This window comes from Pseudocitrobacter sp. CD920760, assembly GCF_057782505.1.
Genome location: NZ_CM173490.1, coordinates 346,029 through 807,401 on the forward strand (window position 1 = coordinate 346,029; position 461,373 = coordinate 807,401).

The 461,373-nt window shown below is 53.5% G+C and carries 403 protein-coding genes, 9 tRNA genes, 3 rRNA genes, 7 pseudogenes and 1 other annotated feature (2 of these 423 running past the window's edge); of the genes and pseudogenes, 215 read left to right on the forward strand and 207 right to left on the reverse strand.

Annotation, left to right across the window (positions count from 1 at the left end):
• A protein-coding gene (gene acs, locus AC1MKH_RS01580) for an acetate--CoA ligase (protein ID WP_276222100.1) crosses the window boundary here: on the reverse strand, positions 1-1,893 show its 5' portion. It extends 66 nt beyond the left edge of the window; only the first 1,893 of its 1,959 coding nucleotides appear in the window; it begins with the start codon at positions 1,891-1,893; the stop codon falls past the left edge of the window.
• A gap of 413 nt (positions 1,894-2,306) precedes the next feature.
• On the opposite strand from acs, the gene gltP reads away from it, so the two are divergent.
• Entirely contained in the window at positions 2,307-3,620 is a 1,314-nt protein-coding gene (gltP, locus tag AC1MKH_RS01585) for a glutamate/aspartate:proton symporter GltP (RefSeq protein ID WP_015966293.1), read from the forward strand.
• An 88-nt stretch (positions 3,621-3,708) separates the two neighbouring features.
• Here gltP and fdhF read toward each other — a convergent pair whose 3' ends face one another.
• From fdhF to AC1MKH_RS01615, 6 genes are all read right to left on the reverse strand, one after another.
• On the reverse strand, positions 3,709-5,856 hold the full coding sequence (fdhF, locus tag AC1MKH_RS01590; protein WP_276222098.1) for a formate dehydrogenase subunit alpha: 2,148 nt from the start codon (positions 5,854-5,856) through the stop codon (positions 3,709-3,711).
• Positions 5,857-6,050: 194 nt separating this feature from the next.
• Positions 6,051-7,499: an MdtP family multidrug efflux transporter outer membrane subunit gene (locus AC1MKH_RS01595; protein WP_276222096.1), complete on the reverse strand. Its 1,449-nt coding sequence runs from the start codon at positions 7,497-7,499 to the stop codon at positions 6,051-6,053.
• On the reverse strand, positions 7,496-9,478 hold the full coding sequence (mdtO, locus tag AC1MKH_RS01600; protein ID WP_276222238.1) for a multidrug efflux transporter permease subunit MdtO: 1,983 nt from the start codon (positions 9,476-9,478) through the stop codon (positions 7,496-7,498). The genes AC1MKH_RS01595 and mdtO overlap by 4 nt, the downstream gene beginning before the upstream one ends.
• Positions 9,478-10,509 carry a multidrug transporter subunit MdtN gene (mdtN, locus tag AC1MKH_RS01605; protein ID WP_276222094.1) on the reverse strand — a complete coding sequence of 344 codons (1,032 nt, stop codon included), beginning with the start codon at positions 10,507-10,509 and terminating at the stop codon, positions 9,478-9,480. The genes mdtO and mdtN overlap by 1 nt, the downstream gene beginning before the upstream one ends.
• A gap of 18 nt (positions 10,510-10,527) precedes the next feature.
• Positions 10,528-10,794, reverse strand: a complete 267-nt coding sequence (locus AC1MKH_RS01610) for a YtcA family lipoprotein (RefSeq protein ID WP_276222092.1) — start codon at positions 10,792-10,794, stop codon at positions 10,528-10,530.
• Positions 10,795-11,000: 206 nt separating this feature from the next.
• Entirely contained in the window at positions 11,001-12,980 is a 1,980-nt protein-coding gene (locus tag AC1MKH_RS01615; RefSeq protein ID WP_276222090.1) for an alkyl/aryl-sulfatase, read from the reverse strand.
• A gap of 222 nt (positions 12,981-13,202) precedes the next feature.
• Here AC1MKH_RS01615 and yjdP point away from each other — a divergent pair, with 222 nt between their 5' ends.
• Positions 13,203-13,526 carry a DDRRRQL repeat protein YjdP gene (gene yjdP / locus AC1MKH_RS01620; protein ID WP_157704549.1) on the forward strand — a complete coding sequence of 108 codons (324 nt, stop codon included), beginning with the start codon at positions 13,203-13,205 and terminating at the stop codon, positions 13,524-13,526.
• Between the two features lie 28 nt (positions 13,527-13,554).
• Here the strand turns inward: yjdP and phnP are convergent, their stop codons facing one another.
• The 17 genes from phnP to kdgT all read right to left on the reverse strand — a co-directional run bounded on the left by phnP (position 13,555) and on the right by kdgT (position 26,636).
• Positions 13,555-14,313: a phosphonate metabolism protein PhnP gene (gene phnP, locus AC1MKH_RS01625; RefSeq protein ID WP_276222087.1), complete on the reverse strand. Its 759-nt coding sequence runs from the start codon at positions 14,311-14,313 to the stop codon at positions 13,555-13,557.
• A 1-nt stretch (position 14,314) separates the two neighbouring features.
• Positions 14,315-14,749 carry an aminoalkylphosphonate N-acetyltransferase gene (phnO, locus tag AC1MKH_RS01630; RefSeq protein ID WP_001110490.1) on the reverse strand — a complete coding sequence of 145 codons (435 nt, stop codon included), beginning with the start codon at positions 14,747-14,749 and terminating at the stop codon, positions 14,315-14,317.
• Entirely contained in the window at positions 14,736-15,293 is a 558-nt protein-coding gene (phnN, locus tag AC1MKH_RS01635) for a ribose 1,5-bisphosphokinase (protein WP_276222082.1), read from the reverse strand. The genes phnO and phnN overlap by 14 nt, the downstream gene beginning before the upstream one ends.
• The gene (gene phnM / locus AC1MKH_RS01640) at positions 15,293-16,429 is read right to left on the reverse strand and encodes an alpha-D-ribose 1-methylphosphonate 5-triphosphate diphosphatase (RefSeq protein ID WP_097513027.1); all 1,137 of its coding nucleotides are present in this window, start codon (positions 16,427-16,429) and stop codon (positions 15,293-15,295) included. The genes phnN and phnM overlap by 1 nt, the downstream gene beginning before the upstream one ends.
• A complete protein-coding gene (phnL, locus tag AC1MKH_RS01645; protein ID WP_276222077.1) occupies positions 16,426-17,106 on the reverse strand; it encodes a phosphonate C-P lyase system protein PhnL in 681 nt (226 codons plus the stop codon). Before phnL ends, phnM begins: the two co-directional genes overlap by 4 nt.
• Positions 17,107-17,228: 122 nt before the next feature.
• Positions 17,229-17,987, reverse strand: coding sequence for a phosphonate C-P lyase system protein PhnK (gene phnK, locus AC1MKH_RS01650; RefSeq protein WP_001075518.1), 759 nt, complete (start codon positions 17,985-17,987; stop codon positions 17,229-17,231).
• The gene (phnJ, locus tag AC1MKH_RS01655; RefSeq protein ID WP_000002299.1) at positions 17,984-18,829 is read right to left on the reverse strand and encodes an alpha-D-ribose 1-methylphosphonate 5-phosphate C-P-lyase PhnJ; all 846 of its coding nucleotides are present in this window, start codon (positions 18,827-18,829) and stop codon (positions 17,984-17,986) included. The genes phnK and phnJ overlap by 4 nt, the downstream gene beginning before the upstream one ends.
• Positions 18,822-19,886: an alpha-D-ribose 1-methylphosphonate 5-triphosphate synthase subunit PhnI gene (gene phnI, locus AC1MKH_RS01660; RefSeq protein ID WP_276222072.1), complete on the reverse strand. Its 1,065-nt coding sequence runs from the start codon at positions 19,884-19,886 to the stop codon at positions 18,822-18,824. Before phnI ends, phnJ begins: the two co-directional genes overlap by 8 nt.
• On the reverse strand, positions 19,886-20,470 hold the full coding sequence (phnH, locus tag AC1MKH_RS01665; RefSeq protein WP_089574897.1) for a phosphonate C-P lyase system protein PhnH: 585 nt from the start codon (positions 20,468-20,470) through the stop codon (positions 19,886-19,888). Before phnH ends, phnI begins: the two co-directional genes overlap by 1 nt.
• Positions 20,467-20,919 carry a phosphonate C-P lyase system protein PhnG gene (gene phnG, locus AC1MKH_RS01670; protein WP_131161361.1) on the reverse strand — a complete coding sequence of 151 codons (453 nt, stop codon included), beginning with the start codon at positions 20,917-20,919 and terminating at the stop codon, positions 20,467-20,469. Before phnG ends, phnH begins: the two co-directional genes overlap by 4 nt.
• A complete protein-coding gene (gene phnF, locus AC1MKH_RS01675; protein ID WP_001295387.1) occupies positions 20,920-21,645 on the reverse strand; it encodes a phosphonate metabolism transcriptional regulator PhnF in 726 nt (241 codons plus the stop codon).
• Positions 21,646-21,665: 20 nt separating this feature from the next.
• Positions 21,666-22,445, reverse strand: coding sequence for a phosphonate ABC transporter, permease protein PhnE (gene phnE / locus AC1MKH_RS01680; RefSeq protein WP_001193492.1), 780 nt, complete (start codon positions 22,443-22,445; stop codon positions 21,666-21,668).
• Between the two features lie 125 nt (positions 22,446-22,570).
• Positions 22,571-23,587 (reverse strand): phosphonate ABC transporter substrate-binding protein, encoded by a 1,017-nt coding sequence (gene phnD / locus AC1MKH_RS01685; protein WP_000991997.1) that lies wholly within the window; start codon positions 23,585-23,587, stop codon positions 22,571-22,573.
• 24 nt (positions 23,588-23,611) lie between these two features.
• On the reverse strand, positions 23,612-24,400 hold the full coding sequence (gene phnC, locus AC1MKH_RS01690) for a phosphonate ABC transporter ATP-binding protein (RefSeq protein ID WP_276222064.1): 789 nt from the start codon (positions 24,398-24,400) through the stop codon (positions 23,612-23,614).
• Between the two features lie 131 nt (positions 24,401-24,531).
• Positions 24,532-24,972: a VOC family metalloprotein YjdN gene (yjdN, locus tag AC1MKH_RS01695; protein ID WP_276222062.1), complete on the reverse strand. Its 441-nt coding sequence runs from the start codon at positions 24,970-24,972 to the stop codon at positions 24,532-24,534.
• 176 nt (positions 24,973-25,148) lie between these two features.
• Complete coding sequence (locus AC1MKH_RS01700) at positions 25,149-25,484, reverse strand: zinc ribbon domain-containing protein YjdM (RefSeq protein ID WP_015966275.1); 336 nt, start codon at positions 25,482-25,484, stop codon at positions 25,149-25,151.
• Between the two features lie 150 nt (positions 25,485-25,634).
• Entirely contained in the window at positions 25,635-26,636 is a 1,002-nt protein-coding gene (gene kdgT, locus AC1MKH_RS01705) for a 2-keto-3-deoxygluconate transporter (protein WP_231825613.1), read from the reverse strand.
• An 824-nt stretch (positions 26,637-27,460) separates the two neighbouring features.
• Between kdgT and proP the strand changes: the two genes are divergently transcribed.
• Positions 27,461-28,963, forward strand: a complete 1,503-nt coding sequence (gene proP, locus AC1MKH_RS01710) for a glycine betaine/L-proline transporter ProP (protein WP_276222055.1) — start codon at positions 27,461-27,463, stop codon at positions 28,961-28,963.
• 279 nt (positions 28,964-29,242) lie between these two features.
• Positions 29,243-30,742, forward strand: coding sequence for an inorganic phosphate transporter PitA (gene pitA, locus AC1MKH_RS01715; RefSeq protein WP_276222053.1), 1,500 nt, complete (start codon positions 29,243-29,245; stop codon positions 30,740-30,742).
• Positions 30,743-30,787: 45 nt separating this feature from the next.
• Here the strand turns inward: pitA and AC1MKH_RS01720 are convergent, their stop codons facing one another.
• Entirely contained in the window at positions 30,788-31,495 is a 708-nt protein-coding gene (locus tag AC1MKH_RS01720) for a dTMP kinase (RefSeq protein WP_276222051.1), read from the reverse strand.
• A gap of 173 nt (positions 31,496-31,668) precedes the next feature.
• Here AC1MKH_RS01720 and AC1MKH_RS01725 point away from each other — a divergent pair, with 173 nt between their 5' ends.
• The 7 genes from AC1MKH_RS01725 to lptG (AC1MKH_RS01755) all read left to right on the forward strand — a co-directional run bounded on the left by AC1MKH_RS01725 (position 31,669) and on the right by lptG (AC1MKH_RS01755) (position 38,192).
• Positions 31,669-32,382 carry a nucleoside/nucleotide kinase family protein gene (locus AC1MKH_RS01725; protein WP_276222049.1) on the forward strand — a complete coding sequence of 238 codons (714 nt, stop codon included), beginning with the start codon at positions 31,669-31,671 and terminating at the stop codon, positions 32,380-32,382.
• A gap of 39 nt (positions 32,383-32,421) precedes the next feature.
• Positions 32,422-33,174, forward strand: coding sequence for a nucleoside/nucleotide kinase family protein (locus AC1MKH_RS01730; RefSeq protein WP_276222047.1), 753 nt, complete (start codon positions 32,422-32,424; stop codon positions 33,172-33,174).
• Positions 33,175-33,269: 95 nt separating this feature from the next.
• A complete protein-coding gene (locus tag AC1MKH_RS01735; protein ID WP_276222045.1) occupies positions 33,270-34,607 on the forward strand; it encodes a lipopolysaccharide biosynthesis protein in 1,338 nt (445 codons plus the stop codon).
• Positions 34,604-35,428, forward strand: coding sequence for a hypothetical protein (locus AC1MKH_RS01740; protein WP_276222043.1), 825 nt, complete (start codon positions 34,604-34,606; stop codon positions 35,426-35,428). Before AC1MKH_RS01735 ends, AC1MKH_RS01740 begins: the two co-directional genes overlap by 4 nt.
• A gap of 61 nt (positions 35,429-35,489) precedes the next feature.
• Positions 35,490-36,059 carry a YtfJ family protein gene (locus tag AC1MKH_RS01745; protein WP_488452161.1) on the forward strand — a complete coding sequence of 190 codons (570 nt, stop codon included), beginning with the start codon at positions 35,490-35,492 and terminating at the stop codon, positions 36,057-36,059.
• Positions 36,046-37,116 (forward strand): LPS export ABC transporter permease LptF, encoded by a 1,071-nt coding sequence (lptF, locus tag AC1MKH_RS01750; RefSeq protein WP_276222040.1) that lies wholly within the window; start codon positions 36,046-36,048, stop codon positions 37,114-37,116. Before AC1MKH_RS01745 ends, lptF (AC1MKH_RS01750) begins: the two co-directional genes overlap by 14 nt.
• Positions 37,113-38,192, forward strand: a complete 1,080-nt coding sequence (gene lptG, locus AC1MKH_RS01755) for an LPS export ABC transporter permease LptG (protein ID WP_327621895.1) — start codon at positions 37,113-37,115, stop codon at positions 38,190-38,192. Before lptF (AC1MKH_RS01750) ends, lptG (AC1MKH_RS01755) begins: the two co-directional genes overlap by 4 nt.
• A 45-nt stretch (positions 38,193-38,237) precedes the next feature.
• Here lptG (AC1MKH_RS01755) and spt read toward each other — a convergent pair whose 3' ends face one another.
• The 4 genes from spt to AC1MKH_RS01775 are packed head-to-tail and all read right to left on the reverse strand — an operon-like array spanning position 38,238 to position 42,333.
• Positions 38,238-39,410 carry a serine palmitoyltransferase gene (spt, locus tag AC1MKH_RS01760; RefSeq protein ID WP_276222036.1) on the reverse strand — a complete coding sequence of 391 codons (1,173 nt, stop codon included), beginning with the start codon at positions 39,408-39,410 and terminating at the stop codon, positions 38,238-38,240.
• A complete protein-coding gene (locus AC1MKH_RS01765; RefSeq protein ID WP_276222034.1) occupies positions 39,397-39,657 on the reverse strand; it encodes an acyl carrier protein in 261 nt (86 codons plus the stop codon). Before AC1MKH_RS01765 ends, spt begins: the two co-directional genes overlap by 14 nt.
• 31 nt (positions 39,658-39,688) lie before the next feature.
• Entirely contained in the window at positions 39,689-40,600 is a 912-nt protein-coding gene (locus tag AC1MKH_RS01770; protein WP_276222032.1) for an NAD-dependent epimerase/dehydratase family protein, read from the reverse strand.
• Positions 40,597-42,333 (reverse strand): fatty acyl-AMP ligase, encoded by a 1,737-nt coding sequence (locus AC1MKH_RS01775; protein ID WP_276222031.1) that lies wholly within the window; start codon positions 42,331-42,333, stop codon positions 40,597-40,599. The genes AC1MKH_RS01770 and AC1MKH_RS01775 overlap by 4 nt, the downstream gene beginning before the upstream one ends.
• A gap of 289 nt (positions 42,334-42,622) precedes the next feature.
• On the opposite strand from AC1MKH_RS01775, the gene AC1MKH_RS01780 reads away from it, so the two are divergent.
• Positions 42,623-43,762, forward strand: coding sequence for an N-acetyltransferase (locus AC1MKH_RS01780; protein ID WP_276222028.1), 1,140 nt, complete (start codon positions 42,623-42,625; stop codon positions 43,760-43,762).
• Between the two features lie 78 nt (positions 43,763-43,840).
• Here the strand turns inward: AC1MKH_RS01780 and AC1MKH_RS01785 are convergent, their stop codons facing one another.
• The 13 genes and pseudogenes from AC1MKH_RS01785 to AC1MKH_RS01845 all read right to left on the reverse strand — a co-directional run bounded on the left by AC1MKH_RS01785 (position 43,841) and on the right by AC1MKH_RS01845 (position 66,276).
• On the reverse strand, positions 43,841-45,205 hold the full coding sequence (locus tag AC1MKH_RS01785; protein ID WP_442961936.1) for an HlyD family type I secretion periplasmic adaptor subunit: 1,365 nt from the start codon (positions 45,203-45,205) through the stop codon (positions 43,841-43,843).
• A complete protein-coding gene (locus AC1MKH_RS01790; RefSeq protein WP_276222026.1) occupies positions 45,192-47,375 on the reverse strand; it encodes a type I secretion system permease/ATPase in 2,184 nt (727 codons plus the stop codon). The genes AC1MKH_RS01785 and AC1MKH_RS01790 overlap by 14 nt, the downstream gene beginning before the upstream one ends.
• Positions 47,376-47,511: 136 nt before the next feature.
• Positions 47,512-48,864, reverse strand: coding sequence for a TolC family outer membrane protein (locus tag AC1MKH_RS01795; protein WP_276222024.1), 1,353 nt, complete (start codon positions 48,862-48,864; stop codon positions 47,512-47,514).
• 134 nt (positions 48,865-48,998) lie between these two features.
• Positions 48,999-52,955, reverse strand: a complete 3,957-nt coding sequence (locus AC1MKH_RS01800) for a hypothetical protein (protein ID WP_327621896.1) — start codon at positions 52,953-52,955, stop codon at positions 48,999-49,001.
• A pseudogene (locus AC1MKH_RS01805) lies at positions 52,885-54,082 on the reverse strand (IS3 family transposase). Before AC1MKH_RS01805 ends, AC1MKH_RS01800 begins: the two are co-directional and overlap by 71 nt.
• 243 nt (positions 54,083-54,325) lie before the next feature.
• Positions 54,326-54,697: pseudogene (locus tag AC1MKH_RS01810) on the reverse strand (retention module-containing protein); the annotation flags it as partial.
• Positions 54,698-55,092: 395 nt separating this feature from the next.
• A complete protein-coding gene (locus tag AC1MKH_RS01815; protein WP_149465127.1) occupies positions 55,093-55,434 on the reverse strand; it encodes a tryptophan synthase subunit beta in 342 nt (113 codons plus the stop codon).
• A 17-nt stretch (positions 55,435-55,451) separates the two neighbouring features.
• Positions 55,452-57,395 (reverse strand): cyclic di-GMP receptor LapD, encoded by a 1,944-nt coding sequence (lapD, locus tag AC1MKH_RS01820; RefSeq protein ID WP_276224748.1) that lies wholly within the window; start codon positions 57,393-57,395, stop codon positions 55,452-55,454.
• 9 nt (positions 57,396-57,404) lie between these two features.
• On the reverse strand, positions 57,405-58,097 hold the full coding sequence (gene lapG, locus AC1MKH_RS01825) for a cysteine protease LapG (protein ID WP_276224749.1): 693 nt from the start codon (positions 58,095-58,097) through the stop codon (positions 57,405-57,407).
• A complete protein-coding gene (locus AC1MKH_RS01830) occupies positions 58,094-61,162 on the reverse strand; it encodes a glycosyltransferase (RefSeq protein ID WP_276224750.1) in 3,069 nt (1,022 codons plus the stop codon). Before AC1MKH_RS01830 ends, lapG begins: the two co-directional genes overlap by 4 nt.
• Positions 61,163-61,323: 161 nt before the next feature.
• Positions 61,324-62,646, reverse strand: a complete 1,323-nt coding sequence (locus AC1MKH_RS01835; RefSeq protein ID WP_420851447.1) for an HlyD family type I secretion periplasmic adaptor subunit — start codon at positions 62,644-62,646, stop codon at positions 61,324-61,326.
• A 25-nt stretch (positions 62,647-62,671) separates the two neighbouring features.
• The gene (locus tag AC1MKH_RS01840) at positions 62,672-64,861 is read right to left on the reverse strand and encodes a type I secretion system permease/ATPase (protein ID WP_276224751.1); all 2,190 of its coding nucleotides are present in this window, start codon (positions 64,859-64,861) and stop codon (positions 62,672-62,674) included.
• A gap of 68 nt (positions 64,862-64,929) precedes the next feature.
• Positions 64,930-66,276, reverse strand: a complete 1,347-nt coding sequence (locus AC1MKH_RS01845; protein ID WP_276224752.1) for a TolC family outer membrane protein — start codon at positions 66,274-66,276, stop codon at positions 64,930-64,932.
• Positions 66,277-66,555: 279 nt separating this feature from the next.
• Here AC1MKH_RS01845 and AC1MKH_RS01850 point away from each other — a divergent pair, with 279 nt between their 5' ends.
• From AC1MKH_RS01850 to rrf, 6 genes are all read left to right on the forward strand, one after another.
• A complete protein-coding gene (locus tag AC1MKH_RS01850) occupies positions 66,556-73,353 on the forward strand; it encodes a retention module-containing protein (protein ID WP_488451596.1) in 6,798 nt (2,265 codons plus the stop codon).
• Positions 73,354-73,404: 51 nt separating this feature from the next.
• Entirely contained in the window at positions 73,405-73,734 is a 330-nt protein-coding gene (locus AC1MKH_RS01855; RefSeq protein WP_149465162.1) for a tryptophan synthase subunit beta, read from the forward strand.
• A 510-nt stretch (positions 73,735-74,244) separates the two neighbouring features.
• Positions 74,245-75,786: ribosomal RNA gene (locus AC1MKH_RS01860) — 16S ribosomal RNA — on the forward strand.
• A gap of 85 nt (positions 75,787-75,871) precedes the next feature.
• Positions 75,872-75,947: transfer RNA gene (locus AC1MKH_RS01865), tRNA-Glu, on the forward strand.
• Between the two features lie 191 nt (positions 75,948-76,138).
• Positions 76,139-79,045 (forward strand): 23S ribosomal RNA (locus tag AC1MKH_RS01870).
• Between the two features lie 96 nt (positions 79,046-79,141).
• Positions 79,142-79,257: ribosomal RNA gene (gene rrf / locus AC1MKH_RS01875) — 5S ribosomal RNA — on the forward strand.
• The 16S, 23S and 5S rRNA genes sit together here with 1 tRNA gene alongside, the layout of an rRNA operon.
• An 820-nt stretch (positions 79,258-80,077) precedes the next feature.
• Here the strand turns inward: rrf and AC1MKH_RS01880 are convergent.
• The 14 genes from AC1MKH_RS01880 to AC1MKH_RS01945 all read right to left on the reverse strand — a co-directional run bounded on the left by AC1MKH_RS01880 (position 80,078) and on the right by AC1MKH_RS01945 (position 93,373).
• Positions 80,078-80,416, reverse strand: coding sequence for a 5-fold beta-flower protein (locus AC1MKH_RS01880; protein ID WP_046092746.1), 339 nt, complete (start codon positions 80,414-80,416; stop codon positions 80,078-80,080).
• A gap of 220 nt (positions 80,417-80,636) precedes the next feature.
• Positions 80,637-83,753 carry an HsdR family type I site-specific deoxyribonuclease gene (locus AC1MKH_RS01885; protein WP_276220761.1) on the reverse strand — a complete coding sequence of 1,039 codons (3,117 nt, stop codon included), beginning with the start codon at positions 83,751-83,753 and terminating at the stop codon, positions 80,637-80,639.
• Between the two features lie 115 nt (positions 83,754-83,868).
• Positions 83,869-85,143, reverse strand: a complete 1,275-nt coding sequence (locus AC1MKH_RS01890; RefSeq protein WP_276220760.1) for a restriction endonuclease subunit S — start codon at positions 85,141-85,143, stop codon at positions 83,869-83,871.
• Positions 85,140-86,696 carry a type I restriction-modification system subunit M gene (locus tag AC1MKH_RS01895; RefSeq protein ID WP_276220758.1) on the reverse strand — a complete coding sequence of 519 codons (1,557 nt, stop codon included), beginning with the start codon at positions 86,694-86,696 and terminating at the stop codon, positions 85,140-85,142. The genes AC1MKH_RS01890 and AC1MKH_RS01895 overlap by 4 nt, the downstream gene beginning before the upstream one ends.
• A gap of 203 nt (positions 86,697-86,899) precedes the next feature.
• Complete coding sequence (locus AC1MKH_RS01900) at positions 86,900-88,768, reverse strand: DUF262 domain-containing protein (RefSeq protein ID WP_276220756.1); 1,869 nt, start codon at positions 88,766-88,768, stop codon at positions 86,900-86,902.
• Positions 88,769-88,838: 70 nt separating this feature from the next.
• Positions 88,839-89,150, reverse strand: coding sequence for a hypothetical protein (locus AC1MKH_RS01905; protein WP_000582609.1), 312 nt, complete (start codon positions 89,148-89,150; stop codon positions 88,839-88,841).
• 58 nt (positions 89,151-89,208) lie between these two features.
• Positions 89,209-89,922, reverse strand: coding sequence for a helix-turn-helix transcriptional regulator (locus AC1MKH_RS01910; protein ID WP_032165642.1), 714 nt, complete (start codon positions 89,920-89,922; stop codon positions 89,209-89,211).
• A gap of 102 nt (positions 89,923-90,024) precedes the next feature.
• The gene (locus tag AC1MKH_RS01915) at positions 90,025-90,774 is read right to left on the reverse strand and encodes a YaaW family protein (protein ID WP_000257250.1); all 750 of its coding nucleotides are present in this window, start codon (positions 90,772-90,774) and stop codon (positions 90,025-90,027) included.
• Between the two features lie 143 nt (positions 90,775-90,917).
• A complete protein-coding gene (locus AC1MKH_RS01920) occupies positions 90,918-91,304 on the reverse strand; it encodes a hypothetical protein (protein ID WP_239698394.1) in 387 nt (128 codons plus the stop codon).
• 74 nt (positions 91,305-91,378) lie between these two features.
• Complete coding sequence (locus AC1MKH_RS01925) at positions 91,379-91,609, reverse strand: DeoR family transcriptional regulator (RefSeq protein WP_170239648.1); 231 nt, start codon at positions 91,607-91,609, stop codon at positions 91,379-91,381.
• Entirely contained in the window at positions 91,597-92,061 is a 465-nt protein-coding gene (locus AC1MKH_RS01930) for a lecithin retinol acyltransferase family protein (RefSeq protein WP_049038183.1), read from the reverse strand. The genes AC1MKH_RS01925 and AC1MKH_RS01930 overlap by 13 nt, the downstream gene beginning before the upstream one ends.
• Before the next feature lie 58 nt (positions 92,062-92,119).
• Positions 92,120-92,548, reverse strand: a complete 429-nt coding sequence (locus tag AC1MKH_RS01935; RefSeq protein WP_059387051.1) for a DUF2787 family protein — start codon at positions 92,546-92,548, stop codon at positions 92,120-92,122.
• A 47-nt stretch (positions 92,549-92,595) separates the two neighbouring features.
• Positions 92,596-93,027 carry a hypothetical protein gene (locus tag AC1MKH_RS01940; protein WP_276220746.1) on the reverse strand — a complete coding sequence of 144 codons (432 nt, stop codon included), beginning with the start codon at positions 93,025-93,027 and terminating at the stop codon, positions 92,596-92,598.
• Positions 93,020-93,373 (reverse strand): hypothetical protein, encoded by a 354-nt coding sequence (locus tag AC1MKH_RS01945; protein ID WP_276220745.1) that lies wholly within the window; start codon positions 93,371-93,373, stop codon positions 93,020-93,022. Before AC1MKH_RS01945 ends, AC1MKH_RS01940 begins: the two co-directional genes overlap by 8 nt.
• Before the next feature lie 494 nt (positions 93,374-93,867).
• Between AC1MKH_RS01945 and AC1MKH_RS01950 the strand changes: the two genes are divergently transcribed.
• The 3 genes from AC1MKH_RS01950 (at position 93,868) to AC1MKH_RS01960 (ending at position 97,721) form a co-directional block, all read left to right on the forward strand.
• Positions 93,868-95,292 carry a site-specific integrase gene (locus AC1MKH_RS01950; protein ID WP_276220742.1) on the forward strand — a complete coding sequence of 475 codons (1,425 nt, stop codon included), beginning with the start codon at positions 93,868-93,870 and terminating at the stop codon, positions 95,290-95,292.
• 72 nt (positions 95,293-95,364) lie between these two features.
• The gene (locus AC1MKH_RS01955; protein ID WP_276220741.1) at positions 95,365-97,296 is read left to right on the forward strand and encodes a DUF927 domain-containing protein; all 1,932 of its coding nucleotides are present in this window, start codon (positions 95,365-95,367) and stop codon (positions 97,294-97,296) included.
• 74 nt (positions 97,297-97,370) lie between these two features.
• Positions 97,371-97,721, forward strand: coding sequence for a DUF4102 domain-containing protein (locus AC1MKH_RS01960; RefSeq protein ID WP_079820674.1), 351 nt, complete (start codon positions 97,371-97,373; stop codon positions 97,719-97,721).
• A 51-nt stretch (positions 97,722-97,772) separates the two neighbouring features.
• On the opposite strand, the gene AC1MKH_RS01965 is transcribed toward AC1MKH_RS01960, so the two are convergent.
• Entirely contained in the window at positions 97,773-98,960 is a 1,188-nt protein-coding gene (locus tag AC1MKH_RS01965; protein WP_059387045.1) for a tyrosine-type recombinase/integrase, read from the reverse strand.
• Between the two features lie 541 nt (positions 98,961-99,501).
• Between AC1MKH_RS01965 and AC1MKH_RS01970 the strand changes: the two genes are divergently transcribed.
• On the forward strand, positions 99,502-100,920 hold the full coding sequence (locus tag AC1MKH_RS01970) for a hypothetical protein (RefSeq protein ID WP_039260992.1): 1,419 nt from the start codon (positions 99,502-99,504) through the stop codon (positions 100,918-100,920).
• Between the two features lie 595 nt (positions 100,921-101,515).
• Here the strand turns inward: AC1MKH_RS01970 and AC1MKH_RS01975 are convergent.
• From AC1MKH_RS01975 to aspA, 7 genes are all read right to left on the reverse strand, one after another.
• Positions 101,516-101,591, reverse strand: a tRNA-Phe gene (locus tag AC1MKH_RS01975).
• A 115-nt stretch (positions 101,592-101,706) separates the two neighbouring features.
• Positions 101,707-103,722, reverse strand: a complete 2,016-nt coding sequence (locus AC1MKH_RS01980) for a DUF1176 domain-containing protein (protein ID WP_276220735.1) — start codon at positions 103,720-103,722, stop codon at positions 101,707-101,709.
• 67 nt (positions 103,723-103,789) lie between these two features.
• Complete coding sequence (locus AC1MKH_RS01985; protein ID WP_276220734.1) at positions 103,790-104,365, reverse strand: transcriptional regulator; 576 nt, start codon at positions 104,363-104,365, stop codon at positions 103,790-103,792.
• Between the two features lie 46 nt (positions 104,366-104,411).
• The gene (locus AC1MKH_RS01990; RefSeq protein ID WP_276220732.1) at positions 104,412-106,094 is read right to left on the reverse strand and encodes a protein-disulfide reductase DsbD; all 1,683 of its coding nucleotides are present in this window, start codon (positions 106,092-106,094) and stop codon (positions 104,412-104,414) included.
• Positions 106,070-106,393, reverse strand: coding sequence for a divalent cation tolerance protein CutA (cutA, locus tag AC1MKH_RS01995; protein WP_015966243.1), 324 nt, complete (start codon positions 106,391-106,393; stop codon positions 106,070-106,072). Before cutA ends, AC1MKH_RS01990 begins: the two co-directional genes overlap by 25 nt.
• A gap of 99 nt (positions 106,394-106,492) precedes the next feature.
• Entirely contained in the window at positions 106,493-107,794 is a 1,302-nt protein-coding gene (locus AC1MKH_RS02000; protein ID WP_276220730.1) for an anaerobic C4-dicarboxylate transporter, read from the reverse strand.
• A 115-nt stretch (positions 107,795-107,909) separates the two neighbouring features.
• Positions 107,910-109,346: an aspartate ammonia-lyase gene (gene aspA / locus AC1MKH_RS02005; protein ID WP_149465085.1), complete on the reverse strand. Its 1,437-nt coding sequence runs from the start codon at positions 109,344-109,346 to the stop codon at positions 107,910-107,912.
• 334 nt (positions 109,347-109,680) lie between these two features.
• Between aspA and AC1MKH_RS02010 the strand changes: the two genes are divergently transcribed.
• Complete coding sequence (locus AC1MKH_RS02010; RefSeq protein ID WP_015966240.1) at positions 109,681-110,151, forward strand: FxsA family protein; 471 nt, start codon at positions 109,681-109,683, stop codon at positions 110,149-110,151.
• A gap of 21 nt (positions 110,152-110,172) precedes the next feature.
• On the opposite strand, the gene yjeH is transcribed toward AC1MKH_RS02010, so the two are convergent.
• Entirely contained in the window at positions 110,173-111,411 is a 1,239-nt protein-coding gene (gene yjeH / locus AC1MKH_RS02015; RefSeq protein ID WP_276220727.1) for an L-methionine/branched-chain amino acid transporter, read from the reverse strand.
• A 250-nt stretch (positions 111,412-111,661) separates the two neighbouring features.
• Between yjeH and AC1MKH_RS02020 the strand changes: the two genes are divergently transcribed.
• The 3 genes from AC1MKH_RS02020 (at position 111,662) to AC1MKH_RS02030 (ending at position 114,130) form a co-directional block, all read left to right on the forward strand.
• The gene (locus AC1MKH_RS02020; protein WP_003855929.1) at positions 111,662-111,955 is read left to right on the forward strand and encodes a co-chaperone GroES; all 294 of its coding nucleotides are present in this window, start codon (positions 111,662-111,664) and stop codon (positions 111,953-111,955) included.
• 43 nt (positions 111,956-111,998) lie between these two features.
• Positions 111,999-113,642, forward strand: a complete 1,644-nt coding sequence (gene groL, locus AC1MKH_RS02025; RefSeq protein ID WP_276220724.1) for a chaperonin GroEL — start codon at positions 111,999-112,001, stop codon at positions 113,640-113,642.
• A 134-nt stretch (positions 113,643-113,776) separates the two neighbouring features.
• Complete coding sequence (locus AC1MKH_RS02030) at positions 113,777-114,130, forward strand: DUF4156 domain-containing protein (protein ID WP_015966237.1); 354 nt, start codon at positions 113,777-113,779, stop codon at positions 114,128-114,130.
• A gap of 55 nt (positions 114,131-114,185) precedes the next feature.
• Here AC1MKH_RS02030 and yjeJ read toward each other — a convergent pair whose 3' ends face one another.
• Together yjeJ and epmB are read right to left on the reverse strand one after the other, a co-directional pair.
• Positions 114,186-115,043 carry a YjeJ family protein gene (gene yjeJ, locus AC1MKH_RS02035; protein WP_276220721.1) on the reverse strand — a complete coding sequence of 286 codons (858 nt, stop codon included), beginning with the start codon at positions 115,041-115,043 and terminating at the stop codon, positions 114,186-114,188.
• Between the two features lie 203 nt (positions 115,044-115,246).
• Positions 115,247-116,275, reverse strand: coding sequence for an EF-P beta-lysylation protein EpmB (gene epmB / locus AC1MKH_RS02040; RefSeq protein WP_276220719.1), 1,029 nt, complete (start codon positions 116,273-116,275; stop codon positions 115,247-115,249).
• A 40-nt stretch (positions 116,276-116,315) separates the two neighbouring features.
• Here epmB and efp point away from each other — a divergent pair, with 40 nt between their 5' ends.
• The 4 genes from efp (at position 116,316) to sugE (ending at position 117,807) form a co-directional block, all read left to right on the forward strand.
• Positions 116,316-116,882 (forward strand): elongation factor P, encoded by a 567-nt coding sequence (gene efp / locus AC1MKH_RS02045; protein WP_276220717.1) that lies wholly within the window; start codon positions 116,316-116,318, stop codon positions 116,880-116,882.
• A 67-nt stretch (positions 116,883-116,949) separates the two neighbouring features.
• Complete coding sequence (locus tag AC1MKH_RS02050) at positions 116,950-117,081, forward strand: entericidin A/B family lipoprotein (RefSeq protein WP_041686332.1); 132 nt, start codon at positions 116,950-116,952, stop codon at positions 117,079-117,081.
• Between the two features lie 104 nt (positions 117,082-117,185).
• On the forward strand, positions 117,186-117,332 hold the full coding sequence (gene ecnB, locus AC1MKH_RS02055; protein ID WP_015966233.1) for a lipoprotein toxin entericidin B: 147 nt from the start codon (positions 117,186-117,188) through the stop codon (positions 117,330-117,332).
• A 157-nt stretch (positions 117,333-117,489) separates the two neighbouring features.
• Entirely contained in the window at positions 117,490-117,807 is a 318-nt protein-coding gene (sugE, locus tag AC1MKH_RS02060; RefSeq protein WP_015966232.1) for a quaternary ammonium compound efflux SMR transporter SugE, read from the forward strand.
• Here sugE and AC1MKH_RS02065 read toward each other — a convergent pair.
• The 6 genes from AC1MKH_RS02065 to frdA form a co-directional block, all read right to left on the reverse strand.
• On the reverse strand, positions 117,804-118,334 hold the full coding sequence (locus AC1MKH_RS02065; RefSeq protein ID WP_276220714.1) for a lipocalin family protein: 531 nt from the start codon (positions 118,332-118,334) through the stop codon (positions 117,804-117,806). The genes sugE and AC1MKH_RS02065 overlap by 4 nt on opposite strands.
• Positions 118,335-118,422: 88 nt before the next feature.
• Positions 118,423-119,565, reverse strand: a complete 1,143-nt coding sequence (gene ampC / locus AC1MKH_RS02070) for a CMY2/MIR/ACT/EC family class C beta-lactamase (protein ID WP_276220712.1) — start codon at positions 119,563-119,565, stop codon at positions 118,423-118,425.
• 60 nt (positions 119,566-119,625) lie between these two features.
• Positions 119,626-119,985 carry a fumarate reductase subunit FrdD gene (gene frdD, locus AC1MKH_RS02075; protein ID WP_108476109.1) on the reverse strand — a complete coding sequence of 120 codons (360 nt, stop codon included), beginning with the start codon at positions 119,983-119,985 and terminating at the stop codon, positions 119,626-119,628.
• 10 nt (positions 119,986-119,995) lie between these two features.
• Positions 119,996-120,391: a fumarate reductase subunit FrdC gene (gene frdC / locus AC1MKH_RS02080; protein WP_276220710.1), complete on the reverse strand. Its 396-nt coding sequence runs from the start codon at positions 120,389-120,391 to the stop codon at positions 119,996-119,998.
• Between the two features lie 10 nt (positions 120,392-120,401).
• A complete protein-coding gene (frdB, locus tag AC1MKH_RS02085) occupies positions 120,402-121,136 on the reverse strand; it encodes a fumarate reductase iron-sulfur protein (protein WP_149465074.1) in 735 nt (244 codons plus the stop codon).
• Complete coding sequence (frdA, locus tag AC1MKH_RS02090; protein WP_015966226.1) at positions 121,129-122,919, reverse strand: fumarate reductase (quinol) flavoprotein subunit; 1,791 nt, start codon at positions 122,917-122,919, stop codon at positions 121,129-121,131. The genes frdB and frdA overlap by 8 nt, the downstream gene beginning before the upstream one ends.
• Positions 122,920-123,248: 329 nt before the next feature.
• Between frdA and epmA the strand changes: the two genes are divergently transcribed.
• Both epmA and yjeM read left to right on the forward strand, forming a co-directional pair.
• Complete coding sequence (gene epmA / locus AC1MKH_RS02095) at positions 123,249-124,226, forward strand: elongation factor P--(R)-beta-lysine ligase (protein WP_276220707.1); 978 nt, start codon at positions 123,249-123,251, stop codon at positions 124,224-124,226.
• A gap of 235 nt (positions 124,227-124,461) precedes the next feature.
• Positions 124,462-125,964: a glutamate/gamma-aminobutyrate family transporter YjeM gene (gene yjeM, locus AC1MKH_RS02100; protein WP_276220705.1), complete on the forward strand. Its 1,503-nt coding sequence runs from the start codon at positions 124,462-124,464 to the stop codon at positions 125,962-125,964.
• Between the two features lie 83 nt (positions 125,965-126,047).
• On the opposite strand, the gene mscM is transcribed toward yjeM, so the two are convergent.
• From mscM to rsgA, 3 genes are all read right to left on the reverse strand, one after another.
• Positions 126,048-129,374 carry a miniconductance mechanosensitive channel MscM gene (gene mscM, locus AC1MKH_RS02105; protein ID WP_276220703.1) on the reverse strand — a complete coding sequence of 1,109 codons (3,327 nt, stop codon included), beginning with the start codon at positions 129,372-129,374 and terminating at the stop codon, positions 126,048-126,050.
• 20 nt (positions 129,375-129,394) lie between these two features.
• Complete coding sequence (gene asd, locus AC1MKH_RS02110) at positions 129,395-130,357, reverse strand: archaetidylserine decarboxylase (RefSeq protein ID WP_276220700.1); 963 nt, start codon at positions 130,355-130,357, stop codon at positions 129,395-129,397.
• Positions 130,358-130,474: 117 nt separating this feature from the next.
• A complete protein-coding gene (gene rsgA, locus AC1MKH_RS02115) occupies positions 130,475-131,530 on the reverse strand; it encodes a small ribosomal subunit biogenesis GTPase RsgA (RefSeq protein ID WP_041686331.1) in 1,056 nt (351 codons plus the stop codon).
• A 94-nt stretch (positions 131,531-131,624) separates the two neighbouring features.
• On the opposite strand from rsgA, the gene orn reads away from it, so the two are divergent.
• From orn to AC1MKH_RS02135, 4 genes are all read left to right on the forward strand, one after another.
• Positions 131,625-132,170 carry an oligoribonuclease gene (gene orn / locus AC1MKH_RS02120; protein ID WP_276220698.1) on the forward strand — a complete coding sequence of 182 codons (546 nt, stop codon included), beginning with the start codon at positions 131,625-131,627 and terminating at the stop codon, positions 132,168-132,170.
• A 223-nt stretch (positions 132,171-132,393) separates the two neighbouring features.
• Positions 132,394-132,469 (forward strand) — tRNA-Gly (locus tag AC1MKH_RS02125).
• Between the two features lie 37 nt (positions 132,470-132,506).
• A tRNA-Gly gene (locus tag AC1MKH_RS02130) sits at positions 132,507-132,582 on the forward strand.
• A gap of 37 nt (positions 132,583-132,619) precedes the next feature.
• Positions 132,620-132,695, forward strand: a tRNA-Gly gene (locus tag AC1MKH_RS02135).
• A gap of 269 nt (positions 132,696-132,964) precedes the next feature.
• Here AC1MKH_RS02135 and queG read toward each other — a convergent pair.
• Positions 132,965-134,104 (reverse strand): tRNA epoxyqueuosine(34) reductase QueG, encoded by a 1,140-nt coding sequence (gene queG / locus AC1MKH_RS02140; protein ID WP_276220696.1) that lies wholly within the window; start codon positions 134,102-134,104, stop codon positions 132,965-132,967.
• On the opposite strand from queG, the gene nnr reads away from it, so the two are divergent.
• From nnr to AC1MKH_RS02215, 15 genes are all read left to right on the forward strand, one after another.
• Positions 134,103-135,629: a bifunctional ADP-dependent NAD(P)H-hydrate dehydratase/NAD(P)H-hydrate epimerase gene (gene nnr / locus AC1MKH_RS02145; protein WP_276220694.1), complete on the forward strand. Its 1,527-nt coding sequence runs from the start codon at positions 134,103-134,105 to the stop codon at positions 135,627-135,629. The two genes, queG and nnr, sit on opposite strands and share 2 nt — an antisense overlap.
• Entirely contained in the window at positions 135,622-136,083 is a 462-nt protein-coding gene (tsaE, locus tag AC1MKH_RS02150; protein ID WP_015966217.1) for a tRNA (adenosine(37)-N6)-threonylcarbamoyltransferase complex ATPase subunit type 1 TsaE, read from the forward strand. The genes nnr and tsaE overlap by 8 nt, the downstream gene beginning before the upstream one ends.
• Positions 136,084-136,099: 16 nt before the next feature.
• Entirely contained in the window at positions 136,100-137,446 is a 1,347-nt protein-coding gene (gene amiB, locus AC1MKH_RS02155; protein ID WP_276220690.1) for an N-acetylmuramoyl-L-alanine amidase AmiB, read from the forward strand.
• Positions 137,447-137,455: 9 nt separating this feature from the next.
• Positions 137,456-139,306 (forward strand): DNA mismatch repair endonuclease MutL, encoded by a 1,851-nt coding sequence (gene mutL, locus AC1MKH_RS02160; protein ID WP_276220688.1) that lies wholly within the window; start codon positions 137,456-137,458, stop codon positions 139,304-139,306.
• Positions 139,299-140,249: a tRNA (adenosine(37)-N6)-dimethylallyltransferase MiaA gene (miaA, locus tag AC1MKH_RS02165; RefSeq protein WP_276220686.1), complete on the forward strand. Its 951-nt coding sequence runs from the start codon at positions 139,299-139,301 to the stop codon at positions 140,247-140,249. The genes mutL and miaA overlap by 8 nt, the downstream gene beginning before the upstream one ends.
• Positions 140,250-140,333: 84 nt before the next feature.
• The gene (gene hfq, locus AC1MKH_RS02170; RefSeq protein WP_015966213.1) at positions 140,334-140,645 is read left to right on the forward strand and encodes an RNA chaperone Hfq; all 312 of its coding nucleotides are present in this window, start codon (positions 140,334-140,336) and stop codon (positions 140,643-140,645) included.
• Between the two features lie 71 nt (positions 140,646-140,716).
• Entirely contained in the window at positions 140,717-141,997 is a 1,281-nt protein-coding gene (hflX, locus tag AC1MKH_RS02175) for a ribosome rescue GTPase HflX (protein ID WP_276220683.1), read from the forward strand.
• Between the two features lie 93 nt (positions 141,998-142,090).
• Positions 142,091-143,350, forward strand: a complete 1,260-nt coding sequence (hflK, locus tag AC1MKH_RS02180) for an FtsH protease activity modulator HflK (protein ID WP_276220681.1) — start codon at positions 142,091-142,093, stop codon at positions 143,348-143,350.
• 2 nt (positions 143,351-143,352) lie between these two features.
• Entirely contained in the window at positions 143,353-144,357 is a 1,005-nt protein-coding gene (hflC, locus tag AC1MKH_RS02185) for a protease modulator HflC (protein ID WP_276220678.1), read from the forward strand.
• Positions 144,358-144,430: 73 nt separating this feature from the next.
• Positions 144,431-144,628, forward strand: coding sequence for a DUF2065 domain-containing protein (locus tag AC1MKH_RS02190; RefSeq protein ID WP_015966209.1), 198 nt, complete (start codon positions 144,431-144,433; stop codon positions 144,626-144,628).
• A gap of 102 nt (positions 144,629-144,730) precedes the next feature.
• Positions 144,731-146,029, forward strand: a complete 1,299-nt coding sequence (gene purA / locus AC1MKH_RS02195; RefSeq protein WP_276220676.1) for an adenylosuccinate synthase — start codon at positions 144,731-144,733, stop codon at positions 146,027-146,029.
• A 205-nt stretch (positions 146,030-146,234) separates the two neighbouring features.
• Positions 146,235-146,660, forward strand: a complete 426-nt coding sequence (gene nsrR / locus AC1MKH_RS02200; RefSeq protein ID WP_015966207.1) for a nitric oxide-sensing transcriptional repressor NsrR — start codon at positions 146,235-146,237, stop codon at positions 146,658-146,660.
• 38 nt (positions 146,661-146,698) lie between these two features.
• Positions 146,699-149,140, forward strand: a complete 2,442-nt coding sequence (gene rnr / locus AC1MKH_RS02205; protein ID WP_276220672.1) for a ribonuclease R — start codon at positions 146,699-146,701, stop codon at positions 149,138-149,140.
• A gap of 106 nt (positions 149,141-149,246) precedes the next feature.
• Positions 149,247-149,978, forward strand: a complete 732-nt coding sequence (gene rlmB, locus AC1MKH_RS02210) for a 23S rRNA (guanosine(2251)-2'-O)-methyltransferase RlmB (protein ID WP_276220670.1) — start codon at positions 149,247-149,249, stop codon at positions 149,976-149,978.
• A 118-nt stretch (positions 149,979-150,096) separates the two neighbouring features.
• Positions 150,097-151,716, forward strand: coding sequence for an isovaleryl-CoA dehydrogenase (locus tag AC1MKH_RS02215; RefSeq protein WP_276220668.1), 1,620 nt, complete (start codon positions 150,097-150,099; stop codon positions 151,714-151,716).
• Positions 151,717-151,779: 63 nt separating this feature from the next.
• Here AC1MKH_RS02215 and yjfN read toward each other — a convergent pair whose 3' ends face one another.
• A complete protein-coding gene (gene yjfN, locus AC1MKH_RS02220) occupies positions 151,780-152,055 on the reverse strand; it encodes a DUF1471 family protease activator YjfN (RefSeq protein ID WP_015966203.1) in 276 nt (91 codons plus the stop codon).
• A gap of 160 nt (positions 152,056-152,215) precedes the next feature.
• Positions 152,216-152,527: a biofilm peroxide resistance protein BsmA gene (bsmA, locus tag AC1MKH_RS02225; RefSeq protein WP_149464966.1), complete on the reverse strand. Its 312-nt coding sequence runs from the start codon at positions 152,525-152,527 to the stop codon at positions 152,216-152,218.
• A gap of 206 nt (positions 152,528-152,733) precedes the next feature.
• On the opposite strand from bsmA, the gene yjfP reads away from it, so the two are divergent.
• Entirely contained in the window at positions 152,734-153,462 is a 729-nt protein-coding gene (gene yjfP, locus AC1MKH_RS02230) for an esterase (RefSeq protein ID WP_276220665.1), read from the forward strand.
• On the opposite strand, the gene ulaR is transcribed toward yjfP, so the two are convergent.
• Together ulaR and ulaG are read right to left on the reverse strand one after the other, a co-directional pair.
• Complete coding sequence (gene ulaR, locus AC1MKH_RS02235; RefSeq protein ID WP_108476134.1) at positions 153,459-154,214, reverse strand: HTH-type transcriptional regulator UlaR; 756 nt, start codon at positions 154,212-154,214, stop codon at positions 153,459-153,461. The genes yjfP and ulaR overlap by 4 nt on opposite strands.
• Positions 154,215-154,360: 146 nt before the next feature.
• Complete coding sequence (ulaG, locus tag AC1MKH_RS02240; protein WP_276220662.1) at positions 154,361-155,425, reverse strand: L-ascorbate 6-phosphate lactonase; 1,065 nt, start codon at positions 155,423-155,425, stop codon at positions 154,361-154,363.
• A gap of 362 nt (positions 155,426-155,787) precedes the next feature.
• Between ulaG and ulaA the strand changes: the two genes are divergently transcribed.
• From ulaA to ulaF, 6 genes are read left to right on the forward strand one after another with little or no spacing between them, the layout of a single operon-like run.
• Positions 155,788-157,185: a PTS ascorbate transporter subunit IIC gene (gene ulaA / locus AC1MKH_RS02245; protein ID WP_276220660.1), complete on the forward strand. Its 1,398-nt coding sequence runs from the start codon at positions 155,788-155,790 to the stop codon at positions 157,183-157,185.
• A 15-nt stretch (positions 157,186-157,200) separates the two neighbouring features.
• Positions 157,201-157,506, forward strand: a complete 306-nt coding sequence (gene ulaB, locus AC1MKH_RS02250) for a PTS ascorbate transporter subunit IIB (RefSeq protein WP_000218362.1) — start codon at positions 157,201-157,203, stop codon at positions 157,504-157,506.
• 9 nt (positions 157,507-157,515) lie between these two features.
• A complete protein-coding gene (gene ulaC / locus AC1MKH_RS02255) occupies positions 157,516-157,980 on the forward strand; it encodes a PTS ascorbate transporter subunit IIA (RefSeq protein WP_276220654.1) in 465 nt (154 codons plus the stop codon).
• A 13-nt stretch (positions 157,981-157,993) separates the two neighbouring features.
• Positions 157,994-158,644: a 3-keto-L-gulonate-6-phosphate decarboxylase UlaD gene (gene ulaD, locus AC1MKH_RS02260; RefSeq protein WP_023216462.1), complete on the forward strand. Its 651-nt coding sequence runs from the start codon at positions 157,994-157,996 to the stop codon at positions 158,642-158,644.
• Between the two features lie 9 nt (positions 158,645-158,653).
• On the forward strand, positions 158,654-159,508 hold the full coding sequence (gene ulaE / locus AC1MKH_RS02265) for an L-ribulose-5-phosphate 3-epimerase UlaE (protein WP_276220650.1): 855 nt from the start codon (positions 158,654-158,656) through the stop codon (positions 159,506-159,508).
• Complete coding sequence (gene ulaF / locus AC1MKH_RS02270; RefSeq protein ID WP_276220648.1) at positions 159,508-160,194, forward strand: L-ribulose-5-phosphate 4-epimerase UlaF; 687 nt, start codon at positions 159,508-159,510, stop codon at positions 160,192-160,194. The genes ulaE and ulaF overlap by 1 nt, the downstream gene beginning before the upstream one ends.
• Before the next feature lie 81 nt (positions 160,195-160,275).
• On the opposite strand, the gene yjfY is transcribed toward ulaF, so the two are convergent.
• Positions 160,276-160,551, reverse strand: coding sequence for a DUF1471 family protein YjfY (gene yjfY, locus AC1MKH_RS02275; protein WP_276220646.1), 276 nt, complete (start codon positions 160,549-160,551; stop codon positions 160,276-160,278).
• Positions 160,552-160,891: 340 nt separating this feature from the next.
• On the opposite strand from yjfY, the gene rpsF reads away from it, so the two are divergent.
• From rpsF to AC1MKH_RS02300, 5 genes are all read left to right on the forward strand, one after another.
• The gene (gene rpsF / locus AC1MKH_RS02280) at positions 160,892-161,287 is read left to right on the forward strand and encodes a 30S ribosomal protein S6 (RefSeq protein WP_015966190.1); all 396 of its coding nucleotides are present in this window, start codon (positions 160,892-160,894) and stop codon (positions 161,285-161,287) included.
• Positions 161,288-161,293: 6 nt separating this feature from the next.
• Positions 161,294-161,608, forward strand: coding sequence for a primosomal replication protein N (gene priB, locus AC1MKH_RS02285; RefSeq protein WP_015966189.1), 315 nt, complete (start codon positions 161,294-161,296; stop codon positions 161,606-161,608).
• Between the two features lie 4 nt (positions 161,609-161,612).
• Positions 161,613-161,840, forward strand: a complete 228-nt coding sequence (gene rpsR / locus AC1MKH_RS02290; protein ID WP_000135199.1) for a 30S ribosomal protein S18 — start codon at positions 161,613-161,615, stop codon at positions 161,838-161,840.
• Positions 161,841-161,881: 41 nt separating this feature from the next.
• Positions 161,882-162,331, forward strand: coding sequence for a 50S ribosomal protein L9 (rplI, locus tag AC1MKH_RS02295; protein WP_015368607.1), 450 nt, complete (start codon positions 161,882-161,884; stop codon positions 162,329-162,331).
• Positions 162,332-162,475: 144 nt separating this feature from the next.
• A complete protein-coding gene (locus AC1MKH_RS02300) occupies positions 162,476-163,408 on the forward strand; it encodes a DMT family transporter (protein ID WP_108476141.1) in 933 nt (310 codons plus the stop codon).
• 35 nt (positions 163,409-163,443) lie between these two features.
• Here the strand turns inward: AC1MKH_RS02300 and AC1MKH_RS02305 are convergent, their stop codons facing one another.
• Positions 163,444-164,097: a LysM-like peptidoglycan-binding domain-containing protein gene (locus tag AC1MKH_RS02305; RefSeq protein ID WP_276220625.1), complete on the reverse strand. Its 654-nt coding sequence runs from the start codon at positions 164,095-164,097 to the stop codon at positions 163,444-163,446.
• Positions 164,098-164,328: 231 nt separating this feature from the next.
• Between AC1MKH_RS02305 and bamJ the strand changes: the two genes are divergently transcribed.
• The 3 genes from bamJ to AC1MKH_RS02320 all read left to right on the forward strand — a co-directional run bounded on the left by bamJ (position 164,329) and on the right by AC1MKH_RS02320 (position 167,091).
• Entirely contained in the window at positions 164,329-164,949 is a 621-nt protein-coding gene (gene bamJ / locus AC1MKH_RS02310; protein WP_015966186.1) for a BamJ family beta-barrel-assembly machinery protein, read from the forward strand.
• Positions 164,950-165,261: 312 nt separating this feature from the next.
• Positions 165,262-166,668, forward strand: coding sequence for a D-serine/D-alanine/glycine transporter (gene cycA, locus AC1MKH_RS02315; RefSeq protein ID WP_276220621.1), 1,407 nt, complete (start codon positions 165,262-165,264; stop codon positions 166,666-166,668).
• Between the two features lie 270 nt (positions 166,669-166,938).
• Entirely contained in the window at positions 166,939-167,091 is a 153-nt protein-coding gene (locus AC1MKH_RS02320; RefSeq protein ID WP_188016907.1) for a Hok/Gef family protein, read from the forward strand.
• Between the two features lie 69 nt (positions 167,092-167,160).
• Here the strand turns inward: AC1MKH_RS02320 and ytfE are convergent, their stop codons facing one another.
• The 4 genes from ytfE to AC1MKH_RS02340 form a co-directional block, all read right to left on the reverse strand.
• A complete protein-coding gene (gene ytfE / locus AC1MKH_RS02325) occupies positions 167,161-167,823 on the reverse strand; it encodes an iron-sulfur cluster repair protein YtfE (RefSeq protein ID WP_149462875.1) in 663 nt (220 codons plus the stop codon).
• Positions 167,824-168,043: 220 nt separating this feature from the next.
• Positions 168,044-169,021: a DMT family transporter gene (locus tag AC1MKH_RS02330; RefSeq protein WP_276220617.1), complete on the reverse strand. Its 978-nt coding sequence runs from the start codon at positions 169,019-169,021 to the stop codon at positions 168,044-168,046.
• Positions 169,022-169,096: 75 nt separating this feature from the next.
• On the reverse strand, positions 169,097-169,921 hold the full coding sequence (locus tag AC1MKH_RS02335) for an AraC family transcriptional regulator (protein WP_276220616.1): 825 nt from the start codon (positions 169,919-169,921) through the stop codon (positions 169,097-169,099).
• Between the two features lie 81 nt (positions 169,922-170,002).
• Positions 170,003-170,851, reverse strand: coding sequence for an SDR family oxidoreductase (locus AC1MKH_RS02340; protein WP_276220615.1), 849 nt, complete (start codon positions 170,849-170,851; stop codon positions 170,003-170,005).
• An 88-nt stretch (positions 170,852-170,939) separates the two neighbouring features.
• On the opposite strand from AC1MKH_RS02340, the gene AC1MKH_RS02345 reads away from it, so the two are divergent.
• Entirely contained in the window at positions 170,940-171,320 is a 381-nt protein-coding gene (locus AC1MKH_RS02345) for a winged helix-turn-helix transcriptional regulator (protein WP_041686329.1), read from the forward strand.
• A 113-nt stretch (positions 171,321-171,433) separates the two neighbouring features.
• Here the strand turns inward: AC1MKH_RS02345 and AC1MKH_RS02350 are convergent, their stop codons facing one another.
• Positions 171,434-173,377, reverse strand: a complete 1,944-nt coding sequence (locus tag AC1MKH_RS02350) for a bifunctional 2',3'-cyclic-nucleotide 2'-phosphodiesterase/3'-nucleotidase (protein ID WP_276220614.1) — start codon at positions 173,375-173,377, stop codon at positions 171,434-171,436.
• Positions 173,378-173,595: 218 nt separating this feature from the next.
• Between AC1MKH_RS02350 and cysQ the strand changes: the two genes are divergently transcribed.
• Positions 173,596-174,339, forward strand: a complete 744-nt coding sequence (gene cysQ, locus AC1MKH_RS02355; RefSeq protein WP_276220613.1) for a 3'(2'),5'-bisphosphate nucleotidase CysQ — start codon at positions 173,596-173,598, stop codon at positions 174,337-174,339.
• On the opposite strand, the gene AC1MKH_RS02360 is transcribed toward cysQ, so the two are convergent.
• Complete coding sequence (locus tag AC1MKH_RS02360; RefSeq protein WP_276220612.1) at positions 174,329-174,886, reverse strand: YtfJ family protein; 558 nt, start codon at positions 174,884-174,886, stop codon at positions 174,329-174,331. The genes cysQ and AC1MKH_RS02360 overlap by 11 nt on opposite strands.
• Positions 174,887-175,210: 324 nt before the next feature.
• Here AC1MKH_RS02360 and AC1MKH_RS02365 point away from each other — a divergent pair, with 324 nt between their 5' ends.
• Complete coding sequence (locus AC1MKH_RS02365) at positions 175,211-175,417, forward strand: DUF1107 domain-containing protein (RefSeq protein ID WP_015966176.1); 207 nt, start codon at positions 175,211-175,213, stop codon at positions 175,415-175,417.
• Between the two features lie 66 nt (positions 175,418-175,483).
• Here AC1MKH_RS02365 and paeA read toward each other — a convergent pair whose 3' ends face one another.
• The 4 genes from paeA to AC1MKH_RS02385 all read right to left on the reverse strand — a co-directional run bounded on the left by paeA (position 175,484) and on the right by AC1MKH_RS02385 (position 180,347).
• Positions 175,484-176,824, reverse strand: a complete 1,341-nt coding sequence (gene paeA / locus AC1MKH_RS02370) for a polyamine export protein PaeA (RefSeq protein ID WP_149462883.1) — start codon at positions 176,822-176,824, stop codon at positions 175,484-175,486.
• A 149-nt stretch (positions 176,825-176,973) separates the two neighbouring features.
• Complete coding sequence (locus tag AC1MKH_RS02375) at positions 176,974-177,996, reverse strand: Gfo/Idh/MocA family protein (RefSeq protein ID WP_276220611.1); 1,023 nt, start codon at positions 177,994-177,996, stop codon at positions 176,974-176,976.
• Positions 177,997-178,006: 10 nt separating this feature from the next.
• Complete coding sequence (locus tag AC1MKH_RS02380) at positions 178,007-179,074, reverse strand: Gfo/Idh/MocA family protein (protein WP_276220610.1); 1,068 nt, start codon at positions 179,072-179,074, stop codon at positions 178,007-178,009.
• A gap of 118 nt (positions 179,075-179,192) precedes the next feature.
• Positions 179,193-180,347: a Gfo/Idh/MocA family protein gene (locus tag AC1MKH_RS02385; RefSeq protein ID WP_276220609.1), complete on the reverse strand. Its 1,155-nt coding sequence runs from the start codon at positions 180,345-180,347 to the stop codon at positions 179,193-179,195.
• Between the two features lie 190 nt (positions 180,348-180,537).
• Between AC1MKH_RS02385 and AC1MKH_RS02390 the strand changes: the two genes are divergently transcribed.
• A complete protein-coding gene (locus tag AC1MKH_RS02390; RefSeq protein ID WP_276220608.1) occupies positions 180,538-181,587 on the forward strand; it encodes a LacI family DNA-binding transcriptional regulator in 1,050 nt (349 codons plus the stop codon).
• A 2-nt stretch (positions 181,588-181,589) separates the two neighbouring features.
• On the opposite strand, the gene msrA is transcribed toward AC1MKH_RS02390, so the two are convergent.
• Entirely contained in the window at positions 181,590-182,231 is a 642-nt protein-coding gene (gene msrA, locus AC1MKH_RS02395; protein ID WP_276220607.1) for a peptide-methionine (S)-S-oxide reductase MsrA, read from the reverse strand.
• A gap of 267 nt (positions 182,232-182,498) precedes the next feature.
• On the opposite strand from msrA, the gene tamA reads away from it, so the two are divergent.
• From tamA to AC1MKH_RS02420, 5 genes are all read left to right on the forward strand, one after another.
• Positions 182,499-184,232, forward strand: a complete 1,734-nt coding sequence (tamA, locus tag AC1MKH_RS02400) for an autotransporter assembly complex protein TamA (protein ID WP_276220606.1) — start codon at positions 182,499-182,501, stop codon at positions 184,230-184,232.
• A complete protein-coding gene (gene tamB / locus AC1MKH_RS02405; RefSeq protein ID WP_276220605.1) occupies positions 184,229-188,008 on the forward strand; it encodes an autotransporter assembly complex protein TamB in 3,780 nt (1,259 codons plus the stop codon). Before tamA ends, tamB begins: the two co-directional genes overlap by 4 nt.
• Positions 188,009-188,010: 2 nt before the next feature.
• Positions 188,011-188,355, forward strand: coding sequence for a gamma-glutamylcyclotransferase family protein (locus AC1MKH_RS02410; protein ID WP_015966166.1), 345 nt, complete (start codon positions 188,011-188,013; stop codon positions 188,353-188,355).
• A gap of 207 nt (positions 188,356-188,562) precedes the next feature.
• Positions 188,563-188,814, forward strand: coding sequence for an AbrB/MazE/SpoVT family DNA-binding domain-containing protein (locus AC1MKH_RS02415; RefSeq protein ID WP_276220604.1), 252 nt, complete (start codon positions 188,563-188,565; stop codon positions 188,812-188,814).
• On the forward strand, positions 188,808-189,158 hold the full coding sequence (locus AC1MKH_RS02420; protein WP_276220603.1) for a type II toxin-antitoxin system ChpB family toxin: 351 nt from the start codon (positions 188,808-188,810) through the stop codon (positions 189,156-189,158). Before AC1MKH_RS02415 ends, AC1MKH_RS02420 begins: the two co-directional genes overlap by 7 nt.
• A gap of 76 nt (positions 189,159-189,234) precedes the next feature.
• Here the strand turns inward: AC1MKH_RS02420 and ppa are convergent, their stop codons facing one another.
• Positions 189,235-189,762 (reverse strand): inorganic diphosphatase, encoded by a 528-nt coding sequence (ppa, locus tag AC1MKH_RS02425; RefSeq protein ID WP_004857176.1) that lies wholly within the window; start codon positions 189,760-189,762, stop codon positions 189,235-189,237.
• A 392-nt stretch (positions 189,763-190,154) separates the two neighbouring features.
• On the opposite strand from ppa, the gene ytfQ reads away from it, so the two are divergent.
• The 4 genes from ytfQ to yjfF all read left to right on the forward strand — a co-directional run bounded on the left by ytfQ (position 190,155) and on the right by yjfF (position 194,750).
• Positions 190,155-191,111 (forward strand): galactofuranose ABC transporter, galactofuranose-binding protein YtfQ, encoded by a 957-nt coding sequence (gene ytfQ / locus AC1MKH_RS02430; RefSeq protein WP_253898310.1) that lies wholly within the window; start codon positions 190,155-190,157, stop codon positions 191,109-191,111.
• Between the two features lie 121 nt (positions 191,112-191,232).
• The gene (gene ytfR, locus AC1MKH_RS02435) at positions 191,233-192,735 is read left to right on the forward strand and encodes a galactofuranose ABC transporter, ATP-binding protein YtfR (protein WP_276220602.1); all 1,503 of its coding nucleotides are present in this window, start codon (positions 191,233-191,235) and stop codon (positions 192,733-192,735) included.
• A 10-nt stretch (positions 192,736-192,745) separates the two neighbouring features.
• Entirely contained in the window at positions 192,746-193,771 is a 1,026-nt protein-coding gene (gene ytfT / locus AC1MKH_RS02440) for a galactofuranose ABC transporter, ATP-binding protein YtfT (protein WP_276220601.1), read from the forward strand.
• Positions 193,758-194,750: a galactofuranose ABC transporter, permease protein YjfF gene (gene yjfF / locus AC1MKH_RS02445; RefSeq protein WP_253898313.1), complete on the forward strand. Its 993-nt coding sequence runs from the start codon at positions 193,758-193,760 to the stop codon at positions 194,748-194,750. Before ytfT ends, yjfF begins: the two co-directional genes overlap by 14 nt.
• Before the next feature lie 38 nt (positions 194,751-194,788).
• Here the strand turns inward: yjfF and fbp are convergent, their stop codons facing one another.
• On the reverse strand, positions 194,789-195,787 hold the full coding sequence (gene fbp, locus AC1MKH_RS02450; protein WP_276220600.1) for a class 1 fructose-bisphosphatase: 999 nt from the start codon (positions 195,785-195,787) through the stop codon (positions 194,789-194,791).
• Positions 195,788-195,962: 175 nt separating this feature from the next.
• Between fbp and mpl the strand changes: the two genes are divergently transcribed.
• Complete coding sequence (gene mpl, locus AC1MKH_RS02455) at positions 195,963-197,339, forward strand: UDP-N-acetylmuramate:L-alanyl-gamma-D-glutamyl-meso-diaminopimelate ligase (RefSeq protein ID WP_276220599.1); 1,377 nt, start codon at positions 195,963-195,965, stop codon at positions 197,337-197,339.
• A gap of 81 nt (positions 197,340-197,420) precedes the next feature.
• The gene (locus AC1MKH_RS02460) at positions 197,421-197,942 is read left to right on the forward strand and encodes a GNAT family N-acetyltransferase (protein WP_276220598.1); all 522 of its coding nucleotides are present in this window, start codon (positions 197,421-197,423) and stop codon (positions 197,940-197,942) included.
• Positions 197,943-198,067: 125 nt separating this feature from the next.
• Here AC1MKH_RS02460 and yjgA read toward each other — a convergent pair whose 3' ends face one another.
• On the reverse strand, positions 198,068-198,619 hold the full coding sequence (gene yjgA / locus AC1MKH_RS02465) for a ribosome biogenesis factor YjgA (RefSeq protein WP_015966156.1): 552 nt from the start codon (positions 198,617-198,619) through the stop codon (positions 198,068-198,070).
• Positions 198,620-198,713: 94 nt separating this feature from the next.
• Between yjgA and pmbA the strand changes: the two genes are divergently transcribed.
• The 16 genes and pseudogenes from pmbA to AC1MKH_RS02545 all read left to right on the forward strand — a co-directional run bounded on the left by pmbA (position 198,714) and on the right by AC1MKH_RS02545 (position 210,887).
• On the forward strand, positions 198,714-200,066 hold the full coding sequence (pmbA, locus tag AC1MKH_RS02470; RefSeq protein WP_276220597.1) for a metalloprotease PmbA: 1,353 nt from the start codon (positions 198,714-198,716) through the stop codon (positions 200,064-200,066).
• Between the two features lie 65 nt (positions 200,067-200,131).
• Positions 200,132-200,521, forward strand: a complete 390-nt coding sequence (cybC, locus tag AC1MKH_RS02475) for a cytochrome b562 (protein WP_231825542.1) — start codon at positions 200,132-200,134, stop codon at positions 200,519-200,521.
• Between the two features lie 114 nt (positions 200,522-200,635).
• Positions 200,636-201,139, forward strand: a complete 504-nt coding sequence (locus AC1MKH_RS02480) for a DUF2726 domain-containing protein (protein WP_276220596.1) — start codon at positions 200,636-200,638, stop codon at positions 201,137-201,139.
• Between the two features lie 353 nt (positions 201,140-201,492).
• Positions 201,493-201,831, forward strand: a complete 339-nt coding sequence (locus tag AC1MKH_RS02485; RefSeq protein WP_144052273.1) for a PRD domain-containing protein — start codon at positions 201,493-201,495, stop codon at positions 201,829-201,831.
• 10 nt (positions 201,832-201,841) lie between these two features.
• Complete coding sequence (locus AC1MKH_RS02490) at positions 201,842-202,204, forward strand: SFCGS family glycine-rich protein (protein ID WP_096758522.1); 363 nt, start codon at positions 201,842-201,844, stop codon at positions 202,202-202,204.
• 2 nt (positions 202,205-202,206) lie between these two features.
• Positions 202,207-202,506 carry a DUF4312 family protein gene (locus tag AC1MKH_RS02495; protein WP_015966150.1) on the forward strand — a complete coding sequence of 100 codons (300 nt, stop codon included), beginning with the start codon at positions 202,207-202,209 and terminating at the stop codon, positions 202,504-202,506.
• 21 nt (positions 202,507-202,527) lie between these two features.
• Positions 202,528-203,304: a DUF4311 domain-containing protein gene (locus AC1MKH_RS02500; protein ID WP_015966149.1), complete on the forward strand. Its 777-nt coding sequence runs from the start codon at positions 202,528-202,530 to the stop codon at positions 203,302-203,304.
• 13 nt (positions 203,305-203,317) lie between these two features.
• A complete protein-coding gene (locus AC1MKH_RS02505; RefSeq protein WP_015966148.1) occupies positions 203,318-203,962 on the forward strand; it encodes a DUF4310 family protein in 645 nt (214 codons plus the stop codon).
• Positions 203,963-204,034 (forward strand): annotated as a pseudogene (locus AC1MKH_RS02510) (hypothetical protein); the annotation flags it as partial.
• A 47-nt stretch (positions 204,035-204,081) separates the two neighbouring features.
• Positions 204,082-205,215 (forward strand): amidohydrolase/deacetylase family metallohydrolase, encoded by a 1,134-nt coding sequence (locus AC1MKH_RS02515; RefSeq protein WP_276220595.1) that lies wholly within the window; start codon positions 204,082-204,084, stop codon positions 205,213-205,215.
• Complete coding sequence (locus AC1MKH_RS02520; protein ID WP_276220594.1) at positions 205,199-206,317, forward strand: DgaE family pyridoxal phosphate-dependent ammonia lyase; 1,119 nt, start codon at positions 205,199-205,201, stop codon at positions 206,315-206,317. The genes AC1MKH_RS02515 and AC1MKH_RS02520 overlap by 17 nt, the downstream gene beginning before the upstream one ends.
• Positions 206,314-207,054, forward strand: a complete 741-nt coding sequence (dagF, locus tag AC1MKH_RS02525) for a 2-dehydro-3-deoxy-phosphogluconate aldolase (protein ID WP_276220593.1) — start codon at positions 206,314-206,316, stop codon at positions 207,052-207,054. The genes AC1MKH_RS02520 and dagF overlap by 4 nt, the downstream gene beginning before the upstream one ends.
• Before the next feature lie 147 nt (positions 207,055-207,201).
• Positions 207,202-208,353 carry a lactonase family protein gene (locus tag AC1MKH_RS02530; protein WP_276220592.1) on the forward strand — a complete coding sequence of 384 codons (1,152 nt, stop codon included), beginning with the start codon at positions 207,202-207,204 and terminating at the stop codon, positions 208,351-208,353.
• Between the two features lie 20 nt (positions 208,354-208,373).
• Positions 208,374-210,287, forward strand: a complete 1,914-nt coding sequence (locus AC1MKH_RS02535; RefSeq protein WP_327621876.1) for a BglG family transcription antiterminator — start codon at positions 208,374-208,376, stop codon at positions 210,285-210,287.
• Between the two features lie 77 nt (positions 210,288-210,364).
• The gene (locus AC1MKH_RS02540; RefSeq protein WP_276220590.1) at positions 210,365-210,607 is read left to right on the forward strand and encodes a type II toxin-antitoxin system RelB/DinJ family antitoxin; all 243 of its coding nucleotides are present in this window, start codon (positions 210,365-210,367) and stop codon (positions 210,605-210,607) included.
• Complete coding sequence (locus AC1MKH_RS02545; protein WP_276220589.1) at positions 210,597-210,887, forward strand: type II toxin-antitoxin system RelE family toxin; 291 nt, start codon at positions 210,597-210,599, stop codon at positions 210,885-210,887. Before AC1MKH_RS02540 ends, AC1MKH_RS02545 begins: the two co-directional genes overlap by 11 nt.
• Here the strand turns inward: AC1MKH_RS02545 and nrdG are convergent.
• From nrdG to treR, 5 genes are all read right to left on the reverse strand, one after another.
• Complete coding sequence (nrdG, locus tag AC1MKH_RS02550) at positions 210,884-211,348, reverse strand: anaerobic ribonucleoside-triphosphate reductase-activating protein (RefSeq protein ID WP_276220588.1); 465 nt, start codon at positions 211,346-211,348, stop codon at positions 210,884-210,886. The two genes, AC1MKH_RS02545 and nrdG, sit on opposite strands and share 4 nt — an antisense overlap.
• A gap of 146 nt (positions 211,349-211,494) precedes the next feature.
• A complete protein-coding gene (nrdD, locus tag AC1MKH_RS02555; RefSeq protein WP_276220587.1) occupies positions 211,495-213,633 on the reverse strand; it encodes an anaerobic ribonucleoside-triphosphate reductase in 2,139 nt (712 codons plus the stop codon).
• 383 nt (positions 213,634-214,016) lie between these two features.
• The gene (gene treC / locus AC1MKH_RS02560; protein WP_276220586.1) at positions 214,017-215,672 is read right to left on the reverse strand and encodes an alpha,alpha-phosphotrehalase; all 1,656 of its coding nucleotides are present in this window, start codon (positions 215,670-215,672) and stop codon (positions 214,017-214,019) included.
• Positions 215,673-215,723: 51 nt separating this feature from the next.
• Entirely contained in the window at positions 215,724-217,142 is a 1,419-nt protein-coding gene (gene treB, locus AC1MKH_RS02565) for a PTS trehalose transporter subunit IIBC (RefSeq protein ID WP_276220585.1), read from the reverse strand.
• 131 nt (positions 217,143-217,273) lie between these two features.
• The gene (gene treR, locus AC1MKH_RS02570) at positions 217,274-218,221 is read right to left on the reverse strand and encodes a trehalose operon repressor TreR (RefSeq protein ID WP_276220584.1); all 948 of its coding nucleotides are present in this window, start codon (positions 218,219-218,221) and stop codon (positions 217,274-217,276) included.
• Between the two features lie 390 nt (positions 218,222-218,611).
• Between treR and mgtA the strand changes: the two genes are divergently transcribed.
• On the forward strand, positions 218,612-221,320 hold the full coding sequence (gene mgtA, locus AC1MKH_RS02575; RefSeq protein ID WP_276220583.1) for a magnesium-translocating P-type ATPase: 2,709 nt from the start codon (positions 218,612-218,614) through the stop codon (positions 221,318-221,320).
• Between the two features lie 95 nt (positions 221,321-221,415).
• On the opposite strand, the gene ridA is transcribed toward mgtA, so the two are convergent.
• The 5 genes and pseudogenes from ridA to AC1MKH_RS02600 all read right to left on the reverse strand — a co-directional run.
• Complete coding sequence (gene ridA / locus AC1MKH_RS02580; RefSeq protein ID WP_149462915.1) at positions 221,416-221,802, reverse strand: 2-iminobutanoate/2-iminopropanoate deaminase; 387 nt, start codon at positions 221,800-221,802, stop codon at positions 221,416-221,418.
• A 73-nt stretch (positions 221,803-221,875) separates the two neighbouring features.
• Positions 221,876-222,337, reverse strand: coding sequence for an aspartate carbamoyltransferase regulatory subunit (gene pyrI / locus AC1MKH_RS02585; RefSeq protein ID WP_149462916.1), 462 nt, complete (start codon positions 222,335-222,337; stop codon positions 221,876-221,878).
• A gap of 12 nt (positions 222,338-222,349) precedes the next feature.
• Positions 222,350-223,285 (reverse strand): aspartate carbamoyltransferase, encoded by a 936-nt coding sequence (gene pyrB, locus AC1MKH_RS02590; RefSeq protein WP_276220582.1) that lies wholly within the window; start codon positions 223,283-223,285, stop codon positions 222,350-222,352.
• Entirely contained in the window at positions 223,237-223,416 is a 180-nt protein-coding gene (locus AC1MKH_RS02595; RefSeq protein WP_436650360.1) for a pyrBI operon leader peptide, read from the reverse strand. The genes pyrB and AC1MKH_RS02595 overlap by 49 nt, the downstream gene beginning before the upstream one ends.
• Positions 223,359-223,490 (reverse strand): annotated as a pseudogene (locus AC1MKH_RS02600) (pyrBI operon leader peptide); the annotation flags it as partial. The pseudogene AC1MKH_RS02600 and the gene AC1MKH_RS02595, both read right to left, overlap by 58 nt.
• Positions 223,491-223,688: 198 nt before the next feature.
• On the opposite strand from AC1MKH_RS02600, the gene AC1MKH_RS02605 reads away from it, so the two are divergent.
• The 5 genes from AC1MKH_RS02605 to AC1MKH_RS02625 all read left to right on the forward strand — a co-directional run bounded on the left by AC1MKH_RS02605 (position 223,689) and on the right by AC1MKH_RS02625 (position 230,575).
• Complete coding sequence (locus tag AC1MKH_RS02605) at positions 223,689-224,141, forward strand: YhcH/YjgK/YiaL family protein (RefSeq protein ID WP_276220581.1); 453 nt, start codon at positions 223,689-223,691, stop codon at positions 224,139-224,141.
• A 201-nt stretch (positions 224,142-224,342) separates the two neighbouring features.
• Entirely contained in the window at positions 224,343-225,251 is a 909-nt protein-coding gene (locus tag AC1MKH_RS02610) for a dihydrodipicolinate synthase family protein (RefSeq protein WP_276220580.1), read from the forward strand.
• Positions 225,252-225,267: 16 nt separating this feature from the next.
• Positions 225,268-227,235, forward strand: coding sequence for a YjhG/YagF family D-xylonate dehydratase (locus AC1MKH_RS02615; RefSeq protein ID WP_276220579.1), 1,968 nt, complete (start codon positions 225,268-225,270; stop codon positions 227,233-227,235).
• 332 nt (positions 227,236-227,567) lie between these two features.
• The gene (locus AC1MKH_RS02620; protein WP_276220578.1) at positions 227,568-228,947 is read left to right on the forward strand and encodes a glycoside-pentoside-hexuronide (GPH):cation symporter; all 1,380 of its coding nucleotides are present in this window, start codon (positions 227,568-227,570) and stop codon (positions 228,945-228,947) included.
• 11 nt (positions 228,948-228,958) lie between these two features.
• Complete coding sequence (locus AC1MKH_RS02625; protein ID WP_276220577.1) at positions 228,959-230,575, forward strand: glycoside hydrolase family 43 protein; 1,617 nt, start codon at positions 228,959-228,961, stop codon at positions 230,573-230,575.
• 12 nt (positions 230,576-230,587) lie between these two features.
• Here the strand turns inward: AC1MKH_RS02625 and AC1MKH_RS02630 are convergent, their stop codons facing one another.
• The 3 genes from AC1MKH_RS02630 to argL form a co-directional block, all read right to left on the reverse strand.
• Positions 230,588-231,349 (reverse strand): IclR family transcriptional regulator, encoded by a 762-nt coding sequence (locus AC1MKH_RS02630; RefSeq protein WP_276220576.1) that lies wholly within the window; start codon positions 231,347-231,349, stop codon positions 230,588-230,590.
• Between the two features lie 107 nt (positions 231,350-231,456).
• Positions 231,457-232,461 carry an ornithine carbamoyltransferase gene (gene argF / locus AC1MKH_RS02635; protein ID WP_276220575.1) on the reverse strand — a complete coding sequence of 335 codons (1,005 nt, stop codon included), beginning with the start codon at positions 232,459-232,461 and terminating at the stop codon, positions 231,457-231,459.
• The gene (argL, locus tag AC1MKH_RS02640) at positions 232,431-232,604 is read right to left on the reverse strand and encodes a putative translational regulatory protein ArgL (protein ID WP_473224490.1); all 174 of its coding nucleotides are present in this window, start codon (positions 232,602-232,604) and stop codon (positions 232,431-232,433) included. Before argL ends, argF begins: the two co-directional genes overlap by 31 nt.
• 17 nt (positions 232,605-232,621) lie before the next feature.
• On the opposite strand from argL, the gene rraB reads away from it, so the two are divergent.
• Both rraB and miaE read left to right on the forward strand, forming a co-directional pair.
• Positions 232,622-233,041: a ribonuclease E inhibitor RraB gene (gene rraB / locus AC1MKH_RS02645; RefSeq protein ID WP_276220574.1), complete on the forward strand. Its 420-nt coding sequence runs from the start codon at positions 232,622-232,624 to the stop codon at positions 233,039-233,041.
• Positions 233,042-233,090: 49 nt separating this feature from the next.
• On the forward strand, positions 233,091-233,849 hold the full coding sequence (gene miaE / locus AC1MKH_RS02650; protein ID WP_276220573.1) for a tRNA isopentenyl-2-thiomethyl-A-37 hydroxylase MiaE: 759 nt from the start codon (positions 233,091-233,093) through the stop codon (positions 233,847-233,849).
• A gap of 9 nt (positions 233,850-233,858) precedes the next feature.
• Here miaE and AC1MKH_RS02655 read toward each other — a convergent pair whose 3' ends face one another.
• From AC1MKH_RS02655 to pepA, 4 genes are all read right to left on the reverse strand, one after another.
• Positions 233,859-234,362: a GNAT family N-acetyltransferase gene (locus AC1MKH_RS02655; RefSeq protein WP_276220572.1), complete on the reverse strand. Its 504-nt coding sequence runs from the start codon at positions 234,360-234,362 to the stop codon at positions 233,859-233,861.
• Positions 234,363-234,527: 165 nt separating this feature from the next.
• Positions 234,528-237,383 carry a valine--tRNA ligase gene (locus AC1MKH_RS02660; RefSeq protein WP_276220571.1) on the reverse strand — a complete coding sequence of 952 codons (2,856 nt, stop codon included), beginning with the start codon at positions 237,381-237,383 and terminating at the stop codon, positions 234,528-234,530.
• Positions 237,383-237,826 carry a DNA polymerase III subunit chi gene (gene holC, locus AC1MKH_RS02665; protein WP_108476199.1) on the reverse strand — a complete coding sequence of 148 codons (444 nt, stop codon included), beginning with the start codon at positions 237,824-237,826 and terminating at the stop codon, positions 237,383-237,385. Before holC ends, AC1MKH_RS02660 begins: the two co-directional genes overlap by 1 nt.
• Before the next feature lie 163 nt (positions 237,827-237,989).
• On the reverse strand, positions 237,990-239,501 hold the full coding sequence (gene pepA / locus AC1MKH_RS02670; RefSeq protein WP_015966101.1) for a leucyl aminopeptidase: 1,512 nt from the start codon (positions 239,499-239,501) through the stop codon (positions 237,990-237,992).
• Positions 239,502-239,655: 154 nt separating this feature from the next.
• Here pepA and AC1MKH_RS02675 point away from each other — a divergent pair, with 154 nt between their 5' ends.
• The 3 genes from AC1MKH_RS02675 (at position 239,656) to lptG (AC1MKH_RS02685) (ending at position 241,952) form a co-directional block, all read left to right on the forward strand.
• Positions 239,656-239,706 carry a hypothetical protein gene (locus AC1MKH_RS02675; protein WP_217448718.1) on the forward strand — a complete coding sequence of 17 codons (51 nt, stop codon included), beginning with the start codon at positions 239,656-239,658 and terminating at the stop codon, positions 239,704-239,706.
• A gap of 63 nt (positions 239,707-239,769) precedes the next feature.
• Positions 239,770-240,870 carry an LPS export ABC transporter permease LptF gene (gene lptF / locus AC1MKH_RS02680; protein WP_276220570.1) on the forward strand — a complete coding sequence of 367 codons (1,101 nt, stop codon included), beginning with the start codon at positions 239,770-239,772 and terminating at the stop codon, positions 240,868-240,870.
• Positions 240,870-241,952 carry an LPS export ABC transporter permease LptG gene (gene lptG / locus AC1MKH_RS02685; RefSeq protein WP_015966099.1) on the forward strand — a complete coding sequence of 361 codons (1,083 nt, stop codon included), beginning with the start codon at positions 240,870-240,872 and terminating at the stop codon, positions 241,950-241,952. Before lptF (AC1MKH_RS02680) ends, lptG (AC1MKH_RS02685) begins: the two co-directional genes overlap by 1 nt.
• A gap of 131 nt (positions 241,953-242,083) precedes the next feature.
• On the opposite strand, the gene AC1MKH_RS02690 is transcribed toward lptG (AC1MKH_RS02685), so the two are convergent.
• Positions 242,084-243,586 carry a helicase HerA-like C-terminal domain-containing protein gene (locus AC1MKH_RS02690; protein ID WP_253898336.1) on the reverse strand — a complete coding sequence of 501 codons (1,503 nt, stop codon included), beginning with the start codon at positions 243,584-243,586 and terminating at the stop codon, positions 242,084-242,086.
• A gap of 135 nt (positions 243,587-243,721) precedes the next feature.
• Between AC1MKH_RS02690 and AC1MKH_RS02695 the strand changes: the two genes are divergently transcribed.
• Positions 243,722-245,362, forward strand: a complete 1,641-nt coding sequence (locus AC1MKH_RS02695; RefSeq protein ID WP_276220569.1) for a dihydroxyacetone kinase subunit DhaK — start codon at positions 243,722-243,724, stop codon at positions 245,360-245,362.
• A 37-nt stretch (positions 245,363-245,399) separates the two neighbouring features.
• On the opposite strand, the gene ahr is transcribed toward AC1MKH_RS02695, so the two are convergent.
• Entirely contained in the window at positions 245,400-246,419 is a 1,020-nt protein-coding gene (gene ahr, locus AC1MKH_RS02700) for an NADPH-dependent aldehyde reductase Ahr (protein WP_015966097.1), read from the reverse strand.
• A 218-nt stretch (positions 246,420-246,637) separates the two neighbouring features.
• Here ahr and AC1MKH_RS02705 point away from each other — a divergent pair.
• From AC1MKH_RS02705 to AC1MKH_RS02735, 7 genes are all read left to right on the forward strand, one after another.
• Positions 246,638-246,722 (forward strand) — tRNA-Leu (locus AC1MKH_RS02705).
• A 200-nt stretch (positions 246,723-246,922) separates the two neighbouring features.
• Positions 246,923-248,194: a tyrosine-type recombinase/integrase gene (locus tag AC1MKH_RS02710; RefSeq protein WP_008815333.1), complete on the forward strand. Its 1,272-nt coding sequence runs from the start codon at positions 246,923-246,925 to the stop codon at positions 248,192-248,194.
• A gap of 208 nt (positions 248,195-248,402) precedes the next feature.
• The gene (locus tag AC1MKH_RS02715) at positions 248,403-248,609 is read left to right on the forward strand and encodes a hypothetical protein (protein ID WP_239006862.1); all 207 of its coding nucleotides are present in this window, start codon (positions 248,403-248,405) and stop codon (positions 248,607-248,609) included.
• A gap of 342 nt (positions 248,610-248,951) precedes the next feature.
• Entirely contained in the window at positions 248,952-249,839 is an 888-nt protein-coding gene (locus AC1MKH_RS02720; protein ID WP_008815331.1) for a GTPase family protein, read from the forward strand.
• A gap of 54 nt (positions 249,840-249,893) precedes the next feature.
• Positions 249,894-250,310 (forward strand): hypothetical protein, encoded by a 417-nt coding sequence (locus tag AC1MKH_RS02725; protein WP_008815330.1) that lies wholly within the window; start codon positions 249,894-249,896, stop codon positions 250,308-250,310.
• 26 nt (positions 250,311-250,336) lie between these two features.
• Positions 250,337-250,711, forward strand: a complete 375-nt coding sequence (locus tag AC1MKH_RS02730) for a hypothetical protein (RefSeq protein WP_020303514.1) — start codon at positions 250,337-250,339, stop codon at positions 250,709-250,711.
• Between the two features lie 27 nt (positions 250,712-250,738).
• On the forward strand, positions 250,739-251,215 hold the full coding sequence (locus AC1MKH_RS02735) for a DUF4234 domain-containing protein (protein WP_008815329.1): 477 nt from the start codon (positions 250,739-250,741) through the stop codon (positions 251,213-251,215).
• A gap of 193 nt (positions 251,216-251,408) precedes the next feature.
• Here the strand turns inward: AC1MKH_RS02735 and AC1MKH_RS02740 are convergent, their stop codons facing one another.
• The 8 genes from AC1MKH_RS02740 to AC1MKH_RS02775 form a co-directional block, all read right to left on the reverse strand.
• Complete coding sequence (locus AC1MKH_RS02740) at positions 251,409-252,845, reverse strand: 5-methylcytosine restriction system specificity protein McrC (RefSeq protein ID WP_327621875.1); 1,437 nt, start codon at positions 252,843-252,845, stop codon at positions 251,409-251,411.
• A 3-nt stretch (positions 252,846-252,848) separates the two neighbouring features.
• Positions 252,849-254,489, reverse strand: a complete 1,641-nt coding sequence (locus AC1MKH_RS02745; RefSeq protein WP_008815327.1) for an McrB family protein — start codon at positions 254,487-254,489, stop codon at positions 252,849-252,851.
• Positions 254,490-254,657: 168 nt separating this feature from the next.
• Entirely contained in the window at positions 254,658-255,491 is an 834-nt protein-coding gene (locus AC1MKH_RS02750) for an ATP F0F1 synthase synthase (RefSeq protein WP_327621874.1), read from the reverse strand.
• Entirely contained in the window at positions 255,488-256,051 is a 564-nt protein-coding gene (locus AC1MKH_RS02755; RefSeq protein WP_000586145.1) for a hypothetical protein, read from the reverse strand. Before AC1MKH_RS02755 ends, AC1MKH_RS02750 begins: the two co-directional genes overlap by 4 nt.
• Before the next feature lie 135 nt (positions 256,052-256,186).
• Positions 256,187-259,102, reverse strand: a complete 2,916-nt coding sequence (locus tag AC1MKH_RS02760; RefSeq protein WP_008815325.1) for a type I restriction endonuclease subunit R — start codon at positions 259,100-259,102, stop codon at positions 256,187-256,189.
• Between the two features lie 58 nt (positions 259,103-259,160).
• On the reverse strand, positions 259,161-260,351 hold the full coding sequence (locus AC1MKH_RS02765; RefSeq protein WP_008815324.1) for a restriction endonuclease subunit S: 1,191 nt from the start codon (positions 260,349-260,351) through the stop codon (positions 259,161-259,163).
• Entirely contained in the window at positions 260,348-261,955 is a 1,608-nt protein-coding gene (locus AC1MKH_RS02770; RefSeq protein WP_008815323.1) for a type I restriction-modification system subunit M, read from the reverse strand. Before AC1MKH_RS02770 ends, AC1MKH_RS02765 begins: the two co-directional genes overlap by 4 nt.
• Before the next feature lie 41 nt (positions 261,956-261,996).
• Positions 261,997-262,464 carry a restriction endonuclease subunit S domain-containing protein gene (locus AC1MKH_RS02775; protein WP_227636003.1) on the reverse strand — a complete coding sequence of 156 codons (468 nt, stop codon included), beginning with the start codon at positions 262,462-262,464 and terminating at the stop codon, positions 261,997-261,999.
• A 407-nt stretch (positions 262,465-262,871) separates the two neighbouring features.
• Between AC1MKH_RS02775 and AC1MKH_RS02780 the strand changes: the two genes are divergently transcribed.
• A complete protein-coding gene (locus tag AC1MKH_RS02780) occupies positions 262,872-263,303 on the forward strand; it encodes a helix-turn-helix domain-containing protein (protein WP_008815321.1) in 432 nt (143 codons plus the stop codon).
• Positions 263,304-263,307: 4 nt separating this feature from the next.
• Positions 263,308-263,601 carry a hypothetical protein gene (locus tag AC1MKH_RS02785; protein ID WP_327621873.1) on the forward strand — a complete coding sequence of 98 codons (294 nt, stop codon included), beginning with the start codon at positions 263,308-263,310 and terminating at the stop codon, positions 263,599-263,601.
• A gap of 141 nt (positions 263,602-263,742) precedes the next feature.
• Here AC1MKH_RS02785 and AC1MKH_RS02790 read toward each other — a convergent pair whose 3' ends face one another.
• The 3 genes from AC1MKH_RS02790 to AC1MKH_RS02800 all read right to left on the reverse strand — a co-directional run bounded on the left by AC1MKH_RS02790 (position 263,743) and on the right by AC1MKH_RS02800 (position 265,448).
• The gene (locus tag AC1MKH_RS02790) at positions 263,743-264,243 is read right to left on the reverse strand and encodes a putative zinc ribbon protein (protein WP_020303515.1); all 501 of its coding nucleotides are present in this window, start codon (positions 264,241-264,243) and stop codon (positions 263,743-263,745) included.
• A gap of 241 nt (positions 264,244-264,484) precedes the next feature.
• Complete coding sequence (locus tag AC1MKH_RS02795; protein ID WP_020303517.1) at positions 264,485-264,700, reverse strand: helix-turn-helix transcriptional regulator; 216 nt, start codon at positions 264,698-264,700, stop codon at positions 264,485-264,487.
• Positions 264,701-264,806: 106 nt separating this feature from the next.
• Entirely contained in the window at positions 264,807-265,448 is a 642-nt protein-coding gene (locus AC1MKH_RS02800; RefSeq protein WP_008815317.1) for an inovirus Gp2 family protein, read from the reverse strand.
• 638 nt (positions 265,449-266,086) lie between these two features.
• Here AC1MKH_RS02800 and AC1MKH_RS02805 point away from each other — a divergent pair.
• From AC1MKH_RS02805 to AC1MKH_RS02860, 12 genes and pseudogenes are all read left to right on the forward strand, one after another.
• Complete coding sequence (locus AC1MKH_RS02805) at positions 266,087-267,073, forward strand: hypothetical protein (RefSeq protein ID WP_008815316.1); 987 nt, start codon at positions 266,087-266,089, stop codon at positions 267,071-267,073.
• Between the two features lie 297 nt (positions 267,074-267,370).
• Positions 267,371-268,192, forward strand: coding sequence for a DUF932 domain-containing protein (locus AC1MKH_RS02810; RefSeq protein ID WP_008815315.1), 822 nt, complete (start codon positions 267,371-267,373; stop codon positions 268,190-268,192).
• 32 nt (positions 268,193-268,224) lie between these two features.
• Positions 268,225-268,674: an antirestriction protein gene (locus AC1MKH_RS02815; protein WP_008815314.1), complete on the forward strand. Its 450-nt coding sequence runs from the start codon at positions 268,225-268,227 to the stop codon at positions 268,672-268,674.
• A gap of 11 nt (positions 268,675-268,685) precedes the next feature.
• Positions 268,686-269,165: a RadC family protein gene (radC, locus tag AC1MKH_RS02820; RefSeq protein ID WP_008815313.1), complete on the forward strand. Its 480-nt coding sequence runs from the start codon at positions 268,686-268,688 to the stop codon at positions 269,163-269,165.
• A gap of 13 nt (positions 269,166-269,178) precedes the next feature.
• Positions 269,179-269,400, forward strand: coding sequence for a DUF987 domain-containing protein (locus tag AC1MKH_RS02825; protein WP_008815312.1), 222 nt, complete (start codon positions 269,179-269,181; stop codon positions 269,398-269,400).
• Between the two features lie 24 nt (positions 269,401-269,424).
• Entirely contained in the window at positions 269,425-269,784 is a 360-nt protein-coding gene (locus AC1MKH_RS02830) for a type IV toxin-antitoxin system YeeU family antitoxin (protein WP_020303518.1), read from the forward strand.
• A 56-nt stretch (positions 269,785-269,840) separates the two neighbouring features.
• The gene (locus tag AC1MKH_RS02835) at positions 269,841-270,227 is read left to right on the forward strand and encodes a TA system toxin CbtA family protein (protein WP_008815310.1); all 387 of its coding nucleotides are present in this window, start codon (positions 269,841-269,843) and stop codon (positions 270,225-270,227) included.
• Positions 270,228-270,313: 86 nt separating this feature from the next.
• Positions 270,314-271,159, forward strand: coding sequence for a DUF4942 domain-containing protein (locus AC1MKH_RS02840; protein ID WP_327621872.1), 846 nt, complete (start codon positions 270,314-270,316; stop codon positions 271,157-271,159).
• Between the two features lie 143 nt (positions 271,160-271,302).
• Complete coding sequence (locus AC1MKH_RS02845) at positions 271,303-272,100, forward strand: helix-turn-helix transcriptional regulator (RefSeq protein WP_008815308.1); 798 nt, start codon at positions 271,303-271,305, stop codon at positions 272,098-272,100.
• A 440-nt stretch (positions 272,101-272,540) separates the two neighbouring features.
• On the forward strand, positions 272,541-274,097 hold the full coding sequence (locus tag AC1MKH_RS02850; RefSeq protein WP_276220559.1) for a type I restriction-modification system subunit M: 1,557 nt from the start codon (positions 272,541-272,543) through the stop codon (positions 274,095-274,097).
• Positions 274,094-275,370, forward strand: a pseudogene (locus AC1MKH_RS02855) (restriction endonuclease subunit S). The gene AC1MKH_RS02850 and the pseudogene AC1MKH_RS02855 overlap by 4 nt, the downstream one beginning before the upstream one ends.
• Before the next feature lie 121 nt (positions 275,371-275,491).
• Positions 275,492-278,608: an HsdR family type I site-specific deoxyribonuclease gene (locus AC1MKH_RS02860; protein ID WP_276220558.1), complete on the forward strand. Its 3,117-nt coding sequence runs from the start codon at positions 275,492-275,494 to the stop codon at positions 278,606-278,608.
• A 121-nt stretch (positions 278,609-278,729) separates the two neighbouring features.
• Here the strand turns inward: AC1MKH_RS02860 and AC1MKH_RS02865 are convergent, their stop codons facing one another.
• The 3 genes from AC1MKH_RS02865 to trpS form a co-directional block, all read right to left on the reverse strand.
• The gene (locus AC1MKH_RS02865; protein WP_276220557.1) at positions 278,730-279,368 is read right to left on the reverse strand and encodes a GIY-YIG nuclease family protein; all 639 of its coding nucleotides are present in this window, start codon (positions 279,366-279,368) and stop codon (positions 278,730-278,732) included.
• Positions 279,369-279,498: 130 nt separating this feature from the next.
• Positions 279,499-280,437, reverse strand: coding sequence for an HNH endonuclease (locus tag AC1MKH_RS02870; protein WP_276220556.1), 939 nt, complete (start codon positions 280,435-280,437; stop codon positions 279,499-279,501).
• Positions 280,438-280,494: 57 nt separating this feature from the next.
• Complete coding sequence (trpS, locus tag AC1MKH_RS02875) at positions 280,495-281,499, reverse strand: tryptophan--tRNA ligase (protein ID WP_276220555.1); 1,005 nt, start codon at positions 281,497-281,499, stop codon at positions 280,495-280,497.
• A gap of 356 nt (positions 281,500-281,855) precedes the next feature.
• Between trpS and AC1MKH_RS02880 the strand changes: the two genes are divergently transcribed.
• Complete coding sequence (locus tag AC1MKH_RS02880) at positions 281,856-282,215, forward strand: YebF family protein (RefSeq protein ID WP_113858162.1); 360 nt, start codon at positions 281,856-281,858, stop codon at positions 282,213-282,215.
• Here AC1MKH_RS02880 and AC1MKH_RS02885 read toward each other — a convergent pair.
• Positions 282,197-283,624, reverse strand: a complete 1,428-nt coding sequence (locus AC1MKH_RS02885; protein WP_276220554.1) for an aminotransferase-like domain-containing protein — start codon at positions 283,622-283,624, stop codon at positions 282,197-282,199. The two genes, AC1MKH_RS02880 and AC1MKH_RS02885, sit on opposite strands and share 19 nt — an antisense overlap.
• A gap of 177 nt (positions 283,625-283,801) precedes the next feature.
• On the opposite strand from AC1MKH_RS02885, the gene AC1MKH_RS02890 reads away from it, so the two are divergent.
• The 7 genes from AC1MKH_RS02890 (at position 283,802) to bglB (ending at position 291,014) form a co-directional block, all read left to right on the forward strand.
• Positions 283,802-283,966: a DUF1127 domain-containing protein gene (locus AC1MKH_RS02890; protein ID WP_276220553.1), complete on the forward strand. Its 165-nt coding sequence runs from the start codon at positions 283,802-283,804 to the stop codon at positions 283,964-283,966.
• Positions 283,967-284,213: 247 nt separating this feature from the next.
• Positions 284,214-284,681: a MarR family winged helix-turn-helix transcriptional regulator gene (locus AC1MKH_RS02895; RefSeq protein WP_015966084.1), complete on the forward strand. Its 468-nt coding sequence runs from the start codon at positions 284,214-284,216 to the stop codon at positions 284,679-284,681.
• 4 nt (positions 284,682-284,685) lie between these two features.
• Complete coding sequence (locus AC1MKH_RS02900; RefSeq protein ID WP_276220552.1) at positions 284,686-285,753, forward strand: HlyD family secretion protein; 1,068 nt, start codon at positions 284,686-284,688, stop codon at positions 285,751-285,753.
• The gene (locus tag AC1MKH_RS02905) at positions 285,743-286,804 is read left to right on the forward strand and encodes a DUF2955 domain-containing protein (RefSeq protein ID WP_276220551.1); all 1,062 of its coding nucleotides are present in this window, start codon (positions 285,743-285,745) and stop codon (positions 286,802-286,804) included. Before AC1MKH_RS02900 ends, AC1MKH_RS02905 begins: the two co-directional genes overlap by 11 nt.
• Positions 286,805-286,878: 74 nt before the next feature.
• Positions 286,879-288,549: a hypothetical protein gene (locus AC1MKH_RS02910; protein ID WP_276220550.1), complete on the forward strand. Its 1,671-nt coding sequence runs from the start codon at positions 286,879-286,881 to the stop codon at positions 288,547-288,549.
• Positions 288,550-288,780: 231 nt separating this feature from the next.
• Entirely contained in the window at positions 288,781-289,941 is a 1,161-nt protein-coding gene (locus AC1MKH_RS02915) for a PA14 domain-containing protein (protein WP_276220549.1), read from the forward strand.
• Complete coding sequence (gene bglB / locus AC1MKH_RS02920) at positions 289,941-291,014, forward strand: beta-galactosidase BglB (RefSeq protein WP_276220765.1); 1,074 nt, start codon at positions 289,941-289,943, stop codon at positions 291,012-291,014. The genes AC1MKH_RS02915 and bglB overlap by 1 nt, the downstream gene beginning before the upstream one ends.
• A 129-nt stretch (positions 291,015-291,143) precedes the next feature.
• Here the strand turns inward: bglB and AC1MKH_RS02925 are convergent, their stop codons facing one another.
• Positions 291,144-292,421, reverse strand: a complete 1,278-nt coding sequence (locus AC1MKH_RS02925) for a DUF445 domain-containing protein (RefSeq protein ID WP_276220548.1) — start codon at positions 292,419-292,421, stop codon at positions 291,144-291,146.
• A gap of 117 nt (positions 292,422-292,538) precedes the next feature.
• Here AC1MKH_RS02925 and AC1MKH_RS02930 point away from each other — a divergent pair.
• Positions 292,539-293,156, forward strand: a pseudogene (locus AC1MKH_RS02930) (Rpn family recombination-promoting nuclease/putative transposase); the annotation flags it as partial.
• A gap of 173 nt (positions 293,157-293,329) precedes the next feature.
• Positions 293,330-294,700: an NAD-dependent succinate-semialdehyde dehydrogenase gene (locus AC1MKH_RS02935; RefSeq protein WP_276220547.1), complete on the forward strand. Its 1,371-nt coding sequence runs from the start codon at positions 293,330-293,332 to the stop codon at positions 294,698-294,700.
• Between the two features lie 74 nt (positions 294,701-294,774).
• Here AC1MKH_RS02935 and symE read toward each other — a convergent pair whose 3' ends face one another.
• The 4 genes from symE to AC1MKH_RS02955 form a co-directional block, all read right to left on the reverse strand.
• A complete protein-coding gene (gene symE / locus AC1MKH_RS02940; protein WP_276220546.1) occupies positions 294,775-295,119 on the reverse strand; it encodes an endoribonuclease SymE in 345 nt (114 codons plus the stop codon).
• A gap of 221 nt (positions 295,120-295,340) precedes the next feature.
• Positions 295,341-298,604 carry a type I restriction endonuclease subunit R gene (locus AC1MKH_RS02945; RefSeq protein ID WP_276220545.1) on the reverse strand — a complete coding sequence of 1,088 codons (3,264 nt, stop codon included), beginning with the start codon at positions 298,602-298,604 and terminating at the stop codon, positions 295,341-295,343.
• The gene (locus AC1MKH_RS02950; protein WP_276220544.1) at positions 298,601-299,980 is read right to left on the reverse strand and encodes a restriction endonuclease subunit S; all 1,380 of its coding nucleotides are present in this window, start codon (positions 299,978-299,980) and stop codon (positions 298,601-298,603) included. Before AC1MKH_RS02950 ends, AC1MKH_RS02945 begins: the two co-directional genes overlap by 4 nt.
• Positions 299,980-302,325: a type I restriction-modification system subunit M gene (locus AC1MKH_RS02955; RefSeq protein WP_276220543.1), complete on the reverse strand. Its 2,346-nt coding sequence runs from the start codon at positions 302,323-302,325 to the stop codon at positions 299,980-299,982. Before AC1MKH_RS02955 ends, AC1MKH_RS02950 begins: the two co-directional genes overlap by 1 nt.
• Positions 302,326-302,609: 284 nt before the next feature.
• On the opposite strand from AC1MKH_RS02955, the gene AC1MKH_RS02960 reads away from it, so the two are divergent.
• Positions 302,610-304,709, forward strand: coding sequence for a GmrSD restriction endonuclease domain-containing protein (locus tag AC1MKH_RS02960; RefSeq protein WP_276220542.1), 2,100 nt, complete (start codon positions 302,610-302,612; stop codon positions 304,707-304,709).
• A gap of 44 nt (positions 304,710-304,753) precedes the next feature.
• Positions 304,754-305,485 (forward strand): Fic family protein, encoded by a 732-nt coding sequence (locus tag AC1MKH_RS02965; protein WP_276220541.1) that lies wholly within the window; start codon positions 304,754-304,756, stop codon positions 305,483-305,485.
• A 17-nt stretch (positions 305,486-305,502) separates the two neighbouring features.
• Here AC1MKH_RS02965 and yjiA read toward each other — a convergent pair whose 3' ends face one another.
• From yjiA to hpaG, 14 genes are all read right to left on the reverse strand, one after another.
• A complete protein-coding gene (gene yjiA, locus AC1MKH_RS02970) occupies positions 305,503-306,459 on the reverse strand; it encodes a GTPase (protein ID WP_276220540.1) in 957 nt (318 codons plus the stop codon).
• An 11-nt stretch (positions 306,460-306,470) separates the two neighbouring features.
• Positions 306,471-306,674 carry a YbdD/YjiX family protein gene (locus tag AC1MKH_RS02975; protein ID WP_015966066.1) on the reverse strand — a complete coding sequence of 68 codons (204 nt, stop codon included), beginning with the start codon at positions 306,672-306,674 and terminating at the stop codon, positions 306,471-306,473.
• A 56-nt stretch (positions 306,675-306,730) separates the two neighbouring features.
• Entirely contained in the window at positions 306,731-308,881 is a 2,151-nt protein-coding gene (locus tag AC1MKH_RS02980) for a carbon starvation CstA family protein (RefSeq protein ID WP_015966065.1), read from the reverse strand.
• Between the two features lie 336 nt (positions 308,882-309,217).
• Positions 309,218-309,730 carry a 4-hydroxyphenylacetate 3-monooxygenase reductase subunit gene (locus AC1MKH_RS02985; protein WP_276220539.1) on the reverse strand — a complete coding sequence of 171 codons (513 nt, stop codon included), beginning with the start codon at positions 309,728-309,730 and terminating at the stop codon, positions 309,218-309,220.
• A gap of 17 nt (positions 309,731-309,747) precedes the next feature.
• Entirely contained in the window at positions 309,748-311,310 is a 1,563-nt protein-coding gene (hpaB, locus tag AC1MKH_RS02990; RefSeq protein ID WP_276220538.1) for a 4-hydroxyphenylacetate 3-monooxygenase, oxygenase component, read from the reverse strand.
• Positions 311,311-311,631: 321 nt separating this feature from the next.
• On the reverse strand, positions 311,632-312,771 hold the full coding sequence (locus AC1MKH_RS02995) for an IS481 family transposase (RefSeq protein WP_442961959.1): 1,140 nt from the start codon (positions 312,769-312,771) through the stop codon (positions 311,632-311,634).
• A gap of 118 nt (positions 312,772-312,889) precedes the next feature.
• Positions 312,890-313,780 carry a 4-hydroxyphenylacetate catabolism regulatory protein HpaA gene (gene hpaA / locus AC1MKH_RS03000; protein WP_108475421.1) on the reverse strand — a complete coding sequence of 297 codons (891 nt, stop codon included), beginning with the start codon at positions 313,778-313,780 and terminating at the stop codon, positions 312,890-312,892.
• A 9-nt stretch (positions 313,781-313,789) separates the two neighbouring features.
• On the reverse strand, positions 313,790-315,157 hold the full coding sequence (hpaX, locus tag AC1MKH_RS03005) for a 4-hydroxyphenylacetate permease (protein WP_276221788.1): 1,368 nt from the start codon (positions 315,155-315,157) through the stop codon (positions 313,790-313,792).
• Between the two features lie 122 nt (positions 315,158-315,279).
• Positions 315,280-316,068, reverse strand: coding sequence for a 4-hydroxy-2-oxoheptanedioate aldolase (hpaI, locus tag AC1MKH_RS03010; RefSeq protein ID WP_276221790.1), 789 nt, complete (start codon positions 316,066-316,068; stop codon positions 315,280-315,282).
• Between the two features lie 10 nt (positions 316,069-316,078).
• Entirely contained in the window at positions 316,079-316,882 is an 804-nt protein-coding gene (gene hpaH, locus AC1MKH_RS03015) for a 2-oxo-hept-4-ene-1,7-dioate hydratase (protein ID WP_276221792.1), read from the reverse strand.
• 107 nt (positions 316,883-316,989) lie between these two features.
• Positions 316,990-317,370, reverse strand: coding sequence for a 5-carboxymethyl-2-hydroxymuconate Delta-isomerase (locus tag AC1MKH_RS03020; protein ID WP_001119861.1), 381 nt, complete (start codon positions 317,368-317,370; stop codon positions 316,990-316,992).
• Between the two features lie 9 nt (positions 317,371-317,379).
• The gene (hpaD, locus tag AC1MKH_RS03025) at positions 317,380-318,231 is read right to left on the reverse strand and encodes a 3,4-dihydroxyphenylacetate 2,3-dioxygenase (RefSeq protein WP_276221796.1); all 852 of its coding nucleotides are present in this window, start codon (positions 318,229-318,231) and stop codon (positions 317,380-317,382) included.
• 1 nt (position 318,232) lies between these two features.
• Complete coding sequence (gene hpaE, locus AC1MKH_RS03030) at positions 318,233-319,699, reverse strand: 5-carboxymethyl-2-hydroxymuconate semialdehyde dehydrogenase (protein WP_276221798.1); 1,467 nt, start codon at positions 319,697-319,699, stop codon at positions 318,233-318,235.
• On the reverse strand, positions 319,696-320,985 hold the full coding sequence (hpaG, locus tag AC1MKH_RS03035) for a 4-hydroxyphenylacetate degradation bifunctional isomerase/decarboxylase (RefSeq protein WP_276221800.1): 1,290 nt from the start codon (positions 320,983-320,985) through the stop codon (positions 319,696-319,698). Before hpaG ends, hpaE begins: the two co-directional genes overlap by 4 nt.
• A 282-nt stretch (positions 320,986-321,267) precedes the next feature.
• Between hpaG and hpaR the strand changes: the two genes are divergently transcribed.
• Complete coding sequence (gene hpaR, locus AC1MKH_RS03040; protein ID WP_231825482.1) at positions 321,268-321,714, forward strand: homoprotocatechuate degradation operon regulator HpaR; 447 nt, start codon at positions 321,268-321,270, stop codon at positions 321,712-321,714.
• Here the strand turns inward: hpaR and AC1MKH_RS03045 are convergent.
• From AC1MKH_RS03045 to AC1MKH_RS03055, 3 genes are all read right to left on the reverse strand, one after another.
• A complete protein-coding gene (locus tag AC1MKH_RS03045) occupies positions 321,711-322,190 on the reverse strand; it encodes a FidL-like protein (RefSeq protein ID WP_327621839.1) in 480 nt (159 codons plus the stop codon). The two genes, hpaR and AC1MKH_RS03045, sit on opposite strands and share 4 nt — an antisense overlap.
• Before the next feature lie 3 nt (positions 322,191-322,193).
• Positions 322,194-322,940: a winged helix-turn-helix domain-containing protein gene (locus tag AC1MKH_RS03050; RefSeq protein WP_276221805.1), complete on the reverse strand. Its 747-nt coding sequence runs from the start codon at positions 322,938-322,940 to the stop codon at positions 322,194-322,196.
• A 119-nt stretch (positions 322,941-323,059) separates the two neighbouring features.
• Entirely contained in the window at positions 323,060-323,614 is a 555-nt protein-coding gene (locus AC1MKH_RS03055; protein ID WP_276221807.1) for a helix-turn-helix transcriptional regulator, read from the reverse strand.
• 272 nt (positions 323,615-323,886) lie between these two features.
• Between AC1MKH_RS03055 and AC1MKH_RS03060 the strand changes: the two genes are divergently transcribed.
• Positions 323,887-324,897 carry an Ldh family oxidoreductase gene (locus AC1MKH_RS03060; RefSeq protein WP_276221810.1) on the forward strand — a complete coding sequence of 337 codons (1,011 nt, stop codon included), beginning with the start codon at positions 323,887-323,889 and terminating at the stop codon, positions 324,895-324,897.
• Positions 324,898-325,054: 157 nt separating this feature from the next.
• A complete protein-coding gene (gene tsr / locus AC1MKH_RS03065; RefSeq protein ID WP_276221812.1) occupies positions 325,055-326,716 on the forward strand; it encodes a methyl-accepting chemotaxis protein in 1,662 nt (553 codons plus the stop codon).
• Positions 326,717-326,823: 107 nt separating this feature from the next.
• Here the strand turns inward: tsr and opgB are convergent, their stop codons facing one another.
• The 6 genes from opgB to AC1MKH_RS03095 form a co-directional block, all read right to left on the reverse strand.
• Positions 326,824-329,115, reverse strand: coding sequence for a phosphatidylglycerol--membrane-oligosaccharide glycerophosphotransferase (gene opgB, locus AC1MKH_RS03070; RefSeq protein ID WP_276221815.1), 2,292 nt, complete (start codon positions 329,113-329,115; stop codon positions 326,824-326,826).
• A gap of 233 nt (positions 329,116-329,348) precedes the next feature.
• Positions 329,349-329,840, reverse strand: coding sequence for a YjjA family protein (locus tag AC1MKH_RS03075; protein ID WP_276221817.1), 492 nt, complete (start codon positions 329,838-329,840; stop codon positions 329,349-329,351).
• Positions 329,841-329,911: 71 nt separating this feature from the next.
• Complete coding sequence (gene dnaC, locus AC1MKH_RS03080; RefSeq protein WP_276221818.1) at positions 329,912-330,649, reverse strand: replicative helicase loader DnaC; 738 nt, start codon at positions 330,647-330,649, stop codon at positions 329,912-329,914.
• 2 nt (positions 330,650-330,651) lie between these two features.
• Complete coding sequence (dnaT, locus tag AC1MKH_RS03085; RefSeq protein ID WP_015966045.1) at positions 330,652-331,191, reverse strand: primosomal protein DnaT; 540 nt, start codon at positions 331,189-331,191, stop codon at positions 330,652-330,654.
• Between the two features lie 124 nt (positions 331,192-331,315).
• Positions 331,316-331,789, reverse strand: a complete 474-nt coding sequence (locus AC1MKH_RS03090; RefSeq protein ID WP_276221821.1) for a threonine/serine exporter — start codon at positions 331,787-331,789, stop codon at positions 331,316-331,318.
• The gene (locus tag AC1MKH_RS03095; RefSeq protein WP_276221823.1) at positions 331,780-332,562 is read right to left on the reverse strand and encodes a threonine/serine exporter family protein; all 783 of its coding nucleotides are present in this window, start codon (positions 332,560-332,562) and stop codon (positions 331,780-331,782) included. The genes AC1MKH_RS03090 and AC1MKH_RS03095 overlap by 10 nt, the downstream gene beginning before the upstream one ends.
• A 277-nt stretch (positions 332,563-332,839) precedes the next feature.
• Here AC1MKH_RS03095 and pobA point away from each other — a divergent pair, with 277 nt between their 5' ends.
• From pobA to bglJ, 3 genes are all read left to right on the forward strand, one after another.
• Positions 332,840-334,030 carry a 4-hydroxybenzoate 3-monooxygenase gene (gene pobA, locus AC1MKH_RS03100; RefSeq protein ID WP_276221824.1) on the forward strand — a complete coding sequence of 397 codons (1,191 nt, stop codon included), beginning with the start codon at positions 332,840-332,842 and terminating at the stop codon, positions 334,028-334,030.
• 354 nt (positions 334,031-334,384) lie between these two features.
• Positions 334,385-335,104, forward strand: coding sequence for a helix-turn-helix transcriptional regulator (locus AC1MKH_RS03105; RefSeq protein ID WP_276221826.1), 720 nt, complete (start codon positions 334,385-334,387; stop codon positions 335,102-335,104).
• A complete protein-coding gene (bglJ, locus tag AC1MKH_RS03110; protein ID WP_276221829.1) occupies positions 335,068-335,748 on the forward strand; it encodes a DNA-binding transcriptional activator BglJ in 681 nt (226 codons plus the stop codon). The genes AC1MKH_RS03105 and bglJ overlap by 37 nt, the downstream gene beginning before the upstream one ends.
• A gap of 41 nt (positions 335,749-335,789) precedes the next feature.
• On the opposite strand, the gene AC1MKH_RS03115 is transcribed toward bglJ, so the two are convergent.
• Positions 335,790-336,248 (reverse strand): YbaK/EbsC family protein, encoded by a 459-nt coding sequence (locus AC1MKH_RS03115; RefSeq protein WP_276221830.1) that lies wholly within the window; start codon positions 336,246-336,248, stop codon positions 335,790-335,792.
• A 291-nt stretch (positions 336,249-336,539) separates the two neighbouring features.
• On the opposite strand from AC1MKH_RS03115, the gene AC1MKH_RS03120 reads away from it, so the two are divergent.
• Positions 336,540-337,883, forward strand: coding sequence for a PTS sugar transporter subunit IIC (locus tag AC1MKH_RS03120; protein ID WP_231825470.1), 1,344 nt, complete (start codon positions 336,540-336,542; stop codon positions 337,881-337,883).
• Positions 337,884-337,993: 110 nt separating this feature from the next.
• Here the strand turns inward: AC1MKH_RS03120 and fhuF are convergent, their stop codons facing one another.
• Together fhuF and AC1MKH_RS03130 are read right to left on the reverse strand one after the other, a co-directional pair.
• The gene (gene fhuF / locus AC1MKH_RS03125) at positions 337,994-338,782 is read right to left on the reverse strand and encodes a siderophore-iron reductase FhuF (protein ID WP_276221834.1); all 789 of its coding nucleotides are present in this window, start codon (positions 338,780-338,782) and stop codon (positions 337,994-337,996) included.
• Between the two features lie 102 nt (positions 338,783-338,884).
• Positions 338,885-339,949 carry a GGDEF domain-containing protein gene (locus AC1MKH_RS03130; protein ID WP_276221836.1) on the reverse strand — a complete coding sequence of 355 codons (1,065 nt, stop codon included), beginning with the start codon at positions 339,947-339,949 and terminating at the stop codon, positions 338,885-338,887.
• Between the two features lie 248 nt (positions 339,950-340,197).
• On the opposite strand from AC1MKH_RS03130, the gene AC1MKH_RS03135 reads away from it, so the two are divergent.
• On the forward strand, positions 340,198-340,428 hold the full coding sequence (locus AC1MKH_RS03135; RefSeq protein WP_276221839.1) for a DUF1435 domain-containing protein: 231 nt from the start codon (positions 340,198-340,200) through the stop codon (positions 340,426-340,428).
• Between the two features lie 41 nt (positions 340,429-340,469).
• On the opposite strand, the gene AC1MKH_RS03140 is transcribed toward AC1MKH_RS03135, so the two are convergent.
• The 4 genes from AC1MKH_RS03140 to rsmC form a co-directional block, all read right to left on the reverse strand.
• Positions 340,470-340,556, reverse strand: a tRNA-Leu gene (locus tag AC1MKH_RS03140).
• Positions 340,557-340,586: 30 nt separating this feature from the next.
• A tRNA-Leu gene (locus tag AC1MKH_RS03145) sits at positions 340,587-340,673 on the reverse strand.
• Positions 340,674-340,703: 30 nt separating this feature from the next.
• A tRNA-Leu gene (locus AC1MKH_RS03150) sits at positions 340,704-340,790 on the reverse strand.
• Between the two features lie 258 nt (positions 340,791-341,048).
• On the reverse strand, positions 341,049-342,080 hold the full coding sequence (gene rsmC / locus AC1MKH_RS03155; protein ID WP_276221841.1) for a 16S rRNA (guanine(1207)-N(2))-methyltransferase RsmC: 1,032 nt from the start codon (positions 342,078-342,080) through the stop codon (positions 341,049-341,051).
• A gap of 121 nt (positions 342,081-342,201) precedes the next feature.
• Here rsmC and AC1MKH_RS03160 point away from each other — a divergent pair, with 121 nt between their 5' ends.
• The 8 genes from AC1MKH_RS03160 to AC1MKH_RS03195 all read left to right on the forward strand — a co-directional run bounded on the left by AC1MKH_RS03160 (position 342,202) and on the right by AC1MKH_RS03195 (position 348,971).
• Positions 342,202-342,615, forward strand: coding sequence for a DNA polymerase III subunit psi (locus AC1MKH_RS03160; RefSeq protein WP_276221843.1), 414 nt, complete (start codon positions 342,202-342,204; stop codon positions 342,613-342,615).
• Complete coding sequence (gene rimI, locus AC1MKH_RS03165; protein ID WP_276221845.1) at positions 342,584-343,030, forward strand: ribosomal protein S18-alanine N-acetyltransferase; 447 nt, start codon at positions 342,584-342,586, stop codon at positions 343,028-343,030. Before AC1MKH_RS03160 ends, rimI begins: the two co-directional genes overlap by 32 nt.
• An 18-nt stretch (positions 343,031-343,048) precedes the next feature.
• On the forward strand, positions 343,049-343,726 hold the full coding sequence (yjjG, locus tag AC1MKH_RS03170; RefSeq protein ID WP_231825464.1) for a pyrimidine 5'-nucleotidase: 678 nt from the start codon (positions 343,049-343,051) through the stop codon (positions 343,724-343,726).
• A gap of 91 nt (positions 343,727-343,817) precedes the next feature.
• Positions 343,818-345,407: a peptide chain release factor 3 gene (gene prfC, locus AC1MKH_RS03175; RefSeq protein ID WP_276221847.1), complete on the forward strand. Its 1,590-nt coding sequence runs from the start codon at positions 343,818-343,820 to the stop codon at positions 345,405-345,407.
• A gap of 328 nt (positions 345,408-345,735) precedes the next feature.
• On the forward strand, positions 345,736-346,332 hold the full coding sequence (gene osmY / locus AC1MKH_RS03180; protein ID WP_276221849.1) for a molecular chaperone OsmY: 597 nt from the start codon (positions 345,736-345,738) through the stop codon (positions 346,330-346,332).
• Positions 346,333-346,437: 105 nt separating this feature from the next.
• Positions 346,438-346,599 (forward strand): DUF1328 domain-containing protein, encoded by a 162-nt coding sequence (locus AC1MKH_RS03185; RefSeq protein WP_007373037.1) that lies wholly within the window; start codon positions 346,438-346,440, stop codon positions 346,597-346,599.
• A gap of 154 nt (positions 346,600-346,753) precedes the next feature.
• A complete protein-coding gene (locus AC1MKH_RS03190) occupies positions 346,754-347,527 on the forward strand; it encodes a TatD family hydrolase (protein WP_276221852.1) in 774 nt (257 codons plus the stop codon).
• Between the two features lie 166 nt (positions 347,528-347,693).
• Complete coding sequence (locus AC1MKH_RS03195) at positions 347,694-348,971, forward strand: NupC/NupG family nucleoside CNT transporter (RefSeq protein ID WP_276221854.1); 1,278 nt, start codon at positions 347,694-347,696, stop codon at positions 348,969-348,971.
• Here AC1MKH_RS03195 and AC1MKH_RS03200 read toward each other — a convergent pair.
• Positions 348,966-349,829, reverse strand: a complete 864-nt coding sequence (locus tag AC1MKH_RS03200) for a YjjW family glycine radical enzyme activase (RefSeq protein WP_276221857.1) — start codon at positions 349,827-349,829, stop codon at positions 348,966-348,968. The genes AC1MKH_RS03195 and AC1MKH_RS03200 overlap by 6 nt on opposite strands.
• Positions 349,801-351,351, reverse strand: coding sequence for a YjjI family glycine radical enzyme (locus AC1MKH_RS03205; protein ID WP_276221859.1), 1,551 nt, complete (start codon positions 351,349-351,351; stop codon positions 349,801-349,803). Before AC1MKH_RS03205 ends, AC1MKH_RS03200 begins: the two co-directional genes overlap by 29 nt.
• 246 nt (positions 351,352-351,597) lie before the next feature.
• Here AC1MKH_RS03205 and deoC point away from each other — a divergent pair, with 246 nt between their 5' ends.
• The 5 genes from deoC (at position 351,598) to AC1MKH_RS03230 (ending at position 356,617) form a co-directional block, all read left to right on the forward strand.
• Positions 351,598-352,377, forward strand: a complete 780-nt coding sequence (deoC, locus tag AC1MKH_RS03210; protein ID WP_276221861.1) for a deoxyribose-phosphate aldolase — start codon at positions 351,598-351,600, stop codon at positions 352,375-352,377.
• Between the two features lie 143 nt (positions 352,378-352,520).
• The gene (deoA, locus tag AC1MKH_RS03215; protein WP_276221863.1) at positions 352,521-353,843 is read left to right on the forward strand and encodes a thymidine phosphorylase; all 1,323 of its coding nucleotides are present in this window, start codon (positions 352,521-352,523) and stop codon (positions 353,841-353,843) included.
• A gap of 52 nt (positions 353,844-353,895) precedes the next feature.
• Positions 353,896-355,119, forward strand: a complete 1,224-nt coding sequence (deoB, locus tag AC1MKH_RS03220) for a phosphopentomutase (protein ID WP_276221865.1) — start codon at positions 353,896-353,898, stop codon at positions 355,117-355,119.
• A gap of 107 nt (positions 355,120-355,226) precedes the next feature.
• Positions 355,227-355,946 carry a purine-nucleoside phosphorylase gene (gene deoD / locus AC1MKH_RS03225; protein ID WP_015966021.1) on the forward strand — a complete coding sequence of 240 codons (720 nt, stop codon included), beginning with the start codon at positions 355,227-355,229 and terminating at the stop codon, positions 355,944-355,946.
• Positions 355,947-356,128: 182 nt separating this feature from the next.
• Entirely contained in the window at positions 356,129-356,617 is a 489-nt protein-coding gene (locus AC1MKH_RS03230) for an REP-associated tyrosine transposase (protein ID WP_276221868.1), read from the forward strand.
• Positions 356,618-356,703: 86 nt separating this feature from the next.
• On the opposite strand, the gene lplA is transcribed toward AC1MKH_RS03230, so the two are convergent.
• Both lplA and AC1MKH_RS03240 read right to left on the reverse strand, forming a co-directional pair.
• Complete coding sequence (lplA, locus tag AC1MKH_RS03235; RefSeq protein ID WP_276221870.1) at positions 356,704-357,720, reverse strand: lipoate--protein ligase; 1,017 nt, start codon at positions 357,718-357,720, stop codon at positions 356,704-356,706.
• A 14-nt stretch (positions 357,721-357,734) separates the two neighbouring features.
• Positions 357,735-358,376 carry a YtjB family periplasmic protein gene (locus AC1MKH_RS03240; protein WP_015966018.1) on the reverse strand — a complete coding sequence of 214 codons (642 nt, stop codon included), beginning with the start codon at positions 358,374-358,376 and terminating at the stop codon, positions 357,735-357,737.
• 104 nt (positions 358,377-358,480) lie between these two features.
• On the opposite strand from AC1MKH_RS03240, the gene serB reads away from it, so the two are divergent.
• From serB to AC1MKH_RS03280, 8 genes are all read left to right on the forward strand, one after another.
• Complete coding sequence (serB, locus tag AC1MKH_RS03245) at positions 358,481-359,452, forward strand: phosphoserine phosphatase (RefSeq protein ID WP_276221874.1); 972 nt, start codon at positions 358,481-358,483, stop codon at positions 359,450-359,452.
• A gap of 10 nt (positions 359,453-359,462) precedes the next feature.
• Positions 359,463-360,848, forward strand: a complete 1,386-nt coding sequence (gene radA / locus AC1MKH_RS03250; protein WP_276221876.1) for a DNA repair protein RadA — start codon at positions 359,463-359,465, stop codon at positions 360,846-360,848.
• A 247-nt stretch (positions 360,849-361,095) separates the two neighbouring features.
• The gene (nadR, locus tag AC1MKH_RS03255) at positions 361,096-362,328 is read left to right on the forward strand and encodes a multifunctional transcriptional regulator/nicotinamide-nucleotide adenylyltransferase/ribosylnicotinamide kinase NadR (RefSeq protein WP_108475582.1); all 1,233 of its coding nucleotides are present in this window, start codon (positions 361,096-361,098) and stop codon (positions 362,326-362,328) included.
• 389 nt (positions 362,329-362,717) lie between these two features.
• On the forward strand, positions 362,718-363,494 hold the full coding sequence (locus AC1MKH_RS03260; protein ID WP_276221879.1) for an ABC transporter permease: 777 nt from the start codon (positions 362,718-362,720) through the stop codon (positions 363,492-363,494).
• Entirely contained in the window at positions 363,491-364,168 is a 678-nt protein-coding gene (locus tag AC1MKH_RS03265) for an ABC transporter ATP-binding protein (RefSeq protein ID WP_276221882.1), read from the forward strand. Before AC1MKH_RS03260 ends, AC1MKH_RS03265 begins: the two co-directional genes overlap by 4 nt.
• An 8-nt stretch (positions 364,169-364,176) precedes the next feature.
• On the forward strand, positions 364,177-364,827 hold the full coding sequence (locus AC1MKH_RS03270) for an acyltransferase (RefSeq protein WP_276221884.1): 651 nt from the start codon (positions 364,177-364,179) through the stop codon (positions 364,825-364,827).
• Positions 364,824-366,362 (forward strand): glycosyltransferase family 29 protein, encoded by a 1,539-nt coding sequence (locus AC1MKH_RS03275; protein ID WP_276221886.1) that lies wholly within the window; start codon positions 364,824-364,826, stop codon positions 366,360-366,362. Before AC1MKH_RS03270 ends, AC1MKH_RS03275 begins: the two co-directional genes overlap by 4 nt.
• Positions 366,352-367,281, forward strand: a complete 930-nt coding sequence (locus tag AC1MKH_RS03280) for a glycosyltransferase family 2 protein (protein ID WP_276221888.1) — start codon at positions 366,352-366,354, stop codon at positions 367,279-367,281. Before AC1MKH_RS03275 ends, AC1MKH_RS03280 begins: the two co-directional genes overlap by 11 nt.
• Before the next feature lie 21 nt (positions 367,282-367,302).
• Here the strand turns inward: AC1MKH_RS03280 and AC1MKH_RS03285 are convergent, their stop codons facing one another.
• From AC1MKH_RS03285 to ettA, 5 genes are all read right to left on the reverse strand, one after another.
• Positions 367,303-368,571 (reverse strand): capsule polysaccharide biogenesis protein, encoded by a 1,269-nt coding sequence (locus AC1MKH_RS03285; protein WP_276221891.1) that lies wholly within the window; start codon positions 368,569-368,571, stop codon positions 367,303-367,305.
• Between the two features lie 13 nt (positions 368,572-368,584).
• Entirely contained in the window at positions 368,585-370,606 is a 2,022-nt protein-coding gene (locus AC1MKH_RS03290) for a capsule polysaccharide biogenesis protein (RefSeq protein ID WP_276221892.1), read from the reverse strand.
• A 21-nt stretch (positions 370,607-370,627) separates the two neighbouring features.
• Positions 370,628-372,298: a polysaccharide biosynthesis/export family protein gene (locus tag AC1MKH_RS03295; RefSeq protein WP_276221894.1), complete on the reverse strand. Its 1,671-nt coding sequence runs from the start codon at positions 372,296-372,298 to the stop codon at positions 370,628-370,630.
• A gap of 30 nt (positions 372,299-372,328) precedes the next feature.
• Positions 372,329-373,486, reverse strand: a complete 1,158-nt coding sequence (locus AC1MKH_RS03300; RefSeq protein ID WP_276221897.1) for a capsule biosynthesis protein — start codon at positions 373,484-373,486, stop codon at positions 372,329-372,331.
• A 445-nt stretch (positions 373,487-373,931) separates the two neighbouring features.
• Positions 373,932-375,599 carry an energy-dependent translational throttle protein EttA gene (gene ettA, locus AC1MKH_RS03305; RefSeq protein WP_149463005.1) on the reverse strand — a complete coding sequence of 556 codons (1,668 nt, stop codon included), beginning with the start codon at positions 375,597-375,599 and terminating at the stop codon, positions 373,932-373,934.
• Positions 375,600-375,809: 210 nt separating this feature from the next.
• Between ettA and sltY the strand changes: the two genes are divergently transcribed.
• Together sltY and trpR are read left to right on the forward strand one after the other, a co-directional pair.
• Positions 375,810-377,747, forward strand: coding sequence for a murein transglycosylase (gene sltY / locus AC1MKH_RS03310; RefSeq protein WP_276221900.1), 1,938 nt, complete (start codon positions 375,810-375,812; stop codon positions 377,745-377,747).
• 87 nt (positions 377,748-377,834) lie between these two features.
• Positions 377,835-378,170, forward strand: coding sequence for a trp operon repressor (trpR, locus tag AC1MKH_RS03315; RefSeq protein WP_015966012.1), 336 nt, complete (start codon positions 377,835-377,837; stop codon positions 378,168-378,170).
• 121 nt (positions 378,171-378,291) lie between these two features.
• On the opposite strand, the gene yjjX is transcribed toward trpR, so the two are convergent.
• Positions 378,292-378,816 (reverse strand): inosine/xanthosine triphosphatase, encoded by a 525-nt coding sequence (gene yjjX, locus AC1MKH_RS03320; protein WP_276221902.1) that lies wholly within the window; start codon positions 378,814-378,816, stop codon positions 378,292-378,294.
• A 52-nt stretch (positions 378,817-378,868) separates the two neighbouring features.
• On the opposite strand from yjjX, the gene gpmB reads away from it, so the two are divergent.
• The gene (gpmB, locus tag AC1MKH_RS03325) at positions 378,869-379,516 is read left to right on the forward strand and encodes a 2,3-diphosphoglycerate-dependent phosphoglycerate mutase GpmB (RefSeq protein WP_015966010.1); all 648 of its coding nucleotides are present in this window, start codon (positions 378,869-378,871) and stop codon (positions 379,514-379,516) included.
• Here the strand turns inward: gpmB and robA are convergent.
• Entirely contained in the window at positions 379,513-380,382 is an 870-nt protein-coding gene (gene robA, locus AC1MKH_RS03330) for an MDR efflux pump AcrAB transcriptional activator RobA (RefSeq protein ID WP_149463008.1), read from the reverse strand. The two genes, gpmB and robA, sit on opposite strands and share 4 nt — an antisense overlap.
• A 212-nt stretch (positions 380,383-380,594) precedes the next feature.
• On the opposite strand from robA, the gene creA reads away from it, so the two are divergent.
• Genes creA through creD form a run of 4 tightly spaced genes read left to right on the forward strand, consistent with a single transcriptional unit; the run spans position 380,595 to position 384,601 of the window.
• The gene (creA, locus tag AC1MKH_RS03335) at positions 380,595-381,068 is read left to right on the forward strand and encodes a protein CreA (protein WP_015966008.1); all 474 of its coding nucleotides are present in this window, start codon (positions 380,595-380,597) and stop codon (positions 381,066-381,068) included.
• Positions 381,069-381,080: 12 nt separating this feature from the next.
• Positions 381,081-381,770: a two-component system response regulator CreB gene (creB, locus tag AC1MKH_RS03340; RefSeq protein ID WP_276221908.1), complete on the forward strand. Its 690-nt coding sequence runs from the start codon at positions 381,081-381,083 to the stop codon at positions 381,768-381,770.
• Positions 381,770-383,194, forward strand: coding sequence for a two-component system sensor histidine kinase CreC (gene creC / locus AC1MKH_RS03345; RefSeq protein WP_276221910.1), 1,425 nt, complete (start codon positions 381,770-381,772; stop codon positions 383,192-383,194). The genes creB and creC overlap by 1 nt, the downstream gene beginning before the upstream one ends.
• A gap of 57 nt (positions 383,195-383,251) precedes the next feature.
• On the forward strand, positions 383,252-384,601 hold the full coding sequence (gene creD, locus AC1MKH_RS03350) for a cell envelope integrity protein CreD (protein WP_276221912.1): 1,350 nt from the start codon (positions 383,252-383,254) through the stop codon (positions 384,599-384,601).
• An 88-nt stretch (positions 384,602-384,689) separates the two neighbouring features.
• On the opposite strand, the gene arcA is transcribed toward creD, so the two are convergent.
• Positions 384,690-385,406, reverse strand: a complete 717-nt coding sequence (gene arcA, locus AC1MKH_RS03355) for a two-component system response regulator ArcA (protein WP_015966004.1) — start codon at positions 385,404-385,406, stop codon at positions 384,690-384,692.
• A gap of 95 nt (positions 385,407-385,501) precedes the next feature.
• Here arcA and yjjY point away from each other — a divergent pair, with 95 nt between their 5' ends.
• From yjjY to AC1MKH_RS03385, 6 genes are all read left to right on the forward strand, one after another.
• Positions 385,502-385,642: a YjjY family protein gene (gene yjjY, locus AC1MKH_RS03360; RefSeq protein ID WP_001622273.1), complete on the forward strand. Its 141-nt coding sequence runs from the start codon at positions 385,502-385,504 to the stop codon at positions 385,640-385,642.
• Positions 385,643-386,042: 400 nt separating this feature from the next.
• Positions 386,043-386,729 (forward strand): tRNA/rRNA methyltransferase, encoded by a 687-nt coding sequence (locus tag AC1MKH_RS03365; protein WP_276221916.1) that lies wholly within the window; start codon positions 386,043-386,045, stop codon positions 386,727-386,729.
• A 220-nt stretch (positions 386,730-386,949) separates the two neighbouring features.
• Positions 386,950-387,067: a sequence feature (Thr leader region), on the forward strand.
• A gap of 25 nt (positions 387,068-387,092) precedes the next feature.
• A complete protein-coding gene (gene thrA, locus AC1MKH_RS03370; RefSeq protein WP_276221918.1) occupies positions 387,093-389,555 on the forward strand; it encodes a bifunctional aspartate kinase/homoserine dehydrogenase I in 2,463 nt (820 codons plus the stop codon).
• A gap of 1 nt (position 389,556) precedes the next feature.
• Entirely contained in the window at positions 389,557-390,486 is a 930-nt protein-coding gene (thrB, locus tag AC1MKH_RS03375) for a homoserine kinase (RefSeq protein WP_276221920.1), read from the forward strand.
• Positions 390,487-390,489: 3 nt separating this feature from the next.
• Positions 390,490-391,776 (forward strand): threonine synthase, encoded by a 1,287-nt coding sequence (gene thrC / locus AC1MKH_RS03380; protein ID WP_276221922.1) that lies wholly within the window; start codon positions 390,490-390,492, stop codon positions 391,774-391,776.
• Positions 391,777-391,975: 199 nt separating this feature from the next.
• Complete coding sequence (locus AC1MKH_RS03385) at positions 391,976-392,311, forward strand: DUF2502 domain-containing protein (RefSeq protein WP_276221924.1); 336 nt, start codon at positions 391,976-391,978, stop codon at positions 392,309-392,311.
• A 36-nt stretch (positions 392,312-392,347) separates the two neighbouring features.
• Here the strand turns inward: AC1MKH_RS03385 and yaaA are convergent, their stop codons facing one another.
• Together yaaA and AC1MKH_RS03395 are read right to left on the reverse strand one after the other, a co-directional pair.
• Positions 392,348-393,124: a peroxide stress protein YaaA gene (gene yaaA, locus AC1MKH_RS03390; protein ID WP_276221925.1), complete on the reverse strand. Its 777-nt coding sequence runs from the start codon at positions 393,122-393,124 to the stop codon at positions 392,348-392,350.
• 77 nt (positions 393,125-393,201) lie between these two features.
• On the reverse strand, positions 393,202-394,632 hold the full coding sequence (locus AC1MKH_RS03395) for an alanine/glycine:cation symporter family protein (protein ID WP_276221927.1): 1,431 nt from the start codon (positions 394,630-394,632) through the stop codon (positions 393,202-393,204).
• A 251-nt stretch (positions 394,633-394,883) separates the two neighbouring features.
• Between AC1MKH_RS03395 and tal the strand changes: the two genes are divergently transcribed.
• The 4 genes from tal to AC1MKH_RS03415 all read left to right on the forward strand — a co-directional run bounded on the left by tal (position 394,884) and on the right by AC1MKH_RS03415 (position 398,981).
• Positions 394,884-395,837, forward strand: coding sequence for a transaldolase (gene tal / locus AC1MKH_RS03400; protein WP_276221929.1), 954 nt, complete (start codon positions 394,884-394,886; stop codon positions 395,835-395,837).
• A 133-nt stretch (positions 395,838-395,970) separates the two neighbouring features.
• Positions 395,971-396,558, forward strand: coding sequence for a molybdopterin adenylyltransferase (gene mog / locus AC1MKH_RS03405; protein WP_276221931.1), 588 nt, complete (start codon positions 395,971-395,973; stop codon positions 396,556-396,558).
• Positions 396,559-396,660: 102 nt separating this feature from the next.
• Complete coding sequence (locus AC1MKH_RS03410; protein ID WP_276221933.1) at positions 396,661-397,974, forward strand: MFS transporter; 1,314 nt, start codon at positions 396,661-396,663, stop codon at positions 397,972-397,974.
• Positions 397,975-398,030: 56 nt separating this feature from the next.
• On the forward strand, positions 398,031-398,981 hold the full coding sequence (locus AC1MKH_RS03415) for an Rpn family recombination-promoting nuclease/putative transposase (RefSeq protein ID WP_276221934.1): 951 nt from the start codon (positions 398,031-398,033) through the stop codon (positions 398,979-398,981).
• Between the two features lie 41 nt (positions 398,982-399,022).
• Here the strand turns inward: AC1MKH_RS03415 and satP are convergent, their stop codons facing one another.
• From satP to AC1MKH_RS03430, 3 genes are all read right to left on the reverse strand, one after another.
• Positions 399,023-399,589: an acetate uptake transporter gene (gene satP, locus AC1MKH_RS03420; RefSeq protein ID WP_231825430.1), complete on the reverse strand. Its 567-nt coding sequence runs from the start codon at positions 399,587-399,589 to the stop codon at positions 399,023-399,025.
• A 141-nt stretch (positions 399,590-399,730) separates the two neighbouring features.
• Entirely contained in the window at positions 399,731-400,456 is a 726-nt protein-coding gene (gene msyB / locus AC1MKH_RS03425) for an acidic protein MsyB (protein WP_276221936.1), read from the reverse strand.
• Between the two features lie 38 nt (positions 400,457-400,494).
• Positions 400,495-400,899 carry a DUF2541 family protein gene (locus tag AC1MKH_RS03430; protein WP_370516875.1) on the reverse strand — a complete coding sequence of 135 codons (405 nt, stop codon included), beginning with the start codon at positions 400,897-400,899 and terminating at the stop codon, positions 400,495-400,497.
• A 374-nt stretch (positions 400,900-401,273) separates the two neighbouring features.
• Here AC1MKH_RS03430 and dnaK point away from each other — a divergent pair, with 374 nt between their 5' ends.
• The 4 genes from dnaK to nhaR all read left to right on the forward strand — a co-directional run bounded on the left by dnaK (position 401,274) and on the right by nhaR (position 406,757).
• Positions 401,274-403,196, forward strand: coding sequence for a molecular chaperone DnaK (gene dnaK / locus AC1MKH_RS03435; RefSeq protein ID WP_276221938.1), 1,923 nt, complete (start codon positions 401,274-401,276; stop codon positions 403,194-403,196).
• Between the two features lie 86 nt (positions 403,197-403,282).
• Positions 403,283-404,416: a molecular chaperone DnaJ gene (gene dnaJ, locus AC1MKH_RS03440; RefSeq protein WP_015965988.1), complete on the forward strand. Its 1,134-nt coding sequence runs from the start codon at positions 403,283-403,285 to the stop codon at positions 404,414-404,416.
• 203 nt (positions 404,417-404,619) lie between these two features.
• Complete coding sequence (gene nhaA / locus AC1MKH_RS03445) at positions 404,620-405,789, forward strand: Na+/H+ antiporter NhaA (protein ID WP_276221941.1); 1,170 nt, start codon at positions 404,620-404,622, stop codon at positions 405,787-405,789.
• Between the two features lie 71 nt (positions 405,790-405,860).
• The gene (gene nhaR / locus AC1MKH_RS03450) at positions 405,861-406,757 is read left to right on the forward strand and encodes a transcriptional activator NhaR (protein WP_276221943.1); all 897 of its coding nucleotides are present in this window, start codon (positions 405,861-405,863) and stop codon (positions 406,755-406,757) included.
• Between the two features lie 64 nt (positions 406,758-406,821).
• On the opposite strand, the gene rpsT is transcribed toward nhaR, so the two are convergent.
• Positions 406,822-407,085, reverse strand: a complete 264-nt coding sequence (gene rpsT, locus AC1MKH_RS03455) for a 30S ribosomal protein S20 (protein WP_041686324.1) — start codon at positions 407,083-407,085, stop codon at positions 406,822-406,824.
• Positions 407,086-407,191: 106 nt separating this feature from the next.
• Here rpsT and AC1MKH_RS03460 point away from each other — a divergent pair.
• The 11 genes and pseudogenes from AC1MKH_RS03460 (at position 407,192) to caiF (ending at position 420,787) form a co-directional block, all read left to right on the forward strand.
• Positions 407,192-407,408 (forward strand): annotated as a pseudogene (locus tag AC1MKH_RS03460) (DUF2575 domain-containing protein).
• A gap of 7 nt (positions 407,409-407,415) precedes the next feature.
• Positions 407,416-408,354 (forward strand): bifunctional riboflavin kinase/FAD synthetase, encoded by a 939-nt coding sequence (gene ribF / locus AC1MKH_RS03465; RefSeq protein WP_276221946.1) that lies wholly within the window; start codon positions 407,416-407,418, stop codon positions 408,352-408,354.
• Between the two features lie 40 nt (positions 408,355-408,394).
• Positions 408,395-411,244 (forward strand): isoleucine--tRNA ligase, encoded by a 2,850-nt coding sequence (ileS, locus tag AC1MKH_RS03470; protein ID WP_276221949.1) that lies wholly within the window; start codon positions 408,395-408,397, stop codon positions 411,242-411,244.
• The gene (lspA, locus tag AC1MKH_RS03475; RefSeq protein ID WP_041686323.1) at positions 411,244-411,741 is read left to right on the forward strand and encodes a signal peptidase II; all 498 of its coding nucleotides are present in this window, start codon (positions 411,244-411,246) and stop codon (positions 411,739-411,741) included. Before ileS ends, lspA begins: the two co-directional genes overlap by 1 nt.
• A gap of 117 nt (positions 411,742-411,858) precedes the next feature.
• Positions 411,859-412,308 carry an FKBP-type peptidyl-prolyl cis-trans isomerase gene (gene fkpB, locus AC1MKH_RS03480; RefSeq protein WP_015965981.1) on the forward strand — a complete coding sequence of 150 codons (450 nt, stop codon included), beginning with the start codon at positions 411,859-411,861 and terminating at the stop codon, positions 412,306-412,308.
• A gap of 1 nt (position 412,309) precedes the next feature.
• Entirely contained in the window at positions 412,310-413,260 is a 951-nt protein-coding gene (gene ispH / locus AC1MKH_RS03485) for a 4-hydroxy-3-methylbut-2-enyl diphosphate reductase (protein WP_276221953.1), read from the forward strand.
• 66 nt (positions 413,261-413,326) lie between these two features.
• Positions 413,327-414,241 (forward strand): ribonucleoside hydrolase RihC, encoded by a 915-nt coding sequence (gene rihC / locus AC1MKH_RS03490; protein WP_276221955.1) that lies wholly within the window; start codon positions 413,327-413,329, stop codon positions 414,239-414,241.
• Positions 414,242-414,505: 264 nt separating this feature from the next.
• Positions 414,506-415,327: a 4-hydroxy-tetrahydrodipicolinate reductase gene (gene dapB / locus AC1MKH_RS03495; protein ID WP_276221956.1), complete on the forward strand. Its 822-nt coding sequence runs from the start codon at positions 414,506-414,508 to the stop codon at positions 415,325-415,327.
• Between the two features lie 454 nt (positions 415,328-415,781).
• Positions 415,782-416,930 (forward strand): glutamine-hydrolyzing carbamoyl-phosphate synthase small subunit, encoded by a 1,149-nt coding sequence (gene carA, locus AC1MKH_RS03500; protein ID WP_015965977.1) that lies wholly within the window; start codon positions 415,782-415,784, stop codon positions 416,928-416,930.
• An 18-nt stretch (positions 416,931-416,948) separates the two neighbouring features.
• Positions 416,949-420,170 carry a carbamoyl-phosphate synthase large subunit gene (gene carB, locus AC1MKH_RS03505; protein WP_276221959.1) on the forward strand — a complete coding sequence of 1,074 codons (3,222 nt, stop codon included), beginning with the start codon at positions 416,949-416,951 and terminating at the stop codon, positions 420,168-420,170.
• Positions 420,171-420,391: 221 nt separating this feature from the next.
• Positions 420,392-420,787, forward strand: coding sequence for a carnitine metabolism transcriptional regulator CaiF (caiF, locus tag AC1MKH_RS03510; RefSeq protein WP_015965975.1), 396 nt, complete (start codon positions 420,392-420,394; stop codon positions 420,785-420,787).
• Between the two features lie 37 nt (positions 420,788-420,824).
• Here the strand turns inward: caiF and caiE are convergent, their stop codons facing one another.
• The 6 genes from caiE to caiT all read right to left on the reverse strand — a co-directional run bounded on the left by caiE (position 420,825) and on the right by caiT (position 428,014).
• Positions 420,825-421,415, reverse strand: a complete 591-nt coding sequence (gene caiE, locus AC1MKH_RS03515; RefSeq protein WP_276221960.1) for a carnitine operon protein CaiE — start codon at positions 421,413-421,415, stop codon at positions 420,825-420,827.
• A gap of 72 nt (positions 421,416-421,487) precedes the next feature.
• On the reverse strand, positions 421,488-422,273 hold the full coding sequence (caiD, locus tag AC1MKH_RS03520; protein WP_149463060.1) for a crotonobetainyl-CoA hydratase: 786 nt from the start codon (positions 422,271-422,273) through the stop codon (positions 421,488-421,490).
• A gap of 104 nt (positions 422,274-422,377) precedes the next feature.
• A complete protein-coding gene (gene caiC, locus AC1MKH_RS03525) occupies positions 422,378-423,919 on the reverse strand; it encodes a crotonobetaine/carnitine-CoA ligase (RefSeq protein WP_276222016.1) in 1,542 nt (513 codons plus the stop codon).
• Between the two features lie 61 nt (positions 423,920-423,980).
• Entirely contained in the window at positions 423,981-425,201 is a 1,221-nt protein-coding gene (gene caiB, locus AC1MKH_RS03530) for an L-carnitine CoA-transferase (RefSeq protein ID WP_276221961.1), read from the reverse strand.
• A gap of 125 nt (positions 425,202-425,326) precedes the next feature.
• Complete coding sequence (caiA, locus tag AC1MKH_RS03535; protein ID WP_327621840.1) at positions 425,327-426,469, reverse strand: crotonobetainyl-CoA dehydrogenase; 1,143 nt, start codon at positions 426,467-426,469, stop codon at positions 425,327-425,329.
• Between the two features lie 30 nt (positions 426,470-426,499).
• A complete protein-coding gene (gene caiT / locus AC1MKH_RS03540) occupies positions 426,500-428,014 on the reverse strand; it encodes an L-carnitine/gamma-butyrobetaine antiporter (RefSeq protein ID WP_276221963.1) in 1,515 nt (504 codons plus the stop codon).
• Between the two features lie 482 nt (positions 428,015-428,496).
• Between caiT and AC1MKH_RS03545 the strand changes: the two genes are divergently transcribed.
• From AC1MKH_RS03545 to folA, 9 genes are all read left to right on the forward strand, one after another.
• A complete protein-coding gene (locus tag AC1MKH_RS03545; protein ID WP_015965968.1) occupies positions 428,497-429,270 on the forward strand; it encodes an electron transfer flavoprotein FixA in 774 nt (257 codons plus the stop codon).
• An 11-nt stretch (positions 429,271-429,281) separates the two neighbouring features.
• Positions 429,282-430,223 (forward strand): electron transfer flavoprotein subunit alpha/FixB family protein, encoded by a 942-nt coding sequence (locus AC1MKH_RS03550; RefSeq protein ID WP_276221965.1) that lies wholly within the window; start codon positions 429,282-429,284, stop codon positions 430,221-430,223.
• Between the two features lie 51 nt (positions 430,224-430,274).
• The gene (locus tag AC1MKH_RS03555; RefSeq protein WP_276221967.1) at positions 430,275-431,561 is read left to right on the forward strand and encodes an FAD-dependent oxidoreductase; all 1,287 of its coding nucleotides are present in this window, start codon (positions 430,275-430,277) and stop codon (positions 431,559-431,561) included.
• Positions 431,558-431,845, forward strand: a complete 288-nt coding sequence (gene fixX, locus AC1MKH_RS03560; protein ID WP_149463066.1) for a ferredoxin-like protein FixX — start codon at positions 431,558-431,560, stop codon at positions 431,843-431,845. Before AC1MKH_RS03555 ends, fixX begins: the two co-directional genes overlap by 4 nt.
• 123 nt (positions 431,846-431,968) lie before the next feature.
• Positions 431,969-433,300, forward strand: a complete 1,332-nt coding sequence (locus tag AC1MKH_RS03565) for an MFS transporter (RefSeq protein ID WP_276221972.1) — start codon at positions 431,969-431,971, stop codon at positions 433,298-433,300.
• 104 nt (positions 433,301-433,404) lie between these two features.
• Positions 433,405-433,638: a YgdI/YgdR family lipoprotein gene (locus AC1MKH_RS03570; RefSeq protein ID WP_276221975.1), complete on the forward strand. Its 234-nt coding sequence runs from the start codon at positions 433,405-433,407 to the stop codon at positions 433,636-433,638.
• Between the two features lie 137 nt (positions 433,639-433,775).
• Positions 433,776-434,306 (forward strand): glutathione-regulated potassium-efflux system oxidoreductase KefF, encoded by a 531-nt coding sequence (kefF, locus tag AC1MKH_RS03575; RefSeq protein ID WP_276221977.1) that lies wholly within the window; start codon positions 433,776-433,778, stop codon positions 434,304-434,306.
• Complete coding sequence (gene kefC, locus AC1MKH_RS03580; protein ID WP_276221979.1) at positions 434,299-436,167, forward strand: glutathione-regulated potassium-efflux system protein KefC; 1,869 nt, start codon at positions 434,299-434,301, stop codon at positions 436,165-436,167. Before kefF ends, kefC begins: the two co-directional genes overlap by 8 nt.
• 198 nt (positions 436,168-436,365) lie before the next feature.
• A complete protein-coding gene (folA, locus tag AC1MKH_RS03585) occupies positions 436,366-436,845 on the forward strand; it encodes a type 3 dihydrofolate reductase (protein WP_276221981.1) in 480 nt (159 codons plus the stop codon).
• 42 nt (positions 436,846-436,887) lie between these two features.
• Here the strand turns inward: folA and AC1MKH_RS03590 are convergent, their stop codons facing one another.
• From AC1MKH_RS03590 to lptD, 7 genes are read right to left on the reverse strand one after another with little or no spacing between them, the layout of a single operon-like run.
• Positions 436,888-437,457 carry a hypothetical protein gene (locus tag AC1MKH_RS03590; RefSeq protein ID WP_327621841.1) on the reverse strand — a complete coding sequence of 190 codons (570 nt, stop codon included), beginning with the start codon at positions 437,455-437,457 and terminating at the stop codon, positions 436,888-436,890.
• A gap of 20 nt (positions 437,458-437,477) precedes the next feature.
• A complete protein-coding gene (gene apaH, locus AC1MKH_RS03595) occupies positions 437,478-438,326 on the reverse strand; it encodes a bis(5'-nucleosyl)-tetraphosphatase (symmetrical) ApaH (protein WP_276221983.1) in 849 nt (282 codons plus the stop codon).
• A gap of 6 nt (positions 438,327-438,332) precedes the next feature.
• Complete coding sequence (gene apaG / locus AC1MKH_RS03600; RefSeq protein WP_276221985.1) at positions 438,333-438,710, reverse strand: Co2+/Mg2+ efflux protein ApaG; 378 nt, start codon at positions 438,708-438,710, stop codon at positions 438,333-438,335.
• A gap of 3 nt (positions 438,711-438,713) precedes the next feature.
• Positions 438,714-439,535 carry a 16S rRNA (adenine(1518)-N(6)/adenine(1519)-N(6))-dimethyltransferase RsmA gene (gene rsmA / locus AC1MKH_RS03605; protein ID WP_015965957.1) on the reverse strand — a complete coding sequence of 274 codons (822 nt, stop codon included), beginning with the start codon at positions 439,533-439,535 and terminating at the stop codon, positions 438,714-438,716.
• Positions 439,532-440,521, reverse strand: a complete 990-nt coding sequence (gene pdxA / locus AC1MKH_RS03610; protein WP_276221987.1) for a 4-hydroxythreonine-4-phosphate dehydrogenase PdxA — start codon at positions 440,519-440,521, stop codon at positions 439,532-439,534. Before pdxA ends, rsmA begins: the two co-directional genes overlap by 4 nt.
• Positions 440,521-441,807 (reverse strand): peptidylprolyl isomerase SurA, encoded by a 1,287-nt coding sequence (surA, locus tag AC1MKH_RS03615; protein WP_276221989.1) that lies wholly within the window; start codon positions 441,805-441,807, stop codon positions 440,521-440,523. The genes pdxA and surA overlap by 1 nt, the downstream gene beginning before the upstream one ends.
• A gap of 56 nt (positions 441,808-441,863) precedes the next feature.
• Positions 441,864-444,203 carry an LPS assembly protein LptD gene (lptD, locus tag AC1MKH_RS03620; RefSeq protein ID WP_276221991.1) on the reverse strand — a complete coding sequence of 780 codons (2,340 nt, stop codon included), beginning with the start codon at positions 444,201-444,203 and terminating at the stop codon, positions 441,864-441,866.
• 184 nt (positions 444,204-444,387) lie between these two features.
• Between lptD and djlA the strand changes: the two genes are divergently transcribed.
• On the forward strand, positions 444,388-445,206 hold the full coding sequence (gene djlA / locus AC1MKH_RS03625; RefSeq protein ID WP_276221994.1) for a co-chaperone DjlA: 819 nt from the start codon (positions 444,388-444,390) through the stop codon (positions 445,204-445,206).
• A 96-nt stretch (positions 445,207-445,302) separates the two neighbouring features.
• Here the strand turns inward: djlA and rluA are convergent, their stop codons facing one another.
• From rluA to araB, 7 genes are all read right to left on the reverse strand, one after another.
• Positions 445,303-445,962: a bifunctional tRNA pseudouridine(32) synthase/23S rRNA pseudouridine(746) synthase RluA gene (rluA, locus tag AC1MKH_RS03630; protein ID WP_276221997.1), complete on the reverse strand. Its 660-nt coding sequence runs from the start codon at positions 445,960-445,962 to the stop codon at positions 445,303-445,305.
• Positions 445,963-445,974: 12 nt separating this feature from the next.
• Positions 445,975-448,881, reverse strand: coding sequence for an RNA polymerase-associated protein RapA (gene rapA / locus AC1MKH_RS03635; protein WP_276221999.1), 2,907 nt, complete (start codon positions 448,879-448,881; stop codon positions 445,975-445,977).
• A gap of 132 nt (positions 448,882-449,013) precedes the next feature.
• A complete protein-coding gene (gene polB / locus AC1MKH_RS03640; protein WP_276222001.1) occupies positions 449,014-451,371 on the reverse strand; it encodes a DNA polymerase II in 2,358 nt (785 codons plus the stop codon).
• Between the two features lie 81 nt (positions 451,372-451,452).
• Complete coding sequence (locus AC1MKH_RS03645) at positions 451,453-451,965, reverse strand: hypothetical protein (RefSeq protein ID WP_276222003.1); 513 nt, start codon at positions 451,963-451,965, stop codon at positions 451,453-451,455.
• Between the two features lie 142 nt (positions 451,966-452,107).
• The gene (gene araD / locus AC1MKH_RS03650; protein ID WP_108475519.1) at positions 452,108-452,803 is read right to left on the reverse strand and encodes an L-ribulose-5-phosphate 4-epimerase; all 696 of its coding nucleotides are present in this window, start codon (positions 452,801-452,803) and stop codon (positions 452,108-452,110) included.
• A gap of 120 nt (positions 452,804-452,923) precedes the next feature.
• Positions 452,924-454,426 carry an L-arabinose isomerase gene (araA, locus tag AC1MKH_RS03655; protein ID WP_276222006.1) on the reverse strand — a complete coding sequence of 501 codons (1,503 nt, stop codon included), beginning with the start codon at positions 454,424-454,426 and terminating at the stop codon, positions 452,924-452,926.
• Between the two features lie 10 nt (positions 454,427-454,436).
• Positions 454,437-456,146 (reverse strand): ribulokinase, encoded by a 1,710-nt coding sequence (araB, locus tag AC1MKH_RS03660; RefSeq protein WP_276222008.1) that lies wholly within the window; start codon positions 456,144-456,146, stop codon positions 454,437-454,439.
• Positions 456,147-456,484: 338 nt separating this feature from the next.
• On the opposite strand from araB, the gene araC reads away from it, so the two are divergent.
• Together araC and AC1MKH_RS03670 are read left to right on the forward strand one after the other, a co-directional pair.
• The gene (gene araC, locus AC1MKH_RS03665) at positions 456,485-457,330 is read left to right on the forward strand and encodes an arabinose operon transcriptional regulator AraC (RefSeq protein ID WP_015965945.1); all 846 of its coding nucleotides are present in this window, start codon (positions 456,485-456,487) and stop codon (positions 457,328-457,330) included.
• A 129-nt stretch (positions 457,331-457,459) separates the two neighbouring features.
• Entirely contained in the window at positions 457,460-458,227 is a 768-nt protein-coding gene (locus AC1MKH_RS03670) for a DedA family protein (RefSeq protein WP_276222011.1), read from the forward strand.
• Positions 458,228-458,266: 39 nt separating this feature from the next.
• Here the strand turns inward: AC1MKH_RS03670 and thiQ are convergent, their stop codons facing one another.
• The 3 genes in view from thiQ to thiB are tightly spaced (each overlapping or abutting the next) and all read right to left on the reverse strand, a layout consistent with a single transcriptional unit that may run on beyond the window.
• Positions 458,267-459,013 (reverse strand): thiamine ABC transporter ATP-binding protein ThiQ, encoded by a 747-nt coding sequence (gene thiQ / locus AC1MKH_RS03675; RefSeq protein WP_327621842.1) that lies wholly within the window; start codon positions 459,011-459,013, stop codon positions 458,267-458,269.
• A complete protein-coding gene (gene thiP / locus AC1MKH_RS03680) occupies positions 458,997-460,607 on the reverse strand; it encodes a thiamine/thiamine pyrophosphate ABC transporter permease ThiP (RefSeq protein ID WP_276221781.1) in 1,611 nt (536 codons plus the stop codon). The genes thiQ and thiP overlap by 17 nt, the downstream gene beginning before the upstream one ends.
• On the reverse strand, positions 460,583-461,373 hold the 3' portion of the coding sequence (thiB, locus tag AC1MKH_RS03685; protein WP_276221779.1) for a thiamine ABC transporter substrate binding subunit. It continues 193 nt past the right edge of the window; the window shows 791 of its 984 coding nt (coding positions 194-984); its start codon lies off the right edge, out of view; it ends in the stop codon at positions 460,583-460,585. The genes thiP and thiB overlap by 25 nt, the downstream gene beginning before the upstream one ends.

Consider the following 461,373-nt stretch of genomic DNA (forward strand, 5'->3'; position numbering starts at 1 on the left):
CGTCGAGGTGTCGCCGAGGTTGCTGGTATCGCCCGCGGCAATTTTGCGCAGAATGCGGCGCATGATTTTGCCCGAACGCGTTTTGGGTAATGAATCTGTCCAGTGCAGCACGTCCGGCGTCGCCAGCGGGCCAATCTCTTTACGCACCCAGTTACGCACTTCGGTGTACAGTGCCGGCGTCGGCTCTTCACCATGATTCAGCGTCACGTAGGCGTAAATCGCCTGGCCTTTAATGTTGTGTGGAATGCCAACTACCGCCGCTTCCGCGACTTTCGGATGCGACACCAGCGCCGACTCGATTTCTGCCGTACCCAGGCGGTGACCGGAGACGTTCAGAACGTCATCGACGCGCCCCGTTATCCAGTAATAGCCATCTTCGTCGCGACGTGCGCCGTCACCGCTGAAATACATATTTTTGAAGGTGGAGAAGTAGGTCTGCTCAAATCGCTCGTGATCGCCGAAAAGCGTGCGAGCCTGGCCTGGCCAGGAGTCGGTGATCACCAGGTTGCCTTCGGTCGCGCCTTCCTGCGGATTCCCTTCGTTATCCACCAGTGCAGGCTGTACGCCGAAGAACGGACGGCTGGCGGAACCGGCTTTCAGCTCAGTCGCGCCCGGCAGTGGGGTGATCATGAAGCCACCGGTCTCGGTCTGCCACCAGGTGTCGATCACCGGGCATTTCTCTTTGCCGATTTTCTTCCAGTACCACTCCCACGCTTCCGGGTTAATCGGCTCGCCGACGGAACCGAGAATGCGCAGGGAAGAGCGGTCGGTACCCTCAATTGCCTTATCGCCTTCCGCCATCAGGGCGCGGATCGCCGTTGGCGCGGTGTAGAGAATGTTAACTTTGTGTTTATCGACAACCTGGCACATACGCGCCGGGGTCGGTGAGTTCGGCACGCCTTCAAACATCAGCGTAGTCGCGCCGCAGGCCAGCGGGCCGTAAAGCAGATAGCTGTGGCCGGTGACCCAGCCGACATCCGCGGTGCACCAGTAGATGTCGCCCGGATGATAATCAAACGTATATTTGAAGGTCGTCGCCGCGTAGACCAGGTAGCCGCCAGTGGTGTGCAGTACGCCTTTCGGTTTGCCGGTTGAGCCGGAGGTGTAAAGGATAAACAGTGGATCTTCGGCGTTCATTGCTTCCGGCTGATGCTGGTCGTCAGCTTTTTCAATCAGGTCGCTCCACCACAGGTCGCGACCTTCATGCCAGTCGATATTGCCGCCGGTGCGCTTCAGCACCACCACGTTTTCGATGGTCTTGACGTTCGGGTTTTTCAGCGCATCATCGACGTTTTTCTTCAGCGGGATCCCGCGCCCGGCGCGCACGCCTTCGTCAGCGGTGATAACCAGACGTGAACTGGAGTCGATAATACGCCCGGCTACCGCTTCCGGTGAGAAGCCGCCGAAGATAACCGAATGCACCGCGCCAATACGGGCGCAGGCCAGCATAGCGACTGCGGCTTCCGGCACCATCGGCATATAAATTGCGACCACGTCGCCTTTCTTAATGCCCAGCGAGAGCAGGACGTTCGCGAAGCGGCAGACGTCGCGATGCAGTTCTTTATAGGTAATGTTTTTGCTCTGGCTGGCGTCGTCGCCTTCCCAGATAATGGCGGTCTGGTCGCCGCGCTCTTGCAGGTGTCTATCCAGGCAGTTCGCCGCCAGGTTCAGGGTGCCATCTTCATACCATTTAATGGAGATGTTGCCCGGCGCAAACGAGGTGTTCTTGACCTTTGTGTAAGGTTGGATCCAGTCGAGAATTTTACCTTCTTCTCCCCAGAATGCATCAGGATCGGAGATAGAGAGCTGGTATCTCTGCTGGTACTGCTCCGGGTTGATCAGGCAACGGTCTGCAATGTTCGCAGGAATTGAGTGTTTGTGTATTTGGCTCATGCTTTTTTTCTCCTTGTAAGATGTTAATAATATGTCGCTAAAAAGTTAATTGTAGGGGTATTGCGACCTTTGTTTACTATTTGGGCGACAGATCACGCATTATTAGAATTGTTCAAATAATGTGCATTTGATTCTTTGAAGGAAAATAATTGCCAGCCGTTATTTATGAAAAATGTGAAAAAAAATTATTATTTATAACAAAAACTTATAATAGTTTATTGGTAGAAATTAATGAGAATATGCGTGAAGGGAGTGAAAAGCCCTGTTCTTAAAGGGTTGCGCAACATACCGTCCAGATGATACTGATACTGCGCGTTAAAAAACCCCATAAACAAACGCAACACAAATCATCCCTTTCAAGTAGATGTCATTCCTTTTTGGAATGGTAGCTTTCATTGAGGAAGTCTGTTGTTATGAAAAAAACGAGAATCAGCCTCGCCTGGCAGATTTTGATTGCCCTTATTCTGGGCATCCTGCTGGGTAGTTACCTGCATTATCAAAGTGATAGCCGTGAATGGTTGATTGCTAACCTTTTATCACCGGCGGGTGATATCTTTATCCATCTGATTAAAATGATCGTCGTACCGATTGTGATCTCCACCCTTATCGTGGGGATTGCGGGCGTGGGCGATGCCAAACAGTTGGGCCGAATCGGCGCAAAAACCATTATCTATTTCGAAGTGATCACCACGGTGGCGATTATCCTCGGGATTACGCTTGCCAACGTCTTCCAGCCGGGTGCGGGCATTGATATGTCGCAACTGGCGACGGTGGATATTTCGAAATACCAAAGCACCACGGCGGATGTCCAAAGTCATGCGCACGGTCTGATGGGCACGATTCTTTCGCTGGTGCCGACCAATATTATTGCGTCGATGGCGAAGGGCGATATGCTGCCGATCATCTTCTTCTCGGTGCTGTTTGGTCTTGGCCTTTCCTCGTTGCCTGCGACGCACCGCGAACCGCTGGTTACCGTTTTCCGCTCCATCTCTGAAACCATGTTTAAAGTCACCCATATGGTGATGCGTTATGCGCCGGTCGGTGTCTTTGCGCTGATCTCGGTGACGGTCGCCAACTTTGGGTTTGCATCACTGTGGCCGCTGGCGAAGCTGGTGATTCTGGTTTATGCCGCGATCCTGTTCTTCGCGCTGGTGGTGCTGGGCGCGGTTGCGCGCATCTGTAAACTGAGTATCTGGACCCTGATTCTTATCCTGAAAGATGAGCTGATTCTGGCGTACTCCACCGCCAGTTCCGAGAGCGTGCTGCCGCGTATTATCGAGAAGATGGAAGCCTACGGCGCGCCACCGGCGATCACCAGCTTCGTGGTCCCGACCGGATACTCCTTCAACCTTGATGGTTCAACGCTGTATCAGAGTATTGCGGCGATCTTTATTGCGCAGCTGTACGGTATTGAGCTTTCGATCTGGCAGGAAATCATTCTGGTGCTGACCCTGATGGTGACCTCGAAAGGGATTGCTGGCGTACCGGGCGTTTCATTCGTGGTTCTGCTGGCGACATTGGGCAGCGTGGGTATTCCGCTGGAAGGCCTGGCGTTTATTGCCGGTGTTGACCGTATCCTCGACATGGCGCGTACCGCGTTGAACGTGGTAGGTAATGCTCTGGCGGTGCTGGTTATCGCCAAGTGGGAACACAAATTTGACCGCAAAAAAGCGCTGGCGTATGAACGCGATGTGCTGGGTAAATTTGATAAGAAAGCGAATATGTAAAAAAACGCCGGGTGGCGGCTATGCCTTACCCGGCCTACGGATCGTATCGTAGGCCGGATAAGCGCCAGCGCCATCCGGCGTTTCGTTATTAACCCAACGCGCTTTCGCGCAGACGGGCTTTCAGCTTGTCGTATTCCTGAATCACATACTGCTCTGCCGCCTGTTGGTCCGCAATCGGCTCAACGTTGACCGCACAGTACTTGTACTCCGGCGTCTTGGTAATCGGGCTTAAGTTTTCACTCACCAGCTCGTTACACGCGCCAATCCACCACTGGTAGGTCATGTACACCGCGCCTTTGTTCGGGCGATCGCTCACCTGAGCACGAGTAATGATTTTCCCTTTGCGTGAATTGACCCACACCAGCGCTTCATCTTCAATGCCGAGACGTGCCGCATCAGCCGTGTTGATTTGCGCGTAGCCTGGTTCATCCGCCAGCGCGGCAAGAGCCGCACAGTTACCGGTCATTGAACGGCAGGAGTAGTGGCCTACTTCACGCACCGTGGAGAGCACCATCGGATACTCGTCGGTCAGTTTGTCGATAGGCGCAACCCAGTCGCAGGTGAAGAACTGCGCCAGACCGTTCGGCGTGTCGAACTTCTCTTTAAAGAGATACGACGTCCCCTGGTCGGCGTCAGATTCATCGCGGCACGGCCACATGACATATCCCAGCTCGCCCATTTTTTCATAGGTCGCACCGAGGAAGTCCGGGCAAAGATGACGCAACTCATCCCAGATTTCCTGAGTGTTGTTGTAGTGCATCGGATAGCCCATGCGGGTGGCGATTTCACTGATGATCTGCCAGTCGGTTTTCAGGTCCCATTTCGGCTCAACGGCCTTGAAGAAACGCTGGAAGCCACGGTCAGCCGCGGTGTAAACCCCTTCGTGCTCACCCCAGGAGGTGGACGGCAGAATGACGTCAGCCGCCGAGGCGGTTTTGGTCATAAAGATGTCCTGCACAATCACCAGTTCCAGTTCGTCGAACGCTTTACGCACGGCAGAGAGTTCAGCGTCAGTCTGGAGCGGATCTTCACCCATAATGTAGGCGGCACGCACTTCACCATGCGCGACGCGGTGCGGCAGCTCACTGATACGATAACCGGTGTGTTCCGGCAGGCTGTCAACGCCCCAGGCTTTGGCGAATTTCTCGCGGTTTTCCGGGAATTTGACGTACTGATAACCCGGATAGGTATCCGGTAGTGCGCCCATATCGCACGCGCCCTGTACGTTGTTCTGACCGCGAACCGGGTTTACGCCGACGCTTGGTTTCCCAAGGTTGCCGGTCAGCATCGCCAGGCTGGTCAGAGAACGCACGGTTTCTACGCCCTGATAGAACTGAGTCACGCCCATGCCCCACAGGATCGCCGCGCTTTTCGCTGAAGCATACATACGGGCGCACTGGCGAATTTCCTGCGCGCTCACGCCGGTGATTTCCTCGACGGACTCCGGCGTATAGCCTTCAACAATTTTACGGTACTCTTCGAAGCCTTCGGTACGGCCAGCGACGAACGCCTGGTCATACAGATTTTCTTCGATAATGACATGCCCGATAGCATTGAGCAGCGCGATGTTCGAGCCGTTTTTCAATGCGATGTGCATATCAGCAATGCGCGCGGTTTCAATTTTGCGCGGATCGCAGACGATAATTTTTGCCCCATTGCGTTTGGCGTTAATCACGTGATTCGCCACAATCGGGTGTGAATCTGCCGGGTTATACCCGAAGATGAACACGAGATCCGTGTTATCAATTTCTGTGATGGCATTACTCATTGCGCCATTACCGACCGACTGGTGCAGACCTGCAACCGATGGGCCGTGTCAGACACGTGCGCAGCAATCGACGTTATTGGTACCAATAACGGCGCGCGCAAATTTTTGCATCACATAGTTCGTTTCATTACCGGTACCACGAGAGGAGCCGGTCGTTTGAATGGCGTCTGGGCCATATTTTGCTTTGATCGCGCTCAGGCGGTCAGCAACGTAATTCAGGGCTTCGTCCCAGGAGACGGCTTCCAGCTTGCCGCCGCGCTGGCGACGGATCATTGGGCTTTTTAGGCGCGGAGTCAGGATCTGGGTATCGTTAATAAAATCCCAGCCGTAATAACCCTTCAGGCACAGCGTGCCCTGGTTGGTTTTCCCCATCGCCGCTTCAGCCTTAACGACTTTCCCGTTATCGACCACCAGGTTGATTTTGCAACCTGAGGCGCAGTACGGGCAAACCGTGACGACTTTTTTCATCGGTCTTGCTCCAGTTATCAATCAGCGTAAACGCGCTTAACGGCTTTTATTATGCAGGTTCTATGCCATGTTTTTATTGTGGGTATCCACGGATATTACGGGGATTTTTTAGACAAAACCCTGACGAAAAACAGTCTGTCGTCAGTTTTGACGTGTCGAAGGGTCGCCGCGTGACGGGGCACGCGGCGAGAAGATTACTTTTGATTGATGGCCTGATAGCCGCCGCCCAGCGATTTTATGAGCTGAATATTTTCAATGACCCGATGGGTGTCGAGCATCATCAGCGACATTTGCTCCGCCAGTACCGGAAGCTGGGCTTCGGTTGCCTGCAAGCGACTGCCTAGGCCCTGCCTGTACGCGGCTTGTGCGGCGGCCTGGGTATAACGCGCGGCGTCGATGCGTTCGGTCTGCATGACGCGCTGGTCGTTAAGCGTTTGCAGGCGTGAGCCGTTAATCGCCACATCGCGCACTGCGTTGAGCACCGACTGGTTGTAGCGCTCAATCAGCATGTTGCTGCTGGCGCGCGTACTCGCCAGATTGGCGTTTAGCCTTCCACCGTCAAACAGCGGTAAGCGCAGGCCGGGGATGAAGTTGATCTGCTTGCTCGGGCTTTTGAACATATCCTCAAGGTGAATAGCGTCGAAGCCGAAGAAGGCTTTGATATCAAAGCTCGGATAGAAGAGCGCGCGTGCGGCATCGACCTGGCTCAACGATGCCTGCACGTACCAGCGCATGGCCTGAAGGTCCGGACGACGAGCGAGCAATTCATACGAGAGCGACGACGGTAGCCCGGTATCAACCTGCGGCAGCGCTACCGGTTTGAGGTCCGGCATATCGGTTGCGCCGATGATGGCGCGCAGCGATTCCCGCGTCTCTTTAATTTGGCCTTTCACAGCGGCGATTTGTTTTTCCACCGCCAGCAACTGCGCGCGCGCGCCGTGCCACGGTACTTTTGCCTCCAGACCCTGATTAACTTTACTTTGATGCGCCTGCACCGCGTAATCAATGACATCACGCGTTTGCTCCAGTAAATCAAGCATCTGGTAATTCGCCTGCTGGCTGTAATACAGCTGGGCGACGCCCGTGGTCAACGACAGTTCGACGGCGGCGGTTTCTGCCAGCGCCGCGTTTTTCGCGCCAATGGCGGCCTCGACGGCTGAACGATGCACGCCCCATAAATCGAGATCAAACCCGGCGACCACGCCGACGGTCGCTTCCGTGTAATACGGCCCGTCCATGCCTAAACGTGGCGCATCCATCGCATAAGGGCTCAGGAAGCCGCTGGCCGAAACGCGCTGGCGGTTCAACATACCGATCGCCGCCATTTGCAACCGTGAACCGGCTTCCAGCAGTTCAGCCTGCGACTGCGCTTTTTCTTCATGCTGCTTCGCCTCGGCCAGCGTGTGCGATCCGGCAAGGGTTCTGGCGATCAGCGCATCCAGTTGCGGATCGTGAAACTGTTTCCACCACTGGGCCTGCGGCCAGCCCTGGCTTGCCAGATGAATGTCGTCGGCGAGCTTGATCTGCTCGGGGGCGATTTGCGGGCTCGGCGTTCCGTCTTTGCGGATCAACGCGCAGCCGGAGAGCAGCGTGGTGGTGCCGAGCAGGCTGCAAATCAGCAAGCGGGAAAAATGTCGGGTCATTGTGGCATAGCTCCTTGCGCCCGCGCGGCCTCTACGGGCGGCGGGTTGCTCCAGTCGGGTAAAAGAGTGAGGTGCTGCGCGGTGGGGTTGTCGCGTGCAGCCGGGCTCAATGTGGGCGTGATGCTGCCGTTCTGCGCTAGCCCGCTGGCGTAGGCGTCCAGCGCATCAGCAAGCGCAGCGGCGTGTTCTGCATCGGGGTGCTTATCCCAGGCGTAGAGCATTTCGCGCCCCTGGCGGATCACCGCCTCGCTGTGGCTGACTAATCGGTCGCGCTCATCGGCAGAAAAATGGCGCTCCAGCGCGACGCGCTCGCACATCTCTTCGCTGGCATTAAACGCCGCGTGACAGCCAATACGCAGTTGCAGATAACCCGTCAGCGCCGCGCCGCCCTGGGTATGCGGCAGGCGGATGGCTTTGGCGAGTATCGCCAGCGCACCGGCCAGTTTCTGCGGCAGCGATTGCGCTTCGCTCTCAGGCCAGATAAAGGTGTAGATAACAGCGGAAACGGCGGTACCGATTAGAATGCCGAGTGCGCGGTCGCGGATTTCAACCAGGTCGTAGCTGGGGCCGAACACATTCTCAAGCGTTGCCAGCGCAAAGGTGACAACCATTTGTGTGCCGATGTAAGACGAGCGTTCGGAACTGGTCGCCAGCCATGAACCGAGCAGGAAAATCGGCGCCAGCACGCAGAGCAACTCAACGATATTGTCCAGCCACGGCATGACCAGCAGGGTAAACAGCAGGGCAAAAATCGCGCCGAAGAACGCGCCACCAAAACGCAGACTCATCTTCTGATAAGAGGAACCGATGCTGGGGTTTGCGACAATCACGCAGGTGAGCATACAGGTATGAATGCCTTCCCACTCGACGCCGGAATAAAAGAGGTAGCAAATCATGCAGGCCAGCAGCGTTTTCAGCGCATAGCGGATGTAGGCCGGGTTAGTCCAGGCATCCGCTGCCATCGACGGTTGTTTTGCTGCCGGGGCGGGTGGAGTATCCGGGTCCATTTTTCCAAGCTGAATCAGTGCCTGACACACGCCGCTAAGGCCGCAACGCTGCGCGGCGGCATGCTGTTCTTCCGTGGGTTGCCAGCTTCCGCGCCACGGTTCGCCAGCGCTAATCGCGCCGCTCAGCGAGCGCATTTCTGCGGCCAGTTCAGGCAATAAATTTTGCACTGCCGGGTCATTCGCCCACGCCGCAGCATCAAAGCGGTTGAGCGTGGTGCGCAGGTACGTCACGGTTGCCACGCAGGTTTGCCACCAGGGGCTGTGATTTTTCCACGCGGCGTCATCGGCCAGGCAAAAAACGTTCAGCTTTTGCAGCGCCAGCGCGTCGCGTTCAAGCTGTTTTTCACCCGTTGGTATGGCTGGCTGCGTTAAGCGATGAATGGCTTCGTCAAGGTGACTGCATAGCCCGCCGCGCATCTGGCCAATCGCCCGCTCCGGGAACCACAGCACGCCCATCAGTACCATCAGCAGCGTTGGGTAGAGGCCGACCACGATGCACCAGAGCGTCAGGCGCAGCACGACTTCCGGGTAATCGAGCATGCCGGGGAAGGTCTGGCCGTAAATCGCCACTATGGCGACGGCAAAGAACACCAGCCCCAGCTTGTGAGTGCGCATCAGAAACATACAGCCGATGAGGATCAACCCGGCCACGACCATGCGTACCAGCGGATAACCGTAGGACCATTTATAGATCAGGAACAGACTGCCGATTTCCAGCACCGTGGCGACCACAAAGAGGATCGCCACGAATTTGGTATAGAAGGCGTTGGACTGAATACCGTAGAACAACACCGCCAGCGAGATTGCCAAAAAGGGGATCTCGAAGGTCATGGAGATAAGCACCACCAGCAAACAGCCCGCCCAGAGCTGCATTGTCTGCGGGAAGCGGCCAGGGCGCTGCTCGCTGAGTTCTTCGTGGAAGAAACTCAGCAGCTTCACCAGCGGCAACGGCAGGTAATCAAGCGCCTTCATCATTGCGGCTCAAGGTTAGCAACCGCCGATGCGCCGATGCGGAACATGTCAGCATCCGGTTTATCGACCATGATTTTCACCGGGAAACGCTGGGCAACGCGAACCCAGTTAATGGAGCGGGAAACGCGCGGCAGGCCGCCGAGCACCATGCCGCCATCGTCCGGCATTACGCCGTAGCCGATAGAGTCCACCTTGCCGGTAAAGGTTTTACCGGAGTCGCTCATCAGGCGAAGGGTGGCGGGAGTACCGCTGTGGATGTTCTTCAGCTCGGTTTCGCGGAAGTTGGCGATAACGTACCAGTGGTTGGTGTCGATCAGGGTAAAGACCGGTTTCATGGCAGAGGCGAACTGACCGACGGTCGTTTTCAGCGCCACCACACGGCCATCAAACGGCGCGCGGACGGTTGCCATTTCCAGATGCAACTCGGTTAAGGCGATGTCTGCCTGTACCACATCCCGCTGGGCTTCCAGCGCATCGACGCCGCTGACTGCACTGGCCGCTTGTTTCGCCTGTTCCAGAATGGCATTGAGATCGGCTTCTGCGGCACGCTGTGCCGTACGAGCGCGGTCAACGTCTTCGGCGGAGACAAAGCCCTGCGCCAGCAGCGGCTCGGTACGTTGCAGCGTTTTGGTGGCCTGTGCGGCGGCGGCGCGCGCTTTGGCGACGGCGGCTTCCACGGAATCGGCGCCGTGCTGTTGCGCGTCAACGCTGCGCTGCATCAGCATAATTTGTTTATCGAGCGCAATCAGCGACGCTTTGGCTTTATCCAGACTGGCTTCATACGGGCGCGGGTCAATGCGCATCAGCACATCGCCTTGCTTAACCAACTGGTTGTCCTGCACCGCCATATCGACAATACGACCGCTAACTTCCGGCACCACATCGACGGTATCGGCGTAAACATAGGCATCGTTGGTGGATGGCGCGCTGTCGACGCGCCAGATGACATAAATCATAACCACGATAGCCACCAGAACGAGGATCAGAGCGGGTGCCTTTGTGTTGGTCGATTTTTTTGGCGTACTTTCCATGTGTGCGTCTCGATAAAATTAAAAGAAGGCCAGCCATAACAGCATGGAGAAAAGCGCAAACAGCGCGGTATAAATCAGCCCCGGGAAACCCAGGTGCGGAACGCTGTTCGTACGAATGAGGAAGCGGCGGACGATAAGCGTCAGGAGGACCCCGCCAATGATGCAAAAAAGCCAGTCAGGATAATATGCGCCAATGACCGGGATGGCCGGCGAAAAGGTGCATCCTGACAGCAGAAGCAAGGGAAGCAGTAGCAGCTTGCCTGAGAGAGAAAAAAACCTGTCCATGTTCTATTTTCCTGAAGGATAAATGAATCTATTAATAGCCCTGCTAAATGTTTAAAACGCCAGCGCCGCCGAGTCTGGGCATTATAAACAGAGCGATTTTCGGAAAATTGATTTTACTTGCGCTATTTAATATCTGATTCATGAATAATTTAAATAATTAAAAGCGCCCCTCATATAAAGGGGCGCTTTTTAATACAAGTTAATGATTAATTAGGAGTGACAACATTGGTCCACAATTCAAAATTATCCATGCACGATATGATTTCATTTAATTTATTGGCATTACCAATAACTTTAACCTTTTTCGCTTTTATCAAATCGACCATTTTAGCCTGACCGACCAACACATCGTGCAGATCGCTGCGGCTCATATAGAATGAGGCGTCTGCTTTTGTCTGCAACGCTTTGCGGTAGTTCAGCACGCTATTATCGAGCGAAAGGTTCAGATTATCGTTGCCTGAGAGGTTAAAGTTCAGGCTGATAGATTTACCTGCGGCTTTCTCGCTGTCCAGTCGTACGGCGAGGTAATCGAGCAGCATCTCAACGGTCATGCCTTTGATGGTATCGGAAGAGGCGGTGCTGGCGTGGGAGAACTTGTGCACGCCTTCACGCAGCTCTTTCGCACCGGTCAGGTAGAAACCGCGCCAGGTGGCGGACTCTGCCTGATAGCCGAGCTGTTCAAAGGTATCTGCTTGCAGGTTTTTCGCGACCTGATCGCCTGGATCGGCTGCAATCACCTGTTTCAGCAGTTCGGATGCCCAACGGTAATCGCCCTGGTTGTAGGCTTCACGTGCGAGGTTGATAGCATGTGCGGAGCCGCCCAGCGCTTTGACATAGCGTTTACCCATATCCACCTGACCATACGGATTCAGGTTGGCCGGGTTACCGTCGTAGTAGCCGAGATAGAAGTTATACACCGCACGGGCGTTATGGCTGACGGAACCATAGTAGCCACGACTGGCCCAGTTTTTATCCAGCGTTTCCGGCAGATGAATCATATTGCCGATTTCATTCATGGTGTAACCCTGATTCGCTAAATGCAGCGTCTGGTCATGAATGTACTTGATGGTGTCGCGATATTTGCCGATGTAATCATTAATGTGCTGATTACCCCACACCGGCCAGGTGTGTGGCATAAACAGCACTTCAGCCTGGGAACCCCATTTATCCAGCGTTTCGTTCAGGTAATCGGTCCATTTCGCGGTATCACGGGTTTTCGCGCCGCGCAGGGTGTAGAAGTTATGCAGAGTATGGGTGCTGTTTTCCGCTGTGCAAAGGGCTTTCAGCGCCGGAATATAGAGGTGCATTTCTGACGGTGCTTCGCTGCCTGGCGCCATCAGGAACTCGAAGTCCAGCCCGTCGATATTCAGTTTTTGACCGGTTTTAGTGATGGAGCGAGTCGGCGCAATAATGCTCGGATCGCCTGTAGCCAGCGTTACGCCAAGGCCGTTGCCGATATTACCCTGCGCATTATGCGGCAGCAGCAGACCATAAGAGTAAAGTGCGCGGCGGCTCATGATATTGCCTGCCAGCACGTTTTCGCTGATCGCCTCTTCCATAAAGCCTTCCGGGGCGATGATCTGTACTTTGCCCGCTTTCACATCGGCTTCCGAGACGATACCTTTCACACCGCCATAGTGGTCAGTGTGGCTGTGAGTGTAAATCACGGCCACAATCGGTTTCTGTGGACGGTGTTTGTAGTAAAGGTCGAGGCTGGCTTTTGCTGAGTTTGGTGTCACCAGCGGGTCGATGACGATGATGCCGGTATCGCCCTCGATGAAGGTGATGTTTGAAATATCCTGGCTGCGCACCTGATACATACGGTCAGTGACTTTAAACAGCCCGGAGATGCCGTTGACCTGCGATTGACGCCACAGGCTGGGGTTGATGGTATCCGGCGCTGGCGCATTGATATCAAACTGGTAATCCAGTGCGCGGTAATAGACTTTGCCATCAGGTGTTTTTAATTCACCGTCATTTAATAATGGTGCAATAAATCCGCGTTGCGCGTCGTCGAAATCCTGGCGATCGCTAAAGGGTAATGATTGTTGATACTGCTGGTTGACTGATTTAGTAAAGGTTGTCGCGTCTTTTGCTGTTTCTGCCGCGCTGACGGATTGAATCATAAAACCCATAATTGCGGAAAGCGCCAGACAGGTTTTCGTTAATCTGAAATTTCCATTCATAAAATATCTAATCTCCATTTAATTATTCGTGAAATAAATAATAAGAAGGGCAAAAATGGAGATTATTATAATAATAACCTTTTAAATGGGGATAGTTTCATTGTGACCGAATTAACTATTATCGTTAGGTTATTGTGCTATTCAAATTTGAGAATTCTCCGCTGTTTTACTTTCTAACGTTTCATTAACGTCTTCACACTCTGGTTGTGTGAGACTTTCCTGATGAAACGTTACCTTACCGTCTTGTTGTTTGTGCTGATGAGCCCACTTGCGCATGCCGATGTGATTGATGATGCGATAGGCAACATTCAGCAGGCAATTAACGATGCCTACAATCCCTCCAGCAATCGTGCCAGCGATGATGATGACCGCGACTATGATGACGGGCGCTATCAGAATGATAACAGCCGCCAGCAATATGACGACCGTCGCCGCCAACTGGAGGACCGACGCAGGCAGCTTGATGACCGCCAGCGCCAGCTTGATCAGGAACGTCGGCAGCTAGAGGATGAGCGGCAGAGGCTGGAAGATGAGTATGAGCGGTGAGGGGGCAGCGCGCCCATGACCAACCCTATCACGCTACCCTAATCTCCATCCCATCAAACCCGGCCTCAAACCCTGACGGCAGCGCGTTCTCCATCAGCCACGCATCAAACTGGTGGCTGATGTGCGTCAGAATCACCCGTGGCGAGCGGATAACCTCATTCAGCGCCAGCACGGTGTTTAAATCGCAGTGATTACGCGGCGCATCCTCGCGCGGCGGGTGGCTGCAATCAATCACCATCACCTGCGGATGATTATTGAGTAAAAATTTCAGCGTTTTTTCCGGCAGGCCAGCGGTGTCTGACAGCCACGCCACCCGGCTATGCGCCGTTTCCAGTAAATAGCCGAATGTGAGTTTCGAATGGTTGAGCGGCAGCGGCGTGACCTGCAACCCCTGCAAATCAAACACCACAAACGGCTCCACCGAGTGGCTGAAATCAAGCAGGCCCGGATGTTTAAACAGATCGTCGCAGCCCTGTTCATCCGGCGGGCCGTAAACCGGGATCGCATCGCCCACGCCCCAGCGCAGCGGAAACAGCCCCTGCACGTGATCCATATGGTAGTGCGTCAGCAAAAACTGCTGGAACGATCCGGGCGACCAGCGATCGGCGAGATCGTGCCGCCCGGCGTCGATCAGGGTGACAGCCTCGTTAAACTTCACCACGCCGCTGCATGGCTGGCGGCGATACTGTGGCGAGCGCCGAGCTCTGGCGCAGGCCACGCACTCGCAGCCCCATGCGGGAACGCCCTGTGCGCCGCCGGTGCCGGTGAGCGTGAGGGTCAGGCTCATGTTACAGCGCCTTCGTGAAGCGGAAGTGGCTCTGCTCGTAGCCTTCGCGCAGATAGAAACGGTGCGCGTCGTGGCGCTTCACGTTGGTGGAAAGCTCGGTCATTTCGGCCCCGGCCTGGCGGGCTTCTTCTTCTGCCCATGCCAGCAACTTGCTGCCAACGTTCAGACCGCGCGCCTGCGGCATCACCACCAGTTCCTGAATTTCGCCGATCCAGTTGACATGATGCAGATGAAACTGCAAATGCAGGCCGATCATGCCGACAACTTCGCCATCCAGCAGCGCCAGATGGTAGCGCATGTTCGGGTCGCGCAGATTGGCGTTAAAGCCCACGCGAAACGCGTGATGGTCAAACTCCGCCTGTTTTAGCTCACATATCAGCGCGTAAACCGCGTCGGTATCGTACTGCGTGGCCGGGCGAAGCTCACAAGCAGGCATGGTGTTTCTCCTTCTGATGGATCAGCGTCAGCAGCGTGTCGACCGACTGGCGCAGGCTGCCGTCATTGTTGAGCGTATGGCAATCCTGAGGAGTATAGCGGGCGGCGCGCGCCAGGCGGGCGTTAATTTCACTGGCGTTTTCACGGCCACGGTTTTCCAGGCGCTGGCGCAGGATCTCCGGCGAAACCTGTAAACAGATGGGCAGCAGCGCCGATTCATAGCGCGCCCGCGCCTGCGGCAAATGTGCACGTGAGCCGTTGACCACCACGTCGAATCCGGCGTGCAGCCAGAGGTCGATCTCCAGCCCGACACCGTAATAGTAGCTGTTGGCATGCCAGCTTAACGCGAAGAGTTGCTGCCCCGCGCGGGAAAAAAACTCCTGCTCGCTCAGGGCGATATGATTTTCACTTCCGGCACTGGCATCGCGCGTGATGTAGCGATGCGCCACCAGTAACTGAGTTTGTTCCCGCAGGCGGAGTTCCGCCAGCAGGCTATCTTTCCCGGAGCCGGACGGCCCCATCAACCAAATCAGTTTTCCCATCATCAAAACACCCTTTTCCCCTGACGCCAGACGTGGTCGATGTGAATGTGATTGCCCTTGCGATGCGCCAGCACCAGGTCGGCGCGTTTACCCTCGCCAATCACCCCGCGATCCTGAAGATTCAGCGCCTGGGCCGGGTTTTTGGTCACCAGCTTCACCGCCTGCGGCAGCGTAAAGCGGTTGCTCTCGTCATCGGCGACGCGGAACGCCGCATCCAGCAGGCTGGCGGGGTAGTAGTCGGAAGAGAGGATATCCAGCAGGCCAAGCTGCGCCAGTTCACTGGCCGCCACGTTGCCGGAGTGCGAACCGCCGCGCACGATATTGGGCGCGCCCATCAGTACGTTCATGCCATGCTTACGCGAAGCTTCCGCTGCTTCGAAGGTGGTGGGAAATTCGGCGATTACGCTGCCAAGCTGGTGGGATTCGGCAACGTGCGCGTGCGTGGCATCATCGTGGCTGGCGAGAGCAATTTGTCGGGCGCGGCACAGGGCGGCGATGGTTTCGCGATTCGGCTGCGACCAGCGTGCGGCAAGCGCCAGCTGCTCCTCTTCATACTGCTGCATCTGCGCATCGGTGAGCGAGTATTTGCCCTGATAATATTCGCGATACTTCTCGCGGTTGGCGAACTGGCGCTGGCCCGGTGAGTGGTCCATCAGCGACACCAGCGTGACCGGCTCGCGCTGCACCAGTTTTTCAAACAGCGGCAGCGTAGTGTGATGCGGCAGTTCGCAGCGCAGGTGCAGACGGTGCTCGGCGCGGTTGACGCCGCGTTTCTGCGTCTCTTCGATGGCGTTGATCATCTTCTCCAGATTCTCCAGCCGATCGCCGCCGTCGCGCACATCACCAATCGCCACGGCGTCCAGAACGGTGGTGATGCCGCTCGCCACCATCAGCGCATCGTGGCTGCTCATCGCCGAGTGGGCGGGCCAGTCAACTTTCGGGCGCGGGGTGAAGAATTTATCCAGATTATCGGTATGCAGCTCAATCAGCCCCGGCAGCAGCCAGCCGCCTTCGCCGTCCATCGCGTCCGGCAGGCGGCTCTGGCTTTCGGCAAAGGCGCGGATTTCGCCATCCTGTACTTCCAGCGAACCGTGTACCACTTCGTTTTCCAGCACCAGTTTGACGTTATTGATAATCATGCAGAGGCTCCCATTGGGTGCAGGCGGTCGGCGACGTCATTGCGTACGGCTTCGTCATGGAAGATGCCGACGATGGCCGCGCCACGGGCTTTGGCTTCGCGGATCAGTTCCACTACGGCGGCGCTGTTTTTGGCGTCCAGCGAGGCGGTGGGTTCGTCGAGCAGCAGAATGGGGTAGTCGACGATAAAGCCGCGGGCGATGTTGACGCGCTGCTGTTCGCCGCCGGAGAAGGTCGATGGTGCCAGGTGCCACAGGCGTTCCGGCACGTTCAGGCGGGTGAGCAGATGCGCGGCTTTAGCGGCGCAGGCTTCACGCGGTACGCCGGTATCGAGCAGCGGCTGCATCACCACTTCCAGCGCCGAAATACGCGGGATGACGCGCAGAAACTGGCTCACCCAGCCGACGGTGGTTTTGCGGATTTCCACCACCTTGCGCGCTGGCGCGGTGACCAGGTCTACCCATTCGTCACCGTGTTTAATCTGAATTTGCCCTTCATCGGGCAGATAGTTGGCGTACAGCGAGCGCAGCAGGGTTGATTTTCCGCTGCCGGAGTGGCCGTGGAGCACCACGCATTCGCCCGCGTTGACGGTGAGCGAGGCACGTTGTAAGACGGGCAGGCGCACGCCGTTTTGCTGGTGCAGGATGAAGGTTTTACTGACGTTTTCGACGCGGATCATTTTGGCCTCTTCGTGTTTTTGCCGGATGGCGGCTGCGCCTTATCCGGCCTACAAATTAATCAATATCAATGTATTACGATGGTTTTGTAGGCCTGATAAGCGAAGCGCCATCAGGCACCGGCTCAATTCTGCAAAACCGATGACACCAGCAGCTGGGTATACGGATGATGCGGGTCGTCGAGCACGCGGTCGGTTAACCCACTCTCCACCACTTGCCCCTGCTTCATCACCAGCAAACGGTCTGCCAGCAGGCGGGCAACGCCCAGATCATGGGTGACAATCACCACTGCCAGATTCAGCTCCACCACCAGACCGCGCAGCAGATCGAGCAGGCGTGCCTGCACCGACACATCCAGCCCGCCGGTCGGTTCATCCATAAACACCAGCTTCGGATGCGTCACCAGGTTGCGGGCAATCTGCAAACGCTGCTGCATACCGCCGGAAAAGGTGGTTGGCAGGTCGTCGATACGGTTGGCGGGAATCTCCACCTCTTCCAGCCATTTCTGCGCGGTGGCGCGAATGTCGCCGTAATGACGCGCCCCGGTTGCCATCAGCCGCTCGCCGATATTGCCGCCTGCCGAGACCTGGCGGCGCAGGCCGTCGAGCGGATGCTGATGCACCACGCCCCATTCGGTGCGCAGCAGGCGGCGGCGGTCGGCCTCGCTCATGCCATAGAGGGAACGGTTTTCATAGTGAATCTCCCCCTGCTGCGGCGTCAGGCGTGCGGAGATTGATTTCAGCAGCGTGGTCTTCCCGGAGCCGGATTCCCCGACGATGCCCAGCACTTCTCCCGGCCATAAATCAAAAGAGACATCGCTAAAGCCTTTGCCCGGCGCGTAAAGGTGGGTCAGGTTATTGACCGAAAGTAACGGTTGATTCATTGGCTTTTCGCCTCGCTCTGTTGGCGGCAATAATCGGTATCGGAGCAGACAAACATGCGGTTTCCGGCGTCATCCAGCACCACTTCATCAAGATAGCTGTGGGTCGATCCGCAGATGGCGCACGGCTCATCCCACTGCTGGACGGTGAACGGGTGATCGTCGAAATCGAGGCTTTCCACGCGGGTAAACGGCGGCACCGCATAGATGCGCTTCTCGCGCCCCGCGCCGAACAGCTGCAGGGCGGGCATCATGTCCATTTTTGGGTTATCGAATTTCGGGATCGGCGACGGGTCCATGACGTAGCGCCCGTTCACTTTCACCGGATAGGCATAGGTGGTGGCGATATGACCGAAGCGGGCGATATCTTCATACAGCTTCACCTGCATCACGCCATACTCCTCCAGCGCGTGCATGGTGCGGGTCTCCGTTTCGCGCGGCTCGATAAAGCGCAGCGGTTCCGGGATCGGCACCTGGAAGATAACTATCTGATCTTCGGTCAGCGGCGTTTCGGGGATGCGGTGGCGCGTCTGGATAAGCGTCGCATCATCCGTGCGTTCGGTGGTGTTCACCCCGGTCACGCGCTTAAAGAAGTTGCGAATCGACACGGCGTTGGTGGTGTCATCCGCGCCCTGGTCAATCACCTTCAACACGTCGCTTTCGCCAATCACGCTGGCGGTGAGCTGTATGCCGCCGGTTCCCCAACCGTACGGCATCGGCATCTCGCGCCCGCCAAACGGCACCTGATAACCGGGGATCGCCACCGCTTTTAAGATGGCGCGGCGGATCATGCGTTTGGTCTGCTCGTCGAGGTACGCAAAGTTGTAGCCGCTCAGATTAGCCATGGTTCTGCTCCTGTTGCAGACGTTTGAGTAGCTCCAGTTCGGCCTGGAAATCGACGTAGTGCGGGAGTTTGAGGTGCGAGACAAAGCCTGCGGCTTCGACGTTGTCGGCATGCGCCAGCACGAACTCTTCATCCTGCGCCGGGCCCGTCGCGTGCTCGCCGTATTCCGGGGCTTGCAGAGCGCGGTCAATCAGCGCCATCGCCATCGCTTTGCGCTCGCTCATACCGAACACCAGCCCGTAGCCGCGCGTGAAGTGCGGCGGCTCATCCGGCGGGTCGATAAAACCGTTGACCATTTCACACTCGGTCATCAGCAGTTCGCCGACGTTCACCGCAAATCCCAGCTCTTCCGGCACAATCGACACGTCGATATAGCCGCTGCGGATTTCGCCCGCGAACGGGTGATTGCGCCCGTAACCGCGCTGGGTGGAGTATGCCAGCGCCAGCAAGTAGCCTTCGTCGCCACGCATTAACTGCTGCAAACGGGAAGAACGTGAACAGGGGTAAACCGGCGGCGTGCGGGTGATGTCATCCGGCTGTGCGCCGCTCTCTTCTTCAAACTTCGCCAGCCCCTGACGCGCCAGCAGACTGAAAACGTGCGGCGACGGCTGTTGCTCGCTGTCGGCGGTGGTCAGCGTTGGCGCTTCGCCGTTTGCCAGCAGGGTGAAATCGAGCAGGCGATGGGTGTAGTCGTAGGTTGGGCCAAGCAGCTGGCCGCCGGGAATGTCTTTATAAACGGCGGAGATACGGCGTTCGAGACGCATCCCGGTGGTGTCGAGCGGCTCGCTCACCGCCAGTTTTGCCAGCGTGGTGCGGTAGGCGCGCAGCAGGAAAATTGCTTCAACGTTATCGCCGCTGGCCTGTTTCAGCGCCAGCGCTGCCAGTTCGCGGTCGGCAATGCCGCCTTCAGTCATCACGCGATCCACCGCGAGATTAAGCTGCTGTTCAATCTGGGCGACGCTCAGTTCAGGCAAATCGGTATCGCCCCGGCGTCGATTCTCTTGCAGGGCGTGGGCGGCGTCGATCGCCTTTTCGCCCCCTTTCACGGCAACGTACATCAGCACACCTCCACATGAGTGGTTCGCGGAATAGCCAGCAGGCGCTCGCCGCAGGTCAGGATCAGGTCGATGCCGAGCGGGAACGGGTGCGGGCGCTCGGTGAGTTCGTGCAGAATGCACTCCGGTAGCTGCGGGGCGATCATTCGTTCTTCGGCAATACCCGCGCCGGTTAGACGCAACATGCGCCCGCCGCTCAGGCTGGCGACCTGTAAAATCAGCGTCGCGCCCGCTTCCGGCGCAACGGCGGTGCCGGTGGAAAGGGCGTTGAGCTGTTCGCTGGAAATCGCCTCATCCGTTACCGCGAAGGTCGCCTGTTCCGGTTGATTGACCAGCGGCGCATTGGTATGAAAACGCAGGCTCTGGCTGACGATATCGTTACTTAATGGCGCGGAAAGCCACACCGGCGTGTCGTTATCGGCCAGCGTGAGCAGCACGCTGGTGGTGGCGATATTCAGCGGCTGCCAGCCGCGTTTGAGCTGATGCAGGGCGACAATCACGCCCGGCTCGCTCATGGCCTTTAACAGGCGACGAAAACTGTGCTGGGCATCCTGCACGGGAAGCATAAAAGCGGTTTCCAGGGTCATGCGTTGTCTCCGCGAACCATCGTAAAGAAGTCGACCCGGCTGGCGTTCACTTCGGCCTGGCGTGCGGCAATGCGTGCCATACGGTCAGCGTCCAGCGGGGCAATAAGGGTTTCTGATAAGTTTTGAAAATGACGGGTTTGCTGCATCAGCGCGTCAATCAGCGCGCAGCGTTCGGCATGCTGTTTATCACGCCCCAGCACCCAGCTGTAGCCGAGCGTGCCGTCAGTCAGGCGCACGGCGGCGCGGGTCAGCGTGGCGTCGCCGGCAAAAAAACGTTCGCCGGTGCCGCCCATCCGCGCCTGAATCTGCACCAGGCCAGTTTCGGCGGCGCGGATAACGTCATAGTCGGCGGTGATGTTCAGCGCGTTCAGGCGGGCTGCCAGTTCAGCCGGTTGGCTGTGCGCCAGTACGGACATCCAGTGCTGGCGGGTCGCGGTATCTGCGTGCATTCAGTGCTCCATAGTGAATTCAATCATGTCGGCGCGCGTCAGGCTGACGGAGTACTCCGCCGGGCTGCTTTCACCGTCACGGTGGTTAAGGGTGCGCACGCACAGCAGCGGCGACATATTCGGGATTTCAAGACGCTGGCACTCTTTGGCCTGGGCGCGGCGGGCGCTGATCCGCGTCTGGCTGCGGCGCAGCGCAATCCCCGTTTGCTCGCGCAGAAAATCGTGCAGCGAGCCGCTGTCGAAGCGTTGCAGTGTCGGCCAGAGCGTGAGGTCTGCGAAGTAGTGGTCGATCAAACAGAGCGCGACGCCGTTGACCCGACGCAGGGTGCGCAGGTGGATGACGTTCTCCCCCTCGGTTATCCCCAGCGCGTCAGCGACGTGACCGGAGGCGGGGCGCAGCACCGACAGCAGTTTTTCGCTGGTGGGATGGCTACCTTGATCCAGCAGGTTCTGGCTAAAACGCGCCTGGGCGTTGAGCGGGTAATCGAACGGGCGCATCAGCACCAGCACGCCGACGCCCTGACGGCGCTGTACCCAGCCTTTTTCCACCAGTTGGTCGATGGCGCGGCGCAGGGTGTGGCGATTCACCTCAAAGCGCGCCGCCAGTTGCTGCTCGGCGGGAAGATAGTCGCCGCAGCGATAGTGTTGACGAAGCTCCTGCTCAAGTTTTGCGGCTATCTCCTGATAGCGTGTTGGGTAGCTGGTCGGATGTGTAGACAAGTGCATAGCTATCAATGCCTCGCTTATCAGATAAAGTGCTTACGCAACCGTTGAGAGAGGAAATCCAGCAGGCTGACCGTGACGATAATCAGCACCATCAGGGCGCAGGTTTGCTGGAACTGGAAACCGCGAATCGCTTCCCACAGCGTGACGCCAATTCCGCCCGCGCCGACCATGCCGACGACGGTCGCCGAACGGACGTTGGATTCGAAGCGATAGAGGGAGTAGGAAATTAGCAGCGGCATCACCTGCGGCAGCACACCGTAGAGGATCTCTTCCAGCTTGTTGGCGCCGGTGGCGCGAATACCTTCCACCGGGCCGGGTTCGATCGCTTCCACCGCTTCGGAAAGCAGTTTGGAGAGCACGCCGGTGGTGTGGATAAACAGCGCCAGCACGCCAGCGAACGGGCCGAGGCCGACGGCGACCACGAACAGCATGGCGAAGACCATTTCGTTAATGGCGCGGCAGGCGTCCATCAGGCGACGTACGGGCTGGTAAACCCACCACGGCACCAGGTTTTCGGCGCTCATCAGACCGAAGGGGATGGAGAGAACCACTGCCAGTGCGGTGCCCCAGACGGCGATTTGCAGCGTGACGGCCATTTCGGTGAGGTAATCCTGCCACTGGCTGAAATCGGGCGGGAAGAAGTCGGCGGCGAACGTCGCCATGTTGCCGCCGTCTTTAATCAGCGTGAGCGGGGCCATTTCCGCGCCCTGCCACGAGACGACCAGCACGGCGAGAACAACGGCCCAGCTGAAGATCGAGAACCAGCTGCGCTTGGGTGGGGCGATGGTGATGGTTTGCATGTTTGGCTCCGTTTAATGTTTTCTCCCTCTCCCTGTGGGAGAGGGCCGGGGTGAGGGCACCAGCGTGCGCATTTCCCCCTCACCCTAACCCTCTCCCTCAAGGGAGAGGGGACCGATCGAGCACATTACTGCACCGCTTTACTCACCGAACTCATCGCGCTTAACGCGTTGTTCAGGCGGTCCAGGTCATCCAGCTGTGCCTGAATCTCGGTGGTTTTCGCCAGCTTGTCCTGCTCATTCAGCCCTTTATTGCCTTTTACGCCCTGCATCTCTTTAAACAGCGCGAGCTGGCGAATGGGTACCAGTTGCAGGTCGCTGGAGGCGCGGAACGGCGCCCAGCCCAGGCGTTCCAGCACCGCTTTCTCTTCCGGCGTTTTGCCGTAGTTCATAAAGAAGTCGTAGATCTTGTCTTTGGTGGTTTCGGACAGATTTTTGCGCCAGACGATCGGATCGCCTGGGATCAGCGGCGATTTCCAGATCACTTTCAGTTCTTTCAGCTTCTCCGGTGCGGAGGTTTTCAGCTTGTCGAGGTTTTCGGTGTTGTTGGTCGCCACATCCACCTGCTTGTTGGCGACGGCCAGCGCATTGGTTTCATGTCCGGCGTTGACGGTGCGCTTGAAGTCGCTGGCGGAGATATTGTTTTTGGCAAAGACGTAGTAACCGGGGACGAGGAAGCCAGAGGTGGAGTTAGGATCGCCATTGCCGAAGGTGAGATCTTTTCGCTTCGCCAGCAGATCGTTCAGGTTGTTGATCGGGCTGTCTTTGTTGACGATCAACACGCTCCAGTAACCCGGCGATCCATCCGCCGCGACCGTTTGGGCGAAGACCTGGCCGTTGGCGCGATCCACCGCTTCCATTGCCGACAGGTTGCCGTACCAGGCGATATCCACTTTATTGAAGCGCATTCCCTGGATAATGCCCGCATAGTCCGGGGCAAAGAAGGCGTTCACCTTCACGCCCAGCTTCTTCTCCATATCCTGTAAGAATGGCGTCCATTGCGGTTTCAGGTTTTGCTGTGATTCCGTTGAAATAATGCCGAAATTCAGTGCCTTTTCCTGCTCTTCGGCGTGCGCCGGGCTTAACAGGGTGCTGAGGCTGAACATGCTGGTGAAGGCCAGCGAGGCAATTATCTTAGCGTTCATTCGTTTTCCTCAATGATGGGGATGTCAGGCAGCTTTCGCGTTCTCTTCGATGCGATTAATGCTGCGGTAGAGATGGTCAAAACGTTCGTTATCAAACTGTTGGCTGCTGCCGTCGTAGAAGACGTGCCCCTGGCGCAGCGCGACGATGCGTTCGCAGTAGCGCAGGGCGTAATCCACCTGATGCAGCGTGACGACCACGGTGATGCCGTCGTTCTGATTGATGTCGCGCAGGGTGTCCATCACGATGCGCGCTGATTCCGGGTCCAGCGAGGCGATCGGTTCGTCCGCCAGAATCACCTTCGCCTGCTGCATCAGCGCGCGGGCAATCGCCACGCGCTGCTGCTGACCGCCGGAGAGCGTGGAAACGCGCTGGTATGCAAAGTGCGCCATACCGACGCGGGTCAGCGCCTGTAACGCGCGCTGTTTCTGCTCGCGGGTAAACCAGCTAAAACAGGTGCGCCAGAACGGCGTGCTGCCGAGCGCGCCAATCAGCACGTTTTCCAGTACGCTCAGGCGATTCACCAGGTTGAATTGTTGGAAGATGTAGCCGGTATGGGCGCGGCTTTTGCGGATATCGCGCGCCAGACGGCCATTTTGCTGGACGGTGCGGCCCAGCAGTTCGACGCGGCATTCTGGCTTTTTATCGCCGACAATCAGGCCGCTTAAGTGACGTAAAAGGGTGGATTTGCCGGAACCCGACGGCCCAAGCAGAGCCACCATTTCACCGTGATGAATGTTCAGATCAACCGCGTGCAGCGCCTGATGCTGATTGAAGGTTTTGCTCAGTTGTTCGACGCGGATAATCGTTTGCATGCTGGAGCCTCCCTAAAAAAGTGGCTCCATCGTGGCGAATTTTTGTGACAGTTGGGTTAAGCGTGAGTGACGTAAAGATGAAGAGTTAGGGTGAAAATGATGACAGCGGGAGGGCGTGCCTCCCGCAGAGTTTATCCGCCAGGCTGTTTGACGACGTTGATCATCCAGGGCAGGCCGTAGCGATCGGTGACTTTGCCGAAACCGTGCGCCCAGAAGGTTTCCTGCCAGGCCATTTCGATCTGGCCTTCTGCCGCCAGGCTATCGAACCAGCGTTTTCCTTCGTTGACATCCTGGGTATCCAGCACCAGCGTAAAGCCGCTGTAGCCAGTATTTCCGCTTTGCGCGCCGTCGCTCATCATGATGTCGCTTCCCGCAACTTTCAGGTTGGCGTGGGCGATGGCGTTTTCAGGGTAGGTCTGGCCGGAGGGGCAGCCGTCGCTGCTTTCCTGCGCATCTTTCGGCATTTCGCCAAAGGTGATTTTGTAGAGTAATTCCGCGCCCAGCGTCTGTTGATAGTAGGCGATGGCATCGGCGCAGTTTCCGGCGAAAGCAATGTAGGGACTTAACGGCATAATCGTTACCTCAGGTAAGAAGAGCCCATTAAGTGTAGTTCGAATTTTGTACAGATGAGGGTGGGGGCGGGGGATTTGTAGGCCTGATAAGCGTAGCGCATCAGGCAGCCGGCACCGTTGCCGGATGCGGCGCGTGCGCCTTATCCGGCCTACCGATCGTGTGCCAACAAATACAATCAGTTCTTTTTAACGAACTCAGATTTCAGCTTCATCGGGCCGAAACCATCGATTTTGCAATCGATGTTGTGGTCGCCTTCAACCAGGCGAATGTTTTTCACTTTGGTGCCGATCTTCAGCATCGAAGAGCTGCCTTTCACTTTCAGATCTTTCACCACGGTGACGCTGTCGCCGTCGGCCAGCAGATTGCCGTTGGCATCTTTCACAATCAGCTCATCGCTGTCCTGTGCGGGTTCAGCATCGTTCCATTCGTGGGCGCATTCCGGGCAGATATACATGCCGTTATCTTCGTAAGTGTATTCGGAATTGCATTTCGGGCAGTGGGGTAATGACATGGGGATTTCCTCAAAAGTGCGAAAGGGCAATAAGCCCCTAAAAACCGGCATAATGCCGCAAACAGTCGCTAATGATAGCGCAAAACCACACTTTTGTCGGCGTTATTCCTGGGCGGAAACAGAACCCCCTCGAAGAGGGGGCGGGGGATGTTAGTGGTGCGCGGCCTGAGAGACGCTCGCGGTGGTGCTGGTTTCCGCTGCGGGAACCTTGCCGAAACGTCTGGCGTAAAGCGCCGTGATGATAGGTACCAGAATCGCCGTGACGATGACGCTTGCTGCGACCAGCGCTGTTGCAGAAGCGGCAACTGGAGCAAACGATGGGTTAATCTGGGCAATAATCACCGGGTTGGCGACTGCCGCACCGGCTGCGGAGGAAGCCGCAATGCCCGCTGTACCGTTACCACCGCCAATCACGCGGTCGGCAATAATCAGTGGAATACCGGTGATAACGATAACCGCAACGCCCAGGGCGATGCCCAGCAGGCCGGTGTCCATAATCACGCTCAGGTTGATGGTATTCCCCAGCGCGAAGCCGAAGAATGGAATCAGTACCGGCGTTGCTTTGCTGAAGAAGGCGCGCAGATCGTGGTCCAGGTTACCTAACGCGAAGCCAACCAGGAACGGCAGTACGGCGCCGATAAAGTGATGCGGTTCGAAAGTGGCCAGGCCAGCGGAACCCAGAATAACCATGGTCATCAGTGGGCCGGACTCCAGCGACATTAATACGAACGCGCCGGACTCTTCTTTCGTGCCATATTGGTTCATCAGGCTGGCATATAAGCCACCGTTGGTCATATCCATGGCGGAAACAATTGCCAGAACGGACAGACCCGCAAAGAATCCGGTCTGGATACCGTTTTCTGGAATAAACATGGCTGCAATCAGTGCCACGATCCAGGCGACGCCAATTTTGGTCAGTACCAGCGTACCGGATTTACGTAACACCGTTCCAGTCGCGCGTAAATCAATTGAAGCACCGATACAGAAGAACCAGACTGCCAGAATCGGCACCGTTCCGCCAATCATGCCTTTCGTGAATGAACCAAAGTATTCGCCGGTGTTTGGCGCAAAGGTATTTAATACGGCACCCAGCAGTAAAGGGATCAGCATCATCCCGCCAGGGATTCTTTCCATTGTGGCTTTAATTTTCATATTGCATCCTCGCTTCTCATCTGAATGACGATGGAAGAGGTTAAGAATAATAATTTCAACCAGTTACCCGAGTCTTTCCTTTCGGGCATCTCTGTCCATGCGGCCGGAACGCGGTGGGTACAACGAGGGAGAAATTCTCCCTGAAAAGCCCCGTGGTGCTGTTCCTGAAACTATGATGCATTTGCTGGAATTATGATTCAATGAAAATAAAACAGTGTTTTAGTTATATCGATCACATATTTTGACGAAATCTTACATCTGGCAGGATGAGATAAATTGGCTGTGAAAACTTTGTGAATTTAAATGATGAGATTTATCTTAAGTAAATAATAATGTGGGTAATTATTTCGAGGGTTATTTGACATTTTTGGGTGTGTTTTTGGTAACAATACCGGGCCGCGCTTTGACGTAAAAATCCATTAAGATTGAACTTATTTACGAATATCGACTCAACTTAACAACAGCGTGCATTTATTTGCGAAGTTGATCACAAATTTAAACGCTGGTAGGGTAAAAGGCCTGAGTCCAAACCGGAACCGACATTCCGGGGATTTTTTAACCACCTGTAATTAGCCAGTACAGGCGTCAACAGGTTTGATTGCACCGGCGGCTTTCGGCACTTCATGAACCCTGAGAAGTGTAACGCGAAGCTGTCACCCCCGGATGCGCTCCCGCGCAAGGGGCGCGCCAGCAGTACAAGCAAACCTGCTACGCTTGATTAACAGGAGTCTGCATTTTCCCGACTCCTCCGTACACCATGCGAACAGCGAGCTGTTCGACTCCACAGGGTGTGCGTTAACGGCGAATGTAAATGAGGAATACCCATGCTTCGAAGGAAAAAAGTAAAGCCGATCACGCTCCGTGATGTCACGATTATCGATGATGCCAAGCTCCGTAAAGCCATCACCGCGGCCTCGCTTGGTAATGCTATGGAATGGTTCGACTTTGGTGTGTATGGCTTTGTCGCCTACGCCTTAGGTAAAGTCTTCTTCCCGGGCGCCGACCCAAGCGTGCAGATGATTGCCGCACTGGCGACGTTCTCCGTACCGTTCTTAATTCGCCCGTTGGGCGGTCTGTTCTTCGGGATGCTCGGCGATAAGTACGGGCGTCAGAAAATCCTCGCGATCACCATCGTTATTATGTCGATCAGTACCTTCTGTATTGGTCTGATACCGTCATATGCGTCTATTGGTATCTGGGCCCCCGTCCTGCTGTTGCTGTGTAAAATGGCGCAGGGCTTCTCGGTGGGCGGTGAATATACCGGGGCATCCATCTTTGTTGCCGAATATTCACCTGACCGTAAACGCGGCTTTATGGGCAGTTGGCTTGATTTCGGCTCCATTGCGGGCTTCGTGCTGGGCGCGGGCGTGGTGGTACTGATTTCCACCGTAGTGGGTGAGGAAAACTTCCTTGAGTGGGGCTGGCGTATTCCGTTCTTTATCGCGCTGCCGTTAGGGATTATTGGCCTCTATCTGCGTCATGCGCTGGAAGAGACGCCAGCGTTCCAGCAGCACGTTGAGAAACTCGAACAGGGCGACCGTCAGGGTCTGCAGGAAGGGCCGAAAGTTTCCTTTAAAGAAATCGCCACTAAACACTGGCGCAGCCTGCTGACCTGTATTGGGGTGGTTATCTCCACCAACGTAACCTACTACATGTTGCTCACTTACATGCCGAGCTACCTGTCGCATAACCTGCATTACTCTGAAGATCACGGCGTGCTGATCATCATTGCCATCATGATTGGTATGCTCTTTGTGCAGCCGATTATGGGCCTGCTGAGCGACCGTTTTGGTCGTCGTCCGTTTATCGTGATTGGTAGTGTGGCGCTGCTGGTGTTCGCGATCCCGGCCTTCATTCTGATTAACAGTAATGTGATTGGCCTGATTTTCGCGGGTCTGCTGTTGCTGGCGGTGATCCTGAACTGCTTTACCGGCGTGATGGCTTCGACGCTCCCGGCGATGTTCCCAACGCACATTCGCTATAGCGCACTGGCCGCAGCCTTTAACATCTCAGTGCTGATTGCGGGCCTGACGCCGACGCTGGCGGCCTGGCTGGTGGAAACCTCGCAGGACCTGATGATGCCGGCTTACTATCTGATGGTGATTGCGGTGATCGGCCTGATTACCGGGATTACGATGAAGGAAACGGCGAACCGTCCGCTGAAAGGCGCGACGCCTGCCGCATCGGATATTGAAGAGGCTCGAGAAATTTTGCAGGAGCATCACGATAACATCGAGCATAAAATCGAAGATATTGATGCCGAAATCGCGACGTTGCAGGAGCAGAGAACGCGTCTGGTGCAGCAGCATCCAAAAATTAACGAGTAATCATTCGTTCATCATCAAGCCGGGTAGACGCGAGTCTTACCCGGTTTTTTTTTGGAAACATTCAACAAAAATATTCATATGTCCCCGCGACTTTTTAAATTGAATATTATTCATATTATGGATGTGTGCATAATGATTTATTTACAGTAATTAACTTTTTAACTCAATGGTTTTCTATTTATTGCACAGGCGACAAAAAAACGTAATTCACTTTGCCCGAATAGCTAAACTCCCCGATAATGCGCCTGTTTATAATTTTAATATGGCGCAATTATATATATGCTAAATTTATTTATGGGCTTGGATATATACACCGGGCTTTTATTATTGCTTGCTCTGGCATTCGTCCTGTTTTACGAAGCGATTAATGGCTTTCACGATACGGCCAACGCGGTGGCGACGGTTATCTACACGCGCGCTATGCGCCCACAGCTGGCGGTGGTTATGGCCGCAGCGTTCAACTTTTTTGGCGTGCTGTTGGGGGGCCTTAGTGTGGCTTACGCCATTGTGCATATGCTACCGACGGATTTGCTGCTGAATATGGGCTCTTCGCATGGGCTGGCGATGGTCTTTTCGATGCTGCTGGCGGCAATCATCTGGAACCTCGGCACCTGGTTTTTCGGCTTGCCGGCGTCCAGTTCGCATACGCTGATTGGCGCGATAATCGGGATCGGGCTCACCAACGCGATTATGAATGGCAACTCCGTAGTGGATGCGCTGAATCTGCGCGAAGTCACGAAAATTTTCACCTCCTTAATTGTATCGCCGATCGTCGGCCTCGCGCTGGCGGGCGGGCTGATTTTTCTGCTGCGTCGCTTCTGGAGCGGCACCAAAAAACGCGCCCGTATCCATCGCTCGCCGGAAGAGCGTAAAAAGAAAGGCGGCGTGCGCAAACCGCCGTTCTGGACGCGAACCTCGTTGATTGTCTCGGCGGCGGGCGTGGCGTTTTCTCACGGCGCGAACGATGGCCAGAAAGGTATTGGCCTGGTGATGCTGGTGCTGGTTGGGATTGCGCCCGCCGGGTTTGTGGTCAATATGAATGCGTCGGGGTACGAAATTGCCCGTACTCGCGATGCCATCAACAATTTTGAAGTGTTTCTTGAGCAGCGCCCTGAGCTGCTGAAAACCATCACCACGACGGAGCAGCCGGTGGCGACTGCGCAATCAGGCGATGTGCAATCCAGCGTATTCCACTGTCATCCGGCAAATACCATGGACGCCTTTGAGCGCGTTAAAACCCTGCTGGCAGGCAATGTGGCTAACTACAGCGCTTTAGAAGTGGGGCAGCGTAGCCAACTGAGGCGCATCATGCTCTGCATCTCCGATACGGCTGAGAAAGTGGCGAAGTCTGAAGGGGTGAACCGCAATGACCAGCAGATGCTGAAAAAACTGCGAAGCGATATTCTGAGCACCATCGAGTACGCGCCCATCTGGATAATTATGGCCGTGGCGCTGGCGCTGGGTATCGGGACAATGATTGGCTGGCGGCGCGTGGCGATGACCATTGGCGAGAAGATCGGTAAGAAAGGCATGACTTACGCTCAGGGCATGTCCGCCCAAATTACGGCGGCGATTTCTATCGGCCTGGCGAGCTACATCGGGATGCCGGTTTCCACAACACATGTGCTCTCTTCTGCGGTAGCAGGCACCATGCTGGTGGATGGCGGCGGGTTGCAGCGTAAAACGGTGACCAGCATCCTGATGGCGTGGATCTTCACGCTGCCAGCGGCCATCTTTTTATCCGGGGTGCTTTACTGGATTGCGCTACAGCTCATCTAAGTTGCACCGGTTAAGCCCGGTCATGGATCGGGCTTAACCGGGTAATCAGGCGTGTGACGAAAGCGTATATCCCCGGCTTTCCATAAAGCGCATCACTGCATTTTCCGCATCGCTCAACACTTCATCCAGCGGTTTGTTGGCATCGATATCAATCAGTTCGGCACCGTTAAAGGTCAACTGCGGTGTGATGGCAATTTTGCGCGCCAAAGCTTCTCGCTTGTGATCGGGTTTCCGCGCGCAGGCCACCTCAAGGTCAACGTTCAGTTTAATCACTAAATCCGGCTTATAGCTCGCCATCCAATGAAACGCCTTACGCTCCAGGCTTGCCAGCCAGGAGACGAACCCGCTGCCTGATACATTCGGTGGAAAAACGGTTCCATCGTAAGCACCGGGGATCTGCTCCTGCGGGTAGCGGTCGGTTAACACGATTAACCCCTGTTTGTGGCACGCCAGCATATGGCGAAAACGCAGCAGGCGGCGTGCCACAAAGGCGGTAATCACCAGCGCCGGGATCGGGCCGGGTAATTTTTTCGCCGTTTTGACTTTATTTCGCTCAATGCTCTTATTCAGCGATTTTCCCATCAGCGGAAGTTTTACCACCGCTCGTCCGACGTTGCCTGCCTGTTTTCCTAAATGCACCTGTTCGGCAGGGCCATATTTTTTTACAGTGGTAATCAGACGTTCACAAACAGTGGATTTACCGGAGCCGTCACTGCCAATAACGGCAATAACCGGAGGAGTTATTGACTGCATAAATATATCCCTTATTTAATATATCCACATTAAATATTATTTTGATAAATGTATTTTGGTGCGGCGATAGTTTATGCCGTGCTGACATTTAATTATTGTCACGACAAAGCCGAGAAGATATTCTGAGCACAATGCCAGTAATATACAATCATTTCTTCAATAGTGGGTTTTTCATGAGTCAATATAATACCCGAAAGGTTAATCCACCTTTTGTCAGAGTGATTGCTATAGTCGGTTGTGATGGTTCAGGTAAATCCACGCTGGCGACGGCGCTACTTGAAAAGCTGGCCCCGAAAGTGCCCACGCAATTACTTTATCTCGGGCAATCTTCCGGGCGTATTGGCGAATGGATTTCGCAGCTACCGATTATCGGCGCGCCGTTTGGTCGTTATTTACGCGCCAAAGCTGCCAACGTTCATGACTACCCTTCATTGCCACCGGGCAACGTCAGCGCACTGGTTATCTTTTTGCTCTCCTGCTGGCGGGGCTGGAAGTTTCGCAAAATGCTACGCAAAAGCGAGCAAGGGTATGTATTGATAACCGACCGTTACCCGCAGGTGGAAGTGCCCGGCTTTCGTTTCGACGGCCCGCAGCTGGCGAAGACCGAGGGCGGCAACCGCTGGGTGTGTCTGCTCAGAAAAAACGAGCTGAAACTGTATCGCTGGATGGCCTCTTATCTTCCCGTGTTATTAATTCGCCTCGCGATTGATGAGCAAACGGCCTTTAGCCGCAAGCCCGACCACTCACTGGCGGCGCTGCATGAGAAAACCACCGTGATCCCCACGCTCAATTTTAACCATGCGCCCATCCTCGAGCTGGATGGTCGCCAGCCTGCGGAAGATATCCTTGCTGAATCATTACGTTCGATTCAGTCCGCGCTTTCCTGATTGCCGCACCTGATTGTGACGAACTCAAGAGTAAACACCATGGAAACTACCAACTTCACCCAGGCCGCAATGTCCCAGACCGAATGTATTCCCGGCCTGATTGCGGTGGTGGGCTGTGATGGCACCGGTAAATCAACCCTGACCACGGATCTGGTTAAACAACTGCAAACGCAATGGGTCACCGAGCGCCGATATCTGGGGCTGCTTTCAGGAGAAGACGGTGACAAAATCAAAAAGTTACCGTTTATTGGCGTCTGGCTTGAGCGGCGTTTAGCCGCGAAGTCATCAAAGACGCAGAGCATGAAAAACCGCTCGCCGGCGCTATGGGCTGCGTTGATTATGTTCGCTTTTTCGCTTCGTCGACGCGTGAAATTACGCAGGGTCCAGCAACTGACGCAAAGCGGCGTATTGGTAGTGAGCGATCGCTTTCCCCAGGCTGAAATCTCCGGTTTTTATTACGATGGGCCAGGTATAGGCATTGAGCGTGCAACGGGGAAAATAAAGCAGCGGCTGGCAGCGCGCGAGCAGCAGCTTTATCAGCAAATGGCACGTTATCAACCGGAATTAATTATTCGACTGATGATTGATGTGGAGACTGCGTTTTCGCGTAAGCCCGATCACGATTATGAAGAGCTGCGGGATAAAATCGGTGTGATGTCGAAAATTCGTTATAACGGTTCGCACGTTATTGAACTGGATGCGCGAGCGCCTTATGCCGAGGTGCTGGAAAAAGCATTATCGGCGGCCTCTGCTGTGGCGTCTGTTTCGCAGCGCCAGCGTGTCGCACATTAATACTATTGGTCGCGAATTATTTAATTAAATTATAAATGCGAAGTAATTAATTCTTTGCTGAATATTTTGAGCCTGAATGGATTGTTATTATCACGATGAAAAATTGGTTTTCCGATGGCGCGTTTCGCACCATTATTCGCAATAGCGCTTATTTAGGCTCCAGTAATGTGGTGAGTGCTTTGCTGGGCTTGCTGGCGCTCTCCTGTGCCGGTAAAGGCATGACACCCGCGATGTTTGGCGTGCTGGTGGTGGTGCAGTCTTATGCCAAATCCATCAGTGATTTCATCAAGTTTCAGACCTGGCAATTGGTGGTTCAGTACGGCACGCCCGCGCTGGAAAATAATAACCCGCAACAGTTTCGTGATGTGGTGTCGTTTTCTTTCGGTCTGGATATCGCCAGCGGGGCCGTCGCCATTGTCGGCGGCATGGCGCTGCTGCCGTTTCTCTCTCATTCCATGGGGCTGGATGCGCAAAGTTTCTGGTTAGCCATGCTTTATTGCACGCTGATCCCCTCGATGGCGTCATCCACGCCGACCGGGATTTTGCGTGCGGTTGACCGTTTTGATCTGATTGCCATTCAGCAGGCGACGAAACCCTTTCTGCGCGCGCTGGGCAGCGTAATTGCTTACTTCGGTGATTTTGGTTTCGCCGGGTTTGTGATCACCTGGTACGCCTCTAACCTGGTCGGCGGCACCCTGTACTGGTGGTTTGCCGCACGCGAGCTGCGCCGCCGCAATATTCATGGTGCGCTGCGCCCACGTTTGTTTGAATCCGCGCGACGGATACCGGGCGCCTGGGGTTTTGTCTGGTCAACGAACATCGCGCACTCCATCTGGGCGGCGCGCAACTCCTGTAGCACCGTGCTGGTTGGTGTGGTGCTGGGCCCGGCGGCAGCGGGGCTGTTCAAAATCGCGATGACCTTCTTTGATGCGGCCGGCACGCCCGCCAGTTTACTGAGTAAAAGCTTTTATCCGGAAGTGATGCGCCTTGACCCGCGCACAAAGCGTCCGTGGATGCTGGGTATCCGCTCTGCGCTGCTGGCGGGGGGGATCGGCGTGCTGGTCGCGCTACTGGTGATTCTGGTCGGTAAGCCGCTTATCTCGCTGGTTTTCGGGGTGAAATACCTCGAAGCGTACGACTTAATTCAGGTCATGCTGGCGGCCATTGTTATCTCGATGGTGGGCTTCCCGCAGGAGTCGCTGCTGTTAATGGCGGGCAAACAACGTGCTTTCCTCGTCGCCCAAACGTTCGCCTCTGCGGGCTATCTCATTCTGCTTATTGCGCTATCGCATGTTTTTGGCGTGATGGGCGCAGCGTTCGCTTACTTCTTTGGCCAATGCCTCGACGTCTTGTTTTCGCTGGCGCCGACGCTACGGGCCTATTTTCAGCGTCATTTACTGGTATTTAAAGGATCGACGGAGGGCGGAAAGTGATTGATAAACGTTTTGCACCTGAAGTGACCCAGCGCCTGTTTACGGCGGTAGAAGAGGACGATTACGTGGATGCGCAGGTTAGCCTGCCGCCGGTGATTGATTTGCACTGCACGCCGGAAATCATTCAAGGCAACTATGCGTTATGTCTGCAATTTTGGGAGGACGGCGTTAAGCGGCGAGATTTATTGCAGTTAACGTTGAAACAGGCGGCAGGCCGCGAGCTTTCGGAGCAGGAACGCATGCAGTACAAATACATGCGCGCGCGTTTTAAGCATTTACGTTTCGCCCAACGACTGTATCTGCAACGCCATTATGCGGGGTTTATCTTCGGTAAAACGACCGTATTTCTGGGGCGTTTTCAGGATGGATTTCGTAATCAAAAGAAGGATGCCATTGCATTTTATGGCAGGCTGCTGCGTTTTTATCTGAGCGCGCCCGCCTGGGCGATGCTGCGCTATTGTTTGCGTCACAGTCGATTAGCCAGCGTTGATGATTTCATTGCGTATCGGCAGGGGCAAATACGGTTGTTGAAGGCGCTTGTGGAAAAACCGCTGCTGACGGGACGGGAATTTCATGACGTGCGAAAAATCATCAGCCAGCAGGTTTCTTACTACGATACCCTGCGTTCCATCGATCCTGAAAACCGCGAAGCGCGGCAGGTCTCCCGCTTTCTTGCTGCCATCAACGGCCTGATGGGAGACAAGCATGATGAGATGGTGGCCGACGACATGGAAAATCGTCTGGCCTATGAGACGCCCGTGGCGCTGGATGAAGACATCCGCCAGCGTTTAGCGCTGCTACTCGCGCGCTTTCCGCTGTAAAAGGATGCACAACACGATGACGGATAATCGATGGCGCGGCACGCGCGCCATTCTGTTGATAATGGCGTTGCTGTGCCTTCCCGGCCTGGCGATGGCGCACAATTTTGTCGTCGGTAAAGCCGTTTCGCCGATCGCCATCAGCGACGGCGGCGAGCTGGTGCTGAACGACGACGACAGCATTCGCTACCAGCCCTGGAACAGCGCGCAGCTGGCGGGAAAAGTGCGCATTGTGCAGTACATCGCCGGGCGAAAATCGGCAAAAAAGCAAAATTCACTGCTGATAAAAGCCGTCGAGAAAGCGCAGTTTCCCGGCGATGTGTTTCAGCCCACCACTATCGTGAATACCGATGATGTCATCTTCGGTACCGGCTATTTCGTGCGCGGGAAGATTGAGAAAAACAAGCGTCGGTATGCCTGGGCGCAGTTCATCATCGACGGCGGCGGCGTGGGGCGCAATAGCTGGCAGCTTCCGCAAGAGAGTTCCACCATTTTTGTCCTCAATCACCAGGGGCAAATCGTGTGGGCCAAAGACGGCGGCCTGACGGAACAAGAGGTCAGCGAGGTGATTAAGCTGCTCTGGGTGCTCATTTCTGAACAAGAAAGGTCTGCGGCTAAACATGAAACTGATTGAGCGCTACATCATGGGGGGAACCTGCCGCCTGATGCTGATTATGGTCGGCTTTTTGATCTTCATTTTTACCTGCTACTGCGCACAACGTTATCTCACCGAAGCGGCTAACGGCACGCTGGCGCTGGAAGTGGTTATGCGGGTAGTTTTCTATAAAGTGCTGATTGCGCTGGAGATGCTGCTGCCCGTCGCGCTGTATGTGTCGGTCGGCGTGACGCTGGGCCAGCTTTACACTGACTCGGAAATCACCGCCATGTCCGCCGCTGGCGCCAGCCCGCTGCGCCTGTATAAGGCGGTGATATCTTTGGCTATCCCACTGAGTGTTCTGGTGATGTTGCTCTCTGTGTACGGCAGGCCGTGGGCGTATGCGCAAATCTATCTGTTAGAACAGGAATCGCAGTCGGAGCTGGACGTTCGCCATTTGCAGGCGAAAAAATTTAACGTCAATGACAATGGCCGTATGATTATGGCCGAGATGATTAACCCCACGTCGAATCATCTGACGGAGGCGCTGATCTACACCTCGGCAGACGGCAAAACCAGCCTGTTTCGCGCGCACTCCATTGATGTGATCGACCCTTCCCCCCTGACACCCACGGTGATGCTGCATGCCGGAACGGCATATACGCTTTTCCATGAAGGCAGTGATGATAACGAACAAATTTATCGTAATCTGGAATTGCATCTCAACCCGCTCACGCAGCGCGTGGAAATCAAACGTAAGGCCAAACCGGCAGAGACGTTGTCCGTTTCCAGCGATCCGGCGGACCACGCAGAGCTACAGTGGCGTAAGAGCCGAGGTATTACCGCACTGCTGATGGCGTTGCTGGCCATTCCATTAAGCCGCGTTAAACCCCGACAGGGACGCTTCGCGACATTAATTCCGCTCACGCTGATGTTCGTCGCGATTTTTTACGGCGGCAATGTTTGCCGAACGCTGGTGGCGAATGGCGCGATACCGCTGACGCCAGGCGTCTGGCTGGTGCCTGCTCTTATGCTTCTCGGCATGGTGGCGCTGATGGCGCGTGACTTCTCCTGGCGACAGAAACTCTTCCGATGACTCTATTTAGCCGTTACCTGATTCGTTACTTTTTCACCGGATTTGCGGCGGCGGCGGGCCTGCTGCTGCCGCTGTTTAGCACCTTTAATCTGATCAACGAACTGGATGATGTGAGTCCAGGCGGTTATCACTGGACGCAGGCGGTGCTGGTGGTGTTGATGACGCTTCCACGCTGTCTTATCGATCTTGGGCCCTTTATCGCCCTGCTCGGCGGGATTGTCGGGTTGGGGTTGCTGTCGAAAAGTAGCGAGCTGACAGCCATTCGCAGCACCGGTTTCTCTATTTTCAGAATTGCGATGGTGGCGCTGTGTGCGGGTGTAATGTGGGCGGTATCACTGGGAGTCATTGATGAGTGGGTGGCTTCGCCGTTACAGCAGCGTGCGCTGCAAATCAGAAACGTGGCGATGGCCGCCGAGAACGGTATTGATATCACAGGAAACGTATTGTGGGCCCGCCGCGATAATACCTTTATGACCGTGAAATCCCTGAATGAGCAGGGGCAACCTGTGGGTGTGGAGATTTTCCACTATCGTGACGATCTCTCTCTTGAGTTCTACATCTATGCCCGGAAGGCGACCATTGTGAAAGGCGATAAGTGGGTGCTTCAGGACGTGTGTAAAAAACAGTGGAATGAGGGCAGGGAAACCATTGAAAGCAAAGCAAGTTTACCGTGGAGCGCCTTTTTCACCCATATGAGCCTGGACGTGCTTTCGTTGCCGGGGAACACCTTCTCCATTCGCCAGCTCAATCATTACATTGCCTATTTACAGCAAACGCATCAGCCCAGCATGGAATACCGGCTGGCGCTCTGGCAAAAGCTGGGACGGCCCATTTTGACGCTGGCGATGATTTTACTGGCGATTCCGTTTGCTCTCGTCACGCCGCGCTCGTCGGGGCTCGGCAGCCGTTTAGCCGTGGGCGGAATTCTGGGGTTACTGCTCTACATCAGCTATCAAATCATGGTTAATCTGGGATTATTGTTCGCCCTCAACGCGCCGTTAACCGCGCTGGCGTTGCCGACAGGTTGTGTGATTGCCGCGTTATTATTGGTGCGGCGATATGATCGGGTGCGGTGAGTGGTTCAGCCATGCGGCGTAACACGCGCATGGCTGAACCCGGATTCAGGACTTCAGCGTGGCGAATGCCTGAATAATGGCATCGATTTCTTCATCGCTGTGCGCGGCGTTCATGCTACAGCGCAACAGAGTGATGCCGGCTGGCGCGGCTGGCGGCAGAATCAGGTTCACATAAACGCCTGCTGTGATGAGTTCGCGCCAGATCCTCAGCCCTTCCTCTTTCGAACCGATAATCACCGGCACGACCGGGCTGATATGCGAGCCTAACTGATAGCCCAGCTTTTCTAAGCCTTCATACAGACGATGCGCGTTATCCCACAGTTTTTGCCGCAGCGCGGGTTGGGTGGCGATGGTATGTAAAGAGGAACGCACGGAAGCGATGCTGGAAGGCGATGGCGAGGCGGTGAAAATATAGGGGCGGCTGCCGTAGCGCAGCACTTCCATCTCTTTACCGCCAACGGCGAAGCCGCCGATAGACGCCAGGCTTTTACTGAAGGTGCCGACGATGATATCGACATCCTGCTCCACGCCGACCGCTTCAGCCAGACCCCGGCCATGCAGCCCCATCACGCCAAAAGAGTGCGCTTCATCAACGATCAAAAAGCCGCCCAGACGGCGTTTGATATCGACAATTTCTGCCAGCGGCGCAACGTCGCCGAGCATGCTGTAAATGCCTTCGACGATAATGATGGCTTCACGCGCCCGCTCGCCCAAGCGCAGCATTCGGCGCTCCAGGTCTTTCGCATCATTGTGGCGAAAGCGAATGATTTCCGCGCCGCCCAGGGTACAGGCATCGTAGATGCTGGCGTGGCTGTCGGCGTCCAACAGGACCACCGCGTTGTGGTCTGCCAGCGCGCTGATGACGCCCAGGTTAGCGGTATAGCCGGTTGAAAAGACGATTGCGCTTGGACGATCAAAGAATTGCGCCAGTTCCTGCTCTAACGCGAGGTGCGGGCCGTAGCTGCCGTTTGCCATGCGCGACCCGGTCGTGCCGGTACCCTGTGCGGCTAACGCCGCCTGGCCCTGGGCGATAGCGTCGGCATTAAAGGTCAGACCGAGATAGTTATTGGTTCCCGCCAGAATGACGCGCTGCGTACCAATGCGCCCCTGCGTGGCGGAGTAGACTTCGTCAATGCAGGTGCCAAAGGGGGTAATGCCGGAGGTGGAAAACTGCTCGCGCTCGCTGGCGAGACGCGAAAACTTATCATACAGACTCATTACGGTTCTCCAGGAAAGGAATTAAGGCGTCACGCAATTGCACAGGCGTTCTGACATCCAGCAAAATATTGATAGGTATGGAGATATCGAACTCATCCTCAAGCTCCATCAGTAAATCCATCACCTTAATCGACTCCAGGCCCAGGTCGTTGACGAGGTCACTGTCAGGCTTGATTTCCCGTCCCTTTTCGATCATCTCCCGCAAGCAGGAGAGAATGTAATCCATCACTCTTTCACGATTTACCATAGAAATGTTGCCACACCTGTTATGTAGAAAATCAAAATAGCCTGTGGTGTATTGCGTGTGTCAGGCTAATCCCTGGAGACCAGTTAAAATCGTCAACTGCGTTTTTGATGCTTACCGACCAGTCCGGATGTGTGAGTTCACAGATTTTTGACCGGGTAAGCATGGGTTCATTTCCGGCCAGCAGGCTGAGCCGCGTGCTGATATCCGCCATAATTTGCAGCAGATACAGCGGAACAGGGATTAATCGGACCGGGCCATGACGCGCGGTTGAACCGATGTCCTGAAGATCCTTCCAGCAATAGCTTTTGTTGCCATCGCATAATTCGTAGGTATGCGCCTGCGGAACGTCACTGGATAACCACTGTGTAACGGCCTGCGCGAGGTCGATGGCGTGAATGAAAGTGAGTTTTGTCTTCGCCGCGCTAAGCTGGGGAAGGACGCCCCGCAGCATCCAGTTGAATAGCGGTTTGAGTTCTTTGTCGCCCGAGCCGTAAACGGCGGTGGGGCGGAAAATCCCCAGCGCGATCCCGGAAGACATCGCCGCTAATTTCTGCTCGGCAATATATTTAGAGTTGGCGTACCAGGAGAGTTCAGGATGCCGCGCCGCCAGCGAAGAGATAAACAGAAAGCGCTCGCAATATCCGCCTTCTTTTGCGGCCTGCAGCAGGCGCAGGCTGCCCATTACATTGCACTGGGTAAAAACGTCTTCATTGTGCCCACGTACCTGACCCGCACCATGCACGACGTAATGCGCGCCTTTTACCAGCTCCGCAAGGGCGTTCCTGTCTTCCAGCGAGCCCTGAACCCAGGTGAGGTGATGGCTCGAATCATTACGCGGCGCGCGGGTTAAGGCGCGTACCGTAAAGCCGCGGGAAAGCAGACTGGCAAGAATATGCCTGCCGATAAAACCGGTTCCACCGGTCACCGCGACGGTATGACTCATTGTACGTAACCTGCCACCGGCGTTTGTTGCGGGCTGATGGTCTCGCCAAATGGGGTAAGATAGCGACGTTTAGCCTCGGCGCGCGCCGGTTTGCCGGATGAGGTGCGCGGGATGCTGTGCGGCGGGACAAATTCGATGTCCGCCGTCACGCCGAATTCACTTTGAATGCGCGCGGTAAGCGCATGCAGCGTTTGCTGACGATGTTCTTCAGAGCTGATGCGGCACTGAATCTGCAAGACAATGCGTTCCTGCGCGGTGACAAACGCAATGGCATTGCCCGAATGAATCCCCAGCTCTTTTTCCGCGACGTATTCAATATCCTGCGGCCAAATATTGCGGCCATGAATAATAATCAGGTCTTTAATGCGCCCCGTGACGTAGAGGTTGTCGTCCAGCAGGTAACCCAGATCGCCTGTGTCCATCCAGCCGGTAGACTGAATCTCTTTTTGCGAGGCAAGGTCCTGGAAATAACCGCTCATCAGACTCGGCCCGGAAATATAGATATGACCGATTTCCTGCTCCGCCAGACGTTTACCCATTTCATTACGAATTTCGATGGCATGCCCGGGAAGCGCCTTGCCGCAGTTAACAAAGGTGGAGATGGCGCGAGTTTGTGCGGTGGGTGCAACAGCTTTACCTTTGCACTCAAGAATATCACGGTCAATCTCATGGACCTGCAATCCAGCCGCTTCGGCAGAGAAGCTTACCGCCAGCGCATTTTCGGCCAGGCCATAGCAGGGCATAAAGGCATGAGGGTCAAACTGCGCCTGACGAAAGCGTTCGCCAAACTCGGTTATCTGTTGCCCAGGAATAGGTTCTGCGCCAATGCCCGCCACACGCCAACAGGAGAGATCGAGCTCGGCGAGATCGCGATCGTTGATGCGGCGCAGGCACAGGTCGTAGCCGAAAGGTGGCGCAACCGAGACTGTGCAGCGGTTTTGGTTGATAAGCTTTAGCCACTGGAGCGGGCGCATAGCAAAATCTTGCGTGCGCAGATAATCGACGGAGAGCTGCGTCGCCACCGGCGTTAACAGAAAGCCGACTAACCCCATATCATGATAGAACGGCAGCCAGGAGACGCAGCGATCGCTGGCGCGTAATTTTATTCCATCGTGGCTAATTACCTGTAAATTCGCCATAACTTCCCGATGCGTAATAATGACGCCGCGCGGGAAACGCGTGCTACCGGAGGTATATTGAAGGTATGCAATATCATCGGGAGACGGTAGCGAGAGTTCGATCTCTTTTTCTGTCAGCGCATTAAAATCAGCATGACTTAAAATATGCAGAGAGGCGTTATCTATATTTCCCACATCAATTAATGAAAGCCATTCATCACTGCTGATAATAGCAGCGGGTTTACAACTGGCTAATAAACCCTGAAGTTTGGTGGTGTAAGAGTCACGTTGTCCGACGCCCATTGGAATGGCGAGCGGAACGGCCACCAGACCGGCGTACTGACAAGCAAAAAAGGCTTCGACAAACCCGGCACTGGTTTCCGCGATAAGCGCGACGCGTTCGCCTTTACGAATGTTCAGCGACAGCAACCGCCGCGCGCCTGCTTTGGCGCGTTGTTGCAACTGGCGGTATTCCAGCGTGTTCTCAAGCTGGATACGGCGATCGTAGAAATACATACCGGCGCAACCCAGGGCTGCATAGTCCAACGCTTCCACCAGAGTGGGGAAGTCCGCATAGCGCATCGGCAGAGTCTGTGTTGGGGTTTTGTTGGACATATACACCATGAATAATATTCAATTAAAAAGTTTCAGGATAATAAGGCGAAGGTAATATAGTTTATATTGTCATGAAAGGTAAAGTTTAGTGCGATGTTTATTTTGATTGTCTGAGTGATATATTCATTGTGTGTAACGTATTGGCTTTATTTATTATCTTTATCAATTAATAAGCGCTTTTACAGGCATTTATTGTAAATCTAACCTGCGGATTGTTTAGTAGTCTGAGATGCTCTTATTTTAATTATTCATTGCTGTTATTTTTTAAAATATATAATACGGATTGTTTATGATTAGCGTTGAAAAAGTGGTGAGTAAGCGCGAGCGTCAGGCTTTTATCTCTTTTCCGTCTTCACTTTATGGCGACGATCCCACCTGGGTCCCACCTCTGATGATGGAACGCGAAGAGCATCTTTCCGCGAAGAACCCTGGTACGGAGCATATCCGTTGGCAGGCGTGGGTTGCGCGTAAAAACGGCGCATTGGTTGGGCGAATCACCGCACAAATCGATACGCTGCACCGCGAATGCTACGGTGATGACAGCGGGCATATCGGGATGATTGATGCGATTGATGACGCAGAGGTCTTCAGGGCGCTATTTTTGGCCGCAGAGGCATGGCTACGCGCGGAAGGCGCACGAAAAATTACCGGTCCTTTTAGCCTGAACATTAATCAGGAGAGTGGCTTGCTGGTTGACGGATTCGACACGCCGCCTTCGGTGATGATGCCGCACGGCAAACCCTGGTATGGCCCGCGCGTAGAGCAACAGGGATACACCAAAGGCATTGATTTGTTGGCCTACTGGATGAAACGCACTGATTTAACGTTCTCACCCTCACTCACCCGGCTGATGGATCAGGTACGTAAAAAGGTGACAATTCGCTGCATTGACCGAAAACGCTTCGCTGAAGAGATGCAGATATTGCGCGAGGTATTTAACTCCGGCTGGCAGCATAACTGGGGGTTTGTCCCCTTCACCGAACGTGAATTTGCCGCGATGGGCGATCAACTGAAGTTTCTGGTGCCTGATGACATGATCTACATTGCGGAGATCGATTCGACGCCCTGCGGCTTTATCGTGGGCATGCCCAACATTAATGAAGCGATTGCCGATTTAAACGGACATCTGTTTCCCTTTGGCTGGGCGAAGCTGCTATGGCGCTTAAAAGTCAGCGGCGTGCGCACGGCACGCGTGCCGTTGATGGGGATTTGTAAAGAGCACCAGTTCAGCCGCATTGGCCCGGTGATTGCGCTGTTGCTGATTGAAGCGCTGCGCGCGCCGTTTGCGAAGCGCCGCATTGATGCGCTGGAGATGTCCTGGATTCTGGAAACCAATACGGGAATGCGGACGATCCTGGAGAAAATAGGTGCGGTGCCTTACAAACGTTATCGGTTGTATGATAAGGACTTAGGTGAGCCGTTGCGCTGAACTGAGCCTGATGGCGCTTCGCTTATCAGGCCTACGGGATCTCGTAGGCCGGATAAGGCGACATTACGGTTTACACGATTACCGCTCGCGGAAGGCTTCCGCTTTGGCGCGCAGAATCGGTTTTAGCAGATAGGCCAGAATGGTTTTTCGACCGGTAATGATATCCACCGATGCGACCATTCCGGGGATAATCAGCAGCGGTTTTTGATCGCTGCCGAGGTGATTCTTCTCGGTGCGCAGGCGCACGATATAGAAGCTTTTCCCGTCTTTATCGGTCACCGTATCCGGGCTTATCTGCTCAAGCGTGGCTTTCAGGCCGCCATAGATGGTGTAGTCATAGGCGGTGAATTTCACCATCGCTTCCTGGCCTGGGTGCAGGAAGGCAATATCCTGCGGGCGAATTTTGGTTTCAATCAGCAGGGTATCGTCGAGCGGGACGATTTCCACCAGATCGCTACCCGGCTGGATAACGCCGCCGATGGTATTGACCATCAACTGCTGCACGACACCGCGCACCGGCGAGGTCACCAGCGTACGATTCACCCTGTCTTCGATAGCCTTGCCCGACGCCTGCGTTTTGCTGAGATCGGTGCGCGCTTCGTTAAGCTGCGACAGCGCTTCACTGCGATAACGATCGCGCGTTTCGCCAATCTTGTTTTCGATCTCTTTAATTGCGGCCTGCGCGCGCGGGATCGCTAATGTCACCGATTCCAGCTGACCACGTGTGTCCACTTCTGAGCGGCGCAGGCGCAGGATTTCCACCTTCGAAATCGCCCCTTTGGCGACCAGCGGCTCTGACATGCTGATTTCCTGTTGCAGCAGGCCAAGGCTGCGGCGGGTCTGGCTGGCTTTCGCCTGGTAGTCCAGCAGCTCCTGCTTCTTCTGCACCAGTTGTTCATTCAGCCCGCCAATTTCGCTTTGAATACGCTGTTTGACGCTGGTAAAAAGTTGCATCTCGCCATTGGCGATATCCGGCGATTTCTGCGCGATTTCCGGCGGCAGTTCGAGAGTTTCTTTATCGGCAAGCTGCGCCGTCAGACGCTGAACGCGCGCTTCCAGCGCCAGGCGGTCGGCCTCCGACTCCCCGGCGTTCGAGCGGAAACGGGTATCGTCCAGACGCAGCAGTGGCGCGCCAGCCTTCACAATTTCGCCTTCATGCACAAACACTTCCGAGACAATACCGCCTTCCAGGTTTTGCACTTTTTGCAGGCGCGATGACGGGATAGCCCGGCCATCGCCGCGCGTCACTTCATCAATATCGGCGAGCGCAGCCCAGGTCAGCATAACCACAAAGAATGCCAGAATCGCCCACAGGGTGATGCGCACCACGCGCGGCGAGTCGTCGAGAAGGGCTTTGTTCACTTCGTTAGCAGCAAAAGTGGAGGTGTTTTTATCGCCAAACAGCCACTTCATCAGGCGGCTAAGCAGGTTACCGGTTTGCATGGATTTGCCCCTTTTTCAGTGCGTTCATCACGCTTTCTTTCGGGCCATCAGCGATGATTTTGCCGTTGTCGAGGATGATCAGGCGATCAACCAGCGTCAACAGCGACGCGCGGTGGGTCACCAGCAGCAGTGTTTTATTGCTGACGATGGGCGTGAGCGCTTTTTTGATCAGGTCTTCGCTGGTGTTATCCATCGAGCTGGTGGGCTCATCCATTAACAATATTGGCGGGTCGAGCAGGAGCGCGCGGGCGAGGGCAACCGCCTGACGCTGGCCGCCGGAGAGGTTCATCCCGCGTTCGCCAACCTGCATGTTGTAGCCGGAAGGGTGGCGACGGGCAAACTCGTGGACGCCAGCGATCGTCGCCGCGCGGATCATGGTTTCTTCATCGACGTAGCTGGCGCCGGTTAACAGGTTATCGCGCAGCGTGCCGCTGAACAGGTGGATATCCTGCGGTGCGTAGCCGATGTTGTGGCGAATATCGTTGACGTCAAGCTGGCGCGCATCAATGCCGTCAATCAGCACCGTACCGGCATCCGGCTGATAAAACCCAACCAGCAGCTTCGCCAGCGAGCTTTTTCCCGAACCGCTGCGGCCAATAATCCCCACTTTTTCACCGGGGGCAATCTTCAGTGAGATCCCGTTCAGCGAGACAAACTGGTTTTGCGGATAGCGGAACGAGACATCATAGAACTCCAGCGCGCCTGATAACGTTTCACGCTTCAGTGGCACTTCATCGCTGTGCGTTTCCTGCTCGAGGTCCATCATGCTGTCGATGGTGGCCTTGGTCATTTTGGCGCGCTGATAGCGGGTGATTAAGCCACAGAGCTGGCCCACGGGCATCATCGCGCGGCGTTGCAGCAGGTAGCAGGCAATCAGGCCGCCCATACTGAGGTTACCGGCGATAATCCAGTACACCCCGGCGACGATAATCACCACGCCGCTAAACTGTTGCAGCCAGCTGGTGAAGTTGACGGCAATGTAAGAGAGCGATTTTACCCGCAGCTCCAGCTTGCTCAGGCTGCCAATCACCTGTTCCCACTGATACTGCCGCTCGCTTTGCGCGTTATTCACCTTAATGGCATCCAGCCCCGTGAGCGTTTCAACCAGCATCGCCTGACGCTCGTTAGCCAGGCGATAGGTTTTTTTCACCTGCGCCAGCAGCGGGCGCTGGAGCATCCAGTTCACCAGTACGGCAATCGGGTACGCCAGGATGGGAATAAACACCAGCGGGCCGCCGATAATGCCGATGACCAGTAAAATAATCAGCGTGAAGGGGAGATCGATAAGCGCAGTCAGGGTCAGCGACGAAAGGAAATCGCGCACGGACTGATACTCCTGGAAGTTCTGCGCAAAGCCGCCCACGCGGCTGGGGCGAAGCTTCATTTTCATGCCCAGCAGACGTTCGAAAAGCGCCGCCGACACAATAAGATCGGTCTTTTTACCGGCCAGGTCGAGGCAAATGCCGCGCAAAATCTTCAGAACGAAATCAAACGCAAAGGCGATGGTAATCCCGATTGCCAGCATCCATAACGTGGCGGTCGCCTGATTGGGTACCACTCGGTCATAGACGTTCATCACGAACAGCGGCGTGGCAAGCGCGATCAGGTTGACCAGGAAACTGGCGACAACGGAATCGAGATAGAGAAACTTCGACAGCTTCAGCGTGTCCTGGAACCAGGATTTGGTTCGTGGAATCGAGGCGTTCGGCTGGGTATCGAATTCATGTTCCGGCTGGATAAATATCACCTGACCGCTGTAGTCGGCGGCCAGTGTTTCCCGCGCGACGGTGATTTCACCGCCCCGGGTTTCTGCAGACAGCAGGCGGGCGCGTTGATTATCGTCCCAGCCAATGAGCACCGCCGCCTGCGAATTCTTCAGCATTAAAATTGCCGGCAACGAGATAGCCGAGATGGCATCCAGCGGGCGCTGAATGACTCTGGCTTTTAATCCGGCCCGCTGGGCGGCGCGCGGAAAGGTGCTTTGGGTGAGACGATTTTCCTCCAGGGGGAGGCCGGCGGTCAGCGCATTGCGGCTGGTGATGATGTTATGAAGCTGACAGACAACCAGTAAACAATCCAGCAGCGGGTCATCGTGGCTGTGCTGGGGATCATAGCGGGTGCTGTTATTTTCCGGAGAAGAGTTACCAACTGAATCAGTTTGAGGTGCCATCGTCTGACCTTACATAAGCGAAAAATCGCAGGGCACGGATAGCCGTTATCCTTCAAAATGGCTGAAGTATTGCGTCTATCCGCTTAGGGTTATTTTCATCATCGCTGACGAAAATAACCCATAAACCCATTAGTCGTTACTTCAATTCCGGTAGGTCGACTTTCGACGTTTTCATCTCTTCCACCGGTTGGGCGGCGGAAGGGGCCGGAATATTCAGTGCTTTTAGCAGTTCGCCCGTCCGGGCGTTGATACGGTAGTGCGTAAACATTTCGACGTATTCCAGTTCCACGTAGCGGCGCTGTGCGCTGAACACTTCGTTTTCACTGTCGAGCATATCCAGCAGCGAACGGTCGCCGAGGCTGAACTGTTCCTGATAGGCGGTTCGCACCACCATGCTGCGGTCGGCATAGTCTTTCGCGATAGGCACCTGTTGTTTCGCGTTCACCAGGGCGTTCCACGCGAGGCGCAACTCTTCGTTGAGCTGACGCAGCGCATTCTTTTTCACATCCTGCGCTTCCTGCATTTTGTAGGCGTAGGAGGTGAGTTGTGCCTGATCGCTGCCGCCGTTAAACAGGTTGTAGCGCATGCGCACCATCGCCTGCCACTCCTGATCGTGGCCGCGCGTGCCGTCAACGTTATTGTCCATCCGGCGTCCAACATCGACATCCACGCTTGGGTAGAAGCGCGATTTCGCCGCTTCATACTGCTGACGCGTGGCTTCCACATCGGCATCGGCTTGTTTCAGCAGCGGGCTGTTATCCAGCATCACTTTCTTTGCATCATCCAGCGAGGCCGGGATTTTTGACGGCTGCGGGTTGGTGAGGTCGGTCGCTTCACGGCCTACCACGCTCGAGTAATTGGCGCGGGCGTCTTCGAGATTGGTTTGCTCCGTCAGCAGATTGTTACGCGCCTGCGCCAGACGCGCTTCAGCCTGCTCATAGTCAGCCTGGCGACCAACGCCCTGCTCGGTGCGCAGGCGGATCTGGTCGAAAATGCGTTCGTGGTTTTTCAGGTTATCTTCCGCCAGCCTGACCATTTTCTCCTGCATCAGCACGTTGAGATAGCTCTGGATGGCGGTCAGCGCGGTGCTTTCTGCGGTATTCATCACCGTGAACGCGCGCGAGTTGACGGTCGCTTTCTGACGCGCCACTTCGCTGGTGGTGGCAAAGCCGTTAAACAGATTCTGGCTCAGGTTGATGCTCGATTCGCTGCGGTGCAAATCGCGCAGGTGATCGCCCGAGGCGCGCGTGGTGGCGTTATCGGTTTGTTCCCAGCCGGTGCCGGCAGAGACATCCAGCGTAGGCAGATAACCGCCTTTGGCTGCTTTTAAATCCTCATCGGCAGAATGCCGACTATTGATGGAGCCGCTAATTTGCGGATGCGTAATCAGTGTTTCTTTTACAGCCTGCTCAAGCGTCGTCGCGCAGGCATACCCTGACGTCAATAATGAAAGCGTTAATCCGAAAGCGATCTGATCGCGGTAGTGCATTTTATTGTCCTTATCGTTTCTTAAATTCTCCGGCCTGAGCGCTTTCCTTGCCGGAGACCTTGCCCGCTCTCCGCATATGCGTTTTGGGCAGAATCAGCCCCTCGCGCGTATCGGCTACGAGAGGCTTACCGTGGTCAGGAGTCGGTATCGGGTTTGGCGATTAAGTTATCGACGTGCGCGTCGTCCCCTCCAGTATAGGCATCGTTTCCGTCAGCCGCCGAATCCGCCGAGACGATCTGGTCGGTCGCATTGCTGCTTTCGGCACTGACGTCGGCCACAGGCAGCAGTTTGCCCAGGTCGTCGTCGCTGCTTTCATCGTGGATAATATCGCTGAAATTGAGCGGCTCTTCACTGCTGAGCGTTGTGGCGCTGGCTGGACTGTCGCCGTGATCGGCGTCGCTGTTGTCCGTTGCGCTCTCGGCGACATTCGCGGTTACCGTCTGACTTTCTCCTGTGGAAGCGTCTTCGCCGCCCACAAGATTGCTTAACGAGTTCTCTGTGGCGCTGTCAGTAGCCGCCGCAGGCGTCGCATCATTTGGCGTTGATTCGTTATCAGCGGCGGTGTCAGTTTGCGTCAGATAAAGATCTTCACTATCGATAAGCGAGGCGTGCGTGTCGGCTGCGTTGTCTGCCTCGCTGCTCTCTGCTTGCGTGTTGTCACCGCTGACCGTTGTGTCATTTTCCGCGACCGACGCGTGGATGTCTGCACTATTGTCCGTTTCCTGACTTACGGCATCGTGATGGGTTGATTGATCGTCAACCAGCTCGCTGGACGTCGCAGCTACACTTTGCGTTGCATCCGTCGTTTCGCTTTGCGACTGCGTATCGTGCGTCGTATCGCTATCGTTGGTGTCATGATGTTCATCGGCGGAGGTGGTCAGCACATCTGCATCATGACTCTCCTGCGTTGTTGACGTATCCGCATCACTACCGGAGAGCGTAATGCTGTGGTGATCGTCGCTGACGGCAATATCCCCGCTATCGTGATGTTCGCCGTTTACGCTGGTCTCGATATCCACCTTCACGTCGTCCAGATTGACCTGGCTGTCGGTGGTCAGCGTGATATTGGCGTTCAGATTGGTGGTGTCATCGACGTCGATCACCACGTGGCCGTCGGCCTCGACGGTGTACGTCTGGCCGTTATATTCAATCGTACCCTGCGGCAGGCCGGAGAGCGTAATGGACGTTATCTGGTCGTGCTCACCGCCACCGTTGACGGATGCATCCAGCGACAGCTCGTAATGCCAGGAGGTTTTACTTTCCGGTGCATTAGGGTCCCAGCCCTGACCGCCGTCAGACGAGGTGACGTCTGAGATTGAGTTTGAACCCTGAACGATGGTTTTGTCGCCGATGGTGATCGTGACGTTATCGACATAGTTAATATTGCCGTTAACGTTCGCCGGGCCTTTGTCGGCATGCCAGCCTTGACCATCATCCTGCACATAGATGGTGTCGCGCGCATCGCCATTTGGACCGGAGGCAGAGGTTGTATTGCCTTTAATTGAGTTCAGGTCGCGGAAGTTTCCGTCCTGCCAGTAGCCGCTGCCTTCGTGAACGAGGAAGACATCACTGTGGCTTTCGTCACCCGATGGGTTGCCGTTGGTATAGACCTTAATTTGATCTTTCGGGATTTGATCGGAGACGCGACCTGCTTCGATATCCCCTTCGGTGATCCACAGAATCACGTTTTCACCGATGGCGACGATATTGCCATTTTCATCCACGTCGTAGCCGTTAGGATCGTCACTGCCGCCGTTGATTTCGGTGACCTTCGAGGATTCAGTGCCGCTGAAATCGACTTCTAAGGTGATGGAGTGATCGGCGTCTGAATCGGAATCAGCATCGCTGTCGGAGTCGGAGTCGGAGTCGGAGTCGGAGTCGGAGTCTGAATCGCTGTCGGAATCTGAGTCGCTGTCGGAGTCTGAGTCGCTGTCGGAGTCTGAGTCGCTGTCGGAGTCTGAGTCGCTGTCGGAATCGGAGTCGCTGTCCGAGTCGGAATCACTGTCGGAATCGGAGTCGCTGTCCGAGTCGGAATCACTGTCGGAATCGGAGTCGCTGTCCGAGTCGGAATCACTGTCGGAATCCGAGTCGCTGTCGGAGTCTGAGTCGCTGTCGGAATCTGAGTCACTGTCGGAATCGGAGTCACTGTCGGAATCGGAGTCACTGTCGGAATCGGAGTCACTGTCCGAGTCGGAATCACTGTCGGAGTCTGAATCGCTGTCCGAGTCCGAGTCACTATCTGCGTCTGAATCGGAGTCGCTATCAGAGTCAGCATCGCTATCGGCGTCAGAGTCGGAATCGCTGTCAGAGTCAGCATCGCTATCGGCGTCAGAATCGGAGTCGCTGTCAGAGTCAGCATCGCTATCGGCGTCAGAATCGGAGTCGCTGTCAGAATCGGAATCACTGTCAGAATCCGAGTCACTGTCTGAGTCAGAATCGCTGTCCGAGTCGGAGTCACTGTCGGAATCTGAATCGCTGTCAGAATCTGAATCGCTGTCGGAATCTGAGTCACTGTCCGAGTCGGAGTCGCTGTCCGAGTCAGAATCGCTGTCAGAGTCAGAGTCAGAGTCAGAGTCAGAGTCAGAGTCAGAATCGCTGTCAGAGTCAGAGTCAGAATCGCTGTCAGAGTCAGAATCGCTGTCGCTATCCGAATCCGAGTCACTGTCTGAGTCAGAATCGCTGTCAGAATCTGAATCGCTGTCGGAATCTGAGTCACTGTCCGAGTCGGAGTCGCTGTCAGAGTCAGAATCGCTGTCCGAATCGGAGTCGCTGTCGGAATCTGAATCGCTGTCAGAATCCGAGTCGCTGTCCGAATCCGAGTCACTGTCGGAATCCGAGTCGCTATCCGAATCCGAGTCGCTATCCGAATCCGAGTCGCTATCCGAATCCGAGTCACTGTCTGAGTCAGAATCGCTGTCCGAATCCGAGTCGCTATCCGAATCCGAGTCACTGTCTGAGTCAGAATCGCTGTCCGAATCGGAGTCGCTGTCGGAATCTGAATCGCTGTCGGAATCTGAATCGCTGTCGGAATCTGAATCGCTGTCGGAATCTGAATCGCTGTCGGAATCTGAATCGCTGTCAGAATCCGAGTCGCTGTCCGAGTCGGAGTCGCTGTCAGAGTCAGAATCGCTGTCCGAATCGGAATCACTGTCGGAGTCGGAATCGCTGTCCGAGTCCGAGTCGCTGTCAGAGTCGGAATCGCTGTCGGAATCTGAGTCGCTGTCCGAGTCGGAATCGCTGTCCGAATCGGAGTCGCTGTCAGAGTCAGAATCGCTGTCCGAATCGGAATCACTGTCAGAATCTGAATCGCTGTCGGAATCTGAGTCACTGTCCGAGTCGGAGTCGCTGTCCGAATCGGAGTCGCTGTCGGAATCCGAGTCGCTGTCCGAGTCGGAATCACTGTCAGAATCCGAGTCGCTGTCAGAATCCGAGTCGCTGTCCGAGTCGGAATCACTGTCAGAATCCGAGTCACTGTCTGAGTCAGAATCGCTGTCCGAATCGGAGTCGCTGTCGGAATCCGAGTCGCTATCCGAATCCGAGTCACTGTCTGAGTCAGAATCGCTGTCCGAATCGGAGTCGCTGTCAGAGTCAGAATCGCTGTCCGAGTCGGAATCACTGTCAGAATCCGAGTCGCTGTCAGAATCCGAGTCGCTGTCAGAGTCAGAATCGCTGTCCGAATCGGAGTCGCTGTCGGAATCCGAGTCGCTGTCCGAGTCGGAATCACTGTCAGAATCCGAGTCGCTGTCAGAATCCGAGTCGCTGTCCGAGTCGGAATCACTATCCGAATCCGAGTCACTGTCTGAGTCAGAATCGCTGTCGGAATCGGAGTCGCTGTCCGAGTCGGAATCACTGTCGGAATCGGAATCACTGTCGGAATCCGAGTCGCTATCCGAATCCGAGTCACTGTCTGAGTCAGAATCGCTGTCCGAATCGGAGTCGCTATCCGAATCCGAGTCGCTGTCAGAGTCAGAATCGCTGTCAGAGTCAGAGTCAGAGTCAGAGTCAGAGTCAGTGAAGTGGTCAACTAAAACTGGCCACAGCTTTAGAGTTTTTCCAGTATCGGTTTTCCGATTCGTTTGGGGGTAACCCACCGTTATAGTCATGCGGCCTTAGCGAGCTGTAATAACCGACGATATAGTCTGTGATCGCATGAGCAGCTTCGCTAAAGTTTATATAACCTGTCACTGGCACCCACTCGTTTTTCAGACTTCTGAAGAAGCGTTCCATCGGGCTGTTGTCCCAACAGTTTCCACGTCGGCTCATACTCTGCCTGATCCGGCAACGCCACAGTAACTGCCGGAACTGCCTACTTGTATAGTGGCTACCCTGGTCACTGTGGAACATCACTCCGACTGGTTTACCGCGAATTTCCCACGCCATTTCCAGCGCTTTGATGGTCAGCCTGCTGTCTGGTGAGAATGACATTGCCCAGCCCACCGGTTTCCTTGCGAACAGATCGAGAACAACAGCGAGGTAAGCCCAACGCTTGCCTGTCCAGATATACGTCACATCGCCGCACCACACCTGATTAGGCTCTGTCACTGCGAACTGTCGCTCAAGACGATTCGGGATAACGATGTGTTCATGACCACCGCGTTTATACCGGTGGGTAGGTTGCTGACAACTCACCAGCCCCAGTTCTTTCATGAGCCTGCCGGCAAGCCAGCGTCCCATTCTGAAGCCTCTCAGGGTTGCCATAATCGCTATACTTCTTGCGCCAGCAGAGCCATGGCTGATGTTATGCAGCTCCAGAACCTGACTGCGTAACACCGCTCGCCTGCCGTCTGGCTTTTCGGGGCTTTTTTCCCAGTATTTGTAGCTGCTGCGATGAACCCCGAACACGTGGCAGAGTGTGACCACAGGATACTGCGCTCTGAGTTTCCCGATTAACGAGAACTGTTCAGGGAGTCTGACATCAAGAGCGCGGTAGCCTTTTTTAATATGTCGTTTTCCATTTCAATGCGTTGTAGCTTTTTCTTCAGCTGACGTATTTCAATCTGTTCGGGGTTATAGGGGAGGCTTTAGGTATTTTGCCCTGTCGTTCATCCCGCAACTGCTTTACCCATCGCGTCATTGTCGAAAGACCCACATTCATAGCACTGGCCGCAGCTGCAACGGTGTAGTTCTGATCAAGGACCAGTTGAGCGGATTCGCGTTTAAACTCTGCGCTGAAATTTCTTTTTTCATTGGGACACCTGTATTGTTCTGAGATGAGCATATCACCTCTGTTCAGGTGGCCAAATTCAGTAAACCACTTCACAGAGTCAGAGTCAGAGTCAGAGTCAGAGTCAGAGTCAGAATCGGAGTCAGAATCGGAGTCGCTGTCCGCGTCAGAATCTGCATCCGCGTCGCTGTCCAGCAGCGTCAGTTCTTCTTCGCGAGTATCATCAGGGAAATCGAGCCCGGTCGTTGGATATCCCGCATTCGGATCGAGAATTTCACCGGTTAGATCGAGAATAACGTGAGTGTGTGAGCCGCCTCCGCTGGCACCGGGTTGCCCTGTGGCGGGTTGTGGGCCAGCGGCGGTAGCCTCAAGAATTTGGGTCGGGTCCTGTCCGTCAGCGATGGCCTGCTGGATGGCGGCAATATCGGTTGGGTCAACTTCAGGTGTCGAGACGGGGGCAATACCGTTACTGTCCCAGTGGGTGTCGCGGCCCAGATCGAGGGTTTTGCCGTCCGCGAGGGAGAGGGTCACCGCGCCAGCGGGGCCGGTATCAATTTGTTCTCCGCTCAGTATGTGATCACCTTCAGTCAGCAGACGCCGGCTTCCATCAGGGGCGATAGCGAAAACTTGTCCTATTATCGCTTTAATTGTTCCGACTATAGCGCTCATGATGTTTCTCCTGACTCTTTACGTGACCCGTACACCTGTGTTTTCGTCCCTGTCATTCGATGATATCAACGAAACCTGTTGACATATAGACGGCCAGAAGGCCAATTTGCTGGGTTTTATAAGAAAATATTGGAATATTAAATAATTATCTGAAAAATCAATACGAATTTACTTATAAAATAATCGAATGCTTAGGAATTTTCTTTGATTTAAATAAGGGATTGGTAGGAATCTGAAGTAAAATTCGGGGAAGAGATATTTAAGTCAAATCATTAGCAAGCTATCTAACTGTTTTAATATTAAATCCGGGCGTATTGTAAGGTATTTCCGAATATTGAAATCGTGTCGCATTCAGGCGTTATACCTGAATGCGTTTAAACTACGATTAACCCGCTTTAAATCAGCCGGTCTTCCTCTTCGCCAATTAAATCTTCCAGCCCGCCCAGCGTTTGTCGGGCTTTCGCGCGGCTGAGTAATTTGTTTTGTGCCGCAGGCGGGAGATCGGTAATGCTGATCACCCCTTTGCTCATCAGCACCTCAATAAGATCCTCAAGGACACGGACCATTTCGAGATCGCTCTGCTGCAACTGCTGTAGCGTGGCGGCACGCAGCGTATTGACCTTTAACCACTCGTCAATTTCAGCGGTGGTTTCATGGCTTTGTTCAGTCGATTCGGGGAATGGAGCAGGCTCCACCCGGACGATCCGACCCTCACTGTCACGTTCGATAAAATGCATGATTATGCTCCTGAGAATTATTTAGTGAGAGTGCTGGCATCGCTAAAATATCGTCCCATTGCACCATACAAACCTATTTTTTCCAACACGGCCAGTTCACCTTCCGTTTCCACTCGCTCAGCAATTAACGGTAAATTGATCTGACGCGTCGCCCAGTAAATGGCTTCGATAAAGAGTTTTTTATCCTCTTCCTGATCGATGTGACGAATATAACCGCCGTCCACTTTAATCCATGCCAGCCCCCACTGTGGCAGGTTGCCAATCAAATGGAAACGCCCGCCGAAGTGTTGAATGCCCAGACGGCAACCCAGCGTATTGAGTTTTTGCACCAGCAGGCTGACCTGTTCCGGATTTGGCAGCTCATTTTCATCGAGCTCCAGCGTGAGTCGGCCCGCGAGATGGCGCGCGCCTTTTAGCGGTTGCAGCAGCGCGTTCATGCTCTCCTCATCGGCAACACTTTCGCCACTGATGCTCAGTGCCAGCGGCTGGGTGCTTTTCTCCATTGCTTTCAGCGTCTGTTTCAGCATGACGATGTCCATCCGTCGGCTCAGCGCCTGGCGGTGTATCCACGGCATAAAGCGCCCGGCGGGGATAATTTCGCCCTCCGGCGTCTTGATGCGGGCAAGAATTTTTTGATGCAGGATGATGTTTTTATTGTTGCACTCATATACGGGCTGGGAGAAAAGCTCGAAGTTCTCTTTCGCCAGTACGGTTTCCAGACGTGTGTGCCAGTGATGGTGATCGTCTTCGTTTTCCACTTCCTGCGGTGCCTGCGTGTCGGCAAAGAAACGCATCTCCGTTTCCGCCATCGCCAGTGCCTGGTCAGCCTGACGCAGCAGCGCCTGCGGCGTATCGCCCATATTGAAACTTACCTGCGAGAAGTGGGCGACGGGGGTGACGTCGCTCATGCCGGTTTCATGCAACGCTTTTAATTGTGTGCTGAGAGTGGCAATGAGATTTTCCATCTCCTGCGGCCAAATCGGGGGCGCGATAATTGCGAACTCACCGCCGCGAATACGCGCGAGGAAACCTTCGTTATGGAAAAATCGCTGCTGGAGCTCGTTCAGAATATCGGCTACGGCAACCAGCAACTGATCGGTTTTAGCCCCACCGAGACGTTGGTTCAGGCCGATGAGGTCTTGCACGCGCAGTAAAATCAGATGGCCCGCGGCGTGTTCTTCATCGCTCAGACGCGACTGGAGTTTAATATCAAATGAGCGACGATTGTTCAGCCCCGTCAGGCTGTCATTATAGGCCTCCTGACGCAGCGTTTCGGTCCGCGTGGCCTGTTCGCTGAACAGCGCTTTAAGCTGGGTGACCATCATATTAGTGGCTTCTACCACCCGGCGAAGCTCCGGCGTTTTGGGGCGTTCCGGCAGATTGAGAAATTCGCGGCGGCTGATCGCCAGCGCCTGATCAACAATGTGATTCAGCGGGCGCAGGCTGCGGCGCAGCATAAACATCGCGCCCAGTACGCAAAGAATGCTGCACACGCTTAACAGCAGGAAACTGGCGACCAGGCTATCCCACAGGCGCGTCAACGCGAACATCGGATGGCTGATCACTTCCACCTTCGCCACCTGGTTCCAGCCGCGCATCACTACCGCTTCACCCTGGCCGGGGTTCAGGCGTACCATGCGCACAAACCAGTTCGGGACGCTGGCGCTTTGCGGCGTGTTCTGGCGTTCAATCAGCGGCTTGCCGGTTTTGATATCGACAACCCGAATCCGGTAAAAGTAGCCGCTGTCGAAGATGGAATTCACCATCAGTTCCGTCATCACCGGATCGTCAATATTGGCCGTGAGCGAAAGGCCCAGTGCGGTGGCGCTATCCTGTGCGTGCGCACTCAGTTGGTTGTGGTACTGTTCGCGCGAACTCTCCAGCGTCACATAAAAGCTGCCGCAGAAGATGATGACCGTGAACAGACAAATACCAATGAGTAGCTGTTTATAGAGAGACATGGCTACTTCCTATTCATTAATTACAAATCCTTCTGCACGCATCTTGGTGAGAAGATCCTGCCAGCGAGAAATCTTTTTACTGTCGCCCACGCGCTTGTTTTTACCTGCCTGCGGGATCCATAACCCTTCACCGTTGAAGGAGTAAACCGGCAGCAGGTCATTACGCTGTGTCGCGGGTAAAATAGTGGTTTTTAAGTTATCCAGAATTAACGGTACCGCGTCGGGCGTGGCGTACCAGGCGACAACCATATGCGCCTGATTTAACTGCAACGCTTTGACATAGGTGATTCGAAGCTGGCTGGCTGGCACGCCCAGTTCACGCAGGGTGAAATATTTCGCCAGCGCGTAATCTTCGCAGTCGCCCGCCCCTTTGCGTAAGAATTCAATCGGCGTTGCCCAATAATCCTGCTGTCCCCATACGGCGATATCATCACGAAAACGCATGCGGGAATTAAAAAACTGATTAACGCGGTTTAATTTATCCTGAATAGTGCCCTGCGGCGGATTTTTAAGCAATGCCGCCCACTCATCGATATTGCGCTGCGCCGTTGGCGTGGCGGGGCCGTATAGCTGCTGGCTGCGCGAGTTGATGGTGTTGAAATCCCAACTGGCGCCGAGGCCAGGTGAGAGCACGAGCAGCAGCGCCAGCCAGAATGCCAGCCAGCGTTGCCAGAGTGTGCGACGGCTCAGTCGAACGTTCACGCGCGGTTCTCGACCCCTTTATTTTCGCGGGCGGCCAGTGCCTGCATCTCCTGCCACCAGGTCTGCCAGAGTGTGGCAACCTGTTGTTCAGAATAGCGTGTGGCGTGGCGCAGGGCGTTTTCCTGCATTTGCGCACGTTGCTGCGGGTTCTGTAAAACCTCAATCAGCGCCTCTGCCAGCGCGGTTTCATCATTCGACTTCACCAGAATTCCGGCACCGGAATTTTCCAGCAAATCGCGCGGGCCATACTGGATGTCAAAACTGACCAGCGGCGTGCCGTGGGCGAGTGACTCCAGGCCAAACAGTGAAAAGCCTTCATGGCTGGAACACAGAACTGCGCAACTGGACTGACGATGTAGTAATTCCAGTTCGTCGGTCCGATCGTGAAGATAAATATGTTTATCCAGATGATTAGCGATAACCCATTGTTCAAGTTCTTTTTTTATTCCGCCGGAACCATATGTGTGTAGCTCTGCATCCGGCATTTTTTCCACAACCTGAGCAAAGACTCTGAAAAGAAGTTGATGCTGTTTTTCAGGGGCATAACGCGCCATATAGAGCACCCGTTTGCCGGCGTTTTTCTGCGGATTTACAACCGGCAGAGCAAGCGTCAGATGATGGGGTATAACGAGTAAGCGTTTTGCGTTGGAGATAACCTTCGCCAAATCATGCTTTTGCGCGTCAGTCAGCACAATAATACGGTCGAGCAGCGTTGCGTCGCGCAACACATGTCGATATGCCTGTTTAAATTCACCGTCTTCCCGTTGATGCGTCGAGTGAATTACCGACGTCAGGGTCGCATTCAGCCAGTTTTTGGGTTTTGAAGAGACAAACTCCCGCCACGGCAGATTTTTATCAACCAGAAAATGCCACGTGGTTTGCCTGTCCAGATTATGCGCCAGCATGGCGGCGGCGAACTCCTCTTCGCTGGCATAGCGGCGTTCATGGTCTGTGAAGCGCAGCTCAATGCCGGAAAGATACGCCGTGCCTTTCAGAGAGCGATAGTGCCGACGCAGCACGATTTTCTGCGTGGGCAGATGGACAAAATCTTCGTGACTGAGATTGCCCTCCGCGCCGACATACCGACGCGCCGCGAGAATGTTGCGGCTGTCTTTACGCGTTTGCGCACGCGTGCCGGGGCGCAGTTCCTGCATCGGGCGAATATCACCGCGCTCCAGCATGGCTGGCAGCCAGTCATAAACGGTCAGCGCTTTAACCGGCGCGGGCAGTTTTCCGCTTTCATTAAGCGCCTCCACCGTGCGCGCCAGCTGCGGGTTCCAGCTGGAAGTGATCACCCACGGCGAAACGCCGAGCTGGCGAATAAACAGCGCGCAGCGGCGGATGGAGGCGATTTCAATCCCGTTGCCTTCATGGCGGAAATTACCACACAGGAAAACCAGCTGCTGCGGACGACTCGCCTGCTGGAGGCGATATTTACGATAGGCCACATAGCCGGAAAGATAGTGTTCGACGTCATCAATGCGCACGCGATAGCTGTGATGGCGAATGAAAAAGCTGCCGACAATTTTTTGCGGATTTTTGAAAAACATCGCCAGTTCCGGCCAGAAAAAACCGTTAGCCAGATAACGGGCGCGGTACTCCAGCGCACGGTAAAATTTATCGACGTCAAAATCAGCCAGCAGATGCCGGTGGGTATCATCGGCCTGAAGACGCTCAATCATGCGCTGCGCCGCCATCATCAGTTCCAGCAGCGTCGGGTAGGTGGTCACTCTTTTCAGCACGAAATCGAGATGATCGCGCACGTTGTCCAGCCCGAACTGATAGTAGCGGGCCTGCGGGCGATAGCGCGTCAGCTCGTTCACGCAGTAGCTTAACCAGTGATCGTGCGCCTGCCAGTGTTTCCGGGCGATAAAATTGTCCATCGCCCGTTCAACAATTGACAGCCAGCGCGGGTTTTTGGTCAGCCCGTACAGACGCATCAGTGCGAATGCCGCTTCTCCGTCGTAGTAAATAATGCGCTGTTCTTCTTTCAGCGAAAGATCGGCGGCATGCAGCACGTGAACAAATGCGCCGCTTTCGGCGTTTTGCATAAAGGCAATACCGTTCGCCAGGCGTTCCATTTGCGCCAGATAGCGCTCATTTCCCGTCAGTTCGCTGTATTTTGCCATCGCCAGAATGCACACGGCGTTGCCGCCGAGTTTAATCTCATCGCCGGTGTCCACCAGAAAATCGGCGTCGCTGCCGTCGGGCAACGTACAGGTGCGGATAAGCTCGCTGGCGAGATCGTGTAGCGCGCGTTCGATGGCGGCAAACTGCGTGTTGTTCTGCGTGACTTCCCAGCCTTCTAACAGCGCGTAGGTCGAGCTGGCGTGGCGCAGGGCGTTATAGGTGGGGATCGCGCGATCGAAGCAGGGGAACCAGCCGTAATGAAAGCGGCCCGATTTTTTAACCTGCCGTGCAAGATAATCACTGGCCGAGTGGATCATCGGCTCCAGTTCATCCTGCCAGTGCGGGAGCTGGCGATAGCCTGAATGCGGCCCGCCAGATTCAAGAGGATATGCCCGATTACCGTCGCTGAACGCACCAAGGGTGGTAAAACGCCAGAGGGTTTTTTCCGGTGCGTCCGGCCAGTGCAGTTCGCTGCCAAAACGCTGACGCGTATAGCTGACCAGGTTTTTATCGTTAGGGGTGGCGACGCCTTCGGTGCCCACGTAGAGCAGGGCGTTGGCGGCAATTTCTTGTTCAAGCAGGGCGTGCTCAAAGGTCTCGGTGAAGCTTAAGCCAAAGCGGAAATAGTTACGCTTGGTTTTGCGCAGTTTATCTTGCAGCGCATCCCAGCGTAGCGCTTCAACGTGATTGACGACATCCACGCGTAGCCAGCAAGGTTGCGTGGTTTGCTTCTGCGCCCAGCGTTGCAACGCTTTTGCGCCCGCAATCCAGGCATTGTCCAGCGTATCACCACGGGCTTGTTCGATGTGAGCACGTTCCTGACCATTACTCACGCTAAAAAAAAGCACATAACCCGGAACGTGAGAAGCATCGGCGGCAATATTAAATTGCTCAACCAGAGGCCGGGTTTGCGCGAGCAAATGGCTCAATGACATATCGGTATCCTGCTGCGCGAAGAAAATCCCTGTGTTTTATAAGATAACATTATAGCGTTCGGCCTGGATATTCCGCATTCGCATGGATTAGTGCGGGACTCCCTTTTTCAGAAAACCGATCGAGTTATACGCCAGGCCGCTGATTGCGCCCTGGCGTGATATTACCTTTCGCGCAGGGCTTCGGCTTTGGCGCGTAAAATCGGTTTCAGCAGGTAGCTGAGCACGGTTTTTCTGCCGGTCATGATATCGACCGAAACCACCATGCCTGGAATGATCAACAGCGGTTTCTCTTCATTACCGAGATGGTTACGCTCCGTGCGCAGGCGGATCTGGTAGAAGCTGCGACCCTCTTTGTCGGTGATGGTGTCAGCGCTGATGTGTTCCAGTGAGCCCTTCAGCCCGCCATAGATGGTGTAATCATAGGCGGTAAACTTGATCATCGCTTGCTGGCCCGGATGTAAAAAAGCGATATCCTGCGGGCGTACTTTGGCTTCAACCAGCAGCGTATCGTCCAGTGGAACAATCTCCACCAGTTCGCTACCCGGCTGGATAACGCCGCCGATGGTTGTCACCAGCAACTGCTGCACCACGCCGCGTACCGGTGAGGTGACCAGCGTACGGTTGACCCGATCCTCAATCGCTTTACCGGAAGCTTCCGTTTTGCTCAGGTTGGTGCGGGCCTCGTTGAGCTCCGCCAGAGCATCACTGCGATAGCGACCTTTGGCTTCGGCGATCTTACTTTCAATCTCTTTGATCGCCGATTGCGCGCGCGGGATCGACAAGATCACCGAATCGAGCTGGCCGCGCGTTTCCACTTCCGAACGGCGCAAACGCAGGACTTCGACTTTCGAGATAGCGCCCGCGGCAACCAACGGCTCCGACATCCGCACCTCCTGCTGAAGCAGGCCAAGACTGTTACGGAACTGCACCTTTTTAGCTTCGAAATCCAGCAGCTCCTGACGTTTTTGCGACAGCTGTTCTTCGAGGCCGGAAATCTCACTACGAAAACGTTCGCGCTGGGTGTTGAACAACTCGCGCTCGCCGCTGGCGATGCCTGGGGCATCGCGCTCAATTTCCGGGCTGATTTCCAGCGGTTTGTCGTCAATTTGCGCCTGCAGGCGCGAGATGCGCGCAATCAGCGCATTGCGATCGGCCTCGCTTTCGCCCACGTTGGAGCGAAAACGCGTGTCATCCAGGCGCAGTAACGGCTGCCCGGCTTCCACAATTTGCCCTTCATGAACAAATACTTCCGAGACGATCCCACCTTCCAGGTTCTGGATCTTTTGCAGGCGCGATGAGGGAATTGCTTTTCCTTCGCCGCGCGTCACTTCATCGACCTGAGCGAACGAGGCCCAGACAACAAAGGCGATGAAAAACGCAAAGCAGGCCCAGAGGGTGATACGTGTTGAACGCGGCGCGCCTTCGGTGATCACGCCGTTGATGTCATTGACCGTGAAGGGCTTCTCCGTAGAGAGGAGGCCCATACGGCGCAGGAGTGCTTTGATAGCCTTAGTGACTCGCATGGATTTGCCCCTTCTTCAGCGCCGCCAGGACGTTATCGCGAGGCCCATCAGCAATAATGCGGCCACGATCGAGAATAATCAGTCGGTCAACCAGCGCCAGCATCGACGCGCGGTGCGTCACCAGCAACATCGTTTTGCCACACGTGTTTTCTATCAATGCGCGGCGCACTGCGTCTTCGGTGGTGTTATCCATTGAGCTGGTAGGTTCATCGAGCAACAAAATTGGTGGGTCGAGCAGCAGCGCTCGCGCCAGTACCACCGCCTGACGTTGACCGCCAGAGAGATTCAGCCCACGCTCGCCAACCTGCATGTTGTAGCCATCCGGGTGTTTACGGGCAAACTCATGTACACCTGCCAGACGCGAGGCGCGGAGCATGACATCATCATCGACATAGCTTGCGCCGTAGATCAGATTTTCACGCAGCGTGCCGCTGAACAAGTGGATATCCTGTGGGCCATAACCGATATTGTGGCGCAGATCGTTTACGTCGATTTGATTCGCGTCCATGCCATCTATCAGTATTTCGCCCGTATCGGGCTGGTAGAAACCGATAATCAGCTTCGCCAGCGAGCTTTTTCCCGACCCGCTTCGGCCAATAATACCCACTCTTTCGCCCGGTGTGATGGAGAAGGAGATGGCGCGGAGCGAAGCGTATTTCTGGTCCGGATAAGTGAAGGTGACGTTCTGAAAGGCAATCGCGCCCTGTAATTTTTCGCGCGCGACCGAAGGCGCATCTTCCTGACGCTCCTGCGGTAAATCCATCATGTTTTCGGTGGTTTCCATCGTCATGCGCGCCTGCTGATAACGCGTGACGAGCCCGCTGAGTTGACCCATCGGCACCAGCGCGCGTCCGTTCAGCATGTAGCAGGCAATCAGGCCGCCCATACTGAGGTTGCCATCAATAATGAGATAGACCCCGGCGACAATCATCGCAACACCAGAGAACTGCTGTAGCCAGGCGGTAAAGTTGACCGCCAGCGTCGAGAGCGTTTTTACCCGCAGCTCTTTTTTGCTCAGCGTGCCCAGCGTGTTTTCCCACAGATACTGACGCTCGCTTTGTGCATTGTTCACTTTGATGGCATCGAGGCCGCTCAGGGTTTCAATCAACACCGCCTGGCGCTCTGAGGAGAGTTTCATGGTGTCGTCGATGGTTTCATTGAGCGGTCGCTGAATCAGCCAACTGACGACCAGCGCCAGCGGAAACGCAACCAGCGGGATAAACACCAGAGGGCCGCCGATGATACCAATCACCAGCAGCATCAGCAGGGTGAACGGCATATCGATAAGCGTAGCGAGCGTAAGTGAAGAGAGGAAATCTCGCAGAGACTGAATTTCGTGGATGTTTTGCGCGAAGCTGCCCAGACGCGCAGGGCGCGCTTTCATCGCCATCCCGGTGATTCGGCTGAACAGCGACGCCGAGACGATCATGTCGGTTTTCTTCCCGGCCAGATCAAGACAGCGGCTGCGCAAGGTTTTCAGCAGTAAATCAAACAGAAAGGCGACGGTGATACCAATCGCCAGCACCCACAGTGTTGAGGTCGCCTGATTGGGCACCACACGATCGTAGACGTTCATCACAAACAGCGGTGTACACAAGGCGATGACGTTAATCAGGAAGCTGGCAACGATAGAGTCAGTGTACAGCGTACGCGAGAGTTTTAGCGTATCGCGAAACCAGGTTCGGGTTCGGGGTATGAGCGCCGTTTCGCTGCGTTCGCGCTGGTGCATCGGCTGAATAAACAACGCCACGCCGGTGTATTCATCCGCCAGCGTTTGCGCATCAATCGACAGCTCACCACCGAGCGTTTCGCTTGGCAGAATGCGCGCCTCGCCGTGTTCGCTCCAGCCAAGCAGTACGGCAGTGCGGTTGCCTTTGAGTAACACAATGGCGGGCAGAGAGACGGCGGTGATTTTTTTCAGCTCACGCTTGAGCATGCGTACCCGCAGATTAGCGCGGGCGGCGGCGCGTGAGAAAATTGCCAGCGTGAGTCGGTTTTTTACCAGTGGTAATCCGGCGGTTAACGAGACGCGACTGGCCGGTCTGCCATGCAGCATGCAGATGGCCATCAGGCTATCCAGCAACGGATCGTCGTGAAGTGTACGTGGGTCGATGCCGATATCTTCCTGATTATCAACAGTATCGCCGCCGGAAGAGGGGATTGAATGTAGTGCCATATTTTATGTCCTTATAACAATACCGGCTGTTAATACAGAGGGAGCTGGGCTCCCTCTGTATTAACGATTTATTTCAGGTCCGGTAATGACTGCTGATCCTCAACCCAGGTCGCCTCACTGGCTGATGGCGGTTGAATGGACATTGACTTCAGTAATTCGCCCGTACGCGCTTTAATTCTATAGCCGGAAAATAATTCAACGTATTGCATTTCAATATTTCGGCGCTGCGCAGTGAATACTTCATTTTCACTGTCGAGCAAGTCTAATAACGTACGCTCGCCGATACTGAATTGCTGGCGATAGGCGTCACGCACTTTATAACTCTGGTCAGCATATTGCTGTGCAATCGGAACTTGCTGCTGCGCATTTTTTAATGCGTTCCACGAAAGACGTAATTCTTCCGTTAATTGACGCTGCGCATTATTTCGTACATCTTGTGCTTCACGTAATTTATAAGCATTTGATGTAAGATTTGCCTTATCTGTCCCGCCATTAAACAGGTTGTAGCGCATACGCAACATCGCCTGCCATTCCTGGCTGTGGCCGCGGGTGCCATCGATATTGTTATCCATGGTACGGCCTGCCTCGATATTCACATTCGGGTAGAAGGTGGATTTCGACGCTTCATACTGCTGGCGGGTTGCTTCAACATCTGACTCGGCCAGTTTCAGCAGCGGGCTGTTGTTCAGCATCACTTTACGCGCATCTTCGAGGGTGCCTGGCGTGGCGACCGTCGTAGGCTGGTTCAGCGCCTCGGCTTCGCTTCCGGTGATACTGAAGAAGTTGGTGCGTGCATCTTCCAGATTGGTTTGCTCGGTCAGCAGATTATTTCGCGCCTGGGCCAGACGGGCTTCGGCCTGCTCGTAATCAGCCTGACGGCCTACGCCCTGCTGGGTTCGCAGGTTGATCTGATCAAAGATACGTTCATGGCTGGCAAGATTTTCTTCCGCCAGTTTGACGAACTGCTGGCGCATCAGGACATCCATATAGACCTGAATCGCACTCAGCGCGGTGGTTTCGCTGCTGTTGCTTACCCCGTAGGCGCGGGAGTTAACGGTGGCTTTCTGGCGGGCCACTTCGCTGGTGGTGGCAAAACCGTTGAAGACGTTTTGCGTCAGCATCAGCGACGATTCGCTACGGTGCAGGTTACGGCGGTGATCGTTCGCCGCGCGGGTGGTGGCGTTATCGGTTTGCTCCCAACCGGTTCCGGCATTTAAATTTAATGACGGTAGATATCCGCCTCTTGCGGCTTTCAAATCATAGTCAGCTGAATATCGGCTATTGATTGAGGCGCTAACTTCTGGATGTGTGTTAAGAGTGTTCTTAATGGCTTGTTCGAGTGTTAATGCGTGCGCGGAGCCAGTGACAAATAATGGCAACGACAAAGCAAGCATAACCGTATCGCGCTTTTTCATGATGTTATCCCTTCGCATTGAATATCCCAGTCGACTGCTAAGATAAACCAAACACGAAAGACTTCGAGTGTTTAAATACGCTGTTTTACAAAAATAATAAAAAGATATTATTACTCATACAGGTCTGAATATATATATTTGAATTACTGGTCTGAATATAGTCTGTTAATCAATAAAGCGAACTATAAAGATAACCTTATCATTTGTTTCCTGAATATATAAGAGGAAATAAATAAATTTCCAAAATGATACGGAATTAACACTCCAAGGAGAGATGCCATGTCAACGGTTATTGGAACAATCAAAGCAATTATAGGGCAAGCCTGGATTGTTGCCTCAGATGGTACCCGCCGTCAGGCGACAGAAGGTGAGCAGGTGATGCGCGGCGAACAGATTGTGACCGAGCAGGGCGCAGTCACCGTGACCTTACCGAATGGTAAAAATCTGGATCTTGGCAGGGCAAGCCATTGGGGTGATGACACTACGGTAACGGCATCAACAGAGAACTCACCGCCGCAGGATTTAGCGGCTGCCCAACAGGCGATTGCGGAAGGTGCTGACCCCTCGCAGGTGCTTGAAGCTACCGCTGCGGGTAACCCGGTTACCTCCTCAGCGACGGGCGAGGCGGGAGACGGTGGAGAGGGGCATACGCACGTCGTGCTGGACCTGACCGGGCAAATTCTTGACCCCACGGCGGGATACCCCACGGACGGCATTGACGCCACGTTCCCGGGGCCGCTGGAAGAGGAGACGTTGCTGGAAACAGACCAGGACGTCAACGATACCGATGATGACCCCATTATTACGCCAGAGCCTCCCGTTCCCCCAGTCCTTCCTGAAGCCAGTATTACCATTGATGCCATCGCCGGCGACAATATCATTAATATGCGTGAAGCAATGCAGGAGACCACAGTCGTTAGCGGTAAGACGGGGCACGACGTTCGTCCGGGCGATGTGGTCACGGTGACGGTCAACGGCAATCATTATCAGACCACTGTACAGGCAGATGGCAGTTGGTCAGTGAATGTGAATACCAGCGACCTGCTTGCCTCTGGCGATGTACAGGCCAGCGTCACCACGCGCGATGACAACGGTAATGAAGCCACGGCGAGTGCGCAGAGTAGCGTTGGGCAGGCGGCGTTAAACGTTGAGGTGGATATTGACCCGATTGGTGGGGACGGCTGGATCAACGCCGAGGAAGCGAAGGCGGAGAACACCACCATCACCGGTACCGTGGGCGGCGACGCGAAAGCGGGTGACGTGGTGCATCTGGAAGTGAACGGCAAGCCGTATGAAGCAGTGGTTCGAGAGGACCTGACCTGGAGCACCGAGGTGAAAACTGCGGACCTGCTGGCCGATCCGGAAGTGAACGGCACCATTACCATAAAAGATGAAGCCGGGAACGAAGCGACGGCCACGGCGGTGGAGCCGGTGCAGGTCGATACCACGCTGCCGACGGTCACGCTGGATATTGATGTGATCGCGGGCGACGGCTGGATCAACGCCGAGGAAGCGAAGGCGGAGAACACCACCATCACCGGCACCGTGGGCGGCGACGCGAAAGCGGGTGACGTGGTGCATCTGGAAGTGAACGGCAAGCCGTATGAAGCAGTGGTTCGAGAGGACCTGACCTGGAGCACCGAGGTGAAAACTGCGGACCTGCTGGCCGATCCGGAAGTGAACGGCACCATTACCATAAAAGATGAAGCCGGGAACGAAGCGACGGCCACGGCGGTGGAGCCGGTGCAGGTCGATACCACGCTGCCGACGGTCACGCTGGATATTGATGTGATCGCAGGCGACGGCTGGATCAACGCCGAGGAAGCGAAGGCGGAGAACACCACCATCACCGGTACCGTGGGCGGCGACGCGAAAGCGGGTGACGTGGTGCATCTGGAAGTGAACGGCAAGCCGTATGAAGCAGTGGTTCGAGAGGACCTGACCTGGAGCACCGAGGTGAAAACTGCGGACCTGCTGGCCGATCCGGAAGTGAACGGCACCATTACCATAAAAGATGAGGCCGGGAACGAAGCGACGGCCACGGCGGTGGAGCCGGTGCAGATCGATACCACGCTGCCGACGGTCACGCTGGATATTGATGTGATCGCAGGCGACGGCTGGATCAACGCCGAGGAAGCGAAGGCGGAGAACACCACCATCACCGGTACCGTGGGCGGCGACGCGAAAGCGGGTGACGTGGTGCATCTGGAAGTGAACGGCAAGCCGTATGAAGCAGTGGTTCGAGAGGACCTGACCTGGAGCACCGAGGTGAAAACTGCGGACCTGCTGGCCGATCCGGAAGTGAACGGCACCATTACCATAAAAGATGAAGCCGGGAACGAAGCGACGGCCACGGCGGTGGAGCCGGTGCAGGTCGATACCACGCTGCCGACGGTCACGCTGGATATTGATGTGATCGCGGGCGACGGCTGGATCAACGCCGAGGAAGCGAAGGCGGAGAACACCACCATCACCGGCACCGTGGGCGGCGACGCGAAAGCGGGTGACGTGGTGCATCTGGAAGTGAACGGCAAGCCGTATGAAGCAGTGGTTCGAGAGGACCTGACCTGGAGCACCGAGGTGAAAACTGCGGACCTGCTGGCCGATCCGGAAGTGAACGGCACCATTACCATAAAAGATGAGGCCGGGAACGAAGCGACGGCCACGGCGGTGGAGCCGGTGCAGATCGATACCACGCTGCCGACGGTCACGCTGGATATTGATGTGATCGCAGGCGACGGCTGGATCAACGCCGAGGAAGCGAAGGCGGAGAACACCACCATCACCGGTACCGTGGGCGGCGACGCGAAAGCGGGTGACGTGGTGCATCTGGAAGTGAACGGCAAGCCGTATGAAGCAGTGGTTCGAGAGGACCTGACCTGGAGCACCGAGGTGAAAACTGCGGACCTGCTGGCCGATCCGGAAGTGAACGGCACCATTACCATAAAAGATGAAGCCGGGAACGAAGCGACGGCCACGGCGGTGGAGCCGGTGCAGGTCGATACCACGCTGCCGACGGTCACGCTGGATATTGATGTGATCGCAGGCGACGGCTGGATCAACGCCGAGGAAGCGAAGGCGGAGAACACCACCATCACCGGTACCGTGGGCGGCGACGCGAAAGCGGGTGACGTGGTGCATCTGGAAGTGAACGGCAAGCCGTATGAAGCAGTGGTTCGAGAGGACCTGACCTGGAGCACCGAGGTGAAAACTGCGGACCTGCTGGCCGATCCGGAAGTGAACGGCACCATTACCATAAAAGATGAAGCCGGGAACGAAGCGACGGCCACGGCGGTGGAGCCGGTGCAGGTGGATATCACGCTGCCGACGGTCACGCTGGATATTGATGTGATCGCAGGCGATGGCTGGATCAACGCTGAGGAAGCGAAGGCGGAGAACACCATCATCACCGGCACCGTGGGCGGCGATGCGAAAGCGGGCGACATGGTGGTGCTGGAAGTGAACGGCAACCGCTATGAGGCAGAAGTGCAGGGCGACCTGACCTGGAGCACGGAGGTGAAAACTGCCGATCTGCTGGCGGATCCGGAAGTGAACGGCACCATCACCATTCAGGATGAGGCCGGGAACGAAGCGACGGCCACCGCGATGGAGCCGGTGCAGGTGGATATCACGCTGCCGACGGTCACGCTGGATATTGATGTGATTGCGGGCGACGGCTGGATCAACGCTGAAGAAGCGAAGGCGGAGAACACCACCATCACCGGCACCGTGGGCGGCGATGCGAAAGCGGGCGACATGGTGGTGCTGGAAGTGAACGGCAACCGCTATGAGGCAGAAGTGCAGGCCGACCTGACCTGGAGCGCGGAGGTGAAAACCGCCGATCTGCTGGCGGATCCGGAAGTGAACGGCACCATCACCATTCAGGATGAGGCCGGGAACGAAGCGATGGCCACCGCGATGGAGCCGGTGCAGGTGGATATCACGCTGCCGACGGTCACGCTGGATATTGACGTGATTGCGGGCGACGGCTGGATCAACGCTGAAGAAGCGAAGGCGGAGAACACCATCATCACCGGCACCGTGGGCGGCGATGCGAAAGCGGGCGACATGGTGGTACTGGAAGTGAACGGCAACCGCTATGAGGCAGAAGTGCAGGGCGACCTGACCTGGAGCACGGAGGTGAAAACTGCCGATCTGCTGGCGGATCCGGAAGTGAACGGCACCATCACCATTCAGGATGAGGCCGGGAACGAAGCGACGGCCACCGCGATGGAGCCGGTGCAGGTGGATATCACGCTGCCGACGGTCACGCTGGATATTGATGTGATTGCGGGCGACGGCTGGATCAACGCTGAAGAAGCGAAGGCGGAGAACACCACCATCACCGGCACCGTGGGCGGCGATGCGAAAGCGGGCGACATGGTGGTGCTGGAAGTGAACGGCAACCGCTATGAGGCAGAAGTGCAGGCCGACCTGACCTGGAGCGCGGAGGTGAAAACCGCCGATCTGCTGGCGGATCCGGAAGTGAACGGCACCATCACCATTCAGGATGAGGCCGGGAACGAAGCGATGGCCACCGCGATGGAGCCGGTGCAGGTGGATATCACGCTGCCGACGGTCACGCTGGATATTGACGTGATTGCGGGCGACGGCTGGATCAACGCTGAAGAAGCGAAGGCGGAGAACACCATCATCACCGGCACCGTGGGCGGCGATGCGAAAGCGGGCGACATGGTGGTACTGGAAGTGAACGGCAACCGCTATGAGGCAGAAGTGCAGGGCGACCTGACCTGGAGCACGGAGGTGAAAACTGCCGATCTGCTGGCGGATCCGGAAGTGAACGGCACCATCACCATTCAGGATGAGGCCGGGAACGAAGCGACGGCGATTGACAATGAGCCGGTTAAGATCGACACAACGATTAACGTAGTTGTTACGATCGACCCTGTTACGGGCGATGATTTCCTGAGTTTCTCCGAAACGAATAAGCTACCAAACGAAGATTCACCGTCAATCAAAGTCACCGGTACTGTTACCGGCGAAGCCACAACCGATGATTTCGTCGAGGTGAAAGTTGGCGATGTCACTATCAAGGTGCCGGTTCAGGATGATGGCGAAGGCAACTTGTTCTGGGAAGCGGAATTCACGGCTGAAAACCTGATGAAAAATCCGGAGGTCAGTGCGTCAATTACCGTACAGGACGAAGCAGGTAATATTGCAAGTGATTCCACCGAACGCCCGGTCACTATTGAAACAGGGAATGTGATCACGGGTAATGAATACGATAACGTGCTGGAAGGTGGAGAAGGCACAAGTGACGTCATTATTGCCGACACGCAAGGTTTCCAGCAGCAGCCAGGACAGGACTATAACATCGCCTTTATCGTAGACAGTTCCGGAAGCGTGGGGGCGAAAGATGTTGAGGCCATTATTAAGTCGCTCACACAGGTCTTTAATACGCTTTCCCAGAATGCTCAACTTGATGGTTCAGGTGAGGTCAACATTCTGTTGGTTGATTTTGATGCTCAGGTGAACTTCGCTGTATCGGTCAACCTTACTGACAAAAATGCATTGAAAACACTGACGGATGCGTTGGCGAATATGAAAAGCGGCGGCGGTACGAACTACGAGGATGCCTTTAAAACGGCAGCCAACTGGTTTACTGAGATGGGATCTGACGGCGCCGAGAACCTGACCTACTTTATTACCGATGGGAAACCGACGTACTACCAAAGTAATGAGATTTCCAGCATTGACGTTGACGGCCGACAAGGCAGTACCACGATGCTTGACTTGAGTACAGTCGATTACAAGGAAGGCACCGCTTTCTCAATGAACATTGATGGTGTAGATCGTGTTGTTATTGATGCCGCCGGTAACGTTTACTCGTGGTCAACGAATAGGTCGGGAAACTGGGTTTCAACCAAAGAAGGAGAGCTCTACAAAAACGGCAAGGGCGGGTATGAAATCTCAACGCGTGCGGGGAATGGGAGTTCGACCACCAATACAACGACGTCGAATTCAAAAAGTGCTTTTGCCCTGCTTTTGCTGGCTTGTGACAACGTTGAAGCGATTGGTATCAACAACGGTATTAGTGCGAATGACCTGGAACCGTATGACTCCGATGGTAACGTAATGGCAGGAATTGCCGCAGATGAATTGGCGAATGCCATTCTTGGCGGCGACGATGTTCAGATGGCTGGCGCTCAGGATACGGTTCACGGAAATGCCGGGAACGATATTCTTTTTGGTGACATGGTGTTGTTTGGCAACAGCAACGGCTTTGCGGCTATCAAAGAGTATGTCGCCGGAAAATTGAATGTTGACGCCAGCCAACTGGATGTATCCCATATATCACAGTACATCAGCGAGCATCCTGAAGAGTTTGACCAGTCTCAGAATGATGGCGGTAAAGACGTTCTGTTTGGCGGCGTAGGTGATGACATTATCTACGGTGGCGGTGGTGACGATATTCTTGTCGGCGGCAGCGGTGATGATGTGCTGTTTGGTGGCAAAGGTGATGACATTCTGATTGGCGATGGTTTTGATAGCTCGGCTGAACTTGCCAGCCACATGGGCACTACCGTTGGCGATCTCACCTTCGATAAAGTGGCGGATTACGTTGTTCAGAATAGCGATGAACTTGGTGCTATGGGTTCGGGTAACGATATCCTCCATGGCGGTGAAGGCGACGATATTCTGCTCGGCGGTGGCGGTAACGACATCCTTAACGGCGGACTTGGGGACGATATCCTCTATGGTGGAACCGGAAATGACACCCTAACCGGTGGTAAAGGTGACGATATCCTCACGGGCGGCTCTGGCAGCGATACCTTCACCTGGCTGAAAGGCGATGACGGTCATGATGTGATTAAAGATTTCAATGCAGAAGAGGGAGATCGTATCGATCTCAGCGATTTGCTGGGAGGCATTACCGAAAGCCTTGAAAATTACCTTCAGGTTATTGATGACGGGAAAGGAAATGCTGTCATTGAGATTAGCACCAGTGGTCAAATTATGAATGGGGCTAACGTCAGTATCACTGTGGAGGGCTCCTCAGTGGCTGATATAAATAGCTTACTGGCTAACCCGGATAATACCTCCATCATAATCTAACCCGACCCAGCGCCACGTTACTCACGTGGCGCTACTCTTTCAGGAGATAAGATGTATTACTTACAACGTAATCCCCGGGGAACACTGGTGCGGGTAGATACTCAACCGTTCGAAGGAATGACCGAAGAATCTGAACAAACCACGCTGGAAATCAACCACTGGCAGAATCATCAGAAGGCGCTGCTTGCGGGGCTGCAAAAAAGCGATCTTGAACTGGTTCGCGTGCTGGAAGATTTGATCTATGTACTGACCAGTAAAGGCATTCTCAGTATCACGGACCTGCCGGTTGCGGCGCAGAACAAGTTATCGAACCGAAGTCTATTGCGCCAGGAGCTGGACAGCCTGGAGAATCTGCTTAATGAGGATGAGATCTTGCTCTAGCCCAGCGATCCCGAAACGCAAAGCCCAACCACGAGGTTGGGTTTCTTCTATATGAGTACGAAAAGGATCTCTTTTATCGCATAACGATCGTATAAGCGGAGACCGAACGACAAGAAAACTCTCCAGTCTGTGGGTAACTCTGTGTGTAAGTGGGTATAAAGCGGGGTTTTGCTGTGTATTTCAGCAGTCGGTAAAATTACCGCATATTTAGGGTTGCAGCCTCACGAGAACTCCCTATAATGCGCTCCCACTGACACGGCAACAGCCGGTTCGGTTGAAGAAAAAAATCCTTGAAAATGGGGTTGACTCTGAAAGAGGAAAACGTATTATACGGGACCTCGCAACGGTGAGCGTAAAGCCGCGTTGCAACTGCTCTTTAACAATTTATCAGACAATCTGTGTGGGCACTCAATGATACGGATTCTTAACGTCGCAAGACGATAAATGAATACCAAGTCTCTGAGTGAACACGTAATTCATTACGAAGTTTAATTCACGAGCATCAAACTTAAATTGAAGAGTTTGATCATGGCTCAGATTGAACGCTGGCGGCAGGCCTAACACATGCAAGTCGAACGGTAACAGGAATCAGCTTGCTGATTCGCTGACGAGTGGCGGACGGGTGAGTAATGTCTGGGAAACTGCCTGATGGAGGGGGATAACTACTGGAAACGGTAGCTAATACCGCATAACGTCGCAAGACCAAAGAGGGGGACCTTCGGGCCTCTTGCCATCGGATGTGCCCAGATGGGATTAGCTAGTAGGTGGGGTAACGGCTCACCTAGGCGACGATCCCTAGCTGGTCTGAGAGGATGACCAGCCACACTGGAACTGAGACACGGTCCAGACTCCTACGGGAGGCAGCAGTGGGGAATATTGCACAATGGGCGCAAGCCTGATGCAGCCATGCCGCGTGTATGAAGAAGGCCTTCGGGTTGTAAAGTACTTTCAGCGAGGAGGAAGGTGTTGAGGTTAATAACCTCAGCAATTGACGTTACTCGCAGAAGAAGCACCGGCTAACTCCGTGCCAGCAGCCGCGGTAATACGGAGGGTGCAAGCGTTAATCGGAATTACTGGGCGTAAAGCGCACGCAGGCGGTTTGTTAAGTCAGATGTGAAATCCCCGGGCTCAACCTGGGAACTGCATTTGAAACTGGCAAGCTTGAGTCTCGTAGAGGGGGGTAGAATTCCAGGTGTAGCGGTGAAATGCGTAGAGATCTGGAGGAATACCGGTGGCGAAGGCGGCCCCCTGGACGAAGACTGACGCTCAGGTGCGAAAGCGTGGGGAGCAAACAGGATTAGATACCCTGGTAGTCCACGCTGTAAACGATGTCGACTTGGAGGTTGTGCCCTTGAGGCGTGGCTTCCGGAGCTAACGCGTTAAGTCGACCGCCTGGGGAGTACGGCCGCAAGGTTAAAACTCAAATGAATTGACGGGGGCCCGCACAAGCGGTGGAGCATGTGGTTTAATTCGATGCAACGCGAAGAACCTTACCTACTCTTGACATCCACGGAACTTTTCAGAGATGAATTGGTGCCTTCGGGAACCGTGAGACAGGTGCTGCATGGCTGTCGTCAGCTCGTGTTGTGAAATGTTGGGTTAAGTCCCGCAACGAGCGCAACCCTTATCCTTTGTTGCCAGCGGTTCGGCCGGGAACTCAAAGGAGACTGCCAGTGATAAACTGGAGGAAGGTGGGGATGACGTCAAGTCATCATGGCCCTTACGAGTAGGGCTACACACGTGCTACAATGGCATATACAAAGAGAAGCGACCTCGCGAGAGCAAGCGGACCTCATAAAGTATGTCGTAGTCCGGATTGGAGTCTGCAACTCGACTCCATGAAGTCGGAATCGCTAGTAATCGTAGATCAGAATGCTACGGTGAATACGTTCCCGGGCCTTGTACACACCGCCCGTCACACCATGGGAGTGGGTTGCAAAAGAAGTAGGTAGCTTAACCTTCGGGAGGGCGCTTACCACTTTGTGATTCATGACTGGGGTGAAGTCGTAACAAGGTAACCGTAGGGGAACCTGCGGTTGGATCACCTCCTTACCTTAAAGAACCGTTCCTTGAAGTGTCCACACAGATTGTCTGATGAAAAGTAAATAGCAAGGCGTCTTGCGATTGAGACTTCAGTGTCCCCTTCGTCTAGAGGCCCAGGACACCGCCCTTTCACGGCGGTAACAGGGGTTCGAATCCCCTAGGGGACGCCACTTGCTGGTATGTGTGAGTGAAAGTCGCCGACCTTAATATCTCAAAACAGACTGTTAAGTCTTGTTTGAGATATTTGCTCTTTAAAAATCTGGATCAAGCTGAAAATTGAAACGACACACTTTTAAGTGTGTTCGAGTCTCTCAAATTTTCGCAACACGATGGTGTTTTACGAAACATCTTCGGGTTGTGAGGTTAAGCGACTAAGCGTACACGGTGGATGCCCTGGCAGTCAGAGGCGATGAAGGACGTGCTAATCTGCGATAAGCGTCGGTAAGGTGATATGAACCGTTATAACCGGCGATTTCCGAATGGGGAAACCCAGTGTGATTCGTCACACTATCATTACGTGAATACATAGCGTAATGAAGCGAACCGGGGGAACTGAAACATCTAAGTACCCCGAGGAAAAGAAATCAACCGAGATTCCCCCAGTAGCGGCGAGCGAACGGGGAGCAGCCCAGAGTCTGAATCAGCATGTGTGTTAGTGGAAGCGTCTGGAAAGTCGCACGATACAGGGTGAAAGTCCCGTACACCAAAATGCATATGTTGTGAACTCGAAGAGTAGGGCGGGACACGTGGTATCCTGTCTGAATATGGGGGGACCATCCTCCAAGGCTAAATACTCCTGACTGACCGATAGTGAACCAGTACCGTGAGGGAAAGGCGAAAAGAACCCCGGCGAGGGGAGTGAAAAAGAACCTGAAACCGTGTACGTACAAGCAGTGGGAGCCTCTTTATGGGGTGACTGCGTACCTTTTGTATAATGGGTCAGCGACTTATATTCTGTAGCAAGGTTAACCGAATAGGGGAGCCGAAGGGAAACCGAGTCTTAACTGGGCGTTAAGTTGCAGGGTATAGACCCGAAACCCGGTGATCTAGCCATGGGCAGGTTGAAGGTTGGGTAACACTAACTGGAGGACCGAACCGACTAATGTTGAAAAATTAGCGGATGACTTGTGGCTGGGGGTGAAAGGCCAATCAAACCGGGAGATAGCTGGTTCTCCCCGAAAGCTATTTAGGTAGCGCCTCGTGAACTCATCTTCGGGGGTAGAGCACTGTTTCGGCTAGGGGGTCATCCCGACTTACCAACCCGATGCAAACTACGAATACCGAAGAATGTTATCACGGGAGACACACGGCGGGTGCTAACGTCCGTCGTGAAGAGGGAAACAACCCAGACCGCCAGCTAAGGTCCCAAAGTCACAGTTAAGTGGGAAACGATGTGGGAAGGCTCAGACAGCCAGGATGTTGGCTTAGAAGCAGCCATCATTTAAAGAAAGCGTAATAGCTCACTGGTCGAGTCGGCCTGCGCGGAAGATGTAACGGGGCTAAACTGTGCACCGAAGCTGCGGCAGCGACACTATGTGTTGTTGGGTAGGGGAGCGTTCTGTAAGCCGTTGAAGGTGTGTCGTGAGGCATGCTGGAGGTATCAGAAGTGCGAATGCTGACATAAGTAACGATAAAGCGGGTGAAAAGCCCGCTCGCCGGAAGACCAAGGGTTCCTGTCCAACGTTAATCGGGGCAGGGTGAGTCGACCCCTAAGGCGAGGCCGAAAGGCGTAGTCGATGGGAAACAGGTTAATATTCCTGTACTTGGTGTTACTGCGAAGGGGGGACGGAGAAGGCTATGTTGGCCGGGCGACGGTTGTCCCGGTTTAAGCGTGTAGGTGGGAAGTTTAGGTAAATCCGGACTTCTGTTAACACTGAGACGTGATGACGAGGCACTACGGTGCTGAAGTAACAAATGCCCTGCTTCCAGGAAAAGCCTCTAAGCATCAGGTAACATTGAATCGTACCCCAAACCGACACAGGTGGTCAGGTAGAGAATACCAAGGCGCTTGAGAGAACTCGGGTGAAGGAACTAGGCAAAATGGTGCCGTAACTTCGGGAGAAGGCACGCTGATATGTAGGTGAAGCGGTTTACCCGTGGAGCTGAAATCAGTCGAAGATACCAGCTGGCTGCAACTGTTTATTAAAAACACAGCACTGTGCAAACACGAAAGTGGACGTATACGGTGTGACGCCTGCCCGGTGCCGGAAGGTTAATTGATGGGGTTAGCGGCAACGCGAAGCTCTTGATCGAAGCCCCGGTAAACGGCGGCCGTAACTATAACGGTCCTAAGGTAGCGAAATTCCTTGTCGGGTAAGTTCCGACCTGCACGAATGGCGTAATGATGGCCAGGCTGTCTCCACCCGAGACTCAGTGAAATTGAACTCGCTGTGAAGATGCAGTGTACCCGCGGCAAGACGGAAAGACCCCGTGAACCTTTACTATAGCTTGACACTGAACATTGAGCCTTGATGTGTAGGATAGGTGGGAGGCTTTGAAGTGTGGACGCCAGTCTGCATGGAGCCAACCTTGAAATACCACCCTTTAATGTTTGATGTTCTAACGTAGACCCGTGATCCGGGTTGCGGACAGTGTCTGGTGGGTAGTTTGACTGGGGCGGTCTCCTCCCAAAGAGTAACGGAGGAGCACGAAGGTTAGCTAATCCTGGTCGGACATCAGGAGGTTAGTGCAATGGCATAAGCTAGCTTGACTGCGAGCGTGACGGCGCGAGCAGGTGCGAAAGCAGGTCATAGTGATCCGGTGGTTCTGAATGGAAGGGCCATCGCTCAACGGATAAAAGGTACTCCGGGGATAACAGGCTGATACCGCCCAAGAGTTCATATCGACGGCGGTGTTTGGCACCTCGATGTCGGCTCATCACATCCTGGGGCTGAAGTAGGTCCCAAGGGTATGGCTGTTCGCCATTTAAAGTGGTACGCGAGCTGGGTTTAGAACGTCGTGAGACAGTTCGGTCCCTATCTGCCGTGGGCGCTGGAGAATTGAGGGGGGCTGCTCCTAGTACGAGAGGACCGGAGTGGACGCATCACTGGTGTTCGGGTTGTCATGCCAATGGCATTGCCCGGTAGCTACATGCGGAAGAGATAAGTGCTGAAAGCATCTAAGCACGAAACTTGCCCCGAGATGAGTTCTCCCTGACTCCTTGAGAGTCCTGAAGGAACGTTGAAGACTACGACGTTGATAGGCTGGGTGTGTAAGTGCAGCGATGCATTGAGCTAACCAGTACTAATGAACCGTGAGGCTTAACCTTACAACGCCGAAGATGTTTTGGCGAAGAGACATCGATAAGTAAGCTTGATAACAGATTAAATTAACCGGCGTAAGCGGGTTAATACAACAGAATTTGCCTGGCGGCACTAGCGCGGTGGTCCCACCTGACCCCATGCCGAACTCAGAAGTGAAACGCCGTAGCGCCGATGGTAGTGTGGGGTCTCCCCATGCGAGAGTAGGGAACTGCCAGGCATCAAATAAAACGAAAGGCTCAGTCGAAAGACTGGGCCTTTTGTTTTATCTGTTGCTTGTCGGTGAACGCTCTCCTGAGTAGGACAAATCCGCCGGGAGCGGATTTGAACGTTGCGAAGCAACGGCCCGAAGGGTGGCGGGCAGGACGCCCGCCATAAACTGCCAGGCATCAAATAAGCAGAAGGCCATCCGGAAGGATGGCCTTTTTGCGTTGGCGCGAAAAAACCTGCCGGATGGCGGCTGCGCCTTATCCGGCCTACGGGTACGGTGCACACTGCAGGCCCGGTAAGCGCAGCGCCACCGTGCAACACAGCGCGCACAACCTCTCCCTGACGACATCTTAACGATACCTTCCCAGGACAATACCCAACAGATTAAAACGCGTCTCGTGGATTACAGCGATGATTTAAAAGCGGAAGGGAGGAAAGCTGGATGAGTGGAATACAAACCCCAGAAAAGCAAGAACCCAGCCAAAGGCTGGGTTCTTTAAATAGTGGTGCCCGGACTCGGAATCGAACCAAGGACACGGGGATTTTCAATCCCTTTAAAAGAGCCCAAACGATCCATCAGCACTAACAGTTTTTTACTGGTTTACCTTGAGAAAAATGTTTAAGTTTGGTTCTTCATGACTTAAGTATTGCTTAAATACGGCGTTTCGAAGCTACCAGAATCCTACCATTATGAGCCTATACCCATAGAAGAGAAATTATCTCCCGTTCTCGCGATTCAATGACTAAAAATCAGACGGTGCAGGCTTTTAGATACTGATATTATATCTTTTGGGTAAAGTATTAATCTCTGTTGAGATAGGCTCTTAGCCCTAAAATAGCCGAGCAGCAAACGCCAAAACAACAATACTGACATTACCATTAACTGTCGCGATGGTTCTGAGTCGATCGTCTTTAAGTGTTTTACCATCAAATGTTGCGATGGTGCGGAGTCGATCGTCTTTCAAGGTCTTGCCATCAAATGTTGCGATGGTGCGGAGTCGGTCGTCTTTCAGGCTTTTACCGTCAAAGGTAGCGATGGTGCGGAGTCGGTCGTCTTTCAGGGCTTTACCATCAAACGTCGCGATGGTCCTCAGTCGATCATCTTTCAAGGTCTTGCCATCAAAGGTCGCGATAGTCCTGAGTCGATCGTCTTTTATAGTTACGCTCATAAGTATTCTCCTGTGATACATCCATTCAGTACTTTACCATCCAAAATCAAGCACTGGTTTCTGTAAGTTCTGGACGCTAATTGTTTGAATGTGCGTTAAAAATTCATCCAGTTAGCATTAACATTAACCAGCGCTTCATCGATCGTACAGGTCTGACGCAGTTTAAAAGATACAATCTTACCTATAAATTGCGGTGGCGCATTGTTCTTTTATCTGGCAACTAGAGGTGTCCTCCAACCCCTTTAAATTTTTCGATAAACGCCCCAATTTTCTGGAATACAGTCTGCTTTTTCGTTTTGTACTGAGGATTCAACGGACTGAGCTTTGGTAGCGTCTCGTTTAACTCCGTCCCATTTTCGGTAGCATATTCCCGTTTTAGTGATGTGCGGATATAGCGCCTTGCAGCCTCTTCATTGAGGTTTTCTTCCTTAATCAACGCTTCTGCTTCCCGCTGCTGTTCATGCTGAGCATAGGTAAAGAATGCATCAATGATACTGGCCTTGTCCGGCATGTCATCAAGGTTAGTTTGCTGAATAAAGTCAACAATCAGACCTTCTTTGGCACGGTTGCCCAGACTTGAGCGGATTAAGCGTCTGACCTCTTCAGTCAGGGCTTCTTTACCTTTTTTCTCTCTGTTGTGGTCGAAAATCAGACCAAGGATGTAGTCCAGGTTAATCTCCTGCGACTTAAGCAGGTCAATTTCAAACACCACGTCATCCCAGTCTGTGGTTGATGTATCCCTGTCGTTTGCTGCTTTTTCGCGTCGCTGCCAGTCCCGGATATCATTGTATGCTGAGCGATAGTCCTGAACTTTACGTTCTGCCGGGAGACGAATGGTTTGTAATTCAGCAAATTTTTCATCATCCACATAGTGCTCTGCTTTAAAGGTTGCTACCGCTTCCGGGTCACTAATATCAACCTTCTGCAGGGCTTTCAGCGTGGCAAATTCATCGTAGTTTTGCAGGATGTTTTCTGCCCGCAGATATTCACCAAACAGTTTGACGAAGGCTTTTTTCTCTTTTTCACTGTCGATACTGGCAGGGTCAGGGAAGCGCTGCTCCAGCTCCGAAACAACAGCCATAAAACCTCGTTTAGCCTCACCGGTTGCCGCATCGGTAAAGCCCTGCATGTACTCTTCGTAGCTTTTTTCTAGTACCACATTCTTGGTGTTTTTGTCGCCAAAAAGCGTGATGGCATCAATGGTCGGACGCTCCAGGTCCCTGAAAGTCACGATATTGCCGAAGGTTTTGGTGGCATCATAGATACGGTTTGTGCGGGAAAATGCCTGCATCAGACCGTGATAACGCAGGTTTTTGTCAACAAACAGAGTGTTCAGCATCGGGGCATCGAAGCCGGTTAAGAACATTCCCACCACGATGAGAAGGTCAATATCCTGATTTTTCACTCGCTGAGCTAAATCGCGGTAGTAGTTCTGGAAACCGTTACTGTCGGTGCTGAAATTGGTTTTAAAGTGGTTGTTATAGTCATCAATAGCTGAATCCAGGAATTCCTTCGCGCTGCGGTTCATTGCACTGGTATCAAAGCTTTCGTCAGTAATATCACCAATGGCGCTTTGCTCTTCATTTGCAGCAAAGGAGAAGATGGTTGCAACCCGAAGGCGTTTATAGCTGCCAGATTTCTTCTCTGCTTCTTCCTGTAGCATTTTAAACGTCGTGTAATAAGCTTTCGCCGCGTCCACGCTGCTAACTGCTAACATGGCGTTAAAGCCCTTAGCTCCCGGGAAGGTTCGGTGTGTTTTCTGACGGAAGTTATTGAGAATGTATTGCGTTATTTCCTGGATACGCAGTGGGTGCAGAAAGGCCTGGTGGTTTTCAGCCGCGCTGAGTTTTTTCTCATCAGTTTCCGTTTCAAGAGACTTAAACTGTGGGCGGACATCGTTATAGTCCACCTTAAACTTCAGCACTTTTTCATCACGAATCGCATCAGTAATTACGTAAGAATGTAATTCACGTCCGAACACGCTGGTTGTGGTTTCTGCTCCCAGTGCGTTTTCGGGGAAAATAGGCGTACCGGTAAAACCAAACTGATAAAAGCGTCTGAATTTCTTTTTGAGGTTTTTCTGGGCCTCACCAAACTGGCTACGGTGACACTCATCAAAGATAAACACCACCTGCTGTTGGTAGACGGGCAGGTCAGCTTCAGATTTCATCAGGTTATTGAGTTTCTGAATGGTTGTGACGATGATTTTGTTATCGTCTTTATCCAGGTTTCTTCTGAGGCCTGCTGTATTATCCGAACCATTGACACTGTCCGGAGAGAAGCGCTGATACTCCTTCATGGTCTGGTAATCGAGGTCTTTCCTGTCGACCACGAAGAAGACTTTATCGATAAAGTCCAGCTCAGTAGCCAGACGTGCGGCCTTAAAGCTGGTCAGGGTTTTTCCTGACCCTGTGGTATGCCAGATAAATCCACCGCTTTCGGGTTTTGACCAGTTCTTCGCTTTAAAAGAGCTGTTGATTTTCCAGAGAATGCGCTCGGTGGCGGCAATCTGATAGGGGCGCATGACGAGCAGCGTCTGGCTGCTGTCAAACACGCTGTAATTAAACAGAACATTCAGCAGGGTATGCTTCTGGAAGAAAGTGGCGGTAAAGTCCTTCAGGTCCTTAATCAGAGTGTTATCCGACTTTGCCCAGTTCATGGTGAAATCAAAGCTATTTTTATCCCGTTTAGTGGTACTGGCAAAGTACCGGGTATCAGTCCCGTTGGAAATCACGAAGAGTTGCAGGTATTTAAACAGGGAGTTATCGCTGTTAAAGCTTTCCTTGCTGTAACGGTGTATCTGGTTAAAGGCTTCACGAATCGCCACGCCACGCTTTTTGAGTTCGATTTGCACCAGCGGAAGGCCGTTGACCAGAATGGTGACGTCATAACGGTTAGCGTGTGAGCCAGTCTGCTCAAACTGCTGAATGACCTGCACCTTATTGCGCAGCAGGTTCTTTTTATCTATCAGATAGATGTTTTCCAGACGACCGTCATCAAACGTGAAATCACAGATATAGTCGATATGGATTTTACGGGTTTTGTCCAGGCTGCTGTCACTGGGGCTATCGAGATACTGCTCTGCGAAACGCCGCCATTCACTTTCGTTAAACTCCACACCATTAAGACGCTGAAGCTGGTCCCGCACATTCGCCAGCATCGCTGTCGGTGACTTAACGGAGATAAACTCATAACCCTGATTAAGAAGGTCCTGAATCAGCTCCCGCTCAAGATCCGATTCGCTCTGGTAACTCTCACCAGTTTCCTGCGCTTTAGTGTACTTATCAAGGACGATAAAGTTATTGGATTCAGCAATGGTATGTGTTTGTTGTGTCATGGTGCATCCTGTGCGTCATCTGGCAAAGTCCGGAAGGGTATCAGAAGCATCTTCCGGAATTCGTAAGGCCTGACACTGGCAGGGGAAAACATACCCTACCGGTATCAATGGTCTGTCAGTTGCTGGCGGTTTCTGTTTTCGGGAAGCTGAACAGCAAGTCACGATAATACTCGTACTGCTTCTGACGTAGCTCGATTTCACGAGGTAAGCCTTCGGTGATAGAGCTTGTTAATGTGTCGAATTTATCGAGTATATTGACGATACGTAATTGTTCATTAAGCGATTTTTCAGGGTTTTCTGCAAAAGGGACCGGGATTTTTATATTTTTAACAATCTGCGCATTTATGTTCGTCTGGGAGCCAGTCCCAAGTGACTTAATATATGCGTACTGACTGCATAAGAAATGAAACACATATCTGTAATGTACAATTTCTTCGTCAAGTTGAATATTTGCGCATGCTTGATTAGTTGTCATTGGGATTTTATTAATGCCAATTTTACCAACAGTTGCTCCATACATAGCAATTATGATGCAATCCTTTGGTATCCATTTCGCGCTTGAGGTTTTCAAACCTTCTTCGGTGATTTTTATCTCCGTGTCCCATATCTCCCTAAAATCCACTTCTTGGGTTCTCAGCCAGGGGATAGTGCCATCATAATATTCAGTCACCCCAGTTTTTGGGGTTCCTCCGGATGAAATCTTTCTCGAAATTTCCCCCAATGTTTTCCACGCAACGTTACCCTCTTTGAAACTCAGTAATTGATCGCGATAGTAGTTGTACTGTTTTTTACGCATGGTAAGCTCAGCTGTAAGCTCAGCTGTAAGCGCAGTAAATTTATCAAGAATCCGCACGATTTCGGACTGGATAGCAAGAGACTTTTCTGGATCGCCCGGGCAAGGAATGGGGGCTTTATATGCTGAAATCATTTGAAGATTCAGCCCACCACGCCCGCTGTTCCCAGATGATATCTGACGTAGATTATCATACTGGGTTTCCAAAAAGTGGAAAATATAATCTGAATTGATCTTCCGCTCATCAAATGTAATGGCTGCAAGCGATTGATTGGTGGTTAATTTAATGCGGGTTCTTGCTACTTTACCACGAGTTTTACCCTGACCTGCTAATGCCATAACAATGGAATTTTCAGGAACAAATTTAGCACTTGAGTTATTTAATCCATCCTCAGTAATGAATGTCTCAGTTTCTTTGATGGTTTTTAAATTTACTTCACCTGAACTCATCCAGGGGATAGTTCCATGCTCCCAATATTCTGTTTTTTTAGTATCAGGGGTGCCACCAGAATAAATTTTTTTTGCAACCTTACCGAGAGGGAACCACTCAACCTCAATCCCCTCCAGCAGTTTTTCCAGATAATTTAGCTTACTCATGCCTGCGCCTCGTAGCCTTCAATTTCTGCCACAATCGCATCAATGTCTTTGCGTAACTGGTCGATTTTGCTGACCGTGGTTTTAAGCTCAACATTCAGTTCGGTGATATCGACGATTTCACGGGTATCTTTTGCTTCGACGTAGCTACTGACAGACAGATTGTAGTCATTACCAGCAACAGTCTCTAATGGCACCGTTTTCGCCAGATGGTCAGTATCTGCCTTACTGTTGAACACATCCATAATCTGCTTAATATGACCATCAGTCAGGATATTGTTATTGGTTTCTTTCTTAAACAACCCGCTGGCGTCAATAAACTGAACGCGGGTATCTGTTTTGTGCTTGGACAGCACCAGAATGTTAACGGCAATGGTGGTGCCAAAGAACAGGTTTGGTGCCAGAGAAATCACCGTTTCAACATAGTTGTTGTCGACCAGGTACTGGCGGATTTTCTGCTCTGCTCCGCCACGGTAGAAAATACCGGGGAAGCAAACTATTGCTGCACGCCCTTTAGCTGACAGGTAGTTTAGTGCATGTAGCACAAACGCAAAGTCAGCTTTTGATTTCGGGGCCAGTACGCCAGCAGGAGCAAAACGCTCATCGTTAATCAGGGTCGGGTCATCACTACCAATCCACTTAACCGAGTACGGTGGGTTAGAGACAATAGCATCAAACGGTTTTTCATCGCCAAAGTGAGGCTCAGTCAGGGTATTCCCCAGTCTGATATCAAATTTGTCGTAGTTGATGTTGTGCAGGAACATGTTCATACGCGCCAGGTTAAAGGTTGTATGATTTATCTCCTGACCATAAAAACCGTCTTCAATGATATGGTTATCAAAGTGCTTCTTCGCCTGAAGCAGCAGTGAGCCAGAGCCTGCAGCAGGGTCATAGATTTTGTTGACATGAGTCTGACCGTGCATCGCAAGCTGAGCAATCAGCTTAGATACGTGCTGAGGTGTGAAGAACTCCCCTCCAGACTTACCGGCATTCGCCGCATAGTTTGAAATCAGGAACTCGTAGGCATCACCGAAAAGGTCAATCTGGTGCTCATTAAAATCCCCGAGCTTTAGCCCCTCAACGCCTTTCAGAACGGCAGCAAGACGGCTGTTTTTGTCCTTGACGGTGTTACCCAGTCGATTGCTTGTCGTATCGAAATCGGCAAACAGGCCTTTGATGTCAGCTTCAGACGGATAGCCGTAGGCAGAGCTTTCAATAGCGACGAAGATACTGTTTAAATCAGCATTCAGCCTGTCGTTGGTGTTCGCTTTAGCGGCAACGTTGCAGAACAGCTGGCTCGGGTATATGAAGTAACCTTTAGTCCTGATGGCATCGTCTTTGATGTCATCGGTAATGATGCTGTCATCAAGTGCTGCATAATGTATGCTCTCATCCCCTGCTTCCATGTAGCTGGAAAAATTCTCACTGATGAAGCGGTAGAAAAGTGCACCGAGTACATACTGTTTAAAATCCCATCCATCTACTGAGCCCCTGACATCATTGGCAATGGCCCAGATTTGACGGTGTAGCTCTGCACGCTGCTGAAGGCTTGTCATCTTGTATCCTGTTGTATGATTCTTAAGTACTGTTATTGGCCCGATTTTATCGCAATTTCATATGGATGACAGGCTTTGTATGTCATGCCTTGCACTGAGAGTTCGTTTGCCCGGTTGTGTAGCCAACACTCTTTCAGTCAGGCCAGTAGAAACGTTGTGCTGACGATAAATACTGAAGCCCCAATACTATCGGGGCTGAACGTTCAGTCGGTGAGAATTTCTTCATCCGTATCCATTGTGGATGGTGATGAATCTATTTTTGTTGTAAGAAATACCCGATTCAGTAGTCTTTGCTTCAGGGCGTTTCTTCGCTCATTGTAGAATTCCGGGAAGCGACTGAACTCAATATTGTCATCTGAAACTAACAGCATTGATGGCGTATAGTTGTTTGATGAATGAGATAGCCATTGTTTCAGGGAAGTATCCTGTTTACTTATATTCTGAGAATGATTCAGTAAATGAAGATTCGGTATGGTGTCCCAGTGTTCCGGGTTTTCATAAAAGCTGAGGTTCTCTGGTGAGTTCGCAACATAATCTAATCTTTCAAGATATTTCTTTGAGAAGTGATTTCTTGGGTGAAGGTGATCAATATGAAACACCTCGGTCGGATTCATTTCAGGGAACAGAAGATGCAATAGTGCGCGGCAACGACCTTCGCCATATCTGATATTGAGAAGGCTTTCGATGTATTCGTCGTCAAATCTGAGGTCCTTATTCGAGCCTTTATATCTGTCAATAATCTTCTCAAGAGGAAAATGAATATCTGAAAGACTATTTTTCATTACATCTCTGATGCTCGTGAGTAGCGCATCGGCCTGGCTTCCAAAGATCCCTTTCAGAAGTACCATGTAAAACCACTGGCTAATTACTGAGCGTTCATTGTGGTTCTTATTCAGGAGATTAATCGTTGTATATAATGGATGTCCACTGGTTTGCTTTTTGTAAAGCCAGTAGACCACAGGAATGACTGCATTTTTAGATATCAAAGACTGTGGATTGATGCCGAATCGCCTGACAAGAATAAAAGTCTCCTTGATACAGGATTTTATTTCAGACCATTGCTGTTGTATCTTACCGACCTCCTCTGAAGTGAAGTTTTTTACTTTGAACCGGACGTCAGAGTCAATAAGCATCAGGCTGGTTTTTAAGAACCAGTCTCTTTCAATATAAAACCCCATCTCGTTGTTCTGATAAATATTTTTTGTCAGTTCATCCAGTTCTCTTCTGAAATCCCCCTGCCAGTGCGCTACCGCTATTGACATCAGTAAGTCGGAGAACTCAAGTTTTGTCCCCCCGCTGTTCGTGCGTATGAAAACATCCAGCACATGGTCAATATCCTGACTACTCTCATTGAAGTAGTGGATGATGTTCTCAGTTCTTATTTTTGTATAAAGTCTCAGCAGAGTTTTTCTGGAAAACTCACTGGAAATGAGATCTCTTTTTTCAAGTTCTGGTACGACAACGTTAAATAAAATATCATCAGGGGAATCATACTGCTCGTATTTGAATATTTCGTGCAGGCAGAACCAGTGATGTTTGTTGTCTGTAAGTGAATCAGTGTATTGCTTGTCGGTCAGGAACCTGAAGTTATACTTCATCATGAGCTCATCGTCTGAATTAAGTGGCGCTGTTAAATCGACGTAAAGCTTTCTTGGCGGCAGGATGCGATCATCCTGTGCCGAAGGCCACCACACCCGGGGCTGTTTATACGCATACGTTCCACACAATCCAATATATAATGATGTGAGACGTTGCTGACCATCAATCACAGCCTTGAAATCATGAAATCCAGCATTTGTTGCTACGCAGGGATTTTCTTCATTAAATCGCTGACAGTATTCTTTTAGGAATTCATAGAATTTGTAATCGTTTTTAATACTGGCACTACGGATATCCCACATCATGAAAGAGTTTATCGGGTAGTCTCGCATGATGGAATCAAACAGCAGACATATCTGCCTGCTGCTCCAGACGAACTTCCTCTGAATTGCAGGCAGAAGATAGTGGCGTAAATTAATTGAGTCTATCGCTTGTTTTATCGTTATTGCTTTTTCATACTGGCCAGCCATCATAAACCTCATATGTTATATTAGCTGGCCTATTTTAATTTAAAGCGTGTCGGTAGTACAGTCTTTGCACAAACTAATTTATGCAGTGGAAAAGCTGACGGCTCGGTTTGTGTTTTTCGTTAGGGTAGACTCGCATTGCGGATGCACAAAGTGATGAAACCTGTCTTGCTATATTTTTACCGAAGTTAACAAGAAGGCCGTGCTTTATTTTTTCACCCTCTGCCCTGATGCTGATGATAAAGCTGAACTGATATACGATTACCTCAATGAGGTCATTGCCAAATGTTATAATGGCGGCGTTGTTTATTTCATGTTCATAATCCCTCAGGTCAGTGTTAAGTCTTGCGGTCGCATCTACAAGTGCGTATTCTTTATCGATAATCATAACTTTCTCACTTATCATGTTAATGTGATTTAATCATCACTAATAATATGTTGTGATTTTAATTACGATTATTCGTCTGTTTACTCCCGTAATGCATTATCTGATGAATAATGTTCATGTGGGGTAAGGCTTCCATAAAGTCAGACTGTTCAATCAGCGAAATGAGTGTGTTATCGATCTCAAACGTTGTATCCGGTAATACCTCAACCAGCCTGATTCGGGACAGGGAAATAACGAACACGCCCGATGACGTACATCCGGCAAGAAACCACTCCGCATGGCTGCAAAGCAGACGGTAGGGATGAACGGTATGGCTGACGTTTTCGTCGGTTCTGATACGCACCTGGGTCTGGTTAAGTATGGCGAGCGTCAGTCTGCTGAAATCACCGAACAGCGTGGGTTTCTGGCGCGGCTCCGGTAGCATAATCCTGTAGGGCGAGGGGCGTTCCCCGTCAAGCATCAGGCTCAGCAGTTTGGCGTCCATCGCGGGTAACAGACGGTCAAGATGCAGCAGTCTCGCCAGTATCTTCATATCCCGTTCCGTGCGGCGACGAAAGTAATGCGAAGCAAGCTGATACACGCCGTTGCTCTGTTCAATATCAAGGTACGTCAGACGGACGTTGAAATCCCGTCGCAGTGTTCGCGTCGTCACTCCAAATTCTTCTGCCAGCGTCCCGATATGCAGCTTTTCACCCTGAAACAAACGGCTCAGGATGATGGAAAGGCGGGTTGCCAGTCTGTCATGTTCGTTTTCTTGTGTTATCAGCGTCATACATCATTTCCGAATTTAGCCGGGAAATAATGCCAGCAGTAGCGGACAGGATTTGTCCGCCCTCTGAAGTTTTTTAAAGTCTGAATACCTTAAATGTAAGTGCTAAACGTCAGTATTCTCAGGTGAATAAAGATGCTTCTGGCGCATGTAGGCAATAAAAATGCAGGATGGTAGCGTCACCCGGTATGCGGGACCGGCTAAATCAATCAGCAGCCAGAGAGAACTGAGCACCCAGCCCACGGGACCGGCAAAAGCGCCCATGGTACGCGTCAGCATGGCATTTCCTGCAACGGTCAGCCCTCTGCCTAACAGGGCTTTCGCCACACCATTTGTGACAACAAGTGCCATCTGATAGGCCGCAAACCCGGATGTTTTTATCCCCGCCTGGATTGCCATGGTCAGCAACTCCGGCGTGGGGTTGCTGTAGCCTGTCTGCAATTCTTCCGCCACGGTCTTTAGCTGATCGGGCGTCATCTTCTCAAGGCTTTTCTCCAGGATCTTCATCAGCAGATTCATTTCAATGGTTTCAACACTGGATTTGTTGTTGTAGTTCACCTTCATTTTATCGCAGGCATCGGTGAGAATTTCCCGGTACAGCACCCCTTTACCCCAGCGGAGCAGCGTGGCAAAGCTGTTCGCCCCAAACGTCTGAACCTCGGCGGCAATGGCATCCCAGTAGCGCGGGTGGTTGGGTTTGTGTTTTTTATACTGAGGATCATAGGTCAGCGTTTCCGTGATGCGTGCCAGTCCGTCTTTCGGATCGCAGATAAGCACAGAAACCAGTAAATCCAGATCGTCACGATGGCAGTGGCGCAGAAACTCAAGGTCGGGGTCGTGTCGGTAGGTAGCCATATTTCACCTCATTGCAGACATTGGACCTGACAGTTTAAGGAAGCCCCCGGACAGCGTTTGTCCGCCTGAAAATAAAAAAGTAAAAAAAAAACCTGCCCAAAAGCAGGTTTCTGTTCACCGGATAGAGGTATAACGCGTCGGGATTACTTTCCGCGCCATTCCTTTTCCACTTTATCCGCAAAAGCATCGCACTGCCGGGCATATTCCGGGTTATACAGAAGCTCCGACTGCGAAAGTTGCATGGCGGTCATGCTGCCGTTACGGGCATTTGATTCGAGCCAGGTTCTGCCATAGGTCTTGTTCATCACCTGAAGTACCCTGTTGAATACCGGTCCGTTGATGCGGGCATTGAGATTGACGCCTTTTAACTGAAGGCCGCTGTCGCTGGTCTGGGTCAGGCGGGTGGAGTACATCGCGCAGAAGGTCGAATTGGTAATCATCTGAGCGTCAGCCTGCTCGTCGGCGAACGCGCTGTGGCTGAAGGCGGAAAGCAGAATTGCGGCGGTTAACAGTTTTAAAACTTTCATCATGTTCCCTTATGGATTGAAAAGCGGAGACAGCCTGCCATACGGAGTGGTCAGGAGATGTCCGGCAGAGAAAAAAGTTAGGGTTTCAGCGAGGGAGCCAGTCGCCAGCGGTGAGGGCCAGCGGATTCCAGCACAAAGGCCAGATGAGTGAGGTCCCGTCTTGCCGTACGGGGAGATACGTCAAACTGCCGGGTGATATAGCGAACAGATATCGTCTGACCATAAAACAGGGCCATGGTAAGCCGGATAAGCCGTTCTCCCTGCCCGGCGACACGTTGCCTGTAACGGCTGGCCTTCATCGTTGCCATACACGCCATCGGTCCCCTTTCTGAAATGAATCGAGGTGTCTGGCAAGCCAGATATCAGGGCATGAATTGCCGGTAACGCAGCGGGCAGTGAACCGGTGGCAGTTAAAGTCGAGCAAGCTGTAGGGATAGCGCTGGCCCACTGCCGCCTTTGCCCGTTCAGCGGCCTGAGCACAACCCTGAGGCGTCAAATCCATACAGTCGGTATACACCGAGATAGCGGAGTTCCAGCCATCGAGCCGGTCAAGAAACCCTTTGGCCTTACTTTTGATAACGGTTCCATCTCCATCAAGATGAACAATATCGCCGTTACCCACATAGATACCGCTGTGTGCGGCAAGGCCAAAAAGCAGTTCGCACTGCACGATACCGCCGTAAGCCGGTTCATCGACGCAGGACAGAATGCAGTTATCGATAAATGAATCCACGAAGTTCAGCAGCAGAAGCCGGTACATAACATTCAGTTCCTTACTACGGGGGAGAGGGGGGATGCGGGGGAAACGTTGTGAACACTCAGCTTTCCCACAACGTACGGACCGTGAAAACCCCCATATCGTGGTAAGCCATAAAGTTACTTTCCCATAGCGACCAGAACTCACGGGCGTCGACATGAGAGATATCGCCGCAGCGGGAGAGCCACGTGTACTGATGCGTCCAGCTCACATCGACATCTTTTTCAAGTTCAGGCCACGGATGTCCTGCATAGTGAAAATCGGTGACGTAATCGAGCTGCCAGTCTTCTCCGGCAGGGATGAGGCGTATTTCGACCGGATGCCAGCCACCCGTTTCCGGTGAGTATTCAGGGTCACGAAAGTTAATGGTTAATCCGGTGATGGGGTGACGATGAGGCGGTTTTTGCGCGACGATATCCAGAAGCATTTGGGTGAACGACCGGGAGAGCGGCAGCACATAGCCGCCCTGCAATATAGCGGGTGATGACATAGTGAATTTCCTTTTTAAGGGGTATGGAACACAGAAAAAGCGGGGGATTAGTCCTGGCTGATTGCGGCAAGCTGCGTCAGACGGTGCTGCCAGTCGGCGTAGCAGCGGTGCATAAAGAGTCTGCTGCTGTCCGCTTCGATAAGGCAGATATCCGGACTTCTGAGTACGGCGGCAAGAAACCCGGCGTTGTTGGTACTGCCCTGACCAAACAGCGGTCGAAACACACGGGACGGGAAGCTGTCCTGCTGCTGTTCCAGAATGGCGTGAATCGCATCAAGCGCTATCCATTCACGAGAGAACAGGCCTCCTTCGCCATTGGCGGTTAAGCGCAGGGCAAGGCTGCCGGTATCACCCTCCTTACCCAGCTCAAACGTCAGCAGCCCCTTACTGTGGGGGCTGATTTTCTCGGCGTCCCCACTGTAGAACACGGTATAGCTTTCGGTGACGGCGGCTTCGGTAGCGATTTTTTTCTTACTCATGGGTCAGCGCCTCAATCAGATTCTGTAGCTCAGTGATAACGGTCGTGCCCGGGAACACCAGATAGATACCCTGACCGTTATCGCAGACGATACCCAGCAGGAGATACCAGCCATCATCAAGTGCGGTGACGTATTCCGGGTTAGCCAGAGCGACTGCCAGCAGCGGGTCTTCGGGCAGCGTGTCATCGTGGTTGAGATGCCAGAGCAGGGTTCCCGTTTCGTTCCAGAAGGCGGTAAACAGGTCGATATCATCGACGGGGCCAAGGATTTCATTGCTGAGGGCTTCCAGCGCGGAGGCGGGCAAGTTGAGAAGGGGAAGACTGGTAGGGGTCGTGAGTTTAAACATGATTATCTCCATAATTAATTGATTTACATGGAAATAATATGTGCATAAAAAGAGGTTTTTTACGGTCATAGTCGTTGGTGTGGGTGAGCTTTGTGAATGTACAAAATCAAAGCACCCGCAGGCGTGAAATGTGACGAGTGTCACAATAATAAAAAATGAATAGAGTGTGGTTTTGATTATGGAAAGGTTGATTACCCTTAAGTTGGGCTGCATATTGTTAAAACCATTACTTTAATCTATTGATTTAAAAGGTATTAATTTTAAATGCCTTATGAGGTCGTTTTTCAGGCGAAAATCGGTGAGGTGTATCACCATTTTCTTATTTCAGAGCCTCAAAAGTTGACTTACTTTGGGCGACGCATCCGGAACACAATTTTTTTATATGGTTTAACGCTATTTTCCCTTTTCCCTGAGCAGGAGTACTCCTGATGAGTCATCATGGTCTTTCTGACTTGAGTATTAAATGTCAATGGGCATGTAAGAGCTGATTTTTCATGGGCTTGAAAGTGATGTCACGAATAAATAAGCTTATCCCATTGTTGGCCGACATATTAACTTACTCATTATCATCTGAATTTTCAGAGGACCATGTACATATTATGGATGTTAATTACCCTTTAAATAAATTAACGCAAGCGCTGGATAAAAAGAGCATCGCTGCTGCTCATAAAAATTCCTTCAATGTAGATGAAGAGATTCATGGATATTCCGACCATGGAGTATCTAATGCTATAGAATATTCAGAGGTTGCACCTAAAAATACTGGAGGTGTTTTTACTAAAGCCTTTCTTGATGAATATAAAATCCGTGCAGTACAAACTGGCCGGACTATCGAAGCCAGCGATACAAAATGTACCGGGCTTAAGGCTATATTCCACTCATCCGGACGCATTAAGTTTATTGTCCGCAAAAGTATTCGCGGAAAGAATGTTTACGTTTCCGTAGGAAGTTACCCTGAATTTTCCATTAATAACGCAAGGGAGCATGCCTTTAAAATAATTCAGGAGCTTAAGGCTTCCGTTGAGACTTATGGTGAGCGTTTTCTTACTCACAGTAAAATGACGTTTAATGAGCTTGTGGATGAGTATGAGAAAAGCGTACTCAGCACGGGCGTTAAGCGTTCAGCTAACACCGATCTTTCTAAGATCCGTAAATACCTGCGCCCTCTTCTCGGTGCCAAAAAGCTGGCAGGTATGACGGAGGCAGATATTCTGAGCTATCTGCATAATCTCGATCTCAAGCCTGCCACCCGCAACCGCCATCTGGCGCTCATTAAAGCGGTGTTTACCTGGGCTATACGCATGGGATACATCAGCCGCTCTCCGGCGCTTTATATCAAAGCGCTGCCTGAAGTGACGTCAGATCGCCGTGCCATGGATGACTCCCAGCTTCAGCGCTGGATGGACGTCTGTGAGCGCTGGCGTAATGGTAAACCCGATCATGAAGCCCTTGCTCTGCTCATGTTCCTTGCCCTGACGGGGCTGCGTCTGGGGGAAACCCGTCATCTTCGTCTTGAAGATGTGGACTGGAGCCGCAAGGTTATCACCCTTCGCCATACCAAAAACGGCAAACTACGCCGTGTACCGGTATGTGATAAGGCTTTCGTTCTTCTGACAGAACAGCGTCAGCATCTGGGTGATGAAGGCTGGGTATTTCCGGGCAAGGGAACCGACAATCCGGTTGCTGAGCCACGTCGCCTGCAAAAACGACTTTGTGAGGCTGCGGGCATTCCTCCGTTCACCATCCATGAGATGCGTCATACCTTTGCGACAAAGCTCATTGAGAGCGGGGCCGACATTCACACCGTCAAAGACTTACTGGGCCACAGCACTATCAAAGTGACGGAGCTTTACTTGCACGCTTCTCCGGCGCGTTACCACGAAGCTGTTAACCGGGCGATGAATGTTTTTCCGGCCTAAACAGAATTCCCCCTCAGGCAAGTGAGTTCTGCGCTTTACTGCCTGTGGTTCACATTCAAAAGGACCCTGTAAATGAATAATAAATCAACACCATCACCCTTGACTACAACGACCCCCGCTCGTTTTGCCTGCACGAAATTAAATGCATTTCTGGCTCGTCGTGCTCTTCATCTGAAGGTGGTAAGAAAAAACCTGAACAAGGCTGCTGCAATCGACATCGATCTCGATGACATTTCTAAGTGCGGATGCCGTGATGGTCTGCCTGAAGGCTTTGTCAATACTGCAAAAGGGCTTTTCTATTATGAAGGTAAAAAATGGTACCAGTTAAGCTCGACCCCCATTCTCCCTGTCTACAGGCATTATTCTGATTGTAAAACGCGCAATATGGGCGTCGAGTTGATGACTATCAACCATGCTGGAGAGTTCGCCTGTGCTGATGTCTCATTAAGTGATGCAATGGTAAAACCTGATCACGTCATGGCTTCTCTGGCGGGCAAAGGTTTTGGTATCTCCCTGACGATAAAGTCTAAAGAGCTGCTGGTGCAATTCTTACAGGTGTGTATGAAGAAATCGCTGGAATTGCCTACTTATCTTGTCGCAGATTCGATGGGTTTTGTGCCTGGCAACAAAGCATTTCTTCACGGCAGTATGCCTATCGCGCAGCACCTTTTGGGATTTGACTATTTGATTCCGGCTTACCGTGTTCCACGAGGGCTTGTCGAGTCGGGAACGCTGGATGACTGGAAAACGATGGTAGCTGAGCTGGTTCATGGCTGGCCTCAGGTCTTTGCATTATCCACAGCTTTTGCTTCGATGCTGCTGTCGTTGTGCAAAATGGATGTCGCATTGTTTCATTTTTACGGGGGGTCAACGACCGGAAAAACAATTCTTCTTCAGCTTCCCATGTCAGTTCACGGCCATGGTGGAGAACCCGGCAGTGCGCCAGATGTGAACATTTTACGCTGGAATACTACAGCGAATGCGCTTGAGAAAAACCTGAGTCGGTATTCAGGGATATTAGCCTGTATTGATGAGTTGGGTGCTTACAAACAGAAGGACTTTGCTTCCTTGCTGTACAATATTACTGCTTCGAAGGGTAAGGATAGAATGAATCAGCATCTGGAGATAGATGAGGCCTTTACCTGGAAAATGTTTATTCTTTCGTCAGGGGAAATGTCTATCCCTGAGAAGCTTGCCACGCAGAAAGAGCAAATTCAGGGAGGGCAGGAGCATCGTGCCATCAGTCTTAACATCCGCCCCGAAGATGCCCGTAAAGACGGTGAGACCTCTGAAGACGTACGTAATCGAGCTGAGAGACTGAAACATGGGTTGTGTGAGACTTACGGCACTGCGGGTAAGGAATTTATTGCCTGCCTTCTAACGTTGAAGGGTGAAAATGATGAGGCCTTATCTTATCAGGAGATGTGTAAATTCATCCAGGGTGCATCAAAAGATTGCTATGGCATTCTGATCGGTGAGTTGCAGAAAGAAGGCTATTCTCTCAGTGATATTCAGAAGCGTGCATTAGAACGTTTTGCTCTGTGCTGGTGCGCTGGGATTCTCGCAACTGAATGGAATATTCTTCCCTTTGGTGAGGATGTTATTGCAGATGCGGTAATGAGTGCCGCTCGCCGCTGGCTTGATGATAAGCCTAACCAGTATAACCCCGTGTTACTGGCTCTTATTGATATTCAGCGTGACCTTGTAAAGCGAGAGGGTGCGCATTTTATCGGTCTTAAAGAACCGGATAACCGTAAACCCGGAAATCACTGGGGCTATATTCACCATGCTACTGAGGATTTTTTAATCTTCGCACCTGTATTTGAAGAGTGGTGTCAGAAACATTCATTAAGCGCCAGTGACGTCGCTAAGGAGCTGGTACGACGAAAACTTCTGCGGGTAGAAAGTAAAGGGCATTACAAAAAGCGTCCTCTTACTGGTATGGACAGGTGTTACTACCACATTAAGCGAGGGTTTATCAGTGCTGATTTGAATTGTGCTTGAGCATTATCTGAATGTAGTTAACTAACTTATCTTTAAACTTATTATTCTGTATAAATTAACAGAAGGGGAACCCCATGACTGAATTCTGCGAATTAAATGAAACTCACACTTTTCCTGGTGCTATTACAGGCTGTGAAACTATTCGCCCACCATTTACGCCTCATGGTCTTATCATGACGCAGGCTAAATGCAATTTCTATGATATCTGTAGGGAAGTGACAGACAGTGAGTATCCTGAATTAAAAGCAATGATTAACCGAAATGAAAATATTCGTTTCTTTGCCAGTTATATTTTCAAAGGTAACGTTCGTTATGATTATCTTGGCGAATTTCCAACACTATCAATCGATCAGGCTCGCAATAAAGCCCGATATCTTGCCAGAAGTAATGGGGATGAGACCGCTTATGAATACATCCCATTCTGATTGATGAGTTTAACCTCAAAAAAAGCAGGGGCATTTGCCTCTGCTTTTCATTTATCGCAAGGACGGTAGCTGAGCTGTTATCCTTTCCGCCAGTAGCTGGCTGGTGTTTTGTAAACGCTGAGGATGAAGATGCGCATACCGTTGTGATGACTGACTGCTGCGATGCCCCAGCTGAGCCTGAACGTCATACAGTGTTCCACCGTAGGACACGATGAGGGCGGCAACCGAATGGCGGCAGGTATGAATACACACCTCTTTGTCGAAAATTCCCGCCCGACGCACAATACGCTGAAAGGCTTTAACCGGGTTACTCAGCGGCATTCCTTGTTTTTTACCTATAAACAACCACGGATTTCCCCGCTGTGTTGGCAGTGTTCTGATTACGTCCATCGCCAGTGAATTAAGATGAACAATCCGTCCATAGCCATTCTTGGTTTCAGGAAGCCATAGGGTGCGTTTAACCGGGTCAACATGCTCCCACTTAGCCAGACGCAGTTCATCACGACGAAGGCCGGTCAGTAACAGCAGTTTGACATAGCGGGCAGCTACGGGGCTGGTATCGTTATCGGCGGAGAGAAAAATACGACGTATTTCGTCCTCGGTGAAATAGCGCTGTCGGGCGTTGTTCTCCCTGAGAAGCTGTACCACTCTTGCCGGATGGACAGAGGTGATGCTTTGCCTTCCGGCCCAGGTAAACACCGCTTTAATCAGTACGATGACACGATTACAGGTTGCTGCTGATAATGAAGTGCTTAACGTCTGCTGGAGGCGGAGAATGCGGGCAGGCGTGATATCGCTAAGCAGCATCTGACCAATGGCGGGACGGATATGATCCCGGTAGCGCTGGAAATCCTTACCCCAGCTACGTTTAGCAGACTTTGCCCAAACCAGATAATGCTGGTTAAAGAGTTCATCAAATGTCATCTCTTGTCTCTTGTTTTCGCGTTCCTGCTTAGGGTCAGTTCCGGTGGCAAGTGAGCGTTTATGTTCCATGGCAATCTTACGGGCTAAGGTGACATCCACCTCAGGCCAGCGACCAATAGCGATGGCACGTTTTCTTCCATGGTAGAGGTAGCGGAGCAAAAACTTTTTACGTCCTTCTCCTTTGCTGACCAGACATTTCAGGCCAGAAATCTCGGTGTCGCTGTATTCGGCATCGGTGCTGCGTGAATCTGATGTGTTAGGGGGCAGGGATTTAATGAGCTGGTTAGTAAAACGGAAGCGTTTCGGACTGGACATATTACCTCCTGTGACTGGTGTAAAGAACGTCAGGGTTGACCCATCCCCGGCACGGCGCTGTTAATGGCTGAGTTGATTTTCTAGCGTGGCGAAGGGGATGCTGGTGTTACATGAGATGATTGAAGGCGAGAAATGCCGCAAAAATAGGTGTTACGGTCTGTTTCTGGTCTTAATGGAAAAAATACCGGTGGGGGATGTATTCAAAAAAATAATATGTGCTTTGATTGATTTTAATTACATATATGGGCGACATTATCCAGAAATACCTTATTGGAGAGTATGTGCTTATTTTGAGAGCATGCTTCTGCATTAATGATTAATCATTAATTTAGTAGGTGTTGTTTTTTATAGGGCTACATTTTTTAATTTTGGTGTTGTAGGTTTATTTCATGATTATGTGGAATACATCGTCTTTGTTCTGACCCCCCTATCTCAGTTGATATAGTTGTTTTTTTTTGGGGAAGGGAGGGCTTGTGGGTTGATTTTAAATTTAATTTTCATTATCTTCTTAAGGTAACCTCATATCAAAAGGACAATGTCAATGAAGTTTTTCTCCACTGGTTTCTATGTTTCGAATGATGTTTTATTTGACGATGTATTCAATGAGTGCTTTTCTTGGATTCATGAATCACCACACACAAACTTTATACCTGCACAATTGGCGTGTGACTATCTTAGTGAAGATTTTTATGTAGAGTCAAGTAATGAAAGGATTGATGTAATTACTCATGGCAACCAAGATGTTCAGTTAGGTTGCTTCAGATATTCTAAAATTTCCGAACCACACAAATGGGTAACTGATATATCTATAAATAAGAACTTAATAAATAATACGGTATGGATCCAAGTTGAATCAAGTGTGGTTAGTCAGGAGGCTGCGTATTTAGCACCTCAACCTAAAAAACCTTTGATAGTAATTAGGTTGATAGATAAATTTTCTGGTGGTTTGGATGATGCCTTCAAAACATCAATAGAACCTGATTACCTTTCGAATTCTGAAGAGCATTTAAAGTTGGCGGCAAAAGTTATCAATGGAGAAACTGAAAACAGGCTGCCAATAATCTATGTCAGTTCGAAATATTTTTACAATGAACATCCTCATAACATTATTCCTGAGCGATTAGCAAGAAAGGTGTGTGGCATAGCTCATGTTCTAATTGAACCTCGTGAGAAAATGTTTTCAATAAAACTAAAAAATGAGACAAATTCTAAAAATGCTTACGCAGGTGCAGTCGGAATTTACTGGCCGCGAGGACAAAATATCTCCTTTTACCGTCGGGGTGAGAAAACAGCGAAGGAGTTTGAAGATGAATTATTTGATGATGTCGTAAAAGCCACATCTACAATGGCTCCCGTCTCTGAGGGGGGATGGAGTGAAATACAAAAAAGAAGAACTAAGGATTCTATTAATACACTTAAGATTAGAGGTGAATACACAAGTGAATTGATGGGTTTGTATGAGGCCGATAATGTTGCAAAAGATGAAACAATAGAAGAACTCAAAAGTAATATATTATCTTTAGAATATCGTGTTCGAATGCTTCAATCACAAGCTTCAGCTCAAGGAAGTATAGTAATGAATGCAGGGGAAGAAACTGACTTTTTCAATGGTGAGATCAAAGATGTAATAATAGAAGCACTGAAGGTTGCTATTGTGAATACGAAAGAGGGTAGTCGAAGTAATCATATATTATCTTCTTTAATTTCCAATAACCCTCAAACTATGGAAGCAAATTCGCGTCAAACTCATTTGAAAAGAGCACTTAATGGCTACAGGAGTATGGATAAGGCAACGTCAAGGCAGCTTAAGGAACTTGGGTTTGAGTTGTCTGAGGAAGGTAAGCATTGGAAGTTAGTATATAATGGTGATTCCAGATACTCTTACATTCTTCCTAAAACAGGGAGCGACTATAGAGGATCTTTGAATGCTATTTCTGATATAAGTAATATTATTTTCTAACAAAATCTAGCCCCTTATAAAGGGGCTGGGTTATGGCTATTTTAAATCGGTAATACACATTGTTTAATGTAAGTATTACAGTTCAAAGTTTATGTTCAGGTAAGGAATTCCGATGGGGCTGAGTCATTTTTTAATGACGTGGAAAGCGGGGGATTTTGCTGATGCGAAGAATCATAAGGTGAAAAACAGGAATATTACAGGTGGAGTAGATGGTGGAAACACCCGACTGACAAGGGGAGTTGATAACGCTGAGTTCTTCCCCCTTGCCTGAAGAGGAGTCTCCCCGGTCTTCCCCCGGGGGTAATGGAAGGTAATTTGTTGTTAAATAAAGTAAATTATGAAATCCCCCATTTCCCCCGTATTCTCTGCTTCATTATGAATAATCTTAGAGAAAGGAACCGTAGAGGACCGTAGAAAGACCGTAGCAGTGGGGTAAGGAAGAGACACATCAGAGGGTGTTGAGGTGTGTAAAAGTAACGAACATCTGCGAAAATGGCGAGAAATCCAGCAAACAAATAACGTGTTGCAACGACCAGAAATCTACCGTAGCTAAGAAAGGAAAAAGCCCCGCTTTGCAGCGAGGCCTTATGAATAGTGGTGCCCGGACTCGGAATCGAACCAAGGACACGGGGATTTTCAATCCCCTGCTCTACCGACTGAGCTATCCGGGCAACGGGGCGCATTAAACCGTAATCTGCACATCTCGTCAACTCAATTTCACGTTTCGCTGTCTGGTTGCTTATCTTTGCGGCAGTTTGTGCAGTTCTGGACCATTATTGTGGAAAATTACATCACTCCCATATCACCTTCCCGCTGTTTCCAGCCGCTTTGGATGGCGGTGACATGCCGTTTACCTGTAAGCGAATAGCCTGGGATAAAACTGTCTTCTTGTCTCGGGGAGTTGATAATTATTTCTGCATCTACACCTTTTTGGTAGTAACCGTGATGGCTGGCAACGGTGCCTATGTAACAGTTGTTATTCAACCAGACAGGAATGACGGCAACACGTTCAAAGGTGTAATGCAGTGGCTCTCCAAAGCGGTAGTTATCAGCATCTGCGGCAGACGTGTTTGGTGGAATTGGGCATATAGCAGCAGGAGGTTGATTTGAGGGCATATCTTTAATGAGATGGTCCTGCATCCGGGCGAGAGATTTCAACAGGCCTTTGCGGTCTGTATCACTGATTGCCGGGAGTTCTTTGCTGTCGGCTTTCATTATTTCTAATGCATAGCGATAACGAATCGTCACAGCAGGAACTTTTTCTTCGTTGCTAAAAGGCCGCAGTAGATAAAGGTTATCTTCGCCAAACTGGCCGTTATACCAGAGCGCATAAACCTGGCCGTTTATGCGTACCCATTGGCTCCACTGGTTAGCACCACGTCCGGGTTCCGAGAACAACGCACCTGCTACGTAGACGTTTTCATCGTCAGTGCTATTAACCGCATAAAACGACTTATCTCCGCGTTTTAGTACGCCCGTGTAACTGACAAGCCCCGTACCACCAGCGTAACAGTCAATAATGAGATCGCGTTTTCCGTCACCATCTAAATCAACCAACACATAGTCAGTTCGCCCATTTTCGGAAACTCCTTCGACAGGCGATTGTTTAAAGGCCTGCCATTCATCGTCACTGATTTCTGCTGAGGGTTTTTGATCGGGTAATGGATTACCTTGTTCATCGATGCTTTGCACTGAGAAATCCGTAGCCTGCCCCATTAATGGAAACTGGTCGGCAACTTTCTTCAGATTCAGTTCTGGGTTAATCGCTTTTTCTTTATTGATGGCATCATAAAGGGACTTTAGCGCGGCATTATCTTTGTCGATGTCTTGTTGCGTGCGGACATGGCTCACGAACGTGGGCAGCGTCCAGACTCCGTTAACAGAGAAAGTTCCCCGACCACCGCTACGGTATTCATCGGTTAATGCAAACGTTTTTCCGGTCCAGCGCCAGATCTGTATCGGCTCGGCAAATTTTCTTATTTCTCCGTCCTCATAGCCGCTTGCATCGCTGGTTATCAACTGCGGAGGGGCTGTTAGCGTGGAGTTAGTTAGCCACATAGCGTAACGGGAAATATCGAAACACGCTGTTTGAATTAACGTATGAATTTTATCAACCGGAATGGCGTAATAGCGGTTTTTGTCCCCCTCTGTCGGCCCGCTACAGTTCATCTCTGGTGTCAGTTGAAGCTGTGACTGGATATTTTGAAGCTGTATTTCCGTTAATGGTGTCATTTTCGGCGATGAGATAACGGGGCGTGTCGCGATAAGCGGTGTGGGAGATTCGGGGAGTGCTTCGAAAATGTTGTCAGGTCCTGGCTTAAGCAGGGCGCTTGCGGTATTGATACGTTTTTGGAACGCATCCATTTTCAGTAGTACGGCATCAGATCCTGCCAGAGAGAGCATTTTACGTTCGCCGTCGGCTTCAAATTCAATCACGTCATTTTGTTGTAATGCCCGAATAAAGTCAGACCTGATGTCACTTCCCAGCAAAAAATAGCCATCAGAAACAGGGATAAGCGGCCTTTGTTTTTGATTATTAATAAAAAGCACGGCAGTGGAGATGGGGGATTGCCCTTGCTCTCGTTGGGAAAAAGTCACCTCTATTCGGGTATCAGAGGATATACCCGCTCGACGCGTCAGTAATGCACTGACGTTATCACCATAGCCCGCAGCGCGGCAGGTGCCAGTGTTGTCGCAGGCGAGTTCCCAGTCTTTATGGCTGAAAGTAAGGCCACTTATGGCATTGGCAAAAAATGGTATAACGAAAAGACTGGCAAGTGTGGCGTGGTGAAGCAGGCGCATATAATTCCCTTTTACATATCCATGTTGGTGGAATTATATGCGTATACGAAAGGACCAGAAATCCGAATTACGTCAGTGCACCGCCCTGGCGGCAGCGGGCGAAGCGCAGGATATCTTCCGCCAACCGGTGTGCGGTGTCGACATCCGCCTGGCTACGATTCACCAGCATTCGGCTCAGGCAGCCTTCGAGTACCAGTTCCATCTGTTTTGCCACCATTGCCGGGTCATCGACTTCCAGTTGGGTCAGCAGCTCGTGGCTGAACGTATATGCCGCTTGCTTCTGTTGATCCGCCAGTTGATGAATCGGGTGATCCGGGTCTGGATAAAACGTACAGGCGGCGATAAACAGGCAGCCTGGATAGCGCTGATTACTGACGCAGTCCGTCAGGGCGTTATAGCGCGCCAGCAATTTTTGCTCAGCGGTCAGTTCATCATCCAGCATCAGTTGACGACGCCAGATATCCACCTGCTGACTGAGATAGCGTAGTGCGTCATAAAGCAGCGCCTCGCTGTCCGGCCAGTAACGTCTCAGCTCGTCGAGCGGACGATCGACACGTTCGGCAACCATCTCAAGCGTAGTGCTGGCTATCCCTCTGATCTCAAGTAAATGTAGGGCTTCTCCCAGGACATCTTCACGTTGCACGGTGTTCTCCTTCGTTCCCAACGGTTTTTCCCGTCTAAAGTGTTGTCTACGGTTGGCGATCGCGCAAATGCGCGTTGAATGCAGCAGCATCCATAAAGCCGGTTACCCGTTGTGTCGGCTGTTCCTGCCCCTCTTTATCGAAAAAGAGGATGGTGGGCAGGCCCAGTACATTTAAATGTTTCAGCAACGCGGCGTTCTGCGCGCTGTTGGCGGTGACATCCGCCTGCAACAATACGGTGTTGCTCAGCGCCTGTTGCACCTGTGGATCGCTGAATGTGTATTTCTCAAACTCTTTACAGGCCACGCACCAATCGGCGTAAAGATCTAACATCACCGGCCGACCTTTGGCTTTCGCCAGCGCCTGGGTGAGTTCTTCGACGCTGCTAACCTGAGTAAAGTTCAGGTGCGATCGTTCCTGTGCTGCTGCCGTGTTGCCGAAGGCCCAGTCCTGTAACGGGCGTACGCTGATTAACGCGGCGGCGAGCAGGATAATCTGCCCAAGTCGCATCCACGGCTTTTGCGCGCCCAGGCTGGTGATAAAGGCCCAGCCAAAGAACGCGACACCAAGCAGCGACCACAAACGCAGTCCCCACGCCTCGCCAATAACGCGTTCTAGCAGGAATACCGGCAATGCGAGGATCACAAAGCCAAACGCCGTTTTGACATGCGCCATCCACGGCCCACTTTTCGGCAACAGGCGGTTGCCAAAGACAGTGACCAGAATCAGCGGCAGACCCATCCCCAGCGCATACAGATAAAGCGTCCCGCCGCCCAACAGCAGGTTGCCACTTTGCGCGATGTAGAGCAGGATGGCGCTCAGCGGCGCGGTGGTGCACGGCGAGCAGATGAGCCCGGCGATCGCGCCCATCGCGAAAACCCCGCCCAGCGAACCGCCCTGCTGGCGATTGCTCATCAGCGTTAATCGCGTCTGTACAGACGATGGCAGTTGCAGCGAGAACGCGCCAAACATCGAGAGCGCCAGCAGGATAAACACCACAGAGAGGCCAATCAACACATACGGATGCTGCAACGCGGCCTGGAACTGCATACCTGCGGCGGCGACAACCAGCCCCAGCGCGGTATAGGTCAGCGCCATCCCCTGGACGTAGATAAACGCCAGCAGTAGCGCGCGCGCCGTGGAGAGGCGCTGTTTACCACCCAGCACGATCCCCGAGATTAACGGATACATTGGCAACACGCAGGGCGTGAAAGCAATGCCTATACCGATAAGCAGCGCCCAGAGCGCAGAGAAGGGCAAATCCGCGCTGGCAGGTGCCGATGTTTCAACAGGGGCAGATGTCGCTGCGACGACGCTTAGAGGGACGGTTCGGGTTTCTGGTGGGTAACAGAATCCCGCGTCGGCACAGCCCTGATACGTTACCGTCAGCGTCGCCCCCTGGGACGCCTGATTAATCGTCACCGGTACGGTTAGCTGTTGGCGATAAATCTCGCTCTTACCGTAGAATTCATCTTCATGCCACTGCCCGGCGGGCAGCACCAACGGCGATGTTTGCGCCTGATTGGGCACGACTTTAATTTGCTGGCGATAGAGGTAGTAGCCTTCCTTTACCTGCCAGGTGAGGTTGAGATCCTGTTGGTTCTGCTGAAAATCGAAAGCGAACGCCTGGTCCGCCGGAACAAAGTTAGTGCGGCCGGGTGCGTCGAACAGACCGGCAAAGGCGGATGTGCTGCACAGCAGCAGGATCAGCGTAAGGATGCGTTGAGCCATGAGAGATAATCGCTGTCTCCGTGAGTAACGGGTAAAACCAATAATTCCGGGGTCTGATACGGGTGATGAGACTTCAGGCAATCGAGCAGCGCCTGCTGATGTGTCAGATTGGTTTTGAGGACCATCTGCACTTCGTACTCCTGCTCCAGCTTTCCTTCCCAGTAATAAAGCGACGTCGCGCCGGGAATAATCGTTGCGCAGGCGGCAAGTTTTTCCGCCAGTACTTTGGCTGCTAAATCCTGGGCAGTCGCTTCATCCGGGGCAGTACAGAGAACAACAACAGCGTCGGTAGTGCTCATCATCAACCTCGTATCGGTGAAAGAGGCAACTATAGCACGGTGTGGCGGAGGGAAGGCGCGAATCGGGCCGCAGAGCGGCCCGGGTTTAAGGTTTTTTACTTACAGCATGATCCCGCCGAAGATGAAACCTAAGATGACGCACAGAGCAATGGCAATGACGCCAGGCACCAGGAAGGCGTGGTTAAAGACGTATTTGCCGATACGCGTCGAACCGGTGTCATCCATTTCGACCGCTGCCAGCAGGGTCGGATAGGTTGGCAGAACGAACAGCGCAGAAACCGCAGCAAAGGACGCAATCGCCGTCAGCGGGGTAACACCCAGCATCAGCGCCGCAGGCATCAGTGCTTTGGTGGTTGCCGCCTGGGAGTAGAGCAGGGTAGCGGCAAAGAACAGCACCACGGCCAGCAGCCATGGGTAGTTGTGCAGCAGGTCACCCGCCACTTCCTGGATATCGGTGATATGCGCTTTGACGAAAGTATCACCCAGCCAGGCCACACCCAGTACGCAGACACAGGCGCTCATACCGGATTTAAAGGTGCTGGCATTAAGGATTTCGCCGGTATCGATTTTGCAGGTAAAGCAAATCAGCGTCGCGATAGTCAGCATGAAGACCACAATCGCTTCGTTACGCGGCAGGACCGGGTTCTGAATCAGGCCAACCGTATCGCTGATGGCGGTGGCGTAGAACATCACCGCGATGATACCGATCAGGAACAGCAGAACGGAGCGTTTCGCGTGTGGTTTCAGTTTGAAGACCTGGCTTCCGCGCAGCTTCACTTCGCCTTTAGCCAGACGTTCCTGATAAACCGGATCATCTTTCAGTTCGCAGCCCAGGAAGTTACACACGCAGGCGGTGATCATGACGGCAATCAGCGTGACCGGAATACAGATAGCCAGCAGTGTCAGATAGCTTACGCCCATCGGCTCCAGAATACCGGCAAAGAAAACGACGGCAGCGGAGATAGGGGACGCGGTGATCGCGATCTGTGAGGCGACAACGGCGATAGAAAGCGGACGAGATGGGCGAATACCCTGCTCCTTCGCCACTTCGGTGATAACCGGCAGCGTGGAGAACGCGGTATGCCCGGTCCCGGCCAGAATGGTCATAAACCAGGTAACCAGCGGCGCGAGGAAGGTGATGTACTTCGGATGACGGCGCAGCATACGCTCCGCCAGGCTCACGAGGTAATCCATCCCCCCGGCAACCTGCATAGCGGCAATAGCCGCGATAACCGCCATGATGATTTCAATAACATCGAACGGGATAGCTCCCGGGTTAATCTGGAAAATAAGGGTGAGGATAAGAACGCCGAAACCACCGGCAAAACCAATGCCGATACCGCCGAGCCTTGCTCCGAGATAGATCGCAAGCAGGACAATAACGAGCTCTGCACCAAACATATGTAGCCTTCCTTGTGTTTACAAGTTGATATTAGAATGTTGTAGGTTGGTAAATCATAAAAAGCAAAAAGGGCATGTCATCGCTGACATGCCCCTTGTATCTTAACCACTACTGTTACTGTTCGCTTTCATCAGTGTAGCGTTTTGCTTTGTAAGCCGGATGCATCAGGTTTTGTGCCGAAAAGATATCGTCCAGCTCAGCTTCTGTGAGCAAGCCACGCTCCAGAACGACCTCACGTACGCTCTTCCCGGTTTCAGCACAAATCTTACCGACGATATCGCCGTTATGGTGGCCGATGAACGGGTTCAGGTAGGTCACAATCCCGATGGAGTTGTAGACGTAGCCTTCGCAAACCGCTTTGTTGGCGGTAATGCCATCGATGCATTTTTCCAGCAGGTTGTAGCAGGCGTTGGTCAGGATGTGGATAGACTCAAACATTGCCTGGCCAATCACTGGCTCCATCACGTTCAGCTGCAGCTGACCGGCTTCAGAGGCCATGGTGACCGTAATATCGTTACCGATGACTTTGAAGCACACCTGGTTTACGACTTCCGGAATGACCGGGTTAACTTTAGCTGGCATGATGGAAGAACCGGCCTGCAATTCTGGCAGGTTGATTTCGTTCAGACCGGCGCGAGGGCCTGAAGAGAGCAGGCGCAGGTCGTTACAAATTTTGGACATCTTCACTGCCAGGCGCTTCAGCGAGCTGTGAACCATCACGTAAGCACCGCAGTCAGACGTTGCTTCAATCAGGTCTTCCGCCGGAACCACCGCCAGGTTGCTGACTTCCGCCAGTTTCTGTACTGCCAGTTGCTGATAGCCGTCCGGGGTGTTCAGGCGTGTACCGATAGCCGTTGCGCCGAGGTTAACTTCCAGCAGTAATTCTGCGGTGCGCAGCAGGTTTTTGGTTTCTTCATTAAGAAGCACGTTGAACGCGTGGAATTCCTGGCCGAGGGTCATCGGTACCGCATCCTGCAACTGGGTACGACCCATTTTCAGGATATCCTGGAACTCAACCGCTTTACGCTGGAAACCTTCGCCCAACTGATGAATTGCATCCACCAGTTTTACAATGGAGGTGTACACCGCGATGCGGAAACCGGTCGGGTAAGCATCGTTGGTGGACTGACATTTGTTAACATGATCGTTCGGATTCAGATACTGATATTCGCCTTTCTGATGTCCCATCAGTTCGAGGCCAATGTTCGCCAGCACTTCGTTGGTGTTCATGTTAACGGATGTGCCCGCGCCGCCCTGGTAGACGTCAATCGGGAATTGATCCATGCATTTGCCGTTGTTCAGGACTTCATCACATGCCGCAATAATCGCGTTAGCAACGCCTTTTGGAATGGTCTGGAGTTCTTTGTTTGCCAGCGCAGCGGCTTTCTTCACCATCACCATACCGCGAACAAACTCAGGGATATCACTGATTTTACTGTTGCTGATGTAGAAGTTTTCAATCGCTCTCAGAGTATGAACGCCATAGTACGCGTCCGCAGGGACTTCCCTTGTACCTAACAGGTCTTCTTCGATACGAATGTTGTTTAGCATGTGAACCTTCTTTTGCAATCTGCCAATGAATTCACCAAATACGCAGAATTTACGAGGTTATGCGTATTTTCTGGCCGACGATTATGTCCTTAATCGACCCGGTGCCCGTGATCATATGCTGATGATAGCGAATTACAGTAATCTTGATCACTTATTACGAGGCGATTCTCATAAGATTTATTGATTTGTGAAATGGGTCACCGCTTGACCATTGCTGACAAAAATTTCTCGACTGTCTGATTGAAAAATGACAGGCCGCCACCATTTACACAGGGTGACAGCAGCAAAATTTTTACGTGGAGGCGAGAGCATCCACGATTAACAGGAGAAGCCAGTGCGCTGGATACCGTTTATTGCTATTTTTCTTTATGTTTACATAGAGATATCGATTTTTATTCAGGTCGCCCATGTCTTTGGCGTCCTGCTCACATTAGTTTTGGTCATCTTTACTTCCGTGATTGGTATGTCGCTGGTGCGTAACCAGGGCTTCAAGAATTTCGTGCTGATGCAGCAGAAAATGGAAGCAGGAGAAAGCCCGGCGGCAGAGATGGTGAAAAGCGTTTCTCTGATTCTGGCAGGTTTACTGCTGTTGTTGCCTGGCTTCTTCACCGACTTCCTCGGCCTGCTGCTTCTGCTGCCGCCGGTACAGAAACATCTGACCATGAAACTGTTGCCGCATCTGCACTTCTCACGTATGCCGGGTGGTGGGTTCAGCGCCAGCAACGATGGCGGACAGACGTTTGATGGTGAATATCAGCGTAAAGATGAAGAGCGCGACCGTCTGGATCACAAAGACGACCGCTAATCGGTTCCGAAGTGGCGCGGTTTACGCGCCACTGCTTTTTGGCAGGAACAGCCAGAACACCGCCAGCATCACCAGCGCGTACAAACACTTCCATCCCACCATCGCCAGCAAAACGACGCAAAGCAGCGCGCCCGTCACCGCCAGCGCTTTATAACGCCCCTTCAGCAAGCGGCATCCCGCCAGCATGCACAGCAAATAGATAACAATGAAGATGCCGTTAGCGTAGACGATCAGCGCATCAAGGTTGATATTGAGCCAGAAAATTGCCAGCGTGCTGATCACACAGCAGCCTAATACCGCGTTCAGCGCATTAACGGGAAGCTGCTTTTTCGACAGGCGTGACAGCGGGCTCTGCGGCTTATTTTGCGCCTGTGTCCAGACCAGACGCGCGAAGCTCTGGATATAGATGTTCAGGCTGGCAAAGCAGGCGAGATAGCCTATCACGCAGGCCACCCACAACGCCTGAACGCCAAAGAGTTGCACCACAATAGTGGGCAGTGAGGCGGCGGCCGCCAGTTCGCTGTTATAGGCGTTGAAGTGCAGCACCACCACTGTACAGGCCCAGTAAACCGTACCCGCGAGCAGCAGGCCAATCATCAGTGCGCGCGGGAAATCGCGCTCAGGATTTTTAAATTCAGAGGCCAGATGGGCGAACGCTTCCAGCCCGACGAAGCACCAGAACATCACGGAGAGCGCTGAGAACAAATGGTCGGGTGCAATTTGCATGACGGGCGGGAAGGGGATTGCGCCCAGGCGAATATCGCCAAACCACCAGATGGCGGCAATGAGTGCCACGATGAGTACCGCAACCAGCGTTTGCAGGTTGGCGCTGGAACTTGCCCCGCGCGAGCCCAACCACCAGACAATCGCCAGCGTGCCAATCTCCGCCAGCAACAATTGGCTGTCGTGCCAGCCAAACAGCGCCTGACCAAAACCGGTGGCGATGTGCAACGCCGCAGGGAGACCAACGGGGATAACCGAAAGGAACAGCCAGCCGGTCACGCGCGCCAGACGAGGGCCAAACGCCATGTCGACAAAGTGCGCCACGCCGCCTGCGCTGGGGAAGCGACGGCCCAGAATGGCGAAAACAATGGCGACGGGAAAGACAAGAATAATCAAAACGGGCCACGCCCACAGGCTATCGCCCCCGGCAACTAACGCCGCCAGTGCAGGAACCGCAAAGACGCCGGTTCCCAACAATGAAGTTGAAAGTAAACCTACACCCTGAGCCAACCCCAGCTCTTGTTTCAGACCACTCATGACCGCGTCCCGGCATTCGTAAAGAAACGGATAGTAACACAACCGTTATTGGCTGAAACGCAAGCGATTTACCCTGCTTTTCCTCGGGGTACACCGTTTCGCAGCGATCGCAATTTTTTCTGAAATTTTTTCGACTTGCCCCTTGAAGGGCAGAGGGCCCATCCCCATCTCTCTGGTCACTAGCCGGAAAACCGATCGCGGCCCGGCGTCACCCATAACTGATAAAGACTTTCTCAAAGGAGAGCTATCAATGAGTATTCGTCCGTTACATGATCGTGTGATCGTCAAACGTAAAGAAGTTGAAACGAAATCTGCTGGCGGCATCGTTCTGACCGGTTCTGCAGCAGCAAAATCAACTCGTGGCGAAATCATCGCTGTCGGTAAGGGTCGCATCCTGGAAAACGGGACTGTGCAGCCGCTGGACGTTAAAGTTGGTGACATCGTTATTTTCAACGATGGCTACGGCGTGAAATCCGAGAAGATCGACAACGAAGAAGTGTTGATCATGTCCGAAAGCGATATTCTGGCAATTGTTGAAGCGTAATCCGCGAACGACACTGAACATACGAATTTAAGGAATAAAGATAATGGCAGCTAAAGACGTAAAATTCGGTAACGACGCTCGTGTGAAAATGCTGCGCGGCGTAAACGTACTGGCAGACGCAGTTAAAGTAACCCTGGGCCCGAAAGGCCGTAACGTGGTTCTCGACAAATCCTTCGGTGCGCCGACTATCACCAAAGATGGTGTTTCCGTCGCGCGTGAAATCGAGCTGGAAGACAAATTCGAAAACATGGGCGCGCAGATGGTGAAAGAAGTTGCCTCTAAAGCGAATGACGCTGCAGGCGACGGTACCACCACCGCGACCGTACTGGCTCAGTCCATCATCACTGAAGGCCTGAAAGCTGTTGCTGCGGGTATGAACCCGATGGACCTGAAACGTGGTATCGACAAAGCGGTTCAGGCAGCAGTTGAAGAACTGAAAACCCTGTCCGTACCGTGCTCTGACTCCAAAGCTATCGCGCAGGTAGGTACTATCTCCGCTAACTCCGACGAAACCGTAGGTAAACTGATCGCAGAAGCGATGGACAAAGTCGGTAAAGAAGGCGTGATCACCGTTGAAGACGGTACCGGTCTGGAAGATGAGCTGGACGTGGTTGAAGGTATGCAGTTCGACCGTGGCTACCTGTCTCCGTACTTCATCAACAAACCGGACACCGGTGCTGTTGAGCTGGAAAGTCCGTTCATCCTGCTGGCTGACAAAAAAATCTCCAACATCCGCGAAATGCTGCCAGTTCTGGAAGCCGTTGCGAAAGCAGGCAAACCGCTGGTTATCATCGCTGAAGACGTTGAAGGCGAAGCGCTGGCGACCCTGGTGGTTAACACCATGCGCGGCATCGTGAAAGTAGCAGCTGTTAAAGCTCCGGGCTTCGGCGACCGTCGTAAAGCTATGCTGCAGGACATCGCAACCCTGACTGGCGGTACCGTTATCTCTGAAGAGATCGGTATGGAGCTGGAAAAAACCACGCTGGAAGATCTGGGTCAGGCGAAACGCGTTGTTATCAACAAAGACACCACCACCATCATCGATGGCGTGGGTGAAGAATCTGCGATTCAGGGCCGTGTTACTCAGATCCGTAAACAGATCGAAGAAGCGACCTCTGACTACGATCGCGAAAAACTGCAGGAACGCGTTGCGAAACTGGCAGGCGGCGTTGCCGTTATCAAAGTCGGTGCTGCTACCGAAGTTGAAATGAAAGAGAAAAAAGCACGCGTTGACGATGCCCTGCACGCGACCCGTGCTGCGGTAGAAGAAGGCGTGGTTGCTGGTGGTGGTGTTGCCCTGGTTCGCGTTGCAGCGAAACTGAGCGCCCTGCGCGGCCAGAACGAAGATCAGAACGTCGGTATCAAAGTTGCGCTGCGCGCAATGGAAGCGCCGCTGCGTCAGATCGTCCTGAACTGCGGTGAAGAACCGTCTGTTGTCGCTAACGCGGTTAAAGCGGGTGAAGGTAACTACGGTTACAACGCCGCAACTGAAGAATACGGCAACATGATCGACTTCGGTATCCTGGACCCAACGAAAGTAACCCGTTCTGCTCTGCAGTACGCGGCATCCGTTGCTGGTCTGATGATCACCACCGAGTGCATGGTAACCGACCTGCCGAAAGGCGACGCGCCTGACTTAGGTGCTGCTGGTATGGGCGGCATGGGTGGTATGGGCGGCATGATGTAATCGTGCGCTATACCCCATAGCAACAAAGAAACCCCTGGTCAGAAATGACCGGGGGTTTTTCTTTTGGTCATCTTTTTAGTATAAGGTTTACACACGGACGACATGCGTCCAGCTCATTGATTGTGGGGAATAACATGCAGGTAAAATATTTAGCAGGGATCGTTGGCGCCGCGCTGCTGTTAGCTGGCTGTAGTTCCAGCAACGAATTAAGTGCGGGTGGGCAGAATGTTCGCTTCGTTGAAGATAAGCCGGGCGCAGAATGCCAGCTGTTAGGTACTGCAACAGGTAAACAGGGAAACTGGCTTTCTGGCCAGACGGGCGAAGAGGGTGGCTCGATGCGCGGTGCGGCGAATGCGCTGCGTAACCATGCGGCAGAGATGGGCGGCAACGTGATTTACGGTGTCAGCAGCCCAACTCAGGGTATGCTTTCAAGTTTTGTGCCGACCGACACCGAAATGAACGGCCAGGTTTATAAGTGCCCGAACTGATTTTTCAGGGGCGCTAATTGCCGGATGGCGACGTTATCGCCGCCATCCGACGCCATCAGGCCGGTGTTTTCACCGACTGGACGCGTAAATGATACAACGCACGTAAACACTGCTCTTGCGTCAGCTGCTGCCCGTTATTCGCGTTTAAGGTTCTGACATATACCTGGCACGGCGTGCCGGCCAGTTTTTTCAGCCGTGGGCTGAAATCGATCAAACGACGAGAAATTGCCTGCGCTTCTTTACTGCCTGATGGCGTACGCGTTTTAACAATGCTGCCGCTAAAACACTCTTTGCCTTCTTTATCGGTAAAGCGATAAAGCACGGCCAGATAATGGCTGAACAGATCGTGTTTCCACTGCGCCTGGTCGTAGAAGTCATATTCCAGACTGCCTTTCTCCTGACAATCAGCATCATACAGTGGCAGGAAGTCCAGCAGTGAAGAAATACGCAGCGCCAGCTCTTTCATTCCTGCATTATTAATGGAGTGAATAATTGCTTTGACCAGCAGGTCAATCTGCAATTCATTAATCGTCAATTCGACGCTTTCCCCACGATGCAGTTTTAGCGTAATGGTTAATTCATCTTTACCGTTTTTAGACAGTTCCAGCCCATCGACGCGGAAATTGACATCGGCATGGCGTAACTCCTCTTCCTGAAGCGCAGGTACGCTTTCCAGCATCTTTTTACCGGCTTTATCGCGGGCTTTCTCATACTTCTGCAATTCATCGCCTTGCAGCTGATGCAGCGCCGCAAGGCGGCTTTCCATGGCGATGAGGAGATCTCTGAGTACCAGCGCAGGGAAAAAGAAGAGAGATTCTTTATTTTTTTGCTCTTTGATTTTTAAGGCTAATGCGACAAATGCATTTCCCTGACGAATAACACCGGTATTAACGCTTTTAATATTCAATGCCATGTTGGTTCTCCATAACCATATATCTTGTAAATGCTTAAATGAAAATTATAGATATATATTATTAATTAGGGCGATATCAGCTGGTGAAGTAAAATATCACAGCTATTACTGATGTCCAGATAAACTCAGTCCAATAACTATTATTAAGTTAATAAATATATTTTAATCAAATAATAATGCCCTCATAATAGAGGGCAGATGAATTAATGCTGGCGAAGCTGAAGATCCAATGGCGTTTTGCTGGGCTCGCCGCCAATTTCACGTGCCAGTTTCGGCACCATATAACCAGAAATCAGCGTCAGCAGTTCACGCATAATGGCACGCGCTTCGTCATCGCTCACCAGGAAATGGGCTGCGCCCTGTACTTTATCGAGCACGTGAAGGTAGTAAGGCATCACGCCCGCATCGAAGAGCGCGTTACTGAGGTCAGCCAGCGTTTGAGCATTATTGTTCACGCCGCGCAGCAGCACGCTCTGGTTTAACAGCGTCACGCCCGCCTGGCGTAAACGCGCCATCGCAGCACGAAATTCATCGTCTATCTCTCTGGCATGGTTGATGTGATTCACCAGCAGAATTTGTAGCCGACTTTGTGCGAAACACGTAACCAGCGCATCGGTGATGCGTGCCGGAATAACGATTGGCAAGCGGCTATGAATGCGCAGACGTTTAACATGTGGAAGGGCTTCAAGGTGCGTTATCAACCACTCCAGCTCATGATCTTTCGCCATTAACGGGTCGCCGCCGGAGAAAATAATTTCGTCCAGCTCAGGATGCTGCGCGATATAGTCGAGCGCGGCCTGCCAGTTGCGTTTGTTGCCCTGGTTTTCCGCATACGGGAAGTGGCGACGGAAGCAGTAACGGCAGTTCACCGCACAGCCGCCCTTCACCAGTAGCAATGCCCGGTTACGGTATTTATGCAGTAGCCCTGGCACCACGCTGTGCTGCTCTTCCAGCGGGTCGGTTGAGAAACCGGGCGCGGTGATGAACTCGTCCTGCACGGTTAAAACCTGACGCAATAACGGGTCATTTGGGTTACCTTTTTCCATCCGGGCGATAAACGCACGGGGAACGCGAAGCGGGAAAAGACGTTTCGCGTCTCTTCCTGCGAGCAATTTTTCATCAGCGTCTACATTTAAAAGACGTAATAGTTCATCCGGATCGGTCACAACATCGGCAAGTTGCGATAACCAATCTTCTCTGGATGGGGTATTTAGGGTTACAATATGCGCCATTTTGTGGCTTAGCTACCATTTCACAATTTCAGAGGGCCTTATGGCGACTTACTATAGCAACGATTTTCGTGCTGGTCTTAAAATCATGTTGGACGGCGAACCGTACGCGGTTGAAGCCAGTGAATTCGTTAAACCAGGTAAAGGTCAGGCGTTTGCTCGCGTTAAACTGCGCCGCCTGCTGACCGGTACCCGTGTAGAAAAAACCTTCAAATCTACTGACTCCGCTGAAGGTGCTGACGTTGTCGATATGAACCTGACTTACCTGTACAACGACGGTGAGTTCTGGCACTTCATGAACAACGAAACCTTCGAACAGCTGTCTGCTGACGCAAAAGCGATTGGCGATAGCGACAAATGGCTGCTGGATCAGGCTGAATGCATCGTGACCCTGTGGAACGGTCAGCCTATCTCCGTTACCCCGCCGAACTTCGTTGAACTGGAAATCGTTGAAACCGATCCAGGTCTGAAAGGCGACACCGCAGGTACTGGCGGTAAGCCGGCGACCCTGTCCACTGGCGCAGTGGTTAAAGTGCCGCTGTTCGTTCAGATTGGCGAAGTTATCAAAGTGGATACCCGCTCTGGCGAATATGTATCCCGCGTGAAGTAATCCATGTTATAAATGGATGAATGAGGGCGCAGCACGGCGCTGCGCCTGATGATTTCAGGCAAGGATGATGACCCGTACCGTAAAAACACTTCTACTGCTGATTGTCGCCGGCGCATTGCTGAGCGGATGCAACACCGCCCGTGGTGTTGGGGAAGATATCAAAGATCTCGGCAGCATCATTTCTCACGCCGCCAGCTAACCCTTCATAATTCTTAAATCGTTCTCCTTTTCCGTCGAAGCGCGGGAATTTGTCTATGCTTAACAGGCTACATGCATAAACATTGACCATTAAAGGACGATATGATGATTAAGAAAACAATTGCAGCGTTTTTTACCGTGGTAGTGCTTTCATCCGTACTGACGGCGTGTAATACAACACGCGGCGTTGGCGAAGATATTTCTGATGGTGGCAATGCGATTTCCGGTGCGGCCACTAAAGCTCAGCAGTAATTTGCGCCTTTAAACGGTACGGCGACCTCTCCGTACCGTTCTTCCTGTTTGCCCCTCGCGTTTACGATTGATAAAATAACGCTTCACCATCGCCTTGCGGGACGACCCGTAAGCGCCTCTTTTCATCGGGGACGGCCCCATTTCTCTGGAGCCTGTTATGTCCTGGATTATTCTACTTATCGCTGGTTTACTTGAAGTGGTTTGGGCGGTTGGCCTGAAATACACCCATGGGTTTAGCCGCCTGACGCCAAGCGTCATCACCATTGCGGCTATGATTGTCAGTATGGCGTTGCTTTCCTGGGCGATGAAAAGCCTGCCGGTCGGCACGGCTTATGCGGTCTGGACCGGCATTGGCGCGGTGGGCGCCGCCATTACCGGAATTCTGCTGCTGGGTGAATCTGCAAGCCCCATGCGTCTGGCGAGCCTGGGGCTGATTGTTGCGGGGATCATCGGCCTGAAACTCAGCACCCATTAATGGGGCTGTTTCACCCAAATTAGCTTACTGATATCAAACCCCTGCCGGGTTGCGACGGCCAGCATCTGCTGTTTCATCTCATCTGAAATGGTCGGTGTGCGTGAGAGTATCCACAGGTAGTCGCGATCCGGCCCGCAAACCAATGCGTGGCGGTACTCTTTATCGAGGGCAATCACGTTATAGCCACCGTAGAAGGGTCCGAAGAACGACACTTTTAGGGCGGCGCGGTTTGGATCGCCGGTGAAATACGCTTTCCCCTCGGTTTTCTGCCACATCGCCCGATCCGGGTTATAGCCTTTATTTGTCACGTTCAGACCACCGTCATCACGCAGACGATAAGTTGCGGTGACTTGTTCCAGCCCGCTTTCAAATCGGTGATCAAAGCGGGCAATTTCGTACCATGTGCCAAGGTAGCGAGTAGTATCAAATGGCGTCACAACGGTAACGCCTTTTGGCGGCGTCGGGGAGCTGCAGGCAACCACCAAAAACGCGGCGGCGACGGCGGCGACAACGGGCAGGATGCGCATAAGAGTTTCCTTACTGGTTTTCTGTTAAGTGTAGATGACAGCAGGAAAATCGAGTGGGAACGGCCTGCCGAAACAGGCCAGAAATCACTTATTTCAGCGAATTCAGAATTTGATACGCGGCGGCTACGCGCGCAGGGTTGGGGTAGTTCTTGTTTGCCAGCATCACAATGCCGAGTTCTTGCTGCGGCACAAAGGCGACGTAGCTACCAAATCCGCCGGTTGCGCCGGTTTTATGCACCCATGATGCGCTTACGGCGGGCGCTGGCGGCGTTATCGCTTTCGTTGGCAGCGCGGCGAGGGCGATTTTACTGTCGCTGCCGTTGACGATGGTGTCAGGGTTGACCGGCCAGTTCAGCATTTCCCAGCCTAATCCCTGATACATTTCGCCAATTTGCCAGTAGCGCGACTGTGCCAGTGAAATGCCCTGTCGCAGAGTTTTCTCTTTGATTTTGCTGGCATTCATATTGAACTGCACCCAGTGCGCCATATCCTGAATACTGGATTTCACACCATAGGCTTCGGCATCCAACTGGCCTGGTGAGACGTGCACGGCTTTCCCATCGCGATATCCCCAGGCGTAGTGTTTCTGTTCGGCTGGCGGGACGGTTACCCACGTCTGCGTGAGCTTAAGCGGTTGCAACACGCGCTCGGTCATGGCCTTCTCAAAGCTCAAACCGGACGGTTTCACCGCCATCGCGCCAAAAAGCCCAATGCTGGCGTTGGCATATAAGCGGTGCGTGCCCGGCGCCCATTCTGGCTGCCAGTTTTGATAATAGCGACGTAGTTCAGCATCGGTCGTCACGTCGTCCGGTACCTGTAGCGGTAAACCACCTGCGGTGTAAGTCGCGAGATGCAGCAGCGTAATACCCTGCCACTGTTTCCCGGTGAGTTCGGGCCAGTATTTCGTCGCCGGGTCGTTCAGGCTAATTTCCCCACGCGCGATAGCGTCGCCGCCCAGTACGCCGGTGAAGGTTTTACTGACTGAACCCAGCTCGAACAGCGTCTGTTGCGTGACGGGCTGCTTTTTCGCGACGTCGGCGTCACCCCAGGTAAAGTAATACGGTTTGCCCTGATAGATGACCGCGACGGCCATGCCAGGAATGGCCTGCTCTTTAATGAGTGGCGTAATGACGCGATTAACGATTTCCGTTATCTGTTGTTCAGTGTGAGGTGCGGCAAGTGCGGTGCAGGAGGCGCCAAGCAGCAGCGCGCAGAGAGACGTTTTGAACATGACCAGGCTTCCATACAAAACGGCCCGCCAGTGGCGGGCCGGATTAACATTAGGACTTCATCAGATGGTGACGATACCAATCAGCGTCACAACCGTCAGAATAGCAGCCAGGCCGTAGAAAACCCACTTTCCGCTTGGAACGTGAATTTTCAGGTCGTGCATCGCGTGGTGAATACGGTGTAAACCGCACCACAGCGGCAGCACAATCATCAGGAACAGAAACGCACGGCCAATAAAGCTTTGTGCAAAGGCCAGCACGCGCTCATAGCTCAGCGCATCGCCCGGGAACAGCCCCAGCGGCAGCATGATGCCAACCAGCAGGACAATCACCGGCGCAACGATTGCGCCCCACATCCCGCCTGCGCCAAACAGGCCCCAGAATACCGGTTCGTCAGAACGTTTTGGATTTGGATTAATCACCCTGGCCTCCTTACCAGAACAGTGCCACAAACAGCACGACCACGGTGACGAGAGCCGTCACCACCCAGAGCCCTTTGATAATTGGCTCCGGCCCCATTTTTGCGCCTTTTACGATAATATTGGCGGCTTTCGGCGCCAGCTCAAACCAGGTTTTGGTATGCAGCAGCGCACCCGCGAGGGTGATCAGATTCAGGATCACCACAATCGGGTTTTGCAGGAAACTGACATAGTTCGCCCAGGACTCTGGCCCGTGCTTCAGCGAAAAAATGCCGCAAATCAGCAAAACGCTGAACCAGACAACGGTCACCGCCGTTCCTTCACGCAGCATATAGAAGCGATAAAACGGCAGATTTTTCCACCAGGTGGACGGCATTGGCCGCACATAGGGTTTGCGTTTAGTCGTCATGATGCACTCCTTAGCGTGGTTTCAGGGTAGCGATAAGAAAGTCTTTCGAGCTTTCCACTTTACCCTGCTGAATGGCCGCTGCCGGGTCGACGTGTTTCGGACACACTTCGGAGCAGTAACCGACGAAGGTACAGCTCCAGACACCATTCTGGCCGTTCAGCTGTGCCATACGCTCTTTCTTCCCGTGATCGCGGCTGTCTTCGTTATAGCGGTGCGCCAGAGTAATGGCGGCAGGGCCGATAAACTCAGGGTTCAGACCAAACTGCGGGCAGGCGGCGTAGCACAGGCCGCAGTTAATGCAGCCGGAGAACTGATGATACTTCGCCATCTGCGCAGGCGTCTGGTTGTTCGGACCCTGATCCGGCGTACGCGAATTGCCGATGATGTACGGCTTAATCGCTTCCAGGCTTTCGATAAAGTGCGTCATATCGACAACCAGATCGCGTTCGATCGGGAAGTTGCCCAGCGCCTCAACCTTAATGCCTTTGGTGTAATCGCGCAGGAAGGTCTTACAGGCCAGCTTCGGCACCTTATTGACCATCATGCCGCAGGAACCGCAGATCGCCATACGGCAGGACCAGCGATAGCTCAGGTCCGGCGCCAGGTTATCTTTGATGTAGCCCAACGCATCCAGCAGCGAGGTGGTTTCATCATAAGGCACTTCATAGAATTCGCTGTGCGGCGCGGAGTCCACTTCCGGGTTGTAGCGCACCACTTCGATTTTCAGGTTATGCATCTCAGCCATTCGCTTTCTCCTTTTTATCGGCTGCTTCAGCTTCGCCACCGTAGACACGCTTGGCTGGCGGCAACGTTGTGATTTTCACATCGCTGTAGTCCAGACGCGTGGTGCCGTCGGCATCGCGGAAAGCAAGCGTATGCTTGAGGAAGTTAACGTCATCGCGCTCGGTGCAGCCTTCGTCCAGACGCTGGTGCGCGCCGCGAGACTCTTTACGCGCCATTGCAGAGTGCGCCATACATTCGGCAACGTTCAGGCCGTGGCCCAGCTCAATGGTATAGAGCAGGTCAGTGTTGAACACACTGGAAGTATCGGTGATGCGTACGCGTTTGAAGCGTTCCTGCAGCTCGGCCAGCTTATCGATGGTTTTCTGCATCAGTTCCGGCGTACGGTAGATACCGCAGCCTTCTTCCATCGACAGACCCATTTCGTCGCGGATCTTCGACCAGTTTTCGCTACCTTCCTGATTAACCAGTGCTTTCAGGCGGCTTTCAACGTCAGCAACCTGAGCATCCAGCGCGGCGCTATTGGCTTCGCCTGCCGTTGCAGCGCGTTCCATTGCCTGTTCGCCCGCCATGCGGCCAAAGACCACCAGTTCAGCCAGCGAGTTGGAACCCAGACGGTTCGCGCCATGCAGGCCGACGGAGGAACATTCGCCGACGGCAAACAGCCCTTTGATGCGGGTTTCACACTGCTGATCGGTTTCGATACCGCCCATGGTGTAGTGCGCGGTCGGGCGAACCGGAATCGGCTCTTTCACCGGATCGACGCCCACGTACGCTTTCGCCAGTTCGCAGATGAACGGCAGGCGTTCCAGCAGTTTTTTCTCGCCCAGATGACGCAGGTCGAGGTAAACGACATCGCCGCGCGGCGTGGAAATGGTGTTGCCTTTACGCCACTCGTGCCAGAAAGCCTGAGAAACTTTGTCGCGCGGACCCAGTTCCATATATTTGTTTTTCGGCTCGCCCAGTGGGGTTTCCGGGCCCATGCCGTAATCCTGCAGATAACGGTAGCCGTTTTTGTTGACCAGAATACCGCCTTCACCACGGCAGCCTTCCGTCATCAGGATGCCAGAACCTGGCAGGCCGGTTGGGTGATACTGAACGAATTCCATATCACGCAGCGGAATGCCATGGCTGAGCGCCATACCCATACCATCACCGGTGACGATGCCGCCGTTGGTGTTGTAGCGATACACACGGCCTGCGCCGCCGGTCGCCATCACCACTGCGTTGGCGCGGATCTGTACCAGCGTGCCTTCCATCATATTCATCGCCACCAGGCCGCGAGCCTGACCATCATCGACCAGGATGTCGAGAACGAAATGTTCATCGAAGCGTTGAATTTGCGGGAATTGCAGAGAGGTCTGGAAGAGGGTGTGAAGCATGTGGAAGCCGGTCTTATCGGCGGCGAACCACGTACGTTCGATTTTCATTCCCCCGAAGCGGCGAACGTTCACGCTACCGTCCGGACGACGGCTCCACGGGCAGCCCCATTGCTCAAGCTGGGTCATCTCTGTCGGGCAGTGATGGACGAAGTAGTCCACGACATCCTGTTCACAGAGCCAGTCCCCACCGGCTACGGTGTCGTGAAAATGATATTCAAAGCTATCGTGATCCTGCGCGACGGCAGCGGAGCCACCTTCAGCCGCAACGGTATGGCTGCGCATCGGATAAACTTTTGAGATTAAAGCTATTTTGGCGTTTGGATTAGCTTGCGCCGCGGCGATGGCTGCTCGTAGACCAGCTCCGCCAGCACCTATAATGGCAAGATCGGCTTGAAAGGTTTGCACGACATTCCTCCAGATTATTGTTATTCCGCACTCGCTCTAAGCAAAAGGTAGTTCACCTGATTACGACTCGCTATGGCGGAAACGTTTCCACTGCTCCTTTATGGGTAAAGCAGTATACCCGTAGAAATCTGAGGGAAATTTGATGTGTTCGATTATTTTTGAGTCTGATGGCCTCTAATCATCACTAATTTTGATTAATTTAATTACTAAACTACCCCTCGCTACTCCCTTGCGCCAGCTGACCAGACTAATAATTTCCGCACAAAATTTGTCTCGCTGACAGGTTACGAGTAGACTTCGTGCCCTTGTTTGAATCTGGAGAAAAAACCATGAGCGAGACGGCAACCTGGCAGCCGAGCGCATCCATCCCCAACCTGTTAAAACGCGCGGCTGTTATGACGGAAATTCGTCGTTTCTTTGCTGACCGCGGCGTGCTTGAGGTGGAAACGCCCTGTATGAGCCAGGCAACGGTAACCGATGTCCATCTGGTACCGTTTGAGACTCGCTTTGTGGGCCCTGGTCATTCTCAGGGTGTGAATCTCTATCTGATGACCAGCCCGGAATACCACATGAAGCGTCTGCTGGCGGCAGGCTGTGGCCCGGTATTCCAGCTGTGCCGAAGCTTCCGTAATGAAGAAATGGGGCGTCACCACAACCCGGAATTCACCATGCTGGAATGGTATCGTCCGCATTTTGATATGTACCGACTCATCAACGAGGTGGATGATTTACTGCAACAGGTCCTGGAGTGCCAGCCGGCGGAAAGTCTCTCTTATCAGCAGGCGTTCCAGCGTCATCTGGAAATTGATCCACTTTCAGCGGACAAAACGCTGCTGCGTGAAGTGGCCGCGAAACTGGATCTCAGCAACGTTGCCGATGCAGAAGAAGACAGGGATACCCTGTTACAGCTGCTGTTCGCTTTCGGCGTAGAGCCGCACATCGGTAAAGATCGCCCGACCTTTGTTTACCACTTCCCGGCAAGCCAGGCGTCGCTGGCGCAAATCAGCGCGGAAGATCACCGTGTGGCGGAACGTTTCGAGGTCTATTTCAAAGGCATGGAGCTGGCGAACGGTTTCCATGAACTGACCGACGCGCGTGAACAGCAGCAGCGTTTCGAGCAGGATAACCGCAAGCGCGCCGCGCGCGGTCTGCCGCAGCAGCCTATCGATAAGAACCTGCTGGACGCCTTAGCCGCCGGTCTGCCTGATTGCTCCGGCGTGGCGCTGGGCGTCGATCGTCTGGTGATGCTGGCGCTGGATGCGGAGCAGATTGCCGACGTTATCGCCTTTACGGTCGATCGCGCCTGACGTCTTCGCGCGGCTATTATTGATGAAATATAGCCGCGCCTTATTTAAAGGAATCGTAATATTCACGTCACTTAGATAATGTAACCATTCCCTCTCTTTTTTACAGTTTTTCCTTCGTTATCCTCCAATATTGTCACAATAATAATCTGGTTTTTTGCTACTATCCGTGCTTTCGTCCCTGCCAGTCGGCGTGGGATAGCGTTATTTGCGTTATGACTCTTTTTGGAACGGCAAGATGAACCAGTCTCTAAAAAAGATGAGCCTCACCGGGCTTATTCTGATGATCTTTACGTCGGTGTTTGGCTTTGCCAATAGCCCGTCGGCATTCTATTTAATGGGCTACAGCGCCGCCCCTTTTTATATTCTCTCGGCACTCTTCTTCTTTATTCCTTTTGCATTAATGATGGCGGAAATGGGCTCGGCGTACCGCAAAGAAGAGGGCGGTATCTACTCGTGGATGAATAACAGCGTAGGGCCGCGCTTTGCGTTTATCGGTACCTTTATGTGGTTCTCATCCTATGTGGTCTGGATGGTCAGTACTGCGGCGAAAGTGTGGGTGCCGTTTTCCACCTTTTTGTGCGGCTCGGATCAAACGCAGGTGTGGGCCTTCGCTGGCCTGACGCCCACACAGGCCGTCGGCATTCTCGCGGTATGCTGGATGCTACTGGTGACGTTTGTCGCCTCCCGTGGGATCAACAAAATCGCCAAAATTACCGCAGTCGGCGGGATTTCGGTCATGTGCCTGAATCTGGTCCTGCTGGTGGTGAGTATCACGATTATGGCGCTAAACGGCGGAAACTTTGCAGAGCCAATTAACTTTGTCGCGTCGCCGAATCCGGGCTACCAGTCTGGCCTGGCGATGCTGTCATTTGTGGTCTTTGCTATCTTTGCCTACGGCGGCATTGAAGCCGTTGGTGGGCTGGTAGATAAAACCGAAAACCCGGAGAAGAACTTTGCGAAAGGCATTATCTTCGCGGCGCTCGTTATCTCAATTGGCTACGCGCTGGCGATTGTCCTGTGGGGTGTGAGCACAAACTGGCAGGCGGTGCTGAGCAACCGGGCGACCAATCTTGGGAATATCACCTACATTCTGATGCACAGTCTGGGCGAAACGCTGGGGCATGCGCTGGGCTTATCGCCTGAGGCAACGACCTCGCTTGGCGTATGGTTTGCGCGTATTACCGGTCTGTCGATGTTCCTCGCGTATACCGGTGCGTTCTTCACCCTGATTTACTCGCCGCTGAAAGCTATTGTGCAGGGCACGCCAAAAGCGCTGTGGCCGACCTCCGTCACGCGCCTGAACGCGAGCGGTATGCCGGAAACCGCGATGTGGGCGCAGTGTGGCCTGGTGTGTCTGTTTATTCTGTTGGTGTCGTTTGGTGGCGATACGGCTTCTGCGTTTTATAACAAACTAACGCTGATGGCGAACGTCTCAATGACGCTGCCGTATCTTTTCCTGGCGCTGGCGTTCCCGTTCTTCAAAGCGAAAACCGATCTGGAAAGGCCGTTTGTTATCTTTAAAACGCGCGCTTCTGCGCTGGTCGCCACGGCCGTGGTGGTGCTGATTGTATCGTTCGCTAACATCTTCACCGTTATCCAACCGGTGATTGAAGCAAATGACTGGAGCAGCGCCCTGTGGATGATTGGCGGGCCAATCTTCTTCTCGCTGATGGCGATGGGGATTTACGAGAACTATCGCCGCCGGACGGCGAATACGCCCGAGCTGGCGATAGAGTAATCAAAAGGATCGGTAGGCCTGATAAGCGAAGCGCATCAGGCGGTGGCGGGGGGCGCGATGCCTGCCCGCCGCTCTACCGACTACTATAAACTTCCCGCCTTACGCCCACGTCCCGTTGAGGATAACGTTCTGCCTGCCGGGGTTTTAGTGCCGCCCATGCTTTCCAGACGCATCTGGAACGGTGGGAACGGCATATCGATACCGTGCTCGCGGAAGCCCGCCAGAATCAGCTGGTGGATTTCGTGACGTAGCGGCATACGGTGGCCCATCTCCGCTGCGTAGATACGCAGTTCGAAGATTTGAATCCCCTGTTGCAGGTCGACCAGGAAGGCTTCCGGCGCTGGGTTATCAATTACCAGCGAGCAACGCTGTGCGGCGGTCAGCAGGATCTGCGTCACTTCTTCACTATTAGCGTCTGACGGCGCCGGAATGCTCAACACCACGCGGGTAACCGAATCCGACAGCGACCAGTTGATGAACTGCTCGGTGATAAAGGCTTTATTCGGCACGATAATCTCTTTGCGGTCCCAGTCGCTGATGGTGGTGGCACGGGTGTTGATTTTGGTGACGCTCCCGGTCAAATCGCGAATGGTGACCGTATCGCCGATACGAATCGGTTTTTCGAACAGGATGATCAGGCCAGAGATAAAGTTGGCGAAAATTTCCTGTAAACCAAAACCTAACCCGACACCCAGTGCCGCTACCAGCCACTGTAATTTCGACCACTCAATACCAATCATCGAGAAGCCAATCAGCCCGCCAAACAGCATCAGCAGATACTTGGTGATGGTGGTAATGGCATACCCGGTGCCTGGCGTCAGATTGAGATGCTGGAGCAGCGCCAGCTCCAGCAGCGCGGGCAGATTGCGCACCAGTTGAGTGGTGATGATAAACACCAGAATCGCAATCAGCACCGCGCCGAGCGTAATGGGCTCAATACTTTCCACGCCCTGCACGGTTGAGGAGACATCCCACAGCGAGATATTTTCCAGGAAGCCGAAAGCGGAGTGAATTTCCGACCACAGTACAATCACCGAAACCAGCGCAATCAGCATCAGAATCGAGCGTACCAGCCGCAGCGACTGGGCGCTGATGGTGTCGAGATCGACTTCACTGACCTCGGCTTCGACCGAACCTTCCAGGCTGGTGGAGTGGGTCTCTTCTTCGCCTCTGGCGCGGTTAGCCAGCATCTCTGCGCGTCGATGTTTGGCACGGTCAAATGCCAGACGGCGGCGCTGAATCAGCATCCAGCGGCGGATGACGTGATAAATCACCAGCAACAGGAACCAGATGGCGACCGAGGTTTCCAGACGCGCCAGCAATGCCTGTGATGTTGCCAGATAACCGACGGCAGCCGCGAGGATCGCGACCATCGGCGCACCGGAAAGCAGGTTCCACAGCAGGCGGTTTACCATGTTATCGCCATCGCCCTCTTTATCGAGCCAGAGGGGAATGCCTGCGCGTTTCAGGCTGAGCGTGACCACCGCCAGCGCGCCGCAAATCAGGATGAAACACAGCCTGCCTAATGAGGCGGAAAACTCGCGATCGTTGAGATTATCGAACATGATCAGCGCCATAATCAGCGGCACGATAAGCCCGATGCTCATCAGATAGTAACGCATCGCCCGCAGCACGCGGTTGCGCGGCCAGCCGAAGTGCACGATGAACAGGCCATTTGGACGGGCAAAGGCGGCGCAGATCATCACCACCCACAGCAGCGGTACGGTGGCGGTTACGCCATCGCCAATCGCCACGGCAAGCGGATAAGGCCAGGCCTCCTGAAGGCCATAACCCAGCGTTGCCCAGAGGACGGGCAGGGGAGAAGCGACCAGAATCGACCAGAAAACGGTACGCATGGTCAGCCAGAAATGATCCTGGGTGACTTTGCCAACGCGCGCGCTGGAACGTTCCAGAAAACGGGTGAAGTGTTTGCGCGAACTGATACTGAAGCCCACCAGAATCAGCGCTGCAAAGAGCGGTAGCAGCGTCTGCTTGCTGGTAAGCATCATCGCGGTGGCTTTACCTAGCTGGCTGAAGGTATCCAGCGAGATTAAGCGGCGCAGATCCTGCACCACTTCCAGCGGCCAGCTGAAGTCCATTGGCCGCACGTCTGAGGTCCAGAACAGATAGCGGTGGGTGGCTTCATTCACCTCTTTTAAGGCGTCTTCCAGTTGGCTATTGGAAACTTTTAGCTTGGTAAGTTCCAGAATCAGCGTGTCGCCACCCTGCAACAGCGAGTTGAGGAGTTCACGCTGAGTGCGAAGCTGCGCTTCCAGAATACGATTTTGCTCGGCGGTAAGTGGTTTGCCATCAGCCTGCTGGATCTGGCGCAGTTGTGGCTGCTTATTGAGTAAATCTTCATAGCGCAGACGATGCACGCGCAGCTGCGCCATTTCGGTATCAAGCTGCTGGGGCTTGGGCATTTCCGGCAGGCGAGCAACCTGCGCGCGTAACGCTTCGCCTAACAGATTAGAGGAACCCAGCCATTGCGACTGTTCGCGCAGCGTGTTCAGCGCCTGACGAACCTGCAAGGTTTGGCCTGTCGCCTGACGCTGCTGCGAGGCCACCAGGTCCATACGCTGAGCCTGTTGATTCAGTGCCTGGGAAAGCTCACGGTTAACTTTGAACTGATTAACAATCCCGACGGGCAGATTCGCGCTGTTTTCGGCAAGCAGTTCGGTGCTTTCCAGCGCCCGCTCGGCTTCGCGCTGGCGCTGGCTGTTGAGCTGATTGCGCAGCGCCTGAAGATACGCATCCAACTGTTCGCCCTGTTTCTGCGCCAGTTCTGAACGCATGCGTGACAGCTCCTGGCGATTGTTCGCCGAAAGCTGCGCCAGTTCCAGTTCATCAACCAGCGCCTTCAGGCGTGCGGAATCGGCCTGTAACGCCAGGTTTTGCGCCTGCGCCTGTGGTGTGTTGGCCGTTTGCGTACCGACGCGGCGTTCCACTTCATTCAACTGGCGACGGGCATCGGTTTGCTGTTGCGGCAGCTGATTCAGGGAGTCGGCGATTTCCCGTGCGCGTTCCTGCTCCTGCTGCGCCAGGCGGCTTTTTTCCAGCAACTGGCTGCTGACCTGAAGAATTTCCTGACTTAGCGCGTCAGCGCTCATGCCTTCAGGAACCTCGCGCGGCTCTTCGCGCAGGTTATTCAGTTGGGAGCGTAATGTTTGGGAAAGTTTAGGAAAGTTGTCGATCACATGCTGATACTGCGTGGCGCGCTCAAGGGAGCCTTTTCGCTCCTCAAGCGCGTTCAGCGCACCCTGCAAGGTTTCAACGGTTTCGGGCTGGGCAGGTTTGGCGGATTTAGCCTGCTCCAGCTCCTGAGCTATCTGTTTACTGTCGGGGGCCGTCGCTGCGTACGCCCCCAGGCTGAGGCACCAGGCCATCAGGAAAGTGATAATCAGGCGCACGTCAGAACCCTTTTTTGAAGTTAGCTTTCGTCTTTCTTATCGTCGACCAGCGGGCTGGCTTCAATTTCAGCCGCCACTTCTTCCTCTGGCAGAACTTCCGGCTCTGGAACGACAACGGCTTCGGTTGAGACTGCCAGGGGTTGGCCCAGCTTCGTCACAGAGAGGCTTTTCAGCTCTTCAATCAGCTGGACTTTGCCTGGCGCGAAGAGGTTGATGACCGTGGAACCCAGTTTGAAGCGGCCCATCTCCTGGCCTTTCAGCAGGGCAATGGAACCTTCGCTGTCTCCCGCCGGCCAGGTCCAGCGTTTGATCACGCCTTCACGCGGCGGTGTGATCGTACCTGCCCATACGGTTTCGATACTGCCAACGATGGTCGCACCGACCAGAATCTGTGCCATCGGGCCAAATTCGGTATCGAACAGGCAAATAACGCGTTCGTTACGGGCAAACAGGTTAGGTACGTTCTGCGCGGTCAGGTGGTTTACGGAGAAGAGATCGCCCGGCACGTAGATCATTTCGCGCAGGATACCGTTGCACGGCATATGTACGCGGTGATAGTCACGCGGAGACAGGTAGGTGGTGGCGAAAGTCCCGTTGCGGAAAAGATCCGCCATCAGGTAGTTGCCTGCCAGCAGCGCTTCCAGCGAATAGTCGTGGCCTTTAGCCTGCAAAATTTTGTCTTCTTCGATACGGCCTAACTGGCTGATTACACCGTCGGCAGGCATCACCAGCACGTTAGGATCGGTATTGAGTGGGCGCACATCGTCACGCAGCGGACGCACAAAGAAATCGTTGAAGGTGCGATAGCTGGCGGTATCTGGTTTCTGCGCCTCTTGCATATCGACCTTGTAGTATTTCACAAACAGATCGATAACCAGTTTGGTCAGCCATCCTGCTCGCTTGCTCGCCCCCCAGCCTGCGAGGCGGGTAAGCCACAGTTTAGGCAGAATGTATTGCAGTGAAAGTTTAAGATCGTTTAACAAAGTAGCCTCCAGGCCATGATGTGTCGTTCCTGAACCCGCATCATGCGCGGGTCCCAAAAGAAAAGGTGGCGATTTTAACGACGCACGCGATAAATGTCAGTCGCTAAAGCATAATTCTCAGTTATCACCATCAGAAAAGTTTTTACGCGTTTTTACCTGCGACATACTTTCCAGAATGCGGTGATAATTTTCGAATCGCGTCTCGGCAATTTTACCTTCTTCAACGGCTTCGCGGATGGCGCAGCCGGGATCGGTGTCATGTTTGCAGTCGCGGTATTTGCACAAACCCAGATAATCATGGAATTCGACAAAGCCGTTGGTGATTTGTTCCGCCTCAAGATGCCAGAGGCCAAATTCTCGAACGCCAGGAGAATCAATCACATCGCCGCCATGCGGGAAGTGATAAAGGCGTGCGGCGGTGGTGGTGTGCTGGCCTAAACCGGAGTTATCGGAAACATCATTGGTGAGGATCCGTTCTTCGTTGAGACCAAGCAAAGCATTCAACAGACTCGATTTCCCGACGCCGGACTGCCCGGCAAAAATACTGATGCGGTCGGTCAGCGCTTCTTCCAGCGGTTTCAAACCATCCTGTGTATGGCTGGAAACCATCAGCACGCGATAGCCAATGTTGCGGTAGATATCCATCTGCTCATTCACGAAAGCCATGCTTTCGTCATCCAGCAGATCGATTTTGTTCAGCACGATGATTGGTTCGACGTCCAGCGTTTCGCAGGCAACGAGATAACGGTCGATAATATTCAGCGACAGTTCCGGCAGAATGGCCGAGACGATAACGATTTGGTCGATATTGGCGGCAATCGGTTTTACACCGTCGTAAAAGTCCGGGCGCGTCAGCACCGAGGTACGTTCATGTACCGCTTCCACGATGCCTTTGACGTTCACGCCTTCGGCTGCCGCTTTACCCGGACGCCAGACAACGCGATCGCCGGTAACCAGCGAACGAATGGTGCGGCGGATGTTGCAGCGGTGCGTCTCGCCGTCGGCGGATTCAACGTCAGCATGCATGCCAAAACGGCTGATAACGGTGCCTTCAGCGGTTTCACCAAACAGATTGTCATCGTAGTCGGGCTTCTCCGCAGTCGTTTTAAGACGGCGCTGGTGGTTAGCCGACACGCGACGCTGCTGACCTTTGGAGAGTTTATTTTTACTCAATCGTACAGACTCCTGGTCGCCCATAATGGGCAAAAGATCTATGATACACGCTATTTTTGATGAATATAGTCACGCGACAAGGGTGGAAAATAACATGAGTGCAGATGAAAACAACCTGATTTGGATCGATCTGGAGATGACCGGTCTCGATCCCGAGCGCGATCGCATTATTGAAATCGCCACCCTGGTGACGGATGCGAATCTTAACATTCTGGCTGAAGGCCCGACGATCGCGGTGCATCAGTCTGATGAACAACTGGCGCTGATGGATGATTGGAACGTGCGCACGCATACCGGCAGCGGGTTGGTCGAACGCGTGAAAGCAAGCACCCTTGACGACCGCGCGGCGGAACTGGCCACGCTTGAATTCCTCAAGCAGTGGGTTCCGGAAGGGAAATCGCCGATTTGCGGTAACAGCATCGGCCAGGACCGTCGTTTCCTGTTCAAGTATATGCCGGAACTGGAATCCTACTTCCACTATCGTTATCTGGACGTGAGCACGCTCAAAGAGCTGGCGCGTCGCTGGAAGCCGGAAATTCTCGACGGCTTTAAGAAGCAGGGTACGCACCAGGCGATGGATGACATCCGTGAGTCAGTGGCTGAACTGGCCTACTATCGCGAAAACTTTATTAAGCTCTGATTCTCGTCTTTGCCGGATGGCGCTTGCCATTCGGCGTAAAAAGCACCAGGATGATGAATTATTCGTCACTTGAACGATATTTCAAAAAAAACGCTTCAGGGGGGGTTGCAGCAAAAAGGATTTCTCGTATAATGCGCCTCCCGTAACGACAGAGAAATCAACGTTACGACAGCGTCAAATTAATCACAAGATTTCAGGTTTAGAACTTAGAAATCATGATGATGCGGGAATAGCTCAGTTGGTAGAGCACGACCTTGCCAAGGTCGGGGTCGCGAGTTCGAGTCTCGTTTCCCGCTCCAAAATTTGAAAGATGCTTTCTAAGCATGCACCACCCAAGCGGGAATAGCTCAGTTGGTAGAGCACGACCTTGCCAAGGTCGGGGTCGCGAGTTCGAGTCTCGTTTCCCGCTCCAAAATTTGAAAAGTGCTTTCTAAGCACGCACCACCCAAGCGGGAATAGCTCAGTTGGTAGAGCACGACCTTGCCAAGGTCGGGGTCGCGAGTTCGAGTCTCGTTTCCCGCTCCAAATTTTCTTTCTGATTTATCGAAATCCACAGTGATGTTAATTCGCTGGGGTGATTTTTCGTTTCTGAAATACTCTTGTAAACAGAGTTATCCACAGAGTCGGGCACTATTCCTGGAATTCAAAATTCTTCGAATGGTGAATAGTATCTTTGTATCTTATTGATAATTAGTGAAAAATTAACATTTCAAAATGTTAATTCGATCACTTGACCTCTCTGTGTGCTTTGAATCCCTTTGCTTTTTTATTTTTATTCACAGCCTGTGAATGTTTTACGCGTCACGCGGTAATCCTTTCTCAACCACTCTCACCAGACGCTGTTTCTTCGGCAATTGCACCTCGACTACGCAGGCATTTCGCTTCTCAATTTGCTGCGCAATCGCCCATTCTATGTGTTCATCGAGAAGTGGGTGCTCACCTCGGCGCGTCTCCAGCGCCTGAATAACCGCTTCACTCCACGGCGCATTGCCGAGCGCAACGGCAATATTACGCAGCCAGCGCAGATGGCCGATGCGGCGAATAGGCGAACCTTCAGTGACTTTCAGGAACCAGGCTTCATCCCAGGCAAAGAGTTCAATCAATTCCGGGGTATGCAGCGCCTTACGCGGGCTGAAGTCTGCTTCATCTGTCAGTTGCGAAAAACGATTCCACGGGCAAATTAGCTGGCAATCGTCACAGCCGTAGATGCGGTTGCCCATCAGCGGGCGAAATTCTTCCGGAATGGCGCCTTCCAGCTCAATGGTGAGATAGGAGATACAGCGACGCGCATCGACGGTGTATGGCGCTACGATAGCGCCAGTCGGGCAGATGGTCATGCAGGCGACGCATCGTCCGCACTCTTCCTCTACCGGTTTATCGATGGGCAGGGGCAGGTCAATCAGTAACTCACCGAGGAAAAAGAACGACCCGGCATCGCGGTTGAGGATAAGTGAGTGCTTACCTGTCCAGCCAATCCCGGCTTTTTCGGCGAGCGGGCGCTCAAGGATGGGCGCGGAATCAACAAAAGGTCTAAAATTCAGCGAGACGCACTGTTCCTGAATCAACTCGCCCAATTTTTTAAGGCGATTACGCAGCAGCTTATGATAATCGCGCCCGAGCGCGTAGCGGCTGATATAACCGAGATCGGGATTTTTTAGGGTGCTGGCAAAGGCCGCATTGGCGGGCAGATAGTTCATTCGCACGCTGATGACGCGCAATGTGCCGGGCTGAAGCTCGTGAGGGCGGGCACGCATCATACCGTGGCGGGCCATCCACTCCATTTCGCCGTGGTATTGTTTGTCCAGCCATGCCTGTAATTTGGGCTCAGAGGCGCTGAGATCGGTATCGGTGATACCCACCTGCTGAAAGCCCAGTTCAGTGCCCCATTGTTTGATTTGTTGCGCTAACTGATTGAGATCGAGGGGCTGTGACATGACGGACCATACATTGACGAGAAACCCTGCAAGTATACCACACTCCGTGTGGGCTGCGGATGACCTGCGTCGCGCAGAAAAAGAGGCGGCGGATAGCCTTGGTATGACGCTGTTTGAACTGATGCTGCGCGCGGGCGACGCCGCGTTTACGCTGGCGCGTGCCACGTACCCAACAGCGTCACACTGGCTGATTCTCTGCGGCCACGGCAATAACGGCGGCGATGGCTACGTGGTGGCGCGTCTGGCGCAGGCGGCGGGCATCAACGTTACCCTGCTGGCGCAGGAGAGCGATAAACCGCTGCCGGAAGAGGCCCACGCCGCGCGCGAGGCCTGGCTGAACGCGGGCGGGGTGATCCACTCGCCGCAAACCGTGTGGCCGGAAGAGACCGACCTTATCATCGACGCGCTGCTCGGCACGGGCTTACAGAGCGCGCCGCGCGAGAATATTGCTCGCCTGATAGAGCTTGCGAATATGCATTCTGCCCCCGTTTTCGCAATCGATATTCCCTCTGGCCTGAACGCGCAAACCGGCACCACGCCGGGTGCGGTGATTCACGCCGCGCATACCCTCACGTTTATTGCCCTGAAGCCCGGCTTATTAACCGGCAAGGCGCGAGACGTGGTCGGGCGTTTGCATCATCATGCGTTGGGTCTGGAACGCTGGCTTGACGCGCAGACGACCGATATCAGCCGTGCCGACGCATCACAACTCACCGCGTGGTTCCCACCGCGCCGCCCGACGTCGCATAAAGGCGACCACGGCAAACTGGTGATTATCGGCGGCGATCACGGTACGGCTGGCGCGATACGCATGACCGGTGAAGCCGCGCTGCGCGCGGGGGCTGGATTAGTGCGAGTGCTTACTCGCATTGAGAACGTTGCGCCGATTATTACCGCCAGGCCGGAGTTGATGGTGCATGAACTGACGCCTGAAATTCTTGATGAGAGTCTGCAATGGGCGGATGCGGTGGTGATTGGCCCCGGCCTTGGGCAAAGCGCGTGGGGAAAACAGGCGCTGCGTAAAGTTGAAAACATCAACAAACCGATGCTCTGGGACGCCGATGCGCTGAACCTGCTGGCAATCAATCCCGATAAACGTCACAATCGCGTGTTAACGCCGCATCCCGGCGAAGCCGCGCGGTTACTGAACTGTCGCGTGTCAGAAATTGAAGCCGATCGCTTACTTTCTGCGCAGCGTCTGGTAAAACGGTATGGTGGCGTAGTGGTGCTGAAAGGCGCGGGCACGGTGGTGGCCTGTGAAGCGGGGGCAATAACGCTGATTGACGCCGGAAATGCAGGGATGGCCAGCGGCGGAATGGGCGATGTGCTCTCCGGTATCATTGGCGCATTGCTGGGGCAGGCCTTCTCGCTTTATGATGCTGCCTGCGCGGGCTGTGTCGCGCACGGTGCGGCGGCGGATGAACTCGCGGCGCGCTTCGGTACCCGCGGTATGCTGGCCACTGATCTCTTTTCCACGCTGCGGCGTGTTGTTAACCCGGATGTGATTGACGTAGACCATGATTAATCGAGTGATTCCCTTACCCGACGAGCAGGCGACCTTAGACCTCGGCGACCGCGTGGCGAAAGCCTGCGACGGCGCGACGGTTATCTATCTGTACGGCGATCTCGGCGCCGGCAAAACCACCTTCAGCCGTGGCTTCCTGCAAGCGCTGGGCCACCGCGGCAACGTCAAAAGTCCAACTTATACGCTGGTCGAGCCGTATACCCTCGATAAACTGATGGTTTACCATTTTGATTTGTACCGCCTTGCCGATCCCGAGGAGCTCGAATTTATGGGGATCCGCGATTATTTTTCTAACGATTCCATCTGCCTGGTGGAATGGCCGCAACAGGGCGCGGGTGTACTGCCTGAACCGGATATCGAAATACACTTAGATTACCAGGCGCAAGGGCGTGAGGCGCGCATAACCGCTGTCTCCTCATTGGGTGAGTCTCTGCTGGCGCGGTTTGCCGGTTAATTTTAGGGATCACGGGATGATTTTACGCGCAAAAGGTTGGCTGGCTGCGGCGCTGATGCTGTTCAGTGTCGGCGCAACAGCGGCAACGTTATCCGATATTCAGGTTTCAAATGGCGATCAGCAGGCGCGCATTACCTTCAGTTTTATGGGCGATCCTGAGTACGCATTCAGCCAGGATGGCCCGCGCAGCGTGGCGCTGGATATCAAACAGACGGGCGTGATTCAGGGGCTGCCGCTGCGTTTTAGCGGCAATAACCTGGTGAAAGCAATTCACTCCGGTACGCCGAAAGACGATCAGTCGTTACGTCTGGTGGTCGATCTCACGCAAAAGGGTAAAACCCAGGCGGTGAAAAAGCAGAACGGGGCGAGCTATATGGTGGTGTTTACCATCGATGCCGATGTTCCGCCTCCACCGCCACCACCACCTGCGCCAGTAGTGGTCAAACAGGTAGAAACGCCGGTAGTGACGCCTGCACCGCGACCGGTTGAACCTGCGCGTAATCCGTTTAAAACGCAAAACGATCGCATTACGGCGGTGACCAATACCGATACGGCGATTTCACGCCCGGCCAGCCGCACGCGCGTTGCCTCGGGTGACAAAGTGATTATTGCCATTGATGCGGGGCACGGTGGTCAGGACCCAGGCGCTATTGGCCCGGATGGCACACGTGAGAAGAACGTCACCATTGCCATTGCCCGTAAATTGCGCACGTTGCTCAATGACGACCCGATGTTTAAAGGCGTGCTAACCCGCGATGGCGATTACTTTATTTCGGTGATGGGGCGTTCAGACGTGGCGCGTAAACAAAACGCGCACTTCCTGGTGTCGATTCACGCCGATGCCGCGCCAAGCCGTTCAGCAAGCGGAGCATCCGTGTGGGTGCTCTCCAACCGTCGCGCCAATAGCGAAATGGCGGGCTGGCTGGAGCAGCACGAGAAACAATCCGAGCTGCTGGGCGGCGCGGGCGATGTGCTGGCAAACAGCCAGGCTGACCCGTACCTGAGCCAGGCGGTACTTGATTTGCAGTTCGGTCACTCTCAGCGCGTAGGCTATGACGTGGCCACCAATGTGATAAGCCAGCTACAGCGCGTGGGCAATATCCACAAGCGTCGCCCGGAACACGCCAGCCTTGGCGTACTGCGCTCGCCGGATATTCCGTCGATTCTGGTCGAAACCGGCTTTATCAGTAACACATCGGAAGAACGCCTGCTGGCCAGCGACGACTACCAGCAGAAACTGGCGGAAGCGATTTACAACGGGTTGCGTAACTATTTCCAGGCGCATCCGATCCAGTCTGGCCCGAGAGAAGATCAGGCCCAGACTGCCAGCGCCAACGCATCAACCGGAACGTTGATTAACTAAGGAGTCTTCATGCCGATTCAGGTTCTGCCGCCACAGCTTGCGAACCAGATTGCCGCTGGCGAGGTGGTAGAGCGACCTGCGTCGGTGGTGAAAGAGCTGGTGGAAAACAGCCTCGATGCGGGCGCAACCCGCATCGATATTGATATCGAACGCGGCGGTGCGAAGCTTATCCGCATTCGCGATAACGGCTGCGGTATCAAAAAGGACGAGCTGGCGCTGGCGCTGGCCCGTCACGCCACCAGTAAAATTGCCTCGCTCGACGATCTGGAAGCCATTATTAGCCTCGGCTTTCGCGGCGAAGCGCTGGCCAGTATCAGCTCCGTCGCCCGTTTAACGCTCACCTCCCGCACGGCCGAGCAGCCGGAAGCCTGGCAGGCTTATGCGGAAGGGCGCGACCAGGACGTGACGGTGAAACCCGCCGCGCATCCGGTCGGCACTACGCTGGAAGTGCTGGATCTCTTCTACAACACTCCGGCGCGGCGCAAGTTTATGCGCACCGAAAAAACCGAATTTAATCATATTGATGAGATTATCCGGCGCATTGCGCTGGCGCGTTTTGACGTGGCGATCACCCTCAATCACAACGGTAAGATGATCCGTCAGTACCGTGCGGTTACGCAGGGTGCTCCGCGTGAACGTCGGCTGGGCGCGATTTGCGGTACCGCGTTTCTTGAACACGCGCTGGCAATTGAGTGGCAGCACGGTGATTTAACCCTGCACGGCTGGGTTGCGGACCCGAACCACACCACCCCGGCGTTAGCGGAAATTCAGTACTGCTACGTGAATGGCCGCATGATGCGCGACCGCCTGATTAATCACGCGATTCGCCAGGCTTGCGAAGATAAACTGGGTGCCGATCAGCAACCGGCGTTTGTGCTTTATCTGGAAATCGACCCGCATCAGGTGGATGTCAACGTGCATCCGGCGAAGCATGAAGTGCGATTCCACCAATCGCGGCTGGTGCATGACTTTATCTATCAGGGCGTGCTGAGCGTACTGCAGCAGCAACTGGAATCGCCGCTACCGTTGGATGAAGATGACGACGAGCTCGCGCCGCGTCCCATTGCGGAAAACCGTGCGGCGGCGGGCCGCAATCAGTTCGCTGAACCTGCGGCGGCGCGCGAGCCTGACGCCCCGCGTTTTAACGCGCCGTCTTCGGGCGTGAGCACGCGCGGCGGCGCAAGCTGGCCGAATGCGCAGCCGGGATACCAAAAGCAGCAGGGAGCGCTCTATCGCCAGTTGCTCGATACCCCGAAAGCGCCGGAGAAACCGCAGCCATCGACGCCGGAGTCTCTTGCCGGACACAGTCAGAGCTTTGGCCGTGTTTTAACCATTGCGCCACCGTGCTATGCGTTACTGGAACGCGGCGGCAAACTTAGCCTGCTGGCGTTGCCCGTGGCGGAACGCTGGCTGCGCCTGGCGCAGTTGACGCCTGGCGAAACGCCGATTTGTGCGCAGCCGCTGTTGATTCCGTTGCGCCTGAAAGCGAGCGATGTTGAAAGCCAGGCGTTGCAAACGGCGCAGCCGCAACTCGCCTCGTTGGGCATTGATATTCTGGCAGAAGGCCAGCACGTGACCGTTCGCGCGGTGCCTTTACCCTTACGCCAACAAAATTTACAAAACTTGATTCCTGAACTGATAGGCTATCTGGTGCAACAAAGTCAGGTTGAGGCGGGTGATATTGCCCAATGGCTGGCCCGTAACCTGGCGAGCGAGCATGTTCAATGGAACATGTCTCAGGCTATCGCGATGCTGGCGGATGTTGAACGACTCTGCCCACAGCTGGTCAAAGCACCTCCAGGTGGTCTGTTACAACCTGTTGATTTAGATTCTGCGATGAACGCCCTGAGAAATGAGTGACGTGACCGAGACTCGCCTGCCAAAGGCAATTTTTTTAATGGGGCCAACCGCTTCCGGTAAAACGGCGTTGGCTATCGAATTACGTAAAGTTTTACCTGTAGAGTTGATTAGTGTTGATTCCGCCCTCATTTATCGAGGGATGGATATCGGGACGGCCAAGCCGAACGCGCAAGAATTGTCAGCCGCGCCGCACCGATTGTTAGACATTCTCGACCCGGCACAGGCGTACTCTGCTGCGGATTTCCGTCGCGATGCGCTGGCCGAAATGGCTGAGATTACCGCTGCAGGGCGTATCCCGCTTCTGGTTGGCGGTACGATGTTGTATTTCAAGGCGTTGCTGGAAGGATTGTCGCCGTTACCGTCGGCAGATCCCGAGGTCAGAGCGCGAATTGAGCAACAGGCAGCAGAGCAGGGGTGGACAGCGCTGCATGAGCAACTTAAGTCAATTGACCCGGTTGCCGCTGCGCGAATTCATCCAAATGATCCGCAAAGACTTTCCCGGGCACTGGAAGTTTTTTTCATTTCGGGTAAAACTTTAACGGAACTGACGCAAACGTCAGGAGACGCTCTGCCCTACAAGGTGCATCAGTTCGCCATCGCCCCGGCGAGCCGTGAACTGCTCCATCAGCGCATTGAGCAGCGTTTTCATCAGATGTTAGCTTCAGGTTTTGAAGCAGAAGTGCGGGCGCTTTTTGCCCGTGGAGATTTGCATACGGATATGCCTTCCATTCGTTGTGTTGGATATCGCCAGATGTGGTCATACCTCGAAGGCGAGATCCCATACGATGAAATGGTTTATCGAGGAGTTTGCGCCACGAGACAGTTAGCCAAGCGCCAGGTGACCTGGTTGCGCGGTTGGGATGGGGTTCACTGGTTAGATAGCGAACAACCTGAACAGGCGTTCAACGAAGTAATACAGGTAGTTGGTGATTGTGTAGACTGAATGTGTACAATTGAACCGTATTCGTGCGCAATTTTAAGGACCTGTGGGTTCTAAGTACAAATAAGCATATAAGGAAAAGAGAGAATGGCTAAGGGGCAATCTTTACAAGACCCGTTCCTGAACGCACTACGTCGGGAGCGTGTTCCGGTTTCTATTTATTTGGTGAATGGTATTAAGCTGCAAGGTCAAATTGAGTCTTTCGACCAGTTCGTGATCCTGTTGAAAAACACGGTCAGCCAGATGGTCTATAAGCACGCAATTTCCACTGTTGTTCCGTCCCGTCCGGTATCTCATCACAGCAATAACGCTGGCGGCGGCACCAGCAGTAACTACCATCATGGTAGCAACGCGCAGGGTTCTACCACTGCGCAGCAAGACAGCGACGACACAGAATAAGTTAACGCTGTTTCCCGGTCGGGGAGCCTGGTTTACCCGGTTCCCCGCTGGTATTTTATGAGGAATTACGCTTGTTTGACCGTTATGATGCCGGTGAGCAGGCGGTGCTGGTACACATCTATTTTTCGCAAGACAAAGATATGGAAGACCTCCAGGAGTTTGAATCTCTGGTCTCTTCCGCCGGTGTCGAAGCAATGCAGGTGATTACTGGTAGCCGTAAAGCACCGCACCCAAAGTATTTTGTTGGTGAAGGTAAGGCTGTCGAAATTGCGGAAGCCGTAAAAGCGACAGGGGCTTCTGTCGTACTCTTTGACCATGCATTAAGCCCAGCCCAGGAACGTAACCTGGAACAGCTGTGTGAATGCAGGGTGATCGACCGTACCGGTCTGATTTTAGATATTTTCGCCCAGCGTGCGCGCACCCATGAGGGTAAGTTGCAGGTTGAGCTGGCGCAGTTGCGCCATCTGGCGACGCGCCTGGTGCGTGGCTGGACCCACCTTGAACGGCAGAAAGGCGGGATTGGTTTGCGCGGCCCGGGTGAAACCCAGCTCGAAACTGACCGTCGTTTACTGCGTAACCGTATTATGCAAATCCTCTCGCGGCTTGAGAAAGTAGAAAAGCAGCGTGAGCAGGGACGTCGTTCCCGTACTAAAGCTGATGTCCCGACGGTATCGCTGGTGGGTTACACCAACGCCGGGAAATCGACGCTGTTTAACCAGATAACCGAAGCGAAGGTTTACGCGGCGGATCAACTCTTTGCGACGCTGGACCCAACGCTGCGTCGTATCGATGTCGCCGACGTTGGCGAGACGGTGCTGGCGGACACGGTAGGCTTTATTCGCCACCTGCCGCATGACCTGGTGGCGGCATTTAAAGCGACATTGCAGGAAACCCGTCAGGCGACGTTGCTGCTGCATGTTATTGACGCAGCTGATGTTCGCGTGCAGGAAAATATAGAGGCCGTAAATACAGTGCTGGAGGAGATCGACTCGCTTGAGATCCCGACGCTGTTGGTCATGAACAAAATCGACGTGCTGGACGATTTCGAACCGCGCATCGATCGTGATGAAGAAAACAAACCTGTCCGGGTCTGGCTTTCCGCGCAGACCGGGGTGGGTGTGCCACTGCTTTTCCAGGCTTTAACCGAACGGCTTTCCGGGGAAGTAGCGCAGCATACTCTGCGTCTACCGCCTGAGGAAGGGCGTTTAAGAAGCCGTTTTTATCAGCTTCAGGCGATAGAAAAAGAGTGGATGGAGGAAGACGGCAGTGTCAGTCTGCAAGTTCGAATGCCGATTGTTGACTGGCGTCGCCTCTGTAAACAAGAACCGGCGTTGACCGATTACTTGGTCTAGCCGGCAGCTTGCCTGGAGCATGGAGTCATTTCGCCTGTCCCCTGCCGTCGCAAGACATTGGGGATCACCGCATAACAAATATGGAGCACATACATGGCGTGGAATCAGCCCGGTAATAACGGACAAGACCGCGACCCGTGGGGAAGCAGCAAACCTGGCGGCAACTCTGAGGGAAATGGAAACAAAGGTGGTCGCGAACAGGGGCCGCCCGATCTGGATGATATCTTCCGCAAACTGAGCAAAAAGCTCGGTGGCCTCGGCGGCGGTAAGAGCGGTTCTGGCGGCGGTACAACCCAGGGGCCTCGCGCGCCAATGGGCGGTCGCATCGTCGGTATCGCAGCGGCAGCCGTCGTCATTATCTGGGCAGCCAGCGGATTCTATACCATTAAAGAAGCCGAACGTGGCGTGGTCACGCGTTTTGGTAAGTTCAGCCATCTGGTTGAGCCGGGCCTGAACTGGAAACCAACGTTTATCGACGAAGTGACGCCGGTGAACGTGGAGGCCGTACGTGAACTGGCCGCTTCCGGCGTGATGCTGACCTCTGACGAAAACGTGGTGCGCGTTGAAATGAACGTGCAGTACCGCGTGACCGATCCGCAGCGCTATCTGTTTAGCGTCACCAGCGCCGACGACAGTCTGCGTCAGGCGACCGACAGTGCCCTGCGTGGTGTCATCGGTAAATACACCATGGACCGCATCCTGACGGAAGGTCGTACCGTTATTCGTAGTGATACCCAGCGTGAGCTGGAAGAAACCATTCGTCCGTACAACATGGGTATCACCCTGCTGGACGTCAACTTCCAGGCCGCTCGTCCACCGGAAGAAGTGAAGTCTTCCTTCGATGATGCGATTGCCGCGCGTGAAAACGAGCAGCAATACATTCGTGAAGCGGAAGCGTACACCAACGAAGTTCAGCCGCGTGCGAACGGTCAGGCTCAACGTATTCTGGAAGAGGCGCGCGCCTATAAGACGCAGACCGTTCTGGAAGCGCAGGGTGAAGTGGCTCGCTTTGCCAAGATCCTGCCGGAGTATAAAGCAGCGCCGCAGATCACCCGTGAGCGTCTCTACATCGAGACCATGGAAAAAGTCCTGAGCCATACGCGCAAAGTGCTGGTTAACGATAGCAAAGGTGGCAACCTGATGGTTCTGCCGCTCGACCAGATGCTGAAAGGCGGGAATACCTCCGGTGCAAAGAACGATAACAGCGGGGCCAACAACCTGCTGCGTCTGCCGCCGGCGTCTTCCTCCAGCAACAGCGGAGCGAGCAACTCATCGTCCACCAGTCAGGGCGACATTATGGACCAACGCCGCGCTAACGCGCAGCGTAACGACTACCAGCGTCAGGGGGAATAACGATGCGTAAGTCAGTTATCGCGATTATCATCATCGTGCTGGTAGTGCTGTACACCTCTATCTTTGTGGTTAAAGAAGGTGAGCGTGGGATCAAGTTCCAGTTCAGCAGCGTCGTGCGTGATGGCGACAAAAAACCGTTGATTTATGAGCCGGGCCTGCACTTTAAAGTTCCGTTTATTCAGTCGGTTAAAATGCTGGATGCGCGTATTCAGACCATGGACAACCAGGCCGATCGCTTTGTAACCAAAGAGAAAAAAGACCTGATCGTTGATTCCTATATCAAATGGCGCATCAGCGATTTCAGCCGCTACTTCCTGGCAACAGGCGGTGGTGACGTTTCTCAGGCAGAAGTGCTGCTGAAACGTAAGTTCTCTGACCGTCTGCGTTCTGAAATTGGTCGTCTGGATGTGAAAGACATCGTCACCGATTCCCGTGGTCGTCTGACCCTGGAAGTGCGTGATGCGCTGAACTCCGGTTCTGCGGGTACCGAAGACGAAGTGGAAACGCCAGCCGCGGATAACGCGATTGCCGAAGCCGCTGAGCGCGTCACCGCTGAAACCAACGGTAAAGTGCCGGTCATCAACCCGAACAGTATGGCGGCGTTAGGTATTGAAGTAGTCGATGTGCGTATCAAGCAGATCAACCTGCCGACCGAAGTGTCTGAGGCGATTTACAACCGTATGCGTGCTGAGCGTGAAGCGGTTGCCCGTCGTCACCGTTCACAGGGTCAGGAAGAAGCTGAAAAACTGCGTGCGACTGCGGACTATGAAGTGACCAAAACGCTGGCGGAAGCTGAGCGTCAGGGCCGTATCCTGCGCGGTGAAGGCGATGCCGAAGCGGCTAAGCTGTTTGCTGATGCATTTAGTCAGGATCCGGATTTCTATGCTTTCATCCGTAGCCTGCGTGCGTACGAAAACAGCTTCCAGAGCAACCAGGACGTGATGGTTCTGAGTCCGGACAGCGATTTCTTCCGCTACATGAAAACGCCGAACGCTACGGCGCGTTAATCGCCCACAGCGTGACTGCTTAAAAACCACCGCATCTTCGGATGCCGGTGGTTTTCTTTTATAAGGACGAAAAATGAACTCCACTATCTGGCTCGCGCTGGCGTTAGTTTTGGTGCTGGAAGGGCTTGGCCCGATGCTTTATCCGAAGGCCTGGCGCAAAATGATCGCTACGATGACCCAATTACCCGATACGATGTTGCGCCGATTTGGCGGCGGTCTTGTGGTTGCGGGCATTGTGATCTACTACATGTTGACGAAAACGATTAGCTGAACAAAAAGCGGCCTTTTCAGCATGATTTTGAATATAAAAAGTGCTGTATATCTGAAAAAGCGATGGTAGAATCCATTTTTAAGCAAACGGTGATTTTGAAAAATGGGTAACAACGTCGTCGTACTGGGCACCCAATGGGGTGACGAAGGTAAAGGGAAGATCGTCGATCTCCTGACAGAACGGGCTAAATATGTTGTACGCTACCAGGGCGGTCACAACGCAGGCCATACTCTCGTAATCAACGGTGAAAAAACCGTCCTCCATCTTATTCCATCAGGTATTCTTCGCGAGAATGTCATCAGCATCATCGGTAACGGTGTTGTGCTGTCTCCTGCCGCGCTGATGAAAGAGATGAAAGAACTGGAAGACCGTGGTATCCCGGTTCGTGAACGTCTGCTGCTCTCTGAAGCATGTCCGCTGATCCTCGATTATCACGTTGCGCTGGATAACGCACGTGAGAAAGCGCGTGGCGCGAAAGCGATTGGTACCACCGGTCGTGGTATCGGCCCGGCTTACGAAGATAAAGTCGCGCGTCGCGGTCTGCGTGTTGGCGATCTGTTCGACAAAGAAACCTTCGCTGAAAAACTGAAAGAAGTGATGGAATATCACAACTTCCAGTTGGTGAATTACTACAAAGTAGACGCAGTTGACTACCAGAAAGTGCTGGACGATGTCATGGCGGTTGCCGACATCCTGACCGGCATGGTCGTTGATGTGTCTGACCTGCTGGACCAGGCGCGCAAACGTGGCGATTTCGTCATGTTCGAAGGCGCGCAGGGTACGCTGCTGGATATCGACCACGGTACCTATCCGTACGTAACGTCTTCCAACACCACTGCGGGTGGCGTGGCGACCGGCTCCGGCCTGGGCCCGCGTTATGTTGACTACGTACTGGGTATCATCAAAGCTTACTCCACTCGCGTGGGTGCGGGTCCGTTCCCGACTGAGCTGTTTGATGACACCGGCGAATTCCTGTGCAAACAGGGTAACGAATACGGTGCAACCACCGGTCGTCGCCGTCGTACCGGTTGGCTGGATACCGTTGCGGTTCGCCGTGCGGTGCAGATCAACTCCCTGTCTGGCTTCTGCCTGACCAAACTGGACGTACTGGACGGCCTGAAAGAGGTTAAACTCTGCGTGGCTTACCGTATGCCGGATGGCCGCGAAGTCACTACCACTCCGCTGGCAGCAGACGACTGGGAAGGTATCGAGCCGATTTACGAAACCATGCCTGGCTGGTCTGAATCCACTTTCGGTGTGAAAGAGCGTAGCGGCCTGCCACAGGCAGCGCTGAACTACATCAAGCGTATCGAAGAAGTGACCGGTGTGCCGATTGATATTATCTCTACCGGCCCTGACCGTACCGAAACCATGATTCTGCGCGACCCGTTCGACGCGTAATTGATGGAAATGCCCGGTAACGAGAGTCACCGGGCCTGTAGGCCGGATAACGCGCATTGCGCTGTATCCGGCTTAATATCTTGCAAGATCCGCGCTTTTTTCCTTCCCGCACCGAAAAAATTAGCGACCTGGCTGGTGGCTGGTTTATCATCAATATAAATATTCGAAATTATTCTTCCCGAGTTCCTGTTCCCCTGAGGTTGATGTGCAGTTAACAAGCTTTACCGATTATGGATTACGCGCGCTGATCTACATGGCGTCGTTGCCAGATGGCAAGATGACCAGTATCTCTGAAGTGACAGAGGTCTATGGCGTGTCACGTAACCATATGGTGAAAATCATCAACCAGCTAAGCCGCGCGGGCTACGTGACGGCAGTGCGGGGGAAAAATGGCGGGATCCGGCTGGGCAAGCCGGCGGAGACGATTCGCGTAGGCGACGTTGTCCGCGAACTGGAACCTCTCTCGCTGGTCAATTGCAGCAGTGAGTTCTGCCACATCACACCGGCCTGTCGATTGAAACAGGCGCTTTCTCAAGCCGTGCAAAGTTTTCTCAAGGAACTGGATAACTACACACTGGCCGATTTGGTTGAAGAGAATCAACCGCTTTATAAATTATTGTTGGTGGAGTAAAGACTATCGCCGACAACGATGACTACGGAGGAACCGATATGTCACAAGACCCTTTCCTGGACCGCGAAGCTGAAAAATACGCCAATCCTATCCCGAGCCGGGAATTTATCCTCGATCATTTAACAAAACGTGAAAAACCTGCCAATCGTGAAGAGCTGGCGGTTGAACTGAACATTGAAGGCGAAGAGCAGATTGAAGCCCTTCGCCGTCGCCTGCGCGCCATGGAGCGTGATGGGCAACTGGTCTTCACTCGTCGTCAGTGCTATGCGCTGCCGGAACGCCTCGACCTGCTGAAAGGCATGGTTATCGGTCATCGCGATGGCTATGGCTTCCTGCGCGTAGAGGGGCGTAAAGACGACCTGTATCTCTCCAGCGAACAGATGAAAGTCTGCATGCATGGCGACCAGGTGCTGGCACAACCGCTGGGCGCGGATCGTAAAGGCCGTCGCGAAGCGCGTATTGTGCGCGTGCTGGAGCCGAGAACCGGGCAAATCGTTGGCCGCTACTTCACCGATGCGGGCGTCGGTTTTGTGGTGCCCGACGACAGCCGCCTGAGCTTTGATATTCTCATCCCGCCAGAAGCGGTGATGGGCGCGCGTATGGGCTTTGTGGTGGTGGTCGAACTGACCCAGCGCCCAACCCGCCGCACCAAGGCGATTGGTAAAATTGTCGAAGTGCTCGGCGATAACATGGGCACCGGCATGGCCGTTGACATGGCGCTGCGTACGCATGAGATCCCTTACGTCTGGCCGCCAGCGGTAGAAGCGCAGGTTGCCGGGCTGAAAGAGCAGGTGCCGGAAGAAGCGAAAATTGGCCGTGTCGATCTGCGTGATTTACCGTTGGTCACTATCGATGGTGAAGACGCCCGTGACTTTGACGATGCGGTTTACTGCGAGAAAAAACGCGGTGGCGGCTGGCGTCTGTGGGTGGCGATTGCCGACGTAAGCTATTACGTTCGTCCGCCAACCCCGCTGGACAAAGAAGCGCGCAACCGTGGTACGTCCGTTTACTTCCCGTCTCAGGTTGTACCGATGCTGCCGGAAGTGCTCTCTAACGGTCTGTGCTCGCTGAACCCGCAGGTTGACCGCCTGTGTATGGTCTGCGAAATGACCGTCTCATCAAAAGGCCGCTTAACGGGTTATAAATTCTATGAAGCGGTGATGAGCTCGCACGCGCGTCTGACCTACACCAAAGTGTGGCATATGCTGCAGGGCGATCAGGATCTGCGTGAGCAGTATGCGCCGCTGGTTAAGCACATCGAAGAGCTGCATAACCTCTATAAAGTGCTGGATGAAGCGCGCGGCGAACGTGGCGGTATCTCGTTCGAGAGCGAAGAAGCGAAGTTTATCTTCAACGCCGAACGCCGTATCGAACGTATTGAGCAGACGCAGCGTAATGATGCGCACAAACTGATTGAAGAGTGCATGATTCTGGCAAACATCTCGGCGGCGCGTTTCGTCGAGAAAGCGAAAGAACCTGCGCTGTTCCGTATTCACGATAAGCCAACGACGGAAGCGATTACCGCATTCCGTTCCGTTCTGTCGGAGCTGGGCCTGGAACTGCCGGGCGGCAACAAGCCGGAGCCGCGTGACTACGCCGAGCTGCTGGAATCCGTCGCCGATCGTCCTGACGCCGAAATGCTGCAAACCATGCTGCTGCGTTCGATGAAGCAGGCGATTTACGACCCGGAAAACCGGGGTCACTTCGGCCTGGCGTTGCAGTCGTATGCACACTTTACCTCGCCGATTCGTCGTTATCCTGACCTGTCGCTGCACCGCGCCATTAAGTATCTGCTGGCGAAAGAGCAGGGCCATAAAGGTAACACCACGGAAACCGGTGGCTATCACTACTCGATGGAAGAGATGCTGCAACTGGGTCAGCACTGTTCCATGGCCGAACGCCGCGCTGATGAAGCCACGCGTGACGTCGCTGACTGGCTGAAGTGTGACTTCATGCAGGATCAGGTGGGTAACGTCTTTAAAGGCGTCATTGCCAGCGTGACCGGTTTTGGCTTCTTTGTCCGTCTCGATGAGCTGTTTATCGATGGCCTGGTCCACGTTTCATCGCTGGATAACGATTACTATCGTTTCGACCAGATTGGTCAGCGTTTGATTGGTGAATCCGGCGGGCAGACCTATCGTCTGGGCGACCGCGTGGAAGTACGCGTGGAAGCGGTAAACATGGACGAGCGTAAGATTGACTTCTCGCTGATTTCCAGCGAACGTGCGCCGCGTAATGTCGGCAAAACTGAACGCGAAAAAGCGAAGAAAGGGCCGGCGAATAAAAACGGCAGTCGCCGTCGCCAGGTTGGCAAGAAAGTGAATTTCGAGCCGGACAGCGCTTTCCGCGGTGAGAAAAAGCAGAAGCCGAAAGCCGCGAAGAAAGACGCGAGAAAAGCGAAAAAACCGTCTGAGAAAACGCAGAAAATTGCTGCCGCAACCAAAGCGAAGCGCGCGGCGAAGAAGAAAGTGGCGGAGTAAAACCTGCCCCTCACCCCTACCCTCTCCCCATAGGGGAGAGGGAGAATAATCGGTAGGCCGGGCAAGCGCAGCGCCCCCGGCAAAACGTTAGCAATGAGACCCATCAATGAGTGAAATGATTTACGGTATCCACGCAGTCCAGGCCCTGCTGGAGCGCGCTCCTGAACGTTTTCAGGAAGTCTTTATTTTAAAAGGCCGCGAAGATAAACGTTTGTTGCCGCTGATCCATGCGCTGGAAGCGCAGGGCGTGGTGATCCAACTGGCGAACCGCCAGTATCTGGATGAGAAAAGCGAAGGTGCCGTGCATCAGGGCATTATTGCGCGCGTGAAGCCGGGCCGTCAGTATCAGGAAAACGATCTGCCGGATCTGATCGCTTCGCTGGAAAACCCGTTCCTGTTGATCCTCGATGGCGTCACCGATCCGCACAACCTCGGTGCCTGCCTGCGTAGCGCCGATGCAGCGGGTGTTCATGCGGTGATTGTTCCGCGCGATCGCTCCGCGCAGCTTAACGCGACCGCGAAGAAAGTGGCCTGTGGTGCGGCGGAAAACGTTCCGCTGATCCGCGTCACTAACCTGGCGCGTACCATGCGCGTGCTGCAGGAAGAGAATATCTGGATCGTCGGCACTGCGGGCGAAGCGGATCACACCCTCTATCAGAGCAAAATGACCGGCCGTATGGCGCTGGTGATGGGGGCTGAAGGCGAAGGTATGCGCCGTCTGACCCGTGAACACTGCGACGAGCTGATCAGCATTCCCATGGCGGGCAGCGTCTCCTCGCTGAACGTCTCCGTGGCGACGGGCATCTGCCTGTTTGAAGCGGTACGCCAGCGCGGTTAATGCATCATGCGTTAAAATCAAGCCATCCCACGGGATGGCTTTTTTGTGACCGCCATCCGGCGCCAAATCCTTACCTCTGTCCATACTTAAAGCACTGCCACTTGACGGAGGGAGACACATGTCCTGGCAAACGCACACCGTTTTTAATCAGCCTGGCCCGTTAAATAACAGCAATCTGTTTTTGTCCGATGGCGCATTGCGCGAGGCGCTGGCGCGCGAAGGCGCGGGCTGGGATAGCGACCTGCTGGCAAGTATCGGTCAGCAACTGGGTACCGCCGAATCGCTGGAACTGGGGCGGCTCGCCAACACCAATCCCCCCGAGCTTCTGCGCTACGACGCCACCGGCACACGTCTGGACGACGTTCGTTTTCATCCCGCGTGGCATCTGCTGATGCAGGGGCTGTGCGCCAACCGGGTACACAACCTGCCGTGGGAAGAGGATGCTCGCGCGGGCTCGTTCGTTGCCCGCGCCGCGCGTTTTATGCTGCATGCGCAGGTGGAAGCCGGAACGCTTTGCCCGATTACCATGACGTTTGCGGCCACTCCCTTGCTGCAACAGGCGCTACCAGGCGAGTTTAAAGAGTGGCTAACGCCACTTCTGAGCGATCGCTACGATCCGCATTTGCTGCCCGGCGGGCAAAAACGCGGGTTGCTGATAGGGATGGGGATGACGGAAAAGCAGGGTGGTTCGGATGTGTTAAGCAATACCACGCGTGCGGAGCGTCTGGCGGATGGCAGCTATCGGCTGGTGGGTCACAAATGGTTTTTCTCAGTGCCGCAAAGCGATGCGCACCTGGTGCTGGCGCAGGCCACTGGCGGGCTTTCCTGTTTCTTCGTACCGCGTCTGTTGCCCGACGGGCAGCGCAACGCCATTCGTATCGAACGCCTGAAAGATAAGCTCGGTAACCGTTCTAACGCCAGCAGTGAGGTTGAATTTCAGGACGCTATCGGCTGGCTGCTGGGCGAAGAGGGCGAGGGCGTGCGGCAAATTCTACGCATGGGTGGCCTGACGCGTTTTGATTGCGCAATGGGCAGCCACAGCATGATGCGTCGGGCGCTGTCGGTGGCGCTTTATCATGCCTTCCAGCGTCAGGCGTTTGGCAAGAATCTGGTCGATTTACCGCTGATGCGCCAGGTGCTGGGGCGAATGGCATTACAGCTTGAAGGACAAACGGCGTTTCTGTTTCGCCTTGCTGGCGCATGGGGACGGCAGTCACATGAGGCTGAGCGCCTTTGGGCGCGGCTGTTTACACCAGCGGCGAAATTCGCCATCTGCAAGGCGGGTATGCCGTTTGTCGCCGAGGCGATGGAAGTGCTGGGCGGTTCCGGGTATTGCGAGGAGAATGAACTGCCGCGTCTCTATCGCGAAATGCCGGTGAACAGTATCTGGGAAGGCTCTGGCAATATCATGTGTCTGGATGTGCTGCGCGTGCTGACAAAGCAGCCGGATGCGCTGGAACTGCTGGCGGAGATGTGCGGCGACGTGAAAGGCCAGGATCGCCACTACGATCGCCAGTGGCGGCAGTTGCAACAGCGTTTACGTAAGCCGTCGGAAGCGCAGGGGCGCGAAATTGCGATGCAAATCTATTTACTGGGTACGGGCGCGCAGATGCTGAAATATGCGTCACCACCGATGGCGCAGGCCTGGTGTCGAATGATGCTGGATATGCGCGGCGGCGTGTTGCTTAACGATCAGGTTATCAGTGACGTACTGCTGAGGGCGACAGGGGGCGTGTGAGGAAATGGTGACGTCGTGGAAGAGCGGCTTTCTGCCGGTTACTCTTCCACGCGTTTTATTGTCTCAGGCATAGATAATCGCCTGTGCTCGCCAGTTGTCCGGTTGCTGCTCTTCGTACATCTGAACAATGCGATACCAGGAAGCACCTTGTTCATCCGCTTTCTGGGCGATGGCATCTTCGACATCTTGCTGGCTACCGGAAATATTGTTCACGGAAATCAGCCCGATTTCATTCAGCCCGGTAACGCAATCCGCGCTGGCAAATTCAGCCGACTGCGCCGCGCTGGTGTTGGCGCCGCCAGAAAAGAGCAGGGTAGATAAGGTAAGAGATCGTTTCATCGTCAGCTCCATATACAAAACCCCGTAGGGCAGTCCATAGCAGACGTCAGGGCATACTTGCATCCGCTCCTTCGGATGGGTCGTTGTTGACGCCATATTGCATCAGGGAAACGTGAATAAGGTACAAACCTGCGTAAATCTGGTTCAACAATGTTGTCCACTATTTACGGTAAAGGATGGCCTGCGAATACCACTGCCCCGGAACCACCGTGCTGTCATCAATCATAATGATGACGTAGTAATCCGCTTTGGCCGCAGTCGCTTTGGCTTTCAGCGCGGCTTCGACATCCATTGGCGAGCCATATATCATGACGCTGATGGTGCCCATCCGCTGCAAACCTTCCGTCTGGTTACGACGAATTTCTTGTGGAGTATCCGTTGCCGCTGGAGGGGCCGTAGGCGTACCTTCCAGAATGCTGCAACTGCTCAACAGTAACGCCAGTAACAGAGGAGTAAAGCGACGCATAACCATATCCCGTTTCCTGATATTCACAGTGTAGTGGTATAAGGAAATTCCCATTAGGGGAATGTTCCCGATTTGTTATCTCAAGCGCTATTTTCGAATGAAAATCTCACGAAAGTGCAACTTGGTTCTCAATGTTAAAAATCAGACAAAGGATCATCTGCTAAAGCCCCACTGCTTTGCCTGATATTCAGTATGCCGGAAGGAGGCAACCGATGATTGAACTGGAAATGCGCATGCTCGCGGGGAATGAAATCCTGCATGCGTTCCCGAAAGGCTGCGCTGAACAACCGCTGCCATGCATCGTTTTTTATCATGGATTTACCTCCTCAAACCTGGTTTACAGCTATTTTGCCGTCGCGCTGGCGCAGGCTGGTTTTCGCGTGGTGATGCCGAGCGCGGCGGAACACGGGGCGCGCTTTAACGGTGACGAGCAGCAACGGTTACAGCACTTCTGGCAGATCCTGCTGCAAAACTTTCATGAGTTTCCGGCATTGCAGGAAGCGCTATACCGTGAGCGACTGGTGAGCGAGGGGCGTCTGGCGGTGGCGGGGGCTTCGATGGGCGGAATGACGGCACTGGGGATCATGACACATCATCCTGAGCTTAAATGCGTGGCTAGCCTGATGGGGTCAGGCTATTTCGGTTCGCTTTCCACAACGCTATTCCCCCCCGCCGAAACGCAGCGTGCTGGCCTTGCGCCGCTGCTGGCCGAGTGGGATGTCAGCCAGCAGCTCGCCCGTGTCGCAGACAGGCCGCTGCTGCTCTGGCACGGTGATGCTGACGATGTGGTGCCGCCTGATGAAACATTTCGTCTGCAGCAGGCGTTGAAGCGCGACCAACTGGACGCTAATTTGACCTGTGTCTGGCAAGCTGGCGTGCGTCATCGCATTACGCCAGAAGCCTTAACCTGCGCCGTGGATTTCTTTACGCGCCATCTCTAAACGCGCAGCACCTGCACGCCTTGTGCTTCCAGCGCTTTGAGGATATCCGGGTCAGCCTGCTTGCCGGTGATAACCATATCGATTTCATCGGCGCGGCTGAACAGCATGCCTGCTCGCTCGCCGATTTTGCTGCTATCGACCAGCACGGCGAGTTTACCGACAACATTGAGCATCTTTTGTTCGGCCATCGCGGTGAGCATGTCGGTTTTATACAACCCTTCGGCGGTAAGGCCCTTACCGCTGGTGAACATCCAGTGCCCGGCGTATAGGCTGTTTTCACTGCCCTGTGGGCTGAGCGTAATGGCGTGGCTGCGGTTGTACTGCCCGCCCATGATGATCACGCTGTCATGTTCCTGCTCAATCAGATAGTTCGCCAGTGGTAAATAGTTGGTGATGATTTGCACCGGTTTACCGCAGATTTCCTGCCCCAGCAGAAAAGCGGTTGACCCGCAGTTAATGACCACGCTTTCACCGGGCATCACCAGCTGGGATGCGGCTCTGGCGATACGAACTTTCTCGTCGTGATTCAGCGCCTGATGAATATTCATCGGTGACCAGCGCGGGCGCGGTTGATTGATAGCTTCGGCACCGTTGCGCACTTTTTTCAGTTTGCCGCTTTCATCGAGCTTGTTGATGTCCCGGCGAGCGGTGGCCGGTGAAATCCCCAGTCGGGTCATCACCTGTTCTACGGTGACAAAGCCTGTCTGCGCCAGCAGTTCGAGTAATATTTGATGCCTTTGCGCTTCCGTCATGAGCTAATCCGATAAAAAATGATGAGCAAAGATGATATTTGAAATGTCACGAAAATACTATGTCAGGAGAGCGCCGGATAGGATCTATCCGGCAAAGGAGAGCGTTGCGAGCCGGATACGTGAAGGGTATCCGGCAGAACAAGTGCTTACAGGAACGATTTGAACGGCAGATCGGGTTCAATCGTGAAGCAGTCGTCGAAACCACGCGGGTAGTGGTACTCAAAATTGTCTTTATCCAGCGGCCAGGTGAATTTGCCGCCAACCAGCCAGATAAACGGCTTAAAGCCATACTTCAGACGATCTTTTTTCATCTCCCACAGTACGCGGATTTCCTGCGGATCGGCCTGGAAGTTTGACCAGATGTCGTGATGGAACGGGATCACCACTTTCGCATTTAACGCTTCGCCCATACGCAACATATCGGCGCTGGTCATTTTATCGGTAATACCGCGCGGGTTTTCACCATACGATCCTAACGCCACGTCGATCTGATGCTCGTTACCATGTTTTGCATAGTAGTTAGAGTAGTGGGAGTCGCCGCTGTGATACAGCGTGCCGCCAGGCGTTTTGAACAGGTAGTTCACCGCGCGATCGTCCATACCGTCTGGCAGTACGCCAGCCGCTTTTTGATCCGCAGGCAGGGTAATCAGTGCCGTACGATCAAAGGCGTCAAGTGCATGAATTTCAATGTCTTTCACTTTCACCACGTCGCCCGGTTTAACCACGATGCAACGCTCTTTCGGCACACCCCAGCCGATCCATAAATCCACGCAGGTTTTTGGCCCGATAAACGGCACATCATCAGCGCAGTTTTGCATTACGGCTGCGGCGACGTTCACATCGATATGATCGTTATGATCGTGAGTAGCCAGCACGGCGTCGATCTGGCGTATGGCAAATGGATCAAGGACAAACGGGGTGGTGCGCAGGTTTGGCTGCAATTTTTTCACACCCGCCATGCGCTGCATCTGGTGGCCCTGCTTCATTAGCGGGTTGCCGTGGCTCTGCTTGCCAGTACCGCACCAGAAATCGACGCAGATATTGGTGTTACCCTCAGATTTCAACCAGATACCGGTGCAGCCCAGCCACCACATCGCAAATGTCCCCGGTGCCACTTTCTCCTGCTCAATCTCTTCGTTCAGCCAGCAGCCCCATTCCGGGAAGGTGCTCAGGATCCAGGATTCACGCGTGATAGTTTCTACTTTACTCATGATTTATCCCTCTTAAAGATTTCAAAATACGTCACATGGTGATTTGTTGTGATTGATAATGACGCTGTTTTTTCAAGATTGCAATGGGCATTGATCACAAGACAGGCAGGAGGCTATGTCTCTGTATGTATTTTATAACGGCTTGAATTAATGTGTTTTGTTTGTATTTTATTGATTTTAAATGGATAAATTAATTGATAATCAGAATCATTTATATCCATATAAGGATGGGGGTTATTATTGCGGCGCAAGTCACATTTAATCAAATTAAATCTTGTTGTGATTATTTTTGATTATTAGAGTGAGCATTCAAAACAGACAGACGCATGCTGACCGCTGCGCCTTCAATCCCGGAGAGCGTTATGGATATCCTCTACAACATCTTTACCGTTTTTTTTAATCAGGTAATGACCAATGCCCCGCTGTTACTGGGTATCGTGACCTGCCTGGGCTACATCCTGCTGCGTAAAAGCGTCAGCGTGATTATCAAAGGCACCATCAAAACGATTATCGGTTTTATGCTGCTGCAGGCCGGGTCCGGCATCCTGACCAGCACCTTCAAACCGGTGGTGGCGAAAATGTCGGAAGTTTATGGCATCAACGGTGCGATTTCAGATACTTACGCTTCGATGATGGCCACTATCGAGCGCATGGGCGATGCCTATAGCTGGGTGGGTTACGCGGTGCTGTTGGCTCTGGCGCTGAACATCTGTTACGTACTGCTGCGTCGCATTACCGGCATTCGCACCATCATGTTGACCGGCCACATCATGTTCCAGCAGGCCGGGCTGATTGCCGTCACGCTGTTCATCTTTGGCTACTCCATGTGGACCACCATTATCTGCACCGCGATTCTGGTTTCGCTCTACTGGGGCATAACCTCCAACATGATGTACAAGCCAACTCAGGAAGTGACGGACGGCTGTGGTTTCTCCATCGGTCACCAGCAGCAGTTTGCATCCTGGATTGCCTATAAAGTTGCGCCGTTCCTCGGCAAAAAAGAGGAGAGCGTTGAAGACCTCAAACTGCCGGGCTGGCTGAACATTTTCCACGACAACATCGTCTCCACGGCGATTGTCATGACCATCTTCTTTGGTGCCATTCTGCTCTCCTTCGGTATCGATACCGTGCAGGCGATGGCGGGCAAAGTGCACTGGACGGTCTACATCCTGCAAACCGGTTTCTCCTTTGCGGTGGCGATCTTCATCATCACTCAGGGCGTGCGCATGTTTGTGGCGGAACTCTCTGAAGCGTTTAACGGCATTTCCCAACGCCTGATCCCCGGTGCGGTGCTGGCGATTGACTGCGCGGCTATCTATAGCTTCGCGCCAAACGCCGTGGTCTGGGGCTTTATGTGGGGCACCATCGGTCAACTGATTGCGGTTGGCATTCTGGTCGCCTGCGGCTCTTCCATTCTGATTATTCCGGGCTTTATCCCGATGTTCTTCTCTAACGCCACTATCGGCGTGTTCGCTAACCACTTCGGCGGCTGGCGTGCGGCGATCAAGATTTGTCTGGTGATGGGGATGATTGAAATCTTCGGCTGCGTCTGGGCGGTGAAACTTACCGGTATGAGTGCCTGGATGGGGATGGCGGACTGGTCGATTCTGGCACCGCCGATGATGCAGGGCTTCTTCTCCATCGGTATCGCCTTTATGACCGTCATCATCGTCATTGCACTGGCTTATATGTTCTTCGCTGGCCGCGCGCTGCGCGCAGAAGAAGATGCAGAAAAACAACTGGCAGAACAGTCTGCTTAATAAGGAGTTTTGATTATGACCGTACGTATTCTGGCTGTGTGTGGCAACGGACAAGGCAGTTCCATGATCATGAAGATGAAAGTGGACCAGTTTTTAACCCAGTCGAACATCGACCACACGGTAAACAGCTGCGCGGTTGGCGAGTACAAAAGCGAGTTGAGTGGCGCGGATATCATCATCGCGTCTACCCATATCGCGGGCGAAATCACCGTGACCGGCAACAAATACGTGGTTGGCGTGCGCAACATGCTCTCTCCGGCTGACTTTGGCCCGAAACTGCTGGAAGTGATCAAAGAACATTTCCCGCAGGACGTGAAGTAAGGGCGCGCCATGAAATTACGTGATTCGCTGGCTGAAAATAAATCCATCCGTCTGCAGGCTGAAGCTGAAACCTGGCAGGACGCAGTGAAAATCGGCGTTGACCTGCTGGTGGCGGCCGATGTTGTTGAGCCGCGTTACTACCAGGCGATTCTGGATGGCGTTGAACAGCACGGCCCATACTTTGTGCTCGCTCCAGGCCTGGCAATGCCGCACGGTCGCCCGGAAGAGGGCGTTAAGAAAACCGGTTTTGCGCTGGTGACGCTGAAAAAGCCGCTGGAGTTCAACCACGAAGATAACGACCCGGTGGATATCCTTATCACTATGGCGGCGGTCGATGCCAACACTCACCAGGAAGTGGGCATCATGCAGATCGTCAACCTGTTTGAAGATGAAGAGAATTTCGACCGTTTACGTGCCTGCCGTACCGAGCAGGAAGTACTGGATCTCATTGACCGCACCAACGCGGCAGCTTAAGAAGGAATTGAACATGTCATTACCGATGTTGCAGGTCGCGCTGGACAACCAGACTATGGATAGCGCCTACGAAACCACTCGCCTGATTGCCGAAGAAGTCGACATTATCGAAGTGGGCACCATTCTGTGCGTGGGCGAAGGCGTGCGTGCGGTTCGTGACCTGAAAGCACTCTACCCGCACAAAATCGTGCTGGCAGACGCCAAAATTGCCGATGCGGGCAAAATCCTTTCTCGTATGTGCTTCGAAGCCAACGCTGACTGGGTGACCGTGATTTGCTGTGCGGATATCAACACCGCCAAAGGCGCGCTGGACGTGGCGAAAGAGTTTAACGGCGACGTGCAGATCGAACTGACCGGCTATTGGACCTGGGAACAGGCGCAGCAGTGGCGTGATGCGGGCATTCAGCAGGTGGTTTATCACCGCAGCCGCGACGCACAGGCCGCAGGCGTGGCGTGGGGCGAAGCAGACATCACCGCGATCAAACGTCTTTCTGATATGGGCTTCAAAGTGACCGTCACCGGTGGCCTGGCGCTGGAAGATCTGCCGCTGTTCAAAGGTATTCCGATTCATGTGTTTATCGCGGGTCGCAGCATCCGTGATGCTGCGTCTCCGGTTGAAGCCGCGCGTCAATTCAAACGTTCCATCGCCCAACTGTGGGGCTAAGGAGCGGATATGTTGTCCAAACAAATCCCGCTTGGCATCTATGAAAAAGCGCTCCCCGCCGGGGAGTGCTGGCTGGAACGGCTGCAACTGGCAAAAACGTTAGGCTTCGATTTTGTCGAGATGTCGGTGGATGAAACTGACGAACGCCTGTCGCGCCTCGACTGGAGCCGCCAGCAGCGTCTGGCGCTGGTCAACGCGATTGCGGAAACCGGCGTGCGTGTACCGTCTATGTGCCTTTCTGCTCATCGTCGTTTCCCGCTGGGTAGCGAAGATGACGCGGTGCGGGCGCAGGGGCTGGAGATTATGCGCAAAGCTATCCAGTTCGCCCAGGATGTCGGTATCCGTGTGATCCAGCTGGCGGGCTATGACGTTTATTATCAGGAAGCCAATAACGAAACGCGTCGTCGTTTCCGTGACGGCCTGAAAGAGAGCGTTGAGATGGCAAGCCGCGCGCAGGTGACGCTGGCGATGGAGATCATGGATTACCCATTGATGAACTCCATCAGCAAGGCGCTGGGCTACGCGCACTATCTCAACAACCCGTGGTTCCAGCTCTACCCGGATATCGGCAACCTGTCGGCGTGGGACAACGATGTGCAGATGGAGTTGCAGGCCGGAATCGGGCATATCGTCGCGGTACATGTGAAAGACACCAAACCTGGCGTCTTCAAAAACGTGCCGTTTGGCGAAGGTGTAGTGGATTTCGAACGTTGCTTCGAAACGCTTAAACAGAGTGGCTATTGCGGGCCCTATCTGATTGAGATGTGGAGCGAAACGGCGGAAGACCCGGCGGCAGAAGTGGCGAAAGCGCGTGATTGGGTGAAAGCGCGCATGGCCAAAGCAGGCATGGTGGAGGCGGCATAATGCAAAAGCTGAAACAGCAGGTGTTTGAAGCCAACATGGATCTGCCGCGTTACGGACTGGTGACCTTTACCTGGGGCAACGTCAGCGCCATTGACCGCGAACGCGGGCTGGTGGTGATTAAGCCCAGCGGTGTCGCCTACGAAATCATGAAAGCAGACGATATGGTGGTGGTCGATATGAGTGGTGAAGTGGTAGACGGGCGGTATCGTCCCTCTTCAGACACCGCAACGCATCTCGAACTCTACCATCGTTACCCGTCGCTGGGCGGCATTGTCCATACTCACTCGACTCATGCCACCGCATGGGCGCAGGCGGGGCTGGCGATCCCGGCGTTAGGTACTACGCACGCTGACTACTTCTTTGGTGATATCCCGTGTACGCGCGGGTTAAGCGAAGAAGAAGTGCAGGGTGAATACGAGCTAAACACTGGCAAAGTGATTATCGAAACGCTGGGTGACGCCGAGCCGCTGCATACGCCGGGAATTGTGGTGTATCAGCACGGACCGTTCGCCTGGGGGAAAGACGCTCACGATGCGGTGCATAACGCAGTGGTGATGGAAGAAGTGGCGAAAATGGCGTGGATTGCGCGCGGTATTAACCCGCAGCTAAACCCTATCGACAGCTACCTGATGAATAAACACTTCATGCGTAAGCACGGGCCAAACGCCTATTACGGGCAGAAGTAACTAAGCGCCCCGTTGCCGAATCTCCTCAGGGATGTCGTCGGTCAGGCGACGGGGCCTTTCTTTACTGCATCATCATGATGCTTAACGATAAACAGCGGCACTTGCATGTATCACGCCATTACTCCCCGGCTCATGCATTAATATCGGGCGGAAGTATTTCGCGCCCTGAGCGTCGCTTTCTTCATTCAGCGCCAGCTCAGCCTCGCTGACCGTCGCGAGATTATGGTTGATATAAATGACCCCTAAGCTCTGCACATCGTCCATATTGCGAGCCTGACGGGCGTCGATTTTGATGGCGGCGGAGACGTTTGCACTTAGAAACAGCGCCGCGAGAATGGCAATGGTGATATTTTTCATCCTGTACGCTCCACTTCAGCACTGACGTTACGGTAACTTCGCTCCTCTCAATACGGTTGTTCTCTGAGTAAAGTGTAATCGTTTCTCTTAGGGTAAATCGTGACCATTTTTGATGGGGTTGTTCAAAAAAACAGCGTATCTCATGCTGTTTGATTCTAAATCATCGCCTTAGACCCGCTTTACGCTTTGTGCGAATTATTTGTGCAATCACCTTGAGTTTCACAGGCCGTACAAGTATTATGACGCGTCAATTTTTCAGCCGCCCTTTAACACGTTCCTTGCCTCCATGGGCCGCGGCTGACCCAGACAGGAGGCTGAATAATCCGTAAGGAGCAATTCGATGCGTCATTACGAAATCGTTTTTATGGTCCATCCTGACCAGAGCGAACAGGTTCCGGGCATGATCGAGCGCTACACTGGTGCAATCACTGCAGCAGAAGGTACGATCCACCGTCTGGAAGACTGGGGCCGCCGTCAGCTGGCTTATCCGATCAACAAACTGCACAAAGCTCACTACGTTCTGCTGAACGTTGAAGCTCCGCAGGAAGCGATCGATGAGCTGGAAACTAACTTCCGCTTCAACGATGCCGTTATCCGCAGCATGGTTATGCGTACTAAACACGCTGTTACCGAAGCATCTCCGATGGTTAAAGCGAAAGACGAGCGTCGTGAACGTCGCGATGATTTCGCAAACGAAACCGCAGATGATGCTGAAGCTGGGGATTCTGAAGAGTAATTTCTGATGACCAACCGTCTGGCGCTGTCCGGCACCGTGTGCAGGGCTCCCCTTCGAAAGGTCAGTCCATCAGGAATTCCTCACTGCCAGTTCGTGCTTGAGCATCGTTCTGTGCAAGAGGAAGCCGGCTTTCACCGGCAGGCGTGGTGCCAAATGCCCGTTATTATTAGCGGACACGAAAACCAGGCCATTACTCACAGTATAACGGTCGGTAGCGCAGTCACCGTTCAGGGCTTTATCTCTTGCCACAAAGCAAAGAATGGCCTGACTAAAATGGTCCTGCATGCCGAGCAGATTGAATTGATAGATTCTGGAGACTAGCCATATGGCACGTTATTTCCGTCGTCGCAAGTTCTGCCGTTTCACCGCGGAAGGCGTTCAAGAGATCGACTATAAAGATATCGCTACGCTGAAAAACTACATCACCGAAAGCGGTAAGATTGTCCCAAGCCGTATCACCGGTACCCGTGCAAAATACCAGCGTCAGCTGGCTCGCGCTATCAAACGCGCTCGCTACCTGTCCCTGCTGCCGTACACTGATCGTCATCAGTAATCGGTCACGGTCCATTAATACGACTTTGAGAGGATAAGGTAATGCAAGTTATTCTGCTTGATAAAGTAGCAAACCTCGGTAGCCTGGGTGATCAGGTTAACGTTAAAGCGGGCTATGCTCGTAACTTCCTGGTACCACAGGGTAAAGCTGTTCCTGCTACCAAGAAAAACGTTGAATTCTTCGAAGCACGCCGTGCTGAACTGGAAGCCAAACTGGCTGACGTTCTGGCCGCTGCTAACGCACGTGCTGAAGCAATCAATGCACTGGGCACCGTTACCATCGCGTCTAAATCTGGCGACGAAGGTAAACTGTTCGGTTCCATCGGTACTCGCGACATCGCTGATGCAGTTTCTGCTGCTGGCGTTGCTGTTGCTAAGAGCGAAGTTCGCCTGCCGAACGGCGTTCTGCGTACCACTGGTGAGCACGAAGTTGACTTCCAGGTTCACAGCGAAGTATTCGCTAAACTGGTTGTAAACGTTGTTGCTGAGTAATTAATTACTCATCACCACGACAAGACGCCGGCCCTGTGCCGGCGTTTTGCTTTTTATCGCTTCTGCTTTAGCGCTGGTATGGTAGCTATTTCTCATACAATCCATGATAATAAATGAAACGTCATTTTAACTCTGGTGTATGGAATGGAAACTGCCTGCCCGGCTCCCGTCTTTGCCCGTAAACATGTTGCTTACGCCTGTGCAACGCTCTGTTGCCTGCTGTGGGGAAGTTCTTACCCCGCCATTAAAAACGGTTATGAACTCTTTCACATCGCGACCGACGATATCCCGTCGAAGATAGTCTTTGCTGGCTACCGGTTTCTGTTTGCCGGGCTGGTGTTGCTGCTTTTCGCGCTGGCGCAGCGTAAACCTATCGCACGCCTGAGCGGTCGCCAGTTCGGTCAGCTCACACTGCTGGGGCTCACGCAAACCTCCATCCAGTACGCCTTCTTCTACATCGGTCTGGCGTTCACGACGGGCGTGAAGGGGTCCATCATGAATGCGACAGGCACCTTCTTTAGCGTGTTACTGGCGCACTTTATCTATCAGAATGACCGCCTGAGCTATAACAAAACCATCGGCTGCGTGCTGGGCTTTATCGGCGTGATGCTGGTGAACTTCAACCACTCGCTGGCGGATTTCAGCTTTGTCTGGCAGGGCGATGGCTTTGTAGTGCTCGCCGCCTTTATCCTGTCGGCAGCCACGCTCTATGGCAAACGTATCTCACAAACGGTTGACCCTACGGTCATGACGGGCTGGCAACTGGCGATCGGCGGTGGCGCGCTGGTGGTGGGCGGCTATCTCACGGGGGGGCATCTGGCAATTGAGAGCACGACGGCGCTGGCGATCCTCGCGTATCTGGTATTCCTCTCATCCGTCGCTTTCGCTCTGTGGAGCGTGATTCTCAAATACAACCGCGTCAGTATGATTGCGCCATTTAACTTCGTTATTCCGGTCGCGGGAACGGTGCTGTCCGCTATCTTCCTCGGTGAAAATATTCTGGAAGTGAAATACGCGGTGGCGCTGGTGCTGGTGTGCTCGGGGATTTGGTGGGTGAATAAGGTCAGCAAAAAGTAAGGTCAGCCCGATGATGATGTCATCGGGCTAATGCATTACCGCGCGCGAATAAAACTGCCGTTCGGCTGGCGGGTAAACAGCACTTGTCCATTCCCGGTATCAATGGTTAGCCCTGTTACCACACCGCTGGCGTTCTGGCGAATTTGTACCATTTGGCCGTTTTGCAGGTTGCTCAGCGGCTTGCCAGCACCTTCGACCTGCGCCATCGCGTAAACATCGGTTGCCGGAAGATTATGGTCGCGGAACAGCTGTGCCAGCGTTTTACCGGGTTCTACGCGGTAGGAGCGCCACTGCTGGTCGATGCCCTGATTTTCCTGGAACGGCTGCGTTTGCGGCTGGCTCTGCGCCTGTGGCTGCTCTTGCTCCTGCGGCTGTTCTTCAGGAACAGGTTCCGGCTCAACAGGAGCGACCAGGCCGGGATCGTTGCTCGGCGTCACCAGCTGCGTTTGCATTGGCGCGTTGTCGGGCTGTGGGCGTGATTGCGACTGCACATCGAGCTGCGCAGTGCGGCTTACCGGATCGGACGTTGTGTCGTCGTTTGACGGCAGCAGGAAGCCGATGATCACCGCCAGCGCAGCAATAATAATGCCGCGACGGTGCATGGGTGGTAGCGGGTCCATGATGCGAAGATTATCCGGCGCATGCCAAATCTTCACCAGCGTAGGTTTTAACTCAAATCGCCCGGGCATGGTTTTCCTCCTGCTCCGCGTCTTTTATTATCCTCGTCACGAGTATAGCTGGCTAACTGCCTGAACGGCGAGGCAAAGCGCGCTTTCGCAACACATCCTTAGGCAAGATCATTCTCCCAGCCTATTGTTTCTTTTTCCCCGCGATTTGTCATCTTTCCTGACACAAAGTTTACCGTTCAGGGCATGGCTGTTATGCTGCCCGCTACTTTATACCCGAAGAAAGGAAAGACAATGGCCACCCCGACTTTTGACACCATCGAAGCACAGGCAAGCTACGGCATCGGCCTGCAGGTAGGACAGCAGCTGAGCGAGTCCGGTTTGCAGGGCCTGCTGCCGGAAGCGCTGGTAGCTGGCATCGCTGACGCACTGGAAGGCAAACAGCCTGCTGTGCCTGTTGAAGCTGTGCACCGTGCGCTGCGTGAAATCCACGAACGTGCTGATGCTGTGCGTAAAGAACGTTTTGCAGCGATGGCGGCAGACGGTGTGAAATACCTGGAAGAAAACCGTGAAAAAGAAGGCGTGAACAGCACCGAATCCGGTCTGCAATTCCGCGTTCTGACTCAGGGCGAAGGCGCTATCCCGGCGCGCACCGACCACGTTCGCGTGCACTATACCGGTAAACTGATCGACGGCACCGTATTCGACAGCTCCGTTGCGCGCGGCGAACCGGCTGAATTCCCGGTTAACGGCGTTATCGCAGGCTGGATCGAAGCGCTGACCCTGATGCCGGTTGGCTCCAAATGGGAACTGACTATCCCTCATAACCTGGCCTACGGCGAGCGCGGCGCTGGTGCGTCCATTCCGCCGTTCAGCACCCTGGTCTTTGAAGTCGAGTTGCTGGAAATCCTGTAAGCTCGCGTCATCCCCTCTCCTTATGGTGAGGGGATACTTAAAATGAGTAGTAAATTCTTAAGTTAGACATTTGCTGGAGTTTTATCTTGCAAATACATCTATTGCGTGTATTTTTGTGACGTGATTCCCATAGTTGGAGTGATATAACACTCACTTTCAACATATAATTAACATTATATTCAAATCATAGTATTCATCCCGCCGATTCTTACCTAATATCGAGTCATCCTATTTTCGGGATCGTCTCATTAGATGAAATAAAGGCCACAAGAGCCTGCACAACACAGACAGAACCAACAGGAAGAAAATCACATGGTAGATCAGATAAAAGTCGCAGCCGACGAAGAACAGGCTCCGGCTGAACAATCGCTGCGGCGAAACCTCACGAACCGGCATATTCAGCTTATTGCAATTGGTGGCGCAATTGGTACCGGGCTGTTTATGGGTTCCGGGAAAACCATTAGTCTTGCCGGCCCGTCGATTATTTTTGTCTATATGATAATCGGCTTCATGCTCTTCTTCGTGATGCGTGCGATGGGCGAGCTGCTGTTATCCAACCTCGAATATAAATCTTTCAGCGACTTCGCCGCCGACCTGCTTGGCCCGTGGGCGGGGTATTTCACCGGCTGGACCTACTGGTTCTGCTGGGTGGTCACCGGCATGGCCGACGTTGTGGCGATAACCGCCTATGCGCAGTTCTGGTTCCCGGGGCTGTCGGACTGGGTGGCATCACTTGCCGTTGTCGTGCTGCTTTTGAGCCTGAACCTTGCTACCGTGAAGATGTTCGGTGAGATGGAGTTCTGGTTTGCGATGATCAAAATCGTCGCCATTGTGGGACTGATTGTCGTCGGCCTGGTGATGATCCTGATGCACTTCCAGGCACCAAACGGCACCGAGGCCTCATTTGCACACCTGTGGAATGACGGCGGCTGGTTCCCGAAAGGCATTAGCGGCTTCTTTGCAGGCTTCCAGATAGCGGTCTTCGCCTTCGTGGGGATTGAGCTGGTGGGTACGACGGCTGCGGAAACCAAAGACCCGGAGAAATCCCTGCCACGGGCGATCAACTCGATTCCGATTCGTATCATCATGTTCTACGTCTTCGCGCTGATCATCATTATGTCCGTGACGCCGTGGAGCTCTGTTGTCCCGGATAAGAGCCCGTTTGTAGAACTGTTTATGCTGGTCGGCCTGCCGGCGGCAGCAAGCATTATCAACTTCGTGGTGCTGACGTCAGCGGCGTCTTCCGCGAACAGCGGCGTATTCTCAACCAGCCGTATGCTGTTCGGCCTGGCGCAGGACGGCGTGGCACCGAAAGCGTTCGCCAAGCTCTCTAAACGCGCGGTACCGGCGAAAGGGCTGACCTTCTCCTGTATCTGCCTGCTGGGCGGCGTGGTGCTGCTGTATGTGAACCCAAGCGTGATCGCGGCGTTTACCATGATCACCACCGTCTCCGCGATTCTGTTTATGTTCGTGTGGACGATTATCCTGTGTTCTTACCTGGTGTATCGCAAACAGCGTCCGCATCTGCACGAGAAATCGATCTACAAGATGCCGCTGGGTAAAGTGATGTGCTGGGTCTGCATGGCGTTCTTTGCGTTCGTTATCGTTCTGTTGACGCTGGAAACCGATACCCGTCAGGCGCTGATCGTCACTCCGCTGTGGTTCGTGATTCTGGGGCTGGGCTGGATGTTCCTGAGAAAAAAAGCCATCGCCAAATAAGCGGATGAGAAATGTCAAAAAGGTGCTTAACGGCACCTTTTTTTATGCCTGTCTAAACGTATTCCGAAAATTGAAACTTGCTGTATAAATAAACAGTGTTTTGTGTGGCGAAGGGTATGATTGCTGGCGGGTGCCTGAGGCTTTCTGACTTCAGGCTACTGCGGAGGTTGGAGAGAGGAGGCCCCAGGAAGATGTTAACTATCAACCTGAGGCTGACTACCCGACCCAAACAATCGGATAGTAGCCTCTTCTTCGCATGGAGGCAACGCGATGCTGACAAAATACGCCCTTGTGGCAATCATAGTGCTCTGTTTTACGGTGCTGGGATTGGCGTTAATGATGGGAGATTCGCTCTGCGAATTGAGCGTCAAGGAGCGCGGTATTGAGTTTAAGGCTGTTCTCGCTTGCGAAACGAAGAAATAGCCGTTATGCGGGGAGCAATCCCCGCATAGTCGGGTCCGATTCCTGGGAAAGGAACCTAAGGCACCTTTTTTATTCCCCCGCCAGCGCGCGTGGGAACAGTACGTTGTTTTCGAGGCTGATGTGTTCCATCAGGTCATCGATCATTTCATTAATGCCGTTATACATCGCCTTCCAGGTGGTGCAGGCCTCTGGCGGAATGGTCACGTTTTGGGTGGTGTGTTTAATGACTTCCAGCAGTTCACCTGCTTCGTCGTGCTCGCTTTCCATCACGCTGATTGGCCCCATCGCCTGGCTGCCCATGCCCTGTTTGATCATCGGGAACAGAATCTGCTCCTCTTTCATCATGTGGCTGGAGAGCTCCTGATGCAGCATCGTCAGATATTTTGCCAGGCCTTTTGGCACGTTCGGTTTGTCGGCGTGTACGCGTTCGACTTTGGTGGCCTGTAAAATCAATTCCGGCAGTTGTTCACGGTGGCGATCGTGGTAGCGCGGAATAATGTAATCGATGATTTCACCCAGCGGGGCGGTACGCCAGTCTTTCTCAACCGGCTGCTCAGCCAGTTTTGCCAGCTCAGCCTCAATCACGTCAACGTCCAGTTCCTTGCGAGCCGCAGCGCGAGCCAGGGTTTGCTTACCGCCGCAGCAGTAGTCCATATCGTATTTACGAAACAGCGCAGATGCGCGCGGGATGGAGAGCGCCAGCTCACCTAAAGGTTGGTCGCGGAAGGCCATAGTCGTTACCTCGTCATCGATAATATAAGATGTATTTTAAATGCATCTTTAAGGCGAAGATATACCCCTTTGGGGGTGATCTTCCTCGGAACGGGGTGGCCTGACAGGCAAAGTGCGCTTTGTTCTTGCCGGATGCGGCGTAAACGCCTTATCCAGCCTACAAAGTAGCGCTAATTCAATATGTTGCACAAACTCTGTAGGCCTGATAAGCGCAGCGCCATCAGGCATTTTTTGTCTCCTGACTCAACTCCCGTAGCGCAGGCTTAACGGGCTTTGCGCGTACCGCAATCACCACGCCCAGCACCAGCAGGGCAATTCCGCTCAGCGTCAGCAGCGGCGGTACGCTCTGGCGAAGTATGAAGGTATAAAGCAACCCGGCCAGCGTCTCGAACACGATCAACGGCCCAAGGATGACGGTAGGTAAACGCTGGCTGGCGATGTTCCAGCACAGCGCGCCGACCCACGAGCAGAGCACGGCAATAGCGATCATCAGCGTAATAAACACCATCGGACGCGGGCCAAACGGCAGCGGAAAACCTTCAGGCTGGGTGCTCAGCCAGCCACAGGCGGCAAAATAACCCAGCAGCGACACCGGCAGCGTCACCAGCGCCTGCGCGGTGGCCCACATCATTGGGTGCTTATCCGGGTTTTCCCGTAGCCAGCGGGCGTTGCGCAGGGCATACCACGCCCAACACACCACCGAGACTAACGCCAGCGCAATACCGGATGCGTAGCGCGTCCAGTTGAAGTCCTGTAAGCCGTGGCTTAACTCGGCGATATTCACGCACGCCAGGCCAATACCAATGCAGATAAGCGCCGGAGCCAGTTTCGACCAGGCGAGTTTGCCGTCGCGCTGGCTGTAGAGCAGATTAGCAAAAACCGGAATAACCACGGGCAGTGTGCCGATGATCATGGTTGAGACGGGCGCGCCGGTGCGCTGAATCGCGCTCGCCAGACACACGTAATAAATCAGGTTGCCCATCATAGTCAGCGCCAGGGCGGTAAACCAGTCGCGCCGGTTGAGCTGCTTTAGCCTTGTGCGCCCCAGCCATGCCAGCGGCAAGGCGATAAGCCCCAGCGCCAGATAACGCCCGGTCGATTGCAGCACCGCAGGATATTCCGGCACGATCAACGGCCCGACAAAAATCAAACCCCACATCAGCCCCGCCAGCAGAGCGTACAGCACACCACTAATCATTTTTACATCCACATTGACCACTGTTCGCCACAGTGTAGGCGGGTGCAGGGCGGGAATATTGTACCGGATTGCGCATTAGCGCCTGGCAACCTGCTTCTGGTAGCGCACCGGAGTGATGCCGTAGCGCCGGGTAAAGGCGCGGGTGAGATGCGACTGATCGGTAAGGCCTGTGGCCGCCGCCACCTCGGCCGCAGGCATGCCGTGGGTCAGAAACGCTTTCGCGCGCCACAGGCGGATCGCCATCAGCATTTGATGCGGAGTGACGTGGAAATGCGCTTTAAACTGGCGCTGAAAATGATACGGGCTTAGTGCCACGACCTGCGCCAGTTCGTCGAGTGTCACGGGCTGCATGTAGTTATCGTGCAGATAGTCGCGAACCTGGTCGAAGCGATGGCTGGCTTCCGCACTCTGCGGCGCATGATGGGCGAAGGGGCGGAAGGTATCAATAAGATCGAGCAGAACGCCTTGTTGAGCCAGCGGATCGCGGGTATGCCACAACTGATAAATCTGCTGGCCGATAAGCTGCGAGCGCTGCGGGTCATGGCGCAATACATCGCTAAACCACCAGTGACGGACACCGGTGATCTCTTCAAGCTGCGTCGGGTCGAGGTAAATCATGCGATAACGCCAGCCGTCGGCGGTTTCCGCTTCACCGGTATGGAGTTCGTCGGGGTTCATGGTGACAATCGAATTCACCGATGCCACATACTGGCTGCCGCGATAGCGAAAACGCTCCGCGCCCAGCTCAATGGTGCCGATGCCGAAGGCTTCATGCGTATGCGGTTCGAAGGCGTAGCGCGAGATATGCGCGTGATACAGCTCCACGCCCGGCACCTGCGCCAGGTGCCGGAAGTTGGCGCTGTCTTTTTCGTCTGTGAAGTGGTCAGGTACGCCCTGCACGGATAGGCTCCTCCGGTATCATCTTTTCATTATCGAAGATGACCCGGAGGGACGCTACAAAAATTAACCAAATAGTAACCTTCAGAGGATACCTTTGACGCTCTCAGCAAGTGTCGTGGTTGGACGGCCAATCAGTTTACTCAGCGTTTTGCTGTCATCAAACAGACCGCCTTTTGACGCGCCAGTATCCGAATCCGCCAGCATATCCGCCAGACCCGCAGGCAGACCAACCCCTTTCAGCGCGGCAGCGAAATCGGCTTCGCTCAGGTTCTGATAGGCAACCGGTTTGCCACTCTGTTTGGTCAGTTCCGCTGCCAGTTGCGTCAGCGTCCAGGCGCTGTCGCCCGCCAGTTCATAGACCTTGCCTTCGTGACCTGCTTCGCTAATTACATGCGCCGCCGCGGCCGCATAATCGGCGCGCGTTGCGGATGCAATTTTGCCGTCGCCTGCCGCGCCAATAAATACGCCATGTTCCAGCGCTGCCGGGGCGCTGGCGAGATAGTTCTCGGTATACCAGCCGTTGCGCAGCAGAGTGTAAGCGATGCCGGAATCCGCCAGCATTTTCTCGGTTTCAACGTGTTCATCAGCGAGGCCGAGCGGGGAGGTATCCGCATGCAGCAGGCTGGTGTAAGCGATAAATTTCACGCCCGCAGTCTTCGCCGCGTTAATCACGTTGCGATGCTGCGGGGCACGCTGGCCCACTTCGCTGGAAGAGATCAGCAGCAGTTTATCCACACCCTGAAGGGCCGATTTCAGCGCGGCTTCATCGCTGTAGTCGCCCTGGCGTACGTGAATGCCCTGCGCAGTCAGTGCCTGTGCTTTTGCCGGGTTACGCACGATAGCCACAACAGTGCTCGCAGGAACGGTTTTCAGTAAGGATTCGATAACATGCTGGCCCAGTTGGCCGGTTGCGCCGGTAATTGCAATCATGGGAAGTCTCCATCGGTTTGTCTTGTGTTTAAATACGCTAACACCTAAACTTACTTTTAGTAAGTACGCACAAAAAGGTAAGTGTAAAATGAGTCAGGTGAGCCTGTCGCAACAACTGAAAGAGGGTAATCTCTTCGCCGAACAGTGCCCGTCGCGCGATGTGCTGAAACATGTCACCAGCCGCTGGGGTGTATTGATTCTGGTCGCGCTGCGCGAGGGTACGCATCGTTTTAGCGATCTGCGCCGTAAGATGGGCGGGGTGAGTGAAAAGATGCTCGCCCAGTCGTTACAGGCGCTGGAGCAGGATGGTTTTCTCAACCGCATCGCCTATCCGGTCGTACCGCCGCATGTGGAGTATAGCCTTACGCCGCTGGGTGAGCAGGTGAGTGAGAAGGTTGCCGCGCTGGCCGACTGGATTGAGCTGAATTTGCCAGAAGTGCTGGCGGTGCGGGATGAACGTGCGGCATAAATGCCCCCTCACCCCGGCCCTCTCCCACAGGGAGAGGGAGAAAACCGGCGCAGAGCGTTCATACCGCACTATCGGTTCCCTCTCCCTGTGGGAGAGGGTTAGGGTGAGGGGCATTACTTCCTCAAATCCACCTGATAAATCGCAAAGCCGATATCATCGGTCGCGACCTGCTTCATCGGATACTGCGCCTTCTGTTTAATAAACGCCGCTGCTTTCTCAGAAGGTGAGGTTTCAAAGCGAATATCCAACGCGGCCTTGCTGGCAATCGGCGCTAAGCGCCAGTTGTTATCCGCTGCCGGGTGAATAGCGCCTGCACGTTTCGATTCGGCACTTATCCAGCTGGCCAGCACGGAACGGTTCTCATCCGGTGAGGCGAACGCGATATGCCCGTCGCCCGTGCCCGCGAACTTGCCGCCGTAAGCGCGATAGTTATTGGTCGCCACCAGGAATGTTGCGTTCGGGTCGATCGGTTTCCCTTTAAATTTCAGATCTTTCACGCGCTCCGCTTTTGGGTTCACCGTCTGGCATTCACCGTCGTAGCGTGCCGGTTGGCTGACATCAATTTGATACGTCACGCCGTCAATAACGTCAAAGTTATAGGTGCGGAAGCCATCCCAGTTGATGAGCGACTGCGGTTTGGTGCTGGTCGGGTCAATCTGGTTAAACTGTCCGGCTGAACACTCCAGCCACTCTTTCACCTCTTTACCGCTGGCTTTCACCACGACCAATGTGTTCGGATAGAGATACAGATCGGCGGCGTTACGGAAAGTCAGTTGCCCTTTCTCGACCTCGACATAGCTCGCCGGGTCGTTCTTACGTCCACCGGCTTTAAACGGCGCGGCGGCGGAAAGCACCGGCAGTTTTGCCAGATCCGGATCGCCCTGAATATAGTGCTCGACGTAGGCTTTCTGCGCCATATTGACGACCTGCACGGTCGGATCGTCCTGCACCAGCGACAGGAAACTGTACATATTGTCGGACGATTTTCCGATAGGCTTGCTGACAAACTCGCGCGTGGCGTCGTGATCCGCTTTTAAGATTTCAACCAGCTTGCTGTCTTCCGCCGCCAGCGATTTCTTCGCCGTCGTATCGTAGATTGGGCGTGCTTCCGCTTTCGACGAGGTGATCTGCCATTTGCCGCTGTCATTATTCAGCACCAGATCGACCACGCCCAGATGGTCGCCCCACATTCCGGGCATCACCGCAGGCACACCGTTCAGCGTTCCTTTATCAAGGTCTACGCCTTTGATATCCGCGAAATCTTTCCCCGGGAAAACGGCATGCGCGTGGCCAAACATAATCGCATCAACGCCCGGCACTTCACTCAGGTAGTAAACGGAGTTCTCCGCCATCGCCTTATACGGGTCGGCAGAGAGCCCGGAGTGGGCAATCACGACGACCACATCCGCACCGTTTTTACGCATCTCTGGCACATAGTGGCGGGCGGTTTCGGTGATGTCGTTGACTGTCACTTTGCCGTCAAGATTGGCTTTATCCCACGTCATGATTTGCGGCGGCACAAAACCGATATAGCCGATACGCAGCGTATGCGTTGCGCCGTCTTTATCTTTCACCGTGGTTTCTTTTATCAGATAGGGTGTAAAAAGCGGTTTCTTGCTCTTAACGTCGATGATATTGGCGTTAATATACGGGAATTTTGCGCCGGCGATGGCCTTATGCAGGAAGTCCAGCCCATAGTTAAACTCATGGTTGCCCAGGTTTCCCACCACGTAATCGAGCGTGTTCATCGCCTTATAAACCGGATGCGTATCCCCGGCTTTTAAGCCTTTGGCTGCTGCGTAGTCGCCCATCGGGCTGCCCTGAATCACATCGCCGTTATCCACCAGCACGCTGTTGGCGGCCTCCGCGCGGGCGGCATTAATTAAACTGGCGGTGCGGACCAGTCCGAATTTCTCGGTGGCAGAATCTTTGTAATAGTCGAAATCCATCATATTGCTGTGCAAATCAGTGGTTTCCAGAATGCGGAGATCGACCGTGGCGGCGTTGACGCTGGCAGCAATCAGCGTGGCCAGGAGCGTTGCGCTAAACTTAATCATCAGGGGGCGTCCTTTTCAGATCCAGGGCACATAAGAAAATGTATGTACATTCTGTTGCTTACGAGAATGTGAATCATGCCAGAAAAGGATGACCGGAAACCGGCAGCGCTTCACAGATATCCTGACCCGGCGTCGCCGATGGGAATGGCGCAATGCGTGACGATGCGATATAAATAAAACAACGAGTTAACACCACTGCAATCTCAACGAGGTGGAGAATGTTAGAACAAGTATGTCAGCTTGCACGGAACGCGGGCGATGCCATTATGCAGGTTTATGATGGAGCGCTACCGATGGACGTTGCCAGCAAGAAAGACGATTCTCCCGTCACGGCAGCGGATATTGCGGCGCACCATGTGATTGTTAACGGCCTCAAAGCGCTGGCGCCTGACATTCCGATTCTGTCGGAAGAGGACCCGCCGGGCTGGGATGTGCGTCAGCACTGGCAGCGCTACTGGCTGGTGGACCCACTGGATGGCACCAAAGAATTTATTAAGCGCAACGGCGAATTCACCGTCAATATCGCCTTGATTGAGCACGGTAAGCCGGTACTGGGCGTGGTGTACGCGCCGGTCACGAAGGTGATGTACAGCGCAGCCGAAGGCAAAGCGTGGAAAGAAGAGTGCGGCGTGAGTAAACAAATTCACGCCCGCGATGCACGCCCGCCGCTGGTGGTGATTAGCCGTTCGCACAGTAGCGATCCGGAACTCGCTGAATATTTACAACAGTTGGGTGAGCATCAGACCACCTCTATTGGCTCATCGCTCAAGTTCTGCCTGGTCGCAGAAGGGCAGGCGCAGCTCTACCCGCGTTTTGGGCCGACCTGCGTCTGGGATACTGCCGCAGGGCACGCGGTGGCCGTTGCCGCCGGGGCGCGGGTTCACGACTGGCAGGGGAAAACCCTCGATTACACGCCGCGTGAATCCTTCCTCAACCCCGGCTTCCGCGTCGCTATTTTTTAAGTAATGTGTGCAGCAGGGTAACCACCTGCTGCACTTCATCCTGCGTCAACGCGCCATCTTTTGCCCACTGCACGCGGCCGTCTTTATCCAGCACCGCAATCGCTGAACTCTCTTCTTCCAGCTGCCAGGCTTTCATCACCACGCCGTTGCTGTCGACCACAATCTGCGACCATGGGAAGAGCTTTTTATTGCTCTCCAGACTGTTACGCACAAACATTCCGGTGCCCGGAATGGCGTCGTCGGTGTTGACGATGGTGGTGGTCTGGTAGCGGTCATGCGGCAGGTTCGCCGCTTTAATGGCTTCAATCAGCCCGGCATTCTTCTCTTTGGCGGAAGTGCGTCCGGCAATATGTTGCACCACTCGCACTTTTCCAGGAAGCTGCGCGCTATTCCAGCTTTTGTAGCTAAACTTATCATTGTCGAGCATCAATTCACCGCGATCGGCAACGCCTACCGCAGGTACGCGTTCACCCTCTTTCAGCGCGTGGGCGGACGCCATCAACGGCATTAACAGGCATGAAATGGCCAACAGAGAACGTAAGGTCATGGTGTGTCCTTCTTTTTATGCAGGTGATCCGACCACTTGGCCGATGCTTTTAAGCATAAGTGCTATTGATATGTTTTTCCCGCAAGGTTAGTGCCACTTTGTGGCGGAACGCACATAACCGCAGTAAATCGAAGGCTTATACTGTATTCATCGTATAGCTGAAAAGAAAATTCTCAATTATTGTAATAAAAAGGTAAATAAAGCTCCCTATACTAGGGTAGCTCTGTGGTTATGGACTATAGTTAACGGGTATTTAACATTGCGCCCCGGAGCGTTGAACCAAATTTGGAATCAACAAGGGCGTTATACTCGCAGGAGATAAGAATGAAAATTTTCCAACGCTACAACCCGCTTCAGGTGGCAAAGTACGTAAAAATCCTGTTCCGTGGACGGTTGTACATCAAGGACGTTGGTGCTTTTGAGTTTGATAAGGGGAAAATTTTGCTCCCCAAGATTAAGGACAAGCAGCACTATTCTGTGATGTCCGAGGTCAACCGCCACGTTATGCGTCTGCAAACCGAGATGGCATAACGGCAGCTAGCGGCAGAAAAGCAAACGGCTCCCAATGGGAGCCGTTGATGTTTTCAGGGAAGCGATTTATGCTGCTGTACCTTTCTCTTCGATTTCAGCCTGTTTTGGCACTAATACCGTCGGCTTGTTATCAATGCGCGTGACCAGCAGCTGGTCGATGCGGTAGTTATCAATATCCACCACCTCGAACTTGTAGCCGGAGAACTTCACCGCATCGGTGCGTTTCGGGATTTTACGCAGCATAAACATCATGAAGCCACCGATGGTTTCATAGTTGCCAGACTGCGGGAAGTCATCGATATCCAGCACGCGCATCACGTCGTCAATCGGCGTACCGCCATCGATGAGCCATGAGTTTTCATCGCGCGCCACAATCTGCTCTTCCAGGCCCTGGCCGACCAGGTCGCCCATCAGGGTGGTCATCACGTCGTTCAGGGTGATGATGCCCACCACCAGCGCGTATTCGTTCATGATAACCGCGAAGTCTTCACCCGCCGTTTTGAAGCTTTCCAGCGCTTCAGAAAGGGTCAGCGTGTCCGGCACAATCAGGGTATTGCGGATCTGCACCCCGCTGTTCAGCGCCATGCTTTGGTTTGCCAGCACGCGGTTCAGCAGATCTTTCGAATCGACATAACCAATGATGTGGTCGATATCTTCGTTACACACCAGGAACTTAGAGTGAGGATGCTCGGCCACTTTGTTTTTCAGGCTCTGCTCATCTTCATGCAGGTCAAACCAAATCACGTTTTCGCGCGACGTCATGGAAGACGGCACGGTACGTGATTCCAGCTCAAACACGTTCTCAATCAGTTCATGTTCTTGTTTACGCAGCACACCCGCCAGCGCACCCGCTTCCACCACCGCATAAATGTCGTCAGACGTAATATCGTCTTTACGCACCATCGGCAGTTTGAAAATACGGAAGATGTTGTTGGCGAGGCCGTTGAAGAACCAGACCAGCGGACGGAAGACCAGAAGACAGAAGCGCATCGGGTTGATGATGCGCAAAGCCACGGCTTCCGGCGAAATCATACCGATGCGCTTCGGCGTCAGGTCGGCGAACAGAATAAACAAGCCGGTCACCAGCGAGAAGGAGAGAATAAAGCTCAGCTGCTCGGCGAGCTCAGGAGACATGTAATTCAAAAACAGGCTGTGGAACGCCGGTGAGAATGCCGCATCGCCCACGATACCGCCTAAAATGGCGACCGCGTTAAGGCCAATTTGCACCACGGTGAAGAACATACCGGGGTTTTCCTGCATTTTCAGGATGCGTTGCGCATTCACATTGCCTTCATCGGCCAGCAGCTTGAGTTTGATTTTACGGGAGGCAGCCAGCGAGATCTCGGATATCGAGAAAAAGGCGCTGACGGCAATCAGGCAAAGTATTACTAAAATACTGTTTAACATATCTTATCCGACCGTTAAGGCCAGATCCTCGGAAGGGAAGTTGAACGTCGTGTGGAATACACTAAAAACCGGTCCGAAGGCACTGGACCGGCGAATTCGCAGCTAGTATAGCGTAAAAGAGTGTAAATTCGCCAGTGGGCGCATTTTGCTTAGCGGGGAAGGTCAATCCAGCGACGCTGCGCCGAGGATTGATAAAGGGCGTTGACCATTCTCAGCGATACCGCCGCATCGTGAATATCGGCCCCGCCGTATTGCGTCGGGTCGAGGATTGCCGCATAGAAATCGTTTATCGCCTGGCGGTGGCTGTCGCCCCAGTAGCGTTTGACGTTGCCGTGCGGCAGCTCGTCATTAACGAGCGCCGTGCGTTGCTCATCGACAACCTGCCAGAGCGTGCTGCGTTCGAGCTGTAAGAATCCGCGCTCAAAGTGGATCTCCAGCGCCAGTGGGGAATCGGTGGTGTAGCAGTTGGTGGCGTAGAAAATGCCGCGCGCGCCGTTGTTGAACTCCATCGTTGCCATCGCCGAATCTTCGGTTTCGATAAGCGATTCGAGCAGGCTGGTTTCCACCACACCCTTAATGCGCCGCACGCCGCCGGCAAACCACTGCATCAAATCCAGCGTATGAATCGCCTGATTTATCAACAGGCTGCCGCCCTCCGTAGCCCAGCGACCACGCCACGGGCTTTCGTTATAGTACGTGCCGTGGCGATGCCAGGTCAGGCTGGCTTTGACGCTTAACATGTTGCCGAGCGTTCCATTCTGGATAATCTGGCGGATGCGCTGGCTGGTGGGGTTAAGGCGATTCTGGTAGCAGACCGCAAGCTGCGTATCGGCACGCTCGACCGCAGCCTGGATCTGCGCCAGTTCACTCCCATTCATGACGACAGGCTTTTCACTAAAGACGTGTTTGCCCGCCGCCAGTGCGGCGATAATCATCTCCCGGTGCAGATGATGGGGTGTACAGATGTGCACCACATCGACGTCTGCATCGGCCAGAAGGTCGCGGTAGTCGGCGTAAAAGCGGCAATTATACTTTTCTGCCAACGCCCGGCCCTTGTCAACATCCGTATCAACAAGTGCGTACAACCGGGCTTGCGGGTGCTGGAGTATCGGGTCTGCATGGCAACCATGAATGGAGCCTGCGCCGATAATCGCTGCATGAATGGGTCCCATAGTGCCTCCGTTAGGCCTGAGCGTTGGCCAGCATTTGCGCCTTCACGCACAGCTCGGCGGCTTTAAACGTGTGTTCCTGGGTCATGGCATTTTCGGTGCGGTTCAGGCAATCGAGAATCAACTCGCCGAAGTAGGGGAAGCCTACTTTACCCGCCACCGGATAGCGGAACTCGCCCTCTTTGTTGACCAGATAAACCACATCCTGCTCCTTGCGGGTGATATCGACATACTTGCGAATTTCGATATAGCCCTCGGTGCCCAGCAGCGTCAGACGGCCGTCGCCCCAGCTTGAAAGGCCGTCCGGTGTGAACCAGTCGCAGCGGAAATAGCCGGTTGCGCCGTTGTCGCCCGCCAGCATCGCGTCGCCGAAATCTTCAAACAGCGGATACTGCGGATGATTAACGTTGCGCACCTGGCTTGCCACCACGCGCGCGTTGCGGTTGCCGGTATAAAAGAGGAATTGCTCAATCTGATGGCTGCCGATATCGCACAGAATGCCGCCGAACAGGGCTTTATCGTAGAACCATTCCGGGCGTCCTTCGCCTTCACGGTGCGGGCCAACGCCGAGGGTTTGCATTACGCGGCCAATCGCCCCTTGTTCCACCAGTTGCCCGGCGAAGACGGCACTTTCAACGTGCAGGCGTTCGCTGTAATACACCGCGTATTTACGCCCGGTTTCCAGCACTTTGCGTTTTGCCTGTTCCAGTTGCGCCAGGGTGGTCAGGGGCGCTTTATCGGTGAAATAATCTTTGCCTGCATCCATCACTTTCAGGCCCAGCGGGCAGCGCTCAGAAGGCACGGCGGCACCAGCAACCAGCTGCACGCTGGCATCGGTCAGAATGGTTTCCAGAGAATCAGCCACCTTCACCTGCGGATACTGCTCGACGAATTTCGCCACCTTAGCCGGGTCGGGATCGAACACCCACTTCAGCGTTGCACCCGCTTCAATCAAGCCGTTACACATGCCGTAGATATGGCCGTGATCCAGCGCGGCGGCGGCAATGATAAATTCGCCCGGCGCAACCACCGGCTGAGGTTTGCCCACCGGGGCGTAGTTCATTCCGTCTTTGATGCTCATTGTTGTGTTCCTTTATGGCTGCGGTGCAGGGTTTTCCCCCTCACCCTAACCCTCTCCCTCAAGGGAGAGGGGACCGGTTTTCTCCCTCTCCCTGTGGGAGAGGGCCGGGGTGAGGGCATTACCAGGTTCCGGACGCGTCCAGGGTTTTACTCTCGACGTTTTTATCCACTGACGTTGCAATGCGCTCATCCAGCAGCTGTTTGAACAGTGCTTCATTCAGCGGCAGATCGACCCAGTTGTCCGTCCAGGTGGAAAGGTGCATTGCGTTAGAGAGCGTCAGGCCGCGAATGCCTTCCTGACCGGGTGCCAGCAGCGGCGTACCGTGCAGCACGGCGGCAGCGAAGTTGGTGGTGATCACGTGATGATCGCTGCACTCCGGTGCCACCGGCATAGTCACTTCCCAGCACTCCGGTTCGCCAAAGCCGTTTTGCCAGCGGGCGTTGAATTCGGTTTCCGATTCGCGCAGTCGCCAGAAGCGCAGCTTGCCCTCTTCAACCACCACTTTGCCGCGATCGCCGGCGATTTCCAGGCGGTTCGTACCGGGGGCTTCTGCGGTGGTGGTGATAAACACGCCCGTCGCACCGTTGGCGTACTCCGCGTAAGCGGTGACTTCGTTTTCGACTTCAATCTGGCGATGTTTGCCGAACTGGCAGAACGCGCGCACGCGAACGGGCATACCGACCAGCCATTGCCAAAGGTCAAGCTGGTGCGGGTCCTGGTTGAGCAGCACGCCGCCGCCTTCGCCTTTCCAGGTGGCGCGCCAGCCGCCGGAGTTGTAGTAGCTTTGTGAGCGATACCAGTTGGTGATTATCCAGTTAGAACGGCGAATTTCGCCCAGTTCGCCGCTGTCGATCAGGTCTTTCACTTTCTGATACAGCGGGTTAGGGCGCTGGTTGAACATCATGCCGAACACCACATTGCAGCCGCGCGCGAATTCGTTCATCTCGCGTACCTGCGCGGTGTACACGCCAGCCGGTTTTTCGCACAGCGTATGAATGCCCAGGCGCATCGCCATCATCGACAAACGCGGATGCTCGTAGTGCGGTGTAGAGACAATCACCGCGTCAATCAGCCCGCTTTGCAGCATCTCCTGCGCATCGCTAAACAGTGCGACTTCTTCGCCCACTAACGCGCGAATGGTCGCGTGTTTTTCAGGATTGTTGTCGCACACCGCCGTCAGGCAGGCCTCTTTGACCGTTCCCGCCAGCAGATAGCGGGCGTGAACCGTACCGATATTCCCCACACCAATAATGCCAAACCGTACCTTCTTCATGCTGTACCTTGCGTCGTAAAAAGGGTTGATGTCTGCAACATAGAAAAGGTGAAACGGGGCGACAAACGGATTTTGTGAGAATGCTCGCAGGGAAAGCAGGAATATGGGCGAAAGGGTAAAAAAAGGTTTTAAAATCAGCTTACTGGTTCTGCAAATATTTGCAGAATTTGATTGCGAGCGAGATCACATCATGTCCGGTAAGCTGAAAATGAAGCAGATCGCCACCCAAACGGGCTACTCCATCAGCACCGTTTCACGCGTGCTGAGCGGGAAATCGTACACCAGTGAAAAAGCGCGGGCGGCGATAGTGAAATGCGCGCGCCGTTTAGGTGTGCTGGAAGAGATGGCGAGCGGGCGTTTGCTGATTAATGGCATCGCCGTGTTTGCGCCGGCGCGTACGTTTACCGCCAACGGCGACACCTTTTATCAGGAAGTGACCAAAGGCATTGCTGACGCGGTGGCCCCGCACGATGTGTATCTCTCCTGGTGCGGGCTGGAGGAGCGGCAGGCGGACATTCGTCTTTTTCTCGATAAGACCGGCAGTAAGCACATCAACGCGATCATTATTATCGGCACCGACGACCCAACTATCTTTAAGCTCGCAGCCAGTCTGAATAAACCCTGCGTGCTGATTAACTCTCATGACAAAGAGATGGCGCTCGATGCGGTATCGCCGGATCACCACGCCATTGGTTACAGTGCGCTGCGTCATCTGTTTGAGAACGGGCATCGGCGCGTGTTATCGCTCACCTGCCTGCGGCGCGAAACGCTCTATACGCGTCTGGAAGGTATAAAACAGGCTTATCGCGACTACCACGTTCCGTTTGATCCCGAGCAGTCTTTGATTGTGACGGAAGGATTTTCAGCTCACGAAGCGGAACAGGCGCTGGACGCCTGGCTGAGTAGTCACCCACGCGGCCTCTGGCCAGAGGCGATTTTCCCCGGAAGTTCAGGGATGACGGTGGGCGTGCAGCGCGTGCTGACGCGTCATGGCCTGCGCGTGCCGCAGGATATCTCGCTGTTGACCACTGATTTTAGCTGGCACCTGAGAAATGCCTCAGTGACGGGCGTTGAAGTGCCGTGTCGGGAACTCGGCATTGAGGCCGTTCACCTGTTGCAAACGCGGCTGAATCGCCCGCAGGCCCCCATTTTCAACCTGCTGTTGCAGGGTAAAATACGCGAAGCGGGCAGCGTGGTTAGCGCCACGCGGCATACGGCCCGCGCGGCGATTTCTCCGTAGCGTTATGCCAGCTGAGGCGGCAGGCAGACGCCAATTCCACCGATACCGCAGTAGCCATACGGGTTTTTGTGCAGATACTGCTGGTGGTCATCTTCCGCGTAGTAGAACGGTTTGGCGGTGGCGATTTCCGTGGTAATGCGACGATCGTCGCCCGCACTTTTCATTGCGGCCTGGAAGCGTTCTGCGCTGGCGTGCGCTTCGCGCTCCTGCTCCGGCGTCAGCACATAAATCGCTGAGCGATATTGTGTACCGTGGTCATTGCCCTGCTGCATGCCCTGCGCCGGGTCGTGATTTTCCCAGAATACCTGCAACAGTTGTGCATAGCTGATAACGGACGGGTCATAGACCACGCGTACCGCCTCGGCGTGTCCGGTCTGCCCGGAGCAGACTTCGCGGTAGGTCGGATTCGGCGTGTAACCGCCGCTGTAGCCAGCCGCCGTGCTGTATACGCCAGGAAGCTGCCAGAACAGGCGCTCAACGCCCCAGAAGCATCCCATCGCGAAAATAGCCACTTCCATTCCATCCGGAATATTCGTCATTGAGTGACCGTTAACGGCGTGTAACGTATCTACAGGCATCGGTGTATTGCGCCCTGGGAGTGCATCCGATTGAGACACAAGGTGATTTTTCTCAAATAAGCTCATAGGACGGTCTCCAGATTACGGGATGAGCAGTTAAGGTTGTAACCAGGCGTGAGTTTTAACACAATAAACACGCCGAATACGTCTAGATTTAAACATAAGAATAATTTGGGGTGTTGTCTCTTTTTCAACCCGAGAACGTTTAGGGTTATTAAAAACAGAGCGCCATACGTATGAGCAGGGAATCGGTTGATACGTATCCGACGCCGTTATTGCCGTGGAAAGGCTTTCGTTTCCATTGGGGTGGAAACAGGATATTCAGGAGAAAATGTGCGACAAATCCGCCAGTTATGTGTGGTCGGTTTACTGCTGACCAGCGGTGTTGCCAGTGCAGCGAATATACGTTTGCAGGTTGAAGGACTTTCAGGGCAACTGGAAAAAAACGTTCGAGCGCAGCTCTCGACAATTCAGGGTGATGAGGTCACGCCAGATCGCCGTTTTCGCGCGCGCGTCGATGACGCTATCCGTGAAGGCTTAAAAGCGCTCGGTTATTACGAACCGACGATTGATTTTGAACTGAAACCGCCGCCGGCAAAAGGGCGTCAGGTGCTACTGGCGAAAGTCACGCCGGGTGAACCGGTGCGCATTGGCGGCACCGACGTGATTCTGCGTGGTGGTGCGCGTACCGATAAAGATTATCTTGCGCTACTGAAAACGCGTCCTGCTATTGGCACTATCCTCGATCACAGCGATTACGACGGTTTCAAAAAAGGCTTAACCAGCGTTGCGCTGCGTCGCGGCTATTTTGATAGCGAATTCAAAAAGAGCCAGCTTGGTATCGCGCTCGATCGCCATCAGGCGTTCTGGGATATCGATTATGACAGCGGCGAGCGCTATCGTTTCGGCGCGGTCACTTTTGAAGGCTCGCAGATTCGTGAAGAGTATTTGCAGCATCTCGTGCCGTTTAAGCAGGGCGATTATTACCAGTCCAGCGATCTGGCAGAGCTGAACCGCCGCCTGTCGGCGACCGGCTGGTTTAAATCGGTGATTGTCGCGCCGGAATTCGAAAAATCACGCAAAACGAAAGTCTTACCGCTGCATGGCGTGGTTTCGCCGCGCAGTGAAAACACCATCGAAACCGGTGTCGGCTACTCGACGGACGTCGGGCCGCGCGTGAAGGCCACGTGGAAAAAACCGTGGATCAACTCCTATGGGCATAGCCTGACGACCAGCGCCAGCGTCTCCGCACCTGAGCAGATCCTCGATTTCAGCTACAAGATGCCGCTCTTAAAGAACCCGCTTGAACAGTATTATCTGGTGCAAGGGGGCTTTAAGCGCACCGACCTGAACGATACGGAAGCCGACTCCACCACGCTTGCGCTGTCGCGCTACTGGGACCTCTCCAGCGGCTGGCAGCGGGCGATTAACCTGCGCTGGAGCTTCGACCACTTTACCCAGGGTAACGTCACCAACACCACCATGCTGTTTTATCCGGGCGTGATGATCAGCCGTACCCGCTCGCGCGGCGGCCTGATGCCGACCTGGGGCGATTCCCAACGGTACTCCATCGACTACTCCAACACCGCCTGGGGCTCAGACGTTGACTTCAGCGTCTGGCAGGCGCAAAACGTCTGGATTCGGACCTTATACGACAAACACCGCTTTGTAATGCGCGGCAACCTCGGCTGGATTGAAACCGGCGATTTCGACCGGGTTCCGCCGGATCTGCGTTTCTTCGCCGGGGGCGACCGCAGTATTCGTGGCTACAAATACAAATCGATCTCGCCGGAATACGATGACGGCAAGCTGAAAGGGGCTTCTAAACTGGCGACGGGCTCGGTTGAGTACCAGTACAACGTCACCGGTAAATGGTGGGGCGCGGTCTTTATGGACGGCGGCGAAGCGGTGAGCGATATCCGCCGCAGCGACTGGAAAACCGGCGCGGGCGTCGGCGTTCGCTGGCAGTCTCCTGTGGGCCCGGTCAAGCTCGACGTTGCCGCACCGCTGGGCGACAAAGACGAGCATGGATTACAGTTCTACATCGGTCTGGGGCCTGAATTATGAGTTTATGGAAGAAGATAAGCCTCGGCGTACTGATTTTTATCGTGCTGCTTATCGGCGCGGTGGCGTTCCTGATTGGCACCACCAAAGGTTTGCATCTGCTGTTTAATGCAGCGAACCGCTGGGTGCCGGGGCTGGAGATCGGCCAGGTGACCGGCGGCTGGCGCAATCTGACACTGAAAAACGTGCGCTACACCCAGCCAGGTGTGGCGGTGAACGCGGGTGAGTTTCATCTGGCGGTGAAAACCGAATGCCTGTGGAGCAGCAGCCTGTGCGTGGACGACATCGGCCTGCGTGACGTCAACGTCGCCATCGACAGCAGCAAAATGCCGCCGTCCGCACCGGCGGCGGAAGAGGAAGAGAGCGGCCCGCTGAATCTCTCCACGCCATATCCCATTACCCTTAGCCGCGTGTCGCTCAACAATGTGAATATCAAAATCGACGACACCACCGTGTCGGTGATGGATTTCATGACCGGGCTGAACTGGCAGGAGAAAAACCTGACGCTGACGCCAACCACGCTGCAAGGGCTGCTGATCGCCCTGCCGAAAGTGGCGGACGTGGCGCAGAAAGAGGTGGTTGAGCCGAAGATTGACAATCCGCAGCCGCAGGAAAAACCGCTCGGCGAGACGATGAAAGATCTCTTCTCGAAACCGGTGCTGCCGGAGATGACCGATGTGCATCTGCCGCTCAATCTGAATATTGAATCTTTCAGCGGCGAGCAACTGCGCATCACCGGCGATACGGACCTGACGGTGTACAAGATGCTGCTGAAGGTGAGCAGCATCGACGGCAATATGAAGCTGGACACGCTGGATATCGATTCCAGCCAGGGCACGGTAAATGCCACCGGCACTGCGCAACTGACCAACGACTGGCCGGTGGATATCACCCTCAACAGCACGCTGAACATTGACCCGCTGAAGGGCGAGAAAATCAAGCTCAAGCTGGGCGGTGATGTGCGTAAGCAACTGGAACTGGGTGTGAATCTCTCCGGCCCGGTGGATATGTCACTGCGCGCGCAAACGCAACTGGCCGAAGCCGGGTTGCCGCTGAATCTGGAAGTGACCAGCAAGCAGCTGTACTGGCCATTTACCGGCGAGAAGCAGTTCCAGGCCGACGATCTGAAACTGAAACTCAGCGGCAAAATGACCGACTACACGCTGTCGTTCGCGACGGCGGTGAAAGGTCAGGGCGTGCCGCCTGCCAACATTAAGCTGGATGCGAAAGGCAACGAACTTCAGGTCAATCTCGACAAACTCACCGTCGCGGCGCTGGAAGGCACCACCGAGCTGAAAGCCCTGCTCGACTGGCAGCAGGCGATCAGCTGGCGCGGCGAGCTGGCGCTGCACGGCATCAACACGGCAAAAGAGGTGCCGGACTGGCCGTCGAAACTGGATGGCCTGATCAAAACCCAGGGTAGCCTGTACGGCGGCACCTGGCAGATGGATGTGCCGTCGCTGAAAATTACCGGCAACGTGAAGCAGAACAAAGTGAATGTTGACGGCTCCCTGAAGGGCAACAGCTACATGCAGTGGACCATTCCAGGTCTGCATCTGGAGCTGGGGCGCAACAGTGCGGACGTGAAAGGTGAGTTGGGCGTTAAAGATCTCAATCTCGACGCCACCATCGACGCGCCTAATCTGGATAATGCCTTGCCGGGTCTGGGCGGCACGGCGAAAGGTCTGGTGAAAGTGCGCGGCACGGTGGAAGCGCCGCAGTTGCTGGCGGATATCACCGCGCGCGGCCTGCGCTGGCAGGAGCTGACCGTCGGTCAGGTACGCGTGGAAGGCGATGTGAAATCCACCGACCAGATCGCGGGCAATCTTGATGTGCGCGTCGAGCGTATTGCGCAGCCTGGCGTGGATATCAGCCTCGTGGATCTCAGTGCCAAAGGTAGCGAGAAACAGCACACGTTGAATCTGCGCATTAACGGTGAACCGGTCTCCGGGCAACTGGCGCTGGCGGGTAGTTTTGATCGCAAAGAAGAGCGCTGGAAAGGTTCGCTGAGCGATACCCGTTTCCAGACGCCAGTCGGCCCGTGGTCGCTGTCTCGGGCGATCGCGCTCGATTACCGTAACAAAGAGCAGAAAATCAGCGTGGGCCCGCACTGCTGGACTAACCCGAATGCCGAGCTTTGCGTGCCGCAGACCATCGACGCCGGGGCGACGGGGCGTGCGCAGGTGAACCTTAACCGTTTCGACCTGGCGATGCTTAAACCGTTTATGCCGGAAGAGACGCAGGCCAGCGGCGTGTTCAGCGGTAACGCCGATGTGAGCTGGGACACGACCAAAGAAGGCCTGCCGCAGGGGAAAGTGACGCTTAACGGGCGTAACGTGAAGGTCACCCAGATTGTCAACGACGCGCCGCTGCCGGTGGCGTTCGACACGCTGAATCTCAATGCGGACCTGCACAACAACCGCGCCGAGCTGGGCTGGATGATTCGCCTGACCAATAACGGGCAACTTGATGGACAGATTCAGGTTACCGATCCGCAGGGGCGGCGTAACCTGGGCGGCAACGTCAACATCCGCAACTTCTCGCTGGCGATGATTAACCCTATCTTCGCAAAAGGCGAGAAAGCGGCGGGAACACTGAACGCCAACCTGCGTCTCGGGGGCGACGTTCAGGGGCCACAGCTGTTTGGCCAAATGCAGTTGAACGGTGTCGATCTCGACGCCAACTTCATGCCGTTCGACATGCAGCCGAGCCAGATAGCGATGAACTTCAACGGCACGCGATCCACTCTGCAAGGGGAAGTGGTCACGCAGCAGGGGAGCATTAGCCTGAGCGGCAACGCCGACTGGACGCAGATCGACAACTGGCGCGCCAGCGTGGCGGCGAAAGGCAGCCGGGTACGTATTACCGTGCCGCCGATGGTGCGCCTCGACGTTTCGCCGGATGTGGTATTTAACGCCACGCCGAGCCTGTTTACGCTCGACGGCAGCGTTGATGTGCCGTGGGCGCGCATTGTGGTACACGACGTACCGGAAAGCGCAGTGGGCGTCTCCAGCGATGAAGTGATGCTCAACGATCAGCTACAGCCGGAAAACCCGAAAAGCGCGTCGATTCCGATCAACAGTAACCTGACCATTCACGTCGGCAACAACGTGCGTCTGGATGCGTTTGGACTGAAAGCGCGACTCACCGGTGATTTGAAAGTGGCGCAGGATAAACAGGGGCTCGGCCTGAACGGGCAGATCAACATTCCGGAAGGGCGCTTCCACGCCTACGGCCAGGATTTGATTGTGCGTAAAGGTGAGCTGCTCTTCTCCGGCCCGCCGGATCAGCCGCTGCTGAACATCGAAGCGATCCGTAACCCGGACGCCACCGAAGATGATGTGACTGCCGGTATTCGCGTCACCGGCCCGGCAGACCAACCGAAAGCCGAAGTCTTCTCCGACCCGGCGATGTCGCAACAGATGGCGCTCTCTTACCTGGTTCGTGGACAGGGGCTGGACAGCGATCAGAGCGACAGTGCCGCGATGACATCCATGCTTATTGGCCTGGGGGTTGCACAAAGTGGTCAGGTTGTGGGTAAAATCGGCGAGACATTTGGCGTAAGCAATCTGGCGCTGGACACGCAAGGGGTGGGCGACTCTTCCCAGGTGGTGGTCAGCGGCTATGTACTGCCAGGTCTACAGGTGAAATATGGTGTAGGGATCTTTGACTCCTTAGCGACTCTCACGTTACGCTATCGCCTGATGCCTAAGCTATATCTGGAAGCGGTGTCTGGTATCGACCAGGCGCTTGATTTGCTCTATCAGTTTGAGTTTTAGCAATGCGAATATTTGTATACGGCAGTTTGCGGCGTAAACAAGGCAACAGCCACTGGATGACCAACGCCCAGTTGCTGGGCCAGCACAGCGTGGCCGATTATCAACTGTACAGCCTGGGCCACTATCCAGGCGCAGTGCCGGGAAAGGGCACAGTACACGGTGAGGTTTACCGGGTTGATGCGGCGACGATGGCTGAACTTGACGAGCTACGCACCAAAGCGGGTGAATACGCTCGTCACCTTATCCAAACGCCATACGGTAGTGCCTGGATGTACGTCTATCAGCGCCCGGTCGATGGGCTGCCGCTGATAGAAAGCGGAGACTGGTTAGATAAAGACCAGTATTAATCCACATAACGCCACCTTCGGGTGGCGTTGTTTTTTGTGCGCCATACCGCGCTTATTCTGCAATCTGTTCCCGTTGTCTCTTCACGCTACGTTCTTCTTTCCAGATTAAAGAAAACCTTAAAAAGGACGCTGGCGCGTTTTACCCCAAAAAGGCAAACTCGACGGTGAACTGCTGAGTTATACTTTGTATAACTTCAGGAGGGCGCTATGCACGTTACCATCAAAAAATGGGGAAACAGTATGGGGATGGTCATTCCAGGTACCGTCGTCAAAGAGTTGAATCTGTCTGCCGGGCAGAACATGGAGGTAAAGGTGAAAGAACATCAGATAATCCTGACGCCGCTAAAACGGCACTATTCGCTGGATGCGCTGTTGGCCCAGTGCGACATCAACGCGCCAGCGTTAAGCGAAGAAGAGCTTTGGGGGCAAAGCGGTCCGCAGGGTGACGAAGTATGGTAAAAAGCACAATGTTTGCGCGCGGCGATATTGTGCTGGTGGGGTTTGACCCCACGAGCGGGCACGAACAAAAGGGCGAAGGGCGTCCTGCATTAGTGCTCTCTGTTAGCGCCTTTAATCGCTTAGGAATGGTGCTTGTCGCGCCTGTTACACGCGGTGGAAACCATGCGCGCTATGCCGGTTTCGCTGTTCCACTGAGCTGCAAAACCGGCGACGTCAGCGGCGTTGTGCTGGTTAATCAGTTTCGCATGATGGATCTTAACGCGCGTGGGGCAAAGAAACTGGGCGAAGCAAGTGCGGAAGTGGTGGAAGATGTTCTACTTCGGGCGCAGGCAATTCTGGATTAGGCGGAGTACGCGGTGATGCCTTCGGGCATAAAAAAACACCGCCGAAGCGGTGTCTTTTATCACGCAAAAAGAAAGCTTATTTCTTCGCACGTTCGAAGGAAGCAATGATTTCCGCTTTAGCCGCTTCAGCATTGTCCCAACCGTCAACTTTAACCCATTTGCCTTTTTCGAGGTCTTTGTAGTGCTCGAAGAAGTGGGTGATCTGCGCTTTCAGCAGTTCCGGCAGGTCGTTCACATCTTTGATGTGATCGTATTCTTTGCTCAGTTTGGTGTGCGGTACTGCAACCAGTTTGGCATCTTCGCCAGACTCGTCGGTCATTTTCAGCACGCCAACCGGACGGCAGCGAATCACAGAACCCGGCTCCAGTGGATACGGCGTCGGGACCAGTACGTCAACCGGGTCACCGTCCAGAGACAGGGTGTGGTTGATGTAGCCGTAGTTGCACGGATAGAACATCGCAGTGGACATGAAGCGGTCAACGAACAGTGCGCCGCTCTCTTTGTCGACTTCGTATTTGATAGGATCCGCATTCGCCGGGATCTCGATAACGACGTAGATATCTTCCGGCAGATCTTTACCCGCTGGGACGTTGAGTAAGCTCATGTCTGTTTCCTTTAAAATGTATGGCAAACAAGTGGCGGGTATTATAGCCAACTCATCGCGAAAGTCTTGAGCTGTTTTACCTCTTCTCTAACCGACGGTGCCTTTTTCAGCGCCTTCCGATGACTCTAAAATCCATAAAGTTAGCCGCATCCTGAATAAATTTGTGAAACCGTTTACATTGGTGCTTTTACGCACCTCGGATCGTACGAAAATTCTGCAATATCAATCATCGCCCGATCCCTTGTTCCTCCTCAGCTCCTGTCAACACTGACAATTAACATTGCATTCACTTTCCTGAATTGTGATGTAACGCATTCTGTTACATTTGCCATTGTCTATAGTTTGTCCGCAGGCGTGTTTTTCACCAACAATAACCCTATGAGGATAACTTTATGTGGAAGCGCTTACTTCTTGTCACAGCAGTTTCCGCAGCCATGTCGTCTATGGTCATGGCTGCCCCTTTAACAGTGGGATTTTCGCAGGTAGGTTCTGAATCCGGCTGGCGCGCAGCGGAAACCAACGTTGCGAAGAGTGAAGCGCAGAAACGCGGCATCACCCTGAAAATCGCCGATGGTCAGCAGAAACAAGAGAACCAAATCAAAGCGGTACGCTCGTTCATCGCCCAGGGCGTGGACGCCATCTTCATTGCGCCAGTGGTGGCGACAGGTTGGGAGCCAGTACTGAAAGAGGCCAAAGAGTCGCAGATTCCGGTGTTCCTGCTCGACCGTTCGATTGATGTGAAAGACAAATCGCTCTACATGACCACCGTCACGGCAAATAACGTCCTCGAAGGGCAGTTGATTGGCGAATGGCTTGCTAAAACCGTCGATGGCAAACCGTGTAACGTGGTTGAACTGCAGGGCACCGTGGGTGCGAGCGTGGCGATTGACCGTAAGAAAGGGTTCGCCGAAGCGATTGCTAAAGCGCCAAACATCAAAATTATCCGTTCTCAATCCGGCGACTTTACCCGCAGTAAGGGGAAAGAAGTGATGGAAAGCTTCATCAAGGCTGAGAACAACGGCAAGAACATCTGCATGGTTTACGCCCATAACGACGATATGGTGATCGGCGCGATTCAGGCGATTAAAGAAGCCGGGCTCAAGCCGGGCAAAGATATCCTCACCGGCTCTATCGACGGCGTGCCAGATATCTATAAAGCGATGATTGCCGGTGAAGCAAACGCCAGCGTGGAGCTGACGCCAAACATGGCTGGACCGGCGTTTGATGCGCTGGAGAAATTCAAAAAAGACGGCACCCTGCCGGAAAAAGTGACCGTCACCAAATCGACGCTTTACCTGCCGGATACGGCAAAAGAAGAGTTAGAGAAGAAGAAAAATATGGGGTATTGAGTTTGGCCCCTCACCCCGGCCCTCTCCCGCAGGGAGAGGGAGAAAACCGGAGCAGGACCCAACCATTATGCACATTCTATCCCCTCTCCCTGCGGGAGAGGGTTAGGGTGAGGGGGAAACCATGAGTACCAACCAACACCAGGAAATCCTCCGCACTGAAGGATTAAGCAAATTCTTCCCCGGCGTTAAAGCGCTGGATAACGTCGATTTCAGCCTGCGGCGCGGTGAGATCATGGCGCTGCTCGGCGAAAATGGCGCAGGGAAATCGACGCTTATCAAAGCCTTAACCGGCGTTTATCATGCCGATCGCGGCACAATCTGGCTGGATGGCAACACCATCTCGCCTAAAAATACTGCTCACGCCCAACAGCTGGGTATCGGCACCGTGTATCAGGAAGTGAACCTGCTGCCTAATATGTCGGTAGCGGATAACCTTTTCATTGGTCGCGAACCGAAACGCTTCGGTTTTCTGCGCCGTAAAGAGATGGAAAAGCGCGCCACCGCGCTGATGGAATCCTACGGCTTTTCGCTGGATGTCCGCGAGCCGCTCAACCGGTTTTCCGTGGCGATGCAGCAAATCGTCGCGATTTGTCGTGCTATCGATCTCTCCGCCAAAGTGCTGATCCTCGACGAACCCACCGCCAGCCTCGATACCAAAGAAGTGGAGATGCTGTTCACGCTGATGCGCCAGCTGCGCGATCAGGGCGTCAGTCTGATCTTCGTTACCCACTTCCTCGATCAGGTCTACGCGGTGAGCGATCGCATTACCGTGCTGCGCAACGGCGCGTTTGTGGGCTGCCGGGAAACGCGCGAGCTTCCGCAGATTGAACTGGTGAAAATGATGCTCGGCCGCGAACTGGACACCCACGCATTGCAGCGTGCAGGCCGTACTTTGCTGAGCGATAAACCGATCGCTGCGTTTGAAGGATTTGGCAAAAAGGGCACTATCGAACCGTTCGATCTCCAGGTACGCCCCGGTGAGATCGTCGGCCTGGCCGGATTGCTCGGTTCCGGGCGAACCGAAACGGCGGAAGTGATCTTCGGTATCAAACCCGCCGACAGCGGCAGTGCGACGATCAAAGGCAAAAGCCAAACCCTGCGATCGCCGCATCAGGCGTCCTGCCTGGGGATCGGCTTCTGCCCGGAGGATCGCAAAACCGACGGGATCATTGCCGCCGCGTCGGTGCGGGAAAACATCATTCTGGCGCTTCAGGCCCAGCGCGGCTGGCTAAGGCCCATTGCGCGCAAAGAACAAAACGAGATTGCCGAGCGTTTTATTCGTCAGCTCGGCATTCGCACGCCGAGTGCTGAACAGCCGATCGAATTTCTCTCTGGCGGCAATCAGCAAAAAGTCCTGCTCTCACGCTGGCTGCTGACGCGCCCACAGTTCCTGATCCTCGACGAACCCACGCGCGGGATCGACGTCGGCGCACATGCGGAGATCATCCGTCTGATCGAAACCCTGTGCGCTGATGGGCTGGCGCTGCTGGTGATTTCATCTGAACTGGAAGAACTGGTGGGCTATGCCGACCGGATAATCATCATGCGCGATCGCCGACAGGTGGCGGAGATCCCGCTCGATAAGCTCTCCGTTCCGGCCATTATGAATGCTATTGCGGCATAAGGAGTAAACCGTGATGCCACAATCCTTACCCCAGCCAGGCCAGCCCAAACGCCGCTTCAAATGGCCGACGGGCATGCCGCAAATTATCGCGCTTCTTCTGGTGCTGCTGGTCGATAGCCTTGTTTCACCGCACTTTTTACAAGTGGTGTTGCAGGATGGTCGTCTGTTCGGCAGCCCGATTGATATTCTTAACCGCGCCGCACCCGTCGCGCTGCTGGCGGTGGGTATGACGCTGGTGATCGCCACCGGTGGGATTGATCTCTCCGTTGGCGCGGTAATGGCGATTGCAGGGGCGACGGCGGCCTCGATGACCGTCGCCGGGCATAGCCTGCCTGTAGTCCTGCTGGCGGCGCTCGGCTCTGGCGTACTGGCGGGTTTATGGAACGGTATTCTGGTGGCGATCCTGAAAATTCAGCCCTTTGTGGCGACGTTGATTCTGATGGTCGCCGGGCGTGGGGTCGCGCAACTGATCACCACCGGACAAATCGTCACCTTTGATTCGCCGCATCTGGCATGGCTGGGCAGCGGCTCGCTGCTGCTGTTCCCGACACCGGTGATCATCGCGCTGGTGACGCTGCTGATTTTCTGGCTGTTTACCCGCAAAACGGCGCTGGGGATGTTTATCGAAGCGGTAGGTATCAACATTCGTGCGGCAAAAAATGCCGGGGTAAATACCCGTATTGTGGTGATGCTGACCTACGTCCTGAGTGGCGTGTGCGCAGCCATCGCCGGAGTGATTGTGGCGGCGGACATTCGCGGCGCGGATGCCAATAACGCCGGGCTCTGGCTGGAGCTGGACGCCATTCTGGCGGTGGTAATTGGCGGTGGGTCGCTGATGGGCGGGCGCTTTAACCTGCTGCTGTCGGTGGTGGGGGCGCTGATTATTCAGGGGATGAATACCGGGATTTTGCTCTCGGGTTTTCCGCCGGAGCTCAATCAGGTAGTGAAAGCGGTGGTGGTGCTGTGCGTGCTGATTGTTCAGTCGCCGCGCTTTATTAGCATACTGAAGGGGATGCGCGGCCATGATAAAACGTAACTTACCGCTGATGATCACGCTCGGCGTTTTCATTCTCGGTTATCTCTACTGCCTGACCCAGTTTCCCGGCTTCGCCTCAACGCGGGTGATTTGCAATATTCTCACTGACAACGCCTTTCTGGGGATCATCGCGGTCGGCATGACGTTTGTGATCCTCTCCGGCGGGATCGATCTCTCGGTCGGGTCGGTGATCGCCTTTACCGGCGTGTTCCTCGCCAAAGCGATTGGGTTCTGGGGGATCTCACCGCTGCTGGCTTTCCCGCTGGTGCTGGTGATGGGCTGCGCGTTCGGCGCATTTATGGGGCTGCTGATTGATGCGCTGAAAATCCCGGCATTCATCATTACGCTTGCGGGGATGTTCTTCCTGCGCGGCGTCAGCTATCTGGTGTCGGAAGAGTCGATTCCGATTAACCATCCTGTTTACGACACGCTCTCCAGCCTTGCGTGGATGATCCCCGGCGGCGGGCGCTTAAGCGCGATGGGGTTGTTGATGCTGATGGTGGTAGTGGTGGGGATTTTCCTCGCCCATCGCACGCGATTTGGTAATCAGGTTTATGCCATCGGCGGCAGCGCGACGTCGGCGAACCTGATGGGCATTTCCACTCGCAGCACGACGATTCGCATCTATATGCTTTCAACCGGGCTGGCGACGCTGGCGGGCATTGTCTTCTCGATTTACACCCAGGCGGGCTATGCGCTGGCGGGCGTGGGTGTGGAGCTTGACGCGATTGCGTCGGTTGTCATCGGTGGCACGTTGTTAAGCGGCGGGGTTGGAACTGTGCTGGGCACACTGTTTGGCGTGGGGATTCAGGGCTTGATTCAGACCTACATCAACTTCGACGGCACGCTCAGTTCATGGTGGACGAAAATCGCCATCGGCATTCTGTTGTTTGTCTTCATCGCCCTGCAACGTGCGCTGACCGTGTTGTGGGAAAATCGGCAGAATGCGCCAGTGACAAGGGTCGCGACGAAGCAATAAAAAAGGGAGCGAGGCTCCCTTTTCATTTTTTGGCGGATTTACGCGTCCGGGAACTCACGGATAAAACGTTCAACGTCGTCAACCATATGGTCGTTACCGACGAAGAACGAACGACGCTGGTGCAGGGTTTCCGGGATGATATCCAGAATACGATTCTCGCCATCGCTGGCTTTACCGCCCGCTTGTTCCGCGAGGAACGCCATCGGGTTGCATTCGTACAGCAGGCGCAGTTTCCCTTCCGGGTGGCTGGCGGTGCTTGGGTAGAGGTAGATGCCGCCTTTCAGCAGGTTACGGTGGAAGTCCGCCACCAGAGAACCGATATAGCGCGAGGTGTACGGGCGCTGCGTGGACTTGTCTTCTTCCTGGCAGAACTTAATGTATTTCTTCACGCCAGCCGGGAAACGAATGTAGTTACCTTCGTTAATGGAGTAGGTGTTACCTCTTTGCGGGAAGCGCATGCGCTCCTGGCTCAGGCAGAACACGCCCAGCGACGGGTCGTAGGTGAAGGCGTGGACGCCGCAACCGGTGGTGTAAACCAGCATGGTTGAGGAGCCATAAACCACGTAACCGGCAGCGACCTGCTTGTTACCCGGTTGCAGGAAATCTTCTTCGGTGACCGGCGTACCGACAGGCGTCACGCGGCGATAGATAGAGAAAATCGTCCCGACAGAGACGTTCACATCGATGTTGGAGGAGCCGTCCAGTGGATCCATCAACACCACATATTTCGCGTGTTCACACCCTTCAAAGACCACAATCTCGTCTTCTTCTTCGGATGCGATGCCAGCGACGATATCGCGGGCGCGCAGTGCGGCTTTCAGTTTCTCGTTGGCGAACAGATCGAGTTTTTGCTGCACCTCGCCCTGAACATTTTCAGCACCGCTGGCACCCAGGATATCAACCAGACCTGCTTTGTTGATATCGCGGTGGATGATTTTGGCACCTAACTTTATTGCCGACAGCAGAGCGGTAAGCTCACCGGTCGCATGAGAAAACTCATGCTGTTTCTCGACAATAAATTCACCTAACGTTTTCATAACACTTTCCCTGCAGTTAATGTGGAGTAAAGCGACTGCAACAATCTTAACAAAGAATAAAAAGAATGCGCACAGGTGAATCGCGCCAGCAAAGTACGGAATATCCTGAAATGCATTTCTCTGCTGGCGAACATGTGGGTAAAATGTGCGGCAGATAAAAGAAGGATAGTGACGTATGCGCATTCATATTTTGGGAATTTGTGGCACTTTCATGGGCGGACTGGCAATGCTGGCCCGCTCCCTCGGCCATGAAGTAACGGGCTCGGATGCGAATGTGTATCCGCCAATGAGCACGCTGCTTGAGAACCAGGGCATTGATTTAATTCAGGGTTACGACGCCAGCCAGCTCGACCCGCAGCCGGATCTGGTGATCATCGGTAACGCCATGACGCGCGGGAATCCGTGTGTTGAAGCGGTGCTGGAAAAGAACATTCCGTACATGTCCGGCCCACAGTGGCTGCATGATTTCGTCCTGCGCGACCGCTGGGTGCTGGCCGTTGCCGGTACGCACGGTAAAACCACCACTGCCGGTATGGCGACCTGGATCCTCGAAGCGTGCGGCTACAAGCCGGGCTTTGTGATCGGCGGCGTGCCGGGGAACTTTGAGGTTTCTGCGCGTCTGGGCGACAGCCCGTTCTTCGTCATTGAAGCGGATGAATACGACTGTGCCTTCTTCGATAAGCGTTCTAAATTCGTACATTACTGCCCGCGTACGCTGATCCTCAACAACCTTGAGTTCGATCACGCGGACATCTTTGACGACCTGAAAGCGATTCAGAAACAGTTCCATCATCTGGTACGCATCGTACCGGGGCGGGGGCGCATTATTTGGCCGGAAAACGACATCAACCTGAAGCAGACGATGGCGATGGGTTGCTGGAGCGAGCAGGAGCTGGTGGGCGAGCAGGGCCACTGGCAGGCGAAAAAACTGAACGCCGATGCCTCCGAGTGGGAAGTGCTGCTCGATGGCGACGTCGTCGGTCAGGTGAAATGGGGCCTGGTGGGCGAGCACAACATGCACAATGGCCTTATGGCGATTGCTGCCGCGCGTCACGTCGGCGTTACGCCTGCGGATGCGGCGAACGCGCTGGGGACGTTCATCAACGCCCGTCGTCGTCTCGAACTGCGCGGTGAAGCCAACGGCGTGAGCGTTTACGATGACTTTGCGCACCACCCGACGGCCATCCTCGCCACGCTTCAGGCGTTGCGCGGCAAAGTGGGCGGCACGGCACGCATTCTGGCGGTGCTGGAACCGCGCTCCAACACCATGAAAATGGGCGTCTGCAAAGACGATCTCGCCCCGTCACTGGGACGTGCGGATGAAGTCTTCCTGCTTCAGCCGCAGCACATTCCGTGGCAGGTGGCTGAGGTGGCGGAAGCCTGCGTGCAGCCTGCGCACTGGAGTGCCGACGTTGATACGCTGGTGGACATGGTGCTGAAAACCGCGCATCCGGGCGATCACATTCTGGTGATGAGCAACGGCGGTTTCGGCGGTATCCATCAGAAACTGCTGGACGGCCTGGCGAAAAAAGCGGAACAGCAACAACAGTAACCTCACTCAGGTCAGGTTTCTGCGCAGCCAACCGGGAAACCGGTTGGCTTTTTTATTGGCAATTTTCAGAAGGGAACACGGATGCTTTCGACACATAAAATCACTTCAACTGATTCGGTGCTTTTTGCGCGCGTCGATGCGCTGTACGCGCAGGCTTTTCCGTGGCATGAACAGCGTGAACCTGCGGCGAAAGCGCAAGCGCTTAACGACCCGCGCTATACGCTGGAGGCGTGGTTCGACGGTGAGCAATTTGTGGGGATGAGCGGTAGCTGGCGGCTGGGAGAGATGCTTTACATTGAGCATCTGGCCGTCGATGGTACATTGCGCTCGAAAGGTTACGGTAAAATCTTGCTGGCTGAACTTCTGACCCGCGCACCGTTAACGGTGCTGGAAATTGATCCGCTTACCACGGAAATCGCCCACCGGCGGCTACGGTTTTATGAATCAATGGGTTTTGTCGCCAACCCGTGGGCGCACGCGCATCCGACGTATCATCAGGGGATTGCCGACCATGAACTGGTGGTGCTGAGTTACCCGCAGGGGATCGATGCGGTGGAGTATCAGCGGTTTAATGAGGGGTTGTGTCAGGTGGTGATGCAGTGAAAAACCGCGTCGGATGGCGCTGCGCTTATCCGACCTACAAACTCGGTGAATCGTAGGCCTGATAAGCGAAGCGCCATCAGGCAAAGCGATATCCGGCCAGCAGGCCGGATAGAGCATAGGGCGACTTACCCTTCGTTCTCCGCCAGTTCGCGCAGATACTGGAAAATCAGACGCGAAGACTTCGGCGGCTTATTCCCTTCTTTCTCTTTCTTCGCGTTGCGGATCAGTGAACGCAGTTGCTGACGGTCAGCATTCGGCCACAGATTCAGGACTTCATCCATCGCTTCATCACCGTTATCAATCAGACGATCGCGCAGTTGTTCCAGTTTATGGAACAGGGCAACCTGCTGGTTGTGGCGGTTCTTCAGCTTATCCAGCGCCTGGCGAATCGGCTCGACGTCGCGGCTACGCAACATTTTACCAATCAGCTGCATCTGGCGGCGGCGACCTTCTTTCTTGATGCGCTGTGCCAGTTCAATGGCGGCACGCAGGTCATCATCGAGCGGGATTTTATCCAGCGCGTTTTTACCCAGGTCTACGATCTCACCGCCAAGCTGCTTCAGCTCTTCGGCGTCACGTTTAATTTCACTCTTGCTGACCCAGATAATTTCATCATCTTCGTCTTCGATATCATCACCGGGGACGTCGTCGAGCCAGTCTTCGGGCTGCTTTGTCATTTCAGGCTCCTTAAAAAAGAGGCTAATACTAACAGCTTGGGCGCACACTGAGAAAGGGTTCTCTGTTAGACTTCAGGTAACTTTACCTAACATTATGGCATTGGCGATGAAAGTAATCACACAAGTTGCAGAACAGCGTATTGCGCTGGAAAAAGCTGTCTCCACCGCACTGGAACTGGCATCAGGCAAATCAGATGGTGCTGAAGTCGCGGTGAGTAAGACCACGGGCATTGGCGTCAGCACCCGTTATGGTGAAGTGGAAAACGTTGAATTTAATAGCGATGGTGCGCTTGGCATCACCGTATATCACCAGAATCGTAAAGGCAGCGCGTCCTCAACCGATCTCAGCCCGGACGCCATCGCGCGTACCGTTCAGGCGGCGCTGGATATCGCCCGTTATACCTCGCCAGACCCGTGCGCGGGCGTCGCAGAAAAAGATCTGCTGGCCTTTGATGCGCCGGATCTCGATCTATTCCACCCGGCTGAAGTGACGCCGGATGAAGCCATTGATTACGCAGCACGTGCGGAACAGGCCTCGCTGAAGGCGGATAAACGCATCACCAATACCGAAGGCGGCAGTTTTAATAGCCACTACGGCATCAAAGTGTTCGGTAACAGCCACGGTATGCTGCAAAGTTACTGCTCAACGCGCCACTCGCTCTCCAGCTGTGTGATCGCCGAAGCCGACGGCGATATGGAACGTGACTACGCCTACACGATTGGCCGCGCGCTGGGCGACCTGCAAACGCCGGAGTTCGTCGGCGAAGAGTGTGCCCGCCGCACGCTGGCGCGCCTGTCGCCACGTAAACTCTCTACCATGAAAGCCCCGGTCATTTTCGCCAACGAAGTGGCAACCGGTCTGTTTGGCCACTTGGTTGGTGCGATTGCCGGTGGCTCGGTGTATCGCAAATCAACCTTCCTGCTCGATTCCCTCGGCGAGCAGATCCTGCCGGAGTGGCTGACCATTGAAGAGCATCCGCACCTGCTGAAAGGGTTGGCCTCAACGCCGTTCGATAGCGAAGGCGTGCGCACCGAGCGTCGCGACATCATCAAAGATGGCGTACTGATGCAGTGGCTGCTGACGAATTACTCTGCGCGGAAACTGGGCCTGAAGAGCACCGGTCACGCGGGCGGCATTCACAACTGGCGCATCGCCGGACGTGGGCTGAGTTTTGAAAAGTTGCTTAAAGAGATGGGGACAGGTCTTGTCGTCACCGAACTGATGGGACAAGGTGTCAGCGGTATTACCGGCGACTATTCTCGCGGTGCATCCGGTTTCTGGGTTGAAAATGGTGAGATCCAGTATCCCGTCAGTGAGATTACGATCGCAGGAAATCTGAAAGATATGTGGCGTAATATCGTCACGATTGCTGACGACATTGAAACGCGCAGCAATATCCAGTGTGGCTCCGTGCTTCTGCCGGAGATGAAAATCGCCGGGCAATAACGCCCGGTTTTTACGGACGCGCCCTGCGGCGTCTGATTGCTTAATAATAAAAAAGGAAGTGAGCAATGCGTAAAAAACTCTTAGCAATGTTGGCCGTATCCTCCCTTGCATTGGGCGCGGCAGCACCTGCGTTCGCCGATCTCGAAGAGGATATGGAAACGCTGGCGAAAAACCTCAAAGTGGTGGAAAGCACCTCGGATGCGACCGAGCTGAAAGCGGCGCTCACCGAAATGCGTACCGCCGCGCTGGACGCCCAGAAAGAAACTCCGCCGAAGCTGGAAAGTAAAGCGGCTGACAGCGCCGAGATGAAAGATTATCGTCACGGCTTTGACGTGCTGGTCGGTCAAATCGACGGTGCGCTGAAGCTGGCCAATGAAGGCAAAGTGAAGGAAGCCAAAGCGGCGGCGGAAGAGTTTAAAGCCACCCGCAACGAGAACCACAAGAAGTTTCGTTGATTTTAAGCAGGCGGTGATATCACCGCCTTTTTTATTCCTTGTTTTCTCTGATACTATATATTCTAGATTGTTTCGACGTATTCTTGAAAGTTATTATTTGGACGTTTATATTAAATGGAATATATAATTATCATTGCTGTTTTATTTGTTGTGCTAGGAGCATTAGCAAATAAAAAGAAACCGCGAAAAACATTCAAGCCAACGAGTAAGCCTGAAAACCAACTCGATATTGTCGCCCGTAGCGATTTCCACAAAAGCAAGCTGATGAACAAAGAGGAGTATGGCCTCTTCATCCGTCTGGAGCCGTTACTGAAAACCAACCGCCCAGGCCATCGACTCTTCACTCAGGTCAGTATGGGCGAACTTATTGGTTCCCCGAATAAAAACGCCTATTTTTGCATCAATAATAAACGCGTCGATTTTGTTATTATTTCCCCTTATGGCGATCCGCTTGTGGTCATTGAGTATCAGGGTGGTGGTCATTATCAGGGAAATGCGGTTCAGCGTGATGCGGTAAAAAAAGAAGCCTGCCGAAAAGCCGGTATTGCTTTTATTGAACTTAACGATAAATACAGCGACAGGGATTTAGATAATATTATTTTGCATATTCCAAAATAGTGCACGCTGTTATGCCGGATGGCGCTACGCTTATCCGGCCTACGGGGGCGGTGATTTGTAGGCCGGATAAGCGTAGCGCCATCCGGCAATGACACCGCACATAAGCAAACCTTATCTACCTCACATTTCCGTACAAATTCACAAGACCACTTCCCCCGTTAAATTTCCGTTTCAGGACATATTCGCGTGATGAATATCACGCTTTTCCGCCGATAAATCGTCAAAACCGCCAATTTTGTGGCACGGATCACTGGCCTCCTTCACCTTTCCACTTCGAAGTGGAAAACAACTCGCTACAAACCTGCAACCCGCGCCGTTACTTTAACTCCAGAGCCATTAACGGGGTAAGACGAGTGATGAATGCAGCGGTATTGAACAATGATGTGGAACCGGCAGCGCAAACAGAACAGCTTGCCGACACCATGCTGAAGCAGGTTTTCGCCCTGTTACGCAGCCACAACATTATCCCCAACGACGTACAGGAACAGATGTTGACCTCTCACCTGCGCGCAATGGCGCATCGGTCTGTGACCGGTGAGCCGCTGCCAGAAGTAGATGCCAGCCTGTTCGACGAAATTTCACCAGAATCAATGCAACTTGCCCGCGAAGTGGTCGCGCAGTTTGGCAATCTTCCTGAAGAAGAGTCCTGGCTGCTTTCCGTGCACTTCGAAGTCGCAAAAGAAAACCTTTAAGGAGCAAAACATGGAACAGATTACCGTTGTGATTGGCGATCGTTTAGGCAAAGGCCAGAAAGTGGCAGCAGGCGTTGAGAAAGCCGGTGGTCGTGCCGTGGTCGTACCGGGTGTCGCTGCTGACATGAAGCTGGGCGACATGATGAAAGCGGAAAACGCCACGTTCGGCATCTCCTTCTGCGGCAGCGGCGGTGCGGGTGCGATTACCGCGCAGACCAAATATGGCTACAAAGCCAAATACGGTATGCGCTCGGTGGAAGAGGGCGTGACCGCCATCAACGAAGGCTGCAACGTACTGGGCTTCGGTTTTATGGATAAAGAAGAGCTGGGCGAGCGTCTGGTACAGGCGTGGCAGAAGAAGTACGGCGCGTGAGTATGAAACAACAATTCACCAAAACGGTGAGAGTCAAAGGTAAAGGCGACGCCAAAGCGCGCGCCTTTGCCGACGCGCTAAACCATGTCCAGGCCGCGGTGATGAAAGATACACCGCACATCTTACTGCGTATTGAGCCACAGGATGTGCAGGTTGTTCATGCGTATGAAGCGGTGCGCAAAGAAGCGTTCTTATTCTTCTTTTTGCGCCGGGAACGACGCACCTACAGCGTGGAGCTGGATGTGACCGTCAACGTGACCGCCATCAATCTCGACAACGTGGATTTCGTCACGCAGAGCTAAATCACACAGAAGGGCAGACTGATGTTCTTAATTATATTAATAAAATCGCTCATTATCGGCGGCCTGGTCGGCGTCGGTGTAGGGGCCGGTGCTGCACGCATGTTCCATGCGCCTACTACGCAAGGTATGGGCGCGTTTCGTACGTTGGGGGAGCTGAACTCCTGTGAAGGCGACCCGGCGTCACACTTCTCCTTTGGTCTTGGCTTCTTCTTTAACGCCTGGGCCTCTTCCGTTGCAGCAGGTTCATTTACCCAGGACGTTGACCACCGCATCATCCCGAACTGGGGCGCGGCGGCACTGATGATCAAAAACCGTAACGTCGGCGAGACGCTGCACGATCCGAAGAAAATGGCGATTGCCTGCGGCGTGATCGGCATGCTGGTCGTCACCTTCCTCAACTTAACCGCCTCCTCAGTACCGGAATCACTTCAGGTGACCGCCGTTAAGGTACTGGTTCCGGCAGCGAACCTGCTGGTGAACACGGTGATGCCGGTTATCTTCTGGCTGGCGGCGATTGACGCGGGCAAGAAATCGGGCTTCTGGGCGACCGTCTTTGGCGGCGCAGCGCAGATGATCATGGGGAACGCCGTACCGGGTCTGGTGCTGGGTATCCTGATTGGTAAGGGCGTTGAAGAGAGCGGCTGGAACCGCATCACCAAAGTGATGATGAGCGCCATCGTGGTGCTGTTTGTCCTGAGCGCCTTCTTCCGCGGCTTCGATATGAAGATGATCGAATCCTTCCATCTGACCGTGCCGAACTGGCTCGATCTGATCCACAGCTCGCTCAGCGGCAAATAACGGGAGCCTCGAAATGGAACAGAATAAAGGTTTTTGGTATGCCGACTGGTCGTTCCCGATCTTTGTTGGCCTGCTCTCTTCCGGCGTGTTCGCCGGGACGCACATGTACTACCTCTACGGCATTGGCGCATTTAACGAAGTGGCGTTTGTCTCGATGCTGCGTGCCGGGATTGATACCGGCGCTTACGGCGCGGTAGCAGCGTTTGGCGCAAGCTTCCTGTTCGCCCGCATCATCGAAGGTTCGCTGGTGGGGATTCTGGATATCGGCGGCGCGATTCAAACCGGCGTCGGCCTTGGCGTTCCGGCACTGCTGCTGGGCGCGGGCATCATGTTCCCGGTGACCAACTTTATCGCTTCACTGATTACCGGCCTGGTGATTGGCCTGGCGATTGGTTACGTCATTATTCTGGCGCGTAAGTTCACCATCAATCAGAGCGACTCCACCTACGGGGCCGACGTGATGATGGGGGCAGGTAACGCCTCTGGCCGCTTCCTCGGGCCGTTGATTATTCTCAGCGCGATGACCGCATCCATTCCAATCGGTATCGGTTCCCTGCTTGGCGCGCTGCTTTTCTACCTCTGGCAGAAGCCGATTACCGGCGGTGCGATTCTGGGCGCGATGCTGTTTGGCGCACTGTTCCCAATCGCGATTAGCTAACTGCCTGATGGCGCTTCGCTTATCAGGCCTACGAACGGTAGGCCGGATAAGGCGGTAACGCCGTCATCCGGCAATGACCCTGGCGGGCGTGAAAACGCCCGCTCTCTCAGGAGAACGAGATGTTTGATTTACTCCTGCGCGGTGCGCGCCTCGTCGACGATACCCTGACCGATATCGCCATTCAGGATGGCTTAATCCACGCGCTGGGCGACCTGACGTCACCCGCCAAGAAAACGATCGACCTGCACGGCAACTACTACGTCAGCGCGGGCTGGATTGACTCCCACGTTCACTGCTACCCGAAATCGCCGATTTATCACGACGAACCCGATAGCGTCGGTATCGCCACCGGCGTAACCACCGTTATCGATGCCGGTAGCACCGGGGCAGATGACGTGGATGAATTCTATGAACTCACCCGCCAGTCGGCGACCGACGTTTATGCGCTGCTGAATATCTCCCGCGTTGGGCTGATTGCCCAGAACGAGCTGGCCAATATGGCCAATATTGACGCCGATGCGGTGCAACAGGCGGTAAAACGTCACCCTGATTTTATCGTCGGCCTGAAGGCGCGGATGAGCAGCAGTGTGGTGGGCGAAAACGGCATCACGCCGCTGGAACATGCGAAAGCCATGCAGCAAGCCAACGGCGATTTGCCGCTGATGGTGCATATCGGCAACAACCCGCCGAACCTGGATGAGATTGCAGACCTGCTGAGTTCTGGTGACATCATTACCCACTGCTACAACGGCAAACCGAACCGCATCCTGACGCCGGAGGGCGAACTGCGCGCCTCGATTACGCGCGCGCTGAAGCGTGGCGTGCGTCTGGATGTCGGCCACGGTACCGCCAGCTTTAGCTTTGAGGTAGCGAAACGCGCCATCGCAATGGGCATTCTGCCACACACCATCAGTTCCGATATCTACTGCCGCAATCGCATCGACGGCCCGGTACGCTCGCTGGCGCTGGTGATGTCCAAATTCCTCGCCATCGGTCTGTCGCTGCCGCAGGTCATTGCCTGCGTCACCTCGCATGCCGCAGAAGGCTTACGACTGACTCATAAAGGTCACCTGGCGCCGGGGATGGATGCGGATCTGACGATTTTCACTGTGAAAGATCAACCAATGAGCCTGACCGATGCGGAAAACGTTTCGCTTCAGGCTGACAAAATTCTGGTGCCGCTGGCTGCCGTTCGTGCAGGCAAGGGCTATATGACCGAACAAGGGAGTGCAGAAAATGCCTTCGATTTTTGAGAAATACAATTTAAAGCAAGTGATCAACACCTCTGGCCGTATGACGGCGCTGGGCGTTTCAACCCCACGCCCGGAAGTGGTACAGGCGGCGATGGACGGCATGAACCAGTACTTCGAGATGAAAGACCTGGTCAATAAAACCGGCGAGTACATTGCTAATTTGCTGGATGTGGAAGGGGCGACGGTCGTCTCCTGCGCATCGGCAGGCATCGCGCAGTCCGTGGCGGCGGTGCTGGTGAAAGACAGCGACTGGCTTCTGGAAAACCTGCACGTCACGCCAGTTGAAAACAACGAAATCGTGCTGCCGAAAGGTCATAACGTCAACTTCGGTGCGCCGGTGGGCACGATGGTTGCGCTGGGCGGCGGCAAACTGGTGGAAGCGGGTTACGCCAACGAATGTTCCGCAGCACAACTGGCGGCGGCAATTACCCCACGCACGGCGGCTATCCTGTATATCAAATCTCACCACTGCGTGCAGAAAAGCATGCTCAGCGTTGAGCAGGCGGTTGTTGTGGCTCGCAAACATAACCTGCCGCTGATTGTCGATGCCGCAGCGGAAGAAGACTTGCAATGCTACTACCGCTCGGGCGCGGACCTGGTCATTTACAGCGGTGCGAAAGCCATCGAAGGGCCGACCAGCGGACTGGTGATCGGCAAAACCCAGTACGTTGAGTGGGTGAAGCGCCAGACCGCGGGCATTGGCCGCGCAATGAAAGTGGGCAAAGAGGGCATTCTCGGCCTGACCTGCGCCATTGAACACTACCTTACCGCAACGAAAGAGAGCGGCGCGGAGATGGTGGCGAAGATGACGCCGTTTATCGACGCACTGAATACGCTCAATGGCGTGTCTGCTCGCGTGGTCTGGGATAGCGCCGGGCGTGATATCGCGCGTACCGAAATTAAATTCGACGAAGCCGTTACCGGCATTGGCACGGGCGAGCTGGTCGATGCGTTGAAGCAGGGACAATACGCCATTTACTTCCGTGGCTACAAAGCCAACGAAGGCATTATCGAAGCCGACGTGCGCAGCGTCGACCAGGCGCAGCTGGATATCGTGGCCCGCCGTATTGCTGAAGTGATCAAACAGGAGATTAACGCATGAAACTGACCCCAAACTTTTACCGTGACCGCGTCTGCCTGAACGTTCTGGCGGGTAGCAAAGAAAACGCCAGCGAGATTTATGAAGCGGCGGAAGGTCATGTGCTGGTGGGCGTGCTCTCCAAAAATTACCCGGACGTGGCCAGCGCCGTGGCGGATATGCGTGATTACGCGGCGCGGATTGATAATGCACTCTCCGTGGGTCTGGGCGCGGGCGACCCGAATCAGTCGGCAATGGTCAGCGCCATCTCTGCTGAAGTGCAGCCGCAGCACGTCAACCAGGTCTTCACCGGTGTAGGAACCAGCCGTGCGCTGCTGGGCCAGAACGACACCGTAGTGAACGGTCTGGTCTCTCCAACCGGCACGCCGGGCATGGTGAAAATCTCCACCGGGCCGCTGAGCAGCACCGCGCCGGATGGCATCGTGCCGGTTGAAACGGCGATCGCTCTGCTAAAAGATATGGGCGGCAGCTCAATCAAATACTTCCCGATGGGTGGCCTGAAGTGTCGTGAGGAATACAAAGCGGTGGCGGAAGCCTGCGCGCGTCACGATTTCTGGCTGGAACCAACGGGTGGGATCGATCTGGAAAACTTCAGCGAGATCCTGAAAATTGCCCTCGATGCTGGCGTAAGCAAAATCATCCCGCACATCTACAGTTCTATTATTGATAAAGCCAGCGGCAACACTCGCCCGGACGACGTGCGCGCGCTGCTGGAGATGACGAAGGTGTTAGTGAAGTAATAAGGGCACCCATCACCCCGGCCCTCTCCCGCAGGGAGAGGGTGAAAACCAGCGCAGGTCTTTCACATTTGCACTGTCGGTCCCCTCTCCCTGCGGGAGAGGGTTAGGGTGAGGGGAAACCAACCACACCATTCCCAAGGAGCCATCATGCACCCATCCCACCACCTGCTTGTCGCTTCACTTTCTCTGCTTGCTACTACCGCCATCGCGCAGACGCAATACGCGTGGGTGGGCACCTACAACCCCAACGGCGAAGGCGTGTACCGCTTTACCCTCGACAGCCAAACCGGGGCGTTAAGCGACAAAACTCTGGTCAGCTCGTTGCCCAATGCTGCGCAGCTTACCGTCTCTGCCGATGGCAAAACCCTGTATGTCGCGAGCGAAGAAGAGAAGGGCATGGTGCAGGCGTTGCGGGTGGATGAGAAGGGCGCACTCCATGAGCTGAATCAGGTTTCATCTGGCGGCGCGGGCCCGGTGTATCTCTCGTTGACGCCTGGTGGAAAGCATCTGCTGGTGGCGAATTACGTCAGCGGTTCCGTGGCGATGTTGCCAGTGAAAGCTGATGGCAGCCTGGCGGAGGCCAGCGATTTTCATCAGGATGCGGGTGATCCCGGCGCCGCAAAACCTGCGGCTGCGGTAAAAGGCAGCTTTGCCGCCAGCGATCATAATGGCCCGCATGCTCACATGATCGCCGCCGATCCCAGCGGGAAATATGTTTTTTCAACCGATCTGGGCCTCGATCGGATCTACCAGTATCGTCTGGATGAAAAGAACGGCAAGTTGATCCCCAACACGCCGCCATTCATCAATGCTTCGTCGCCGGGCGCGGGGCCGCGTCATTTTGTGTTTACAGCAAAAGGCGATGGGCTTTGGTTGATCAACGAAGAGTCTTCCACGCTGACGCATTACCGACTTGATGCAACAACCGGGCAACTCCAGGAAGGGAAAACGGTATCGTCGCTGCCGAAAGCGTATCAGGGAACCAACTTCGCCGCCGGGCTGGCAATCAGTGAGGACGGAAAACAGCTGTATGTTGCCAACCGCCTGCACAACAGTATTGCTCACTTCACGGTTATGAATGACGGTTCATTGATTCAAAATGATAATATATGGACGCGAGGCGACTACCCGCGCAGCCTGACGCTGGATAGCGCGGGTCGCTGGCTGTACGTGATGAATCAGCGCAGCGATAACATCACCCGTTTTCGCGTCGCGCCTGACGATGGCAAGCTAACGTTTGTCCCCGAATACACATCGGTGGGCAGCCCATCGCAGATGGTGATTTCGTTTAACCCCTGAGGCGTAATAAGGAAACTGACGTGCGATTCCCCAACCAACGTTTAGCCCAACTGTTCAATTTACTGCAAAACGAAGTTTTGCCGCAGGATGAGCTGGCTGCACGGTTGTCCGTTTCCACCCGTACCGTTCGCGCCGATATCACGGCGCTCAATGCCTTGCTGGCGAGCTACGGCGCGCAGTTTACACTCACGCGCGGCAGCGGCTATCAGCTCAATATCAGCGACCCGAATCGCTATCAAAAGCTGGAAGAAAGCGCGCCGAGCACGCTACGAATTCCGCGTTCGGCAAGCGAGCGTGAGCATTCACTGGCGGTGCGCTTTCTGACATCCGCGTTTTCACTCAAGCTGGAAGATCTGGCGGATGAGTGGTTTGTCAGCCGCGCCACGCTGCAAAACGACATGATCGCTGTGCGTGAACGTTTTCAGCGTTATCAGTTGACGCTGGAGACGCGCCCGCGCCACGGCATGAAGCTGTTTGGCAGTGAAGTCTCTATTCGCGCATGCCTGACGGATATTCTTTGGGAACTGCCGCAGCAGGAAGGGTTTAATGCCCAACTGATGGCGGAAGCGCTCAATGCGGGGGCTATCACATCGCTTACCGCGACGTTGCAGGAAACGCTCACCCGCCACGCGATTCGCCTGACCGACGAAGGTGAACGCTTCATTCGTCTTTACTGCGCAGTAGCGGTACGCCGTATCAGCGAAGGTTTCCCGCTGGCAGAGTTTGCGGCGGAAGAGGAGGTCTCGCAGAACGTGCGCGAAGCGGCGCGCGATATCGCGGCGGCCATGCAGAAACTGGCGGGCAAACCGCTGGCCGACTCGGAGAAAGCCTGGTTGTGCGTGCATATCTCCGCGCGTCAGACGCAGCAGGTTTCGCCAAGCGCCATCAGTGCCGACGATGCCGAAGCGCTGGTGAACTACATTCTCAGCTACATCAACAGCCACTATAACTACAACCTGCAAAACGACGATCAGCTGCACGCGGACCTGCTCACCCATATCAAAACCATGATCACCCGCGTGCGTTATCAAATCATGATCCCCAACCCGCTGCTGGATAACATCAAACAGCACTACCCGATGGCGTGGGACATGACGCTGGCGGCGGTGTCGAGCTGGGGAAAATACACCCCGTACACCATCAGCGAAAACGAAGTTGGGTTCCTGGTGCTGCACATCGGCGTCGGGCTGGAGCGACATTACAACATTGGCTATCAGCGCCAGCCGCGTGTCCTGCTGGTGTGCGACACCAGCACGGCGATGGTGCGCATGATTGAAGCGGTGTTGCAGCGCAAATACCCGCAAATTGACGTGACCGATGTGCTCTCGCTGCGTGATTACGAACAGCGGGAGAGCATCAGTGAAGACTTTGTTATCTCGACCGCCCGCATTAACGAAAAAGATAAACCGGTGGTGACCATCGCCCCGTTCCCGACCGAGTTCCAGCTTGAACAAATCGGCAAACTGGTGCTGGTGGACCGCACCCGTCCGTGGATGCTGAACAAATATTTCGATGCTGCGCACTTTCGCATTATCGACGGCGATATCGACCAACAGACATTATTTAGCGAACTTTGCGCTCAGCTTCATGATGAAGGCTTTGTTGACGCCGAGTTCCACTCTTCAGTTGTGGAGCGTGAAGCCATCGTCAGTACCATGCTCGGCGACGGCATCGCGCTGCCTCACGCCCTGGGATTGTTGGCACAAAAAACGGTGGTCTACACGGTGCTGGCACCGCAGGGAATTGCGTGGGGCGAGGAAACCGCGCACGTCATCTTCCTGCTCGCGATCAGCAAACGCGAGTATGAAGAAGCGATGGCGATCTACGATATTTTTGTCACCTTCCTGCGCGAACGCGCAATGGCACGGTTGTGCACCTGTCGGGATTTTGCGGAGTTTAAAACCGTGGCGATGGAGTGTGTGAGCCGGTTTTGAGAGGCGTTTTCCAGAATCGAATGTAAAACGAGTGTAATGCTATAATGCATTACACTTTTTCTTTTTCTGGGGGCACAATGGCGACCATCAACGTCAGGCTTGACGATCAACTCAAGAAAGAGGCATACGCCGTGCTGGAAAAACTCAACATCACTCCCACGGAAGCCGTGCGATTACTGTTTCAGTATGTGGCGGATAACGGGCGGATGCCGGTAAAAAACGTCACTATAAGCGACAGTGAAGAGGCGCTGCTGCATTCTGTCAGGGAAAGACTGGCCAATCCGCAAGAGGCCGTTAAGGTCAGTCTGGATGATCTATGAACTGGCCTTTGACCCGAGGGCGTTAAAAGAGTGGCAAAAGTTAGGTGCGACCGTCCGGGGGCAGTTTAAAAAGAAACTGAAGTCAGTTTTGCTTCATCCTCGCAATGAAGCTGACAGGTTACGAACGTTTCCCGATTGCTACAAAATCAAACTAAAGGCTTCCGGGTTCAGGCTGGTTTACCAGGTGCAAGAGGCTCAGGTTACGGTGCTGGTGATAGCGATTGGCAAACGGGAGAAATCTGCCGTTTATCAGGATGCTGACAAACGGCTCGAAGACTAGCGCAGGTGGTGCACCACCTGATTGCTGCTGCCGCGCCAGATAAGCGCAGGGTCTTTTAAATCTTGCACAAACTTACCGTCAACCAGCACGTTGATGAGGTTGACCACTTCCATTTGCGCGGCGTCCAGCTCGTCCAGCTTGTAGCCGGTCCACACCCAGATATCCTTTCCCTGGCATTCCGCGTGGATGCGTTTGACCAGTTTAAGAATCTCCGGCACGTTTTGCGGATGCAGCGGGTCGCCGCCGGAGAGTGAAATCCCCTGACGTTTCACGCGCGTGTCGTTGAGATCGGCAATGATGCGGTCGGCCATTTCGGTGGTGAATGGCTGACCTGAATTCACGCGCCAGGTGCTTTTGTTATAGCAGCCGGGGCATTCGTGAACGCAACCTGCCACAAACAGCGTGCAGCGTGTGCCGGGGCCATTGACGATATCGACGGGGTAGTACTGATGGTAATTCATGGTTGTTCTTCTTGAGTATTGTGCGGGCTGGAGCCCCTCACCCTAACCCTCTCCCACAGGGAGAGGGGACCGACCGAGCAGAACATTTAGGCCGGAGCGGTTTTCGCCCTCTCCCTGTGGGAGAGGGCGGGGTGAGGGGTAGTCGTTTAACCGATCTGCCCGTTGCCGAGGTGTTTCACGCGGCGTTTCACTTCTTCCTGCTTACCGGCGTTAAACGGACGCGCATCCGGGCTACCTAAATAGCCGCACACGCGGCGGGTGACCGATACGCGGGAGGCGTCGTGGTTGCCGCATTTCGGGCAGGTGAAGCCTTTGCTGGTGCACTCGAACTCACCGGTAAAACCGCACTCGTAGCATTCATCGATCGGCGTGTTGGTGCCGTAGTACGGCACGTGCTTGTAGCTGTAATCCCAGACATCTTCCAGCGCTTTCAGGTTGTGCTGAATGTTCGGGTACTCGCCGTAGCAAATGAAACCGCCATTCGCCAGCGGCGGGTACGGGGCTTCAAAGTCGATTTTGTCGTACGGGTTAACTTTTTTCTCAACGTCTAAGTGGAAGCTGTTGGTGTAGTAACCTTTATCGGTGACGCCAGGTACCACGCCGAATTCAGCGGTGTCGAGGCGGCAGAAACGATCGCACAGGTTTTCACTCGGTGTGCTGTAGAGGCTGAAGCCGTAGCCGGTTTCATCTTTCCACTGGTCAACGGCCTGACGCAGACGCTCAACGATGGCGGTGCCTTTGGCGCGCAGCGCTTCATTGTCATAAACGTGCTGATTACCAAACAGCGCATTGATGGTTTCGTGAATGCCGATGTAACCCAGTGAGATAGACGCACGACCGTTTTTGAAGATTTCAGAAACGTCATCGTCAGCCTGCAAACGCACGCCGCACGCGCCTTCCATATACAGGATAGGAGCCACGCGGGCTTTCACGCCTTCCAGACGTGCGATACGGGTCATCAGCGCTTTACGCGCCAGCTGCAGACGTTCGTCCAGCAGTTTCCAGAACGCGTCTTCATTGCCTTTGGCCTCCAGCGCGATGCGCGGCAGGTTCAGGCTGATGACGCCGAGGTTGTTGCGGCCATCGTGGATCTGCTCGCCGTTTTCGTTTTCCCACACGCCGAGGAAGCTGCGGCAGCCCATTGGGGTTTTGAACGAACCGGTGACTTTCACGACCTGGTCGTAGTTCAGGATGTCCGGATACATGCGCTTGCTCGCGCATTCCAGCGCCAGCTGTTTGATGTCGTAGTTCGCATCGCCCGGTTTGTGATTCAGGCCGTCGCGGATAGCGAACACCAGTTTCGGGAACACGGCGGTTTTACGGTTTTTGCCGAGGCCCGCAATACGATTACGCAGAATGGACTGCTGAATCAGGCGCGATTCCCAACTGGTGCCGAGACCAAAACCGAAGGTGACGAACGGCGTTTGGCCGTTGGCGGTATGCAGCGTGTTGACTTCATATTCCAGCGACTGGAAGGCGTCATAGCACTCTTTTTCCGTACGGGAATGGGCGTAGCCTTCTGCGTCCGGAATCTGCCACTCTTCAGCGGTCTGGCGATGTTTATTGAAGCTGGCGGTCACGAACGGGGCCAGGACTTCATCAATACGGTTAATGGTGGTGCCGCCATAAATGTGGCTGGCAACCTGCGCGATGATCTGCGCGGTAACGGCAGTCGCGGTAGAGATGGATTTCGGCGGCTCGATTTCCGCGTTACCCATTTTAAAGCCCTGCGTCAGCATCCCTTTCAGGTCGATCAACATGCAGTTGAACATCGGGAAGAACGGGGAGTAATCAAGGTCGTGATAGTGGATAACACCACGTTCGTGCGCCATCACGACGTCGTGCGGCAGCAGGTGCTGACGTGCGTAGTGTTTCGCGACGATACCGGCCAGCAGGTCACGCTGGGTTGGGATCACTTTACTGTCTTTATTGGCGTTTTCATTGAGCAACGCCGAGTTGGTTTGCTCGACCAGGCCGCGAATCTCCTGGTTCAGGCGGCCACGCTTTTCACGCTGGCTGTCGCGGTCATGGCGATATTCGATATAGGCGCGCGCCAGCTGCTTGTACGGGCCAGACATCAGCTGGTTTTCAACCGCGGTCTGGATCTCGTTGATATCAACCTGGCTGCGGCCTTGCATCTGCTCGCTTACGATTGCCGCGACGGTGGCGCAATAGTCTGCGTCATCGACTCCCGCTGCTTTAGCGGCACGCAGGATAGCTTCCTGGATGCGCTCTGATTTGAACGGCACTTTACAGCCATCGCGTTTCATCACATGCGGTGTCATGATCACTCCATTATAAAAACAGGTTATCCACAGAACTGAAGTCGGGGCGGGGGCGAGATTTACAAAGCCTGTCCGCGTGTTAGCGCTTCTCCAGTCAAATTTATCCACATATCACCCCCTTTCTTCATTGGAAGGGTATGGTGATATTGTAGACGATAAAACCCAACATGTTGGGTCGGCGAGCATTCTAAGGTCTATATATAGTGATTTGCATCAAACAAGTTTGCGATTTTATTGATGTAGAACAAAGTAAAAATCGAAGCGTACAGATGACGGGCGCTACGGCTAATGTAAATTTTGCAGTACTGAAGACCGCTTAAAAATTCAACAAAAACAGTAAGATTTGCAGAGGGCCGGCGACCGAAAGTCGCCGGTTGAGAGGGTTAATTTTGTAGCCACCAGACCGCTTCAAAAGGCCGTAGCGTCATTTCAGACGGGGCGCTTGCCACTTCGTCGTAGTTACTGATTAAGGCCGTCCAGTCGCCGTGAGGGGCGTCTGGCTGCCAGTGCTGGAGCTCTGCGCTAAGGTTAGCGACCACCAGCAGCGTTTGCCCCTGCCACTGGCGGCGATAGCACCACAGGGACGGATGATCGGGCAGAAGATCCTGATAATCGCCCCACGTCAGAATCGGCGTGGTTTTACGTAGCGCAATTAACTGCTGATAGGTGTAGAACACCGAATTCGGATCGTTCAGCGCCGTATCGACGTTGATCGCTTCATAGTTGTCGCACAGGGCGATCCATGGCGTGCCGGTGGTGAATCCACCGTGCGCTTCGCCATTCCATTGCATCGGCGTGCGGCTGTTATCGCGTGATTTACTGGCGAGGATCGCCAGCAAGGTTTGCGCGTCCTGGCCCTGCGCTAACCGCTCGGCGAACATATTGTGGCTCTCGACATCGCGGTAGTCAGTTATCTGCGTGAAATGCGGGTTAGTCATGCCTATCTCTTCGCCCTGATAAACATAAGGCGTGCCCTGCATGCCGTGCAGCACCATGGCCAGCATTTTGGCGGCGGGCAGGCGATACTCGCCTTCATCGCCAAAGCGCGAAACAATGCGCGGCTGATCGTGGTTACACCAGAACAGCGCATTCCACGCGCGATTATGCATGCCCTGCTGCCAGTGGCTGAACAGTGCTTTCAGGGCGACGTAGTCCGGCTTCGCCAGCGTCCACTTCTCGCCGCCGGGATAATCGACTTTCAGGTGGTGGAAGTTAAAGGTCATCGACAGTTCGCGGCCATCCAGCGCGGCGTACTGCTGGCAGTTCTCCAGCGAGGTTGACGACATTTCGCCCACGGTCATCAGCTCGCGTGGGGTAAAGACATCGCGGCTCATCTCCTGTAAGAACTCGTGAGCGCGCGGGCCATCGGTATAGAAGCGACGTCCGTCACCGTCCGGGTCAGACGGGAATGCCTGATCTTTTGAAATCAGGTTCACTACATCAAGACGCAGGCCATCGACACCACGATCGGCCCAGAACTCGCACACTTTTTTCAGCTCGGCGCGCACCGCCGGGTTTTCCCAGTTGAGGTCCGCCTGTTCCGGCGCAAACAGGTGCAGGTAATATTGTTCGCTCTCAGCGTGCCACTGCCAGGCGTTGCCGCCAAATTTCGAGCGCCAGTTATTGGGCGGGGTGCCCGGCTCGCCATCGCGCCAGATATAGAACTCGCGGTACGGGCTCTTTTTGTTCAGCGATTCACGGAACCAGGCGTGCTGCGTGGAGGAGTGGTTGAGCACCATATCCAGCACGATACGAATACCGCGTGCTTTCGCCTCGGCCACCAGTTCATCGAAATCGTCCAGCGTACCGTAGGCCGGGTCGATGGCGGTGTAATTCGCCACGTCGTAGCCGTTATCAACCTGCGGCGAGACATAAAAAGGGGTCAGCCAGATGGCGTCGACGCCCAGCGTCTTCAGATAGTCGAGGCGATAGGTTACGCCGCGCAAATCACCGGTGCCGCTACCGGTCGTGTCCTGAAAACTCTTTGGATAAATTTGGTAAATAACGCCGTTCTGCCACCAGTGGGGAAGAATATTCATAGTGCTATCCTGAAATGCGAAGGGGCGCAAGAGCGCCCCAAAGTGAAAACATTAAACAATCTGCAAGGTGCCCTGACGGTGTTTACGCTGGTAAACCACCGAGGTGAGGATGATAGGAATAACGATGGCAATCAGCATTGCCAGGCTAAAGACCTGCCAGTAGGTCGGTTGGATGGAAAGAATACCCGGCAGGCCGCCGACGCCAATGCCGTTTGCCATTACGCCGCTCAGGCCGCACAGCAGGCCAGCGAGGCCAGAGCCTACCATCGCGCACAGCATCGGGAAACGATACTTCAGGTTGATGCCGTACATGGCCGGTTCGGTTACGCCGAGGAAGGCGGAAATGGCGGCGGGCACGGAAATTTCACGCTCGTTCTGCTTGCGGCTGCAAATAATGATGCCCACTACCGCCGAAGCCTGCGCAATATTAGAGAGCGCAATCAGTGGCCAAACCGGCGTGCCGCCCATGCTTTGAATCATCTGCATGTCGATAGCAAGCGTAGTCTGGTGAACGCCGGTGATCACCAGCGGAGCGTACAGGAAGCCGAACAGCGCAGCGCCAACCGGCGCGAAGCTACCGGTCATCAGGTGACGCACGGCAAAGGCGACGCCATCACCAATCATACGGCCAAACGGGCCGATAAAGGCGTGGGCGAGGAAGACGGCCAGAATCAATGAGCAGACCGGAACCACGACCAGATAGAGGTAATCCGGCACGATACGCTTCAGGCGCGTTTCAATAATGCCCAATGCGAGTCCCGCCAGCAGCGCAGGGATAACCTGTGCCTGATAGCCAACCTTCGCAATGGTAAACAGGCCGAAGTTCCATACTTCCGGCACCTGTTGGCCCAGCATGTAGGCGTTCATCAGCTGCGGGGAGACCAGCGTAACGCCGAGCACGATACCCAGAATCGGCGTACCGCCCATTTTGCGCACCGCCGACCAGCAGATACCCACCGGTAAGTAGAAGAAGATGGCTTCGCCAATCAGCCATAAGAAATCGTAGATGCTTTGCAGCGACGGGTACATTTGCGCCAGCGTCTGGCCGTTGCTCATCGGTAGGTCGCCGATCACGTTGCGGAAACCGAGGATCAAGCCCCCGCTAATCAGCGCTGGCAGCAGCGGGAAGAAGATCTCCGCGAAGTGCGAGATCATGCGTTCATGCCACTTCATGTTCTGGCGCGCCGCCAGTTTGGCCTGCTCTTTATCTGCTGCCGCCTGGCCGGTTGAGGCGATCAGTGCCTGGTAGTAATCTCCGACTTCAGTGCCAATGACCACCTGAAACTGCCCGGCGTTGGTGAAGCAGCCTTTTACCATTGGCAGTTCTTCGATGGCTTTCGGATCGGCTTTCGCCGGGTTGTTGAGGACAAAACGTAAGCGGGTAATGCAGTGGCTGACGGTGGCGATGTTATCGCGTCCGCCGACCAGCTCGATAAGTTTATCGATGTTCTGCTGATTTATTTTACTCATTATGAAAACCTCAGTGCCGAGGAGAGATATTGTGTTGATGACCTGAGCAGTAGCCTATCCGTTAACCGATTTTTAGAAAATGGGAACGTTCCCGAAACGCAGCGAGGATCACATAATTTACGCGTTCAGGCTTAGATGAGGTTGGCGGGAATAATAATCTGACGCGGTTCGGCGCGTCCGATTACCTGGCCTATCAGCTGTTCTGCCGCCTGACGTCCGGCGTCGGCATAGCCGGGATCGACGGTGATAATTTCCGGGTGCAGGAACTTCATCAGCGGCGTGTTGCCGACGCTGGCGAGTTGCACGTTATCCATGCGTTCCTGCTGGAAATATTTACTTGCGCCCAGCGCCAGCGTATCGGTGGCGCACAGCAGGGCGGTAGTGTCCGGCGTCATCACTTTGCTGGCATATTCAAAGCCCTGCTTCATGGCGAGGCCGGGCAGCGCGGCGACCGGGTTGAGTTTATGTTTTTTGCAGAAGGCGAGATACGCATCGTGGCGGCGTTTGCCGGTGGTGACGTCGCTGTGGGGAACGCCAAGGTAGCTAATATGGCGATGCCCCTGGTCGTAGAGGCGCTGCATCAGGATGTTGATGGCGCCTTTATCGTCATAACAAACCGAGGCGAAACCTTTGGCATCGCGCGCCACCATCACCAGCGACGACTGCCAGTTCGCCAGCATAGCTTCGCTAACGCCGGTAAAACCGAACAGCACCACGCCGTCGATGTTACGTCGCTTCAGCATGCCGAGATGCTCTTCCACTTTCTCCGGCGAGAACTGGCTTTCCATCATGATGGGGTCGTAACCCTGCTCGTAAAACACCGGCAGCATGGTTTGTACGGCAAGGTTTTCTGAAAGGGAATCGAGACGCGTGACGATAATGGCGACCACTTTATCGCTCTGCCCGCGCATCGCACGCGCGGAGCGAGAAGGGGAGAAACCGTGCTGGTTCATCACTTCTTCAACACGTTCACGGGTACGATCGCTGACGCCGCTTTCATTATTCAGCACGCGGGAAACGGTCGATTTTCCCACTCCGCTCAGGCGTGCAATATCTTTAATGGTCAGCCGGTTCTGCATCTCGTTTTCCATGTTAATAAAATGTTATTTCAGACTAAGTGTTTCATCCTACGCAAACAATCCGCAATGAGCAAAGTCTGGTTTACGTTCGGTTTAGTTGCCGGGGGGTATTATACCGCCCGAACTGGCACAAACATTATGGTTTTATACGTATAATGTGCGGCGCTATTAATCATTCATCTTACCGGAGGCCGTATGGATCCCGATCCCACCCCTCTCCCGCACGGGAGCGTAATTTTCCGGTAAGTCAGTTTTCGCTGCCTTACCGAACACGTGAGGCAGTGACATCCTCGATGTCCCTGTTTGAAAAATTAAGTGCCTGACAGGTACGGATTACCTGTGCCTGTCAGCCGATCTGCGTCCATATTCAATGGATGCGGGGGACGTTTTATGCTGAAAAATATGACCCGGCAGCTGCTTGCGCAGCTCAGCCGCCACCTGCCACGCCGTTTAGTCCAGCGCGACCCGATGCCGGATGGCAAAAATCTCTCTGGCGTTCCGATGCCGGATTCTCTGAGCCAGCACTGCCTGAATGTGGCAATGATGGACGAAGAGGCCGTATGGCATGCTTTTGGTACGCATCCGGAAGGGCTTAACGAGGCTGAAGTTAACGCGAAACGCGAACGTTACGGCGATAACCAAATCCCGGCGCAGAAGCCCGCGCCGTGGTGGGTTCACCTGTGGAGCTGCTATCGCAACCCCTTCAACCTGCTGCTGACGGTGCTGGGCATCGTCTCTTACTCGACCGAAGATCTCTTCGCCGCCGGGGTGATTGCGCTGATGGTGGTGATTTCCACGCTGCTTAACTTTGTGCAGGAGGCGCGTTCCACTCGCGCTGCCGACGCATTAAAAGCGATGGTGAGCAACACCGCCACCGTGCTGCGCGTGGTGAATATTCAGGGCGAAAGCCGCTGGTGTGAAATACCGCTCGACCAGCTTGTACCGGGCGATATTGTCAAACTGTCGGCGGGCGACATGATCCCAGCAGACCTGCGGGTTGTGCAGGCGCGCGATCTTTTCGTCGCTCAGGCATCGCTCACCGGCGAGTCGCTGCCCGTTGAAAAAGTCGCGCGCAGCCGTGACCCACAGCAGGCAAACCCGCTCGAGTGCGATACCCTCTGCTTTATGGGCACCACCGTGGTGAGCGGCTCGGCGCAGGCTATCGTCACGGCGACGGGCGGTCACACCTGGTTTGGTCAACTGGCCGGGCGCGTCAGCGAGCAGGAGAGTGAACCGAATGCGTTCCAGAAAGGCATCAGCCGCGTCAGTATGCTGCTGATTCGCTTTATGCTGGTGATGACGCCAATCGTGCTGCTGATCAACGGCTACACCAAAGGCGACTGGTGGGAAGCGGCGCTGTTTGCGTTGTCGGTTGCCGTCGGCTTAACGCCGGAAATGTTGCCGATGATCGTCACCTCGACGCTGGCGCGCGGGGCGGTGAAACTCTCCAAACAGAAAGTCATCGTCAAGCATCTCGATGCTATTCAGAACTTCGGCGCGATGGATATCCTTTGTACCGATAAAACCGGTACCCTGACGCAGGATAAAATCGTACTGGAAAATCATACGGATATCTCTGGTAAAGCCAGCGAGCGCGTGCTGCATACCGCCTGGCTCAACAGCCATTATCAAACCGGGCTAAAGAACCTGCTGGATACCGCCGTGCTGGAAGGCGTGGATGAAAATGCTGCGCGCGAGCTATCCGGGCAGTGGCAGAAAGTGGATGAGATCCCATTTGATTTCGAGCGTCGCCGCATGTCGGTGGTGGTTAGCGAACGTCCGTCCGTGCACAAACTGATCTGCAAAGGCGCATTGCAGGAGATCCTCAACGTCTCAACGCAGGTTCGCCATAACGGCGAAATCGTTCCGCTGGACGAAACCATGCTGCGCCGCATTAAACGTGTCACCGACACGCTTAACCGTCAGGGGCTGCGCGTGGTGGCGGTGGCGAGCAAGTACCTGTCCGCGCGTGTTGGCGACTACCAGCGTATTGATGAGTCCGACCTGATTCTGGAAGGGTACATCGCATTCCTCGATCCGCCGAAAGAGACCACCGCACCGGCGCTGAAAGCGCTGAAAGAGAGCGGTATCACCGTGAAAATTCTCACCGGCGACAGCGAGCTGGTGGCGGCGAAAGTGTGCCATGAAGTGGGGCTGGACGTTGGTGAGGTGGTGGTCGGCAGTGATATTGAAACCCTGAGCGACGACGAACTGGCGGCGCTGGCGCTGCGCACCACGCTGTTTGCTCGCCTGACGCCGATGCATAAAGAGCGCATCGTAACGTTGCTGCGCCGCGAAGGTCATGTGGTCGGCTTTATGGGAGACGGTATCAACGATGCGCCCGCGCTGCGTGCGGCGGATATCGGAATTTCTGTCGATGGCGCGGTGGATATTGCCCGCGAAGCCGCCGACATCATCCTGCTGGAAAAAAGCCTGATGGTGCTGGAAGAGGGGGTTATCGAAGGCCGCCGGACGTTCGCCAACATGTTGAAATACATCAAGATGACGGCCAGTTCCAACTTCGGTAACGTCTTCAGCGTGCTGGTGGCGAGCGCCTTCCTGCCGTTCCTGCCCATGCTGCCGTTACATCTGTTGATTCAGAACCTGCTGTACGATGTATCCCAGGTCGCGATTCCGTTTGATAACGTTGATGACGAGCAGATTCAGAAACCGCAGCGTTGGCAGCCGTCTGAACTGGGGCGCTTTATGATCTTCTTCGGGCCGATCAGCTCCATCTTCGACATTCTGACCTTCTGCGTGATGTGGTTTGTCTTCCATGCCAACGTGCCGGAAGCGCAGACCCTGTTCCAGTCCGGCTGGTTTGTAGTGGGGTTACTGTCGCAGACGCTGATTGTGCATATGATCCGCACGCGCCGCATTCCGTTCATCCAGAGCCGTGCCGCCTGGCCGCTGATTATCATGACGCTGGTGGTGATGGTCGTCGGTATCGCGCTGCCGTTCTCGCCGCTGGCGGGGTATTTGCAGCTGCAGGCGCTGCCGCTCTCCTACTTCCCGTGGTTGATTGCGATTCTGGCGGGATATATGACGCTGACGCAGATGGTGAAAGGGTTCTTTAGCCGCCGGTACGGCTGGCAGTAAAACAGTGCCGGGTGGCGCTGATGCTTACCCGGCCTACGCGCGATATGCCGTAGGCCTGATAAGCGTAGCGCCATCAGGCGCTTGCCGCGTCGCTATTAGCGACGTACCGCAATCGCTTCAATTTCAATCTTCACATCTTTCGGCAGACGTGCGACTTCCACACAAGAACGTGCCGGGAAGGTGGCGTTATGCTCGGTAAAGAAGGCTTCATAAGTCGCGTTAACGGTCGCGAAATCGTTAAGATCTTTCACGAAAACGGTAGTTTTCACGATATCGCCGACTTTCAGGCCTGCTGATTCAACGATTGCTTTTACGTTATCCAGCGACTGACGCGCCTGAGCGGCTACGTCTTCCGGCACTTCACCGGTTTTCGGGTTTACCGGGATCTGACCGGAGGTGATGATCATGCTACCCAGATCAACGCCCTGAACGTATGGGCCGATAGCGGCTGGTGCATTTTCCGTCGCGAGTACTTTGCTCATGTTTTCTCCAAAATTACAGCGTTAAGAATGTTCCCGGCCATTATAGCAGCCGGGATTTCATTACCAACCTCAATTAGTTGGCCAGCACCACATAATGGGAAAACTCTTTTTCGCAGTATTTACATTTGAGTGCGATATCATCGGCACGTTTTTTCACTGCAAAGCTGGATGAAACCGGCTCGGCGTGGCTGATGCAGTTGCTGTTCGGGCAAACCAGCACGTTATCAATACGTTCCGGCAAGCTTGGGCGCGATTTGCCGACCACTTCATATTCGTCGATGCGATTCACCGTCGCCTGCGGGGCATACAGGGAAAGCTGGTTGACCTGCTCGTCGGTCAGGAAGGTATTTTCGATTTTAATCAGGTCCTTGCGGCCCATTTCGCCGGAAGGCAGATTCAGGCCGATGGTGATGCGTTGGTCTGTCTCAGTCAGTTTGAACAGGGTCAGCAGCTTAAAGCCTACCTGCGCCGGGATATGGTCGATTACCGTGCCACGTTTGATGGCTTCTACCTGAAGTTTGTTATCGTGTGTCATAGTCATTTCCCCTTACAGATCCAGGTCGCGAGTCAGAACCAGTGCCAGTAACGCCTGGCGAGCGAAGATACCGTTGCCAGCCTGCTGGAAGTACCAGGCGTGCGGCGTTTTATCGACATCCGTGGTGATTTCGTCAATACGCGGCAGCGGGTGCAGCACTTTCATATTGTTGCGTGCGCCTTCCAGGTCGGCGGCGCGCAGCACGAACTGCGCCTTCACGTTGGCGTATTCTGACGGGTCCAGACGCTCTTTCTGCACGCGCGTCATATAAAGGATATCCACTTCCGCCATCACTTCTTCAATGGCGCTGTGCAGGCTCCAGGCAATGCCTTTCTCGTCGAGCATATCCAGAATGTACTGTGGCATCGCCAGCGCGTCCGGGGCGATAAAGTAGAAGCGGTTGCCGTTAAATTTCGCCAGCGCCTGGGTCAGGGAGTGAACGGTGCGGCCATATTTCAGGTCGCCAACCATCGCCACGTTGAGATTTTCCAGACGGCCCTGTGTTTCCTGAATGGTAAAGAGGTCGAGCAGCGTTTGCGTCGGATGCTGGTTAGCGCCGTCACCGGCGTTTAACACCGGAATGCCGCCGGAGAACTCGGTTGCCAGACGTGACGCGCCTTCCTGCGGGTGACGCATCACGATGGCGTCGACGTAGGTGCTAATCACCGAGATGGTATCCGCCAGCGTTTCGCCTTTTTTACCGAGCGAGGTGTTGTTGCTGTCGGAGAAACCGACCACGCTCGCGCCCAGGCGATGCATTGAGGTTTCAAACGACAAGCGGGTACGGGTTGACGCCTCGAAGAAACAGCTGGCAATCACTTTGTGCTTCAGCAGTTCCGGTTGCGGGTTTGCTTTCAGCTTTGCAGCGGTAGCCAGTACCAGTTCCAGATCGTCGCGACTCAGGTCGTTGATGGAAATGATATGTTTTTGATACAGCGGATTAGCCATGTTTTTCTCCTGACGCCTGCGCAAAAAAAAAGCCCCTTAAATAAGGGGCTTCGAGAATGAGTGAGCAACGGAAAGAAAACGGCAGGCCAGCGTCTGTTTTCAGACGCGGTAAGACGCGATGTCGTACACACTGAACCATAATTCCTCCCGGCAAACGGGACGGGATTATACGCAGGTCTGTTTTTGAATCAAGTATCAGATTCATAATTTACGCGACGAAAACGATTCTCTTTGAATACTAATGCACATAATCACCACTGATATGCAGTTGTAACCCATTCATTACCATCATCATTCAATAACTATGCGCCAGCGCAAATCCCCATCAAAAAGTAGTGGTATGGCAGCCTGAATTCTCGTATAACAACTAAAAATGAAACGATGTTTTAATTGAGGTATTACCATGATTGTTGGCAACATCCATAATGTGCAGCCGTGGCTGCCGGAAGCACTGCGCCAGGCGATCGCGCATGTTAAAGCCGAAGTGAACGATGCGACCGCGTTGGGCAAGCACCCTATCGACGGCGACCGCGCCTTTTATCTGGTAGCGGAAGATATGACCGAGCCGTGTGAAAAACGTCGTGCCGAGTATCACGCACGTTATCTGGATATCCAGATATTGGTGAAAGGCCAGGAGGGGATGACCTTCAGCACGCTGCCTGCGGGCGCGCCGGAGACCGACTGGCTGGCAGATAAAGACATCGCTTTCCTGCCGGAAGGAAAAGAAGAGAAAACCGTTATTCTGAACGAAGGCGATTTTGTGGTGTTCTATCCGGGGGAAGTGCATAAGCCACTGTGTGCGGTCGGCACGCCCGCGAAAGTGCGCAAGATTGTGGTGAAGATGTTGGTTGAGTAAGACTTTTGAGCTGGGGGCGAGTACCCCAGCTCGTACTTGCCCCGTTACATTCCGTTGCTCCCCATTTTGTGATCAAGCCTAAAAAACGCACAACCTTCCCCTCTCTCTGATTTACCTCTACGCCTGCCCTGGATTACAGTGAATTTATAAATAAGAACACTGTTCTATAATGTAGAACAAAATTAAAATGAAGGAGTTCCCATGCAACCAGCAGTGCAGTTCTCAGGCATCATTCCTCCGGTTTCAACATTGTTCACGCCAGATGGGCAATTTGATGCGAAGAGCACCGGTGTATTGATTGACGATCTTATTACCGCGGGTGTGGATGGGCTTTTCTTCCTCGGCAGTGGCGGTGAGTTTTCCCAGCTTTCGCTGGATGAACGCAAGGCGGTTGCACAGTTTGTGACGTCGCATGTTAGTCAGCGAGTACCGGTGCTCATCGGTACAGGCGGCACCAACGCGCGTGAAACGATCGCGCTTAGCCAGCATGCGCAAGAGTGCGGCGCGGATGGGATCGTGGTGATCAACCCTTACTACTGGAAAGTGTCGGAAGAGAACCTGGTGAATTACTACCAGCAGGTGGCGGATAGCGTCACGCTGCCGATAATCCTGTATAACTTCCCGGCGCTGACCGGGCAGGATCTCACGCCTGCCATCGTGAAACGTCTGGTGGCATCGCGCAAAAATATCGTTGGCATTAAAGATACCATCGACTCAATCGCCCATATCCGTAGCATGATTAACACAGTGAAAGCAGAGCATCCGCACTTTAGCGTGCTGTGCGGCTATGATGATCACCTGTTCAATACCCTGATGATGGGGGGCGACGGTGCGATTTCAGCAAGCGTAAACTTTGCCCCGCAGCTGTCGGTGAATCTGCGTCGCGCATTCCTTGAGGGCGATCTCGGTACGGCGGCGAAAATTCATCAGAAGCTGGTGCAGGTGCCGCAGATTTATCAACTGGATACCCCGTTTGTGAACGTGATTAAAGAGGCGATGGTGCTGTGCGGACGCGAGATGTCGACCTGGACGATGCCGCCTGCTGGTGTGCTGGATGATACGCGTCGCCAGCAGTTAAAAGCGCTGCTGAAACGCCTTGAACTCTGCTGATCGGGAGAGCGAAAAGATGTCTATCGACACCATTTTTACACCGCAGGATGAACCGTTTTATGCGGTGAAAACCCATGCTGCCGGCCCGCAGGGCGCGCTGCCGTTGACGCCGCAAATGCTGCTGGAGTCGCCGAGCGGCAATCTGTTCGGCATGACGCAAAACGCAGGAATGGGCTGGGACGCCAACAAGCTTACCGGGCGTGAAGTGTTGCTGATTGGCACTCAGGGCGGTATTCGCCACTCGGATGGCCGCCCAATCGCGCTGGGTTATCACACCGGGCACTGGGAGATTGGCCTGCAGATGTCGGCGGCGGCAAAAGAGATTACCCGTCTGAGCGGCATTCCGTTTGCGGCCTTCGTCAGCGATCCCTGTGACGGGCGCTCGCAGGGTACACATGGGATGTTCGATTCGTTGCCCTACCGTAACGATGCGGCGATCGTTTTTCGCCGTTTGATCCGCTCACTGCCAACGCGCAGAGCGGTAATTGGTGTGGCAACCTGTGATAAAGGCTTGCCCGCGACGATGATCGCCCTTGCGTCGATGCACGATCTGCCGGTGATCCTCGTGCCGGGCGGGGCGACATTGCCCCCGACATTTGGTGAAGATGCCGGAAAGGTACAGACCATCGGCGCGCGCTACGCCAATAATGAACTGAGTCTGAAAGAGGCATCTGAGCTGGGCTGTCGTGCCTGCGCATCACCCGGCGGCGGCTGCCAGTTTCTGGGCACGGCGGGCACTTCGCAGGTGGTGGCGGAAGCATTAGGCCTCGCATTGCCGCATTCGGCGCTGGCACCGTCGGGCCAGGATGTGTGGCTGGAGATCGCCCGTCAGTCGGCACGCGCGGTGATGGCGCTGGATGAAAAGGGAATTACTGCCCGCGATATTCTGACCGATAAAGCGATCGAGAATGCGATGGTGGTACATGCGGCCTTTGGCGGTTCAACCAACCTGCTGCTGCATATTCCGGCCATCGCCCATGCGGCGAAGTGTCGCTTGCCGGATGTGGCGCAGTGGAGCGCCATTAACCGTAAAGTGCCACGGCTGGTGAGCGTGCTGCCCAACGGGCCGGATTATCACCCGACGGTACGCGCGTTTCTTGCTGGCGGCGTGCCGGAGGTGATGCTGCATCTGCGTCGGCTCGGGTTGCTGCATGAAGATGTGATGACGGTGACCGGGCAGACGCTCGGTGAGAATCTCGACTGGTGGGAGCACTCCGAGCGTCGTGCGAAGTTCCGTCAGTGTCTGCGTGAGCAGGACGGCGTGGCGCCTGATGAGGTGATTCTGTCGCCGGAAGGCGCGAAAGCGAAAGGGATGACATCAACGGTGGCCTTCCCGGTAGGCAACATCGCGCCTGAAGGTTCGGTTATCAAGGCTACGGCTATCGACCCTTCCGTTGTCGATGACGACGGCGTGTATCGCCATACGGGCACGGCGCGCGTATTTGTGTCTGAAGAGGCGGCGATCAAAGCCATCAAACAGGGGCAAATCCAGCAGGGCGATATCATGGTGATCATCGGCGGCGGCCCGTCGGGCACCGGGATGGAAGAAACCTACCAGCTTACGTCTGCGCTGAAACATATTTCCTGGGGGAAAACCGTGTCGCTGATTACGGATGCGCGTTTCTCTGGCGTTTCTACTGGTGCATGTTTAGGGCACGTTGCGCCAGAAGCGCTGGCTGGGGGGCCGATTGGCAAACTGCGCGATGGCGATGTTATTGAGATAATCGTCGATCGCCTGTCGCTTAAAGGTAGCGTGAACTTTATCGGTAGTGCGGAGGTGCGTATAGCGCCGGAAGAGGGCGCTGCCGTGCTGGCAGAACGTGAGCTTCATCCCGGCCTGAAAGCGCATGACTACCTGCCGGATGATACGCGTTTATGGGCGGCGTTGCAGGCGGTCAGCGGCGGTACCTGGAAAGGTTGTATTTATGATACGGATAAAATTATCGAGGTGATTAACGCTGGTAAAAAAGCGTTGGGTATTTGATTTATTAAAAACTATTTTTCTGCCCGCTAAATAAATATATTTGGCGGGCGGTAATCTATTTATTAAAATATTTTATCCTTCGCAGGAGGCTTCGGTGTTTCTATTTTTAGGTAAAGTGAATCGTTATCACAGAAGTTAAAATACATAATCAATAAAGTAAAAATGGTAATTGTTGCTGCATACATTCCCTTCTTACAATCTATCTCGTAAGAATCATCTAATAAGCATACGAATAAAGGGTGTATTCCTCACAAATGCACAAGCAGGCATTTTATTTTGTAGGTCCCGGCCATTCGGAATGAATTCCTCTCATATGACCTGGAGGTAGAAAAATGCAGTTAACCATGAAAGATAAAATCGGCTACGGGCTGGGTGATACCGCCTGCGGTTTTGTCTGGCAGGCCACCATGTTTTTGCTGGCGTACTTCTATACGGATGTCTTTGGCCTGTCAGCGGGCGTAATGGGCACGCTATTCCTGGTATCACGCGTGCTGGATGCGGTAACCGATCCGTTGATGGGGCTGGTGGTAGACCGCACCCGCACCCGCTACGGCCAGTTCCGCCCGTATCTGCTGTGGGGGGCGATTCCATTCGGCATCGTCTGCGTATTGACGTTCTATACGCCAGACTTCTCGGCTAACGGGAAAATTATCTATGCGTCCATTACCTATATTTTGCTGACCCTGGTTTATACCTTCGTCAACGTTCCTTACTGTGCAATGCCTGGCGTTATAACGGCCGACCCGAAAGAGCGTCATGCATTACAGTCGTGGCGCTTTTTCCTCGCCGCCGCTGGTTCACTGGCGATTAGCGGTATTGCTTTACCGCTGGTTAATATTATTGGTAAAGGCAATGAACAACTCGGTTATTTCGGCGCAATGTGCGTGTTGGGCGTTTGCGGCGTGGTGCTGCTGTTTGTCTGTTTCTTCACGACCAAAGAACGTTATACCTTTGATGTTCAACCGGGGGCTTCTGTTAAGCAAGACCTCAAGCTATTAATGGGTAACAGCCAGTGGCGAATCATGTGCGCCTTTAAAATGATGGCGACCGGTTCTAACGTCGTTCGTGGCGGCGCAACACTTTATTTTGTGAAATACGTCATGGATCATCCGGAACTGGCTACACAGTTCCTGCTCTATGGCAGCCTGGCGACCATGTTCGGCTCTTTGTGCTCGTCTCGCCTGCTCGGGCGCTTCGATCGCGTGACCTCGTTTAAATGGATTATCGGTATTTATTCACTGATTAGCCTGAGTATTTTCTTTGTACCGTCGGACAATATCGCGGCGATCTTCGCACTGAATATTCTGTTCCTGTTCGTCTTTAACACCACGACGCCGTTGCAATGGCTGATGGCGTCGGATGTGGTGGATTACGAAGAGAGCCGCAGTGGACGCCGCCTCGACGGCCTGGTCTTCTCGACGTATCTGTTCAGCCTGAAAATCGGCCTGGCGATAGGCGGCGCGCTGGTGGGCTGGATCCTCGCGTTCTCCAGCTACTCCGCAGGCAATGCCGTGCAGCCGGATAACGTACTGACCACCATCAAAATTCTCTTCTGTATCGTTCCCGTCGTGCTCTATGTCGGCATGTTTACGCTGCTGTCGTTCTACAAACTGAGCAGCAAACGTGTGGAAGAGATCAGCCAGCAGCTGCAACGTCAGCGTACGGCACAGCCTGAAACGCACCCTGCCGACACCGCAGCGGCGGTGAACTGAGGAGAAGCATTATGTACCAGATTGAAAATCCCATTCTGACCGGTTTCAACCCGGACCCTTCACTGTGCCGCGTAGGGGACGATTATTACATCGCCACCTCTACCTTTGAGTGGTTCCCTGGCGTGCGTATCTATCACTCCCGCGATCTGAAAAACTGGTCGCTGGTCAGTACGCCGCTCAACAGCGTGGCGTTGCTGGATATGAAAGGTAATCCGGATTCTGGCGGCATCTGGGCACCTTGCCTGAGTTACGCCGATGGCAAATTCTGGCTGCTTTATACCGACGTAAAAATTGTCGATTCGCCGTGGAAAAATGGCCGCAATTTCCTGGTCACCGCGCCATCGATAGAAGGGCCGTGGAGCGACCCGATTCCGATGGGCAACGGTGGATTTGACCCTTCGCTGTTCCATGACACTGACGGGCGGAAATACTACATCTATCGCCCGTGGGGGCCGCGCCACCACAGCAATCCGCATAACACCATTGTGATGCAGGAATTTTTCGCCCACACGCAGAGGCTATCCCCAGAACGGACCACGCTCTTTACCGGTACGCCGTTGGGCTACACCGAAGGCGCGCATATTTATCGCCGCGAGGGTTACTACTATCTGCTGGTGGCGGAAGGGGGAACCAGCTATGAGCACGCGGTGGTGGTGCTACGGGCTAAAAACCTGGCCGGGCCCTACGAGCTGCATCCTGATGTCACGATGATGACCAGCTGGCACCTGCCGGAGAATCCGTTGCAAAAGAGCGGCCACGGCTCGCTGCTCGAAACCCATACCGGTGAATGGTATATGGCGTATTTGACCAGCCGCCCTTTGCATCTTCCGGGTATCCCGCGATTAGCGTCCGGTGGGCGTGGATACTGCCCGCTCGGCCGTGAGACGGGCATTACCCGCATTGAATGGCGTGATGGCTGGCCTTACGTAGAGGGTGGAAAACATGCGGCGCTAACGGTGCAGGGCCCGCGCATGATAGAGCAGCCGGCTTCAGGTTCAGGGGCATGGCGCACCGATTTTGACAGCGACAGGCTTGACCCGGAGTTGCAAACCCTGCGTATTCCGTTTGATGACACGCTGGGTTCTCTCACCGCACGACCCGGTTTTTTGCGTCTGTACGGCAATGATTCGCTGAACTCTACCTTTACCCAATCTACCGTGGCTCGCCGCTGGCAGCATTTCCGTTTCCGCGCACAAACGCAGATGGCCTTTTCACCACGCCATTTCCAGCAGAGCGCCGGGTTAACCTGTTATTACAACAGTAAAAACTGGACCTACTGTTTTATGGACCGGGAAGAGGGGCGCGGGCGGACGCTGAAGATTATTCAGCTCGATCATAACGTGGCGCACTGGCATCTGTACGATAACCCGATAGCGGTGCCGGAAGAGGTGGAAAACGTCTGGCTGCGAGTGGAGGTCGATACGCTGACGTACCGCTACAGCTATTCATTCGATGGGGAAAACTGGCAAACCATCCCGCTGACCTTTGAGGCGTGGAAACTCTCCGACGACTATATCGGCGGCAGAGGCTTCTTTACCGGAGCATTTGTGGGGCTTCACTGCGAGGATATCAGCGGTGACGGCTGCTACGCCGACTTTGCTTCGTTCTCTTATCAGCCAGAAAACTAATAGCAGACTGGGCTAGCGTTCGCGGTAGCCCAGCGTTTTCGATAACCCCAGCCCGGCATCCATCAGCATCTGGCGATAGGTCGCCAGTTCGTCGTCGTTTACGCGAGAGGTCAGCGTTGAGAGGCTAAGCGCGGCGATGACGCGCGATTCATGATTCCATACCGGTACCGCGATACAGCGCACGCCAGGCTCGTTCTCTTCGTTATCCATGGCGTAGTGGTTGTTACGGGTTTCTTTCAGCGCAGCAAGCAGAGAGGCACGGTCGGTGAGGGTTGATGGCGTAAAGCCTTTGTACACATATCCCTCCAGCACGGCGGCACATTCTTCCTCGCTAAGCCAGGCAAGCAGTACCTTACCGATGGCGGTGGCGTGCACAGGTAAACGGCGACCGATACGAGAATAGGCGATAGCCGCCTGTTTACCTTCGATTTTCTCGATGTAGACGCCTTCGTTGCCGTCCAGAATCCCCAAATGGGTGGTTTGTCCGGTTTCCTGAGAAAGCGTTGTGAGCCAGCTTTTCGCTTTCTGGCGAATATCCATAGTGCCAACCACAAAGTGCCCACGCTCAACCAGTTTCATTCCCAGGCGATATTTGCCGTTTTCCGGATTCTGATCGATGTAACCATGAAGCTGAAGGGTTTTAAGAAGCGAGTGGAGGGTGCTTTTGCTCAATCCCATCTGTTTGCTGATTTCGGTGATTTTGAGCTCCGTCGCCTGCTCATTAAACAGGTCGAGGATCTGCAAAGCACGTTCAACAGACTGAATTATTGGCATAATTTATTACCGTCCACGAAGAATTCCTTTCGTGTGACCGTACTATTTTCGCTGCCGAAAAGCAATGCCGGATGGCGGTGTAAACGCCTTATCCGGCAATTGATGAGTTACTGGCTTAACGTCGCCACCATCACCGCTTTGATGGTGTGCATGCGGTTTTCTGCCTGGTCGAAAACGATGCTTGCCGGGGATTCAAATACCTCATCGGTAACTTCCATTCCACCGTGCATCCCATACTCTTCGGCCATTTTTTGGCCGAGCGTGGTCTGATCGTCATGGAAAGCAGGCAGGCAGTGGAGGAATTTCACCTGCGGGTTGCCGGTGAGCGCCATCATTTGGCTATTCACCTGATAATCACGCAGCAGCGCAATGCGTTCTGCCCATTTCTCTTTGGCTTCGCCCATCGATACCCACACGTCAGTGTAGATAAAGTCCGCGTCTTTCACGCCCGCCGCAATATCTTCGGTGAGGGTAATGTTACCGCCATTCTTTTGCGCCAGCGCTTTGCATTCGGTCACCAGGCTCTCTTCCGGCCAACAGGCCTGCGGGGCAACCAGGCGCAAATCCAGCCCGGTTAATGCGGCGGCTTCCAGCATTGAATTACCCATGTTGTTACGCGCGTCGCCTGCATAAACCAGCGTCATTTCATTGAATGCTTTACCCGGTAAATGCTCCTGCATGGTGAGCAAATCAGCCAACAATTGTGTCGGATGAAATTCGTTGGTGAGACCGTTCCACACCGGCACCCCCGCGTACTGCGCCAGCGTTTCGACAATCTCCTGGCCGTAGCCGCGATACTGAATACCGTCATACATCCGACCCAGCACGCGGGCGGTATCTTTAATCGATTCTTTGTGGCCAATCTGGCTGCCGCTTGGGCCGAGATAAGTCACGCGAGCGCCCTGATCGTATGCGGCAACTTCGAAAGAGCATCGTGTGCGTGTTGAGTCTTTTTCGAAGATGAGCGCGATGTTTTTACCGATCAGTTTTGGCGTCTCTTTGCCGCTTTTTTTATCGGCTTTCAGCTGGGCGGCGAGTTGCAGCAGCGTGTTCAGCTCGGCAGGGGTGAAATCGAGTAATTTTAAAAAGTGCTTCTGATAAAAATTCGGCATCTTGTCCTCGCATGGCTTAGGCCACTTATTGAATTAAAATTCAATTTATATGTATGAATATGCAATTGCAACCCCGGTGCACAAATCTTTCTCACAAAGGTGGAGGCAATGCTTGCGGTATGTGACAATAAGAGTAACGCCACATTACGAGGAACGAGCCATGGCAAACCCGGAATTACTGGAAGAGCAGCGTGAAGAGACGCGCCTGATCATCGAAGAACTGCTGGAAGACGGCAGCGATCCTGATGCGCTGTATACCATTGAACACCACCTCTCTGCCGATGACTTCGACGCGCTGGAGAAGTTTGCGGTTGAAGCCTTCAAAATGGGTTATGAAGTGACCGAGCCGGAAGAGCTGGAAGTGGAAGAGGGCGACACCGTCATCTGCTGCGATATCCTCAGCGAATCCGCGCTGAATGCCGATCTTATCGACGCGCAGGTTGAGCAACTGATGACGCTGGCCGAGAAGTTTGAAGTCGAGTATGACGGTTGGGGCACTTACTACGAAGATCCTAACGGCGAAGAAGGCGAAGACGACGAAGATGACGTCGACGAAGATGATGATGGTGTACGTCACTAAGCATCACTCACCCACGGCAGCGCCCGCTGCCGTGGGGCAAGGATAAAGCATGGATTACCCGCAAACTCTCTCCCCTGTTCTCAATTTTCTTCACTGCACCACGCCGCAGGCCTGGCTTGATAAAGCCCGTGACCCGGTGAATCTGCCGCTTTTGTTAACCGACCATCTGGTGTGCGAGCTCAAAGCCGCGCAAACCGCCATGCTGCTGGTGCGTAAATATGTCGCTGATAAGCAAGGCGCGGACTCGCTGCTGGCGTGGCTACAGCCGTATGAAGCGTTTGCGTTTCGCGATGGGCCGGAGCCGGATTTTGTCGCGCTGCATAAGCAAATCGGTAAAAGCGTAATGCCGCAGACCGACGATCCGTGGGGGCAAGCGTTGATCGACAGCATGGTGCTGTTGATCAAAGAGGAGCTGCATCACTTCTGGCAGGTACGCGAAGCCATGACCGCGCGTCAGATCCCCTATGTGAAGATAACCGCCAGCCGCTACGCGAAAGGCATGCTCAAAGAGGTGCGCACGCACGAGCCGTTGACGCTGATTGATAAACTGATTTGCGGGGCTTATATCGAAGCGCGTTCCTGCGAGCGTTTTGCCGCGCTGGCGCCGTATCTCGATGAGCCATTGCAGAAGTTTTATCTCTCGCTGCTGCGCTCTGAAGCCCGCCATTATCAGGATTACCTGGCGCTGGCGCAGCAGGTATCGAAAACGGATATTACCCCGCGCGTGCGTTTCTTTGGTGAAGTGGAAGCGGCATTAATTAGCACGCCGGATGCGGAGTTTCGTTTTCATAGTGGCGTGCCGATGTGAGGCATAGCCTTACAACGCTTTCAGCATCCGCACTTCACAATCCACGTGGCCGGTGCAACCCAACGGCTCGCTGATATGCTCGAAGCCTAAGTGTTCATACAGACCAATGGCTTCGCGCAGAAACTCGGTGGTTTCGAGATAGCAGTGCCTGAAACCCTGTTCACGCGCGTGATCGAGCGCCATCAGCGCTAACTTCTTCGCCAGCCCCTGACCGCGCACGGAAGAGAGAAAATACATTTTCTGTAATTCACAGATATCCGGCTCGCTACAGCCTAATGGGGCAACGCCGCCGCCGCCAACCACCTGACCATCTTGCTCAACCACCCAATAGGCGGCACCTGGCTGGCTGTAGAGCTGGTATAGCTCATCCAGATTCGGGTCAGCAACGGTATAGCCTTTGTCGGCGGTCAGGCCATATTCGGCGGAGACCTGACGGATAACGCTGGCAATAGCGGGATTATCGTCAGCGGCGAGCGGGCGCAGCGTGACGGCGACCGGGGATATAACACTCATAGCGAAACTCGAAATAAATTATGACGGAGATATGCAGTTAATAACACCGCAGGGCAGGTGAGTGCAAGCGAGGATAATTCAGGAAGGAAAATCAGGCGGGTGCCTGAATGCAGGCCGGATAAGCAACGCGCCATCCGGCAAACAAACAGGCACAACCTTAAGGCATTACAGCGCGGCAATCACCGCCTGCTGTTCAATCAACTTCGCTTTCGCTTCTGCGTAACCGTCCAGCTTCTCACGCTCTTTGGCGATCACCGCTTCCGGTGCGCGCGCCACAAAGCCTTCGTTAGACAGTTTGCTTTCGATGCGGCTGATTTCACCTTCAATCTTCGCCACTTCTTTCGCCAGACGCGCCAGCTCATCTTCTTTGTTGATGAGGCCAGCCATCGGGATCAGCAGCTCTGCGCCGTCGATGATTTTGGTCACGGATACCGGGCCTTTGTCATCGGCTGGCAGCACGGTGATGCTTTCCAGACGCGCCAGGTTCAGCAGGAAGCTACGGTTATCGTTTACACGACGCTGTGCATCTTGACTGCAACCGCGCAGCAGCAGCTCCAGCGGTTTGCCCGGCGCGATGTTCATTTCCGCACGGATGTTACGTACGGCAACAATCGCCTGTTTCAGCCACTCGGTGTCGGCCAGCGCCGCTTCATCCACCTGAGACGCATCGTATTCCGGGAACGGCTGCAGCATGATGGTGTCGGCGGTGATACCGCAAATCACTTTCACACGCTGCCAGATGGTTTCGGTGATGAATGGAATGATCGGATGCGCGAGGCGCAGCAGACCTTCCAGAACCGTCACCAGCGTATGGCGAGTACCGCGCAGTTCAGACTCAGAACCCCCGGTCATCACTGGCTTGGTCAGCTCCAGATACCAGTCGCAGAACTGGTTCCAGGTGAATTCATACAGAATGCCTGCGGCGATATCGAAGCGGTAGCTATCCAGCGCTTCACGGTACGCTTTCACGGTCTGGTTGAATTCCGCCAGAATCCAGCGGTCCGCCAGCGACAGCGTCATTTCACCGCCGTTGAAGCCGCAATCCTGATCTTCAGTGTTCATCAGCACAAAGCGGCTGGCGTTCCACAGCTTGTTACAGAAGTTACGATAACCTTCCAGACGCTTCATATCCCAGTTGATGTCGCGGCCGGTAGAGGCCAGCGCCGCCAGGGTGAAGCGCAGAGCGTCGGTGCCGTGCGGCTCGATGCCGTTCGGGAACTGTTTCTCGGTACGCTTGCGGATTTTCTCCGCCATCTGCGGCTGCATCATGTTGCCGGTGCGTTTCTCAAGCAGGTCTTCCAGCGAAATACCGTCAACCATATCCAGCGGGTCAATCACGTTGCCCTTGGATTTAGACATTTTCTGGCCTTCGTCGTCACGAATCAGGCCGGTCATGTAGACGGTGTGGAACGGCACCTGCGGCTTGCCATCTTCATCTTTGATGAAGTGCATGGTCATCATGATCATGCGGGCAATCCAGAAGAAGATGATGTCGAAACCGGAAACCATCACGCTGGTCGGGTGGAACTGACGCAGGGCGTCGGTGTTTTCCGGCCAGCCGAGCGTGGAGAAGGTCCACAGCGCGGAGGAGAACCAGGTATCGAGAACGTCTTCGTCCTGACGCAGCGCAACGTCCGCGCTCAGGTTGTTTTCCTGACGTACTTCTTCTTCGGTGCGGCCAACGTAGACGTTACCTGCTTCGTCGTACCATGCCGGGATGCGGTGACCCCACCACAGCTGACGAGAGATACACCAGTCCTGAATATCGCGCATCCAGGAGAAGTACATGTTTTCGTACTGCTTCGGCACAAACTGAATGTCGCCGTTTTCAACGGCTTCAACCGCCGGTTTCGCCAGCACGTCGGCACGCACGTACCACTGGTCGGTCAGCATCGGTTCGATAACTACGCCGCCACGGTCGCCGTAAGGGACGGTCAGGTCGTGCGGTTTGATCTCTTCCAGCAGGCCGAGGGCGTCTACGGCAGCAACGATCGCTTTACGCGCGGCAAAACGTTCCAGTTTCTGGAATTCAGCCGGGATCTCACTGGAGTAAACGTCAGATTCATTGCCTTTGGTGTCGTACACTTCCGCCGTTTCGCGAATGTCACCGTCAAAGGTCAGAATGTTGATCATCGGCAGCTGATGACGACGACCCACTTCATAGTCGTTAAAGTCGTGCGCCGGGGTGATTTTCACGCAGCCGGTGCCTTTTTCCATGTCGGCGTGTTCGTCGCCCACGATCGGAATGCGGCGGTTAACCAGCGGCAGGACAACGAATTTACCGATCAGATCTTTATAACGCGGATCTTCCGGGTTAACGGCCACGCCGGTATCGCCCAGCACCGTTTCCGGGCGGGTGGTGGCGACAACCAGATAATCTTTACCGTCTGCGGTTTTCGCGCCGTCGGCCAGCGGATAGCGGATATGCCACATCGAGCCTTTCGACTCGCGGTTTTCCACTTCCAGGTCAGAGATGGCGGTGCGCAGTTTCGGGTCCCAGTTTACCAGGCGTTTGCCACGGTAAATCAGGTCTTCTTTGTAGAGGCGTACGAAGACTTCTTTCACGGCATTGGAAAGCCCTTCGTCCATGGTGAAGCGTTCGCGCTCCCAGTCTACGGAGTTACCAAGACGGCGCATCTGACGGGTAATGGTGCCGCCGGATTCCGCTTTCCACTGCCAGATTTTGTCGATGAACGCATCGCGTCCATAGTCGTGACGGGTTTTACCTTCTTCAGCGGCAATTTTGCGCTCAACCACCATCTGGGTGGCGATACCGGCATGGTCGGTCCCCGCCTGCCAGAGGGTGTTTTTACCCTGCATGCGCTGGTAGCGGATCATGGTATCCATGATGGTTTGCTGGAAGGCGTGACCCATATGCAAACTGCCGGTGACGTTCGGCGGCGGGATCATGATGCAGAAACTTTCCTGGCTTTCATCGCCATTCGGTTTGAAATAGCCCTGCTTTTCCCAGTGCTCGTAAAGCGGCTGTTCGATATCGTTTGGGTTGTATGTCTTTTCCATTATTTCCAGGTTGCCGTGTTCAGGTTGAAACCAGCCACGCGGTAAGCTTTGTATCGTTCGCGCGCCAGTTGTTTAAGCGAATCTTCGTAAGGAACGAAGTCTATCACTTCTGTGAAAGCGGTGGCAAAATCTGCGAAATTGAGTCGCAGACTGATCAGTATATCGCGCGGGCTGCTGTTACGCTTTTGCGGCCAGGCAATCTCGACCGGCGCACCACCCCGAGGGCCTTCGCCCGCGAGATTATGCGGCACAAAGCTCTCCGCCGGACGCGCCCACAGCGCTTCATCCAGGCGGATGGCCTGCTGCTCATCCTCACAGGCGATCAGCACGCGCTTACCGCTACGCCAACGTTCTGCGGCAACGTCGCACACCAGTTGCTCGACGGCGCTTAAGCCATCGACGGTGGTTTCGTTGTCCAGAAGATAGAACGTCGCATTCTTCATATATGGGGCTTCTTGTGGTGGATTTAAATGCGTTGACCCCTCACCCTAAACCTCTCCCTTAGGGAGAGGGGACCGACAGTGCAAAGTTTAAAGACTTGCTCTGGTTTTCTCCCTCTCCCTAAGGGAGAGGGCGGGGTGAGGGTGTTTCCCTTAAAGCCTTAATTTACTCTTCGCCGTTAAACCCGGCGCGGTTGAGCAGGAACTGCGACAGCAGCGCTACCGGGCGGCCGGTTGCACCTTTAGCCTTGCCGGAGCGCCATGCGGTACCGGCGATATCCAGGTGCGCCCAGTTATACTTACGGGTAAAGCGCGACAGGAAGCAGCCAGCGGTAATCGCGCCGCCAGGACGGCCACCGATGTTCGCCATATCCGCGAAGTTGGACTCCAGTTGATCCTGGAACTCATCCGCCAGCGGCAAACGCCATGCGCGATCGCCCGCCTGCTCAGACGCGCCAATCAGCTCGTGCGCCAGCGGGTTGTGGTTCGACATCAGGCCGGTGATGTGATGGCCGAGGGCAATCACGCACGCGCCGGTCAGCGTCGCCACATCGATAACCGCTTCCGGCTCGAAACGCTCAACGTAGGTTAACACGTCGCACAGCACCAGACGGCCTTCGGCGTCGGTGTTCAGCACTTCGACCGTTTGGCCTGACATGGTGGTCAGCACGTCGCCCGGGCGATACGCGCGCCCACCCGGCATGTTTTCACAGCCTGCCAGCACGCCAACCACGTTAATCGGCAACTGAAGTTCCGCGACCATGCGCATCACGCCGTAAACCGCCGCCGCGCCGCACATGTCGTACTTCATCTCATCCATGCCTTCGGCAGGCTTGATGGAGATACCGCCGGAGTCGAAGGTCAACCCTTTACCAACCAGCACGATCGGACGGGCATCTTCGGAGGCGTTACCTTTATACTCAATCACCGACATCAACGATTCGTTCTGCGAACCGTGGCCGACCGCCAGATAAGAGTGCATTCCCAGCTCTTTCATCTGCTGCTCGCCAATCACGCGCGTAACCACATTTTTGCTGTAGCTGTCTGCCAGTTGACGCGCCTGAGACGCCAGATACGCGGCGTTACAGATATTTGGCGGCATGTTGCCTAAATCTTTCGCTGCTTTAATCCCGGCGGCAATCGCCAGACCGTGCTGAATCGCACGCTCGCCGCTGGTCAGTTCACGGCGGGTTGGCACGTTGAAGACCATCTTACGCAGCGGACGGCGCGGCTCGGTTTTATTGGTTTTCAACTGATCGAAGCTGTACAGCGTCTCTTTTGCCGTTTCTACGGCCTGACGCACTTTCCAGTAGTTGTTGCGCCCTTTTACGTGCAGCTCGGTCAGGAAGCAAACGGCTTCCATCGACCCAGTATCATTCAGGGTGTTGATGGTTTTCTGGATGACCTGCTTATACTGACGCTCATCAAGCTCGCGTTCTTTACCGCAACCAATCAGCAGAATGCGCTCTGACAACACGTTCGGAACGTGGTGCAGCAGCAGCGTCTGGCCGGGTTTACCTTCCAGTTCGCCGCGACGCAGCAGGGCGCTGATATAGCCGTCGCTGATTTTATCGAGCTGTTCGGCAATCGGGGAAAGACGGCGCGGTTCAAAAACGCCGACCACGATGCAGGCGCTCCGCTGTTTTTCCGGGCTACCGCTTTTTACACTGAACTCCATGGACTACGCTCCTGAATCTTAAAGACAACGGCGGTGGCTACAGTTAGAATTGCAAGCTTTCGTAACTCATTTCCGCTGTTGCGGTGACTTCGTGTTAATCTTAACGTTATTACGGTGTTGGCACGTCAGAACCGAGTCCTGAAACGTGAAACCGCTGAGTCATATAATCTTAGCGATGTTTTCGACGACTCAAGAGAATAAATGACGTTTAAGCCATGAAACAAGCTATTTTCCTGCAATAAGACGGGTTTTTACGGGCGTATTTATAGTGATAATCATAAGATATCTGGTGCGAGAGACGCTTAAAAGCCAGCTTGCGATCCTCTTCATCCTGCTTCTGATCTTCTTTTGTCAGAAACTGGTGAGGATCCTCGGCGCGGCGGTAGACGGCGAAATCCCGACAAATCTGGTGCTCTCATTACTGGGGCTGGGCGTGCCTGAAATGGCGCAATTGATCCTCCCCCTGAGCCTGTTCCTCGGCTTATTGATGACGCTGGGCAAACTCTACACCGAAAGTGAAATTACGGTGATGCACGCCTGCGGCCTCAGTAAAGCGGTGCTGATTAAAGCTGCCATGGTGCTGGCGCTGTTCACCAGTATCATTGCTGCTGTGAATGTTATGTGGGCGGGGCCATGGTCGTCTCGTCACCAGGATGAAGTGCTGGCGGAAGCGAAAGCTAACCCCGGCATGGCGGCGCTGGCGGCGGGCCAGTTCCAGCAGGCAACCAACGGCGACTCGGTGCTGTTTATTGAAAGCGTGGATGGCAGCAGCTTTAACGATGTCTTTTTGGCGCAGTTGCGTCCTAAAGGCAATGCGCGTCCTTCCGTGGTGGTCGCCGATTCGGGGCATCTTTCGCAACTTAAAGATGGCTCTCAGGTGGTGACCTTAAACGAAGGTACTCGCTTTGAAGGCACCGCGATGCTGCGCGACTTCCGCATTACCGATTTTAAAGATTACCAGGCGATTGTTGGCCACCAGGCGGTAACGCTCGATCCGAACGACACCGATCAAATGGATATGCGCACGTTGTGGAATACCGACAATGACCGCGCGCGTGCCGAGTTCCACTGGCGCATTACGCTGATTCTGACGGTGGCTATTATGGCGCTGATGGTGGTTCCGCTGAGCGTGGTCAACCCTCGTCAGGGCCGCGTGCTGTCGATGCTCCCGGCGATGCTGCTTTATCTGGTCTTCTTCCTGCTGCAAACCTCGCTCAAATCCAACGGCGGGAAGGGCAAGCTCGACCCGGCTATCTGGATGTGGGTGGTGAACCTGTCCTATCTGGCGCTGGCGGTGGTGTTGAACCTGTGGGATACCATTCCGATGCGTCGCTTCCGTGCGCGTTTCTCGGCAAAAGGAGCGGTGTGATGCAGCCATTTGGTGTACTTGACCGCTATATCGGCAAAACGATCTTTACCACCATCATGATGACGCTGTTCATGCTGGTGTCGCTCTCCGGCATCATCAAGTTTGTCGACCAGCTGAAAAAGGCCGGGCAGGGGAACTACGATGCGCTGGGCGCCGGGGTGTATACCCTGCTGAGCATGCCGAAAGATATCCAAATCTTCTTCCCGATGGCGGCCCTGCTGGGCGCGTTGTTAGGTCTGGGGATGCTGGCACAGCGCAGCGAATTGGTGGTGATGCAGGCTTCCGGCTTTACGCGCATGCAGGTGGCGTTATCGGTAATGAAAACCGCCATCCCGCTGGTCTTGTTGACCATGGCGATGGGTGAGTGGGTTGCGCCGCAGGGCGAACAGATGGCGCGTAACTACCGTGCGCAGGCGATGTATGGTGGCTCGCTGCTCTCAACCCAGCAGGGGATGTGGGCGAAAGATGGCCATAACTTTGTCTATATCGAACGGGTAAAAGGTAACGACGAACTGGGTGGCGTAAGCATTTATGCCTTCAACGCGGAAAAACGTCTGCAATCCGTTCGCTACGCGGCCTCCGCGAAGTTTGACCCGGAAAACAAGGTGTGGCGTTTGTCGCAGGTGGATGAGTCCAACCTGACGGACAGCAAGCAAATCACCGGTGCGCAAACCGTTAGCGGCACCTGGAAAACCAACCTAACGCCAGACAAACTCGGCGTGGTGGCGTTAGACCCGGATGCGCTCTCTATCAGCGGCCTGCATAACTACGTGAAGTACCTGAAGTCGAGCGGCCAGGATTCCGGCCGTTATCAGCTTAATATGTGGAGCAAAGTCTTCCAGCCGCTCTCTGTAGCGGTGATGATGCTGATGGCGCTGTCGTTCATCTTCGGCCCGCTGCGTAGCGTGGCGATGGGTGTGCGCGTAGTCACCGGTATCAGCTTTGGTTTTGTGTTCTACGTGCTGGACCAAATCTTCGGGCCACTGACCCTGGTGTACGGCATCCCGCCAGTGATTGGCGCGTTGCTGCCAAGCGCCAGCTTCTTCGTCATTAGCCTCTGGCTGATGATGCGAAAAGCGTAACGTTTTAAAAAAGGGAGCTTTCGCTCCCTTTTTTATGCCGGGGGCGCTGCGCTTGCCCGGCCTACGGTTAAGTACGATCTGTAGGCCTGATAAGCGAAGCGCCATCAGGCAATAACAGACCGCACAACCCCTTACCGACGTCTTCCCCCGAGCAAACTTCCCAGCATCCCACGCACAATCTGGTTGGTCACCTGGCGCACCGCGCTTTTCGCTGCCGTCTGCACGATGCCATCTTTTTTACCGCCGCGCGGCCCGGTGGTGCCGAACAAAATATCCTTCAGCCCGCCAAGAATACCGTCATCCACTTCAACGGCTTTTCCTTTTGCCGCAGGCGCATTGGCCTGCTCGGTGCTGGTCTGCACGCCTTTTTGCAGCATCTCGAACGCTGATTCGCGGTCAACCGCATCCTCATACTTGCCATACAGCGGCGAGTTGTTAATCAGCCCGTTACGCTCATCGTCGGTAACCGGCCCCATGCGCGAGCAAGGTGCAATCACCATTGCGCGCTCGACCACCGACGGGCTGCCTTTGGCATCCAGGAACGAGATTAACGCCTCGCCAGTGCCCAGCTCCTGAATCGCTTTCTCCGTATCAAACGCCGGATTGGCACGCATGGTCTGCGCCGCCGTTTTCACCGCTTTCTGATCTTTTGGCGTAAAGGCTCGCAGCGCATGCTGCACGCGGTTCCCCAGTTGGCCGAGCACCGCATCCGGGATATCCGACGGGTTCTGCGACACAAAATAGACGCCCACGCCCTTCGAGCGAATCAGGCGGATCACCTGCTCGATTTTATCCAGCAGCACCTGCGGCGCATCGTTAAACAGCAGGTGCGCCTCATCGAAGAAGAACACCAGCTTCGGTTTCTCCAGGTCACCCGCTTCCGGCAACTGCTCGTAAAGCTCGGAGAGCATCCACAGCAGACTCGCCGCATAAAGCTTCGGCATCTGATAGAGCTTCTCGGCGCTGAGGATGTTAATCACCCCTTTGCCGTTGCTGTCGGTGCGCATCCAGTCTTTGATATCCAGCATCGGCTCACCGAAGAAGTGCTCGGCACCCTGCTGCTCCAGCGTCAGTAGCCCGCGCTGAATCGCCCCGACCGACGCGCTGCTGATATTGCCGTACTGGTTCTGGAACGACTTCGCGTTATCACCGATGTACTGGGTAATGGCGCGCAGATCTTTAAAGTCCAGCAGCAGTAAGCCCTGGTCGTCGGCGATGCGGAAGATAATGTTCAGCACGCCGGTCTGCACTTCATTCAGGTTCAGCAAACGCGCCAGCAGCAGCGGGCCGAGATCTGATACCGTGGCACGTACCGGGTGGCCTTTCTCGGCAAAGATATCCCACACCACCACCGGATTCGCATGCGGCTCCCAGTCGGTGACGCCAATTTTGTTCAGGCGCTCCTGAAGCTTCTCTGATGCCTGGCCTGCCTGCGCAACGCCCGTCAGGTCACCTTTTACATCCGCCATAAACACCGGCACGCCAATCTCCGAGAACGACTCGGCCATCTTTTGCAGGGTGACGGTTTTCCCGGTACCGGTCGCCCCGGTGATCAGCCCATGACGGTTCGCCATACCGGGCAACAGGTGCAGCTCTTTATCCTGCGTGCGTGCAATTAGCAAAGGTGCGCTCATTGAATTATTCCTCCATTTATCTGCGTCGAGTATAGGCAAATTGCGGGCAAAAGGCGGCAGGAAATTCCGCGCTTTGCGGCGCTTTATCCAGCGCGAACTATGCTTTGCATACGGTTTGCATTTTTTTGGAAGGTTATGTCCAGATTCTTTTATGACGATCGCAAACAGCTGGTCAACGATGCGATTGAAGGTTTAGTGTTATCCGCACCGCACGGCAACCTGATGCGGCTCGATATCGACCCGGCGATTCGGATTGTCGCGCGCAGCGACTGGGATAAAAGCCGGGTGGCGGTGATTTCCGGCGGCGGCTCGGGCCATGAACCCGCGCATGCCGGGTTCGTCGGCAAAGGCATGCTGACGGCGGCGGTGTGCGGAGACCTGTTCGCCTCGCCAAGTGTAGATGCGGTACTTAACGCTATTGTGGCGGTGACGGGTGACCGTGGCTGCCTGCTGATTGTCAAAAACTACACCGGTGACCGCCTCAACTTCGGCCTGGCGGCGGAGAAAGCCAAACGCTACGGCCTGAAGGTCGAGATGGTAATTGTCGCCGACGACATCGCGTTGCCGGATAACAAACAGCCGCGCGGCATCGCGGGCACTGCGCTGGTGCATAAAATTGCCGGTTATGCCGCTGAGCACGGCAAATCGCTCAGCGAAGTGCGCGACATCGCGCAACAGGCGTGCGACAGCGTTTTCAGCCTGGGCGTGGCAATGGAGAGCTGCAACCTGCCGGGCAGCGATGATGCAGAAGGGCGCATCAAACCGGGGCAGGTGGAGCTGGGGCTGGGTATTCACGGCGAACCGGGCGCGTCGGTGGTGGAAAGCCACAACAGTAAGGCGCTGATTGATATGCTGATTAAGCCCCTCAAAGAACAGGTGGGAGACGCCCGCGTGGCGGTGCTGATCAACAACCTCGGCGGCGTCTCGGCGCTGGAGATGGCGCTGCTCACCAAAGAGCTGGCACACTCGGCGCTACAGGAACAGATTGCCTGGCTGATTGGCCCGGCGCCGCTGGTGAGCTCGCTGGATATGAAAGGCTTCTCGCTCTCGGTATTAAAACTGAACCCCGACTTTGAACGTGCCTTGCAGGCGGATGTCGAGACGGTTGGCTGGTTAAAACCCGTCGCCTTCGCGCCGGTAAAAACCGTCAAGCACAGCAAAGTGTACGACGCCCTCGAGATTCAGCCTTCCGACAACCCGGCGATTGCCGCGCGTGTGGGGCAGATAACCCAGACGCTTATCCAGCTTGAGAACCGCCTGAACGCGCTGGATGCCAAAGTGGGCGACGGCGACACCGGCTCAACGTTTGCATTGGGCGCGCGTGATATCGCCGAACTGCTCGACAAGGGCGAACTGCCTCTCAACAACGGCGCGCAGCTGCTGCAACTGGTGGGGGAACGGCTGGCCACGGTGATGGGCGGCTCCAGCGGCGTGCTGATGTCCATTTTCTTTACCGCTGCCGGGCAATCACTCCAGCGCGGCGACGCACTGGCGGATGCGCTGTTGAAAGGGCTGACGCAGATGAAACAGTACGGCGGAGCCGATCTGGGCGACCGCACGCTTATCGACGCCCTGCAACCGGCGCTGGAAGCGCTGCGTGATAACAACATACAGGCAGCCGCAAGCGCCGCAAAAGCCGGTGCGGAGAAAACCGCGACCATGCAAAAAGCAGGCGCGGGGCGCGCGTCGTACGTAAACAGCCAGAACCTGGAGGGCGTGACCGACCCGGGAGCGGTAGCGGTAGCGGAAGTCTTTGCCGCACTGGCAAAAGGCTAAACGAGAGAACCGGCGGCAGAACGCCGCCGGCATAGCATCAAAAATCAGCCTTCAGCACTACGCGATACCGGGCTTTGCCGTCGCGCAGATGCTGCAACGCATCGTTGATTTTCGACATCGGGAACAGCTCGGTCGTCGGCGTCACGCCGCTACGCCCGGCGAACTTCATCAGCTTACGCAGCTCAGCCGGGTTACCTGTTGCTGAACCGGAGATACTGCGGTCGCCGCCAATCAGCGTAAAGGCCGGTACCGGCAGCGGTTTCAGCACCGCGCCAACCGTATGGAAGTTACCGCCGTAAGCCAGCGCTTCGAAATACGGCTGCCAGTCGAGATCAACGCTCACGGTGTTGATAATCAAGTCGAACTGGCCCGCCAGCGCTTTCAGTGCTTCCGGATCGCGGCTGTTCACCACGTTATCGGCACCCATCGCCCGCACTTCCTGCTCTTTCGACGGGTTCGAGCTGAACGCCGTCACTTCCGCACCCATCGCACGCAGCAGCTTAATGGCGATATGTCCCAGCCCGCCAATACCAATAACCCCAACGCGGCTGGTGGCCGTCACATGATGCATCAGCAACGGTTTAAAGACGGTGATACCGCCGCACAGCAGCGGGCCTGCGGTTTCGATATCAATATTTTCCGGCAGTGGGATCACCCATTGCCAGTCCGCACGCAGCTTATCGGCAAAGCCGCCGCGATTGAGAATGGTCGGCAGCGACCCTTCCGTACAGTTAATCTGATTGCCGCTGATGCAGGCATCGCAGTGCCCACAGCTACGCGCCGTCCAGCCAATGCCCACGCGCTGGCCCACTTTCAGGCCTTTATTCTGCGCAGCGCTACCCAGCGCCACCACATGACCAATCACCTCGTGACCCGCAACCAGCGGATACTGAGACATGCCCCATTCGTTATCGATCATCGACAAATCAGAATGGCAGACCCCGCAGTAATCAACCTGAACTTCCACGTCTTCCGGCAGAAGTTCCCCCGCGTCGTACTCCCAGAGTTCCAGAGTATCGCCCGCATTTTTCGCGGCGTAGCTTTTGATGATGGACATCGTACTTCCCTCACTATGGTGTTGAACTGACAGTGTAGAGCAAGCGGCAGGGCGGTGCTTAGCGGAATGCGCCGGGAAAAGCGTTTGAGGAAGGTAAGAGTGTGACCAGGTTCGGGGAACGCTGATTTTTTCGACACTTAGCGCGCAGAACGCGCGGTGTCGCTTGCAAGGTGGCGTGCGACAGGTATAATCCACTCGTTTTCCGCATACCCTTCAGTGCCGAAGTGGCGAAATCGGTAGACGCAGTTGATTCAAAATCAACCGTAGAAATACGTGCCGGTTCGAGTCCGGCCTTCGGCACCAAAATTACATAAATAGACGTCAATCGACGTCTTTTTTTATGTCCGAAATCCGCGCCACACAAGGCTTTACCCGCTTTTTCCCTCAACTGAAGTCAACCTAACTCAACCCACATCAACAAGCTTGTGAGTATACTAATGAGTATATTTGTCGATTCGATATTGCTTGTATACTCACGCTATACCAATGGAAGGAGGACCATTATGGCCCTAACGGATACTAAAGTTCGTTGTGCGAAACCTGAGGAGAAAGAGTATTCACTTGTTGACGGCGACGGCATGTCCTTACTTGTAAAACCTAACGGCTCAAAGTATTGGCGATTTCGTTTCCGTTTTGGCGGTAAACAGCATTTGATGGCATTCGGTGTCTATCCTGAAATTTCACTGGCGGATGCCAGGAAGAAAAGGGAAGAGGCCAGAAGGTTGGTAGCTGCTGGTATCGATCCTCGTGAGCATAAACGTGCTGTGAAAGAAGAGCAGGCGAAAGAGATTATTACTTTCGAGAAGGTTGCCAGAGAGTGGCTTGCGACTAACCAAAAATGGTCGGAAGATCACGCTAATCGCGTAAAAAAGAGCCTGGAGGACAATATCTTCCCGGCAATTGGTACTCGCAATATTGCTGAATTGGGCACTCGTGACTTACTGGCACCCATTAAAGCGGTGGAACTGTCTGGACGTCTTGAGGTGGCTTCTCGTCTCCAACAGCGTACCACGGCCATCATGCGTTATGCAGTGCAAAGCGGGCTGATTGATTACAACCCAGCGCAGGAGATGGCTGGAGCCGTCGCCTCTGGCAATCGACAACATCGCCCGGCGCTGGAATTAAAGCGTATCCCTGAGTTACTTGAGAAAATAGACGGCTATACCGGCAGGCCGCTAACCCGCTGGGCAACTGAGCTCACTCTGCTTATCTTTATTCGCTCCAGTGAGCTGCGTTTTGCTCGCTGGTCAGAGATAGATTTTGAAACGTCAATGTGGACTATCCCGCCTGAACGAGAGCCTATTCCGGGCGTGAAACATTCCCAGCGAGGATCAAAGATGCGTACACCTCATCTGGTGCCGCTTTCAAAGCAGGCGCTGGCGATTCTGAAGCAGATAAAACAGTTCTGCGGTGAACATGAACTCATTTTTATTGGAGACCACGATCCGCGTAAGCCCATGAGTGAGAACACGGTAAACAGTGCGCTACGGGTGATGGGTTATGACACTAAAGTTGAGGTTTGCGGCCACGGCTTTCGCACAATGGCCTGTAGTTCGTTAATTGAGTCAGGGCTATGGTCGAAGGATGCGGTGGAGCGCCAGATGAGCCATATGGAACGTAACTCGGTACGCGCAGCATATATCCATAAAGCGGAACATCTGGATGAACGCAAGTTGATGCTGCAATGGTGGGCGGACTTTCTGGATTCGAACCGGGAGAAAAGTATCAGTCCGTTTGATTTTGCTAAAATTAATAACCCCATGCTGACAAGATGACACGTGCTACTGCTGGCTCTATTACCCCTTAGATTGAACATGAGTTATTTCATAAAAAGGCATCCGTTCATTAACGTTTGGGTGCCTTTTTGCTTTTAACAACCGTAAATCAGGAGAATAACAGATGACTACGATATGCCCGCAATGTGGTTCTGACCGTGTAAGTGAGCGAAATATTGGTAGGAAGGCAGGAGGTATAGCTGGAGGCGTGGCAGGAGCACTTAGTGGTGCAGGTACGGGGGCGGCAATAGGTTCTGTTGTTCCGGTGGTGGGAACAGCTACGGGAGCTGTCATTGGCGCAATACTGGGAAGATTTGTCGCCGGTGCGACGGCTGGAGCGGTAACAGGAGCATCGCTTGATGGCGTCCTGTTCGATCAGTATGAATGCCGTGACTGTGAACACACTTTTGACTAATTAGCTTTGGTTTTCCTTCTATCTACTCACCCAAAAACTCAGTAAATCCCCATCAATTTTCTCAATTATTTTTTCTTATTGATCTGCGCGACCGATCGGTATCGAGTATTTTAATAGCTTGTAGCTATCATTTTTGCATTATTGATCGATTTTATCGATAGGTAAAACAGATCGGTTTATCTATTTCGATCGGTATTAACAATTTTACACCTCTCTACCTTCCTGAAAAGATCACAAAAATTTGTCTTCGTCAGCAAGTTACCTGCCGGGATTTTTGGACGTTGTTTGATGATTTTCGCAGCAAGATTTTTGTCTGCACTGATTAGTAAAGAGAGGGAGTTAATGGAATACAAAGAGAAAGGCGGTTTCAACCCGGTCAAAGATGCACTGGAGATTTTACCTGAAAATATCAGGGAGAGTATTTCAAGGCGAATAAATGAGGTCATCAACTATGAGCCAGTGATTGGCATCATGGGTAAGACCGGGGCGGGCAAATCCAGCCTGTGTAATGCGATCTTCAAAGGGGATATCTGTGCTGTCAGTGATGTGGAAGCATGTACACGAGAAACGCAGGAAGTACGCATCCAGTTTGGTAAACGCGCAATCAGATTGATTGATATTCCGGGAGTAGGTGAAAGTGCAGTGCGTGATGGTGAGTACGAGAAGCTTTATCGGGAATTACTACCGAAGCTCGATCTCGTTCTCTGGGTCATTAAAGGGGATGATCGAGCATTTTCAGCAGATGAACATTTTTACAAAAACGTTCTGAAACCTGCCGGGGGTGAAGAGAAGACGCTGTTTGTGCTTAATCAGGTAGACAAGATTGAGCCTTTCCGTGAATGGGATGTACAGAATGCTCAACCCTCGCCAGCGCAGAAAAAAAACATCCTCGATAAAAAAACCTACATTACTCACCGACTCGGTTTTACTGATCATCCTGTTATCGCTGTAGCGGCCAGTGAGGGCTATAACGTCACGCAACTGGTTGAGGCAATGGTGCGGGCTCTCCCAAAGCACGCACAAAGCGGGGTGGCCTCCCAGGTCAGGGAAGAACACAAAACAAAAAACGTAATAGAAGAAGCAACAGAAGGGTTCGGAGACACCGTTGATCGGGTGATTGATGAATTCATTGATGCCTCTCTTCCTAAGCCGGTGGCAAGCGTGGTTAAAGCAGCCAAAAAAGCGGTTGTCAGCGGGTTAAAGAAAGCCTGGAATTTCTTCTTCGGGTAAAAGTCTGTTCAGCCTCCTGAATATCAGGAGGCTTTTATCACTAAAGGATTACATATGAAAAAAATACTCGGCGGTGCCATGCTGTTAGCCGCAGGTATGTTCTCGATATCTGTTTATGCCAATCCTGATAATTCCTGCGACGGTGAACAAACCATCTTTGATGCTTATACCGTCAAGGGTGGCAAGCACGTGGGTGTGTGTTACGTATACGGCAATATTCGTTATGTGTATGGAAAGGATGATAATCCTGAAATTTTAATTAATGTTCCACGTGAAAAGGTTGATTTCAGTCTGTCTGGAAATGGTGATCAAAGTGTCACTATTCCCAATGGTGAGTATCGATATGAGATAGGTGAATATTTACGTGGTGGTCCATTTATACAGGTATGGAAGGGGAGTAAGTTTATTACCGAGATCAAGTTAAATGGCGCTAACTTTGAAAATAATATCGAGCAATATATTAATAATTAATACCGTTAAAGGTAAGGGGTATTATCGTGAAAGGACTATCTTTAGTTCGTGAATGTTTTTTGATTTCAGGTCTTTTATTCTCAAGTTTTCAGGTGGTTGCATCAGATTCCCCTATAAAAGTTGATGCAAATGGAGAACAACTCAGAGCGGGCACGGTCTCTTTTCCTGTATGGCGCTATACCATTACCAGTGTTGATAATGAAGTCACAATAAAGTCTCTCGTGCTTAACCGTGGCAACTGCGTTATCTCTACAGCGGACAGAGGCGAAAACGTAAATAAAAGACTTGGGTTCGGCCAGTCTTATACATTTACCAGTCCGACTAATAAATCATTTTCGCAGTGCAGACCACTTGAATTAGTCGTCAGTACAAATAAAGGCTCATTCACCTTTTCCTGGTGATAACTTACTGAAAATGGAGATGGACATATGGAAAACATTAATACGTTAAAAGCTAAAATCGATACAAAGGTAACGAAGTTTGTATTGCTGTCTGTTGTAACTGGTGGAATTTACCCAATGATGTGGTTATATCTGAACCAGCCAAAGTTAACAGAGCACATTCATAATGACTTTGTTGCCAAGGATTATCCTCTTTGGCTGGCTATTGTTACTGGATTTGGATGGTTATTGACTGATATAAGTTATTCTGTAAGTGAAAGTGAAACGGTGTTGGATCATATTGCCACACTACTTTCTGTCGCTTCAACTGTAATGATTATCGTCTGGGCTTTTAAAGCTAAAACAGCTTTACAGGCTTATGCTTTAAATGAATTTAAATTCGAATTAAAGATGAATCCATTCTATACATTTATTTTTAGCATATACTATATTGTTTATTGCATCAACGATATGGAATCAGAGTTGCAGAAACACAACATTATTTATAGTAAACAAATTTCCTGATTGAATGATTGTAAATAAAAGTACTCGCCAGTAATGGCGAGTATCCAACCTCTAGTTATTTTTTTTTGAATTGATTGGGAATATTCTCAAGTGTAGCTAAAGAAATAATATCATCTTAGGTAATTACAAGTAATTACTTACTCTAAGGTCTATAGCTTTTCCTTTAGTTTTGTTTACAGCTAATTCTGAATTTTTATCTATTCTCATTTTTTAGTACCTTCGTGTTTATGTTCTCAATGAACATATGACATTCTTCGCTCATTCTCTTATTAAATTCAGGGGCAGAGTTATTAGGGATTTTCAAGAAAAGCAAATAAAAAGGAATATCTTTTCCCTGCTGATGAATCTCATCAGAAATCACCCCATGCGTTTTATCCATATTAAGTGCATTCCACCTGTTTTCAGATATTGGATAAATAAAGCCGCATCCTTTTATAAGGCCTCCATTCCCATACTGCCCTATGTAAGTATGTAGTTGAAAAATATCTTCACGTTTAACCCCAAACTGCGGATCAAAGGTTTTATACTTCACATCAAAAACGTACATGCCACCATCATTCTCAAAAACTAGGTCGGGTTCAATTTTGCGTACATAGCTTCCGAAAGCTCCGGTCGGAATTTCATAATTTCGCTCGAATTTACTTAGCATCCTTATCCCACTTCGTTTTAGGATTTTTCGGATGAAATATTCGAAAAGCATCGATATATCAAAAAAGAAAGCACTTGATTCTTGTTGGTATCCAAAATCAGAACCTTCCTGATTGATGATTTTCTTAGATAAATCTATCAGTATGTTATAGTCGTTATAAAATGGGTTAGTAAAATATGGAGTTCTCAAGATCTCCTGACGAGACCTTCTCACCCCCAGATTAGCAGTGATGAAAGCATTGTAGATATTCCTCGTATGCTTACAGAATGATTGATGTTCAATCGTCTCATAGGCTTTGATGAACAACGAAGTTGCAGGACTGTCGTAACTGTGTTCGCGGTAGGTACATAAATATTTTCCTGAGGTATTATTTCTGAAGTAGTCAATTGTATCGATTGTCCCACGTATCCGTGAATTTCGTTCTTTTTTCGTAATATAGGTTTTAGGGATACCCAGTCGGTAAGCCTTCTTCAACTTGATGTTCCAAAGATATGCCAGGAGCCACTCATATCCTTCAGTGTGATTTTCGCCACCAATATTTTCCATCTCCAGAAAACCGTCAGCGTCCGCTATGATGTACCGAAGGAAGGCATTGCCAAAACGAGAACCAACTTTCAGGGAATATTCGCCACGTTTTACAAATCCAATAAGATTACCTGTGTTTAACGTAAAATTTCTGGAATCAGTACCATTTACAGTAATAAAACCATCATCGGTATTATGTTCATACTCTCGATCGTTGAAGAGGATGAGTGCATTTGCAAGATTATTATTAAGTTTATTTTCTACATCATGCGAAACTGAATTTAAAAAATGCCAAATGGTAGACTCATCATTTTTAATATTAGTCCGCTGACCTTTTGTTTTAAAATTAAGACTAATTGATTCCCCCAGAGATTTATTAGTAAATATTCCGTTATTTGCAAAATAAGACCTGTTATCGACCAGTGTACCATCCTTTATAATATCGAATAGCCACATGGTTTAAATTCCAAATGCTTTTGCAAAAGAATCGATGAGTTCTGATTCGTTGCTGCCACGAAGGTATTCTTGAAGTAAAGGTCGGATACAGTCATCCCAGATACGAGATCTCACTTCTGTAACTGTAAGGCTCCTGGCATACTTCAGATTCATTAAATAGGCATGTCCAATTTGGTAATCAGCCCCCAGTAAAGGCTCTTTCGTAATCTGGGTATTCAGTCGTTCGAGGTTATCTGCCAGAGGAGTCCAAGCTTTACAGAACTGGCTAAGATGGTATCTTAAAAGTCTCGTATCTGGCGTAACTTCTTCCCAACGAAATCTACGTCTGAGTGCAAAGTCAAAACTCTCAATACTACGATCAATCGTATTCATCGTACCTATCAGGTAGATATTTGTTGGAATAAAAAATTGGTAACCTTGTGCGGTATGAAGCATGCCTGTTTGTTGGTTATTTAGATTAGCATATTGGGTTTTGACGCTTCCTTTAATTCCTCGATACTCCAGGCAATACATAAGCTCACCAAAAACACGTGATAACTCGGCTCGGTTCACTTCATCTATTATAAAAAAGAACGGAGGCACTGCATCTGCTATCAGCTTCGAAAAGTCAGATATTTCGAAGATGTATTCCCAATGACCACCTGATAATTTATTTTGATATGTACGGAGTTCACCGATCGTGATTGATTCCCAATCCCTGTTAAGGTCGAGGCGTTCAATATCCATTTCCCACTTTCCTGCATTCCGGCAAAATTCCTTAAAAACACCATTAATCAACGTCAGCTGTGCTTTACCATTGTTATCCAGAACTGGGCGCAAACCTTCCATGAAGTCTTCATAACTAAAAGAAGGGTGAAATTGAATCAACTCAATCTGACTTGAATGTGTGAGGCTGCTATTTGGCGCAAACTCTTCTTTCCAGATATCAAAAAGAAGCGATGTTTGTTGACGAGCCTGGTATGTCTTTCCCGTTCCAGGAGGCCCGTACTTAACGATCTGCTTTTTCAGACTGAATGGATTAGAGAGATTCTCGTACAGAACCCAGACAAATTGGCTGAGATAAAACTCATCAGTTTCATTATTGCGAAGTTCATCGTTGAACTCATTTTTTATAATTTTCATCAGGAATACATTTTTTGAAAACCAGTCCTGATTATTTTCTGCTGGGTATGCAGGAATTATCCCTTCGTGTGTAAGCCAGCTAAATACCTGATTGAACTTAGCGGAATCAACAGTTGTGGAAACTTCAAGCGTGCAGGCTGCCGCTACGCGATTGATAAGAACAGGATTATTAGACTTCCCATGTTCTGACCATGTGCACTCAAACTTTTTCAGTTCCTCTCTGTTGGGATTCAGGATGAATTGTTGTAATATAGCAATGAAGTCCTTGTTTTTAATAAAACCGTCAAAGTTTTCGTTGCTTAGAACCGACTGACCACGAGAAGCAATTCCATTACTTCTTTCAAAGATGAGTTGCTTTAGGAAAATCTCATCACTTGGAGATAATTCCTTTCCTGATTTTATACGTTCGCGAATTTGTCCGACCTGCTCATAAAACTCACGATAAGCATCATGCCAGCCTTTAAGTTCATGCTTATGGTTTTCAATCAAATGCTTGTATAAATTTTTTAGTCTGCTTTTCATTGTATCACTTGTATTTACTAGTTTGTTTTAGTGACAACCGGGTCCTGTTACCTGTTTCCCTGGATTCGCGAGAACCTAAGATGTAATGATAACAGCGAAGATTATACAAATTTTCTTCAGCTTCAGAATCTACTAATTCTGTTGATTATGATATCCATTACACCACTTTTATAATCTTTGTATTGAGTTGGCTAATCTCTTTTCATTACCAAATCTGGTAGTGTAAAATCTTTGTTCGATACCGTACAGCAAATATTTTAACTCTTCTTCTGATGATACTTCGAATTTACTCTCAGTAGTGTCATATTTAAGTTTTTCAGCACAATAATCATTAATGTAATTCAGCATCTCACCTCTGTCTTCCACTGGCATCGCTGCAAGAGTATCCATAGCTAATGCAATTCTCTTTCGGTTTGGCTTTGATACCTTTTCTACATCATAGTCAGTTGAAAGTACAATGAAGGATTCACTTAAAAACGACTTAACTTCTTCTTCCGTGGCTTCTTTGTATAGAATATCGATACCTTTAAATATACTTGAAATTGTGACGAGATTTCTGAATAACAATATATTTCTTTCCTTTAAGTATACAGCATCAGGTATATGGTTAACAATCAATCGTCCTTCATTTTCTTCTATTTCTGCTGATTCACCAAAAGCAATTGTTTTTCTCTTGATAAATAGGGATGGGGTTATTTTCTGAAAATAAAAGTCTTCATTCTGATGAGAGAATATATATGAAATCTTCGCGAAGTATTGTTTTGTTAGATCGTCGAAGTCCTTAGAATCAAATTCATCCTTAATGCATGATAAGCAGAATGATTGCTGACTAAAATTTTCAATTTTAAACCACGAATCTTCATCAAGATTATGGTCAGGGTTATATGGAATGAGGCTAAGAGTAGATAAGTCTAAAGCGTCAAACAAAGTGTAGTCTGATACCAATTTAAAAAAAGGTTTCTTACGAGGTCCTTTTACTTTCGCAAAAATGTTATTCATCATTTTTTCCTTTCGATAAAGGTATAGTTGTTTATTCTAAATGCAACGGGGATCTTGATTTCTTTGGGGGTTTTGTATTTATGACGACTAATTAAAAAAATGGATGCGCCGCTCTTGTTTTTTATGTTATAAAACTCATATCTAAACAGTAGAAATAAAGGGTTAAAGTATAATGCTTGAGACATAAAGGTAAAAATAAATAAAACGGCATAAACAAAAAACAAGGCAGACCAACTAGTTATACTTAAAGCCACAAAGAAATAACCAAGATAGCTTGGAAGAAATGAGTTGTTCGCATGCTCCACAGAAACTACTTCACCTTCTTTAAACTCATCCTTGCCCAGTCTGGAGCTTAAAAGCAAACTAATCCAAGTTAGTAATATGGGGATTAGCATGTAAAATACGTATGATGTCATTTGTGGTAATAAACTCAACCAATGACTGTGTTCAAACCTTTGGAAAAAGTAATAAAGGGTGTACTTCTTTTGTACAAAGAAAATTATAGCCAACAACGATGTTGCGTTAAATGTTAAAAGAACTCTAAAAAGGAAATTTATTATCATAATGTTTTCCTGTATCAAATACTGCTTGCAATTATTTTATAGTATATCAATTAATAATTTACTTTCCACCTACAATATTTCGCTCAAGCGGGTAAATATATCAATAGCGAAGCCCCAATTGGGGCTTCGCTACCCTCAGAACCCACGCATTCCATTGATAAAAGTATCAATCACACCACAAACCTTGTCATAGACACGTTTAAGGACGGTCTTCCTTTCAAGGATCTTTGGTGTCCATGTTAGAGCCCTGGCTACCTCATCCTCGCGTGGGGTTACATCGGTAAACAGATAGTTATCCAATAAAGCGGCAACTTTGCTTTCATCCAGCTTTTCCTCAGAACATAGCGTTGCAACAGCTTTACGTTTTTCACGTTCAACGTAGGTTTCAAAGGTCTGGGTGATATCTTCATCATGCGAAACATGCAGCAGGTTTTCTTCGATGAAGTTATCAATCAGTTCGCGTTTGCTGCGCAGCGTGACGTCACTGTCAACGATATCCATGACCTTCTTCTTCTGCTCCTGCTGCGCTTCTGGTGGCATAGCCTGGATGCCAGCCAGTAGCCTCAGGATATAGCCGACATTAATTTCATCCCGATGAATCAGTGACACTTCAAAATCGACCTCATCCAGAATCGAGACTTTATCTTTACCAGTGCGTTTTTTCACCTTGTCATAAATATCGAGATATTTACTGGTGTAATCGGCAAGAGTCTGATCCGATAAAGGCTTACTCACTTCATCAAAATCAGCAAAGCTCTCCAGGATATTCTTCAGTCGCATCATGTCGCGGAAAGCCGTCACAAAAGCAAGCTGAGCTTTTTCATCCGGGAGGCTGTCCACGCTTTCCACTGTAGGTGTCAGGGTCAACAGGGTATCTACAGCAGCCTGATAGTCGCTCAGGTACTCCTCAAAAGGTTTAACCAGCACGACTGATGATGCGTCTTTGTTCGAGAATAACGCTATGGCATCATCAGTGGCTTTCTTGAGGTTGCGGAAGCAGACTATGTTACCGTGGCTTTTCTTCTCATTAAGAATACGGTTGGTTCGGGAGAATGCCTGTATCAGCCCGTGGTAACGCAGGTTTTTATCCACATAAAGCGTATTGAGGGCCGGGCTGTCAAATCCCGTCAGGAACATATTGACCACCAGCAGGATATCAATCCCTTTTTCTTTGGTTCGCTGTGCAATGTTCTTGTAATAATTGTAAAAGCTTTGCGAATCATTAGCTGAATAGCTGGTGCCATACAGCGTATTGTAATCCTTGATGAAACTGTCCAGATGATCCCGACTGGAGATATCGATTTTCCCGCCCTGAGGCAGGCTGATGTCTTCTTCATCCAGTAAGTCGTTAACCGCTTCCTTATCGCTTTTGTCTGCTTCGTTTGCTGAATAAGTAAAGATTGTTGCGATACGCAACGGTTTGTAACCCAGATCGGTCTGCTGAAGCTCTGCTTGTTTATCTTTAAAGAGTTTGTAGTACTTAATCAGCATATCCACCGAGCCCACGCAGAACATTGCAGTAAACTCACGGCTTCGGGTTTTTGCATTGTGGTGAGCCAGGATGTAGTCGGTTATCTTGCCCAGCCGGATATCGCTTTCCATGACCTCTTTGGTGTCAATATCTTCCACATCGATATCGATCTCATTGCTGGTTTCCTTACGGCGATAGGTTCCTACATACTCCACGGCAAATCGCAATACGTTCTCATCACGGATGGCATCGACAATGACATACTTGTGGAGGCATTTATCAAACAGCATTTCAGTGGTCTGTTTGACGCCGTTGGTGATGTTGACGTTGTCGGCAAAGATAGGTGTACCGGTGAAACCAAACAGTTGCGCATTTTCAAAGAAACTTACGATAGCCTTGTGAGTGTCACCGAACTGGCTGCGGTGGCATTCGTCGAAGATAAAGACAATCCGCTCTTTTCGCAGGTGCTCCAGATGTGCCTTATATCCTTCATGGGTAATGGCATTGTTCAGTTTCTGAATGGTGGTCAGTATCAGTTTACTGTTGTTAGCCTTAAGTTGCTTAATCAGCGTACTGGTATTGTTAGTCGTATCTACGCTGTCTTTGGCGAAACTGTTAAACTCTTTAGCTGTCTGATAATCCAGATCGCGACGATCGACGACGAAAATAACCCGATCAACTTCGGGCATCGACATGATCACCTGGCTTGCCTTAAAGCTGGTCAACGTTTTACCGCTACCTGTGGTATGCCAGATATAGCCATTACGGGGCTTGCCCTGTAGATGGAGATTGTCCTTAACATGGCGGATCATCGCTTCACAAGCGTAGTACTGATAGGGGCGCATGGCCATCAGGCACTTACGGGTTTCGTTCAGCACCGTGTAGTGAGTGATCATTTTTGCAATGTGACAAACTTTCAGGAAGGCTTCGGTAAACTTCTCCAGCGACTTAATGGGTTCATTTTTCTCGTCTGTCCAGAAGAAGGTCTGCTCGAAATGGTTCGCACGATTATTGGCGTAATATTTGGTATCAACGCCGTTACTGATAATAAACAGCTGGACATACTGGAACAGGCCACTGCCTACCCAGAATGCATCCCGATGGTAACGGTCAATCTGATTAAAGGCTTCTTTCAGGCCCAGTCCACGGCGCTTAAGCTCAATCTGTACCAGTGGCAGGCCATTAATCAACAGCGTAACGTCAAAGCGCGTTTTGCGTGTGTTTTGCTCAGCGTTGAACTGCTTAACCTGACGGGTGACCTGAAACTCGTTCTGGCACCATTCATCTTTATTGATAAAGCTGAGCCATTTCTCCGTACCGTCATCACGCAGCAACTGGTAGCGATCGCGCAAGATCCTGGCGCGATCGATCACTTCATTGCCTTTGGTCAGATGCAGAAAAACACGGTTAAATTCGCTGTCAGTGAGTGGGGCAGCCTCCAGCCGATTGTGAATTTCAATCTGCTTGCGGAGGTTGGCTTTCATACTGGTTTCGTCGGTGACATTGACCAGTTCGTAATGCATACCCACTAACTGGTTAACCAGTTGCGTTTCTAACTCGTATTCGCTTTGCGTTGCCATCGGTATGTTGTGCCTTTTGTTGTTATGCCGGGCTGAAGTTGGCCGTATCTGATGATTTCTAAACAAACATCTGCTGGAGCAGGCCTTGCTTCCAGTTTTTTAACATATCTAACTCTGCTCTTTTGATTGCGATCTTGTCCTCAATTGCAGAGAGAAAATGGGCTATTTTATCTTGCTCTGCAAGACTTGGTACTTGAAGTTCGATATCAAAAAAGTCGTTAACGCCAATATTCAATAAGCCGTGGTTGCGAGCCCCTTCCTGAGCGACCTTTTCAATAGCCCGATTCTGTAAACCGCTTTCAAAGTAATGTTGATAAAAGCCACACGATTGCTCATCATTTAATTTGAAACAGATATACAAAGTAGAAACAACACCTTTTTCATAGTTAGACAGCATTTTTATTGCCCCCATCGGATAACCTTGAGAGTAACTTTTATTATACGCAAACTCACCTTTCTTGATCAAAAAATAACCTGTCACATTTTTAGATGCGATTTGCTTATTAAAATAAGTCATTTGATCAACCAAACCATCTTTTCCTGAAATGGTTAATATTGTATTGTTATTTTCTTTATTTTTTCTGGTTACACGAATTGCAATATCTTTTAGCTGAAGGATGCTCCATTGAGGAAATGAATTTTCATTATCATCCTTAAAACGCAACTCCTGACTAAAAATTTTCTGCATCATACCTTTTTTGTACTGGCACAGCAGGTCGTATTGTTTGTTCAGTAACATGATTTTTTCGTCAACAGAGGATAGGAATTCTGCAATTTTATTCTGTTCTTCTTTTAAAGGGAAAAACATCATTTCCGATGAAATGACGGACCAATCAGCCCTAGGCATTTTAGAACCAGAGGATTTATTTGCAGCCTCAATAAACTTTTTGGTTTGGATGTAACAGAAAAGAAAACTATTATTAATGGTCAGTCCATTTAGAACCCATATCTCAGATGAACATGCGCCATCAAATGGTGCTAAAATATATTTTTTTAGGTATGGTCTTAATTTTCCGAATAACACATCACCGGCTGAAAATTTATTTTTTATACTTACTTGTTGTTTTGCAGAATATATATGTAGTATGCGTCCATCTTCCTGTGAAATACTATCCATTTCTAAGCAGGGTAAATCTTTACTTTCTGTTGATGGATTGTACTTTGATGATTTATTTGTCACAATTCGGCCAAATAAATCATTTTCCCATTCCCCGCTAAACTCTGAAAACCTCAGTTTAGGAACCATCATTTACCTTCCTTTACCTTGGCAAACGGAGCATCAATTCCCAGTTCTTTACAGAATCCAGCAATGACCTTATCGATTTCTCCTACTTTGCCTTCCAGGTTACGAATCTCCTTCGCCACGGCGTTGAGGTCAATTTCATCTTCCGCTTCAAAGGTATCGACATAGCGGGGGATATTGAGGTTGTAATCGTTGTTGCGGATTTCTTCCAGCGTCGCAATATGGCTGTACTTCTCCAGCGCTTTCCAGTCGTTGTAAGTATCTGCAATCTTGTCGATATGTTCCGGCAGCAGGCGATTCTGAGTCTTCACCTTCTCAAAGTCGTTGCTTGCATCAATAAACAAAATACCGTCGTTGTGCTTGCGGCACTTACGCAACACCAGCACACAGGTTGGGATACTGGTGCCATAGAAGATATTCGCAGGTAGCCCAATAACGGCATCAATACAGTTCTGCTGTTCAATCATGAACTTGCGAATATGGCCTTCCGCCGCTCCACGGAACAGAACGCCATGAGGCAGGACCACAGCCATTGTGCCGTCATCTTCCAGGTGATAGAACATATGCTGCACAAACGCCATATCTGCTTTACTGGACGGGGCAAGTTTGCCGTATTGCGCAAAGCGGTCATCGTTCATAAACAGCGGACTGGCGCTCCACTTGGCGGAGAATGGCGGGTTGGCGACAATCGCATCAAACTTCAGATGCGTGTGCTGCGGATGCTCCAGCGTATCTTCCTGCATGATTTCAAAGTCAGCATAGTGAACACCATGCAGAATCATGTTCATACGGGCCAGGTTATAGGTGGTGCGGTTCATTTCCTGACCGTAGATTTTACCTACGGAAGAGGCTTCACGTTTTACACGCAGCAGCAGAGAGCCAGAGCCACAGGTCGGGTCATAGACGTTTTTAAGTTTGAGCTTATGTGTGGTAACAATTTTTGCCAGCAACGTAGAAACCGGCTGCGGTGTATAGAACTCGCCCGCTTTTTTACCTGCACCTGAAGCGAATTGCCCAATCAGATACTCGTAAGCATCGCCCAGAATGTCAGAACTGGCTTCACTCAGGTTAAAACTCAGTTTGTCGAGTTCGGTGATAACCTTTCCAATCAGCTCATTTTTGGCTTTGGCAGTATTACCCAGTTTGCTGGAGCCTAAATCCAGGTCTTCAAACAAGTTGCTGAAGTCATCAGCAGAGTCAGTGCCCAGGGTGCTCTGCTCAATATTACGCAGGGTAGTAGCAAGATCTTCGAGGATAAAACCTTCTCCGGCACCTTTCTGGTCCTTCGCTACACGCTGAGCCATGGTGTGGAACAGGTCAGTCGGGGGCAGGAAGTAACCCAGCGTCTGAATGCTGTCGTCTTTTACCGCATCAATGATGTCCTGATAAGCCGGATGCTCAGCGGTCAGCTCGTTATACTTAATCCCGTCTTCCTTCAGGATTTTGTTGGCATAGGTGACAAACTTCTCGGAAAGATACTTGTAAAAGATGAAACCAAGGCAATAGTCACGAAATTCATCGGCATTCATCTTGCCACGTAGCGTATCTGCAATATTCCAAAGGCGGCTTTGCAGTTCACTTAAATTCTGGGCTTCAATCTGGGGCGACATACTTCTTCCTGTTGTTCTTGTAAGTCCCGGTTAAGGGATAATTACTGAATCATATCACTGAGCTGGCTCAGGATCTGTTGTTCGTTAAGAGCGGCCAGGCGCTCCTGGTAATGGCGTTTTTCAATGGTTGCCAGATAGAGCCCACCGATTGCCTTCTGCTTATTAAGAGGAGGCAGCGTTGCAGTAAACTGACGTACTTCAGTAAGAGACAAACGCAATACAAACGTTGACCCCTGCGTTGCCAGTGCCTGCTGGCGGCGGCTTTCCCTGCTTTCATTGAAGTGCCAGACAAACCACGCAGGAACAACCTTCCGGCTGTCAACTTCGACCCTGACATAGTTATTACTGAGCAGACGCCCGGCATGCTCAGGGCTGACGATAGCGGCCTTACGATGGATCAGGCTAATGACCACATCTCCCGTCCGGACTGACAGAACAGCCTGAGTGGGGCGTACAACCTGTTCTTTATCACCGTTCATGGTATTACCCGGTTGCCAGCAGTCACTCATAAACTGCTCGGTCGCGTAAAAACGACATGCTTTAGCCTCATCATTCTGTCTGATGCGACTGACATGGGCACCGGGCGTAAATGAAGCAACGGTGGAATAGGGTACTGGCTCATTTTTCATTGAATAAACTTAAATTACAATGTGTGTGATTAGTGTATCGAACCATATGGTGAAGTCAACTGAATTTAACTTTATTACGTAAGGCTCTCGTTTTCAGGCCAGGTCGGAGGAGTCATGCTGGAGATTTGTATGTTACTTATTGAGTGATTTTCCTGATAATTATGCGTACTAAATTCCGGTTACTTGTTGGTTTTGATTGGTTAATACGAATTTTTAATTACTTTATTGCGTTTTTGTGATATTGATTCATCTAAAACGGTTAGAATGCAATGAGGTTGTAAATTCGTATGGAGAGCTATCAGAATAAGATGACCTGGGGAGAGCCTCCTCTGCCAAAAGGACCTGAGCACTTTGGTGAGCGCCTGAAAACTGTTATCGGGAAACAGTCTGTCGCCTCTTTTGCCAGGGATTGCGGGGTTTCCGAAGCCTCCATGAGGAAATACCTTAAAACCGATACCGTGCCGGGTATCGACAGTGTGGCTATGATTGCTGCCTGCACGGGGCGTTCTCTGACCTGGCTCATTACTGGTGAAGGCGACCCCTTTACGGACAACGCTAGGCAGAAATGCTTTTCAGAAGAAGAAATCAAAAAGTGGTGGACCCTGATTTTTGACGCTCTGGATACGGACGATAAATACAGTGTTATCAAGGCTTTTCAGCAAGGCGGCCTGAACGCGGTGTTCAACTCTGAGGTTATGACTGGCAAAAGGAAGGGATAACGGTATGAGCCACAAGAAAGAACACACCGTCATGGTCAACAATGTGCTCCGGGAGCTTGCCAGGCAGCAGGGCCAGACTGCCGAGGCTGTTCTGGAACAATTATTCTGCCGGGCCAGCATCGTCAATACGGGGCTGCTGAATGAGTCTTTTCGTAAAGCCTTTCGGCAGCATTATCCCGGCGAGCCATTCAACCACGTTACCTGGTGCCCTTTTTGCCAGTGTTTCGACCTTATGCAGCGCTCCGAACCAATGGTACAGGATGAAGCTTGCTGGACATTCAGTTCCACACAGTTTTGATAACTGATGCTCTTTTCCTCTCTTTAATAGATAATCAATTAAAACAATGAAGTAAGTTAATTCCTGTCGTCAGTGAAATACGCTGTCAGCGATTTTTACGCTCAGGGCAGGCAAACGTAAGGGGTGATACGGTTAACGCTGTCAGGATGGGATACAGGCTGTCTGGTGATGATGATTTATGTTGATGGCTGTATGGTCGCTGATTTCTGGCGTATTTTCCTTGTGGTTATAATTCCAGCACCAGTCGCCATGGCTGATGCTGTATATCCCCGTGTTGCAGGCTTTACAGTGTTTCTCCCCTTCATAATGCGCTTTACACCATACACAGAACCAGTACCGCGTTGCTGTCAACGTCTCCAGTTCGTCAATCATCGTGCGTAACCGCAGGATGAAGACACGCCTTTTGATTTCAGTGTTGAGATAACCACAATTCGCCAATAGCGGTTTAGTTGCCTCATCGGGGTTGTGTACAAACCAGGCATCTTCTCCAGGGATATTGTTGCGGAGTTTCACAGGGCAAGAGCAGGAGGGACAGAACCACTGAGCATCGGAAGCGTTTTTCATCTCTTTCGAAATCACGTAATGACCGTCACTGTCGAGAGCCAGGTATAACTTCAGATTGTGTAACGTGGACTTATGCATAATTATTCACTCTCAGATGCTGGATGATTGTGTTTTATGAGGTATTTGAAATAGCTATTCGTGTTATTCGATATGCCATCTTTCCCATCGATGTTGTTTAAACGCACTGTAAGGCGTTTTGAGAAGGGATTATGGTTAATACGATGAATTTACTGGGTTTATGGTGTGAGGGTCTTACAGGGCTTTACAGGCTGCCCAATGGGTGCGATAAGATTAATGGATTGTTATTATTGGAGTTTAATTACTTCCGTGACTGACTGATACGCTGCTGAACCCAGGCTTCGACTTCGCTTTGCATCCAGCGGGAACTGCGGCCCAGTTTAATCGGCTTAGGAAATTCACCGTCTTTAATCAGCTTGTAGAACCATTTGTCGGTTAAACCCGTAAAGCGGGTGATGAATGCCATATCGACCATTTTGTCGTTGAGCAGGCTGGTGTTGTTATTTTGAGTGGTCATGATGGCTGTCTCCATAGAGATAATGAGATATGGAGAAGCGCTGATGATATTTAGCTTTTGACGCATTCTCCTTCTCAACATCCACCTGCCAGTAATGATTTACGGATTAGTTCTGAGAGCAACCAAAGTTACGATAACCGTCCGATTTATCTTTGCTACGTTCTTTTGCCAGATACATAGCTCTTTCAGTTAGTTCTTCATAATCGGCTTTGAAGTCAGGGTTATTGCGGTTTAACTGGTAAAAACCAGAAACAGGAAGGTGAATCAGTCCATGAAAGTCTTTATCAGAGTCTGTACGTTTAATAGCTCGTATCCAGGCATTAATGACCTTCTGAAACACACTGTAGCGGTCGAATGACGTTTCGGTATGTCTTTTACCCGGCCACGGATAAGCGTCTTTGTTAAGCAACAGAACCACGTGATAGTGGTGCTTTGACTCCTCCTGATTAATCTCCCTTACCCAGAAATATCTCATCTTGCAGGTTAACGATCCTTTACCGGCTTTTCTCTTGCGCTTAATGTCTTCCGCTATCTGGGATTTTACTGAGTCAATGAAGCGGGATATAACGTCAGGGTAGTCGTAGTAACGTGTAGGGCAGTCCAGACGTTCTTCTTCGTCAGGAAAGCGAAGGTCAAACCTGACCGCCAACAACCGGGGATAGTATTCCAGGGCTTTATCAATGGTTTCTGTTATACGCCGGGCGTAGTGCTGATTAGAGACATTTTTACCTGATGTCTTCTTGCTCATTGCGTTGAGTCCTTAGCTGATTGAATTCAGTTCATCGGATCTCTGGTATTGATTTACGGAATGATGCTTATCCCTTCTGCTCAGGGTTATACCCCCTGTCATCTGCTCAAGTGCTTCTGCTCACCGTTGTATGTCTGATCTTCCCCTGGGGGTGACTACTGGTGCATTACTACTGTTTGTCTGTGAATACTGTCAGGTTATTACTACTGTAGGGTCATTATTAACAATACGGAGCCCGGAAGGGCTGGAGCAGGAGATTTGCAATAGAAGAAGAAAACCATCAGAAAGAGCATACAAACACCTGAAAATCACTCCGTAGTTAGCAGCAGGAAATCTCTGGGCTTAAGACCTGCCGCTCAAACCATCAATTAATGAAGAAGATGTGGACTGGCGGGAAGAAACATCAGGGAGTATTCCAGTATTTTTTTACGATAAACCTGTGATCCATTACCGATAGACCCCCTCCCATCAACGAATGCTGGAGAAACTGTTTTTTTTGCGTTATTTTATTAACTGTTTGTTTTTACAGAAGGTGATTCACTTTGTGGGGATTCACTTTTTAACAAAAATATACAATCATGGAAATATGAAAAGTGCGTCCCTTTGTTAAGGCGGCACAGAGAATCAGGAGGGTACTAATGGCCGGAAAAAACCGAATGATCGTCAATTTCTCATCGAAAAAACTGAGGGATTTGATTGTTGAAATCGCGGAAAAAAACCATATGAGTCACTCGAAAGTCATCGAGAAACTGGTTTCATTCAGGCTTTTCGAGAGCAACGGTGATCCGGTGATTGATGCTTTCTGTGATGCCAGTAAGACTGTCATGGAGCAGCAGCAGAAAAACGATGGTGAGTTCAATGTTGCTTTGCGTACTCCTTATATAAAACATAACGTACGTCTTTATAAAGTCTTTGGGGATTTATCCGGTAAGTTCTCTATTACTGTTAATCATATAAATAATGAAAAGTTGAATGCCCTGAATTTTGAAAAAGAACTAAGAAAATTAATAGAAGATAAAATAAACGGAACGAAGCCCCATGAATGGGAGGGGGTGTTCGACAGCGCAAGGATTACATTTGCCGATTTGTGGTTGATCTTTTTTAACAAAATAAATGTTGAGTATAAAGTTGAAAGGCGGGGGAGCAATTTCAGTGAGGTCAGTGTTAAATACAAAGCCAGTGATGTATGTTGCATTCCTTTTAGTTTTAATAAACATGCTTCTCTGAAAGAAAAATATTGTAATGCAATGAACCATCTTGATTTTAGTTCTGTCAGATACCACACTTTCAAAAGTGTAGCGACAAAAGGGTGGTGCAGGAATAAATATTCACATCTTCTTTTTATTCATCAGTCTTCGTCATCTGATAAAGGCGGTTTTTTTATTGGTGTGCAGTATGAAAAAAATGATGTGACTTTCTCTGATGAATCGCCACGTTCTCCTTTTGTACACCCTGAGGGGACTCATATGTATACTGAGAAGGACAGCGCGGAGGATTTATATTCTCTCCACCGCTATGCGCCATACAGCGATGTTAATCCTGAACTGAAAATCAGCATTTATCATGAGCCCGCAAATATTAAAATCCAGAATCTAAATCCTGAGTTAAAAAGTAAAATCAAATAAGGGGGCACAGACAACATGCATAAAAATTCAGGAATACATAATCTGTATGTATAACAGAGACCGGCTGGTGCAAGCTTATCTTCGGGCAGGATGACGATGAGCAGGTGAGTGGTAATATTATCTCTCATCGCATCTTGTTTGACTGAGAAAAGCGGGTTCCCACGAATTAACTCGCTGCGACATCGGTTTCGCAGTCTCTGAGAGCAATACCTGTTTTTTATATCAATCAGAAATAAAGGCCATGTTCCGTAAGGGGCATGGCCTTTTCTTTTGTTTCTTTGAGAAAGGAAATTGACCATGAAATTAGCCAGTCGTTTTGGTCGGGTGAACCAGATACGCCGCGACCGTCCTTTAACACGTGAAGAGCTGATGAGCCATGTTCCCAGCGTGTTCAGTGAAGAAAAGCATGAATCCCGCAGTGAACGTTACACATACATCCCTACCATTACTCTGCTCGAAAGTTTAAAGCGTGAAGGCTTTGAGCCTTTCTTTGCCTGCCAGACACGCGTTCGGGACCAGAGCCGACGGGAGCACACAAAACACATGCTGCGTCTGCGTCGTGCCGGACAGTTAACCGGCCACCAGGTGCCCGAGATTATCCTCCTCAACAGCCATGACGGCTCATCCAGCTATCAGATGCTGCCGGGCCTGTTTCGTGGTGTCTGCACCAACGGCCTGGTCTGCGGGCAGTCGTTCGGGGAGGTGAGAGTTCCGCATAAAGGGGATGTGGTGGAAAAAGTCATTGAAGGGGCTTACGAGGTGCTGGGCATTTTTGACCGTGTGGAGGAGAAGCGCGATGCGATGCAGTCCCTGATGTTACCGCCACCCGCGCAGCAGGTACTGGCGCAGGCCGCGCTGGCGTATCGCTTTGGTGAAGACCACCAGCCGGTGACTGCCGCCCAGGTGCTCTCACCCCGTCGCTATGAAGACCGCAGCAATGACCTCTGGACCGTCTACCAGCGTGTGCAGGAGAACCTGATGAAGGGAGGACTGCCAGGACGGACCGCACAGGGTAAATGCAGCCGGACCCGCGCCGTGAATGGCATTGACGGGGATGTGAAGCTCAACCGCGCCCTGTGGGTGATGACCGAAAACATGCTGGCCCTGTCTGACCGCTAATGCCAGTCATTTTGATTACAGGAGATATTTCAATGGATAAACGTATTTCACTGCCCCCTGAGGTGACAGAGCCATTTATCCTCACGGCCACTGTTGTACCGGATGAAGAGCGCCTTCGTTTCTGGCCTCAGCGCTTTGGCTCCATCCCGCAATGGATAACCCTTGAGCCCCGTATCTTTGCGTGGATGGACCGGCTGTGTGTGGATTACAGCGGTGGCGTCTGGAACTTTTACACCCTCAGTAACGGCGGTGCCTTTATGGCTCCGGAAGAGAGTGATGGTCTCTGGTCGCTGTTTAATATCCTGAATGGTAACGGGGCTGAAATGAGTGCTGAAGCTGCGGGTATTGCCGCCTGTCTGATGGCTTACAGCCACCATGCCTGCCGAACGGAGTGCGATGCCATGACGGAACATTATTACCGTCTGCGGGATTATGCGCTGAACCACCCTGAGTGCAACGCCATTATGCACATCATCGACTGAGGTACTGCACCATGGAAAAACAATTACCGTTGTTTGCATATGAACTGACGGCATCAGCACAACAGACCATCCGCGAGGCGTTGACTCTTCTGGAGCGCCAGTTACGAGAACCCGGCGCGTCGTTTACGTCCAGCAGCTCAGTACGTGACTGGTTACGGCTCCATCTGACAATGGAGGAAAGAGAGGCATTTGTTCTGCTGCTGCTGGATAACCAGCACCGCCTGATTACGCATGAAACGCTGTTCAAAGGCACCATCAGCCATACCGAAGTTCATCCACGGGAAGTGGTGAAGACCACCCTTAAATACAATGCGGCAGCGGTCATTGTCGCTCACTGCCATCCCTCATGCCATGCCGAACCCAGCCAGTCTGACAGACGGGTGACTGAGCGACTGAGGAATGCTCTGGACCTTGTGGGTGTGCGTCTCCTGGACCACCTCGTCATCGGCGGAATGGATATCGTCTCGTTTGCTGAGCGGGGCTGGTTGTAAGGGAGGAGTATTAATGAAAATTATCAGTAAGCGTCAGGCAATGGCGATATACCACCAGCATCCACATTCCCGGTTGTTCCGCTTCTGTACCGGCAAATATAAATGGTCCGGTAGCATCTGTCACTATGCCGGTCGCAAGGTGGACGATATCAGCGGTGTACTGGCCGTATTCGCTGAGCGCCGCCAGGACCGCAATGGCCCGTATGTCGTATTACGCAGCGTAAGCCTGAATTAATTCATAATTAAGGAGGACTACATTTTGTCGAAGAAAACCACACTAACAACGCATGATATCAGCGAACCCTGGTGGGGGCTCAGACGCAGTATCTCCCCGTGTTTTGGTGCCCGTCTGGTCCAGATGGGAAACCGCCTGCACTACCTGGCTGACCGCGCGAACTTTGATTGTCAGTTCTGCGATGCAGATTTGCGCCATCTTGACCAGGCTTTCCCGGTATTGATGAAACAGCTGGAGTTAATGCTCACCAGCGGTGAACTGAATCCCCGCCACCAGCATGGCGTCACGCTGTATGCAAAAGGCCTGACCTGCGAGGCCGATACGCTCGGTTCGCATGGCTACGTTTATATCGCGATTTATCCCGCTCCCGTCACCACAGAATAACACCGTACTACTTCGCCCTTCAGCAAACTACATCTTCCACTAAAGAGATAACGTTTATGCAAACGAAATTACCCTTCATGCGGGCGGCATCGTCACGTCCGTCTCCCGTTGATGTCTGGCAGACTCTCCTGACCTGCCTGCTGGAACACCACTATGGTCTCACGCTTAACGACACGCCGTTCAGTGATGAACAGGTGATTCAGCAACATATCGACGCGGGCATCTCGCTGGCCGATGCCCTGAATTTTATTGTTGAGAAGTATGAACTGGTCCGCACTGACCGGCCAGGCTTCAGCATCAGGGAGCAGTCTCCGTTTATTACGGCCATTGATATTCTCCGGGCCAGAAAGGCTACAGGGCTGATGAACCGTGGCACGTATAAAGAGGTGACGGCTATTACCAGAGGACAACATCCGCAGGCCAGCACTTCAGGCAAGCGATGACTCGGATAAAAAGAACCGCATCCCACAAGTACATAAACACTAGCCCTGAACGGCTGGTGTTTTTCTGACTATAAAGGAGAGAAATAATGGCCGGAAATAATGTTAATGAACCCGAAGTGTTAACCGGGCACACTGATGTGATTTGCTCCACCAGCATTGAACGTATTGTTACAGGCCGTAATGCTGCGCTGACACGGATTCAAAGCCTTATCAGTGAACTTGATGATATCTCCATTCTGACCCACGATATCGGCGGTGGTACAGCACAAGAGTGGGGAATGCGGGAGGGCCATCGCTACGATTGCTGGTTCACGGAAAAAACCGATAAAGCAATGAAAGCGATGACCCGCAATATTGATCGCCGCATCTGGCGAGAGCTGATGAATAAATCAGGCATGCTGAGCCTGATGGATGCTCAGGCGCGTGACGAGTGGCACAAAAGTCTGGAGAAAGACGATATCCCCGCGATCTCTGAAGACAATATCCTGAGTACCTTTCAGCAACTGCATCAGAGCAAAGGTGAGGTATTTGAGCGTGGCGTAATCAATGTATTCAAGGGATTAAGCTGGGACTATGAAACCAATAACCCCTGTTATTTTGGCAAGAAGATTATCGTTAACAATCTGGTGAAGTACGACAAATGGGGTTATAGCCTGAGTTGGGGCTGGCGGCGTGACCAGTTAGCCGATCTAGAACGCATGTTGTTCCTGCTGGATGGTAAAACCATTCCTGATAACCGGCACGATGTAACTATCCGACTGATGAACTTCATTCGCGATAATCCACGACAGCAGGTATTCAGAGATGATCTCTTCACTATTCGCCTTTTCCAAAAGGGCAGTGGTCATATCACGTTTAAGCGTATGGATTTGGTAGAGAAGATGAACGATATCATCGCGAAGCACTATCCGGGAATGCTGGCTGCTAAGTGAGTGTAAAAGATCTTCGCTTTTGGGTAGTGGTCTTTCAAATCTTCCACACTTATACCGAACATTCATCTGAAAACACATAAATGTGTTTTTACGCTTTTTTGTGTTTTAATGCTTGTCATCAATCTCGTCAGAAGAGCGATACCATGACACAGAACAATATCAAACAGCTTCGTACCCAACTGTCGATCACTCAGCGCGAGCTGGCGTATATGGTCGGCACCAGCCAACAGCAAATCCAGCGTATAGAAACCGGAAAGGTCGCAGCAAAGCTAGGCCTTGCACAGACAATATGCAATGCCCTGGATAAGCCTTTAAATATCGTATTCCCGGAAAGTGATCAGTTGATTAATGACTTTCACAAGAAGCGCCGTAAAACTGATGAAGATCTTGAGACGATAGCCACAAGCGGTATTGAAATGGATAGCGGTCTCTGGACCGTAAAGCTTTGGCTTCAGGGACAACAGGACTATTTGTTGTTGCCCATTTCAGCTGCGGATAAGCGGAGGTTTTATTATTATTTTCAGGAAAAAAACGCTCCAAACACAGAGCGCTTCTTCGTTCTTGATTCTTCCGAGTATCGTTATGCGTTAAATATGCGCGAAGTGGTATTTCATCAGTTCCTGTCTGATGGCTTTGCTCCCATAATGAGCGAAGAAGAAGACGACTATGAAGACGATTATTTTAATGTCCATATCACCTTGGTGAACGGTGGCCCTGTGATTCCGCTGAGCGTTGAGCCTGATGCGCCGCAAAACGAAGAGGCGGATGATATCGGTCAGTTGAATGCGTTCTTTGAAAAACTGGACTGCGAGCCTGAAACGACAGATCGTTATATGCTAACCGACGAAGATGGGGAAGATGCTTTTATCCGCATTGGTTCTATTGCCATGGTGCGAGTCGTACTTGACGCGCTGGAGCCTGTGGAAGAAGATGAAGAATAGTTTTTAGCTGCTGTATTCACAGGGAATCGCGTTGAGTATACATGTGAGTATACACCGTGATCTCTTGTTTTTATAAATACATTTATTTCAATTGGTTATGTCATGAATCGCGGTGCGGCCTTCGCACCATACAGTATGCAAGATAAGTCGCTTAGGGCGGCTTTTTTTGTGTCTGAAATCCGTGCCTTATAAGCTTTTCCGCAATTCTATACCCAACCGACACTAGCCTATCGATAAGTCTCTATATCGTTTCGACAATATATACATAAAAATCATACCTCACTCTGGGTGAAACCTATTGGCTCCATATATATGATTCGGAATGGTTTTCTGTAGGGTAAAGGAAGTACTTCTCAATGCCATACAAATCTGCAAAAGAAATAAACTTGCGGTAAAATCGCACGAAAAGCAGAAGTTAAATAAAAATTAAAGGATAAAAAATGACCAGTCTTCAGCAGCGCGCGGAGCTTCATCGCCAAATCTGGCAAATTGCTAACGATGTCAGAGGTTCGGTCGATGGATGGGATTTTAAGCAATACGTTCTGGGCGCGCTTTTCTACCGTTTTATCAGCGAAAATTTTTCCAGCTATATTGAAGCCGGTGATGACAGCATCTGTTATGCGAAACTGGATGACAGCGTAATTACTGATGACATTAAAGACGATGCCATCAAAACCAAAGGCTACTTCATCTACCCAAGTCAGCTTTTCTGCAACGTAGCTGCGAAAGCAAATACCAATGACAGACTGAACGCAGATTTAAACAGCATCTTCGTTGCTATCGAAAGTTCTGCTTACGGTTATCCTTCAGAAGCAGACATCAAAGGTTTGTTTGCTGATTTCGATACCACCAGTAACCGCCTGGGTAACACCGTTAAGGATAAAAATGCCCGCCTGGCTGCGGTTCTGAAAGGGGTTGAAGGATTAAAGCTTGGCGACTTTAACGAACATCAGATTGACCTGTTCGGCGATGCCTATGAGTTCCTGATTTCTAACTATGCGGCGAATGCTGGTAAGTCAGGCGGCGAGTTCTTTACACCGCAGCACGTCTCTAAGCTGATTGCACAATTGGCAATGCACGGCCAGACCCACGTTAACAAAATCTACGACCCGGCAGCAGGTTCCGGTTCGCTGTTGTTGCAGGCTAAAAAACAGTTCGATGACCACATCATCGAAGAAGGCTTTTTCGGTCAGGAAATCAACCATACGACCTATAACCTGGCGCGTATGAACATGTTTTTGCACAACATCAACTACGACAAGTTTGATATCAAGTTGGGCAATACGCTGACTGAGCCGCACTTCAGAGATGAAAAACCGTTTGATGCCATCGTTTCTAACCCGCCGTATTCGGTGAAATGGATTGGCAGCGATGACCCGACGCTGATTAACGATGAACGTTTTGCCCCGGCTGGCGTCCTGGCCCCCAAATCCAAAGCTGACTTCGCCTTTGTACTACATGCGCTGAACTATCTTTCGGCCAAAGGTCGCGCTGCGATTGTTTGCTTCCCGGGTATTTTTTACCGTGGCGGCGCGGAGCAGAAAATCCGTCAGTATCTGGTCGATAATAACTATGTCGAAACCGTGATTTCACTGGCACCGAACCTGTTCTTTGGCACCACCATTGCCGTAAATATTCTGGTGTTGTCTAAACATAAAACCGATACCAAAGTTCAGTTTATTGACGCCAGCGAACTGTTCAAAAAAGAGACTAATAACAACATCCTGACCGATGCCCATATCGAACAGATTATGCAGGTATTTGCCAGCAAGGAAGATGTTGCCCATCTGGCAAAATCTGTCACGTTTGAGACCGTTGTCGCTAATGACTATAACCTGTCGGTGAGCAGCTATGTTGAAGCAAAAGATACTCGCGAAATTATCGATATCGCTGAGCTGAATGCTGAGCTGAAAACCACGGTCAGCAAAATCGACCAGTTGCGCAAAGATATTGATGCGATTGTGGCTGAAATTGAAGGCTGCGAGGTGCAGAAATGAGCGAGATGAGTTATCTGGAAAAATTGCTGGATGGGGTTGAGGTTGAGTGGAAAACTCTTGAGGATATAACTTTACGAACTAGTAATATTAAATGGCGAGAGGTTATTCGTTCCTATAGATATATAGATTTAACTTCAGTTGATATAGCGACAAAAAAATAACTGAGACAACAGAAATTACAAAAAATAATGCACCGAGCAGAGCTCAAAAACTTGTAGATGAAAATGACGTAATTTTTGCAACAACTCGCCCTACACAACAGCGATTCTGTTTAATTGATAGCGAATACGCTGGTGAGGTAGCAAGTACCGGGTACTGTATTTTACGAGCAAAACAAGATCAGGTTTTACCTAAATGGATTTTACATTGGATTTCAACTTCTGATTTCAAAAAACATGTCGAAGAAAATCAAAGTGGCTCTGCATATCCTGCGATTTCTGACTCAAAAGTGAAGGAGTGTCTAATCCCAATCCCCTGCCCGGATAATCCGGAAAAATCCCTTGCCATCCAGTCCGAAATTATTCGGATTCTGGATAAGTTTACTGCACTTACCGCTGAGCTTACCGCTGAGCTTAACATGCGTAAAAAACAGTACAACTACTATCGCGACCAGTTGTTGAGTTTTAAAGAAGGTGAGGTTGAGTGGAAATCTTTAGGTGAAATTGCCACTAAAATATACTCAGGGGGAACCCCGGATACAAAAATAATAGATTATTGGGAGAATGGAACTATTCCCTGGATGAGTTCTGGCGAAGTAAATTTAAAAAATATTGAAAGGACAGAGAAATATATTACTGAGGCTGGATTAAATAACTCTAGTGCCAAGTTAGTACCTAAAAACTCTGTGGTCATAGCCTTGGCTGGTCAGGGAAAAACTCGAGGTAAAGTCGCAAGAATCCGTATCGCATTAACTACCAATCAATCGCTTGCAGCACTTACATTTGATGAAAAGAAATTTAGTTCCGATTACGTATTCCATTTTTTAGAGACTCAGTATGAGAGTTTGCGCCAAATATCATCTGGAAACAGCGGACGCGGCGGGCTGAATCTGCAAATGATTTCAGCATACAAAATCCCAATCCCCTGCCCGGACAACCCAGAAAAATCCCTTGCCATCCAGTCTGAAATTGTTCGGATTCTGGATAAATTCGACACCCTGACCAACTCCATCACCGAAGGTCTCCCGCGTGAAATCGAGTTGCGCCAGAAACAATACGAATACTACCGTGATTTACTGTTCAGTTTCCCAAAACCTGAAACTGTCAGTAATTAATTGACCATTGCTACCGACCGGGCCACCTTAACACTTGGTCAGTATATAGACTATTTTTTACACGCTGGAAGTCACCATTAACGCCCTTCCGGCCCTTGCCAGACGGCACAAAGGATGCGCTATGACTCATCAAACACACACCATTGCTGAATCCAATAACTTTATCGTTCTTGATAAGTACATCAAAGCTGAGCAAACAGGCGACAGCTATCAGAGCGAATCGGACCTGGAACGGGAACTGATTCAGGACCTGCGAAATCAGGGCTATGAATTTATATCCGTAAAATCACAGTCGGCGATGCTGGCCAACGTTCGGGAACAGCTTCAGAACCTCAATGGTGTGGTGTTTAATGACAGCGAATGGCGGCGTTTCACGGAGCAGTATCTGGACAACCCGAGTGATGGCATTCTGGATAAGACCCGTAAAATCCATATCGACTATATTTGCGACTTTATTTTTGATGACGAGCGTCTTGAGAACATCTATTTGATAGATAAAAAGAATCTCATGCGCAATAAGGTGCAGATTATCCAGCAGTTCGAACAGGCGGGTTCTCATGCTAACCGTTATGACGTCACGATCCTGGTTAATGGCTTACCACTGGTACAAATCGAACTGAAAAAGCGCGGCGTGGCGATTCGTGAGGCCTTTAACCAGATACATCGTTACAGTAAAGAGAGTTTTAACAGCGAAAATTCCCTGTTTAAGTATCTGCAACTGTTTGTCATTTCTAACGGTACCGATACCCGTTACTTTGCCAACACCACAAAGCGCGATAAAAACAGTTTTGATTTCACCATGAACTGGGCGAAATCAGACAACACGCTGATTAAAGACCTCAAAGATTTTACCGCTACCTTTTTCCAGAAACATACTCTGCTTAATGTTCTGGTGAATTACAGCGTGTTCGATATTAGTCAGACGCTACTGGTGATGCGACCGTACCAGATTGCCGCAACTGAGCGTATCTTATGGAAAATCAACAGCTCTTATAAAGCTAAAAACTGGTCTACCCCCGAAAGCGGTGGCTTTATCTGGCACACGACCGGTTCTGGTAAAACCCTGACCAGCTTTAAAGCCGCACGTCTGGCAACAGAACTGGACTTTATTGATAAAGTTTTCTTTGTGGTCGACAGGAAAGACCTCGATTACCAGACCATGAAGGAATATCAGCGTTTTTCGCCAGAGAGTGTCAATGGCTCGGAAAATACCGCAGGTCTTAAACGAAATCTGGATAAGGACGATAACAAAATTATCGTCACCACTATTCAGAAACTTAATAACCTGATGAAAGCAGATAGCGACCTGCCGGTATACAATCAGCAAGTGGTGTTTATATTTGATGAATGCCACCGCAGCCAGTTTGGAGAAGCACAGAAAAACCTGAAGAAGAAATTCAAACGCTATTATCAGTTTGGTTTTACCGGCACACCTATTTTCCCGGAAAACGCTTTAGGCTCAGAAACGACCGCCAGCGTATTTGGTCGTGAATTGCATTCGTATGTGATTACCGATGCGATTCGTGATGAAAAAGTGCTCAAATTCAAGGTGGACTATAACGATGTGCGGCCACAGTTTAAGTCTTTAGAGACAGAAACCGACGAGAAAAAACTGAGTGCGGCTGAAAATCAGCAGGCGTTTCTTCATCCCATGCGTATTCAGGAAATTACGCAATATATCCTGAACAACTTCCGTCAGAAAACCCACCGTACTTTCCCTGGCTCCAAAGGCTTTAATGCCATGCTGGCAGTAAGCAGCGTGGATGCCGCGAAAGCCTATTACGCGACGTTTAAACGGTTACAAGATGAAGCAGCTAATAAATCGGCCACCTATAAACCGCTACGTGTTGCGACAATCTTCTCCTTTGCCGCCAATGAAGAGCAAAATGCCATTGGCGAAATTTCCGATGAAACTTTTGATACCAGCGCAATGGACAGTAGTGCTAAAGAGTTTCTCGACGCTGCAATTCGTGAATATAACAGCTATTTTAAAACTAACTTCAGTACCGACAGTAACGGTTTTCAGAACTACTATCGTGATTTAGCCCAGCGGGTTAAAAATCAGGATATTGATCTGTTAATCGTCGTGGGGATGTTTTTAACCGGCTTCGATGCTCCAACATTGAACACGCTATTCGTCGATAAAAACTTGCGTTTTCACGGCCTGATGCAGGCATTTTCCCGCACCAACCGCATTTATAACACCACTAAAACCTTCGGTAATATCGTCACTTTCCGCGATCTGGAACGCTCAACCATTGATGCCATAACGCTGTTTGGTGATAAAAACACCAAAAATGTGGTGTTAGAAAAGAGTTATGCAGAGTATATGGAAGGCTTTACAGATGCTGCCACCGGTGAAGCTAAACGCGGCTTTATGGCAGTAGTTTCAGAACTGGAACAACGGTTCCCTGACCCTGCCAGTATTGAAAGTGAAAAAGAGAAGAAAGACTTCGTTAAACTGTTTGGTGAATACCTGCGTGCCGAGAACATCCTGCAAAACTATGATGAATTTGCCACGCTAAAAGCCCTGCAACAAATCGATCTTAGCGATCCTGTTGCGGTAGAAAAATTCAAAGAAGAACATTATGTGGATGATGAAAAGTTCGCTGAATTGCAAACGATTCGTCTCCCTGCTGAACGCAAGATTCAGGATTATCGTTCTGCCTATAACGATATTCGTGACTGGCAGCGCCGTGAGAAAGAAGCTGAGAAAAAAGAGAAATCAACCACTGATTGGGATGACGTGGTTTTTGAGGTCGATTTGCTGAAGTCTCAGGAAATAAACCTGGATTATATCCTTGGACTGATTTTCGAACACAACAGACAAAACAAAGGTAAGGGCGAAATGACCGAAGAGGTCAAACGCTTAATTCGTTCAAGCCTTGGAAACCGTGCCAAAGAAGGATTGGTGGTCGATTTTATTCAGCAAACGAACCTGGATGATTTGCCGGATAAAGCCAGCATCATTGATGCGTTCTTTATCTTTGCTCAACGTGAACAGCAGCGTGAAGCAGAAGCGTTGATTAAAGAAGAAAATCTCAATGAAGAGGCGGCGAAACGCTATATTCGCACATCTTTAAAACGCGAATACGCTACCGAAAATGGCACAGAATTAAATGAGACATTACCAAAACTTAGCCCATTAAATCCGCAATATAAGACGAAAAAACAGACTGTTTTCCAGAAGATCGTCGCGTTTATTGAGAAGTTTAAAGGAGTAGGCGGGCAGATATAATTAGATGTAGGTGGAGGGAGCGTCTTCGAAAACTCCCTCCATCTAATTTAATATGATATATCTCTGATCGGATATCCGATGTAGAACGAAGAGGTGATATCTCCTCGAATTAATTTTGTGTTTATTCATGTATTTGAGAGATTATCTTATACGCCTCATCGTGAAAAAGATCTGTAGTCATGATTATAGAGTATAAATCATAATCATTAACTAATTTGTTGGCATTTACACTTACGCTATCTTCAGGCCTGAAGAAGGCATCATCAGTATCAGCAATAAACGCAAGATCATTACGTTGAATTGTTTGATTTACAAGATACCCAGCGATTTCTTCCTCGGTTGTAATCTCTAACCAGACACGGTTTGGAATTTGCACAATTCTCACGGAGACAATATCGGCGCGCATATATTCGGAATATTTCTCATGGAGTCTTGTGGTCACATCTTCAGCTACAAACTGTTCTGTGGAGTTTTGGGTTGGTTTCGATAATTTAAGCAAGAGTTCAATAGCTTTGTCCAAAGGATATCGGAAAAACTCGCGGGTTACATTTACGCGGAAATCTGCCAGCTCATAATGAATCTTTTCCTCCAGGGCTTCGTGTTGATCGGCAAAGATCTCGAATGCCACTTGAAACGGCGTGGGAACCCCTGTAGAGGAGAGTTCACGTGCCCGCATGCGAGAATCACGCAGCGTCCGTCCAATTTTAATTAACCCCGGCATACTCTGGTTGACCAAAATATACACATAACCTGGAACCATTTGGAGATCACCCTTTTTTGAAACAAACTTAGCCTAAATATGCCAAAACTATCCTTTCCATTGCTAAGAAATTTGCCTAAAACTCCGAAAACAGACTTTCGACTGAGGTCTAAGAGCTTAGATACTTCACCTAATCCTCAAATACCACACTCCTATGCCACTCCAGATACTCCAGCGATCTCTCCGGAAACGGACTAATCCTCCCCGGCAAATTCAGCGCCTTATACGTTTCATAATCCAGCCGATTGCTGACAATAACGTCACCTTGGTCAGCAAAGGAGATCCACCCCCCATCAAACAACACATCAATATGCGCGGCCAACATGATCCCATTAAACGGATCCAGTCTCTCCGTAGATGTCGCACAATCAGTCCACGGTTTGATATGGCTGGCGCGTAGTAAAGGCTGAAATGCGAAATGAGTGACCGGGCAAGCGGGATAGAGATTCAGGCAGCCAGAGCGGAACTGGCCCTGGCCCAGACGGGCATTGATCAAACGTTGACGCGTTGTCGCATCCAGAGAGGCGTCTTTTTCTAAAAGCGCGATATCGCGCTGAATGATCGTAATCTTACTGGAAGGTTCAGGCATCTTATGCGCGCTAAATCCCAGCTCTTTCATTAACGCTTGCTGATGCTGGGCAGGAATAAATGCGCGGGCGATATCAAAGGCTAACGTATCGATAAAAGAGGGATGCTGCTTCAGAAATGCAAAGCTGGCGTCATCGAACCCGCCAGCCACCTGAAACGCCTTAAGCTCCGACTCTTTTGGTTCACGGGTACCCTGTGAAGAGCAACGCTCTGCATTTTTGAGCTGCCAAAAACCATCGTTACGCAGACGCCAGAACGGCATATCAGTGGCATAAACGTTACGCTCCGGCCCATAGCGCTTCAACAGCTCACGAAGGTTCGGCTTCACCTCGCTGGCATAATCAAACAAGCAGCCATGCCCTTTTTTGTACTGCGAGAGGGCATAAAGCACCAACAGCGGCTTGTTTAATGTGATGTCATCGCCGTATTTGGCGGTTTTCATTGCCAGAACTTTTTGGCTGAGGAACTGTGCTCCAGGCATGGTCGGGTTACCTATTTACGTCATTATTGGCGATGATGCTCGCAAAACGTGCCATATTCAACCCAGCATCGGCAGCCCCAGCCCCCGTTTTACCTCCTCCAGCGTCGCCTGCGTCACTTCCCGCGCTCGCTCACTCCCTTCACGCAATATCGCCATCAGCGCGCCTTTATCCTGAATAAACGTGTTCCGCCGTTCGCGCATCGGCGCAATCAACTCCTGTAAACAGGTTTCCAGTTCGTTCTTGCAAACGCGATCCCCGAGCCCGCCCTGTTGATAGTGTGCTTTCATCGCCGCGACTTTCGCCGTGTCAGGATGAAACGCATCCAGATAAGTAAAGACCACATTCCCCTCCACACAGCCCGGATCGCTTACCCGGAGGTGGTTCGGGTCGGTGTACATTGCGCAAACGGCCTTGTGAATTTCTTCCTCGCTGGCAGAAAGGGTTAGCGTATTGCCCAGCGATTTGGACATCTTGGCGTTACCGTCAATGCCCGGCAGGCGGCTGGTCTGGCTGAGCATCGCCTGGCAGTGGCGCAGCACCGGGGTGCTCAGCAGACTATTCATCTTGTGGACGATCTCATTGGTCTGCTCAATCATTGGCAACTGATCATCGCCCACCGGCACCAGCCCGGCCTTAAAGGCGGTAATGTCCGCCGCCTGGCTGATGGGGTAGACCATAAATCCGACCGGCAACGAACGGGCAAACCCTTTCTGGGCAATCTCATTTTTGACCGTTGGGTTACGCTCAACGCGCGCGACGGTGACAATGTTCATATACAGCACGGTAAGTTCCGCCAGAGCGGGCAGGGCGGATTGCAGGCAGATCGTGGTGAGGCGAGGATCGATACCTGCGGCCAGATAGTCTGCCAGTACTTCAGGAATATTATCGTGGATTTTCTGCGGGTTACTGCCGTTATCCGTTAGGCCCTGAAGGTCGGCGATTAGCACGAACTGTTGATGGTCGTGCTGCAATGCCACGCGCTGGCGCAGCGAACCGACGTAATGGCCCAAATGCAGCGGGCCGGTTGGACGGTCACCGGTGAGGATCGTAGGTTTGTTCATGTGAAGCTCCTTGGCTTAATCAGCCGAAAGGCGCCCCTGAAATGATATAGCCGCCTTTCGGCGGCTATAAAAAATGGGATGAAAATATCCGTGCCGCCTTTAGAAAGGCAGCCACCAACGAGTGTAACGTGAGGTGGAGACGACGGAACTGTTCATGGCTCCATCCTGTCACTATCCATCATGAAGGTCAATATGTTGTACCTCTCCGATGTCGTTCGTATCTGCTACACCTTCTTGCTGAGTGCTGATGGGTAACCTTACTCAACAATACATAAGCGGCGATGAACTTGAGAAAAAGCGCCTTATCATAACCAGCATGATTGGATGGTTATTTACCGCGTTTCAGGAACAAGCTGATGAGAAAAGCACTGCGTAATACTCTCCGGGTTCCGATTCTGCTGGCCCTCTCGGTGGGCGTTTTATTCCTCCTGCTTCCCATTCAGGAGAGCGAATCGGCGACGGAGTGCCGTCGTAGCCTGACCCGGCAGGCAAAAAATCTGGTGCAGGAGGATTACCTGAAGAGCCGTTTTCCTTACTGGCAGATTGAAAAGAAAATGCTGGGTACGCTGACGCCCAACTTAAGCTTTGGCAAAGTGACGATTGAAGACGACGCTTACCACGTGCCGTTCACCGCCGTGGGGCCCGACGCCACGCTTGTGCGCGTCGGGATTATCGATTGTGAACTTCAGGAGATTGATTACGCGTTCGCATCCTGATCCATCGCCCGATGCACGGCCTCGCCGAGCTGTTCCATCACCTGCCGATGCTTCTCCGTGGTGGGCAGCGCGCAGTTGATGCGCAGGCAGTTGCGGTATTTTCCTGAAGCGGAAAACAGCGAACCCGGTGCCACCTGAATCTTCAGGCGGCACAGCTGTTTGGCGACGCACACCATATCCACCACTTCCGGTAGTTCCACCCACAGCATATAGCCGCCGAGCGGGCGGGTAACGCAAATCCCGCAGGGAAAATACTGACGCAGCCAGCAGGTGTAGGTTTCCATATTGTTCTGATAAATCTGCCGCATGCGCCGGACGTGGCGGTGATAGTGTCCCTCGCGCACAAAGGTCGCTACCGCAAGCTGCGTGGCGGGTGGCGTGGTGCCGCTCGATGCGTATTTCATGTGCATCACCCGGTCACGATAGCGACCCGGTACAATCCAGCCTACCCGCAGGCCCGGCGCCACGGTTTTGGTAAACGAGCTGCACAGCAGTACGCGGCCATCAATATCGAACGAATGAATGGTGCGCGGGCGCGGGTACTCCATCGCCAGTTCGCCGTAAATATCATCTTCAAAAATCACAATATCGTGGCGCTGCGCCAGCGCCAGCACCGCGCGTTTACGCGCTTCCGGCATGATAAAACCGAGTGGGTTATTGCAGTTGGGTACCAGAATCACGCCCTTGATCGGCCACTGTTCCAGCGCCAGTTCCAGCGCTTCGATGCTGATACCACTTTCGGGATCGGTCGGGATTTCAATCGCTTTAATGCCAAAGCCGCGTAGCAACTGCATGGTGCCGTAAAAAGTCGGCGATTCCACGGCGACGATATCGCCAGGTTTACACACCGCCAGCAGGGCAATCGACAGCCCGCTATGACACCCGCTGGTGATGACCACATCGTCGGCGGTCACGATTGACCCGCCATCCAGCATCAGGCGAGCCACCTGTTCGCGTAGCTCGCGTCGCCCGGCCAGCTCATCGTAGCTCAGAATTTCCGTCGGATGGTGCTGCACCACGCGGCTCATCTCGCGCCACAGCGGTTTCAGGCTGGGCTGGGTGACATCCGGCGAGCCGCCGCCAAAGAGAATAACCTCTTTATCGCGACGCGCTTCCAGCATCTCAAGCACCTGATCCCACTGGGTAACCTCCACCGGGCGCTGCACCGGGCGGCTCATCGCCGGCACCGGTGGCTGCGCTTTACGCGACGCCACGAAATAGCCCGAGCGCGGCTGTGGTGTGATCAGCCGTAGCGTTTCCAGCGTCTGGTACGCCTGCTGAACGGTGCTGATGCTGACGCCGTGTTCCTGACTCAATGTGCGCACCGAGGGCAGCTTTTCGCCCGCACGATACAGGCCCTGCTCAATACGTTCTGCCAGAAGATTGGCCAGATGTTGATAACGCGTCATGCTGTATTCCTCGGTGTCACCATACAGATCGCAGAACCCGTACAGATGGAGGTGAAAACTGCCGTGCAGATCCCTTTTTAGACCATCTGTATGTTAAAGAAAAGTTATTTGTGAATCTGTATTGCAGTGGTGCTTTTTGGCGAAGATAAAGCCTCTGGCAACGCGTGGAGGTGCGATATGGAATTTTACGAAAACCGCTCAAAAAGGCCGTTTATCGGGCTGGTGTGGCTGTGGCAGGCGCTACGAAAATGGTACGACCGCGAGCGCGCACGCCGCGTGCTCGACGGGATGACTGATGCGCAGCTGAAAGATGTCGGGCTGAGCAGGGATGATTATCGGTGAGGATATCACCCCTCACCCCGGCCCTCTCCCGCAGGGAGAGGGAGAAAACCAGCTCAGTTCTGTAAGACACGCACAATCCATCCCCTCTCCCTTGAGGGAGAGGGTCAGGGTGAGGGGGAAAACCCCGCACCATCCCGCCAACCATCCCACCACTGTTTTTCACATTCAATGCTATCCATCCCGCCGTTTCTTGATACTTACCATGATAAGTATTATCTTCCTCAAGGTAATCACTGAGGAGTTCGCCATGACTGAAGATGAATTGTTTGCCCGCAGGCCGATGGGGATGCGGATGGCGATGGTTGTTCGCCAGTGGCGGGGCATCATCGATCGGGCGATCACCGACACCGGGTTAACGCAATCGAGCTGGACGGTGCTGATGCAGCTTCAGCAACTGGGCGACAATGTGTCAGTCAGCGAACTGGCGGAAGTGCAGGGCATTGAACTGCCGCCGCTGATGCGCACGCTGACGCTGCTGGAACAGCAAGGTTATCTGCTGCGCACGGTGTCGCCGTATGACAAGCGTATTCGCCTGCTGACGCTCACGCCGGAAGGTCAGGCGGTGCTGCAACGGCTGACGCGGGTTATCGAAGATTTCCAGACCCGCGTTTCCGAAAACATCCCGCCGGAACAGATCGCTCTGTTCAGCGAAACCCTGAATCACATTGCCTGCAATTTGCGGATGCTCCGCGAAGAAAATAATAAAACCGAATAACACCATGATGACGCCAGAACAGAAATTTGCCCGCTGGGTAAGGGTCAGTATTGCCTCTTTCCTGCTTATGTTTGTCTATTTTATCATCGCCGATATCTGGATCCCGCTCACGCCGGATTCTACGGTGATGCGCGTGGTGACGCCGACGTCGTCGCGCGTCTCCGGCTATGTTGCGCAGGTGTATGTGCACAACAACAGCCAGGTGAAGAAAGGCGACCTGCTGTATGAACTCGATCCGACACCGTTTGTGAATAAGGTGGAAGCCGCGCAGATTGCGCTCGAACAGGCGAAACTGAGTAACCAGCAGCTGGATGCGCAGATCGTCGCCGCGCAGGCGAATCTGAAAACCGCGCAGTTCACCGCCCGCAACGATCGCGTGACCTACGAGCGTTACCAGCGCTTAAGCACGATGCAGAACGTTTCGCAGTCGGATCTCGATAAGGTGCGTACCACCTGGCAGACCAGCGAACAGTCGGTGAGCGCGCTTAACGCGTCCATCCATAACCTGCAAATTCAGCGTGGTGAGCGCGATAACCATCGCAACGTCACCATTCAGAAATACCAGAATGCGCTGGAAGAGGCGCAGCTTAATCTTGGCTGGACGAAAATCCGCGCCGAAGAAGACGGCACGGTGAGTAACCTGCAATTAAGCCCTGGCCTGTATGCCAGCGCCGGGACGGCGGTAATGGCGGTCGTGAACGATCATACCGACATCGTCGCCGATTTCCGCGAAAAAAGCCTGCGTCACACCAAAACCGGCACCGATGCCGCCGTGGTGTTTGATGCGCTACCTGGTAAGGTTTTTACTGCAAAAGTAACCAGCAGCGACGCCGGGATCTTAGCCGGTCAGGAAGCGGTAAACGGCCAGCTTTCTCAGCCGGATACCTCCACGCGTTGGGTGCGTGATGCCCAGCGTATGCGCATTCACGTGGCGCTGGATGAACCGCTTGCGCAAACACTGCCAACCGGCGCACGCGCCACCGTTCAGCTCTATAACAGCGATGGACCGTTCGCCCGTTTTTTCTCCGGGGCGCAAATTCATCTTGTGAGCCTGTTGCACTATGTCTATTAAAACACTCGCTCAGGTCTTCACGCCGCACGGCAATATCGTCTACACGGCGAATGATTTTCGCCAGACGTTGCGCACCGTGTTCACCGGTATGACGGCGCTGAGCATCTCCACTTTCTTCGATACCCAGTATGGCGTGTTCTTTGTCGTCTTCCCCATTCTGCTGGTGTCGCTTGTTCCGGTCTTCAACGGCCATATCGCACGGCAGTTTTTGCTCAGTGCGGTGCTGAACTGCATCGAAATGGTGATTATCGTCGGCTATCTGATTGAATGGCCGCTGATCATGACGATTGTCGTTTTCGGCATGTATGTGATGCGTTTCCGTTTTATGAGTAAGGGGCCGCTGTTCCTGTTCGGCTCGATGGGCGTGGTGTGTCAGAGCGTAATGCTCAATTTTATGAGCTACCCAACCACCAACTGGCACACGCTGCTGTTCTCTAATATGGAGGCCAGCGTCATGGCGGTGGCGCTGAGCGCTCTGTTCCACTATCTCATTCCCGATGTTGAACCGCGTAAGCCGCCGCCGCTGATTGAAAAAGACGCCGCGCGCGTGCGTCATGAATCGCTGCTCTCAGGCACTGTGGCAACGTTGCTGTTTATCGTCTTTCAGATAAGCGATTTACAGGATTCATTGTCGGCGCTGATGGCGGGGATCTTAATTCTCTTCCCGATGCACTATCGCGGTTCGGTGGTCAGTTCCCTGTGGCGCGTGGTCGGCGTGGTGCTTTCGTGTCTGTATATTCTGGTGGTGCAGCTGATTTTGTACGATCACAGCAGCCACATGATTCTGATGATGCCGCTGATTGGGCTGGGCCTGGCATTCAGCGCGCGAATGCACGTGATGGAAAAAGTGGGCGCAGGCGTCGGTTTTGCCAGCATTACCACCATCGGCATTATGTTTGGCCAGAACCTTCAGCCGGACCAGGATCTGGTCTTCAGTGACATGTACCGTGTTACGTCTGTTACCGTTTCGTTATTAGGAACGCTCACAATGGTGTTTCTGGTGCACCGAATTTTGAACTGCTTCCAGGCAACGCGTTTTATTGTGAAGTAGCGCACTTCCGGTCCCAGACGCTGTGCCGCGTTTGTGCTTAGAATAGCTCCCCCCGCAATGGATGGAGAAGGACGATGTGGCAAACGCGCGCGCTGGAACTCAATAATCAGGAGTTCTGGAACTGGGATAAAGCCCGTGAATTAGTGAAGTGGGCCATCAATCACAACTTCAATACGGTGATTGTCGGCCAGGCTAATTTGTTCGACAAACTGGTCTCGCCAAAAGGCTTTACGCCGCATCAATACAATGATGGTCTCTCCAGCCATCAGCGCGCTCGCTGTGTTTACCTCAACCGGCTGGCCGGTTTTTGCCAGCAGCACGGCCTGAAATTTTACCTGCAGGCCAAAGAGTTTAGCTTCCCCGTTGACCTGCTGGCGGCGCACCCCGAACTGCTGAATAAAAAAGGCGGCGTGCATTTTGACGCGGAGTTCTGGTGCCGCTATCTGGCGGATAAAATGACCCTGCTGTGTCAGCGTATTCCGCTGATGAGTGGGCTGCTGGTGGCGCTTTCAAATACAGACGGTCTGCTGCCTATCTCGCGCCCTAACTGGGAACTTACCGGGCACGACGATCCTTCCCCTCATATCGATCCGCGCAGTTTATCGCTTTACAGTCAGTGCTTTAGCGCGATGGCGAGGGCGGTGATGCGCGAAGGCAAGCACCTGGTGCTGCGTGCGTTTCCGGCGGGCAATCACGATATCAGCAACGTTCTGGAAGCGATCAGCACATTACCGGAAGCCGTCTCAGTCTCGATTAAAATCACCCCGGAGCGTTTCTGGCCTAATTTTCCCAATAACCCGGCGCTGCAAGCGGTACAAAACCGCGACGTGTGGGTCGATCTCGATCTGGTTGGTGAAGAAGTGGGTTGGGGGATTTTCCCGTTCCCGCGCATCGACGAGTTGCAGGGGCGTTTGTTGTGGTGCCGGGGGAATCCGGCAATTCGCGGCGCGGTGTGCAAAGCCAGCTGGGAAGGCGTGGATAACCACTGGATTATGGGCTCGTTGAGTGAGTGCAACCTCGTCGCCTGTAGTCAGTTGCTGGCCCATCCTGAAAAAGCAGTAACCCGCACCTCGCTGATGATGCATTGGCTGGATGAATGTTACGGCTGGCGTCCGGACGACGAGACGTTCACTGAATTTCAAACGCTGTTAGAGCAGGCCGGGCAGGTACTCTACCGCGCCATTTATGTACGCGACCACGTTTTCCACCGCCACAGCCAGGTGCCGGAAAGCTACGGGCAGGGCGTCTGGAGCCTTTATGGCCAGCTCAACCGTAACCACTGGCTGCCGGGCTCTGAGCGTGATATTGCCTTCAGCCCTCACGATGTCGCGACCGCCGGGCGTAATTTGTCGTTGATTGCCAAAGAAAAAGATGAAGCCTGGCAGGAGGCGCAAACGCTCCAGGCCGAAGCGCTTGGCTTCGCGCAGCGCGCGGCATTCCCCCATGCGCTGGCTTGCCGCTGGCAGGAAGAGTGGCAGGGGTTTGCCCTTTACTGTCAGCTGTTTATGCATGCGCAAAAGGCCTTTTTCACGCTGCACTACGCCACGGTGGTGGAGAATAACTGGAGCATGCGCGAGATTTGCCAGGTGAATATTCAGGAGCTCTACCGCTGCGCCGTTGAAATGGACACATTTTGCGCGAAGCATCCCGAAGCATCGCCAGGCATGCACGTTATCTTTGACGCATCGCGCGTAAGAGCACTGGCAGACAGCCTGCATCATCAGCTGACTCAGCTAAAAGCGTGATTAAGATCACATCATAAAACGGCGGATCGCGGAATAAATGCGATCCGCGCCGTTTTCATCCCCTACGGCAAACAGCAAAATGTGATGAAAATCTCATTTGCCGCCCCGCGCAGCGCTGGATTGTGAATCCCCAGGCAGATCCATAAAACCTCGCGTTCACTCACATAGCCCCAACGCCCCTGAATCCTGATGATACGGCGCTAACACAAGCGTAGTGAGTGAGGAGACAACATGAGGCTGGCAGCGGGTGACGCAGTAATGCGTTTTGCAGTTTCAGCGCCGCACAATGAGCGGTTTGCTGAGTTTTACACGGGTGAAACCCTTGATGCGTCAAATGGATACGTGGTGACGGAGGATGCCGGGCCGGAACAGACCTCGTTCTGCCGCCGCGTATTCTGCGATAGCACCGCCCAACGCGCCGTGCCGCTTACCCGCGCGTTGCCTGCCAGCCACACCATCCAGGCGGACGAAAGCGGGACGGTTCACTTATCGGTATTTAAACCGATCGCCACCCACAGCCAGCGCTGGCTGTACGTTAACCTTCATGCTGATAAATCGGGTGAGTACGCTTTTCAACTGGCGACCTGCGGCGGCATGCGTATCTGGGTTAACGGTACACAAGCCGCCCGCTTCACGCCTTTTACCCGCAACAGGCTGCAAATTTGCCAGGTTAACCTGCCGCTCCAGCAGGGGAAGAACTCGCTGTTTATTCATCTTGAAGAACTTTGCGAACGTGATACGCAGTTTGTGCTGCGGATGATTTATCAGGGCAAGGAGCCGATCGACGCACGGCTGGCTGAACAGGACGACGCACTCCCGTTGTATCAACGCCCTACCACAGAACGGCACGAGGATGAAGGTCGTGCGCTGCTTACACGGCTCAAATTGGGGAAAGCAGACGAGCAGGCGCAATCGCTGCTGGTGCGCCTGTTACAGCGTGTCAGCGCCCGGGAAGAGGGCTCAAGCTCTGCGCTTATTTCGCTGCTGTGGGTCTGGCATGACTATCACGGTGAAATTTTTGCGCCGGTGCTGTGGCGCCGCGTGCGTTCGGCGATAGTAGGTTATCGCTACTGGTTTGATGAACTGGGCAACGACGTCATGTGGTTTACCAGTGCAAGCAATGCCTTAAGCTTCCACACCGCGCAGTATCTTGCAGGGCAGATGTTCCGCGATGAACGCTTCACCTCCTCTGGTCGCGATGGGCGCGAACAGCAGGAAATCGCCGCGCAGCGCCTGGCGTACTGGTCGGTAAACGTTGCCCCGCAGGACGACGCAGCGCCCAGCCTGCTCGCGTTGTCGCAGCTGGCGGATGACGCGGGGCTTCGCGCTCGCGCACAGCGTCTGCTGACCAGCGATCTTTCTCTAACGTCCTCACAAGCAGGAGCCGCATGATGCGCCACGCTGAATTACATCAAACTCTGGAACAGGTTGTGCAGGGATTCTGCCGCCTGAAAAATATCGGCGAAGTGAGCAGCGGCGAAGGGTTTGCCATCAACTTCGAAGAGTGGGAATGGGAAGTGGGCGTCGGCCTGTACGGTTTCTGGCAGTATGCGTTATCGCAGAATGATGCCGGGTTGCAGCAGTCGATTCTGGCCTGGTATGAAGGACAGCTGGCGAAGGGCCTGCCTGCGGTACAAATCAACACCACCGCGCCGATGATCGCGCTCTCGCTGGTGGCCGGGCACACGGGCCGTGAAGATCTGCTGAAGGTCGTCAACGACTGGGCGGATTCTCTGCTGCAAACGCTGCCCAAAACGGAGGAGGGCGGTTTTCAGCACGTCGTTAAAGAGCAGCCGAACACCGGGCATTTGTGGGATGACACGCTGTTCATGACCTGTCTGTTCCTCGGCTCGGCGGGTGTGGTACTTAAGCGTAAAGACTTGATTGACGAAGCGTCATATCAATTTTTGCTGCATACCCGCTATCTCAGCGAACCAGCCAGCGGCCTGTGGTATCACGGGTGGACGTTCGTCGGTCAGCATCACTTCTCGGGGGCGTTCTGGGCGCGGGGTAATGCGTGGATCACAGTGGCCATCCCGGAATTCATCGCTCTGCTCGGCGACAGCCTGGACGCCAGCGTGAAGCGCTATCTCTCGCAGGTCGTGGCGCGGCAGGTGAAAACCCTGTGCCAGATGCAGGCTGAAAACGGCATGTGGCACACGCTGCTGGACGATCCGCTCTCGCCGCAAGAATCGTCCGCCACGGCGGGGATCGCCTACGGCATGTTACGCGGCGTGCGGATGGGAATTCTGGACGCTGACGTTGCCGGTTCGGCGCTACGAGCATGGGACGCGTTGCGCGATCGTATTGATGAACGCGGGATCGTGCTGGAAGCCTCGAAAGGAACGATGGTAGGGCCGGATCTGCAATATTACTGCGATATCGAAATGGCCCCGGTACCGTACGCGCAGGCGCTGATGATGCTGCTGTTGCTGGAGTTGCAGCAGGGGGAGTGGCTGGCGTAATTGTACCGGATGGCGGCTACGGTGCGGCTTTTTGCCGGATGCGGCTGCGCCTTATCCGGCCTACGGGGCGGCGATCTGTAGGTCGGATAAGGCGTAGCCGCCATCCGACACCGCAGCGTTCACCGCCGCCTAAATCAGCGCCGGTATCTGCGACAACAGCCACAATACCAGCCCAATCGTCCCGCCGACCAGCGTGCCGTTGATACGAATAAACTGCAAATCCTTCCCGATATTGAGCTCGATCTGACGCGACATATCGCGCGCATCCCAGCTCTTCACCGTGTCGCTAATATGGCGGGTAAGGAAGGCGGAAAACTCCGGCGCCACGCGCATCGCGGCCTGTTCCAGATGGTTGTTGAGCGACTCACGCAGTGCGGCGTCGTGAATCAGCGTCTCACCAAACCACTGCCCGGCTTCGGCGATCCGCGTCTTCACCCGCGAATCGTCAGAGGCCATATCGTCCTTAATCCACTGGCGATAATCGGCCCAAATCTGCCCCAGATAGCGGTTAAACGCTTCATCATTTTTCAGATAGCTTTTGATATTCTCGGCTTTGGCTTCCATCTCCGGCGACGTTTTCAGATTCTCAATAAAGCGGAAAATCACCCGATCAAACGCCTGGCGAATCTGATGATGGCGATTCTCGGTAATATCGTCGAGCACCGAGTCCACCGCATCGGCAACCAGATCCGCCCCCTGATCGCCCAGCCACTCCGTCGGCAGCAGCCGCGCTTTGATCGGATGCTCCTGCTCCATCCAGTGCACGATCATCTGCGCGATCACATCGCGCGTGCTCTCCTTACGCAACAGCGCAATCAACTGCGCCACCAGAGAATCGAGCAGCTTCTGATGGCGATTATCTTTGGTCATGCTTTCGAGGATCACCGCGCTGGTCTGGGTGAGATCGACCTTATCAATCGCCTTATGCACCGCGCGTTTCAGCAGCCCCTGCACCCGTGAATCATCCGTAAGCTCAATAAAACCGCTCATCACCTTCACCAGGTTTTGCCCCACGCGCGCGGCGTTCTCCGGCTGGCTGAACCAGTTGCCAATGAGCAGCGCCGGTTCGTGCCGGCGAATCAGCGCAACCAGCGATGGCGTGTCGAGGAATTTCTCCTGCACAAACTGGCCGAGATTGTCGCCGATTCGGTCCTTATTGCGCGGAATAATCGCTGTATGTTGCGAGATAAACGGCAGCGGCACGCGACGAAACAGCGCCACTACCGCGAACCAGTCCGCCAGCGCGCCGACCATCGCCGCTTCGGAGATAGCCTTCAGCGCGCTGACCCACCGGGAAGGCGGCAGCATCAGCGTGGTCACAAAAATGGCTGCGGCAATCAGCAGCAGCGACAGCGCCAACAGCTTGGCGCGTTTAAGCGAAGTGAGTTTTTCCATAGGGGTAAGCATATAACCTGGCGGCGAGAACGTCATGTTAGCTGCTGAAGTTGCTTGTGAATTTACGAGAAGCCTTCCGGGAAAATGTCGCCGTTGCAGGCGATGAAAAACCTTTTGCGAGGCGTTACGCAGTGCCATGTCGAAGCCGGACATAAAACGCTACCGCTGGTGGTGCCGATGCTCTTTTATCATGGCGAAAAAAGTCCGTATCCGTACCCAATGTGCTGGCTGGATCTCTTCCCGCAGCCAGATGTGGCGAAATCGCTCTATACCACTGATTTTCCATTGGTTGATATCACCGTTACCGACGATGGCAAGATTATGCAGCACCGGCGTATTGCGCTACTGGAGCTTATCCAGAAGCATATTCGCCAGCGGGATCTCACTGTGCTGGTGGAGCAACTGGTTGCACTTCTGGCATTGGGATACACTAGCGACACTCAGGTGAAAACGCTGTTTAACTATATTTTCCAGTACGGCGGAGCGGCTCGCGCCAGCGCATTTTTTCGCGAAATGGCGGAACGCTCGCCAAAGCATAAGGAGGAGCTGATGACGCTTGCTGAGAAGTTACACGAAGAGGGAAAGGTTGAGGGGTTGCAGATAGGGCGACAGGAAGGCCGACAAGAAGGTCGCCGCGCTGAAGCATTGAGAATTGCCCGCTCTATGCTGGCGAATGGGCTTGATAGTGAGGCCGTGACGAAAATCACCGGCTTGTCAGCAGAAGATTTGCAGACCGTCGCGCACTAATTATTATCGTGCCGCATGCGGGCAACCCTCATTCGGCATCCTTCCCTTTTCTTAAAAGTCCGCCGTGTCTCATCAGAACACTCCGTTTCTCTCCCTAAGCCAGATATCTCAACTACCCTTAATACTTTGAATGGCATTTTTGACTGCTTTCATCACTGAACCAGGAGCGAGATATGGCCTATCAGACAGTAAATCCTGCTAATAACCAACTGATTAAAGAGTACACCCCACACAGCGACAAGGACATTGAGGCCGCGCTGCAAAAAGCCGATGCGCTTTATCACTCAGAGTGGGCAAAAGGCGATATCAGCCAGCGCCTGCCCGTTTTGCATAAGCTGGCCGATCTTATCGACAGCCGCGTTGAGGAACTGGCGAAAATCGCCAGCCAGGAGATGGGCAAGCTTATCGAACAGAGCCGTGGTGAGGTGAAGCTTTGTGCGCAGATCGCCCGCTATTACGCGGACAACGCGAAGCAGTTTCTTGCACCCGTACCGTATAAAACCGAGTTTGGCGACGCATGGGTCGAGCATCATCCGATTGGCGTGATTATGGCGGTTGAGCCATGGAACTTCCCTTACTACCAGCTGATGCGCGTACTGGCCCCGAACCTGGCCGCCGGTAATCCGGTGCTGGCGAAACATGCGAGTATCGTCCCACATTGTGCCGAGACCTTTGCACATCTGGTGCGTGAAGCGGGTGCGCCGGACGGGGCATGGACCAACCTGTTTATTTCTTCCGATCAGGTGGCGAACATCATCGCCGACCCGCGCGTTCAGGGTGCCGCGCTAACCGGTTCCGAAAAAGCGGGCAGCGTGGTCGCCGCGCAGGCCGCGAAACACGTTAAAAAATCGACCCTCGAACTGGGCGGTAACGACGTGTTCGTGGTGCTGGATGACGCCGACCTCAACAAAGCGGTGAAAATTGGCGTACAGGCGCGGCTGAACAACGCCGGGCAGGTTTGTACGGCGGCAAAACGCTTTATTCTGCATGAGAAAATCGCCGATAAATTCCTCAGCGCATTCACTGACGCCTTCAGCAAAGTGAAGGTAGGCGATCAGATGGATGCCTCAACCCAGCTTGGTCCACTGTCGTCGAGAGACGCGCTGGAGACGCTGGCCAAACAGGTTGAAAACGCGGTGAAAAACGGGGCGAAGCTGCACTTTGGCGGCAAGCCACTGGAGAGTAAAGGCAACTTCTTCGAACCAACGATTCTGACTCACATTTCTCGCGATAATCCGGCGTACTTTGAAGAGTTCTTCGGCCCGGTGGCGCAGATTTATGTGGTTAAGGATGACGACGCGGCGGTGAAACTCGCCAACGACTCCCATTACGGCCTCGGCGGCGCGGTGTTCAGTGAGGATATCGAACGTGCCAAACGCATGGCCTCGCGGATTGAAACCGGGATGGTCTATATCAACTGGCTGACCGACACCGCCGCAGAACTGCCGTTTGGCGGCGTGAAGCGCTCCGGATTCGGGCGCGAGCTGTCGGACCTGGGGATTAAAGAGTTTGTGAACCAGAAGCTGGTGGTGGTGAAGAAATAAGTTGTTGAGGTGCGCAGTGCCGGATGGCGGCGCTGCGCGCCTTATCCGGCCTACGGGGGCACCATCAGACGCTTTTACATCATCTTCCGCGTCTTACCTGCAATCACCCCAATAAACTCCTGCACCTGCTTTTGTTTACGCGCCGACAGCTTGCACACCTTGCGCAGCGACTGCATCAGTTCGCTCTCTTCGGGGGCGGGTGATTGAGCGGTGAGGACGATGCAGCCGTCCATCACTTTGACATCAACGGGCGTGCTGGTGGCAAAACCGGCGGCTTCCAGCCACTGACCTTTCAGGGTGAGCGCCGGAATGTGCGCGTGATCCGGGTAGCGGCTCGCATAACCGACGGTAACATGACGGTTATTTGCCGGGGAGACTTCTGGATCGAATGATTCTGAAATAGAATGCGTGTCAGTCATGATTACTATTCTCGTGAAATAGGGATTGTGATGAGCGGTACGGGTGTGTTGGTAGCACACCCGCATCGCGCTAAATACCTGAATATATCAACAGTAAATAAAAACAAAGTCCAGCGAATAACTGGACATAATAACGACGTAACTGGAAATATTCAGCGGAGTAATATAAATAAGCACTGGTAGGCCGGATAAGCGACGCGCCATCCGGCATTGAACTTTAATTACACCGGCAACGTTATCTTTCCTGCCGCGATATCAAACATCAGATATGCGAAGCCTTTTGCTCGCTCAGCGTCTGAAAAATACTGCATCGTAAATTCCTGACCTGCTTCATTACTGTCTATGACCGCATTATCCACCGCCTGGAAAAAACCACCCAGAATTGCCTGCTCCGGCGGATTATTTTTTATCTGGGTCATAATTGTTTCGTTCTCTGTTATTTTGTTATAGACCGTAAAGACACGGCTGATCATATCTTTATCAGTCAGATTATCGCTAATAAATAACTCATTCATTCGCGATAATACCAATGACATAAACTCCTCTTTCTTATCCTTAGGTTTCGCAGTGCCGACGTCATTGCTGGGATCGAGGGTGTACTCTGCGGCATCTTCCTGCAACTTCAGATGCTGTTCGTGGATTTTCGATAAACGATAGTGACTCATCTCCACATTACTGAGATCAATTTCATCCTCTTCCAGATGTTGCTCATGCAGCAGTGGGCGTAAATGGCGGGCAAACAGGCTTAGCTTTTCCAGATCCTTGTCATCGTACTCAACGATCTGCGACATAAACTCATAAAAGCGAACAAAGCTGCCGAGATCTTTCTTGAAAATCTCTAGACGATCTTTCTCCTGCTTACAGGCTTTAAAACTGTTTTCCGCATTGGTGATTAACACCGTATCGCCCGTTTTTTTGGTGCGCTCGAACATCTCTTTGGCGGTCAAATAGGCGTCTATCGCCATCAGATAACGCTTTTTCCAGCGTTCTACCGCCGGTTTGCAGATATTACTGATCGCCGCATTCGATTTATTTTTGGTGAAGAATGCCTCGCAGAGCTGCTCGACTTCATGCCACTGAAAAATCTGCGTGGCGCGCAGTTTTTCAAACAGATCGAATACCTGCTGCGGATCGCTGACATCGGTCAGTTCCGCTGTCTGGAAATAGGGCTGGAATGCGTCGAGGATCTCGTCCGGATCGTTATAAAAATCGAGGATAAAAGTGCCTGATTCCGCTTTGCCCGGATAGGTACGATTCAGGCGGGAGAGCGTCTGCACGCACTCGACGCCGCCGAGGGCTTTATCCACGTACATCGCGCACAGCTTCGGCTGGTCAAAACCGGTCTGGAATTTATTGGCGACCAGCATGACCTGATAATCGTCGCTGTCGAAGGCTTTGCGCATATCCCGCCCTTTCAGGCCGGGGTTCATGTTTATTTCAGTAAATTTCTGGTTTAACAATGCCAGGCTGTTATGGTCGCCTTCCTGGAATTCAACTTCTCCGGAAAACGCCACCATCGCGCTGATTTTCGGGTAATTGTTCTCGCTAATGTATTTATCAAATGCCAACTTATAGCGCACGGCGGCTTTACGCGAACTGGTGACCACCATCGCTTTGGCCTGGCCGCCAAGCAGATGCATCACATGTTTGCGGAAGTGCTCCACAATCACCTTCACCTTCTGTGAGATATTGTGGTCGTGCAGCGTTACCCACTGGTTGAGCTTTATCTTTGCCTTCTTGCTGTCGACTTCGCGGTCCTTGTCTTCCAGCTTTTGCAATAACTGATACGCCACTTTGTAGTTGGTATAGTTTTTCAGCACGTCGAGGATAAAGCCTTCTTCGATTGCCTGGCGCATGGAGTAGACGTGGAAGGCCTCAGGTTTATTGGTCTTTGACGCCGGTTCATCGGGACGTGGACGGCAACCAAAAAGTTCGAGGGTTTTGGATTTTGGCGTGGCGGTAAAGGCGTAGTAGTTCAGGTTACTGCTGCCTTTCCGGGCGGCAATGGTCGCATCCAGAATATCTTCTGACGACAGCACCACGTCATCATCCATCTCTTCGCTCATCAGCACTTCTTTAAGCTGACGGGCGGTGGAACCGCTCTGCGAGGAGTGCGCTTCATCGGCGATCACCGCATATTTACGCTGCTTCAGGCTAACGCTGTTTTCGATAGCTTTCAGCACGAACGGGAACGTCTGGATGGTGACGATAATAATTGGCTGCGAGTTTTCCAGCGCGTTGGCCAGCTTTTCCGATTTAGAGCCATCGCCCTCTCTGTTATTGATGCGCCCGACCACGCCGTCGGCATGTTCGAACTGATAGATGGTGTCCTGAAGCTGATCGTCCAGCACCGTGCGGTCTGTCACCACGATAACGGAATGAAACTGTTTTTCCCCGTTTGCGTCGTACAGACGAGAAAGCTGGTGGGCGGTCCAGGCAATGGAGTTCGACTTTCCGGAACCTGCGCTGTGCTGAATCAGGTATTTATGACCGGTGCCTTCGACCGTCGCGGCCTCCAGCAGTTTGTTGACCACATCCCACTGGTGATAGCGCGGGAAAATCAGGCTCTCTTTCTTCGCTTTCAGCCCGTTCCACTCCTCTTTTTCTTCTATCTGCAAATGGACGAAACTGGCGAGGATTTTTAATAAGTTGTCCGGCAGCAGCACTTCATTCCACAGGTAATCGGTGGCATAGCGGCGGGTATCTTCGGGGAGCTCGTTGCCTGCACCGCCATCTTTGGTGCCTTTGTTAAACGGCAGGAAGAAGCTGCTGTCACCGGCGAGTTTGGTGGTCATAAAGACGTCATACTGGCTGACGGCAAAATGCACCAGCGCCCCGCGCTTAAAGGTCAGCAGCGGTTCCGGTTTATTGGTCGCGGGATCTTTCGGCAGGCGGGTCTTTTTGTACTGGGCAATGGCGTTCTGCACCGCCTGTTTAAATTCGGATTTCAGTTCCAGTGTGGCAACCGGCAGGCCGTTGATAAACAGCACCAGATCGATACGCCATTTTTTGGCTTTCACGCCCGTTTCTGCAAAGACGCTATTTGAGGCATACGGGCTGTAGACCAGTTCCGGCACAATACGGCAGATATTCTGCTGATATCGCGCCAGCGTTTCCGGGTTGAGATTATGTTCCGGTTTAAACTGGCACAGTGAAAAACGGGCATTGCGGATTTTCAGGCCGTGGCGAAGTACGCCGAGCGTACCCCAGGTGCGCGACTGGATGTCGGTGGCGTTGCTGTCGGCTTTTTTAAGCTGCGCAACCAGCGCGTCGAGGAAATGGCGCTCGGTGTCGTTGGGGTAAACGCGGGCGAATTTCTCCCACTCCTGCGGTTGGGTGGTTTTTACGAAGTTTAAGGTGTCTTGTGCGTATAGCGCACGTTCCCGGTCGTAGCCGTCACCTTTGCCGACAATCCAGCCTTTTTCCACCATCTGCGCGATAATGTCGTTTTGCAGGTTAACCTCTTTTGTAATGTCGTTGCTCATGCGCTGGCCTCCGTGGGTGTTTCCGCTTTGGGGATGGGGGCGGTCCAGTTGCGTAGGTCGATTTTGCCGGTGACAGCGGCGGAGATAAGGGCGGTGCGGCGTTCTTTTAGGAGATCAATTTGTTGGAGTTGTTTCTCAATTAGGGTATCGATTTTTATTGTTTGGTTATCGAGAAATGCAACAATACGTTCTCGTTCTGATAATGGTGGAAACCATATCGATGTACTTCGAAGAATGGCTTGAGTAATACTAAATACTTTGACGCCTTTCACTGCATTACTAATTTGTGCTCGTAGTGCTTTGCTATCTAATATATATGCATAGAACCTTAAGGACTCTCTATTAAGAGGGCGTAATATAATAGTGTGATAACCGGCAAATATTTGGTTATTGCTAATCAATTGTGTAAAATTACCAGCGCCGTCAATGTCTTCAGATGTATCTGCAAATATAATATCTCCTTTATAGATCAATGAGTCGGGGTTATTAAGAATGTACGATTCATCAACACATTTTAATTTGTGAATTTGAGGGTCGATTTCGAAACCAAATTTAGAGTGTATTTCGCCATAGTTAACACATGGAACCCCCTCATCTTGCAGATGTTCTTTTGTAATTGTTAGACCTTTTCCGAAGCGAAACATATAGCGAAGTTTACTCAATTCCCAATGTTTTGGTATTTTCCCCAACCACGCAACCCCAGAATCTTTCATCGGCACATCGGGATTTAGCCCTTTGGTCACCGCATGGCTAATCACTGCCTGACGTTTTTCTTTCAGTAGTTCAATAAGTTGTTGTTGTTTCTCGATCAGGTTATCGATTTTTGTTGTTTCGTGGTCGAGGAAATCAATTATTTTCCCCTGTTCGTTTTTCGATGGAAGCAGTAAGGGCAATCTTCTGAAATCCTCAAATTTCATTGATTGTCTCAATCCTCCTCCCATGCCATAAAAAACTTTAGTTGTATCATATGAATGAAGTAGGCGATATAAATATTCGGATAGCATACTTCCTTGTGAACTGAGTTTTAAATATGCAGATGTAATAATTCCCTTTTGTTTGGCTAATCCTACGCGTAAACTGTTTTTATCATTTTGTAGATCAGTTAATCTTAAAATGATATCGCCATTTTCAACGATTTGATAAGTATTAAATGACTCTGGTAAAAGCCCAAAATTTGTTTCTATATCTTTGGGGATAATATTTCCATAACTCAATGAGAGCACATTGTTTTCTGCTCCATCGATATTTTTCTTCGTCGATGCCTCACAAAGAGAAAATGTTGGTAGCACTTCCCAATGAAAAGGGATTGCATCGATCCACTCCACCCCAGAATCCCTGTACTCCGGATACGCCTGATACTTATTTAACCCTGCCATCAGGAATGTACCTCCTGCAACAGTTTCATAATCTCAGCACTTACAGCATCCAAATCAGCATCAATCTCCTCCAGCGGCCTTGGCGGCTGATAAACATAAAAATGACGGTTAAACGGAATTTCATACCCCACAATCCCGATATCCCCATCTATCGCATCGCGCTTATCGGCGTTTATCCACGCATCCGCAACGTGCGGCAACACTTCCGCTTTGAAGTAACCCTCGATCAACTCGCTGGTAGATACAGACGGATTTAACGGCACATTCTCGTTATCGCGCAGGTCGCCATCCGGCTCAAACTCCACAACCTTTCCGTGGTACTCAAACGCGCCGTACAGCGGTTGAGCCGCCTCTTTCAGTACCTTGCTGATAACCGGCTCGGCATCCGGGTTTTTGCGGGTAATAGCATCGATAAACTGCTTGTTCTCTTTCGCATCCAGCTTCACGCCTGCGGTTTTGAACGCCTCTTTCAGCGTTAACTGGAACTGATTAAAGTCATTGCTAACGGTCTCTTTGCCACCCGCCAGCATCCCCATCGCCGCCTGAATACGCCGCGCTTTTTCCATTAATGCGCGCTGGGCCAGCCATAATTTGCTGTCGAGCAGATCTTTAATTTGCTTCTCTTTCAGCTCGCTAAAATCGGCTTTAACAATGGCGCGGGCTTCACTTTCTATCTCTGTGAAGTCACCGTAGTTACCGTCCTGCCAGTGGAAGGCAAAGGCGTCATACAGTTGTGCCATCGGCGCGTTAAACGGCTTCGGCGCAAAGCGCAATGTGGCAATGGCGTCATCACTTATCTGAGCCGACAGGCGTAACGGGCGCTCAATGGTGATGCGACGATAGCCAAAGTCGGTGCTGTGAAAGACTTTGCTGGCAAAGGTTTTTGCCGCCTCGGTTTTGGTTGTGGTCGGCTGGCGTCCCCGGCTGGATTTTTGCTCTGGCGCTTTCTCCAGGCCTAACACCGCAAGCGTAGTGGTGGCAACGGGTTCGAAATCGCCAAACGTGCGGGTGATTAAGCGAATATCTTCTTCCCCGAGAATATTACGTTTTGACCCCAGCGATTTACGCATCTTGCCGCACAAGTTGCTGCCGTCGATTAGCTGGACTTTACCTTTGCGTTCTGGCGCTTTTTTGTTGGACAGCACCCAAACATAGGTAGCGATACCGGTGTTGTAAAACATGTCGGTGGGCAGGGCGATAATGCCTTCCAGCAAATCCGCTTCCAGAATGTAGCGGCGGATCTCGCTTTCACCACTGCCAGCGCCGCCGGTGAATAACGGTGAACCATTAAGAATAATGCCGATCCGCCCGCCACCGCTTTTGGCATCGCGCATTTTGCTGATTAGGTGCAGCAGAAACAGCAACGAGCCGTCCGAAACACGGGGCAGGCCGGGGCCAAAGCGACCATCGGCACCTTTGAGTTTGTGTTCGTCGTTGATGTCGCCTTCGATCTTTTTCCAGTCCACGCCGAAAGGTGGATTAGAGAGCATGTAATCGAATTTTTCTGCGGGTAGCTGATCGTTGGAAAGGGTGTTGCCGAGTTTGATAAGGCTGACATCCTGGCCCTTAATCAGCATGTCGGCTTTGCAGATGGCGTAGGATTCCGGGTTTAACTCCTGACCAAACGCGCGCATCACGGTATTAGGGTTTTGTTTGTGGACGTACTCCATGCCGGAGGAGAGAAAGCCGCCGGTTCCCGCCGTTGGGTCGTAAATGGTGCGGATGATGCCGTCTTTATTGAGCGCATCATCATCATCGAAAAACACCAGCGAGGTGGTCAGATTGACGATATCACGCGGGGTAAAGTGCTCCCCGGCGGTTTCGTTAGAACTCTCGGCAAAACGGCGGATCAGCTCCTCAAACACCAGCCCCATATCGTGGTTGGTGACGTGCTCCGGGTATAAATCTGCTTTAGCGAATATTTGCACCACTTTGAACAGCAAGTTCGCATCGGCCAGCTGTCCGACAAACTCGCTGAACTTGAAGTGTTCGAAAATTTCGCGGGCATCCGAAGAGAACGACTGGATGTAGTTTTCCAGGTTGTCCTGTATGCCATTTTGCCCCATTTTGCTGAGGTCCATCGCTGAGGCGTTAAAGAACGTGAGGCCATTAGTCGCCCGCAGGATCATTTTCTCCTGGGCTTCCTCCGGCAGTTTCATGGCTTTTACTTTTTGCGCCTCGGCAATGACCGCGTCTTTGGTAGTTTCGAGTACGCATTCCAGACGTCGAAGAAGAGTGAAAGGGAGAATAATTCGCCCATATTGTGATTGTTTAAAATCGCCGCGTAACAGGTCGGCGACAGACCACAGGAAGGCTGCAATCTGAGAGAAGTTTGTCGATGACATAAGGTATTCCTTACCTTTAGGTAACGCCTTTTTATAATAAAAGATAGATGGCTATTTTTATCGTAAAATTCGCGTAAGTCGATCATTTTGTTGAAGAAAAACCATTGCCAATATTGATTTAAATATATTAAATGATCTGTTTTATGAATATTTAAAGGCTAAATGACGGGGATCTTTACGCTGGCTAGCCAGGAGTTATTTAGTATTTGAATATTTCTATATCTATTGCCCGATTAGAAATAATGGATGTTTAGATTGCGTCCTATGAAAGGAGTCATAATTTAATGAAAGCCACCGAAGCCCGATTACTCGATTTTTTAAAACGCTCGCAGCAATTCGTTATTCCCATTTATCAGCGCACATATTCGTGGACGCTGGAGCAGTGCCGCCAACTGTGGGAAGACGTGATGCGCGCAGGCCAGCGCGATGATATCCCGGCCCATTTTATCGGCTCGGTGGTGTATATCGAACAGGGTCTGTATCAGGTTTCCGGCATCTCGCCGTTGCTGGTAATTGACGGGCAGCAGCGTCTGACGACGGCGATGTTGTTACTGGAGGCCTTGTCCCGGCATTTGGGCGAGAACGAGGTGATAGACGGTTTTTCCGCCATGAAGCTTCGCAATTACTACCTTCTTAATCCGTATGAGTCTGGCGAGCGCAACTACAAGCTGCTGCTAACGCAAACTGACAAAGAGAGCCTGCTGGCGCTGATTCGGCAAAAGCCGTTGCCAGAAAATTGCTCCCTGAGAGTAAGGGAGAATTTTGAGTACTTTTATGACCAGATAAGCAAACTTCATGGTGACTTTATGGCGCTGTGTCAGGGATTATCCAAACTGTTGATTGTCGATGTAGCCCTGAACCGTGGTCAGGATAATCCACAGCTTATCTTCGAAAGTATGAACTCGACGGGGAAAGCGCTGAGTCAGGCGGATTTGGTGCGTAACTATGTGTTGATGGGGCTGGAGCCTGAGCATCAAACGCAACTGTATGATGACTACTGGCGACCAATGGAGCTGGCGTTTGGTCAAAAAGGGTACAGCGACTATTTTGATAGCTTTATGCGCAACTATCTCACAGTCAAAACAGGTGAGATCCCGCGTATTGATGATGTTTATGACGCCTTTAAACGCTATGCGCGAAAATCTGCTGTGATGGAGGCGGGTATGGAGGCGCTGGTGGCAGACATTCGCACCTATGCCGACTATTTTTGTGCGCTGACGTTGAATAAAGAGAGTGATAAAACGTTGGCGATGGCGTTTCAGGATTTACGTGAGCTGAAGGTAGATGCCGCCTGGCCGTTTCTGTTGGTGCTCTATCATGACTACAAGCAAGGGGTACTGTCATCGGCGGATTTCCTGAGCGCTACCCGTTTAATCGAATCCTATATTTTCCGCCGCGCCGTCTGTGCCATCCCCACGAACTCGTTTACCAAAACCTTCGCCACGTTTTACAAAGTGCTGGATAAAACGCGTTATCTGGAAAGCATACAGGCGCATTTGCTCAACTTGCCTTCTTATCGGCGATTTCCCGATAACCGTGAATTTCAGCACGAACTTAAACTGCGAGATCTCTACAACTTCCGTAGCCGCAGCTACTGGTTACGTCGGATGGAAAACCATGATCGCAAAGAGAGAGTATGTGTGGATGAATACACGATTGAACACATCATGCCGCAAAACAAAAATCTTCCGATGAACTGGCGCAAAGAACTTGGGAGTGACTGGCAGCGAATTCATTCAAGGCTTTTGCATACATTAGGCAACCTGACATTAACGGGTTACAACTCGCGCTACAGCGATCGCTCTTTTGCTAAAAAAAGAGATATAGAAGGCGGTTTTAAACAAAGCCCACTGCGCTTGAATGCAGGATTAGGGCAATGCGAGAAATGGGACAGAGCTGCAATGCAGAAACGTGCCCAGCGCTTAGCCGATTGTGCGCTTGAAGTATGGGAAATGCCGAGTCTTTCAGAAACTGTGCTTGAAAGCTATCGAGTTTCAGCAGAGAAGGGGGCTGACTACAGTCTGGCTGATTTCCCACAGCTAGAGGAAGGGACGCATAGCCGGGTACTGTTCGATGCACTTTCTCAGGAAGTGATGAACATGGACGCTGGCGTTACGCGAGAGGTACTTAAGCTCTATATCGCGTTTAAAGCGGAAACGAACTTTGTGGATGTTGTGCCGCAGAAAAGTCGGTTACGCTTAACGTTAAATATGCCATTTCCTGAACTCGTCGATCCTAATGCTATGGCCCGCGACGTTACGGAGATTGGCCGTTGGGGAAATGGTGACGTTGAAGTTGGCTTCAGCGATCTATCTGAACTCCCTTACGTGATGGGGCTGATTCGACAAGCATTTGAAAAGCAGATGGATAACGCGATGGTTTAATATGAGATAATATCTTACTAACGAAAGCAACAAAGGATTGGACCATGACCCAACTGCTCGAGCTAACCTGGGATGCCACCGTAATCCCGGCGATGCCAAACGTTGGCACGCGCGTCGCGCTGTTTACCTTCAAGACGCATATGGCGGGTTTTGTCTGGGATGCTGCGCAACTGGAAAATAACCCTTATACCTTCGTTGAAGTGAAAACGCTGCTTGATGGCGTCACCGTTGGCGGGCACAAGGTCAGTGACACAGAACAGGTATTAAACCTGGCGGACAGCGCGAAAAAGCTGATCGAGCTGGTGCAATCGGGCCGATTTGAACTCGATAAAAAAACGTTCACGTTATTGCACGGTATCATTGCCCGCAATGAGGCGCTGGAGTGGGGTGTTTTTCGTGGTGAGGGGGATGAGTTGCACTACAACGCGCGCGTTCACCTCGGCGAATTGGGCACCCATTTTCCTCCTGCTACCGAAGCGGGCGCGCCCGAGCTGAACCGTATATTTGCGCAGGGTGTTGTACATATTAAAACGCTTCCCCCGTTTGAAGGCGCGCTGGCGATGTTCCTTTTCGGCGCTTACTATCAGTTTTTCTTCGACGGTAACAAGCGCACCAGCCGCCATATGATGAATGGCTGGTTAATGATGCACGGCTATAATCCAATCAGTATTCCAGCAGCTAAAGCGCTGGAATTTAACAGCAAAATGGTACGCTTTTATCACAGCAAAGACGCGACGGAGATGATGGCATTTTTGGTGGCGTGCTATCAGCTCTGAGCAGATGCTACAAAACCCTATTTCCTCAACCCCGCAAACGCCGCCCTGATCTCTTCTTCCGGCAACTGTATCCCAATAAACACCAGTTGGCTGCGCGGCGCTTCATCGCCCCACGGTCGGTCCCAGTCGGCGCTGTAGAGGCGTTGTACGCCCTGGAATAGCAGGCGGTTTGGCTCGCCGTCAATCCACAGCATCCCTTTGTAGCGCAGCAGTTTATCGGCGAACTGTAGCAGCAGGTTTTCCATCACGCGCGATACGTCGCTGATATCGACCGGGTAATCCAGTTCCACCACAATCGACGACACATCATTCTGCTTATCCGCCATAAAGTGGAAGCGCGGTTTACCCGCCAGCACGTTCTCTTCCAGCATAAAGCCGCTGGTGTTGAACAGCTGCGCCAGGTCGATATCGCCATGCACCACGGTGTAAATCGGCGCGCGGGCGTTAATGCGCGCCAGGCGTTCGCGCAGTTTCTCGGTATCGCCTGCGACGTCGGTTTTGGTCAGCAGGATGCGGTCGGCATAGCCAACCTGTGACTGGGAGATAGTGAACTGGTTCATCTGCTCGTTGGCGTGAACCGCATCAACCAGCGCAATCACGCCGTCCAGCAGGTAGCGCTCGCACAGGACGTCATGAGAGAAAAAGGTCTGAATAATTGGGCCGGGGTCGGCCATGCCGGTGCACTCAATCACCAGGCGGTCGAATTCAATTTCGCCGCGATCGCGGCTGTCGAGCAGGTCGAGCAGGGCGTCTTCCAGTTCGTTAGCGCGGGAGCAGCAGATGCAGCCGTTGGTGAGGGTTTTGATTTGCGTGGCGCGGTCGCCAATTAGCTGGGTATCAACAGAAACTTCGCCGAACTCGTTCTCAATGACGGCGATTTTGAAGCCGTGCTGTTCGTTGAGGATATGACGCAGCAGGGTGGTTTTGCCCGCGCCAAGAAAACCGGTAAGTAGGGTAACTGCAATCGGGGTCATGTTGTCTCCTTCTAACAGCAGCGCATGCCGCCTTTTCCGTCTCCGCCGTAGCGCGCCTGTTGCCGCTCGCGGAAGAACTCTTCGTAGGTCATGTACGGCTTGTCCGGATGCGTGGCTTTCATGTGTTCGACGTAGTTGTCGTAGTCCGGGATGCCAATCAGCATCTTCGCCGCCTGACCGAGGTATTTTTTCGCCTGACCTAAGTTACCAAACATTGTGCTATCCAGATATGAATAAAGCCGGATGGCGGCTAGCGCCATCCGGCAATCTGTTAATGGTGTGAAGAGGTCTTCACGCCGCCTTCCGGCACAGGAACGTAAGGCGTTTCTTTGTCGGAGCGTTCTTCGTTATTACGCACCTGCATCCAGGTTTTGAAACCGTAGAAGATGATGCTGTACACCACCACCAGGAACAGAATACTCAGGCCTGCGTTGGTGTAGTTGTTGATAACGATGTGGTTCATGTTGGCGATTTGCTGCGCCGTCAGTTCACCACCTGCCGCAATTTTCGCTTTGTACTGGCTCGCCATGTAGAAGAAGCCTTCCATCTGCGGGTTGGTGCTGAACAGTTTCAGACCCAGCGCCCAGGTGGTGCAGACCAGCAGCCAGAATGCCGGGATGATAGTAACCCAGACATATTTGCTGCGTTTCATCTTCACGAGGATAACGGTGCCGAGGACCAGCGCCACAGCGGCCAGCATCTGGTTAGAGATACCGAACAGCGGCCACAGGCTCTTCACGCCGCCCAGCGGGTCGACAACGCCCTGATACAGCAGGTAGCCCCACAGGCCTACGCAACCTGCGGTCGCCACAACGCCTGCTACCAGAGAATCGGTTTTCTTCAGGAACGGAATGAAGTTGCCCAGCAAGTCCTGCAACATGAAGCGGCCCGCACGGGTACCGGCGTCCAGCGCGGTGAGGATGAACAGCGCTTCAAACAGAATACCGAAGTGGTACCAGAAGCCCATGTCCGCCCACGGCAGCACTTTGTGGAACACGTGTGCAATACCGACAGCCAGGGTTGGCGCGCCACCGGCACGGTTCAGAACAGACGGTTCACCGATGTCTTTCGCGGTTTGCAGGATCTCTTCCGGCGAAATCACGAAGCCCCAGGAACTGACCGTTGCCGCCGCATGAATAGTGACTTCTTTCAGCTGCGCCGCAATCATGGCCGCATTTTCACCGCCCATTTCGTGCAGGTTCGGCATGGTGATGCCAAGGCCAGCAGGCGGGGTGTTCATCGCAAAGTAAAGGCCCGGTTCGATGATGGAGGCTGCAACCAGCGCCATAATCGCCACGAAGGACTCCATCAGCATTGCGCCATAACCGATGAAACGCGCGTCGGTTTCACAGGCCAGCAGCTTCGGCGTGGTGCCGGAGGAGATCAGCGCATGGAAACCAGACACCGCACCACAAGCGATGGTGATAAACAGGAACGGGAACAGAGCACCTTTCCACAGCGGGCCAGTACCGTCGATATACTGGGTGACGGCTGGCATTTTCAGATCCGGGTTGAGGATCACGATGCCGATTGCCAGGCCAACGATAACGCCGATTTTCAGGAAGGTGGCGAGGTAGTCGCGCGGTGCCAGAATCAGCCAAACCGGCAGCAGAGCGGAGATAAAGGCATAACCGATCAGCGTGAAGGTGATGGTGGTGTCTTTAAAGGTCAGCGCCGGGCCCCAGTACGGGTCGTGAGCGATGACGCCACCGAACCAGATAGAGGCGACCAGCAGCACGATACCGATAACGGAGACCTCCCCCACGCGGCCCGGGCGAATAAAGCGCATGTAGATACCCATAAACAGCGCAATCGGCACGGTCGAGCAGACGGTGAACACACCCCACGGGCTTTCGGCCAGGGCTTTCACCACGATCAGCGCCAGCACCGCCAGGATGATGATCATAATCAGGAAGCAGCCGAACAGGGCGATAGAGCCCGGCACGCGGCCCATCTCTTCTTTGACCATCTCACCCAGCGAAGAACCGTTACGGCGCGTGGAGATAAACAGCACCATAAAGTCCTGCACCGCACCGGCAAGCACGACGCCCGCCAGCAGCCACAGGGTACCGGGCAGGTAACCCATCTGGGCGGCCAGCACCGGCCCAACCAGCGGGCCCGCGCCTGCGATAGCCGCGAAGTGGTGGCCGAACAGCACGTAGCGGTTGGTCGGCACATAGTTCAGGCCATCGTTGTTAATGACCGCCGGCGTCGCACGCGTTGGGTCGAGTTTCATCACCTTCTGGGCGATGTAGAGGCTGTAGTAGCGGTACGCCACCAGATAAACAGAAACCGCCGCAACCACGATCCACAGGGCGCTAACGTGTTCTCCCCGACGTAATGCCACAACTGACAGGCAAAACGCGCCGATGATTCCAAGAATCACCCAGGGTATGTGCTTGAATAACTTTTTGGTATCCATAGTAAAACCTGGTTTTTTAAGATTAATAATGAGCCGAAGCTGTATGGGTTTTGTGTTAAATGAGTGAGGAGGTATGACTGCTATGCTGATGAGCATCTTGCCAGAGATTCACGCGCGTAAAGTTGGGTAAAGTCGTGAGTGGTTGTATGGGGAGTTAAGCGGTTGTGTGTCAGGGCGAGCGGTTGGGTAAGAAGTGAGCGGCTGGGGAATATGTGATTGAGATCACAAGATTTTACTGCGGGTATACAGGCAATTGCCGGACGGCGGCTGCGCCTTATCCGGCCTACCTATCGCGTAGGTCGGATAAGCGTAGCGCATCCGACAACAGTGCCGGGCTTACACCGCCACCTCCATCTCCATCATCACCGGATGAAAACGGCGCTTAAAGTAAATCAGCCCGTGTCCTTCCTCGCTGAGAATGATGTTCTTAATCTCGACCAGATACACCAGATGCGTACCGATGGTCTGCACCTGGCTTATCTCACCTTCCAGGCTTGCCAGCGCGCCCTTCAGTACCGGTTGCGCCAGCGGTCCTTTTTGCCAGCAGGAGAGGGTAAAGCGCTCTTCCATCTCCATTCCCGTCATCCCGGCGAAGTGGCGCGCCATCAGCTCCTGTTCGTGGTTGAGGACGTTGACGCACAGCTTACCGTTACCCTGGAATACCGGGTTCATGGCGCTGTTGGCGTTGATACACACCATCACCGATGGCGGCGTATCGGTAACCGAGCACACCGCGGTAGCGGTGATCCCGCAGCGACCCGCCTCGCCTTCGGTGGTAACGATATTCACCGCCGCCGACAGGCTGGACATAGCATCGCGAAAGCGTAAACGTTGTTCATCTACTTGCATGGTGATCTCCCGCTGCGTTACTTCAGCAGCTTGTCTAACATATTGATATCATTGTTGTTGTGCAGGTGCGGCACGGTCCAGCCATGTTGGTCGTACTCGGAAAGGCAGCGATCAACCATTGCCATCATTTTGTCCATGTTGCCGGAGGTCTGAGCCTGACGCAGACATTGCAGGCGAATCTCATCCTGACTGCCGGAATAGTTGATCTCGTAAAGCTCATGACGCCCGCCGAATTCGCTGCCGATCGCATCCCACATCAGTTTGAGGATCTTGATGCGCTGGACGTGATCCATACCGTTCGATCCGCGCACGTATTTCGCCAGGTACTGGTCGATCTGCGGGTTATTCAGATCGCGCGCGCTCGACGGCAGGTAGATCAACCCGCTGGTGACGTTGCGCTCGATGATGTTTTTGATCTTCGCGTAGGCCATCGGAGCCATCACGCGGTAGGTTTGCAGTGCGGCGTGATCCGGCAGATACGCGCCGTTCACCCACGGTGTCGCTTCTGAACACATGGAATCGCTCAGCGCCCAGAAGGTGTTACGCCAGGCGACCACTTCACCGAGATCCGCCTGCACGCCGCGGAATTCCAGCGTGCCGGTACATTCGAGGGATTTTTTCAGCAGCGCGGTAATAAAGTCGAGCTTCACCGCCAGGCGCACACAGGCCTGCAACGGATACATACGGGCGAAGCCGCCTTCCATGGTCCAGCGACGGCAGCGATCGAAATCGCGGTAGATCAGCACGTTTTCCCACGGGATCAGCACGTTATCCATCACCAGGATCGCATCATTCTCATCGAAGCGGCTGGAGAGCGGGTAGTCGTACGGGGAGCCGGTTGCGCCCGCGACCATTTCATAGGACGCGCGGGAGATAAGCTTCACGCCGTCGGCGTCCATCGGCGCGACGAACATCAGCGCGAAGTCCGGGTTTTCGCCCATCACCTGTGCCGAGCCGAAGCCGATCATGTTGTAGTGGGTCAGCGCTGAGTTGGTGGCGACGACTTTCGCGCCGCTGACTACGATCCCGGCATCGGTCTCTTTTTCCAGCTTGATGTACACGTCTTTCACTTGATCGGTCGGTAAATGGCGATCGATCGGCGGGTTAACGATAGCGTGGTTGAAGTACAGGCCGGTTTCCTGAATGCGCGAGTACCAGTTGCGGGCGTTCTGCTCGAACTGGCCGTAGAAGCCCGGGTTTGCGCCCAGCGCGCAACCGAAAGCGGCTTTGTAATCCGGCGTGCGGCCCATCCAACCGTAGCTCAGGCGTGACCACTCTGCGATGGCGTCACGCTGCTGGCGCAGATCGTCCGGGCTTTTCGCCACGCGGAAAAACTTGTGGGTGTAGCCGCCACTGCCGGTGTCGGTGTTCCAGCACAGGGAATCCTGCATCTCTGGTTTGTGCAGCGCGTCGTAGAGTTGCGCGACGGACGCCGCCGCGTTACGGAATGCCGGATGGGTGGTGACATCCTTCACGCGCTCGCCGTAGATGTATATTTCACGGCCATCCTGCAAACTATTCAGGTACTCTTCACCGGTAAACGGACGCTGGGTACTGGCGCGGAAATCTTCAGGTTTCATAATCAGACTCTCTTTTTGTAATCGGATGGAAAGCCAGCGCCAATGGGCGCTACTGGCTTTAATGTTAAATTTGTGTTTTGTTTTTGTTGTTTAATTGAAGCAGTTAGACCGGTATTCGTGAAGAGACTTTTGGGTCAATGGCGGGTACTTTTCGGGGAGGTGAGGGTTTTGTGATCGGGCCCTCACCCTAACCCTCTCCCGCAGGGAGAGGGGACCGATTGTGCCCGGTGTGAATGTGAGTGTGCTTTTCTCCCTCTCCCTGAGGGAGTGTACGGTCCGGGGACATGGTAGACAGGTGTTCGGGGACATGGTGAACACTTTTTAACATCCTTTACCCATGGTGATCGACTTTTTCTTCAGGTCGATCACCCCCACTTTTGTACTGTACCACCACACTTCATAGCAGCCATCCTCCTGCGTCTCCTTCAGCCCGACCCGCTCTCCCCTGAACGCGTTGCCTGCCTTCAGACTGATACCTTTTATGCTCAGCTTCCCGCTGATATCGACCTTCCTCACCATCACCCCTTCATCATATTCCGGTGGCGTAATGCTGTCGCTGTACTGCCGCACAGACGGCTGATACCGCGAGGCCGGAACGGCCATACCCAGTGCTTCATGGGGCCGTTCAAGGTTATACACCGTACGCCAGTGGTCGAAAGCACGCTGCAGCTCACCGCTGTCTGTGAACCATTTACCCTGCAGCACTTCCGCCTTCAGGCTGCGGTGAAAACGTTCCAGCTTGCCCTGTGTCTGCGGATGATATGGCCGGGAATGCCCCACCCGGATGCCCTGGCGCATCAGCCACAACTCAAGTGCCGTCCAGGTACCGGTGTCGCCCCACGGCGAGCCGTTGTCCATCGTCATCCGGTCTGGCAGCCCGTAGCGTTCAAACACGCTGACCAGCTGCTGCTGCACGGTCTCACGGCGTTCATCGGTGCAGGGTGCCAGACACAGGGAGAAACGGGAGTGGTCATCCAGCAGGGTGAGCGGATGGCAGCGGCCCCCGCCGAAGGGGAAGTGACCCTTAAAATCCATCTGCCAGAGCCGGTTCGGCGCGTCATGTTCGAAGCGCCCTGTGGCCGGAATGCCCGGAGCCGTGCCCGGTAGCAGACCGTGACGGGCCATCAGGTTATGGACGGTGCTGAAGGCGGGCATACGGTGTCCCTGGTCTTCGAGCCAGCGCTTTATCTTGCGGGCGCCCCAGCGCTCATGACGGGCATGGGCGATGCGCAGCAGGTCAGTGATGTCGTCGGGCGAGCGGTTGGGAGAATAATGAGGCGTTCGGGGACGGTCCAGAAGACCGGATGTGCCTTCCTCAGCCCAGCGGCGAAGCCACTTGTAGCCAGTGGCGGGAGAAATGCCGTAGTGACGGCAGAGGGAACGGATGTTCGCCCCCTCTTGCGAGGCGAACAGAACAAACTCGGAACGTAATGACATGGTATCTCTCGCATCCCAGGGCATAAGCGACTCCATAAACGGGTTCTTATGCCTTAGTTGTAAGTGTCTACCATGTCCCCGAACAAGTGTTCACTATGTCCCCGGACTGTACAGGGAGAGGGCCGGGGTGAGGGAAAAACCCTCACGACACCGGCACTTTCCTTGCCCGGTAAACGCTCGGCGAGCACCCCACCAACCTATTGAAAAACCGTGCGAAATAGGCCGGATCTTTAAACCCCAGTTGCCAGGCGATGTTATTCACCGCACTGTCGGAGAAAAGCAGCAATCGCTTGGCCTCGCGCAGTTGCCTGTCGAAAATTAGCCGTTTCGGCGGGCGGTTTGCAAAGCGACGACAGATGTCGGTGAGCCTTGATTCGGTGATGTGCAGCTCGCTGGCGTAATCCGGTACCGTCCAGTGCTGGTGGAAGTGGCTGTCGATCATCAGGTTGAAGCGCTGGAACAGTTTTAGCTCACCGCGCATACCGCTGGCGGCGTGGTCGTCGAGCCGGGCGTTACGCAGCAGCAGAGTAAACACCGCCTGCGCCAGCAGCGTGAGCGTATGTTCGCGCCCCGGCAGTTGCTCAACCGACTCCCGTTCGATCAGCCGCCAGTAATGTTCCAGCGCCGCCAGTTCATCCGGTTTATCGGCCAGCGACAGGCAGATCCCCGGCAGACCGAAGGTTTCCCGCGTGCCGGGATAAAGCACCTCCAGCAGCGGCCAGATAAGATCCTCATGCACCGTCAGCACATGTCCGTCAGCGTCTGATTCGGTGATAAACGCGTGCGGTACCGACGGTGGCGTCAGCACAAACAGCGGCGCTTCTACTGAGTAGCGATGATCGTCAAGCTGAAGCTCGATCTGCCCGGTCAGCAGGAAATGCATCTGGAAATAGTGTTCGTGGCGATGGGCCTGCATATCGCGGCCAAAGAAAGCCGCCATCCGCGCAAATGACTGATAATGCACATCATCCGTACCCAGGCTTTCATCGTATTCGGTGCTGATATCGATGTTATAGATCGGGTTCTCGCACATGCAGGCTCCTTACGGCGTCGCGCGCGGGCGAGACGATTTCATCGGGATCGCCCAGATAATCACCGATCCAATTACCAGCAGCGATGCCACAAACCACAGGCCGCTGTTAAAGCTGCCGGTCATATCTTTCAGCCAGCCGATCATAAACGGACTCAGCGCCGATCCAATATTGCCGGTGGCGTTGATCACCGCGATACCGATAGCCCTGGCGCGCAGGCTGATCGACTGATCCGGCGTGGTCCAGAAAATGGCCATCGCGCTGAACGATCCGGTAGAGGCCATCACGATCCCCAGCAACTGGATCAAGTTATGATCGGTGGCGGAAGCCAGTAACCAGCCTGCGGCGGCAAAAAGGAACGGCAGGGCGGTGTGGTGTTTACGTTCCTGATGTTTATCTGAATGGCGGCTCCAGTAGATCATCCCCAGAATGGTGCAAATCTGCGGTACGGCGGCGAGCAGGCCGATGGTGATATTGCTGCTGGCCTGGTTGAAGCTTTGCAAAATCTGCGGCGTCCAGATGCTTATGGCGCTTAAGGTGTTGGTCAGGCAGAAGTAGGCGAGGGTGTACATCAGCACGATCGGCGTGAAAATCTCGCGCCACAGGCTGCGCTGTTGAGCGGCGTGGTGGCTGATTGCGCCTTCCGGCTGAACCAGCGTCAGGCGATCGTTATCCATCATCTGCTGAAGATTTTTTTTATCCTCAGCGGTCAGCCATTTGGCTTTGTCAGGGGAATCATCAAGATAGAACCACACCATGATACCCAACAGCAGTGACGGGAAGCCTTCCAGCAGGAATAGCCACTGCCAGCCTTTCAGCGCCATCACACCGTCCAGGGCCAGAATATAACCGGAGACGATGGAACCGAGGGCGGTTGTCACCGGCATTGCCACCATAAATAAGGCGTTCGCGCGGGCGCGGAAATAGGCCGGGAACCAGTAAGTGAGATAAAGCAGAATGCCCGGCAGAAAGCCGGCTTCGGTGATGCCGACCAGAATACGCAACACATACAGGCTGGTAGGGCCGGTGGCGAACATCGTCGCGGTGGAGGCAATACCCCACAGCACCATGATGGTGGCGATCCAACGTCGCGCGCCGACAATCCCCAGCATGATGTTGCTCGGAATACCGAAAATTACGTAGGCGGCGTAAAACAGGGTCGTGGCGAGGCCGAACATGGTGGCGCTCAGGCCGAGATCTCGCCCCATCGTTAACCCGGCAAAACCGATGTTGATGCGATCGAGAAACGAAAAGATAAACAGCACGAACAGAAAAACGATCAGGCGACGGAAGAGTTTATTGATGACTGCCTGCTGGCCTTCCGTGAGCGATTTATGCGCATTAGCGGGGTTTGTCAGTGCAGATGATGTGTCGCTCATGGCTATTCCTCTAAGGGGATTTTTGTAGGGTACGACAACGGTTCTTGCCGGATGGCGGCGTTGCCTTATCCGACCTACGGTTTGGTGCGGTTGTAGGCCGGATAAGCGCAGCGCATCCGGCATTAATACACGCCGGGCTTAATGGCGGTGGTCTGCGCGCCAAACCGTGCTGCCAGCGCTTCGGCGGCGCGGGCGAGCAGGGTGGTATCGACGCCGACGGCGACAAACAGCGCGCCTAATTCCAGATAGCGTTTCGCCAGTGGCTCATTGGCTGTCAAGATCCCCGGCGCCTTACCCGCCTCACGGATCTGTACGATCGCCTGCTCAATCGCGGCCTGCACTTCCGGGTGCTGGGGATTACCGGCATAACCCATATCGGCGCTCAGATCCGCCGGGCCGATAAACACGCCATCCACTCCTTCCACATCCAGGATCTGCGGCAGATTTTTCATTGCTTCACGGGTTTCGATCTGCACCAGTACGCACATTTGATCGTTGGCTTTTTGCAGATAATCAGGAATGCGGTTCCAGCGCGAGGCACGCGCCAGCGCGCTTCCTACGCCGCGAATACCGGCGGGGGGATAACGTGTAGCGCGTACCGCTTCACGGGCTTCATCGGCGTTTTGCACCATCGGCACCAACAAGGTTTGCGTGCCGACATCCAGCAACTGCTTGATCTGCACGGGATCGTTCCACGACGGACGCACCACCGGCTGGCTGGGGTAGGGCGCAATCGCCTGCAACTGGGTGAGTACGGTTTGCACATTGTTCGGTGCGTGCTCCCCATCGATCAATAGCCAGTCGAATCCCGCCCCGGCCAGCAGTTCGGCGCTGTAGCTGCTGCTCAGCCCCAGCCATAACCCGATTTGTGGACGACCCGCTTTCAGCGCCGCTTTGAAGGTGTTTTCCATGGTTCTCTCCTTAAACAAAACGGCAGCTAATGGAACCCATATTGCCGTAATCGACGTGGAAGGTGTCGCCCTTGCGCGCTGGAACCGGGCGGGTGAACGAACCGCCGAGAATGATTTGCCCGGCTTCCAGCTGCACGTCATACGGTGCGAGCTTGTTCGCCAGCCAGGCCACGCCGTTTGCCGGATGATTGAGCACGCCAGCGGCGACGCCGGTTTCTTCAATCACGCCATTGCGGTACAGCAGAGCGGAGATCCAACGCAAATCAAGTTCGTCAGGTTTGATCGGGCGACCGCCGAGGATCACTCCGGCGTTGGCGGCGTTATCGGAAATGGTGTCGAACACTTTGCGCGGGCGCTGGGTTTCCGGGTCGATGTTGTGACAGCGGGCGTCGATCAACTCCAGCGCCGGGATCACATAATCCGTGGCGTTATAGACATCGAACAGGGTGCAGTTCGGCCCGCGTAGCGGTTTTGCCAGCACGAAAGCCAGCTCCACTTCGATGCGTGGCACGATAAAGCGGTCGGTCGGGATATCGCTGCCATCGTGGAAGAACATGTCGTCGAGCAGCGCGCCGTAATCCGGTTCGCTGATCTGCGAGCTGGCCTGCATCGCTTTTGAGGTCAGGCCGATTTTGTGGCCTTTCAGCGTGCGGCCTTCGGCAATTTTCAGGCGTACCCATTCGCGCTGTACGGCGTAGGCGTCTTCGATGGTGATCTCCGGGTAATCCAGGGAGATCGCGCGGATCTGTTCGCGCTGTTTTTCTGCCTGATCCAGACGCTGGGCGATCAGGGCGTGAGTTTGTTTATCGAACATAGCGATATCCTGTGGCATTGCCGGATGGCGGCTGCGCCTTATCCGGCCTACGGGTTGGGTGCCTGCTGTAGGCCCGGTAAGCGCAGCGCCACCGGGCAACCTGCGCCTTACTTAAACAACGCGTGCACGTTGTTTTGTTTAAAATTCAGCGTCGGGTGTAGCTCTTCAATTTCAAACGACAGCGCCAGCAGACGGCTCTCCATCAGGGCGGCGAAGTGCGTTTTAATCAGCTCAAACAACATTTCACCCGCCTGCTGACGGCTTTCCAGGCTGCGACCCGCGCCGATTTTCAGCGTCATATGCACGAAAGCATAATCGCGCTGACCGTCGGCCATCTGCCAGGTATCGACCCAATGCACGCGGCTGCGAATACCCGCCAGCGGAAAAATCCCCGTGGCGGCCAGCGCCGGATTCACTTTGGCGAACAGCCCCGGCAGGTCGGCTTCTTCGCGGATGTTGTCACTGCATTCAACGATAAAGTGCGGCATAGCAATTCCTTACGCGGGAAGCGGGAAAACAGCGTTAACCTGACCAGTGCCGGAGCTTGGGAACAGCTCGGTGATAAACTCCACCTTGCCGTCGTATTTATCCCAGCCAAGCATCCCCAGCAGCATCACCGTGTCGTGCATATTGCCTTCGCCGTAGCAGTAGTCGGCGTACTCCGGCAGCATGCTGCAAAACTCTTTGAACTGACCTTCGCGCCACAGCTTCACTACGCGCTCGTCCATCTGGCGGTCGAACTCGCGGGTGTAGCTATTCATGCCTTCCTCGGCGCGCTGGTCGTCAATAAAGCGGTGCGACAACGAACCGCTGGCAAGCACCGCTACGGTGCCGTCGTACTGTTCGATCGCTTTCAGAATGGCTTCGCCCAGCTTGCGGCTGTCGGCAAAATCGTGAACCGTGCAGAACGCCGAAATGGAGACCACTTTGAAGCGCTTGTCTTCATTCATGTAGCGCATCGGTACCAGCGTGCCGTACTCCAGTTTCAGGCTGGGAATGTTGTGAGCTTTGGCCCGCACGCCGAGTTTCACCGCTTCATCGGCAATAAGCTGCCCCAGCGCCGGGTTGCCTTCGTAGTTGTAGGTCATGTCGCGGATAAAGTGCGGCAGCTCGTTGCTGGTGTAGACGCCTTCGAAATGGTCTGCGCAGTTGATGTGATAAGCGCTGTTCACCAGCCAGTGGGTGTCGAAAACGATAATGGTATCGACACCCATTTCCCGGCAACGCTTGCTGATCTCTTTATGTCCGTCGATTGCGCCCTGGCGGCAGCCATGGTTTTTCCCCGGCAGTTCAGAGAGATACATCGACGGCACGTGCGTGATTTTTGCTGCTAATGCTAACTTACCCATATCAGACTCCCCATTTCGGAATGGGATGGTCGCCCATGGAAATGCAGACGTTCTTCATTTCCGCGAACACCTCAAAGCTGTACTCGCCGCCTTCACGCCCGGTGCCGGAGGCCTTCACGCCGCCAAACGGCTGGCGCAAATCGCGCACGTTCTGGGTGTTGACGAACACCATGCCCGCTTCAATGCCGCGCGCCAGACGCAGCACTTTGCTGACATCCTGGGTCCAGATGTACGACGCGAGGCCGTACTCTACGTCGTTGGCCAGGCGCAGACCTTCGGCTTCATCTTTAAACGGCAGCAGGCAGGCGACCGGCCCGAAAATCTCTTCCTGGGCGACGCGCATACGGTTATCAACGTCTGCCAGTACGGTCGGGCGCAGGAAGTTGCCGCCTTTCAGGTGCGCAGGCAGGTCGGACGGTTTATCCGGGCCACCCGCCAGCAGAGTTGCGCCTTCTTCAATGCCGAGACGGATGTAGCCGGAAACTTTTTCCCAGTGCTGCTGGCTGATCAGCGCCCCAACCTGGGTATTCGGATCGGTTGGATCGCCCACGCGCAGACGATTCGCGCGTTCGGCAAAGCGTTTAACGAATTCCGGGTAGATGCTCTGTTGAATAAAGATGCGCGAACCGGCGGTGCAGCGCTCGCCGTTGATCGAGAAGATGGTGAACAGGGCGGCGTCCAGCGCGCGTTCAATATCGGCATCTTCAAAAATCAGCACCGGCGATTTACCGCCCAGTTCCATGGAGTATTTTTTCAGCCCGGCGTTTTTCATGATGTTACGCCCGGTCGCCGTACCGCCGGTGAACGACACGGCACGCACGTCATGATGACGGACCAGCGCATCGCCAGCGGTAGCGCCGTAGCCCTGCACCACGTTCAGCACGCCCGCCGGAATACCGGCTTCCAGCGCCAGTTCACCCAGGCGGTCAGCGGTCAGCGGAGAGAGTTCCGACATCTTCAGCACCGCGGTATTGCCCAGCGCCAGACACGGCGCGACCTTCCAGGTGGCGGTCATAAACGGCACATTCCACGGCGACACCAGCGCACAAACGCCCACCGGCTGCACCAGCGTGTAGTTGAGCATCTTGTCGTCGACCGGGTAGGTCTTGCCGTTCATCTGCTGGCACACTTCGGCGAAAAATTCAAAGTTGTGGGACGCACGCGGGATCAACACGTTTTTGGTTTGATGGATAGGCAGGCCGGTGTCCGCGGTTTCCATCGCGGCAATCTCCGGCACGTTCTGGTCGATCAAATCGCCCAGACGGTGCATCAGGCGCGCGCGCTCTTTCATCGGCAGGCCAGCCCATTTCGGGAACGCCTCTTTCGCTGCCGCTACCGCCTGATTGATCTCCGCTTCACCGCCGGAGGCCACCTCTGCCAGCACCTCGCCGGTTGCCGGATTAGTGGTCTGGAAGTAGTCGTTACCAGCAACGTTTTTACCGTTGATCCAATGATTTATCTTTTTCATTTCGCTGTTTCCTCACTGACAATTCGGTTCACCAGGCGGCCCACGCCTTCCACTTCCACCACCACTTCATCGCCGGGCACCACGTCAGATAAGCCTTTCGGCGTGCCGGTGGCGATCATGTCGCCCGGATTCAGGGTCATAAATTCACTTAAGTAAGCGATAAGGGTTGGCACGCTGAAAATCAGATCGGCGGTGGTACCCTGCTGGCGCAGCTCGCCGTTAACGAAGGTGCGCAGAGTCAGGTTATGCGGATCGGGAATGGCGTCTTTCGGCACGATGGTTGAAAGTATTGGCGTCAGGCCGTCGCGGCTTTTTACCCGCAGGTTAGGGCGGTAGTAGTTTTCCAGGTAGTCGCGGATGGCGTAGTCGTTACACACGGTGTAGCCCGCGACATAATCCATGGCATCGGCTTCGCTGACGTTACGCGCCTGCTTGCCAATCACCACCACCAGTTCCGCTTCGTAGTGCATGTATTCAATATTGTTCGGGCGCACGGAGGTCTGGTTATCGCCCGTGAGGGTATTCGGCGCTTTCAGGAACACCAGCGGTTCTTCCGGCGGCTTAAAGTCCAGCTCGCTGGCGTGATCGGCGTAGTTCAGGCCGAGGGCAAACAGCGTGCCGTGCGGGTGTGGCAGGGTTGGGAAGGTTTTGCGCGTGGTGACTTCGCGCTCGTCCACCACCGGGTTTTCCAGCGGCGGGAAACCTTCTGCCAGAATGCGTATCTGGTCGCCGGGGTGAATGGCCACGCGGGTCTGCGGTGTGCCAATCAGTATGGCGTCGCCAGGGTTCAGGGTGGCGAATTCGCTCAGAGCACTCAGCAATTGCGCTGCGTTGCGTTGTAAATCGGTGGTGTTCCAGCGATCCGCTTCGCGACCGTTGATTTCGGTAATAATTGTCAGGTTATCAACATCTTTCAGCGCCACCATTTCACCTAACGGGCAGAAGCCATCCCTGCATTTGGCTTTGATCGCCGGACGGTAAAAGCTCTCTTCTGGCAGGCTGACGTCGTTCGCCAGCGCGTATCCCGCGATGTACTCTGCGGCGTTCTCTTCGCGCACTTTGGTTGCCGCTTTGCCGACAATCAGCGCCACGGTTGCGCCGCTTTGTACCGTTTCGCCCTGTGGGAAAGGAATGGCCTCTCCCGCACTAATTACGGTGTTTCGCGGTTTGATAAACCAGACGGCGGTTTTGGGCGCGGTTTTATAGGGCGCTTGCTGGAACGCGTTGTGCCAGGCGTCAATCTGGCTGCGGTGGTTTAGAGCGACGGCGAAGACGGTGCCTTTCATTGACCTCTCCTCAGGGCTGATTCGGTGAGTTTCATTTTCATTAATATGTTAATGATCTTTTTTATTCCTGATCGCGTCATTTGGCAAAAGTAAGTGAAATATTTGTGATGCTATTAACAATATATTTACAGTTAAATTTATTAAATCACTTAAAATCAATCAATTAGATTAAGTTTGTTGTTTTGGTTAGATGACAAAACAAAGAAACCGGTTGCCGAATAACGCCGTGTTTGCTAATTGTTTCGTTATTAATGATTTTTTTGAGTACTCTGGGGAAGAACGATGCACGAATCTTTGACAATCGCTCTGTTGCAGGCGCGCGAAGCGGCGATGAGCTACTTTCGTCCCATCGTTAAGCAGCATAATTTAACCGAGCAGCAGTGGCGTATCGTGCGCATTCTGGCCGAGAACCCGTCGATGGATTTTCACGATTTGGCGTTTCGCGCCTGCATTTTGCGCCCGAGCCTGACCGGTATTTTGACGCGCATGGAACGCGATGGTTTGGTGTTGCGCTTAAAGCCGGTCAACGATCAGCGCAAGCTGTTCGTGTCGCTTACCAAAGAGGGGCAGGCGCTTTACGCGCGTGCGCAAACGCAGGTAGAAGAAGCCTATCGGCTGATTGAAAATGAGTTTACGCCGGAGAAAATGCAGCAGCTTACCGCGCTGCTGGGCGAGTTTATTGCGCTGGGCAGTTTGCGCCAGAGCGAGAATACGGACGATAAAAACTAGTTAGCACACAACAGAAGCGGCGAGTAGAAATTACCGATAACAATGGCGTGTTCCGGCGTGCGCTGGATGCTGAGTAAGCGCTTCTGGCCCAGCAGAATACCGGCGGTGTAGGCTTCGAAAATTTTATCCGGTACGCGATCGTGGCTAAAACGTTCGATGTTCTGAATGTGAATTTCGTACAAACTATCGTGCAGGTTGCGCCAGCTGAAATTCTCCTGCCGCGAGACGGTATGCGTCTTCTCGTTCGCCATCAGGCTTCCGGTCATGATGAAATAGCCGCTGCCGCCCGGATTAAAGTGCATCACAATCTGGCCGTCAAAATTAAACGGGTTATTGTCCCGGCTTTCCTTGAAGTTGAGCTGCCCCTGGCAGTTAAACGCCAGCGGTTCTGGCTTGTTAAGCCACCATATTGTCGCGGCGATAAGCGTGATGTTAACGAAAATAAAGGCAATGATCAGGAGGGTACGGGACTTCATCTGTCACCACTCATAAAAGTAATTGGTGCTACAGGTGCTGGTGTTTTGGCTTGAGCGTGAGCACTGCGAAAGCACCAGTCGGCCCTTATCCCCATAAAACAGCGTGTTCTGAATATGCACATAGAATACGGAGTTTTCCAGGCAAGATAAGCCGCTGTTTTCTTTAATTTGACGGGTGAGCGCCACGGCCTGCTTCTGAAAAACGTCAGCAATAGGCGTGAAAGTATAAACCGGGCAACCATCAATCTGGGTCAGTAAATAGCGACCAGTCACTAACGGTGACTGTTTTTGCGAGAGATAACTGCCGCAAATAGCCGCGACGATCATCGTGGCAATGGCCAACCAAATGGCTAATGTCGGGCGGGAACGCGGCGCACGTTCCGGCGCGGGAAGCGCGGGCGCGCTTTCTCGGCTGAGCGGTTGCACACTTATCTCGGCATTCAGCATAAAACCTGTTTTCGGTACGGTAATGATAAACGTGGTGCCGGGCACCATGTTATCCAGCAGTTTGCGCAAGATGCTAATGTACTGATTAAGCGAGTTATTGGAGCCTGTTAAACCACGCTCATCCCACACCTCTTGCAAAAATTTCTCGCGATCCACCACCATGCCATGATGGGCAATTAATAAACTGAAGATATGATTTGCGGTGCTGGTCAGCATCTGACGCTCGTCGCTCTCCTCTCCCTTCAGGGAGAGCGAGCCATCTTCGTTGTCATAGATGATCGCGTCAGCGAGCAGATATTTCATGTGCGGTAAGCGCGTCCGGAATCGAGAGAGCCAAAGGCAAAGTGCCTTTATATTAGCTTAAATTATAGGTTGTTATGTTACCTATAACATTGAACCCAGCAATGATTACCGCCTGCGCATTAGTTGTACAGGGCCTGTCGTTCCATCAGGTTCATTTTGCGGTTGAACTCTACCAGCGTATCGCAGTGGAATTTATCCATTGCGTTGCGCTTATGGGTATAAATCGTTTTCGGCGACTTATTGAGGATTTGCGCAATCCGCACCAGCGTAAAGCCCTGACGGATCAACGAGCACACACGCGCTTCAGAGCGGGTGAGCTGTTTATCGCGACGGCGACGGCTGAACGTTGGGTTTTTCAGTTGTTCTATCAACTCACCCATTGCCTGACGATCGGAGAGAATATTGACTCTGTCATCCGGCAGCATCACGCTCAGGTTGTCTACCTGCTCGCTTTCCGTAAAGACCAGCCACTTTTGCGCAATCGGGGTGGCATAAATTTCCTGGCACAGTAAACGCTGCTGGCCGTCGCTGTTCTCTTTTACCCACTGAATATCAGCGGTTGGTTTTCCCTGCTGACGTACCAGGTTTTTCACGCCCAGCCAAAAGAAATAATTGTTACTCAGAACCCGGACCTGATAGCGGGGTTCTGCCAGAGTTAATGCGGTCATCATCATTTTCACACCCGTTCTGGCCCGCGATGACATTATCGCCGGCTCGGAGAAGAATGAGAAAAAGCCTACCCCGCCGGGGGCGCTTAAAGATATTTATAAATACATTTAGCTTTTATATGGTTATTTATTCCAATTTATAAACTGTATATATATTTTTCATCTGTTTGGCGAAAATAGTTGTGCCATTGTTGTTAAGTGAAAATTAATATACGGTTAGGTAACCCTGCCGTCTCTGATCAACGTTATTGGAGATGAAAATCATAAAGGAGCTTTTCATGGAAACAGTAAACCTCTCTCTGGATGAGGCTTACGCGCTGGCGTATCACGCGCTCAGCAGTAATGGATTCAGTGAACAACATGCGGCGGTGATTGCGCAAAACGTCACTGCCGGTGAACGTGACGGCTGCGCATCGCACGGCCTGTGGCGATTGTTGGGCATTGTCGACACGTTGCGCAAAGGAAAAGTGTCAGCAGATGCGCTGCCTACGGTGATTTCTCAGGCTCCGGCGATTGTCAAAGCGGATGCGCATGGCGCGTATTCGCTGCTGGCCTTTGAGCAAGCGCTGCCGCTGTTGATTGAGAAAACGCGTCAGTGCGGGATTGCGGCGCTGGCGATCAACCGCTGTGTACACTTCTCCGCCTTGTTTGCCGATGTAGAACCGCTGACCGATGCCGGGCTGGTGGCGCTGGCGACCACCCCGAGCCACGCCTGGGTTGCACCAGCAGGTGGTACGCAGCCGCTTTTTGGTACTAACCCGATAGCCTTTGGCTGGCCGCGTGGCGATAAGCATCCGTTTATTTTTGATATGGCGACCAGCGCGGCGGCGCGCGGCGAAATTCAACTGCATCATCGTGCCGGGAAAGCGATTCCTGAAGGCTGGGGAATCGACAGCGAGGGCAACGCCACCACCGATCCACAGGCGGTGCTGGAGGGTGCGATGCTTACCTTTGGTGGGCATAAAGGTTCTGCGTTAGCGGCAATGGTTGAACTGCTGGCCGGGCCGCTGATTGGCGATATGACCAGCGCGGAATCTCTGGCGTGGGATAACGGCGCAGGCGGCCTGCCGTACGGTGGCGAATTGATTCTGGCGCTTGACCCGACGCGCTTCCTCGGCGAGGACGCCAGCGCCCATCTGGCGCGGGCCGAAACGTTATTCAGCGGTATGCAGGCGCAGGGCGCGCGGTTGCCGGGCGAGCGTCGATATTTGTCGCGGCTAAACAGTGAACAGCAGGGCGTGGAGATAACACAGTCGCTTTACGATGATATCCGTGCGCTAAGCGCCTGATGCGCTTCGCTTATCAGGCCTACGCGCTGACCAAACGTTGCGCCGAACCGTAGGCCGGATAAGGCGCAGCCGCATCCGGCAATTCAGGGTTGCACCTTTTCTTAAAGTTTTCTCTATCCAGGCCGAAAACCGTAATTCGCCAGGAGGAAGAGAAAGCATGTTAAAACGTATCAAGATCGTGACCAGCTTAGTGCTGGTTTTGGTGTTATTTGGACTATTACAACTCACGTCGGGCGGGCTGTTCTTCAGCGCGCTCAAAAACGACAAGGAAAACTTCACCGTTCTACAAACCGTTCGCCAGCAGCAGTCTGGCCTCAACGGCAGCTGGGTGGCTTTGCTGCAAACCCGTAATACCTTAAACCGCGCCGGGATCCGCTACATGATGGATCAGAACAATATCGGCAGCGGCGCGACGGTGGCGGAACTGATGCAGGTCGCGCAGAAATCGCTGAGCGATGCGGAAAAGCGTTGGGCCGAGTACGAAGCGATGCCGCGTGACCCGCGTCAGAGCGAGTCGGCGGCGCTGGAAATCAAACGCAACTATGACATCTACCACGGTGCGCTGGCAGAGCTGATTCAGCTGCTGGGCGCGGGGAAAATCAACGACTTCTTCGACCAGCCTACCCAGGGCTATCAGGACAGATTTGAGCAAGCCTATGTCGATTATCTGCAACAGAACGATCGTTTATACGATTTGGCCGTCGCCGATAACAACCGTTCGTACGATCAGGCGATGTGGATTTTGGCCGGCGTCATGATTGCCGTACTGCTGGCGATTGCGATTGTCTGGTTTGGCATCCGTAAAACCCTGATCCTGCCGCTGCAAAGCCTGATTGAAAGCATTCGCCATATTGCCGGGGGCGATCTCATTCGCCGCATTGATGTGGAAGGGCGCAACGAAATGGGGCAACTGGCCAGTACCTTGCGTCATATGCAGGGTGAGCTGGCGCGCACCGTCGGTGAAGTGCGCAACGGCGCGGATGCGATTTATAGCGGCGCGAGCGAGATTGCGATGGGCAACAACGATCTCTCTTCACGTACTGAACAGCAGGCCGCTTCGCTGGAAGAGACCGCTGCCAGCATGGAAGAACTGACCGCGACGGTGAAGCAGAACGCCGAGAACGCACGTCAGGCGAGCAACCTCGCGCTGAGCGCGTCGGAGACGGCGCAGAAGGGCGGTAAAGTAGTGGATAACGTGGTGCAAACTATGCGTGACATTACTGCCAGTTCGCAGAAGATTGCCGATATTATCAGCGTAATCGACGGTATTGCCTTCCAGACCAACATTCTGGCGCTCAACGCGGCGGTCGAAGCGGCGCGAGCAGGCGAGCAGGGGCGCGGTTTTGCGGTAGTGGCGGGGGAAGTGCGTAACCTGGCCCAGCGCAGTGCGCAGGCGGCCCGCGAAATTAAGAGCCTGATTGAAGACTCAGTGAGCCGTGTTGATTTGGGTTCGACGCTGGTGGAAAGCGCCGGGGAAACCATGGATGAGATTGTGAATGCGGTGACTCGTGTGACCGACATTATGGGCGAGATTGCCTCAGCGTCTGATGAGCAGAGCCGGGGTATCGACCAGGTCGGGCTGGCGGTGTCCGAGATGGATCGCGTCACCCAACAGAACGCCTCGCTGGTGGAAGAATCCGCCGCCGCAGCTGCGGCGCTGGAAGAACAGGCCAGCAGATTGACCCAGGCGGTAGCGGTGTTCCATATCCAGCAGGAAAAAGCACTTCAGGAGAAAGCGGAAGAGCGCGTGGTGGCGGTGAAGCCAGTGCAACGCAAAGCTGCGGCGACGGATGCCGGGGAGAACTGGGAGACGTTTTAAGGCCCTCATCCTAACCCTCTCCCACAGGGAGAGGGGACCGATGGTGCCAGTGATGAGCTATGTGCGGTTTTCTCCCTCTCCCTGCGGGAGAGGGCGGGGTGAGGGGATTATCCCTGCGCCTCAACCACCTTAATCTCCACCATCCCAATCCCCAGCTGACGTGGGGAGTGGCCGAGGATATTCCCTTCGTTCGTAGACTCAGGCGCTGGTGGGACAATCACCAGCGTGCTGGCCTGCGTCGGGTTATCGAAGTGCAGCGTAGTGGTGGTCACATCGTGACCAAGCGTCAGCGTTTGCTCGCTATTGCCAACGCGCACGGGAATCGGTTTATCGGCATTCTGACCAAACGCTTTCGCGGTGATCACCAAATCAAATTTCTTCGGCAGCGGATGCTGATACTCAATTTTCACTTCGTTGCCCAACTGTGCGTTGGACCAGCGCCCCCAGCCTTCCGGACGCGAAATGCCGCTAAACTGCTTCACCTCTTCCGGCGCACCGGCGACATTGAAAATGAAGCTGTCGGCTTTGTAGCGAATATCGTTATCCACCACTTTCAGGGTGTCGACGTTACCGTTATAGCGTGTCATGTCGATTACCGTGTCTTTGAATGCCGTTTTGCCTTTCCACTGCGCTTTATCGACGTGCTGTACTTTTTGTTCTCCGCCGAGCTGCCCCTGCGAGACGCACCAGTCGGTGGAGAGCGCGAATTCTGGCGCCCAAAGCTGGCCCATTTTGTAGCAGCGGTCAATCCAGACGAAGTTATCGCGTGGGGCAAAATCAGCTAACTGGTAGCGCAGTGGCGCGGAGTATTCGCTTTCCGGCAGCGGTTCGACGCGTTTTTCCGACACGCGCAGCAGCAGCGGCAGGCGGAAATGGCTGCCAGAGAAGGCAATCATGTTTTTCTGCGAATCGATGGTGAAATCTTTCATCTCTTTCGGGAAATTCCACAGGCGGATGATGTCGGGTTTCCACGCCAGCACTTTCTCTTTCATATTGAGGAAAATGGTCGACAGCGATTCGCCCGAGAGGCTGCTGCGCCCCAGGCCGATGAAGTTATCACCGCCCAGAATATCGAGCACCGTTGCGCCGTTATCCATGGTGTTACGCTTTTGCGCCATCACTTCCTGCTGAGGCTGGTCGCCGCGCAGGACGAAGAACAGGTTGTTGCGATCCTGCTTATTGAGGTAATCCCAGGCGGTATTTTTCATCGCCAGATGATCGGAGGACACCACGATCACCGTGTTTTTAAAGTACGGCGAGGCTTTGATTCTGTTAATGAATTCCGCAATATTCTGCTGACTACAGCTTACGGCGCTGAAGGATTGATTGGCTTTGCCGCCAATTTCATAGCTTTTACGCGAGCAACTGCGCGAGATAAAACCATCCGGGTGATGCGTGTCGACGGTCAGCGTAAACAGCGAGAAACGCTTGCCCTCTTTAGAGAGCGTTTCGAATTTTTTCCACGCTTCGTCCAGCACCGTGTCATCGTAGAAGCCCCAATCGTTGCGGTAGTTTGGGTCATCAACGGTGGCTTTCAGCTCTTCGGAGCCATAGAGGTTGTCGAAACCGTGCGACTTCAGGAAGACATCTTTCCCTGCGAAGCGCAGGTTCGCGCCCTGCACGAAATAGTTTTCATAACCGGAGTTTTTCAGGATATCGCCAAGGCAGATATTCTGCGGAAAGAAGCTGGAGAGTGACGCGGAAGCGTTGCCTTCAAACGGTGCGAACAGCGGAATGCCGCATTGTGAAGCGACCATCCCGGCAATGGTGTAGTCGGTGCCCGGCAGCTGCATGGTGTGGCTGAAATCGATGCTGTTATCTTTCAGCGCGCCAAGCTCCGGTGCGAGATCCGGAAACGCCTCGTTATCAAAATAGGTGCGCTCCAGGCTTTCACCGTAGATGTAGACGAGGTTCAGCTTTGGCTGTGGAATGCTTTTGGCCGGCTCTTTGTAATAAATAGAAAAATCAGGATCGCCATCGCGCGACTGGGATTTTACCAGTTCGCTAATCTGGCGAAACGCCGGGCTGGCATCGACGGAACCCACTGCCAGCACCAGCGCCAGCAGGCTGTAACCAAAATGATGCGGATGATGACGGCGGCGACGCAACAGCCAGCCGAGCGTGCCGAATACAGCAACCAGCCCAAACACCAGGCCGATACCTGGCAGGATGTACTTGCTGACCCCTGCGCCGGTCAGGCTGTTGGTGAGCGTGTAAAGTACAGCGTCATTGATGCCGTCGCCGGTGAAATAGTCGCTGGCATAGAGCGTAATGTTGAGTACGACAAAAAATCCCAAAACAATCAGCGTAGCGGCGAACCACCACGTATTGCGGCCTGCCTTCAGGGCGTAAATCGCCACGGAGGCAAGAAAAAGAGCAAGGGAGAGCAACTCTGACACTACGTATCCTCAACAGCGCCAGTTTTCTGGCCAGACATTTATTAAACAGCATAATGTAATCATGCCGTCGTATAGCTGCAATTCTAGCGTCATCAAAGTGTGCTGTTGTTCAGAATTGGTTTATAAATAGCCGATTTTATCGTCGAAGAAGGGAACTTTTGTGCATGAGGGGTAACACGGATGTTGCAGCGTGCGGATAAACGAATGGGCGCCCATCCGCACGCTCAGCGGGATCAGGAGAGGAAGTTCACACCCTGTTTCAGCACCAGATCGCAGGCTTTGGCTTTCACTTTTTTACCCAGATCGGTATTGCCCAGGCTTTCAAGATTCAGCTGCTGGCCATCTTTTGCATTCAGCAGGCCCTGGATGCCGTCCATATAGCTGGTGTCTTTTTTCTGCTCAGCGGCAGTGTCCAGACCCAGTTTATCCAGCACCTGAGATTTGATGTTATCGACGTTGGCAACAGAGGTGATTTTCTCTTTTGCGCAGTAACCCATAATGCCCGCCGCGTTATTCATAGTGCTCGAGCTCAGAGACTGTGAACCGCCATTCAGCAGGCTGGTTAATGAGGAGAGCGATGTGCCGCTCTGCTGGCTGCTGCTCTGGCCGCCCAGTTGGCTAGCCGCGCTGCTCAGCGTGTCGGTCAGAGAATTGGCGTTGGCCGCCGTTGCGAAGAAGGCGCCCGCAAGGATGGCGCCACATAACAGGGATTTGGTCGTTTTCATGAGAAGCACTCTATTCATGCAATGAATGTATTAGGCCGCCAGTATACTCCCGGTAGGCACTAAGATTTATCTCAATACTCTTTGCCGGTGACCCGGCTGCGATAGCTGTCCCAGTTAAAGATGACCCACAGGCTGTTGCCGAGGCGCATACGGTCCATCACGCGTTCTCCCAGCAATTTATTCATCTCATCCATATTGCTGTTGGTGAGCATACCGGTAGGGCGCTTGGAAGAAGAGCGACGATCGACAATCTGGTTGATGATCACTTTCTCGTAGCGCGACTCCGTTTGCACACCGATTTCGTCGATCACCAGCAGGTCGACCTGGCTGAGATCGTTCAGCAGTTGCTCTTCGCTGGTTTCCCGATTGCTGAAGGTATCCTTCATTGCCGACATAATGTCGGCTACTGTGATGATCAGCACCGATTTCCCGCGGAGGAGCAGTTCATTGCAGATGGCCGCCGCCAGATGGTTTTTCCCGGTACCAGGCTTGCCGGAGAAGATAAAACTGGCAATGTTGCCATCGAACTCTTCTACGTACTGACGCGCTTTTGACAGCGCGTTCATCTGGCCTTCGTTTTCCACACGATAATTGTCGAACGAGCAGTTCTGGTGCAGCGGGCGAATGCCCGAGCGGTTAAATGTGCGCTGCATTTTCATGGCGCGGTTTTCCCGCTCCAGCGCAGCGGCGCGGATTTTTCCCTGCTCTTTTTGCCAGGCCAGCAGCTCTTCACCGGTGGTGAAGGCGGGCTTGACGTTCGCCGGCATCATCTTTTGCAGGCGTTTCATTAAATCGCCAACGTTTTTCATGCTCATCCTCTGAAACCAGGGGGAATATGATTATCGGGTTCTGATACGCTGTTCAGGTCGCGCTTCGGCTGGCCGTTATTGCTCGCGCGGCCCATTTGCACGCTACGCGCCAGTTTTTGCTGCCACTGCACGTGATGGAACACTTTCCCTTCTGCCTGCCAGTAGGCGACAAATGAGGCCAGTTCCTCTGGGGTGACCGGCTCGCTGAGGGCAATTCCCCACAACGCGGAAAGCCGCAAAAATTCGGCATCCGGCTGCCAGCCTGCATACATGGCAAATTTGCCCATCGGCACGGCGACAGGCATGGGCGCAGGCTCTTCAAAGAACTGCGTATCCAGCGCCACATCGCTGCCCGGACGGGCGAGTTTTTCTTCCAGCGCTAACAATTGTGCCAGCCGTTCCGGCGTGATGGCGTAGAACGCGGGCGCATTGTTAGCAAATACGGCCAGTGCGCCACCTTCTGTTTTAGCAAGAATGGCAGCAGGATCGGCGACAAAGGCGTCAATACCAATCACGTTCGGCGTCAAAATACGAGAAGACATAACACTATCTCAATACAGAAAAACAACAGGAAGGCTGCGGGGACCCCGCAGGTTAATGTGCATATAGTAGCACAGAGCATGAAAGGGACGGCAGCCTTAATCCCGGCTGCCGTCGCGTAGAGGATTAGACACGCGGGCGTTTACGATACAGCCACAGGCCTGGAATCGACAAACCGATAGAGAGAGCGCCGACAATCGATGAGGCCTTAAGAAAGTTGCTGATGAGCGCAATCATCATCTCTTCGGTGTAGCCTAAGTGGCTGATTTTTACCGCCGAAATCATGGCGGTATAGGCTGATATACCAGGGAACATGGGGATGACGGCGGCGACGGTAAAGATCTTCGGGTGCGCCAGGTACCAGCGCGACCAGCGAATGCCGATACTGCCCACCAGAATAGCGGCAAGGAACGTCGCCCACTCAATGTTAAACCCGGCAGTCATCATCACAAAACGCGAGCCGTGGCCGATCGCGCCCAATAGTGCGCACCACGGCAGCGCCCGGTGCGGTACGTTGAACACCATCGCAAAACCCACCGCCGGAATGGACGAGAGAATAATGTCCTGAACCAGTGCCAGCAAAAAATCGATTATACCCATCCGCGCAGCCCCCAAACGGTCATGGCCATCACCACGCCTACGCAGGTGGCGAGCGTCAGCAGGCTGGCAATGGCCCAGCGCGCCAGCCCGGTATTGATGTGGCCTTTAAACATGTCGGCCACGGCGTTAATGAGTGGGAAACCCGGTACCAGTAGCAGCACGCTGGCCGCCATCGCCACGGTGGAGGTTTGGCTGAACGCAGGCGCGCGCAACAGCAGGCCAGAGACGGTCGTCGCGGCGAAGGCGGTGATACAGAAATTGATTTGCGGGTGCATCGCGCGGTGAGTGAGGATCTGGCGAATATACATCGCGATAGTACTGGCGCAGAGCGTGACGAATGCGCCATCCCAGCCGCCGTTGTTGAGTTTGCAGAAACAGGCGCACGAGAGGCCGACCATCATCACCACGAGCCAGCGCGGATAGCGCAGCGGCTTGATTTGCGTGAAGCGTTTGGCGACATCGCGCGCATCCAACAGTTTGTGCTCTGCCATGATGACGATGTGCTGAATTTCTGTGACGACATGCATGTTGATGCCACGATCGGCATTTTTACGCGTCGACGTAATGCATTGCCCATCTTTAATCGTCGATAAAACAATGGCATTCGGTGAAATGGCTATCTCGACGCTGTCCATTCCCAACGCGCGGCCTAAACGTGACGACAGCTCATCAACCAGCGCGCTTTCCGCACCGTGCTGGAGCAGAAAAAGGCCGCACTGAATACAGAGCCGCGTTATGCCTCGCTGGGTATCGTGATCTATTTCCGTGGTCATCCTGCATCCTCGGTACAACTGCCTGATGGCTTACTTTTACCCGAAGCGCCAGTGATGAGAGTCCGTGTCGGATCAAATAATGTGCAAAAAGGTGTCAGTGTTTTGTGGTTGCTCATAATTTGATGCCCGCCACACTTTCTGAAAATTGTCGAAAAGTGCAGCTTTTGAACAGGTTTTGCTCTTCTTTTCCCACGCCCCCTTATCAAAAATGCATGAATAAACTTTATGCAAACATAAAACAAACAAATAATTAACCTATTCAACGTGAGGCGACCCTATGAAGACACAAGTGGTGATTATCGGCGCGGGACCTTCAGGGCTGCTATTGGGGCAGTTGCTGCATAACGCGGGCATTCAGACTTTGATTCTGGAGCGTCAGACGCCGGACTACGTGTTGGGGCGTATCCGGGCCGGGATTCTGGAAAGCGGCACGGTTGGTCTGCTGCGTGAAGCGGGCGTGGCGAAGCGGATGGATGCGGAAGGGCTGGTGCATCATGGCGTGGAGTTTTTGTTTAACGGCAAACGCATTCCGGTGCCACTAAGTGAACTGACTGGCGGCAAGAGCGTGATGGTTTACGGGCAAACTGAAGTGACGCGTGACCTGATGGAGGCCCGGCAGTCCAGCGGCGCGCCTGCTATTTATGGTGTGAGCGATGTGCGTATCGATGACATCAAAAGTGACAGCCCAACAGTCACCTTTACCAAAGGCGGCGAAACCTGCCGCGTTACCTGCGATTTTGTCGCCGGATGCGATGGCTTTCACGGCGTTTCGCGGCAAACCATTCCGCGCGAAATTTTGCGGGAATACGAAAGTGTCTGGCCGTTCGGCTGGTTAGGGATGCTGGCCGATACGCCGCCGGTGAATCTGGAGCTGATTTACGCCCATCACGAACGCGGGTTCGTTCTTTGTAGTCAGCGCTCACTAACTCGTAGTCGCTACTATTTACAGGTACCGCTAACGGAAAAAGTTGAGCAGTGGTCTGACGAACGCTTCTGGCAAGAGTTGAAGCGTCGCCTGCCAGAAGATCTGAGCCAGAAGTTAGTGACTGGTCACTCACTTGAAAAGAGCATCGCCCCACTGCGCAGCTACGTGGTGGAACCGATGCAGTATGGCCGCCTGTTCCTGGTGGGCGATGCGGCGCACATCGTGCCGCCAACGGGCGCGAAAGGGTTAAATCTGGCGGCGTCGGACGTCAATTATCTGTGGCGTATCCTGTGCCAGTATTATCAACACGGACGGGCTGACCTGCTGGATCGTTACTCGCAGCTGGCGCTTAATCGTGTCTGGAAAGGTGAACGGTTTAGCTGGTTTATGACTCACCTGCTGCACGATTTCCAGGATAAGAGTGAATTCGATAAAAAGATGCAGGAAGCGGATCGTCAGTATTATCTGGGCTCACGCGCTGGCCTGACGACGATTGCGGAGAACTACGTTGGGCTGCCGTATGAGGCGGTCGAGTCGTTGTAAATGGTTGCCTCTCACTTTTATCCATTAAGGGTGAGGGGCGCGCCTGCATATTTAATAAATTCAAAAATTAAATAACACTCAAATAAACCATACAATTAATTAATGTTTTAATTATAGCTTACGCGTTTATTCATTTTTTCTAATTGCATTTAGATTACCATTTTATAAACAATGTGACATATTATATCGGTTAACCTTTTGCCGTGACGCCTCATATTTAATTATAGCAATTTGATTTAATTTATTAGGGCAAGAAAAGGTATTTCTGGAACAAGGAAGAACAGGTCCATTTTTTAACAAATCATCCGCATGGGTGAGCATAAAAAAGGATCGTCGATTGGATGCGGAGGTTTTATGTTACAAGGATACTGCAAGTTCGGCGTCATTATCAGTAAAATACCGGTGATGCAATCCGGGTTGAATGCGCTCATGACCGCGCATTTCCCCGATTATGAGCTGAACGTTTGTCACTCTCTGGAAGAGCTTACGCTGCTCCAGCTGCGTCGGGCTGACCTGGTGCTGGTCGATCTCTCTGGCGATATTCACCAGCCGCGCAATGTGTGCCAGCAATTTTACGCTTTACTGTCGCAATACCGTGATATTCATTGGGTTTTCCTCGTTAGTCGCCCTCACTATTCCCTTGCCATTGAATTTTTGATGCGTCCGGAAAGCACTCTGCTGTCTGACTCCGAGCCTGTTGAACGTGTGGTGATGGCGATTCGTCAGGGCGGTGTTTCTGCGGAACGCATTAGTCAAAAGTTATTGGCGCCGGACTACAACGATTTTCATGCTGAAAATGAAAAAATGGTGATGCTGACGCTGTCGGAACGTAAGGTTTTACGTCTGCTGGCGAAGGGATGGGGCATTAATCAAATCGCCACGCTGTTGAAAAAGAGCAATAAAACGATCAGTGCGCAGAAGAACAGCGCGATGCGTCGTTTGTCATTGCGCAGCAACGCTGAAATGTACGCGTGGATCAACAGCACTCAGGGAATGAAGGAACTCAATCTCTACTCAGCATATGGAGAACCGGCAGAATGGAAAAACATCACGGAAAGCAGCATGTCGCTATAGTCGAACCCTGCGTGATGGCGGAAGTCGGCCTGCGTCATTTGTTAGCCGCGTCTTCCAGAAGCCCCTATGTATTTCATTTTTTCCGTTCCGCCGATGCGTTAAGAGAATCGATGCTGAGCGACGACTATTTTGCGGTGATTTGCTGTTTGTCAGGTACGCGTGAACTACGCCTCGAGAGCCTGCTGATTCAGGATGAAATTGCGAACAGCAGGTCAGACATTATTCGCATTATCCTGGCTGGCGATCGGCAAGAAGTGGAACTGATTAAGCAACTTTCACCAACGCTGTTGAACGGCGTGGTGAGCAAAGCGGAATCGCTCTCCAGGTTGAAGAATACTATCCTCGAAATCTTGCGCAGCGGCGGTACGCAGCAGCCCGCGCAAGATGAAAGTGATATCACCGTACATCACCGTTTTTTAAGCCCGACCGAGCGGGCCATTTTACGTTACATGACCTGCGGTTATTCCTTAACGGATATCGCCGCGCGGCTTGAGCGGAATATTAAAACCATTCGCGCACATAAATTTAACGCCATGGCGAAACTGGGCGTCAATTCTGATATCGGGTTGCTGAGCGCGGCGGATTTACTGATGTCATTGCCCGATCGGGAAGGCTTATCCGGCGACCTGCCCTATTTTTTGTAGCTGAAAACCGGAGCGGATACATCAGCTCCGGCCTGTGAGGCTTACAAACACACATCAACCCAGGTCGCGTTGGTCAGCTGCGCCATGCGTTCGGGGGATATCCGAACTGCGCTGTGCGTAGCCCCGGCGGCGGGCAGTACTTCCGCATACTGCTGTAAAGAGACATCACAATAGACGGCAAGTGGGTTTTCCAGGCCAAACGGGCAGACGCCGCCAACCGGGTGGCCGGTCAACGTCACCACTTCATCGCTACTCAACATGCGAGCTTTCGCGCCAAAGGTTGTTTTCAGCTTTTTGTTATCCAGGCGGGCGTCGCCTTTTGCCACGATCAGAATGACCTGCTCTTTAACTTTCAGTGACAGCGTTTTAGCTATCTGGCCGGGTTCAACCTGGTGGGCCTCGGCGGCAAGGGCGACGGTAGCGGTGCTTTGCCCTGATTCGATAATCTCAATATCGGGGGCGTGTTCGGCGAAGAATTGCCGCACAGATTGCAGGCTCATTGGACTCTCCTGAAAAATTGTGGCGTTCAATCTGTCACAAGCCTCGAATCCTGTAAATATTTGCCTTAAGGGAATCGGATAAAACCGCGTTTTCTGGATCTCCTTCACAATCACTGCAACCGGTTACAGTAACCGGTTGCAGTTCCGTTGAGAGGAGATTAAAACTGTGAGTGTCATTTACGCTGTACCCAATAATAAAAGCCCTGTACGACGTGTCGCGTAACACGCGTTTGTATAGCGGCAAAATCGTTGTTGCTGTGCTTACGTCTCAAGCCTGTCAGGAGGGCTGCTATGTCTGCTGGTCACACTGCGTTTAATTTAATTTTCCGGTTCGTGGAAAACTACGTCAGCCCCGTTGCCGGGCGTATTTCCTCGCAACGTCACGTGATGGCAATCCGTGACGGCTTTATCTCTGCGATGCCGTTTATGATTGTCGGCTCGTTCTTACTGGTCTTCGCCTATCCGCCATTTTCGCCGGACACCACCTGGGGCTTTGCCCGCGCGTGGTTAGATTTAGCGAAAGAGTTTGAAGGTCGTATTCTGACACCGTTTGATATGACCATGGGCATTATGTCCATCTACATCTGTGCGGCGATTTCTTATAACCTTGGCAAACATTACGAAAAATCCCACCAGCTTGATCCATTTATGTGCGCCATGTTGTCTATTATGGCGTTCCTGCTGGTGGCTGCGCCGAAAAGCAACGGCACGCTACCGGTTGATAGCCTCGGCGGAACCGGGATTTTCACCGCCATTCTGGTGGCCATTTACTGCGTTGAGCTGATGCGCTTTTTGAAAGCGCACAACATCGGTATCCGCCTGCCGGATCAGGTGCCGCCGATGATCAAAAACTCATTTGACCTGCTGATTCCGGTGCTGGTGGTGGTGCTGACGCTCTATCCGCTAAGCCTGCTGATTCAGAGCCAGTTTGGTATGCTGATCCCGCAGGCGATTATGTCGCTGTTTAAACCGCTGGTATCGGCGGCGGATTCCCTGCCGGCAATTCTGCTCGCCGTGCTGATTGGTCACCTGCTGTGGTTTGCGGGCATTCACGGGGCGGCGATTGTCTCCGGGATGCTGCAAATGTTCTGGCTGACCAACCTTGGCCTGAACCAAACTGCGCTGGCGCAGAGTGCGCCGCTACCACATATCTTTATGGAAGCGTTCTGGACCTTCTTCATTGTCATCGGTGGCTCGGGGGCGACCATGGGGCTGGTGTTCTGCTACCTGCGTAGCCGTTCAGCGCACCTGCGTTCTATTGGCCGTCTGAGCGTGGTGCCGAGCCTGTTTAACATCAACGAACCGGTGATTTTCGGTACGCCAATCGTGATGAACCCGGTGTTCTTTATTCCGTTCCTGTTAGCGCCAATGGTTAACGCTGTACTGGCCTGGGCGGCAATGAAACTGGACCTCATTGGCCGCGTGATCTCGGTTGTTCCGTGGACGGCTCCGGCACCGATTGGCGGGGCATGGGCGTTAGGCTGGGATTTCCGCGCGGCGATTCTGGTGGTGCTGCTGGCCTGCGTATCCGCCATCATCTACTACCCGTTCTTCAAGGTGTATGAGAAGCAGCTGCTGGCGCAGGAAGAAGAAGAAGCGCAGCGTGCGGCTGAAGAGAGCCAGCAGGTTGCGTAACGGTTGAGTCGGGATTGTTGCCGGGTGGCGTTGCGCTTACCCGGCCTACCGATGATATTCCATATTTTGTAGGCCCGATAAGCTTGCGCATCGGGCATTGCTCGATCTAACTATTTGAGCGTGCAGTCACCGCATTGCTGCACATCCGGCAGGCGGTAACGCTGACAACAGGTACGGCGAACCAGCAACCCCTCGCGCGGCACAACGGTGCGCCACAGCGGGTTGTCCTGGCCGCAGGAAAGGGTTTTCGCAAAGAAGAATTGTTGGCGCAGGCTATTAACCTGCTCTTCGCCCAGCACGGTTTTCATCTCACCCAGATACCAGTTAATCAGATAACCGGTGTTGCTCCAGATAAGCTTTCCGTTAATGTCACCCGTGGCTTCCAGGGCCTCAACAACCGGGATCAACGCCTGTTTAATCAGCATTTCCATGCGATGTGACGCCGAAGCCTGGCTGGCACACGCATCTTCCTGCACATCGACCCAGAAGCAGGCGGCACGGCCCGTTTCATGAAATTCAACGTGAAAATGCTCCGGTGAGAGGTCAAGCGCGGCGTCTTCTGTCAGCAGCGCCAGCATCAGCGGCGGCACCATCAGGCCGATATACCATTGCGCCCACAACGAGATCAGCGGTTTATTCTCCCGCGTCATGGTTGGCTGGTTACGGTAGATGTGATCGGAATAGAGCGCCAGCAACGAACTGAGCTCTGAGGGCCGCATCCACTCCGCCAGGGTTTTGGCTTGCGCAGGATGAGGCTCATCAAGTTTGAAGCACTCCAGCATATGCGGGCGCTGTTCGGCGATTTTGTCGCGCACAGACTCAGCCAGCGGTCGCTCACGTGTTGGAAGCGGCGCGCGCCAGATAATATCCTCTGCAATCGGTGCGGAACGGTAGGCCATAGAATTCGCTGGATACAAATCTAAATGATAATGATTGCCAATCCTAGCTATAGATAAAACCGAGCGCAAGGAATTTGTGTGCCTTACGCTCGGGTTGTGAGGTTAGTACTGGAGGAGGGCGTCGCTGGTCAGTATATGGTTGCGGCCCAGGCGCTTGGCCTCATAGAGGGCTTTATCAGCATTTTCCAGCGCTTTATCAATCTCTTCGCCTTCCAGTGGGGCGATGCCAATACTGATGGTCACGTTGGTTGCCACGCTGGCGTTCAGAATGTGCGGAATTTTCAGATCATACACTTTCTGGCGGATACGCTCTGCGGCACGTTGGGCGCTATCTGCATTGCTGTTTGCCAGCAGGACAACGAACTCTTCGCCGCCGAAGCGAGTCACAATATCGCGTGAGCGCACGGCATCGCGTACCGCTGCGGAAACCTGAATCAGCGCCTGATCGCCCATCATATGACCATAGTGGTCGTTATAGGCTTTGAAATGGTCGATATCCAGCAACAGGACATAATGACTTTCCGGCGCCAGCGACATTAGCGTGGCGAAACGGTGCTGGAAGCCACGGCGATTATAAAGCCCGGTTAAGGGGTCGAGCATACTTAAATCATTCAGCGTTTCCCGCTCTGCCAGCAGCTTGTGCATCAGGCTCTGGGCAAAGGCGTCGTTACGCTTTTCAATCAGATGCTGAATGCTAATGCCGACAATGGGCAGCGCAAGGCAGAATGCCATCCTTGCCCATTGTTCACTGTCACTGAACAGCAGACAGATGATAAATACCGGCAGTGAGTGCAGCAGGAACGCCACGATATTATTCGAAAAGGCGATGGTGCCAATGAACAATACGTTGAGCAGGACGACGATTAAGAAATTAACTTCATCCGGATGCGTGCCCGGCATTTTTATCACGATGTGCCAGGCCCATAAACAGCCGAAAATAACTGAAATTATAGGAAGATAGATTTTTCGCTCTGCATTCAGCCAGTGCCAGAGTAACAGTACGCTACTTATGCCCAAAATAAACGCCAGGGGAATCGTAAACGCATGAACTTTATAGATAGGGTTCAATAACGAAAATAGCGACGACACCAGATTGAGAAAAAGGAAGAGCCTCAGCGTGAGCTGATACTTTTTGCTGTGCAAAGACCGCCAGGATTGTACTGTCATAAGAGATCGTTATTAATCTTCTGGTTATTAATGAAAGGTCGCCAGCTGTGAACAAGACAAAATAGAACATGCAAGAAGTGCACGCAAACCCCAGGAATTAAGAGGGGGAAGTTTACGGTCGCACAATTTATCACCTTACAACCGTCGTGTCATTATTCGTAAGCGAAAGTTATCAATTCATGGAGTTCTCAAATGATAAAAATTATCATATGATATTGGTTATCATTATCGATTTGAGAGATAAAACCATGTTGATGAGAACGTTGGGCAGTGGCTGGGGCGTGCTGATCTCGGGAATGGCGATTTTTGCTCTTGGCCTGATTGGCCTATCGATGGACGCCTGGCGCGGGATTATTGCCGTTGGCATGCTGCTGAGCTGCGTGATGATCTGGCATCGACAATGGCGACATTACGTATTGCTGCCGTCATGCGTTGCGCTGATAAGCGGATTGATGCTGATTGTGATGAACGTAAAATGATGGAGTAAAACAGGAAAGGACTACAGGGAGAGAACGAGGACTGGTGCGAGGGGGGGGACTTGAACCCCCACGTCCGTAAGGACACTAACACCTGAAGCTAGCGCGTCTACCAATTCCGCCACCTTCGCACAGATATCTCGTTGTTTATATCGCCCTCGTGGTGCGAGGGGGGGGACTTGAACCCCCACGTCCGTAAGAACACTAACACCTGAAGCTAGCGCGTCTACCAATTCCGCCACCTTCGCACAGTGCGAGCGATATATCGTGGTTTTTTATGGTGCGAGGGGGGGGACTTGAACCCCCACGTCCGAAAGGACACTAACACCTGAAGCTAGCGCGTCTACCAATTCCGCCACCTTCGCATACCATCGATACTGTAAAAAGTATCGTTACCACGGAGGCGCATTCTAGAGATTTTCAGCTTGACGTCAATAGTTAATTATTGGATGTCGCGCGATTGCTGCAAAAAACGGCGATTATGCTGCGCCTGATGGCGCTGCGCCGCATCTGGCAAGGGTGCCGAACTGCGCCTGATGCGCTGCGCTTATCAGGCCTACGGGATCGGTAGGCCGGATAAGGCGGGTACGCCGCATCCGGCAAGGGGGCAGAACTGCGCCTGATTAGGCTTTCTTCGCCTGACGGGTCATGATGGCGCGGTACACCTTGAAGCGACCTGTCTGTGCGATAACTTCGTGGAAACCAAAGGTTTCGTCGAGGATCGCCGGGTACGGCAGGAAGGCGTTCGCCACAATTCGCAGCTCGCCGCCGCTGTTCAGATGACGCACGGCGCTACGAATCAGCGTTTGCGCGGCATCGAGGCTGGTTTGCAGGCCATCGTGGAACGGCGGGTTGGAGATAATCATATCGAAGCGGCCTTTCACTTCGGAGAAGACGTTGCTGGCAAAAACTTCGCCTTCAAAGCCGTTTGCCGCAAGCGTGGCGCGGCTGGCTTCGACCGCGGGTGCGCTTACGTCGCACAGGGTTAAACGCACTTTTGGCGAATGGCTGGCAAGCATCGCGGCTAACACGCCCGCGCCGCAACCGACATCCAGCACTTTACCTTTGGTGTGCGGCGTCAGGGTGGAGAGCAACAGCTGGCTGCCCACGTCCAGCCCATCGCGGCTAAATACGCCCGGCAGCGTTTTGATGGTCAGGCCGTCGAGCTGATACTCGCCCCACTGTTTTTCCACATCAAATGTGGTCTGTTTTTCCAGGCGACCATGATACAGGCCGCAGCGACGGGCGCTGTCGACTTTGTTCAGCGGCGCGTAATCCGCCAGCATTTGTTCGGCGCTGCGCACGCCGCTGCGGTTTTCACCGACCACAAAAATATCGGTGCCGAGCGGCAGCAGTGACAGAATATTCATCAGCTGGAACTGGGCTTCTGGCTTGTTCTTCGGCCAGTAATAAATAAACGTGTCGCAGTCGGCGACGTCTGCCGCTTCAGCCACCAGACTGTAGCGCACATTTTCGCCCATTTGCTGGCTCAATACCTGCCAGTGGTGGAACTGCTGGGTATGGGCGCGGCTGAATGCCGTGTCGAGGCGGGCAGGCAGGTCATCCTGCAAATCTCCGGCAAACAGAATACGGCTTTGTTCGAAATCATCACTGTGGCGCAGCAAGACTTCACTTGCCGGGGTAAAAGCAGACATGAAAAGCTCCTTCGTTAAACGTGGCGGCGATTATACACTGTTGTTTGCGCACGAGCGCGTAATTGGCGCACTTTCGCTGAGTTTGCTATATTTGCGCCCTTGATAGACAGGAGCGTTTCACATGACATCCCGGCGAGACTGGCAATTACAACAGTTGGGCATCACCCAGTGGTCACTCAGGCGCCCGGCGGCGTTGCAGGGGGAGATTGCGATTTCGCTACCGGAGCATATCCAACTGGTGATGGTCGCCGATGATCTGCCGTTGCTGACGGAACCGCTTATTAGCGATGTACTGCGCGCGTTGCAGCTTACGCCAGACCGCGTCCTGCAACTCACGCCTGAAAAAGTGGCGATGCTGCCGCAGGGAAAACGCTGCAACTGCTGGCGTCTTGGCAACGATGAGCCCGTCTCGCTGGAAGGGGCTCAGGTCTCAACGCCTGCCTTTAATGAATTAAAAGCCAGCGCGCCAGCACGCGCCGCGCTTTGGCAACAAATTTGCGCACATGAACACGATTTCTACCCTCAGCACGACTGATTTACCCGCAGCCTGGCAGATTGAAAAACGCGCCCACGCCTTTCCGTGGAGCGAAAAAACCTTCGCCAGCAACCAGGGCGAACGTTACCTGAATCTGAAGTTAACCGTTGGCGATAAACTGGCTGCCTTCGCCATCACGCAGGTGGTGCTGGACGAAGCGACGCTCTTCAATATTGCGGTCGATCCCGCTTATCAACGTCGCGGGTTGGGGCGTGAGTTACTGGAACACGTGATTGACGACGTCGAGAAGCGGGGCGTTGCCACGCTATGGCTGGAAGTGCGCGCCTCGAACGCGCCCGCCATTGCGCTCTACGAGAGTTTAGGTTTTAACGAAGCGACAATCCGCCGCAATTACTACCCGACAGTTGACGGGCATGAAGATGCGATTGTAATGGCTTTGCCGCTCAGTATGTAAGTAAAACAAGGTGATACGATGAAGTGGGACTGGATTTTCTTTGACGCCGACGAAACGTTGTTTACGTTTGATTCTTTCAGCGGCTTACAGCGGATGTTTCTCGACTATAGCGTGACCTTTACCGCCGAAGATTTTCAGGACTACCAGGCCGTAAACAAACCGTTGTGGGTGGATTACCAGAACGGGGCAATCACCTCGTTGCAGCTTCAGCGCCAGCGTTTTGTTGGCTGGGGTGAGCAGCTTAGCGTACCGCCGGAAGAGCTGAACGACGCGTTTATGAATGCGATGGCGGAAATTTGCGCGCCGCTGCCGGGTGCGGCCTCGCTTATCAACGCGCTGAAAGGCAAAGTGAAAATGGGGATCATCACCAACGGTTTCACGTCGTTGCAGCAGATCCGCCTTGAGCGCACCGGTTTTCGCGATCACTTTGATTTACTGATTATTTCAGAAGAAGTCGGCGTCGCTAAACCTGACCGCCGCATTTTCGACCACGCGCGGGAATTAGCCGGTAACCCGGACCCTTCGCGCATCTTAATGGTCGGTGATACCGCGGCGTCGGATATCCTCGGTGGCATGAACGCGGGATGGTCTACCTGCTGGCTGAATGCGCACCAGCAGCCGCTGCCGGAAGGCATCAAACCCGACTATACCGTTTCGTCATTAAGCGAACTGGAGTTACTCCTGTGTAAACAGTGATTGCCTGTCCCCCTTTGATGGGTAAAATAGCCGCAATTTTTCGTATTTAACGTGCGCAGCGCTTTGCTGCGCCTGGAAAGAAGATCCCATTATGACGTTGTCCCCTTATTTGCAAGAGGTGGCGAAGCGCCGCACTTTTGCCATTATTTCCCACCCGGATGCCGGTAAAACGACGATTACCGAAAAGGTTCTCCTGTTCGGACAGGCGATTCAGACTGCGGGTACGGTAAAAGGCCGTGGTTCCAGCCAGCATGCGAAATCTGACTGGATGGAGATGGAAAAACAACGTGGTATTTCTATCACCACGTCGGTGATGCAGTTCCCGTATCACGATTGCCTGGTGAACCTGCTGGACACCCCAGGGCACGAAGACTTCTCGGAAGATACCTACCGTACCCTGACGGCGGTGGACTGCTGCCTGATGGTTATCGATGCCGCGAAAGGCGTAGAAGACCGTACCCGTAAGCTGATGGAAGTTACCCGTCTGCGCGATACGCCGATTCTCACCTTTATGAACAAACTCGACCGTGACATCCGCGACCCGATGGAGCTGCTGGATGAAGTTGAAAACGAGCTGAAAATTGGCTGCGCGCCGATCACCTGGCCGATTGGCTGCGGCAAGCTGTTCAAAGGCGTTTACCATCTCTATAAAGATGAAACCTATCTTTATCAGACCGGTAAAGGCCATACCATTCAGGAAGTGCGCATCGTAAAAGGGCTGAATAACCCGGAACTGGATGCCGCTGTCGGTGAAGATCTGGCGCAGCAACTGCGTGATGAACTGGAGCTGGTACAGGGCGCATCGAACGAATTTGATGAAGAGCTGTTCCTGGCCGGTGAAATCACCCCGGTATTCTTCGGTACCGCGTTGGGTAACTTCGGCGTAGACCACATGCTGGATGGCCTGATCGAATGGGCGCCCGCACCGATGCCGCGTAAAACCGACACCCGCGTGGTGGAAGCGGCAGAAGAGAAATTCTCCGGCTTCGTCTTCAAAATTCAGGCCAACATGGACCCGAAACACCGTGACCGCGTGGCGTTCATGCGTGTTGTTTCGGGTAAGTATGAGAAAGGTATGAAGCTGCGTCAGGTGCGTATCGGTAAAGACGTGGTCATTTCTGACGCGCTGACCTTTATGGCAGGCGACCGTTCGCACGTGGAAGAAGCGTATCCTGGCGACATCATTGGTTTGCACAACCACGGCACCATTCAGATTGGTGACACCTTCACCCAGGGCGAAATGATGAAGTTCACCGGTATTCCGAACTTCGCGCCGGAACTGTTCCGTCGTATTCGTCTGCGCGATCCGCTGAAGCAAAAACAGCTGCTTAAAGGGCTGGTACAGCTTTCAGAAGAGGGCGCGGTGCAGGTGTTCCGTCCGATTGCCAACAATGATTTGATCGTCGGCGCGGTGGGTGTGCTGCAGTTCGACGTGGTTGTGGCGCGCCTGAAAAGCGAATACAACGTTGAAGCGATTTACGAATCGGTGAACGTCGCCACCGCCCGTTGGGTGGAAGGCAAAGACGTTAAGAAATTCGAAGAGTTCAAACGTAAGAACGAAATTCAGCTGGCGCTGGATGGTGGCGATAATCTGACCTATATCGCCCCAACCATGGTTAACCTGAACCTGACGCAGGAGCGTTACCCTGACGTTGTGTTCCGCAAAACTCGCGAGCACTAATCCCCCTGGAAGCACGGCCAGCGCCGTGCTTCCTCGTTTTACCCTTCTCTTTTTCCCGCTGCGGAAAGTTCTTAATTGCACCCCATTCTCATCCACTTTGCTGGTTTTTTAGTCAATTACGCCTGCAAGCTGCCGAGAGTGTTCTATATTTAACAGAGTGATGAGCGAGTTGCTGGTTTAATGCACTTTGTTATTTATAAATCTTAGCGCATTAACCCATCAAATATACCCATCGCAGTATGAATAACCATAGACAGGACGGGTGTCGTCCTCAGCAGCATAACGGCTACCGTGTCGGGTGCTCAAAAACCGGGCAATACAAGGAGATATGATGATGACTAAGATGAAAATGGGAAAAACGTTGCTGGCCGTCATTCTGGGCTCTGCGGTGATGAGCGGTTCTGCAATGGCAGAAAGCAATGCGGCTTCTGATGCAGGACAGAAAATTGACAGCTCGATGAATAAAGTCGGCGGTTTTATGGATGACAGCACCATCACTGCCAAAGTGAAGGCCGCGCTGGTCGACCATGACGCGATTAAGAGCACGGATATTTCGGTGAAAACCGACAATAAAGTAGTGACCTTAAGCGGTACCGTCGATAACCAGTCCCAGTCTGACCAGGCGACTTCCCTGGCAAAAGGGGTTGAAGGCGTAAGCAGTGTGGACAACAAACTCACCATCCGTGAAGGCAAGGCTGACAGCATGAAGGGCTATGCAGGTGATGCGGCTACCACCAGTGAGGTGAAGGCTAAACTGCTGGCTGATGACATTGTACCGTCACGCAAAGTAAAAGTTGAGACCACCGATGGCGTGGTGACGCTGACGGGTACGGTTGAATCCAAAGCGCAGGTGGAACGCGCGGAAAGTATTGCTAAAGCCATTGACGGCGTGAAAAGCGTAGAAAACGACCTGAAAACGCCGTAAGGGCTGTTCAGGAAAATATTGAAGTACTTTTAATTTTTTAATATCGCTGGTGTCGCCTGAGTGCGTTGAGAAGCGGTGACATTAACTATGGTAAAGGAGAATCGTATGTTTCGTTGGGGCATTATCTTTCTGGTTATCGCGTTAATTGCCGCTGCACTGGGCTTTGGTGGGTTAGCAGGTACCGCAGCAGGTGCGGCGAAAATTGTGTTTATCGTCGGTATCATCCTGTTCCTGGTCAGCCTGTTTATGGGCCGCAGACGTCCGTAGCGTCTGATTCAGACAATTTACAAAGCCAGTCTTCGGACTGGCTTTTGTCGTTTATGCGCAGTTGCCGGATGGCGGCGTACCGCCTTTTCCGGCCTACAAAACCATAAATCAAATGGGGTACACTGAAACGCTGCACGTTGCCGGAGAAAACCGCATGACCTTTCGTTTTATCGACACCCACTGCCACTTTGATTTCCCGCCGTTTACCGGTGATGAAACCGCGAGCCTTGCACTGGCCGGTCAGGCGGGCGTTGAAAAAATCATTGTTCCGGCAACAGAGGCATTGCGTTTTGATACGGTGCTCTCGCTGGCCTCCCGGCATCCGCCGCTGTATGCCGCGCTGGGTCTGCATCCTATTGTCATTGAAAATCATGATGACAGAAGCCTGGCGGAACTGGAGACGGCGCTGGCGTCAAAGCCGGAAAAACTGATTGCCGTCGGCGAGATTGGTCTCGATCTCTATCGTGAAGACCCGCAGTTTGAACGCCAGCAGCGCCTGCTGGATGCGCAGCTACAACTGGCAAAGCAATATGATTTACCGGTCATCCTGCATTCACGTCGTACCCATGACAAACTGGCGATGCATCTTAAGCGCCATGCGCTGCCACGTACGGGTGTGGTACATGGTTTTTCCGGCAGCCTGCAACAGGCGGAGCGATTTGTTGAACTGGGGTACAAGATTGGCGTCGGCGGGACGATTACTTATCCGCGCGCCAGCAAAACGCGCGCCGTGATGGCGCAGCTTCCGCTCAGCGCACTGGTGCTGGAAACAGATGCGCCGGATATGCCGCTGAACGGTTATCAGGGCCAGCCCAATCGCCCGGAACGCGTCGCTCAGGTTTTCGCTGAACTTTGCGTATTACGCCCTGAGCCACCGGAGCACATTGCCGACATGTTATGGGCCAACAGCAGCCAGCTGTTCTTCTAGTATGTTAAGTGTAATGATGTGATTTGCGTCTCATTATTGCTTTTTGATCTCTGAGTATTGCGTAAAAGTTGTGATGTCGTGCGAGAAGGATAGTGCCTGGACGTTATAATCAGGGCGCGTTATATACGCTGCGCTTATTATAAATTTCAATACACAGGGACTCTGTATGCAAATCCTCATGGGACTCATCGGCATGGTGGTGCTGCTTGCCATTGCCTTACTACTCTCCAATAACCGTCGAGCGATCAATCTCCGTACCGTGCTGGGTGCCTGGTTAATTCAGGTCGGAATTGGTGCGCTTATCCTCTATGTTCCCGCCGGCCGCAAGGTGCTGCTGGCGATGTCCGAGGGCGTGGCGAACGTCATCGCTTACGGTAACGAAGGTATCGGCTTCCTGTTTGGTGGGCTGGTATCCGATAAAATGTTTGAAGTCTTCGGCGGTGGCGGCTTTGTTTTCGCGCTGCGCGTGCTGCCGGTTATCGTCTTCTTCTCCTCGCTGATTGCGGTGCTCTACTATCTCGGCATTATGCAGTTCGTGATCCGTATTCTGGGCGGTGCGCTGCGTGCCGTGTTGAAAACGTCGCGTACGGAATCGCTCTCCGCGACGGCGAATATTTTCGTCGGGCAAACCGAAGCCCCGCTGGTGGTGCGTCCGTATATTGCTACCATGACGCGTTCTGAACTGTTCGCGGTGATGTGTGGCGGCCTGGCGTCGGTGGCGGGTTCTGTGCTGGCTGGCTACGCGCAGATGGGCGTGCCGCTGGAGTACCTGATTGCCGCGTCTTTCATGGCGGCTCCGGGTGGCCTGCTGTTCGCGAAAATCATTGTGCCGGAGACGGAAAAACCGCACGACTCACCGAACCTGGAAGCCGAAACGGATAACCCGGATGCCCCGGCGAACGTGCTGGATGCTGCGGCGTCTGGTGCTGCGTCGGGTATGCAACTGGCGTTAAATGTGGGCGCAATGCTGCTGGCGTTTATTGCCCTGATTGCCTTGCTGAACGGCATGCTCTCCGGGATTGGCGGCTGGTTTAACCATCCGGATTTATCGCTGCAAATGATCCTCGGCTGGGTCTTCTCACCGCTGGCGTGGGTGATTGGTGTGCCGTGGAGCGAAGCCATGGTGGCGGGGTCGTTTATCGGCCAGAAACTGATCATTAACGAATTCGTGGCTTACATGAACTTCGGCGCATACCTGAAGCCGGATGCTGAAGTGGCCGCTGCCGGGTTACAGGTCATTTCTGCGCATTCGAAGGCGATTATTTCGTTTGCCCTTTGCGGCTTTGCTAACCTGTCGTCAATTGCGATTCTGATTGGCGGATTAGGCGGCATGGCACCGAGCCGTCGCCAGGATATCGCCCAGCTTGGCCTGCGCGCGGTAGCGGCGGGGACGCTCTCGAACCTGATGAGCGCCACCATCGCCGGGGTATTCCTCGCACTATAAATACAGCGCCGGAGGGATAATCTGCGTTATCCCTCTGGCCCGCAGCGCCTGCGCCAGCGCTTCAATATCGTCTGGCCCGGCGCTGCGCCACGTTTTTGCCTCGCCGTATACCCCATACGCATGAAACGCATTCAGCCGCACCGGCACCTTACCCAGATCGCGAATAAATGCGCTTAGCGCCTCTATTTCTTTCAGATAATCAGTTTGTTGCGGAATAACCAGCAAACGCAATTCCGCCAGTAGGCCACGCTCTGCCAGCCAGCGAATGCTCACTTTGATGCGTTGATTGCTTCGCCCGGTCAGCGACTGATGCGTGGTTTCACCCCAGGCTTTTAAATCAACCATCACGCCGTCGCACAGCGGACGCAATTTTTCCCAGCCAGCGGTAGACAGCTCGCCGTTGCTGTCTAGCAGGCAGGTGAGATGGCGCAAGGCCGGCGACTGGCGAATCTGTTCAAACAGCGCGCAGACGAACGGTAACTGCGTGGTGGCCTCGCCGCCGCTGACGGTGATGCCCTCAATAAACGGCGCGGCGCGGGTAATCTGCTGGAGAATCTGATCTATGCTCCAGAGTTGGGCCATCGGCGTTGCCTGCTGAGGGCACATTTGCAGGCAGGTGTCGCATTGCTGACAGGCATCCTCCTGCCAGTAAACGCGTCCACTCTGAACAGAAAGCGCCTCGTGCGGGCAGTGCAGCACGCATTCGCCACAATCGTTACAACGGCCCATCGTCCATGGGTTATGGCAGTTTTTACAGCGCAGATTACACCCTTGCAGGAACAGGGCCAGGCGGCTACCTGGCCCATCCACGCACGAGAAGGGGATGATTTTACTGACTAAAGCGCATCTGCTGTTCATGGCTGACCACTCGCGGTTGGCGTTCCAGAATGCGCGTATTGCGCGCGGCTTCTTCACCCAGCCAGGTGGTATTCGTCCGCGAGCCATCGGCGCGGTACTTTTCCAGATCTGACAAACGCACCATGTAGCCCGTGACGCGAACCAGATCGTTACCGCTGACGTTAGCGCTAAACTCACGCATCCCAACCTTAAACGCGCCCAGGCAAAGCTGCATCACCGCCTGCGGATTACGTTTCACCGTTTCATCGAGCGTCAGGATATCGCTGATCCCTGCCGGATAATGCGCGTGATGCGGCGCAACCGCCAGCAGATGACTCACCGGATCGGGCTCATCGCCGTAAGGCAGACGCGCACCCGGCGTGGTGCCGATATCGGAGCTGATCCCCGATTGCGCATGCAGCATCGCACGCTGCTGCCAGCCATAGCGTACGGGGGTGTTCGCGACAAATTCCGCGAGTTGTTCACTGATGCGATAGCCCAGCGCGTTGGCCTGAGGATCTTTGCCATAGCGGGCGCTAAGACCGTCTTTCTCGCAGAGAATATTGACCGCTTCTGCCAGCGCGTAGATGCCAAACATGGGCACAAAACGATCGGGGTCGATCAGACCTTCTGCCACCAGGAAGCTATGATCAAAGAAGTGCGACTGCTCATAGAGGAAGGCGCAGCGGGCGTCGATGATGTCGATTTGCTGCTGGCAGTAGTGCGGCAGCGTCTGGCTAAAGAACGCTTCAGTTGAGGCGCTGCGCTTTGCCACCTCCTGCAAATTGAGGCGTACCAGCGTACTGCCGCCGCCCGCCATTGGCAGGCTGTTGTAACAGCTCACGATGCCATAGTGACCTTTTGTGAAAATATTATCATTTATCGGTCCGTTGGCGATGTGGGGTTTGCTGCACTCGCAGATATTTTTGCTGACTTCCAGCAGCAGATCGTCTGGGGTGATTTTCGGATCGTAGATAAAGGTGAGATTCGGCGCGACCTGCTTCAGTTCAGCATCTGCACGGAGAATGGCGCGCGTTATTGGTGTGTCGGCGGGGCCAATATTCACATGTGTGAAGGCATCCGGGAGCGTGCGATCGAGATAGCGCCAGAAACGTTTTATTCGGCTATTGATTTCTTCTTGTGTTAGAATTCTAACATACGGCATCAGAAGCGCATCAAGATGACCGAGGAACACCGGCATGGCGGTGACGGAAGGAACGTGGTGATAAAGAATGGTGAGCAAAGAGAGCGCATCGTCTAAATCCTGAGCGCCTTCCAGCTCCAGCCATTCTGAACCGTGTGCCAGAAAACGCGCGTAGTCCGGCAGCACGTAACGCGGTTTATAAGGGGCATGACCTTCGAACATATCGCAGATAACGCCCTCCGCCAGCGCGGCTTGCGCAGCGGGCGTCAGCGCCGGATAAGGCAGTGCGTTTTCCGCCTCCAGCGCCAGAAAATGGCGTTTCTGTTCCGGGCTTAAAACAGGGCTTGTCACAATTTTCTGGCACTGTTGCAGCACCGATGAAGAGGTTGATGTTGGCATGGTGTGTTCCTCAGGCGAGAGATGGGCGAAGTGTAGGAAAAAGCGCGTAGCGATCTTTTGATCCCATACGGCGATCCACGTGTTTTCTTGCGCTGAAAGAATGAGAAGTTTGATTAATGTCTCATTATGGTTATGCAAACTTTTAGGTGTGTTTCATTAACTGTGATGAGTGTCGAAGTGTGAGTGCGGGTCGGTGTTACAATAGTCACATACCCGCAAGGTGAAATTTTAAAGTCGGAGAACAAAATGACTGATTTAACGGCAAGCAGCCTGCGTGCATTAAAACTGATGGACCTGACCACCCTGAATGAAGACGACACTGATGCGAAAGTGATTGCGCTGTGTCATCAGGCGAAAACCCCGGTCGGCAACACGGCAGCGGTCTGCATCTACCCGCGTTTTATCCCGATTGCGCGTAAAACCCTGAACGAGCAGGGCACGCCGGATATCCGCATCGCCACCGTCACTAACTTCCCGCACGGTAACGACGATATCGATATTGCGCTGGCTGAAACCCGCGCGGCAATCGCCTACGGTGCTGACGAAGTTGACGTGGTCTTCCCGTACCGCGCACTGATTGCTGGCAACGAGCAGGTTGGCTTCGACCTGGTGAAAGCCTGTAAAGACGCCTGTGCTGCGGCAAACGTACTGCTGAAAGTGATCATCGAAACCGGCGAACTGAAAGAAGAAGCGCTGATTCGTAAAGCGTCTGAAATCGCGATTAAAGCGGGCGCGGACTTCATCAAAACGTCTACCGGTAAAGTGCCGGTTAACGCCACCCCGGAAAGCGCGCGCATCATGATGGAAGTGATCCGTGATATGGGCGTATCTAAAACCGTTGGTTTCAAACCGGCGGGCGGCGTACGCAGTGCGGAAGACGCACAGCAGTTCCTGGCGATTGCCGACGAACTGTTCGGCGCAGATTGGGCGGATTCCCGCCACTACCGTTTCGGCGCATCCAGCCTGCTGGCGAGCCTGCTGAAAGCACTCGGTCACGGCGACGGTAAAAGCGCAAGCAGCTACTAAGTAAGATGCTTTGCGCCTGATGCGCTGCGCTTATCAGGCCTACGGGTAGTTACGTCTCGTAGGCCGGATATGGCGACAGCCGCCATCCGGCAATGCTGACGGGCAAAAACCGCCTTCATACTCTTTTCCTCAGGGAGGTTACCTTGTTTCTCGCACAAGAAATCATTCGTAAAAAACGCGATGGTCACGCATTAAGCGACGAAGAGATTCGTTTCTTTATCAATGGCATTCGCGATAACACCATTTCAGAAGGGCAAATTGCTGCTCTGGCGATGACCATTTTCTTCCACGATATGGCTATTGAAGAGCGCGTCTCGCTGACCATGGCCATGCGTGATTCAGGAACCGTTCTGGACTGGAAAAGCCTTAACCTTAATGGCCCGATTGTTGATAAACATTCCACCGGCGGTGTAGGCGATGTCACTTCACTGATGCTGGGGCCGATGGTTGCCGCATGTGGTGGCTACATTCCGATGATCTCCGGGCGTGGCCTGGGGCATACCGGCGGTACGCTGGACAAACTGGAAGCGATCCCTGGGTTTGATATTTTCCCAAGCGATGACCGTTTCCGTGAAATTATTAAAGACGTGGGTGTGGCGATCATTGGGCAGACCAGCTCGCTCGCACCGGCGGATAAACGTTTTTATGCCACGCGCGACATTACCGCGACGGTGGACTCCATTCCGCTTATCACCGCGTCCATCCTCGCCAAAAAACTGGCTGAAGGTATCGATGCGCTGGTGATGGATGTGAAAGTGGGCAGCGGCGCATTTATGCCGACCTACGAACTTTCTCAGGCGCTGGCCGAAGCGATTGTTGGCGTGGCCAACGGCGCAGGCGTGCGCACAACCGCGCTGCTGACCGACATGAACCAGGTGCTGGCTTCCAGTGCGGGTAACGCCGTCGAAGTACGCGAAGCGGTGCAGTTCCTGACCGGCGAATATCGCAACCCGCGTCTGTTTGACGTCACCATGGCATTGTGCGTGGAAATGCTGATTTCCGGCAAGCTTGCCAAAGACGACGCAGAAGCACGCGCCAAATTGCAGGCGGTGCTGGATAACGGCAAAGCGGCAGACGTATTTGGCCGGATGGTGGCAGCGCAGAAAGGCCCGACTGATTTCGTGGAAAACTACGCGAAATACCTGCCGACCGCGATGCTCAGCAAAGCGGTATATGCTGACACCGAAGGCTTTGTCGGCGCGATGGATACCCGCGCGCTCGGTATGGCGGTGGTGGCGATGGGCGGCGGACGCCGCCAGGCTTCCGATACACTCGATTACAGCGTCGGCCTGACCGACATGATTCGTCTGGGTGACAGCGTTGACGGACAGCGTCCGCTGGCGGTCATTCACGCGAAAGATGAAAACAGCTGGCAGGAAGCGGCGAAAGCCGTCAAAGCGGCCATTCGCCTTGACGACAAAGCGCCAGAAATTACACCGACAGTCTATCGTCGAATCACTGAATAGCGATATACTGATCTGATCGCTTTTTTGCAGCGCAAGATGTATGGAGAACAAGATGAAACGTGCATTTATTATGGTGCTGGACTCCTTTGGTATCGGCGCAACTGAAGATGCCGACCGCTTTGGCGATGTCGGTGCGGATACAATGGGCCATATCGCAGAAGCCTGCGCCAAAGGTGAGGCTGACAATGGCCGTAAAGGCCCGCTGAACCTGCCTAACCTGACCCGCCTGGGCCTGGTGAAAGCGCATGAGGGTTCTACCGGTAAAATCGCCGCGGGTATGGACGGCAATGCAGAAGTCGTTGGCGCGTACGCGTGGGCGCATGAACTCTCTTCCGGTAAAGACACCCCGTCGGGTCACTGGGAAATCGCTGGCGTGCCGGTTCTGTTCGAGTGGGGCTACTTTAGCGACCACCAAAACAGTTTCCCGCAGGAGTTGCTGGATAAACTGGTAAAACGCGCGAACCTGCCGGGTTACCTGGGTAACTGCCACTCTTCCGGTACCGTGATTCTGGACGAGCTGGGCGAAGAGCACATGAAAACCGGTAAGCCGATTTTCTACACCTCCGCCGACTCCGTGTTCCAGATTGCCTGCCACGAAGAGACGTATGGCCTGGATAAACTTTACGAGCTGTGTGAAATCGCCCGTGAAGAGCTGACCGAAGGCGGTTACAACATTGGCCGCGTGATTGCGCGTCCGTTTATCGGCGACAAAGCCGGTAACTTCCAGCGTACCGGCAACCGTCACGACCTGGCTGTAGAACCGCCAGCGCCGACCGTGTTGCAGAAACTGGTTGATGAGAAAGACGGCCACGTGGTGTCCGTGGGTAAAATCGCGGATATCTACGCTAACTGCGGTATCACCAAAAAAGTGAAAGCCACCGGGCTGGATGCGCTGTTTGACGCGACCATCAAAGAGATGAAAGAAGCGGGCGATAAGACCATTGTCTTCACTAACTTCGTTGATTTCGACTCTTCCTGGGGTCACCGTCGCGATATCGCGGGGTATGCTGCGGGTCTTGAGCTGTTCGACCGCCGTCTGCCGGAGCTGATGGAGCTGGTAGGGGAAGATGACATTCTGATCCTGACCGCTGACCACGGCTGCGACCCAAGCTGGCAGGGCACCGACCATACCCGTGAACACATCCCGGTACTGGTTTATGGCCCGAAAGTGAAACCGGGTTCGCTCGGCCACCGCGAAACGTTTGCGGATATCGGCCAGACGCTGGCGACGTACTTCGGTACGTCACCGATGGAATACGGTAAAAACATGCTGTGATTGCTTGCCCGGTGGCGCTGCGCTTACCGGGCCTACGATTCTGTTTTTGTAGGCCCGATAAGGCGTAGCCGCCATCGGGCATTAACAATTAATAAAAGGATAAAACGATGGCTACCCCACACATTAACGCAGAAATGGGCGATTTCGCTGACGTAGTTTTGATGCCAGGCGACCCGCTGCGTGCGAAGCACATTGCTGAAACTTTCCTCGAAGACGTGCGTGAAGTGAACAACGTTCGCGGCATGCTGGGCTTCACCGGTACCTACAAGGGCCGCAAAATCTCCGTAATGGGCCACGGCATGGGTATCCCGTCCTGCTCCATCTACACCAAAGAGCTGATCACCGATTTCGGTGTGAAGAAAATCATTCGCGTGGGTTCCTGCGGCGCGGTGCGCCCGGACGTAAAACTGCGTGACGTAGTTATCGGTATGGGCGCGTGCACCGACTCTAAAGTAAACCGTCTGCGCTTTAAAGATCACGACTTTGCAGCGATTGCTGACTTCGGTATGGTGCGTAACGCGGTAGACGCAGCGAAAGCACTGGGCGTTGATGCGCGCGTGGGTAACATCTTCTCCGCAGACCTGTTCTACACGCCGGACCCGCAAATGTTCGACGTGATGGAAAAATACGGCATTCTGGGGATCGAGATGGAAGCGGCGGGCATCTACGGTGTGGCAGCAGAGTTTGGCGCGAAAGCGCTGACCATCTGCACCGTGTCTGACCATATCCGTACCCACGAGCAGACCACTGCCGCTGAACGTCAGACCACGTTCAATGACATGATCAAAATCGCGCTGGAATCTGTACTGCTGGGCGACCAGGAGTAAGGTGCCTGTGGTGCCCGGTGGCGCTTCGCTTACCGGGCCTACGGTGTAGGCCGGATAAGGCGCAGCCGCCATCCGGCATTTTTACCGCGAAATTGCGAACTCCCTTCCTGTTATTTCCCCACCCAATTGCTTTTTATTTTCTGCACGCTACGTTTGATTTTTTGTTTATGGAGATAAACAAAATGTCGAACTATCGGCGTTATTACATCAACGGCGGGACCTGGTTTTTCACGGTGAATTTGAAAAATCGGCAAACTGATTTGTTGGTCAACCATATTGCAGACCTGAGATCTGTGGTGAAAGACGTTAAACAGAAAAAACCTTTTTACATTGATGCCTGGGTTGTTCTGCCGGAACACCTTCACTGTATCTGGACACTCCCTCAGAACGAATATGATTTTTCGGCACGCTGGCGAGAGATTAAAAAACGCTTCTCCAAAGCAATCATGTGCGGCGCTGTTTGGCAGCCTCGCTTTTGGGAACATGCTATTCGCGATGAGGAAGATTATCGCCGTCATGTGGATTACATCTACATTAATCCGGTAAAACACGGTTGGGTAAAACGTGTTCAGGATTGGCCATTTTCCTCGTTTCATCGCGATGTGCGAGAGGGAATTTATCCGGCGGGTTGGGCGGGGGATATCAACGAATTCAGGACCGGAGAGCGATAATAACGCCCGGTGGCGCTGCGCTTACCGGGCCTACACCGCGCACGGATTCGTAGGCCGGATAAGGCGCAGCCGCCATCCGGCAATAATTACCGCACCGCCCCCGCAATCCACGCTGACAACTCCCGCAACTCTTTCTCCTGCTCCGGGAAATCACCTAACAGCGCTTCGCACTCCTGCTGTAACACATCCGCCCGATACAAACACCCCTGCAAACGCGCGGCCAGCGCTTCTAGCGGCGCAGGATTCAAACTGTCGGTAAATACCTGCGTACGGGTGATGTGCCCCTTTTCGACGTCGAAATGCAGCTCTACGCCGCCCCAGGTGAAGCGTTCGTCCAGCAGATGACTAAAGACCGGGGCCTGACCGAAATTCCACTCCCAGCTACTTTGACGCGCAAACGTCTCGGCAAAGTTCGGCAGGTCTGGTGTTTTATCCGGCGAGATAATCTCGGCGTCTACGCGTTCGCCATAATGGGCGAAAAACGCCTCCGTAATCGCTGTACAAATTTGCTCATGCGTCACGCCCGGCAGCAGTTCGACGAGGTTTGCCACGCGCCCGCGCACGGAGGTAATGCCCTTCGCCTGTAGTTTTTTCTTATCCGGGTTGAGGTAGTTCGCCAGACGACTGAGGTCGGCGTTGAGCAGCAGCGTGCCGTGATGGAACCCGCGATCTTTGGTCTCGCGATAGGCCGAACCGGACACCTTGCGATCGCCCTCCGGCGTTTTCACGATGAGGTCGTTGCGTCCGGACGCTTCCGCCACCGCGCCCAGCGAATTCAGCGCGTCCAGCACGATGCTGGTTGAGACGGTTTTGTCATACTCCGGTTTACCCGCCATAAATGTAAAACAGGTATTGCCGAGGTCATGGAACACCGCGCCGCCGCCGCTGCTGCGACGCGCCAGGCGCACGTTGTCTTCTTCCATGCGCCGCGTATTACACTCTTTCCACGGGTTTTGCGCGCGGCCAATGACCACGGTATCGGCGTTACGCCAGAGGAACAGCACGCGCTGAGTGGCGGGCATCTGACGGAAAATACACTCTTCAACCGCCAGGTTAAACCAGGGGTCGTATGAGTCTGAGAGGAGCAGGCGTAAAGTGGCCATATTGAGTTCCCTTTCTACTCTTTTTTCTCTTCTTCCTCTTCCTGTACCGGTTTATTGGCGGTGAGAAGGAAGGGTGATTGTTGCCAGCGGGTGCGTTTACCCTGTAGCAGCGTTCGTGTGAGCACTACGCCAATGGCAAGCGACAGCAACAGCATCAGGCGCAGAATATTGGTGGTGTTATCGACCTGTTTGGCTTCTGTTGGCAGCGTATGGGTGTCGAGCGTCAGACGTAAATACCCCAGCGGCCCATTTTTGCCCTGAATGGGTTCGACGATTTGCTGATTGAAATAGCCGCCCGCTTTTTTGCCATCCAGCGCCAGACGGTCACGCAGTTCGACGCTCTCGCCGGCGCGGGCGATCATGTCGCCTTTCTCATCATACACCCCGGCGTCAAGGATGCGGCTTTCAGCGGTGAGTTGCGTGAGCAACTGGCGGACTTTTTTCTCATCTGGCGTCTCACTACGCACCAGCGGCGCAAGATTCAGCGCCACCTGACGGGCGAGCGTGCGCGCCAGTTCTTCAAGCTGCGGATTACGCTGCTGCTGGTGTTGTTGACTGAACCATGACGCCCCTTGCATCAATGCCACCAGAAGTGCGAGGCATATCAGGACAATCACGGCGCGATGCAGTCTAAATTTCAGTTTTGCGCGTACCATATTCCACCTTTGAAAATTTGCAGCTTAATGTTGCCAGAAGCGCTGGTTACAAGGTAGCCTCATGCGTTATTTTCCTGGCCTTAATGAAGTGGAGTGGAGCTGTAATGCCGAACAGTTTGACCTGGTGCGACCTGCCTGAAGATGTCTCCTTGTGGCCTGGGTTGCCGCTTTCTTTAAGTGGCGATGAAGTGATGCCACTGGATTATCATGCCGGACGTAGCGGCTGGCTGCTCTACGGACGCGGGCTGGATAAACCCCAGTTAACCTCTTATCAGCGCAAGCTGGGCGCGGCAATGGTGATTGTTGCGGCCTGGTGTGTGGAAGATTATCAGGTTATTCGCCTGGCCGGGTCATTAACGCCGCGCGCGACCAAACTGGCACACGACGCTGGGCTGGATGTTGCGCCGCTGGGGAAAATCCCACACCTGCGTACGCCTGGATTATTGGTGATGGATATGGATTCCACCGCTATTCAGATTGAATGCATTGATGAAATCGCCAAACTGGCCGGTACCGGCGAGCTGGTTTCTGAAGTGACCGAGCGCGCGATGCGTGGTGAACTCGACTTCGCCGCCAGCCTGCGTCAGCGCGTTGCGACGCTTAAGGGCGCGGATGCCAATATTTTGCGTCAGGTCCGCGACGATCTGCCATTAATGCCGGGCTTAACCCAACTGGTACTGAAGCTGGAATCGCTGGGCTGGAAAGTGGCGATAGCCTCCGGTGGTTTTACCTTCTTTGCGGAATATCTACGCGATAAGCTGCGTCTGACTGCTGCGGTCGCCAACGAACTGGGCATTATGGATGGCGTGCTGACGGGCGAAGTGGTAGGCGATATCGTTGATGCGAAATATAAAGCCAATACGTTGCAGCGCCTTGCTGAACAGTATGATATTCCGAAAGATCAGACCGTCGCTATTGGCGATGGCGCGAACGATCTGCCGATGATCAAAGCGGCTGGGCTGGGTATCGCTTATCATGCCAAGCCGAAAGTTAATGAACAGACGGAAGTCACCATCCGTCACGCTGACCTGATTGGGGTGCTGTGCATTCTGACGGGCAGCCTGAATCAGGAATAAGAGGTAAAACGTGGCGAAAGCTCCAAAACGCGCATTTGTCTGTAATGAATGTGGTGCGGATTATCCGCGCTGGCAGGGGCAGTGCAGCGCCTGCCAGGCCTGGAATACCATCACCGAAGTGCGTGGTGTGGCGGCTTCTCCAACCGTTGCGCGTAATGAACGTCTGAGCGGCTATGCGGGCAGCGCTGGCGTGTCGAAGGTGCAGAAGCTGTCGGATATCAGTCTGGAAGAGCTGCCGCGTTTCTCAACCGGTTTTAAAGAGTTTGACCGCGTACTGGGCGGTGGCGTGGTGCCGGGGAGCGCGATTCTTATCGGCGGTAACCCTGGGGCCGGGAAATCAACGCTGCTGCTGCAAACGCTGTGTAAACTCGCTGAGCAGATGAAAACGCTGTACGTCACCGGCGAAGAGTCATTACAGCAGGTGGCGATGCGTGCGCATCGTCTCGGCCTGCCGACCGCCAATCTCAATATGCTGTCAGAAACCAGCATCGAACAGATTTGCATGATTGCTGAGGAAGAGCAGCCGAAGCTGATGGTTATCGACTCCATTCAGGTGATGCACATGGCGGATATTCAGTCATCGCCTGGCAGCGTGGCACAGGTGCGCGAAACCGCAGCTTACCTGACGCGGTTTGCGAAAACGCGCGGCGTGGCGATTGTGATGGTTGGCCACGTGACCAAAGATGGCTCGCTGGCGGGCCCGAAAGTGCTGGAACACTGTATCGACTGCTCGGTGCTGCTGGACGGCGATGCTGATTCGCGCTTCCGCACCCTGCGCAGCCATAAAAACCGTTTTGGCGCAGTGAATGAACTGGGCGTGTTCGCGATGACCGAACAGGGGCTGCGCGAAGTCAGCAACCCGTCAGCTATTTTCCTGAGCCGTGGCGATGAAGTTACCTCGGGCAGCTCGGTAATGGTGGTGTGGGAAGGTACGCGCCCGCTGCTGGTTGAGATTCAGGCGCTGGTGGATCACTCGATGATGTCGAACCCGCGTCGCGTGGCTGTTGGGCTGGAGCAGAACCGTCTGGCGATTCTGCTGGCGGTGCTGCATCGTCATGGCGGTTTGCAGATGGCGGATCAAGACGTGTTCGTTAACGTTGTCGGCGGCGTGAAGGTCACCGAAACCAGCGCCGACCTGGCGCTGCTGCTGGCGATGGTCTCCAGCCTGCGCGACAGGCCGCTACCGCAGGATCTCGTGGTATTTGGTGAAGTGGGCCTTGCCGGAGAAATTCGCCCGGTGCCGAGCGGCCAGGAACGTATTTCCGAAGCGGCCAAACACGGTTTCCGCCGCGCAATTGTGCCTGCCGCGAACGTACCGAAAAAGCCGCCCGAAGGCATGCAGGTATTCGGCGTGAAAAAACTCGCGGATGCGCTAAACGTCTTTGACGATTTATAATTAACATCGCGCCGTTGCCGGATGGCGGCGTAAACGCCTTATCCGGCCTGGCGATCCCGTAGGCTTGATAAGCGCAGCGCCATCAGGCGCAGTTCGGTGCCGTTGCCGGATGCGGCTACCGCCTTATCCGGCCTGGCGAGCCCGTAGGCCTGATAAGCGCAGCGCCATCAGGCGCAGTTCGGCGCCGTTGCCGGATACGGCGTAAAATTGTTTTACCATCGTTTATCCCCATCAGCAGGAGGCTCTTGTGTCATCGTTCGACTATCTTAAAACCGCGATCCGTCAGAAAGGTTGCACGCTACAGCAGGTAGCTGACGCCAGCGGCATGACCAAGGGCTACCTCAGTCAGTTGTTGAACGCCAAAATCAAAAGCCCAAGCGCGCAGAAACTGGAAGCACTGCATCGCTTTTTAGGCCTGGAGTTCCCGCGTCTGCAAAAGACCGTTGGCGTGGTCTTCGGTAAGTTCTACCCGCTGCATACCGGCCACATCTACCTGATTCAGCGCGCCTGTAGCCAGGTGGACGAGCTGCATATCATCATGGGTTACGACGACGTGCGCGACCGCACGCTGTTTGAGCAGAGCGCCATGTCGCAACAGCCCACCGTCCCGGACCGCCTGCGTTGGTTGCTGCAAACCTTTAAATATCAGAAAAACATTCGCATCCACGCTTTCAATGAAGAAGGCATGGAGCCTTACCCGCACGGCTGGGATGTGTGGAGCCGCGGCATGAAAGCCTTTATGGAAGAGAAGGGCATTCAACCCGACGTTATCTACACCTCCGAAGAGCTGGATGCCCCGCAGTATATTGAACATCTCGGCATCAAAACCGTGCTGGTCGATCCGAAGCGAACCTTCATGAACATCAGCGGCGGGCAGATTCGTGAGAACCCGTTCCGCTACTGGGAGTACATCCCCACCGAAGTGAAGCCGTTCTTTGTGCGCACGGTAGCGATTCTTGGCGGCGAATCCAGCGGTAAATCGACGCTGGTGAATAAGCTCGCCAATATCTTCAACACCTCCAGCGCCTGGGAGTATGGCCGCGATTATGTCTTCTCGCATCTGGGCGGTGATGAGATGGCGCTGCAATATTCCGATTACGACAAAATTGCGCTCGGCCATGCGCAGTACATTGATTTTGCTGTGAAATATGCCAACAAAGTGACCTTTATCGATACCGATTTTGTTAGCACCCAGGCGTTCTGCAAAAAATATGAAGGCCGCGAGCATCCGTTCGTGCAGGCGATGATTGATGAATACCGTTTCGACCTGGTGATTCTGCTGGAGAACAACACGCCGTGGATCAACGACGGACTACGCAGCCTGGGCAGCTCTGTCGATCGCAAAGAGTTTCAGTCGCTGCTGGTATCGATGCTCAAGGAAAACAACATTGAGTTCGTACACGTAGAAGAGGCGGACTACGATGCGCGCTTCCTGCGCTGCGTAGAGCTGGTGAAGCAACTGATGGGCGAAGCGGGATAAAGCGACCTATTATAGCGGCAGATTAAATCGCGTTGTCTGCCGCGAACCCCAAACCCTCACCCGAAAATATATATTAATTAAATAATTCAATTTAAACTCATCACTATTTTATTTATTAAGAAAAACTAAAATCAATATTTAGTTTATATTGCCACAATAGAATAGGAACTTGTTCTATTTAGGTCTACATTACGCACGTTGGGATATTCCTGAATTATACATCAAGGGAATGATGTTGATTTATTAATTGCAATGGAAAATGGATTTCTACTGCACTCTCACTCATTCCCCGCCTGATACCTCCCTTCACACACTTTTAATGATTACCGGCGCTCTGGCAGCCTGAAGCCAGGGGCGGTAGCGTGCCTGATTCAACTATCGGATAAACCATGGCCAGAAGTGGTATTGAAGTTCAACGAGCTGCCGTTAGCGCGCTCTTCCTGCGTGAGATTAAAACCCGATTCGGGAAATACCGTTTAGGCTATTTTTGGGCGGTGCTGGAACCGGCGGCGCATATGCTGGTGATGCTGGCAGTATTCGGTTTTATTATGCATCGCACGATGCCGGATATCTCTTTCCCCGTATTTCTGATTAACGGCATCATCCCGTACTTTCTTTTCAGCAATATAACGACACGGTCGATTGGCGCCATCGAAGCCAACCAGGGGCTGTTTAACTATCGCCCCGTCAGGCCGGTGGACACCATCATCGCCCGCGCGTTGCTTGAAACCCTGATTTACGGCTGCGTGTACATTGTACTGATGACCATCGTCGGCTTTGCCGGAGAAACCTTCGCAGTTACCCGCCTGGTGACGCTTATTCTCACCTGGTTGCTGCTGGTGATTTTCTCCTGCGGTGTGGGGCTCATCTTTATGGTGGTTGGGAATGCCTTCCCGGAGACGGAGAAGTTTTTGCCGATCCTGATTAAGCCGCTCTATTTTGTCTCCTGCATTATGTTTCCCCTGCATGCCATTCCGCGCGATTACTGGCCGTATTTGTTGTGGAACCCGATTGTGCACATCGTCGAACTGAGCCGTGAATGCGTGGTGGCGAACTACGTTAGCGAGGGCGTGAACCTGCCGTATCTGGCATTTTGTACGCTGGTAGTGCTGTTTCTCGGGCTGGCGGTGTATCGCCGTAACGAAGAGGCGATGCTCACATCATGATCAGTATCGAGAACCTGTCTAAATCCTACCCCACGCCGCAGGGGCGGCATTACGTTTTTAAAGATTTCAATATCGAACTGCCGAGCGGCAAAAGTGTGGCGATCATTGGTCGCAACGGTGCGGGGAAATCGACGCTGCTGCGCATGATCGGCGGCATCGACCGCCCCGACAGCGGGCGAATTATCACCGACAGCACCATCTCCTGGCCCGTCGGGCTGGCGGGTGGTTTTCAGGGCAGCCTGACCGGGCGAGAGAACGTGAAGTTTGTCGCGCGCCTGTATGCCACTCGCGACGAGCTGAAAGAGAAGGTCGCTTTTGTTGAGGAGTTCGCCGAGCTGGGGAAATACTTTGATATGCCGATTAAAACCTATTCTTCCGGGATGCGTTCGCGTCTGGGGTTTGGATTAAGTATGGCGTTTAAGTTTGATTATTATCTGGTGGATGAAGTGACGGCAGTAGGCGATGCCAGGTTTAAGCAGAAGTGTGCGGAGCTGTTTAAAGATCGGCACAAGGAAGCGAGTTTTTTGATGGTTTCGCATAGTTTAAGTTCACTACACGAATACTGTGATTCTGCAATATTATTAGGTCGGAATAATATCTTTTCATATTTTGATAATATATCTGATTGTATTGATTTATATATAAAAGAAGAACGATGCTGTATAAATAAATGAGAGGTTATATGACATTTCAAGAGTTTGTTAATTTAGTGGAGTCAAGGAATGGACATGTAATTGGTGAGCCAGTTATATGGAAAGCAGTTAATGTTTCTCTAAATGGAGAACGAACTGTTTTTGAATTTGATTCAAATGTTAAAGTTGATGGAGTATCAATTACAGATTACGGTGGTGACAATCGGATTTCTATTGGCAAAGGTTCAAAACTTAATGGAATGATAAAAATAGGGGCCAAATGTACTCTTGTTATAGGTGAGAGATTTTCTTCAACTGCCGGCTTAAAACTTCATCTAGCTGAAGGCAAAGGAATATTCATTGGTAATGATTGCATGTTTGGAATTGACGTAAATATATATAACCATGATTACCATCCTATTTTTTTCAAATCAAATGGAGAAAGAATTAATTATTCAAGAGATGTGGTTATTCAGGATTGTGTGTGGTTAGCAAATAAAGTAACTGTTTTAAAAGGAGTAACTATTCATAAAGGTGCCATCATCGGTTTGGGCTCCACGGTAGTAAATAAAATAGATTCATATTGTTTAGCTGTAGGAAGTCCTGCAAAAGTTGTAAAGGAAGGCATTGTTTGGCATAAGGCATCGTTAAATACAACACACCCTTATGGTATTAACAATATTTCGGAGTTGTTAAAATGAGTGTATTGTATAGAAAAGCCAGAAAACTAGTAAGTAACCCAAAAGGTTTTTTTCAAGATAGTAAGATATTTAATGGAAACAGACCTACTGAAAACAAAAGAAATATTTCCACCGATAAATTTTCATCTAAAGATAAAGAGCAGATACAGATTTACTTGAATGAATTGAGTCTGGAAAGTAAGGTTTTTTATAATCATTGCTATAAAATATTTAACGCCCATGCAACTTTAAACATAGGTAACTATAGGTTAAATGACAATGAGATATTGTTTTGTCTTAATGACGATGTATTTGTAGGGAAAATAGAACATCCTGTGGAGGATAATACTTTATTAAAGGGGGAGGTGCTTATTTCATCGGTAGAAAACTCTTGTGAAAGTAAGTCTTTTTCTGTTATTGAAGGTGTCGTTCATAAAATTAATGTACAACATATGAAGGAAATTAATGATTTCAATATGTTGTATTATTATTATCTTGAAAGGCCAGAGAGCACTGAGCAATCTCAGATTAAATATGCCTTGTCAGCTGGCATATATGAGGAAAAAGTAATTAGAGGCGTCGTGTCTATATTAAATGAAAGGTGCGATAAATTACAGTTAGATGATTTGATTCTATTTTTCAAGAAGGCTTATCGTATCCTTGGGACAGATGGTCGGTTGGAAAGTATAGCGAATAAAATTTGTAATCTTTCTAAGAAAAAAGCATTTCCGGTACATTTTTTAATGACTTTAGCGGCATTTTTTGTAGAGAGTGGCGCGTATGATAAAGCAATTGAAATTGCATTAAAAGCAAAGGAAAAAGATGTTGATGCATGGAATAATCATCGCTATCTTGGATTAACATATTTGTTGTTTAAAAATGGGTTGATCAATGAGTGTTGGGCTGAAAAAGAGCATGATCTTTTTCTTATGTTAAGTCGTAATGAATGGGAGTTTGAACAGTATTTAGAAACGTACTCACATAGATTGGCTGTAGTTGGTAATGCTCCTATTGAGTTGAACAAGAAAAAAGGAAAATACATCGACTCTTTTGATAAAGTCGTGCGTTTTAATGGGGCAATAACTGATTATCCGTACTGTATTGACTATGGGAAAAAGACAAATGTTCTGATCATTAACCCTCGTTATTATGAGACGCAACGAAATAGAAAATACAACCTTGATTATCTTGTTATATCTGATGGCAATTTATATTCTACAAAAAATCTCTTCTTTAAAGTTCATGATCTATTTCAGTACGCTGATAAAATATGTTTATTACCAAGGAAGTTGGATATAGCATTAACGCAAAAAATAGCAGCATCTCCAAGTAGTGGTTTGAAGCTTATGCATTGGGTATACACAATAAGTGGCGAACTGTGTCAGAACCAAGTATTTGGTTTTTCTTTAACTGATCAAGCTCAAGGCGTTTCGACATCTTATTCTTCAGGAAGGCGAGTAGGTTTAAATACAATTCATAATTGGCAACGTGAACGAGAATTTTTGGAATCATTAATTTCCTCGGAAGATGTAAAGGACTATAATAATGAAATTTGATATTATCATTCCATTCAAAGACTCTATGAATTTTTTGCCGGGTATATGTAGTGACTTAAATAATCAAAGTGATTTGAATTTTAATGTCTATTTTGTTTCTGATCATTGTGAAGATAACTCAATAGTTTTTTTGAATGATAGTGTTTTTAGGTTTAAATATGAAATTTTATACTCCTCTGGAGAGGGACCAGGGTCTGCAAGAAACCATGGAGTAAAAAAATCCACTAGTGATTATATTTTGTTTATTGATGCGGATGATAGGATTTGCAAAGATTACGTATCTGAGTTTAAACATAAAGCATGTGAAAATCATTCAGATATAATTGAATGTATGTATCGCTCAGTAAATGAAGAAGGCCAGGTTATATCAGGAACAAAAATTGAAGATTATGTGTCAGGCAGTGATCGTTTCTTGTCTCTATTGCTAGGGGAACTGCCAAGATTATCCTGGGGTAAAGCATATAAACGCTCCTATTTATCTAAAGAAAATGTAACATTTCCTGAGGGAGTACATAATGGAGAGGACCATATTTTTTTGCTTCAAGCCTACAAGCATTCACCAAGAATTGATTTGCTTTATAAGCGCTTGTATTCATGGGTGAGATATAAAACCAGTCTTACGAATAGGCCTGTAAACAAAAAAACAATTGAGGATTTTATCAATGTTTCTATCATGAAAGATGAAATGATTAGTTCTTATGTAATGGAGGGGGATTTTAATTATCTTTTATTTAGTCGTCGGGTTTTTAAAGAAGCAAGAGCTTTAAAAAATAAAATATTAAATGATGGTCAAGCAGATTCTGTAGAGCTAATTGAATTTTTGAAGTCTCTAATTATAGATGATGACAGATTTGCTAACATTTCAATGAGTATAAAATACGATGCGGATACAGATTATTGGAATGATATTTTTGGTTGAGTTTTTGCTTTAAAATATATTCTAGTATTTAACGTTTTTATGGGTTTTATTTTTTTTATTTAAAATTTCAATATTTGTGCTTTTTGAATGGTTGTTTATTACCATAAGTCTATTCTCATCCCCATAAAACACCGCATTTATCTGCGTAGTCTCCAGCAGATAACTGCGGAAGATCGCCAGTAACCCCATATCCGGCTGGAATTCCGCCGTCCAGAACTGATGCAGATGCCCCTGATACGTTAAGCCTTTCATATCGTACAGGGCATCGCCCATCACCTTCAGCGGTTTGTTGTGAATCAACGCCGACAGGCCCGCCGTACTGTTAATCGTCACCACCGCTTTGGCATGCTTTAGCATCTCCGGCATCGGGAGATCGTGCACGTACAGCACCCGGTTACGAATGCCGTATTTCTTACTGAGCTTATTAATTAGCGGGCGATACAGGCGATGACCGCGATCCATCGGATGATGCTTGAACACCAGAAACTTGGTCGCAGGGGCTTTGGTGGCAAAGGAGTACATCACGTCGTTGATGTAATCACGCACGTCGGCATAGCCGCTGTGGTTGCGGATCTGGCTGTCGTTATAAACCTGTAAAATCGCGAGGTAATAGCGTTTATCCAGCTGCGTCTGAAGCCGGGGAAGAACGTCGCGCTCTTTAAACGCATACCAGTGTTTGCGTCGCCAGGCGCGCACCCAGCAGCGCATCTCATACCACGGCGAGAAAGACTTGTGGTGTCGATAAAGCGGGTAGTCGTGACGGTGAAACCAGCCCTCCAGGTAGTACCAGGTCGCGTGCCAGTAGCGTAAGCGAGTCGAGGGTTTTAACGGCTGAATATTGCGTGGCGGCAGTTCGGGCAGATGGCGATAAAATTCAGGATCGCGAGGCAGGGAGGAGTAGGCGTTTACGCCGCCCTCTTCAAGGGTAATAAAGTGCGGGCGCAGGTATCCCTCTTCAAATGCCAGAAAACGCAGCCCTTTGGCCTGCGCCCATTGCCGGGCGACCTGGTGTAGCGGTCGGCAATCACCAAAACAGATCAATGTATCAAAGGGATAGGTTTTCCACGTCTCTTTTAGCCAGTGGGCAAAATATTCTGGCGTCTGGTCATATTGCAGCACCGGGCGATGCCGACAGTAAAAGCGATCGCCGCCGTTAAAGACCACGTTTACCGCTTCGCGGCCTTTGCTCTCCAGCCAGTCGGCCAGGTCGGCAAAGAACGGCCCCATCGGCCCCTGTAAAAGCAGATACCGCTTACCCGCCAGTAATTTGCTCATTGCTGTGCTGTCCATGCCTCAGCCCTCGCTAATTAAATTTCACCCGATAAAGATTCACGCCCTTGCGCACCCATCGCGTGATGCGTCCGGCTTTTTTCCTCGCGATCGTTTCTGGCCTTGTCTGCTCCATCAGCCATGCCGCCGCCTCTTCTACCGGAAGCACGCGCTTCTCCTGCGGATGAATGTAGGTGGGGTAAACTATCAGCGTCTGGTAAATCAGGTCTGCCAGAGTGAGCGTACGGTTGCGCCGCGAACAGGTATGTTCGTCGTGGGTTAACCCCCAGCCCGCGTAAAACGGCAGGCCGTAGCAGTACACGGTTTTGCCATGCATCAGCGCTTCAAACCCGGAAAGCGAAGTCATGGTGTGCAGTTCATCACAGGCGGTAATGCAGTCGATAATGTCGGCATCCATGGCCACGCAGTCAGCCAGATGTGCCATCACGTCGGCATCAATATGGCCGGGGCGATTGCCTGCCAGCACGTCAGGATGCGGCTTATAGACGATAAACGCCGACGGGTTACGCTCGCGTACGGTACGCAGCAGCGCCAGGTTGCTTTGAATATCGACACTCCCTGTGGCGATGGAGGCGTCGTTCTCCACCTGGCCGGGCACCAGCAGCAGGCGTTTACCGTCGGCGGCCTCAGGCCGTTGCCAGCCTTTGCCGAGGTTATATTTACTGAGCTTGCTGCTGACCAGCGTCTGCTGAAGCGCCAGCGCGCGGTCGCGTTCATCGAGGCGCAGTGTTGAATGGTTGAGTAGCGTTTCCAGGTCGCTGGCGCGGCGGGCATCGTAGTAAATCCCGGTTTTATCCAGCACCAGCGACAGCGGCATATGCAGGTCGGAACCCAGCCCGCTTGAGCGCAGAAAACCGTCCTCCATTCGCCAAATGGGCAGGTTCTGCGCGTGCGCCGCCTGGCTGAATTTGGTTTCGCCGTTCACGCCCCACACCACGCAGGCGGTGGCCGCTGGCGATTTTTTCTCAAAGCTCAGGGTGTTTTCCGGCGTTTTGAGGAAGGTTTTCATGATGGCGCTCTTCCACAGCGTCAGGCCGGGAACCCACAGATGGCCGCTGCGAGAAATCATATGCTGGCGTTGCAGCTGGAGCGCGTGCAGTACGTCGAATAAGGTGCCACGTTTGTGGGTGTAGGGGTCGAGATAACGCGGATACCGCAGCAGCGCTGCGCCAATTAATTGCAGCAGCGTCGCCTGGCCGCGCCTGCCGGTTAATGACTCCGCCAGTGGGTGGCGATCGTCCGTCAGCCCCCATCCGGCATACCACGGCAGGCCAAAGCAGGTTACCGATTTCCCGGCCATCAGCGCCTCGATGCCGTATTGCGAGGTAACGGTATAGACACGGCTCGCACTGCGCAGCAGCGACTGTGGGCTAACGTCCTGCGCCAGCAAGCGAATACGTGGGTCGCTGAAGCGGTCGGTAAGATAACCCCGCTTTTTACCGCTCAACACGTCGGGATGCGTTTTGACCCAAATTTCAGCGTCCGGATTTTCTTCACAGGCGGCGGCCAGCATGTTGCTAAAACTTTGCGCCGACCCTCCGCCCAGGGTTATCGACACATCGCCGTACGTCTGATCGATAACCAGCACAATCGGCTTTTCATGCGCGGCAGCGGGGAAGGGCAGGGCGTGGTTGTACTTCGATAAATCGCCGCTCACAATCAGGTCGATGGCCGATTGCGCCTCTTCAGCGAAGGCATTCTCTTCACACTCTTTATGGATGAGCCGTTCCAGCCTGCTCGGGCGGCTGGCATCGTAGTAAATGCCAAGATCGTCAACCACGATAGAGAGCGGCGGATGACCATTCACGCCCAGCCCGAGCGAGCGAATAAAGCCATCTTCCAGGCGCAGCAGCGGTAAATCCGCCGCCCGCGCTTTGGCGGCGGGCAGCGCAGTGTTGTCTTTCATTCCCCAGACGGCGACGGCGGAAATGTCGCCGGGAATGGCACCGCTAACCGACAGCTTGCGGCAGGGCTTGCCGAGCAGCTGGCTCAGATGGGGGATTTTCCAAATCCCCGAGGAATAGACGCCGATCATAATGCTCCCTGCATTCGTGCGTTAGATATCCAGAATGACTTTCGCCGCCACCGCCAGTTGATAAAGAATGGTGGAGATGCCGCGCGTCACTTCGATGTTTTTCGACTCGTACTTCGGCAGAACCATAATTTCATCGCCTGCCGCCAGAGCACCGACATCGTCCGCATCCACCGCAGAACCGTCCTGATGAATCACGATGATTTTCGACTGACCGGATTTCTGCGTCAGGCCGCCGCATTTCTCGATGTAATCGTCAGCGTCAAGCTTCTCTTCCCAACTGATGGCGTTCGGGAACAGCACTTCGCCATGCACCATAACCAGCGAGGTTTTCTCCGGAATGCTGATGACATCGCCATCTTCCAGTAGGACTGAATCGAGGTTTTTCTCGTTCAGCACCACCTGGCCTTTCGGCACCACCTGACGCGCTTTCGCCACAAAACGGCTGACCAGCTGCGCTTCCTGCATACGAAGCTGCGCTTCTTCCTGGGTGGATGACTGGGAAGAGAGCGACGCCTGTTCCAGCTTTTGCAGCTCAAGGGTGAGCATCTCTTTTTGCCGGATGGCGACAGAGTGGCGATAAAGCTGAATGCTGTTCATCTGCGACATGCTGTTCGGGCGCAGCTGTGTGAGCACCTGTTTCATGCTTGCGCCATAAGGCAGCACCAGCGCGTGTTCGCCGGAATGTGCGCCCTCGATGCGCACCTGAATGGTGCCGGCATAGCGGTCAGAACTGACGATCAGTTTGTCGCCATCCTGCAACGTGCGGCCCGCGGCACCGCTCAACGGATAATATTCCGTGCGTTTTACCGTGCCCTGCTGGCGGACGATGGTGAAGTGGGTTGCGCCCGGTTTTGGCCGCGCCCAGCTCAGCGCTTCATCCACCGAAATGGCGCTGCTGGCGAATTCGAAGTCATAGCTGTTATAGACGTCGCCATCCACGCTGAAGGTATATTTACGCGGGCCCACGACGATGGTATCGCCGTCTGAGAACTGCGACAGATTCAGCGTACCGTTAAGCAGGAAGTCATACAGGTTGACGCGGGAGCGCGTCGATTTGCCGCGCTTGATGGTGATGTCAACATAACTGCCGCGCTCGCTGTCTACGCCGCCCGCTTTACTCAGGTAGGAGAGCAGCGAATCGGACGCCACACCGCCGTACAGGCCGGGGTTTTTGACATAGCCGGTAACGAACACTTTCACCGGCTGCGCCTGCAACAGCGAGGCATAGACGTTAACGTTAGACTGATAAACCTCTTTGACCTTCGCGGTCACCAGGCCATTAAGCTGCCCGTTCGGTACGCCAGCCACTTTCAGCGGCCCGATATTCGGTACAAAGATATTGCCTTTCGGGTCGACCGGCAGCGCGCCGTCAAAGTTAAACGCGCCCCACAGACGCACCTGAATGGTATCGCCCAGCGAAACAACATAGCTCGGGTTAAATCCGATGCTGGTACCACTGTCGGCGCTGGTGCCGTTAAACAGCTGCGCGCCGAACATGCGGCTTAACGCCGGCGCTTCCATCATCGGCGGCGTGTTATCAAAACCGTTGTTCACCGCAGGTGACTTTTGCCCGCTGATGAGCGGTGATAACGGTGCGGCGCCGGTCAGTTCCGGGTCGGCGGTGACGCCTGTGGCGAGCGCCTGCCCAACGTGAAGGACTGCGAGCAGAACTACGGATTTAGCTAATTTCATAATGCACTCTGTTAAAAATGGCTCAGGCCGTCAGTCTTTATGGTCTTCAATAATGCCCAGCAGCAGTTTGGCAGTACCAAACAGCAGGCCGCACACCAGTAACCAGCTGATTAATAAATAAGGAATATTCGGGAATGACGACTCTTCCGGGCGCTGTGGCGAACTGATAACCGACAGGGTTTTCAGCTTGCGCGCGCTTTCCATGCGCGTTTTCTCAAGGGCTTTCAGCGCCAGAGCGTAAAGGTCCGTATCAAAGGCCACGGTGCCTTTTATCTCTTCGAAATCGACCGCCATGCTGTTGAGCTTTTTCCCTTCCGGCGCGGTGATTTTGCTTTGCTCTTGATCGATTTGCGCCTGCAACGCTTTAATGGCGTTTTTAGTGCTGACCACCTGCGGCGCGTCGGCGCGTAAATAGGTCAACAGATTTCGCAGATCTGCTTCCATCTCGATTTTTTTGGCAATCAGCGTATTCACAAGCGTAGTGGCGGCTTCAGCAGAGGCTGCGGGGTCGAGGACGTTGTTTTTATTCTGATAAGCGAGCAACTGCTTTTTGCTCTCGTTCAGGCGCTGACGGGTTTGGTGCAGCTCTTCTTCAGCAAACTGCATCTGCTCGCGCGAAATACGATGGGAAAGCTCGTTGATAAAGCGCTCGGACTCTTTCAGCACCGCGTGGTTAAAGGCCTGAGCAAACTCGGGGGTGAAGCCCTGCGTTTGAATATCCAGCAGGCCCGATTTTTCGTCATAAGCGATGGAAATCCGGCTGCGGTAGTAGTCGAGAAACTCTTCGGTGGTGGCGTCAGCGGGAAGATGGAAGAAGAGATCCCAACCGCTTTGGCTGAATGCCTGATGGAAGTTGAGTCGCTTATCCAATGCCATCAGCATATCGGGCGAGTTGATGTACTCTTTTAAATAGAGGGAATCTTCCGCCGACGACGGGTTCGACGCTCCCAGCAGCAGGCCAACGTTCAGGCTTGAACTGTCAATTTCATTGGGGCGTTTTACGGCGACTTTGGATTCGCTCATGTAGCGCGGCTGGCTAAAAATGAACAGATAAATCAAAAGCAACGCCATCGGCGCGGTAATAAAAATATGCGCAAGATAGCGCTGGAACGGTAGCGCGCAGGCGCACTGCCGACAGGTTTTCAGACGCTGAAAGAGATGAGTAATAAACACGTGATTAGTTTTCATAATTCCGAACGCGATTTAATTAAAAATATATTCGTCAAATAAATAATTAATAGTGATGACGTTGGGAATAATAGTGGGAATTATAAATAATAGACATATCAATCCTTTGTTAATGTCGATGATGAATGGTTTTAACGCATGCTGAATATAGCTGGCGCGAATAATTAACTCGCTAAACTAGATTAGCTGAATATATGGCGCAATTCCTTCTGGTGCCGCTATTTGTAGCATAGACCATCTGGCATCTCAATCTTGTTATTCCAGAATTGCAATGAATGTTTGTAATAATATTTGAAGCGTGGATTAGATTGGAGGATCTATTTATTGGATTTGTGGATATTAAAGATTAAATGAATTTAAATTAAATTTTTATTCGTGAAATGTATGTATTCGCAAGAAATGTAGGCCGGGGGCGCTAACGCTTGCCCGGCCTGCGATAATGTTATTACTTCGCAATACGCTTGTACTTGATACGCTTCGGCTCCAGCGCGTCTGCGCCCAGCGTGCGTTTCTTATACTCTTCGTATTCGGTAAAGTTACCTTCGAAGAATTCCACTTTACCTTCATCCTGGTAATCCAGAATGTGCGTGGCGATACGGTCAAGGAACCAACGGTCGTGCGAGATAACCATTGCGCAGCCAGGGAACTCCAGCAGGGCGTTTTCCAGCGCGCGCAGGGTTTCGATATCCAGGTCGTTGGTCGGTTCATCGAGCAGCAGAACGTTGCCGCCTACCTGCAACAGTTTCGCCAGGTGCAGACGACCGCGCTCACCGCCGGACAGCTCGCCTACGCGTTTACCCTGGTCAACGCCTTTAAAGTTAAAGCGGCCAACGTACGCGCGGCTTGGCATCTCGGTGTTGCCGATCTTCATGATATCCAGCCCGCCGGAAACTTCTTCCCACACGGTTTTGCTGTTATCCATCGCATCACGGAACTGATCAACGGACGCCAGTTTCACGGTATCACCCAGCGTGATAGAACCGCTATCAGGCTGTTCCTGACCGGACATCATGCGGAACAGCGTCGATTTACCCGCGCCGTTCGGGCCGATGATACCGACAATCGCACCTTTCGGTACCGAGAACGTCAGGTCGTCAATCAGTACGCGATCGCCGTAAGATTTACGCAGATTGCTGACTTCCACCACTTTATCCCCCAGACGCGCTCCTGGCGGAATAAACAGTTCGTTGGTTTCGTTACGTTTCTGGTACTCAACGTTGTTAAGTTCTTCGAAACGAGCCAGACGCGCTTTGCCTTTAGACTGACGGCCTTTCGCGCCCTGACGTACCCATTCCAGCTCTTTCTCGATCGACTTACGACGCGCCGCTTCCTGAGAAGCTTCCTGCGCCAGACGCTGATCTTTCTGTTCCAGCCAGGAGGAGTAGTTACCTTCCCACGGAATACCTTCGCCACGGTCAAGTTCCAGAATCCAGCCCGCCACGTTATCGAGGAAGTAACGGTCGTGGGTGATTGCCACAACGGTCCCTTCGAAGTCGTGCAGGAAGCGTTCCAGCCACGCGACGGATTCCGCATCCAGGTGGTTAGTCGGTTCGTCGAGCAGCAGCATGTCTGGTTTTTCCAGCAGCAGGCGGCACAGCGCGACGCGGCGACGTTCACCACCGGAAAGGGTGGCGATTTTGGCATCCCAGTCCGGCAGACGCAGCGCATCGGCGGCGCGTTCCAGCTGAACGTTCAGGTTATGGCCATCATGCGCCTGAATGATTTCTTCAAACTTGCCCTGCTGAGCGGCGAGTTTATCGAAGTCGGCATCCGGCTCGGCATATTTGGCGTAGACTTCGTCCAGACCTTTCAGCGCGTTAACCACTTCGGCAACCGCTTCTTCAACGGATTCACGAACGGTATGTTCCGGATTTAACTGAGGTTCCTGCGGCAGGTAACCAATCTTCAGACCTGGCTGCGGACGTGCTTCACCTTCGATGTCGGTATCGATACCGGCCATGATGCGCAGCAGCGTAGATTTACCGGCGCCGTTCAGGCCCAGTACACCGATTTTTGCGCCAGGGAAGAAGCTCAGTGAGATGTTTTTCAGAATATGACGTTTCGGCGGAACCACTTTGCCGACACGATGCATGGTATAAACGAATTGAGCCACGTTGGACTTCGCCTCTTTTATTTTGATGGTAAGTATACAAAGCCGAAGTGTAGCCTTTTTCGTTCGTTAATCCCAGCGAGGCGGTTAACGCGATAAAAGCGTAAAAATGTGTCCAGAACGTGGCGCGTTGCCTCATGTGTGGTTAGCATGAAATAGATATCTTATACGCGGCATGAAGCTGCAACATGTGATTGATTAGAGGAAGATCGTGTGAAAAAAGCCAAACCCATGGCGTGGCGCGTGTTAGCGGCCAGTGTTTGCCTGTTGTCACTTAACAACCTGGCTCACGCGGATTCACTGGACGAACAGCGCAGTCGCTATTCGCAGATTAAGCAGGCCTGGGATAACCGACAGATGGATGTCGTGGGCCAGTTGATGCCAACCTTGCGGGATTATCCGCTTTATCCTTACCTGGAATATCGCCAGATCTCCGGCGATTTGATGAACACGCCAGCCGTTACCGTCACCAATTTTGTGCGCGATAACCCGACGCTGCCGCCGGCGCGGACGCTCAAAAATCGCTTTGTAAACGAACTGGCGCGACGCGAAGACTGGCGCGGCTTGCTGGCCTTCAGCCCGGACAAACCTGGCACCACCGAAGCGCAGTGTAACTATTACTACGCCAAATATAATGTTGGCGAAACCCAGCAGGCCTGGGACGGTGCGAAAGAACTGTGGCTGACGGGGAAAAGCCAGCCAAATGCCTGCGACAAACTGTTCAGCGCCTGGCGTTCGTCCGGTACGCAGGACCCACTCGCGTATCTCGAACGTATCCGACTGGCGATGAACGCGGGTAATACTTCGCTGGTCAAAGCGCTGGCCTCGCAGATGCCGCCGGATTATCAAACCATTTCGCAGGCGGTGACCGACCTTGCGAACAATCCCAATAACGTGCTGACCTTTGCGCGCACCACGGGCGCGACCGATTTTACCCGCTCGGTGGCGGCGGTGGCGTTTACCAGCGTCGCGCGTCAGGATGCGGAAAACGCGCGTTTGATGATCCCGTCGCTGGTGCAGGCTCAGCAGCTTAATGACGATCAAACCCAGGAACTGCGCGATATCGTCGCCTGGCGTTTGATGGGCACTGACGTCACCTCTGAGCAGGAAAAATGGCGCGACGACGCCATTATGCGTTCTCAGTCTACATCGCTGATTGAGCGTCGGGTCCGTATGGCGCTTGGCACCGGCGATCGCCGTGGGCTGAATACCTGGCTGGCGCGTCTGCCGATGGATGCCAAAGAGAAAGATGAATGGCGCTACTGGCAGGCCGACCTGCTGATGGAGCGCGGGCGCGATGACGAAGCGAAAGAGATCTTCAAATCCTTAATGACTCAGCGCGGTTTCTACCCGATGGTGGCGGCGCAGCGTCTGGGGGAAGATTACACCTTGCGCATCGAAGGCCCGCAGGGCACCGTTTCGCCGCTACTGGTGAACGGCCCGGAAATGGCGCGCGTGCGTGAACTGATGTACTGGGATATGGATAACACCGCGCGCAGCGAATGGGCGAACCTGGTCAGCAGCCGCACAAAGAACGAGCAGGCCCAGTTGGCGCGCTACGCGTTTGACCAACGCTGGTGGGATCTCAGCGTACAGGCGACCATCGCAGGCAAGCTGTGGGATAATTTGCAGGAGCGTTTCCCGCCTGCCTATAACGATCTCTTTGTGCGTTACACCGCCGGTAAAGACATTCCGCAAAGTTATGCAATGGCGATTGCACGTCAGGAAAGTGCCTGGAACCCGAAAGTGAAATCACCGGTAGGGGCGAGCGGCCTGATGCAAATCATGCCGGGTACGGCGACGCACACGGTGCAGATGTTTAACATCCCAGGCTACAGCAACCAGAATCAGCTGCTGGACCCGGAAACTAACATCAACATCGGTACCAGCTATCTGCAATACGTTTACCAGCAGTTTGGTAACAACCGTATCTTCTCATCTGCCGCGTACAATGCCGGTCCGGGGCGCGTGCGCACCTGGGTTGGCAACAGCGCCGGGCGTATCGACCCCGTCGCGTTTGTTGAGAGCATTCCGTTCTCTGAAACGCGTGGCTATGTGAAGAACGTGCTGGCGTATGACGCGTACTATCGTCACTTTATGGGCGAAAAAGAGGCGATCTTTAGCGATAGCGAGTGGCAACGCCGTTACTGATCGGCAGTGACTATGTTATGCTGTACTCGTTGAAGAGTACATACAGCGGATGGCCCTGTGCCATCCGCCATAACATGGCGGTATACTATGACCCAACAATCCCCTTATTCAGCCTCCGTCGCGGAACAGCGACATCAGGAATGGCTTCGCTTTGTTGAGCTGCTTCGTCTGGCCTATGCTGACGAGCACGCACTGCCTTTACTCGACTTGATCATGACGCCTGACGAGCGCGAAGCGCTGGGCACGCGCGTGCGCATTATTGAAGAATTACTGCGTGGTGAGATGAGTCAGCGCGAGCTGAAGTCAGAGCTGGGCGCAGGCATTGCCACCATTACGCGCGGTTCGAACAGCCTGAAATCGGCCCCAGCCGAATTGCGCCAATGGCTGGAGCAGACGCTGCCGAAAACGGTGAACAACGCCTGATGGCGCTGCGCTTATCAGGCCTACGGACCGTAGTAGGCCGGATAAGGCGCCAGCCGCCATCCGGCAACAATGCACGATCTCACCGTATGCCGGGTAAGGCGTCAGCCGCCATCCGGCAAACTTACCCGCGTTGCCCGTAAATCGCGTTATGGAACGGGCTTAACGCTAACACCACCGCCTGATGATAAACGCTACTGCGCGTCAGGGCACCTTTGGTGAACACGCCGATAGCGCCTTCCTTGCGGCCAATCTTATCGATTCCGGTGAAATGCGACATGACCGGGCCGAGCTCTTCCCCTTCACGCACTTTTTCCAGAATGACTTCCGGCAACGGCAAGGTAGCGGAACGCGCTTCGCCGCGCTGATCTGCGCTCTCAATCACCACCCAACTGAAGGTACTGCCTTCATCAATACCCGCTTCAATCGCCACCCAAAAATCGGCATTCGGGCGTACGGCACGGGCGTTCTCCACGCGATTTCGTGCGCCAGCGCGCGTTTCTACACTGCCAATCGGCTGTTCAGGCACGCCAGTGTCGACGGAGATAGCGTCAATATGGCAGGATCCTTCACCGTAGATCAGCTCAAATGCAGCAAGAATTGCCTGAATTTTGGCAGGATTGGTGGTAGCTGTGACAACATTGTGCATAATCAGAACAACTCATAAGATTTAACATCACCGCAGTATACGGAAGAAAGACATGTTACAGGTATACCTTGTTCGCCATGGCGAAACGCAGTGGAACGCCGAACGGCGTATTCAGGGCCAGTCTGATAGTCCGCTCACCCAGAAAGGTGAGGATCAGGCAAAGCAAGTGGGCGATCGCGTTCGCTCACTGGGGATCACCCATATCATCACCAGCGATCTGGGCCGTACCCGTCGCACCGCAGAGATCATCGCTGATGCCTGCGGTTGCGAAGTGATCGCCGACCCGCGTCTGCGTGAGCTGAATATGGGCGTGCTGGAACAGCGCCATATCGACACGTTAACGGCGGAAGAAGAAGCGTGGCGCCGTCAACTGGTCAACGGTACACCGGATGGCCGTATCCCGGAAGGTGAATCGATGCAGGAACTGAGCGAGCGCATGCACAGCGCGCTGCAAAGCTGTCTGGAACTGCCGCCGGGAAGTCGTCCGCTGCTGGTCAGCCACGGTATCGCGCTGGGTTGCCTGGTGAGTACAATCCTCGGCCTGCCCGCGTACGCGGAGCGCCGTTTACGTCTGCGTAACTGCTCTATTTCGCGAGTTGATCACCAGCAGAGTGCCTGGCTGGCGTCGGGATGGGTGGTGGAAACCGCAGGCGACGTCTCACATCTGGACGCCCCTGCGTTAGACGAACTGCAGCGTTAACGACGTATTGGGATCAGGTATTCGCAGCGCAACTGAATTGGCGGCTCCTGGTCCCGCGCTTCGTCCTGCGGGAAGAAACGTTCGATATCCAGGCCCTTACGACGGGTCAGGTTGAGCATTGGCATGCAGGTGCCGTAAAGCGTGAGGATAAATTCCTGTAGCCCCGTACCCAAACCTTCATACGTGAACATCACGTACTCGCCGCCTTCCAGCGTCACCGGATGCGAATTATTCAGGTGGCCGTTAGCCATATCTGGCGTTACCGCCGTGGTGTAGAACACTTCCTGCTCATCGTCTTTTTCCAGACTCGGACGCGGCTCATGCAGGCCGTAAAGCATCGGCGGAATAGACGGAGAATTGCCCAGAAACTCCTGCCAGAACTGCACGCGCATTTGCTGACGGAATTCGGAAATCTCTTCCAGTTTGCAGGTATAGCTTTGTGTTACCCCAACCAGCGGCGTAGCAGGCAGCGTGACAAACTCATACGGCGGCATGGTGAACTCACCCAGGCGCAGCGGCGGACGCATGCCGAAGGAGCTCCAGTCCGGCGAGCGGCGATAGAGCGCAGGCGTCTGAGCAAACTGCTTTTTGAATGCACGGGTAAAGGTTTGCTGTGAATCGAAGCGATATTGCAGCGCAATGTCTAAAATTGGGCGAGCAGTCAGGCGTAGCGCTACGGCGGATTTCGACAGACGTCGGGCACGGATGTAAGCGCCAATGGCATGACCGGTGACATCTTTGAACATCCGCTGCAAATGCCACTTGGAATAGCCCGCTTTTGCCGCAACATTATCAAGCGACAGGGGTTGATCCAGATGACCTTCCAGCCATACAAGGAGATCGCGAATAATCCCAGCCTGATCCATATAATGTCCTCGTCCTTAAAATTATAGGTGCCTGATACTAAGGTAGCGGATAATAGCATTTTTTGATGTTTTAGCATTCAGTGTTTTTTTTGTGCATTCATGCGCTTTTACATTGGGTTGCGACGTAATATTTGTAAAGGTGTGATCTTTCAATACTTTATATCTGAAATGTTGAATAATCACTCAATCGAATCGTCAGGAATGGTAACAATATGAAATACAAGAAGTTAGTGGCGGGCCTGGTGCTGAGTGTCTGCGGTTTTAGCGCACATGCGGAACAAATTGGCTCGGTCGATACCGTTTTCAAAATGTTTGGCCCTGACCACAAAATCGTGGTCGAAGCCTTCGACGATCCGGATATCACCAACGTTACCTGCTACATCAGCCGGGCGAAAACCGGTGGCATCAAAGGTGGGTTAGGGCTGGCGGAAGATACCTCCGATGCCGCGATTTCCTGCCAGCAGGTTGGCCCGATCGAACTCTCGGATAAAATCAAAAACGGGAAATCGCAGGGTGAAGTGGTATTCCAGAAACGGACTTCTTTAGTCTTTAAAAAGCTGCAGGTTGTCCGCTTCTACGACAGCAAACGTAATGCGCTGGTGTATCTCACCTATTCCGATAAAGTGGTCGATGGTTCACCGAAAAACGCCATAAGCGCGGTGCCGATTATGCCGTGGGGCAAATAACAAGGAACGTGTATGCAACAACCGCTGATCTGGCTGGTGGAAGATGAGATAAGCATCGCGGACACGCTTATCTACATGCTTCAACAAGAGGGATTTACCGTCAGGGCGTTTGAGCGCGGCCTGCCCGCGCTGGAAGAGGCGCGACACCGCTTGCCAGACCTGGCCATACTCGATGTCGGCCTGCCGGATATCAGCGGTTTCGAATTGTGTCGCCAGCTGCTGGCACGCCATGCGGCGTTGCCGGTGCTGTTTCTCACCGCGCGCAGCGACGAAGTGGACAAACTGCTGGGGCTGGAAATCGGCGCGGATGACTACGTCGCCAAACCTTTTTCGCCGCGTGAAGTCTGCGCCCGCGTGCGCACGATCCTGCGTCGTCTGCAAAAGTTTTCTGCACCGCCTGCGCAGGTGCGCGTCGGTGATTTTCTTCTCGATGAACCCGCAGCACAGGTGAGCTGGTGCGGCCAGCCGCTATTGCTGACGCGCTACGAATTTCTGCTGCTGAAAACGCTGCTTCTTTCACCGGGACGGGTCTATTCGCGCCAGCAACTGATGGATATCGTCTGGGGCGATGCGGCAGAAAGCTTCGATCGCACCGTGGATACGCATATCAAAACGCTGCGCGCCAAGCTGCGTGTGATCGACCCATCACGGCAGCCTATCAATACCCATCGTGGCCTCGGCTATAGTCTGGTGAAAGCCTGATGCGCATCGGCATGCGTGTACTGCTGGGCTACTTTCTGATCGTGGCGGTGGCGGGCTGGTTCGTGTTGTCGATCTTCGTGCAGGAGATCAAGCCCGGCGTGCGGCGCGCAACGGAAGGTACGCTGATTGACACCGCGACGCTGCTGGCGGCGCTGGCGCGTGATGACATGCTGGCGGGTAATCCGGCGCAGGGCAAGCTGGCACAGGCTTTTCGCCAGCTGAGCACGCAGCCGTTCCGCGCCAATATCAGCGGTATCCATAAAGTTCGCAATGAGTATCACGTCTACATGACCGATGCGCAGGGGCGGGTGGTCTTTGACTCGGCCAATATTGCCGTCGGGCAGGACTACTCCCGCTGGAACGATGTTTGGCTGACGTTGCGCGGGGAATATGGCGCGCGAAGCACCGCGCAGGACCCCAGCGATCCCGAAAGCACGGTGATGTACGTCGCCGCGCCGATTGTTGATAACGGCAGGATAATTGGCGTGCTCAGCGTCGGCAAACCGAATGCCGCCATCGCGCCGGTGATCAAGCGCAGCGAGCATCGTATGCTATGGGCGGCGGGCGCGCTGCTGGGTATTGCGCTGCTGATTGGCGGCGGCGTGATTCTGTGGATCAACCGCTCTATCGGTAAACTGGTGCACTACGCTGATTCGGTCACGCTTGAACAGCCGGTCCCGTTACCGGAACTGGGCAGCAGTGAACTGCGCAAGCTGGCGCAGGCGCTGGAAAGTATGCGCGTGAAACTGGAAGGCAAAAATTATATCGAGCAGTACGTTTATGCCCTGACGCACGAGCTTAAAAGCCCACTGGCGGCGATTCGCGGTGCGGCGGAGATCTTACGCGAAGGGCCGCCGCCGGACGTTGTTTTGCGCTTTACGGACAATATTCTTCAGCAGAACGCGCGAATGCAGGCGCTGGTAGAAACGTTGCTCCGTCAGGCGCGGCTGGAGAATCGCCAGGAGATTACGCTCATGCCGGTGTCTGTGGCGACGTTATTCAACCTGCTACAGGAATCACGTAGCGTCACGCTGGCGGCAAAACAAATTGCGCTGCATGTCGAACCGACAACCCTGAGCGTGGCGGCGGATGAAGCCCTGCTGATGCAGGCGATGGGCAATCTGCTGGATAACGCTATCGATTTTACGCCGGAGCAGGGGAGTATCACCCTTAGCGCCGATGCGCAGGGCGACAGCGTGGTGCTGAACGTTATCGATACCGGCAGCGGTATTCCTGATTTTGCCCTGCCGCGCATCTTTGAGCGTTTCTATTCGCTGCCGCGCGCCAACGGTCACAAAAGCAGTGGTCTGGGGCTGGCGTTTGTCAGCGAAGTCGCGCGTTTGCATCAGGGAGATGTCCGGCTACGTAATCGAGAGCAGGGTGGCGTGGAAGCCACGTTCACACTTCACCGTCCCTTCACATAACTTCAAATTCACCGCACATAGCCCGATTACTCTGCTGCCATTGCAAAGGAGAAGGTTATGTCGAAATCAAAATCACCGCTGGCTGTAAAAATTGTTACCCTCGTTGGCACGATGCTGTTGCTGCTAATCCCACTGATGGTGGTGAGAGGGCTGATTGTTGAACGTGCGGATTACCGCAGCGTGGTCGAAGAGGCGATCGGCCAAAGCACCAGCGGGCCACAAAAGCTGGTGGGGCCGCTGATCGCTATTCCGGTGACGGAAGTGTATAGCACACTGGAAAATAACCACGAGGTTTCGCAAAAGCGCACGTTTATACATTTCTGGCTGCCGGAATCATTGATGGTGGAGGGCAATCAGAACGTTGAACCGCGCAAAGTGGGAATCTATGAAGGGCAGGTGTGGAAGACGGACATTAACGTTAAGGCCGAATTTGATACTTCGCGGCTGGAGGCGCTCAACCGCGACAATATCACGTTAGGTAAACCGTTTATGGTGATGGCGGTGGGTGACACGCGCGGCATTGGTGCGGTGAATCCCCCGAGCCTGGACGGCACGCCGTTGCTGGTTGAGCCTGGCACCGGTATTGCCAGAGAGTCGCAGGGGTTGCACGTTCAGTTGCCGAATCTCCCCTTTACGCAGAAGAAATTTAACCTCGATTTCTCACTGGTTCTGAGTGGTACAGGCAATTTTTCGATGGTACCGCTTGGGCGGAACAGCGAGCTGGTGCTCAACAGCAACTGGCCGCATCCGAACTTTATCGGTGATTTTCTTCCCGTGACCCGCGAGGTCAGTCCCACTGGTTTTCAGGCACGCTGGCAGAGCAGCTGGTTTGCCAATAATCTGGGTGAGCGTTTCGCCGAGGCCGATAAATTTTCCTCACCAGCACTGCCTTCATTTAGCGTTTCCGTCGCGACACCCGCCGATCACTATCAGTTGACTGACCGCGCCACCAAATACGCGCTTTTGCTGATTGCCCTGACCTTTACGGCCTTCTTCGTCTTTGAAACGCTCACCGGGCGACGCATGCACCCGATGCAGTATCTGCTGGTCGGGCTGTCGCTGGTGATGTTCTACTTTTTGCTGCTGGCACTGTCGGAGCATATCGGCTTTACCCCGGCATGGGTCACCGCAAGCCTGGTCGGCGCGCTGATGAACGGCGTGTATTTGCAGGCGGTGTTGAAAAGCTGGCGCAGCAGCGTGTTGTTTACGCTGGCGTTGCTGGTGCTTGATGGCGTGATGTGGGGGCTTCTGCGTTCAGAGGAGAGTTCGTTGCTGTTGGGGACGGGCGTGTTGCTGATAGCCCTGTGCGGCGTGATGTTCCTGACGCGAAATCTTGACTGGTATGCGCTGGGTTTGCCAAAAGCGCCGAAACTGCCGGAAAGTGATGAGTTACGAATCTGGAAATAAGACTTTCAGGCCCGGGTAAGCGAAGCGCCGCCGGGCAACATCTGGATAACCGCAGAAACGAAAACGGCGCTTAACGCGCCGTTTTTAATTATTCCTGCAGTTCGCCGCAGAAGCGGTAACCTTCACCATGGATGGTGGCAATGATTTCCGGCGTGTCCGGCGTAGATTCGAAATGCTTACGAATACGACGAATGGTCACGTCAACGGTACGGTCATGCGGCTTCAGCTCGCGACCGGTCATTTTTTTCAGCAGTTCAGCACGAGACTGAATTTTGCCTGGGTTTTCGCAGAAGTGCAGCATCGCGCGGAATTCGCTACGCGGCAGTTTATACTGCTCACCGTTAGGGCTCACCAGAGAACGACTGTTGATGTCCAGTTCCCAACCGTTGAACTTGTAGCTTTCCACGCTGCGACGTTCTTCGCTGACGGTACCCAGGTTCATGGTACGAGAAAGCAGGTTACGCGCACGGATGGTCAGTTCACGCGGGTTGAACGGTTTGGTGATGTAATCGTCAGCACCGATTTCCAGGCCGAGGATTTTATCGACTTCATTGTCGCGTCCGGTCAGGAACATCAGCGCTACGTTTGCTTGCTCGCGCAGTTCGCGTGCCAGCAGAAGGCCGTTTTTCCCTGGCAGGTTGATATCCATGATCACCAGGTTGATATCATTTTCAGAGAGGATCTGATGCATTTCCGCGCCATCGGTCGCTTCGAAAACATCGTAGCCTTCTGCTTCGAAAATACTTTTTAACGTGTTGCGTGTTACCAACTCGTCTTCAACGATAAGAATGTGCGGGGTCTGCATGTTTGCTACCTAAATTGCCAACTAAATCGAAACAGGAAGTACAAAAGTCCCTGACCTGCCTGATGCATGTCGTAAATTAACATCACCGGCGTAACATGACTAAAGTACGTAATTGCGTTCTTGATGCACTTTCCATCAACGTCAACAACATCATTAGCTTGGTCGTGGGTACTTTCCCTCTGGACCCGACAGTGTCAAAAACGGTTGTCATCCTAACCATTTTAACAGCAACATAACAGGCTAAGAGGCGCCAGACAGCCAATAAACCTACGCTTCGTTGACATATATCAAGTTCAATTGTAGCACGTTAACAGTTTGGTGAAATCATCGCTGCTAAATGCTAACGCTTATCACATTTTTTCCACAACTCAATTAGTTGCGTAGATTAACTGATAAATGCGTTGAATCCAATGGTGATGAGCTAAACAGCACGAAAATAGTATTTATAAACATGAGGATATATAAGCTCTGTTAACATTAAAGCACATAGTTTCCATCATGAATAGTTTAGTATCTTTTATATGTTATGAAACATCATTTCAGTGATTTTTGTTGCAATTTTGTAAATTCGCGCTGCGCAATATGTTGAACTACATCACATTTTTGCCGCGTCACCCGTGAGAAAGAGAACTTTAAATGCGCTTATCGATAGTGCTGGTTTCACCAGCAAGAGCTGAAAATATCGGCGCCGCCGCAAGAGCCATGAAAACCATGGGGTTTAGCGACCTGCGTATCGTGGATAGCGAGGCCCACCTGGAGCCAGCGACCCGCTGGGTCGCACATGGTTCTGGCGATATCATTGATAACATCACCTGCTATTCCACCCTTGCCGATGCGCTGCATGACGTTGATTTTACTGTCGCTACGACCGCACGCAGCCGGGCAAAGTTCCATTACTACGCCACGCCGCAGGAACTTTTGCCGATGCTTGTGGAAAAATCGCAGTGGATGGGACACGCCGCGCTGGTGTTTGGCCGCGAAGATTCCGGGCTAACCAACGATGAACTGGCGCTGGCTGACGTGCTGACCGGCGTGCCGATGGTGGCGGATTACCCGTCGCTGAACCTCGGCCAGGCGGTGATGGTGTACTGCTATCAACTCTCTTCCCTGTTGCAGCATTCGCCGCAACCGCTAACTTCCGGCGGTGAAAATCAGCTCCAGGCATTACGTGCGCGAATCACGGCGCTGCTGTCTCAACTTGAGGTCGCCGATGATGTAAAACTGGCTGACTGGCTGCAACAACGAATCGGCTTACTTGAACAGCGCGATACGGCAATGTTGCATCGTTTGCTGCATGATATTGAAAAAAAACTCACAGAGTAAAATTCTGTTAGTTTTTTGTTTTTCGGTGAAAGTGTCTGCTTTGTTGCGGTGGTGTTGGGTTTAAGGGTTGAAAATTCCCGCCCTGACGGCGGGTTGTGAAGTGGTTGCGAAACGTGACGAACTTAAAAATTCGTTGACTTAAGCGGGCAGATACTTTAACCAATATAGGTACAGCGCACAGACAGCGTAAAAATAACAGAGCACACAACATCCATGATTCGCATCAGCATTATTATCACCATGACAACCACCACTATTACCACAGGTAACGGTGCGGGCTGACGCGTACAGGAAACACAGAAAAAAGCCCGCACCTAAACAGTGCGGGCTTTTTTTTCGACCAAAGGTAACGAGGTAACAACCATGCGAGTCTTGAAGTTCGGCGGTACATCAGTGGCAAATGCAGAACGTTTTCTGCGTGTTGCCGATATCCTGGAGAGCAACGCCAGGCAGGGGCAGGTAGCGACCGTGCTCTCTGCCCCGGCGAAAATCACTAATCACCTGGTGGCGATGATCGAAAAAACCATCGGCGGGGTGGATGCCCTTTCCAATATCGACGACGCTGAACGCATTTTTTCCGAACTTCTTCAGGGGCTTGCTGCGGCCCAGCCGGGGTTCCCGCTGGTTGAACTCAAACAAACGGTCGACAGCGAATTTGCCCAAATCAAACACATTCTGCATGGTATCAGCCTGCTGGGTCAGTGCCCGGACGGCGTTAACGCCGGGCTGATTTGCCGGGGCGAAAAACTCTCTATCGCCATCATGGCGGGGCTGCTGCGTGCTCGCGGCCACAACGTGACGGTTATCGATCCGGTCGAAAAACTGCTGGCGACGGGCCATTACCTCGAATCTACCGTCGATATCGCCGAATCCACCCGCCGTATCGCCGCCAGCCAGATCCCGGCTGACCATATGATCCTGATGGCCGGGTTCACCGCAGGCAATGAGAAGGGCGAACTGGTTGTGCTGGGGCGTAATGGCTCTGATTACTCCGCCGCCGTGCTGGCTGCCTGTTTACGTGCCGACTGTTGTGAAATCTGGACCGATGTCGATGGCGTGTATACCTGCGACCCGAGACAGGTGCCCGACGCCCGCCTGCTGAAGAGTATGTCGTATCAGGAGGCCATGGAGCTCTCCTACTTCGGCGCGAAAGTCCTTCACCCTCGTACCATTGCCCCTATCGCTCAATTCCAGATCCCTTGCCTGATTAAAAACACCGGAAACCCACAAGCGCCAGGTACGCTAATTGGCGGCAGCAGCGCGGAAGATGATTTACCGGTGAAAGGCATTTCTAACCTTAACAACATGGCGATGTTCAGCGTCTCCGGCCCCGGCATGAAGGGCATGGTAGGCATGGCGGCGCGCGTGTTCGCCACCATGTCGCGCGCGGGTATCTCCGTGGTGTTGATCACTCAATCATCGTCCGAGTACAGCATCAGTTTCTGCGTGCCGCAAAGCGATTGCGCGCGGGCGAAGAAGGCGATGGAAGATGAGTTCTATCTGGAGCTGAAAGAAGGGCTGCTGGAGCCGCTGGCGATCATGGAGCGCCTGGCGATTATCTCTGTCGTCGGCGACGGTATGCGTACCCTGCGCGGGATCTCGGCGAAGTTCTTTGCCGCGCTGGCGCGTGCCAATATCAATATTGTGGCGATTGCTCAGGGCTCGTCTGAGCGCTCGATTTCCGTGGTGGTCAGCAACGACGATGCCACTACCGGCGTGCGCGTCACGCATCAGATGCTGTTCAACACCGACCAGGTGATTGAAGTGTTTGTGGTTGGCGTCGGTGGCGTCGGCGGGGCGCTGCTGGAGCAAATCAAGCGCCAGCAGGCATGGCTGAAAAACAAACATATCGACCTGCGCGTGTGCGGCGTGGCGAATTCAAAAGCGCTGCTCACCAGTGTGCACGGCCTGAATCTTGAAAACTGGCAGGCGGAACTGGCAGAAGCAAAAGAGCCGTTTAACCTTGGCCGCCTGATTCGCCTGGTGAAAGAGTATCACCTGCTCAATCCGGTGATTGTTGACTGTACCTCCAGCCAGGCTGTTGCCGATCAATATGCTGACTTCCTGCGCGAAGGCTTCCACGTGGTCACGCCGAACAAAAAGGCGAACACCTCGTCGATGGATTACTATCACCAGCTGCGCCACGCGGCAGAGAAATCGCGGCGTAAATTCCTCTACGACACCAACGTCGGCGCGGGCCTGCCGGTGATCGAAAACCTGCAAAACCTGCTTAATGCGGGTGATGAGCTGCAACGCTTCTCCGGCATTCTTTCCGGCTCCCTGTCGTTTATCTTCGGCAAGCTGGATGAAGGCATGAGTTTCTCTGAAGCAACAAAAGTGGCGCGCGAAATGGGCTATACCGAACCCGACCCGCGTGATGACCTCTCAGGGATGGACGTGGCGCGTAAGCTACTTATTTTAGCCCGCGAAACCGGACGTAGCCTCGAATTGAGTGATATGGTGGTGGAGTCGGTGCTGCCGGAAAGCTTCGACGCTTCGGGTGATACCGAAAGCTTTATGGCGCGTCTGCCGCAGCTGGATGACGAATTTTCCGCCCGCGTGGCGAAAGCGCGCGATGAAGGTAAAGTGCTGCGCTACGTCGGTAACATTGACGAAGACGGCGTGTGCCGCGTGAAGATCGACGCCGTTGACGGTAACGATCCGCTCTACAAAGTCAAAAACGGCGAGAACGCGCTGGCGTTTTACAGCCACTATTATCAACCGCTGCCGCTGGTTCTGCGCGGCTACGGTGCGGGGAACGACGTCACGGCCGCCGGGGTGTTCGCTGACCTGTTACGTACCCTGTCATGGAAGTTAGGAGTTTAAGATGGTCAAAGTATATGCCCCGGCTTCCAGTGCCAATATGAGCGTCGGGTTCGATGTATTAGGCGCGGCGGTGACGCCCATCGACGGCAGCCTGTTGGGCGATAACGTGTCGGTAGACGCGGCGGAAAGCTTCAGCCTGCGTAATGTCGGGCGCTTTGCCGATAAATTACCGACTGAGCCAAAAGAGAATATCGTTTATCAGTGCTGGGAACGTTACTGCCAGGAAATCGGTAAAACCGTTCCGGTGGCGATGACGCTCGAAAAAAACATGCCGATTGGTTCCGGGCTGGGTTCCAGCGCCTGTTCCGTGGTGGCGGCGCTGGTGGCGCTGAATGAATTCTGCGGTAAGCCGCTGGACGAAACCCGCATGCTGGCCCTGATGGGCGAGATGGAAGGGCGTATCTCCGGCAGCGTGCATTACGATAACGTTGCGCCGTGCTATCTGGGCGGCATGCAACTAATGATCGAGGAAAACGGCATCATCAGCCAGCAGGTTCCGGGGTTTGATGAATGGCTGTGGGTGCTGGCATACCCCGGTATCAAAGTATCGACGGCGGAAGCGCGGGCGATTTTGCCCGCCCAGTATCGCCGTCAGGACTGTATTGCGCATGGCCGCCATCTGGCCGGTTTTATTCATGCCTGTTATTCCCGCCAGCCTCTGCTGGCGGCGAAATTGATGAAAGATGTGATTGCCGAACCGTATCGCACCAAACTGCTGCCAGGCTTCAGCCAGGCGCGCCAGGCGGTGGCGGAGATTGGCGCACTCGCCTGTGGTATTTCCGGTTCCGGGCCGACGCTGTTCGCCCTGTGTGATAAACCAGATACCGCGCAGCGCGTGGCTGACTGGCTGGGCAAACATTATCTGCAAAATCAGGAAGGCTTCGTTCATATTTGCCGGCTGGACACGGCGGGCGCACGAGTAGTGGGATAACCGATGAAACTCTATAACTTAAAAGATCACAACGAGCAGGTCAGCTTCGCGCAGGCCATCACCCAGGGCCTGGGCAAGAATCAGGGGCTGTTTTTCCCGCACGACCTGCCGGAGTTCAACCTCACTGAGGTGGATGAGATGCTGGAAATGGACTTCGTGCCGCGCAGCGCGAAAATCCTCTCCGCGTTCATCGGCGATGAAATCCCGCAGGAGTTGCTGGAAGAGCGCGTTCGCGCAGCCTTTGCCTTCCCGGCGCCGGTAAGCCAGGTGCAGGAAGACGTCGGCTGTCTGGAGCTGTTCCACGGCCCGACCCTGGCATTTAAAGACTTTGGTGGTCGCTTTATGGCGCAGATGCTGACCCATATCAGCGGCGACAAACCGGTTACCATTCTGACCGCAACGTCTGGCGATACTGGCGCGGCGGTGGCGCATGCGTTTTATGGCCTGCCAAACGTACGCGTGGTTATCCTTTACCCGCGCGGCAAAATCAGCCCGTTGCAGGAAAAACTGTTCTGTACCCTGGGCGGCAACATTGAAACTGTGGCTATCGACGGCGATTTCGATGCCTGCCAGGCGTTGGTGAAACAAGCCTTCGACGACGAAGAGCTGAAAGTGGCGCTGGGGCTTAACTCGGCTAACTCCATTAACATCAGCCGCCTGCTGGCGCAGATTTGCTACTACTTCGAAGCGGTCGCGCAACTGCCGCAGGAAGCCCGTAATCAACTGGTGGTCTCTGTGCCAAGCGGTAACTTCGGTGACCTGACCGCAGGCTTGCTGGCGAAATCCCTTGGCCTGCCGGTGAAACGCTTTATCGCTGCCACTAACGTCAATGATACCGTGCCGCGCTTCCTGCAACAGGGCGAATGGGCGCCGAAATCGACGCAGGCGACGCTGTCTAATGCCATGGATGTCAGCCAGCCGAACAACTGGCCGCGCGTGGAAGAGCTGTTCCGCCGTAAAATCTGGCGTCTGAACGAGCTGGGCTATGCCGCCGTGGATGATGAAACCACCAAAGCGACCATGCGCGAACTGCGTGGGCTGGGGTATTTGTCTGAACCTCACGCGGCGGTGGCTTACCGCGCGCTGCGCGATCAGCTCAACCCAGGCGAATATGGTCTGTTCCTTGGCACGGCGCATCCGGCGAAGTTTAAAGAGAGCGTGGAAGAAATTTTGCAGGAAACACTGCCGCTGCCGAAAGAACTGGCGGACCGTGCCGATCTGCCGCTGCTCTCCCATAACCTGCCGGCGGATTTTGCCGCGCTGCGCCAGTTGATGATGAGTCAGGCGTAATCCACAGGTGTCCTCTCCTGATTGCCCGCTAAGCGGGCAATTGTGGAGAGAATGTGGACGGAAAAAGCAGGAAAAACACAGGAATTACCAATAGATGCGGGCCATCACAGAATAGGATTGCGGAGAATAACAACCGTCGTCCTATAAGGTTATTCTTATCTCATAGGCCGAAAGGCAGATGATGAATGAGGAATAACCTATGTCGAAGTTGAAACCTGTGATCCTTGCACTGTCTATGATGCTGGCGGCTCCGGCGATGGTTCATGCAGCAGAAATCACCCTGATCCCTGCTGTGAAGCTCCAGATTGGCGATCGCGATAATAACGGTAATTACTGGGATGGCGGCCACTGGCGCGACCGTGATTACTGGAATAATCACTATGAGTGGCGAGACAACCGCTGGCACGCGCATAACCCGCCAAAACCGCATCATGATAATCGTGATAAACACAAACATAACGATAAACATGATGGTCCCGGTAATCACGGGGGCAAGAATGATTATCGCCCCGGCCAGGGGAACGGCCATCGTTAATGCTTCTACGGCGCGGTATTTACCGCGCCGTTTTGTTTATGCCTGTTCGTGACGTTTAAACACCAGCTCATCCGCCGTGGATGACGGTGCATCAAAGCGATACCCTTCGCTGTTAAACGTTGACAGCTGTTCCGGCTTCGTCAGGCGATGCTCAATAATAAAGCGGCTCATCAGCCCGCGCGCTTTCTTGGCGTAGAAGCTAATGACTTTGAACTTGCCGTTTTTTTCATCGAGGAAGACCGGCTTGATAATGCGGCCCTTCAGCGCCTTCGGTTTTACCGATTTGAAATACTCATCGGACGCCAGATTGACCACGATGTCATCGCCCTGTGAGTCCAGCGCCGAATTCAGTTTTTCCGTGATGATGTCGCCCCAGAACTGGTACAGGTCTTTCCCGCGCGCGTTTTCCAGGCGAATGCCCATCTCCAGGCGGTAAGGCTGCATTAAATCCAGCGGGCGCAGTACGCCGTACAGGCCGGAAAGCATGCGCAGGTGTTTCTGGGCGAAATCGAAATCCGCCTCGCTGAAGGTTTCTGCCTGCAGGCCCGTGTAGACGTCGCCTTTAAAGGCCAGTATCGCCTGGCGGGCGTTGTCCGGCGTGAAATCAGGCTGCCAGTCGTGGAAACGGGTGGCGTTGAGATCCGCCAGCTTGTCACTAATGCCCATCAGCTTTTTGATTTGCGGCGCGGAAAGTTTCCGCGCTTCGCGAATCAGCTGTTGAGAGTGGTCCAGCAGCTCGGGCTGGGTGTAGCGCGTGGTCGCCAGCTCGCTTTGATAATCGAGCGTCTTCGCGGGGGAGATCAGAATCAGCATATCCAGTCCTTACTAAAAATTTCACTCAACTTTAACAAAAAAAGCGGGTGAGCGGATCGATTGCTGTGATTGCCGCGCTATTCGCGCGGCGGCTCATCCCACGCGCCAGGGGCCAGCTGCTGTTCGATATCCGGATAATAGCGGGCATTGAACACCGGCTGCACGCCCAGTTTTCGCTGGCGCAGATAGTCGCGGGCAATGATGCGCACTACCGGAGAAAGCAGTAACAAGGCTGTCAGGTTGGTGATTGCCATGAGCGCCATAATGACGTCTGCCAGTTGCCAGATTACTGGCATACTCAACAGGCTACCCGCCAGCACCATAAGAAGGGTGACTACCCTCAAAATCCAAACGGTTACGCGGTTGTGCAGGCGTAAGAAAACCAGGTTGTTTTTGGCGTAGAGATAGTTTGCGACGATGGACGTTATGGCAAAGAGCACCATGATAAAGGCCACAAAACCTGCACCCCAGTCGCCAACCAACATATTCATCGACTGTTGGATCAGGTGAACACCGCTGTGAGTCACTATTTCAGTATCGTGGCCGGAGAGTAAAACGACCATTGCACTGGCGGTACAGATGATAACAGTATCGATAAACACGCCAATCATTTGGACGATGCCCTGAGCCGCAGGATGCGGTGGCCAGGAGGCTGCTGCTGCCGCAATATTAGGCGTAGAACCCATGCCGGCTTCATTAGAGAACATCCCGCGTTGAAAACCGTTAGTAATAGCCTGACTGATGGTGTATCCCACTGCGCCCGAGGCGGCTTCCTGCCAGCCAAAGGCACTGCGCACGATCATTTCGATAAGTGCCGGGATCTCCACGATGTGCCAGAGACTGATGATGAGACTGGCGCCGACCCACAGAATGGCCATCAGTGGTGCCAGCCATTGCATCATGCGCGCGAGTTGCCTCAGGCTACGTGTTATCAACAGCATAACGGCGATCCCGGCGATGATCCCGGTGGCGAGCTTCGGCGTATCGAAAGCAAATTCCAGCGAGCGGGCCATCGAATTGGCCTGAACGGTATTGAAGATCAGGCCATAAGCCAGCAGCAGGAAAATCGAAAAGACCACGCCCATCCAGCGCATGCCTAATCCGCGCTCCATGTACCATGCGGGGCCGCCGCGAAAATGTCCCGCGTCGTCTTTTTCTTTATAGAGTTGCGCCAGTGAAGACTCGGCGAAACTACTGGCCATACCGACGATGGCTGAAACCCACATCCAGAAGACCGCCCCGGGCCCACCGACGGTAATGGCGATGGCGACGCCCGCCAGATTGCCGCTGCCAACGCGTGCGGCCAGGCTGACGCATAACACCTGGAAAGAGGTTAACCCCCCTTTTTGCGGCGTCAGACTACCTTTCAGACTTTTGCCAAACTGGCGGATATAGCGAAACTGTACGTAACCGGTGCGCCAGGTAAACCAGACTCCGCATCCGAGGAGCAGGTAGATCATCACGGAACCCCAAAGGATTTCGCCGATAAAAGAAAGGAAATCAGGCATTAAACGTCCTCTTGTTTATGCCGAAACAGGGGCCCAATGTGCAAAATGACCGTGAAAAGCACGATTCGATTCAGCCCGTGTAAGCGTTACCAATTTAAGGGCAAACCATTGCCAGCCCTGAATGTTGAATGAATCAGTTTATCATACTCTGCGCTCTCTGGACTCCGGCAGTTGCGCTGACGTTGGGGCGTGATATCATCGAAGAAGACCGGTTACATCCCCCTAACAGCTGTTTAAAGAGAAACACTATCATGACGGACAAATTGACATCTCTACGTCAGTACACAACCGTAGTGGCTGACACCGGAGACATCGCGGCGATGAAGCTGTATCAGCCTCAGGATGCGACAACTAACCCTTCTCTGATTCTGGGCGCCGCTCAGATCCCTGAGTATCGTAAACTGATCGACGAAGCGATTGCCTGGGCGCGTAGCCAGAGCAGCGATCGCGCGCAGCAGGTTGTCGATGCTACCGATAAGCTGGCCGTAAACATTGGCCTGGAAATCCTGAAACTGGTCCCGGGCCGTATCTCCACCGAAGTGGATGCGCGCCTTTCCTATGACACCGATGCGTCTATCGCCAAAGCAAAACGTCTGATCAAGCTTTACAACGATGCTGGCATCAGCAACGACCGTATTCTGATCAAACTGGCGTCCACCTGGCAGGGCATTCGTGCCGCTGAGCAGCTGGAAAAAGACGGTATCAACTGTAACCTGACGCTGCTGTTCTCCTTCGCACAGGCTCGCGCTTGCGCCGAAGCGGGCGTGTTCCTGATCTCCCCGTTCGTGGGCCGTATTCTTGACTGGTATAAAACCAATACCGACAAAAAAGAGTACGCACCGGCTGAAGATCCGGGCGTGGTTTCCGTGAGCGAAATCTACGAATATTACAAACAGCACGGCTACGAAACTGTCGTGATGGGCGCAAGCTTCCGTAATATCGGCGAAATTCTGGAACTGGCTGGCTGTGACCGCCTGACCATCGCTCCGGCACTGCTGAAAGAGCTGGCTGAAAGCGAAGGCGCTATCGAGCGTAAACTGGCTTACACCGGCGAAGTGAAAGCGCGTCCGGCGCGTATCACTGAGTCTGAGTTCCTGTGGCAGCACAACCAGGACCCGATGGCCGTTGATAAACTGGCGGAAGGTATCCGTAAGTTTGCTATCGACCAGGAAAAACTGGAAAAAATGATCGGCGACCTGCTGTAATTCAGCCTTAGGTTCCGCATAAATAACCCGCACTTCGTTATGAAGGCGGGTTATTTTTTTATCTGTGTCATGCGATCGCCCGTTATTCCCGTGTATCATTTCGCCTAACAGTACAAGTTTGAACGGAATGACTATGAACACTTTACGTATCGGCCTGGTGTCAATCTCTGACCGCGCATCCAGCGGCGTTTATCAGGATAAAGGTATCCCGGCCCTCGAATCGTGGCTCGGCAAAACGCTGACCACCCCTTTTGAACTCCAGACGCGCCTGATCCCCGATGAACAACCTATCATTGAGCAAACCCTGTGCGAGCTGGTGGATGAAATGAGCTGTCATCTGGTGCTGACGACTGGCGGTACGGGTCCGGCGCGTCGCGACGTCACGCCGGATGCCACGCTGGCGATTGCCGACCGGGTGATGCCGGGCTTTGGCGAACAAATGCGTCAGGTGAGCCTGCACTTTGTGCCTACCGCAATCCTCTCCCGCCAGGTTGGCGTGATCCGCAAACAGGCGTTAATCCTTAATCTGCCGGGTCAGCCGAAAGCGATTGAGGAAACGCTGGAAGGCGTTAAAGACGCGGAAGGAAAAGTGTTGGTCAACGGTATCTTTGCCAGCGTGCCCTACTGTATACAGCTGCTGGAAGGGCCGTACATCGAAACCGACAGCCAGGTGGTAGCAGCTTTTCGCCCGAAAAGCGCGCGTCGCGAAACGAACGCCTGAAAGTAACGCATTCATGAGATAACCTTCCGCTCCGCTGGAGTGGCAGTTTCCTTACGGTATATTAACTTTTAGTTTACATATGCCGTAAGGGGCGAAGGTTTCATGTCACACTACGCACGACCTCTCAATCGACAGGATTATAAAACCCTGACGCTCGCCGCGCTCGGCGGGGCGCTGGAGTTTTACGATTTCATCATTTTCGTCTTCTTCGCTGCCGTCATTGGCGAGCTTTTCTTCCCGGCTGATATCCCCGAATGGCTACGCCAGGTGCAAACCTTTGGTATCTTCGCGGCGGGGTATCTGGCGCGCCCGCTGGGCGGCATTGTGATGGCGCATTTCGGTGACATTGTCGGGCGTAAGAAGATGTTTACCCTGAGTATTCTGCTAATGGCCGTGCCGACGCTGGCGATGGGCCTGCTGCCCACCTACGCCAGCGCCGGGCTTGCCGCGCCGTTGCTTCTGTTGTTGATGCGCATTCTTCAGGGGGCGGCTATTGGCGGCGAAGTGCCGGGGGCGTGGGTGTTTGTCGCGGAACATGTACCTGCGCGGCGCACTGGTATCGCCTGCGGAACGCTGACGGCAGGGCTGACGGTTGGCATTTTACTTGGCTCCGTGGTGGCGACGTTAATTAACACCAATATGACGACGCAAACAATTCACGATGGTGGCTGGCGAATTCCGTTCCTGCTGGGCGGCGCATTTGGCCTGGTGGCGATGTACCTGCGGCGCTGGTTGCAGGAGACGCCCATTTTTCTCGAAATGCAGCAGCGTAAGACGCTGGCGCAGGAACTGCCGGTGAAGGCAGTGGTGGTCCACCACCGGAAAGCCGTGGTGGTATCGATGCTGCTGACCTGGCTGCTCTCCGCCGGGATTGTGGTGGTGATCCTGATGTCGCCGGTCTGGCTGCAAAAGCACTACGGCTTTGCACCTGCCCTGACGCTTCAGGCTAACAGTCTGGCGACCGTGATGCTTTGCGTCGGTTGTCTGCTCGCCGGTCTGGCGGCGGACCGATGGGGAGCCAGTCGCACCTTTATCCTCGGCAGCCTGCTGCTGGGGGGCTCCAGCTGGATTTTCTATCATTTTGCCGGGCTCAGCGTGGCGCATCTGTTTGGGCTTTATGGGCTGGTCGGTTTGTGCGTCGGCGTGGTCGGCGCGGTGCCTTACGTCATGGTGCGCGCGTTTCCTCCGGCGGTGCGTTTTAGCGGGATCTCCTTTTCGTATAACGTCTCGTACGCCATCTTTGGCGGCCTGACGCCTGTGGTGGTGACGTTACTGATGAGCGTCTCGCCGCTGGCTCCGGCATGGTACGTACTGGCGTTGTCGCTACTGGGGCTGGTTCTGGGGATAGCGTTGCGCCAGGATGCGCAGGAGGAGGGTAATTACGAGCAGGCTTCCAGATTAGATATGCATTCCTGACAGGCACGCGCGGCGGAGTAATACTGCGCCGCGAATCGGCTTATCAGGAGGAAACGATGACAGGGAAAGTCTCAGCAGGGCCGCACGATGCCTTTTTTCGCCAGGTGATGACACAGCCCGATGCGGCGCGCGATTTTCTGGATATTCATCTTCCGCAAGATGTACGCGCGATGTGTGATTTAAGTACGCTCCAGCTGGAGTCCGGTAACTTTATTGAAGACGACTTACGCGCCCGCTATTCCGATGTGCTGTGGTCGGTGCAGATGAACCAGCAAAAAGGCTACCTGTATGCGTTGATTGAGCATCAAAGTAAACCGGATAAACAGATGACCCAACGGCTGATGCGTTACTCGCTGGCGGCGATGCAGCGCCATGTTGAAGCGGGTCATGAAACGTTGCCGGTGGTTGTACCGATTCTGTTCTACCACGGCGCGACGCGGCCTTATCCCTACTCGATGTGCTGGTTTGATGCATTTTCCGATGCGGAGCTGGCAAAGCGGATCTACACGGCTCCCTTTCCGTTAGTTGATATTACCGAAGTCCCGGATGACGCGATTCTTACCCATCGGCGGATCGCGATTCTTGAGTTCCTGCAAAAGCATATCCGTCAGCGCGATCTCATGGCCCTGACGGCATCGCTGGTCAAGCTTTTACAGGCGGGATACACTTCGGATAGTCAGCTGCGAACCGCGCTGACGTATATCCTACAGGTTGGTTTCACCGAAGATAAAAGCGCATTTTTTCGCGAACTGGCGGAAGGCGTATCGCAGCAGGGAGAGGTTATCATGACATTGGCTGAGGAACTGAGACAGGAAGGTCTGGCGCAGGGGCTTGAACAAGGAATTGAACAAGGAATTGAACAAGGTCTGGTGCAAGGCCTGGAAAAAGGCCGTGAAGAAGCCACGTTCAAAATCGCTCAGGCGATGATCGCAAGCGGTATCGATCGGCTACAGATTTTACAGCTGACGGGGCTTTCGGAAGAGATGCTGGAAACGCTGGCGCGCTGATGTCGGATATCGCTCCTGCCCGCAGGCAGGAGCCACAACGATTAGTGAGATTCACCAATCGGCAGTACGGTGCGGCCAAACTGTTCGTTCAGCACTTCACCCATCGCCAGGTAGATGGCGCTGGCGCCACACACCAGGCCAATCCAGCCTGCAACATGAACGATGCTTTCATTATCCACCAGGTGGCCGATTGCCAGCAGGGCAAACAGTACGGTCAGGCTCAGGAAGACGAACTGCAACGCGCGCGCGCCTTTCAGCGTACCGAAGAACATGAACAGGGTGAAGACGCCCCACAGGCCCAGGTACACACCCAGGAAATGAGCGTCAGCCGCATCGGCCAGACCCATTTTCGGCAGCAGCAGAATCGCGACCAGCGTCAGCCAGAAGGAACCGTAAGAGGTAAAGGCGGTTAAACCGAAGGTATTGCCTTTTTTAAATTCCAGCAGGCCGGCAAAAATTTGCGCGATACCGCCGTAAAAAATGCCCATCGCCAGGATGATGCCATCCATCGGGAAAAGCCCAATATTGTGCAGGTTCAGCAAAATAGTGGTCATGCCGAAACCCATCAGACCCAGCGGAGCCGGATTAGCCAACTTAGTGTTGCCCATAATTCCTCAAAAAAATCATCATTAAATGGTGAAATAATTTTCCCGCGCAACGATACAGGCAGCGGGGCGCGGCATAATAATCAGGCGAAGTGTGGCTGTCTATGATCTGATCAGGGGAAAATGAAATATTTCCCCCTTTTATCATTGATGCGCGCTTAACCGCGCGTTTTCGATGATTCGCCGCAGGCAGGCGATGCGCAATACGGCGGGGATCGTCACCCGATAAGCGCTGCCGCTCATGGCTTTTACGCCGTTGACTGCCGCGCCGACCGGGCCTCCAAGACCCGCACCGCGCATCATGCCGTGGCCAATGACGCTGACGGCGGCATGAGTACGCAAAATATGGCCGAGTTGATCCCCTAACAGGTGTGAAACCCCGTGCGCCAGCTTCGGTGACTGGATAAGCTGTGGTAACAGGGTTTCAAGCTCATGAACTCTGCATTCTACGGCTTCCAGAAAGCGTCCCTTCTGTGCGTCGGTCATTTTTTTCCAGCAGCTGCGGATAAAATGGGCCAGCAGTTCATGCTCAATTTCCCAGGTGGACATGGTTTTGTCCGGTTTCAGACTCAATCGCTTAGCGACGTCTACCAGAATTGCGCGATACAGCTTCCCGTGCCCGCGAAATTTATTGGCGATGCTGTCTCCGCCAAAATGCTGGAGTTCACCGGCAATTAATTGCCAGTTTTGCCGATGTCGCGCCGGATGGCCGTCCATCGCCATAAACAGTTCGTTATGCAACAGGCCGCTGGATAAACGGCGTTTACCTTTTTCATTATGGGTTAGCAACCGGGCAAAGCTTTCCAGTTGCTCCTCGCTACAGTGTTGAAGAAACTGCAGATCGTCATCGTTAAGATAGGGGACGTTCATGGTTTGCTTATTTTCTACTGTGTGAATGACAGGTGATGTTAGTCATCACCAATGATTTTAAGGGTCGCCATATCGGAGGAGTTCACCGTATGGCCGGAGAAAGTGATTTTTGACACGCAGCGTTTGTTGTCATTGTCGCTGTTAATGTTGATCCACTCTGTCGTGACGCCTTCTTTCAGTTCGGATGGCACAGATAAACTCTGGCTGGCGCTTTTGGCCGCTTTAAAGTAGACGGAGGCCCCGCTGAGCTGCGCATCACCGTGGTCGACGGTGATTTGGATACGCTTCACGACCCGGCAAACGGGTAACTTGAGTGTCAGATCGTTGGTTTCATTGCGGGGGAGCGCAATCACGCCCAACAGCTTGTGATCGTTGGCGTGGGCCGCGTTGACCAGCAGCAAGCTTAATAACAGGCTGGCGGAGGCATGGGTGAATGGCGTCATGATTATCCCTGGCATAAAAAGGTTTTATTCCTCGCAGGATAATGATTTCAATAAGTGGGAGTTGAGCTTTTAGTGCCTGTTTTGTTTTTATTATCAATCGGTTAATGAATATTTTTGACGTTATTAATTCATTTGATAAATAAACTCCCGCAAACATCGCTTTCTGTTTATCGCGTTTTTTTCCGCCGTCTGTTTAGCAATACAAAAAATTTTTTACCTTTCCCCCTTGATGGATGCGGTTACGACCCCATCTTGTAGTCAACCGCAGTGGTGAGTCTGAAAAAAAACGATTCAGGGCAGTTGAAACGGCACGTTTCGCCCTTATTACAGATTCACAACCACATGTTGACCGAATTTTTAGTGGAGACGTTTAGATGGGTAAAATTATTGGTATCGACCTGGGTACTACCAACTCTTGTGTAGCGATTATGGATGGCACTACTGCACGTGTGCTGGAGAACGCCGAGGGCGATCGCACCACACCTTCTATCATTGCTTATACCCAGGATGGTGAAACTCTGGTTGGTCAGCCGGCTAAACGTCAGGCAGTGACAAACCCGCAAAACACCCTGTTTGCGATTAAACGCCTGATTGGCCGCCGCTTCCAGGACGAAGAAGTTCAGCGTGACGTTTCTATCATGCCGTACAAAATCGTTGCCGCAGACAATGGCGACGCATGGCTGGATGTGAAAGGCACCAAAACTGCACCGCCGCAGATCTCTGCTGAAGTGCTGAAAAAAATGAAGAAAACGGCTGAAGATTACCTGGGTGAACCGGTAACGGAAGCGGTTATCACCGTACCTGCATACTTCAACGATGCTCAGCGTCAGGCAACCAAAGATGCTGGCCGTATCGCAGGTCTGGAAGTAAAACGTATCATCAACGAACCGACCGCTGCCGCACTGGCTTACGGCCTGGATAAAGAAGTCGGCAACCGCACTATCGCGGTGTACGACCTGGGTGGTGGTACTTTCGATATCTCTATTATCGAAATCGACGAAGTTGACGGCGAAAAAACCTTCGAAGTTCTGGCAACCAACGGTGATACCCACCTGGGTGGTGAAGACTTCGATACCCGTCTGATCAACTACCTCGTTGACGAATTTAAGAAAGATCAGGGCATTGACCTGCGTAACGACCCGCTGGCCATGCAGCGCCTGAAAGAAGCAGCAGAAAAAGCCAAAATCGAGCTTTCCTCTGCTCAGCAGACCGACGTGAACCTGCCGTACATCACCGCAGATGCGACCGGTCCGAAACACATGAACATTAAAGTGACGCGTGCGAAACTGGAAAGCCTGGTTGAAGATCTGGTTAACCGTTCTATCGACCCGCTGAAAGTGGCTCTGCAAGATGCTGGCCTGTCCGTATCCGACGTTCAGGACGTTATCCTGGTCGGTGGTCAGACGCGTATGCCAATGGTTCAGAAGAAAGTAGCTGAATTCTTTGGTAAAGAGCCGCGTAAAGACGTGAACCCGGATGAAGCTGTGGCTATCGGTGCTGCGGTTCAGGGTGGTGTACTGACGGGTGAAGTGAAAGACGTACTGCTGCTGGACGTTACCCCGCTGTCTCTGGGTATCGAAACCATGGGTGGCGTGATGACTGCGCTCATCAACAAAAACACCACGATCCCGACGAAACACAGCCAGGTGTTCTCTACCGCTGAAGACAACCAGTCTGCGGTAACCATCCATGTGATTCAGGGTGAACGTAAACGTGCGTCTGATAACAAATCTCTGGGTCAGTTCAACCTGGATGGTATCAGCCCGGCACCGCGCGGCATGCCGCAGATCGAAGTCACCTTCGATATCGATGCTGATGGTATCCTGCACGTTTCCGCGAAAGACAAAAACAGCGGTAAAGAGCAGAAAATCACCATCAAGGCTTCTTCTGGCCTGAATGAAGAAGAGATCCAGAAAATGGTGCGCGAAGCGGAAGCGAACGCCGAATCTGACCGTAAGTTCGAAGAACTGGTTCAGACGCGTAACCAGGGTGACCATCTGCTGCACAGCACCCGTAAGCAGGTTGAAGAAGCAGGCGACCAGTTGCCGGCTGATGACAAAACCGCTATCGAGTCTGCACTGACTGCACTGGAAGGTTCTCTGAAAGGCGAAGATAAAGCCGACATTGAAGCGAAAATGCAGGCGCTGGCACAGGTTTCCCAGAAACTGATGGAAATCGCTCAGCAGCAGCATGCACAGCAGCAGGCTGGCGCAGCAGGCGCTGACGCTTCCGCGAACAATGCTAAAGATGACGACGTTGTCGATGCAGAGTTCGAAGAAGTAAAAGATAAAAAATAATCGCCCTTTGATTGGGTAATTACTGACACGGGCGAAGAGGGTTTCCTCTCCGCCCGTTCATGCATGTTAGGGGCAGATAAAAAACAATGGCAAAGCAAGACTATTACGAGATTTTAGGCGTTTCCAAAACAGCGGAAGAGCGTGAAATCAAAAAGGCGTACAAGCGCCTGGCCATGAAATATCACCCGGACCGCAACCAGGGTGATAAAGAAGCCGAAGCCAAATTTAAAGAAATTAAAGAGGCTTACGAAATCCTGACCGACGCGCAGAAGCGTGCGGCCTACGACCAGTACGGTCATGCTGCCTTTGAACAGGGTGGTATGGGCGGTGGCGGCGGCTTTGGCGGCGGCGCTGACTTCAGCGATATCTTTGGTGACGTATTTGGCGACATCTTCGGCGGCGGTCGTGGCCGTCAGCGTGCTTCACGCGGTGCCGACCTGCGCTACAACATGGAATTGACCCTTGAAGAAGCGGTCCGTGGTGTCACCAAAGAGATCCGTATCCCGACGCTGGAAGAGTGTGACGTCTGCCACGGCAGCGGTGCTAAAGCGGGGACCCAGCCGCAAACCTGCCCGACCTGTCATGGTGCAGGCCAGGTGCAGATGCGTCAGGGCTTCTTCGCCGTACAGCAGACCTGTCCGCACTGTCAGGGCCGCGGTACGTTGATCAAAGATCCGTGCAACAAATGTCACGGTCATGGTCGCGTTGAGAAAACCAAAACTCTGTCGGTTAAAATTCCGGCGGGTGTGGATACCGGCGATCGCATTCGCCTTTCTGGCGAAGGTGAAGCAGGCGAACATGGCGCACCAGCAGGCGATCTGTACGTTCAGGTTCAGGTAAAACAGCACGCTATCTTCGAGCGTGAAGGCAATAACCTGTACTGTGAAGTGCCGATTAACTTCGCCATGGCGGCGCTGGGCGGCGAAATTGAGGTGCCGACGCTGGACGGTCGCGTTAACCTGAAAGTGCCTGGTGAAACCCAAACCGGCAAACTGTTCCGTATGCGCGGGAAAGGTGTGAAATCTGTTCGCGGTGGTGCGCAGGGTGACCTGCTGTGCCGCGTAGTGGTGGAGACCCCGGTTGGCCTGAACGACAAGCAGAAACAGTTGCTGAAAGAGTTGCAGGAAAGCTTTGGTGGCCCGACGGGTGAGAAAAACAGCCCGCGCTCTAAAAGCTTCTTCGATGGCGTGAAAAAGTTCTTTGACGATCTGACGCGCTAACGTTCTGCTTGCGCAGCAAAATCTGAAACCCCGTGCCTGCATGGGGTTTTTTATTTGTGCCAGGCCGGAGTAGCGTAGCGCATCCGGTAAAAGTAAACCTCGTAAAAACTGAATTATAATCCAGATATAAACTGATTTTGCCGATCTTTCTTTCACGATACCCTAGTTTAATCGATGAATAAGCAGTAAAAGAGAGAGTAAAAGTGAAACATTTACAGCGTTTCTTTCATAGTGATGCTTCTGGCGGGATTATCCTGATTATTGCGGCGACTCTCGCCATGCTTCTGGCTAACATGGGCGCGACCAGCGGTCTCTACCATGCGTTCCTGGACACGCCGGTCCAGTTGAAAGTGGGCGCCCTTGAAATCAATAAAAACATGCTGCTGTGGATCAACGATGCGTTGATGGCGGTCTTCTTCCTGCTGATTGGCCTGGAGGTCAAGCGCGAGATGGTTGAAGGCGCGCTGGCGACCCGTCGGCAGGCGATATTCCCGGTAGTGGCTGCGTTGGGCGGTATGGTGGTGCCGGCGCTGGTCTATCTGGCGTTCAACTTCCAGGATCCTGTTGCCAGCAGCGGTTGGGCGATCCCGGCGGCGACGGATATCGCTTTTGCCTTAGGTGTGCTGGCGCTGCTCGGCAGTCGCGTGCCTGCGTCGTTAAAAATCTTCCTGATGGCGCTGGCGATTATCGATGACCTGGGCGCGATCGTTATTATTGCGCTGTTTTATACCCATGACCTGTCGCTGTTGTCCCTGGCGATTGCGGCGGCGGCCATTGCGGCGCTGGCGATTCTCAACGTCAGCGGCGTGCGTCGCACCGGACTCTATATTCTGGTGGGCGTGATCCTGTGGACAGCGGTGCTGAAATCGGGCGTGCATGCCACGCTTGCCGGGGTGATTGTCGGCTTCTTTATTCCGCTGAAAACGGAAAACGGTAAATCACCGGCCAAACAACTGGAGCATGTGCTGCATCCCTGGGTGGCGTTTATGATTCTGCCGCTGTTCGCTTTTGCCAATGCGGGCGTATCCTTGCAGGGCGTGACGCTGGAAGGGTTAACCTCGCTGCTGCCGCTGGGCATTATCGCCGGTCTGTTTATCGGTAAGCCGCTGGGGATTTCCCTCTTCTGCTGGCTGGCGCTGAAACTCAAGCTGGCGCGTCTGCCGGAAGGGGCAAACTTCTCGCAGATCATGGCGGTTGGTTTGCTGTGCGGTATCGGTTTTACTATGTCTATCTTTATCGCCAGCCTCGCGTTTGGCGCGGTCGATCCAGAGCTGATCACCTGGGCAAAACTGGGCATTCTGCTGGGCTCGCTGCTGTCGGCGGTCGTGGGATACAGTTTGCTGCGTATGCATCTGAAGCCTGAAGATGCATAATTAGTGTGAATGATTTGCCGGATGGCTACGTTGCCATCCGGCGCGATAACATTTCAGGGAGGAAACCACAGATGTCGCACATTAACTACAACCATCTCTACTACTTCTGGCATGTTTACAAAGAAGGCTCTGTTGTCGGTGCCGCCGAAGCGCTGTACCTGACGCCGCAGACCATCACCGGGCAGATCAAAGCCCTTGAAGAGCGCTTGCAGGGCAAGCTTTTCAAACGCAAAGGGCGTGGCATTGAGCCGAGCGAACTGGGTGAACTGGTGTTTCGCTACGCCGATAAGATGTTCACCCTGAGCCAGGAGATGCTCGATATCATCAACTACCGCAAAGAGTCGAATTTGCTGTTTGATGTGGGCGTGGCGGATGCACTGTCAAAACGGCTGGTTAGCGGTGTGCTGGACGCGGCCGTCGTGGAAGATGAACAAATCCATCTGCGCTGCTTTGAATCGACACATGAGATGCTGCTGGAGCAGCTCAGCCAGCATAAGCTGGATATGATTATCTCCGATTGTCCGATCGATTCCACCCAGCAGGAAGGGCTGTTTTCGGTGAAGATTGGCGAATGTGGCGTCAGTTTTTGGTGCATGAATCCGCCGCCGGAAAAATCGTTTCCCGCCTGCCTGGAAGAGCGTCGTTTGTTAATACCGGGTCGCCGCTCGATGCTTGGGCGCAAGCTATTGAACTGGTTTAACACCCAGGGGCTGAAGGTCGAAATCCTCGGCGAGTTTGACGATGCGGCATTGATGAAAGCGTTTGGCTCTGCGCACAATGCGATTTTCGTGGCACCCACGCTTTACGGGCATGATTTCTTTGCCGACGAGAGCATTATCGAGATTGGCAGGATGGAAAACGTCATGGAGGAGTACCACGCAATATTTGCTGAGCGAATGATTCAGCATCCGGCGGTGCAGCGGATTTGTAACCGGGATTATTCTGCGCTATTTGCGCTTCCGCAATAAAACGCAGACGTAAAAAAACCCGCACGAGGCGGGTTTTTTCAACAAAGCGATAACAAGCAGGCGATTAAGCCAGTTTGTTGATCTGAGCGGTCAGGTTTGCTTTATGACGCGCAGCTTTGTTTTTGTGGATCAGACCTTTAGCAGCCTGACGGTCCACGATCGGTTGCATTTCGTTAAATGCTTTAACTGCAGCAGCTTTGTCGCCAGCTTCGATTGCTGCGTATACTTTCTTGATGAAAGTACGCATCATAGAGCGACGGCTTGCGTTGTGCTTGCGAGCCTTTTCAGACTGAACGGCGCGCTTCTTAGCTGATTTGATATTAGCCAAGGTCCAACTCCCAAATGTGTTCTATATGGACAATTCAAAGGCCGAGGAATATGCCCGTTTAGCCTTCTTTTGTCAATGGATTTGTGCAAATAAGCGCCGTTAATGTATCAACGCTTCATTACGTATTGATGGCGCAGGATTCTACCAGCTTGTCGGCGATGAATACAGCCTTTCCGGCATAAAATTCGCACGACCGGCACAGATTTTCTTGCCTTTTATCGTGATGCTGATGAAATCATTGTCTCTTTCCCTGTACAAGGTGCAATCGCCGGTTAACGTCGACTGCTGTACAAGGTATACTTTGGCGATTTTCACTCTTTTGAGCCAGACATGAAGCTGATACGCGGCATACAAAATCTCAGTCAGGCCCCGCACGGGTGTGTGCTGACCATTGGAAATTTCGACGGTGTGCATCGTGGCCACCAGGCGTTGCTACAGGGTCTGCGTGCCGAAGGGCGTGCGCGTAATCTGCCTGTCGTGGTGATGATTTTCGAACCGCAGCCGCTGGAGCTGTTTGCGGGCGATAAGTCCCCCGCGCGTCTGACGCGTCTGCGTGAAAAACTACGCTATCTGGCCGAGAGCGGTGTCGATTATGTCGTCTGTCTGCGTTTTGATCGCCGCTTTGCCGCGCTGAGCGCGCAGGACTTTATCCGCACCCTGCTGGTGAAGCGTTTAGGCGTCCAGTTTTTGGCTGTGGGTGATGATTTCCGCTTTGGCGCTGGTCGTCAGGGTGATTTCTTGTTATTACAGAAGGCGGGCGCTGAGTTTGGCTTTGATGTCACCAGCACACAAACCTTCTGCGAGGGCGGTGTACGCATCAGCAGCACCGCTGTGCGCCAGGCGCTGGCGGATGACCAGCTCGAACTGGCTGAAAATTTACTGGGGCATCCTTTTACTATCTCCGGACGCGTGGTGCACGGCGATGAGTTAGGACGCACCATCGGTTTCCCGACGGCGAATTTACCGCTGCGTCGTCAGGTCTCCCCGGTTAAAGGGGTTTATGCGGTAGAAGTGACGGGGCTTGGCGACAAAGTGTATACCGGCGTTGCCAATATCGGTACCCGCCCAACGGTGGCTGGCGTGCGCCAGCAACTGGAAGTGCATCTGTTGGACGTTGTAATGGACCTCTACGGTCGCCATATAGACGTTATCCTGCGTAAAAAAATACGCAATGAGCAGCGATTCGCGTCGCTGGATGAGCTTAAAGCGCAAATCGCGCGTGACGAATTAACGGCCCGCGAATTTTTTGGGCTTTCAAAACCGGCTTAATGCCTGAATACGTACGTTTAAATACGGAATCGAGAATCTAATGAGTGACTATAAATCTACCCTGAATTTGCCGGAAACAGGGTTCCCGATGCGCGGCGATCTCGCCAAGCGCGAACCGGGAATGCTGGCGCGTTGGACCGAAGATGACCTGTACGGCATCATTCGTGCCGCGAAAAAGGGCAAAAAAACCTTCATTCTGCATGATGGCCCTCCATATGCGAATGGCAGCATTCATATTGGTCACTCTGTTAACAAGATTCTCAAAGACATTATTATTAAGTCCAAAGGTCTGACGGGTTACGACTCTCCGTACGTGCCGGGCTGGGACTGCCACGGTCTGCCAATTGAGCTGAAAGTCGAGCAAGAGTTCGGTAAGCCGGGCGAGAAGTTCACCGCCGCAGAATTCCGTGCGAAATGCCGTGAATACGCAGCGGGTCAGGTGGATGGTCAGCGTAAAGACTTCATCCGTTTGGGCGTGCTGGGCGACTGGCAGCATCCTTACCTGACTATGGATTTCAAAACCGAAGCCAACATCATTCGTGCACTCGGTAAAATCATCCATAACGGCCACATGCTGAAAGGCGCGAAGCCGGTTCACTGGTGCGTTGACTGCCGTTCAGCGCTGGCTGAAGCGGAAGTGGAATACTATGACAAAACCTCTCCGTCCATCGACGTGGCCTTCCACGCGGTTGACGCGGATGCGGTAAAAGCGAAATTCGGTGTTGCCAACGTCAACGGGCCGGTTTCCCTGGTTATCTGGACCACTACCCCGTGGACGCTGCCAGCAAACCGCGCAATCTCGCTTTCCAAAGAGTTCGACTACGCGCTGGTGCAGGTTGATGGCCAGGCCGTTATCGTGGCGAAAGATCTGCTCGATGGCGTGATGAAGCGTATCGGCGCGGCAGATTATACCGTGCTGGGGACCGTAAACGGCGCAGAGCTTGAACTGATGCGTTTCCAGCACCCGTTCATGGGCTTCGACGTGCCGGCAATTCTGGGCGACCACGTTACGCTGGACGCGGGTACCGGTGCGGTACATACCGCCGGTGGTCACGGCCCGGACGACTACACCATCAGCCAGAAATATGGTCTGGAAATCGCTAACCCGGTTGGCCCGGACGGCGCTTACCTGGCGGGTACGTACCCTGGGCTGGACGGTGTTAACGTCTTCAAAGCGAACGATAAAATCGTTGAGCTGCTGCAAGAGAAAGGCGCACTGCTGCACGTAGAAAAAATGCAGCACAGCTACCCTTGCTGCTGGCGTCACAAAACGCCGATCATCTTCCGTGCGACCCCGCAGTGGTTCATCAGCATGGATCAAAAAGGCCTGCGTATTCAGTCGCTCAAAGAGATCGACCGTATCGAGCAGGAAGGTCTGGCGAAAGAAAATCTGAGCGGTTGGATCCCGGCATGGGGTAAAGCGCGCATCGAATCGATGGTGGCGAACCGCCCTGACTGGTGTATCTCCCGTCAGCGTACCTGGGGCGTGCCGATGTCGCTGTTCGTGCATAAAGACACCGAAGAGCTGCACCCGCATACTACAGAACTGATCGAAGAAGTGGCGAAATACGTTGAGAAAGACGGTATTCAGGCGTGGTGGGATCTCGACCCGCGTGAGCTCCTCGGTGACGACGCAGACAACTACGTGAAAGTGCCGGATACCCTGGACGTCTGGTTTGACTCCGGGTCTACCAGCTACTCCGTGGTTGATGCGCGTCCGGAATTTGGCGGCCATACGCCGGATATGTACCTGGAAGGTTCTGACCAGCATCGCGGCTGGTTCATGTCTTCCCTGATGATCTCCACGGCGATGAAAGGCAAAGCGCCTTACCGTCAGGTACTGACCCACGGCTTCACCGTGGATGGTCAGGGCCGTAAGATGTCTAAATCCATCGGTAACACCGTTTCTCCGCAGGACGTGATGAATAAACTCGGCGCGGATATCCTGCGTCTGTGGGTGGCATCGACCGACTACACCGGTGAAATGGCCGTTTCTGACGAAATCCTGAAACGTGCTGCCGACAGCTATCGTCGTATCCGTAACACCGCGCGCTTCCTGCTGGCGAACCTGAACGGGTTCGATCCGCTGAAAGACATGGTGAAACCGGAAGAGATGGTAGTGCTGGATCGCTGGGCGGTAGGCTGCGCGAAAGAAGCGCAGGAAGATATCCTGAAAGCGTACGAATCCTACGATTTCCACGAAGTGGTACAGCGTCTGATGCGCTTCTGCTCCGTTGAAATGGGCTCGTTCTATCTCGACATCATCAAAGACCGCCAGTACACCGCGAAAGCAGACAGCGTAGCGCGTCGTAGCTGCCAGACTGCGCTGTACCACATCGCCGAAGCGCTGGTGCGCTGGATGGCGCCGATCATGTCCTTCACCGCAGATGAAATCTGGGGCTACCTGCCAGGCGATCGCGAGAAATACGTGTTCACCGGTGAATGGTATGAAGGCCTGTTTGGCCTGGGCGAAACCGAAGCCATGAACGACGGCTTCTGGGACGTTCTGCTGCAGGTGCGTGGCGAAGTGAACAAGGTTATCGAACAGGCACGTGCGGATAAGAAAGTCGGCGGTTCTCTGGAAGCGGCAGTGACCCTGTACGCGGAACCAGAACTGGCGGCGAAACTGACCGCGCTGGGCGAAGAACTGCGATTTGTCCTGTTGACCTCCGGTGCCAACGTTGCGGAATATAACGCAGCACCTGCTGATGCTCAGCAGAGCGAACTGCTCAAAGGGCTGAAAGTGGCGCTGAGCAAAGCCGAAGGTGAGAAGTGTCCGCGCTGCTGGCATTACACCCAGGACGTCGGCAAGGTGGCGGAACACGCAGAAATTTGCGGACGCTGTGTCAGCAACATCGCCGGTGATGGCGAAAAACGTAAGTTTGCCTGATGAGTAAATCGATGTGTTCAACAGGGCTACGCTGGCTGTGGCTGGTCGTCGTCGTGCTGATTATCGATCTGGGCAGCAAATTCCTGATCCTCCAGAACTTTGCTCTGGGGGATACGGTACCGCTGTTCCCGTCGCTTAATCTGCATTATGCGCGTAACTATGGCGCGGCATTTAGCTTCCTCGCCGACAGCGGCGGCTGGCAGCGTTGGTTCTTTGCCGGTATCGCTATTGGTATCTGCGTGGCGCTGACGGTGCTGATGTACCGCTCGAAGGCCACTCAGAAGCTCAATAACATCGCCTATGCGCTGATTATTGGCGGCGCGCTGGGTAATTTGTTTGACCGCCTGTGGCACGGCTTCGTGGTCGATATGATCGACTTCTACGTCGGCGACTGGCACTTTGCCACCTTCAACCTGGCCGATAGCGCAATCTGCGTCGGCGCGGCGTTGATCGTGCTGGAAGGTTTCTTACCTTCCAAAGAGAAAAAAGCCGCATAAAAAAATGCCGGATGGCGCTTGCGCTAATCCGGCCTACAATTATTGCGATCCTTGTAGGCCCGGTAAGCGTAGCGCCACCGGGCAGACAGGCGGCGCCATTTTAAAGAGCAAACCTGCATGTCTGAATCTGTACAGAGCAACAGCGCCGTTCTGGTGCATTTCTCACTGAAACTCGATGACGGTTCTACCGCCGAATCGACCCGCAACAACGGCAAACCGGCGCTGTTCCGCCTGGGCGATGGCTCGCTCTCTGAAGGGCTGGAACAACATCTGCTGGGCCTGAAAGCGGGTGACAAAAAAGAATTTTCTCTGGAGCCGGATGCCGCGTTTGGCGTCTCGACGCCGGACCTGATTCAGTACTTCTCCCGCCGCGAATTTATGGATGCGGGCGAACCTGAAATCGGCGCAATCATGCTCTTTACCGCTATGGATGGCAGCGAGATGCCAGGCGTTATCCGTGAGATTAACGGCGATTCCATCACCGTTGATTTCAACCACCCGCTGGCAGACCATACCGTTCATTTTGATATTGAAGTACTGGAGATCGATCCGGTACTGGAGGCCTGAAATGCAGATCCTGTTGGCTAACCCGCGCGGTTTTTGCGCGGGTGTAGACCGCGCTATCAGCATTGTTGAAAACGCGCTGGCGATTTACGGCGCGCCAATCTACGTGCGTCATGAAGTGGTACACAACCGTTATGTGGTCGACAGCCTGCGCGAGCGTGGCGCGATTTTTATTGAGCAGATCAGCGAAGTGCCTGACGGCGCGATTCTGATTTTCTCCGCTCACGGTGTGTCTCAGGCTGTGCGCAACGAAGCGAAAAGCCGCGATCTGACCGTCTTCGACGCTACCTGCCCGCTGGTGACCAAAGTCCATATGGAAGTCGCCCGTGCCAGCCGCCGTGGTGAAGAATCCATTCTGATTGGCCATGCTGGTCACCCGGAAGTGGAAGGCACCATGGGCCAGTACAGCAACCCGGAAGGGGGAATGTACCTGGTGGAATCGCCGGAAGATGTCTGGACGCTGGATGTTAAAAACGACGCCAAACTGTCGTTTATGACCCAGACCACGCTCTCCGTTGACGATACGTCTGATGTGATTGATGCGCTGCGCAAGCGCTTCCCGAAAATCGTCGGCCCGCGTAAAGATGATATCTGCTACGCCACCACTAACCGTCAGGAAGCCGTGCGCTCGCTGGCGGAACAGGCTGACGTGGTGCTGGTCGTGGGGTCGAAAAACTCCTCGAACTCCAACCGTCTGGCTGAACTGGCGCAGCGGATGGGCAAAGCAGCCTATCTGATTGATGACGCAACGGATATCCAGGAAGAGTGGGTGAAAGACGCCACCTGCGTCGGTGTTACCGCCGGTGCATCCGCGCCGGATATTCTGGTGCAGAATGTGATTGCGCGTCTGCAAACCCTCGGCGGCGGCGAAGCGATTCCACTGGAAGGCCGCGAAGAGAACATTGTCTTTGAAGTGCCGCGCGAGCTGCGTGTGGATGTTCGTGAAGTCGAGTAAGTTATTCCCTTCATAAATATGACAATATGCCAGACTTAATGTCTGGCATTTTTTTATGGAGGAAATATGCGCCTGCCGATTATTCTCGATACCGATCCTGGCATTGACGATGCCGCTGCCATTGCGGCTGCTCTGTTTGCCCCGGAGCTGGATCTCCAGCTTATGACTACCGTTGCAGGCAACGTTTCCGTTGAGAAAACCACGCGTAACGCTCTCCAGTTGCTGCATTTTTGGGAGGCTAACATTCCGCTGGCTCAGGGTGCGGCAAAGCCGCTGGTGCGCCCGCTGCGCGATGCGGCCTATGTGCACGGGCAGTCCGGCATGGAAGGTTACGACTTTACCGAACATCAGCGTCAGCCGCTGGAGAAACCGGCGTTTATCGCCATTCGCGATGCGCTGATGCACTCACCTGAACCTGTCACGCTGGTCGCCATCGGCCCACTCACCAATATCGCGCTGCTGTTCTCTCAGTATCCGGAGTGCCAGTTTAATATCCGCCGCCTGGTAATTATGGGTGGTTCGGCCGGGCGGGGTAATTTCACGCCAAACGCCGAATTTAACATCGCTATCGACCCGGAAGCCGCTGCGCAGGTTTTCCAGAGTGGGCTGGAAATTGTGATGTGCGGCCTGGATGTGACTAACCAGGCCGTGTTGACACCGGACTATCTGGCAACGCTCCCGGCTCTCAATAAAACCGGCAAAATGCTGCATTCGTTGTTCAGCCACTACCGCAGCGGCAGCATGCAAAGCGGCCTGCGCATGCACGATCTCTGCGCTATCGCGTGGCTGGTGCGACCGGAACTGTTTACCCTGAAACCGTGCTTTGTCGCCGTCGAGACGCAGGGAACCTATACCGCCGGTACCACCGTGGTGGATATTGAGGACCGACTCGGCCAACCGGCGAATGTGCAGGTTGCGCTGGGGCTGGATGTGGACGGATTCCGTAAGTGGGTGGCGGAGGTGCTCCGACTTGCGCCCTAGGTGTCTTCTTACGCAGAGAATAATTCTGTTGGGAAATGACAATAACTCAGACACTTTCCATTAGAACGGTGTAAAAGCGTTAGATTTACGCCTTAACCTTTCAGCTTTAGCCATGATTCGTCCTTTCCGATGAATCATGGCTTTTACTGATATTCCCCTCTGTTTATCATTTAATTCTAATTATGGGCGTTTTCGGCTGGCGGCCTCCGGGCGGGCTGGTTACTCTGAGAACGGTTTACGCAAAATTAACAAAAGAGAATAGCTATGCATGATGCACAAATCCGTGTTGCCATTGCCGGGGCCGGTGGACGTATGGGGCGCCAGTTAATTCAGGCGGCGATCGCAATGGAAGGCGTTCAGTTGGGCGCGGCGCTGGAGCGCGAAGGTTCCAGCCTGCTGGGCAGTGATGCGGGCGAACTGGCGGGCGCGGGGAAAACTGGCGTAACCGTTCAGAGCAGCCTCGACTCGGTTAAAGATGATTTTGATGTATTTATCGATTTTACCCGCCCGGAAGGCACGCTGACGCATTTGGCGTTCTGCCGTGAGCACGGGAAAGGCATGGTTATCGGGACCACCGGTTTTGATGATGCAGGCAAGCAGGCTATTCGCGATGCCTCTCAGGAGATAGCGATTGTCTTTGCGGCCAACTTCAGCGTAGGCGTGAACGTCATGCTGAAGCTGCTGGAAAAAGCGGCCAAAGTGATGGGCGACTATACCGACATCGAAATTATTGAAGCGCACCATCGTCACAAAGTGGATGCGCCATCAGGCACGGCGCTGGCGATGGGCGAGGCGATTGCCTCGGCGCTGGATAAAGATCTGAAAGAGTGCGCCGTTTACAGCCGTGAAGGTTATACCGGTGAGCGCGTACCGGGCACTATCGGTTTTGCGACCGTGCGTGCGGGCGATATCGTCGGCGAACATACGGCGATGTTCGCCGATATTGGTGAACGCGTGGAGATTACGCACAAAGCGTCCAGCCGCATGACGTTTGCCAATGGCGCGGTGCGTTCGGCTTTATGGCTCAAGTCGAAACAAAACGGTCTTTTTGATATGCGTGATGTGCTTAATCTTAATGAATTATAGTATTTATTACCCATCGTGATGTGGTATTGCAGTCAGTAAGGTATTGATTGCATAGGGCGATATTTTATCGCCCTTTATTTTATTAGTCTCGCGTTGTTTTGTGTGTGAAATGCATAAAATAACAACTTATCTTGGTGTTGTTGGTTGTTTAAATGTAAATTTTGACCATCCGGTCTACTTTTTTCACGCCCAAGTCCATTTTTAACATTCTTTAAGCCCCGCAAGCGTTTTACAGTGTGAGTTAGATGATCTTTTTGCCTGTTAAAAGCGTCAGTTAAAGCCAGTGGCGCAAAATAATAATAAAAAATGCCCTTTAAGGTAGACTTTTGTCTGGGCTCTCTCTAGAATGCCGCCGTTTGCCAGAAATTCAAAGGTAAGCAGATTTGCATTGATTTATGTCACCATTGTGAATTAATATGCAAATAAAGTGAGTGAATATTCTCTGGAGGGTGTTTTGATTAAGTCAGCGCTATTGGTTCTGGAAGACGGAACCCAGTTTCACGGTCGGGCCATAGGGGCAACAGGTTCGGCGGTTGGGGAAGTCGTTTTCAATACTTCAATGACCGGTTATCAAGAAATCCTCACTGATCCTTCCTATTCTCGCCAAATCGTTACTCTTACTTATCCTCATATCGGCAATGTCGGCACCAATGCTGCTGACGAAGAGTCTTCTCAGGTTCATGCGCAAGGTTTGGTTATCCGTGACCTGCCGCTGATTGCCAGCAACTACCGCAATACTGAAGACCTCTCTTCCTACCTGAAACGCCATAACATCGTGGCGATTGCCGATATCGATACCCGTAAGCTGACGCGTCTGCTGCGCGAGAAGGGCGCACAGAACGGTTGCATCATCGCAGGGGATAACCTCGATGCGGCGCTGGCGCTGGAAAAAGCCCGTGCATTCCCGGGCCTGAACGGAATGGACCTGGCGAAAGAAGTCACCACCCGCGAATCCTACAGCTGGACGCAGGGTAGCTGGACACTGGCAGAAGAGCTGCCGGAAGCCAAAAAAGAAGAAGAGCTGCCATTCCACGTCGTTGCCTACGATTTTGGCGCGAAACGCAATATTCTGCGCATGCTGGTTGACCGTGGCTGTCGCCTGACCATCGTTCCGGCGCAAACGTCTGCGGAAGATGTGCTGAAGATGAACCCGGACGGCGTGTTCCTCTCCAACGGCCCAGGCGACCCGGCACCATGTGATTACGCGATTACCGCGATTCAGAAATTCCTCGAAACCGACATTCCGGTATTCGGCATCTGCCTTGGCCATCAGCTGCTGGCGCTGGCGAGCGGTGCGAAGACCATCAAGATGAAGTTCGGCCACCACGGCGGCAACCATCCGGTGAAAGATATCGATAAGAACGTGGTGATGATCACCGCGCAGAACCATGGTTTCGCGGTGGATGAAGCAACGCTGCCTGCGAATCTGCGCGTGACGCATAAATCCCTGTTCGACGGCACGCTGCAAGGTATTCACCGTACCGATAAGCCAGCGTTCAGTTTCCAGGGGCACCCGGAAGCGAGCCCAGGCCCGCACGATGCCGCACCGCTGTTCGACCACTTTATCGAGCTTATTGAGCAATATCGTCAGTCCGCGAAATAATCAGGAGTTATAAGAGCCATGCCAAAACGTACAGACATAAAAAGTATCCTGATTCTGGGTGCGGGCCCGATTGTTATCGGCCAGGCGTGTGAGTTTGACTACTCCGGCGCCCAGGCGTGTAAAGCGCTGCGTGAAGAGGGTTACCGCGTCATTCTGGTAAACTCCAACCCGGCAACCATCATGACCGACCCGGAAATGGCCGATGCGACCTACATCGAGCCGATTCAGTGGGAAGTGGTGCGCAAGATTATTGAAAAAGAGCGCCCGGATGCGGTGCTGCCGACCATGGGCGGCCAGACAGCGCTGAACTGCGCGCTGGAACTGGAACGTCAGGGCGTGCTGGAAGAGTTCGGCGTCACCATGATTGGTGCCACCGCAGACGCGATTGATAAAGCAGAAGATCGCCGTCGCTTCGACGTCGCGATGAAGAAAATCGGTCTCGATACCGCGCGTTCCGGTATCGCGCACACTATGGAAGAAGCACTGGCGGTTGCCGCTGACGTTGGCTTCCCGTGCATTATCCGTCCATCCTTTACCATGGGCGGCACCGGCGGCGGTATCGCTTATAACCGCGAAGAGTTCGAAGAAATCTGCGAGCGCGGTCTGGATCTCTCCCCAACCAACGAACTGCTGATTGATGAATCACTGATTGGCTGGAAAGAGTACGAGATGGAAGTGGTGCGTGATAAAAACGACAACTGCATCATCGTCTGCTCTATCGAAAACTTCGATGCGATGGGTATCCACACCGGTGACTCCATCACTGTCGCACCAGCCCAAACGCTGACCGATAAAGAATATCAAATCATGCGTAACGCCTCGATGGCGGTACTGCGTGAAATCGGCGTCGAAACCGGCGGTTCTAACGTCCAGTTCTCGGTTAACCCGAAAAATGGTCGTCTGATTGTTATCGAAATGAACCCGCGCGTGTCTCGCTCCTCTGCACTGGCATCGAAAGCGACAGGCTTCCCGATTGCTAAAGTGGCGGCGAAACTGGCGGTGGGTTACACCCTCGACGAACTGATGAACGACATCACCGGTGGCCGTACTCCGGCTTCCTTCGAACCGTCCATCGACTACGTTGTGACCAAAATCCCTCGCTTTAACTTCGAGAAATTTGCCGGTGCGAATGACCGTCTGACCACTCAGATGAAATCCGTCGGGGAAGTGATGGCGATTGGCCGCACGCAGCAGGAATCCCTGCAAAAAGCACTGCGCGGCCTGGAAGTGGGCGCGATGGGTTTTGACCCGAAAGTGAGCCTGGATGACCCGGAAGCGCTGACCAAAATTCGCCGCGAGCTGAAAGATGCAGGCGCTGAGCGTATCTGGTACATCGCCGATGCATTCCGTGCCGGGATGTCTGTCGATGGTGTCTTCAACCTGACTAACATCGACCGCTGGTTCCTGGTTCAAATTGAAGAGCTGGTACGCCTGGAAGAGAAAGTAGCGGAAGTCGGTATCAACGGCCTCGACGCGGACTTCCTGCGTCAGCTGAAACGCAAAGGCTTTGCCGATGCGCGTCTGGCTAAACTTGCGGGCGTGCGTGAAGCGGAAATCCGCAAACTGCGTGACCAGTACAACCTGCACCCGGTCTATAAGCGTGTGGATACCTGCGCGGCAGAATTTGCGACCGACACCGCGTACATGTACTCCACGTACGAAGATGAGTGCGAATCCAACCCGTCCACCCGTGACAAAATCATGGTCCTCGGCGGCGGCCCGAACCGTATCGGTCAGGGTATCGAATTCGACTACTGCTGCGTACACGCCTCACTGGCGCTGCGCGAAGACGGTTACGAGACCATCATGGTGAACTGTAACCCGGAAACCGTCTCCACCGACTACGACACCTCCGACCGTCTCTACTTCGAGCCGGTAACCCTGGAAGATGTGCTGGAAATCGTGCGTATCGAGAAGCCGAAAGGCGTTATCGTCCAGTACGGCGGCCAGACCCCGTTGAAACTGGCGCGCGCACTGGAAGCCGCTGGCGTACCGGTTATCGGTACCAGCCCGGATGCTATCGACCGTGCGGAAGACCGTGAACGCTTCCAGCATGCGGTTGACCGCCTGAAACTGAAACAGCCGGCAAACGCCACCGTCACCGCGATCGAAATGGCGGTTGAGAAAGCGAAAGAGATTGGCTACCCGCTGGTGGTGCGTCCGTCCTACGTCCTTGGCGGCCGCGCGATGGAAATCGTTTACGATGAAGCTGACCTGAAACGCTACTTCCAGACCGCCGTTAGCGTCTCTAACGACGCGCCGGTACTGCTCGACCGCTTCCTCGACGATGCGGTAGAGGTAGATGTGGACGCAATCTGCGACGGCGAAATGGTGCTGATTGGCGGCATCATGGAGCACATCGAGCAGGCAGGCGTACACTCCGGTGACTCTGCATGTTCTCTGCCAGCGTACACGCTGAGCCAGGAAATTCAGGATGTGATGCGCCAGCAGGTGCAGAAACTGGCCTTCGAATTGCAGGTGCGCGGCCTGATGAACGTGCAGTTTGCGGTGAAAGATAACGAAGTCTACCTGATTGAAGTTAACCCGCGTGCGGCGCGTACCGTACCGTTCGTCTCTAAAGCGACCGGTGTTCCGCTGGCGAAAGTGGCGGCGCGTGTGATGGCAGGCAAAACGCTGGCCGAGCAAGGCGTGACCAAAGAAATCATCCCGCCGTACTACTCGGTGAAAGAAGTGGTGCTGCCGTTCAACAAATTCCCGGGCGTTGACCCGCTGTTGGGGCCAGAAATGCGCTCTACCGGGGAAGTGATGGGCGTGGGCCGCACGTTCGCAGAAGCCTTTGCGAAAGCGCAGCTGGGCAGTAACTCCACCATGAAGAAACAGGGCCGCGCGCTGCTCTCCGTGCGCGAAGGCGACAAAGAACGCGTTGTTGACCTGGCGGCAAAACTGCTGAAGCATGGCTTCGAGCTGGACGCGACGCACGGCACGGCGATTGTTCTGGGCGAAGCGGGTATCAACCCACGTCTGGTGAACAAGGTGCATGAAGGTCGTCCGCACATTCAGGACCGTATCAAGAATGGCGAATACACCTACATCATCAACACCACCGCGGGTCGTCAGGCAATTGAAGACTCCAAGCTGATTCGCCGCAGCGCGTTGCAGTACAAGGTACATTACGACACCACCCTGAACGGCGGTTTCGCAACGTCCATGGCGCTGAATGCGGATGCGAAAGAGAAAGTGATTTCGGTGCAGGAAATGCACGCGCAGATCACCAAGTAAGCGCATTTCTCTCGTCTGATTAAACGGTTCCTGTAAAGGAACCGTTTTTTTTCGCCTTCAGAACATTCCTGGCGCCTTAATCTCTTTTCATTGTAACAACCACGATTTAGATCACATCCCTCAACATTTAAGTCGCATACCATTTCACATAACCCTGATTTTAATGTGGCTTAATGTGAGCAGGCCATAACAGATTTTTAATTCGTAAAAATGGTGTGAATATGAGTGAACAATGTGTTGGTAAGCCACTCTACTTGTTAATTGCCGAATGGATCATGGCAGAAGATCGTTGGGTAACCGCAAGAGAGATCTCCATTCATTTCGATATTGAACACAGCAAAGCGATTAATACACTTTCCTATATTCTCTCTGAGGTGGGAGAAATTAGCTGTGAAGTCAAAATGATCCCCAATAAGCTGGAAGGGCGAGGGTGTCAGTGTCAGCGGTTGGTAAAAGTGGTGGCCATTGATTCTCAACTGTATGAGCGAGTCAATCATCATGTACGGGAAAAAATGGCTGGTGTGAGGAAAACGCCGCATATACCTGCGGTACCGCCAGCCGGGCTTAATCGTGAGCAAAAATGGCAAATGATGTTGTCTAAGAGTATGCGTCGATAATCCTGTTCCGCCGGATGGGTTGCGCCATCCGGCAACATCAGCGTTTCGGTTGTACCTCCGTCGTGCCCTTCAGGCGCGGTCGATTTTCTTCCTTCTCGCTTAACGGTTCGGTTAAACGTAATCCCGTCTTGCAGCGCGCTGCCAGGTCCTGATATTCCTGCGTGTTGAGCCGTTTCCAGCGCATCTCTTCGTCGGTCACCTCCCGCAGAAATCGTGCCGGGGAGCCGACCAGCATCTGCCGGGGCGCGCCGATATAACCGGCTTTCACAAAGCTCATGGCGGCGACAATGCTTTCATCACCAATTACCGCACCGTCCATGATGACGCTGTTCATGCCGACTAAAGCGTCGCGGCCAATCACGCAGCCGTGAAGAATCGCGCCGTGGCCGATATGGCCGTTTTCGCGCACGATGGTATCCGTGTCGCAATAGCCATGCATGATGCAGCCATCCTGGAGGTTTGACCCGGCCTCAAGGATTAACCGCCCGTAATCGCCGCGCAGCGAGGCGTGAGGGCCCACGTAGACACCCGCGCCGATAATGACATCGCCAATCAGCACCGCGCTGGGGTGGACGTAAGCCTGCGGGTGAACGACGGGGATCAGGCCTTCAAAGGCGTATATGCTCATGTTGACTCCTGTGCCGTGATTTGCCGGATGGTGGCGTAAACGCCTTATCCGGCCTACGGGGGCATTGCCGGGTTAACGCCCCTTCCACACCGGTTCACGTTTTTCGGCGAACGCTAATGGGCCTTCGATGGCATCTTCGGAATGCAGCACTGCCGGGTAATGTTTTAACGCGCCGCTGCGCATGAAACGGTAACCCTCTTCAACGGTCATTTCGCTGGTGGTGCGGTAAATTTCTTTCAACGCCGCCAGCGCCAGCGGGGCGCTTTGCACTAACTGCTGTGCCAGTTCGCGGGCGTTCGCCATCAGTTCTGGCTGTGACACTACGCGGTTCACGATGCCCCAGCGCTGCGCTTCTTCCGCCGTCATGCGGCGCCCGGTCATGACCATTTCGTTGAGGATTGCCGGAGGCAGATATTTCGGCAGACGCAGCACGCCGCCGCTGTCCGGAACGATACCGAGTTTGGCTTCCGGCAGGGCGAAGCTGGCATTATCCGCGCACAGAATAAAATCAGCGGCCAGAGCCAGTTCGAAGCCACCGCCAAAGGCGTAGCCGTTTACTGCGGCAATGACCGGTTTATCGAGGTCAAAAATTTCGGTTAACCCGGCGAACCCGCCCGGGCCGAAGTCGGCATCTGGCGCTTCCCCTTCGGCGGCGGCTTTCAGATCCCATCCCGCAGAGAAAAACTTCTCGCCCGCGCCGGTAATAATGGCGACGCGCAGTTCCGGGTCATCGCGAAAATTGAGAAAAACTTCGCCCATTTCGAAGCTGGTTTTTGCATCGATGGCATTGGCTTTCGGGCGGTCGAGGGTTATTTCCAGAATCGCGCCGTTACGGGTCAGATGTAATGAATCACTCATGTTCCACTCCTTTTTCTGTTTTCAGCGGGCAATAGCGGCCCCACAAAAACAGGTTCGTTTTTGTTTTCAGAGAATATTCAGCGGCATGACTGCCGCCAGAGTCGTTACTTCAGGTTCTTCTTAATTATTTTCCCTGAGCAGTTCCGGGGCAGGTCGGTTCTGATCTCCATATAAGACGGCACTTTAAATTTCGCCATATGCGTTTCGCAGAAGTGGAAAAACTCTTCCTGACTTAAGGTTTCGCCTTCATTGAGTACCACGAAGGCTTTTATGGCTTCGTCGCGAATATCGTCTTTAATACCAATCACCACGATGTCCTGAATTTTGGGATGCGCAGCGATAATATTTTCCAGCTCAACGCATGAGACATTTTCTCCCCCGCGTTTAATCATGTTGCAGCGGCGATCAATAAAATAGAAAAAGCCTTCGTCGTCGCAGTAGCCTGAATCGCCGGTGTGCAGCCAGCCATCCGCCTGCAATGTGCTGGCGGTGGCATCCGGGCGCAGATAGTACTCTTTAAAGAGCGTTTTCCCCGGCACGCCTTTAATGCAAATTTCACCGATTTCACCCGGCGGTAGCGGCCGGTTCTGGTCATCACGAATTTCCGCCTGGTAGCAAAAACCGGGGCGGCCAATCGACGGCCAGCGCCGTTTGTCACCGGGCCTGTCGCCAATAATGCCGACGATGGTTTCTGTCATGCCATACGAGGTGAGCAGCCGTACGCCAAAGCGCTCAATAAACGCGTCTTTCTCCGCGACCGAAAGATTCAGGTAATACATCACTTCGCGTAGCCGATGCTGACTGTCGGTCGGCGCAGGTGGCTGTACCATCAGCGTGCGGATCATCATCGGAATGCATTCCGTGACGGTCGCGCCGTAGTGACGAACCTGCCCCCAAAAGGCGCGGGCGCTGTATTTTTCAATCAGCACAAACGTCGCCCCGGCGGAAAAGGCTGCCATCGCTGCGGTACACTGGCAGTCGATGTGGAACGCGGGCATCACCGTCAGATAAACATCGTCTGCGCGCAACGCGCACTGCCAGGAGGAGTAATAGCCTGCGAAACGCAGATTATAATGGGTGATCACCACGCCTTTGGGGCGCGACGTGGTGCCAGAGGTAAACAGAATTTCGGCGGTATCTTCCGGGCTTAACGGTGGCGTATAGCGCAGTGTGGCGGGTTGCTCCGCTTTCAGGCGTTGGAAATCAAGTTCTTCATCTTCGCCATCTATCAGACAGATCGTTTCCAGTTGGGTGGTGTGCGCCGCGCGAATCCTGCGATACATCGGATAAAAACGTGTGGAGGTCACCAGCAGGCGTGCCTGGCAGTGATGTAAAATCCATGCGCTCTCTTCCTGTAACAGCCGCGCGTTAATCGGCACCATAATCGCGCCGATTTTGGCCAGCCCAAACCAGCAGAAAATAAACTCCGGGCAGTTATCGAGATGCAGCGCAACCTTGTCGCCTTTACGCACGCCCAGCGCGTGAAACAGATTTGCCGTGCGCGTGATTTCCGCATTGAGCGATGCATAACTGAATTGCTGCACGTCACCCGCGCAGGATTCCACTATCAGCGCCGTTTTCTCACCGTAAACTTCCGCCAGACAGTCCCACATCTGACGCAAGTGTTGCCCGCCAACCATATCCATTGCGCATTCACCCACAAAATAGTCCTGGTGGTTAGCCGGTGACCCCGGCTAACGCATCCTGTTAATCCTCAACTTTGGCCAGCCCTTTGCCAACCAGTGCCTGAATATCGCCCTCGCTGTAGCCGATATTTTTCAGAATGGCGGCGGTGTCCATGCCGTGCGACGGCATACCACGCCAGATTTTCCCTGGGTTGTTTTTAAATTTCGGCATTACGTTCGGGCCTTTGCAGGTGCGACCGTCCATGGTTTGCCATTCGGTGATGGATTCTCGAGCGACGTACTGTGGGTTGCCTTCCAGTTCAGGGATGGTCAGCACTTTGGCGCAGGCAATATGCAGCTCGGCAAAGCGGGCCTGGACCTCGGCGATCGTGTGCGCCGCCAACCATTCATCAAGCTTCTCTTCTACCAGTGAACCATAGGGACACTCAATGCGATGGATCAACTGTGTGCCTTCTGGTACTTCTGGCGTACCCAGAATGTGCGCGAGACCAATATCTTTAAAGCATTCATTGATTTGTGTGATGCCTACGAGTTCCATCACGATGTAGCCATCGGCGCACTTATAGAGCCCGCAACCGGCGTAGTAGGGGTCTTTCCCTTTGGTCATGCGTGGGCAGATTTCTCCGCCGTTGAAATAGTCCATCATGAAGTACTGGCCCATACGGAGCATGACTTCATACATCGCGATATCAATGCTTTCGCCTTTACCCGTTTCGCGCACTTTATACAGGGCCGCGAGGGCGGAGGTGGTGGCGGTCATCCCCGAGAAATAGTCTGCGGTGTACGGGAACGCGGGCATGGGCTGGTCGACATCACCGTTTTGGATCAGATAGCCGCTAAAGGCCTGAGCGATAGTGTTGTAAGCCGGAAGATTGGTGTACTCCTCTGTTCCGTACTGACCGAAGCCGGAGAGGTGGGCGATAACCAGCTTAGGGTTGTGCTGCCACAGTACTTCGTCGGTGATGCCGCGACGCGCAAAGGCCGGGCCTTTGCTGGCTTCGATAAAGATATCGGTGGTTTCCATTAACTTCAGAAACGCTTCGCGGCCTTCATCTTTGAAAATATTGAGCGACAGCGCGCGCAGGTTGCGGCGCGACAGCTGTGGGTAGTTGGGTTGCACGCGGATGGTGTCGGCCCAGGCGACGTTTTCAATCCAGATAACTTCCGCGCCCCATTCGGCAAACATTTGCCCGGCGAACGGCCCGGCGATTTCAATACCGGAAAAAACCACGCGTAGCCCGGCGAGAGGTCCAAAAGCAGGCATCGGTAAATGAGTGGTCATGATATAGCTCCTGTTGCCGGATGGCGGCTACGCCTTATCCGGCCTACAAAATCACAGGCCCGGGGTAGGTCGGATAAGGCGTAGCCGCCATCCGACATCGAAACCGCACCGGGCATGTTGCCTGGTTAACGATATTGTTTCAGCACGGCACGGCCCAGCGTCAGGATCTGCATTTCATCAGAGCCGCCGGAGACGCGGTCTACGCGCAGGTCACGCCAGAAGCGAGTGATACGGTGGTTACCCGCAATCCCCACGCCGCCGAGTACCTGCATCGCGGTATCTACCACTTCAAAAGCGGCATTGGCGCAGAAATATTTACACATCGCCGCGTCACCAGAAGTAATAGTGCCGTTATCTGCTTTCCAGGCAGCTTCAAACAACATGTTTTTCATGGAGTTAAGCTTGATGGCCATATGGGCAAATTTTTCCTGAATCAGCTGGAAGCGGCCAATGGTTTCGCCAAACTGCACGCGCTGGTTGGCATAGCGGGCGGCGTCTTCGAAGGCGCACATCGCGGTGCCGTAGTTGGTCAGCGCCACCAGGAAACGTTCGTGGTCAAACTCTTCTTTCACGCGGTTGAAACCGTTGCCTTCGCGGCCAAACATGTCTTTTTCTTCCAGCTCAACGTCGTCGAAGGTCAGCTCGCAGCAGCTGTCCATACGCAGGCCGAGTTTTTCCAGCTTGTTGATCTTGATACCCGGTTTGCTCATATCGACGCACCATTCGGTGTAAATCGCTTTGTCCGGGGATGCGCCATCGCGCGCCATCACCACCACGTATGGGGTGTAAGCGCTACTGGTGATGAAGCATTTGCTGCCGTTGAGGTAGACCTTGCCGTTTTTGCGGGTGTAGGTGGTTTTCAGACTGCCGACGTCAGAGCCCGCGCCCGGTTCGGTAATCGCCGAGTTCCACATCTGTTTCCCGGTGCCCTGGAAGGCCATGATCTTATCGATCTGCTCCTGGGTGCCTTCGCGCAGGAAGGTGTTGAAGCCGCCCGGCAATTGATAGAGCACGTAGGTCGGTGCGCCAAGGCGGCCCAGTTCCATCCATACCGCCGCCACGGTGACGAACCCGGCGTCGAGTCCACCGTGTTCTTCCGGCAGCAGCAGGCTGTCGATCCCCATATCGGCCAGCGCTTTCACAAAACGTTCCGGGTAGACGCTGTCGCGATCGCACTCGGTAAAATAGGCTTCCCAGTTTTCACTGGCCATCAGTTCACGAATACCGGCGACAAACAGTTCCTGCTCATCATTCAAATTGAAATCCATCTTCTAACCTCTTAATCGTGTTGGGTTTAATTAGTCTTTCCAGTTCTGCTTCGCGTCTTTGATAAAGGAGAGCGTCACCATGATGTTGACGAAGAACAGCGGGCAGCCGCCGGCGATAATCGCCGTTTGTATTGGTTTGAGGCCGCCAAGTGCCAGCAGGACAATACCGATAACACCGACAAGTACAGACCAGCCGATACGTACCAGCAGCGGCGGTTCTTCACCATCGCGCACTTCGCGACAGGTGGACATCGCCAGGGTGTAGGAGCAGGCGTTAATCAGCGTGACGGTGGCAATAAAGCAGAGGATGAAGAATCCCCACATGGTGGCGGTGCTGAGCGGTAATGCGGCCCAGGTTTCAATGATGGCGCGCGCCACACCGTGTTGTTCAATCAGTTGCGGAATGTTGAGGACGTTTTTATCCATCAACAGCAGGGTGTTGCTGCCAAGGACGGTCCACAAAATCCAGGTCGATGCGGTCAGGCCCAGTACCATACCGAAGCAGAGTTCACGCACGGTACGACCACGGGAAATACGCGCGAGGAAGATACTCATCTGGATAGCGTAAATGACCCACCATGCCCAGTAGAAGACTGTCCAGCCCTGCGGGAAGCCGCCTTTGCCGATCGCGTCGGTATAGAACAGCATGCGCGGCAGATACATCAGGAGCATCCCGACGGAGTCGGTGAAGTAGTTCATGATGAAGCTGGCGCCGCTAACGATGAACACCCAGCCGAGCATCAGGAAACTTAAGTAGCTTCGCACGTCACTGGCGATCCTGACCCCTTTTTGCAGGCCGCAGGCGACGCAGATGGCGTTCAGGATAATCCAGCAGGTGATGATGATGGCGTCGAGTTGCAGCGTATGCGGAATGCCAAACAGCCACTGCATACACTCGGTGACCAGCGGTGTCGCCAGACCCAGACTGGTGCCCATCGCGAAGATTAACGCTACCAGGTAGAAGTTATCGACGATGGTACCGAACAGACCTTTCGCGTGTTTTTCGCCAACCAGCGGCACCAGGGTGGAGCTGGGGCGAATCACGTCCATCTTGCGAACAAAGAAGAAGTAAGCAAACGCCACGGAGAGGAAGCTGTAGGTTGCCCACGGCAGCGGCCCCCAGTGGAACAGGCTATACGCCAGGCCAATCTCTTTCGCCCCGGTCGAGTTAGGCGCAAGCGCGAACGGCGGTGTGGAGATGTAGTAGTAGATTTCGATGGAGCCCCAGAACAGCACGGCAGCTGACGTACAGGAGGCGAACATCATAAAAATCCAGCTGGCGGTACTGAATTCCGGCGGTTCGTTACCGAGTTTCTTTTTAGCGTACGGGCCAAATACCAGCCAGAACCAACCAAACAGCATGACGACCATGTACCATTCAAATGCCCAACCCCAGACATTGGTGACATAGCTAAATACGGCATTAATAACGATGTTCGCCGCGTCAAGATCGCGAACGGTTAGCCAGCAAAGTATTCCAACAATAATTAACGGCGGGAAAAAAACCTTCGGCTCTATTCCTGACTTTCTCTTTTCATTTTTCATGAGTGAATTCCACTGTGAAGACTAAAATTATTTAGCGTTCCCGGTTGTTCCATTTTTTGTCTATTATTGTTAATAATTTATTAATAACTATTTAACCTCAAAGTGGCGTTAGAAAGTAATTCATAATGGGTATTCAAATTCAGGCATTCCGTGATATCTGTCACACTTTTTCGTGTGAGGATGTTTGCGGGGAAATCGATAAATTATCTTTATTAATCATTGGTATATTGGTTCTTTGGTGGCTAAATTAGGCCGTTGTCTTTCAATATTGGTGATCCGCCAAACAATATTGAAAATCTCGCAAATGAGAACCGTGTGTTCAATATTGTTGAGATAGATAACATTATTGAAAGTTGTATTTTTCAGCGTGTGACATTTTCAATATTGGTGATTATTGTTTTATTTCCGAATTAAAGTGCGTGATATCTATATTTACCACCGCCGATATGGACGATGATCCCTTCATGATTTCTGGAGATGCAATGAAGATAATTACTTGCTACAAGTGCGTGCCTGATGAACAGGATATTGCGATCAATAACGCTGATGGTTCATTAGATTTCAGCAAAGCGGATGCGAAGATCAGCCAATACGATCTCAACGCCATCGAAGCCGCTTGCCAGTTAAAACAACAGGCCGCGGACGCTCAGGTGATTGCCATGAGCGTGGGCGGTAAGGCGCTGACCAACGTCAAAGGCCGCAAAGATGTGCTCTCTCGCGGGCCGGATGAACTGGTTGTGGTGATTGACGATCAATTCGAACACGCGCTGCCGCAGCACACTGCCGCCGCGCTGGCCGCCGCGGCACAGAAGTCAGGCTTTGATCTGATTCTGTGCGGTGACGGATCTTCTGACCTTTATGCGCAGCAGGTGAGCCTGCTGGTGGGCGAAACTCTGGGCATCCCGGCGGTGAACGGCGTCAGCAAGATCCTGTCACTTACCGACAACACGCTCACCGTTGAGCGCGAGCTGGAAGATGAAACCGAAACGCTGGCTATCCCGCTGCCGGCGGTTGTGGCCGTCTCAACCGATATCAATACCCCACAGATTCCTTCAATGAAAGCCATTCTGGGTGCGGCGAAAAAACCGGTTCAGGTGTGGTCGCCGGCGGATATTGGCTTCACCGCGCAGGAAAGCACCTCTTCGCAGCAGGTTGCCGCGCCGAAACAGCGCGAGCGTCAGCGCATCATCATTGAAGGTGATGGCGAAGAACAGGTCGCCAAATTTGTCGATCATCTGCGAAAAATCATTAACTAATAGGGGATGTTATGAGCAAGTTTTCCAGTGTCTGGGTATTCAGCGATACCCCTTCTCGCCTGCCGGAACTGATGAGTGGTGCACAGGTATTAGGCGAAAAAATCCATACGTTCACCCTCAGCGACGCGGACAGCGCGCTGGCGTTCCAGTTGGGTGCCAATCAGGTATGGCAGCTGTGTGGCAAGCCGGACGATCGCATGATGGAAGATTATGCGGGCGTGATGGCCGATACCATCCGCCAGCAGGGGGCCAATGGCCTCGTGCTGTTGCCAAACAGCCGTCGCGGTAAATTGCTGGCGGCGAAACTCGGCTTCCGCTTGTCGGCGGCAGTCTCTAACGATGCCAGCGCAGTTGTGGCGCAAGAGGGTAGCGTTGCGGTTAAACACATGGTGTATGGCGGCCTGGCGATTGGCGAAGAGACGATCCGCTCGCCGTTCGCGGTGATGACGCTCAGTAGTGGAACGTTTGATGCCGTACAGCCGAACGCATCGCTCAGCGGTGAGGCGCAGAAAGTTGAGTGGCAAGCCCCTGCGGTAGCGATCGCCCGCACGGCGACGAAGCCGCGCCAGAGCAGCAACGTTGATCTGGACAAAGCACGTCTGGTGGTCAGCGTGGGTCGCGGTATCGGCAGCAAAGAGAATATCCCGCTTGCCGAGGCGCTGTGTCAGGCGATTGGTGCTGAACTGGCCTGTTCTCGCCCGGTCGCGGAAAACGAAAAATGGATGGAGCATGAGCGCTATGTCGGTATCTCCAACCTGATGCTGAAACCGGAGCTCTATCTGGCGGTCGGGATTTCCGGGCAGATCCAGCATATGGTCGGCGCGAACGGTGCGCAGACGATCTGTGCGATCAACAAAGATAAAAACGCGCCGATCTTCCAGTATGCCGATTACGGCATCGTGGGCGATCTGATGAAGATCCTGCCTGAGCTGACCCGCGCGTTAGCCCGCTAGCGCCTCTGTACAGGGCGTTTCGCGCCCTGTCTTCTGACTTCTGGAGTGGTTATGTCTGAAGATATCTTTGATGCCATTATCGTCGGTGCCGGGCTTGCGGGTTCGGTGGCGGCGCTGGTGCTGGCCCGTGAAGGCGCCGATGTGCTGGTTATCGAACGCGGTAACTCTGCGGGCGCGAAAAATGTCACCGGTGGGCGTATTTATGCCCATAGCCTGGAGCGCATCATTCCTGGCTTTGCCGAAATTGCGCCCGTTGAGCGGCGCATCACCCATGAAAAACTCGCCTTTATGACCGAAAAAGGGGCGATGACCATGGACTATCTCAATGCCGACGAGGCGAGCGCGTCGCAGGTCTCTTATTCGGTGTTACGCAGTAAATTTGACGCGTGGCTGATGGCGCAGGCGGAAGAGGCGGGCGCGCAGTTGATCACCGGGATCCGCGTCGATAACGTCGTACAGCGCGACGGCAAAGTGGTCGGCGTTGAAGCCGATGGCGATATCCTCGAAGCGAAGGTGGTGATCCTCGCTGACGGTGTGAATTCTCTGCTGGCGGAAAAACTCGGTATGGCGAAGCGCGTGGATGCCGCCAACGTGGCCGTCGGGGTGAAAGAACTGATCGAACTGCCGAAATCGGTGATTGAAGATCGCTTCCAGCTTCAGGGCAACGAAGGCGCGGCCTGCCTGTTTGCCGGCTCACCGACCGACGGCCTGATGGGCGGCGGGTTCCTCTATACCAATGAAGACACGCTTTCGCTGGGTCTGGTCTGTGGCTTGCACCATCTGAAAGATGCAAAGAAATCCGTGCCGCAAATGCTTGAAGATTTTAAACAGCATCCCGCTGTCGCCCCGCTAATCGCGGGCGGAAAAATGGTGGAATACTCGGCGCACGTGGTACCGGAAGCGGGCATGAATATGCAGCCGGAACTGATCGGTGATGGCGTATTAATCGCCGGTGACGCTGCCGGGATGTGTATGAACCTTGGCTTTACCATTCGCGGTATGGACCTGGCGGTGGCTGCGGGGGAAGCGGCGGCGAAAGCGGTGTTATCCGCGAAACAGAATAATGATTTCAGCCGCAACGGCCTGGCTTCTTATCGCCAGCATCTGGATAACGGCCCGATGCGCGATATGCGCATGTATCAGCGCCTGCCCGCGTTCCTCGATAACCCGCGCATGTTCACGCGTTATCCGGAAATGGTGGTGGGTGTCGCACGCGATCTGTTCACCATCGATGGCAGCGCGCCGGTGCCGATGCGCAAGAAAATCCTTCAGCATGCGAAGAAAGTGGGTTTTATCAATCTGATGAAGGACGGCATTAAAGGAGTGACCGTACTATGACTTCCCCTGTAAACGTCGACGTCAAACTGGGCGTCAATAAATTCAATGTCGATGAAGAAAACCCGCACATCATTTTGAAAACAGACCCCGATAAAGCGGCGCTGGATGTGCTGGTAAAAGCCTGTCCCGCCGGGCTGTATAAAAAGCAGGATGACGGCAGCGTGCGGTTTGATTACGCGGGATGTCTGGAGTGTGGTACCTGCCGCATTCTTGGCCTTGGGACAGCGCTGGAAAAATGGGAATATCCGCGCGGCACATTTGGCGTGGAATTCCGTTATGGGTGAGGTTTGTGCCGGATGGCGGCGACGCCTTATCCGACCGGGAAAAATTAACGAATGCTCTTCAGGAATATGTAGGCCGGGTAAGCGTTAGCGCCATCCGGCAAAAGTAACAAACAGGACACGACCATGCCGCAGCCCAGAAACTTTGATGACATCAAATTCTCCTCTATTCACCGCAGGATCATGCTGTGGGGAAGCGGCGGACCGTTTCTGGATGGCTATGTGCTGGTGATAATCGGCGTTGCGCTGGAACAGCTCACGCCTTTCCTCAAGCTCGATGCCGAATGGATTGGCCTGTTGGGCGCGGCGACGCTGGCGGGGCTGTTCGTCGGCACCACGCTGTTTGGCTACATTTCCGATAAGGTCGGGCGGCGTAAAATGTTCCTGATCGATATCATCGCCATTGGGCTGATATCGGTCGCGACGATGTTTGTCTCTTCGCCCGTCGAGCTGCTGGTGATGCGCGTACTGATTGGCATCGTGATTGGCGCGGATTACCCCATCGCTACTTCCATGATTACCGAGTTTTCCAATACCCGTCAGCGGGCGTTCTCCATCGGTTTTATCGCCGCGATGTGGTATGTCGGCGCGACCTGCGCCAACCTGGTGGGATACTGTTTGTATGACGTCGAAGGCGGCTGGCGCTGGATGCTGGGCAGCGCGTTCATTCCTTGTCTGATCATTCTGATAGGCCGTTTCGACCTGCCAGAATCGCCGCGCTGGCTGCTGCGCAAGGGAAGGGTGGAAGAGTGCCAGCAGATGATGATCAAACTGTTTGGCGAACCCGTCACATTCGATGATGAACCACCGAAAGAGACGCGCTTCCTGCAACTCTTCAATCGCCGTCACTTCCCGTTTGTGCTGTTTGTCGCGGCCATCTGGACCTGTCAGGTGATCCCGATGTTCGCCATCTACACCTTCGGGCCGCAAATCGTCGGCCTGTTGGGCTGGGAGCAGGGCAGAAGCGCGGCGCTCGGCAACGTGGTGATCAGCCTCTTCTTTATGCTGGGCTGTGTGCCAGCGATGTTCTGGCTTAACAGCGTTGGGCGGCGGATGCTGCTCATCGGCAGTTTTTTGATGATGACCCTGGCGCTGGCGTTGCTTGGCGTGGTGTCTAATCTGGGAATTGGGCTGGTGGTGTTCGCGTTTGCGGTGTACGCGTTTTTCTCCGGCGGGCCGGGTATTTTGCAATGGCTCTATCCTAATGAACTTTTCCCAACGGATATCCGCGCATCTGCGGTGGGGGTGATTATGTCGCTGAGCCGGGTGGGAACGATTATCTCGACCTGGGCGCTGCCGGTGTTTATTACCCGCTATGGGATTAACAATGTGATGCTGATTGGCGCGGGAATTTCTTTTATCGGGCTGGCGATTTCCGTGATGTTTGCGCCGGAAACGCGCGGAATGTCGCTGACACAGACGGCAAACATGACGATTCGTGGGAAGTCTGTGTCCTGAAAAGGTGACCTTAGGAGTGTTCTGGTTCTGTTATGTACATCAGCACGTTAGTCTATAGTTAACAATTAATTGACATAATGTGACTGAGAAGCAGGGAGAACACCATGCAAAAACGTATTTTGATTACCTCCATTTTTACCGCCGCAGCACTGTTTACTGTCGCGGGCTGTTCATCGAATCAGTCTGTGAAAACCACCGATGGCCGCACGATTGTGACCGACGGCAAGCCGCAGGTGGACGACGACACCGGGCTGGTCTCCTATGAAAATGCTGAAACCGGCAAAACTGAGCAGATTAACCGCGACCAGGTTAAATCCATGAACGAGCTCAACAACTGATTTTGATTTGACGATGGGTGGCCGCGCCACCCATGTACTTGTCGCGCAACTCCCCCCTAATTGTTCTGTTAGCCAGGCCTCTGGCGGTCTACACTGTTCCTGTTACATAACAATAATGCAGTGATAACAGGCTAAACATGATTCTCATTATTTATGCGCATCCTTATCCGCAGCACTCGCATGCGAATAAGCGAATGCTTGATCAGGTAAGGACGCTGGACGACGTAGAGGTTCGCTCGCTCTACAGCCTCTATCCAGATTTCAATATCGATATCGCCGCGGAGCAGGGCGCGCTTAGCCGTGCCGACCTCATCATCCTTCAACACCCCATGCAATGGTACAGCACGCCGCCGCTGCTTAAGCTGTGGATGGACAAAGTGCTGTCGCACGGCTGGGCCTATGGTCACGGCGGAACCGCGCTGCACGGCAAAAGTATGCTGTGGGCGGTCACCACCGGCGGGGCGGAAAGCCATTTTGAGATTGGCTCACACCCTGGGTTCGATGTGCTGGCGCAGCCGCTGGAAGCGACGGCGATTTACTGCGGCCTGAAGTGGCTGCCGCCGTTTACTCTCCATAGCACCTTTATCTGCGACGAAGAAACGCTGCAGGCGAAGGCGCGTCATTACAAACAGCGTTTGCTGGCCTGGCAGGAGGATAATCGTGGATAACCATACTCTGATTCAGGCGCTGATTTATCTGGGCTCCGCCGCGCTGATTGTGCCGATTGCCGTGCGTCTCGGGCTGGGCTCGGTGCTCGGCTACCTGATTGCCGGTTGCATTATCGGCCCGTGGGGCTTGCGGCTGGTCACTGATGCCGAATCTATCCTGCACTTCGCCGAAATTGGCGTGGTGCTGATGCTGTTTGTCATCGGCCTTGAACTCGACCCGAAACGGTTGTGGAAACTTCGTGCCTCAGTCTTCGGCGGCGGCCTGCTGCAAATGGTGGTGTGCGGCGCGTTGATTGGCCTGTTCTGTATGTTCCTCGGCCTGCGCTGGCAGGTGGCGGAACTGATTGGCATGACGCTGGCGCTCTCTTCCACGGCGATAGCCATGCAGGCAATGAACGAGCGTAATCTGACCGTTTCCCAGGTAGGGCGTAGCGCGTTTGCGGTGCTGTTGTTCCAGGATATCGCGGCAATCCCGCTGGTGGCGATGATCCCGCTGCTGGCAACCAGCGGTGCATCCACCACGTTGGGCGCGTTTGCCTTTTCTGCGCTTAAGGTTGCAGGGGCACTGGTGCTGGTTGTCCTGCTGGGGCGCTACGTCACGCGGCCCGTACTGCGTTTTGTGGCGCGTTCCGGCCTGCGGGAAGTGTTCAGCGCCGTGGCGCTGTTCCTGGTCTTCGGCTTCGGTTTCCTGCTGGAAGAAGTGGGCTTGTCGATGGCGATGGGTGCGTTTCTGGCGGGCGTATTGCTGGCGAGTTCGGAGTATCGACACGCGCTGGAAAGCGATATTGAACCGTTTAAAGGCTTGCTGCTGGGGCTGTTCTTCATTGGCGTCGGCATGTCTATCGACTTCGGTACGCTTATCGATCACCCGCTGCGTATTGTGACGCTGCTGTTTGGCTTCCTGATTATCAAATCGGTCATGCTGTGGCTGATTGCTAAACCGTTGCAGGTTCCGCGCTCTCAGCGCGCCTGGTTTGCGGTGCTGCTGGGGCAGGGGAGTGAATTCGCGTTCGTCGTCTTTGGCGCGGCGCAGATGGCAAACGTGCTGGATGCTGACTGGGCGAAAGCCCTGACGCTGGCGGTTGCCTTGTCGATGGCGGCGACGCCGATTCTGCTGGTGCTGCTGACCCGTATGGAAGCACGCAAAAGCGGTGGCGAGCAGCGTGAAGCCGATCAGATTGATGAAGAGCAGCCGCGCGTGATTATTGCGGGCTTTGGCCGTTATGGTCAGATTACCGGCCGTCTGCTGCTCTCCAGCGGCGTGAAAATGGTGATCCTCGATCACGACCCGGATCACGTCGATACCCTGCGTAAATTCGACATGAAGGTGTTCTACGGCGATGCGACGCGCGTTGATATGCTGGAATCCGCCGGGGCGTCGAAAGCGGAAGTGCTGATTAACGCCATTGACGATCCGCAAACCAGCCTGCAACTGACTGAGCTGGTGAAAGAGCACTTCCCGAACCTGACGATTATCGCCCGCGCCCGCGACGTTGAGCATTACATTCAACTGCGTCAGGCCGGGGTGGAATCGCCGGAACGTGAAACCTTCGAAGGCGCGCTGAAATCGGGCCGCATGGCGCTGGAATCGCTGGGGCTGGGCGCTTACGAGGCGCGTGAACGCGCTGACCTGTTCCGCCGCTTTAACACCCGCATGGTGGAAGAAATGGTGGAAATGGCTGAGAACGATGCATCGACGCGTGCGGCGGTGTTCAAACGCACCAGCGCGATGCTCACGGAAATCATCAATGAAGACCGTAATCATCTGTCGGTTATCCAGCGTCACGGCTGGCAGGGAACGGAAGAGGGCAAACACAGCGGTAACCCCGCAGACGAGCCCGAAATAAAGCCTTCCGCCTGAGCGTAAAAATGTGATGTTAAGCAGGGTTTACGGCTAACTCGCTGTTTCTACTTACCTGTAATGCTGGCGGTCCACTTCACACCCGTGGGCTCGCCAGCAATTCTGAAAATTTTCGTATTCTTTACTCTGCGCCCAGTCGACGAAAGATTATGCTTTCCGTATAGTGGCGACAATTTTTTTGTATCCGGGAAACACTCAATGATCAGTCTGATTGCTGCGCTAGCGGTAGATCGCGTCATCGGCATGGAAAACGCCATGCCCTGGAATCTCCCCGCCGATCTGGCGTGGTTTAAACGCAACACGCTTAACAAACCTGTCGTAATGGGTCGCCTGACCTGGGAATCGATCGGTCGCCCGCTGCCGGGCCGTAAAAACATCGTTATCAGTAGCCAGCCAGGCACCGACGATCGCGTCCAGTGGGTTAAATCTGTGGATGAAGCCATTGCCGCCTGTGGCGATGTCGAAGAAATTATGGTGATTGGCGGCGGCCGCGTTTACGAGCAGTTCCTGCCGAAAGCGCACAAGCTGTATCTGACGCATATTGATGCGGAAGTGGAAGGCGACACGCACTTCCCGGATTACGATCCGGACCAGTGGGAATCTGTATTTAGCGAATTCCACGACGCGGATGAGCAGAATTCACATAGCTACTGTTTTGAGGTGCTGGAACGCCGGTAATTCATTTGACTCGTTCCTGGAAGAGACAGGTTGGTCTGCCAGTTAACGCGCGACCCACTGCTGAATAACGTCAGGAAAGTGTTTTCTGAAGAGTTGAACCCAGACATTTTCATGGAAAAACTCACCGATTATGTCTGGTATTTCAAATAAATAAAGATCATCGGGACTGCTAAGTAGTAGTTCAAGTATTTCTCTGGCGCGCTGCTGCTCACTGGTCAACTTTTCTGGTGGGTAAAGAGTCTGAAGTTCTTTCCATATATCGACGAATCTGGATGCATGATTGTCTGTCAGCCAGACCGCCGACGCCATATCCGTCAGGTTCTGAATGGATTGTTGGGGAACCGGGTAAAAAAAGCCATCGTTGAGCGCCAGAACGATGCAGTCACAGAGAAACGCGATTCGCCTGCGATGCCAGGCTCGCTGTTCCACAAATGCTGGATTATCCGCGTCTTCAATAATTTTCTGTATGGCCATTCTGGCGGAAAGGCCATACAGAGCTGCCTCACCATCGATGACGTGTTCCCGCCTGAATTTTTCATCGCAGTGGGTGCAAAGCTGATGCGGCACTAACTTTGGCTGATTTTGACAGAGCAAACACTGTGTTTCATCCATGAAATACCTCCAGCCATGCCTTATGACGCCACAGCCTCGCCCATTCCGGGATCGATATGTCGATTCGAAGCCTGAGTAAAGTACTGCTTATCTTCCCAGCGCAGACAGGTTAAATCCCCGCCCCAGCAGCATCCTGTATCCAGTGCGTACACGCCTTCCGGTGTACCGCGACCTTCCAGAGACGCCCAGTGGCCAAACACTACGCTGTACTCCTCCGTAACCGGCCCAGGTATCGCAAACCACGGTTTCAGCGGTGCAGGGGCGTTTTCCGGCGCTTCTTTGGTGTACATATCCAGTTGCCCGTTCGGGAAACAGTAGCGCATGCGGGTGAACGCGTTAGTGATAAACCGCAGACGCGCCAGGCCCGTTAACTGTGGCGACCAGTTATTCGGCATATCGCCATACATCGCGTCGAGGAAGAAGGGATACGAGTCGCTCGACAGCACCGCTTCGACGTCGCGAGCGCACTGTTTTGCTGTTTCCATGTCCCATTGCGGGGTGATCCCGGCGTGGGCCATCACCAGCTTCTTCTCTTCATCCACCTGCATCAGCGGCTGACGACGCAGCCAGTTGAGCAGTTCGTCGGCGTCCGGGGCTTCCAGCAGCGCATTAAGCCTGTCTTTGGGCTTATTGCGGCTGATCCCGGCAAACACCGCCAGCAGATGCAGGTCATGATTACCGAGGACGATGCGCACGTCGTCGCCCATCGATTTAACATAGCGCAGCACGTCCAGAGAGCCTGGGCCTCGCGCGACGAGGTCGCCGGTCAGCCACAGCGTGTCTGTCCCAGGGGTAAACTCCACCTGATCGAGCAATGCGATCAACTCATCAAAGCAACCGTGAATGTCGCCAATAAGGTATGTAGCCATGTGTTTTTAATGGATTAGTGTCGGGACAAAGAGACGGAATACGGGAATGTCAATAGAGAACGGTTTGCCGTCGATATCGACCATTTCATAGTGGCCCTGCATGGTGCCAAGCGGGGTTTCGAGTACCGCACCACTGGTGTACTGATATTCGTCACCGGGTGCGATATGCGGCTGGACGCCAACGACGCCCTCGCCCTGTACTTCGGTTTCACGGCCATGGCCGTTGGTGATGAGCCAGTAGCGACCCAGGAGCTGAACCTGAGTTCGCCCGAGATTGCGGATGGTTACCGTGTAGGCGAAGACATAACGCTCTTCGTCCGGTAGAGACTGCGATTCAATGTAAACACTTTGAACCTGGACGCAAACTCGAGGCGAATCAATCATGGTTTAGCTCTCCTTCGGCGGCGCGTTCTCTGCCAGATAGTTGGCCATCTTGCAGTACTGCGCAACAGAGATATTTTCTGCCCGCATCGTCGGGTCGACGCCCAGCTCTGTCAGAACTTCAACGCTGAACAGGTTGCCGAGACTGTTGCGGATCGTTTTACGACGCTGGTTAAACGCCTCTGTGGTGATGCGGCTCAGCACGCGAACGTCTTTCACCGGATACGGCTTGGTGCTATGTGGCACCAGACGCACGACGGCGGAATCGACTTTTGGCGGCGGCGTGAAGGCGCTCGGCGGCACTTCGAGTACCGGGATAACCTGGCAGTAATACTGCGCCATCACCGTTAAACGACCATACGCCTTGCTGTTCGGCCCTGCAACCAGACGGTTAACCACCTCTTTTTGCAACATGAAGTGCATGTCGGCGATCGCATTAGTATAGCTAAACAGGTGGAACATCAGCGGCGTCGAGATGTTATACGGCAGGTTGCCGAATACGCGCAGCGGCTGGCCCAGCGTTTGCGAAAGCTCACCGAAGTTCATGGTCATGGCATCCTGCTGATAAATGGTCAGCTTCGGACCCAGGAACGGGTGGGTTTTCAGACGTGCGGCGAGGTCACGGTCAAGCTCGATGACGGTCATTTCGTCAAGACGTTCGCCAACCGGCTCGGTCAATGCGGCAAGACCCGGGCCGATTTCAACCATCGCCTGGCCTTTCTGCGGATTGATCGCCGAAACGATGCTGTCAATAACGAACTGATCGTTAAGGAAGTTTTGCCCGAAACGTTTACGGGCTAAGTGGCCCTGATGGACTCGATTATTCATTTAGAGTTAACAATCATTTTGATGGCGAGATTAAGCGCCGTAATAAAACTGCCGACCTCTGCTTTTCCGTGACCTGCCAGTTCAAGGGCAGTGCCGTGGTCAACAGAGGTTCGAATAAAGGGTAAACCGAGGGTGATATTCACGCCACGGCCAAAGCCCTGGTATTTTAGCACGGGTAGGCCCTGATCGTGGTACATTGCGAGCACCGCGTCGGCATTATCAAGATACTTAGGCTGGAAAAGGGTATCGGCAGGCAGCGGCCCGCTCAGATTCATTCCTTTCGCGCGCAGCGTATTCAGCACCGGGATAATGGTATCTATCTCTTCCGTGCCCATATGGCCGCCTTCGCCCGCGTGCGGGTTGAGGCCACAAACCAGAATATGCGGCGTAGCGAGGCCAAATTTGGTTTGCAGATCGTGATGCAGAATGGTGATCACTTCGTCGAGCAAATCGACCGTGATCGCATCGCTCACGTCCTTTAACGGCAGATGCGTCGTCGCCAGCGCCACGCGAAGTTCTTCCGTCGCCAGCATCATCACCACTTTCGGCGCGTGTGAGCGCTCTTCAAAGAACTCCGTATGCCCGGTAAAGGGCACGCCCGCGTCGTTGATGATGCCTTTGTGCACCGGCCCGGTAATCAGGGCGGCAAATTCGCCACTCAGACAGCCGTCACAGGCGCGTTCCAGCGTATCCACCACATAGTGACCGTTCTGCACGTTAAGCTCGCCTGGCGTCACTGGCGCGCGTAGCGGCACAGAGAGCAGGGTGAGTGTACCGGCGCGTTGCGGTTGGGCGGATTCGTCAGGGGAGTAAGGCAGAAGAGAAAGCGGAAGGCCGAGGAGAGCGGCTCGCTCACTGAGGAGTGCGCCATCGGCGCACACCACCAGTTCAACGGGCCAATCGCGCTGGGCGAGCTGGATAACCAGATCCGGACCAATCCCGGCGGGTTCGCCGGGCGTGATCACCACACGATGGGTTGTCGTCATTAGTTGCTCAGAATTTTGACATAGGCGCTGGCGCGTTGTTCCTGCATCCAGGTTGCCGCTTCTTCAGAGAACTTACGGTTCATCAGCATGCGGTACGCTTTGTCTTTCTGCGCGGCATCGGTGCGGTCAACCTTACGGGTGTCCAGCAACTCAATCAGGTGCCAGCCGAAGGAAGAGTGAACCGGGGCGCTCATCTGGCCTTTGTTCAGTTTCATCAGCGCATCGCGGAACGCAGGATCGTACATATCCGGCGTTGCCCAACCTAAATCACCGCCCTGGTTAGCAGAACCTGGGTCCTGAGACAGCTCTTTTGCCGCTTTATCGAAGGTGGTTTTACCGCTACGAATATCAGCAATAACCTCTTCCAGCTTCGCGCGCGCCTGCTCGTCGGTCATGATCGGCGACGGTTTCAGCAGGATGTGGCGAGAGTGAACTTCGGTCACGGAGATGCTCTGAGAGCCGCCACGCATATCGTTGATTTTCAGGATATGGAAGCCGACGCCGGAGCGGATCGGGCCGACGATATCGCCTTTTTTAGCGGTAGTCAGCGCCTGCGCGAAGATGCCCGGCAGTTCCTGAATGCGGCCCCAGCCCATCTGGCCGCCTTTCAGCGCCTGCTGGTCAGCAGAGTAGGAGATAGCGAGTTTGCCAAAATCAGCACCGCCGCGCGCCTGCTCAACGATAGACTCCGCCTGGCTCTGCGCTTCGTTCACCTGGTCAGAAGACGGGTTTTCCGGCAGCGGGATCAGGATGTGGCTCAGATTCAGTTCAGTGCTGGCATCGTTCTGGTCGCCAATCTGGCTTGCCAGCGCGTCCACTTCCTGCGGCAGGACGGAAACGCGACGACGCACTTCGTTGTTACGCACTTCAGAGATGATCATCTCTTTGCGGATCTGGCTGCGATAGGTGCTGTAGTTCAGGCCATCGTAAGCCAGACGGCTGCGCATCTGATCGGTTGTCATGTTGTTCTGCTTCGCGATGTTGGCGATAGCTTGATCCAACTGATCGTCAGAAATTTTAACGCCCATTTTCTGACCCATCTGCAGCATGATCTGGTCCATGATCAGACGTTCCAGGATCTGGTGGCGCAGAGTTGCGTCGTCCGGCAGTTGTTGCCCCGCCTGGCCCGCGTTGAGCTTGACGGATTGCATCAGACCGTTGACGTCGCTCTCAAGTACGACACCATTGTTTACGACGGCTGCTACTTTATCGACAACCTGTGGGGCGGCGAAACTGGTATTCGCGACTAACGCGATACCAAGAAGCAGCGTTTTCCAGTTCTTCATACTTTTTCCATTTCAATTAACAAACCGCTCGGCGGCTTAAGTTTCTGTCAGTGTCGTTACAATGAGTTCTGGTACGGCAGTATGTTCGAACGCAGCATCTGCTGGGTACCCAGTCCATAGTTCGAACTCAATCCACGAAGCTCAATATTAAAGCCGATTACGTTGTCGTAGACGGCGTGATCTTTCGCCCCTTCGTTATCCCAGCCGTTCAGCTTACGTTCGTAGCCGACACGGATGGCATAGCAGCAGGAGTTATACTGCACGCCCAGCATTTGATCGGCCGGTTTGTGACTGTTGGTGTCGAAGTAATACGCGCCCACAACAGACCAGCGATCGGCGATCGGCCAACTGGCTACGCCGCCCACCTGCGAAATCCCGTTCTTATACTGCTCTGACGTCGAGTAGTTAGACGGCAATGTCGCCTGGATATATTCCGGGCTGGCGTAACGGTAGCTCAACTGGACTAAACGGTCCTGGTCACGGCGATACTCAAGGGTGGTGCTGCTGGTGGAGATGTTATCCAGACGTTTGTCGTACTGGATGCCGCCACGCAGGCCCCAACGGTCGGTCAGACGTAAATAGGTGTCTCCCGCCCACACCAACGAACCGGTGTTGTCATCATTTTGCCAGGTCGTTGTATCATCACCGGTACGAGACTCGGTGAAATAGTAGATTTGACCAACAGAAACGTTAAAACGTTCAATAGCCGATTCATCATATACGCGAGATGTGAGGCCGGTCGTCACCTGGTTGGCTGACGCAATGCGGTCAAGGCCGCCGTAGGTACGGTCACGGAACAGCCCGCTGTAATCGGATTGCAGCAGCGAAGAGTCGTAGTTGTAGATGTTGCTCTGATCGCGATAAGGCACGTACAGGTACTGCGCGCGCGGTTCCAGCGTCTGGGTATAGCCCGCAGACCAGTCCATATCGCGCTCAAACACCATCTTGCCGTCGACTTTAAACTGCGGCATCGTGCGGTTTACCGAGTCATCGTACTGGGTGTTTTCAACGTTCTTTTGCTGATAATGAGTCGCTAACAGCTTCGCTTCAGTGTTCAGACTCCCCCAGCCGTTAGACAGCGGCAGGTTGATTGTCGGCTCAAGGTGCAGACGCGTCGCTTCCGGACGATTGCTGTTGGTGTTAACGAAATTCACCGCCTGGCCATAGATACGCGTATCAAACGGCCCAACATCGTTCTGATAGAAGTTCACATCCAACTGCGGCTCAGCAGAGTAGGAGTTACTGTTGTTACGGTCGAAGACCTGGAACTGTTTCGTTGACACGGTGGCGTCGAAGTTCTGCACCGCATAGCCAACGCTGAATTTTTGCGTCGCGTAGCCGTCGGTACTGGAACCGTATTTGGAGTCAAAGTCGTTGAAGTAGTTCGGGTCGCTGACTTTGGTGTAGTCGACGTTGAAGCGCCACACCTGATCCAGCACGCCCGCATGACGCCAGTAGAACATCCAACGACGGCTGTTATCGTCATCCGGGTGCTCATCGCTATAGACTTTATCCGATGGCAGGTAGTCGAGTTCCATCAAACCCGCGCCCGCTTTGGTCAGATAGCGGAATTCGTTCTCCCACATGATGCCGCCACGCCGGTGCATATAGTGCGGCGTGATGGTCGCATCCATGTTCGGCGCGATGTTCCAGTAGTAAGGCAAATAGAACTCAAAGTAGTTCTTCGTGCTGTACCGGGCATTGGGGATCAGGAAACCGGACCGACGCTTATCGCCGATCGGTAACTGTAAATAAGGGCTATAAAAGACCGGAACCGGACCCACTTTAAAACGGGCGTTCCAGATTTCCGCAACTTCTTCTTCACGGTCCTGGATGACTTCAGAACCGACAACGCTCCAGGTATTTGAACCCGGCAGACACGACGTGAAGGTACCGTTTTCCAGAATGGTATAACGGTTTTCGCCGCGCTGTTTCATCAGATCCGCTGTCCCGCGGCCCTGACGACCCACCATCTGGTAATCACCTTCCCAGACGTTGGTATCTTTCGTATTGAGATTCGACCAGGCTTTCGGACCTTTCAGGATCACCTGGTTATCGTCATAGTGTACATTACCGAGGGCATCAACCGTGCGCACGGGCGCCGTCTGGCCTTCAGGCTGTTTTTGATGAAGCTGAACTTCATCGGCCTGCAAGCGGCTATTTCCCTGGTTGATATCGACGTTGCCGGTAAACACCGCGTCATCAGGGTAGTTCCCTTTTGCGTGATCGGCGTTTATCGTGACAGGCAGATCGTTAGTCTCGCCTTTCACTAATGGACGGTCGTAGCTCGGCACGCCCAGCATACATTGCGAAGCGAGATCGGCAGCCATGCCCTGCTGGCTGTACAAGGCACTGGCAATCATAGTCGCCAGGAGGGTGGGAATACGTTTTTTCATACGTTGTATTTGTTGTTCCGTCATCTATAGCATTGCGGCTTGCAAACGGTCAGAGACTAACGTACTCAACGGCTTGACGCTAGTACTTATCCTGCCCGTCCCGGCCAGAGGTGTTAGGCACGGCATTGAATGACGGGTATGATAATGCATATTTTAGCCGCTGGCATGACGATTTGGGGAGTATATGCAGTATTGGGGTAAAGTGATTGGTGTGGCCATCGCCTTAATGATGGGTGGCGGGTTCTGGGGCGTAGTCCTCGGATTGCTCGTGGGCCACATGTTTGACAAGGCGCGCAGCCGCCGGATGAACTGGTTTGCGAATCAACAGGAGCGTCAGTCTCTCTTTTTTGCCACCACCTTTGAAGTCATGGGACACCTGACCAAATCGAAAGGGCGTGTCACGGAAGCGGATATTCATATCGCCAGTCTGTTAATGGACAGAATGAACCTGCACGGCGCTTCTCGCACCGCGGCACAGCAGGCGTTCCGCGTGGGCAAATCAGATAACTACCCGTTGCGCGAAAAAATGCGTCAGTTCCGTAGCGTCTGCTTTGGTCGTTTTGATCTGATTAGGATGTTTCTTGAAATTCAGATTCAGGCGGCGTTTGCCGACGGTTCACTGCATCCGAACGAACGCGATGTACTGTATGTGATTGCCGAGGAACTCGGGATTTCGCGCGCGCAGTTCGATCAGTTCCTGCGCATGATGCAGGGCGGGGCGCAGTTTGGCGGCGGTTATCAGCAGCAGTCGCAAGGCGCAGGCGGCTGGCAACAGGCGCAGCGCGGCCCGACGCTGGAAGATGCCTGCAACGTGCTCGGCGTGAAAAGCACCGACGATGCGACGACCATCAAACGTGCGTACCGCAAGCTGATGAGCGAACATCACCCCGATAAGCTGGTGGCGAAAGGTTTACCACCCGAAATGATGGAGATGGCGAAGCAGAAGGCGCAGGAAATCCAGAGTGCGTACGAGCTGATTAAGGAACAGAAAGGGTTTAAGTAACGTGCGATCATTGCCGGATGCGGCGTAAACGCCTTATCCGGCCTACCGTACCTCGTAGGCCGGGCAAGCGAAGCGCCCCCGGCATGCACTACTGCCTCAAAAATCCACCGGTGCTTTAAACGTCATACTGTTGCCAAACTCAGGATGCGTAATGGTCAGCGTCTGCGCATGCAGCAGCAGGCGCGGAGCCATCGCCAGCGCTTCGGGCGTCGCGTAAAAACGGTCGCCCAGAATCGGATGCCCTAACGCTAGCATGTGCACGCGCAACTGGTGCGAACGCCCGGTAATCGGCTTTAACAGCACGCGGGCGGTGTTATCGTCCGCGTACTCCAGCACTTCATACTCCGTTTGCGCCGCTTTGCCGGTTTCATAACACACCTTCTGCTTTGGCCGGTTCGGCCAGTCGCAAACCAGCGGTAAATCCACCAGACCCTCTTGCGGTTTAGGGTGTCCCCAAACGCGCGCTACGTACTGCTTTTTCGGCTCACGCTCGCGGAACTGACGTTTGAGCTCGCGCTCAGCCGCTTTGGTCAGGGCCACCACAATCACCCCGCTGGTCGCCATATCCAGACGATGGACGGATTCGGCCTGCGGATAGTCGCGCTGCACGCGCAGCATCACGCTGTCTTTATGCTCTTCCTGACGGCCCGGCACGGACAACAAGCCGCTTGGCTTGTTGACCACCATAATGTGCTCGTCCTGATAGAGAATAACCAGCCACGGGTCCTGCGGCGGATTGTAGTTTTCCATTCCCATAGCGGGCTCCTGTTACTGGTGCGTCACGACGATCAGACGCAACGCATCCAGACGCCAGCCAGCCTGCGACAGGCTCTCCATCACCTGCTGGCGGTTGCTTTCAATAGCGGAAAGCTCGTCATCACGAATGTTCGGGTTCACCGCTTTCAGGGCTTCCAGACGCGACAGTTCGGCACTCAGTTTTTCATCGGCTTCACTGCGAGCAGAATCGATCAGCGCCTGCGCGGCTTTGGCAATCTGGCCTTCACCCAGTTGCAGAATCGCGTGAACGTCCTGCTGTACGGCGTTAACCAGCTTGCTGCCCGTGTGGCGGTTAACCGCGCTCAACTGGCGGTTGAAGGTTTCAAACTCCACCTGAGCCGCCAGGTTGGTGCCATTTTTATCCAGCAGCATGCGTACTGGCGTTGGCGGCAGGAAGCGGTTGAGCTGCAGTTGTTTCGGCGCATTGGCTTCCACGACGTAAATCAGTTCAACCAGCAGCGTACCGACCGGCAGCGCTTTGTTTTTCAGCAGAGAAATCGTGCTGCTGCCCGTATCGCCGGAGAGGATCAGATCCAGGCCGTTGTGGATAATCGGGTGTTCCCAGGTGAGGAACTGCGCGTCTTCACGGGAAAGCGCAATATCACGCTCGAAGGTCACCGTACAGCCATCTTCCGGCAGTCCAGGGAAATCCGGCACCAGCATATGGTCGGACGGCGTCAGGACAATCAGGTTTTCGCCACGATCGTCCTGGTTGATACCGACGATATCAAACAGGTTCATGGCGAAGGCGATCAGGTTGGTATCGTCATCCTGCTCTTCAATGCTTTCGGCCAGCGCCTGCGCTTTCTCGCCGCCGTTGGAGTGGATTTCCAGCAGACGGTCGCGGCCCTGTTCCAGCTGTGCTTTCAGCGCGTCATGCTGTTCGCGACAAGTTTTAATCAGCTCATCAAAGCCTTCACTGTTTTCCGGCGCGGCTAAGTAGTTGATCAATTGATCGTGCACGCTGTCATAGATGGTGCGACCGGTCGGGCAGGTATGCTCGAACGCGTCCAGACCTTCATGGAACCAGCGAACCAGCACGGACTGTGCGGTGCGTTCCAGATACGGCACGTGGATTTGAATATCGTGCGCCTGACCGATACGGTCCAGACGACCAATACGCTGTTCCAGCAGGTCCGGGTTGAACGGCAGGTCGAACATCACCAGATTGCTGGCAAACTGGAAGTTACGCCCTTCAGAACCGATTTCAGAGCACAGCAGCACCTGAGCACCGCTGTCTTCTTCACCAAACCAGGCCGCTGCGCGGTCGCGTTCAATGATCGACATCCCTTCATGGAACACGGCGGCGCGGATACCCTCGCGCTCGCGCAGAACCTGTTCCAGCTGTAGCGCGGTGGCGGCTTTGGCACAAATCACCAGCACTTTCTGCGAGCGGTGGCTGGTCAGGTAGCCCATCAACCATTCCACGCGCGGGTCGAAGTTCCACCAGGTGCCGGTATCGCCTTCAAATTCCTGATAAATCTGTTCCGGGTAAAGCATATCGCGAGCGCGCTCTTCCGCACTCTTACGCGCGCCCATAATGCCGGAGACTTTAATCGCGGTTTGATACTGCGTTGGCAGCGGCAGTTTGATGGTGTGCAGCTCGCGTTTCGGGAACCCCTTCACGCCGTTACGGGTGTTACGGAACAGCACGCGGCTGGTGCCGTGGCGGTCCATCAGCATGCTGATCAGTTCCTGGCGCGCGGCTTCAGCGCCGTCGCGGTCGCTGTTCGCTGTTTGCAGCAGGGCTTCGATATCCTGCTCGCCAATCAGCTCGCCCAGGGTGTTCAGCTCATCGTTGCTGAGCTTGTTTCCCGCCAGCAGCAGCGCGACCGCGTCGGCTACCGGGCGATAGTTTTTCTGTTCTTCGACAAACTGCTCAAAATCGTGGAAGCGGTTCGGGTCGAGCAGGCGCAGACGCGCAAAGTGGCTCTCCATCCCCAGCTGTTCCGGCGTTGCGGTCAGCAGCAGGACGCCCGGCACGCGTTCCGCCAGCTGTTCGATGCACTGATATTCACGGCTTGGCGCGTCTTCGCTCCACACCAGGTGATGCGCTTCATCGACCACCATGATGTCCCATTCGGCGTCACACAAATGCTCCAGGCGTTGCTTGTTGCGGCGCACGAAGTCCAGCGAGCAAATGACCAGCTGTTCGGTTTCAAACGGGTTATAGGCGTCGTGCTGCGCTTCGGCGTAGCGCTCATCGTCAAACAGCGCAAAGCGCAGGTTGAAGCGGCGCAGCATCTCAACCAGCCACTGGTGCTGGAGGGTTTCCGGCACGATGATCAACACGCGCTGGGCCGCGCCAGAGAGCAACTGCTGATGCAGGATCATCCCGGCTTCGATGGTTTTACCTAAACCCACTTCATCGGCCAGCAGCACGCGCGGCGCGTGGCGGCGACCCACATCGTGGGCGATGTTGAGCTGGTGAGGGATCAGGCTGGTACGCTGACCACGCAGGCCGCTGTACGGCATGCGGTACTGTTCGCTCTGATATTTACGCGCACGGTAACGCAGGGCAAAGCGATCCATACGGTCGATTTGCCCGGCAAACAGGCGGTCCTGGGGTTTACTGAAAACCAGTTTGCTGTCGAGCAGCACTTCACGCAGCACGACATTGGCTTCTTCAGTATCCAGACGGGTGCCGACATAGGCCAGCAGGCCTTTTTCTTCAATAACTTCATCAACGTGCAACTGCCAGCCATCATGGCTGGTAATCGTGTCGCCAGGATTGAACATCACGCGGGTCACGGGGGAGTCGCTTCGGGCATACAGACGGTTCTCTCCGGTAGCCGGAAAGAGCAGGGTGACGGTGCGTGCATCCATTGCAACTACAGTACCAAGTCCCAGTTCGCTTTCTGTATCGCTGATCCAGCGTTGACCAAGTGTAAAAGGCATAAGTGTTCGGCTCTATCTCTTTGTAAATTGCAGGCAATACCCATCCACCGCCTGAAGGAGAGGCGGCGAATGAATGAGGTCCAGGAATGGAAAGGGCGCTATGGTACTGGATGGCGCGGCGTTAGTCACCTGTCAAAATAGCCCCAGTTGCCCTGTCACTATTGTAGCAAAATCGTCGTCGACAAAGGGGAGAATTCCTTCCGCAACGGGCTCTAATTGTTTCGTCAGGTAATGCTCGTAATCAAGCGGCGACTGTTGATAATCCAGTGGTTCCGGGCCGCTGGTGGTCCAGACATATTTGATGCTGCCGCGTTGCTGATACTGCAGCGGGCGGCCCAGACGCGCGTTGTGTTCGTCCGCCAGACGCGCGGCGCGCACATGCGGCGGCACGTTGCGCTGATATTCAGCCAGCGGGCGACGCAGGCGCTTGCGGTAGACCAGTTTACTGTCGAGCTTGCCCGACATCAGGTTATCGATGGTTTCAAGAATGTAGTCGCGGTAAGGCTCGTTGCGGAAGATGCGCAGGTAGAGCTCCTGCTGGAACTGTTGCGCCAGCGGCGTCCAGTCGGTGCGCACCGTTTCGAGGCCTTTATAAAGCATTCTTTGTTCCGTGCCTTCCTGAATCATCCCGGCATAGCGTTTTTTACTGCCCGTATCGGCGCCGCGAATAGTGGGCATCAGGAAGCGACAAAAGTGGGTTTCAAACTCCAGCTCCAGCGCGCTGGTTAAGCCCGATTTTTGTAGCTCATCGGCCCACCACTGGTTAACAAATTCAACGAGCTCACGGCCAATTTTCGCCGCGGCGTTTTCATCATGCGCTTTTTTAAGCCACACAAAGGTGGAGTCCGTATCGCCATAGATGACGTCGTAACCTTTGGATTCGATAAGCGCTTTGGTCTGGCGCATGATCGCGTGCCCGCGCATGGTGATCGACGACGCGAGGCGGGGATCGAAAAAGCGGCAGGCGCTGGTACCGAGCACGCCGTAAAACGCGTTCATGATGATCTTCAATGCCTGCGAGAGCGGTTTGTTTTTATGCTGTTTAGCGTCATCGCGAGCGTGCCAGATTTGGCCGACGATCCCCGGCAGGCAGTGTTTATCGCGTGAGAACCAGGCACCAAGAAAACCTTCGATACTGTGTTCCGCATCCGGCTGGCTCATCCCTTCAACCAGCCCCACCGGGTCAATCAAAAACGAGCGGATAATCGACGGATACAGGCTTTTGTAATCCAGCACCAGCACCGAATCGTACAAACCGGGGCGTGAATCCATCACGTAGCCGCCGGGGCTCGCCTGCGGGGGCACTTCGCCTAAATTAGGGGCGACATAACCCAGGCGATGCATACGCGGGAAATAGAGGTGGCTGAAGGCGGCAACTGAGCCACCGTGACGGTCAACCGCCAGCCCGTTAACCGTGGCGCGTTCCAGCAGGAATGGCATGATCTCCGTTTTGTGGAAAATCTGCGTCACCAGCTCGCAATCTTTGAGGTTATATTTCGCCAGCGCGGGCTTATCTTCGGCGAAACGGCGGTCAATTTCGTCCATTCTGTCCCACGGATTATCAATCGCTTTGCCTTCGCCCAGCAGTTCCTGCGCCACCGCCTCCAGCGAAAACGAAGAGAAATTCCAGAACGCGGATTTCAGCGCTTCAATGCCGTCGAGAATCAGCCGCCCGTTCGCCTGGGCGAAGAATACGCCATTCTTAAACCCGTGTTCGCGCCACTCCAGCTCGCTGTTGCTACGGCCCAGCATCAGCGGAATACGGTAGCGCTCGGCATGTTTTTGCAGCACGCGTAAATCGAACTGCACCACGTTCCAGCCGATGATCACATCCGGGTCGTGCTGAGCGAACCAGGCATTCAGTTTTTCTAAGAGCTGCGGGCGGCTGGCGACATACTCCAGCTCAAAATCTATCGCCGACGCCTCACCGTTGGCCGGGCCGAGCATGTAGACCACGCGCTGGCCGCAGCCTTCAATACCGATGCAATACAGCTCGCCGTGACGGGTGGTTTCGATATCGATAGAGGCCCATTTTAGCGCCGGGCGATAGGTGTCATGAGGTTTAAGCCGTGCATTCACCAGCCCATTACCGCGTGCGTCGCCATCGAACCACACCGGGGCGGTGATAAAGCGCTCCATCAGATAGCGTTCTGGCGGGCGAATGTCCGCTTCATAAACGGTGATGCCGTTTTCGCGCAGCAGTTTATCGAGGCGCATCAACTGGCGATGAGAACGGCAGTAGAGGCCGAACACCGGCTGGCGGTGAAAATCTTGTAAGGTGAGTGGGGCAAGGCGGGCATCGCGCTCACCCTGTAACAGGCGTTCCGTCTGCGCGCGCTGCGTTTCCGGGATAAAGGCGACCGACTCCTGCGGCGGCAGCGTCACGGCTAGCGGGCCTGCATCCGTCGCCAGCCAGAAGGTGACTTCTGTCCCCTGGGGAGTGTCCCGCCAGTGGTGGGTTAAGATAAAGCCAGCTTGCGCCTGCGCCACACGCGTTTCTCACCTGATGAATAAGCGCTGATTATAACCTGGTTTAGTTGGTTTTAACTGGTTTTTTGTACAGGTGCGTTTTCAATACGATTGAAATTTCCCCGGCTCGCCCTCGCAGTAAAACGCCACCTGCTCGCACAGCGACTGGTAGTCGGAAAAAATGACCCACTTTGTGCCGTGGCCATATCCCAGAAACCAGGTGGTTTTCTGCCCCGCGTGGTCTGCGATCGCCAGATGGTATTTTTTATTCATTGGGTAAATATTTGGGGTGAGTTTTATGGTCTCAATGTTTTTCCATTGCCAGCTTTTATTATCTATCGTGATGGCATCAGCGGTGAGAACGATTTGCGCCGGCGTTCTTGATTTTATCCAGTGAGAATAAAGAAAGATGGCCAGCGCCAGCAGAAGCTCGGCAACCAGTGTTACACCAAGCGCACCCAGCGCCATTGAGAGAAACGGTACGCCGATAAAAATTGAAAAAATGAGTAGAATCAGCAGGCTGACGGGAATGGTTGCCACAATAAAAAAGTTATCTTCGAGAACGATACGTGAGATTACTTTTTTATTCAGGGAGTATTTAATTTCAGGAGGCACGTTATTAATCCTGATTCATTCTTAATATGAATGAATACTTGTTTTTAATGATGGATAAAATAGCGTGCCTTTAAATAAAGTTAAAGAGAGGCTTGAAACAGAATAAAAATAAAAGAAGGTCTGTTTCCAGACCCTCTTCTTGTTACTGCCCGTAATACGCCTTCGCACCATGCTTGCGCAGATAGTGCTTATCCAGCAGCGTTTGCTGCATATCCGGCAACTGCGGCGCAAGCTGGCGACAGAAAATGCCCATATAGGCCACTTCTTCCAGCACGATTGCGTTATGTACCGCATCTTCCGCATTCTTGCCCCACGCAAACGGGCCGTGGGAATGAACCAGCACGCCCGGCATTTGCGCGGCGTCGATGCCCTGTTTCTCAAAGGTTTCGACAATCACGTTACCGGTTTCCCATTCGTACTCACCGTTGATTTCCGCATCGGTCATTTTGCGCGTGCAGGGAATGGTACCGTAGAAATAGTCAGCGTGGGTGGTGCCGGTCGCAGGAATAGCTTGCCCCGCCTGCGCCCAGATGGTGGCGTGGCGGGAATGGGTATGCACGATGCCGCCAATGGTCGGGAATGCCTGATAGAGCAGGCGGTGGGTGGGCGTATCGGAAGACGGTTTTTTGTTGCCTTCTACCACCTCGCCGGTCGCGATGCTGACCACCACCATATCGTCGGCGGTCATCACGCTGTAATCCACGCCGGAGGGTTTAATCACAAAAACGCCTTTCTCCCGGTCAACGGCGCTGACGTTGCCCCAGGTGAGGGTGACCAGGTTATGTTTTGGCAGCGCCAGGTTGGCGTCGAGCACCTGGCGTTTGAGATCTTCTAGCATGTTGGCTCCTGTGTGCCCCCTCACCCTAACCCTCTCCCCGAGGGAGAGGGATGAGACAGTGCTCGGTGTGGGGTTTTCACCCTCTCCCTCAGGGAGAGGGCCGGGGTGAGGGTGAGGGTGTTAACGACGTAACCCGTAATAAACCTCGTTCCAGCGCAGCGCGTCTTTAAACGCTGGCAGGCGGGTGTCGTTGTCGATAACCGTGATCTCGATACCATGCAGTTCAGCGAACTGACGCATATCGTCCAGCGTCAGGGCGTGGCTGAAGACGGTGTGGTGCGCGCCGCCGCCGATGATCCACGCTTCGGAGGCGGTTGCCAGATCCGGCTGCGCTTTCCACAGCGCGTTGGCGACCGGGAGTTTCGGCAGATCGTGCGGCGTTGCTACCGTTTCGATAGTGTTGACCAGCAGACGGAAGCGATCGCCCAGATCCACCAGGCTTGCGACAATTGCCGGGCCGGTTTGGGTATTGAAGATCAAACGTGCCGGATCGGCCTTGCCACCAATACCCAGCGGCTGTACGTCGAGGATCGGTTTCTCTTCCACGGCGATCGACGGGCACACTTCCAGCATGTGCGAACCGAGCACCAGGTCGTTGCCGTTATCGAAGTGGTAGGTGTAATCCTCCATAAAGGAGGTGCCGCCCTGCAGACCGGTTGACATCACCTTCATGATGCGAAGCAGGGCGGCGGTTTTCCAGTCGCCTTCGCCCGCAAAGCCGTAGCCTTGCTGCATCAGACGTTGTACCGCCAGGCCCGGAAGCTGTTTCAGGCCGTGGAGATCTTCAAATGTCGTGGTGAAGGCATGGAACCCGCCCTCTTCGAGGAAGCGTTTCATTCCCAGTTCGATGCGCGCGGCATCCAGCACGTTCTGGCGTTTGTCGCCGTTGATTTGCGCGGCAGGCGTCAGGCGGTAGCTGCTTTCATATTCATCAACCAGCGCGTTGATATCGCCATCGCTGACCGCGTTGACCACCTGCACCAGGTCGCCCACCGCCCAGGTATTGACGGAGAAACCAAACTTAATCTGCGCCGCGACTTTATCGCCGTCGGTGACCGCCACTTCACGCATGTTGTCGCCAAAGCGGCACACTTTCAGGTGACGGGTATCCTGCTTCGACACGGCCTGACGCATCCATGAGCCGATACGTTCGTGCGCCTGTTTATCCTGCCAGTGGCCGGTCACCACGCTGTGCTGCTGGCGCATACGCGCGCCGATAAAGCCGAATTCGCGGCCGCCGTGTGCGGTCTGGTTCAGGTTCATAAAGTCCATGTCGATGCTGTCCCACGGCAGGGAAGCATTGAACTGGGTATGGAATTGCAGCAGCGGTTTGTTGAGGATGGTCAGGCCGTTGATCCACATTTTCGCCGGCGAGAAGGTGTGCAGCCACACCACCATGCCCGCACATTTATCGTCGTAGTTGGCATCGCGGCAAATCGCGGTGATCTCATCCGGGCGCGTGCCCAGCGGTTTCAGCACCAGTTTGCACGGCAGTTTCGCTTCCGCATTCAGGGCATTGACCACCTGTTCTGCGTGCTGCGTGACCTGACGCAGCGCTTCCGGGCCGTAAAGGTGCTGGCTGCCAATCACAAACCAGACTTCATAATTATTAAAAATGGTCATCGTCGTATCCTTAATGAGTCAGCGCTGCTGTGGCGGACGGCGTGGTAGCCGATGGCGCAGCGACAGGGAGATAGTGTTGTTCGGCGCTCAGCGCCCATTGTTGGTAGCGCTGATAAAGCTGCTCGAAGCGTTTCGCCTGCAGCGGATCGGGCTGGAGCGTGCTTTCGACGCGGCTGGCCATCAGCAACTGCGCGGCAGGAATATCTCGGTAAACACCCGCGGCGACGGCGGCAAAGATGGCAGCGCCGAGCGCGCAACACTGGTCAGAGGCGACAATCTGTAACGGGCGATTGAGCACGTCGCAGCAGGCCTGCATGATGACGCGGTTTTTACGCGCAATGCCGCCCAGCGCCATCACGTTATTCACCGGGATGCCCTGGCGGGTGAAGCACTCCATAATGGCGCGCGCGCCGAAGGCGGTGGCAGCAATCAATCCGCCAAATAATGCCGGCGCGTCGGTGGCCAGATTCAGGTCGGTGATCACCCCTTTCAGACGCTGGTTGGCGTTTGGCGTGCGGCGACCGTTAAACCAGTCGAGTACCACTGGCAGATGATCGAGGGACGGATTGTTGGCCCAGGCTTCGGTCAGCGCAGGCAGGAGTTGCTTCTGGCTCTCTTTAATTTGCGTTTTCAGTTCAGGATGCTGAGCGGCGAGCTGTTCCAGCGGCCAGCCCAGCACGCGGCCAAACCACGCATAGATATCGCCGAACGCCGACTGGCCCGCTTCCATGCCGATGAAATCAGGCACTACGCTGCCGTCAACCTGGCCGCAAATGCCTTTCACCGTGCGATCGCCCACGCTCTCTTTTTCGGCGACAAGAATGTCGCAGGTGGAGGTCCCGATGACTTTCACCAGCGCGTTTGGCTGTGCGCCCGCGCCGACTGCGCCCATATGGCAGTCAAATGCGCCACCGGAAATCACCACTTTTTCGGAAAGCCCCAAACGCTGCGCCCATTCCGCGGTGAGCGTGCCCACCGGAACATCAGCGGTCAGGGTGTTGGTAAACAGCGGGCAGGGAAGGTGCTGATTGAGGATAGGGTCGAGTTCATCAAAGAATGACGCCGGTGGCAGGCCGCCCCAGCTCTCATGCCACAGGGATTTATGCCCGGCGCTACAGCGGCCACGGCGAATATCCTGCGGGCGCGTGGTGCCGGAAAGCAGAGCCGGAACCCAGTCGCACAGCTCAATCCATGACGCGGCGGCCTGGGCGACCGCGCTGTCTTCGCGTGTGACGTGCAGAATTTTGGCCCAGAACCATTCGCTGGAGTAAATACCGCCAATGTAGCGTGAGTAGTCTTCTTTGCCCGGCTGATGGCACAGGCGAGTGATGGCTTCGGCTTCTTCCACGGCGGTGTGGTCTTTCCACAGCACGAACATGGCGTTCGGGTTTTCGGCGAACTCGTCGCGCAGCGCCAGCACGTTGCCCTCGGCGTCAATCGGAGCTGGGGTTGAACCGGTGCTGTCAACGCCAATCCCGACCACGTCGGCCCGTTGGGCGTCGGTGAGTTGCGCCAGCACGCTTTTCAGCGCCGCTTCCATCGACTCAATGTAGTCGCGCGGGTGGTGGCGAAAACGGTTATTCGGGGCGTCGCAGAAGCGGCCCTCCTGCCAGCGCGGATACCATTCAACGCTGGTGGCGATCTCTTCGCCATTCGCGCACTCCACTGCCAGGGCGCGGACCGAGTCGCTGCCAAAATCGAGGCCAATTGCGATTGCCATCGTGTCACTCCATCGTAATAAAACAGGATGAGTTAACACTAGCGATCGCCCGGAAAAATCGTCAGGCAGGAACCGCTAATCTTATGGATAATTTTGCTGTCACATCCCAAAGTGTGACGCTGTGCAAATATTCAATGTGGACTTTTCTGCCGTCTTTATAGACACTTCTGTTACACGCCAGAAACCGTATGTCTCGCGGAATTGTTATCAAAATCGCGGCTTGTCGCGGGGTTAAATGTTTATCGTGAGCGGTGATGGTTTGCACAGGTCGACGGGAAGGGTGAAAACGTGAATATGGATAATTGGTTTCTTCACAACATGCGGAGAGCAGACTGAAAATGCCTGAATTGCAAAACGATCCCCTGCTGCCGGGTTACTCCTTTAACGCGCACCTGGTCGCCGGGCTGACGCCGATTGATGCCGGAGGTTATCTCGATTTCTTTATCGACCGGCCGCTGGGCATGAAGGGGTTTATTCTTAACCTGACGGTGAAAGGGGAAGGGGTAATTGAAAATCAGGGGCAGCAGTTTATTTGTCGGGAAGGCGATATGCTGCTCTTTCCCCCTGGCGAAATTCATCACTACGGACGTCATCCGGACGCCAGCGAATGGTATCACCAGTGGGTTTATTTCCGCCCTCGCGCCTACTGGCATGAATGGCTGAACTGGCCGACCATTCATGCGCAAACCGGTTTTTTCCGCCCTGATGAAGCGCATCAGGCGTCGATTTCCGCGCTGTTTGGGCAAATTATTGATGCCGGGCAGGGCGTTGGGCGTTATTCAGAATTGCTGGCGATCAACCTGCTGGAACAGCTTTTGCTGCGACGTATGGAAGCCATCAATGAATCGCTGCATCCGCCGATGGATAACCGGGTACGCGATGCCTGCCAGTATATCAGCGATCACCTGGCCGATAGCCATTTCGATATCGCAAGCGTCGCGCAGCACGTCTGCCTGTCGCCGTCGCGTCTGTCGCATCTGTTCCGTCAGCAGCTTGGCGTGAGCGTGCTGAGCTGGCGCGAAGATCAACGCATCAGTCAGGCGAAATTGCTGCTCAGTACCACGCGTATGCCGATTGCCACCGTGGGGCGCAACGTAGGCTTTGAAGATCAACTCTATTTTTCTCGCGTCTTTAAGAAATGTACCGGCGCAAGCCCGAGCGAATTCCGCGCGGGTTGTGAATAAAAAGTAAAGAAAAGGAAAGGCGGTGTGTGGAGTATTGTCTTTGCCAGTAAACTATTCAGACAATTGATGGCTTGACGAAAGTCGGGGTGATGACCAGAATCCCCGATTCGTTTTCAAACCGGACACACTATGCAAGCACTGCTGGAACACTTTATTACCCAGTCCACGACCTATTCACTTGTCGCGGTCGCGCTGGTGGCTTTTCTGGAATCATTAGCGCTGGTCGGTCTGATTTTGCCGGGCACGGTGATGATGGCGGGTCTGGGCGCACTGATTGGCAGCGGCGAGGTTAATTTCTGGCAGGCGTGGCTGGTCGGTATCGTGGGCTGTTTGCTGGGTGACTGGATCTCCTTCTGGCTCGGCTGGCGCTTTAAAAAGCCACTGCATCGCTGGTCGTTTATGAAAAAGAACAAGGCGCTGCTGGATAAAACCGAGCACGCGCTGCATCAGCACAGCATGTTCACCATTCTGGTCGGGCGCTTTGTCGGGCCAACGCGCCCGGTGGTGCCGATGGTTGCCGGAATGCTCGACCTGCCGGTTTCGAAGTTTATTCCGCCGAATATTATTGGTTGCCTGCTCTGGCCGCCGATTTACTTCCTGCCGGGGATTCTGGCGGGGGCCGCGATTGATATTCCTGCTGATATGCAAAGCGGTGGCTTTAAGTGGCTGCTGCTGTCAGCGGCGTTGCTGCTGTGGATTGCTGCGTGGTTGTGCTGGCGCTTGTGGCGCAGCGGAAAAGCGGCGAAAGATCGTCTGACCGATTACCTGCCGCGCCAGCGTTTGCTGTGGGTGGCCCCGTTGATGCTCGGTGTAGGTGTCGTGGCGCTGGTGGCGGCAATCCGCCATCCGTTGATGCCTGTTTACATCGAGATTTTGCGCAAGGTGGTTGGGCTTTAGCGCAGTTTGCCGGATGGCGGCGTAAACGCCTTATCCGGCCTACAAAAATAGAGGCGAACGAGTAGGCCGGATAAGCGAAGCGCCATCCGGCGCAGCGATGCCGAGTAAATGCGACGCGCTGGCGTGACCGCTCAGCAGCGCCGTCGTTTCGCCATCCCACGCAATGCGTCCGTCGGCAACCACTATCGCGCGTGGCGCAATCCGCGCCGCATCTTCCACGCTGTGAGACACCATCAACAACGTCATCTGCTCACGTTCACATACCGCTTTCACCAGTTGCAACATCTCCTGACGTAGCGCCGGGTCGAGGGCGGAAAAAGGTTCATCCAGCAGCAAAATCGGCTGCTGACGGACCAAACAACGCGCCAGCGCCACACGTTGACGCTGGCCGCCGGAAAGCTCACCCGGCAGGCGCGTCAGCAAGGACTCAAGCCCTATCTGTTGGGCGATCGCCTGCAACTTCTGTTTTTGCGCATCGTTCAGTTTCAGCGAAGGCGACATCCCCAGCCCAATGTTTTGCTGCACGCTCAGGTGGCTGAACAGGTTGTTTTCCTGAAACAACATCGATACCGGGCGACGGGCGGGCGGCGTACGGGTATGCGTCTCGCCGTTAATCACAATTTCGCCGCTGGCAGGCGTCAGAAAACCGGCAACCAGATTCAGCAGCGTACTTTTCCCCGCCCCGCTCGGCCCAAGAATGGCGAGGGTTTCGCCCTGCGCCACGGAGAGACTAAAGCGCATCGGTAAATGCTGATAAAGCCAGGTAACATCATTGAGTTTTAGCATCGCGTCCCGGTAGTTTTTCAATCACGGTAAAAAGCAGGAAACAGAGCAGCAGCAGAAGCAGGGCGGTCACCGCGCCATCCTGGCTGCGATAAGAGCCTATTTGCTGGTAAAGATAAAACGGTAGCGTGCGGAAATCATCATTGCCAAACAGCGCCACTACACCGAAATCGCCAATCGACAGGACGCAGGCGAACGCCAGCGCCTGGGCGAGGGGCCGTTTAAGTGCGCGCAACTCCACGATTTTTAAACGGTTAAACCCTTCCAGCCCCAGCGACTCACACAACGGTGTATAACGCGCGGTAATATCGCGCATCGGCGTCTCCAGCACTTTCAACGCGTAGGGGATGGCCATCAGCGCATTGGCGAAAATCACGATGCCATCGGCGGAGTCAGGCAGCCCGATAGTATTATTCAGCAGCAGGAAAAAGCCGGTCGCCAGCACAATCCCCGGCATAGCGAGAATCAACATGCCGCTCAGCTCCAGCGTTTGTCCGGCGAGCTGCGCATTACGCGCGCGCAGTTCGCGGCTGCTCCACAGCAGCATCATGGTGAGCACCACGCTCAATACCCCTGCGGCAACAGCGATGCGCAGTGAAGTCCACAGTGCCTGCCAGAGCGGCGGTTGTCGCAGGGCGTTGAGCATCGCCGGGTTGATGCCATCGACCAGCACCGCCAGCAGCGGCGGCAGCATCAATAACAGGGCCAGCGTAATCAGCAGACCATCGCTAAGACGGCTGTGCAGACGATCGTCCGGGTCGCGCCAGCCCTGCATTTGCGTATTACCGACGGCAATCGCCTTGCTCAGACGTTGGCTAACCAGCACCAACGTCAGGCAGCACGCCATCTGGATCAGCGCCAGCATCGCCGCCCGCGCCGGGTCATAATCAAAATTGAGCGCCTGATAAATCGCCAGTTCAATAGTCGTGGCTTTCGGCCCGCCGCCCAGCGATAGCACGGTGGCGAAGCTGGCAAAACAGAGCATAAAGATCAGCGTGCTGATGGGCAGAATTTGCCGACGCAGCCAGGGCCATTCCACGAAGCGAAAGAAATTGAACCCGCGCATCCCAAGCTGAGCGGCAAGCTGGCGCTGCTCGCCGGGGATTTGCTCCAGCGCCTGAAGCAGCAGGCGGGTCGCCATTGGCATGTTGAAGAACACGTGCGCCAGCAGGATGCCCTGCAATCCATAAGGCGAGAAATGCCACTCCAGCCCGAGTGATGTGAGTATCTGCGCCAGCCAGCCCTGACGCCCGTAGACGCTGAGGATGCCGAATACCGCGACCAGTACGGGCAAAATCAGCGTCATTGCGCACAGGCGCAGCAATGTTTCGCGGCCAGGGAAACGACGGCGATAGAGCGCGCGGGCGAGGAAAATAGCGGGCACAACCGACAGCAGCGCGGAGAGAAACGCCTGCCAGAAGGAGAAACGCACGACGTGCCAGAGGTAGCTATCCGCCAGCAGCGTCTGCCCGCTGGCATCCGGGGCGCTAAACCACAGTGCCAGAAAGGCGGCCAGCGCCACGGCGACGATAAGCGTCGCCGCCGTCACTCCAGGCCAAATCCAGCCGGGAATTAACGGCTGACGGCGCGTTGCCATGTCGCGATCCAGTTCTGACGCTGTGTGGCGACGTCCTGCGGGGTAAATTCCAGGGCAGTTTTCGGTTTATCGAGCGTCTCAAAGCCGGCGGGCAGCGTCACGTCAGCCACCGGATACATCCAGTTACCCGTCGGAATGGCCTGCTGGAACGCAGGGGAAATCATAAACTTGAGGAATTTTTCGGCCAGTTCAGGCTGTTTGCTGGCGGCGGTCCGCGCCGCCACTTCCACCTGCAAATAATGCCCCTCGGCAAATGAGGCGGCGGCGTAGTTATCTTTTTTCTCTTCGATAATGTGATACGCCGGAGAGGTGGTGTAGCTCAGCACCAGGTCGCTTTCCCCTTTCAGGAATAAACCATACGCTTCGCTCCAGCCTTTGGTCACGGTGACGGTTTTCGCCGCCAGTTTCTGCCAGGCTTCAGCTGTTTTATCGCCATACACTTTTTGCATCCACAGCAGCAGGCCCAGGCCCGGCGTGCTGGTGCGCGGGTCCTGATAAATCACCCGCCATTTCTGGTCGCTCTCGACCAGTTCTTTCAGGCTTTTCGGCGGATTCTTCAGTTTGTTTTTATCGTAAACGAAGGCGAAATAGCCGTAGTCGAAGGGAACAAAGGTGTCATCTTTCCAGCCGCCGGGGACGGTAACGTTACTCGTCGGCACGCCGCTTTTGGCGAACAGATTTGTCTGGCTGGCGGCTTGCAGCAGGTTGTTATCGAGCCCCAGCACCACGTCGGCTTTGCTCTTTTTTCCTTCCATGCGCAGGCGGT

Excerpts from the sequence above, each read along its gene's own strand:
- mgtA (WP_276220583.1), top strand. The coding sequence starts at position 218,612 with ATGCTGAAAAATATGACCCGGCAGCTGCTTGCGCAGCTCAGCCGCCAC.
- AC1MKH_RS02330 (WP_276220617.1), bottom strand. The coding sequence starts at position 169,021 with ATGATTAGTGGTGTGCTGTACGCTCTGCTGGCGGGGCTGATGTGGGGT.
- efp (WP_276220717.1), top strand. The coding sequence starts at position 116,316 with ATGGCGACTTACTATAGCAACGATTTTCGTGCTGGTCTTAAAATCATG.
- AC1MKH_RS02380 (WP_276220610.1), bottom strand. The coding sequence starts at position 179,074 with ATGAGCATCAAAGACGGAATGAACTACGCCCCGGTGGGCAAACCTCAG.
- arcA (WP_015966004.1), bottom strand. The coding sequence starts at position 385,406 with ATGCAGACCCCGCACATTCTTATCGTTGAAGACGAGTTGGTAACACGC.
- apaH (WP_276221983.1), bottom strand. The coding sequence starts at position 438,326 with ATGGCTACATACCTTATTGGCGACATTCACGGTTGCTTTGATGAGTTG.
- AC1MKH_RS02975 (WP_015966066.1), bottom strand. The coding sequence starts at position 306,674 with ATGTTTGGTAACTTAGGTCAGGCGAAAAAATACCTCGGTCAGGCGGCG.
- AC1MKH_RS02375 (WP_276220611.1), bottom strand. The coding sequence starts at position 177,996 with ATGGGACCCATTCATGCAGCGATTATCGGCGCAGGCTCCATTCATGGT.
- AC1MKH_RS02935 (WP_276220547.1), top strand. The coding sequence starts at position 293,330 with ATGGCCTATCAGACAGTAAATCCTGCTAATAACCAACTGATTAAAGAG.
- AC1MKH_RS02690 (WP_253898336.1), bottom strand. The coding sequence starts at position 243,586 with ATGAGCGCACCTTTGCTAATTGCACGCACGCAGGATAAAGAGCTGCAC.
- AC1MKH_RS02980 (WP_015966065.1), bottom strand. The coding sequence starts at position 308,881 with ATGGATACCAAAAAGTTATTCAAGCACATACCCTGGGTGATTCTTGGA.
- AC1MKH_RS03260 (WP_276221879.1), top strand. The coding sequence starts at position 362,718 with ATGGCCAGAAGTGGTATTGAAGTTCAACGAGCTGCCGTTAGCGCGCTC.
- nrdG (WP_276220588.1), bottom strand. The coding sequence starts at position 211,348 with ATGAATTACCATCAGTACTACCCCGTCGATATCGTCAATGGCCCCGGC.
- kdgT (WP_231825613.1), bottom strand. The coding sequence starts at position 26,636 with ATGAAAATTAAAGCCACAATGGAAAGAATCCCTGGCGGGATGATGCTG.
- AC1MKH_RS01745 (WP_488452161.1), top strand. The coding sequence starts at position 35,490 with ATGGCGTTGCTGTGCCTTCCCGGCCTGGCGATGGCGCACAATTTTGTC.
- msrA (WP_276220607.1), bottom strand. The coding sequence starts at position 182,231 with ATGAGCTTATTTGAGAAAAATCACCTTGTGTCTCAATCGGATGCACTC.
- AC1MKH_RS02835 (WP_008815310.1), top strand. The coding sequence starts at position 269,841 with ATGCAAACGAAATTACCCTTCATGCGGGCGGCATCGTCACGTCCGTCT.
- AC1MKH_RS03205 (WP_276221859.1), bottom strand. The coding sequence starts at position 351,351 with ATGCCAACATCAACCTCTTCATCGGTGCTGCAACAGTGCCAGAAAATT.
- nnr (WP_276220694.1), top strand. The coding sequence starts at position 134,103 with ATGACGGACCATACATTGACGAGAAACCCTGCAAGTATACCACACTCC.
- folA (WP_276221981.1), top strand. The coding sequence starts at position 436,366 with ATGATCAGTCTGATTGCTGCGCTAGCGGTAGATCGCGTCATCGGCATG.
- AC1MKH_RS01890 (WP_276220760.1), bottom strand. The coding sequence starts at position 85,143 with ATGAGTAAGCTAAATTATCTGGAAAAACTGCTGGAGGGGATTGAGGTT.
- lptD (WP_276221991.1), bottom strand. The coding sequence starts at position 444,203 with ATGAAAAAACGTATTCCCACCCTCCTGGCGACTATGATTGCCAGTGCC.
- AC1MKH_RS03410 (WP_276221933.1), top strand. The coding sequence starts at position 396,661 with ATGTCACACTACGCACGACCTCTCAATCGACAGGATTATAAAACCCTG.
- caiT (WP_276221963.1), bottom strand. The coding sequence starts at position 428,014 with ATGAAAAATGAAAAGAGAAAGTCAGGAATAGAGCCGAAGGTTTTTTTC.
- phnM (WP_097513027.1), bottom strand. The coding sequence starts at position 16,429 with ATGATTATCAATAACGTCAAACTGGTGCTGGAAAACGAAGTGGTACAC.
- AC1MKH_RS01925 (WP_170239648.1), bottom strand. The coding sequence starts at position 91,609 with ATGGCAACGATGAAGGCCAGCCGTTACAGGCAACGTGTCGCCGGGCAG.
- AC1MKH_RS03190 (WP_276221852.1), top strand. The coding sequence starts at position 346,754 with ATGACCTTTCGTTTTATCGACACCCACTGCCACTTTGATTTCCCGCCG.
- AC1MKH_RS02420 (WP_276220603.1), top strand. The coding sequence starts at position 188,808 with ATGGTAAAAAGCACAATGTTTGCGCGCGGCGATATTGTGCTGGTGGGG.
- AC1MKH_RS02305 (WP_276220625.1), bottom strand. The coding sequence starts at position 164,097 with ATGCCCGGGCGATTTGAGTTAAAACCTACGCTGGTGAAGATTTGGCAT.
- AC1MKH_RS03265 (WP_276221882.1), top strand. The coding sequence starts at position 363,491 with ATGATCAGTATCGAGAACCTGTCTAAATCCTACCCCACGCCGCAGGGG.
- phnC (WP_276222064.1), bottom strand. The coding sequence starts at position 24,400 with ATGCAAACGATTATCCGCGTCGAACAACTGAGCAAAACCTTCAATCAG.
- aspA (WP_149465085.1), bottom strand. The coding sequence starts at position 109,346 with ATGCTAAACAACATTCGTATCGAAGAAGACCTGTTAGGTACAAGGGAA.
- rraB (WP_276220574.1), top strand. The coding sequence starts at position 232,622 with ATGGCAAACCCGGAATTACTGGAAGAGCAGCGTGAAGAGACGCGCCTG.
- AC1MKH_RS03230 (WP_276221868.1), top strand. The coding sequence starts at position 356,129 with ATGTCGAACTATCGGCGTTATTACATCAACGGCGGGACCTGGTTTTTC.
- AC1MKH_RS01955 (WP_276220741.1), top strand. The coding sequence starts at position 95,365 with ATGAATAATAAATCAACACCATCACCCTTGACTACAACGACCCCCGCT.
- AC1MKH_RS02345 (WP_041686329.1), top strand. The coding sequence starts at position 170,940 with ATGAGTCAGGTGAGCCTGTCGCAACAACTGAAAGAGGGTAATCTCTTC.
- AC1MKH_RS01940 (WP_276220746.1), bottom strand. The coding sequence starts at position 93,027 with ATGAGTAAGAAAAAAATCGCTACCGAAGCCGCCGTCACCGAAAGCTAT.
- tamB (WP_276220605.1), top strand. The coding sequence starts at position 184,229 with ATGAGTTTATGGAAGAAGATAAGCCTCGGCGTACTGATTTTTATCGTG.
- hpaD (WP_276221796.1), bottom strand. The coding sequence starts at position 318,231 with ATGGGTAAGTTAGCATTAGCAGCAAAAATCACGCACGTGCCGTCGATG.
- rsmC (WP_276221841.1), bottom strand. The coding sequence starts at position 342,080 with ATGTCTGCTTTTACCCCGGCAAGTGAAGTCTTGCTGCGCCACAGTGAT.
- AC1MKH_RS02745 (WP_008815327.1), bottom strand. The coding sequence starts at position 254,489 with ATGAAAAGCAGACTAAAAAATTTATACAAGCATTTGATTGAAAACCAT.
- tsaE (WP_015966217.1), top strand. The coding sequence starts at position 135,622 with ATGATTAATCGAGTGATTCCCTTACCCGACGAGCAGGCGACCTTAGAC.
- ulaA (WP_276220660.1), top strand. The coding sequence starts at position 155,788 with ATGGATATCCTCTACAACATCTTTACCGTTTTTTTTAATCAGGTAATG.
- AC1MKH_RS02625 (WP_276220577.1), top strand. The coding sequence starts at position 228,959 with ATGTACCAGATTGAAAATCCCATTCTGACCGGTTTCAACCCGGACCCT.
- AC1MKH_RS01965 (WP_059387045.1), bottom strand. The coding sequence starts at position 98,960 with ATGTCCAGTCCGAAACGCTTCCGTTTTACTAACCAGCTCATTAAATCC.
- yjfF (WP_253898313.1), top strand. The coding sequence starts at position 193,758 with ATGATAAAACGTAACTTACCGCTGATGATCACGCTCGGCGTTTTCATT.
- yjeJ (WP_276220721.1), bottom strand. The coding sequence starts at position 115,043 with ATGGCATTGAATATTAAAAGCGTTAATACCGGTGTTATTCGTCAGGGA.
- creD (WP_276221912.1), top strand. The coding sequence starts at position 383,252 with ATGTCGAAATCAAAATCACCGCTGGCTGTAAAAATTGTTACCCTCGTT.
- AC1MKH_RS01615 (WP_276222090.1), bottom strand. The coding sequence starts at position 12,980 with ATGAATGGAAATTTCAGATTAACGAAAACCTGTCTGGCGCTTTCCGCA.
- AC1MKH_RS01930 (WP_049038183.1), bottom strand. The coding sequence starts at position 92,061 with ATGTACCGGCTTCTGCTGCTGAACTTCGTGGATTCATTTATCGATAAC.
- thrC (WP_276221922.1), top strand. The coding sequence starts at position 390,490 with ATGAAACTCTATAACTTAAAAGATCACAACGAGCAGGTCAGCTTCGCG.
- nhaR (WP_276221943.1), top strand. The coding sequence starts at position 405,861 with ATGTCGCACATTAACTACAACCATCTCTACTACTTCTGGCATGTTTAC.
- AC1MKH_RS02965 (WP_276220541.1), top strand. The coding sequence starts at position 304,754 with ATGACCCAACTGCTCGAGCTAACCTGGGATGCCACCGTAATCCCGGCG.
- AC1MKH_RS01915 (WP_000257250.1), bottom strand. The coding sequence starts at position 90,774 with ATGGCTACCTACCGACACGACCCCGACCTTGAGTTTCTGCGCCACTGC.
- argF (WP_276220575.1), bottom strand. The coding sequence starts at position 232,461 with ATGCCGAATTTTTATCAGAAGCACTTTTTAAAATTACTCGATTTCACC.
- dapB (WP_276221956.1), top strand. The coding sequence starts at position 414,506 with ATGCATGATGCACAAATCCGTGTTGCCATTGCCGGGGCCGGTGGACGT.
- satP (WP_231825430.1), bottom strand. The coding sequence starts at position 399,589 with ATGGGCAACACTAAGTTGGCTAATCCGGCTCCGCTGGGTCTGATGGGT.
- phnL (WP_276222077.1), bottom strand. The coding sequence starts at position 17,106 with ATGATCCGCGTCGAAAACGTCAGTAAAACCTTCATCCTGCACCAGCAA.
- AC1MKH_RS02825 (WP_008815312.1), top strand. The coding sequence starts at position 269,179 with ATGAAAATTATCAGTAAGCGTCAGGCAATGGCGATATACCACCAGCAT.
- thiQ (WP_327621842.1), bottom strand. The coding sequence starts at position 459,013 with ATGCTAAAACTCAATGATGTTACCTGGCTTTATCAGCATTTACCGATG.
- dnaJ (WP_015965988.1), top strand. The coding sequence starts at position 403,283 with ATGGCAAAGCAAGACTATTACGAGATTTTAGGCGTTTCCAAAACAGCG.
- AC1MKH_RS02845 (WP_008815308.1), top strand. The coding sequence starts at position 271,303 with ATGACACAGAACAATATCAAACAGCTTCGTACCCAACTGTCGATCACT.
- rpsF (WP_015966190.1), top strand. The coding sequence starts at position 160,892 with ATGCGTCATTACGAAATCGTTTTTATGGTCCATCCTGACCAGAGCGAA.
- AC1MKH_RS02800 (WP_008815317.1), bottom strand. The coding sequence starts at position 265,448 with ATGAGCAAGAAGACATCAGGTAAAAATGTCTCTAATCAGCACTACGCC.
- AC1MKH_RS02780 (WP_008815321.1), top strand. The coding sequence starts at position 262,872 with ATGGAGAGCTATCAGAATAAGATGACCTGGGGAGAGCCTCCTCTGCCA.
- AC1MKH_RS02885 (WP_276220554.1), bottom strand. The coding sequence starts at position 283,624 with ATGACGCGTTATCAACATCTGGCCAATCTTCTGGCAGAACGTATTGAG.
- AC1MKH_RS02385 (WP_276220609.1), bottom strand. The coding sequence starts at position 180,347 with ATGAAGAAGGTACGGTTTGGCATTATTGGTGTGGGGAATATCGGTACG.
- cybC (WP_231825542.1), top strand. The coding sequence starts at position 200,132 with ATGCGTAAAAAACTCTTAGCAATGTTGGCCGTATCCTCCCTTGCATTG.
- AC1MKH_RS02815 (WP_008815314.1), top strand. The coding sequence starts at position 268,225 with ATGGATAAACGTATTTCACTGCCCCCTGAGGTGACAGAGCCATTTATC.
- fixX (WP_149463066.1), top strand. The coding sequence starts at position 431,558 with ATGACTTCCCCTGTAAACGTCGACGTCAAACTGGGCGTCAATAAATTC.
- AC1MKH_RS02065 (WP_276220714.1), bottom strand. The coding sequence starts at position 118,334 with ATGCGCATCCTGCCCGTTGTCGCCGCCGTCGCCGCCGCGTTTTTGGTG.
- dnaK (WP_276221938.1), top strand. The coding sequence starts at position 401,274 with ATGGGTAAAATTATTGGTATCGACCTGGGTACTACCAACTCTTGTGTA.
- amiB (WP_276220690.1), top strand. The coding sequence starts at position 136,100 with ATGATTTTACGCGCAAAAGGTTGGCTGGCTGCGGCGCTGATGCTGTTC.
- AC1MKH_RS03130 (WP_276221836.1), bottom strand. The coding sequence starts at position 339,949 with ATGACAGTACAATCCTGGCGGTCTTTGCACAGCAAAAAGTATCAGCTC.
- prfC (WP_276221847.1), top strand. The coding sequence starts at position 343,818 with ATGACGTTGTCCCCTTATTTGCAAGAGGTGGCGAAGCGCCGCACTTTT.
- AC1MKH_RS03285 (WP_276221891.1), bottom strand. The coding sequence starts at position 368,571 with ATGGACAGCACAGCAATGAGCAAATTACTGGCGGGTAAGCGGTATCTG.
- AC1MKH_RS03385 (WP_276221924.1), top strand. The coding sequence starts at position 391,976 with ATGTCGAAGTTGAAACCTGTGATCCTTGCACTGTCTATGATGCTGGCG.
- ecnB (WP_015966233.1), top strand. The coding sequence starts at position 117,186 with ATGATTAAGAAAACAATTGCAGCGTTTTTTACCGTGGTAGTGCTTTCA.
- tal (WP_276221929.1), top strand. The coding sequence starts at position 394,884 with ATGACGGACAAATTGACATCTCTACGTCAGTACACAACCGTAGTGGCT.
- AC1MKH_RS02795 (WP_020303517.1), bottom strand. The coding sequence starts at position 264,700 with ATGACCACTCAAAATAACAACACCAGCCTGCTCAACGACAAAATGGTC.
- rapA (WP_276221999.1), bottom strand. The coding sequence starts at position 448,881 with ATGCCTTTTACACTTGGTCAACGCTGGATCAGCGATACAGAAAGCGAA.
- AC1MKH_RS03160 (WP_276221843.1), top strand. The coding sequence starts at position 342,202 with ATGACATCCCGGCGAGACTGGCAATTACAACAGTTGGGCATCACCCAG.
- ulaG (WP_276220662.1), bottom strand. The coding sequence starts at position 155,425 with ATGAGTAAAGTAGAAACTATCACGCGTGAATCCTGGATCCTGAGCACC.
- AC1MKH_RS02460 (WP_276220598.1), top strand. The coding sequence starts at position 197,421 with ATGCTTTCGACACATAAAATCACTTCAACTGATTCGGTGCTTTTTGCG.
- rlmB (WP_276220670.1), top strand. The coding sequence starts at position 149,247 with ATGAGTGAAATGATTTACGGTATCCACGCAGTCCAGGCCCTGCTGGAG.
- AC1MKH_RS02630 (WP_276220576.1), bottom strand. The coding sequence starts at position 231,349 with ATGCCAATAATTCAGTCTGTTGAACGTGCTTTGCAGATCCTCGACCTG.
- AC1MKH_RS03120 (WP_231825470.1), top strand. The coding sequence starts at position 336,540 with ATGTCTGCTGGTCACACTGCGTTTAATTTAATTTTCCGGTTCGTGGAA.
- AC1MKH_RS03135 (WP_276221839.1), top strand. The coding sequence starts at position 340,198 with ATGTTGATGAGAACGTTGGGCAGTGGCTGGGGCGTGCTGATCTCGGGA.
- AC1MKH_RS02620 (WP_276220578.1), top strand. The coding sequence starts at position 227,568 with ATGCAGTTAACCATGAAAGATAAAATCGGCTACGGGCTGGGTGATACC.
- AC1MKH_RS01700 (WP_015966275.1), bottom strand. The coding sequence starts at position 25,484 with ATGTCATTACCCCACTGCCCGAAATGCAATTCCGAATACACTTACGAA.
- treC (WP_276220586.1), bottom strand. The coding sequence starts at position 215,672 with ATGAATATTCTTCCCCACTGGTGGCAGAACGGCGTTATTTACCAAATT.
- AC1MKH_RS02615 (WP_276220579.1), top strand. The coding sequence starts at position 225,268 with ATGTCTATCGACACCATTTTTACACCGCAGGATGAACCGTTTTATGCG.
- AC1MKH_RS03055 (WP_276221807.1), bottom strand. The coding sequence starts at position 323,614 with ATGATGATGACCGCATTAACTCTGGCAGAACCCCGCTATCAGGTCCGG.
- AC1MKH_RS01970 (WP_039260992.1), top strand. The coding sequence starts at position 99,502 with ATGAAGTTTTTCTCCACTGGTTTCTATGTTTCGAATGATGTTTTATTT.
- rplI (WP_015368607.1), top strand. The coding sequence starts at position 161,882 with ATGCAAGTTATTCTGCTTGATAAAGTAGCAAACCTCGGTAGCCTGGGT.
- ridA (WP_149462915.1), bottom strand. The coding sequence starts at position 221,802 with ATGAGCAAAGTACTCGCGACGGAAAATGCACCAGCCGCTATCGGCCCA.
- deoC (WP_276221861.1), top strand. The coding sequence starts at position 351,598 with ATGACTGATTTAACGGCAAGCAGCCTGCGTGCATTAAAACTGATGGAC.
- trpS (WP_276220555.1), bottom strand. The coding sequence starts at position 281,499 with ATGAACAAACCTACGATCCTCACCGGTGACCGTCCAACCGGCCCGCTG.
- yjjY (WP_001622273.1), top strand. The coding sequence starts at position 385,502 with ATGACTAAAGTACGTAATTGCGTTCTTGATGCACTTTCCATCAACGTC.
- AC1MKH_RS02360 (WP_276220612.1), bottom strand. The coding sequence starts at position 174,886 with ATGACCTTACGTTCTCTGTTGGCCATTTCATGCCTGTTAATGCCGTTG.
- deoD (WP_015966021.1), top strand. The coding sequence starts at position 355,227 with ATGGCTACCCCACACATTAACGCAGAAATGGGCGATTTCGCTGACGTA.
- yjgA (WP_015966156.1), bottom strand. The coding sequence starts at position 198,619 with ATGACAAAGCAGCCCGAAGACTGGCTCGACGACGTCCCCGGTGATGAT.
- AC1MKH_RS02365 (WP_015966176.1), top strand. The coding sequence starts at position 175,211 with ATGAAAATTTTCCAACGCTACAACCCGCTTCAGGTGGCAAAGTACGTA.
- hpaX (WP_276221788.1), bottom strand. The coding sequence starts at position 315,157 with ATGAGCGACACATCATCTGCACTGACAAACCCCGCTAATGCGCATAAA.
- AC1MKH_RS03570 (WP_276221975.1), top strand. The coding sequence starts at position 433,405 with ATGCAAAAACGTATTTTGATTACCTCCATTTTTACCGCCGCAGCACTG.
- ytfE (WP_149462875.1), bottom strand. The coding sequence starts at position 167,823 with ATGGCCTTCCGCGACCAACCTTTAGGTGAGCTGGCGCTCTCCATCCCG.
- AC1MKH_RS02695 (WP_276220569.1), top strand. The coding sequence starts at position 243,722 with ATGTCCAGATTCTTTTATGACGATCGCAAACAGCTGGTCAACGATGCG.
- AC1MKH_RS01765 (WP_276222034.1), bottom strand. The coding sequence starts at position 39,657 with ATGGTAAATCGTGAAAGAGTGATGGATTACATTCTCTCCTGCTTGCGG.
- yaaA (WP_276221925.1), bottom strand. The coding sequence starts at position 393,124 with ATGCTGATTCTGATCTCCCCCGCGAAGACGCTCGATTATCAAAGCGAG.
- AC1MKH_RS02760 (WP_008815325.1), bottom strand. The coding sequence starts at position 259,102 with ATGGCAACGCAAAGCGAATACGAGTTAGAAACGCAACTGGTTAACCAG.
- cycA (WP_276220621.1), top strand. The coding sequence starts at position 165,262 with ATGGTAGATCAGATAAAAGTCGCAGCCGACGAAGAACAGGCTCCGGCT.
- araC (WP_015965945.1), top strand. The coding sequence starts at position 456,485 with ATGCCTGAATTGCAAAACGATCCCCTGCTGCCGGGTTACTCCTTTAAC.
- AC1MKH_RS03290 (WP_276221892.1), bottom strand. The coding sequence starts at position 370,606 with ATGATCGGCGTCTATTCCTCGGGGATTTGGAAAATCCCCCATCTGAGC.
- phnO (WP_001110490.1), bottom strand. The coding sequence starts at position 14,749 with ATGCCTGCTTGTGAGCTTCGCCCGGCCACGCAGTACGATACCGACGCG.
- AC1MKH_RS03395 (WP_276221927.1), bottom strand. The coding sequence starts at position 394,632 with ATGCCTGATTTCCTTTCTTTTATCGGCGAAATCCTTTGGGGTTCCGTG.
- frdC (WP_276220710.1), bottom strand. The coding sequence starts at position 120,391 with ATGACGACTAAACGCAAACCCTATGTGCGGCCAATGCCGTCCACCTGG.
- djlA (WP_276221994.1), top strand. The coding sequence starts at position 444,388 with ATGCAGTATTGGGGTAAAGTGATTGGTGTGGCCATCGCCTTAATGATG.
- caiB (WP_276221961.1), bottom strand. The coding sequence starts at position 425,201 with ATGACCACTCATTTACCGATGCCTGCTTTTGGACCTCTCGCCGGGCTA.
- yjeM (WP_276220705.1), top strand. The coding sequence starts at position 124,462 with ATGAACCAGTCTCTAAAAAAGATGAGCCTCACCGGGCTTATTCTGATG.
- AC1MKH_RS02320 (WP_188016907.1), top strand. The coding sequence starts at position 166,939 with ATGCTGACAAAATACGCCCTTGTGGCAATCATAGTGCTCTGTTTTACG.
- AC1MKH_RS02915 (WP_276220549.1), top strand. The coding sequence starts at position 288,781 with ATGAGGCTGGCAGCGGGTGACGCAGTAATGCGTTTTGCAGTTTCAGCG.
- AC1MKH_RS02030 (WP_015966237.1), top strand. The coding sequence starts at position 113,777 with ATGCAGGTAAAATATTTAGCAGGGATCGTTGGCGCCGCGCTGCTGTTA.
- AC1MKH_RS02785 (WP_327621873.1), top strand. The coding sequence starts at position 263,308 with ATGAGCCACAAGAAAGAACACACCGTCATGGTCAACAATGTGCTCCGG.
- AC1MKH_RS02190 (WP_015966209.1), top strand. The coding sequence starts at position 144,431 with ATGAACTCCACTATCTGGCTCGCGCTGGCGTTAGTTTTGGTGCTGGAA.
- bsmA (WP_149464966.1), bottom strand. The coding sequence starts at position 152,527 with ATGGTTATGCGTCGCTTTACTCCTCTGTTACTGGCGTTACTGTTGAGC.
- surA (WP_276221989.1), bottom strand. The coding sequence starts at position 441,807 with ATGAAGAACTGGAAAACGCTGCTTCTTGGTATCGCGTTAGTCGCGAAT.
- holC (WP_108476199.1), bottom strand. The coding sequence starts at position 237,826 with ATGAAGAATGCGACGTTCTATCTTCTGGACAACGAAACCACCGTCGAT.
- AC1MKH_RS02020 (WP_003855929.1), top strand. The coding sequence starts at position 111,662 with ATGAGTATTCGTCCGTTACATGATCGTGTGATCGTCAAACGTAAAGAA.
- AC1MKH_RS02530 (WP_276220592.1), top strand. The coding sequence starts at position 207,202 with ATGCACCCATCCCACCACCTGCTTGTCGCTTCACTTTCTCTGCTTGCT.
- AC1MKH_RS02490 (WP_096758522.1), top strand. The coding sequence starts at position 201,842 with ATGGAACAGATTACCGTTGTGATTGGCGATCGTTTAGGCAAAGGCCAG.
- pobA (WP_276221824.1), top strand. The coding sequence starts at position 332,840 with ATGAAGACACAAGTGGTGATTATCGGCGCGGGACCTTCAGGGCTGCTA.
- AC1MKH_RS01835 (WP_420851447.1), bottom strand. The coding sequence starts at position 62,646 with ATGGGCCTCCTCTCTACGGAGAAGCCCTTCACGGTCAATGACATCAAC.
- AC1MKH_RS02350 (WP_276220614.1), bottom strand. The coding sequence starts at position 173,377 with ATGATTAAGTTTAGCGCAACGCTCCTGGCCACGCTGATTGCTGCCAGC.
- gltP (WP_015966293.1), top strand. The coding sequence starts at position 2,307 with ATGAAAAAAACGAGAATCAGCCTCGCCTGGCAGATTTTGATTGCCCTT.
- caiD (WP_149463060.1), bottom strand. The coding sequence starts at position 422,273 with ATGAGTGATTCATTACATCTGACCCGTAACGGCGCGATTCTGGAAATA.
- ampC (WP_276220712.1), bottom strand. The coding sequence starts at position 119,565 with ATGTTCAAAACGTCTCTCTGCGCGCTGCTGCTTGGCGCCTCCTGCACC.
- AC1MKH_RS01960 (WP_079820674.1), top strand. The coding sequence starts at position 97,371 with ATGACTGAATTCTGCGAATTAAATGAAACTCACACTTTTCCTGGTGCT.
- lspA (WP_041686323.1), top strand. The coding sequence starts at position 411,244 with ATGAGTAAATCGATGTGTTCAACAGGGCTACGCTGGCTGTGGCTGGTC.
- AC1MKH_RS01855 (WP_149465162.1), top strand. The coding sequence starts at position 73,405 with ATGTATTACTTACAACGTAATCCCCGGGGAACACTGGTGCGGGTAGAT.
- AC1MKH_RS02805 (WP_008815316.1), top strand. The coding sequence starts at position 266,087 with ATGGCCGGAAAAAACCGAATGATCGTCAATTTCTCATCGAAAAAACTG.
- hpaA (WP_108475421.1), bottom strand. The coding sequence starts at position 313,780 with ATGTGCGAGAACCCGATCTATAACATCGATATCAGCACCGAATACGAT.
- yjfN (WP_015966203.1), bottom strand. The coding sequence starts at position 152,055 with ATGAAACGATCTCTTACCTTATCTACCCTGCTCTTTTCTGGCGGCGCC.
- AC1MKH_RS03075 (WP_276221817.1), bottom strand. The coding sequence starts at position 329,840 with ATGAAAACGACCAAATCCCTGTTATGTGGCGCCATCCTTGCGGGCGCC.
- dnaT (WP_015966045.1), bottom strand. The coding sequence starts at position 331,191 with ATGTCTTCTCGTATTTTGACGCCGAACGTGATTGGTATTGACGCCTTT.
- pitA (WP_276222053.1), top strand. The coding sequence starts at position 29,243 with ATGCTAAATTTATTTATGGGCTTGGATATATACACCGGGCTTTTATTA.
- AC1MKH_RS02840 (WP_327621872.1), top strand. The coding sequence starts at position 270,314 with ATGGCCGGAAATAATGTTAATGAACCCGAAGTGTTAACCGGGCACACT.
- gpmB (WP_015966010.1), top strand. The coding sequence starts at position 378,869 with ATGTTACAGGTATACCTTGTTCGCCATGGCGAAACGCAGTGGAACGCC.
- ytfQ (WP_253898310.1), top strand. The coding sequence starts at position 190,155 with ATGTGGAAGCGCTTACTTCTTGTCACAGCAGTTTCCGCAGCCATGTCG.
- serB (WP_276221874.1), top strand. The coding sequence starts at position 358,481 with ATGCCGAACAGTTTGACCTGGTGCGACCTGCCTGAAGATGTCTCCTTG.
- rihC (WP_276221955.1), top strand. The coding sequence starts at position 413,327 with ATGCGCCTGCCGATTATTCTCGATACCGATCCTGGCATTGACGATGCC.
- rnr (WP_276220672.1), top strand. The coding sequence starts at position 146,699 with ATGTCACAAGACCCTTTCCTGGACCGCGAAGCTGAAAAATACGCCAAT.
- paeA (WP_149462883.1), bottom strand. The coding sequence starts at position 176,824 with ATGTTAAACAGTATTTTAGTAATACTTTGCCTGATTGCCGTCAGCGCC.
- AC1MKH_RS03565 (WP_276221972.1), top strand. The coding sequence starts at position 431,969 with ATGCCGCAGCCCAGAAACTTTGATGACATCAAATTCTCCTCTATTCAC.
- yjeH (WP_276220727.1), bottom strand. The coding sequence starts at position 111,411 with ATGAGTGGTCTGAAACAAGAGCTGGGGTTGGCTCAGGGTGTAGGTTTA.
- AC1MKH_RS02505 (WP_015966148.1), top strand. The coding sequence starts at position 203,318 with ATGGAACAGAATAAAGGTTTTTGGTATGCCGACTGGTCGTTCCCGATC.
- trpR (WP_015966012.1), top strand. The coding sequence starts at position 377,835 with ATGACCCAACAATCCCCTTATTCAGCCTCCGTCGCGGAACAGCGACAT.
- phnE (WP_001193492.1), bottom strand. The coding sequence starts at position 22,445 with ATGCAAACCATCACCATCGCCCCACCCAAGCGCAGCTGGTTCTCGATC.
- AC1MKH_RS01950 (WP_276220742.1), top strand. The coding sequence starts at position 93,868 with ATGGGCTTGAAAGTGATGTCACGAATAAATAAGCTTATCCCATTGTTG.
- priB (WP_015966189.1), top strand. The coding sequence starts at position 161,294 with ATGACCAACCGTCTGGCGCTGTCCGGCACCGTGTGCAGGGCTCCCCTT.
- AC1MKH_RS02500 (WP_015966149.1), top strand. The coding sequence starts at position 202,528 with ATGTTCTTAATTATATTAATAAAATCGCTCATTATCGGCGGCCTGGTC.
- yjdN (WP_276222062.1), bottom strand. The coding sequence starts at position 24,972 with ATGCCGTTAAGTCCCTACATTGCTTTCGCCGGAAACTGCGCCGATGCC.
- AC1MKH_RS02215 (WP_276220668.1), top strand. The coding sequence starts at position 150,097 with ATGTCCTGGCAAACGCACACCGTTTTTAATCAGCCTGGCCCGTTAAAT.
- treR (WP_276220584.1), bottom strand. The coding sequence starts at position 218,221 with ATGCAGAACCGGCTGACCATTAAAGATATTGCACGCCTGAGCGGAGTG.
- AC1MKH_RS02520 (WP_276220594.1), top strand. The coding sequence starts at position 205,199 with ATGCCTTCGATTTTTGAGAAATACAATTTAAAGCAAGTGATCAACACC.
- yjfY (WP_276220646.1), bottom strand. The coding sequence starts at position 160,551 with ATGAAAAATATCACCATTGCCATTCTCGCGGCGCTGTTTCTAAGTGCA.
- AC1MKH_RS03185 (WP_007373037.1), top strand. The coding sequence starts at position 346,438 with ATGTTTCGTTGGGGCATTATCTTTCTGGTTATCGCGTTAATTGCCGCT.
- AC1MKH_RS02495 (WP_015966150.1), top strand. The coding sequence starts at position 202,207 with ATGAAACAACAATTCACCAAAACGGTGAGAGTCAAAGGTAAAGGCGAC.
- yjdP (WP_157704549.1), top strand. The coding sequence starts at position 13,203 with ATGAAACGTTACCTTACCGTCTTGTTGTTTGTGCTGATGAGCCCACTT.
- hflC (WP_276220678.1), top strand. The coding sequence starts at position 143,353 with ATGCGTAAGTCAGTTATCGCGATTATCATCATCGTGCTGGTAGTGCTG.
- AC1MKH_RS03090 (WP_276221821.1), bottom strand. The coding sequence starts at position 331,789 with ATGGGTATAATCGATTTTTTGCTGGCACTGGTTCAGGACATTATTCTC.
- AC1MKH_RS02880 (WP_113858162.1), top strand. The coding sequence starts at position 281,856 with ATGAGAAAAGCACTGCGTAATACTCTCCGGGTTCCGATTCTGCTGGCC.
- caiE (WP_276221960.1), bottom strand. The coding sequence starts at position 421,415 with ATGAGCATATACGCCTTTGAAGGCCTGATCCCCGTCGTTCACCCGCAG.
- hfq (WP_015966213.1), top strand. The coding sequence starts at position 140,334 with ATGGCTAAGGGGCAATCTTTACAAGACCCGTTCCTGAACGCACTACGT.
- AC1MKH_RS03670 (WP_276222011.1), top strand. The coding sequence starts at position 457,460 with ATGCAAGCACTGCTGGAACACTTTATTACCCAGTCCACGACCTATTCA.
- AC1MKH_RS02755 (WP_000586145.1), bottom strand. The coding sequence starts at position 256,051 with ATGATAATAAATTTCCTTTTTAGAGTTCTTTTAACATTTAACGCAACA.
- ulaR (WP_108476134.1), bottom strand. The coding sequence starts at position 154,214 with ATGACGGAAGCGCAAAGGCATCAAATATTACTCGAACTGCTGGCGCAG.
- AC1MKH_RS02545 (WP_276220589.1), top strand. The coding sequence starts at position 210,597 with ATGATCTATGAACTGGCCTTTGACCCGAGGGCGTTAAAAGAGTGGCAA.
- yjfP (WP_276220665.1), top strand. The coding sequence starts at position 152,734 with ATGATTGAACTGGAAATGCGCATGCTCGCGGGGAATGAAATCCTGCAT.
- AC1MKH_RS03545 (WP_015965968.1), top strand. The coding sequence starts at position 428,497 with ATGAAGATAATTACTTGCTACAAGTGCGTGCCTGATGAACAGGATATT.
- AC1MKH_RS02480 (WP_276220596.1), top strand. The coding sequence starts at position 200,636 with ATGGAATATATAATTATCATTGCTGTTTTATTTGTTGTGCTAGGAGCA.
- mog (WP_276221931.1), top strand. The coding sequence starts at position 395,971 with ATGAACACTTTACGTATCGGCCTGGTGTCAATCTCTGACCGCGCATCC.
- AC1MKH_RS01770 (WP_276222032.1), bottom strand. The coding sequence starts at position 40,600 with ATGAGTCATACCGTCGCGGTGACCGGTGGAACCGGTTTTATCGGCAGG.
- yjjX (WP_276221902.1), bottom strand. The coding sequence starts at position 378,816 with ATGCACAATGTTGTCACAGCTACCACCAATCCTGCCAAAATTCAGGCA.
- AC1MKH_RS01895 (WP_276220758.1), bottom strand. The coding sequence starts at position 86,696 with ATGACAAGCCTTCAGCAGCGTGCAGAGCTACACCGTCAAATCTGGGCC.
- AC1MKH_RS02850 (WP_276220559.1), top strand. The coding sequence starts at position 272,541 with ATGACCAGTCTTCAGCAGCGCGCGGAGCTTCATCGCCAAATCTGGCAA.
- proP (WP_276222055.1), top strand. The coding sequence starts at position 27,461 with ATGCTTCGAAGGAAAAAAGTAAAGCCGATCACGCTCCGTGATGTCACG.
- pdxA (WP_276221987.1), bottom strand. The coding sequence starts at position 440,521 with ATGACGACAACCCATCGTGTGGTGATCACGCCCGGCGAACCCGCCGGG.
- lptG (WP_015966099.1), top strand. The coding sequence starts at position 240,870 with ATGCAGCCATTTGGTGTACTTGACCGCTATATCGGCAAAACGATCTTT.
- groL (WP_276220724.1), top strand. The coding sequence starts at position 111,999 with ATGGCAGCTAAAGACGTAAAATTCGGTAACGACGCTCGTGTGAAAATG.
- robA (WP_149463008.1), bottom strand. The coding sequence starts at position 380,382 with ATGGATCAGGCTGGGATTATTCGCGATCTCCTTGTATGGCTGGAAGGT.
- AC1MKH_RS03050 (WP_276221805.1), bottom strand. The coding sequence starts at position 322,940 with ATGAAATATCTGCTCGCTGACGCGATCATCTATGACAACGAAGATGGC.
- phnH (WP_089574897.1), bottom strand. The coding sequence starts at position 20,470 with ATGACCCTGGAAACCGCTTTTATGCTTCCCGTGCAGGATGCCCAGCAC.
- ribF (WP_276221946.1), top strand. The coding sequence starts at position 407,416 with ATGAAGCTGATACGCGGCATACAAAATCTCAGTCAGGCCCCGCACGGG.
- creB (WP_276221908.1), top strand. The coding sequence starts at position 381,081 with ATGCAACAACCGCTGATCTGGCTGGTGGAAGATGAGATAAGCATCGCG.
- AC1MKH_RS03105 (WP_276221826.1), top strand. The coding sequence starts at position 334,385 with ATGTTACAAGGATACTGCAAGTTCGGCGTCATTATCAGTAAAATACCG.
- AC1MKH_RS01845 (WP_276224752.1), bottom strand. The coding sequence starts at position 66,276 with ATGAAAAAGCGCGATACGGTTATGCTTGCTTTGTCGTTGCCATTATTT.
- pyrI (WP_149462916.1), bottom strand. The coding sequence starts at position 222,337 with ATGACACACGATAACAAACTTCAGGTAGAAGCCATCAAACGTGGCACG.
- AC1MKH_RS02710 (WP_008815333.1), top strand. The coding sequence starts at position 246,923 with ATGGCCCTAACGGATACTAAAGTTCGTTGTGCGAAACCTGAGGAGAAA.
- creC (WP_276221910.1), top strand. The coding sequence starts at position 381,770 with ATGCGCATCGGCATGCGTGTACTGCTGGGCTACTTTCTGATCGTGGCG.
- AC1MKH_RS01980 (WP_276220735.1), bottom strand. The coding sequence starts at position 103,722 with ATGCGCCTGCTTCACCACGCCACACTTGCCAGTCTTTTCGTTATACCA.
- AC1MKH_RS02300 (WP_108476141.1), top strand. The coding sequence starts at position 162,476 with ATGGAAACTGCCTGCCCGGCTCCCGTCTTTGCCCGTAAACATGTTGCT.
- AC1MKH_RS03115 (WP_276221830.1), bottom strand. The coding sequence starts at position 336,248 with ATGAGCCTGCAATCTGTGCGGCAATTCTTCGCCGAACACGCCCCCGAT.
- AC1MKH_RS02775 (WP_227636003.1), bottom strand. The coding sequence starts at position 262,464 with ATGAGTGACTGCTGGCAACCGGGTAATACCATGAACGGTGATAAAGAA.
- ulaE (WP_276220650.1), top strand. The coding sequence starts at position 158,654 with ATGTTGTCCAAACAAATCCCGCTTGGCATCTATGAAAAAGCGCTCCCC.
- phnN (WP_276222082.1), bottom strand. The coding sequence starts at position 15,293 with ATGATGGGAAAACTGATTTGGTTGATGGGGCCGTCCGGCTCCGGGAAA.
- AC1MKH_RS02890 (WP_276220553.1), top strand. The coding sequence starts at position 283,802 with ATGGAATTTTACGAAAACCGCTCAAAAAGGCCGTTTATCGGGCTGGTG.
- ulaD (WP_023216462.1), top strand. The coding sequence starts at position 157,994 with ATGTCATTACCGATGTTGCAGGTCGCGCTGGACAACCAGACTATGGAT.
- ulaB (WP_000218362.1), top strand. The coding sequence starts at position 157,201 with ATGACCGTACGTATTCTGGCTGTGTGTGGCAACGGACAAGGCAGTTCC.
- apaG (WP_276221985.1), bottom strand. The coding sequence starts at position 438,710 with ATGATTGATTCGCCTCGAGTTTGCGTCCAGGTTCAAAGTGTTTACATT.
- rsmA (WP_015965957.1), bottom strand. The coding sequence starts at position 439,535 with ATGAATAATCGAGTCCATCAGGGCCACTTAGCCCGTAAACGTTTCGGG.
- AC1MKH_RS02865 (WP_276220557.1), bottom strand. The coding sequence starts at position 279,368 with ATGGTTCCAGGTTATGTGTATATTTTGGTCAACCAGAGTATGCCGGGG.
- AC1MKH_RS01775 (WP_276222031.1), bottom strand. The coding sequence starts at position 42,333 with ATGTCCAACAAAACCCCAACACAGACTCTGCCGATGCGCTATGCGGAC.
- AC1MKH_RS01905 (WP_000582609.1), bottom strand. The coding sequence starts at position 89,150 with ATGATTATCGATAAAGAATACGCACTTGTAGATGCGACCGCAAGACTT.
- AC1MKH_RS01830 (WP_276224750.1), bottom strand. The coding sequence starts at position 61,162 with ATGTCATTGAGCCATTTGCTCGCGCAAACCCGGCCTCTGGTTGAGCAA.
- AC1MKH_RS02725 (WP_008815330.1), top strand. The coding sequence starts at position 249,894 with ATGAAAAAAATACTCGGCGGTGCCATGCTGTTAGCCGCAGGTATGTTC.
- AC1MKH_RS02770 (WP_008815323.1), bottom strand. The coding sequence starts at position 261,955 with ATGTCGCCCCAGATTGAAGCCCAGAATTTAAGTGAACTGCAAAGCCGC.
- AC1MKH_RS01785 (WP_442961936.1), bottom strand. The coding sequence starts at position 45,205 with ATGCAAACCGGTAACCTGCTTAGCCGCCTGATGAAGTGGCTGTTTGGC.
- araB (WP_276222008.1), bottom strand. The coding sequence starts at position 456,146 with ATGGCAATCGCAATTGGCCTCGATTTTGGCAGCGACTCGGTCCGCGCC.
- AC1MKH_RS02945 (WP_276220545.1), bottom strand. The coding sequence starts at position 298,604 with ATGAGCAACGACATTACAAAAGAGGTTAACCTGCAAAACGACATTATC.
- hpaR (WP_231825482.1), top strand. The coding sequence starts at position 321,268 with ATGCACGAATCTTTGACAATCGCTCTGTTGCAGGCGCGCGAAGCGGCG.
- ulaF (WP_276220648.1), top strand. The coding sequence starts at position 159,508 with ATGCAAAAGCTGAAACAGCAGGTGTTTGAAGCCAACATGGATCTGCCG.
- mdtO (WP_276222238.1), bottom strand. The coding sequence starts at position 9,478 with ATGAAGGCGCTTGATTACCTGCCGTTGCCGCTGGTGAAGCTGCTGAGT.
- rimI (WP_276221845.1), top strand. The coding sequence starts at position 342,584 with ATGAACACGATTTCTACCCTCAGCACGACTGATTTACCCGCAGCCTGG.
- AC1MKH_RS01720 (WP_276222051.1), bottom strand. The coding sequence starts at position 31,495 with ATGCAGTCAATAACTCCTCCGGTTATTGCCGTTATTGGCAGTGACGGC.
- msyB (WP_276221936.1), bottom strand. The coding sequence starts at position 400,456 with ATGAACGTCCCCTATCTTAACGATGACGATCTGCAGTTTCTTCAACAC.
- AC1MKH_RS01735 (WP_276222045.1), top strand. The coding sequence starts at position 33,270 with ATGAAAAATTGGTTTTCCGATGGCGCGTTTCGCACCATTATTCGCAAT.
- ileS (WP_276221949.1), top strand. The coding sequence starts at position 408,395 with ATGAGTGACTATAAATCTACCCTGAATTTGCCGGAAACAGGGTTCCCG.
- AC1MKH_RS02870 (WP_276220556.1), bottom strand. The coding sequence starts at position 280,437 with ATGCCTGGAGCACAGTTCCTCAGCCAAAAAGTTCTGGCAATGAAAACC.
- thiP (WP_276221781.1), bottom strand. The coding sequence starts at position 460,607 with ATGGCAACGCGCCGTCAGCCGTTAATTCCCGGCTGGATTTGGCCTGGA.
- osmY (WP_276221849.1), top strand. The coding sequence starts at position 345,736 with ATGATGATGACTAAGATGAAAATGGGAAAAACGTTGCTGGCCGTCATT.
- AC1MKH_RS03020 (WP_001119861.1), bottom strand. The coding sequence starts at position 317,370 with ATGCCGCACTTTATCGTTGAATGCAGTGACAACATCCGCGAAGAAGCC.
- AC1MKH_RS02605 (WP_276220581.1), top strand. The coding sequence starts at position 223,689 with ATGATTGTTGGCAACATCCATAATGTGCAGCCGTGGCTGCCGGAAGCA.
- lptG (WP_327621895.1), top strand. The coding sequence starts at position 37,113 with ATGACTCTATTTAGCCGTTACCTGATTCGTTACTTTTTCACCGGATTT.
- AC1MKH_RS02720 (WP_008815331.1), top strand. The coding sequence starts at position 248,952 with ATGGAATACAAAGAGAAAGGCGGTTTCAACCCGGTCAAAGATGCACTG.
- AC1MKH_RS01920 (WP_239698394.1), bottom strand. The coding sequence starts at position 91,304 with ATGATGAAAGTTTTAAAACTGTTAACCGCCGCAATTCTGCTTTCCGCC.
- AC1MKH_RS03240 (WP_015966018.1), bottom strand. The coding sequence starts at position 358,376 with ATGGTACGCGCAAAACTGAAATTTAGACTGCATCGCGCCGTGATTGTC.
- AC1MKH_RS02950 (WP_276220544.1), bottom strand. The coding sequence starts at position 299,980 with ATGGCAGGGTTAAATAAGTATCAGGCGTATCCGGAGTACAGGGATTCT.
- rpsR (WP_000135199.1), top strand. The coding sequence starts at position 161,613 with ATGGCACGTTATTTCCGTCGTCGCAAGTTCTGCCGTTTCACCGCGGAA.
- ytfR (WP_276220602.1), top strand. The coding sequence starts at position 191,233 with ATGAGTACCAACCAACACCAGGAAATCCTCCGCACTGAAGGATTAAGC.
- phnI (WP_276222072.1), bottom strand. The coding sequence starts at position 19,886 with ATGTACGTTGCCGTGAAAGGGGGCGAAAAGGCGATCGACGCCGCCCAC.
- AC1MKH_RS02895 (WP_015966084.1), top strand. The coding sequence starts at position 284,214 with ATGACTGAAGATGAATTGTTTGCCCGCAGGCCGATGGGGATGCGGATG.
- pepA (WP_015966101.1), bottom strand. The coding sequence starts at position 239,501 with ATGGAGTTCAGTGTAAAAAGCGGTAGCCCGGAAAAACAGCGGAGCGCC.
- sugE (WP_015966232.1), top strand. The coding sequence starts at position 117,490 with ATGTCCTGGATTATTCTACTTATCGCTGGTTTACTTGAAGTGGTTTGG.
- AC1MKH_RS01780 (WP_276222028.1), top strand. The coding sequence starts at position 42,623 with ATGATTAGCGTTGAAAAAGTGGTGAGTAAGCGCGAGCGTCAGGCTTTT.
- bamJ (WP_015966186.1), top strand. The coding sequence starts at position 164,329 with ATGGCCACCCCGACTTTTGACACCATCGAAGCACAGGCAAGCTACGGC.
- dagF (WP_276220593.1), top strand. The coding sequence starts at position 206,314 with ATGAAACTGACCCCAAACTTTTACCGTGACCGCGTCTGCCTGAACGTT.
- AC1MKH_RS03045 (WP_327621839.1), bottom strand. The coding sequence starts at position 322,190 with ATGAAGTCCCGTACCCTCCTGATCATTGCCTTTATTTTCGTTAACATC.
- phnD (WP_000991997.1), bottom strand. The coding sequence starts at position 23,587 with ATGAACGCTAAGATAATTGCCTCGCTGGCCTTCACCAGCATGTTCAGC.
- hpaI (WP_276221790.1), bottom strand. The coding sequence starts at position 316,068 with ATGGAAAACACCTTCAAAGCGGCGCTGAAAGCGGGTCGTCCACAAATC.
- AC1MKH_RS03280 (WP_276221888.1), top strand. The coding sequence starts at position 366,352 with ATGAAATTTGATATTATCATTCCATTCAAAGACTCTATGAATTTTTTG.
- rluA (WP_276221997.1), bottom strand. The coding sequence starts at position 445,962 with ATGGGAATGGAAAACTACAATCCGCCGCAGGACCCGTGGCTGGTTATT.
- fhuF (WP_276221834.1), bottom strand. The coding sequence starts at position 338,782 with ATGGCCTACCGTTCCGCACCGATTGCAGAGGATATTATCTGGCGCGCG.
- AC1MKH_RS03275 (WP_276221886.1), top strand. The coding sequence starts at position 364,824 with ATGAGTGTATTGTATAGAAAAGCCAGAAAACTAGTAAGTAACCCAAAA.
- AC1MKH_RS02050 (WP_041686332.1), top strand. The coding sequence starts at position 116,950 with ATGACCCGTACCGTAAAAACACTTCTACTGCTGATTGTCGCCGGCGCA.
- epmA (WP_276220707.1), top strand. The coding sequence starts at position 123,249 with ATGAGCGAGACGGCAACCTGGCAGCCGAGCGCATCCATCCCCAACCTG.
- AC1MKH_RS02410 (WP_015966166.1), top strand. The coding sequence starts at position 188,011 with ATGCGAATATTTGTATACGGCAGTTTGCGGCGTAAACAAGGCAACAGC.
- lptF (WP_276222040.1), top strand. The coding sequence starts at position 36,046 with ATGAAACTGATTGAGCGCTACATCATGGGGGGAACCTGCCGCCTGATG.
- ppa (WP_004857176.1), bottom strand. The coding sequence starts at position 189,762 with ATGAGCTTACTCAACGTCCCAGCGGGTAAAGATCTGCCGGAAGATATC.
- AC1MKH_RS01945 (WP_276220745.1), bottom strand. The coding sequence starts at position 93,373 with ATGTTTAAACTCACGACCCCTACCAGTCTTCCCCTTCTCAACTTGCCC.
- AC1MKH_RS03060 (WP_276221810.1), top strand. The coding sequence starts at position 323,887 with ATGGAAACAGTAAACCTCTCTCTGGATGAGGCTTACGCGCTGGCGTAT.
- hflK (WP_276220681.1), top strand. The coding sequence starts at position 142,091 with ATGGCGTGGAATCAGCCCGGTAATAACGGACAAGACCGCGACCCGTGG.
- AC1MKH_RS02925 (WP_276220548.1), bottom strand. The coding sequence starts at position 292,421 with ATGCTTACCCCTATGGAAAAACTCACTTCGCTTAAACGCGCCAAGCTG.
- queG (WP_276220696.1), bottom strand. The coding sequence starts at position 134,104 with ATGTCACAGCCCCTCGATCTCAATCAGTTAGCGCAACAAATCAAACAA.
- carB (WP_276221959.1), top strand. The coding sequence starts at position 416,949 with ATGCCAAAACGTACAGACATAAAAAGTATCCTGATTCTGGGTGCGGGC.
- AC1MKH_RS02740 (WP_327621875.1), bottom strand. The coding sequence starts at position 252,845 with ATGTGGCTATTCGATATTATAAAGGATGGTACACTGGTCGATAACAGG.
- radC (WP_008815313.1), top strand. The coding sequence starts at position 268,686 with ATGGAAAAACAATTACCGTTGTTTGCATATGAACTGACGGCATCAGCA.
- AC1MKH_RS02910 (WP_276220550.1), top strand. The coding sequence starts at position 286,879 with ATGTGGCAAACGCGCGCGCTGGAACTCAATAATCAGGAGTTCTGGAAC.
- AC1MKH_RS02985 (WP_276220539.1), bottom strand. The coding sequence starts at position 309,730 with ATGCAAGTAGATGAACAACGTTTACGCTTTCGCGATGCTATGTCCAGC.
- hpaG (WP_276221800.1), bottom strand. The coding sequence starts at position 320,985 with ATGAAAGGCACCGTCTTCGCCGTCGCTCTAAACCACCGCAGCCAGATT.
- AC1MKH_RS01900 (WP_276220756.1), bottom strand. The coding sequence starts at position 88,768 with ATGATGGCTGGCCAGTATGAAAAAGCAATAACGATAAAACAAGCGATA.
- AC1MKH_RS02735 (WP_008815329.1), top strand. The coding sequence starts at position 250,739 with ATGGAAAACATTAATACGTTAAAAGCTAAAATCGATACAAAGGTAACG.
- deoB (WP_276221865.1), top strand. The coding sequence starts at position 353,896 with ATGAAACGTGCATTTATTATGGTGCTGGACTCCTTTGGTATCGGCGCA.
- AC1MKH_RS01795 (WP_276222024.1), bottom strand. The coding sequence starts at position 48,864 with ATGCACTACCGCGATCAGATCGCTTTCGGATTAACGCTTTCATTATTG.
- AC1MKH_RS02515 (WP_276220595.1), top strand. The coding sequence starts at position 204,082 with ATGTTTGATTTACTCCTGCGCGGTGCGCGCCTCGTCGACGATACCCTG.
- pyrB (WP_276220582.1), bottom strand. The coding sequence starts at position 223,285 with ATGGCTAATCCGCTGTATCAAAAACATATCATTTCCATCAACGACCTG.
- caiF (WP_015965975.1), top strand. The coding sequence starts at position 420,392 with ATGAGTGAACAATGTGTTGGTAAGCCACTCTACTTGTTAATTGCCGAA.
- AC1MKH_RS01840 (WP_276224751.1), bottom strand. The coding sequence starts at position 64,861 with ATGGCACTACATTCAATCCCCTCTTCCGGCGGCGATACTGTTGATAAT.
- AC1MKH_RS02655 (WP_276220572.1), bottom strand. The coding sequence starts at position 234,362 with ATGAGTGTTATATCCCCGGTCGCCGTCACGCTGCGCCCGCTCGCCGCT.
- AC1MKH_RS02610 (WP_276220580.1), top strand. The coding sequence starts at position 224,343 with ATGCAACCAGCAGTGCAGTTCTCAGGCATCATTCCTCCGGTTTCAACA.
- AC1MKH_RS02790 (WP_020303515.1), bottom strand. The coding sequence starts at position 264,243 with ATGCATAAGTCCACGTTACACAATCTGAAGTTATACCTGGCTCTCGAC.
- AC1MKH_RS03415 (WP_276221934.1), top strand. The coding sequence starts at position 398,031 with ATGACAGGGAAAGTCTCAGCAGGGCCGCACGATGCCTTTTTTCGCCAG.
- AC1MKH_RS03590 (WP_327621841.1), bottom strand. The coding sequence starts at position 437,457 with ATGGATGAAACACAGTGTTTGCTCTGTCAAAATCAGCCAAAGTTAGTG.
- purA (WP_276220676.1), top strand. The coding sequence starts at position 144,731 with ATGGGTAACAACGTCGTCGTACTGGGCACCCAATGGGGTGACGAAGGT.
- hpaB (WP_276220538.1), bottom strand. The coding sequence starts at position 311,310 with ATGAAACCTGAAGATTTCCGCGCCAGTACCCAGCGTCCGTTTACCGGT.
- miaA (WP_276220686.1), top strand. The coding sequence starts at position 139,299 with ATGAGTGACGTGACCGAGACTCGCCTGCCAAAGGCAATTTTTTTAATG.
- AC1MKH_RS01935 (WP_059387051.1), bottom strand. The coding sequence starts at position 92,548 with ATGTCATCACCCGCTATATTGCAGGGCGGCTATGTGCTGCCGCTCTCC.
- AC1MKH_RS03295 (WP_276221894.1), bottom strand. The coding sequence starts at position 372,298 with ATGAAATTAGCTAAATCCGTAGTTCTGCTCGCAGTCCTTCACGTTGGG.
- hpaH (WP_276221792.1), bottom strand. The coding sequence starts at position 316,882 with ATGTTCGATAAACAAACTCACGCCCTGATCGCCCAGCGTCTGGATCAG.
- AC1MKH_RS01725 (WP_276222049.1), top strand. The coding sequence starts at position 31,669 with ATGAGTCAATATAATACCCGAAAGGTTAATCCACCTTTTGTCAGAGTG.
- yjiA (WP_276220540.1), bottom strand. The coding sequence starts at position 306,459 with ATGACCCCGATTGCAGTTACCCTACTTACCGGTTTTCTTGGCGCGGGC.
- AC1MKH_RS03555 (WP_276221967.1), top strand. The coding sequence starts at position 430,275 with ATGTCTGAAGATATCTTTGATGCCATTATCGTCGGTGCCGGGCTTGCG.
- caiC (WP_276222016.1), bottom strand. The coding sequence starts at position 423,919 with ATGGATATGGTTGGCGGGCAACACTTGCGTCAGATGTGGGACTGTCTG.
- phnP (WP_276222087.1), bottom strand. The coding sequence starts at position 14,313 with ATGAGCCTGACCCTCACGCTCACCGGCACCGGCGGCGCACAGGGCGTT.
- fkpB (WP_015965981.1), top strand. The coding sequence starts at position 411,859 with ATGTCTGAATCTGTACAGAGCAACAGCGCCGTTCTGGTGCATTTCTCA.
- ispH (WP_276221953.1), top strand. The coding sequence starts at position 412,310 with ATGCAGATCCTGTTGGCTAACCCGCGCGGTTTTTGCGCGGGTGTAGAC.
- spt (WP_276222036.1), bottom strand. The coding sequence starts at position 39,410 with ATGAGTCTGTATGATAAGTTTTCGCGTCTCGCCAGCGAGCGCGAGCAG.
- mpl (WP_276220599.1), top strand. The coding sequence starts at position 195,963 with ATGCGCATTCATATTTTGGGAATTTGTGGCACTTTCATGGGCGGACTG.
- kefF (WP_276221977.1), top strand. The coding sequence starts at position 433,776 with ATGATTCTCATTATTTATGCGCATCCTTATCCGCAGCACTCGCATGCG.
- ulaC (WP_276220654.1), top strand. The coding sequence starts at position 157,516 with ATGAAATTACGTGATTCGCTGGCTGAAAATAAATCCATCCGTCTGCAG.
- thrA (WP_276221918.1), top strand. The coding sequence starts at position 387,093 with ATGCGAGTCTTGAAGTTCGGCGGTACATCAGTGGCAAATGCAGAACGT.
- AC1MKH_RS03095 (WP_276221823.1), bottom strand. The coding sequence starts at position 332,562 with ATGACCACGGAAATAGATCACGATACCCAGCGAGGCATAACGCGGCTC.
- epmB (WP_276220719.1), bottom strand. The coding sequence starts at position 116,275 with ATGGCGCATATTGTAACCCTAAATACCCCATCCAGAGAAGATTGGTTA.
- AC1MKH_RS02660 (WP_276220571.1), bottom strand. The coding sequence starts at position 237,383 with ATGGAAAAGACATACAACCCAAACGATATCGAACAGCCGCTTTACGAG.
- AC1MKH_RS02905 (WP_276220551.1), top strand. The coding sequence starts at position 285,743 with ATGTCTATTAAAACACTCGCTCAGGTCTTCACGCCGCACGGCAATATC.
- treB (WP_276220585.1), bottom strand. The coding sequence starts at position 217,142 with ATGAGTAAAATAAATCAGCAGAACATCGATAAACTTATCGAGCTGGTC.
- phnJ (WP_000002299.1), bottom strand. The coding sequence starts at position 18,829 with ATGGCTAATCTGAGCGGCTACAACTTTGCGTACCTCGACGAGCAGACC.
- dnaC (WP_276221818.1), bottom strand. The coding sequence starts at position 330,649 with ATGAAAAACGTTGGCGATTTAATGAAACGCCTGCAAAAGATGATGCCG.
- AC1MKH_RS02415 (WP_276220604.1), top strand. The coding sequence starts at position 188,563 with ATGCACGTTACCATCAAAAAATGGGGAAACAGTATGGGGATGGTCATT.
- AC1MKH_RS03195 (WP_276221854.1), top strand. The coding sequence starts at position 347,694 with ATGCAAATCCTCATGGGACTCATCGGCATGGTGGTGCTGCTTGCCATT.
- miaE (WP_276220573.1), top strand. The coding sequence starts at position 233,091 with ATGGATTACCCGCAAACTCTCTCCCCTGTTCTCAATTTTCTTCACTGC.
- AC1MKH_RS03365 (WP_276221916.1), top strand. The coding sequence starts at position 386,043 with ATGCGCTTATCGATAGTGCTGGTTTCACCAGCAAGAGCTGAAAATATC.
- cysQ (WP_276220613.1), top strand. The coding sequence starts at position 173,596 with ATGTTAGAACAAGTATGTCAGCTTGCACGGAACGCGGGCGATGCCATT.
- cutA (WP_015966243.1), bottom strand. The coding sequence starts at position 106,393 with ATGAGCACTACCGACGCTGTTGTTGTTCTCTGTACTGCCCCGGATGAA.
- AC1MKH_RS01880 (WP_046092746.1), bottom strand. The coding sequence starts at position 80,416 with ATGAGCGTAACTATAAAAGACGATCGACTCAGGACTATCGCGACCTTT.
- AC1MKH_RS03300 (WP_276221897.1), bottom strand. The coding sequence starts at position 373,486 with ATGAAAACTAATCACGTGTTTATTACTCATCTCTTTCAGCGTCTGAAA.
- AC1MKH_RS03200 (WP_276221857.1), bottom strand. The coding sequence starts at position 349,829 with ATGAACAGCAGATGCGCTTTAGTCAGTAAAATCATCCCCTTCTCGTGC.
- pmbA (WP_276220597.1), top strand. The coding sequence starts at position 198,714 with ATGGCATTGGCGATGAAAGTAATCACACAAGTTGCAGAACAGCGTATT.
- AC1MKH_RS02900 (WP_276220552.1), top strand. The coding sequence starts at position 284,686 with ATGATGACGCCAGAACAGAAATTTGCCCGCTGGGTAAGGGTCAGTATT.
- AC1MKH_RS03550 (WP_276221965.1), top strand. The coding sequence starts at position 429,282 with ATGAGCAAGTTTTCCAGTGTCTGGGTATTCAGCGATACCCCTTCTCGC.
- araD (WP_108475519.1), bottom strand. The coding sequence starts at position 452,803 with ATGCTAGAAGATCTCAAACGCCAGGTGCTCGACGCCAACCTGGCGCTG.
- frdB (WP_149465074.1), bottom strand. The coding sequence starts at position 121,136 with ATGGCTGAGATGCATAACCTGAAAATCGAAGTGGTGCGCTACAACCCG.
- tsr (WP_276221812.1), top strand. The coding sequence starts at position 325,055 with ATGTTAAAACGTATCAAGATCGTGACCAGCTTAGTGCTGGTTTTGGTG.
- AC1MKH_RS01885 (WP_276220761.1), bottom strand. The coding sequence starts at position 83,753 with ATGACACAACAAACACATACCATTGCTGAATCCAATAACTTTATCGTC.
- phnK (WP_001075518.1), bottom strand. The coding sequence starts at position 17,987 with ATGAATCAACCGTTACTTTCGGTCAATAACCTGACCCACCTTTACGCG.
- mutL (WP_276220688.1), top strand. The coding sequence starts at position 137,456 with ATGCCGATTCAGGTTCTGCCGCCACAGCTTGCGAACCAGATTGCCGCT.
- AC1MKH_RS02860 (WP_276220558.1), top strand. The coding sequence starts at position 275,492 with ATGACTCATCAAACACACACCATTGCTGAATCCAATAACTTTATCGTT.
- AC1MKH_RS01610 (WP_276222092.1), bottom strand. The coding sequence starts at position 10,794 with ATGGACAGGTTTTTTTCTCTCTCAGGCAAGCTGCTACTGCTTCCCTTG.
- AC1MKH_RS01910 (WP_032165642.1), bottom strand. The coding sequence starts at position 89,922 with ATGACGCTGATAACACAAGAAAACGAACATGACAGACTGGCAACCCGC.
- AC1MKH_RS01730 (WP_276222047.1), top strand. The coding sequence starts at position 32,422 with ATGGAAACTACCAACTTCACCCAGGCCGCAATGTCCCAGACCGAATGT.
- phnG (WP_131161361.1), bottom strand. The coding sequence starts at position 20,919 with ATGCACGCAGATACCGCGACCCGCCAGCACTGGATGTCCGTACTGGCG.
- mdtN (WP_276222094.1), bottom strand. The coding sequence starts at position 10,509 with ATGGAAAGTACGCCAAAAAAATCGACCAACACAAAGGCACCCGCTCTG.
- ahr (WP_015966097.1), bottom strand. The coding sequence starts at position 246,419 with ATGTCCATCATCAAAAGCTACGCCGCGAAAAATGCGGGCGATACTCTG.
- AC1MKH_RS02000 (WP_276220730.1), bottom strand. The coding sequence starts at position 107,794 with ATGTTTGGTGCAGAGCTCGTTATTGTCCTGCTTGCGATCTATCTCGGA.
- fbp (WP_276220600.1), bottom strand. The coding sequence starts at position 195,787 with ATGAAAACGTTAGGTGAATTTATTGTCGAGAAACAGCATGAGTTTTCT.
- bglB (WP_276220765.1), top strand. The coding sequence starts at position 289,941 with ATGCGCCACGCTGAATTACATCAAACTCTGGAACAGGTTGTGCAGGGA.
- lapD (WP_276224748.1), bottom strand. The coding sequence starts at position 57,395 with ATGTCTCTCTATAAACAGCTACTCATTGGTATTTGTCTGTTCACGGTC.
- AC1MKH_RS02750 (WP_327621874.1), bottom strand. The coding sequence starts at position 255,491 with ATGATGAATAACATTTTTGCGAAAGTAAAAGGACCTCGTAAGAAACCT.
- AC1MKH_RS02960 (WP_276220542.1), top strand. The coding sequence starts at position 302,610 with ATGAAAGCCACCGAAGCCCGATTACTCGATTTTTTAAAACGCTCGCAG.
- AC1MKH_RS01815 (WP_149465127.1), bottom strand. The coding sequence starts at position 55,434 with ATGCATTTTATCGAACGTGACAGTGAGGGTCGGATCGTCCGGGTGGAG.
- AC1MKH_RS03430 (WP_370516875.1), bottom strand. The coding sequence starts at position 400,899 with ATGACGCCATTCACCCATGCCTCCGCCAGCCTGTTATTAAGCTTGCTG.
- AC1MKH_RS01850 (WP_488451596.1), top strand. The coding sequence starts at position 66,556 with ATGTCAACGGTTATTGGAACAATCAAAGCAATTATAGGGCAAGCCTGG.
- bglJ (WP_276221829.1), top strand. The coding sequence starts at position 335,068 with ATGGAAAAACATCACGGAAAGCAGCATGTCGCTATAGTCGAACCCTGC.
- hpaE (WP_276221798.1), bottom strand. The coding sequence starts at position 319,699 with ATGAAAAAGATAAATCATTGGATCAACGGTAAAAACGTTGCTGGTAAC.
- AC1MKH_RS01595 (WP_276222096.1), bottom strand. The coding sequence starts at position 7,499 with ATGACCCGACATTTTTCCCGCTTGCTGATTTGCAGCCTGCTCGGCACC.
- AC1MKH_RS01790 (WP_276222026.1), bottom strand. The coding sequence starts at position 47,375 with ATGGCACCTCAAACTGATTCAGTTGGTAACTCTTCTCCGGAAAATAAC.
- AC1MKH_RS02955 (WP_276220543.1), bottom strand. The coding sequence starts at position 302,325 with ATGTCATCGACAAACTTCTCTCAGATTGCAGCCTTCCTGTGGTCTGTC.
- AC1MKH_RS02390 (WP_276220608.1), top strand. The coding sequence starts at position 180,538 with ATGTCCGGTAAGCTGAAAATGAAGCAGATCGCCACCCAAACGGGCTAC.
- caiA (WP_327621840.1), bottom strand. The coding sequence starts at position 426,469 with ATGGATTTCAATTTGAATGATGAGCAGGAACTGTTTGTCGCCGGTATT.
- yjjG (WP_231825464.1), top strand. The coding sequence starts at position 343,049 with ATGAAGTGGGACTGGATTTTCTTTGACGCCGACGAAACGTTGTTTACG.
- orn (WP_276220698.1), top strand. The coding sequence starts at position 131,625 with ATGAGTGCAGATGAAAACAACCTGATTTGGATCGATCTGGAGATGACC.
- araA (WP_276222006.1), bottom strand. The coding sequence starts at position 454,426 with ATGACCATTTTTAATAATTATGAAGTCTGGTTTGTGATTGGCAGCCAG.
- phnF (WP_001295387.1), bottom strand. The coding sequence starts at position 21,645 with ATGCACTTGTCTACACATCCGACCAGCTACCCAACACGCTATCAGGAG.
- symE (WP_276220546.1), bottom strand. The coding sequence starts at position 295,119 with ATGACTGACACGCATTCTATTTCAGAATCATTCGATCCAGAAGTCTCC.
- AC1MKH_RS02810 (WP_008815315.1), top strand. The coding sequence starts at position 267,371 with ATGAAATTAGCCAGTCGTTTTGGTCGGGTGAACCAGATACGCCGCGAC.
- AC1MKH_RS03270 (WP_276221884.1), top strand. The coding sequence starts at position 364,177 with ATGACATTTCAAGAGTTTGTTAATTTAGTGGAGTCAAGGAATGGACAT.
- AC1MKH_RS02765 (WP_008815324.1), bottom strand. The coding sequence starts at position 260,351 with ATGATGGTTCCTAAACTGAGGTTTTCAGAGTTTAGCGGGGAATGGGAA.
- AC1MKH_RS02340 (WP_276220615.1), bottom strand. The coding sequence starts at position 170,851 with ATGATTGCAATTACCGGCGCAACCGGCCAACTGGGCCAGCATGTTATC.
- lplA (WP_276221870.1), bottom strand. The coding sequence starts at position 357,720 with ATGGCCACTTTACGCCTGCTCCTCTCAGACTCATACGACCCCTGGTTT.
- AC1MKH_RS02995 (WP_442961959.1), bottom strand. The coding sequence starts at position 312,771 with ATGCCCTGGGATGCGAGAGATACCATGTCATTACGTTCCGAGTTTGTT.
- AC1MKH_RS02540 (WP_276220590.1), top strand. The coding sequence starts at position 210,365 with ATGGCGACCATCAACGTCAGGCTTGACGATCAACTCAAGAAAGAGGCA.
- nrdD (WP_276220587.1), bottom strand. The coding sequence starts at position 213,633 with ATGACACCGCATGTGATGAAACGCGATGGCTGTAAAGTGCCGTTCAAA.
- creA (WP_015966008.1), top strand. The coding sequence starts at position 380,595 with ATGAAATACAAGAAGTTAGTGGCGGGCCTGGTGCTGAGTGTCTGCGGT.
- thrB (WP_276221920.1), top strand. The coding sequence starts at position 389,557 with ATGGTCAAAGTATATGCCCCGGCTTCCAGTGCCAATATGAGCGTCGGG.
- AC1MKH_RS01990 (WP_276220732.1), bottom strand. The coding sequence starts at position 106,094 with ATGGCTCAACGCATCCTTACGCTGATCCTGCTGCTGTGCAGCACATCC.